The following is a 449,675-nucleotide window of genomic DNA, read 5'->3' on the forward strand; positions in this document are numbered from 1 at the left end:
ACATGGTTGGGGGCCGCCTGCGGATAGAGCTCGGCGATGATCCGGCCCTTGTTGGTCTCCACCACGATGACGTTGTTCGGGTCAGGCGTGCGCCAGTCCGAGGCGGTCTGGGCCGAAGCCGTCTGAGCGGAAGCCGTCATTGCGGCGAGCGCCAGGGCGGCGGCGGTCATGGCGAGCTTCATCGATTACCCCGAACAGAATAGGTCATGGCCGGCGTAGAACGACACGGCCTCCCCGACAAGTGCGACGGACCTTGAACCGCAGGATTCCGGCCGCTTCGGGGCGGACGCCGAGCGGGAGCGCGTTCCCGAGAGATCCGAGCGATACCCGACCACCGCCAAGGACTCGGCCGCCCTCCGCGCTAGATCAGGCCAATCACGGGCAGGAAGCTCGGTTCCGCGCGCTCCCGCTCCAAGCCGCCTACCCTCGCCCGACCTTGATCAGCAACTGCTCGGCGACGCCGGCGGGGACAAACTTGGAGATGTCACCGCCTAGAGCGGCGATCTCCTTGACTAGCCGCGAGGCGATGGCCTGGTGACGCGGGTCGGCCATCAGGAAGACGGTCTCGATCTCGCGATCCAGCTGCTGGTTCATCGCCGTCATCTGGAACTCGTACTCGAAGTCGGCGACGGCGCGCAGGCCGCGCACGATCATCTGAGCATTCACGTCTCGAGCGAAGTGCATCAGAAGGCTCTCGAACGGCTTCACCTCGATCTGGGCGATCTTGGTCAGATGCGCCGTCTCGCGCTCGAGGATGGCGACCCGCTCATCCAGCGAGAACAACGGTCCCTTGCCGATGTTAACGGCGACGCCGATCACCAGCTTGTCGACCAGCTTCACGGCCCGCCCGATAATATCGAGGTGACCATTGGTGACCGGATCGAAAGTCCCGGGATAAAGCCCGACCCGCATGCAACCCCCTACGCTACGGGGTGAGGGTTACAGGGTCTCTTCCGCCCCGCTGTCCTCGCCCTGGTTATCGTCGCCGCCGGAATCGGCGAGACGTTCGACGCTGACGACGTGCTCGTCCTGCGCGGTGCGGAAGATGGTTACGCCCTGAGTATTCCGCGCTGCAACACGAATTTGCGAAACAGGAACGCGGATCAGCTGGCCTTGATCCGTCACGAGCAGGATTTGGTCGCTCTCATCGATCGGGAACGAGCCAACCAAACGGCCGCCTCGCTTGCTCAGATCCTGAGCCGCGAGGCCCTGACCGCCCCGGCCCGTACGACGGAAGTCGTAGGCGCTGGTGCGCTTGCCGAAGCCTTCGGACGACACCGTCAGGAGGATTTCCTCGGCAGCGCCCAATTCAGCGATGCGTTCTGGGGACAGAGTCGTCTCGTCAGCGTCTTCTTCGCCTTCCTCCGCCGCGACGGGGGCGTCGTCGCCCTCTTCGCCAGCGGCGCGCAGCATCGCGCGCTGGTGCTTGAGGTAGGCGGCGCGTTCGGCCGGGGTTGCGTCGACGCTGCGCAGCACGGCCATCGAGATGACCTCGTCGCCTTCGGCCAGGCGGACGCCGCGCACGCCGGTGGAATCGCGGCTGGCGAACACACGCACCTCGTCGACCGAGAAGCGGATGCAGCGGCCCGCCGCCGTGGTCAGCAGCACGTCCTGATCGGCGTTGCAGACCGCCACGCCGACGATGCCATCGCCTTCATCCAGCTTCATGGCGATCTTGCCGTTGCGGCGGACGTCCACGAAGTCGGAGAGCTTGTTGCGACGCACGCTGCCCGAGCGGGTGGCGAACATCACGTCCAGGCCGCTCCAGGTCGCCTCGTCTTCCGGCAAGGCCAGGATCGAGGTGATGGTCTCGCCGGATTCGATCGGCAGCAGGTTCACGAACGCCTTGCCGCGCGAGTTGGCGACGCCCAAGGGCAGACGCCACACCTTCATCTTGTAGACCTTGCCGCCCGAAGTGAAGAACAGCAGCGGAGCGTGGGTCGAGGCCGAGAACACGCGGGTGACGGCGTCCTCGTTCTTGGTCGCCATGCCCGACTTGCCCTTCCCGCCCCGGTGCTGGGTGCGGTAGTTGGCCAGCGGCGTGCGCTTGACGTAGCCGCCCATGGTGACGGTGATGACCATGTCCTCGCGGACGATCAGGTCCTCGTCTTCCATGTCGGCGTCGCCGTCGACGATCTGGCAGCGGCGCGGAACGGCGAATTTCTCGCGGACCTCGACCAGTTCCTCGCGAACCACGGCCATGATGTTGGCGCGGTCGGACAGAAGCTCCAGATAGCCACGGATCGCGTCGGCCAGGGTCTCGGCCTCGTTGCCGATTTCCTCACGGCCCAGGCCGGTCAGGCGCGACAGGGTCAGGGCCAAGATGGCGCGCGCCTGCTCGTCGGTGAGGCGGATCAGGCCGCCCTCTTCCTGGATTGTGCGCGGGTCGGCGATCAGCTCGACCAGCGGCAGCATGTCGCCGGCCGGCCAGGACTTGGCCACCAGGCGCTCGCGGGCTTCCGTCGGATCCTTCGACGAGCGGATGATGTGGATGAACTCGTCGATGTTGGCGACGGCGATGGTCAGACCGACCAGCACGTGGCCGCGGTCGCGGGCCTTGCCCAGCTCGAACTTGGTGCGGCGGACGACGACTTCCTCGCGGAACTCGACGAACAGCTGCAGCAGCTTGTGCAGGCCCATCTGCTCGGGACGACCGCGGTTCAGGGCCAGCATGTTGACGCCGAACGAGCTTTGCAGCGCCGTGAAGCGATAGAGCTGGTTCAGGATCACCTCGCCCGAGGCGTCGCGCTTCAGCTCGATGACGATGCGCATGCCGTCGCGGTTGGACTCGTCGCGGATGTCGGCGATGCCCTCGAGCTTCTTGTCACGGACCAGCTCGGCGATGTGCTCGACCAGATTGGCCTTGTTCACCTGATACGGGATCTCGGTGACGATGATGGCCTCGCGGCCGGCCCGCAGATCTTCGACGCTGGCCACGCCGCGCATGATCACCGAGCCGCGGCCGGTCAGCAGCGCCTGACGCGGCCCAGCGCGGCCGATGATCTCGCCACCGGTGGGGAAGTCCGGTCCCGGCACCAGGTCCAGCAGCTGGTCGGTGGTGATCTCGGGCTCGTCGATCAGCAGCAGGCAGGCGTCGATGACTTCGCCGAGGTTGTGCGGCGGAATGTTGGTCGCCATGCCGACGGCGATGCCGCCCGCGCCGTTGACCAGCAGGTTCGGAATCCGGGCCGGCAGAACGGTGGGTTCCTGCTCCTTGCCGTCGTAGTTGTCGACGAAGTCGACCGTGTCCTTGTCGAGGTCGGCCAGCAGCGCCATGGCGGGCGGCGCCATGCGGCACTCGGTGTAGCGCATGGCCGCGGGCATATCGCCATCGACCGAACCGAAGTTGCCTTGCCCGTCGATCAGCACCAGACCCATTGAGAAGGGCTGGGTCATGCGGACCAGGGTGAAGTAGATCGAGGCGTCGCCGTGCGGGTGATACTTACCCATGACGTCACCGACCACGCGGGCCGATTTGACGTAGGGACGCTCCGGCGTCTGCCCCTGCTCATGCATCGAGAACAGCACCCGGCGGTGCACGGGCTTGAGACCGTCGCGCGCGTCCGGCAGGGCGCGGCTGACGATCACGCTCATCGCGTAGTCGAGATAGGAGCGGCGGAGTTCGTCCTCGATGTTGATCGGGGCGATATCCCCGCGGGAACCGTCAGCGGGGATCGTGGTGTGTTCGTCGCTCAAGGGGATTTTTCGCCGTCAGAATCGGACACGGAACTGTCGGAAACTGTTAGCATTCCGACAGGGCGGACGCCACCTTTACGGCCGTTTCGTCCCCAGTCCCCCGCTTGTTCAGAAGGAAACCCGCCATGCGCAGCCTCACCCTCGCGACGACCCTGGGCCTCGCCGCCCTGATCACCGCCGCGCCGGCCCTGGCCCAGACCGCCGCGACCGCCCAGGTCAAGAGCGGCGACGGCAAGGACATGGGCGTTATCGCCCTCACCGAGGCCCCTCACGGCGTGCTGCTGAAGCTGGAGCTCAAGGGCCTGACGCCCGGCTGGCATGCGGTCCACTTCCACGAGAAGGGCGACTGTGGAACGCCGGACTTCAAGTCGGCCGGCGCCCACGTCCATACAACCGCTCAGGTTGTCCACGGCCTGCTGAACCCTGACGCCAACGACAATGGCGACCTGCCCAACATCTTCGCCAACGCCGACGGCTCCGCCACGGCGGAGATCTACTCGACGCTCGTTTCGCTGAAGGGCGCCGGCGGCCGTCCCGCCCTGCTGGACGCGGACGGCTCAGCGATCGTCGTCCACGCAAGCCCCGACGACCACAAGAGCCAGCCGATCGGCGGCGCCGGCGCGCGCGCCGCTTGCGGCGTGATCAAGTAGTCGCTTAGCTCCCGCCAAGACTCACACGCGGCCTCGGCGGGAGCCCCCATGCGTACCTGGCGACTGACGATCCTCACCCTGCTGCTGGCCGCGACCGCCGCCTGTGACGGCCAGAAGAAGGATCGCAAGGCCGAAGCGCCGCCCGCGCCCGCTTCGCAGACCGCGCCCGCTACGCCGTCGCCGCCCACGACCCAGCCGACCGAGTTGGTCTCCCTTGCCTGGCGGCCGAGCAATTCCAACCAGAACCTGCAGGCCTTCGATCTTGAGGTTTCCGGCCTGGACGTGCTGGCCGTGTGCCACGTGCCGCCCGGCTGGACGATCAACGCCACCGGCGCCGGAGAAGGCGTCACGGCGCTGAAGGGCCAGGCCACGGTCGGGGCGGCCTTCGTCAGCCTCGACGACATGGAGGACATCGCCGGGCTGTTCCTGGTTCGCGCCCGCCCGAGCGAAACCTTCGCGGTCAAGGGCGACATCACCACGGGAACCTATGGCGGCGATCAGACCGAGATCCAGGCGACGACCGCCCTGCTCCGCCGCGAAGCCGCCGATCGCTGCCCGCCGCCGAAGGGCTAGGCCGCTTCAGCGAGCGCCTCTTCCGGCTTAATCCGCTTCTCGGTCATCGCGACTAGAGCGACGCCGACCATGGTCGCGCCGCCGCCGATCAGCAGTTGCGGCGTCAGCTTGTCGCCGAGGAACAGGATGCCGATCGTGCACGAGACCAGCGGCGTCAGCAGGAAATAGGGCGTCACCCGCCCCGCCTCGCGCCGCTGGACCAGCCAGAACAGCAAGGCGCTGGCGCCCACCGTCGAGACCACCGCCGCGAACAGCACGGCCGCCCAGGCGATCGGCGGCGCGGCCTTGATCCGCTCGACCTGTCCAGTCTCGAAGACAAGCGACATGGCCAGCAGCACCGGCGCGGCCACCAAGGCGGTCATGCCCTGCATCTTCAGCGGCTTGATGCCGGGCGTCTTGCGCACCAGCACCGTGGCCACCGCCCAGCAGGCGCCGGCGACGACGATCAGGGCGATCGCCGGCAGGTCGCCGGTGGCGTGAGGGTCGAGGCTCATCCAGGCCACGCCGACGAAAGCGACCACCAAGCCAACCACCGCGGGCAGACGCATGGTCTCGCCCAGCATGCGCCACGCAAAGACGGCGGTGAACGGGATCCAGAGCTGGCTCGCCACGACCAGAGGGCTCAGCGCGTCGGCCATGCTGAAGGCGACGTAGATGATCCCAAAGTGGATGGGACCGGTCAGCAGGACGATCGCCAGCACCTTGCGAGGCTCGGGAAACGGCGGCCGGACGAACGGAAACAGGAAGGCCAGCGCCGCCAGAAACCGCAGCCCGCCCATCAGCATCGGCGGCAGGTAGAGCGTCGCCACCTTGGCGGCGGCGTTATTGATCCCCCAGGTCAGGATGATCGCCAGGATGGCAAGGTATTCCAGACCGGTCAGGGGAGAGGACTTGGCGGACATGGCCCCGCTTGGACCAGACCCGCCGCCCTGGGTCAATCGCGGCTCAGGCGACGCCGACCACCTTGCGGACGGCGGATGTCAGCAGGGTGAGGTCCTCGTCCGGCGTTGTGAAGGCGGGCGTCAGGTAAATCACCTTACCCATCGGCCGGATCCAGACGCCCAGTTCGGCGAAACCCGCACAGAGATCGCCGACGGCCACAGGCGCATCGAACTCGACAACGCCGATCGCGCCCAGGGTCCGGACGTCAACGACGCCCTTCCCGCCCCGACAGGGCTCGAGCCCCTCGGACAAGGCGGCGCCGACGCGCGCTACGTTGGATCGCCAGGACCCACCCTCGAATAGGTCCAGCGAGGCGTTGGCGGCCGCGCATGCCAGCGGATTGGCCATATAGGTCGGGCCGTGCATGAGCGCCGCGCCAGGGTCGTCGGACCAGAAGGACTCAAACACCTTCTGGGAGGCCACGGCGGCCGACAGCGGCAACGTCCCTCCCGTGAGCGCCTTGGACAGGGTGACGATGTCCGGCTCAACGCCTGCCGCTTGCATGGCGAACAGGGTTCCGGTGCGACCGAAGCCCGTGAAAATCTCATCGAAGATCAACAGGACACCGTGCTTGTCGGCGAGCCGGCGCAGGGTCCGCAGCACCTCGGGTGAGTGCAGCAGCATGCCGCCGGCGCCTTGCACGAGGGGCTCGATCAGGATCGCCGCGATCTCGTGTCCCCGTTCGCCGAGCAGGACGTCGAGCGCCGCCTCGCTTTCCGTGTCGCGCGGCAGGTCAGCGATCACCTGGGCCGGCATCACGCCGGCGAACAGGCTGTGCATGCCCTCCTCCGGATCGCAGACCGTCATCGTCGCCAGGGTGTCGCCGTGATAGCCCCCTCGGAAGGCCAGGAACTTGGTCCGCCCCCGGGCGCCGCGATTGATGTGGAACTGCAGCGCCATCTTCATGGCGATCTCGACCGAGACCGAGCCGCTTTCGGCGAAGAACACGTGGTCGAGGTCGCCAGGCAGCATCCGCGCCAGGCGCTCAGCCAGTCGGTAAGCTGGCTCGTGGGCCAGGCCGCCGAACATCACGTGCGGCATCCGCTCGATCTGGGCGCGCAGGGCCTCGGCGATATGCGGGTGGTTGTAGCCGTGACAGGCCGTCCACCACGAGGCCAGGCCGTCCACTAGCTCCCGCCCGTCCGCCAGGATCAGCCGCGAGCCGCGCGTCGCCACGACCGGCAGCGGCGGCCGGGCCGTCTTCATCTGGCAGTAGGGCCGCCAGACGTGCGGGGCGCCGGCGGTCAGCCAGTCGGGATCGATCATGACGGTTTCCGTTTGCGGACTCGGGGCGCCTTGCCTATTCCCGCCCACCAGCCACGGCAAACGGGAAACGACATGCAGAGCCTCGACGCCTTCGCGGGCGAGAAGCTGGCCGCGCTGGAGGCCAAGAGCCTGCGGCGCTGGCTCAAGCCCACCCGCCGCCACGACGGCGCCGTGGTCGAGCGCGACGGTCGCCGACTGATCTCGTTCTCCTGCAACGACTATCTGGGCCTGTCCCACCACCCCGAGGTCCGCGCGTCGGCGGCGGAAGCCGCGCTGAACTACGGCGCGGGCGCGGCGGCCTCGCGCCTGGTGACCGGCGACCATCCGCTGCTCGGAGACCTGGAAAAGCGCCTGGCGCGGCTGAAGGGCACGGAGGCGGCCTGCGTGTTCGGGTCGGGCTATCTGGCCAACACCGGCGTCATCCCCACCCTCGTCGGCTCGGAAGACGTGATCTTCGTCGACGCCCTGGCCCACGCCTGCATCTGGGCCGGCGCGCAGCTGTCAGGCGCCAAGATCGTCAAGTTCGCCCACAACGACGTCGGCGACCTGGCCCGTCTGCTGGAGGCCGAACGCCCCCTCGCCCGCCACGCCCTGGTGGCGACCGACGGGGTGTTTTCGATGGACGGCGATATCGCGCCGCTGGACCAACTCTCCGCGCTGTGCGCCCGCCACGACGCCTGGCTGATGAGCGACGACGCGCATGGGGTCGGGGTTCTGGCGGAGGGGCGCGGCTCGGCCGCCCTGTTCCCCGGCGCGGAAATCCCGTTGCAGATGGGCACTCTGTCCAAGGCGCTGGGGTCTTACGGCGGCTATCTCTGCGGGTCCCAGGCCGTTGTCGATCTGCTCAAGACCCGCGCCCGCACGCTGGTCTACGCCACGGGCCTGCCGCCCGCCTCGACCGCCGCCGCCCTGGCGTCGTTGGACATCATCGAGCGCCAGCCCGAGCGGACGGCCCTGCCGCTGGCCAAGGCGCGGCTCTTCACGCGCCGCCTTGGCTTGCCGGAGGCCGAAAGCCCAATCGTGCCGGTGGTCCTTGGAAGCGCTGACGCGGCCCTATCGGCCTCGGAGGCCCTGGAAAACCAAGGCTTCTTGGTGGTGGCTATCCGTCCGCCCACGGTGCCGGACGGCACGGCCCGACTGCGCGTGGCCTTCAACGCGCTGCACGAGGACGTCGACGTGATGCGGCTGGCCGACGCGGTCGCCGCGCTGCGCGGAGCGTCCGCGTGAAGGCGTTCTTCGTCGCCGGGACTGGCACGGATCTGGGCAAAACCCACGTCGGTTGCGCGCTGCTGGAGGCCGCTCGCGCCCGCGGCTTAAGCGCCGACGCGTTCAAGCCCGTGGTCAGCGGGTTTGATCCTGAGGCGCCGGAGACCAGCGATCCCGCGCGCCTCGCCGCGGCGCTCGGCCGTCCGAACGCCTGGAGCGAGGTCTCACCGCGTCGCTACCGCGCCCCGCTGGCCCCGAACCTCGCCGCGCGGCTGGAGGGCGACGTTCTGCGGATGGATGATCTGGTGGGCGATTGCCGGGCCTGGCTGGCGGGTCGCAACGTGGATCTGGCCCTCGTCGAGGGCGCCGGCGGGGTGATGTCGCCCATGACCGATGACGCGACGAACCTAGACCTGATGTCCGCTCTCGCCCTGCCCGTCCTGCTGGTCGCCGGCAGCTATCTGGGCACGGCCAGCCACCTGCTGACGGCGCTGGAGGTCGTGCGGGCGCGACGCCTGACCGTCGCGACCATCGTCGTCAGCGAAAGCCTCGACGCCCCCGACCTCGACCAAACGGTCGAGATGCTTCGCGCCTTCGAACGACAGGCGCCGATCGTCGTCGCACCCCGCAAGGGCTGGGACGCCAGCGAACTGGCCAACGTCTTGCTGAGCTAAGCCCTATTTCTCCAGCCGCGCCACGAGGCTGGACGTGTCCCAGCGGTGACCGCCCATCGTCTGGACCTCCGCGTAGAACTGGTCGATCAGAGCCGTGCCGGGCAGCGTAGCGCCGTTGGCGCGCGCCTCGTCCAGGGCGATGCCCAGGTCCTTGCGCATCCAGTCCACGGCGAAGCCGAACTCGAACTCCCCGCGCGCCATGGTGGGCCAGCGGTTCTCCATCTGCCACGACTGGGCAGAGCCCTTGGAGATGGCGGCCAACACGTCGTCCGTCGGTAGGCCAGCGCGCTTGGCGAAGTGCAGCGCCTCGGCCACGCCCTGGACGACGCCAGCGATGGCGATCTGGTTGCACATCTTGGTCAGTTGCCCCGCGCCGACATCGCCCATGCGGCGGACGGCCTTGGCGTAGACCTCGATCACCGGCAGCACACGGTCGTAAGCCGTCTGGTCGCCGCCGGCCATGATCGTCAGCTGACCGTTCTCCGCCCCCGCCTGGCCACCAGAGACGGGCGCGTCGACGAAGCTTCGACCGCTCGCGCCCGCAAGAGCGGCCATCTCACGCGCGACCTTCGCGGAGGTCGTGGTGTGGTCGACGATCACGCCGCCCTCCGCCATCGCCGGCAGGGCCTGCGCCACGACGTCGCGGACGTCGTTGTCGTTGCCGACGCAGAGCAGCACGACCTCGGCGTTCGCGACCGCCTCGGCGATCGTGGAAAAAGCGGCGCCGCCGTGCTTTTCAGTCCATCGACGGGCTTTTTCGGGGCTGCGATTGTAGACGACGACCTCGTGGCCCGCGGCCTTCAGATGACCCGCCATCGGAAAGCCCATGACGCCCAGGCCGATAAACGCCGTCTTCATCGCAAACTCCTAGAGTGAAGCCTGGGATTACGCGGCCAAGACCCGCGACGGCAACCCCATCTTAACGACCTTTCGGCAGGTTGCGGGTCACTCGGTTAAACAGGCTTAAGCACGATGGCGGTCAGCAGCGAGCAACCGATCCTCATCAAGAAGGTGAAGAAGGTCTCGGGCGGCGGCCACCACGGCGGCGCCTGGAAGGTCGCCTATGCCGACTTCGTGACCGCGATGATGGCCTTCTTCCTGCTGATGTGGCTGCTCAACACGACTAGTCCCGAGCAGAAGCAAGGCATCGCCGACTACTTCGCGCCCGCATCCATCTCGTCGACCACCAGCGGTTCCGGCGGCATTCTGGGCGGCACGTCGCTGGGCGACGACGGCGCCAAGTCGGACGGCAAGATGTCGGCCATCCAGCAGATGGCGCCCGAGGTGCCGGACAACGTCGAGAAGGACGGTCAGTCGACCGACACCGCCAATCTTTCGTCGGCCAGCGAACAGGCGCTGCGCGACGCCCTGGCCAAGAAGGAGCAGGACAGCTTCGCCTCGGCCGCCCAGTCGCTGCGCCAATCGCTGCAGGACATGCCGGAGCTCGCAGAGCTGTCCAAGCAAATCCTGATCGACCAGACCCCCGAGGGTCTGCGCATCCAGCTGGTCGACCAGGAAGGCCGCTCGATGTTCCAGGAGAACTCGAAGGTTCCGAACGACCGCGCCCGCATCCTGCTGCGCGCCGTCGCCAAGGTCATCACCCAGTTGCCCAACCGCGTGACCATCTCGGGTCACACCAGCGCCAGCGCCTACGGCAAGAAGCAGGACGGCGACTGGTCGCTGTCGGCCTCGCGCGCGGACGCGTCCCGGCAGATCCTGCGAGCGGCCGGCGTCGACGATGACCGCATCTACCAGGTGTCGGGCAAGGCCAACTCCGAGCCGCTCTACGCCGACGATCCGACCCTTGCCGGCAATCGGCGCATTTCGATCGTCCTGCTGCGCGAAAAGCCGGTCCTGCCCGACGGTCTGTGACCGTTAGCCGCGCTCAGTCGAGGCGAAGCTTGCGCAACCGGACGCAATGCTTCCTAATCGGCTCTAGGGCGCATTCAGGCTAGAGGGGACCGGGCTTCCGTGACGCAGCATTTTCCGACGCGACAGCTTCGGTTCTTCCTGACCGCGCCCACGCCGTGCCCGTATCTCCCAGGCCGCGAGGAGCGGAAGGTGTTCGCGCACCTGCCGCTGTCCGACGGGCCGACCGTCAATGACAGCCTGACCCAGGTCGGCTTCCGCCGCTCGCAGAACATCGCCTATCGTCCAGCCTGCGAAACCTGCCGGGCCTGTCAGTCCGCCCGCGCGCCGGCTGGCGAATATGTGCTCTCGCGGTCTGAACGGAAGGTCCTGAACCGCAACGAGGACCTCGAGCGCCACCTGGTCGAAGCCGAGGCGACGCTTGAGCAGTTCGAGTTGCTGCGCCGCTACCTGTTGGCCCGCCACGCCGACGGCGGCATGGCCGAGATGACCTGGCCCGACTATGTGGCCATGGTCGAGGACACCGCGGTCCGCACCCACCTGATCGAATACCGGCGCAAGTCGCTGGACCGCGGTCCCGGCGATCTTGTCGCCTGCGTGCTGGTCGACGTTCTCGCTGATGGCCTGTCGCTGGTCTACAGCTTCTACGAGCCCGACGAGACCCGTCGCAGCCTCGGCTCCTTCATCATCCTGGACCATATCGTCCAGGCTCAGGAAGGCGGCCTGCCCTATGTCTATCTTGGCTATTGGGTGCCAGGTAGCGAGAAGATGGCCTACAAGGCGCGCTTCTCGCCTCTGGAAATCCTCAAGCCTGGCGGCTGGTCGCTGATGTCGGCTCGCGAGCGTGGCGCCCGGCCGCCGGCCTTGCGCGGCGACGCCAGGGACGCTTGCGACCTGCCCCTGAGCGACGCCGAGCCGGCGGATATCGAGGAACTGGGTTAGCGCGCGAAGCTGACCCCGCCGTCCACCGTGACGGCGCCGCCCATCACGTAATCGCCCGCTCGCGACGCCAGGTAGATGGCGGCGCCCGCCATGTCCTCCTCCGAACCGATGCGCCCCGCCGGGATGGCTTTGGACACGGCGTCGGCGTGATCGCGCGCGACCTTGTTCATGTCCGACGCGAAGGCGCCCGGCGCGATGCAGCTGACGGCGATGTTCTCGGGCGCCAGACGCAGGGCCATCCGCTTGGTCATGTGCAGCAGGCCGGCCTTGGACGCGCCATAGGGATAGGTTTCATCCTTGGTGACCGACTGCCCGTCGATCGAAGCGATGTTGATCACCTTGGCGACGTGATCCTTGGCCGCCGCGCGAAGCGGGCCGATCAACGCCTGGGTCAGGAAGAACGGCGTCTTCATGTTGAGGTCGACGGTCTTGTCCCAGCCGGCTTCCGGAAACTCATCAAAGGCCGCGCCCCAGGCGGCGCCAGCGTTGTTGACCAGGATGTCGAGCTTGTCCTCGCGTTCCTTGATGCGGTCGGCGAGACCCTGGACGCCTTCCATGGTCGAGATGTCGCCCGGCAGAGAGACGCATTCGCCAAATTCGCTGAGCGCCTCGGCCGCCGCGTCGCAGGCCGCGGCCTTCCGGGCGGTGATGTAGACGCGCTTGGCGCCATAGGTCAGGAAGCCCTTGACGATCATGGCGCCGATGCCGCGCGAGCCGCCGGTCACCAGGGCCACGCGGCCTTCGAGCGAGAAAAGGTTCTGCATATCGGATGTCCTCTAAAAGCCGCGCGCGACGGCCAGGGCGCCCAGGCGCCCGCAAATGTCGTGAAATTGGGAGACCGTCTCGTCGATGATCTCATGGACCGGCTTCACCGCGTCGATCAGGCCGACGGTCTGCCCCGCCAGGGCCGGCGCGGCCTCCATGTCGCCACCGAAGTAGACGTCCAGGATGTTCCTCAGAACGTCGGGCGGCATGACGCCGGCGTCGTGGATTTCCTTGGTCAGCTCAGACTTGATGGCGCGGATGCAGGGACTGGCCTTCTTGTTCAACACCCAGGTGCCGGTCTCCTTGGCGCCGGTGATGGCCGCCTTGTAGTTGGCGTGCACCGGGCTCTCGGCCGAGCTGACGAAGCGCGTGCCCATCTGGACCGCCTCGGCGCCCAGCGCGAAGGCGGCCGCCATGCCGCGCCCGTCGCAGATGCCGCCGGCGGCGACCAGCGGCACGTCGACCTTGGCTCGGATCGCCTGCAGCAGAACGAGGGTCGAGACCTCCTCGGGGTTCTTGAAGCCGCCGCCCTCGGCGCCCTCCACCACGAGACCGTCCACGCCAGCCTCGACGCACTTGACCGCCGCGTCGACGGTCGGCGCCGCGTGGTAGACGACGATGCCGGCGTCCTTCAGGGGGCCGATGAACTTGGCGGGACTGCCGGCCGAGGTGGTGACGAACTTGACGCCGCTCTCGCAGACGAAGCGCAGCATGGCGTCGTCGCGCAGAAACAGGATCGGCAGGTTCACGCCGAACGGCAGGCCGCTGCCCGCCATCTTGGTGATCTCGGCCTTGCAGTTCTCGGTCTCGCCCGAGGAGGTCTCGATGATCCCGAGGCCGCCGGCGCGAGAGACGGCGCTCGCCAGCGGGTAGCGGGCGATCCATCCCATGGGGGCCTGGATGATCGGATACTTGGCGCCCGTATGGGCCAGGACTCGGTTGCTCATGGAATCAACAACACGCGGCCAACGGCCTGACGGCTCTCGATATAGGCGTGGGCGGCGGCGGCCTCCGACAACGGGAAGGTCTTGTCGATCACGACTTCCAAATCGCCGCGCGCGGCCTGTTCGATCAGGGCCTGGATCATGTCGTGCACGCGATCGGTCATGATCTCCGCGCCCAGGAAGACCCCGGTCAGCGAGCGGTTGCCCGCCATCAGCGAGGAGACGTCGACCTTCATCGGCTCCCGGCCGGCGTTGCCGACCAGCGAGACGCGGCCGCGGTAGCCGAGAGAGCCAAGGCTTCCCGCCAGCGTGGCGCCGCCGACGGGATCGACCACGAGGTCCACGCCCTTGCCGCCGGTCAGCCTCATAACCTGCTCGACGAGATCGTCGCGACGGTAGTTGATGCCGTGGTCGAGACCAAAAGCCTTGAGGCGTTCGAGTCGTTCATCGCTCGACGCCGACGCCAGCACCGTCGCGCCAGCCCTCTTGGCCAGCTGAATCGCGGCGATGCCGACAGCGCCTGCGCCCGCCTGCACCAGCACCGTCTCGCCGGACTTCAGATGGCCCGCGCCGAAGAGGCACTCATGCGCGGTTCCGAAGGGAACTGGGATCGCGGAAGCCTTGCGGATGTCGAAGCCCTCTGGGATCGGCCAGGCGTTGCGGGCGGGCACGGCGCGCAGTTCGGCGTGCGATCCGAAGGCGTTCACCGTGACGACTTTCTGGCCGACCTTGAGGTGGCTCACCTCGGCGCCGATCTCGATGATCTCGCCAGCCGCCTGGTAGCCGACGATGTGGGGACTGCCCGCCATCTGGCCGCCGCCACGATTGAGCGTATCGCCGCCCTCGATGCTGACGGCCTCGACGCGGATGACCACGCCCTGCGGGTGACAGACCGGATCGGGAACGTCCTCGTAGCGAAAGACGTCCGGCGCCCCGGTCTCATAGTAGACAGCGGCCTTCATGGCGTTTCTCCCCAGCGTTTTCTTATCGGCCGAAGCCTATTTGGCGGGATTGACGAGCGCGTCGTAGACCAGCTTGGCGCTGTCGTCGTCGATGTCCTTGATCGCGGGATCGCCATCCTTGTTCAGGATGTGGATCATGCCCAGGAAGAAGAGGTCGTTCTTGGGGTCGATCCAGAACCAGGTGCCCGCTGCGCCGCCCCAGCTGAAAGTCCCCTCGCCTTGCGGGCCGGCCTTGGCGCTGTCCAGCACGACGGCGAAGTCGAGACCGAAGCCCCGCCCCCTAGCCGCGTTGAACGGCGGGACGTCGGAGCTCATGATCGCGTCGCTGAGGGCGTTGGTGCGCATCAACTTGACGGTCTCGGGCTTGAGGATGCGCTTGCCGTCCAGAGTCCCGCCGTTCAGCAGCATCTGGGCAAAGCGAGCATAGTCGGCGTTGGTCGAAACCAGACCGCCGCCGCCGGAGGCCATGACCGGGGGCTTGGTGATGTCCAGCACCATGAAGCCGCTGGCGGGGACCAGTTTCTGTTCCTTGGGGCTCCAGAGATAAAGCGAGGCCAGACGATCCGTCTTCCCGGCCGGCAGCCAGAAGCCTGTGTCGGTCATCTTCAGCGGTTCGAAGATGCGCTTTTGCATGAAGTCGCCGAGCGACATTCCCGACAGCTTCTCGACGATCAGGCCCTGGATATCGACCGACACGCTGTACTTCCAGCGCGTTCCCGGCTGGGCGACCAGCGGGAGCTCGGCGATCTTCTCGACAAATTCTTTTTGGGTTCGCGCGCCCAGGACATTGCGCGCATACGCCTTGTCGATGGGGTTATCGGGAACCAGCCCATAGGCGAAGCCACCCGAGTGGCTCATGATCTCGCGCATGGTCGGCGGACGATCGGCTGGGACCGTGTCGAACGACCCGTCCGGATTGACGCCCTTGAAGACGCGCAGCGACGCGAACTCGGGGATGTATTTGCTGACCGGGTCGTCCAGCTTCCACTTGCCTTCCTCATAGAGGATCATCATGGCGACGCCGGTGACCGGCTTGGTCTGGGAATAGATCCGGAAGATCGTGTCCTTGGTCATCGGCGGGCCATCGAAGCCCTTCTTGCCGTGAACCGCGTAGTTCACGACCTTGCCATGGCGAACCAGCATGGTGGTCACGCCGGGCAGATGTCCCGTGTCCACAAGGCCTTGCATATGGGCGTCAAGCTTGGCGAGGCCTTCGGCGGTAAAGCCTACGGTTTCGGGAGCCGCCGTGACGAACGCTGGGGAGTTCGGAGCCGCCGCGAGCGCGGGACCGCAAGCAAAGACAGCCACGGCCACGGCCGCGCCAATCAGTTTCCGAAACGCCAAAACACCCTCCCGAACACTCGTTTGACACGACCTTAGAGCGCGCGTCGTCGCGTTGAAACCGCTTTTTGAACGCGGAGCAGACGGCCTCCCGTCGCGCCCAATGGTGAAGGTTATTTAATGCTGCGCCGGATTGATCGAACGTCGTTCATGTATATTTTTTACTGCACGAGGGATTACGAAATAGACATGTTAGGCAACCCATGGCCACGCTCGCCAATCTGATCAGCATCTATCGCAACGTGCACCGCGTCCCCACGAACGCGGAGCTTCCCGCCAACGCGACGACGCAGTTGACCTTGATGGCCAACGGCATCGACGCCGCGCGCAACGGCATGATGGGGGACGGCTGGACCTACGCCAGCGCCGTGCAGTGGATCATGGACGGCGCCAAGGCGACGACCGCCGTGGCCGTGATGGCGTACGGCTTCATCGCCGACCTGCCCTTGAGCACGGAGGGATTGAACTATCTGGTCTCTTCGACGGGCGGCAATCCGAACAACCTGAACAGCGCGTACTACGCCAAGTTCAATGTCGAGAACCGTTACATCAACTTCTCGGTCAACCTGGCCAAGTCCGGCGAGGGGCGTGCGAACTTCCTCCAGGCGTACGGCGAGAACGGGACGATGTACGCCACCCTGCAGAAGGCCTACTTCAAGCTCTTCGGCGTCCAGCTCTCCCACGACGCCACCCTCGCCTATCTGGACGCGGACGTGCCGAACGGCCGCGGTGGGACCTATACGCGCGGAGAATATTTCGTCGAACTGGGCGGCGACGGGGGCAATGGGATCGGCAGCCGCGCGGCGATGGTCGGCGCCCTGATGGCCGAGGCGATGAAGAGCGGCCTAGGCCCCTACGCCGAGGCCGTGCGCGCCTACCTGAATGAGGTCGCGGTCACCGGTAAGGGCGTGCCCTACGCCAACTTTTTCTCGCTATATGGCCCGGGCGGCGACTACGCGCTGGGCGGCCCCTCTGATCCCGGCCTTCCCGGCGAGAAGGCGACTTTCGCCCACGATTGGAACGTCGACGCCTACAACCAGCAGCCCGACGACAACACCCATGTGCTGGCTAGCGACGGCAACGACGTCATCACACCCGAGATCACCAACGGCCCTGGCGGCCTGGACGCCGGGAAACATATCCGCACCGCCGGCGGCAACGACAGCGTGCGCGTGGACAACGGGTCCATGCGGGGCCACATCGACACAGGCGCAGGCAACGACCTGATATTGGTCGAGAAATTCGATGGCCGCATCACCACGGGCTCCGGCTACGACGGTGTGGATGTCGGCTCGTTCGCCGGCCTGCACCTTGCCAACGGCAAGGTGACCGACATCGCCCTGATCGATGACTTCCAGAAGGGGTTCGATATTCTCACCTTCCCCGGTCTGGTCGGACCCGGCGAGAAGAAGCAACTCTATTTCGTCACCACCGCCACCTTCGATGACGCCCTGACCGCCTATTCCAGCGTCACTGCGGCCAACAGCAACACCGTCTTCGAATGGAATGGCGACACCTACATTTTCCATCAGAACGGCGTGTTGGGCGTCGATGCCGGCGATGGACTTATCAAACTTGCGGGCGTCACCGGCCTTACGGTCGGCAACAGGTTCGAAGCAGGCGACATCGTCTTCGCGGCCTAGGCTTCAGCCCCCGAAGGCCGTGAAGAGCTCCTCCCGCGCCATGCGGGGGGAGCTTTCCTTGTCAGCAGCGGCGCTATCGCGCGAGGGTGGATTTGCCGGGCGGCTTCGCGGGCCGCTGAGCTTGCGGCGGCGGCGGAGACACCGCCATCGCGATCTGAGGCGGACGCTCGATCGCTTGATAGACCAGGTTTCGCGACTGCGCATCCAAGCCAGGACCCACGCCGCCCAGGCGCTGGATCATGCCGATGAAGAACAGGTCGTTCGCGGGGTCGATCCAGAACCAGGTGCCGGCGCTGCCGCCCCAGCTGATCGTGCCAGGCCCCACCGGCGCGCCCGAGGCGGCGGGATCGACAGCCACCGCCACGTCCAGGCCGTAACCCATGCCTGCGGCGAATGGGAAAGGACGCGGACCGGGCTTGAGCACGCCCATCGTGCCGTTGGTCGTGACCACGAAACCCGGCGGCAGATGGTTCTGGCTCATCAGGGTCACGGACTCGGGCTTGAGAATCCGCACGCCCTCCAGCTCACCCTTGTTCAGGATCATCTGGGCGAAGCGCGCGAAGTCGCCAGCGGTGGACAGGAGACCGCCGCCGCCCAGCGCCGCCGCCGGCGGGCGGCTCACATCCCGCCATGCCCCCTCGACGGCGGGAACCAGCTTTCCGGTCGCGGGGTCGGCGTCGTACAGCGCGGCGAGCCGCCCCATCTTCTCGGCGGGCACATAGAAGGCCGTATCCTTCATGCCGAGCGGCGCAAAGATGTGCTCTTCCATGAACACTGGTAGAGACACGCCTGACAGCTTCTCGACGATGTAGCCTTGGATGTCCGCGGCGACGCTGTAGCGCCACAGCTGGCCGGGCTCGGAGAACATCGGCAGCCCCGACACCTTGCGCACCAGCTCTTGCAGCGAGCCGGACTGCAAGACGCCCGCCTGATAGTAGGCCCGATCCGACGGACTGCTAGGGTCGTCCGCTATGCCGTACGCAAAGCCCGCCGTGTGGGTCATCAGCTCGCGCATGGTCGGCGGCCGAGAGATCGGGGTGAGGATCGGCTGCCCAGCGGCATCGACGCCGGAAGCGATCCGCAGATTGGCGAACTCCGGGACGTACTTGCTGATCGGATCATCCAGCTGCCACAGGCCCTGTTCGTACAGGATCATCATGGCGACGCCCGTGACGGGCTTGGTCTCCGAACGGATGCGGAAGATGGCGTCGATCAGCATCGGCTCGCCGCCCAACGCCCGCAAGCCGAAAGTCTTGGCGTCTACGATGCGGCCATGGCGGGCGAGCAGGGTCACGCCGCCGGCGATCTGGCCATGATCGACCATCGCCTGCATGTGCTCGTCCAACCGTTTCAGGCGCTCGGCGTTGAAACCCGCCTCCTCGGGCTTGGCCCGTGGGAAGGCGAGCGCCGGAGTCGCGGCGACGGCCGCGCAGCCGAGGACGCCGGCCAGGAAGCTCAGCGCGTGGCGACGCAGCCGTCCAACCGTCATTTCGGCTTGAACCGCTTGTTGGTGGCGAAGCCCTTCGGCGCCAGCTTGCCCGCGCCCGCCCGGCGACCGATCCATTCCTTCCACTCCGCCCAATCACGGCGGCGGCCGGCGGTGTCGATCCAGTAGGCGCCCGTCTCGGCGTTGAAGGACAAGCCGTCGCGCAGCCCCCCCTCGCGGTAGGCCTGCAACTTGACGCCCTTGCCGCGCGGCATTTCCGGCAGCTCCTCGATCGGGAAGATCAGGATCTTGCCGTTGTCGCCGATCACGGCCAGCTGGTCGCCCACGGCCTCCATGCAGAAGGCCGCGCCAGCGGCGTCGACGGTCAGGACCTGCTTGCCGGCCTTGCGGTTCGCCAGGGCTTCTTCCTCTGGCATCAGGAAGCCGTAACCCAGCTTCGAGGCCAGAATGCGCTTGCGGCCCGCCTTGAACGGGAAGACGTCGACGATCTTCACCTTGTCGTCCAGCTCGATCATCATCCGGACCGGTTCGCCATGGCCTCGGGCGCTGGGAAGCTTATCGCACCCCAAGGTGAAGAAGCGGCCATCGCTGGAGAAGATCAGCAGCTTGTCGGTGGTCTCGGCCGGGACCAGGAAGCCCAGCTTGTCGCCTTCCTTGAACTTCAGCTCGGACGGGTCGTCGACCTTGCCCTTGGCGGCGCGGATCCAGCCGCGTTCCGAGAGGATGATCGTGATCGGCTCGCGGACGATCATCGCCTCGATCGCGGCGTCGGCGTCGACGACAGGCGCGTCGGCGAAGATCGAGCGGCCCTTGACGCCTGTCGGGCGAGGCTTGTCCAGCGGATGGTTGATCTTCAGCAGGGTTTCACGGACCTGCCCCAGGCCCACGCCCACCAGCTTCCACTGCTTCTCGTCGCTGGCCAGCATGGCCAGGATGCCGTCGCGCTCCTCGACCAGTTCGGCGTGTTCGCGACGGATCTCCATCTCTTCCAGCTTGGCCAGTTGGCGCAGGCGGGTGTTGAGGATGGCGTCGGCCTGGATGTCCGTGAGACCGAAGGTCTCGATCAGCTTTTCCTTCGGCTTGTCCTCATAGCGGACGATCCGAATGACCTCGTCGAGGTTCAGGTATGCGATCAGCAGGCCGTCCAGGATGTGCAGACGGGCTTCGATCTTGGCCAGGCGGTGGCGCGCGCGGCGGGTCAACACCTCGCGGCGGTGGGCCAGGAAGGCCATCAGCGCCTGCTTGATGCCCATCACGCCCGGGGTGCCGCGGGCGTCCAGCACGTTGATATTGACCGGGAAGCGGCTCTCCAGCGCCGAGAGCTTGAACAGGCTCTCCATCAGCACTTCGGGCTCGACGTTCTTGGACTTCGGCTCGAGGACGAGACGGATGTCCTCGGCGCTTTCGTCGCGGACGTCGCCCAGAAGGGCGGCCTTCTTGCTGTCGATCAGGTCGGCCAGCTGCTCGACCAGATCCGACTTCTTCACCTGATACGGGATCTCGGTGACGACGATCTGGTAGGTGCCGCGGCCGGTGTCTTCCTTCTCCCACTTGGCGCGAATGCGCACGCCGCCGCGGCCGGTCTCATAGGTTTCCAGCAGGGAGGCGCGCGGTTCGACGATGACGCCGCCGGTCGGGAAATCCGGCCCAGGGACCTTCTCCAGCAGTTCCTCGGTCGTCGCGTCGGGATTGGCCAGCAACAGCTGACAGGCGTCGATCAGCTCGGCGGCGTTGTGCGGCGGGATCGAGGTGGCCATGCCGACCGCGATGCCCGAAGAGCCGTTCGCCAGCAGGTTCGGGAAGCCCGACGGCAGGACCAGCGGCTCCTCGTCCTGGCCGTCATAGGTCGGCTTGAAGTCGACCGCGTCCTCGTCGATGCCGTCGAGCAGAAGCGTCGCCGCCTCCGTCATCTTGCACTCGGTGTAACGCATGGCCGCGGCGTTATCGCCGTCGATATTGCCGAAGTTCCCCTGCCCTTCGACCAGCGGAATGCGCTGGGCGAAGTCCTGGGCCAGACGGACCAGGGCGTCGTAGATCGACTGGTCGCCGTGCGGGTGGAAATTACCCATCACCTCGCCGACCACCTTGGCGCATTTGCGCGCCGCGGCGTCCGGGTTCAGGCGCATGTTGCTCATCGCGTACAGCACGCGACGGTGCACGGGTTTCAGGCCATCGCGCACGTCGGGCAGCGCCCGCGCGAACCGATGGTCGAGAGCGCATAGGCCAGATAGCGGCGCGACAGAGCCTCGGTCAGCGGCTCGTCGAGAATGCGGTCGCCGTCGCCGGGGCCGCCGGGGGGAGGAAGGACAGGCTTGTTCATCGAGGGGATTCGTACTCCGGGGAAGGAGCCTAGCAGAAATCCCCTCGACGATTCGAGCGGTTAGGCCTGAACGATCCCCGGCTTTCCGGCCTCCAGCGCCCATTTCGCCCGGGTGGAGAGCTTCCCGTCCCGGCGCGTGACCGCGTCCAGCACCTTGAACTCGGTGACGAAGGCCTTCGAGGTCGCCTCGCAGATCGCATAGCCGCGCTGGCTGTTGTTAAACTTCAGCATCGGATTTCCGGCTTGGATCTTGGCGTATTCGTCACGCTGATCCGCGCCATCGCCACCCGACGTGATCGAGGTCACCACGAACTCCGAGGCGATCGGCGCGGCCTCGGACTTGGTCCCGTCGACATAGAGGTCGCCGGCGAAGTTCTGGTGCTCGTCGCCAGTCAGCACGGCCACGTTGGCGATCCGGGCGTCGCGGATTCTGCTTAGCAGTCGGCCACGAGGGATGCGGTAGCCGGCCCAGGAATCCGGATTGACCTGAACGCCCTGCGCCGGATCGCGATCGAGGTCCATCATCATCACCTGCTGGGCGATCACGTTCCAGGTCGCCTTGGAGCCCATCAGACCGTCCATCAGCCACTTTTCCTGCGCCGCGCCGATCACCTCGGCCCGAGGTTCGTCGAGCCCCGGACAGGCGGCGGGATACTTGCCGTCGCAGGGTTGCGCGGAACGGAACTGGCGGGTGTCCAGCAGGTTGAGATTCAGGAGCTGGCCGTAGGCGGCGCGGCGATAGATTTGCAGGCTTGTCCCGGCCGGGAAGCTCGACGCCCGGAGCGGCATATTCTCGTAATAGGCTTGGACGGCGGCCTGTCGACGCAGATTGAACAGCTTGGGGTCCGTGCCGTCCTGATCGTGATCGCCAACCCAGTTATTGTCGGTCTCGTGATCATCCCAAACGGCGAACCAGGGCGCGGCGGCGTGCGCGGCCTGCAGATCGGCGTCCATTTTGTATTGGGCGTAGCGGCGACGATAATCGTCCAAGCTATAGATTTCCGAGCCGACGTGCTGACGAATGTTCTCGACCGGCCCATTGGCGCTGTTCCAGACGCGGTTGCCACGTCCCTCGTAGATGTAGTCGCCGTAGCAGAAGACGAAGTCGGGATTGTCCTCCGCCATGCGGCGATAAGCGGTGTAGTAGCCCTGCTCATAGTTCTGACAGCCGGAGACGGCGAAGCGAACGCGGTCCAGGGCCGCGCCCAGCGCCGGCGTCGTGCGGGCGCGACCGACTAGGCTGCGCTCCTTGCCGGCGGTGAAGCGATACCAATAGTCGCGGTTCGGCTGCAGCCCGCCGACCTCGACGTGAACCGAATGGCCCAGCTCCGGCGGCGCGATCGCCGCGCCCTTGGCGACGATGTTGCGCATGTTGGGCGCATCGGCGACTTCCCAGTCGACCGCCACGGGCGCCATCGGCATACCGTAGCCGATCTCGAAGGGCTCGGGCGCAAGGCGCGTCCAGATCACGAAGCCGTCCGGCGACGGATCGCCCGAAGCCACGCCCAATTGGAACGGATAGGTCCTGAAGACCGCCTGTGCGAGCGCCTTGCCGCTCTCCAGCGGAATCGACAGGGCGGTGACGGCCGCGCCGCCGAACACGGTCAGCAGACGTCGACGGCTGAGGGCGTAGCGGTCGAGCACGGACATGGCGAAACTCCGGAGAACTGGAGCTTCGCGATAGCCTCGCAATGTGACGGTTCTTAAAGCCTGCCCGCCTCGGTCAGCCGGTCGAGCAGCCACATCCGCGCGGGCGGCAAAGGCCGGTTCAGCGGACCGAACACGAACTGCTCCAGGAAGTGGCCGGTGATGTCGAGGCCAGCCTTCACGTCGCCTTCCGCCAAGCCGCCTTGGGACGACAGCATGAACGGCGGCAGCGGCAGAAGCTTGTCGTGATAGGGGCGACCGGCCTCGCGGCTGACGGCCCGCCCCGTGCGGGGGCTGACATAGACGAGGTCGTCGAACACGCCGGTGGCCGCGCACCGCGAGAGGTCCAGGCCAAAGCCCAGTTCCTGCAGCAGTCCAGCCTCGTAGCGGACATAGACGGCGGGCCAGATCTCGGAGACCTCCAGCACGCGGATCAGCGCCTCCAGCGCGTGGAACGCGCCGGGATGGGCTTCGCGCTCGGGCAACGCCGCGGCGGCCACGGCGGCGGCGGCCGAAAGGCCCGCCAAGGCCAGGCGATCATCGAACAGCGACGAGGGCCCCTCGCCCATCGGCTCCAGGCTGGCCGAGCCCAGCTGGTCGGACATCCTGGCCCTATAGCGCGCGATGACCCGCGCGCCAGGTTGCAGGAAAGGCTTCATCCGTCGCGAGGCTGCGCCCGCCACGTGGGCGGCGAACTTGCCGCGATCCTGGGTCAGCAGTTCGACGATCGCGCCGGTCTCGCCGTGCGAGCGCGCCGAGAGGACATAGGCTTCGTCCTCCCATTCCATCTAGGACGGCGTCCCCCAGGCCACGACCTTTTCCAGCACCGGACGCCAGTCGGCCGCGACCGGCAGGCCGATCACGTCTCGCAGGATCGCCTCCAGCTCGTCGACCGAGAGATCGCGCTGCTCGACCACCGCGCCGGTGCCGTCGCGATGGGTGAAACGGTTGTTCTTCAAGGCGTAGCGCGCGGTGGGCGTGATGCGCCCAACCGTCATGCTCCAGGTGAAATGCGAGCTGGGGTGGGTGTAGGTGAAGTAGTTGGCCTGCTCGTAGTCGATGTCGGCCCAGGCGCCCTGGGCGACCTGGTACAGCGGCGCCCACTTGCCCGAGAGATTGGCCTGGACTTGCCGCTCGGCGACGCCGCCCAGCGTGACGTCGACGATCCGGAACTGCCCGTGCGGCGTGTCCTGGACCTCGTCGGAGAACAGCTTCAGCGGGCCAGTCAGCACGCAACCGCCGAAACCGTTGTCGACCAGCCAGGTCTCGCCCTCGAGCCGGACGCCCAGCACCATGTGCGAGCGCGGACGGGGCGGCGCGCCTTCGGGGACGAGCCACTGGACGCGGGCCATCAGGCCCTCGACCTGAAAGCCCAGCGCCGTCAGCACCCGCTTCAGGAGGCCGTTCTGCTCGTAGCAGTAGCCGCCCCGCCCGGCGCCGATCAGCTTGGCGTCGATGTCGGCCGGAACAATGCTGATCCCCCGCCCCAGCAGGACGTCGAGGTTCTCGAAGGGGATGGCGTCGGGGTGCTTCAGCGTCAGGGTGCGCAGCACCGACAAGGTCGCCTCGCGCGCACCGTCATAGCCGATACGCGTGAAGTACGCGTCGAGATCGACGAGCGGCGCGGGCGCGTCAAACATCGAAATCGAGTCCGATGTCGCTGAACAGACCTCGCTCCTCGGCCCAGTTCTCCTTGACCTTCACGTGCAGGAACAGGTGCACCTTGCGATCGAGGATCTCGCACAGCTCCTCGCGCGCGGCCTGACCGATCCACTTCAGCGTCTGCCCGCCCTTGCCGATCACGATCACCCGCTGGCCGTCGCGCTCGACCAGGATGGTCTGCTCGATGCGGACGCTGCCGTCCTTGCGCTCCTCGAAGGCGGTCGTCTCGACCATGGCCGCGTAGGGCAGCTCTTCGTGGACGCGCAGGTAGACCTTCTCGCGGGTGATCTCCGCGGCCAGCAGGCGGGCCGGCAGGTCGGCGGTCTGGTCTTCCGGATAAAGCCAGGGCCCTTCCGGCATCATGGTCACGAGCTTGGCGGTCAGGTCGTCGACGCCCGCGCCGGTCTGCGCGCTGATCATGAAGACGTCGGTGTAGACGCCGGTGTCGAAGAAGTCCTTGGCGATGGCCAGCAGGGTGTCGCGCTTAATGCCGTCGATCTTGTTCAGCGCCAGGATCACCTTGCGATCGGCGGCCTTCAGGCCCTCGATGATGGTCTGGACGTCCTGGGCCGAGCGGTATTCGCCCGGCGTGGCCTTGTCGGCGCGGCTGGCCAACTCGGCCTGCACGTCCACGAGGTGGACGGTGGCTTCGGCTTCTTCCGAGCCGGCCCAGGCGGCGCGCACCATGGCGCGGTCCAGGCGACGGCGCGGGCTGAAGATGCCGGGCGTGTCGACGAGGACGATCTGGGTATCGCCAGCGATCGCGACGCCGCGGACGGGGAAGCGCGTGGTCTGGACCTTCTGGGTCACGATCGAGACCTTGGCCCCGACCATGCGGTTGACCAGGGTGGACTTGCCGGCGTTCGGCGCGCCGATGATGGCCGCGAAGCCGGCGCGGGTTTGGGAGGTGGTTTCAGTCATTGCGCGTGCGTGTAGCACTGATGGATTGGAAAATCCCGCCCCGCCTGCCTTGTGATCGCCGCTAAGCTAGGCATTGGTCTTCTCATCAGGCCCACGCAAGGGAATCGGGAAACCGCATGAGCTCGATCGAACCGGCCTTGCCCACGCCCAAGGTCCTGCGCACCCTGGGCCCCGGCTTGATCACCGGCGCGGCGGACGACGACCCCAGCGGCATCGCGACATACTCCCAGGCCGGCGCGCAGTTCGGCCTCAATATGCTGTGGACCGTGGTGCTGACCTATCCGCTGATGGTCGCCATCCAGTCGATCAGCGCCCGCATCGGTCGCGTGACCGGGCATGGCCTGTCGACCAACCTGGCGAGGGTTTTTCCCGGTTGGGCGGTGATGAGCTTGGTGGCCCTGCTGTTCATCGGCAACGCGATCAACATCGGCGCGGACCTCGCCGCCATGGGCGCGGCGGCGCGCCTGGTGACGGGCTGGAACGAGCACGCCCTGACCATCGGCTTCGCGATCGTCAGCCTGCTGCTGCAGGTTTTTGTGCCCTACCATCGCTATGTGAAGCTGCTGAAATGGCTGACCATGGCGCTGTTCGCCTACGTCGCGGTCGTCTTCACCGTGAAGATCGACTGGGCGCAGGTCGCGCTCCACACCGTCTGGCCGCAGCTACCCAAGAGCGGCTGGATCGTCGTCGTGGTCGCCGTGTTCGGCACCACCATCAGCCCCTACCTCTTCTTCTGGCAGAGCTCCGAGGAGGTGGAGGACGAGGAAGCCAAGGGCGAGGCCCCGCTGATCGACGATCCGACAGACGCGCCGGCGGAGCTGAGGCGCATACGGTGGGACACTCTCGTCGGCATGGGCGTGTCGAACCTGATCGCGTTCTTCATCATCCTGACCACCGCCGTGACCCTGCACGCCAGCGGCGTCACGGACATTCAGACCACCGAGCAGGCGGCCGAGGCGCTGCGCCCCGTGGCGGGCGAGCTCGCCTTCCTCCTGTTCGCGCTCGGCGTCGTCGGGACCGGCCTGCTCGCCGTGCCGGTGCTGGCCGGCTCCGTGGGCTACGCCCTGGGCGAGTTGCGCGGCTGGAAAAGCGGTCTCGAGCACAAACCTACGGAGGCGAAGGCCTTTTACACCGTGATCGCCGCCGCGATCGTGATGGGCCTGCTGGTCGACTATTCAGGTCTTGATCCGATCAAGGCGCTGTTCTGGAGCGCGGTGATCAACGGCGTCATCTCGGTGCCGATCATGGCCGCGATGATGGTGGTGGCCAGCCGCAAGGCCCAGATGGGAGCTTTTGTCGCCACGCCCGCTCAGAAGCTCTTCGGCTGGCTTGCGACAGCCGTCATGAGCCTGGCGGTCGTCGCCATGTTCATGACGTTCTAAGGATCAGCCCGCCCGCTCGCGCTCCAGCAAAGCCTTGGCGGCGGCTTTCTCGGCCTCCTGACGCGACTTGCCCTTGGCCATGGCGGGATCGACGCCGGCCACGACGACCTCGACCGTGAACACCGGCGCGTGGTCTGGGCCGGTGCGATCCAGGACACGATAGGTCGGCAGCGGACGCCCCTTGCCCTGCGCCCATTCCTGCAGCGCGGTCTTGGGATCGCGCGGGCGCCCCTCGCCGGCCCGGTCGAACTCGTCAGCCCACAGGCTAAGGAACACCCGCCGCGCCGCGTCGAGCCCGCCGTCCTGATAAAGAGCCGCCATCAAGGCTTCGGTGGCGCCGGCCAGGATCGACTCGGTCTCGCGGCCGCCGATCTTGCTGGACGACGCCGAAAGGCGCAGCGCAGGGCCTAACTCGGCCACTCGCGCCACGCGGGCGCAGGTCTCGCGGCTGACCAGGGCGTTGAGACGCGGCGCGAGCTCGCCCTCCTTGGCCTTCGGGAACCGCTGGGCCAAGGCCTCGGCGGCCAGGAGACCCAGCACACGGTCGCCGATGAACTCCAGCACCTCGTTGTCGCGAACCTTCTTGGCCCCATCGCCGACGCTGGCGTGGGTCAGGGCGCGCTCGAGAAGTTCGCGATCCTCGAACTGGTGACCGATCCGGCGCTCCAGATCGCCGACGGCGGTGGCGCGCCTATCCATGAGCCGAAATCACTTCAGGACGTGGAAGAAGCGGCTGGGACGCGCGTCCAGGAACCAGGTCCAGGGCTTGAACAGGCTGGCTTCGGCGTTCCACGACAGCAGGATGATCTGGGCGCGGCCGACCAGGTTCTCTTCCGGCACGAAACCGACGCCGACCTCGTCGCCGATGTATTGGTCCAGCTCGTAGTCCCACTTGCAGGCGCTGGTCTTGAACGGCGAGACGCCCGGATCAAAGCGGCTGTCGGCCGAGTTGTCGCGGTTGTCGCCCATGAAGAAGTAACAACCCGCCGGCACCGTATAGACGCCGGTGTTGTCGCCGCGGCTGTCCGGACCGAAGTCCTGGGTCTTGTACTGGCGGCCTTCGGGGTTGGTTTCCTCGAAGCGCTGGACCTGCTGGGTGAAGCCGTAGCCGGTGTCCACCAAGGCCGGCGGCAGCGGCTTGCGCGGCAGTTCCTTGCCGTTGATGAAGACCGCGCCGCCACGGATTTGGATCTTGTCGCCGGGCATGCCGATCAAGCGCTTGATGTAGTCGGTGCGGTTGTCCCGCGGCAGCTTGAACACGACGATGTCGCCACGCGTCGGCGCGTGATTGAAGATCCGACCCTTGATGATCGGCGGGCTGAACGGGATCGAGTGCCGGCTCCAGCCATAGCTGAACTTCGACACGATGATGTAATCGCCCTGATAGAGGTTCGGCTCCATCGAGGCCGACGGGATCGTGAACGGCTGGAACAGCAGGACCCGCAGCACGAGAGCGATGCCCAGGGCGTAGGCGACGGTCTTGATGATCTCGATGAGCTCGGCGACGGCGCCCTTCTCTCCGGGCGGTGGCGTGTCGGCGACGTCGGTCATGCGGGCGCTGAGCTCTTCGAAAAGGACGGTCCGGCGAACCGGATGTGGCTTTGCTAGACGGGGTTGCCGCGACGGGCAAGTGCGGGCGCGTTAGCCGCCGTTTACGGCGAAGGTTGGACCGACTGCCCCGCCGGCAGCGCCTCGATGATCACGAACGCCTGGGCGTAGGGATGGTCGTCGGTCAAGGAGAGGTGGATCACCGCCTCCATCCCGGGGGGTGTCATGGCCTTAAGGCGCTCCAGCGCGCCCCCAGTCAAAGCCATGGTCGGCTTGCCCGACGGCAGGTTGACCACGCCCATCCCCGCCAGGTGAACACCGCGCTTCAGACCCGTTCCCAGCGCCTTGGAACAGGCCTCCTTGGCCGCGAAACGCTTGGCGTAGCTGGAAGCGCGGTCCGGCTTGCGCTCGGACCGTTTGCGCTCGACCTCGGTGAAGACCTTGTTGGTGAAGCGATCGCCGAAGCGCTCGAGGGACTTCTCGATCCGACGGATGTCGCAGAGATCCGAGCCGATCCCGATGATCATGCGGCCAGCTCCACCCGCGCGGCGTCCATCAGGGCGCGCATGCGCTGGATGGCCTGGGGCAAGCCGACGAAGATCGCCTCGCCGATCAGGAAGTGGCCGATGTTAAGCTCGGCGATCTCCGGGATCGCGGCGATCGGCTTGACCGTGGCGTAGTCGATACCGTGACCGGCATGGACCTCCAGGCCAAGTTCCGCAGCCAGGGCCGCGCCCACCTTGAGCCTTTGCAGGATCGTCTCGGCGCGGGAAGCCTCGCCCGCGCGCGCCGCGTCGCAATAGGCGCCGGTGTGCAGCTCGACCACCTGAGCGCCCGCCGCCGCCGAGGCTCGGATCTGCTCGGGATCCGGCTCGATGAACAGGGAGACACGGGCGCCGACGGTGCGAAGCCGGGCCGTGGCGGCGACGATCCGCGCCTGCCCCTTGATCACGTCCAGGCCGCCCTCGGTGGTGACCTCTTCGCGACGCTCTGGCACGAGGCAGGCCGCATGCGGCTTGGCGCCGAGCGCGATCTCGACCATCTCGTCGGTCACGGCCATCTCGAAATTCAGCGGCTTGCCCCGCTTGTGGCAGAGGTCGGTCAGCACGGCGATATCGGCGTCGCTGATGTGGCGGCGATCCTCACGCAGGTGAGCGGTGATGCCGTCGGCGCCGGCGGCGAGCGCCAGTTCGGCGGCGCGCACTGGCTCGGGATACCACGACCCCCGCGCGTTACGGATCGTAGCCACGTGATCGATGTTGACGCCCAGTCGCAAGCTCATCCGTCTTCCCGTCCTTCGGCCGCGTCGCGGGCGGACCCAGGGCGGTCCGCCACTGACCTATAAGCCCAGCCGCTTGGCTGTGCAGGTGGGAATTTCCCACGCCGGCGCCAGGGGCGCGAATAGACAAACCGTCCAAGGCGCCCGATCGTCCACCGGCTTGACCTTGGGGGGATACGATCATGAGCTTTCAGAAAACCTGGCTCGCCGCGACGGCGGGCGCCCTTGCGCTTGTCCTGGCGGGCGGCGCGACCGCCGCTGACGTCTCGGCCAGCAAGCTGAAGGCTCTCAAGGCCGAGACGGTCGTGGGCGTCGAAAGCCGCGCCAAGCTGGCGCAGGTCATGAACGACAAGATCTTCTCGTTCGGCGAGCTCGGCTTCCAGGAGATCGAGACCTCGGCCTACATCACCAGGGTGCTGGAGGAGAACGGCTTCACCATCCAGCGTGGCGTCTCCGGCATTCCGACCGCCTGGATCGCCACCTGGAAGCACGGCCAAGACGGCCCGACCATCGCGCTGGGTAGCGACCTCGACTGCATCCCCAAGGCGTCCCAGAAGCCGGGCGTCCCTTGGCATGACCCGATCATCCCGGGCGCGCCCGGACACGGCGAGGGCCATAACTCGGGTCAGGCGCTGAACGTCGTCGCCGCCCTCGCCGTCAAGGACGCGATGGTCAAGCACGATATCGCCGGCACGCTGGTGCTGTGGCCTGGCGTGGCCGAGGAGTTGGTGGCCGGCAAGGCCTACATGGTCAGGGACGGCGCCTTCAAAGGCGTGGACGCCACCATCTTCACCCACGTGGGCTCGAACCTGCAGACCAGCTGGGGAGCGGCGTCGGGCACGGGCCTTGTCTCGGTCAAGTATAACTTCCACGGCGAATCCGCCCACTCGGCCGGCGCGCCCTGGCGCGGCCGCAGCGCGCTGGACGCCGTCGAGCTGATGGACATGGGCTGGAATATGCGCCGCGAGCACCTGAAGCCCGAGCAACGCTCGCATTACGTCATCACCGACGGCGGCGACCAACCGAACGTCGTGCCGTCCGAAGCGACCGTCTGGTACTATTTCCGCGAGCAGAGCTTCGACGCGATCAGGAAGAACTGGGAGATCGGCAACAAGATCGCCAAGGCGGCGGCCGACATGACCGACACCAAGGTCGACTACGCCATCGTCGGCACCGCGGCCCCCCGCTACTTCAATCGCCCGATGGCCGAGGCGGCGCAGAGGAACATCGAGGTCGTCGGCCTGCCCAAGTGGAGCGATGACGAACAGGCCTTCGCCAAGGCGGTGCAGACCAATGTCGGCTCGACCAAGAAAGAAGGCCTCGACGTCAAGCTGAAGGGCTTGAAGGCGCCGGAGGAAAAGCCCGAAAGCGGCGGTTCGGACGACATCGGCGACATCTCGTGGATCATGCCCACGATCACCATCAACTATCCGGCCAACATCCCCGACCTGCCCGGCCACCACTGGGCCAACGCCATCGCCATGGCGACGCCGATCGCCCACAAGGGCGTCGTCGCGGGCTCCAAGGTGGTGGCGATGACGACCCTGGACCTGCTGACCCAGCCCAAGCTGCTGGCGGAGTCGAAGGCCTACTTCACCAACGTCCAGACCAAGACGCAGAAGTACGTGCCGATGTTGTCGGCGACGGACAAGCCGCAGGTGCAGATCAACGCCGAGACCATGGCGCGCTTCCGGCCCGAGATGAAGAAATACTACTACGATCCCGAAAAGTACGGGACGTATCTGGAGCAACTGGGCGTCGCCTGGCCGGTCAAGCAGCTGACGCCGCCGGCTCAGGCGAAGCCGTAGGGGATCAGCTCTTTAGCCGGCGGCTGCCGGGGTCCTCGATCGGGATCGCGGCCAGCTCCGGCGGCAGGGCGTCGGCCGGATAGGCTGGGACCTCAAGGCTGGCCAGCGCGATCAGCGGCACGCCGACGTCGGCCTTGCCGCCCGAGCGGTCGACGATGCAGGCCGCCGCCACGACGTCGCCGCCAGCGTCCTTGATCGCCTGGATGCACTCGCGCGACGACAGGCCGGTGGTGACGATATCCTCGACCATCACGACCTTCTGGCCGGGCTCCAGGTGGAAGCCGCGGCGGAACTTGAAGCCGCCGCTCTCGCGCTCGACATAGATCGACGGCACGTTCAGGTGACGGGCGGTCTCGTAGCCCGGGATGATGCCGCCGACGGCCGGTGAGACGGCCACGTCGACCTGGCCGACGGTGGCGATGATCTTCTGGGCCAGCGCCTTGCAGAGGCGCTCGCAGCGCTCGGGCCGCATGAACACCAGGTTCTTCTGCAGGAAGACGGGGCTGTGCAGGCCGCTGGACAGCACGAAGTGGCCTTCGCGAAGAGCGCCGGCCGCGCGGAATTCGTCGAGAACGTCGTCGTTGGTCATGGGCCGTCGATATAGCTCAGGCGGCCGAGTCTACAAACGCTGGCTTGCGCCTCGGCATCGTTTCGGGCTCTACCGCCCTCCTATGAGCGAAGACATCCACCGCCCCCGCGTCGGCTGCGGCGCAGCCATCCTCGACGACCAGGGCCGCCTGCTGCTGGTCAAGCGCGTCAAGAACCCCGAGGCCGACCACTGGGGCGTTCCCGGCGGCAAGCTGGACTGGGGCGAGGCGGCCAGCGCCTGCGCCGAACGCGAGATCGAAGAAGAACTCGGCGTGCGCATCACCGCCGGCCGCGTCCTGGCGGTCACCGACATGGTCGCGCCGGACTATCACTGGGTGGCGATCACCTACCGCGTCGACGCCTTCGAAGGAGAGCCGTCGATCCAGGAGGCCCATGCCCTGCGCGAATGGGGCTGGTTCGCGCTGGACGCCCTGCCCTCGCCCCTGACCGCCGCGACACGCGACGCCGTGGCGGCGTTGAAGGCGACAGCCTAGGCTGGCCCGACCTCGATCCGCCACACCCGCCGCTCGCCAATCCATTGGCGATGGGGAAAGGCGTCGATGTCGACATCACCCAGCACCTGTCCGATATCGCCGACCATGGCGGGGCTATCGACATAATAGCTGTGCTGGATCAGGGGATCGGCGACGCCGGCCACGCGACGGCAATCGACCAAGGCCACCTTCTTCGGCAGCAAGTCGATCAATCGTGGCCCGTCCGCGCCCAGCCGGTCTGGATTGGTCTTCGTCTTGTCCGATATCCAGAGCGCCCGGTCCCTTGGATTGAAATAGACGGTGACGCGTTTGCCCAGGCGGGGAAGCAGCTTCAGCTTGGTGTCATATTCGAAGGTGTCATCGTCCTCGTCGGGCGAGGCCAATACGATCTGATCGAAGAGGCGGACAAGGCCGTCGGCATCCTTGGCCAAAAGCGCCTGCAGACCTTGGCGCAGCACGTAAGCCCCCATGCTGTGCGCCATCAGGTGCAGGCCGCGCTCGCAAAGGATGGACGGGGCGTCGATGGGGCGCTGAGCGTCCGCCCGATAAAGGAACGCGAGAAAGTCACGGAGTTTCAGATACGTGCGCGCCAGCGCCGGTCCTGACGCGCGGGCGTCCTCGCGGTCACTGTAGTAGGACATGAACGGCACCTTCTCGCCGTCCGAAGGCCAACTGAACACCACCACATTGAGCGACTGCACGTCGTTTCCGTCGGCTGGCAGGGCGTGGACTTGTCGCGCCAGAAGCGCGCCCGCCTCCAGGGCTTCGTTGAAGCTGACATTGAACCCGTGGATGAAGACCAGCGTGTCGCGTCCCGCGCACATGGCCTGGCGAACACCCTCCAGAAGCAAGCCGCCGCCCCTGGTGAGGTCTGGTTCGGTCAGGGGGTCCGGCGTCGATTGGATGTCCTCGTAGACCTTGACCCTGGCGCCATCCTTGACCTTCTTCACCCCCTCGTCGAAATCGACGTGCCCGAACCGCAAGGCCGCCACGCCGTGCTGGTTGAAGCGCGGCCCGAAGACAGCACTGACGTTGTCCGGTTGATGGTTGCGATTGGTGGCGAAGTAGACGCGCACGGCTCCCATGATTGCCCCCTTGGCTTGATCGCCAAGAGAGTGCTCTTTTTACGGGAAGCCAGCAACGGCTCAGCTTAGCCGCGCGTCCGATCCACCGTCTCCACGGAGGGACAGGCCCGCAGCGCGGCCTGGATGTTCGTCAGGTGCTTGGCGTCTCGGACCTCGACGTCGATGTCGGTGTCGAAGAAGTCGCTCTGCCGGTGATGCATGCGCAGGTTGACGATGTTGCCGCCGGCTTCGCCGATGATCGTGCAGACCTGACCCAGCACGCCGGGCGCGTTCTGGATGGTCGCGTGCAGGCGCGTCAGCGAGATCGTCGAACGCTCGGCTTCGGGCGTCCAGTTCAGGTCGCGCCACAGCTCCTCGCGGTCCTCGAACTCGGCGAGGCGCGGGCAATCGATCGTGTGGACGTCCAGCCCCTCGCCGTCCTCGCGGAGGATGCCGACGATGCGATCGCCGGGCACGGGGCTACAGCAATGGGCGAAGTGCAACGAGACGCCGGGGGTCAGTCCGCCGCCGCCGACGTATAGCGTCGCGTCCTTGCCGCCCTCGATCTTGCGACGCGCCGTGGCGGCTTCGCGATCGGCGTCCTTCATGCCCGGATAGGCGGTTTCGAGCACCTGGCTGGGCGAGACCCGGCCACGACCGACCGCGTCAAACAGAGCTTCGTCGGTATCCAGCGCGAACCGTTCCAAGATCGGCCGCAGCGAGACGTCCTTGAGCTTCTTGCCGGCGCGCTCGAAGACCTGCTCTAGCGACGCCTTGCCCAGACGCAGGAACTCTTCCTTCTCGGCCTGACGGATATGGCGGCGGATGGCCGAGCGGGCGCGGCCCGTGACCGTCAGCGAGCGCCAGTCCGGCGGCACCACGGGCTTGGAGCCGCGCACCACCTCGACCACGTCGCCATTGACCAGCGGCGTGCGCAGCGGCTTCAGCTCGCCGTTGATCTTCACGCCGATGCAGGTGTCGCCGACGTCGGTATGGACAGCGTAGGCGAAGTCCAGCGGCATGGCCCCACGCGGCAGGCTGACCAGCTTGCCCTTGGGGGTGAACACGAACACCTGGTCGAGGAACATTTCGAGCTTGGCGTGCTCGACCAGCTCTTCGCTGTCGCCGCCGTGCTCCAGCACCTGGACCAGCTGGCGCAGGTTGGCCAGCGGGTCGCGGCCGCCGGCGGCCTCCATGCCTTCCAGGTCGAGGCCGTACGAGGCGTCCTTGTAACGGAAATGGGCGGCGACGCCCTCTTCGTTGACGCGGTCCATCGCCTCGGTGCGGATCTGCATCTCGATGCGCATGCCGCGCGGTCCGACCACGGTCGTGTGCAGCGAGCGATAATTGTTCCGCTTGGGCGTCGAGATGTAGTCCTTGAACCGGTCAGGCACGCTGGACCAGGCGCGGTGAACGACGCCCAGCGCGCGGTAGCAGTCCTCCTCGCTGTCGACGATCACGCGGAAGGCGTAGATGTCCGACATCTGCGAGAAGCCGATCGACTTGCGCTGCAGCTTGCGCCAGATCGAATAGGGCGACTTTTCCCGACCGAACACTCGCGACGGCAGGTTGGCCGACTCCAGGCGCGCCGAGATTTCCTGGCTGACCAGCGCCACCGCGCCGCCCTGCTCTTCACGCAAGGCGTCCAGGCGGCGGAGGATGGCGTCGCGCGCGACGGGGTTGGTGTGCTGGAAGGACAGTTCCTCCAGCTCCACGCAGATGCGATGGCAGCCGATGTTGCGAGCCAGCGGCGCGTAGATGTCGCGCGTCTCGCGGGCGATGCGCTCGCGCTTGGCCTGGTTCTTGATGAAGTGCAGCGTCCGCATGTTGTGCAGACGGTCCGCCAGCTTGACCAGGAGGACGCGCACGTCCTTGGAGATCGCCAGGATGAACTTGCGCAGGTTCTCGGCCTGACGCGTGTGCTCGGCCTGGAGCTCGAGCTTGGAAAGCTTGGTGACGCCCTCGACCAGCTCGGCGATCTCTTCGCCGAACAGCTGGGCGATCTCCTCCTTGGTGACCGGGGTGTCCTCGATCACGTCGTGCAGCAGCGCCGTGACGATGGTCGCCGTGTCGAGCCGGTATTCGGTGAGGATGCCCGCCACCTCGATCGGGTGGGCGTAGTAGGGGTCGCCGCTGGCCCGGGTCTGCGAGCCGTGCATGCGCATGGCGTAGACATAGGCGCGGTTCAGCAGCGCCTCGTTGGCGGTCGGATCGTAGGCGTGGACCCGCTCGATCAGCTCGTACTGGCGAAGAAACTTGGGGCGCGGCTTGGCCGGAGCGGCTGGCGCCGGCGCGGGCTCGGCGGGAGCCACAGACGACGACGCGCCCGATTCGGCCCCAATAGGAGCGGAATCTGGCGCGCGTTGGGATGAAGCGGCGTTAGCGACCGCTTCCAGAGTGAGAGGGTCTGCGCCTTCGGGGCTCAGTACCGCTCCTCCTGGCCGCCGTCGCGGTCGCTCTGCAGAGCGCGGACCAGTTCCAGCTCGCTCATCTGCATGTGGCTCGGATCAGCCAGCAGGGCCAGGGTTTCGGCCTCTTCCTCGGCTTCGGTGTGCTCGTCGACGCGTTGCAGCGTCGTGATCAGGTGCTCCTTGAGCCCCTCGTGATCGATCACGTCGTCGGCGATCTCGCGCAGGGCCACGACCGGGTTCTTGTCGTTGTCGCGGTCGACCATCAGGGCCGCGCCGGCGGAGATGCCACGCGCGCGGTGCGCCGACAGCAAAACGAGCGCGAAGCGGTTCGGAACCTTCTCGACGCAATCTTCGACGGTGACGCGGGCCATGAGTTCCTCGGGCTGCGGTTATCTAACGCAAAATAGGCTTCCGTGCGGCGACGCGCAACGCCGCGCACGATCATCAGCTTTTGCGAGCGGGCGCTTATGCCCGCTTCGGGGGTCAATGTCCAGCGCCGCCGTGCGCGGCAGCCTTCAGCGCGACTTCTGGGGATAGATCGTTTCGCCCCGCTCCAGCATGGCCACGAAGCTCTCGATTTTCTTCCTACGGCCAGCAGGGGTCTTCATATTGTGGGTGCGAAACGCCAGGGCGAAGCGGTTCTGCTCAGTCAGGCGGCCCAGCATGGCGCACGCCGCAGGACTGGCGTCGATCGCCGCCTGAAGATCGTCGGGGATCTTCATGCCCTTTCCGCTCCCGTAGGCTCGATTCCAACGGCCGTCGGCCTTGGCCGCCTCGACCTCGCGCAAGCCATGCGCCGTCATGCGTCCCTCGCCGATTAGGCGGGCGACATTGTCGACGTTGATCTGGCTCCAGATGCTCTTCCTGGCGCGCGGCGTGTAGCGCTGCAGATAGCTGCGTGCGTCGAAACTCTTCTTCACGCCGTCGATCCAGCCCCAGCACAGCACTACGTCGATCGCCTGAACGGGCGTGATGGACGGCAGCCCCGAGGATAGCTTGTGGATCTTGATCCACACCTCGGCTTGGCGGTCGTGATGCCGCGACAGCCAGTCGTAGAAAGCGTCGGCGTCCGCGAATTCGCGGACATGCGCCGGATTGACCTCGATGGCGGCCATGATGCGTTCTCCAGGATGTCGCGGCCTGCCCTACCAGACCCGACGTCAGGCCTTGGCGACAGGCCGCGCATCGCGCCCGACTGTGGCCGTCGCCGCCAAGTGAGAAGCCGTCTCGCCAATGACCGGATGTGTCCAGGCCGAGGCGAGCTCCGCCAACGGCCCCATGACGAACAGCCGCTCGTGGGCGCGCGGATGCGGCACGACAAGGTCAGCATCCAACACCGAGCGGCCGTAAGCGATCAAGTCCAAGTCCAGGGTGCGGGCCGCGTTGGCCTGCCCCCTCGCCCGCCCGAACCGCGCCTCGATCCGGTGCAAGGCCGCCAGGACTTCCTGGGGCGATAGCGCCGTCCTGACGATGGCAACGCCGTTCAGGTACTCAGGCCCCGCCGGGTCCGGCCAGGCGGCCGAGCGCCACCAGTTCGAGACCGCAACACGGTCCAGCCCCTCCCGCGTCAAAGCGACAAGGGCGGCTTCCAACAAGGCTTCGCGACTCGTATAGGCTCCCGCCAGATTGCAGCCGAGCGCCACGATCACGGCCTCGTCCAAGTCATTTTCAGCGACCTGATTTTTCAAGGAATTACCGTGACCTTCTATCCGACAGACCGCATCGCCCTGTTCATCGATGGGGCCAATCTCTATTCCGCCGCCAAGGCGCTGGGCTTCGATATCGATTATCGCAAGCTGCTCGACGAGTTCAAAAAGCGCGGCGTCCTGATCCGGGCCTATTACTACACCGCCATCGCCGAGAACGACGACTATTCGCCGATCCGCCCGCTCGTGGATTGGCTGGACTACAACGGCTTCACCCTGGTGACGAAGCCGGCGCGAGAGTTCACCGACAGCCAGGGTCGCAAGCGCTGGCGCGGCGACATGGACATCGAGATCGCCGTCGACATGCTGCAGATGGCCGAGACCGCTGATCACCTGGTCCTGTTCTCGGGCGACGGCGACTTCCGCGCCCTGGTCGAGGCTGTCCAGCGCAAGGGACGCCGCGTCACCGTGGTCTCGACCATGAAGAGCCAGCCGCCGATGACCAGCGACGACCTCCGCCGGCAGGCCGACAACTTCGTCGATCTCGCCGACCTCGGCGGCATCATCGGTCGACCGCAACGGGTTCAGTCGCGCCAGATGTCGGACAATCGCACCCCGGCCGAGCGCGAAGCCGAGGACGAGTACTAGGCATGGCGCAGGTCTCGAACATTCTGGGCGAGGTCGTTCCCAATCCGGCCGAACCGCCGCGCGACTGCCCGCTCTGTCCCCGGCTTGTCGCCTATCGGCGCGAGAACCAGGACCTCTATCCCGACTGGTTCAACGGCCCAGCCCCGTCGTTCGGCGACAAGGACGCGCGGCTGCTGGTCGTGGGCCTCGCGCCCGGTCGCAAGGGCGCCAACCGCACGGGCCGGCCGTTCACGGGCGACTACGCCGGGACCCTGCTCTACGACACCCTGATCAAGTTCGGCTTCGCGACCGGCAAGTTCGAGGCGCGGCCTGATGACTCGCTGAATCTGGTCGGCAGCGCGGTCACCAACGCCGTCCGCTGCGCTCCGCCCGGCAACAAGCCCGAGACCTCGGAAGAGAACAATTGCCGCCCGTTCCTGACGACGCGGCTGGAGATGTTCCCGAACCTGAAGGCCATCGTCACCCTCGGCGACGTCTCGCGCCGCAACGTCCTGAAGGCCCTAGGCCTAAAGGCCTCGGCGGGTATTCCGGGCCATGGTTCGGAGTTCCAGGCGGGGCCCTACCGCATTTTCAACAGCTATCACTGCTCGCGGCTCAACACGAATACCGGCCGCCTGACGACGCCGATGTTCGAGGAGCTGTTCGCGCGAGTGAAGGCGTATCTGGACGAGGCCGCCTAGCGCGGCAAACCAAAGAGATAGAGCCTGCCCGGGCAGGCTCTATCGCGGCTTCATCCAGCCGTTGTCGTTCAGCCAGTCGATCAGCAGGTTCGGCCAGTGCTTGAACGAGGCCTGCTCCTTGCGCAGGCCCATGTTGAAGGCGTGACCGCCGGCCTGGAACAGGTGCAACTCGACCGGGACCTTGGCGGCCCGGAACTTGGGCAAGAGGTCGACGAGCGGCGCCGAGCAGCATTCGTCGTCGTTGGCGGCGACCATGAAGGCGGGCGGCGCGTCGGCCGGCACCTTATCCGGCACGCCCAGCGGGCCCGGATAGACCAGCACCTGGAAGTCCGGCCGAGCGCTGACGTTGTCGATCGCATCGATCTTTGGATCGCCCGCCTTCGCGCCCTCGTAGATTTCGAGGTTCGCCGTCTCTCCGCCGGCCGAGAAGCCCATCAAGCCGATCCGCTTGGGATCGACCCCGTATTCGGCGGCGTGAGCGCGAACCCAGCGCACGCCCCGCACAGCGTCCTGACGCGCATGCTCGATCGTGTAGGGCGAACCCTCTTCGCGGAACAGCCGGTACTTGACGATGAAGACCGCCACCCCGGCGGGGTTCATCACCTTGGCGACGTCCGTGCCTTCCGAGCGGATCACCAGGATCCTGTGACCACCGCCCGGCAGCACGACCAGCGCCGCGCCGGTGGCGATCTCCTTGGGCGGCAGATAGACCGTCACCGACGGGTTGTTGATGCTCCTGAGCCAGTAGTCGCCGGGGACCTCGGGAATGTCCTTGCGGCTCTCGAAACCCGGCGCGCCGTTGGGCCACAGCGGGATCTGCTGCTGGGCCAGGGCCGCGCCTGGCGCCAGCAGCGCGGCGGCCAGGAGCAGCCCCTTCACAGCCTGACCGTCCGTCCCTCGCGGGCGGCGCGGTAGATGGCCTCGATCACACGCACGTCCTTCAGCCCCTCCTCGCCTCCGACGATCGGCTCGCGGTTCGTCAGGATGCACTCGGAGAGGTGGTCCAACTGAGCCGAGAACTGGTTCTTCGGCTGCGGCGCCGGCTCGCGCGGCGCGGGAGGTCCACCCAGCGCCGTCCGCATCGCTTGGCCCTGGTAGCTGGTGGCCGGGTCGAGCTCGATGAAGCCCTTCGGCCCCGAGACCCGATAGCGGTTGAAGTTAGCGGTATAGGCCGAACCGCACTGAGCCGTGGCGCCCGATGGGAACAGGAGCTGGAAGTTGATGATGTCCTCCACCTCCTTGAAGCGCGGGTTCGAACGGTCCGTGGACTCGATGGCGTTGACGGCCACGGGCTCCTCGCCGGTCAGATAACGGGCGGCGTTCAGGCTGTAGATGCCGATGTCCATCAGGCTGCCGCCGCCCGACAGCGCCTTCTTCAGGCGCCATTGGGTGGGATCGCCGATCGTGAAGCCGTGGTCGGTCGAGATGTGCCGCACCGGGCCGATCGCGCCGTCGCGGATCAGCTTGATGGCCTCGATGTTGTGCGCCTGGAAGCGGCTGCGATAGCCGATCATCAGCTTGCGGCCGGCCTTCTTGCAGGCGGCGATCATCGCCTCGCAGTCGGCCGACGAAGTCGCCATCGGCTTCTCGCACATCACGTGCTTGCCCGCCTTGGCGGCGCGCTCGGTAAAGGTGCGATGCAGGCTGTTGGGCGTGACGACGTAGACGATGTCGACATCCGGATTGTCGACGATCTTGTCGAAGGTCTCGTAGCTGTAACGGTGACTCTCGGGGATCCCGTACTGCTCGCCGAACGTCTTGAGCTTCTCAGGCGTGCCGCTGACCAGCGCGACGAGCTTGGAATGCTCGCACTCAGCGAAGCGCGGCATGATGATCCTGGTGGCGTAATAGCCAAGACCCAGGATCGCGTAGCCCAGCTTGCGGTCCGTCTGGCGGGCCAACGCGTCCAGCGGTCCCGCCGCGGCGGCGGCGGCCAGCCCGGAGGCGATGAAGGTTCGCTTGCTGATCGTGCTCATCGCTTCGCTCCCGTGAGACCCGACGTCAGGGTGCGGACCCGCGCCAGGACGTGATTGGATGTCAGGAACAGCGTGTGGCCGTCCTCGCCGAAGGTGCAGTTGGCGGTCGGGAACCCGGTCTCGATCACGCCCAGAAGCTCGGCTTCCGGCGATAGGATCAGAACCCCGCCCGGACCCGTCGCAAACAGCCGTCCGTGGGCGTCCACCCGCATCCCGTCGGGCAAGCCGGGGCCGCCCGCCTTCTGCAATTCGCTGGCGTCGAAGAAGACCTTCCGCGAAACCGGCAGTCCATCGCGACCAAGGTCGTAGGCCATGATGATCGGTCCTTTGGGATCGGACACCGCCACGTACAGGCGCTTCTCGTCCGGCGACAGGGCGACACCGTTCGGGAAGGTCAGCTTGTCGTCGACCAGCGCCACCTCGCCGTTCGGACGGCGCAGATAGACCCCGTTGAACGGCAGCTCCTTGACCGGCGAGGCGTCCAGCCCCTCCAAGCCGTAGGGCGGATCGGTGAAGTAGATAGATCCCTTCGGGTCGCCCAGCCGCGCGACGATCAGGTCGTTGGGACTGTTGAACCGCTTACCCTGGAAGCGGTCGGCCAGGACGGTCTTGGCCTTGGTCTTCAGGTCGACCTTGGAGACCGCGCGGTTGCCGTGGTCGCAGACCAGGAGCTCGCCCGTGAGCGAGAGGGTCATGCCGTTGGTTCCCGGCTCGCGGAAGACCTTGGTGGGCGGACCAGCATAGCCCGAGGGCTGAAGGAAGATGCTTTTCCCGTCCTTCTCGCTCCACCGGTACATCACGTTGCCCGGCACGTCCGAGAACAGCAGGTACCCGCCGTCGGGAATCCACACCGGGCCCTCTGACCAGATCATGCCGTCGGCCAACTGCTCGATCACCGCGTCGGGCGCGATGACGGAGTCCAGCTCCGGCGACAGCCGCCGGATGCGGCCTATGCCAGGGAAAGCGCGCGTCGCGGCTTCTGCGGTCATCGATCGTCCTCCGGCGATCAGGGCGGCTCCAGCGGCGAGCACGGCGCGTCGGGTCGTCATGGTGGCGGTCTCCGCTTCTTGTTTCGTCGCCTAGAAATCATGACAGCGATGTCACGGCAACGCCCAAAACCTCAGGACCGGACGCGGGGCACCGCATCCAGCCAACGCGCGTAGGCGGCCTCGCGGTCGTGCTCCCTCAGCGTGGGCTTGAGCGTCTCGGCCGCGGGGCTGACCTCGGCCGCTTCCGCCACGCTGGCGTAGAGACCCGCGCCGACCCCGGCGAACAGCGCCGCGCCCAAGGCCGTGGTCTCCTGATAGCTGGACCGGCGCACGGACACGCCGGTGAGATCCGCCAAGCGCTGGGAGAACCAGGCGCTCCGCGACATGCCGCCGTCGATGCGCAGCTGAGCCGCTTCGCCGAACGCGCCCGGCGCGTCGGCGCGCATCGCCTCGATCAGATCGCGGCTCTGCAGAGCGCAGGCGTCATAGGTGGCCGCCGCGATCTCGGGCAGGCCGGCGTCGCGCGTCAGGCCAAAGATCGCGCCGCGCGCGCCGGCGTCCCACCAGGGCGCGCCGAGGCCCGTGAAGGCCGGCACGACCACGACGCCATGGTCGCTCTTGGCGGCGCGGGCCAATGCCTCGGCCCCGCGCGGACCGCCGGTGACGCCCAGCCCCTCCCCCAGCCATTGGATCGCCGCGCCGGCGACAAAGATCGAGCCTTCCAGGGCGTAGGTCGTCTTGCCGTTGACCCGCGCCGCCACGGTGGTCAGCAGGCGCGAGCGCGAGACGCACTTCTCCTCGCCGGTGTTGATCAGCATGAAGCAGCCGGTGCCGTAGGTCGCCTTCATCAGGCCCGGTGAAACACAGCCCTGCCCCATCAAGGCCGCTTGCTGATCACCAGCGACACCACGGATCGGAACCGACCGTCCCAGGACCTCGTCCTCGACCACGCCGTAGTCGTCGGCGCAGTCCAGCACCTTCGGCAACAAGGTCGCCGGCACATTGAACAGCGTCAGCATCTCCTCTGACCAGTCCTGGGCGCCGATGTCGAACAGCAGCGTGCGGGAGGCGTTCGTCGCGTCGGTCGCGTGCACCGCACCGCCCGTCAGCCGCCAGATCACCCAGCAGTCCATGGTGCCGCACAGCAGCTCGCCGGCCTCGGCGCGAGCTCGAGCGCCTGGGACGTGGTCGAGAAGCCAGGCGATCTTGGTCGCGGAGAAATAGGGATCGAGCAGCAGGCCCGTGATCTCGGCCACACGCGGCTCGCGGCCTTCGGCCTTGAGCTTGGCGCAGACCTCGGCCGTGCGCCGATCCTGCCAGACGATGGCGGAGTGGATCGGACGGCCGGTATGACGGTCCCAAACCACGACGGTCTCGCGCTGGTTGGTCACACCGATGGCGGCGATGTCCGCCGCGCGTCCCGAGGTCTCGGCGGCCTCACGCATCACGGCCACGCAAGCGGCGTAGATTTCCTCGGCGTCATGCTCGACCCAACCGTCGTGAGGATAGTCCTGGCGAAGCGGTCGCGAGGCCTCGGCCAGGGCCCGCCCCTCGTGATCGAACAGAATGGCGCGCGTGCTGGTCGTGCCCTGGTCCAAGGCCAGGATCAGGTTTTGCGCCATGCCGGCGTCCTCCCTTGCAAACGGCCGCCGGTCTCGATTCACGCCGACGCCACGGTCGCCTTTAAGCATGTTTTCATTTGCCCTCCACAAGGTCATCCTTGTGGAGCCTTCGGATTCGAGGAGTCGGGCCATTCCAGCCGTCGAGATTTCCACGCTTATGACGCTGGCTCGCAGTCGCGAGCCGGGAGATCGTGAGCGTCTGCTCACCGGGATCATCGACCTGTGCGAGGCTGGCCGCGCCCGAGGCGAGCCGACACATCCCGATGTCCAGGCCCTCCTCAACTCCATCTTCATGACCTTGGTCGTCGAGGCCGAGCGCGATATCCGGCATCGCCTGTCGGAACGTCTCGCCGACGCCGACTGGGCGCCGTCGGCCCTGATCAACATCATGGCCCTCGACGAGATCGAGATCGCTCGCCCGATCATCGCCCGCAGCCCGGTCCTCAACGATCACGATCTGGTCCGCCTGCTGGTCCAGGCGACGCTGGAGCATCAGATCGAGATCGCGCGGCGTCCGCGCCTGTCTCCGCCGGTGATCGACGCGATCATCGAGCGCGACGAGCCGGCGGTCCTGACCGCCCTGGCGGCCAACGACACCGCGGAGATCTCCGACCAGGCCATGCAGAAGCTCGTCGACCGCTCGCGCGACGTGGTCGCCCTGCGCTCGCCGCTCGCCCGTCACCCGCGAATGTCCAGCGAACTGGCCGAGCAGCTCTACGTGCTGGTGGGCCACGCCCTGCGCGAGGCGCTGGCCACCCGCTTCCATCTCGACACCGTCCGCATGCAGGGGGCGCTCGAAGAAGCCCTTCGCGCCGCCCACCGCGGCGAGACCGACATCGAGGTCGGCCCCATCGAACAGGACGAAGACCGCGAGGACATGGAGCGCTCTCTGATCGAGAAGCTCGACTCCGCCGGCCAGCTTCGTCCAGGCTATCTGTTGCGAGTGCTCCGCGAAGGACGGTTGCAGCTGTTCATCATGGCCCTGGCGCGCCTGGGCGAGTTCGAGCCGCCGCAGATCCGTCGCGCGATCGACAGCGCCAAGCCGGAGCTTCTCGCTCTGGCTTGTTCGGCCGTCGGCATCGACCGCAGCGTATTCCCGACCATCCTGGAGCATGTCCGCCAGCTGAACGGCGGCCGCCCGGGCGGCGGCGACGAAGGCTTGCGCCGCGCCAACAGCGCCTTTGGCCCCTTCACGCCGGACATCGCCGGCATGGCCTTCCGCCAGGCCGTCGGGGCGGTTTGACAAGCGCCGAGGCTTGCCGCCTCTTGGCGCCATGTACCAGCCGCAACCCTTCGTGACTCGCCTGACCTTCAAGTCCAGCGACCGCCCCGAAGCCCAGGAAGCTCTCGAACGGCTGACCGCACGTTACGGCGATGTCGGGGAGGACAACGCCCAGGTCATCGTCGCCCTGGGCGGCGATGGTTTCATGCTGGAGACGCTGCACGAGGCCATCGCCTCGCAGACGCCGATCTACGGCATGAACCGCGGCTCGGTCGGCTTCCTGATGAACGAGTACAGCGAGGACGGCCTGCTGGAGCGGATCAACGCCGCGGAACGGGCCGTCATCCATCCGCTCGCCATGGTCGCGATCGACGCCCGCAGGACGCAGCATCGCGCCCTGGCGATCAACGAGGTGTCTCTGCTGCGCCAAACCCGCCAGACGGCCAAGCTGCGCATCTCGATCGACGGTAAGGTGCGGATGGGCGAGCTGGTCTGCGACGGAGCCCTGCTGGCGACCCCAGCGGGCTCGACCGCCTACAATCTTTCGGCGCACGGCCCGATCATTCCGATCGACGGCCATGTCCTGGCCCTGACCCCGATCAGCGCCTTCCGCCCTCGCCGTTGGCGCGGCGCGCTGCTGCCGCAATCGGCCCGCGTCACTTTCGAAGTGCTCGAGGCCGACAAGCGTCCAGTCAGCGCCGTGGCCGACAACTTCGAAGTCCGGGACGTCGTGGAGGTTCACATCTCCGAGGATCGTGGAACCTCGCTCGCCATGCTGTTTGACGCCGGGCGCAGTCTGGAAGAGCGGGTGCTGGCCGAGCAGTTCTCAGCCTGAGACGTTGAGTCGCGGTAGGTGCGGTCTCACTCAATGTTAACGCCTGCTATGGTAGCGACTCCCGACCATACCGCCGCTGGGGAGGCGATCGTGACGAACAAGACCACCGCCGAGGTGATCCAGGTGCCAAACATGCTGAAGCTCAAGGTGGGCGGGCGTGGCGGCATCGACATGGCCGCGATCGCCAAGGCCGAGGCCGCGCTGAAGAGCCTGTCCGGCAACTTCGCCCAATGGCTGGACGACGAGATCATCAAGCTGGAGGCCGCGCGCCAAGCCGTCCGCACCGAGGGCCTCACCGCCGAAACCGTCGAGACGCTGTATCTTCGCGCTCACGACCTGAAAGGCCTGGGCGCCACCTACGAGTTCCCGCTGATCACGCGCCTGTCGGCTTCGCTCTGCAAGCTGATCGACGACCCGGCGACGCGCCTGTCGGCCCCCATGTTCCTGGTCGACGCCCACATCGATGCGATCAAGGCCTGCGTCCGCGACGATATCCGCGTCGACACCCATCCGGTCGGCCGCCCGCTCGTCACCGAGCTGGAAGCCCGCGTCGCCGAGTATCTTGGCTCGGCCGCCTAGGTCAGCCCGAACAACCCCTTCAGATACGGGTTGAGCATCCGGCCTTCCGGATCCAGTTCCTGGCGGACGGCCAGAAAATCGTTCCAGCGCGGATAGAGCGCCGCCAGCTGCTGTCCCCGCAGCGTGTGCAGCTTGCCCCAGTGCGGCCGCCCCTCGTAACGGCGGAAGATGGGCTCCACGAGGCTGTAGAGGAAGCTGAAGTCGTCGCGGTAGTAAGCGTGCACCGCCACCGAGCCGCGCGTTCCGCCCTGGAACGGCGAGAGCCAGGCGTCGTCCGCCGCGATCCGCCGGGCTTCGATCGGGAAGAAGACATCGGGACGCTCCTTCTCGATGGTCCGCACCACCTCCTCCAGCGCCTTCAGCTGGTTCTCGACCGGCAGGTGGAACTCCATCTCGTTGAAGCGCACCGGCCGTTCGGTCGACAGCAGTTTCCAACCCTCGTCGACCGCCGTCTCGGGCTTGGCGGTGGACAGCAGCGCCTTGGCGGCCGCCTTGCGCACCGGGGTCGCGAAACCCAGCAGGTTGCGCAGCCCCTTCAGCGCCTCGAGGAACTCGGTGTCCTGGTCGGGACCGCGCGCCAAGGCTGGCTCGTCGGTCTCGTCATGGCTGATGTTGGCGGCCAGACCCGTGAACGGCACGGCGTAGAATTCGAAGTTCCGGTGCTGGGCCCAGCGCACCTCGGCGTTGGCCAGCGCCTCGTCGAAAGGCTCCAGCCAGACCCGGCGGCGCAGGCGGCGGTTGGCGCTGGTCTTGATCCGCACCTGGCTGATGACGCCCAGCGAGCCCAGAGAGACGCGGGCGGCCTGGAACACCTCGGGATTATTGTCCGCGTCGGCGTCGATGACCTGGCCCGAGGGCGTGACGAGCCGCAGGCCCGTGACGTCCCCGTGCAGCGCCGGAATCTTCGTCCCCGTGCCGTGCGTGGCCGTGCCTAGCGCGCCGCCCAGCGACTGCTTGTTGATGTCGGGCAGGTTCGGCAGCGCCCTGCCCTTCTCGGCCAGCATGGGTCCCAAGGCGCCCAGCCGCGTGCCGGTGCGAACGATCGCGGCGTCGCCCTCCCAGCCGACGACGCCGGCCATGGCGTCCAGCGAGACCAGGGTCCCGGTCGTCGGCGCCAGGGCGGTGAAGGAGTGGCCCGCGCCCACCGGGCGGATCGGCCCCTGAGCGGTCTTGAGGGCCAGGGCCAGCTCGCCCTCGTCCTTGGGCGCCAGGCGGGCGGCGGGATAGGCGTTCTGGATGCCCGACCAGTTGCGCCAGAGCAGCTTGCCGTCGGCGTTGACCGAGGGCGGCGACGGCGGTTCGGGCTTGTCTCCGGTGGCGACCTTGTAAGCGCCCGCGCCGCCGGCGACCACCGCAACGCCTGTCCCGCCCGCGATCAGGGCCCCTCGCCTGGAGATCATGTTTCCGCCCGTTCTATTTCGCGGAGTCTTCGCGCCCCGCCATGAATCGTATCAGGGCCTTGAAATCGTCCGGCGTGCAAGTGGCGCATTGGCCGGTCGCCGGCATGGCGTTGAAGCCCTGGATCGTGTGATCCAGCAGCACGGCCTCACCCTGCTTCCAGCGCGGGTCCCAGGCCGCCCGATCATGCACCATCGGAGCGCCCGTCTCCGGCATGGCGTGACAGGCGCGACAAGAGGTTTCGTAGAGCGCGGCCAAGCGCGCGTCGGCCGGACGCAGCGCCAGGGCCTGCTCGGGCGTCGGCGGCGGCGGAGGCTTGGCCCCGCACGCGGCCAGGATCAGGGCGGAGGCGACAAGGACGGCCCCCCGCTTCATCAGGCGATCCCCGACAGGCGCTTGGCCGCCGTCAGCGTGTTGGCCAAAAGGCAGGCGATGGTCATGGGCCCCACTCCCCCCGGAACCGGCGTGATCGCGCCGGCGACCTCCTTAACCTCGTCGAAGGCGACATCGCCGACAAGGCGGGTCTTGCCCGCGGCCGCGGCCGCCGGGTCGCGGGCCGGATAGCGGGTGATGCCGACGTCGATCACGGTGGCGCCCGGCTTGACCCAGTCGGCCTTGACCATCTCGGCGCGGCCCACGGCGGCCACGACGATGTCGGCTTGGCGGACGATGCCCGGCAGGTCCTTGGAGCGCGAGTGAGCGATGGTGACGGTGCAGTCGGCGGCCAGCAGCATCTGGGCCATCGGCTTGCCCATCAGGTTCGAGCGGCCGATCACGACGGCGTTCTTGCCGGAGAGATCGCCCAGCGTGTCCTTCAGCAGCATCATGCAGCCCAGCGGCGTGCACGGCGTCAGGGCCGGCAGGCCGCTGGCCAGCCGTCCGGCGTTGGTCACGGTCAGCCCGTCGACGTCCTTGTCGGGCGACAGGGCCGCGACGACGTCCATCTGGCTGATGTGCGGCGGCACCGGGAACTGGACCAGCACCCCGTGGATCTTCGGATCGGCGTTGAGCTTGGCGACGACCGCCAGCAGCTCGTCCTGGCTCGTGTCAGCCGGCAGGCGGTGGGTCTCGGAGTACATGCCGGCCGCTTCGGTCTGCTCGCCCTTGTTGCGGACATAGACCTGGCTGGCGGGGTCCTCGCCGACCAGCACGACGGCCAGTCCCGGCGTCACGCCATGCTTGGCCTTCAGCTCAGCCACGTCCTCGGCGATCTTGGCCCGCAGATCGGCCGCGAAAGCCTTGCCGTCGATGAGTTTAGCCTGCGCCATGGGGGTTCTCCTGCTTGACCCGTCCCTAGCCGCTCGTTGCGTGTCACGCAACGCCGCCGCCAAGGGCTTGACCCGAACCGTCGGGGAGCGTTTTCCAGGGCCCATGACCCAGTCCTTCCCGACTCCCGCCGCCCACGCCCGCGACCTTCTGGACACGCTGGGCGTCCCGGCGCGCCCCGCCGACGCCGGCCAAGCCGTGCGCAGCCCGATCGACGGCTCGATCCTGACCCATGTCGCCTTCGACGACGCCCGCGAGATCGAGGCCAAGGTCGCCGCCGCCCGCCGCGCCTTCGACGCCTGGCGCGTCGTCCCCGCCCCGCGCCGCGGCGAGCTGGTGCGCCTGTTCGGCGAAGAGCTGCGCGCCGCCAAGGCCGATCTGGCCGCCCTCGTCACCCTGGAGGCCGGCAAGATCGCCTCGGAGGCGGCCGGCGAGGTCCAGGAGATGATCGACATCTGCGACTTCGCCGTGGGCCTGTCGCGCCAGCTTCACGGCCTGACCATCGCCTCGGAGCGTCCGGGCCACGCCATGCGCGAGACCTGGCATCCTCTGGGCCCCGTCGCCGTGATCAGCGCCTTCAACTTCCCCGTCGCCGTCTGGGCCTGGAATGCGTGCCTGGCCCTGGTCTGCGGCGATCCGGTGATTTGGAAGCCGTCCGAGAAGACCCCGCTGACGGCCCTGGCCACCCACGCCATCCTGCAGCGCGCCCTCGCCCGCTTCGGCGACGCGCCCGAGGGTCTGGCCAGCGTGGTCCAGGGCGGCCGCGACGCCGGCGAGCGGTTGGCCCGCGATCCGCGCATCCCGCTGGTCAGCGCCACCGGCTCGACCCGCATGGGCAAGGCCCTCGCCCCCGTGGTCGCCGAGCGCTTCGGCCGCTCGATCCTGGAGCTGGGCGGCAACAACGCCATGATCGTCACCCCCTCGGCGGACCTCTCTTTGGCCCTGCGCGCCATCGTCTTCTCGGCCGCCGGCACCGCCGGGCAGCGCTGCACGTCCTTGCGACGCCTGATCGTCCACGAGAGCCTGGTCGACAAGGTGTCCGACGCGGTCGACACCGCCTTCCAGCGCCTGCCGGTCGGCGATCCGCGCGAGGGCAAGACCCTGCTGGGTCCGCTGATCGACCGGGCGGCCTACGAGGCCTTCGTCGCGGCGATGGACGCCGTCCGGACCGAAGGCGGAACCGTCAGCGGCGGCGAGCGGCTGCTGGCCGATCAGTGGCCCGAGGCCTTCTATGTTCGCCCGGCCCTGGCGCGCCTGCCCGCTCCGGCGCCATGCATGCAACGCGAGACCTTCGCGCCGCTGCTGCATGTCGTGCCGTACGCTGAGTTCGACGAGGCGGTGGCGATCCAGAACGACGTGCCCCAGGGGCTTTCCTCCTGCGTGATGACCAACGACGTGCGCGAGGCCGAGGCCTTCTTGTCGGCGGCCGGCAGCGACTGCGGCATCGCCAACGTCAATATCGGCCCCTCGGGCGCCGAGATCGGCGGCGCGTTCGGCGGCGAGAAGGAGACCGGCGGCGGTCGCGAAAGCGGCTCCGACAGCTGGAAGCAGTACATGCGCCGCCAGACCGCGACCGTGAACTATTCCGGCGCCCTGCCGCTGGCGCAGGGGGTGCGGTTCGATCTGTAGGCCGCAAAGCGCCCCCTCCGTCACGATGCTTCGCATCGCGCCACCTCCCCCGTTCCACGGGTGAGGAGAAAACCGTCATCCTCCCCCGCGTGCGGGGGAGGTGGATCGGCGCGGAACGCGACGAGACGGAGGGGGCGCTCTCTTCCACGCACGCCCTCGCCGCTTCACGCGGTTTCCCGCTGAAGGGATGGAAAGGGACGCGGAGCGCCGGACACCGTCCGGAGTGTGAATAATAAATACCGTTTCGACGAAGCCCGACGCTCCGCGCGACCGTTATCCGCCAGCGTCCCGTCAGGTGGCCCTGTTCGGGCCTTACCGGGACCTGGGCCTCCCGTTTCCGAGAGTCCCAGCGGTCGGAGAGGACGGGCTTGCAGCCAGACACGCCCTTTTGCCTCCAACCACGCCGACGGCGGGCGGGTCTGGCCAGCAACCAGATCCCCGGACCGTCCGAGTATCCCCCTCGAACCTGTCCCCGCTCGATCGCCCCCCGTCGCCACGATGGTCGCTGGCCATGCGCCCTTTCCTCGCGACGAGGTGGGTAAAGCATACGACGGGTTTTGGAGGGGAGGATAAGTCGGCGCGAACGCCCGTCGAACGCCCGTGAAGACCCTCTCCCGTCGAGAGAGAGAGAGGGTGAGAGGCCTCCCCCTTTTCCGGACAGGGCAATGACCAACAAGTCGCTGAAACGACTGAGAATTCCCGAGCGGCCTCGTAACCACTCCCCTCCCACGCCTTCGGCGCGGGCCCCTCCCTCTCTCAAAGAGAGAGGGATTCTACTCCCGCCCCTCGACGAGCATGGGCCCCACTTGCCGTCCGCGCCGGCAAACGGCATAAGCCCTGACCTCGGGTCGAAGACCCATGCCGGCTTAGCACAGCGGTAGTGCAGCGGTTTTGTAAACCGAAGGTCGGGGGTTCGATCCCCTCAGCCGGCACCATTCCTTTCAGGTCCCAGCAGGCCGCGATGACCGCCACGCTCTTCATCGACGCCGACGCCTGCCCCGTGAAGGACGAGGCCTACAAGGTCGCCGCCCGGCACGGGTTCAAGACCTTCGTGGTGTCCAACAGCTGGATCCGCGTGCCGCTGACGCCGGTGATCGAGCAGATCGTCGTCGACGCCGGCCCAGACGTGGCCGACGACTGGATCGCCGAGCGCTGCGGGCCGGGCGACGTGGTGGTGACCAACGACATCCCCCTGGCCGACCGCGTCCTGAAGGCCGGCGGCGCGGCCGTGGCGCCGAACGGGCGGGTGTTCACCCACGACACGATCGGCGTGGCCCTGGCCTCGCGCTCGATCGGCGAGCACCTGCGCTCGATGGGCGAGGTCAGCAAGGGCCCCGCCGCCTTCGCCAACGCCGACCGCTCGCGGTTCCTTCAGGCGCTCGATCAGCTGGTGGTGAAGGCCAAGAGGGTCGCGCCGCGGTGACCCTGGAGATCACCTCCTGGCTGCGGATCGACGAGGACGAGCTGGTCTGGAAGGCGACGCGCGCCTCGGGCCCCGGCGGCCAGCACGTCAACAAGACCTCGACCGCGCTGGAGCTGCGGTTCGACGTCCGCAACTCCCCGTCCCTGCCCGAAGACGTCAAGGCGCGGTTGGAGAAACTGGCCGGCAGCCGCCTGACCCAGGACGGCGTGCTGATCCTGTTCGCCCAGGGCTCGCGCTCGCAGGAGATGAACCGCCAGGACGCCCAGGCGCGTCTGGTGGACCTGATCCGTCGCGCCACCGAAAAGCCCAAGCCGCGTAAGGCCACCAAGCCGACCTATTCCAGCAAGCTGAAACGCCTTGAGGGCAAGGCCAAGCGCGGGACGGTGAAGTCAGGACGCGGCCGGGTGAAGTTCGACGACTAGACCGCCGGCGCGGGCGCGCTGAAGGCCAGGACGTCGTCCTTCCAGTCCGCCTCGGCGATCAACCCGCCCAGCATCTTCTGCAAGGCGCGCGTCATCGCGGCCTGCTCTTCCGGGGTTAGGTTCGCGCACACGTCGTGGTTCAAAGGGCGGATCTCGGCCCGGATATTGGCCAGCAGCGCGCGGCCGTTCTCGGTCAGACGAATGACGACGATGCGTCGGTCGGCGGACGAGGTCTCGCGCTGGACCAGACCGTCGGCGATCAGGCTGTCGATCGAGCGGGTCAGGGTGGTGCGATCGGTGGCCGAGAGCTTGGCCAGGCGGGTCATCGACAGATCGCCGAACCGGCGCAGCGAGATCATCGCCACCCACTTGGCGAAAGTCAGGCCGTGGCGCGCCAGCAGATCGGTCGCCATCGCGCGCCGGTGCTGCTCGGTCTGGTAAAGCAGGTAACTCAGATAACTCGGCAGCGGCAGCGCATGGTCCTCGACCATCCCCGCGCGCTCTTCCCCCTCACGCATAATCGTTTCGCCCCCCACAAAGCGGCGCTCTGTCTGTCATAAGGTTAACGACCACGCAATCAGCGCGGCCGTAACGGAAACGAAAAACCCCGCGAAAGGCTTCGCGGGGTCGGATCGTTCAATCTAGGCGGGAATTGGACCACCTAACACGGCGGCTGGGAGGGTCAGGCGTCGACGGCGGCCCGATTGCGGTTGCGGCCGCGGGTCAACCAGTCGTCGGGATAGGTCTCGCGCACGGTGATCGACTTGAACTGGGTGACCGGGATCTCGGCGTGGTCACCGGGGTTAAGGTCGCGCGACACCGAGTGGCCGGCGAACTCCTCGATAATGGTGATCACTTGGCTGCTGCCGGCGGCGTTTTCGATCAGGACCATGTTCATGAGATTGTCTCGGCGATCGTGCGTGATGGGGGAGGACGGGTGGTCGAGCTCAGCCGAGGTTGGGCTGGACGCGCTTGTCGTTGACGCCTTTCAAGGCCCAGGCTTCGAGGGCTTCGTTCGAGCCGACCCGGCGGAAGGCGCCCTGGCTGTGCTGCTCGCAGTAGGAGCCGCGGGCGCTGACCTTGGGACGACCGCAGAAGCCGAAATCCTGGCTGTCGGGGTGGCCGATCGGCCAGCGGCAGGAATGAGCGCCCAGGCCCAGGATGCCGGAGGTCGGCAGCAGATCCTCTTCGACGCGTTCGAACGTCGGAATCTGGCGCGCCGCGGTCGTCGCCTCACGGACCGGACGCTGGCGGGAGGCCATGCGCGACGGGACGCGGATGGAAGAGGCGCGCTGGCGCACCGGGGTTTCACGGACCGTAATGCCCAGGCGGTGCACCTTGCCGATCACCGCGCTGCGGCTGACGCCGCCCAGTTGCCGCGCGACCTGGCTCGCGCTGAGGCCCTCCAGCCACAGCTTCTTGAGGGTCGCTGTGCGTTCTTCGCTCCAGTCCATGATCTTGTTTCCCAGCCCTGCCCGGAGCCAGCCCGCTCCGTAGGAAAAGGGGTAAGATTTATGGTTAACGAGCGTCAAATGGTTATGTGCGAACCCACGGTTTGCGATTTCACTTTTCGCTTAGAGAATCACATAGATATCGCCAATTGTCGCAGGCTTGACCGTTAGGGACCCTTGTTAGGTGACAAGGCCGGGGCCCAGATTTTATAAGGTTTTGGAATGCGTCGCGGCGTCGCAGAGCCCGCGACGAAACGTCAGCCGGGAACCCTTATGCGCACGCTGAAACTGACCGCCTTCGCCGCGCTCGCCGTCGCCCTCGTCGCCTGCTCGAAGGATGGCGGGAGCTCCTCGGAGGCGCCGGCGGATGCGCCGGCCTCGGCGCCCGCGGCCGCCGCCCCCACCGACGTCGAAAAGGCCGCGGCCCTGGCCGCCCTGCCCGCCCCGTACAACACCGGCGACCTCGCCAACGGCCAGAGCAAGTTCGCGCTTTGCCGCTCGTGCCATACGATCACCGAAGGCGGTCCGGACCTGACCGGCCCCAACCTCTATGGCGTCTTCGGCCGAAAGGCGGGCGCCAAGGCGGGCTACAGCTATTCCGACGTCGTGAAGGCGGCCGGCTTCACCTGGGACGCCGAGCACCTGGACAAGTGGCTGGCCGATCCGCGCGGCTTCATGCCGGGCACCAAGATGACCTTCGCCGGCCTCAAGAACCCGAAGGATCGGATCGACCTGATCGCCTATCTGAAGGTCGAAACGGGCTACAAACCGGCGCCATAGCTGTGAGACCCGCTCCACCCGACATCCAGGCGCGGGTCGAGCGCCTCTACGACGCCAACCAGCGGCGTGACTTCGAGGCGTTCCGCGCCCTGGTCCACCCCACTCTGGAGTGGCCGGATGTGACGCGCGGAGGAACGCTCACCAACCCCGAGGCGGTCCGTGAGTACTGGGCCTACAACGATCGCGGACTTCGGGTCGAGATGGCGCCGGTCAAGGCGGAGATCGACGACGAGGGCCGCATCGTCGTCCTGGCCAATCAGGTCGTCTGGAATCTGGCGGGCAAGCTCTGGTCGGATCTGATGGTCCGGCACCGCTACACGCTGCGCGAGGGTCTGTTCTGGCGTCTCGAATTGCTCGAGGTCGATCGCCCGTCGAGGAAAGACCCTTAAAGTCCTAGCGGGCGAGCGCGCCGGGGGAGGTCTCCGCCGACGCGCTCCAGAGAGGTCTAGGCCGGCGTGCTTTCGCCCTCGCCGTTCTTTTCCCTGGCCTCGTACTCCTCGATCTGCCGCGCCATCCATTCGGGCGACTTCGTGAAGCGCGCCAGCAGGTTGTAGAAGACCGGCACCACGAACAGCGTCAGCAGGGTGGCGACGATCGCGCCCATGAAGATGACCGAACCGATGGTTTGGCGGCTGCCGGCGCCGGCCCCTGTCCACAGCATCAGCGGCAGCGCGCCCATGGCCGTGGCGATCGAGGTCATGACGATCGGACGCAGGCGCAGCGCGGCGGCCTCGATGACCGCCTCGCGGATCTTCAGGCCTTCGTCGCGCAGCTGGTTGGCGAACTCGACGATCAGGATGCCGTTCTTGGCCGCGATGCCCACCAGGATGATCAGGCCGATCTGGCTGTAGGTGTTGATGGTCGAGCCCATCACCAAGAGCCCGAACAGGCCGCCCAGCACCGCCAGGGGCACGGTCAGCATGATGACGGCCGGGTGGATCCAGCTCTCGAACTGCGCCGCCAGCACCAGGAAGACCAGCAGCAGCGCGAACCCGAAGGCGATGCCGACCGCGCCGGAGGCTTCCAGATAGTCCTTGGCCTGCCCGCCCCATTTGACGCTGACCCCGGGCGTCGGATGGGCGTCGGCCTGAGCCTGCAGGAAGCGCACGGCCTCCTCGACCGTAAAGCCGGGTGCGAGTTGGGCCGTCAGGGTGACTGAACGCAGGCGGTCCACGCGCGGACGGTCGGGCGTGTCGCCCCGGAGCTGCGTCGTAACCACGGTCGACAGCGGCACCAGGGTCCCGGCCTGGGTGCGAACCTGCAGCTGGTTGAGATTGTCGATGCTGCGGCGTTGCTCCAGCTCGGACTGCAGGATGACGTCGTATTCCTGGCCGTTCTTGATGTAGGTGGTGGCGCGGCGCGAGCCGAACATGGTCTCGAGCGCGCGGCCGATCGACTGGGTCGAGACGCCCAGGCTGGCGGCCTTGTCGCGATCGATCTGCACCGACAGGCGCGGCGATGTCGGCTCATAGTCGATCCGGGGACGCGAGAAGCCCGGATTCTCCTGCGCGGCGGCCAGGATCGGCTCAAGCCATTTGGCCAGCTGGACATAGTCGTTACCGACGGCGATCAGGTCGACATTGGTGCCCCCGCCGCCACCGCCGCCGCGCTGAAACGCCCCACGAACCGAGGCGACGGCGCGCGCGCCGGTGATCTTGCTGAGGGTCTTGTTCAGTTCGGCGGCGACCTCATCGGCCGTCTTGTCACGCTCGCCCCAGTCCTTGAGCACCAGCACCCCGTTGCCGGTGTTGAACTGACTCTGACCAAAGCGCGGCACGGCGATGATCGTCCGGTCGGCCACGCCCTCGGCGCGGTACTTGGCCAGCTCCTTCTCGACCTGGTCGGCGATCTTGGAGGTGTAGTCGAAGCCCGCGCCTTCCGGACCGCTGATCGAGACGTCGACGCGGCCACGGTCCTCGGCCGGCACCATTTCCTTGGGCAGGGCGATGAACAGACCCGTCGCCGCGCCCGCCAGAACCAGCACCATCAAGCCCGTGGCCCAGCCCGCCGCCCGCGCGCCCAGCAAGGTCTCCAGCGAGTTGCGATAGCTGTCGCGCAGCTTGTCCATCGCGAAGTCGACGCGGCGCGCCAACCAGCCTTCGCCATGGGCGGGCTTCAGCAGCTTGGACGCCAGCATCGGCGACAGGGTGAAGGCCAGCAGCGCCGAGAAGCCGACGGCGGCGGCGATCGCCACGGCCAGCTCAACGAACAGCCGGCCGGTATAGCCCGGCAGGAACATCAGCGGGGCGAACACCGAGATCAGAACGATGGTGGTGGCCACGACGGCGAAGAAGACCTGCCGCGTGCCGCGCAGGGCCGCGACGGGCGCGGGCTCGCCCTCGTCCACCCGGCGCTGGATATTCTCGACCACGACGATGGCGTCGTCGACCACCAGGCCGACCGCCAGCACCAGGGCCAACAGCGTCAGCAGGTTCAGCGAGAAGCCGAGGGGCGCCAGGACGATGAAGGTCGAGAGAATGCAGATCGGGGCGACGATCGACGGGATCAGGGCCGAACGCCAGCTGCCCAGGAAGAGCAGGTTCACCAGGGCGACCAGGGCCACCGAGATGCCCATGGTGATCCAGACCTCGTGGATCGCCTCGGCGGTGAAGATCGAGTTGTCGACCGCCTTGATCAGCTGGGTGCCGGGCGGCAGCGTCTCGTTGATCGACTTGATCTCCTGGTCCACGACCTTGGAGATGGCCACGTCGTTGGCCTGGGACTGGCGGGTCAGGAAGATGCCGACCTGGTTTTGGCCGTTGCCCCGGAAGATCTTGCGGCGCTCGTCGGCGCCCTCCTCAACCCGGGCGATCTCGCCCAGTCGCACCACGAACCCGTTGGCGTCGGCGGCGCGCACCGGCAGTTGGACGAAGTCCTCGGGCTTCGAATAGGCGCGGCTGACGCGGATCGTGAAGTCCTTGGCGGAGCTCTCCAGCGAACCGGCCGGGAGCTCGACGTTCTCGCTGTTCAGCGCGGTCTCGACGTCGTCCACCGTCACGCCGCGCGCGGCCATGGCGTCCGGATTGAGCCAGATCCGCATGGCGTAGAGCTGACCGTTCAGGCCGGCCTGGGCCACGCCCGGAACCGTCGACATCCGCTCGACCAGATAGCGGTCGGCGTAGTCGGCCAGCTCCAGCGGCGACAGGGTCGACGAGGTCAGGTTCAGGATGATGATCGGCGAGCTGTCGGCGTTGGCCTTGGCGATCTGCGGCGGATCGGCCTGATCGGGCAGGTTCGAGGCGACCCGGCTGACGGCGTCGCGGACATCGTTGGCCGCGTCGTCGAGGTCACGATCCAAGGTGAAGGTGATGTTGATCTGCGAGCGACCGTCGCGCGACGACGAGTTCACCCGGTCGATGCCCTGGATACCCGCCACCTGGCGCTCGATCACCTGGGTGATGCGCTCTTCGATGACTTCGGCGGATGCGCCGCGGTAGCTGGTCGAAACGGAGACGACCGGCGGGTCGACGTTCGGCAGTTCACGGATCGGCAGGCCCGTGAAGGCGGCCAGGCCGATGACGCAAAGAATGATCGCCGCGACGGCGGCGAAGACCGGACGACGGACGGAGAGGTCGGAAATCATCAGCGGGCCTTGCGCTCGCCGCCGTTACCCGGCTTGCCCTGGCCGCCGCCGACGGGCGCGCCGTCCTGGACGCGGTTCAGGCCGTCCGCGACGATCTTGTCGCCGACCTTGAGCCCCGACTGGATCTCGACATAGCCGCCTTGATCGAGGCCGGTCGCGACGTTGGTCCGGCGCGCGATCTGGCCCTTGGGTCCCTGGGTGATCAGGAAGACGGAAGCCTGGGTTCCTTCGAATTGGACAGCCGCTTCGGGCACGGCGACCGAAGTCCTCACGCCCTGGTCGATCGCGACCTTGACCAACATGCCCGGGCGCATCCGGCCTTCGGGATTGGGAAACTCGGCGCGGGCCTTGATGGCGCGGGTCGCCGGGTCGATGCGGGTGTCGATCTGGGCGATTCGTCCTTGGAAGGCCTCGCCCGGCAGCGCGTCCGGACGCGCCATGATCGGCAGACCAATGCGCAGGGTCGTCAGGTACCGGTCGGGAATCGAGAAATCGACGCGGATCACCGAGACGTCATCCAGGGTGGCGATCGCCGTCCCCGGGCTGATCAGCGTGCCGGGGGCGATGTCGGAGATGCCGACCTTGCCCGAGAACGGCGCGCGGATCACACGATCCAGCTTTTGCGCCTGGGCCGAGCCGACCACCGCCCGCGCCGTCTCCAGCGAGGCCAAATATTGCTCGGCGGTGGCGCGGGGGGCGATGCCCTTGTCCGCCAGGGTCTTCCAGCGCTGATAGTCACGCTCGGCCTGGGCCAGGCGGGCGCGCGCCTCGGAAATGCCGGCGTTCTCCTGGTCAGCCTTCAGCTCGACCAGAACCTGGCCACGCGACACGGTCTGGCCGTCCGAGAAGTGGACGGCGGTGATCAGCTCCGCGGTGTTCGACGTGATGGTGACCGACTGGCGACCCTTGGCGACACCGAGCACCTCGATGCGATCCGTGAACAGACGCTGTCCGACCACCAGCTGGGAAACGGGCGTGGCGCGTCCGCCACCGCCGCCGGCGCCCTGCTTCTCCTTGCCGCCGAAGGCGAGTTTCGCCCCGCCGACGACCAGCATCAGAACGACGGCGACCAGGGCCACGACGAGAAAGAAGTGCCTGCGGATCAACGAACGGCTCCGGGCGCCAAGAATGGCGAAGTTATAGGTGCGGCGAGATATGACCGCAGCCTAAAGCGGCGTCCAGTGACAGGCGGATGACTGACTGTTGCAAGCCTGAAACAAGCTAGAAGCGGCGCCACAAGCCAAGGACGACGCCACGGTCCCGAGCGGTCTCCCGGCCGGATACCGTATCGCGCCATCCGGCCTGCACGCTCCAGTCGCCGAACGCCCGCGCCACCGAGATCTCACCCTTGACCCAACGCGCGTCCAGGCCGTCGCGATCCGCCTGTCCGGCATAGACCTGAGCCAAGATCAGCCAGGCTTTGGCGGGCCTGAGGCCGAGGGTCGCATCCAGCCGGGTTTCGTCCGCCAGGCCATGACGCTTGAGGCGCGCGGCCTCCAGGTCGACGAAGGCCTCGCGTCCGCGCCACACGGCCGAGCGGCCGTAGAGGACGCGCGCCTCAAGATCGAGACTCCCCTTCCCCGGCGCCGCGTAGCCCGCGTTTCGGCCGACGCCCGCCTCGCCGGCGCCCAGATAAACGGCAAGCGATGACCGGGGACCGCGCTGCGCGGCCCAGCGAATCCCCGCCTCGACCGGTCCGCGACCGGAATAGGAGACCCAGCGGTCATGGCCGCGAGTCGCGCCGGCCTTAGCCTGCAAGGTCAGGCGCGATGTCAGGCCTCGCTCGACGAACACCGACAGGGTCTCGTCCCGCCGCCCGTCGATCGCGACCAGGTTCGCGTTCGGATCGTATCCCTGTTCCGCCGTGGTCCGCTCGTACTTGACGATCGCCTGCGTTCGGCCCGGCTCCATGGGCCATGCGCCGGCCGACGCGTTGGTCGCGCCCAGACAAGACAAAGCCGCCGCGGCCCAAAGGAACGCGGCGGCCCTGGACGTCTTGGACGACGCGTCTACTCCGCGTAGCCGGGCAGCTCGCGGTCCAGCTTTCTCAGGCAGCCGGGCCACGCCAGACCGCCGATCATCCCCATGCCCATGCCGGTCTGGCGACGCACCTCCTCCTGGGCGCCGTCGGGCGCCAGAAGGACGTTGTCGCGTCCGATCGACAGAGCCATCACCTGCTGCGCGCACGCCCGCTCCAGGAAGAACATCCCCAACCAGCACTCGGCCGCGCTGGCGCCCACGGACAGGGTGCCGTGGTTGCGCAGCATCATCAGCTTCTTGTCGCCCAGGTCGGCCACCAGCCGTTCCCGCTCGTCCAAGTTGAGCGCGATTCCTTCATAGTCGTGATAGGCGAGTTGGGGCAAGACGATCAATGCGTGTTGCGTCAACGGCAGCAGCCCTTCGCGGTGCGCGGAGACAGCAACGCCCTGATCTGAGTGCAAATGCATCACGTAGTGGGCGTCTTCGCGCGCGGCGTGGACGGCCGAGTGGATCGTGAAGCCCGCCGGATTGATGTAGTACGGCGTCTTGTCGATGACGTTTCCGTCGAGATCGACCTTCACCAGGCACGAGGCGGTCATCTCGCCGAAGAACATGCCATACGGGTTGATCAGGAAATGGTGCTCGGGTCCCGGGATGCGGGCCGAGATGTGGGTGAAGATCATGTCGTCCCAGCCGTGCAGGGCGACCAGGCGGTAGAGCGCCGCCAGATCCACGCGCGCCTGCCATTCGGCGTCGCTGACCTTGCCCTTCAGGGATGTAATCGGCAGAGAGCCGTCGGCCATGGGTGCCTCCCGTAGGTTATCGTTGTTGACTTGAGCGTCGCGCCGAGGCGCCGGGGCGTCAAGTCCAACCTCGCGAATGAGGTTTGGCGCTATTGTCTTGCCAGTCTCGCCGCGTCGTCGGACGTTCGCCGCGAACACGGGGAGTCGTCGGGGGATGCTGACCCTTTTGGGCGTGGCGGTGATCGTGCTGGGCTTTGCTCTGCGCTTCAATCCGCTGCTGGTCGTGATCGCCGCCGCCTTGGCCTCGGGCCTGGCCGCCGGCTTGACGCCGGTCGAGGTTCTGGCCGCCTTCGGCAAGGCCTTCAACACCAACCGCTATGTCAGCGTCGCCTGGCTGGTCCTGCCCGCCATCGGGGTGCTGGAGCGCGCTGGACTACGCGAGCAGGCGCGGCGGACGATCCAGAGCCTGCGCGCCGCGACCGCGGGCCGGATCCTGCTGGCCTATCTGGCCCTGCGCCAGATCGCGGCGGCGCTGGGTCTCACCCAGGTGGCCGGTCAGGCCCAGACCGTCCGCCCGCTGCTGGCGCCGATGGCCGAGGCCGCGGCCGAGCCGCTTTCGGACGATGACCGCCAGCGCGTGCGGGCCATGAGCGCGGCGACCGACAATGTCGGCCTGTTCTTCGGCGAGGACATCTTCCTGGCCATCGGCTCGATCCTGCTGATCGTCGGCTTCCTGGATCAGAGCGGGATCACGGTCGAACCGCTGGCGCTGTCGGTCTGGGCGATCCCGACCGCCATCGCCGCCTTCCTGATCCACGGGGCGCGCCTTCTGCTGTTCGACCGGACGCTGAAGCCCCAGGCGGAGGACGCGGCGTGATCGGCCTGCCGCTCGTCTATCTGCTGGCGGGGCTGATGTTCGCCGCCTTCGCGGGCCTCAGCCTCGCCGACCGCGAAAACAACAAGCGCCTGGGCAACGCCGCCTTCTGGGGTCTGTTCGCGCTGAGCTTCCTGGCCGGCGACCACCTGGGCGACCTCGGCAACGGCCTGCTGGCGCTGGCGCTCGCGCTGATCGCGGGGGCGGGCCAGCTGGGCGTCGGGGTCCCCCGCACCACCTCGCCCGAGGACCGCGAGACGCTGGCGGCGCGGTACGGCGCGCGCCTGTTCATTCCCGCCCTGGTCATTCCCGTGCTGGTCCTGGCCGGCTCCCTGGCCTTCAAGCGCCTGACCCTCAATGGCGCGCCGCTGGTCGATCCCAAGCAGGCGACGCTGATCTCGCTGGCCCTGGCCGCGCTGGTCGCGGCCGTCCTGGCGCAAGTGATGTTCCGTCAGCCGGCCGTCTCGGCCGTGCAGGAAGGTCGCAGGCTGATGGACCTGGTCGGCTGGGCCGCCCTGCTGCCGCAGATGCTGGCGGCGCTGGGCGCGGTCTTCGCCCTGGCGGGGGTGGGCAAGACGATCGGCGAGATCGCGGTGATGGTCACGCCCGCCGACAGCCGCTTCGCCGCCGTCGCCGCCTATTGCCTGGGCATGGCGGTTTTCACGATCATGATGGGCAACGCCTTCGCCGCCTTCCCGGTGATGACCGGCGGCATCGCCCTGCCCCTGGTGATCGGCCGCTTCGGCGGCGACCCGGCCGTGGTCTGCGCCATCGGCATGCTGTCGGGGTTCTGCGGAACCCTGCTGACGCCGCTGGCGGCCAACTTCAACCTTGTGCCGGCCGCGCTGTTGCAGTTGAAGGACCGCTACGCCGTGATCCGCGCCCAGGCGCCGACCGCGATCCTGATGCTGATCGTCAATGTGATCCTGATGAACGCCCTCGCCTTCCATGCCTGAGATCGGCCGCCGCCCATGAGCCTCGCCCGCTCCACGGCCACGCGCTTCGCCAAGATCGCGCTCGGGCATCTGACCCGCGAGTATCCGAACAAGCTGGATCACGTCATGGCCGGGCCGGAGGACGTCCGCTCCCCGCGCGAGCTGCATCCGATCTTCTTCGGCAGCTTCGACTGGCATTCGTGCGTGCACGGATACTGGCTGCTGGCGACCTTGCTGCGCCTGCGCCCCGAGATGCCCGAGGCCGAGACCATCATCGCCCTGTTCGACGACGCCTTCACCGAGGAGAAGGTCGCCGGCGAGGTCGCCTATCTGGCGCGCCCGGAGAGCCGGGGCTTCGAACGCCCCTACGGCTGGGCCTGGAGCCTGATGCTGCAGGCCGAGCTGCTTCGCCACGACCGCCCGTGGGCGGCCGCGCACGCGCCCTTGGCCCTGGCGTTCAAGGCTCGCTTCGAGGCGTTCCTGCCAGTCGCCGACTATCCGGTCCGCGCCGGGACCCACTACAACACCGCCTTCGCCCTGGTGCTGGCCTACGAGTACGCCGAGATGACGGGTGATCAGGCGTTCTATGAGCTCATGCGCAACCGCGCCCTGGTCTGGTATGGCGAGGACGCCGCCTGCCAGGCTTGGGAGCCGTCCGGCGACGACTTCCTGTCTCCCGCCCTCATCGAGGCCGAGGCCATGCGCCGGCTGCTGCCGCAAGAGCGCTTCGAGCTGTGGTTTCCGCGCTTCCTGCCCGATCTTGCGCGCAAGCAGCCGGCGACGCTGTTCACGCCCGCCCGGGTCGCCGACCGCACCGACGGCAAGATCGCCCACCTCGACGGCTTGAACCTCTCGCGCGCCTGGTGTTGGCGCACCCTGGCCGGCGCGATGTCTGAGGCCGACCCTGCAAAACCCCACGCGATCAACGCGGCGCTGAGTCATTTGGCCGCGGCGATCCCGCACATCTCGGGCGATTATATGGGCGAACATTGGCTGGCGACCTTCGCCCTGCTCGCCATGGAGAATGGCTAGTCAATCGCCGAAGTAATCGATGCTCGATGAGCATTTGACAGCGTTGACAGACCTGAAATTTCTCCAGGCACACGCCGCCCGATCGAGCCCCCTCGTCGACGTTTCTCGCGGCTATGCTGCGAACAATCGTCGCGGCCCCGCACTGACCTAGGTTGATCAGCCTCAAGTCACGCTAAGACTGAATCAGGGATTGATTCGTCACGCCAAAGAGGGCGTGGAAAACGGGATTTCATATGGCTCAGACGCGAACTGACGTCCGCGCGGATGTCCGCCGATATCTCATCGCCAGCGTCGCCGGCTTCTGCCTCGGCATGACGCTCGGCTTCCTGATGATGTTCGGACTGAGCTGAGCAAGAAAAGCCTAAGAACAGCGCCAACGGCGTCTAATCGCCGCGGTCGCCCTTCATCAGTCGCGCCTTGTCGCGCTGCCAATCGCGATTGGCCTCGGTCTCGCGCTTGTCATGCAGCTTCTTGCCCTTGGCGAGGCCGACTTCCAGCTTCGCCAGGCCCTTCTCGTTCCAATACAGCTTGATCGGAATGAGGGTGCGGCCCTCGCGCTGCACCGCGCCGATCAGCTTGTCGATCTGCTTGCGATGCAGCAGCAGCTTCCGGTGGCGGCGCGGCTCGTGGTTGAAGCGGTTGGCGTGGCCGTAGGGCGGAATGTCGGCGTTGATCAGCACGATCTCGCGCCCTTCGACCGAGGCGTAGGACTCAGCGATGTTCGCCCGTCCGGTCCGCAGGCTCTTCACCTCGGTGCCGGTCAGCATGATGCCCGCCTCGAACGTCTCCTCGATGAAGTAGTCGTAGCGCGCCCGCCGATTTTCCGCGATCGGCTTGACCATCGTCAGAAACCCGCCTCGCGCATGGCGTCCAGGATCGTCGGACGCACCGCCTCGGCGCAGGGCGTGATCGGCAGGCGGACGTCTTCCGTGCACAGACCCAGGTGCGAGAGCGCGAACTTGGTCGGGGCCGGCGAGGAATCCAGGAACAAGGCCTTGTGCAGGCGCACCAGGCGGTCCTGCCAGTAGAGCCCAGTCTCCCACTGACCCTGCAGGCAGGCGTTCATGAAGGCCGAGCAGGCCTCGGGCGCGACATTGGCGGTGACCGAGATCACGCCGTGGCCGCCATGGGCCATGTAGCCGAGCGCGGTCGGATCATCGCCCGACAGCATCACCCAGTCCTCGCCGCACATCAGGCGCTGCATGCTGATGCGGGTCAGATCGCCGGTGGCGTCCTTGATGCCGACGATGTTGGGCAGCTTGGACAGGCGCGCCAGGGTCTCGTTGCTGATGTCGACGCCCGAGCGGCCGGGCACGTTGTAGACGAAGATCGGCAGCTGGACGGCGTTGTTGATCGCCTCGTAGTGGCGATAGAGGCCTTCCTGGCTCGGACGATTGTAATAGGGCGTCACGACCAGCGCCGCGTCGGCGCCGATGGCCTTGGCGTGCTGGGCCAGCTCGATGGCCTCGTCGGTCGAGTTGCTGCCGGCGCCGGCGATCACCGGCACGCGGCCGGCGGCGGTCTTCACACACAGCTCGACGACGCGGCGGTGCTCTTCGTGCGACAGGGTCGAGGTCTCGCCGGTGGTGCCGACCGGCACCAGGCCGTGGACGCCGCCCGCGATCTGACGCTCCACCAGCGCCATGAAGGCTTTCTCGTCGACCTCCCCGTCCTTGAACGGCGTGACGAGGGCAGGAATGACGCCCTTGAACGGGGAATGGACCATGACTTGCAAATTGCCGTGAGAATGGCGCCGCGTCGGTTGCGGCAGGACGAAGGAGGCGGACAATATGTCCCTGCCCCGCCGTCCCGCAACCCGGGCGCGTCGAGGCTGGAGCGGTTTGATCGGACCAGGCCCTCGGGTCAAGTCCCGCCAACCCTCCTTTAAACATAATCCGGCCTGATCTTGTTTCGGACCCGGATTTGCGATTCGAAGAGACCCCTGTCGCCAGCGCGTATCCGGCTGCGGCGTGGTCGAGGCTCTCGTCCGGAGCCTGGTTGAGGAGTGCGTTTTGGCTTCAGTTCTGCGCCGTGTCATGCTCGGAGGGGCCTGCATTGTCGCCGTTTGCGGCGTCGCGGACGCTCAGACGGCCGCGCCCGATCTCGTCAGCTCGTCGATCAGCGCGGGCGCGAGCTCCGTCTCCGACACCGACGCCGCCAACCTGCGGACGGCTCTGTCCTCCGCCAAGCGCGGTGATGTCTCCGGAACGCGCGCGGCCATGGCCAGCCTGAGCGATCCCGTGGCCCGCAAGATCGCCCTCTGGGCCTTGGTCGACAGCAACGCCGAGGCGCTGGGCTTCTATGATCTCGACTCGGCCCGCCGCGAGCTGGTCGGCTGGCCGCGCGGCGCGCGGCGCGACGCCGCGACCGAGCGCGCCTTGGCGACCTCGGGCCTGGATCCCGCGCGTATCGTCGCCTGGTTCGGCGGCGCCCAGCCGGCGACGGCGGAAGGCGTCATGACCCTGGCCAGCGCCCTGCAGGCGACCGGCCGCCAGCAGGCCGCGACGGACCTGATCCGCCGCACCTTCCGCGACACGGTGTTCGAGGCCGACGCCCAGCGCGCGATGATCGCGCGCTTCGGCGCCCTGCTCACGCCCGACGACTATGTCCGCCGCGCCGACATCCTGCTGTACGGCCAGCAGGGCCCCGCCGCGCGCGAGATCGTTTCGATGCTGTCGGAGACGCAACAGGCCGCCGCCCGCACGCGCATGGCCTATCGTCAGAGCGCGGCCAACGCCAACGACCTCTACAATAACCTGACGCCGGACTTGCAGGACTCGCCGGGCGTGGTGTTCGAGCGCGCCGCCTATCTGCGCCGCAAGGGCATGGAGACCCTGGCCCTGCCGATGGTGGCGAACTTCCCCGCGCCACCGACGGAAGAGGCCTCGGCGACGATCTGGAAGGAGCGCAAGCAACTGGTCGTCGCGGCGCTGCAGTCCGGCGACAACGCCGGCGCGTACGCCGCCGCCAGCAACACGCGCGCCCTGACGCCCACCGAGATCGCCGAGTCGGAGTTCTTCGCCGGCTGGATCGCGCTCTCGAGGCTGAGGAACCCCGACGCCGCCGCGGCCCACTTCGCCCAGATCGCCGCCGTCGGCGCCTCGCCGATCACCAAGGGCAGAGCGCTCTATTGGCAAGGCCGCGCCGCCGAGGCGCAGGGCGACCCGATCGCGGCCCAGGCCTTCTATTTCGAGGGCGCGCGCTACATCACCACCTTCTATGGCCAGCTCTCCGCCGAGAAGGCTGGACTCCGGGAGCTTCGCCTTGAGCGCGATCCGGTGATCACCGCCGCCGATCGCGCCCGCTTCTACAGCCGCGAGCAGGTCCGCGCCGCGCGGATCCTCGCCGACATCGGCGCGCGCGACCAGTTCCGCAGCCTGATGCTCTATATCGACGACGTCCTGCCCGACGCCCAGGAGACCGCCCTGCTGGTCGACATGGCGCGCGGCTATGGCGATCAGGACCTGGCCATGCGCGCGGTCCGCGCCGCCGCCCAGAAGGGCATTATTCTCGCCGAGCGGGGCTATCCGCTGCTGGACCACCACTTCACACCGGTCCCCGGCGCGGCCGAGACGGCGTTCGTCTATTCGATCTCGCGCCAGGAGAGCAATTTCGATCCCGAGGCCCGCTCCGGCGTCGGCGCGCGCGGCATGATGCAGTTGATGCCGGCCACGGCCTCGCTGGTGGCGCGTAAGCTGGGCGAGGACCACTCGGTCGATCGCCTGTCCGACGCGTCCTACAACATGCGCCTAGGCTCGGTTTACCTGGGCCAAATGGTCAACAATTTCAGCGGCTCGTACATCATGGCCGCCGCCGCCTACAACGCCGGCCCGGGCCGGCCCGCACGCTGGGTGAACCAGTGCGGCGACCCGCGCGGCGCCATGACCGACCCGCTCGACTTCATCGAGTGCATCCCCTTCTCCGAGACCCGCAACTACGTGATGCGGACCCTGGAGACGACCATGGTCTATCGCGCCCGGCTGAACGGCGGCGTCACGCCCTTGACGCTCTCCAGCGAGCTCAAGCGCGGCGGCTACAGCTACAACGCGGCGGTGGCCTCGGCCGAGACCGTGGCGGCGCAGCCTTAACGCCGACCTAGGCTCGTCGCGCAGCCAGAACCAGACCTGCCGGCGTCTCCACCAGTTCGCCGTTGAGGCCGAACACCCCCGCCAGAACCTCGGGCGAAAGAGCTTCGCGCGGCGCGCCTTCGGCGACGATGCGGCCCTGCGAGACGACGACTACCCGATCGCAGGCCCGCCCCGCCAGACCCAGGTCGTGCAACGTGACGACCACCGCCGCCCCGCCCGCGGCTTCGGCGCGCAGCAGGTCCAGGGTCAGCAACTGGGCGTCGGGATCCAGACCGGCCACCGGCTCATCGGCGACCAGCAGCGGCGCGCGGGTCGCCAGCAGACGCGCCAGCAGCACCCTCGCCCGCTCGCCGCCCGACATGTCGAGGACGCCGCGATCGACCAACTCGCCGGCGCCCACACGCGCCAGGCAAGCCCGCGCCAGCCTGTCGGCCTCGGGTTCCGAAAGATCGCTCGCGCCCAAGGCCGCGATCATGCGCGCCGGCAGGTTCCAAGCCGCGCGCCGCTCCTGCGGCAGGTAGCCGACCAGGCGCGCGCGCTCATCGGGCTTCAGCGCGGACACGGGTCGACTGGACAACAGCGCCTCGCCCGCCGCCAGCGGCAGAAGGCCCAGGCCCGCGCGCAGCAGGCTGGTCTTGCCGGCGCCGTTCGGACCGACGATCCCGACGACCTCGCCCGGAGCAATGGCCAGGCTCGCGGCCTCCAGCACCGTCTTGCGCCCGTGACGGGCGGTCACGGCGTCCAGCGTCCAGACCGCGCTCATGACCGCCAGCTCCGTGCGGCGCGCCAGGCCAGGAGGCCGAAGGCGGGCGCGCCGAACAGGGCGGTGACGACGCCCAGCTTCAGCTCCTGTTCGGTCGGGATCAGGCGCGCGGCGAGGTCAGCGACGACCAACAGCAGCGCTCCGGCCAGGGCCGAGGGCCACAGGATCCGTTTGGGGTCGTCGCGCACCAGCGCCCGCACCAGGTGCGGCGCGGCCAGGCCGACAAAGCCGATCACGCCCGCCGCCGCGACGGCCGCGCCGGTCAGCAGCGCCGCGCCAGCGACCGCATAGACCCGCAGTCGCGCCATCGGCAGAGCCGACATCCGCGCGGCCTCCTCGCCCAGGGTCAGCATCCGCAGGCCGTTTCCAGCGCGCAGGCAGAGCGCCGCGCCGATCGCCATCGGGACCAAAGCCCGCAGGGCGTCCATCGCGTCACGGTTCTGCACCGAGCCCATCAGCCAGGCCAGGATCTCGGCCATCGCCACCGGCGAGGGCGACAGGTTGAAGACCAGCGCCGTAAGTGCGCCGCCGAAGGCCGATAGCGCCACGCCGAACAGGATCAGCGCCTCGGGCTCACGGAACCGCGCCGCCAGGGCCACGACCAGGACGCCGGCGACCAGGGCGCCCAGCAGCGCCGAAAGTTCGATCGCGCCGGGAATGACGGCGAGGCCGGCCGAGATGGCGATCGCCGCCCCCAGGCCGGAGACCGCCGAGACCCCCAGCACGCCCGGATCAGCCAGCGGGTTGCGCAGCAGGCCCTGCATGGTCGCGCCGGCCAGGCCCAGGGCCGCGCCGACCAGGGCCGCGACCGCGGCCCGCGGCGCGCGGATCGTCCACAACACCTCGCCGGGCGGCGATCCCGGCTGGATCAGAGCCTGGACGTACTGGCTCCAGGTCATCGGCGTCTCGCCCAAAGCCACGGCCAAGACCGTCGCCAGCGCCAGGACGAACAACATCAGGAGACATAGTCGAAGAACGCTCATCGCGACGCTTCCGCCAGCATCCGCGCGCCGTCGGCGGCGAACCAGCCCGGGCAACCGACCACCGAGGCCGGCAGCGAAGCGGCGGTGCGGGTCGCGACCGCGCGCTGGAGCGCGGCGTGGCGACCGGGGCCCCAACGATCGGCCCCGGCTCGGGCCATGTCGAAGAGTCCCAGCACCACCGCCGCCGGCGGTCGCATCACCAATCCCTCCAGCGACACCGGCGCGAAGTAAGGCGTCGAGGTCGCGTTGGCGTATCCGGCCGCTTTGAGCAGGGCGTCGATCAGGGTCCCCGAGCCCGCCGTGAAGCCGCCTGGCGTCAGATAGAGCGCCGACCGGCCCCTCCCCGCCCCCGCCGCGCCGGCCAACTGGGCGTCCATGCGCGCGACGATCGCCTCGCCCTGCGCGCGGCGATCCAGCGCGGTCGCGACCTTGCGCACATTGGCGCGGACGCCGTCGAAGTCGGCCGCGTCGTCCAGGACGACGGTGGTCACGCCCTTGCGCTCGAGCGCCTGAACAAGCCGGGCGTCACCGCCCCATAGCCGCACCACGACCTGAGGCCGCGCCGCGACCAGACTCTCGAACGTGGCGCGCCGCAAAGGCAGACCGACGGCCGCGTTTCGCATGTAGCTGTCGCGGGAGACGGCGCGGTAGGACAGGCCGACGATGCTGTCGCGCGGGGCCAGGGCCAGCACATACTGGTCGGCGCAGGAATCCAGGGACATGACACGCGGAGCCGCCAGCGCGGCGCCGGGGGCGAGCGCCAGCGCCGCCACAAGGGCGCACAAGGCCTTGGCGGCGCGCATCAAATCAGTCCGAGACCAGGCCGTGCAGCAGACCGTCCAGCATCACCTTCATCAGCCCCTCGGAGCGAGGACCAGCCGCGCGAGGGCTTGGTGATCAGCAGCGACACCAGGCCATGACAGCCGGCCCACAGCACCTCGGCCGCCTCGACCGCCGAACCCGAGCGTAGACGGCCTTGGGCGGCGATCTGGTGCACCGGCTCGCTGAACTTCTCGAAGCAGCGATCGCCCAGCGACAGCAGGTCGGAGATCTTGTCCTGCGAGATGTGTTCGCCGGTGCTGCAGAAGACCAGCTGGTAGGTGTTGGGGTTATCGAGGGCGAACGTCATGTACGCCTCCAGCATCAGCCGCACCCGCGCGACCGGATCGACCGGCTGGGCCGCGATCTGGGTGTTCAGGGCCAGCAGACGCTCGATGGCGTCGTTGCTGATCTCCATCAGGATCTGGTCCTTGTCGCGGAAGTGCATGTAGAGCGCCGTCGACGACACCCCCACCGCGTCGGCGATCTTGCGGATCGTGGCGCCGGAATAACCTTCGGCGATGAAAATCTTCTCGGCGGCCTCAAGGATCTCGCCCCGCCGCAGGTGCCCGTCGCCCTTCGGCTTTCGAGCGGACTTTTGAGGCTTCTTCAAAACGACCGTCACGGAACTGGCTTCCCCTGCGTTTCCCCACCGAACACTAAACGGGAATCACCCAGCCGCCGCAAGAACGTGCGTAGGCGGCGCATTTTCCGTTCCGAGGTTTCGCGCGCGCGAGAAAACATCTTAAAACGAGTGTTTTTCCATTTGACACTTTTTGGTTGAGATATCGTTATCCACGCCGTTGGGGCGATCTTGCGTCTTGGGGCGACGATGGCGCGTGAAGAAGGACGGTTAGACCCGGCGCTTGCGCCGGCGGGCGGACCTGCGCCTGGATTTCAGGCTTTCTCTGCTGAAGCGGCGCTCGGCCAGGCCTATGTCGCCGCAGAGCCGCTGGCGGCGCCCGACCGGGACGGGGCCCACCATTCGCTGTCACGCAGGCAGGCGGCGGCCATCTGTATCGTCGGGCTCGTGGTCGCGATCGGCATGGCGCTGGCGCCGGCGAGCGGGCTGGTGGGCGTGCACCACCTGTTCTTCGCCGTGTTCCTGCTGGGCGGCATGACGCGGCTGGCGGCCGCCTGCACGCCGCTGGCGACGCGGCCGCCGCCGCCTTTGGCCGACGCGGACCTACCCGCCTATACGATCATCGCGCCGCTCTATCGCGAGGCCGAGGTCGTCGGCGAACTGCTGGAGAACCTGGCCGCGATCGACTACCCGCGCGACCGGCTGCAGGCGCTGATCGTACTCGAGGCCGACGACACCCAGACCCTGGCGGCCGTGCGCGCCCTGGACCTGCCGGCCTTCGCGCAGGTGCTGGTCGTTCCCCCTGGAACGCCGAAGACCAAGCCCCGCGCCTGCAACCACGCCCTCGAGCGGGCCCGTGGCGATCTGGTGGTGATCTACGACGCCGAGGACATGCCCGATCCGGGACAGCTGCGCGAGGCGGCGGCGCGGTTCGCCGTCTCACCGTCGAGGCTGGCCTGCCTGCAGGCGCCGCTGCGGATCGAAGATCCAGGCTTTTCGCTCTTTCTTCCCTCACAGTTCCGTTTGGAATACGCCGCCCACTTCGAGGTGCTGCTGCCGGCGCTGGCGCGATGGGGCCTGGCTTTTCCTCTGGGCGGGACCAGTAATCACTTCAAGGTCGCCCCGTTGCGCGAGATCGGCGCCTGGGACGCCTACAATGTCACCGAGGATGCGGACGTCGGGTTCCGCCTGGCCGCCGCCGGCTACACGCTGGGCGTCATTTCCAAGCCGACCTGGGAGACCGCCCCGACGCGGTGGAGCCAATGGCTCCCGCAGCGGGCGCGATGGATCAAGGGACACATGCAGACCCTGGCGGTCCATTCGCGCGGTCGCATCGTCCGGCAGGCTCGCAACGCCACGGCGCTGGTCGTGACCCTGGCTCAATCGGTAGCCTCCTCGCACCTTCATGGCCCCGTGATGGCGGTGGCGATCGTGGCGGCGGCGGTCGACTATTGGCCCGACGGGCGGTTTGAGATCCCGGCCGCCGACCTCGTGCTCTACGCCCTGGGCTGGAGCTCGGCCGCCCTCGCCGGCGCGCGCGGCGTCCTGCGCGCGAACGGCGCGCCCAAGGCCCTGCACCTCTTCGGCATGCCGATCTATTGGCTGTTGCAGGGCGTGGCGGCGGCCAAGGCGCTGCATCAGTTCGTGACCGATCCGCACCGCTGGGACAAGACGCTGCACGTCCCGCGCTCTGGACGGGTCCGGCTGTAAGAAGGTATGGGCGGGCGATGGCTCCGAAGATCGCTCCCGCCCCCATCGTCATGCGCACCACCGGCTGGGCGGACTACGCCCTGCTGGACAGCGGCCACGGCAAGAAGCTGGAGCGCTACGGCCGCTACACGGTCGTGCGTCCCGAGCCCCAGTGCTTCTGGGCGCCGCGCCTGGACCAGAAGGTCTGGGACAACGCCGACGCCGTGTTCGATCCGACCGACGAGGACGAGGCGGGCCGCTGGCGCTTCAAGGGCAAGCCGATCGAAAAGTTTCCGCTGGCCTGGGGCGGCGCCAAGTTCCACGGCCAGTTCACGCCCTTCCGCCACCTGGCCTTCTTCCCCGAGCAGGCGGCCAACTGGGCCTGGCAGGACGAGCGCGTGCGCGCTTTCGCCAAGACCTCAGGCCGCCAACCCAAGATCCTGAACCTGTTCGGCTATACCGGCGTGGCCTCGCTGGTTTGCGCCGCCGCCGGCGCGGCCGTCACCCATGTCGACGCCTCCAAGAAGTCGGTCGGCTTCGCGCGCGAGAACGCCGCCTTCGCCAGCCTCGCCGACAAGCCCATCCGCTGGATCGTCGAGGACGCCCGCAAGTTCGTGGCCCGCGAGGTCCGGCGCGGCAATGTCTATGACGGGATCATCCTGGACCCGCCCAAGTTCGGCCGCGGCGCCGATGGCGAGGTCTGGCGCCTGTTCGAGGATCTGGCCGGCCTGACCCGCGATGTCGCCGCCCTGCTCAGCGAAGACGCTTCGTTCCTGCTGATGAACGCCTACGCCGCCCGCGTCTCGGGCGCGGCGATGTCGGGCCTTCTGGCCCAGGAGCTGGAAGGCCGGGGCGGCGTCATCGACTGGGGCGAGCTTTCGCTCGTCGAGGACAAGGGCGACCGGCAGATCGGCCTGTCGTTCTTCGCCCGCTGGTCGTCTGAAGGCTGAGGGACATGAGCACCAAGACCGTCACCTCCCTGACCAACGCCACCGTCAAGGCCGTCCGCGCCCTGCACATGCGCAAGGAGCGCGAGGAGAGCGGCCTGTTCCTGGCCGAGGGCCTGAAGATCGTCATCGAGGCGATCGACTGCGGCCACGCGCCGAAAATCGTCATGTACGGCCCCGACGCCGCCGACCATCCGATGCTGAAAAAGGCGGTCGCGGCCTGCCTCAAGGCCGGCGGCGAAGTCATTGAGGTCAATCGCGAAATCCTCGAGAAGGTCTCGCGCCGCGACAATCCTCAGGCGGTCGTGGCCGTGTTCCGTCAAGTGTTCACGCCGCTGACGGCCATCGTCCCCGAAAGCGCGCCCTGCTGGGTGGCCATGCAGGCGGTCCGCGACCCCGGCAACCTCGGCACCGTGATCCGCACCGCCGACGCGGCCGGCTGCGGCGGGGTGATCCTGGTCGGCGACTGCGTCGATCCCTATTCGGTCGAGGGCGTCCGCGCGACCATGGGCTCGATCTTCGCCGTGAAGATCGCCAAGGCCACCATCCCCGAGTTCCTCGCCTGGCGCGAAACCTGGCCCGGCAGCGTGGTCGGCACGCTGCTGACCGCCACCGTCGACCACAAGTCCGCCGACTACGTGAAGCCGTCGCTGATCCTGATGGGCAACGAGCAGCAAGGCCTGCCCCCCGAGCTGGCGGCGGCATGCGACGTGAATGTGAAGATCCCGATGCGCGGCCGGGCGGACAGCCTGAACCTGTCCGTGGCCACGGGGATCATGATTTATACGGTGACGGGGTAAGGCATTGGCCGAAATCCTCCCCCTAGCGGGGAGGTGTCGGCTCGAAGAGGCGACGGAGGGGGAAGAGGCAGGCTCTCAGGCACTTCCCCCTCCGGCGCTTCGCGCCACCTCCCCCGCTAGGGGGAGGATTTCTCATACCGCCCCTCAAGTCCCTCGCGGCTTCGCCCGGGTCACCGGCGCCGCGCTGGCGGGATCATCCGGCCAGACGTGCCGCGGATACCGCCCCTTCATCTCGACCTTCACCTCGCGCCAGGAGCCTTTCCAGAAACCCGGCAGGTCCTTGGTGATCTGGATCGGACGGTGGGCTGGCGACAGCAGCGAGAGCGTCAGCGGCACCTTGCCGCCGGCCACGCTGGGGTGTTCGGAGAGGCCATAGAGCTCGCCCACCCGCACCTCGACGCGAGGCCCGCCCTCCGCGGCATAGTCGATGGCGAAGGTGTTGCCGGTCGGCGCCTCGAAGCGTGCCGGCAGCAGCGCGTCCATCTTCCGCTGCAGGTCCCAAGGCACTAGCGTCTTCAGGGCGTCGTGCAGCGTTCCCTCGTCCAGGCTGGAGAGCGATGAGCGACCGGCCAGCAGCGGCTCAAGCCAATCGTCGAGGCGCTCGACCAAGGCGCTCTCCGACAGATCGGGCCATTCGTCGCCATCCACCGAACGCAGGAAGGCCACGCGGTCCAGCAGCGCCCTGCCGCGCTCGCCCAGGCGCAGAGCCGACAGTCCCTCGGCGCGAACCTGATCCATCAGGGCGCCGGCGATCATCGCGGGGTCGGGGTTCTCGATCAGTCGCTCTTCCAGGACGAGCTTGCCCAGCCGCAGCAGGCGCTTGGCGCGCACCTTGCCGCCGGTGGTCTCCAAACGGTCCTCGGCGACCAAGCGGTCGGCGAAGGTCTCGCGCAGCTCGGCCTCGTCGACGGCGGCGGCCAGCAGGACGCGGTCGCGGCTGTCGCCGCCCCCCAGTTCGCCCACCGCTAGCCAGGATTCTCGCGCCAGCGGATCAGTCGGTTCCAGATAGACGCCGCGACCGCCGGCCAGCTGGAATTCGCCGGGCTTGCCGCGCGCCTTGGCGACGCGCTCGGGATAGGCCTCGGCCAGCATCAGGCCGACCTCAAGCTCTTTAGCGCCGGAGGGCTTCCCGGCCGCGCGGCTCCAGCGCTCGACCAGGGCCATGGCGTCGCGGGCCCTCGGCGAGCGGTCGCGGTGCAGGTTTTCGAGCCGCCGACGCAGGTCGACATCCTTGCCGCCCAGCCCTTGCTCGGTCAGCACCGCGGCGACCTCGGCCGCCTCGCGCGCCTGGCCGGAGGCGGCGCCCCGCACGACCATGTGCGCCAGGCGCGGCGGCAGAGGCATCTCGGCCAGCGCCTTGCCGTGGGACGTGAGGTCGCCTTGGGCGTCCAGCGCTTGGATGCGCGTCAGCAGACCGCGCGCCTCGGCGAAGGCGGCCGCCGGCGGCGGGTCCAGGAAGGTCAGGCCGTCCGCGTCTCGCGCGCCCCAACGGGCAAGATCGAGCGCGAGACGCGACAGGTCCGCCTCCAGGATTTCGGGACGGGCGAAGGCGGGAAGCGCGCGGGTCTCGGGCTCGTCCCACAGACGGTAGCAGACGCCGGGCTCGGTCCGGCCGGCGCGACCTCGGCGCTGGTCGGCGGCGGCGCGGCTGACCCGCACGGTCTCCAGCCGCGTGATGCCCGAGGCCGGGTCGTAGCGCGGAACGCGGGCCAGCCCCGCGTCGATCACCACCCGTACGCCCTCGATGGTCAAGCTGGTCTCGGCGATCGAGGTCGCCAGCACGACCTTGCGGCGCCCGGCGGGCGACGGCGAGATCGCGCGGTCCTGCGCGGCCGGCTCGAGCGCGCCATACAGCGGCGCGATGTCGACGTCCGGACGGCGAAGTCGCTCGTTCAGCCAGCTTTCCGTCCGGCGGATCTCGCCCTGTCCCGGCAGGAAGACGAGGACCGAGCCGCTCTCTTCGGCCAGGGCTCGTTCGACGGCGCGGCCGACACGTTCTTCCAATCGCTGGCGCTCGTCGCGGCCGAGATAGCGGGTGTCGACCGGGAACATCCGCCCCTGGCTCTCGACGACCGGCGCATCGCCCAGCAGGGCCGAGATGCGGGCGCCGTCCAGCGTGGCCGACATGACCAGCAGACGCAGGTCGTCGCGCAGCACGCTCTGGACGTCGCGGGCGAAGGCTAGGCCCAGATCCGCGTCAAGGCTGCGCTCGTGGAACTCGTCGAAAAGGACCGCCGCGACGCCGTCGAGCCCGGGGTCGTCGAGAATCATCCGCGTGAAGACGCCCTCGGTGACCACCTCGATCCGCGTCCTGGCCGACACCTTGGACTGCAGCCGCACGCGGAAGCCCACGGTCTCGCCAACGGATTCGCCGAGATTGGCGGCCATGCGCGACGCGGCGGCGCGCGCGGCCAGGCGTCGGGGCTCCAGCACGATCAGCTTGCGGCCCTCGACCCACGGCTCTTCCAAGAGCGCCAAGGGAACGGCCGTGGTCTTGCCCGCGCCCGGCGGGGCGACGAGAACGGCGCTCTCCCGCGCGTTCAGGGCGCCTTTCAGCGCCGGAAGGGCCTCGAAAATGGGCAACATCGCGCCCGCTTTACTGGCCGCGCCGCTTCACGCCAAGCATCTCTGGACTAGTCACGTGCGCGGAGAACATTTACGCGCTTCCACCGCCTGGCCTTGACCCCATGCTCATAAACGGGTCACGGTCCGCAAAATTTTCCAAAGGCGACCCCAGGGGGAGTCTTGCCTATCCAGGAGGAACTATGTGGCGCGTAAAATCGCTTGATGCGATCCTAGCGACGGCCGAGAAGAAATCCCTACATCGCTCGCTAGGTCCCGTGCAGCTGACGCTGCTGGGGGTGGGCGCGATCATCGGCACCGGCATCTTCGTTCTGACCGCCGCCGCGGCGCAGAAGGCCGGCCCCGGCATGATGTGGAGCTTCGTGATCGCGGGCGCCGTCTGCGCCTTCGCCGCGCTCTGCTATTCTGAACTGGCCTCGATGGTTCCCGTTTCGGGCTCGGCCTACACCTATTCCTACGCCGTCATGGGCGAACTTCTGGCCTGGATGGTCGGCTGGGCGCTGATCCTGGAATACGCCGTCGCGGCCAGCGCCGTCTCCGCCGGCTGGTCAGGCTATTTCCTCGGCTTGATTGAAAACGCGCTCGGCTTCCAGTGGCCCGAGCTCCTAAGGCAAGGCCCCGCGTGGTCGATGAACGGCTGGATGCCGGTCGCCGACTTCAGCCACGGCATCGTCAATGTGCCCGCCATCGTCGTGGCGCTGGCCGTGACGTCCCTGCTGGTCGTCGGCACCACCGAAAGCGCCACCGTGAACGCCGCCCTGGTGGCGATCAAGGTGACCGCCCTGACGGTGTTCATCGCCCTCGCCCTGCCCGTCCTGAAGACCGGCAACTTCTCGCCCTTCGCCCCGAACGGCTGGTTTGGGCCGGCCGGCACCACCGGCATGGGCATCGTCGGCGCGGCCGCGTCGATCTTCTTCGCCTATGTCGGCTTCGACGCGGTGTCGACCGCCGCCGAAGAAACCAAGAACCCGCAGCGCAACGTTCCGATCGACCTGATCGGCTCGCTGGGCATCTGCACGTTTTTCTATCTGCTGGTCGCGGCCGGCGCGATCGGCGCCATGGGCGCTCAGCCCGTGCTCGGCGCCGACGGCTCGGCCGTGCAGCCCGGCTCGGCCGCCTTTGTCGCCGCCTGCGCCCTGCCCGCCAACGCGGACGTGCTGGTCTGCTCGAACGAGGCCCTGGCCCACGTGCTGCGCCAGATCAACTTCCCCGTCATTGGCAACCTGCTGGGCCTGGCGGCCAACCTCGCCCTGCCCTCGGTCATCCTGATGATGATCTACGGCCAGACCCGCATCTTCTTCGTGATGGCGCGCGATGGCCTGCTGCCGGAAAAGCTGGCCAGCATCCACCCGAAGTTCAAGACGCCGCACATCGTGACGATGGTCACCGGCGTGTTCGTCGCGATCGCCGCGGCGTTCTTCCCGGTCGGTCAGCTGGCCGACATCTCGAACTCGGGCACGCTGTTCGCCTTCTTCATGGTGTCGATCGCCGTGATGGTGCTGCGCGTGAAGGATCCGAACCGTCCGCGTCCGTTCAAGACGCCGCTGATCTGGGTTGTCGCCCCTGTGGCCATGGTCGGTTGCGCGGTGCTGTACTTCAACCTGCCGGTCGAGGCGATGGCCGTGCTGCCCATCTGGGGCGCGATCGGCCTGGTGATCTACTTCGCCTACGGCTACCGCAAGAGCCACGTCGGCCGCGGCGTGACCGAGGTGCCGGAACTGTCGCCCGACGCGCCGGCCGGCCCCGTGCCGCCGATGCCGGGCGCCCCGGCGCCGGGCTCGAAGGAAGAGCGCGACTAACAGGCTTGGCTTGATCTTGGGCCGAGAGGCTTTAGGTCAGAAGGGCGGGCGCTTCGGCTCCCGCCCTTTTTCGTTGGAGGTCGCCCGATGACCATGCCCATCGCCGCCGTGATCGCGCCCGTCACGCCGCTGCAGCAGAACTGCACGATCGTCTGGTGCACCAAGACCATGAAGGCCGCGATCATCGATCCGGGCGGCGAGGTAGATCGTCTGCTGAAGGCGCTGGCCGACAAGGGGCTGACGCTAGAGAAGATCTGGATCACCCATGGCCACATGGACCACGCCGGCGGCGCGGCCGAGCTAAAGGTCCGCACCGGCGTCCCGATCGAAGGCCCGCACGAAGCCGACCAGTTCTGGATCGACCGCATCCAGCAGAGCGGCGAGATGTACGGCATGCCCGAGGCCCGGATCTTCGTGACGGATCGCTGGCTGCATGACGGGGACAAGGTCACGCTGGGCGAGACCGAGTTCGAGGTCTTGCACTGCCCCGGTCACACGCCCGGCCACGTGGTGTTCTTCCATCGGGAAACCAAGTTCGCCCAGGTCGGCGACGTGCTGTTCCAAGGCTCTATCGGCCGCACCGACTTCCCGATGGGCAACCACCAGGACCTGATCGACGCCATCACGCAAAAGCTGTGGCCGCTGGGCGACGACGTACGCTTCGTCCCGGGTCACGGGCCGATGTCCAGTTTCGGGGCCGAGCGGCGCGGCAATCCGTTCGTCGGCGATCGAGCGGTGGCGGCCATGAAGGCCGAGGGCGCCGCCTATCACGCGCCCGCGAACCATTCTCCAGGCTAGCCGTCTGGGTCCGATCCGCTAAGGGGGGTGTAAGCCGACCGGACCCAGACGCCGACGGTTGCAGGGTGGGGGAACAGCCGCCGGTGCGACACCTGATCGCATGGCAGGGTTGCGCACCTGTTGCAGAGATGAAATCAGAGCGTGACGGGGCCGTGACAGGAAAGCGCATATGGAAAATGCCCAAACCACCGTCCAAGGCGATCCTGACGCCCCTCGCGGCGCGGCGCCGCGTATCCTGATCGTCGATGACGACCCCGGCATCCGAGACGTGGTGTCGGACTTCCTCAGCCGCCACGGCTATGCGGTGGAAACGGCGCAAGACGCCCGCACCATGGAGCAGGTCCTGGCCCGCGGCCCGATCGATCTGATCGTGCTGGACGTCATGCTGCCCGGCGAAGACGGCCTGGCGATCTGCCGCCGCCTGTCCTCCGCCGCGGACGGTCCCGCCATCATCATGCTCTCGGCCATGGGCGAGGAAACCGACCGGATCGTCGGCCTCGAACTCGGCGCCGACGACTATCTGCCCAAGCCGTGCAACCCGCGCGAGCTGCTGGCCCGCGTCCGGGCCGTGCTGCGCCGACGTCAGGAGCCCCGCGTGGCCGACGACGCCATGGGCGCGGCCTGCGAGTTCGCCGGTTGGCGCCTGGATCTCGTCCGCCGCGAGCTGCGCTCGCCGCAGTCGGTGGTCGTGAACCTGTCCAGCGGGGAATTCTCGCTGCTTCGCGCCTTCGTCGAGCGGCCGCAGCGCGTCCTGACTCGTGACCAGCTGCTGGACCTCGCCCGGGGCCGCGACAGCGACGCCTACGACCGCGCCATCGACGTCCAGATCAGCCGGCTGCGGCGCAAGCTGGATGACGGCGGCGGCGGCGAGCTGATCCGCACGATCCGCAGCGAGGGCTACATGTTCACCGCCAAGGTCGTGCGCACCCCATGACGATGTTTCGGCGCGGCGCGCCGCTGTTCGTGCAGGCCCTGGGTCTGGTGATCGTCACGCTGGTGGCGGCCCAATTGATCGCGATCGCGGTCATCTTCAACCTGCCGCCGCCGCCGCCCGAGTTCTATCGCTCCGCCGAGATCGTTCGCGCGCTCAAGAGCGGCCAGTCCGTCCAGCCCCGCGACGGGCGACTGCTGGTGGTGAAGGAGCGCAGCGCGCTACGGTCCAACGGACCCGACAGCATCCGCCGCGCCGACTTCAAGGCCGGCATCGCGCGCGCGATTGGCGTTCCGGCTAATCGCGTCGAGCTGCAGATCGACAACGGTCCGCGCTTCTTCGTCCGCCGCACGCCGGTGAACCCGCCCAAGACGGCGGATGACGGCCGCCCTCCTCCGCCGAACGGCCGCCCTCCTCGAGAGCCGTTCGCGCGGGAGCCAGGCTCCGGCGGTCCCCCGGGATCTCGTGGCCAAGGCCGAGACGAACCGCTGATCTTCGGCGATTTCAAACTGGGCGTGCGTCAGAGCGACGGTCACTGGCTGGTGGTCGAACCCAAGCCCACGTTCCGCCTCGACAGCTGGCAGCAGCGGATCCTGCTGATCCTGTTGCTGTCGGTGATCGCCGTGACGCCGCTGGCCTGGCTGTTCGCCCGTCGCCTGTCGCAACCGATCACCGCCTTCGCCGACGCCGCCGAGCGCCTGGGCAAGGACCCGCGCACGCCGCCCCTCAACCTGTCCGGTTCTACCGAGGTCGTCGCCGCGGCCTCGGCCTTCAACATGATGCAGGAGCGGCTGCGGCGTTACGTCGAGGACCGCACGGCCATGGTCGGCGCCATCGCCCACGACCTGCGCACGCCCCTCACGCGCCTCAAGTTCCGCATCGAGGCCGCGCCCGACGACATCCGTCCGAAGCTGGCCGCCGACATCGACCAGATGGAGGCGATGATCGCCGCGACTCTCGGCTTCGTCCGCGACACCAACCGCCCGGCCGAGCGAACCAAGCTGGAACTCGCCTCGCTGCTGGAGAGCGTGATGGACGAGGCGGCGGAGACCGGCGGCGACGCCACGGTCGAGCGCGCCGAGAAGACGGTGATCGAGGGCGATCCGGTCGCGCTGAAGCGCCTGGTGCAGAACCTGATCGACAACGCCTTGAAATATGGCGGAGCCGCCCGCGGGCGGGTCTACGCCGAGGACGGCATGGCGATCATCGAAATCGATGACGACGGCCCAGGCGTGCCGCCGGCCGAATTGGAGCGGGTGTTCGAACCCTTCTATCGCGGCGAGCCCTCGCGAAACCGCGAAACCGGCGGCATGGGCTTGGGCCTGGCCGTCGTCCGGTCGCTGGCCCGCGCTCACGGCGGCGACGTCAACCTGGCCAATCGTCCGGACGGCGGCCTGCGGGCCAGCGTGCGCCTGCCCGCCTGAAGCTTGCGAACGGCGCCTGATTGTTGCGCGCCCGCAAACTCGCCGCCCCTGCCTGACATTGCCCGGCAATCGGAAAGGTCTTCAAAGCTTGGCGATGGAGACCGCCTCGATGACGCTTCGCGCCCTCACCCTGACCGCGATACTGGCCGCCACCCTGTCCGCCTGCGCCAGCGGCCCTCCCGAAGGCGGCCCCGGCGGCGGGCCAGACGGCCCTGACTTCGGACCACCCCGCCGTGGTGGCCCGGGCGGACCGGGCGGCGGGCCGCAGCTGTTCATCAGTCCGGCCGGCGAGCCTTTCCGCGCGCCGCCCGGCCAGCCCTATCCCGTCGCGACATGGTTCGCCGGCGCCGACGCCAACCATGACGGCGCGGTGAGCCGCGAAGAGTTCGTCGCGGACTCCCTGCGCTTCTTCGCGGTCGTCGACGCCGACCATGACGGCGTCATCGATGGCTTCGAGGTCTCGGCGTACGAGACCCGCATCGCGCCGGAGATCGTCGGCGGCGCCGCGCCGACGATGCGGCGTGGCCCGATGGGCCAGGGTCCGGGCGGCGGCGGCGGCGGCCCGCCTGGCGGTGGTCGTGGTCCCGGCGGCGACGGACCGAGCGGCGGGCGACGGAGCGGCGGCGCCAACATGCTGCAGGGGGCTTCCTTGTACGCGCTGATCGCCGAGCCCGAGCCCGTCATGGGCGCCGACGCCGACTTCAATCGGCGGATCACCCGGGACGAGGCGACCAAGGCCGCCAAGACGCGTTTCGCCTTGCTCGACCGAGACAAGGACGGCGTCTTGAAACTCGAGGAGCTTCCCAAGACCCCGGCCCAGCAGATGGCCGAAGGCGGCAAGGATCGCGGCAAGCGCGGCGGTCGACCACCTCGCCGGTAGACTAGCCTCCGACGAGGCTGGCGATGATGTTGATGCCCAGAGCCAGGACCGCCGTGTTGTAGAAATAGGCGGCGGCGGCGTGGGCGGTCACCAGACGGCGGAGCTTCGAGGTCAGGATGTTGTTATCCGACACCTGGAAAGTCGCGCCGACGCTGAAGGCCAGATAGGCGAAGTCGAGGTAGCTGGTGGGCTGCTCGCCCGGAAACTGGATGCCTCCCTTGCCCTTCCCCGCGCCGAAATGGCGGTGAGCGTAGTGCAGGACGAACACGGTCTGCAGCACCAGCCAGGACAGGATCAGTGTGGCGCCGGCGCTGGCCACGATCAGGACCTTGGCGCCGCTCTGCGCGGCCTTCGCCACGATCATCGCATCGATCACCGCCCCCAGGCTGGCGACGATGGCGGCCAGGACGATCAGCATCAGCACCGGCACGCCTTCGTCATAGCGGCTGGCGCGCGAGCGAAGTTCGGCCTCGTCGGACCGGATAAAAAGGCTCCACATCGTCAAGAGATAGACCATCGCGCCGCCATCCCAGGCCAGCAACAGCCGAGCTCCGCGCGGCGCGCCGAAATAGTTCGCCGTGATCCAGACGATGATCCCGGTCGCGAAGGCGGCCATCAGCCGCCAATGGGACATGGCTCGGGAAGGCGTCTGCTTGGTGTTGCGCGGCATTCTCAGGCGTCTCCTTGAGCGCGGACATTTCCGGATCCGGCGTAATTAGTGCGGCTTCATGGTGAACCGAAAGCGTGCTCGCTGGTTACTTCACCGGAACGCGCAGGAAACGACGCCAAAATGACCGACCCAGACGCCCCGCCCCCGATCGAGCCCAAGCCGCCCGAGTACGAGCCCGGCGTCATCCCCGTCGAGGAGCCCCAGCCCTCGCCGCCGGTCGATCCTGGGGACGACCGTCCCTATGGCGCCGCGCCCTCGCTCGTACCGCCTGTGACCAGTCCCGACTAGGAGCCCCAGATGGACACCGATAGCGAACGTCCCCGCGGTCGTCGCGGTTTCGCCGCCATGGACCCGGAACGCCGTCGCGAGATCGCCAGGAAAGGCGGAGCGAGCGTGCCGAGTGAAAAGCGCAGCTTCGCCAAGGATCGAGACCTGGCCGCCAACGCCGGTCGCAAGGGCGGGTCCTCCTCGCGCGGCGGCCGTCCCGGCGAGCGCGGGCTTTAGGTGATCGAACCACGGTTCGAATGCGCCGGTTCCGAGTCTCTCGGAACCGGCGTTTTTTCGTGCCTGCCTGAACGCGCCGATTAGGCGGCCAGGATATAGACGGCGAAGGTGGGGTCGGCGCTGACCCAGCGGCGCGTCACGGTCCAACCCGCGCGACGCGCGATGGCTTCGAAAGCCTCCGGCCGATACTTGTACGAATTCTCGGTATGGATGGTCTCGCCGGCGGCGAAGCGGAAGCCGTGATCGCCGACCATGACGATCTGATCGCGGATGCTCTCGAGATGCATCTCGATCCGGCTTTCGGCGGCGTTCCAGACCGCGCGGTGAGCGAAGGCGGCAGGGTCAAAGGTCCCGCCCAACTCGCGGTTGATGTGGACCAGCACGTTGCGATTGAACGCCGCCGTGACGCCCTGGGCGTCGTCATAGGCCGGGATCAGCACCGCGGGATCCTTGGCGACGTCGGCGCCGACGACGAACATGGCGTCCTCCCCCAGCAAGGCGCGCGCTTGGCGAAGCAAGGCCTCGGCCTCGTCCGGCGCGAAATTGCCGATCGTTGAGCCGGGGAAAAAGCCGACCAGCGGACGCCCGCGCGCGCCCTCCGGCGGGGTCAAGGCTTGCGTGAAGTCTTCGACCAGAGGCGCAACGATCAGGTCGGGATAGTCCGCTCGCAGGCTCGCGGCGGCCTCGTCCAGGGCGGTCGGGCTGATGTCGATCGGCGCGTAGACGCTCACCTGAGGCGCGGCGTCCAGAAGGATGCGGGTCTTGGTGCTGGCGCCGCTGCCGAACTCCACCAGGGCCGCGCCATCGGGGATGCGAGCAGCGATTTCCGGCGCGATCTCGCGCAGCAGGGCCGTCTCGGTGCGGGTCAGATAGTATTCCGGCAGCGCGCAGATCTGCTCGAACAGGCGCGAGCCTTCCGCGTCGTAGAAGTATTTGGCCGGCAAGGTCTTGGGCGTCGCCGAAAGCCCGCCGATCACTTCGTCGAGGAAGGGGTTTCCAGGCGTCACCTCGGCCAGACGATCATCGTCCGCCAACCTCACGCCCGCGAACATCCAGCGTCGGTCGGGGTGGAAGAAGTTGCGATAGGTCGCGCGCGAATGCGCGGGCGGCGTCGCTTCGCAGCCGCCTCGCAGCACCATCTGATTGACCATGAACTTGCCGTTGTACTCGCCAAGCGCGCCAGCCCCCGGCTTGAAGCCCGGGTAGGCCGTGTAGGCGCTGGAGGTCCACTGCCAAGCCGAGCCGTAGAGCTGGCGCAGACCCATGTCGCCCGACGCCGTCGCGGCGGCCTCCCATTCGGCCTCGGTGGGAAGGCGACGTCCAGTCCAGGCGGCGAAGGCCGCGGCCTCATAGTAGCTGACGTGAAGCACGGGCGCGGCCACATCCACAGGCCCGCGGCCGCGCAAGGTCATGGTGGTCCAGGTCCCGTCATCTTCCTGCCGCCAATAGGCCGGGGCGATCCAGCCCTCCGCCTGGGCGGTGCTCCAGCCCTCGGAGAGCCAGAGGTCGACGCGCTGGTAGCCGCCGGCCTCGATGAAGGCGATCCACTCCCCGTTCGTCACGAGACGGTCCGACAAGCGGAACGGCGCGACATAGACCCGATGCCGGGGTCGCTCGTTGTCGAATGCGAAGCCAGTCTTGTCGGCCCCGATCTCGACCAGCCCGCCCGCGTAACGGTGGAAGCGCTGCGGTCCAGGATCGGCGCGGCGGGCTTGACCGCCAGCGTGATAGGCGGGACTGAGCGGCGACTGCGCGAACAGGTGCAGGATATCCATCAGGATCAGTTCCTGGTGCTGCTCCTCATGCGCCAGACCAAGGTCGAGGCGCTCTCTGATCTCTTCGGTCAGGGGCCCGTCCAGCAGACGCTCCATCGCCGCGTCGACGTGAGCGCGATACGCGCCGATCGCCTGGGCGGAGGGCCGCGTCAGCAAGCCCCTCTGGGGTCGAGGCTGCCGAGGTCCAACGGACTCGTAGTAGGAATTGAAAAGGTACCCGTAGTCCGGGTCATAGGCCGCGTAGCCCGGCAGGAACGGGGCCAGCAGGAAGGTCTCGAAGAACCAGGTGGTGTGGGCGCGATGCCACTTGGTGGGGCTGGCGTCGGGCATGGACTGGGCCGCCTGGTCCTCCGGGGACAACGGCGCGGCCAAGGTTTCGGTGCGTCGGCGGACACGACGGTAGCGCTCGAGCGCGGCGGCCGCCTCGACGTCGGCCAGATCGAGGACAGGCAGATCGTCGGGGGTCATGGCGGCTCCTCGGGACGTGATAACGCTTGCCCATCCAGGCGACGACAACGCCCGCGAAACTTCGGCGTTCCAACCTGCGCTGGCAAGCCGCTCTGGCTCGCCCTGCTGACACATCGTGTCAGGACGCTCGTCGCAAGGCGCGACCATCGAAGGATAAAGAATTTTCTCGCGATCCTCGGAAGGGCGATGGAGGTCTCGCGCAAACGGCGACGTCCCTTCTACGTAAGGACACCGATCGCCCCTTACGATCGGGTGTCTGCCGGTCGGAGTTTGAGCAGCTTCGACCGGCCCCTTCCCCGCCCCCGAGACCCTCAGCCGCGTTCGGCTTGTCTCAGCAGCGTCTGGATCGACATCTGAAGGACTTCGGTGGCGTCACGCGGGCCAAGCTGCTGGTCCCGCCGCAGGCGACGCCAAGCGTCGAAACTCAGAAGCAGGTCGATGGCCTCGAAAAGATCGCGGTCGTCGGCCAGGCTGGCCGGCAGCTCACGCCTCAGGATGTCCCGCGCGCCCGCGACGAACTTGGCGTTGTCCAGAGCCAGAGTCGGGGACTGGTGGCGGTGGACCTCCGACGCGTGCTTGAAGGGCGCGATCCGTTCGTAGGCCCATCCGCGACGCTCGACCAACTCAAGCACCCGCTCGCGCCAGCTGGTGGCCTTGAACGGCGTTTCGGCCAAGGCCAGCAGTTCGGCCTCGATGACGCCCGACATCTCGCGATACAGGCTCTCCAGATCCTTGAAGTGCCGAAAGACAGTGCGCAGGCCGACATCCGCCCGCGCGGCGACCAGTTCGGCCGAGGGCGAAACATGACCTTCGCGCACGAGATCCAGCATGGCTTGGACAATGCGGGCGCGACTGTCCTGTCCCCGGCGACGTCGGCCGTCAACGGACGGCTCGTCGGCATGCGACTGAGAAAGAAGATAGCGCGCGCGGTCCAAGGCCAAGACCCTCCTTCCCCTTGCTTAGCCCCGGATGAAGGCGACCGCCACCGCCAACGGGCCTCTGGTTCTTGACAGCCAGCCAGATAATGACACTCATTGTGTCAAAACACCGTTATGCGGAGGGAGAGACGCCGTGGACGTGCTGCGTACGCCGGACGAACGGTTCGAGGGGCTGACTGACTGGCCCTTCGCGCCTCGCTACACCCAGATCACCGATCCGGATGGAACCCGTCTGCGCCTCCATCATGTCGACGAGGGTCCTGGCGATCAGCGCCCGATCCTGCTGATGCACGGCGAACCTTCCTGGGCCTATCTGTACCGCAAGATCATCGCCGATCTCGTGGCCAGAGGCCGCCGCGCGGTCGCTCCCGATCTCGTCGGCTTCGGGCGCTCAGACAAGCCCGCCTCGCGCGGCGACTACACCTACGAGCGCCACGTGGCCTGGATGAGCGACTGGCTCGTCCGCAACGACCTCAAGGACATCGTCCTCTTCTGCCAGGACTGGGGCGGACTGATCGGCCTGCGCCTGGTGGCGGCTTTTCCGGAGCGTTTCGCGGCGGTGGTCGTGTCCAACACCGGCATGCCGGTCGGCCAGGGCAAGACAGAGGGCTTCGAGGCCTGGCTGAACTTCAGCCAGAACGTGCCCGAACTGCCGATCGGCTTCATTCTGAACGGCGGGACGTCGCGCGACCTCTCGGACGCCGAACGCGCCGCCTATGACGCGCCCTTCCCCGACGAAAGCTACAAGGAAGGCGCCCGACAGTTCCCGGCCCTGGTGCCGATCACGCCCGAGCACGCCTCGATCGCCGAAAACGAGGCGGCGTGGAAAGTGCTCGAACGCTTCGACAAGCCGTTCCTGACCGCCTTCTCGGACGCCGACCCGATCACGCGCGGCGGCGAGGCCATCTTCCAGGCGCGCGTGCCGGCGACCCAAAAGTCCAAGCACGTCACGCTGAAGGGCGGACACTTCATCCAGGAGGACGCTCCGGCCGAGATCGCCGCCCTGCTGGACGAGCTCGTCGCGTCCCTGCCACAGCCGGAGGCGGTGGCGTGAGGGTCGTCAACGCCGTTTTCCCCGAGCCCCCTCAGATCGCCGAATTCTTCGGCGCGCCGGAAGACGGGCCGTTCGTCATGGTCAACCTGCTGAAGTTCCACGAGAAGGCCCAGTATCCGGACGGCTCCGACAGCCACCTTTCCGGCCGCGAGGCCTACGCCCGCTACGGCGAAGCGGTGCGGAAGCTCGTCGAAGGCCTGGGCGGGCGCATTCGCTACAGCGGCGCGGTCACCGGCCTGCTCTTGGGCGAGGTCGAAGAGCTTTGGGACGCGGTCGCCTTGGCCGAATACCCGACCCTGGCCGCGTTCCAGGCCATGGCGATGTCGCCCGAGATGCACGCCATCGAACACCACCGCAAGGCGGGCTTGGCGGGTCAGCTGAACATCCGGACCCGGCCGGGACCGGGCTTCTAGCGCTCCCGCAGGACCGTACGGAAGCCGATGTGGGAGGCTCCGCTGTCGGGCGGCCCGGGGGTGCGCGCGGCCGGGCGATAGCGGAAGCAATAGTCGTCCGTACAGAGGAACGACCCACCCTTGATCACGTGCTTGGCCACGCCCGGTTCGTCGGGATCGAGGGCGCGGATTTCAGGCGGCCCGCCCATCTCGATCACGCTGGCGGGCTCCAGCCCAGGCTTGAACCAGTCCTTGGTCCACTCCCAGACGTTGCCGGCCATGTCCGAGAGACCATAGCCGTTCGGCGCAAAGCAGCCCACGGGCGCGGGTCTCGCCTTGAAGCCGTCATCGCCGAGGTCCTGCGCGGGAAAGACGCCCTGCCAGGTGTTGGCGCGGGGTTGCTTGGGGGTTTGAGACTGGTCGCCCCAGACATAGCGTTTTGCGACCAGGCCGCCCCGGGCGGCGTATTCCCATTCCGCCTCGGTCGGCAGGTCGCGGCCCAGCCAGCGCGCGTAGGCCATGGCGTCCTCCCAGGCGATGTGCACGACGGGCCAGGCTTCCTTGCCTCGAATGTTGGAGCCAGGCCCTTCCGGGCGCCGCCAGTCGGCGCCGGGGATCACCCGCCACCATTGCGAAGGATCGTCCGACCTCGCTCCTTTTTCCCCCACGAAAACGAGCGAGGCCGGACGCCGCTGCGCCGCCGACAATGGGGCGTCGCGCGCGGGATCGAGCGGTCGCTCGGCCACGGTGCGATACCCCGTGGCCGCGACGAACCGCGCGAAGGCGGCGTTGGTGACTTCGGTGCGATCGATCCAGAACGGGGCGACACGAACCGTCTCCGGCGGCCCCTCCTCTGACCTGAGCGGAGCGCCTCCCATCAGGAAGTCACCGCCGGCCACCCGGACCATGCCGGCGGTGCGGTGAGCGGGATCCGGGATCGGAAGGTCGGCCAGGCAAGCCTTGGGCGCCTTCGGGCCGCACGCCGCCAGCGACAAGGCGACGACCCCGCCGACGACCGACAGGCGCAGCGTCGTCAGTTGTCCCAATAGATGTACTCATCGCTGGGCTTGGGCGACTGGTCGCCGGGATGATCGATATAGATCGCGCCGGACAGCAACGAAGGCCAGGCGGGCTTGGCCATCTGGCTATCCAGTTGGGCCAGGATCGCGGTCAGCTCGCGAACCTTGTCCGGACGCGCCTTGGAAAGGTCGCGCCGCTCCGTCGGATCGGTGGCCAAGTCGAACAACCATATCTTCTTTGGTTCCTGGGCGACCTGCAGCTTCCAGCCGCCGGCCATCACCACCTTGTAGCGGCCCGACCGCCAGTACATCGCCTTGTGCGGATCACCCGCCGCTTGGCCCTTCACGAACGGGACGAGGTCGACGCCGTCCATGACCCGGCCCGCCGGTGGGCGGGCGCCGGCCGCGCCGGCGGCGGTGGCGAAGATGTCCACGTGGCCGACCGGGCTGCGATAGACGGCGCCGGGCGGCAGTTGGGCGGGCCAGCGCAACAGGAACGGCACCTTGATCCCGCCTTCGAAGAAGGTCGCCTTCCAGCCGCGATAGGGCCGGTTCAGATCCGGCAGGCCCACATAGTTGGCGCCGCCGTTGTCGGAGGTGAAGATCACCAGGGTGTTGTCGTCGAGACCCCGGTCCTTCAGCGCCTGGAGAACGCGACCGACATTGCGATCGAGGTTGCGGACCATCGCGCCATAGACCCGCAGACGGTGATCCTTGATCCCCGAAAGGGCGTCGTAGTCCGCCTTGGGCGCCTGGAGCGGCGTATGGACGGCGTTGTAGGCCAGGTAGAGGAAGAAGGGCCGGTTGCGATTGGCGTCGATCGCCGCGACCGCCTGATCGGTCAGGTAGTCGGTCATGTAGGCGTTCGGATGGAAGAGCGGCCCGCCGTTGTACTGGACCGCGAAGGGCAGCGCGCCCCACAGGAACTTGTCGATCGGATCGAAATCCTGGCGCGACTCCTCGACTGACGCGTCGCCGACGGGCGCGAACAACGACGCGCCCGCCATGAAGCCGAGGCTCTCGTCAAAGCCCTGGTCCTCCGGACGAGAGCCCTTGATCCCGCCCAGGTGCCACTTGCCGAGATGAACCGTATGATAGCCGCGGGTCTTCAAGGCCTCGGCGATCGTGACTTCCGTCGGTGGCACGGCCTCGGTGTTGTCGTCCTTGGGGACGTTCTTGACCTCCGCGGCGTTGAAGCGCGACGGGTGAAGCGGATCCCCCGCATGCCCGCCGACGACACGCGAGAAGGCCACGGGCGTGGGCGTGAATTCGAAACCGAAGCGGGTGGCGTAGCGCCCGGTCATGATCGCGGCGCGGGACGGCGCGCAGGTGGCGTTTCCCGCATAGCCGTTGGCGAAGGTCACGCCTTGCCGGGCGATGGAATCGATGGCCGGCGTCGGAACCGCGCCGCCCGCCACGCCCCCGCCGTTCAACGTGATGTCGTTGTAGCCCAGGTCGTCAGCCAGGATGAACACGACATTCGGCGGGCGCTCGGCCGCCGCGGTCGACACGGTCGGACCTTGGCTCCAGCTGACGGGGCGATAGGCCTCGATCTTCGGCTGCTGCGCGCGGGCGTAGAGGATGATCAGGTCGAAACGGAAGAACCACAGAGCGGCGACGGTCAGCCCGAGGACCAGAGCCACCGCGCAGAACCCCTTCAAAACCCGCATGCCCGCCACCCCTTACCCACGAGCGGCGAGCATATATATTGACACAAAGAGTGTCGATAGATGACGCGCTGGCGCGTCCCGTGTTGAACAACCCGCCGCATGATCAACAAAGGTCTTGGGCGAACGGCGGCGGAGGACTATCCATTGCCCCCAATGCTCACCCAGACCGACGGCGCTCCCGCCATCCCCACACTCAGCGCCGCAGAGCGGGCCCGCAACCGACGCCGGGCGCCGGTCCGTCGTTTGCGCCTGGGCCTGGCGGTGTTCGCGATCATCATCGGCGGCGCGGTCGTGGGGCAAGCCTCATGGCGCAGCCTGGCTTCGAGCAAGCTGCAGACCCAGGCCTCCACGACACCGCTTCTGCTGGACAAGCCGCGCTTCACGGGCGTTCTGAAGGATGGCCGCCCGTTCCTGATCACCGCCGACCGCGCCGAGCGCGACTCGGAAGACGAGGACTTGGTCCGCCTCAGCGCCCCGACCCTCGTCCGCGGCTACGGTCAGCCAGACGCCAGCCAAGCCACGGCCAAGAGCGGCGTCTATCGCGAGGCCGCCCGTACCCTGCTGCTGACCCAGGACGTGAAGATCACCAACGGCGAAGGCTATGAATTCGACGCGCCGCGGGCCCTGATCGACATGCGCACCGGCGAGGTGAGCGGCGACGCGGGCGTCGCCGGCTCAGGCCCGAACGCCAGCACCCGCGCCAACGCCTATAGCGTCAAGGACAAGGGCGATCGGGTCATCCTGAATGGTCGCGTGCGCACGCGCCTGGAGCCCCGTCCCTGACGTGCCCAAAAAGCGGGTCTGTTTCCTCTATATCGCGCAACACCATCAGGTCTGGCACAGCCTGTCGGTGGCCGTCGCCATGGCGCGCGAATGGCCCGACCTGAAGGTCGAGATCGCCGCGACCACGCGCGAACTGCTCGACTACGTCTCGGGCCTGCTCGCCGAGCTTGGCGGAGCGCCGATCGCTCTCGTGCTACTGCCGCCCGCCTGGATGAGACGGTTCGGCGGCGGCGGCGCGCCGCCCAAGGCGCCGATGCTGATCGCGAACGCCCTGCGGCTGGGACGCTACGACGCCGTGATCACGCCCGAGCGCACCACCGCCCTCCTCCACAAGCTAGGCGTCCGCCACCCGATCCTGGTCTACACTCAGCATGGGGCCGGCGATCGCGAAGGTCCTTTCGAGCCCCGCCTGCGCGTCTTCGATCTCGTCATGGCGGCGGGGCCAAAACAGCGCGACCGGATGATCGGCGAAGGCTGGGTCAAGCCCGAGAACTGCGCCATGGTCGGCTATCCGAAATTCGACCTGGTGGACGCCCTGCCCCGGCGACCCGGCCCGCGCTTTGAGCGTCCAGGTCCGGTCGTGGTCTACAACCCGCACTTCCATCCCGAGCTCAGCTCCTGGCCCAGGTGGGGTTGGCAGGTTCTGGACGCCTTCGCCCGCGGCGATCGCCACAACCTGATCTTCTCGCCCCACATCCGCCTGTTCGAGACCGCGTCCAGCGACGATCGCGCCGCCTTCAAGCGTTACGCCGAGCACCCGCGCATCCACGTCGATCTGGGCGGTCCGGCGGCGGCGGACATGACCTACACGCGCGCCGCCGATCTCTATCTCGGCGATGTCTCGAGCCAGATCTACGAGTTCCTGCGCACGCCCAAACCCTGCCTGTTCCTCAACGCCAGCGGCGCCGACTGGCGCGGCGATCCCAGCTTCCATCATTGGCTGTTCGGGCCCGTGTTGGACGGCGTGGACGCCTTGGACGACGCTGTCGACAGCGCCCTCGCCACCCATGTCGACTTCCGGCCGGCGCAGGCTGAAGGCATCGCCGAAACCTTCGACATCACCGAAGAACCGTCATCGCTGCGCGCCGCACGGGCGATCGCGGAGCGGCTGGAGTCACGGGCGTGACGACGGCGCCGGAACACGCGACGTCGCCGATCAAGCGCGTCCTGGCCAACGCGGGGCAGCTGCTCAGCGGCCGAGTCGTCAACGCCGTGGTGGGATTGGCCTACATCGCCCTGACCGCGCGCAGCCTCGGCAAGGAGGCGATGGGCGTCCTGGTCCTGATCAACGCCTTCGCCCAGTTCCTGGGCGAGGTGGCGCACTTCCAGTCTTGGCAGACGGTCCTGACCTACGGAACGGGCCCGCTCCTGGCCAACGAGCGCGTGAAGTTCCAGCAGGTCTTGCGATTCTCACTGCTGCTCGACGGCATTAGCGGCGTACTGGGCGTCGCCTTGGGCGTGGCTGGCGCGTGGTTCTTCTGGAACGAGTTGCGCTGGCCCGAAGGCATGAGCGGCTATGGCGCGCTGTATGCGCTCTCGATCCCGGTGATGAGCTCGGCCACGGGCGTGGGCCTGCTGCGGCTTTTCGACCGCTTCCGCTTCCTGGCGGCGGAGCAGGCGATCAGTTCCTTGGTCCGCATGATCGGCTGCGGGATCTGCGCCCTGACTCAAGCGCCGCTACCTTATTTCCTGCTGGCCTGGGCGGCGGGAACCTTCGCGTCGTTCTTCTACGTCGCCTCGATCGCGATCTGGGATTTGAACCGACGGGGCTTGCTGAAGGGGTTTTCGCTTCTGGGTCCGACCAGCCGCGACATGCCGGGCGTCTGGCGCTTCGCCATGGCGACCAATTTCTCCAGCACTTTGGACGTCGGCTTCACGCACGTCCTGACCATGGTCGTCGGCGCCCTGCTGGGCCCGGCTCAGGCGGCGCTGTGGCGTATCGGCAAGCAAGTGGCCGATGGCATGGCCAAGCCCGCGCGCCTGATGGTGCCGGCGCTCTATCCGGAGCTCGCCAAGATGCGCGCGTCGGGCGGCCAGCAAGCCATGACCAAGCTGGCGGTCCAGATCGCCCTGCTCGGCGGCGCGGCGGCCGGCGTGCTGCTGCTGGTCAGCCTCCTAGCGGGTCGTTGGATCCTGGAAACCGTCATGGGACAAGCCTTTGGCGCCGCCGCCGGGGTCATGAACTGGCAAGTCGCCGCCGCCGCGATCGGAGTCATGACCTTGCCGCTCGAGCCCATGCTAGTCTCGATGCGGGCGGCCGGCGCGGCCTTGGTGGTTCGGCTGGTCGTTGTGATCTGCTATTTCGCGGCCCTGGTTCCGCTGATCACGCGGTTTGGCCTGACCGGCGCGGGCGCGGCTTTGGTCGTATCCGCCTTGGCGATGGCCATCGGCATGTATTTGATGGCGCGCCGCAGGCTCGCCCGACTCGCGGCGGAGGACGACTCCGCGCGCACGACGAAAGACGATGAAGGCCCCAAGTATGATCACGCCCACGGCGTCTGACCGCACCGTTCGGTTCGCCGACTTCCCGACCCTGACCCAGGCCCTCGATTTCGCCGCGACCGGCGAGACGGGGATCAACCTCTATTCGCTGCGCGGCGAACTGGTCGAGGCCCTGCCCTACGCCAAGCTCCGGGAGGACGCCCAGGTCCTGGCCCGCCGGCTGCTGGCGACCGGCGCCAAGGTCGGCGACAGCGTCGCTTTGCTGGCCGAGACGGACGGCGACTTCGTGCGGGCGTTCTTCGCCTGCCAGTACGCCGGCCTGTTGCCCGCGCCCATGGCGCTGCCGACTCCTTTGGGGGGGCGCGAGGCCTATATCGAGCAGATCACCAACCTGGCCCGTTCGGCCAAGGCTAGGATCCTGCTGGGCCCGGTCGGCCTGAAGGACTGGGTGGCCGAGATCGGCCAGCGCGCGAACCTGGACTTCGCCGGCGTCCTGGCGGACCTGCCGGAGGACGGCGGCGCGGCCTTGCCGACCATCACGCCGGAAGACCCCTGCTACCTGCAGTTCTCGTCGGGCAGCACGCGCACCCCGACCGGCGTCCTGGTCCTTCACAAGGCCCTGATGGCCAACTGCGTGGCGATCACGCGCGATGGGCTGCAGGTGAAGCCGGCGGACCGCGCCATCTCGTGGCTGCCGCTCTACCACGACATGGGCCTGATCGGCTTCCTGCTCAGCCCCCTGAGCTGCCAGATGTCGGTCGACCTGCTGCCCACGGGCGCCTTCGTCCGCCGCCCGCTGCTGTGGATCGACCTGATCGGCCGCAACAAGGCCACCATCGCCTACAGCCCCACCTTCGGCTACGAGCTGTGCGCCCGCCGCGTCCAGGGCCAGCCGCTGGACGCCTATGATCTGTCGCATTGGCGCAGCGCCGGCCTTGGGGGCGACATGATCCGCATGCCGCCGCTGAAGGCCTTCGTTGAGGCGTTCGGCCCCGCCGGCTTCTCCGATAAGGCGTTCGTCGCCAGCTATGGCATGGCCGAGGCGACCCTGGCCCTGTCGATGGCGCCGCTGGGCAAGGGCCTTCGCGCTGAAACTCTCGACGTGGAGCGCCTGGAGCGCGACGCCCTGGCTGTCGACGCGCCCGAAGGCTCCGAACGCGCCCGCGACTTCGCCCGGTGCGGCCCCGCCCTGCCCGATCACTTCCTGGAAGTGCGCGGCGAGGACGGTCAGGTCCTGCCGGAGCGCGGCGTGGGCCGCATCTTCGCCAAAGGTCCCTCGGTCATGAGCGGCTACTTCGCCAATCCGGAGGAGACGGCGCGCGTGCTGTCGGCCGACGGCTGGCTGGACACCGGCGACCTCGGGTTCAAGATCGAGGGCGAAATCGTCATCACCGGTCGCGCCAAGGACCTGATCATCCTGAATGGCCGAAACATCTGGCCGCAGGACCTGGAATGGACCGCCGACCACGAGATCGACGGCCTGCGTAGCGGCGACGTCTGCGCCTTCGCGATCCCCGCCGAGCCGGAAGACCAAATCGTGGTGCTGGTCCAGGCGCGCGGCGGCGACGCCGACACCCGCGCGGCCCTGGTCGAGCAGGTCGCAACCCTGCTGCGCACCCGCCACGGCGTGGAAGCCAAGGTGAAGCTGGTCGGCGCCCACGCCCTGCCGCAGACTTCCTCGGGCAAGCTCAGCCGCTCGAAGGCTCGCGCGGCCTATCTGGCCGGAGCCTATGGAGACTGAGTCCAGAGGCGTCGTCGCCGTCACCGGCGCCACGGGCTTCCTGGGCCGTCACCTGGTCCGCGCCCTGGCCGAAGACGGCTGGACGCCGCGGGTCCTGGTCCGCCGAGATCCGATCCACCCGCTTTGGCGCGACTTCGAAGTCGAAGTCGTGGCCGGCGACCTCAAGACGCCTGGCGCCCTGCAGCGGCTTAGCGAGGGCGCCAGCGTCGTGATCCACGTGGCGGGGCTGATCAAGGCCACGTCACTGGAAGGCTTCAACACCGTCAATCGCGACGGCGCCCTGGCGGCCGCGCGCGCCGCGCGAGAGGCAAGCGCCCGCTTCATCCTGGTTTCGAGCTTGGCCGCCCGCGAACCGGCGCTGTCGAACTACGCCGCCAGCAAGCGCGCCGGGGAAGACGCGGTGCTGGCCGAGACGCCGCATGCGCTGATCGCTCGCCCGCCGGCGATCTATGGACCCGGCGACACCGAGACCCTGGAAGTCTTCAAGCTCGCCGCGAGCAGCCCGTTTCTGCCTGTGCTTTCGCCGACCTCTCGCGTCGCCATGATCCACGTCCAAGACGCTGCGGCGCAGCTTGCGAACTACTGCAAAAGTCCAAGTTCGGGCCTGGTAGAGCTGTCGGATGTGCGGCGCGACGGTTACACTTGGGCGGAAATCATGAGCGCCGCCGCAGCGGTCATGGGCCGAAATCCAAGGCTGATAAGGCTTCCAGCGGGGGGCGTCCTAGCCGCCGGAGCCCTTGCGGATGCTTGGTCTTTCGTCAGCCAAACACCCACCGTCTTCGGTTTTGGCAAGGCCAGGGAGTTGCTTCACGCCGATTGGACCCCATCTAGCGCTCCGAGGGCGGAGGGAGTACCCAGCGTATTCGGTCTGCTTGACGGGTTCGCTCACACCGTCGAGTGGTATCGGAAACAGGGCTGGCTGCCCTAAAATTTCATCGCCTTGCGCAAATGAGGCGGCTATCTGACAGACTCGCCGTTACAGTAGTGTCACGGGTGGGGCTCCCGGAGGTTTGATCTAGAATGGAAACGGTGACGGATCTCAGCTTACGCGAGATCGGGGTAGCGGCGAGCAAGGTTCTGGGGCGGCCGGTCGAGGTTCGCGCCGAGTCGCACATTGGCCGTGACCTCGCCGTGGACTCCCTGGCCCTCATGAACATCATCATGGAGCTCGAAGACACCTTCGACATCTCCATTCCCTTGGATCGCCTGGCTTCGGTCGAAACCGCCGGCGACCTTTCCAAACTGATCAACGATCTCCGGACTAGGGCTTAACTAATGGGGCTATTCGATAAGCACCTGGCCTATCGCGATGCGTACAAGGCCATCCAAGACGCCGGCGCCGACCCGTTCAAGGTCCGCTTCGACGCGGTGCATTCGCCGACCGAAGGCGTCGTGGACGGTCGTCCGACCATTCTGCTCGGCACCAACAACTACCTTGGCCTGACCTTCGACGAGCAAGCCATCGCCGCGTCGGTGAAAGCGGTACAGGAACGCGGTACGGGCACCACGGGTTCCCGCATCGCCAACGGCAGCTTCGAAGCCCACGTCGAGCTCGAGCAGGAACTGGCCAAGTTCTACGGCCGCAAGCACGCCATGGTCTTCACGACCGGCTACCAGGCCAATCTGGGCGTGCTGTCGACCCTTGTCGGCCGCGGCGACCATCTGATCCTCGACGCCGACAGCCACGCCTCGATCTACGACGCCTCGCGTCTGGGCCAGGCCGAGGTCATCCGCTTCCGCCACAACGACCCCGAAGACCTGGCCAAGCGCCTGCGTCGCCTGGGCGATGCGCCGGGCGAGCGCCTGATTGTGGTCGAAGGCGTCTATTCGATGATCGGCGACGTCGCGCCGCTGAAGGAAATCGCGGCCGTAAAGCGCGAGCTGGGCGGCTACCTCTTGGTGGACGAAGCCCACTCGATGGGCGTGCTCGGCGCCACGGGCCGCGGGCTGGCCGAAGCGGCGGGCGTGGAAGAGGACGTCGACTTCATCGTCGGCACCTTCTCCAAGAGCCTGGGCGCCATCGGCGGCTTCTGCGTCTCGAACATGGACGACTTCGACGTCATGCGCGTCGTCTGCCGCCCCTACATGTTCACCGCCTCGCTGCCGCCCGCCGTGGTCGCCTCGACCATCACGGCCCTGCGCCGCATGATCGAGCAGCCGCAGCTGCGCGACCGCCTGAACCACAACGCCAAGCGCCTGTATGACGGCCTGACGTCGCTGGGCTTCCACACCGGCCCGACGGCCAGCCCCGTGGTCGCCACGACCATGCCGGACCAGGAGCGCGCCATCGCCATGTGGAACGCCCTGCTGCACGCCGGCGTCTACCTGAACCTGGCCCTGCCGCCCGCCACGCCGGACAGCCGTCCGCTGCTGCGCGCCAGCGTCAGCGCCGCTCACACCGACGAGCAGATCGACGCGGTCCTCAAGACCTTCGCCGAAATCGGCGCGGCCCTCGGCGTCATCGAGCCGCTCAAGCGCGCCCGCGCCTGAGACCGCTCCCATTGCTGAAAACGAGAACGCCCGGGTGCAGACCCGGGCGTTTTTGTTTGGGCGAGAGGGTCACGAGGCCCTGCGCCTCCCCTTCCAGACCTTCAGCAGCACCCTGGGCGCGGACAGTATCGGGTGCCGCTCCCGCCAGGGCGTGACCTCGATCTCGACCCCCGTGTGCCGCTCGATCTTCCAGGCGGCGTAGCGCGCGGCGCCCTGGAAGGTGAAGGCGGCCTTCACCAGCCGGGCGACGTTCAGGGGCTTGCCCATCAGCCTGCGAGGCCCCCAAGCCTTGCGCAGGCGCGTCCGCTCCGCAGGATCCAGCGCTCCGCCCTGATCGTCCAGAACGGCTGTCATCACGTGGTCGTAGCGCTCGGGATCGTAGGCCAGAATCGACGCCTCGCGCCCAGCCTTCTCCACGCGCAGCTCGGCCTTGTAGGTCTCCTGGAAAAGCGCCGTCCACAGCGCGCGCGGGGCGCCGCCCGCCGGGCCCAGGGCCTGGGCGAAGCGCGCTGCGGTCCGGCAGGCCTCCGCGACAGCGTCGACCACCTGATCGCGGACGCCCGCAGAAGCCCAGACCAGGGCGCTGGGCTGGACGAACCGCGCCCAGATGGTCGTGTCCGCCCCCGCCCCGCTCACCGCCCGCTGGAACTGGGCGAGCGTCATGGAGGCGACCTTGGCTCGCAGCGTTTCGCCGTCATGAACCAGCTCGTGATAGCTGACGTCCGGCCACAGGATGCGCGTGAAGAACCCCCGCCAACCGGCCGGCGGCCGCTCGGTCAGGACGTAGTAGTCGAGCACGCCGGAGAGATCGCCCGTCCGCAGGATCGAACCGTAGAATAGCACCGCCCGCACCTCCGGAAAAACGCCGGTCAGATGCTCGGCGAAGGCGGTGATCGGCGCTGGGAGCGGCGTGGCGAGTTCGGCCGCGACGAGGTCGCGCAGGCGGTTCATCCGACCAGGAACCTCAAGGCCGGACCCAGGGCGATGACCAGTTCGCCGCCTTCGAACACTTCACCGTCCAGAACGAAGGGCGCGCAGCCCGCCAGACCGACCATGTCGGGATCGCGGCGACGATAGCCCATGCTCTCCAGCTTGGGCTCCGCCCGGCCGCTGAGCACCAGCGGCAGAGCCTTCAGCAGCTTCCGGGGCGGCGCATCGACGTCCAGGATCTTGAGGCCCTCGCGCGGCTCGCCGAACGGCTTCAAGCCGAACGGCAAGCGCTTCAGGGCCGTGGCGACAATGGCGAACCGCTCGTCGCCCGGCTGGGCCTGGCCGTCGAAGGTCAGCTTAGCCGGCACGCCCTCGCGCCACTCGTCACGCGCGCCGCCGAACAGCGCCCCGAAGGTGGCGGTGGCGATCGTCACGCCGACCGCCAGATTGTGGAAGAAGCCGACCTTGTGGACCTTCTGGGACAGGTTGGTCGCCTTCACCAGAGCCCCGACACCGAAGAAGAAGCCTTGCAGGCAAGGCCGATGACCATCGACCCAGCTGATCCGCAGCGGCGGTCGCGATTTGATCCGCGGCTCGGTCTGTCGCGCGGCGTTCAGCGCTTCCTCCAGTCGCCAATCGCGCTGCGTGCCCAGATCGATCGCCAGCACATTGGTCTTGCCCGACGGCAGCACCGCCAGCAGCGGCAAGTCTTCGCCGAAGGTGTGCGGCAGCAGGCTGATCACGTCGCGCACCGTGCCGTCGCCGCCGTCGATGACCAGAAGGTCGAGACCGTCGCGAGCGAAGTCTTCGAGAACCGTCCTCAGGGCGTCGCGACCGAACGGCTCGGCCAACCGCACCCCCTCGGGCGTCGGCCCGGGCGGGTTGATCCGATTGCCGTGGCTCTTCGGATTGCGAATGACCGCGATGCGACTCATTTTGACAGCCAAGATTGGATCGAGCCCTTGGGCGCGGCCAAGCCCTGCAGAATTTGAACGGCGTGCACGATGAAGCACGCGGCGGTCCAGATCGCCACCAGGGTGAAGCCGACATCCGGGCGACCTACCAACGCGCAGGCCGTCATCAGGATCAAGTTCGGGTTTCTACGGGCGGTGATCAGACGGAAGAAGCTGTCGAAGGGCCGCCAGGCGTGCATCTCCAACTTGAAGAGGGCCAGGAAGATCCCCTCCTCCACGCGCTGGGCGACATAGCCGCCGATCACGATCGCCAGGCTGAGCTCCGCATACGGGATGGATTGGCCGACGGCGTAGACGCCGACGAACCAGGCCCACCACCAGAAGGGCGGATGGAGCAGGTCGATGCCGTGATCGAAGACGTTGCCCCATTTCGACGAGGTCAGGGTCACGCGGGCCAGCTTGCCGTCGACGGTGTCGAGGAAGGTCATGATCCAGGCGAAGACCAGACCCCAGCCGAACTGGCCATGCCAGAACAGCCAGGTGGCCGCCAGGGTCAGCAGGAATCCGATGAACGTCACCTGGTTGGGCGTCATCTTGGCCAGCGCGCACCAGCGGGTCACCACGCGCGCGGGCGCGGGCCAGACGTACTTGGTCACCAGATCGGTGACCCCCTTGTAGGAGCCCTGGAACAGCCGCTTCTCGACCGCGCGAACGGTCTCGGGCGTCAGTCGCTCCAGAACCGGCGGCTCACGCTTGCGCAAGGCGCTGTTATAGGCCGAACCCAGCTCCAGCGCGGTCAGGCGGGTCAGGCGCGCGTCCAGGCCGGACGGGTCCCGCCCGGCGGCCAAAGCCTCCGCGGCGGCGTAGGCCAGGTCGGCAGGCGCGTGAGCGGCCACCGCGCGCCCCGCGTCATCGACCAGCACAGCGCCTTCGCGGCCCGCCAGGGCCTTGACCAGCGCCTCGTCGAACACCCAGCCGGCGTCGACCACGACGACCGCGTGCGAAAGGTCCACGGCCGGCGTCTCGACCAGGCCCAGACGCCGATAGATGCGAGACAGGCGCTCGCGCGAGGTCATGCCCCAGATGCGGCCGCCAGCCTCGCCGACGGTGACCGCCCTCGGGCCGCCCGCGCCGGCCATGTTTTGAATTTCAGCGCTCAAGAACCGATATACCCCTTGAATCCCGCGCCGATTGATAAGCAGCTTCGGCTGTTTCGACCAGAACGACCCGAAAGATCTTGTCCATTTACCGCATCGCCCACCTGTCCGACCCCCACCTGCCGCCGCCGCCCGGCGCGTTTGGGTGGAAGGACGTGTTCACCAAGCGCCTCCTGAGCCGCATCGCCTGGCGCAAGAAACGCAAGGTTCATCGTCCCGAAGTCCTGTCGGCGCTGGTGGCCGACCTGAAGGCCTCCGCGCCCGATCATGTGGTGATTAGCGGCGATCTCACCAACTTCGCTTCGCATACGGAGATTGCCGCCGCTCGCAAGTGGCTGGAATCTCTCGGGGAGCCAACCGACTTCACCGTCAGTCCCGGCAACCACGACGCCTTGGCCGGCGCGGGCGGCCCCGAGCGTTTCGCCATCTGGGCGCCCTGGCTGGGCGACGACGGCGAGAGCCGTTTCCCCCAGGTCCGGTTGCGCGGCCCCGTCGCGATCTTCAACCTTTGCTCGGCTGTGCCGACCGCGCCGCATCTGGCCACCGGCCGCCTGGGCGAAGAACAGCTTCGGAAACTGGACGCGGCCCTGGCCGATCCGGCTTACGACGGCTTCTTCAAGCTCGTCGTTCTGCACCACCCGCCACACGAGGGCGCGGTCTCCAAGCGCAAATCGCTTGATGACGGCCACGCCCTGCGCGAGGTGCTGGAGCGGCGCGGCGCCGATCTTGTGCTGCACGGCCACGCCCACGAGGCCCTGCTCGGCGCGTTGAGGGGTCCGGATGGCGCGACGGTCCCCGTGCTGGGCGTTCCCTCCGCTTCGGCCCGTCCGAACCGGCATGGCCCGGCGCGATGGAATGCGATCGAGATCGAGCCTCGCGCCGCCGGCGGCTTCGACGTCCGCATCGTCTCGCGCGGGATCGAGGCGGGCCGCGAAGGCCTAACCGAACTGGGCCGCTTCAGCCTGTCTAGCGCGGATAGCGGACCTTGATGCGGATGGTGTTGTCGCCCGGCTTCACCATGAAACGGGCGGCGTCGTATGAGGGCGCGGCGTACCGCGTCGGCGCGTCGTTCGAGAATCCGTAACCCTCGGTCGGCATGCCGATCTGATTGCGGCCGAACTCCCGATCGGCGTTGGCGTCGTGATAGACGGCCACGGCGTAGGCGTCAGCGACGGGCAGGTTGAAGCAGGCCTGGGTCATGGGCGCCGAGGCCTTGACCCTCTGGCGCAGAAGCTTGCCGCGCGGCGCAAGGAACCGATCGGGGTCGGACGGGTAGATCGTGATCGTCACCTCGCCGGCGTTTGAGCGCAGCGCTCCGACCTGGACGATCAGCCGAACGTCGCCCTTGCGCCCGACACAGTCCTTGTCGGTCAGGGGCGCGGCCAGCCCTTCGGCGCGCGCCGAGCCCGCCGCCAAAGTCGCTAAGATCGCGCCGATGAGAACGGATCGTGCTTTCATCTAAAACGCGGCATCCCTATTGTTACGCCCAGGCGACACCGGCCTGAAGTTCCCGGCTTTCTCATGACCAATCCCACCGCCCTGGCGTTCGGCTATCCCGGTTCGAAGATCGCGGAGACCGATCACTGGCTGATTCTGCTCCGCCCCAAGCAGCCGACATTTGGGTCTTTGGTGCTGGTGTGCAAGGAAACCGTTCAGGCGTTCTCCGAAGTGAGTCCCGCCGCCTTCGCGGACCTGCAGGTGGCGGTGACGGGTATCGAGCGTTTGCTGAGGGCCCAGGTCGACTACGAGAAGATCAATTACCTGATGCTGATGATGGTCGACAAAGACGTCCATTTCCACGTGCTGCCGCGCTATGCCGGCGTTCGCGAGCACGAGGGCCTGGCCTTCCCGGACGCAGGCTGGCCCGCGGCGCCCGCCCTGGGTTCGGCCGTTGAGCTGTCGCCCGACGCCGTCGAACGCCTCGCCGCGCGCTTCGCCCAGGCCTGGGGCCAAGCGTGAGCGCCAAGAAGATGTCCGCCGGCCCCATGCGGCTGATCGACCGTTACCTGCTGCGCCTGCTGTTCTGGCCGCTGGTCGGCTGCCTGGGCGTGACGGTCGTCGCCTTGCTGCTGGAGCGCATCTTGCGGCTCCTCGACGCCCTGTCGCAGAGCAGCGCGCGGTTCGGCTACGTCGCGCAACTGGCCGCCAACCTGGTGCCGCACTATCTCGGCCTCGCCCTGCCGGTGGCCTTCTTCGTGGCGCTGTTCATCGTCATCGCGAAGCTGTCGGACGGCTCCGAGGTTGACGCCCTGCTGGCCAGCGGGCAATCGCTGGAGCGGATCGCCGCGCCCTTCCTGGCGGTCGGCCTGTTCCTCAGCGTCTTCAGCCTGATCGTCTTCGGCTACATGCAGCCGTACAGCCGCTACGCCTACCGCGCCGTGATGCACGCGGCGATCAACGCCGGCTGGAACGGACGCTTGGCGGGCGGCGCCTTCATCGACGACAAGGGCTCGCTGCTGACGGCCGACAGCGCCGACATCGCCGGCCAGAGCCTGACCCGGGTCTTCATCCGCCGCCTCGACGCCAAGGGGCGCGAAGAGATCATCACCGCCGGCTCGGCCAATCTGAAGATGGATCCCGGCGGCAAGACCGTGACCATGGATCTGCGCGATGGTCGCCGCATCGTGCGCGACGACAATGGCCAATATCGCAACCTCGCCTTCAACAGCCTGACCACGCAGACGCCGCTGGCGGCGGCCGCGGTGCTGCTGCGCGACCGCGGCGGCGACGAGCGTGAGCTGACCCTGGGCGAGCTGGCCACGCAGGCCAAGTCGCCCCATCCGGTGGTCTCGAAGAGCACCCTGCTGAGTGAGCTCTACGGACGCCTGGCCCGCGCGGCCTTCTTGCCGTTCCTGCCGCTGCTGGCCTTCCCGCTGGGCCTGGCCTCCAAGCGCGGCAACCGAGCGGCGGGCCTGATCATGGCCGGCGTCCTGCTGCTGGCCTTCCAGCACGCCCTGCTTCTGGGACAGAGTCTCGCCAAGGCCGACAAGGTGGCGGCGGCGCCGGCGATCTGGATTCCGTTCGCCCTGTTCTCGAGCTTCGCCGTCTGGCTTTTCCTGGGCAGCCGCACGCGTCCGGGCGATACGCCTGTCTCGCGGCTGGTCCGCCGTATCAACAACCTGGTCACGCGCCTGGTGCGCGCCCTGCCTCTGCCCAAGCGACAACCCGCATGAAGCTGCAGCTCTACGTCCTGCGGACCGTCGCCACCCGAATCCTGGGCGCGGCGCTGATCCTGATGTCCATCCTGCAGATCCTTGACCTGCTGGACGTGACTACCGACATCCTGGACCGGGGCCTGGGCATGGCGGGCGTCGCCTACTACGCCGCCCTGCGCCTGCCCCGCCTGTTCGAGCAGGTCGCTCCGATCGCGGTCCTGGCCGGCGGCCTCTTCGCCTTCTCGCAGCTGGCGCGCGAAAGCGCCGTGGTCGCCATGCGGGCCAGCGGCATCTCCGGATACCGCATCGTCGGGATGGCCATGCCGGCCGTGATCGCCGTCATGCTGCTGGACGCGCTCTGCGGCCAGGTCCTGGCGCCACGCTCCGATCCGACCCTGGCGGACTGGTGGCGGAACACCACGCCGGTCGCCGAGCGCAAGGCGCCCTCGCCCCGCACCTTCCGGGCGGGTTCCGATCTCGTCATCGGGGCGGACGCCTCGGCGGATGGGCGCGAGATCACCAGCCTCACCATCTTCCGCCGCAACGCCAAGGGCATCCTCGTCGAAAAGGTCGAGGCGTCGAAGGCGCTCTACGATGGTCGCCGCTGGACGCTCCAAAGCCCCAAGACGACCCGCTTCGCCGGCGACCTCGCCCAGACCTCGACGGCGGCGTCGATCAACTGGCCGACGGCTCTGCGACCGCAAGACGTGCAGGGCCTGTTCGGCGACGACAGCGCGCCCACCGCCGCCACGGCTCGCCGCGCGCTGGAGAACGGTGGTTCGGATAGGCCGGAGAGCTTCTACGCCACCCACTTCCAGTCCGCGTTCGCCAGCCCGTTCGTCTCTCTGGTCATGCTGCTGCTGAGCGCGCCCGTCGCCCTCGCCAACTTCCGCAGCGGCCAGGGCGCGGTCCTGCTGACGGCCGGCCTTGGCGCTGGCCTCCTCTTCCTGGTGGCGAACGGGATGCTGACCGCCCTGGGCGAGTCCGGCGCCTTGTCGCCCTTGCTGGCCGTCTGGGCCGCTCCCGCCATCTTCGGCGCGCTGGCGGCGCGCACCTTCTTGGCCCTGGAGGGGTGATGCCTTTCGACTCCACGAACGCCGACCTTCAGGTCATCCCGGTCAAGACGCCGGACGAGCTTAAGCGCTTCATCGTCCTGCCCGCCCGGCTCAACGCCAAGGATCCCAACTGGATCACGCCGCTTTTCATGGAGCGGACCGAGGCCCTGACGCCGAAGACCAACCCGTTCTTCGCCCACGCCGAGGTGCAGCTGTTCCTGGCGACGCGCGGCGGCCGCGACGTCGGACGGATCAGCGCCCAGATCGACCACCTCACCCCTCAGCCGACGCCCGGGCGCTTGGACGGTCACTTCGGCATGATCGCGGCCGAGGACGACGCGGCGGTTTTCCAGATTCTTTTCCGCACGGCCGAGGACTGGCTGAGCGCGAAAGGCCGCACCCACGCCGTCGGGCCCTTCAACCTGTCGATCAACGAAGAGGTCGGCCTGCTGGTCCACGGCTTCGACACGCCGCCGATGGTGCTGATGGGCCACGACCCGGTCTACGCCGGCAAGCGGATCGAGGAGCAGGGCTACGTCAAGGCCCAGGACCTGTTCGCCTACAGGGCCGACGAGACCGGCGACATTCCCGAGATCGCCCAGCGCCGCGTCAAGCGCGGCCTGCCCGCCGGCGTCGTCCTGCGGCAGCTGGACTGGAAGCGCTATGACGAGGAGGTCGCCACCCTGACCGACATCCTCAACGACGCCTGGAAAGACAATTGGGGCTTCACCCCGACCACCGAGGCCGAGACGCGTCAGCTGGCCAAAGCCCTCAAGCAGGTGATCGACAAGCGCCTGGTCTGGTTCGCCGAGATCGACGGAGAACCGGCCGGCGTCGTCGTCTTCCTGCCGAACGTCAACGAAGCCATCGCCGACCTGAACGGCAAGCTCCTGCCGTTCGGATGGGCCAAGCTGCTGTGGCGCCTGAAGGTCAAGGGCGTGAAGTCGGCGCGCATCCCGCTGATGGGCGTCAAGCGCAAGTTCTCGACCACCCAGCGCGGCCGCATGCTGCCCTTCTGGATGATGAAGGCCAGTCGCGACACCGCGATCGGGCTTGGTTACAACCGGTTCGAAATCTCGTGGGTGCTCGAGGCCAACACGGCCATGACCCACATCGCCGAGAACGTCGGCGGCACGCACTACAAGACCTATCGCGTTTACGAGAAGGCTCTGTGAGCGACTTCAAGGCGCTGATCCTGGCCGGATCGCGGCCGGGCGAAATCGATCCGGCAGCGGCCTACGCCGGCGTCGCTCACAAGGGCCTGATCGTGCTGCAGGGTCAGACCTTGCTGAAGCGAGTGCTGGGCGCCGTCCAGGCCGCGGGGGCCGAGAAGGTCGGCGTCTCCGCCAACGACGAGACGATCCGCGCGGCGTTGGCCGGCGCGAATGTGGAGATCCTGCCGCCCGCCGCCGGCCCCAGCCAGAGCGTCGCCGACGGCGCGGGCGCGCTGGGCTTTCCGCTGATCGTCACGACGGTGGACCATGCGCTGCTCAAGCCCGAGTGGATCACCCGGTTCCTCGCCGATACGCCCAACTCCGCCGACGTCGCCGTGTTGCTGGCGTCGGAGGCCAAGGTCCAAGCCGCCGCGCCTCAGACCAAGCGGACCTATCTGAAGTTCCGCGACGGCCGCTATTCGGGCTGCAATCTCTTCCTGCTGCGCAACGAGAACGCGCTTAACGTCATCGCCGTCTGGCGCAAGGTCGAGGCCCTGCGAAAGCAGCCGTGGAAGATCGCCGCCATGCTGGGGCCGAGCTTCCTCATCCGCTACGCGCTGGGTCTGCTGACGCTGGACGAGGCGGTGGCGCGGCTGGGAAAGCTGGCCAATGTCGAGGCGGCCGCCGTGCGCGCGCACGATGGTCTGGCCGCCGTCGACGTGGACAAGCCCTCGGACCTGGACCTGGTCCGGGAGCTGGTCGGCGAGGCCTAGACGGCCTCGGCCTCCTTCGCCGCCCACTGCGCGGTCAGCGCGCGGTTGCGGACGAGGTCCTCCGGGAAGTCCATCTCGGCCCAATCAAGCCCCTCGATCGAGCGAACGCGCACGACGTCGTGGTTCTGGGCGATCTCATTGATCACGCTGAGGTACCAACGCTTCAGGCCTTCCGGCGTGCGCATGATCGCTTCCAGGGTCTTCACGAACAGCGCCGAGCCCTCGGCGTCGAAGCGCAGGAAACCGATCGACTCGGCGTCGTACTCGGTGATCGTCTTGCCGATGGCGCGAAGGGCGTCCCCTTCGGTCAGCACCTTCATGTCGTCGGCGTCGTAGCCTTCCGCCTTGCGGTCGACCGTCACCGTGATGGGGGCGTCCGGCGCGCTGATCAGACGCTCGGCGATCGCCGGCTCGAACAGGGTGTCGCCGTTGAGGATCATGAACGGCCCGCCGCGCATCTCCTCACGCGCCAACCAGCAGGTCGCGAGGTTGTCGGTCACGCTGTAGAACGGGTTGTAGAGCGTGCGGACCGTCATGCCCGGCAGCGACAGGCGCGCGATCTCGGCCTCGACCAAGTCGCTGCGGAAGCCCGTGACCACCACGGCCTCGGGCACGCCCGCCTGATGCAGGTGGCGCAGCTGCCATTCAAGAACCGTCTTGCCAGCCAGCTCCACCAGGCACTTGGGCCGATCATCGGTCAGCGGCGACAGCCTTTTGCCCTGACCGGCGGCGAGGATGAGGGTCTTGACCGGCTGCATGTCGTTCTAAAAATCTCGCTGGATCGGGGCTTGTTCTCGCCCCTAGAGGAATCGTTGGACCGCGAACCGTGCGGCCGCGAGCGCATAACTGAGCACGAACCGCCCGCTGGGCAAGTCCGCGCGCCCCCTCAAAGCCGCACGCCTTCCGTCGCGCAAGCCTGCTTGGACTCTTTTTTGGCCAAAACGATCAATCGGCAACGGTCGATTTCGCTTAGTCGCTCCCGAGCGCGCCACACCCCATGGTTCAGCTTGGGTTCAGCTTGACCTGAAGATTGTGTGGAGGATTGACGGCCTTCCCCTTCCGGAACCTGAACCATTCCACCATATGGCCATTGTCATATTCGGGTGGGGGCCTCGACTTAAGACCAGGAGGCGTCGTGCAGCGCGCGGAAAGAACCATTCGTCAGCCCGCTGAGGAAAAGCCCGCCGAGGGCCTGCGCCTCGCCCTTTTTTCCGGCAACTACAACTATACCCGAGACGGCTCGAACCAGGCGCTCAACCGCCTCTCGTCCTATCTGATCGAGGCGGGCGCGACCGTTCGCGTCTATTCGCCCACCACCGACACGCCGGCCTTCGAACCCGCCGGCGAACTCGTTTCCGCGCCGTCGGTGGCCATTCCGGGACGCAGCGAATACCGGCTGGCCCTGGGCCTGACGGCCGGCCTGAAAGCGGATCTGGCCGCGTTCCAGCCCACCATGGTCCATCTCTCGGCGCCGGACCTCCTGGGCGCCCAGGCGGGTCGCTGGGGACGCCAGGCGGGCCTTCCGGTCGTCGCCAGTCTGCACACCCGCTTCGAGACCTACCTCTCGTACTACGGCTTCGACTGGCTGAGGCCCACGGTCGAACGCTATCTCGACCGCTTCTACCGCGGCTGCGATCGAGTGCTGGCGCCCAATGCGCCGATCGCCGACCTGTTACGGGCCCAAGGCCTCGGTGAACGGGTGCGCGTGTGGGGACGCGGCGTTGACCGCGACCGTTTCTCGCCGGAGCGCAAGGACATGGCCTGGCGCCGTTCGCTGGGGATCGCCGATAACGAGATCGTCGTCGCCTTCCTCGGTCGCCTGGTCATGGAGAAAGGTCTCGATGTCATGGCCGACACCCTCGCTCGCCTGGGCGACCAGCCGATCCGACCGCTGATCATCGGCGACGGCCCCGCCCGCGCCTTCCTCGAAGCGCGCGCGCCCGAGGCGATCTTCGCCGGTCATCTCGATGGCGACGATTTGGGCCGCGCCGTCTCCAGCGCCGACATCCTGTTCAATCCCAGCCTGACCGAAGCCTTCGGCAACGCCAGCCTTGAAGGCATGGCGGCGGGGCTTGCGGTGCTCTGCCCCCGCGCGCCCAGCACCAGCGCGCTGATCACCGACGGGCACGATGGCGTCCTTGCGCCCAGCCCCGATGCGGAGACCTACGCGAACGCCATCCGCAGCCTGATCGCGGAACCCCTTCGCCGCCTGAGACTCTCGAGGGCGGCCCGCGTGTCCAGCGCCGCGTATGATTGGCGCGCCATCTGCGCCGACGTGCTCGACGTCTATCGCGAACTCGGGGCGGCTCCCGCCTCCCGCGCGCGCTCGGCTGCATGACGGACAAGAGCGGTAAGCGCGGGGGCGCGGCGCGAGGCTGGCTGCTGACGGTCGGCGTGGCCCTCTTGGCGATCCTGTTGGCCACTCACGGCGCCGGCGCCGTGCGCGCCCTGGTCGCCGAAGTGGGGTGGCAAGCCATCCTGGTCGTGGCTGCGCACCTGCCGGTGACCTTCATGGCCACTGTCGGCTGGCAGGTGCTGTTGCCGCCCGACCGCCGGCCATCGCTGCCGTTCCTGTTCCGGCTGAGGCTGATCAAGGAGGCGGTCAACGCCCTGCTGCCGGTGGCGCAGGTCGGCGGCGAGGTCGTGCGGGCCAAGCTAGCCGCGCGTCAGGGTCTGACCCTGGCCGAAAGCACGGCCAGCTGCGTCGTCGATGTTCTCGCCGGCACCGTCGGGTTGGTGCTGTTCGTGCTCGCCAGCCTGGCGGTCGCCATGGCCACCCTGCGCGATCCGAGTCTGGCCCAGGCGGGCCTGGCCGTTGTCGGCGTCGTGTTCCTGATCGCCACGATCCTGTTCATCGCGCACAAGGCCGGCGTCGGCCAGCGTATCGGCCAGTTCTCCCAAAGATGGACAGCGATCGCCGGCCGCGTCGGCGCGCTCGGCGACGCCTTTCGCGACATCGGCGCTCGGCGGAAGGAGATCGGCGCGTCCTGGGCCTGGCACATGGCCGCCTGGCTCGCGGGCGCGTTCGAAACCTACGTCTCCATGTGGGCCCTGGGCTTGCACCCCACGCTGGTCCAGGCCCTGATCGTCGAGGGCTTGGCCCAGACAGCCAAGGTCGTCGGCTTCGCCATTCCCGGCGCGCTCGGCGTCCAGGAGGGCGGCTATCTATTGCTGGGCGGCGCGCTGGGCCTGTCGCCGGACCAGGCTCTGGCCCTCTCGCTGTTGCGACGCCTGCGTGAACTCACCCTAGGCGCTCTAGGCCTCGTGCTCTGGCGAACAACACGTCCGGCGACGTCCATGCCCACCGGCGAGACCTCTGCGGCTACCGCCTCGTAGTTCCCACATATCAGGATATCATCCTGTATTTTGGCATTGAAAGCCTGGCGTCGCGCCGCTACCAAGATGGCGGACTCTGCGCGCAAGGGAGGCGGCATGATCCTGGATCGGCGGACACTGCTGACGGGCCTCGCGCTCGCGCCTAGCATCGCGCTCGCCAGGGAGGCCGCGTCCGTGTGGACCTTTGATTTCCAAACGTCGTCCCCCAAGCCTTATGACCCGGCCGCGGGCCACGGATGGGAGCCGGGCCCCGGGCGCCTGTTCTCGGTGAAGGTTCCAGAGGGCGACTACCGCGTCGCTCTGGACATGGGCGGCGACCAGGCCAGCGAGACCACGATCAAGGCCGAAGCCAGACGGCTGATGCTGGAAAGCGTCCGCGTCGGCGCCGGCGAGACCGAAACGCGGACGATCATCGTCAATGTCCGCCGTCCGGACCTCGCGCCACCGCCTCCCAACGCGCCTGGTGGAACACGCGTCCTGCTCAATCCGCGCGAGGACGGCAGCTACGCCTGGGACGACAAGCTGACTCTGGAGTTCTGCGGCCCGACCGCCGCCGTGCGACGCCTCCGGATCGAGCCGGTCACGGTCCCAACCGTATTTCTGGCGGGCGACTCGACCGTCACCGACCAGCGCTTCGAACCGGCCGCCGGCTGGGGCCAGATGCTGCCGCGCTTCTTCAAGCCCGAAATCTCGGTCGCCAACCACGCCGAGTCCGGCGAGACCCTGAAGTCGTTCCTGATCGAGCGCCGTCTCGACAAGATCCTCAGCCGGATCAAGCCCGGGGACTGGCTGCTGATCCAGTTCGGCCACAACGATCAGAAGACCCAGTGGCCGCAGACCTACGCCGAGGCCGCCACCACCTATCGGGACTACCTGCGCGTCTATGCCGGCGAAGCCCGGCGACGCGGCGCGACGCCCGTGTTCGTCACGTCCATGCACCGCCACCGCTTCGACGCGGCCGGAAAGGTGGTCGACACCTTGGGCGACTATCCCAAGGCCATGCGCGAAACGGCGGGCGACTTGGGCGCCCCGCTGATCGACCTCCACGCCATGAGCGCCGCCTTCTACGAGGCTCTGGGGCCCAAGGAAGCCTGGAAGGCCTTCAACGACGGCGGCAAGGACCTGACACACCACAACAACTACGGCGCCTATCAACTCGCGCGCTGCGTCGTCGAGGGCGTCCGGACCCATGTTCCTGATCTCGCCGCCCATCTGGCGGGCGACTTGCCGCCGTTCGATCCGGCCCGCCCGCCTTCGCCCGACGCCTTCACTCTGCCGCCCAGCGCGGTCGCCAGTCAGGAGCAACTCCGTGGCAATTGAAACCGACCGCCGCGCCCTGCTCGGCCTCGCCGCCGGCCTGGCGGCCATGCCCGCCCTGGCCCGCGCCCAGGACACGCCCCCGGCGATCGAAACCGTCGACCTTTGGCCCAAGGCGGCGCCCGGCGGCGAGAAGGTCACCGTCACCGAACGGGTGATCCTGCGCACCCCTGGCGGTGATCCGAACGACACGGCTTTTCTGAACGTGACCAAGCCCTGGCTGACCATGCGCCGGCCGGCCAAGCCGAACGGCGCGGCGGTGCTAATGATCCCGGGCGGCGGCTATGTTCGCGTGGCCGTCGGCAAGAACGGCGGACCAATCGACGCCTGGCTGGCCAGCCTGGGGGTCACGGCCTTCGTCATGGACTACCGCCTGCCCGCCGACGGATGGGCCGCAGGTCCGGACGTGGCCTTGCAGGACGCCCAGCGCGCCATCCGCCTGATCCGCGCCCGCGCTCCGTCCCTGGGCGTCGATCCCGCCAAGGTCGCGGTGATCGGATTTTCGGCCGGCGGCCATGTCGCGGCGCGCCTGGCGACCCAGTACGGCCGCGACACCTACGCCGCCGTCGATGAGGCGGACAGCCAACCGACCCGCCCCTTCGCGACTGGCCTGTTCTATCCTGTGGTCACAGCCACCCTGCCCCACGCCCATGGACAGTCGGTCAGGCAGTTGCTGGGCGCGACCCCGACAGACGCCCAGCGCATCGCCGTTTCGGCCGAGCAGCATGTGCCCGCGGACGCGCCGCCGACCTTCATCGCGGCCGCGGCCGACGACAGGGTGGTGCCCGTCGAGAACAGCGTGCTGATGTGGCAGGCCCTGCGCGCCAAGAAGATCCCGGTCGAGATGCATTTGCAGGAGGTCGGCGGCCACGGCTTTGGCCTCAAGGGGCCCGATGGTCAGGTCGCTCCGTCGATGTTGGCGCTGGACGCCTTCTTCCGGCGCCACGGTCTCTACGCGTGATCGAAGGCGGCCCGGCCCTGGCGACCGAGGCGATCAACGCCGCGATCGCCCACGCCCACGCCCGCGGCGGCGGCGAGGTCGTTCTGCCTGCGGGCCGCCATCTGTCCTTCTCGATCCGCCTGCTCAGCGGCGTCACCCTTCGCCTGGAGGAGGGATGCGTGCTGGAAGCGGCCGATCCGGCGCTTCACGGCGGGGCCTATGATCCGGCCGAACCCAATCCGCACGACCTATGGCAGGACTTCGGCCACAGCCACTGGCGAAACAGCCTGATCTGGGGCGAGGACCTTGAGGACGTGGCGATCCTGGGCCCGGGCCGCATCGACGGGGCGGGCCTGACGCGCGAAGGCCCCGGCTCGCGCTGGTCGCGCCAGTCGGGCGAGTTTCCGCTCAGCATGGCGGGCCTGTCGGCGGAAGCGATGGCTGAGCTGTCACCGGCGATCGAGGCGATGGTCGGCCTCGGCAACAAGGCCATCGCGCTCAAGCGTGTGAAGCGAGCCCGCATCGAGGGCCTGACGATCTTCCGAGGCGGCCATTTCGCCGTCCTGGCCTCAGGCTGCGAAGACCTCGTCCTGCGCGACCTCATCATCGACACCAACCGCGACGGCCTCGACATCGACGCCTGCCGCGACGTGCTGGTCTCCGGCTGCCGGGTCAACACGCCCAACGATGATGCGATCGTCCTGAAGAGCTCTCTGGCGCTCGGAGAGCCCATCGCGACCGAACGCGTGACCATCGAGCGCTGCGAGGTCAGCGGCTTCGACCTTGGGACCATGCTCGACGGGACCTTTGGTCGGACCCAGCAGCGCGCGCCCGACCAGGATCGCGTCACCGGTCGCATCAAGCTGGGCACGGAGTCCAACGGCGGCTTCCGCGACATCGTCGTCCGCGACTGCCGCTTCACCCGCTCGAGGGGCCTCGCCCTGGAGGTGGTCGACGGCGGGACCATGGAGAACGTCATGGTCGAGCGGCTCGTCATGCAGGAGGTCACCACGGCCCCAATCTTCCTGCGCGTCGGTGATCGTCGGCGCGGCCCGGAGGGCACGCCCGTGGGCGCCATGCGAAACATCGTGCTGCGCGAGATCACGGCGACCGATATCCTGCCCGACTACGCCGCCACGATCGCGGGCCTGCCGGACGCGCCGATCGCGAACGTGACGCTGTCGAACATCCGCCTGTCGTATCGCGGCGGCGGCCTGGCGGGCTGGGCCGAGCGCCCCGGGGATCTCCCCGAAGCCTATCCGGAACCCAGCATGTTCGGCCCCTCCCCGGCCCACGGGCTCTGGGCGCGGCACGTGGACGGCCTCAAGATCGAGAAGCTGTCCATCGAGACCGAGACTCCGGACCGGCGGCCGGAGCGCCTGTTTGAGAATGTCCGACAGACGGAGGCCTCATGATCCTCGACCGGCGTAGCCTGCTCGCCAGCCTCGCCGCGACGCCGTTCGCGGACCAAGCGCCCTATCGCCGCGAGCAACGCCTGTTCGCCGACGACTTCCGCCGGGGCCTCGATCAATGGGTCATCGAGGCGGAAAAGCCCGCGACGGCGCAGGCGCGAGACGGCGTGCTGGAGATCATCGCGCCGGGCGGGCTGACGGCCTGGTTCAAGCCCGAGCTCATCGGCCCGGCAGCCATCACCTATCAGGCTCAAGCCGTGTCGGCCGGCGGTCCCTACGACCGGGTCAGCGACCTGAACGCATTCTGGATGGCGCGCGAGGTCGACGGCGGATCGCCGCTGGACCATCCGCGCAGCGGCGCTTTCGCCGACTACGACACGCTGAAAACCTACTATGTGGGCCATGGCGGCAACAGCAACACGACCACCCGCTTCCGCCGTTATGTCGGGCGTCCGGGCGAGCGGCCGCTCCTGCCCCAGCACGACCACGCCGCGCCTGAAGAAATGCTGACGCCCAATCGGTGGGTGTCGGTACGCCTTGTGGCGGATGGGCGCCGCATCGAATACTGGAGCGACGGGCGACGGCTCTTCGATCTCGATGACCCGGCGCCCTACCCGCGCGGATGGTTCGGCCTTCGGACCACCCAGAGCCACCTGCGCATCCGCGACTTCGCCGTCTTCCGACTGGCGCTCTGACCTTAAGCAAGAGAACGAAAAGCCGGCGCGAGGAGTCCTCGGCCGGCTTCTTCCGATCGCAGAAATAAAGGGGCGAGGCGCCCGCAGCGCCTCGCCCCAGTCGCGCCTTAGAACTTCAGGCCCATGCCGACAAAGAAGCGGCGACCGAAGTAGCCCAGCTCGGTCAGGCGGATGTCGCCGGCGGTCGAGCGCTCTTCTTCCTTGGTCAGGTTCTTGCCTTCGACGAAGAAGGACAGGCCCTGCAGGTTGAACAGTTGCTTCGGCTTCCACGTGACCTTGCCGTCGAGGTAGCCGGTCGCGTCGCGGTAGACCGGTTGACCCGAGTTGTCGGCGGCCGAGACCAGATACTTGGAGCGGTAGTTGTAGGCCAGGCGGGCGTTGATCGGCCCCTTGTCGTACCAGACCGTCAGGTTGGCGCTGTCGGAGGACAGGCCCGGGAACGGCAGCGGCGAACCGTCTAGCTGGGAATAGAGCTCGACGTTCTTGGCCTTCTGATAGGTGTAGTTGGCGTCGACCCCCAGGCCCGACAGGATGCCGGGCAGGAAGGTGAAGGCGGTCTTGGCCGTGATTTCCACGCCCGAGATCTTGGCGCCGTCGCCATTGATATAGGTGTTGTAGTTGTAGAGCGTACCGTCGCCATAGACGTCACGTTTGCCGATCAGGGTTCGGCTCGAGACGTAGAACGACCTGATGTCCTTCTTGAACAGACCGACCGACACCTGGGTGTCCTTGTTCGGATAGTATTCGAACGACAGGTCGTACTGGTTGGCGCGGTACGGCTTCAGCTCGGGATTGCCGGCGGTGCAGCTCGGCTCGTCGAACTCGCCGTTCGCGTCGGGCGAGTTGTCGGTCGTGCAGGTCACCGTCGGCATCAGGAAGTCCATCCGCGGACGGGCCATCAGCTGGGCGAAGCCCGCGCGGGCGGCCAGCTGGTTCGGGATGACCCAAAGGCCAGCGTTGAAGCTGGGGAGCCACACCGTGTAGCTCTTCTTCATGCTCGCGAGCGAGTTGCCGATCGTATAGGTCGTCGAGGACCCGCCGTTGGTGGCCGCGTAGGTCTGCTGACGCGTGGAGACGCCGCTGCCGCTGGTCTCGGTGTGGACCCGGCGAACGCCGAAATTTCCTTCGACGTCGAAGCCGGCCAGCGGGAACTCGTAGTTGAACTTCAGGTACTGGGCGTCGGTCTTTTCAGCGATGTTGTACGGGAACTGGCTGTAGGCCTTGCCGTCGCTTCCCGTCGTCTTCTCGAGGTTGTTCAGGTTGAAGTGCGAGGTGTCGAGATACTGCGCCACCGACGCGAAGTTCGGGTAGTTCCAGGTCGACGGGATAGAGCCGCCGCCGAAATAGAAGTCGCTGGGCAGGCCGGTCATCGCCTGGGCGAAGACCGAGTTCGAGAAGGCGCGCGACCAGGTCTCGGTCGTGGACCAGTAGCCCGTGGTCGAAGCGGCCGAGGCGTTGACCGGATTGGTCTGGTCGGCGGCCTGCGAGCCGAGGATCGTGGCCGTCGAGTTCACCGCGTTCGAATAGATCACCGTATCGTCGGTCGTCGAATACGGGTTGGAGCCGGGGTTCAGGATGAAGCCGCCGTAGCCATAACCCTTGGTCGAGAAGTCGGTCATGCGACCACCGAACTCGATCTTCGGGATGAACCGCAGACGCGTGTCGTAGTCGAAGTCGAGCTTGTACTGCTCTTCCTTGGAGGCCGCGTTGGAGGGACGATACTGGATCTGCCACTGGCGGATCGCCGAGGCGTCGGACGGGCTGTAGCCGCTGGCGAAGGCGAACGAAGGATTGCCAGTCGCCGGGTCCAGAGAAACCGTCATTCCGGGCGTGTCGAACGTCACGCTGACGTTGTTGGTCTGGGCGACGTTGCTGGTGTCGGCCTTTGAGCCCTGGAATTCGACCTGCAGACGGTCGCCGCGATAGTTGGCTCCGAAGCTGTAGTAGTTGCTGGTCGTATCGTTCGAGAAGTCACGGGCGCTAATGCCGAAGCCGCCATAGCCGCCAGCGCCCGACGTCGTCAGGCAGTTGCCCAGGGTGTACGAGGTGACGTTGTGGTTGGCGTCGACCTTGACCGAAGACGCCGTCGTGTCGGTGCTCGAGCATGCCGTGGCGGAGGCCGCGTTACGCAGACGCGTGGCCGAGGTGAAGTCGGTGCCGTAGTTGATGTCGTTCAGGCGGTTCTTACGCTCGTTGCGATTGTAGCTGACCCAGGCGTCGATCTTGTCGGTGAAGCGATACTGAGCGGTGAACTCGGCCGAGACGCGCTCGTCGCTGCGCGTCCAGACGCCGTAGCGGGCGGTCCGGGGCGCATAGTCATACCATTGCGACAAGCAGGCGTTGCGCAAGTTGGTCGTCGAGATCTGGGTCGCGTCAGGCGTGGTCAGCGTGTTGCAGCTCGCCTGGCTCGTCACGCCCTTGGCCAGCGCATTGATCTGCGCGTTGTAGGCGGTGCTGTAGTAGTCGACCGTCTTGTCGGCCGAGTTGTCGAAGTCCGCGAAGCGGCCCCAGGACGTGTTGCGGACATAGTCGCCGCGCGTATCGACCTTGTCGTAGGTGACGTTGGCCATCAGGCCCAGGCGACCGTCCAGCAGGCGGGTCGCGGCGAACAGGTTGCCACGCGGCTTCCAGCTGCTGGCGGTGTCGAGATTTTGAGCCGAAGCGGTCAGCGACAGCGTGGGCTTCTTGAAGTCCAGCGGCTTGCGGGTCTTGACCGAGACCGTGCCCCCGACGCCGCCCTCGGTCATGTCGGCGGTGAAGCCCTTGAACACGTCGATCGACTGAACCAGCTCCGAGGCCAGTTCACGGAAGTCGTTCGAACGACCGCCGCCGCCATAGACCTGCAGGTTGCCGGCCGTGGACAGCGTGCTCATGCCGTTGATTTCGACCCGGTTCAGGTCGGGCTCGACGCCACGGATCGAGACCGCGTTGCCTTCACCGAAGTCGCGAGCCAGCTGAACGCCAGTGATGCGCCCCAGGGCCTCGCCGACGTTCTTGTCGGGGAACTGGCTGATGTCCTCGGCGACGATCGAGTCGGAGATGGTGCCCGCGCGCTTCTTGCGATTCATCGCCGATTGCAGGCTGGCGCGCGTCCCGACGACGATTTCCTCGACGACAGTCGCCTCCGAGGCGTCGGCGGGGGCGGTCTGAGCCATAGCTTGATCGGCGATGGCGATGCCGGCGCTCAGCGCCAGGATAGACGCGGTGGCGGCGACCTTACGGCGACGGGTCGTCGAGAAATGCATGTTGTCCCTCCCTTACATAGACCTTGCCGACCCGGCTGAGGACGGCTGGACGCCTGATGCACGTGACGCTCCAACCCCGGACGCGATCGACGCACAACGGCTCATTCTTGGGATTGAGTCCTAATTTCCATATAATGAGATGTCAATGCAATTTGTGGGAAGACAAAATGGGGGTTTCATGGTGTAACGCGAATGGCCCGAGCAGGCGTGAAACAAGCCTCCAGAAGCCGTCTCCTAGGGCGGCCCCGGGGCCCGTGTAAGCCTTGAGGGAGGTCGCCATGCCGATGCTTTTCCACAGGAAAAAACGAATTCAGGCAGGCGTTTGCGCCCTGGCCTTGATCAGCGCCGGCGCCGGCGCGCAAGCCGCCCCCCGCTGGATGGAGTCACTGGATCGCGGCGTGGTCGCCGTGCCGGCCTCCGGCGGCGGCGTTCTCGTCAGCTGGCGCCTGCTGGGCGATGATCCGTCGAGCGCGGCCTTCAATCTCTATCGCGACGGCAGGAAGTTGAACGGCGCGCCGCTATCGCGCGGCGCCAATTTCGTCGACACGACGCCAGGCGCCGGGACCTACGCTGTTCGTCTTGTCACCAAGGGCAAGGAGGGGCCTGACAGCGCTCCGGCCACGGTCTGGACCGAAGGCTACCTTTCGATCCCGATCGAGCCGCCGCCGACGGGCGTTACGCCCACGGGCGAGACCTATTCCTACACGGCCAATGACGCCAGCGTCGGCGACCTGGACGGTGACGGGCGTTACGAGATCGTCCTGAAGTGGGACCCGACCAACTCGAAGGACAACGCCTTCGGCGGATACACCGGCGACGTCTACCTCGACGCCTATACGCTGGAGGGCAAGCGGCTTTGGCGTATCGACCTGGGCCGCAATATTCGGGCCGGCGCGCACTACACGCAGTTCCAGGTCTTTGACTATGACGGCGACGGCAAGGCCGAGATCGCCGTCCGCACCAGCGACGGAACGATAGACGGAACCGGCAAGGCGCTGCGCGATCCGAACGCCGACTGGCGCGAGACCGGCGGCGAGCGGCCCCAGGCCGACCGCACCGGGGCCTTCGTCCAACCGGACGGGACCAAGGTCGCCAAGGTCCAGGGCCGAATCCTCAAGGGCCCCGAGTTCCTGACCGTTTTCGAAGGCGCGACCGGCAAGGCGCTCGCCAGCGCGCCCTACTCGCCCCCGCGCGATCCGCGTACGGATGCGCCCTCCGTCGAGCAGATGACAGAGGTCTGGGGCGACGGCTACGCCAACCGCTCCGATCGCTTCCTGGCGGGCACGGCCTATCTGGACGGCCAGCGGCCCAGCATCATCATGGGCCGCGGCTACTACGCCCGCTCCACCGTCGCTGCTTGGGATTATCGCGACGGCAAGCTGACGCAGCGCTGGCTGTTCGACAGCGCCGCGCCGGGAAATGAAGCCTACGGCGGTCAAGGCAACCACCAACTCAGCGTCGCCGACCTCGATGGAGACGGCCGTGACGAGATTCTCTACGGCTCCATGGCGATCGACGACAACGGTCAGGGTCTGTGGAGCGCGCGCCTGTTCCACGGCGACGCCATGCATGTCGGCGACCTGGACCCTACCCGCCCGGGCCTTGAGAAGTTCGGGGTTCACGAGAGCCCCAAGGCCAATGGTGGTGTCGGCGCGGCCATGCTGGACGCCAAGACCGGCAAGGTCCTCTGGAGCACGCCGACGGACAAGGACACCGGCCGCGGCCTCGCCGCCGACATCGACCCTCGTTTCCCCGGCGACGAAGCCTGGGGCTCGAACCAGGAGGCGCTCTACACGGCGCAAGGCAAGCCGATCGACGGCGTGAAGCACCCGCGCCAGACCAACTTCGCGATCTGGTGGGACGGCGACGAGCTTCGCGAGCTGCTCGACAGGAACCAGATCAGCAAGTGGGACTGGAAGACCGGCCAGACTACGCCGCTGCTGACGGCCGAGGGCATGACATCGAACAATGGCACCAAGGCCACGCCGACCCTGTCGGCCGACATCCTGGGCGACTGGCGCGAGGAGCTGATCTTGCGTGCGGAGGACAACAGATCCTTGCGGATCTACGCCACGCCCTATCCGACCGACCGCCGCCTGGTCACGCTGATGCATGACCCGCAATATCGCGTGTCGATCGCCTGGCAGAACACCGCCTACAACCAACCGCCCCACACCAGCTTCCATCTCGGCGCGGGCATGAAGACGCCCAAGCCGGTCGCGATCATCACGCGGAAGGCGTCGCAATGAAGTCGTTCCTGATCAGCGGCGCGGCCGCCCTGCTTCTCGTCGGCGCCGCGAGCGCCCAAGACCTCCAGACCGCCGCCAAGCCCGGCGCGCCCGAACCGCCGGTGGAATGGGTCGACAAGGCCACCGGCCACCGGATCGTGCGCCTGTCACGCGAAGCCGGCAGCTCCAGCCTGTACTTCAACTACAACGCCTATACGCCCAAGGGCGATCGGCTGGTGTTCTCGACGCCGACCGGCATCACGGCCATGGACCTCAAGACCCGAGCGCTGACCAAGATCGTCGAGGGCAAGGTCCGGCTGCTGTTCGTCGGACGCAAGACGGGCGCGGTCTACTACGAGAAGGCTCTGACCGTCGATCCGATGGGCCCCAAGGCGGTCATGGCGACCGATCCATATACCAAGGCCACGCGCGAGGTCGCCAAGATGGACCGCGGCGGCCTGCAGACGCTCAACGCCGACGAGACGCTGCTGGCCGGCGTCGCCGTGCGCACGGACGTCGCGATCCCACCGAACCTCGCCGACGCCCTCCCCAAGAACCCGGACGACGTCAAAAGCGCCGACGGCAAGGAGTTATCCTACGCGGAGGGCCGCGAGGTGCAGCTCAATGCGCGCCTGGACAGCCGTATCCCGATGGAGATCTTCACGATCAACACGGTCACCGGCGAACGCAAGGTCGTGCACCAGGCCACGGACTGGTTGAACCACCTGCAGTTCTCGCCGACTGATCCGGGGCTCCTGATGTTCTGTCACGAGGGGCCCTGGCACAAGGTCGACCGCCTGTGGCTGGTTCGAACCGACAAGCCGAATGATGCGCCGGTCAAGATCCACACCCGCACCATGAACATGGAGATCGCGGGCCACGAATGGTTCAGCGCCGACGGCAAGACGGTCTGGTACGACCTCCAGACCCCGCGCGGCGAGGACTTCTGGGTCGCCGGCTACGAGATCGCCACCGGCAAGCGCAACTGGCTGCATCTGGAGCGCAACGCCTGGTCGGTGCACTTCAACTCATCGCCCGACGGCAAGCTGTTCGCCGGTGACGGCGGCGACAGCGAGATGGTCGCCCATGCGCCCGACGGCAAATGGATCGTGCTGCTGAAGCCCCGCGCCATCCCCGATGTCGCCGGCATCCACGCGCCGGGCGCCGAACACCTGATCAGCCCCGGCGTGCTTGACGCCGAGCGCTTGGTCGACATGCGCGGCCACGACTATCGCCTGGAGCCGAACGTCAACTTCACGCCAGACGCCAAGTGGCTGGTGTTCCGCTCGAACATGCACGGCGCCAATCAGGTCTACGCGGTCGAGATCGCCAAGGCGCAGCCGTAAGCGCCGCAACCTCGGCGCTCCTCAGCGGGCGCCGAACAGCGCCTTGTCCGCGACCTCGGCCATGCGGGCGTAACCCGCGTCGCCGGGGTGCAGAAAGTCGCCGCTGTGCAGGCCTTCCAGCATGCGCGAGGGCTTGGCCGGATCCTTCATCGCCGCTTCGAAGTCGATGACTCCGTCGAACTCGCCGCTGTTGCGGATCCAGCCGTTGACCGCCTGACGCGTCGTCTCTCCAGCGGCGTGGAAGTACATCGCGCCCTCGAACGGCAGCAGCGTGCCGCCATAGACCTTGACGCCCCGCGCATGCGCCCGGGCGATCAGCTGGCGATAGCCGGCGATCAGCTCATCGGCGGTCACCGCCTCGCTGGCGTAGCCTGGCTGGGCGGCGCGGCCGATATCGTTGATGCCTTCCAGCACCACCACGCCCGATAGGCCCGGGATCGACAGCACGTCGCGGTCGAAGCGGGTCAGGGCGCTGGGACCAGATCCCTCGCGCAGCAGCCGGCCGCCGCTGATCCCCACATTGACGACGCCGAACGCGTCGCCCCGCGCGGCGATCCGGGCCGCCAATTGCTCGGGCCACCCCATGTCGGCGTCCGGCGTGGAGCGCGCGCCTTCGGTGATGGAATCGCCGATGGCCGCGATCACGGGGCGCTGGCTGACGCCGCGCACCTCCACCCCGGAGATCAGGCCCGGCCCGCGCGTCGCCTGCTCGCCGGGAATTTCGGTCTTGGCGGTGTGGTTACCCTGCGGCGAGAGGAACAGACGGACACGATGGCCCGCCGGCGCGGTCGGCTCTACGAAAAAGGTCGCGACCGACAGGTGGTCCATGGCCTTGGCCGGCAAGGCGATGGGATCGCTGAGCAGCGGCGCGCCGGGCGCGATCGACGCTTCGGGCTTGCCGCCGAATGTGACAGCGATGGGCGCGCCCTGGATCTTTCCGTCCGCGCTCGCCAGCGCCACCGACATCGCGCCGACCTTCAGGGTGCGTTCGCTCAGCTCGTTGGTCAGGCGCAGGCGAATGGCGTCCCCGCCGAGATTGAGGCGGACGACCTGGCGAGCGGTGACATCCGAGAACAACCGGACTTCGTTGGGCCGCGCTACTGCGACGGACTGCAACGGCGCAATTCCCCAGGCGGCCGACCACGTCGAGAGCGGCGCGGCGACGATCGCGGGCTTGGGCTTCGGCGCGGCGAAGCCGGGGCCTGCGATCAGGACAGCGGCGATGGCCGCCAACGGCAGACCGGCGCGCAAGAGCTTCATGGTTTCCTCCCCAGTTATGTCGTCAGGGACAGCTTGGTCCGCCTAGCCGCGGCTGCCCGGCGACAGACGCCGGACGGACGTGACGCGAGATCGGCAGCTTCAGGCTGGCCAGTCGCGTGGCGACCAGCGCCGCGCCCAGGCGAGCGCCCTGCTCGTTGATGTGGGTGTCGTCGCTGATCCCATCCGGATAGCGCGCGATCTGGTCGTAGGGCTTGTATTGGAGATAGAGCCGCTGCGAGGCCAGCTCTCCCCTCGCCTTCAAGGCCGCCATCATGTCGCCGTCCAGGTCGACCAGCGGGACCTTCAGGTCCTTCGCCACTCGCTGGATGGTGGCCACGTAAGGACCGTGAGCATCCTTCGGCTCGCCGTTCTCCCACATCCAGCGGGCGATCGGCGTGACCAGCACCGGCGTGGCCTTCTTCGCTCGCACGTCGGCCACGAACCGTCGCAGATTGACGTCATAGGCGCCGTTCGGATCGGTGTGGCGCTCCATCTTCTTGGTGTCGGCGTCGTTGTGGCCGAACTGAATCAGGACCGTGTCGCCCGGCTTGAGTTGGGCGACCAACTGGTCCCAGAGGCCTTCCTCGATGAAGGTCTTGGTCGACCGGCCGCCGCGCGCCAGGTTGACGACCTGGACGGCGGGATCGAGCGAGCACTTTAGGACCATGCCCCAGCCCATCTGCGGATAGCGGTCGGCGCCGTAGTTGGCGGCGGTGGAGTCGCTGGCGATGATGATGCGCGGTTCCGAGGTCGCCGGAGCTGTCGTCAGGGCGGCGGCCAGAGCCAAGGCGGCGATCATGATTTGAGCTCCGCGAGGATGGACCGGTCGATGCTGGCGACGTCGCGCACGCCGGTGAGGGCCATGGCCACGCGCATTTCCTTCTCGATCAGGTCCAGCAGCTGGGTGACGCCCGCTTCGCCGCGCGCGGCCAGGGCGTAGACGGCGGCTCGGCCCAGCAGGACGCCCTTGGCGCCCAGCGCCAACATCCGCACGACGTCCAGGCCGGAGCGCACGCCGCTATCGGCCAGCACGGTCAGCCGGTCTCCCACCGCGTCGGCGATCGCCGGCAGCGCCCGGGCGCTGGACAGCACGCCGTCGAGCTGGCGGCCCCCATGGTTGGAGACCACCACGCCATCCGCGCCGATGTCGGCCGCGGCCTTGGCGTCTTCGGGATCGAGCACGCCCTTGATGATCAGGGGACCTTTCCACAGGTCGCGGATCCACTCGAGGTCCTTCCACTGGATGGAGGGGTCGAAGTTCGCCCCCAGCCAGCCCATGAAGTCCTCGAGGCCGGAGTTCTCGCCCAGCACCGGCGCGACATTGCCCAGGGTGTGGGGGCGCCCCATCACGCCGACGTCCCAGGCCCAGGCCGGCTTGAACATCGCCTGGGCTATGCGCCGCGCGGCCGCGTTCGGTCCGCTCATGCCGGAGTGGGCGTCACGATAGCGGGCGCCGGGCACGGGCATGTCGACCGTGAAGACCAGGGCCGTGGCGCCCGCTTCCCGGGCTCGGATCAGCAGGTCGCGCATGAAGGCGCGGTCCCGCAACACGTAGAGCTGGAACCAGATCGGCGCCGACGACGCCTTGCTGACCTCGTCGACGTCGCAGACCGAGACCGTCGACAGACAGAACGGCACGCCCTTCTTGGCGGCGGCCCGCGCGGCCTGGCACTCGCCGCGTCGCGCGTACATGCCCGTCAGGCCGACCGGCGCCAAGGCGACCGGCAAGGCCTGCTTGACGCCGAACAGCGTGGTCGAGGGATCTCCGGCGGAGACATCCTTCAGCACGCGCTGGCGTAAGGCGATGTCGGCGAGGTCCGAGACGTTGCGGCCCAGGGTCCGCTCGGCGTAGGCGCCGCCGTCGATATAGTCGAACAGGAAGCGCGGCAGCTTGCGCCGCGCCGCCTCGCGAAAGTCCGTCGTGGACGAGACGATCATGGCTACTGCAGGTTCACGAAGGCGCCGCCGTCGACCAGCAAAGCCGCGCCGGTGACGTACTTGGCGAGATCCGAAGCCAGGAACACGATCGGCCCGGCCAGGTCGTCGGGCTCGCCCAGGCGGCCCAGCGGGATGCGGCCGGCCATGTATTCGCGCTTGGCGACGTCGGCGAGGTCTTCCTTGTTGATGGCCGTCTCGATGGTGCCCGGCAGCACCGAGTTGCAGCGGATGCCGTGCTTGCCCAGCGCGATCGCCGTCGATTGCATCAGGCTGTGCACGCCGGCCTTGGTCGGGGTGTAGTGGGTCTGCATGCCGCCGCCGACCAGGGCGCTGATCGAGCTGACGGCGATGATCGCGCCACCGTGACCCTGCTTCACCATCTGGTTGGCCGCGGCCTGAACCATGTAGTAGGCGCCGAAGAGGTTCACCTTCATCGTCCGCTCCATGACCTCGGGCGGCATGTCGAGGAAGGCGTGGAAGGGGCAGATGCCGGCGTTGTTGACGAAGACGTCGACCTTGCCGAACGCGTCCACGGCGGCTTCCACGAAGGCCCCTGCGGTCTCGACCTGGGCGACATCGCCCTTCACCGCGATGGCGCGGCGGCCCAGCGCTTCGATCTGGGCGACGGCGTCGGCCGCGCCTGCTTCGTCGGAGTGGTAGTTGATCGCCACGTCGGCGCCGTGCTGGGCGCAACCGATCGCGGCGGCCTTGCCGATCCCCTGCGAGGCGCCGGTCACCAGCACCACCTTGTCCTTCAGAAGCATCGTTCCTCCACTCCGTTACAACTCGTCTAGCCCTTGCGGGCGGTCTTTTTGCCATTCCAGCCGAGGTCTCGGCCGATAGCGTTGGCGGTGTCACGGACGTCGTCGACCAGCGCCTTCATGCGGTCGTCGTCCATGTATTGGGCCGCGCCCGAAACGCTGATCGCCCCGACGATCAGCCCCGAGGGCCCACGGATCGGCGCGGCGACGCAGCGGATGCGGTCCTCGTTCTCTTCAAGGTCGAAGGCGACGCCACGCTTGGCGTAGTCGCGCATCCAGTCGATCCATTGGGCCTCGTCGGGCGCGCCGGGCGCCGGCGGCCCTTCCGACCGGTAGAGGTCGCGCAAGCGATCCTCGACCTCGTCCAGCACCAGCGCCTTGCCCAGCCCCGTCGATCGGATGGGCTGGCGATCGCCGACGCGCGAGCTGATGTTGATACGACGCCGACCGGTCAGCTTGTCGAGATAGAGCGCGCGGCCATCATCGAGCACGCCAAGGTGCACGGTGTCCTCGGTCTCTTCCCACAGCTTCTCGAGATGGGGCCTGGCGATGCGCGGCAGATCCATCTGCTGGCTGGCCAGATAGCCCAGCTCCAGAAGCTTCGAACCGAGGCTGTAGCCTTCGCGCGGCGCTTGAGACAGAAACCGACGCTCGACAAGGGCGGTGGCCAGACGATGAGTGGTGCTGCGGGTCAGGCCTAGTTGCTTGGCCAGCGCCGGCAAGGCGATGGTTCCGGACTCCGCGACCACATCCAGAAGGTCCAGCCCGCGGAACAGAGTCTGGCTGCCGCTCGGAGACTTGGGCGCCGTTTTGTCGTCCCCCTCCATCGTCTCCGCTCCCCTTGACGCTCGTTTCATTTTATAGCACTACCTCTCATATTGTGGAACGCAAGGCAAGCGGACGGTCGGCGACTCTTCCAAGTCGCGGACCATGCAGACCGATAGCGTGTCATAGGTTGTATTGGGGAGGTAGGCGCGGCCAAAACCGCGCTCGGTCTTGCCGAAATATTCGGCGGACGAGCCTTCCTTGTCTCGGGCGTCGTCGAGGGCGATCGCCCCAATAGGTTGGAGCCTCGTCGTATATGGCGTTCCCCGTCATCAAACACGTCCGCGCCTTTGTCGTCCGTGGCGGCGGCGCCGATTATCATGATCAGGGCGCTGGCCACTGGATCGACGACCACATCGCCACCCCGATGTCGCGCTATCCGGAGTATCGCCAGAGCCGGCAGAGCTTTGGCATCAACGTGCTGGGCACGCTGGTCGTCGAGATCGAGGCCGCCGACGGCACGATCGGCTTCGCGGTGACCACTGGCGGCGAACCGGCCGCCTACATCGTCGAAAAGCACCTTTCCCGCTTCCTGGAAGGCCGCGACCCGACCGAGGTCGAGAAGATCTGGGACCAGATGTATTTCTCGACCCAGTACTACGGCCGCAAAGGCCTGGTGGTGAACGCCATCTCCGGCGTCGACCTGGCCCTCTACGACCTTCTCGGCAAACTTCGGCAGGAGCCGGTCTACGCCCTGCTCGGCGGCAAGGTCCGCGACGAGCTGACCTTCTACGCGACGGGCGCCCGGCCGGATCTGGCCAAGCAGATGGGCTTCATCGGCGGCAAGATGCCTCTGCACCACGGCCCGGCCGAGGGCGAGGAAGGCCTTCGCAAGAACATCGAGGAGCTGGCGACCATGCGCGAGCGCGTGGGCGAAGACTTCTGGCTGATGTTCGACTGCTGGATGTCGCTGGACCTCAACTACGCCACCAAGCTGGCCCACAAGGCCCATGAGTATGGCCTGAAGTGGATCGAGGAAGCGCTGAGCCCCGACGACTACTGGGGCTATCGCGACCTGAAGAAGAATGCCCCGACCGGCATGCTGGTCACCACTGGCGAGCACGAGGCCACCCGCTGGGGCTTCCGCATGCTGCTGGAGATGGAATGCTGCGACATCATCCAGCCGGACGTGGGCTGGTGCGGCGGCGTCACCGAGCTGATCAAGATCGCCAACCTGGCCGACAGCAAGGGCGTGATGATGATCCCGCACGGCTCCAGCGTCTACAGCTACCACTTCGTCATCACGCGCCATAACAGCCCGTTCGCCGAGTTCCTGATGATGGCTCCGAAGGCTGATGAGGTGGTGCCGATGTTCCACCCGCAGCTGATCGGCGAGCCGGTGCCGGTGAACGGCAAGCTCAAGCTCTCCGACGCGCCGGGCTTCGGCGTCGAACTCAATCGCGAGGTCGGTCTCCACCGGCCTTACGCCCGCTAGACCTCCCTCAAGGCGAGACCTATGAAACTGCTCCGTTACGGCCCCAAGGGCTCTGAGAAGCCCGGCCTGCTCGACTCCGATGGCCAGATCCGCGACCTGTCCGGCCACGTGCCCGACATCACCGGCGCCCAGCTGTCGCCCGCCAGCCTCAACGCCCTGGCGTCGATCGATCCGACCACCCTGCCCCTCGTCGAGGGCGCGCCGCGCTACGGCTGCCCGATCGCCAGCGTCAGCAAGTTCATCGCCGTTGGCCTGAACTTCGCCGATCACGCCGCCGAGTCGAATCTGCCCATCCCGGAAGAGCCGGTGATCTTCACCAAGGCGGTAAGCTGCATCCAGGGCCCCAACGACCCGGTGATGCTGCCCAAGGGCTCGCTGAAGACCGACTGGGAAGTCGAGCTGGGCGTGGTGATCGGTTCGCGCGCCCGCTACGTTTCGGAAGCCGAGGCCCTGGGCTATGTCGCAGGCTACGTGCTGATCAACGACGTCTCGGAACGCGCCTTCCAGATCGAGCGCGGCGGCACCTGGGACAAGGGCAAGGGCTGTGACACCTTCGGCCCCATCGGTCCCTGGCTGGTGACCTCGGACGAGGTCGGCGATCCTCAGAACCTCGGCATGTGGCTGGAGGTCAACGGCCAGCGCAAGCAGGACGGCTCGTCCAAGACCATGATCTTCCCGATCAGCAAGCTGGTCTCGTACATCAGCGAATTCATGACGCTGGAGCCGGGCGACCTGATCACCACCGGCACCCCTCCGGGCGTCGGCATGGGCCAGAAGCCCGAGCCCGTCTACCTGAAGGCCGGCGACGAGATGCGCCTGGGCATCGAGAAGCTGGGCGAGCAGCGCCAGATCGTCGTCTCCTGGACCAAGGAAGGCGCCGCGTGAGCACCGTCTTCACCAATCGCTTTTCTGGCCGCACGGCCGTGATCACCGGCGGGGCTTCCGGTCTCGGCAAGGCCGTCGCGGCCCGGATCGTCGCCGAAGGCGGCAAGGTCTCGCTCTGGGATCTCCATGCGGAAGCCCTCGCGGCCACCGCCGAGGAGATCGGCGCGAGCCACACCGTCGCGCTCGACGTCTCCGACGAGGCCGCGGTCCTGGCCGCCGCCCAGGCCGCCAACGCTGCGCTGGGCCGGATCGATATTCTGATCGCTTCGGCCGGGATCACCGGTGCCACGGCGACCGTGTACGAGTATCCGACCGACAGCTGGAAGCGCGTGTTCGACATCAACGTCAACGGCGTCTTCTACAGCTGCAAGGCCGTCGTGCCGTTCATGCTGGCGAACGGCTATGGCCGGATCGTCAACGTCGCCTCGGTGGCGGGCAAGGAAGGCAACCCCAACGCCGGCGCCTATTCGGCGTCAAAGGCGGCGGTGATCGGCCTGACCAAGTCGCTGGGCAAGGAACTGGCCACCAAGGGCGTGATCGCCAACGGCATCACCCCGGCGACCTTCGAAAGCCCGATCCTGGAACAGCTGCCGCCAAGCCAGGTCGAGTACATGAAGGGCAAGATCCCGATGGGTCGCCTGGGCGAAGTCCACGAGAGCGCCGCCATGGTCTGCTTCATGGCGTCGGAAGAGTGCAGCTTCACCACCGCCGCGACCTTCGACACCTCCGGCGGCCGGACCACGTTCTAGGAAGGTTGGAGCCATGGCGTACACGGGCCCCATCGTCGATCCCCACATGCATCTGTGGGACCTCGATCGGCACTACTACGCCTGGCTTCAGGACACGCCGCTGCCGAATAACCCGGCCGGCGACATGACGCCGATCGCCTACAAGTCCTATCGCCTCGACGACTATCTGGCCGACGCCAAGGGCTGGAACGTCGTCGAGGTCGTGCACGTCGAATGCGGCCTGCCGCCCAAGGACCAGCTGTCGGAAACCGACTGGCTGCAATCCATCGCCGACCAGCGTGGCGTGATCGGCGGCATCGTGGCCGGGGCGAACCTCGACGATCCTGGCGTCGAAGCGATGCTGGCCGCGCACGCGGCGCGCCGGAACGTCCGAGGGGTCCGCCAGATCGTCAACTGGCACAAGGACCCGGCCAAGACCTACGGCCCCGCCGACAAGCTGCTCGACGCCCGCTGGCGCGAGGGTTTCGCGCTGCTGGCCAAGTACGGTCTGTCGTTCGACCTGCAGCTCTATCCCTCGCAAATGACCGTGGCCGCCGAGCTGGCCGACGCCCATCCGGACATTCCGCTGATCATCAATCACGCGGGCATGCCGACGGATCGCGACGACGCCGGCCTCGCCGCCTGGCGCGACGGCTTGGCGGCGCTGGCCGAGCGCCCGAACGTCAGCTGCAAGATTTCCGGCCTGGCGATGATCGATCGAGCCTGGACCGTCGAAAGCCTGGAGCCCTTCGTGCTGCGGGTGATCGAGACCTTCGGCGTCGAGCGCTGCATGTTCGCGAGCAACTTCCCCGTCGAGAAGGTGCATGGCGCGTTTGGCGCCTTCTACGCCGCCTATGACGCCATCACGGCCCGCTTCAGCGACGACGAGCGCGAGACCCTGTTCGCCGGCGCCGCGCGGCGCATCTATCGCCTCGCCGCCTGAACGGCATTCGACAACGACAAGAACGATCCGGGAGGACCACATGAGCACGACCACGGAAAGCCGCCCCCTCGCCTTCCGCATGCAGCTGAAGCCCGGCGTCGCGGCCGAGTACGAGCGCCGCCATGACGAACTCTGGACCGATCTCGCCGAAGCCCTGCGCGAAGCGGGCGTCTACGACTATTCGATCTTCCTGGACGAGGAGACCATGAGCCTCTTCGCCGTGTTGCGCCTGCGCCCCGACAACACCAAGGACGCCCTGCCCCTGAAGCCGGTGATGAAGCGCTGGTGGGACTACATGGCCGATCTGATGGCGGTCCATCCCGACAACAAGCCGGTCGAATGGCCGCTAAAGCCCGTCTTCTACTTCGAGGGTTGAGCATGCGCGCCCTCCCCGCCCTGGGCCTGACGACCATCCTGCTAGCGGGCTCCGCGCTGGCCGAGCCCGTCCGTTACACGATGACGGCGTTCACCAACGCCAGCCAGTCGAACATGAGCGTGTATGACTCTGCGGACGGGACGCGCTTCTCCCTCAAGAAGCCGCTGGCCTACACGCCGCCCAAGGGGCTGATCCGCGATCCCAGCGTGATGAAGCACACCGACGGCTGGTACTATGTCGCCTACACCACCGGCTGGTCGGGCGACACGATCGGCCTGGCCCGTAGCAAGGACCTGACGGACTGGACCTTCCTGCGCGACGTGAAGGTCGAGGTTCCCGGCGCGACCAACAGCTGGGCGCCGGAATGGTTCGTCGACGAGGACGGATCGGTGAGCCTGATCCTGTCGGTCTCGACCACGGGCGTCGCCGGCCAGTTCCAGCCCTATCGCCTCACCGCGACCGACACGTCGTTGGCCAATTGGACCGCGCCGAAGCCCCTGGCGGGCCTGGGTCCGAACTTCATCGACACCTTCGTGGTGCGCGAGGGGAGCCTCTACCAGGCCTTCGCCAAGAACGAGACCAGCAAGTTCATCGAGCTTTGGACCGCGCCCTCGCTGGACGGCCCCTGGCAGCCGAAGGGGACTAGCGACTGGGCCGGCTGGGGCCGCTTCCTGGAAGGGCCCGCCATGGCCCGCACGCCCGACGGCGGCTGGCGGATCTACTTCGACGAGTACATGTCCAAGCGCTATTGGTTCTCGGACAGCAAGGACGGCTTCCGCACCTGGACGCCGAAGACCGAGTTGCCCGAGCTTTCGGGCACGGTCCGTCACTTCACCGTGCTGAAGGAGGGCGGCGACAAGGCGGTCGCGGCCAAGCCGGCGCAGGCCCACAAGATCACCTGGGACAAGTACTCGCTGATGGTCGACGGCCAGCGAGTCTTCTCTTGGGGCGGCGAGTTCCACCCCTTCCGCGTGCCGAGCCCAGACCTGTGGCGCGACATTCTCCAGAAGATGAAGGCCAGCGGCTACAACACGGTCGCGATCTATTTCGACTGGGGCTATCACTCGCCCAAGCAGGGGGTCTACGACTTCCAGGGCGTGCGTGACATGGACCGCGTGCTGACCATGGCCAAGGAAGAGGGCCTCTACGTCATCACCCGCGCGGGGCCCTACGTGAACGCCGAGCTGACGCGCGGCGGCTTCCCCGGCTGGCTGGTCAACCAGCAGGCCCGCGCCCGCACCGACGCGCCGGAATACATCACGGCCGCCGACGAGTGGCTGACCCGGATCAACGCCGTCATCGCCCGCCACCAACTGACCACCGGCCAGGGCACGGTGATCGCCCACCAGATCGAGAACGAGCTGGACGTCGTCGGCGCGCCGCAGCAGCGCTACATGAAGTGGCTGGCCGACAAGGCCAAGGCGGACGGGATCACCGTTCCGATCTTCCACAACGACAAGGGTCGCAACGGCTACTGGGTCCCCAAGGGCTCCAACGTTCCGGGGACGGTCGAAGGGCCGAACGACCTCTACGCCTTCGACGGCTATCCGGGCGGAAACTGCAAGGTCGACTCTACGCCCTCCAGCCCCGGCGTCGCGCCCGACTGGGGGATCTACGGCACGGGCGGCGCTAAGGGCGGGGCTTCGGCCAGCCCGAACACGCCGGCATTCCTCGCGGAGTTTGGCGGCGGCTGGTTCGACTACTGGGGCAGCAACGGCGACTACGACTGCACCGCCCTCCACCGGGGCGTCGGCTATCAGCGCGTGTTCTACGGCACGAACATCGCCAACGGCCTGACCCTGCAGAGCTTCTACATGACCTACGGCGGGACCAGCTGGGGCTGGCTGCCAGCGCCGGTGGTGTTCACGTCCTACGACTACGGCTCGGCCATCGATGAGGCCCGCGGCCTGCGCGATAAGGCGCGGGTGATGAAGCAGATGGGCGAGTTCATCGCCGCCGTCCCGGACCTCACCCGCATGGACAAGGGCGAGGCGGTCGTCCCCTCGAACGACAAGGTCCGCGTCTATCACAACGTCAACGCCGAGACGGGCAGTCACCTCTATGTGGTGGTCCACAACCCCAGCAGCGCCACGGGCGACGAGGCCTTCACCTTCAAGGTGAAGACTCGCGACGGCGAATACGTGGTCCCCAGTCGGATCAAGGGCCAGGACAGCAAGCTGCTGATGGCCAGCTATGACCTTGGCGGCCAGCGGCTGGTCTATTCGACCTCCGAGATCCAGACGCACCTGAAGTGGAACGAGGGCGATCTGGCCCTCCTCTATGGCCGCGCCGGCGAGGCGGGCGAGACGGTGCTGCGCTACGCCGGCGCGCCGAAGGTCGAGATCATCGAAGGCGACGTGGCGTCGAGCTTCGACGCGGCCAAGGGCGACCTGAGGCTGACCTACGCGCACAAGGGCTTGGCCCGCGTCCGGATCACCGGCGGCGGCCGTCCTCCCCTCACCCTGCTGTTGGCCGACGCCGAGACCGGCCAGACCTTCTGGCGGCGCGATGGACTGCTGGTCCGTGGCCCAGGCCTGGTCCGGAGCGCTTCGATCAAGGGCGGCGTCCTGAGCCTGACCGGCGACACCGAGACCGACAGTCCGCTGGAAGTCTTCGCGCCCAAGGCCGCGACCGCCCTTCACTGGAACGGCGCCAAGGTCGTGGCCAAAGCCACCGCGTCGGGCAGCCTGCTAGCCGACAAGCCGCTGGCCGGCCCGGCTGCGGTCACCCTGCCCGATCTGGCCAAACTCGATTGGAAGACCGCCACCGGCTCGCCCGAGGCCGATCCCAAGTTCGACGACAGCGCCTGGATGAAGACAGAGGGCCGCCGCAGCGCGTCAACCGTGCGCGGCCCGACCGGCCAGCCGGCGCTCGACATGAGCACCTACGGCTTCCACAACGGCGACGTCTGGTATCGCGGCCGCTACCAGGGGCGCGCCGACATCGACACCCTGACCCTGCACTATGGCGCCGGCGGCGCGGGGATGCTTCAGGTCTGGCTGGACGGCAAGTTCCTGGGCCAGCACGAGCTGGACGGCGGCCTGCCGCGCCCGATCACCACCGGCGTTGCGACCTTCCAGATTCCCGCGGAGCTGCGCGGGACGGGCGAGCACGTCCTCTCGGTCATGGTCCGCAACAACGGCCACAACTGGGATCTCGACGCCGACGACTTCCACAAGGAGGCGCGCGGCTTGGTCTCGGCCTCGCTGTCGGGTCCCGGGACCTACAGCTTCGCCGTGCCGATCGCCTGGAAGATCCAGGGGAACAAGGGCGGCGAGGACATCGTCGATCCCGTGCGCGGCTCGCTCAACAATGGCGGCCAGTTCGGCGAGCGCGAAGGCTGGCACCTGCCCGGCTTCCCGGATACGGCCTGGGCCAAGGCCGACATGGCCGCCACCCAGCCCTACGCCGGCACGACCTGGTATCGGACGAGCTTCGACCTCGCCCTGCCCAAGGATCACGACGTGAGCCTGGGCCTGACGATCGGCGATCCGGACAAGCCCCGCTCGCCAAACAAGCGCTATCGCGTGCTGATCTTCGTCAACGGCTGGAACATGGGGCAGTTCATCGCCCATGTCGGCCCGCAGCGGACCTTCGTCTTGCCGACCGGCATCATCGATCCGCGCGGCAAGAACACCATCGCCCTGGCGGTGACCAGCGACGGCGCGCCCGGCGACGCGCTGGAATCCGTCAAGCTCGTCAACCTGCGCGCGGTGCGCGGCGGCGTCCCCGTCGCCCGCGTCCCGGCGCCCGATTTCAAACCCTAAGACCGGCGCTCCCCCGCCGACTGACACTGGAGACACCCGTGCCCAATCTCGCCCACGGCCTCGAGGCCAAGGACATCAAGGCCAAGATCGCCGCCCTGATCAGCAACCTTGTCGACATCACCGACGAGACCGGCGAGTTCCTGCTGCGCCTCGACGACGGCCGGGTGATCGACACCAAGGGCTGGAACGACTGGGAATGGACCCACGGCGTCGGCCTCTATGGTCTGTGGAAGCAGTACGAGATGCATGGCGACGAGCGCGCCTTCGACATCATGACCCAGTGGTTCGCCGACCGCTTCGAGGCCGGCACGCCGACCAAGAACATCAACACGGTCTCGCCGTTCCTGACCCTGGCCTATCTCTACGAGGCCACCGGCGACCACACCTACATCCCCTATCTCGAGACCTGGGCCGACTACGTCATGTACGAGGGCCCGCGCACTGAGGAAGGCGGCTTCCAGCATATCGTCTTCAACAGCGAGAACCCGCAGCAGCTGTGGGACGACACGCTGATGATGAGCGTGCTGCCGCTAGCCAAGATCGGCCTGCTGCTCGACCGCCCCGACTTCGTCGAGGAGGCCAAGCGCCAGTTCATGGTCCACATCAAGTACCTGGCCGATCGCAAGACCGGCCTGTGGTTCCACGGCTGGACGTTCCTGGGTCGCCACAACTTCGCCGACGCCCTGTGGGCGCGCGGGAACTGCTGGGTGACCATCGCGATCCCCGAGTTCATCGAGCTGCTGGACCTGAAGCCCGGCGACGGCCTGCGCGCCTTCTTGATCGACGCGCTGGAAGCTCAGATCAAGGCGCTGACCGAGTTCCAGGACCAGGAGACGGGCCTGTGGCACACGATCATCAACGACAAGACCTCGTACCTCGAAGCCTCGGCCACGGCCGGCTTCGCCTACGGCATCCTGAAGGCCGTGCGTAAGCGCTACATCGGCAAGGAATACGAGGCCGTCGCCATCCGCGCGATCAAGGGCGTGCTGGCCAATATCGACGACAAGGGCGAGCTTCAGCAGGTCTCGTTCGGCACGCCGGTGTTCGACACCCTCCAGGGCTACAAGGACATCCCGCTGACCTCGATGCCCTATGGCCAGTCGCTGGCCATGCTGGCGCTGGGCGAGTTCCAGCGCGCCTTCATCTAGGGCTCTCGAGCCTTTGTATCGATTACCGGTCCGGCCCCCTTCGCGGTCGGACCGGATGGGGCGGTAAGACCCCGGAACCGGGAACGGAAGCACATGGCCAGTTCGGACGCGCGCAAGCCCACTTGGATCAACTACTGGGGCTGGGGTTCAGGCGACATGCTCGGCGCTGGCGCCCAGGCGGTGATCACCGGCTGGCTGGCCTATTTCTTCATCACATTCTGCGGGCTCTCGCCGGTCGAGACAGGTCTGATCCTGGGCCTGCCGCGCCTGCTGGAAGCGATCACGTGTCCGCTGATCGGCTACATCTCCGACAACCTCCGTCACACCTGGGTGGGGCGGAAGATCGGGCGGCGGAAGATCTTCCTGATCCTGACCATCCCGCTGCTGCCGGCCTTCGCCCTGATCTTCGTGACGGGCCAGACCTTCGCCTACTACCTGACGACCTTCATCTTCTTCGAGTTCGTCTACACGATGTTCCTGATCCCGTGGGAGACCCTCGCGGCGGAGATGACCAAGGACTACAAGGAGAAGGCCAAGTTCGCCGGCGCGCGCATGCTGGTGGCCCAGAGCTCGGCGATCCTGGCCTCGTACCTGCCGACCCTGATCATCAACCACTTCGGCGGCAAGGACTCGCCGAACACCTTCCTGATCATGGCCGCCATCTTCGGGGTGCTGTTCAGCCTGGTCGTGACCCTGGTGATCCTGCTGTCGTGGGAGCGCCCCTACACCAAGGACGAGAAGCTGATCCAGCCCGAGCCGATGGACTGGGGCAAGGCGGCGCTGATCCCGGTCAACATGTTCCGCGACCTGTTTTCGACCCTGAAGATCAAGGCCTTCCGCCAGCACCTGTCGCTGTATCTGGGCGGCTACATCAGCCAGGACATCTTCAACACCGCCTTCCCGCTATTCGTGGCGACGGTGATGGTCGGTTCGACCCTGATCATCTCGCAGCTAATGACGACCATGTACGTCGCCCAGCTGATCTCGGTGATGATCGCCATCCGGGTCATCATCCGCACCGGTCCGGTGGTCGCCTATCGCATGGCCATCACCAGCGTCGGCGCGGCCCTGCTGCTGTTCCTGGCCTTCTACCTGATCCGTCCGCCGGGCTTCGCCGAGGGCGTCGCGGCCCTCAACGGCAACATCTTCAACCTGGCCTCGAGCCCGGCGGTGCTGTTCTGGCTGTTTGTCCCGATCATCCTGGCGGGGCTAGGCCGCGGCACGCTGAACTTCGTCCCGTGGGGCGTTTACAACTACCTGCCCGACGTCGACGAGGCGGTCACCGGCCAGCGCCGCGAGGGCATCTTCGCCGGCGTCATGACCCTGACCCGCAAGGTCGCCCAGTCCGGCGCGATCCTGCTGACCACCAGCCTGATCGGCATGGGGGGCTTCGTCTCGGCTCCCAAGGGCCAGCCGCTCGCCCAGCAGACGCCGGAAGCCATCCAGGCCCTCGTCCTGGTCATGGTCGGCGGTCCGCTGCTGGTGATGATCGCCGGCATGCTCATCTCCTGGCGCTTCCGCCTGAACGCCCGCACGCACGAGGTTCTGGTCCACGAAGTCGAGCGCCTGCGCGCCGGCGCCACCGAAGCCGAGACGCCCGAGTCCAGGCAGATCGTCGAGGACCTGACCGGTTGGAAGTGGGAACGGCTCTGGGGCCGAGGCTAGCGCGCTAAAGCCAACCATTGGAGCGGGCGATCCGGCCCGCCTCCACCCGGTTGGCCGCGCCCAGCTTCTGGGCCGCCTCTGAGAGATAGTTTCGGACGGTGCCCGGCGAGAGCTCGAGCACCTCGGCGATGTCCTTGTTCGACCGCCCCTCCTCCGCCAAGCGCAGGATCTCGCGCTCGCGGTCGGTCAACGGATCGGGCTCGGCGTCCCAGATCGCTTCCGACAGTTCTGGCGCGATGGCCCGGCCGCCCGCGGCGACGGTGCGGACCGCGGCCGCCAGCACGCTGCTCGGACCGTCCTTCAGCAGATAGCCTTTCACGCCCGCGTCCAGCGCCCGCCGCAGATAGCCGGGCCTGCCGAAGGTCGTGACAATCAGCACCCGCGTGCCGGCGCCCTCGGCCTTCAGCCGCGTCGCGACGTCGATCCCTGTCATGCCCGGCATCTCGATGTCCGAGATCAGAACGTCTGGCTTTTCGGCCTGGACCAGGGTCATCGCCTGTTCGCCATCCGCGGCGCGGCCCACGACCTGGATGTCCCCCTCCATCTCGAGCAGGGCGCTCAGCGCGCCAAGCACCATCTTCTGGTCTTCGGCGATGACGACACGGATCATGGAGCAGCCTTCAGGGGAGCGGTGGCGACGAGGCGGGCGCCGTGCTTGTCGGATTGAATCTTGAGGCCGCCCCCGATGGCCGCCAGCCGCGCGCGCATGCCCTTTAGGCCAGAGCCCTCCGCAATCTTGCCGCCCACCCCATCGTCGGCGACGGTGAGCACGAGCGAGGACGCGGTAGGCTCCAGCCGGATCTCGCATCGACGGGCGCCGGCATGGCGGATCACATTGGTGACGGCTTCGCGCAGCGCCATGGCCAGCACCGCCTCCTGGGCGGGATGACCGTCGGTGGTCAGGGCTGAGATCTCGGCCTGGACGTTGGCGGCGGCCAAGGCCTGGCGGGCCTTGTCCAGCTCGAAGGCCAAAGACGCGCCGCGCATGCCGACGACCGCCGTCCGCACCTCGCCCAGAGCCTCGCGCGCGGCGGCGGCCACCGCCTGCATCTCGCGCTCGGCGGCTTCGGCGTCGCGGCTGACCAACCGCGCGGCCAGCTCGGCCTTGACGGCGACAAGGGTCAGGGTGTGACCCAGAAGGTCATGCAGGTCGCGCGATATCCGCTCGCGTTCGGCGGTCGTGGCCAAGGCCCGGACCTCCTCGTGAGCGATGGCGAGCTCCTGGTTCTTGCGCTCCATGTCGCTCTGCATGAGGCCGGCGAAGCCCACGACGGCGCCAAAGAGCAGACCCGAAACCCAGGCCGACATGCCGTGGGCTTGCAGCAGGGGCCCGAGCGCAAGCAACGCGACCTCAAGGACGATCATCGTCCGGATCGCCATCCGCCGCGGGGTCATCCGGGCGGCGAAGGACATGGCGTAGATCGTGTAAACGCTCCAGCCGACGTTGAACGGCGACAGCGCCAGACCGAGGCAGAAGATCACGATCACCTGCCAGAGCATCGGGCGACCGCGTTGGCGCCAGATGGTCCAGAACAGGAGAAGGAAGAAGGCGGCGCCGGCCAGGGAGGCGACCAACTCAACCGGGCCCGGCTTTCGGTAGAGCCAGCTGATGAAGTAGAAGGGAACGTAGATCAGCCAGATCAGGTGCCAGCGAGCCTGAAAGGCGCGCCCCGGGGAGGTCAGCGCCCCGGCGTGGCGCTCGCTCGCGCCTTCAGGCGAGGTCGACGGATCCTTGTTCATCCGATCGGTGTCGCGCGCCCGGGAGCCCATGGTCAAGCCGCCCGGCGACGCCAGGCGATCCAGGCGCCGAAGACCGCGGCCAGGGTCATGGCGACCAGGATCGTCACGTGCTGCTCCACATTCGCCAGAGGCTGCATGCCTGACAGCATCTGCGACAGTCGCCCCAGGTGATAGGACGGCGTCGCCTGGGCGATATCTCCGAACCATTCAGGCATGGCGCTGAGCGGGATCCAAAGACCGCCGAACAGGGAGAACGCCAGGAAGACAAGGTTGGCCAAGGCCGTCGCGCCTTGCGAGCCCATGCGCAGACCGATGTTCAGGCCGATCATGGCGAATGGGATCGTCGAGACCAGCCCAAGGCCCAGGGTCGCCGCCCACCGCCAAGCGTCCATTCGCACGCCTCCGAACCAGGCCAGGCCGCCGAGCAGCAAGACCGAAGCCGCGATCAGCGCGAGGGCCGCCGCCAGCCGTCCGACCAGATAGCCGCCCGCGGGCAACGGCGCGATCTGCTTGAGCTCGATCATCTTGGCCTCGCGCTCGGCGGCGACGGCCGCGCCAAAGCCGAACATGGCGGGCGCGATGGCGGCGAAGATCACATAGTTGGCCAGCATGAAGTGCGCGACTTCCTCGCGCCCCTTGCTGAGGCCAAGCCCCATCACGCCATAGAACAGCAGCGGTAGCGCCACGCTCGGGATGACGAACTGGGGCGTGCGCACCGTCGACAGGATCTGGGCGCGCGCTTCACGGCCATAGATGGCCAGGGTGTGCAGAGCGGACATCTTAGGCGACCTCGGTTTGGCGTTGGGCCGGCGAACCAGCTCGGACGAGACGGGTGACGGCGTCCTCCAGGGAGGCGCCGGCGACGGTCAGATCATCGATGGTTTCGTCGCGGGCTAACAGCTCGCGCAGGGTGGCGGAGGCGGAGGTGGTGAGCAGGGTGACGCGACCGCCGTCGCGGCTGACGCTCGTGACGCGAGCCAAGCTGGAAAGGTCCGCGTCGCCGAGGCGCGTGCGGCAGCGAATGGCGACGGCCGAGACCTGGCTCTTGATCGCCTCCGGCGTCCCGTCGGCGATGACGCGGCCATGGTCGATGACGACGATGCGGTCGGCCAAGGCCTCTGCTTCGTCCAGGTGATGGGTCGTCAGAAGCACCGCCGCCCCGCGGGCGATCTCGGCGCGGACCGCCGACCACAAACCCCGACGCGCGTCGATATCCATGCCCGTCGTCGGCTCGTCCAGAACCAGGAAATCGGGACGACCGGCGATTGCGATCGCGAATTGGACCCGACGCTGCTGACCACCGGACAGCGCGCCGCAGCGACGCCGCTCCAGGCCTTCGAGGCCCGCCAACTGGAGGGTCTCGTCCAGCGACCGGGGCTGACGATAATAGCTGCGGAAGAGATCCACCTGCTCGCGGACCGTCAGGGTGCGCGGCAGACCCGTCTCCTGAAGCATCACACCCATCCGGCCGCGCGTCGCCAGATCGCGGGGATCACCGCCAAACAGGCGGACCTGGCCGGCGTCGGGGCTCAGACGGCCGGTGAGCAGAGCGACGCTGGTGCTCTTGCCCGCGCCGTTCGGTCCCAGCAGGGCCACGCACTGGCCCGGGCGGATGATCAGGTCCAGGCCGTCCAGCGCCTGGGTCGAGCCCCGACGCTTGGTGACTTGGCTCAAGAGGCCAACGGGTGTTTGGGATAGGTTCGCTGACATGACGGGCTCCCCTCGTTGTCGAGACCACCATGCGCTGACGATGCGCCGCACATCAGTGCCGCCCGTCACCGAGCCGACATGACAAACGTCACCTCGTGGAACTCTTCACGAAACCCGGCCTTGGAGACGCGACTTGCGGCGCGTTACAACCGGAATCGACGTGAGTCCCCGGGGAGGCCGATCGCGCGATGCATACGCAGAGAATTCTCGTGACGGGGGGCGCGGGCTTCGTCGGATCGCACCTGTGCGACCGGCTACTCGAAAGCGGCGCCGAGGTGCTTTGCGTCGACAACTACTACACCGGCTCGCGCCTGAACGTGGCGCAGAACCTGTCGAATCCGCGCTTCGAGTTGCTCCGTCACGACGTGACCATGCCGCTCTATGTCGAGGTCGATCAGATCTACAATCTGGCCTGCCCGGCGAGCCCGGTGCACTACCAGTTCGACCCCGTGCAGACGACCAAGACCAGCGTCCACGGCGCCATCAACATGCTGGGTCTGGCCAAGCGGGTGAAGGCCAAGATCCTCCAGGCGTCCACCTCCGAGGTGTATGGCGACCCGACCATCCATCCCCAGGTCGAGAGCTATTGGGGCAACGTAAATCCGATCGGCATCCGCTCGTGCTACGACGAGGGCAAGCGCTGCGCCGAGACCCTGTTTTTCGACTACTGGCGCCAGCACAAGCTGCGCATCAAGGTCGCCAGGATCTTCAACACCTATGGCCCGCGCATGCATCCGAACGACGGGCGCGTGGTGTCCAACTTCATCGTCCAGGCTCTGAAGGGCGAGGACATCACCCTTTACGGCGACGGAACCCAGACGCGGTCGTTCTGCTATGTCGACGATCTGGTGGATGGCCTGATCCGGCTGATGAACACGGGTGACGACGTCACGGGCCCGATCAATCTCGGCAATCCGGTCGAGTTCACGATGAAGCAGCTGGCCGAACTGGTCCTCGAACTCACAGGCAGCAAGTCGGCGCTGGTCCATCGCCCCCTGCCCTCCGACGACCCGCGCCAGCGCCAACCCGACATCACGCTGGCCAAGCAGCATCTGGATTGGACGCCCACAGCGCCACTGAAGGTCGGCCTGATGAAGACGATCGAATACTTCGACGGCCTGCTTAAGGCGGCGTGATCTCGGCCAAGCCTTGCTCCAATCGAGGCGCGCCAGTAACAGCCGGTCATGGCGCGTAACGTTTCCCTGCTGGCCCTCTTGCTGGCCACATCCGTCCCAGCCTTCGCTCAAGGCCAGGAAGTCGAGGCGATCTCGGTCTGGGGCCGACGAGCCAACGATCTGGGACGCGCAACCTCGGCCAGCGAGGGGCGCATCGCCTATGCCGACTTCGCGGTCCGTCCTCTGCTCCGCCCGGGCGAACTGATCGAGGCTGTGCCAGGCTTGGCCGCGACCCAGCATTCAGGCGCGGGCAAGGCCAACCAGTACTTCCTGCGCGGCTTCAACCTGGACCACGGCACGGACCTGGCCGCCTCTCTGGACGGCGTGCCCCTGAACCTGCCCTCGCACGGCCATGGCCAGGGCTATCTGGACCTGAACCTGCTGACGCCGGAGTTCGTGCACGACATCGGCTTCAAGAAGGGCCCGTATTCCGCCGAGAACGGCGACTTCGCCACGGCCGGCGCCGTCGCCTTCGAGACCGCCGATCACCTGCACGGAGACGGACTCCAGGCCTGGGCGGGCGAGAACGACTACTATCGCGCGGTGGGCTCGAAGGCGCTGACCGACAACCTGCTGGTCGCGGCCGATCTTTCCAGCGCGCGCGGCGCGTGGACCCGTCCCGAGGACCTTCGGAAGATCAATCTGCTGGGCCGCGCGCTGGCGGGCGGCTGGTCGATCACCGCCCTCGCCTACGACGCCAAGTGGAACGCCACGGACCAGATCCCGCGCCGCGCGGTCGAGTCCGGCGCCTTGGATCGCCTGGACACCGTCGATGCGACGGACGGGGGAAACACGGCGCGCTACATGCTGTCGGCGCGCCGTCGGGACCTGCTACGGGGTCTGGACGCGGTCGCGTATGTGCAGCGCTACACGCTCGATCTCTATTCGAACTTCACCTACTTCCTGGACGATCCCGTCAACGGCGATCAGTTCGAGCAGGTGGATCGCCGTTGGATCTACGGCGGTTCGCTGGTCAAGCGGTGGAGCCTGGGCGACGGTTGGAGCGCCCGTACGGGCGCCTCGGCGCGCGTGGACGACATCGGCAAGGTCGGCCTCTACCGCACCACCGCCCGCGCCCGGCGCGCGACGGTTCGCCAGGACGCTCTGACGGAGTGGTCGACGGCTCTGTGGGGTGAGGCGTCCAGGCGCCTTGGCAAGGTGGACGCGACTTTCGGTCTGCGCGCCGACGCCATGGGCGCGGACGTCGACGCAGGCGATCCTCGCAACGCCGGAACGGTCAGCGACCTGCAGCTCAGCCCGAAACTGGCCCTGGCGTGGCGCGTCTCGAAGACCTTCGAGCTCTATGCCGATGCTGGGCGAGGCTTCCACTCGAACGACGCGCGCGGCGCGGTGATCACGGTCGATCCGGTCACCGGCGATCCCGCCGAGCGTGCGCCGCTGTTGTCACCCACCGACGGGGCGGAGCTGGGCCTGCGCTGGAAGCGCGGCGACCTCACCGTCACCGCCGCCGCATGGGCGCTCCGGGTGGATTCGGAGCTCGTCTATGTCGGCGACGCCGGTTTCACCGAGGCCAGCGGCGCGACCCGTCGGCGAGGCGTCGAGCTGCTGGCGGACTGGCGACCGACCCCTCGCCTGAGCCTGACGGGCTCCTACGCGACCACCCACGCCCGGTTCACTGGCGATCCGCCTGAAGGCGACCGCATCCCCAACGCCGTCGGCTCTGTGCTGAGCGCCGGCGCCAACTGGACGCCGATCAAGGGCTCGACGCTCTCGCTGACCTATCGCCGCCTGGGCGGCGCGCCCCTGGTCGAGGACAATTCGGTCCGGTCGCGTCCGACCAGCCTGGTCAACGCCCTCTTCGTCCAGGACCTGGGCCGCGCCAGCCTGATGGTCGAGGTGCTGAACCTGACCGACAGCAAGCGCGACGACATCGCCTACCTTTATGCCTCGAGACTTCCGGGCGAGCCGACCGAGGGAGTCGAAGACACCCATTTCCACCCCGTCGAGCCCCGGGCTGTGCGCGCCGGGATCAAGATCAATTTCTGACGCAACCGGACGGAAAAAAGGGATGATTTCCCCCGCTGTCCTGGCCAAGGTGTCGCTGGGGTTTATCAGGGTTCTGAATTGAGGGGCTGAACTTGTCCAAGGGTTCTATTCGTTACGCCGTGGCCGGCGTCATCGCGGCCGCGCTCGCCGTTTCTGTTGCTCACGCCGACGCCATCAAGCAGACCAAGGCGCCGTTCGACGACAAGTTCCGCCAGCTGGAAGGGGAGGATTGGCCGACCCCGACCGACTACCGCAACGCCGCGCGGGCGCGCCGGGCTATCGCTACTGGCAGCAGAAGGTCGACTACGACGTCGCCGTGCGCCTGAACGAAGACACCAAGACGCTGACCGGCCGCGAGACGATCACCTACCGCAACAACTCGCCCGACAGCCTGCCCTATCTGTGGCTGTTGCTGGACCAGGACTATAAGCGCGACTCGATCAGCAAGATGACCGAGACGGTCTCTGGCGACTCGGTGAGCCTGGGTCAGGTTCGGCGGCTTCAGCGCCTCAAGGAGTGGGAAGGCGGCTTCACCATCACGTCGGTGAAGGACGCCTCGGGCCGTCCGCTGAAGTTCACCGTGGTCGACACGCTGCTGCGCGTCGACCTGCCGGCCGCCGTGCGCGGCAATGGCGGAGAGACCAAGTTCACGATCGAGTGGTCGCTGCCCATGGTCGAGAACAAGGTGGTCGGTGGCCGCAGCGGCTACGAATGCTTCACCGGCAAGGGCGAAGACGGCAACTGCATCTACGAAGGCGCGCAGTGGTTCCCCCGCCTGGCCGTCTATTCCGACTACGAAGGCTGGCACAACAAGGCCTTCCTGGGCTCGGGCGAATTCACGCTCGAGTTCGGCGACTACCGGGTGGCCCTGACCGTGCCGTCCGACCACGTGGTCTCGGCCACCGGCGTGCTGCAGAACCCCGCCGCGGTGCTCTCGCCGGCCCAACGTGACCGCCTGGCCAAGGCCCGCACCGCCAGCGAGCCGGTTTATGTTGTCACTCCGGAAGAGGCGCTGGCCGCCGAAAAGGGCAAGGCCAAGACCGAGAAGACCTGGGTCTTCCAGGCCAGCAACGTCCGCGACTTCGGCTGGGCCAGCTCGCGCAAGTTCGTGTGGGACGCCCTGGGCGTGAAGCAGGAAGACGCCAAGGCCGAGCACCCGGTGGTGATGGCCATGTCCTTCTTCCCGAAGGAAGCCCGCCCCCTGTGGGACGCCTACTCGACGAAGTCGATCGCCCACACCCTGAAGGTCTATTCGGACTTCACCTTCGCCTATCCCTATCCGGTGGCTCAGTCGGTCAACGGCCCGGTCGGCGGCATGGAGTATCCGATGATCTCCTTCAACGGCCCGCGGCCGGTGAAGGACAAGAAGACGGGCGCCCTCACCTACACCGAGCGCGCCAAGTACGGCCTGATCGGCGTCGTGATCCACGAGGTGGGCCACAACTACTTCCCGATGATCGTCAATTCCGACGAGCGTCAGTGGACCTGGATGGACGAGGGCCTCAACAGCTTCCTCGAGTTCCAGGCCGAGGTGCAGTGGGACAAGAAGTTCCCGGCGCGTCGCGGCGAGCCCAAGGACATCGTCGAGTACATGGTCAGCCAGGACCAGGTGCCGCTGATGACCCAGTCGGACTCGGTGATCCAGTTCGGCCCGAACGGCTACTCCAAGCCGGCCACCGCGCTGGTCATCCTGCGCGAGACGGTCATGGGCCGCGAACTCTTCGATCGCGCCTTCAAGGAGTACTCGAACCGCTGGCGGTTCAAGCACCCGACCCCGTATGACTTCTTCCGCACGATGGAGGAGTCGTCGGGCGTCGATCTCGACTGGTTCTGGCGCGGCTGGTTCTACTCGACCGATCACGTCGACATCGCGCTGGACAAGATCGTCCAGGCTCGTCTCGACAGCGGCGATCCCCCGATGTCGAGGCCGCCAGCCGCAAGGCCGAGCGCGCCAAGGAGCCGGAATCGCGCACCGCCGCGAACAACAAGGCCCCGACGGTCGTCGAACTCGATCCCAAGACGCGCGACTTCTACAATGCGAACGACGAGTTCTCGGTGTTCGACAGCGCCCGTAAGAAGGCCAAGTCGGCGCGCGAGGATCTGACGCCGGAAGAACAGGCCGCCCAGGACTTCAAGGACAACCTCTATCGCTTCACCTTCCGCAACATCGGCGGGCTGGTGATGCCGGTGATCCTGAAGATGGACTTCGCCGACGGCTCCTCGGAGATGGTTCGCATTCCCGCCGAGATTTGGCGCAAGAACTCCAAGCAGGTCACCTGGCAGTACGTCTCGACCAAGCAGCTGAAGGGCGCCCAGCTCGATCCGCTGTGGGAAACGGCCGACGCCGATCGCGGCAACAACGTCTACGAAGGCGCGATCGTCCCGACCACCTTGAAGATCGCGAAGCCGCCGGAAGGCTCCAACCGGATGAAGGACGCCAACATGAAGGTCGAACCGGACAGCTTGGCCACTCTGCCGAACGCCGAGCCCAAGAAGGACGAAGGCTCCAAGTGAACCGGCGCGCGGTCGCTCTCCTGGCGGTGGCGAGCCTCGTGCTCGCCCCGCTTCCGGCGGCCGCGCATCGCGGCCACGGCGCGCTGAGCGTCGTGGAGATTGATGGCAAGACCGGCGCCGTCACCGTGAGTCATCGTATCCCGGCCCATGACGCCGAGCCGGCGCTGGCCATGATCGCGCCCGAGGCCCAGGCCAGCCTCGACGATCCGGACGCGATCGAAGCGCTGAAGGGCTACATGGCCACGCATTTCACGGTGGCCGCGGCCGGAGCGCCCATCGCGCTCACGCTCAAGGACATGACTCTCGGCGCCGACGAAGTGCGCCTAGAGTACGTCGGCAAGATTGCTCCCGCCGCTGTCTCGGAAGAGATCGCCGTGCGAGCCGCCATGTTCGCCGATGTCTACGGCGATCAGGTCAACCAGGTGAACATCCGCCGACTCGGTGTCACGCGCAGCCTGATCTTCAATGGGGCGGACGCCGCCGCGCCTCAGACTCTGGATGCGGTCGCGCCCTGAGCGGGACATGACAAACGTCACCTCGGACGCGTGACCCCAGGCACTGCAACGCTTTGAGTCGCCCTGGCAGGGTCTCCGCAACAGAGGAGACCTTCGATGACCTTCATGACCCGCCGCGCCGCCCTTCTGGCCGCCACGGGCCTGGTCGCGTTCAGCGCCAACGCCTTCGCCCAAACGACGACCTCATCCCCGGCCCCCGCCAAGAAGGAGCCGTCGAACCAGGTGCAGGGCGTGACGATCACCGCGCCCAACGGCCAGGATATCAAGACCTCGATCGACCGCCGCAGCTATAGCCTGGGCAAGGACATCCAGGCGACCACCGGCTCGGTCGCCGACGTGCTGCGCAACGTGCCCTCGGTTCAAGTGGACGTGCAGGGCAATGTCAGCCTGCGCGGCGACTCCAACGTTACGATCATGATCGACGGCAAGCCGTCCGGCATGTTCAAGGGCGAGAACCGCGGCCAGGTCCTGCAGCAGATCCCCGCCAGCCAGTTCGAGCGCGTCGAGGTGATGACCAATCCCTCGGCCGCCTTCAGCCCCGAGGGCACGGCGGGCGTCATCAACCTGATCACCAAGCAGCAGCGCGCCGTCGGGACCACAGGTTCGGTGCGGGGTAACTTCGGCACGGAAGGCCGCAAGAACGCCAGCATCAGCCTCGCCCGCAACACCAAGGCCCTGACCCTATCGGCCGACGCCGGATGGCGCCGCGACAAGGCCAAGGGGCGGATCGTCGACGAGCGCGAGCGCCTCGACACCGCCACGGGTCAATATTCGCCCAGCCATCAGAAGGTCGATTTCGTCAGCCGGGGCCAATCGCACAACGCCCGCGCCGGCGTCGACTACGACCTGGACAAGAAGACCCGGCTCAGCGCCGAAGCCCGCTACAACGACATGACCTACAAGTCCAAGTCCGGCTCGGACTATGACGGCCGCACACCGAGCGGCGCGCCCAGCGTCCGCTACCAGCGGCGCGGCGACGGCGAGATGAAGCGCTCCGTGGCGGGCCTGTCGAGCGACCTGCGCCGCAAACTCTCCGGCGACGATCATGAGTTCACCGTTCGCGCCAGCCTCGAGCGCACCCGCGACCGCCAGACCACCGCTTCGGACGGCTTCAATCAGTTGCCGGTCGCCTCGAACTACGCCGAGCGCGTCCGGATCGGCGATGAGCTGGTCCAGACTCGGCTGAAGGCCGAGTACAAGCGCCCCCTGCCCGACGGCGCCAAGCTGGTCGCTGGCTATGAGCTGCAGATCGACGACAACGACTACGACAACTTCGGCGCCCGGGGTCCGATCGGCGGATCCTTGACCACCGATCCGGCGCTAACCAACCAGTTCAAGTACGATCAGGCCGTGAACGCCTTCTACGCCACCTACAGCCGCGCGATCGGCGACTGGACGGTGATGCCGGGCCTGCGCTTGGAAGAGGTCCAGGTCGACACCAATCAGGTCACGTCGAGCCTCAAGGACTCCTACGACTACCTTCGCGCCTATCCGTCGCTGCATGTCCAATACAAGGTCGACGACACCCGCCAGATCAACGCCAGCTACAGCCGCCGCATCCAGCGGCCCACAGCTCAAGATCTGAACCCTTATAGGATCTACCAGGACCCCTATAACTACCGCCAAGGCGACCCGCGCCTGAAGCCGCAGGTGACGGACTCGTTCGAGGTCGCCTACCAACTGCGCAAGGGCTTCAACTACTATCTGGGCACGCTTTACTGGCGTCAGGCGCGGGACGGCGTCACCGACGTGGTGCGCGAGCTGCCGGGCGGCGCGCTGCTGACCACCAAGGCCAATCTCGCCAAGAGCCGCAGCGGCGGTCTGGAGCTGGTCGCCAACGCTCGCCTGACGCCGAAGATTTCCTACACGATCAGCGGCAACGCCGCCTGGAACGAGATCGGCGCCACCGACCTCGGCTTCCCCGACAGCCGCTCGACCTGGGCCGTGTCGGGCTACGCCGCCCTGAATATCCAGGCGACGCCGAAGGACTTCCTGCAGATCAGCGGCTTCGCGATCGGAAAACGCCTGACGCCCCAAGGCTATCGCGAACCAACCGGCATGCTGAACCTGGGCTACCGCCACAAGTTCAACGATCGTCTGTCCGGCGTCATCACCGTGCAGGACTCGCTGAAGACCTTCGGCGACAAGCTGGTCATCAATACCGCCGCTTTGAAGGAGCGCCGGGCGATGGACCTCGACCTGCGCGCCATCTTCGTCGGCGTCACCTACGGCTTCGGCGGCCAGGGTGCGGCCAATCCCCGTCGGCCGCGCGAGCCGGCGTTCGACTTCCAGACCACACCGGGCGGCGTCGGTCCGATGTAGACTCCGGGGCGGCGGTCGGCGGGTGTCTCGCCGGCCGCCGCAACGGGGCGCAGTTGAGCCTCTCATGCTTTCGCTGCGACAACCTGCCTTATGGCCTTTGTCGCGCGATCGGCTTTCTGCAGAGGCATGACAAGCTTAGCCGTAACGTCCGAAGTCCACCTTCCTGGCGGAGCCGCCATCCGCGTGGCCACCAACTTCCTGCTCGACCAACTGGTGGCGGGAATCGAAGCCCATGACGGCGATCTGCTTGGCCTCCTGGTGCTGGCGGCGCTGAGTTCAGGCAATTGCGCCCATCTGCCGGCCGACCAGTTCGCCGACCTGGACAAGGCGCCGCCAGATCGTGAGCGACGCCCTCTGACCATCCGGCAGGTCGCCAATTCCCTCGGCCAACCCTATGAAACGGTGCGCCGCCGCTTTGTCGTTCTGGAGGCCGCCGGAAAAATAACCCGGCGCGGCCGCAACGGCTTTATCGTCCCGGAAGCGATCGACCGCTCCCCGGAGCGCCTGGAGGCCGTCCGTCGCACCTACGCCAAGATCCAGCGCGCGGTGAAGACTCTGCAGGCCCTCGAACGGCGCTGAAGCCTGAAGACTACCGCTGACGGGCGGGACGCCGACGCCGCGGCAGACCGCTGGGATTGCCCCAGAAGGTCACAACCGCCAGGCTTCCCAACAGCGCGAGCCCCAAGCCAGACACCGTCATCACGAGGCGGTAAGGCAGTCCTCCGACCTTGGCCGCGTGCAAAGGATAGTCCGCATTTGCGATCCGCGCGCCGAGCGGCAGCGCCAAGGCGTCACGGCTGGCCACGGGCCGCCCGTCGGCTGGATCGAACCAGACCACCGACCGACCGTTCGGCAACCACTCGGGCTCGCGCCTGAGACGGATTTGGATCAGTCCGCCAGCCTTGGCGGGCAAGGCGATCGTCCGCACCTCAGCGTCCGGAAAGCGGGCCTGCGCCGCGCCGATGACTTTCGCCCAATCGAGGTTCTTGGCCAGTTTTCCGCCGACGATTTTCGGCGGCGCCGACGCAGCTTCCATGACGGCCGGCGACGTGAAGGGCGCGCGGAGCGCTTGGGAGAACCACTTCAGGTTCATCGCCGCGCCTGTCGTCAGCGACAGGATCAGGAGCGGTGCGATCCAGGCGCCAAGATCCCGGTGATGGTGCACGATGGCCGCGCGGCGCGCCGCCTGCGGCCACAGCCGGAACCGGAACATCCGCCGCGTCGGCCACCAGAGGATCAGGCCCGTCACCACGAAGCCCAAGCCGACGAGCCCGATCACGCCACCGACGACCTCTCCCGCGTCGCCGTTGAAGAGGTGATGATGGAAGTCGAACAGCCAGACCTCAGGGCGCGACCAGTTCGAGGTCCAGCTCTGGACGATGTTCCCGTCCTGATCGGCATAGGCCGCGCGCTCGCCCTTGTAGGAGAGTTTGTGAAGACCCAGACGCTCGGTCGCCAGCACGATGGAGCGGGGACGCTCGTCGGAGGCGAAGATCCTCGTCGCCGCCGCCGCCAGGGTGGCCGTGTCCTGCCGCTGCGCATCGGCCGCGTGAGGCATGGTGGCCCGCAGGAAAGCGTCCTTGTGGACCAGTAGAGCGCCGCTCAGGCCGAATAGCGCCAGCAGCAGTCCGACGAACCCGCCGGTCCAGCGGTGCAGCAGGCGCAAGGTCTTCATCAGAAGCGGGTTTCCCAGCCCAGGGTCGCGGTCCGGCCACGCCCGGCGTAGATCTTGTCCTTGGCCGGCAAGGTCGTGTCCGAATAGTAGGTCAGGTACTGCTTGTCGAAGAGGTTCTGGACGCCCAGCGACACCGCGCCGACAGGCAGCTGGTACCGGACAAAGGCGTCCGCGACGGTGTAGCCTTCGAAGTCGTCCTTCACGAGCGCGCTCTGCATGCCACGCGACAGGTACGACTGCATCTGCACGCGTAGCGCCCACTTGCCCGTCTGGTAGTCGGCGGCGAGGTTCAGGCGGTCGGGCGAGATGTTGGCGCCGTCCAGGTCGGTGTCGACCTTGCCGTCCGCGTTGGTGTCGGTCCTGCCCCGCAGACGGGCGTAGCCCGCCGAGAGATCGAGACCCGGCACGGGCGTACGCGCCTTCACATTGACTTCCAGACCTTCAATCGCCACACGCTGGCGCTGCACGTCGAAAATGCCGCCGGCGTTCTTGACCAGCAGCTGGCCCAGCTTGGACGAGGACCAGAAATAGGCGACGCTGGCGTCGAACGGACCGCGCTTCAGCTCGGCGCCGAGTTCGCGGTTGTTCGACACGATCGGCTCGATCGCCAGGTAGGTGTCGACGTCCACGTTGGCGACGTTGATGGCGCGCAGGATGCGGCCGACATCGGGCACGGTGTAACCCTCGGCGTAGCTGCCGTAGACGCGAAGGCCTTTGGCGGGCTCGAACACGACGCCCCCGTTGGCCAGGGTCGCCTTGAAGTCCGGATTGCCGCCAGCGACCTTGCGCGAGCCGTAGAAGGCCAGGGTCGTGAAGTCGTCGACCTTCAGCTCGACGTTCTCGAAGCGGACGCCGCCCGCCAGGCGCAGCTTGCCGCCCAGCAGGGCGTAGTTGCCCTGGATGAAGGGCGCGAGGCTCTGGAACTTGGTCGGCGGCACCCAGGCGCGACCGGTGGCGATCAGCAGTTGCTCGGTCCGGTCGTTCAAGGCATCGAGACCCACGGTCGCTGTCAGCCCTTCGACGCCGGGCACGGCGCGCTCATAGCTGGCCCGCGCGCCCAGCTTGCGCGAGCGGTTCGAGGACTGGTCGAACAGCGTGCCCGACGGCGCGATGCTGGTGTCTTGGAACGTCGCGTTCCGGTCGCCGCCGAACGTGTCGCGCGAGCGGTTGAAGAACAGTTGGGCGGTCAGGGCGCCGCCGTAGAGGTCGTCATCGGTCAGCGAGGCCGACACGGTCTCGACACGCCCTTGGGCCGGCTTGCCGGGCACGACGCCGCGATAGGCCGTGGTCGGCAGGCGGGTCGCGCGCGAGCCATCGGTCGGCGCTGCGGCAGTCCCGGTGACGGTCACATAGTCGCCGTCGCCCTTCAGCTCGAAACGGTTGGCGACGATGTCCAGACGCGTGCTGGGGTCGATCTGCCAGCCGAAGCGGCCAAACAGCGACAGGGTCTTGGAATCCTGGACGTCGCCCTGGGTGTTGTCCATGCCGATGCGGCGGCCACGGGCGTCGTAGAAGGCGCCGCGCGACTCGTAGGCCACGCCGGCCGTCGCGTCGAACGCGCCCTCGCGCCAGCCGACGAGGCCCGCCAGCTTGCCGCCGACCGCGTCGCCCAGGTCGTTGCCGACGGTGGTCTGGGCCATAACGCGTCCCGAGACCCCATCCTGCTTCGGCGGGCCGACGGTGACCTGGTTGACCACGCCGCCCGTGGCGCCGATGCCCTGAAGCGCGTTCGAACCGTAGATCAGCTCGACCCGATCCACGAAGAAGGGATCGATCGTGTAGCCGTCGCGCGAGCCGTCACGGATCGGGGTCGATTGCGGAATGCCGTTGATCGCATAAAGGGGCGAGCGCCCTCGCAAGGTTTCCCCGGCGCCGGAGAGCTTCTGGCGCGTCGGCGAGAAGGACGGCGACAGGGTCGCGATGGCGTCGATCACCGAGCCGCTGATCGCGACCTGTTGGGTCAGGCTCTCATTGTCGACGACATCCACGGTCATCGGCAGGGCGCTGGCGGGGAGGATGGTCCGCGCGGCCGTGATCACCACCTGATCGACAGCGGTCGAAGGCTCTTCCGAACGCGCTTGGGCCGCGCCGCCGGCCGACAGGGCCAGAAGGCTCAGGCTGGAAACGAGAACAGCGCGATGACCCGCGCCCTTGGTTTGAAATCGCACTGTGAACCCGCCCGAACAATCAATGTGCGGGGCGTATAAGCGTTATTGAAAGTCACTTGCAACAAATATTGACCTGAACGCGTCAGGTTCGCCGTCAGCCGACTGATCGGTTGGAAATTGGAAGGTGCAAAGACGATCCCGCCTGCCCGGGCCGCCGCAGACTGAGCGGAACCTATATCGGCTCTCCACCGTTTGACGCCCGCGCCGAAGATCGGCGGGAGCGACTGGTATGTTCAGATATCTGGTCTTTCCAGCCTCGGACGGCTGGCGGGTGCGCTTAGAAAATGACGACCGCTCGCTGCGCTTCGACACTCTTCAGTCGGCGGAGCGTCGCGCGCGATGGCTTTCGATGCGCGCCGCCGTCCAAGGGGCCGAGAGCGAAATCCTTCTGCTGGACGACGCCGGAGCGACGGTAGGTCGCTGGCGGGGTGAACGTTACGAGTCGCTTCGCCCTTTCATCGTCGTCGCTGCCTAAGGCCAAGCTCCGGTTCACGCCGTAGCGTCGAACGCCGCCATCGCGACTTGCCGGTGCTCCCAAGGGGCGTCCGCCGCGTCCAGGTCTTGCCTTGAGACGGCCAAGAGCGGCTTCATGATATAGCCGATGCCCAATTGTCTTCCCGACCGCGGGCGATCGATCGGCCGACCGCGTCCTTGCGCGCGCATCAGTCCCTTAGAGGAAAGCAGTCTTGGTTCAGAACTGGAAAGAGGTCGGCCCGCATCGCTACCGTGAGACTTTCGGCCGCTACTACGAGGACTTCCACGTCGGCGACGTCTATGAGCATCGCCCAGGCAAGACCGTCACTGAGTACGACAACCACCTGTTCACGCTGCTAACGCTCAACACCCACCCGCTGCACTTCGACGCTGAGTTCGCCAAGGCCTCGGAGTTCAAGCAGAACCTGGTCGTCAGCCCTTACACCCTGGCCCTGCTGATCGGCATGAGCGTCACGGACGTCTCCCAAAAGGCGATCGCCAACCTGGGCATGGACGACGTGAAGTTCACCGCCCCGGTCTTCCACGGCGACACGCTGTACGGCGAAAGCGAAGTGCTGGCCAAGCGCGAGAGCTCTTCGCGTCCCGGCCAGGGCATCGTGACCATCCGCACGATCGGCAAGAACCAGCGCGGCGAAGTCGTCTGCACCTTCAAGCGCAGCATGCTGATCCCGGCGCGTGGCAACGCGGTCGAGGATCGCGTCGAGACCTACTGATCGCCGCAGGAACAGGTACTTGGCGCCGGAAGCGGTCGCCAGGAAGGCCGCCTGCCTCGTCCCTAGGGACTGGCCCCGCCCCTTCTCCGATCGAAGGCACGAAGGTGTCAGTCGCAACGAGTAAAGCGGATCAAGATGGGCCGATGCGACCTCCGAGCTCGAAGGCGCGAATAAAAGTGTCAGCGGCCTGCATGGCCGTAGCCGTCATGTCCTCCTCGGCGATTCTGGCCAACGAGCCCTCGATCAGGCGCCGGACGGGTCCGGCCTCGCAAAGGGCGTGAAGCTGGTCGACCGCGATCAAGGGATCGACGCGCCGCATGCGCCCCTCCGCCATCGCCTGTTCGAACACCTGCGCCATCCGCGTCCACGTCCGCTGGGGCCCGTTCTCGTAGAACAAACGGCCAAGATCCGACTTGCAGCCTTCGGCGTAGATGATCCGGCGAAAGGCCACGATCTCGTCGCTCGTGACGAAGCGGACGAAGGCGAGCGCGAAGGCGCGGACAGCTTCGGCCAGATCATCGCTGGCCTGAAACACGTCGAACAGAGGCTCAACCTGGGTCGCGCCCTTCTCGAGCATGACCGCGACGAACAGATCCTCCTTGGAGGCGAAGTAGCTGTAGAGCGTCTGTTTGGAGCCGCCGACCCGGGCGGAGACCTGAGCCATGCTGGCGGCGACATAGCCGCGCTCAAGGAAAACGTCCTTGGCTGCGTCCAGAATCGCCTTCCGCTTCGTCTCGCTCTTCACCCGCACGGTTCAGCGGCCTCCCTCGCTTTTCTAGACCAGCCTGTACGCTTCCCCCTCTGCGGCGTCACGCCAAAACGGAGCGAGATCAACCCGTACGGCGCGACACGGCTCGGCGTGAGAACACCCCGGGCCGCCAAGGGCCTGATCATGAAACGATGTGGGAGGGATGGCGGAGACGGAGGGATTCGAACCCTCGATACCCTTTTGAGGTATGCCGCTTTAGCAAAGCGGTGCCTTCAGCCTCTCGGCCACGTCTCCTCCTGAGAGGGAGCGGTTCGATAGCCTGTTCGGTGCGACATGACAACGGCGTCAATGCCAAAAATGTGCGTGTTAACGTCGCACTTAGAAGGCTTGATTAGATTGAACGATGTTTTCCGAACATCGGTCGCCATGCAGCCTATTCCAGAGCCTAATTCCATGCGCGCTTCAGGCCTCGAGTTCACCGCCCCGGGTGAACTCAAGGCCCGGATCAGCCAAGAAGCGCCCCAGCGCGAGCGCGGGCGGCGGCGCGCGCCGATGCGGCCACCCAAGCTGGTCCCGTCGCGCTCGCGGATGGATGCGCGCTGGCTGGCGCGAGTCTTCGCCTTGGTCGACGTTGCGTGCGCCCTGATGATGGCCGCCCCTGTCACCCTGGGGCGTGACCTTCTGACAGGCTTTACATGGACGCTCGCCGTTCCGATCGCCTTCCGCGCCGTCGGCGCCTATGCGTTCCCGCGCAAGCAGAGCCTGACCGGCCATCTCAGCCATGTGGGCCAAGCGCTCGTGATCGCCGCCATTTTCGCGACGATGGCTTCGCTGGTGTTCAATCCGCTGGACGCCCGCTCGGCTTTCCCGTTGCTCGGCGCCAGCGGCTTCCTGGTCGCGCTGCACACCGGCTGGTGGAAGATCATCGACCACGCCCGACGCCAAGGCTTGCTCACCCCCAATGTCGTGATCGTCGGCGCTACGGCCAACGCTCAGCGCTTCATCGAGGCGGCGATGCGCACGGGCGAGGTCAACGTGCTGGGGCTATTCGACGATCGCCTGCGCCGCGCGCCGGTGAACATTCTGGGCGTTCCGCTGCTGGGCGACACCGACGCCCTGCTCCATCACCGGCTAGCGCCCTATACCGACCGCGTGGTCATCGCCATCACCGCGACCGCCGAGGCTCGGGTCAAGGAGTTGGTCGACAAGCTGGGCGTCCTGCCCCACCCCTTGAACCTGTTCGTCGATGGCGGAAGCCCGGACGAAGACGACGCGACCCTGGCGCGCATTGCGGACGGCGCGGAACATCCGCTTTCGGGCTGGCGCGACCTTCGCCGACGCCGTGTCCTGGTTAAGCGCGCCCTGGACCTGGCGCTGGCCGCGACCGGCCTCGCCCTCGCCAGCCCGTTCATGCTGGCGATCGCGCTCGCCGTGAAGTTCGACAGCCCTGGCCCGATCTTCTTCCGCCAGCGCCGTCACGGCTTCAATAACGAGGAGTTCCTGGTCTGGAAGTTCCGCTCGATGCGTCACGAGGCGGCCGACGCCCAAGCCTCGCGCCAGATCCGCGCCGGCGACGATCGGGTGACCCGTGTGGGACGCTTTATCCGTAAGACCAGCCTGGACGAGCTGCCTCAGCTGTTCAACGTGCTCCGCGGCGAGATGTCGATCGTGGGCCCACGCCCGCACGCCGTCGGCATGAAGACCGCGGGCGTCGAGTCGGCGAAGCTGGTGGCCGAGTACGCCCACCGCCACCGGATGAAGCCCGGCATCACCGGATGGGCGGCGATCAACGGCTCGCGCGGGCCGGTCGACACGCCCGAATGCGTGCGTCGGCGCGTGGCGCTGGATGTCGAGTATATCGAGCGTCAGTCGTTCTGGCTGGATCTCTACATCATCCTGCTGACCGTGCCCTGCCTGCTGGGGGATCGCTCGGCGGTTCGCTAGAAGGGGGATGGGGCGAGCTTCGGCGCGCTAGGATGTGCGAGAGGGCCCTACGTCACTGGCCGGGCTGCCGTAGCCCGGCCCAGCGAAGGGCGCGACGAGGCGGCCTTGGAGGCCGCTGAAGACCGGACGCCGTCTTCAGCCGTCTTCTGATCTGGAAGTATGAGCCCGGAGAACCGGGCTCAGCCGTGGGCGAGCCACTCGCGCGCTTGGCGTTGAGCCTCGGCGACATCTTCGCTGGCCATCTCCTGCGCCAGCTCCTTGCGGTAAAGCTTAGCCTCGACCGAACCGCGCATGGCGGCCAGGTTGAACAGCATGTGGGCCGACACATAGTCCAACGGCGCGCCGCCCTGGCCGGTCGAATACAGCAGCCCCATACGGAACAGCTCGTCACCGGTGGACTCGGCGGTCGGCAGCGGCAGCGTAGCGACGACGGCCGGCGGTTCATTCATCAACATCATGGCTCATCTCCCTTCTTAGGCTCACCACGGCGTTCTGCCGGATCAGAGCTAGAGTGGAGGAAAGTCCAACGCGACTGAACATATAGTTAATCGCCCAGGGACGATGGATGCGACCAAATGTATACTGGACGCTCAGACCGATTACTGCGCGTAAATGTTAGTATACAGCCTCTTAACGCACCTCTGATAACACAGCTTTTTAAGCGCCTCTTTTGCCGCTTTTCCTAGGCCGCTGGCCGCTGAACCCTAGCTCGGCGCCCCCACGATTGGACGACTTCGCCCGCGCCAGCCCGCGCGCGCCCTCTCCTCAAATTGGGGAGGCCTTCGAAAATGGCGGCGTACATCGCGAGAAGCGCCCGGCCTGAAGGTCCGAAGCCTGCCGCCCCTTCATATAGATGTCTGTCCCGTTCAGGCGGGGTTCAGTCAGCCAGAGCGATCGTGCGTTCAAAGGTCGAGGGAACCTCTCGGCGGCCTAGCCGCCGTCCATAGGAGAAGACGACATGAAACGTCTGCTGCTCACGATCGCCGCCGCCGCTTCGGTGGCGAGCCCGATGGTCCTGTCGGCGACGGACGCCAGCGCGCAGGATCGCGGCCGCTGGGAGCATCGCGACCGCGATCGGGATCATGACCGAGGCCGCTGGGACAATGGCCGCCACAATGGCTGGGACCGTCGAGATCGTTGGGACCGCGGCGACCGCTGGGATCATGGCCGCCACAACGGTTATTACTACAACAGCCGCTGGCACTATGGGCCGCCGCCGGCCGCATACTACGGCCGTCCCGGCTATCGACCCGGCTACGAGGCCTGGCGCCGGGGTGCTTACTTGCCCTCCTACTATCGCGGTGGCGGATATGTCGTGAACGATTACTATCGCTACCATCTGCGCCCGCCGCCTCGCGGCTACTATTGGTATCGCACAGGCAATGACTACGTGCTCGCGGCGATCGCGACCGGCCTAATCTTCGAGGTGATCGCTAACCGGTAGACCTCAGGCGCGCAAATACGCTCGTCACGGCGTCCTGGGCTATGCCTGGGACGCCGCTTTACGGCCATGCGCGCCGCAACCTTGCCGCGCATGGGGCGCAATGGCCTGATTGCGAAGCCAATTCGACCGCATTGCAGGGCCAGCGTGAAGATCGCGTCACAGTCCGACGCTGACGAAACAGGTCCTGATGTGATGAAGACCCTGCGCACCACCACCGCCGTAGTCGCCCTGGCCGCCGCCGCCTTCGCCGGCTCCGCCATGGCCCAGGCCACCCTGCCCCAGACCTCGCCCGCCAACCCGTCTCCGATGACGACGACGCCGGCGCCGACCAACGACGCGACCACCTCGACGGGCTCGCCGACGCAAACCTCGCCGGAGACCGCCGCGCCGGCCGACAGCGCCGCCTCTCCGACCTCGGCGACCGCGCCCACCAGCGACGACAGCTCGGCCATGACCGGCGAAAAGCCGGCCAAGAAGAGCAAGAAGCACAAGGATCATGGCGGCGACGCCAAGACGCCCCCGTCGAGCGATCCGTCCTCGCCGAACACGCCGCAATAAGAAAAAAGTTCGCATCAACGAAGAAGGGCCCGCGGTTTTCGCCGCGGGCCCTCGTCGTTTCAGCCGGTGACAGCGCCTATTCGACGCCGAGCTTCTTGCGCAGCAGCTCGTTGACCGTCGCGGGGTTGGCCTTGCCGCCGGTGGCCTTCATGACCTGGCCGACGAACCAGCCCAGGGCCTGCGGCTTGTCCTTCACGGCCTCGGCCTTGTCCGGATTGCCGGCGATCAGGTCGTCGATGGCCTTCTCGATCGCGCCGGTGTCGTTGATCTGCACGAGGCCGCGCTTCTCGACGATCTCGGCGGGACGGCCTTCGCCGGCCCACATGTGCTCGAAGACCTCCTTGGCGATCTTCGACGAGATGGTGCCGTTCTCGATCAGCTCGACCAGCTGGGTGATGTCCGACGACGGCAGCGGCGAGTCCGTGAACGCCGTGCCGGCGGCCGACAGCTTGGCCAGCAGTTCGTTCGTGACCCAGTTGGCCACCAGCTTGGCGTCGCGCCCCTTGGCCGCCGCCTCGAAGTAGTCGGCGCGGTCGGCGTCGATGATCAGCACGCCGGCGTCATAGGCCGACAGGCCGTACTGGCTCTGCAGCCGCGCCTTCTTGGCGTCCGGCAGCTCCGGCAGGGTCTGTTCGATCGACTTCACCCAGGCCGGATCCAGCACCAGCGGCAGCAGGTCCGGATCGGGGAAATAGCGGTAGTCGTGCGCCTCTTCCTTCGAGCGCATCGAGCGGGTCTCGCCCTTGTTCGGGTCGAACAGGCGGGTCTCCTGGTCGATCTTGCCGCCGTCCTCAAGTATCTCGATCTGGCGGCGAGCCTCGTACTCGATGGCCTGCTGGATGTAGCGATACGAGTTGACGTTCTTGATCTCGCAGCGCGTGCCCAGGTGCTTGAAGTCGCCCGTGGCGCGGAACTTCTCGTAGTCGCCCGGACGGCAGACCGAGACGTTCACGTCGGCGCGCAGGTTGCCCTTCTCCATGTCGCCGTCGCAGGTGCCGAGATAGACGAGGATCGTCCGCAGCTTCTTGACGTAGGCGGCGGCCTCTTCCGAGGTGCGCATGTCCGGCTTGGAGACGATCTCCATCAGCGCCGTGCCCGCGCGGTTCAGGTCGACATAGGTCGCGTTCGGGTCCTGATCGTGCAGCGACTTGCCGGCGTCCTGCTCCAGGTGCAGGCGCTCGATGCGCACGTCGAAGGTCGTGCCGTCGTCGCGCTCGACCGTCACCACGCCCTCGCCGACGATCGGCTGGTCGAACTGGCTGATCTGATAGCCCTGCGGCAGATCCGGATAGAAGTAGTTCTTCCGGTCGAAGCGGCTCTTCAGGTTGATCTGGGCCTTCAGGCCAAGGCCGGTCTTCACGGCTTGCTCGACGCAGAACCGGTTCAGCACCGGCAGCATGCCGGGCATGGCCGCGTCCACGAGGCTGACCTGCTCGTTCGGGCCCGCACCGAAACCGACGGCGGCGCCGGAGAAAAGCTTGGACTTGCTGGCGACCTGAGCGTGCACCTCGAGACCGAGGACCATTTCCCAGGGGCCAGTGCGACCTTGGATCTGTTTGGATTCTTGCGTCATGGCCGTCTCTCTACATCAAGCGCCCTAGGCCGGAAAAGCTCTGGGACGCGGCCTGGGACATGTTCGTCAGGCCAAGGATGGGCAAGGCCTTGAAGTTCCTGGCGCGCGGCTCGACCAGATCTTCCGAGCCTTTTCGGAATAAGGCGAGAATCCGTCAAATCCGGCGCCATTGCAGGGCAAGGGAACCGCAGAGTTATCGCGCCGTTCATTTTCTCGAACAGCTCACTTACGGAGGTAGAAATGCCCACCGCTTACACTACCCGATCCGCTCTCAACTTCGACGCTCCCGAGCCCGTCGTCACGGCTGACCCGAATGCTTCAGCTCTCTTTCCCTCGCAGCCGGTCTATGCTCGCACGCCGAAGAAGAAGGCGTCGAACAACCTGCCGCTTCTGATCGGCGCGCCCGTCGTGGCGGTCGCCGCCGGCGCCCTGATCTGGGGCATGACGGCCAACCGCGCCGAGGCGCCGACTGATCCGCAATCGCTGCAGGTCGCCGCCGCCGAGAGCCCCGCGCCGCTGACGGCCCCGCTTCCCCCGGAGACCACGCCGTCGCCGATCCCGCAGCCGACCGAGTTGGCCGCCAACGAGACGATCGCCCCGGCCCCGGTCGCCCGCGCCGAGACGCCCCGCGCCGCCGCGCCGGCTCGTCCGGCCGCTCGCCGCGCCGCGCCGGTGGAGACCACCGCGCCCGACGCCTCGAGCGCCTCGAGCAACGTCAGCGCCACGGTCCCGGCCGCGCCGCCCACCGTCAGCGCGGCCCCGGCCCCGGCGATCGCCGAACCGGCGCCGCTGGTCGTCCCCTCGCCGGCCGCTCCGCAACCGGCCACGGTTCCGGCGACCGAGCCTAACAACCCGATGTAACCTTGGGTCCCACACCCCGAACGAAGAAGGGCGGCTCCACCGGAGCCGCCCTTTTTACGTCACCACCACTTCTCGGCCTTGGCCTTGAAGCCGGCCGCCTTTTCAAGCGCCCCGGCGACCGAGAACACCGTGCCCTCGTCGAGCGGCTTGCCGATGATCTGCAGACCCAGCGGCAGGCCGTTGGCGTCGAGGCCCGCGGGCAGCGACAGGCCTGGCAGGCCCGCCAGGTTCGTCGTCACCGTGAAGACGTCGTTCAGATACATGGCGATCGGGTCGTTGCTGTTCTCGCCCAGGCCAAACGCCGCCGAAGGCGCGGTCGGGGTGAGGATCGCGTCGACCTTTTCCCAAGCGTTGTCGAAGTCCTCGGCGATGCGACGACGCACCTTCAGGGCCTTCAGGTAGTAGGCGTCGTAATAGCCGGCGCTCAGCACATAGGTGCCGATCAGGATGCGGCGCTTGACCTCGTCGCCGAAGCCAGCGGCCCGGGTGTTCTCGTAGATTTCGGTGAGGTTGGCGCCGTCTTCGCGCAGGCCGTAGCGCATGCCGTCGTAGCGGGCCAGGTTCGACGAAGCCTCGGCCGGGGCCACGATGTAGTAGGCCGGCAGCGCGTACTTGGTGTGCGGCAGGCTGATGTCGACGATCTCGCAGCCGGCCTCCTTCAGCCAGGCGATGCCGTCCTGCCAGAGCTTCTCGATCTCGGCGGGCATGCCGTCGACGCGATATTCTTTCGGCACACCGATCCGCAGGCCCTTCACCGACTTGCCGACGAACTGGGTGAAGTCCGGCACGGGGACGTCGAGGCTGGTCGAGTCCTTGGGGTCATGACCCGACATCGAGGTCAGCAGCAGCGCGGCGTCCTCGACCGTCTTGGCGATGGGGCCCGCCTGATCCAGCGAGCTGGCGAAGGCCACGACGCCCCAGCGCGAGCAGCGGCCGTAGGTCGGCTTAATCCCGACGGTGCCGGTGAAGGCGGCCGGCTGACGGATCGAACCGCCGGTGTCGGTGGCCGTGGCGCCCAGGCACAGGTCGGCGGCGACCGCCGCGGCCGAACCGCCGGACGAGCCGCCGGGAGTCAGGGCCTTGTTCGAGCCCTGGACGCGCCAGGGGTTGGTCACCGGGCCGAAGTAGGACGTCTCGTTCGACGAGCCCATGGCGAACTGGTCGAGGTTCAGCTTGCCCAGCATCACCGCGCCGTCGCGCCACAGCTGGCTGGTGACCGTCGACTCGTAGGTCGGCACGAAGTTTTCCAGGATCTTCGAGCAGGCCGTGGTGCGCACGCCCTCGGTACAGAAGAGGTCCTTCACGCCCAGCGGCGCGCCTTCCAGCGGACCGGCCTGGCCTTGCGCCCGACGAGCGTCGGACTTGGCGGCCATGTCCAGCGCCTTTTCCGGCGTCTCCAGGATGTAAGCGTTCAGGCCGCGCGCGGCTTCGACGGCGTCGATGTGCGCCTTGGTCAGCTCGACCGAGGTGAATTCGCCTTTGGCCAGGCCGTCGACGGCGGCCTTCAGGGTCAGCTTCGTGAGCGCGCTCATTATTCGACCACCTTGGGCACGACGAAGAAGTTGCCCACCGACTTGGGGGCGTTGCTGGTCACCTTGGCAGGATCGCCGCCCATGGTGACGACGTCGTCGCGCAGCGGCAGGCCGGCGGCCACGACGCTGGTCAGCGGCTCGCAGCCCTCGGTGTCCACCTCGGCCAGCTGCTCGATCCAGGTCATGATGCCGTTGAGCTCGTTGGCCAGGGCCTCGATGCGCTCTTCGGGTTCGGCGATGCGGGCGAGCCGGGCGACCTTCCGCACCGTGGCGGCGTCAATGGCCATGGGGATCTCCTGAAATTCGAACGCGTCGGTTACTAGGCCGGAGACAAGGTTTCAAGGAGTGGTTTCAGGCGGCGCGGCTCCTGATAAAGAGGGCCATGCCCGTTCTCGACATCGAAGACTTCGCCGCCGCCCTGCCCCAGTACGCCCCCGTGGTGGGCCTGGACCCCGGCGAGAAGACCATCGGCGTGGCCGTCTCGGACGTCACCCGCACCGTCGCCAGCCCCCTGGCCCTGATCGAGAAGACCAAGTTCAGCAAGGACGCCGAGGCCCTGTTCAAGCTGATGGACAGCCGCGGCGCGGTCGGGATCGTCATCGGCCTGCCGATGAACATGGACGGCACCGAAGGCGTGCGCTGCCAGAGCAATCGGGCCCTGGGTCGCAACCTGCTGCGCCTGAAGCCCGACCTGCCCATCACCTTCTGGGACGAGCGCCTGTCGACGGCGGCGGTGACGCGGGTGCTGATCGAGGAGCATGACGTGAACCGAAAGAGACGGGCCGAGGTCGTGGACAAGATGGCGGCCGGCTGGATCCTGCAGGGCGCGCTGGAACGGCTGCGGGGGCTTTAGTCCTGTTACTCGCCCCCTCCGCGCCTGCGGCGCTCCTCCCCCGGAGGGGGAAGAAGGTGCGCGATCCCTTCTGCCCCCTCCGGGGGCGGACGACCGCGAAGCGGTCAGGTGGGGGCAAGTAAGGTCGACTCCACGCGGTTTCCCGCTGAAGGGATGGAAAGGGACGCGGAGCGCCGGACATCCGTCCGGAGTATGGATAGTGAATACCGTTTCGACGAAGCCCGACGCTCCGCGCGACCGTTATCCGCCAGCGTCCCGTCGGGTGGCCCTGTTCAGGCCTTACCGGGACCTGGGCCTCCCGTTTCCGAGAGACCCAGCGGTCGGAGAGGACGGGCTTTCAGCCAGACACGCCCTTTTGCCTCCAACCACGCCGACGGCGGGCGGGTGAGCCCAGCAAGCCCAGCCCCGGACCGTCCGAGTATCCCCCTCGAACCTGTCCCCGCTCGATCGCCCCCCGCCGCCACGATGGTCGCTGGCCATGCGCCCTTTCCTCGCGACGAGGTGGGTAAAGGATAAGGGCGGTTTCAACGCGGATGATGGAGCGGGGCGTAAAAGTGGGAAATTGTTGAAATCATTCAGTTCGATTCCGGGTACGCGGATAACAGAGCGCCGCGAACGCTCGTACTTGCCCCCTCCGCGCCTACGGCGCTCCTCCCCCGGAGGGGGAAGAAGGGGTGCGTTTCCTTCTGCCCCCTCCGGGGGCGGACGACCTGCGAAGCAGGTCAGGTGGGGGCCTGCGGCGATGGCCGATTGTCATCGGCATGACATCCTCCACAGAGCGTTTCCCCTCCTTCGCTTCCCTTCACGCCCAAAGCCGCCTATGACGCGGGCTCATGACGGCTTCAGCCCATGACCCCTCCCAAGCGGCTATCGAAACGATCCGCGCGCGCGTCTTCGCCTTTCCCAAGCGCCACTTTCTTTCGGCCGGCGATCTGAACGCGCTTCAGGCGGTCGAGCTGCTGGACCTGGCCGACGCCTTCGTGGCTCTGAACCGGCAGACGTCCAAGACCCTCGATATCCTCAAGGGCCGGACGCTGATGAACCTGTTCTTCGAGAACAGCACCCGCACCCAGAGCTCGTTCGAGCTGGCGGGCAAGCGGCTGGGCGCCGACGTCGTCAACATGAACCCCAAGACCTCGTCGGTGGCCAAGGGCGAGACCCTGATCGACACCGCGGTCACGCTGAACGCCATGCGGCCCGACCTGCTGGTCATCCGCCACGCCTCGTCGGGCGCGGCCAGCTTGCTGTCGCAGAAGGTCAGCGGCCACGTGGTCAACGCCGGCGACGGGCAGCACGAGCACCCGACCCAGGCCGTGCTGGACGCGCTGTCGATCCGCCGCGCCTTCGGCCGCGTTTCCGGCCTGACCGTGGCGATCTGCGGCGACGTGCTGCACAGCCGCGTCGCGCGCTCGAACGTCGCCTTGCTGCACACCCTGGGCGCCAGCGTGCGCCTGGTGGGGCCGCCCACCCTGATGCCGTCCCAGGCCGAGCGCTGGGGCGTCACGGTGCACCACGACATGAAATCGGGCCTGGCCGGCGCCGACGTCGTCATGATGCTGCGCCTGCAGCTGGAACGGATGCAAGGCGCCTTCGTGCCCTCGACCCGCGAGTACTTCCGCTTCTATGGCCTGGATCGCGAAAAGCTTTCGCGCGCGGCGCCCGGCGCCAAGGTCATGCACCCTGGGCCCATGAACCGGGGCGTGGAGATCGATAGCGACGTCGCCGACGATCCGGCCATCAGCCTGATCCAGGACCAGGTCGAGATGGGCGTCGCCGCCCGGATGGCCGTTCTCACCAGCCTCGCGGCCCGTCTGGAGGCGGCCCAATGAACGCCTCTCAGCCCCTCGCCTTCGTCAACGCCCGCCTGGTCGATCCCGAAAGCGGCTATGACGGCCGCGGCGGCGTCATCGTCTCCGAAGGCGTCATCACCGACGTCGCCAAGGGCCGCGAGTTCGGCAAGCTCTCGAAGGCCGTTCGCGTCATCGACTGCGGCGGCGCCCTGCTCGCCCCTGGCCTGATCGACCTGCGCGTCCGCACCGGCGAGCCCGGCGCCGAGACCAAGGAAACCCTCGCCTCGGCCGCCAAGGCCGCGGCGGCCGGCGGCGTCACCTCGTTCGTGGTCCAGCCCGACACCGCGCCGGCGATCGACGATCCCAGCGTCGTCGATTTCATCCTGCGCCGCGCTCGCGACATCGACAGCGCCCGCATCCTGGTGGCCGGGGCGGCGACGCGCGGCCTGAAGGGCGAGCAGATGGCCGAGATCGGCCTGATGCGCGAAGCCGGCTGCGTCTATGTCACCGACGCCGGCAAACCGATCGTCGACAGCAAGGTCATGCAGCGCGTCCTGACCTACGCCAAGGGCTTCGACGCCCTGTTGGCGCACCGTCCGATGGACCCGTGGCTGGGCAAGGGCGGTGCGGCGATCGGCGGCGAGTTCGCCGGCCGCATGGGCCTGCCCTCGATCTCGCCGATGGCCGAGCGGATCATGCTGGAGCGCGACGTCGCGCTGCTGGAAGCCACGGGCGGCAAGCTCTTGGTCGACCAGATTTCCAGCGCCCAGGCCCTTGAGACGCTGGAGCGCGCCAAGAAGAAGGGCCTGCGGATCCACGCCTCGGTGTCGATCAACCACCTGTCGTTCAACGAGCTGGACATCGGCGACTACCGCACCTTCGCCAAGCTCAATCCGCCCCTGCGCGGCGAGGACGATCGCCAGGCGCTGATCGAGGCGCTCGCCTCGGGCCTGATCGACGTCGTGGTGTCCTCGCACAGCCCCGCTCCGGCGGAGGACAAGCGCCTGCCGTTCGACGAGGCCGCGCCGGGCGCGGTGGGCCTCGAGACCCTGCTGCCGGCCTTGCTGTCGCTTTATCACGAGGAACGCATCGCGCTGGTCGACCTGATCCGCGCCGTCACCTTGGCGCCGGCCGAGCTGCTGGGCCTGCGCGGCGGCCGCATCGCGCCGGGCGCGCCGGCGGATCTGGTGCTGTGCGACATCGACGCGCCGATCATCATCGACGCCGCCCGCCTGCTGTCGAAGTCCAAGAACTCTCCGTTCGACGGCCGTCGCCTGCAGGGCCAGGTGCTGATGACGGTCGTGGACGGCCGCGTGGTCCACCGCGCGGAGGGCTAGCCCTCCCGCGTCATGAAGGCGAAGGCGACGGCGGTCGATACGCCGACGACGCCGCCGGCGACGACGCCACCGATCGCGGCCAGGGCCCATACCGGTCCCAGCGCCCAGCCCGAGGCGGCCAGATAGATCGCCGGCAGCCCCAGGCTCCAACCCACCGCGTTGCCAGCGATCCACGGCCAGCGCTTCACGCCCAGGCCGCCCAGCGCCAGGGTCTGGACTCCGCCGAACAGCGCGCCCACCGTCAGGCCAAAGCCCGCCGCCATCAGGATCGTCTCCCCCACGCTCGGCTCGAAAGCCCCGACGCCGCCCTGCCCCGTGGCGAAGATCGAGAACGACGAGCCCGCCGCCCAGCCGACCATGGCGACCACGCAGGTCGCCATGGTCCAGCGCACGATCGAGAGGTCCGGCAGCCGGCGGCTCATCAGATTGGCCTGGACCAGGCCCAGGACGATGCCCTCGGGCACGCCTGACAGCGCCTTAAACAGCAGCATGGAGATCTGCCAGAACAGCCCGTTCGGCTCGGGCATCAGGCCATCGGCCCAGACCCACCAGGACGCCCCCAGAAGGATCCCGAACAGTTCGGCCAGCGCCGTCAGCAGGATCCAGCCGACCCAGCCCCCGCTCCCCGCGCGCCGTCCCTCAACGCCATGAGCCGCGCCCGCACTGCCCGCCATCACTCCGCCCCCCAGAAAATCCGCGCGACTTTGCCAGCGGATCGAAGCGATTTACACCATCCTTCGACACGGCGCGCTTGAGCTCGCACAAAACTCTCTCTAAGGTAGAAAACGTGGAAAGTCTCGCCTCTGCCGTTTATCTGACTCTCGCGATCGCCGTCGTCGGCGGCTATCTGCTGGGATCGATTCCGTTCGGCCTCATCGCCACGCGTCTTGGCGGCGCGGGCGACATCCGCCAGATCGGTTCGGGCAATATCGGCGCGACCAACGTGCTGCGCTCCGGGCGCAAGGATCTGGCCCTCATCACCCTGCTGGGCGACGCCGGCAAGGGCGTGGTGGCGGTGCTGCTGGCCCGTTACCTGACCCACGGAAATCCCATGGTGATCGCCCTGGCCGGCGGCGCGGCGTTTCTGGGCCACCTGTTCCCGGTGTGGCTGAAGTTCAAGGGCGGCAAGGGCGTGGCCACCTTCTACGGCGTGCTGCTCAGCGCGGCCTGGCCGGTGGGCGCGCTCGCGGCCATCACCTGGCTGGCCATGGCCGCCATCTTCCGGATCAGCTCGCTGGCCGCCCTGACCGCCGCCGTCCTGGCCGCCCCCTTCGCCATCGCCACCGACCAGCCGCGCCCGATCCTGGGCCTGGCGATCTTCATGGCCATCCTGATCTTCATCCGTCACCGCGAGAACATCGCGCGCCTGCTCAAGGGCGAGGAGCCGAAGATCGGCAAGAAGAAGCCGGCCGAGCCGGCGCCCGCCGAGGCGCCGTGATCCCCGGCCGGCTCTCGGACATCCAGCGCCTGGCCTGGCTTCGCCTGGCGCGCACCGAGACGGTCGGCCCCGTCGCCTTCGACCACCTGCTGGCCCGTTACGGCACGCCCGAGCGGGCCCTGTCGGCCCTGCCCGACCTCTCCCGCAAGGGCGGCCGCGCGGTCCCGCTGACCCTGCCGCCACGCGAGGCGATCGAGCGCGAGCTCGAAGCCGGCGAAAAGCTGGGCGCGCGCCTCATCTGCGGTTGCGAGCCTGACTTCCCGCCGCGCCTGGCGGCCCTCGATCCGCCGCCGCCGGTCCTCTGGGCGCTGGGTCGGGCCGAGCTGCTGTCCGAACCGTCGATCGCCATCGTCGGCGCCCGCATCGCCTCGGCCGCCGGCCAGCGCTTGGCCCGCCAGTTGGCGACGGACCTGGGAACCGCCGGCTATGTCGTGGTCTCGGGCATGGCGCGCGGCATCGACGGCGCGGCGCACGAGGGCTCCCTGACCACCGGCGCCGTGGCCGTGCTGGGCGGCGGGGTCGGCGACATCTACCCGCCCGAGCACGATAGGCTGCATGCGCGGCTCGCGGCGGAAGGCTGCGTCGTCTCCGAGAGCGCGCCCGACCGCCGCGCCCAGGCCAAGGACTTCCCGCGCCGCAATCGCGTGATCTCCGGCCTGTCGCTGGGCGTCGTCGTGGTCGAGGCCGAGCTGAAATCCGGCTCGCTGATCACCGCGCGGCTGGCCGCCGAACAGGGCCGCGACGTCTTCGCCGTGCCCGGATCGCCGCTCGATCCGCGCTCGAAGGGCACGAACGACCTGATCCGCCAAGGCGCGATCCTGTGCGAGGGCGCCGAGGACGTCCTGCGCTCGCTGGCCGGCGAGGCCAGGCTGCGCGAGCGCGATCGCGCTTACGAGGCCGAGCCGCCATCCGACCTCGACCCTGACGCCCTGCGCGAGCGCGTCGCAGCGCTGCTCTCCCCCACGCCCGTCCCGCGCAACGACCTGATCCGCGCCGTCGCCGCCCCGACCTCGGCGGTCATGGCGGCGCTGGTGGAGCTGAGCCTGGCGGGCCGCGCGGAGTTCCTGGACGGCGGGCTGGTGGCGCGGCCATAAGGAGCCGACACGGAGCCGCTGAATTGAACACCCTGCAGGAAACCTTCGACCGCGCGCTGGCCTCCGCCGCCGAGGGGCGCTTCGACGCCGCGGTGTCCGACTTCCAAGCTGTGCTGGCGTTGCGTCCCGATGAAGGGCCAGTGCTGTTCAGCCTGGGCGTCACCCTGATGAACGCCCGACGCTTCCCCGAGGCGGCGGCGGCTTTGAGCCGCGCCGTGGCGACCCAGGACGTGGAGCCGTTGTGGCGCAACTGTCTGGCCCAGGCGCAGTACATGACCGGGGACTTCGCCGGCGCGGCGGCGAGCTTCGAGGCCGTCGGCGAGCCGCTGGGAGACGGCGCCGTCCTGACCTGGGCCCGCGCGGCCGCCTACGCCGCCGTCGAGACCTCGACCGCGGACACCGCCTTGGCCCTGTATGAGCGGATCGCCGGTCCGCTCGCGGAAGACCCGACAACCGTGGTCCGCGAGGGATTTTCCATCCTCGTCGCCTTCAAGCGGCTCGCGGCCGCTCGCGTGCTGGGAGATTGGCTGGCCGCGAACACGGCTGATGATCCGGTCCAGGCGCACGAGCGCCGCGTCCTGACCGAACAGGACATCGATCGCGCGCCGTCGGACTATGTCGAAGCCTTGTTCGACAACTTCGCGGACCGCTTCGACGAGCAGTTGGTCGACAACCTCGGCTATGACGCGCCGGCCCTGCTGGCCGACAAGGTGGCCGCGCTTGACGACCGCTTCGCGCGCATCCTGGACCTGGGTTGCGGCACGGGCCTGGCCGGACCGCATCTGCGACGTTTCCAGGGGCGGATAACCGGCGTGGATCTTTCGAGCGGCATGCTGGCCCGAGCGGCCGAGCGCGGCGACTACGACCAACTCATCCAGGCCGAGGCGATTGATTTTCTACGCGGCGCTTCGGATGGCTTCGACCTGATCTTCTCGACCGACGTGCTGATCTATTTCGGCGACCTGACCCCGCTGTTCGCGGCGGCGGCCGGCGCCCTGCCCTCCGGCGGCGTATTGGCCGTCAGCACGGAACGCGGCGAGGATGGCTGGATGCTGCTCCCCTCGGCCCGCTACGCGCACGGCGAGGCCTATGTGCGCCAGGCCAGCGCCCCTTGGTTCGACCTTGTCGACCAGGTGGAGATCTCGCTGCGCCGGGACGCGACCGACATCACGCCGGGCGGCCTCTACGTGATGAGGCGAAAGGGCTAGCCCCCTCGCCGCGCGCCCTTGGCGAACAGCATGTCCGACCACCGCCAGTGGCCGCCGCCTAGGGCGAAGCGGGCCGCGCCGGGGCCGTCGTTCAGCGAGATCAGGACGAGACCCCGCATCGGCTCGGCGCGGCAGGCGGCGGGGGCGAAAGCGACCTCCATCATGATCATCTCGCGCAGGCCCGACAGACCGTCGCCCTCCTCGCCGTCTGTGCGGACCCAATCGCCGCTCCAGACCAGAGGCGCGCGGCCGGCGTTCACGGTGGCCGCGTGGGCGCGCATCAGGGAAGCCCGGGCCCTGGGGTTCTTGCGCAACCCCTCCTGCAGCAGCCGAACCATGTCGCAGCCCGCCCCCCCGCCGCCGCCGCCAGCGCCTGATCCCGCCGTCGCCGCGCCCATCAGCTCGGACTCGCCCAGACCCATCACCCGCGCCGGCGCGGGCTTCGGGCTGGCCGGCAGCGGCGTCACGTCCTTCGGGATCGGCGCCTTGGTCACGCGCAGCGGCGACCGCGGCGCGGCCCTGGCGGTGTCTTTCGGCTTCTCTGGCGACGGCGGCTTCTTGGGGGCCTTCACCGGCGACTTGGGGGCGTCATGGGGCGCGGGCGGTCTTGGAGGAGGCGGTGGCGGCGGAGGGGGCGGCGGATCGACCAGCGTCACCATGACGGACGGCGCTTCCGGCGGCGCTGGGGTCACGTGGGCGGCCAGCAGCACCGCCACGGCCCCGGCGTGCGCGGCGAGGCTCACGACCACGGCCACGCCCTTCCCGCCCCTTCGTTTCCAGTTCGCCATCTGCTCGCCACGCCACGGGCCAAAGCGCCGGCCCAAGGACCTGTGGACCACGCGTCCACGTCAGGAAATGGGCGAATGGTCGAGCTTGCGAGCGACCAAGACGCAGTTGAAGATCGCAATGCGGCGGGAGAGACGATTGTGGATTTTCTGACGAAGCTGGCGTGGATACTGCTGCTGGTCGCTCCCGCCGCGGCTCTTATGGCGCAGGCGGTGATCGACTGGATCCCGGCGCGTCTCCAGCGGACAACGGTCCAAGCGCTTTCCGTGTCGCTGGGCGTCCTGCTGGGCGTTGTGGCCCTGGCGAGCTTCGCCGGTGTTCGCTTCGTGCCGCTGGCCGCCAATATCTGGACGCTAGGCGCGGCCTATTTCGCCTACTGCTTCCTCGCCTTCGGGATAGGCAGGCTGCCCTTGCGCGGCATGCCGAGAAACGTGGCCCTGATCCTCGCCGCACTGCCTATCGCCTTTGGCTATTTCCTCAGCACGGTGGGGCTCTTGGCCATCATGTTCACGGTCGGCGCCTACGCCACTGCGTCGAAGGAAACCCGCCTGGCGACGAACTTGGTCTGCACCCGGATCGAGGGCGGCGGCCCCAGCGGCGGCTACGCGCTGCACATCCATCGGCAATGGCCCTTGCTGCCGGTGCTGCATCGCCAGGTGAAGGTTATCGCGGCCAAGAACGAATACTACGGTCCGCCAGACTGCGAGGCTCTGCGCGGAACGAAGCTCTAGACGCTCAGATCCACCAGCAGCCCCGTCCCCGCGGCCGGCGCGGCGCGCACGGCTTCCTTCAGCCGATCGGCGATTTCCGCGCGCTCGGCGTTCGAAGTCACGGGCTTGATCGGGCGGATCGGCGAGACATAGGCCTCGGTGGCGATCCGATTGACGGTCAGATCCATCGGCGAGCAGTCACAAAACCAGGCCATAAAACTCGCACAAGGGTCTTAACAAGCGGCTACTAGGGCTTCAAAGCACGGCCGTTCGGCAGAGCCCGCGTTGACAGACCCCCAAGCGGGCCCCACTTTCCCCGGCGCTCGCCTCCCGGGCGATCCGCTTTCCAGCCCAGAGTCAGAATGAACGTCGTCGTCGTCGAGAGCCCGGCCAAGGCCAAGACCATCAACAAGTACCTCGGGTCCGACTACACGGTTCTCGCTTCCTACGGTCACATCCGCGATCTGCCGTCGAAGGACGGCTCGGTGGAGCCCGACAACGACTTCGCCATGAGCTGGGAAGTCGACGCCAAGGCCTCCAAGCGCGTCTCCGACATCGTCGACGCCCTGAAGAAGGCCGACCGCCTGATTCTGGCCACCGACCCGGATCGCGAAGGCGAAGCGATCAGCTGGCACGTGCTGGAAGTCCTGAACAAGAAGAAGGCGCTGAAGGACAAGTCGGTCCAGCGCGTCACCTTCAACGCCATCACCAAGACCGCCGTCACCGAGGCCATGAAGGCCCCGCGCGACCTCGACATGGAGCTGGTCGAGGCCTATCTGGCCCGCCGCGCCCTCGACTATCTGGTCGGGTTCACCCTCTCGCCGGTGCTGTGGCGTAAGCTGCCCGGCAGCCGCTCGGCCGGCCGCGTGCAATCGGTGGCCCTGCGCCTGGTCGTCGACCGCGAGATCGAGATCGAGCGCTTCAAGACCCAGGAATACTGGACCGTCGAGGCCGACGTCTCGGCCGGCTCGGACCCGTTCCTGGCGCGCCTCGTCAAGCACGAAGGCAAGAAGCTCACCAAGTTCGACCTGGGCAACGAGACCTCGGCCCTGGCCGCCAAGGCCGCCGTGCAGGCCGCCGTCTTCAAGGTCGAGGCCGTCGAGAAGAAGCCCGGCAAGCGCTCGCCCGCGCCGCCCTTCACCACCTCGACCCTGCAGCAGGAAGCCGCCCGGAAGCTGGGCTTCAGCGCCCAGCGCACCATGCAGGCGGCCCAGAAGCTGTACGAGGGCGTCGACATCGGCGGCGAGACCGTGGGTCTCATCACCTACATGCGGACCGACGGCGTCTCGATGGCGCCCGAAGCGATCACCGAAGCGCGCGACGTGATCGGCAAGGTCTATGGCAAGGAATACGTCCCGGACGTCCCGCGCCTCTACAAGTCCAAGGCCAAGAACGCCCAGGAGGCCCACGAAGCCATCCGTCCGACCAGCATGGGTCGGAACCCCGGCTCGTTGCGCCTGGATCCTGAGCTAGGCCGTCTGTACGAGCTGATCTGGAAGCGCACGATCGCCTCGCAGATGGAAAGCGCCCGTATCGAGCGCACCACGGTCGACCTGGAGAGCGCCGACGGCAAGACCGGCCTGCGCGCCACCGGCCAGGTCGTGCAGTTCCCCGGCTACCTCGCCGTCTACGAGGAAGGCCGCGATGACGAGGGTGATGAAGACAGCGCCCGCCTGCCCGCCATCGTCGAGGGTTCGCCCGCTCAGGTCCGCGAGGCCCGCGCCGACCAGCACTTCACCGAACCGCCGCCGCGCTATTCGGAAGCCAGCCTCGTCAAGAAGATGGAAGAGCTGGGCATCGGCCGTCCGTCGACCTACGCCTCGGTGCTGGGCGTGCTGCGCGACCGCGAATATGTCCGCATGGAGAAGCAGCGCTTCATCCCCGAGGACAAGGGCCGACTGGTCACCGCGTTCCTGGAGCAGTTCTTCAAGCGCTATGTCGAGTACGACTTCACGGCCGCGCTCGAAGAGCAGCTGGACTTGGTGTCCGACGGCAAGCTGGACTGGAAGCAGTTCCTGCGCGACTTCTGGAAGGACTTCCACGCCGCCGTCGGCGAGATCGCCGAGCTGCGCACGACCAACGTCCTCGACGCCCTGAACGAGGCCCTGGGCCCGCACATCTTCCCCGACAAGGGCGATGGCTCCAATCCGCGCCTGTGCCCGACCTGCGGCACGGGACAGCTCTCCCTGAAGACCGGCAAGTTCGGCGCCTTCATCGGCTGCTCGAACTATCCGGAGTGCCGCTACACCCGTCAGCTGGGCGTCTCCGAAGGCGACGGCGAGGCCGAGAGCGCCGACAAGGAGCTGGGCGTCAATCCGGCGACGGGCCGGGCCGTGTGGCTGAAGAACGGCCGCTTTGGTCCCTATGTCGAGGAGCTGGCGGCCGAGGGCGACAAGCCCAAGCGCTCGTCCCTGCCCAAGGGCTGGATCGCCTCGGCCATCGACCTGGAGAAGGCCCTGCGCCTGCTCTCGCTGCCGCGCGAGGTGGGCAAGCACCCGGACGACGGCAAGGTCATCACGGCGGGCCTCGGGCGCTTTGGGCCGTTCGTTCTGCACGACGGCACCTACGCCAACCTGGAGAACGCCGACGAGGTGTTCGACGTCGGCCTGAACCGCGCCGTCGCCATCCTGGCCGACAAGCGCGCCGGCGGCGGTCGTCCGCAGCGTGGCGCCGCGGCGGCCCTTGCCGAGCTTGGCAATCACCCCGAGGACGGCAAGCCGATCCGCGTGCTGTCGGGCCGCTTTGGTCCCTACATCAAGCACGGCGACACCAACGCCAACGTGCCCAAGGGCAAGGATCCGGCCGCGATCACGCTCGAGGAGGCGCTGGCCTTGATCGCCGAACGCGCGGCCAAGGGCGGCGGCAAGAAGCCGGCGAAGAAGGCCGCCGCTTCCAAGGCCAAGGCCCCGACCAAGGCGGAAGGCGACAAGCCGGCCAAGAAGACGGCGGCTAAGAAGCCGGCCGCCAAGAAGACCGCTCCCAAAGCCAAGGCCAAGGCGCCCGCCGCCTCGGACGATGGCGCCGCGCCGTGGGACGACGAGGCCTGAGCCTGTTCAGCCGGTTTGGACGAGAGTAGATTGCGCGGATGACGACGCTGGAACGTCCCCTGCCGCTGAACGTCGTGCTGACGGCGCTGGTCCTGTGCTGCCTAGGCGGCTTCGCCTTCGGGCTCACCAACGCGATGAAGCTCGACCGCGGCGGCGCGACGACCTCCACGCAGCCGCTGGCCGAGGTGTCGGGCGTGCCGGTCAAGGACGCCGCGCCCGCCCTCGCCTATGAGCCGCCGCCGGTCGAGGCCCCCAAGCCGAAAGCCGTCGAGGTCGAGACGCCGGAGCAGGAAGCCCCCGCCCCGGTGATCGAGGCCCCGCCCGCCGCGACGACGCCCGCGCCCGACGCCGCCTCCAAGCCGGCCGATCCGGCGCCGCCGAAGTCGATCGAGGATCTGTACTAGGTTTAGGGGCAGCCTCCACCTCGCGTTTCCCTAAGTCCGCCGAACGCGTTAAGGCAGGACATGGCCAAACTTCGCCCGCCCAAGACCTTCAAGCCCAAGCCCGCCGCCGGCCTGCCGGATCGCGAGACGCTGCTGGCGTTCCTGCGCGACGCGGGCGAGACGGGGAAAGCCGACATCGCCCGGCACTTCGGCCTCAAGGGCGCCGACCGCCGGGCCCTGCGCGAGATGATCCGCGAGCTCGAGGCCCAAGGCGCGCTAGCCAAGCGCGGCCGCAAGGGCTTTGCGGAAGCCGGCTCCCTGCCCCCGGTCGGGGTGGCCGACGTGGTCGAGCGCGACGGCGACGGCGAGCTCTACGTCAAGCTGACCAAGTCCGACGATGACGTCCCCAATGTCCGTCTCGCGCCGACCAAGGGCGAGGCCGCCGCCGGCGCGCCGGGCCTGGGCGACCGCCTGCTGGTCCGCTTCGAACGGCTGGAGAGCGGCGAGTTCGAGGCCAAGCTGATCAAGAAGCTGGGCCAGAGCGCCCACAAGATCCTGGGCGTGATCCGCAAGCACCGCCGCGAGGTCCGCGTCGAGCCGGTCGACCGCAAGTCCAAGGAAAGCCTGGTCCTCGATCCCAGCGTCGCCCACGAGTACAAGGACGGCGACCTCGTCGTCGCCCAGGTCGGCACGCACGGCGGCCGTTATGGTCCCAAGCCCGGCAAGGTGCTGGAGGTGGTCGGCACCGAGAACGATCCCCGCGCCGCGTCGCTAATCGCCATCCACAGCCACGGCATCCCGACCGGCTTCTCCGAAGAGGCCGAACGCGAGGCCAAGGCCGCCGTCGAACCGACGCTGTCGGGGCGCGATGACCTGCGCGACCTGCCGTTCGTGACGATCGACCCGGTGGACGCCCGCGACCACGACGACGCCGTCTACGCCCACCCCGACCCGGACGCGACCAACGTGGGCGGCTGGATCGTCTGGGTCGCCATCGCCGACGTCGCGGCCTATGTGCGCCCCGGCTCGGCTCTGGACCGCGACGCCCGCGAGAAGGGCAACAGCGTCTACTTCCCCGACCGCGTCGAGCCGATGCTGCCCGAGACCCTATCCAACGGCCTGTGCTCGCTGCGCGAGGGCGAGAACCGCGCCACCCTGGCCGTGCGGATGGTGTTCGACAAGTCGGGCCGCAAGAAGGGCCACAAGTTCGTGCGCGGCCTGATGCGCTCGGCCGCCAAGCTCTCGTACGAGCAGGCCCAGGCCGCCATCGACGGCCAGCCCGACGACAAGACCGGCCCGCTGCTGGACCCGATCCTGAAGCCCCTGTGGGCCGCCTATCACACGATGAAGATCGGCCGCGAGGCCCGCTCGCCGCTGGCCATCGAGAGCGACGAGCGTCGGATCATCATCCGCGAGGGCGAGATCGCCTCGATCACCAAGCGCGCCTCCCTCGAAGCCCATAAGCTGATCGAGGAGATGATGGTGCAGGCCAATGTCTGCGCCGCCGAGAGCCTGGAGGCCAAGCGCTCGCCCCTGATCTACCGGGTGCACGATACGCCGAGCCTGGAGAAGGTGCAGAACCTGGCCGACTTCCTGCAGACCCTGGAGATCCGCTGGAGCAAGGGCGAGGCGCCGCAGACCTCGCGGTTCAACAAGCTGCTGGAAGAGACCCGCGAGAGCCCCAACGCGGCGATCATCAACGAGGTGGTCCTGCGCACCCAGATGCAGGCCCACTACAGCGCCGACAACATCGGCCACTTCGGTCTGAACCTGGCCAAGTACGCCCACTTCACCAGCCCGATCCGCCGCTACGCCGACCTGATCGTGCACCGAGGCCTGATCCGCGCCCTGGGCCTGGGAACCGACGGCCTGACCGACCAGGACATCGCCCAGATCAAGGACACGGCCGAGGTCATCACCCACGCCGAGCGCCGGGCCATGGCCGCCGAGCGCGACGCCACCGACCGCTACATCGCCGCCTTCCTGGCCGATCGCGTGGGCGCGACCTTCGAGGGTCGGATCACCGGCGTCACCCGCTTTGGCCTGTTCATCAAGCTGGCCGACACGGGCGCCGACGGCCTCGTGCCCGTCTCCAGCCTGGGCGCGGAGTTCTTCATCCACGACGACAAGATGCACGCCCTGGTCGGCGAGCGGACCGGCAAGCGCTGGCCGCTGGGCATGGGCGTCGAGGTCAAGCTGGTCGAGGCGACGCCCGTCACCGGCGGCCTGCTGTTCGAGATGCTCAGCGACCCGCTGCCGCCCGATCCGAAGGCGCCGCGTCCGAGGCTGGGGGCTCGGCGACAGGCGGCGGTCAAGCCGCGCGGCGGGTTGCCGAAGGGTGTCCGACGCGGCAAGCGGCGGTAGGGCGGCGGATAGATGCTCCCCCGCGATGCGGGGGAGCTGTCGCGGAGCGACTGAGGGGGCTAACGCGGCATCGGAGGCGCTCGCCCCCTCCGGCCCTCTGGGCCACCTCCCCCGCGAAGCGGGGGAGGAACTAGTTCTCCAGGATCGCCGCCTCTAGCCGATCGGCCATCATCCTCTGATCCGCCGCCGACGGATGCGAGTGGCACGCCGTGCGCTCCATGCCGGTGATCCGCACCGCCGTCGCGCCCGCGCGGGCGGCGACCTCAGCGACATCGTCGACGAAGGTGTCGCCCTGGATCAGGAAAAAGCTCGCGCCCGGGCGACTGGCCTTCAAGCCCTCGACGAAGGCCACGTAGCTGTCGCGATAGTCCTTGCGCAGCGCCGCCTCGTCCGCCCAGGTCTCGCCCGCGTGCAGCGAGGTCGAGAAGTCGTTGGTGCCGAGGCCGATCACCACGATCTCCGGCTTCCAGGGATCATTCGCGGCGATGCGCGGCTCGCCCTGCCCCGGGATCAGGCGCGGGAACAGCGCCGGCAGCGGCTCGCCGGGCGCCAGGCCGTTGTAGTTGCGCACGACGCCGCGCCCCGAGAAGGCTTCGATGCGGTAGTCGGCGTCGAGCCGGGCGGCCAGGGCCGGAGCGAACGACAGACTGGTGTCCGTCAGGTCGTGGACCTGTTGCTCGGTGCAATCGCGGGTCGTCGAGCGGACGCCGTAGGCGACGGTGTAGGAGTCGCCGATGAACTCGATGCGGCGCGGCCGCGCGGGCGCCGGCAGCGCCCTGCCCTCGCGTCCCACGAAGAAGCCCTCGAACCGCGCCGAGCCGGTCTGGCTCTCGGTCAGCTTGTCTAGCCGCACGACGTGCTCGCCAGGACCGAGACGGTCGAGCTTCAGCCGCGTTTCGCCGGACTTGATGAGCTCGGCCTTGCGTACGCCGTCGACGCTGACCGCCAGGTGCTCGACGCCCGTATCGACCGCCACCTCGACGGAGGGGCCGCTGAACCGCCCCTCGAAATAGACGCCGGGCCACCCGAAGTCATAAGCGCCGCTGGGCGCTGGCGCGACGCGGCCGCCGATGTTCAGCGGCAGCGGGGTCTGGACGATGGCGGCGGCGAGCAGCAGGGAGAGCATGACCTCTGCTTCCCACGAAAGCCCCCTCCGCGCTACGCGCTCCTCCCCCAGAGGGGGAAGAAGGTGTTCCTTCCGCCCGCCTTTGGGGGCGGACGACTTGCGAAGCAAGTCAGGTGGGGGCTGCGCGGCGGTTCAAAGCTGGCTATGCAGACCTCATGCGCGCCGAGATCGAACCCTTCCACGCCATCGCCATCAGCCGCCTGGCCCATGAGCTGAAGATGCAGGGCCGCTCCATCATCCACATGGAGTTCGGCCAGCCCTCGACGGGCGCGCCGAGCAAGGCGATCGCCAAGGCGCACGAGATCCTCGACGCCGAAGCCATGGGCTATTGGGAAAGCCCGCTGCTGCGCGAGCGGATCGCCCAGCGCTACCAGGACCTCTACGGCGTCACGGTCGAACCCGAGCGGATCGTCCTGACCTGCGGGGCTTCGCCGGCCCTCGTCCTGGCGCTATCCAGCGTGTTCCAGCCCGGCGACCGCATCGCCATCGCCCGCCCCGGCTATGTCGCCTACCGCAACACCATCAAGGCGCTGCACCTCGAGCCCGTCGAGATCGCCTGCGGCCCGGAAGACCGCTTCCAGCTGACCGCCCAGCATCTCGCCGAGCTAAACCCCGCTCCCGCCGGCGTCATCGTCGCCAGCCCCGCCAATCCGACCGGCACGATCATCGCGCCCGAGGAACTGGAAGCGATCGCCAAGGTCTGCCGCGAGCGCGGCATCCGGATCATCAGCGACGAGATCTATCACGGCCTCAGCTACACGGGCCGCACGCCCTCGATGCTGGAGTTCGCGCCCGACGCCCTGATCGTCAACAGCTTCAGCAAGTACTTCAGCATGGCCGGCTGGCGGCTGGGCTGGCTGCTGACGCCCAAGGGCGAGGACCTGGATCGGGCCCGCGCCTATGTCGGCAACCTGTTCCTGACCGCGCCCTCCCTGGCCCAGCACGCGGGCCTGGCGGCCATGGACTGCCTGGACGAGCTGGAAGGCCACATCGACGTCTATCGCCGCAATCGCGAACTGATGCTGGAGGCTCTGCCGGCGCTGGGCCTGCGCAAGATCGCCCCGCCCGACGGCGCCTTCTACATCTGGGCCGACATCGGCCACCTGACCAACGACTCGCTGAGCTTCTGCAAGGACCTTCTGCGCGACACGGGGGTCTGCACCGCGCCCGGCGTCGACTTCGACCCGGTCGAGGGCCACCACTTCATCCGCTTCAGCTTCGCGGTCTCGACGCCGGAGGTCGAGGAGGCTATCCGCCGGATGGCTCCGTGGTTTTCCGCTCGAGCCGCCAGTCCAGCCCCATAGCCAGGAAGGTGAACGAGCCGGACCAGCCGATGAGGATCAGGCCGGCCAAAGGTTCGAGGCTGGCGATCAGACGCAGCGCGCCGACCGGATAGACATCGCCGACGCCTTGAGTGGTGAAGGTCTCGATCGAAAAGAAGAACAGCTGGCTCGCGGTCATGGCCGGAACGCCCACGAACGCGCCCAGGTCCAGGACGCGTTCACCGACCCAATAACCGCCGGCGAACAATCCAGCTTCCAGGACGTGAGCGACGATCAGGCCGAAGATCACGAGGAGAATCTTCAGCCCGCGCGATAGCCGGGTGGAGGCTTGACCGACGGACAGCAGTCGCAACGCCTGGTAGTGGATCATGACCGCGGCGAAGATCAGCGCCAAGGACAGCACGAAGGCGTAGAATTCGACCATGGTCATTCTCTCGTAAGCCACAAGGTCGGGAGACGCTCCGACCGCCAGTCAGGATGTGGTCTAGGCGGGGACGCCCAAGCGCCGCCAGCCTACTTCTTCTCCAGATAATCCAGCGCCATGAACGCCTCGGCCTTTACGCCCGTCTCAAACACCGCCTCATCGACGTCGAAATAGGGCGAGTGGTTGGCGGGCGCCGTGGCCGCCGGGACGTCGGCCTTGCGGCCGCCCAGCTGGACGAACACCGCCGGAACCTTCTCGGCGTAGAGCGAGAAGTCCTCGGCCCCGGTCACCAGGGGCGCGTTGTCGTCGACCTTGGCCGAGGCCTTCAGCAGGCTGGTCTTCACCCACTTCGACAGCTCGGGATTGTTGTAGGTGACCGGATAGGGCTGGCTGAACACCGCTTCGGCCTTGGCGCCGTAGCGGTCGCCGATGGCGGCCACGGCCTTCTGGACCTTGGCGATCAGGTCGGCCTTCCGCTCCGGCGAGAAGGTCCGCATCGTCCCCTCCATCTTCAGGTCTTCGGGAATGATGTTCTGGCGCAGGCCCATGTTGATGGTCGCGACGGTGACGACCGAGGGCTGGACGCCGACATCGACCTGGCGCGCGGCGATCTGGTTGATGGCCTGGATGATGTCGGCCGCGACGCTGGCCATGTCGACGCCCGCCCAGGGACGCGCGCCGTGCGTCTGGCGGCCCTTCACCGTGATCGTCAGGCGATCGGCGCCCGCGTAGAAGCCTTCCGGTCGATAGTTCAGCTGGTGGGCGTCGCCGGGGCCGATATGGACGCCGAACATCGCGTCGACCTTGGGATTGTCCAGAGCCCCGTCCTGGATCATCAGCTTGGCGCCGCCTTCTTCGCCGGCCTGGGGCCCTTCTTCGGCGGGCTGGAAGACGAAGACCACCGTGCCCTTGATGTCCTTCTTCATGCCGGCCAGCACCGTGGCGGTCCCCAGCAGCATGGCGACGTGGGTGTCGTGGCCGCAGGCGTGCATGACCGGGACCGTCTTGCCTTCCCAGGTCGCGGTCGCCTTGGAGGCGAACGGCAGGCCCGTCTTTTCGGCGACCGGCAGGGCGTCCATGTCGGCGCGCAGGGCCACGACCTTTCCAGGCTTGCCGCCGCGCAGGATCCCGACCACGCCGGTCTTGCCGACGTTCTCGCGGACCTCCAGGCCAAGCGCCTTCAGCTCCTTGGCGATCAGGGCCGCGGTCCGGACCTCCTGGTTGCCAAGCTCGGGATGCTCGTGGATGTCGCGTCGCCAGGCCACGACCTTGGGCTGGACCGCCTTGGCCGCCGCCGCCACCTGGGCCGCCGTAGGCGCGGCCATCGCCGGCGCGCCAAGAGCCAAGCCGGCGGCCAGCGCCAGGATGGAAATCCGTCCAATCATCGTAGAGCCCCTCTGAATTGAGGCGCGAGCTTGGGACGGGTCGCGGCGGAGGGTCAAGCTGGACACCTTCAACACATCTAAAACTCCGCCTTCCTCGCCCTTGTGGCGAGGACCCATGCATCAACTGGTTGGGCTTGAACGGAGTGCTTGGCTCGTATCGGCGCACACCAGCCAGCGCTTAGGCGACTGAACGCTGGGTCCTAGGCACAAGGCCTAGGAAGGCGAATTAAACGATAAGGTTGTGATTGACCCAACGTCCGCCTTTCCCACCGAGGCAAACCGTCTAACCTTCACCCATGAGCCTGCCGCCGATCGACGCGAAGTTCGACACGATCAACGACGGCGCCGTGCGCGAGACCGGCGCGGCGCTGAAGCCAAAGCACGCGGCCACGCTGATCATCGTGCGCACCGACGGCCCTCAGCCGCGCCTGCTGATGGGCCGTCGAAATCACGGCCACGCCTTCATGCCGGACAAGTGGGTGTTCCCAGGCGGCCGAGTCGATCGGACCGACTACGACGCGCCGAGCGCCAGCGAGCTTTCGCCCGACGTCGCCGTCCGCCTCGAGCAGGACCCGCGCCACCCCAAGCCGGCGCGCCTGGCCCGGGCGCTGGCCCTGGCGGCGGTCCGAGAGACCTTCGAGGAGACGGGCCTGCTGCTGGCGACGGATGCGCCCGAACGCCCGGGCGCGGGCCCCTGGCGGCCGTTCCTGGCCCAAGGCGCCCTACCCGACCTGGCGCCGCTGAGCTTCGTGGCCCGGGCCATCACCCCGCCCTATCGTCCCCGCCGCTTCGACGCCCGCTTCTTCATGGCGCCGGCCGAGGCGCTGCTGTCGCTGGATCGTCGCCCCGATTGCGGCGAGTTGGACGAGATCGCCTGGGTGGATTTCAAGGAAACCATGGCGCTGGATCTGCCCAACATCACGCGGTTCGTGGTCCACGAGGTGGGGCAGAGACTGGCCGAGGCTGGACGGCCCGCGCCGTTCATGCGCTTCCTGAACGGCAAACGGCGCCTGACCCATCTTTAGGGCCCTTAGCGAAGGAGCATCGCATGATCGCTTTGGGTCTCGCCCTGGCCCTGGCCACGACGCCGCCCGTCCCGGCCGCCGAGATCGACCGGCTGGGCTTCATCGCTGGCTGCTGGACGCTGACGCGCCCGAACGGCGCGAAGATCGAGGAGCAATGGCTCGCCCCGGCCGGCGGCGCCATGATCGGCATGAGCCGCAGCGTGCGCGAGGGCAAACTGCGCGAGTACGAGTTCATGCGCATCCTGCCCGCCGCCGACGGCAAGCTGCAATTCGTGGCGCTTCCCTCCGGCCAGGCCGAAGGCGCCTTCCCGGTGAAAGAGATCGGCGACAACACCGTCACCTTCGAGAACCCGCAGCACGATTTTCCACAGCGGATCCTGTATCGCCTCGTCGACAAGGACACCTTGGTGGCGCGGATCGAGGGCTCGGTCGACGGAAAGGCCCGATCGGCCGACTTTCCTTACAAGCGTTGCGCGGCCGGCAATTGACTTTGAGTCCCCGATGAGTATGTTCCGCGCCTCTTATTTCCAGCGCGCGGGAACCTGCGCGACCACCGCAGGGATTCGACCATGGCCAAACCGGCTTCCATCAAGATCCGCCTGAACTCGACGGCGGACACCGGCTTCTTCTACGTGACCAAGAAGAACGCCCGCACCAAGACCGAGAAGATGGTGCTGAAGAAGTACGATCCGGTCGTCCGCAAGCACGTCGAATTCCGCGAAGGCAAGATCAAGTAAGATCGCCCTTCAGCGCTGAGACACGAAAACGCCCGGCTATCGCTAGCCGGGCGTTTTTTATGGTCGCTTGTCGCGGGAGCAGAGGGCCCCTCAGCCCGTCCACACCCAGCGTAGGAGCGTGAAGCTGCCCCAGAGCAGCGTCAGGGCCAGCAACACCGGCCCGACGCAAACCGCGACGAACGCGCCGATCATGGCCACGCTCGACAGCCCGGTGTTCGGTTGGTCGAAGGTCGCCCCACCGACCAAGAAGAGCACCGAGCAGATCGCCAAGCCGAGAAACAACCAGCGCCCGGTCGGCGTACGCTTTCTGAAACTGATCTTCGATTTCGCCATCCCCGCCTCTCCCTTAGGATGTATCTGCGAAGATGCGCGACGAAGGTGTGCGAAAAGCTAAGAAAGCGCACTAATCTATGCTTAGCATTTACCGCCGTACGCCAACGGGCGACAGACGCCGTCGAGGTCGGCCGGCGGCTTGACCCCCGTGACCGCCGCCAGGGTGGGCGCGATATCCACGGTGTCCAGCGGCAGCACGCGCTCGTGCGGGGCCGCGCCCTTCCACCAGAACAGGATCGGCACGCGGCGATCATAGTCCCAGGGGCTGCCGTGGGTCGAGACGTAGGTGGCGCCCGCCGTGGCCGGAACGCGATCTGGCCTGAAGGCGATCAAGATGTCGCCCACCCGCCCCGGATAGGCGCTGCGCCGCACCCGCTCGGCCACCGAAAGCTCCTCGGGCGAGGCGTCCGCCGGCGCCGCCTCCATGGTGAAGATGGCATTGGAGTCAAAGGCTTGCGCCACCACCGGGTCGCGGTTGATCAAGGTCAGGGCCGCGGCCGTGATCCGCGCGCGGTCGGCCGGCGACGGCGTCTTGCGGTCCGGCCCGACGACATAGATCTGGTCGATGCCGCCGTCGGCGACCAACGGATCCCAGGCCAAACCGAGGTCTGACCGCAGCTGAGCGTTCAGCTTGGCGATCCACGGCTTGCCGATCACGCGCTCGACGCCGTAGCCCTCATCGTGCAGGCGCTCGGCGAAGTCCGCGCCGCCGTGGTCGGCCGCCAGAACGACCAGGACGCCGCCTTTCACCTTGTCCAGGCTCTTCAGGAAGACGCCCAGCCGCGCGTCGAGACGCGCGACTTGGTCGCACATTTCCGGACCGCGCGTGCCGTAGCGATGGCCGATGAAATCGGTCGCCGACAGGCTGATCGTCAAGAGATCGACCTGCGGACCGTCGCCCAGGCCATAGGTCTCACGCAGACGTTGAGCCAACTCCAGGGTCACCTGGTCGGTGTAGGGGCTGGCGTAGAGGTCGCGCTGCTTGTCCGCGTCGCTGGTCCCCGCCGGGATCGGCAGGGCCGCGCGCCAGTGGCGGCCGCCCGTGTCGTACTCGGCCTCGAGGGTCCTGCAGCGCTTGGCCGAGGCCTTGGCGTAGTCCCAGGCGAAAGGATGGGCCTTCAGGTCCGCCGAAAGCTTGGCGTTGAAGGCCGCGACGGGCTTGAGGCGCTCCTGCGCCGTCTGCCCCGGCGCGACCCAGGTCGTGAAGCCAAAGCCGGGCTGGTACCAGAACTGGCCGTCGGCCTTGTGGCCCGACATGGTGATCGCGCCGCGATCCTTGCCCGACACGCCGAACACGCGACTGCCCGGCGACACCGCCTTCAGCCAGTCGCCATAGGTGGTGGCGACCATGTTGGCGGGCGAGACCGCCCTGCCCTTGGGATCATCGGCCAGGGTCACGGTCGGATCGGCCAGGCAGTAGACCGTCTTGCCCGTGGCGCGGTCGTACCAGTCGTTGGCGCTGATGCCGGTCTTGTTGGGATGCTTGCCCGTCAGCAGCGTCGAGTGGCCGGGGCAGGTCTCGGTGAAGGCGTGCGACTGGTAGCCGTTGGGATAGACGACCCCCTGGCTCAGCGTCGCCAAGCCGCCGACGAACTCCGGCCGGTGCTGGGCGTAGAGATTGGCGCTGAACTGGTCGACCGAGATCACGACCACCAGCTTGGGGTCAGGCTTGGTCTCGGCGGCCAGAGCGGATTGGGCGGCGAAACCGGTCGCCAGGACGGCGGCGAGCGCGCCGCAGGTAAGCATCGTCTTCATTCGAGCGATTTCGCCCGAATGATTGGTCCGTGCAAGGACGGAAGGATTTCAGGGCTGAAATGTCGCCGATCGCCCTTGGAACCGTCAAGCGCCGCCAAAGATGAAGTCGGTCTTGTAGTAGCCCAAGGACGGATCGAGGATATTGATCGCGAAAGGCGCGGAGCCATCCGAGACATCCGTCAGCCAGGCGTCGTTCGACCGCGCCATCACGCCTACATCCGCTTTGACGGCCTCGGCCAGCAGCCAGCCCACCATCGCCGCCTTGGTTCCCAGCCCGCCAGAACCGTCCCCGCCATAACTCGCGAAATAGGCTTCGCGCCCGTCGATCAAGGCGTGGGTCTTGGCGTCATTGGGCGCGGCGCCGAAGATCGCCTTGTAGGCCTCTCGTGTGGCCTCGAAGAGAGACAAGGCGCCGTACTTGGCTTCGAACTGCGCTCGCCCCTCGCCGACGCCGCCCAGGTTGACCGCGAAGTTGATGAACCGATTTTCCAGGTTGAACGCCTGATAGTAGGCGCTGTTGAGATTGTTGCCGTTGGGCCCCTCCGGCGACACGAGGTAGTCCATGCCGGCATCACCCGGGATTTTGCCCGTGAAGAACAGGTAGCTGAGGGTCGCCACGGAGGTCGTCTGACCAGCGCTCGTCATAAGCGTCGCCACCGCCGACGCCAGCGTCCGTGAGCCATCGGCCACCTTGGCGTCAAGGTCGGCCACAAGATCGGACTGACCTCCGCGCAACAATGCGCCCGCCGCGATGGCCAAGGGCGAGGTGCTGGCGAGGCTGACGGTCTTGTCGCTGAACTTCAGCGTCTCAACGCCATGCAGGGTGTCGATCCCCTCCGGCGCGCCGGTGCGAAGATCTCGGACAGTCCAGCTTCCTTTGGCGTCCTTCGACCAGGCGTAGTTCTCCGAAGCGCCGGCATAGATCGCCGTATCGGCGCCGAGGCCGCCTTCTATGACATCGTCGCCAGCAAAACCTTGGATCTCATCGTTTCCGGCCCCGCCATGGATCACGTCGCCCTTGGGGCTTCCAAGCAGCTTGTCGGACAGGATCGTCGCCGTTCCCATATCTCTCAGGATCGCGACATCCAGGGCGCTGACCAGGTAGCGAACGTCGGTCCGGAAGGCCAAGCCGTTCATCAGATCGGTGTTCAGCGGGGTGCTTGTGTTGCCGACATGAAAGACGTTGCCCGCCGTCAGGGGCACGGCGCCGCCATAGAGCGCCACGGCCTGCTCACCCACGAAATAGGGCAGTCCGTTCTCAACCTGGATCAGACGGTCGAAACGCGTGCCGTATGACCCGAGCGCGTAAGTCGCCCAGTCAGAGAAGCCATTGAAGCCAAGGGCGTGGCCGAGCTCATGGGCGAGCACCTCGACCAGGCTGTTCATGCCCGGCGGTTTGGTCGATCCATCCAGCGGGTCAATCCAGTACCATTTGGTCAGGAAGTCACCATCGAGGAAGATCTCGATGTCCGCGGATCCGCCATTGGGATCCTGACCTGTTCGGAGCTCAAAGACCGTGCCCGCGGCGGCCGTGACCTTGCCGTCCGTCGTGACCTCCGGGCTGGTGGCCAGCGCCCTGCCTCCGCCTCGATTCGCGTAGTTGGTGACGATGTGGAAGTCGACTTCCAGCGTTGCGTTGGAGGGGGCCAGGTATGAAGACCAAAGTCCCCACGCCGCCTGCATGTCCTTGACCATGAGATCGACCTTGGCGGCGAAGGCGCCTGTCGGGTCGGTGAAGGTGACGTTGAGCGGCATGGTTGTCCCCCGAAGCGCCAGCTCTACGCTAGCGCTTACAGAAACGTGAGGCTCAACCTTTAATTGCCCATGAACTCTCGCCGCGGTTTGGCGAGCAATCGCCGGCTACGTGTCGTGGTCAGGCCGCCTTGCCGACCACGGTATTTCGGCCGGAAGCCTTGGCTTCATAGACGCCCTCGTCGGCGCGTTTGAGCAAGGCCTCGGGCGTGTCCTCGGGGCCGCCCGTGGCCGAGACACCGACCGAGACCGTCACGGTCAGCATTTCATCGCCATTGGCGACCTTGAACGGCGAAGCCGAGACGTGCTTGCGGATCCGCTCGGCGATGCGCAGGGCGTCGGCCATGCGCGTCTCGGGCATGATCACCGTGAACTCCTCGCCGCCGTAGCGGCAAGGCAGGTCGATGGCCCGCACGTTGGAGGCCAGGCGCAGGGCGAACTCGCGCAGCACCTCGTCGCCGATGTCGTGGCCGAAGGTGTCGTTGATCTTCTTGAAGTGGTCGATGTCGATCAGCAGGGCCGAGACCTCGTCCCCGCCCATCGCCGCGCGGCGCACCAGAGTCTCCAGCTGGCCGACCATGTAGCGGCGATTGTGCAGGCCGGTCAGCTGGTCGGTGACGGCCAGCTCCAGCGAGTGGTCGAGATTGTTGCGCAGGTAGTCGGTGTAGCGCTTGCGCTGGATCTGGGTCTTGGCGCGCGCGGACAGTTCTTGAGGATCCACCGGACGCGTCAGGATGTCGTTCACCCCGATCTCCAGCGCCTTGACCATGCGGGCGCGGTCGTCGGGATCGACCAGGGCCAGCACCGGAAGGTGACGCGTGCGCTCGTCCGAGCGCAGAGCGGCGGTGAAGCGCAGGCCGTCGAAGCCCTTGGCCGCGGCGTTGACGATGACGAGGTCGACCGGGCCGCTGGCGCTGACCCGGGCCGTCTCGGGATCGGTCTCGACCACCGGGCGGTGATCGGCGGCCAGTTCGCCGGCCAGGCGCTCGGCCTGGCGTTCGTTGTCGTCGACCACCAGCACCCGGCCACCGAGGCCGTCCAAGCGCGCGGCGGCGCCGGCGATCACGCCGATGCGGCGGCCCGAGGCCTCGCGCTGGCGCAGTTCGTCGATCACGAGCTTGAAGCGCGTCAGGCTGCGCACCCGGGCGAACAGCATGACGTCGTCGATGGGCTTCGTCAGAAAGTCGGAGGCGCCGGCCTCCAGGCCCTGGATCCGGTCGGCCCGGCCGTCCAGGGCGGTGATCATCACCACCGGAATGTGCCGCGTGGCGGGATCTTCCTTGAGCTTGCGGCAGACGGTGAAGCCGTCGATGCCGGGCATCATCACGTCCAGCAGAATGATGTCGGGCGGATCGCGTTGCGCCATGTTGATGGCCGTCTGGCCGTCCATGGCGGTGGAAACTTCATAGTATTCAGCCGCCAGCTTGGCTTCCAGCAGGCGGACATTGGCCTCGATGTCATCGACGACGAGGATCCGGGCGCTCATGCAGGCTGCCTTTCCAGCAGGCGCTTGATCGTTTCGAGGAAGTGGACGACCGAGATCGGCTTGGAGATATAGGCCTCGCAGCCGCCTTCGCGGATGCGCTCCTCGTCGCCCTTCATGGCGAAGGCGGTCACGGCCACCACCGGAATGTGGGCCAGTTCCTCGTCTTCCTTCAGCCACTTGGTGACTTCCAGGCCCGAGATTTCCGGCAGCTGGATGTCCATCAAGATCAGGTCTGGCTTGTTGTCGCGGGCGATGGACAGCGCCGACAGACCCTCGCGGGTCTGCAGGGTCTCGTAACCCTGGGCCTCGAGCAGATCATGAAAGAGCTTCATGTTCAGCTCGTTATCCTCCACGATGAGGACCTTCTTCGTCATCCTTACCCCGACCGTACGGTCATGTGGCGACGCCTGCGGATTCGCGCCACCTTCCAGAAGTTGTTCGCACAAATATCCTTAAGCGCCCGCTAATCGCTTTTAGACCGACCGCCAAGAGCCCATGAAACCGCGCCTTACCGATCTTCAGGCCTGCCCCATCAGTCCCGCAGCGCCGCTGGTCATCGTCGATGTCGACGAGGTGCTGGCCCAGTTCATGCTCGGCTTCGGAGCCTTCATCTCGCGATACGGCTTCGAGCTGCGGGTGGATCGGTTCGCCCTGTTCCAAAATATCTATCGCCCCGGAGAGACCGAACACCTCGATCTGATCGCGGGCAAGGCCCTGTTCGACGATTTCTTCCGCGATGGCGCCGAGGACCTGCCGCCGGCGACCGGCGCCGCCGACGCCCTGGCCGACCTTTCGACGCGAGCCGAGGTGGTGATCCTGACCAATGCGCCCGAGCACGGCCGCCTCGCCCGCGCTCAATGGCTGAAGACCCACGGCTTCGACTACCCCCTGATCATCAACACCGGCCCCAAGGGCCCCGCCGCCGCCGAGCTGGCCGCGCGCACCTCCGGTCGCGCGGTCTTCATCGACGACCTTTTACCGCAGCTGGAATCGGTGGCGGAAAGGGCGCCCAAGGTTGGACGCTTCCAGATGGTCAGCGATGAGCGCTTACGCCCCCTCGCCCCATCCGCGCCCGACCGCCATGTCCGTATCGACGAATGGCCGCTGCTGAAGACGGCCATCGAGGAGCGTCTGTTCGCATGATCCGTTTTGGCATCGATTTCGGCGGCACCAAGATCGAAGCCGCCGCCATCGACGAGTCCGGGGCCTTTGTCGCGCGGGTGCGCAAGCCCAATCCCGGCGAGTATAAAGCAGCGCTCGAGGTCGTCGCCGAGCTGGTCGCCGACGCCGAGGCGATGGCCGGCGCGTCCTGCGCGCGGCTGGGGCTGGGGATCCCCGGCTCGATCTCGCCTCGCAGCGGCCTGATCCGCAACGCCAACAGCGTCTATCTGAACGGCCAGCGCTTCGGCGAGGACCTGGAGCAGCGCCTGGCTCGCCCCGTCCGTCTGACCAACGACGCCAACTGCCTAGCTCTGTCCGAGGCTGCGGACGGCGCGGGCGCGGGCGAGGGCGTGGTCTTCGCCGCCATCCTGGGCACCGGCTGCGGCGGCGGCGTTGTCGTCGACGGCAAGATCATCGACGGCCGCAACGGCTTCGCCGGCGAATGGGGCCATTCGCCCCTGCCCTGGCCCAAGCCCGAGGAATATCCCGGCCCCGACTGCTGGTGCGGCCGCAAGGGTTGCCTGGAGACCTGGATCGCGGGCCCCAGCTTCGCCCGCGACGCCGGCTTCCCGAACGGCCAGGCCACGATGGAGGCGATCGCCGCCGGCGACGCGTCCGCCGCCGCGGCGCTGGATCGCTATGTCGACCGGCTGGGCCGGGCCCTGGCCGTGGTCTGCGACCTGATCGATCCCGACGTCATCGTCCTGGGCGGCGGCATGTCGAATGTCGACGTGCTCTATGATCGCCTGCAAGGTGCCATCGCCCCGAACGTCTTCTCCGACGTGTTCGAAACGCCGGTCCGCAAGGCCATCCACGGCGACAGCTCCGGCGTGCGCGGCGCGGCCTGGCTGTGGCCGCAGGAGGCCTAAAGGAGCCCGACATGAAATCCTTGTGCCGCGACTGCGGGTGGACGGGCGAGGCCAAGGCCGCGCGCTGTCCGTCCTGCGGCTCGCCGCGCACGGTGTTTCACGAAGAGCTGGGGACGCTCTCGATCGCGCACCTAGACTGCGACGCCTTCTACGCCTCGGTCGAGAAGCGGGATGATCCGTCCCTCCGCGACAAGCCGGTGATCGTCGGCGGCGGCAAGCGCGGGGTGGTGACCACCGCCTGCTACATCGCCCGCATGAGCGGGGCGAAGTCAGCCATGCCGATGTTCAAGGCGCTGAAGCTGTGCCCCGACGCCGTGGTCATCAAGCCGAACTTCGCCAAGTACAAGGAAGAGAGCCGGCGCATCCACGAGAAGCTCGACAAGCTGACACCTCTCATCCAGCCGCTGTCGCTGGACGAGGCCTGGATCGACCTGACCGGCACCGAGCGCCTGCACGGCGCGCCGCCGGCGGCGATGCTGGCCAGGCTGCAGGCCGAGATCGAACGCGACATCGGCCTGACCGTCTCGATCGGCCTGGCGCCCAACAAGTTCCTGGCCAAGATCGCCTCGGAGCTGGACAAGCCGCGCGGCTTCTCGGCCATCGGCGCGGCCGAGGCGCAGAGCTTTCTGGCGAACAAGCCGGTCGGCATCCTGCCCGGGGTCGGCCCGGCCACCGTCTCGGCCCTCGCGGAGATCGGCCTACGCACGGTGGGCGACATCGCGGCCTCGGACCTGAAGCTGCTCGCCAACCGCCTCGGCTCCGGCGGTCTGCGCCTGCATCGTCTGGCTCACGGCCAGGACAGCCGGATCGTCGATCCCGACCAGGCCCGTAAGACGATCAGCGCCGAGACCACGTTCAACGACGACCTGCACAAGCGCGACGATCTGGAGGACGAGCTCTGGCCCCTCTGCGAAAAGGTCGCCAAGCAGGCGCGCAAGGAGGGCGTCGCCGGCCGCGTGGCGACGCTGAAGCTGCGCACCCCCGACTTCAAGATCCACACCCGCCGCCGCACCTTGGCGGTGCCGACCCAGACCGCCCGCACCCTGTTCCAGGTGGCGCGGGAGCTGTTGGCGGCCGAGCCCAAGGGCTTCTCCTATCGTCTGATCGGCGCCGGCCTGACCGAGTTCGTCGACGCCGAGACCGCCGGCTCGGACATGTTCGCCGACGAAGAGCGGCGCTCTCTAAAAAGTGAGACCGCTATCGACGCCTTGCGCGGAAAGTTCGGCGCCGCGGCGGTCGTCACTGGCCGAGCGTTGAAGAGCCGCTGAGTCGCGGCTCGCCCTCTTGCGCGACAGCTTGTCGCTAACCATTTGGGCCTCTCCATCACGGAACCGTTCGCGCGCGGTCTTCGCTCTCCCAAACGTGAAGCCGATTTCCGCGGCGCCCCTGTGCTAAAGCGGCGCAGCGGCGCTTCGGGCTCTTCCAAAGCCGCCGCGTTTCCATATCTAATCCAGAATAGGCGGGTGATTTGCTCGCCAGGAGAGAACAAGTCGATGGCCGAGCGGAAGCAAGGCGGACAAAGCAACGGCGCTGGGTCGTCGGTCGTCACGGAAGTGAAGCCGAAGACGCAGAAGCCTTCGCTTTATCGGGTTCTGATTCTCAACGACGATTACACGCCAATGGAATTCGTCGTTTACGTGCTCGAGCGGTTCTTCAACAAGTCGCGCGAAGATGCGACACGCATCATGTTGCATGTCCACCAAAACGGTGTGGGTGTGTGTGGTGTCTATACTTACGAAGTCGCAGAAACCAAGGTCGCCCAAGTCATCGACTCGGCGCGACGCCATCAGCACCCCCTACAGTGCACCATGGAAAAGGACTGAGGAGCCTCCCCGTTGCCCTCTTTTTCGCGCCCCCTGGAAGAATCCCTGCATCGCGCCGTCGCGTACGCCAACCAGCGTAAGCACGAATACGCGACCCTTGAGCACCTGCTGCTCTCCCTGACCGACGACGATGACGCCGCCGGAGTTATGCGCGCGTGCGACGTCGATCTCGCCGCGCTGAAGAAGAGCCTTTCGAACTATCTCGACGTTGAACTGGCCTCGCTGGTCGTCGACGACGAGGAGGACGCCAAGCCGACCGCCGGCTTCCAGCGCGTGATCCAGCGCGCGGTGATCCACGTCCAGTCGTCCGGCCGCGAGGAAGTGACCGGCGCCAACGTGCTGGTCGCGATCTTCTCTGAACGCGAGAGCCACGCCGCCTATTTCCTGCAAGAGCAGGACATGACGCGGTACGACGCGGTTAACTTCATCGCCCACGGCATCGCCAAGAAGGCCGGCGCCTCGGAAGCCAAGAGCATCAAGGGCGCCAGCGCCGGCTCGAACCAGGCCGAGGACGACGGCGAAAAGCCCAACACCAAGACGGGCGGCGAGGCTCTCGAAGCCTATTGCGTCGACCTCAACGAAAAGGCCCGCCAGGGCAAGGTCGACCCGCTGATCGGCCGCGCGAACGAAGTCGAGCGCGCGATCCAGATCCTGTGCCGTCGCACCAAGAACAATCCGCTGCTCGTGGGTGATCCCGGCGTCGGCAAGACCGCCATCGCCGAGGGCCTGGCCCGCAAGATCGTCACGCACCAGGTCCCCGAGGTCCTGGAAGGGGCCACCATCTACTCGCTCGACATGGGCGCGCTGCTGGCCGGCACCCGCTATCGCGGCGACTTCGAGGAACGCGTCAAGCAGGTGGTCAAGGAGCTGGAGAGCCACCCGAACGCGGTGCTGTTCATCGACGAGATCCACACCGTGATCGGCGCCGGCGCGACCAGCGGCGGGGCGATGGACGCCTCGAACCTGCTGAAGCCGGCCCTGGCCTCGGGCAGCCTGCGCTGCATGGGCTCGACCACCTACAAGGAGTTCCGCCAGCACTTCGAGAAGGATCGGGCGCTCGTCCGTCGCTTCCAGAAGATCGACGTGAACGAACCGACGGTGGAAGACACCATCAAGATCCTCAAGGGCCTGAAGACCTACTACGAGGACTTCCACAAGCTGAAGTACACGGCCGAGGCCCTGAAGGTCGCGGTCGAGCTGTCGGCCAAGTACATCACCGACCGCAAGCTGCCGGACAAGGCGATCGACGTGATCGACGAGGCCGGCGCCAGCCAGATGCTGCTGCCGGAAAGCCGTCGCAAGAAGACCATCGGCGTGAAGGAGATCGAAAGCGTCGTCGCCAAGATCGCCCGCATCCCGCCGAAGTCGGTCAGCAAGTCGGACACCGAGGCCCTGAAGGAACTCGAGACCGACCTGAAGCGCGCCGTGTTCGGCCAGGACGAAGCCCTGACCCAACTGTCGGCCGCCATGAAGCTGGCTCGCGCCGGCCTGCGCGAACCGAACAAGCCGATCGGCTCGTACCTGTTCAGCGGCCCGACCGGCGTGGGCAAGACCGAAGCCGCCAAGCAGCTGGCCCAGACCCTGGGCATCGAGATGCTGCGCTTCGACATGTCGGAGTACATGGAACGGCACACCGTGAGCCGCCTGATCGGCGCCCCTCCCGGCTATGTCGGCTTCGACCAGGGCGGTCAGCTGACCGACGCGGTCGACCAGCACCCGCACGCCGTCGTCCTGCTCGACGAAATCGAGAAGGCGCACGGGGATGTCTACAACATCCTGCTGCAGGTGATGGACAACGGCGCCCTGACCGACAGCAACGGCAAGAAGGTCGACTTCCGCAACGTGGTCCTGATCATGACCACCAATGCGGGGGCTTCGGACGCCCAGCGCAACTCGATCGGCTTCGGCCGCTCGAAGGTCGAAGGCGAGGAAGAGGCCGCCCTCAAGCGCCTGTTCACGCCGGAATTCCGCAACCGCCTGGACGCCGTCGTGGCCTTCAAGCCGCTGACGCCGGAGATCATCCGCCAGGTCGTGCAGAAGTTCGTGATGCAGCTGGAGGCCCAACTGGCCGACCGCAACATCACGATCGAGCTGAGCGACGACGCGGCCGACTGGCTGGCCAAGAACGGCTTCGACGAGCTCTACGGCGCCCGTCCGCTGGCCCGGGTCATCCAGGAGCACATCAAGAAGCCGCTGGCCGACGACATCCTGTTCGGCCGCCTGGTCCGCGGCGGCCACGTCAAGGTCGTGCTGGAGAACGGCAAGATCGAGTTCGAGATCGACAGCAATGTCGATCCCAAGGCCGGCAAGACCGACGAGACCGAACCGGCCATGGCCGAATAGGCGTCGACCTAGAACCGAAACGGAAAGGCCCGGAGCGATCCGGGCCTTTTTCTTTGCTTACAGCGCCGCCGCGATCTTGGCCGCCAGGGCCTTCAGCTCGTCGGTATCGGCCATGCCGCCCTCGCCGTGCCGCCCCAAGGCTTCGCCCTCGTAGCGCGGGATCACGTGGAAATGCAGGTGGAAGATCGTCTGGCCGGCCGGCGCGCCGTTGAACTGGGTGACGACCACGCCATCGGGCTTCAGCGCCGAGACCACCGCTCGTGTCAGCTTCTGAGTCGCCGCGGCCAGCTCGGCCAGCACCTCCGGCTCGGCCTCCAGCAGATTGCGGGCCTGGCTGACCTTGGAGATCACCAGGGCGTGGCCGCGCGACTGAGGGAAGACGTCCATGAAGGCCAGGACGCGGTCGTCCTCGAACACCTTCACGCTGGGGATCTCGCCCCGGATGATCTTGGCGAAGATGTTGTCCGCGTCGTAGCGTCCGTCGAGGCTCATGATCGTCTCCCTGTCTCGGATCGGTCGTAGCAAACCAGGGGACGGGCGCAACCATGGACGAGAAACCTCAAGGCCTGACGGAGCAGCAACAGAAGTGGTTCGCGTCCCTGCGCGCCAACCTCGAGCGCGAGACCGGCAAGACCCTGGACCAGTGGGTCGAGATCGTCCGACGCGAGTGTCCGGAGACCAAGCCCAAGGCCCGCGCTGAGTGGCTGAAGGCGACCTATGGCCTGGGCCAAAACCGCGCTGCGAACATTTTCGCCATCGCCTATCCGGAGAGCGGCGGCTGGGACGACGCCGCCGGCCTGCGCGCGGCGCTGTGGACCGATCCGGCGTCGACCGCGATCCTGGCCGCCGTGGAGGCCGCGATCGCGGACTTTCCGGGCCTCGTGACCGGCCAGCGCAAGGGCTACACGGCCTGGTCCCATAAGGCGCAGTTCGCGGCGCTGAAGCCTCTCAAAGGCGGCCAGGCGGTGCTGGGCCTGGCGATAACGCCCGACGCTTCGCCGAGCCTCGCCACGCCGAAGAACGAAGGCTGGTCGGAGCGTCTCAAGGCCAAGCTCGTCCTCGCCTCGCCCACGGAGGTCGACGCCGAGGTCAGAGCGCTGTTGAAGGCGGCCTGGGAGCGGTCTTAACCCCGCCAAGCTTCACCCTAGGAACGCGCCTCCTCCGCCGCCGTTCGTCTCACGAGCAAAGGAGACGACGATGTCCAAGGAAGCCGAACTGGCCGAGAAGTTCTGGAAGGCCCTCAAGTCCGACCGTACGGTGATGCTGGGCCTGCCCGATCACGAGAACGGCCGCGCGCAACCGATGACGGCGGTGTTCGAGGGCGATCATTCCGGTCCGATCTGGATCTTTAGCGCCGTCGACGTCGATCTGGTCCGGGCGGTGGACAGCGGCGAGCATGACGCCATCCTCCACTTCGCCTCGAAGGGCCACGATGTCTTCGCCACGGTCGAGGGCCGCATGCGGATCGATAACGATCGCGAGACGATCGAACGGCTCTGGAATCCCTTTATCGCCGCCTGGTACGAGGGCAAGGACGATCCCAAGCTGCGCCTGCTGCGCTTCGAACCGGGCGACGCCCAGATCTGGCTGAACGAGAACAGCCTGTTCGCCGGGCTGAAGATGATGCTCGGGGCCGACCCTAAGAAGGACTACAAGGACAAGGCCGCAGAAGTCCGCCTGCAGTAGCCGCTCTTGTCGGGAGGGGCCTTACCGCTCCTCCCGGAACGGCGAGTATTCCTCGGTCAGCATCTCGATGTCCGCGGCCACCGCCTCGCGCTCACGCTCGAGATAGCGGGCCACCGGCTCGCGCAGGGCCGGGTCGACGATCCAGTGGGCGGAATAGACGGGACTGGGCAGATAGCCGCGCGCGATCTTGTGCTGCCCCTGCGCGCCCGCTTCGACACGCGGCAGTCCCAGTCGGATCGCGTGCTCTATCGCCTGATAATAGCAAAGCTCGAAGTGCAGGAACGGCACGTCTTCGACGCAGCCCCAATGCCGCCCGTAGAGGCAGTCGCGGCCCAGCAGATTCAGCGCCCCCGCGATAAAGGGCCCGCCCGGCCGCCGCGCCATCAGCAGTAGCACCTTGTCCGCCATTCGCTCGCCCAGCAGCGAGAAGAAGCGCCGGTTCAAGTAGGGTCGACCCCACTTGCGGCTTCCGGTGTCCATGTAGAAGGCGAAGAACGCGTCCCAGTGGTCTTCCGTCAGGTCCGCTCCGGTAAGGGCGACGATCTCGAGCCCCTCCTGAGCGTCCCGGCGCTCACGGCGGATGGTCTTCCTCCGGTTGGCCGAGAGCGCCGCCAGGAAATCGTCGAAGGTCGCGTAGCCCTTGTTCTCCCAATGGTACTGCTGGTCCTGGCGAAGCAGCATTCCGCGCTCGCCCATCCAGCGCCACTCGTCCTCGATCGGGAAGGTCACGTGCGCCGATGAAGCGCCCATGCGCTCGCACAGCGTCAGCGCGCTCCCCAGCAAGGCCGAGCGTCCTTCGTCAGGGTCGACATCCGGTCGTATGATCAGGCGTGAGCCAGTCACCGGCGAGAACGGCGAGGAGCACTGAAGCTTGGGATAGTATCGCCCGCCGGCCCGCTCATAGGCGTCGGCCCAGGCGTGGTCGAAGACGTATTCGCCCTGGCTGTGGGACTTCAGGTAGAGAGGCATGACGCCAGCGACGACGCCGTCTTCATCCGCGACCGATAGGTGCTGCGGCGCCCAGCCGGTGCGCGCCGAGACGCAGCCGCTTTCCTCAAGGATCGACAGGAAGTCGTAGGAGACGAACGGATCGCCCGTCGCGCCTGCGCAAGCGTCCCAGGCGTCCTTGCCGAGCTCTGAGATCGCGCGATGGACGCGAACCTCCGGCCGGACGCCCCCGGGACCGCGCGTCACGCGTGGAAGCCCTCGAAGATCAGGTTGTCGCAATGGTCCTGCACGCCTTCCCACTGGTCGGGGCTGCGGACCGTCCAGGCGATCACCGGCATACCCTTGGCGCGATATAGGTCGGCGCGCGGGCTGGGCAACATGTCGAGACCCAGGGACAGGAAATCGGGCCGCGCCAGCTCGATCTGCTCCAGCGCCGCCAGCGACTTGCGCATCTCCGGCGCCAGCTTGCGGGCGTTGTCGTCGTTCCAGCCGTAGGAGTTCAGACCGCGCAGGATCTGCGGATGGTGGTCCGCGAACCAGGCGTGCGAGTAGGGATTGAAACCGATCACGGCGGTCGGACCGTTATGGTCGACCAACACGTCGGTCACGCGCTTTTCCAGCGGCCCGACCTCGCCGAAGGGGGTCTTCAGTTCGATGAAGACCATGGCGCGATGGCCGATCATCGTCAGGGCGTCGGCCAGGGTGGGGATGGTCTCGTCCGTGCCCTTCAGGGTCATGGCCCCGAGGTCGGCGGCGGTATGGTCGCGCATGCGCCCTTCCCGCCCCGTCATCCGCTCCAGGCGGTCATCATGAAAGACCACCGCCTCGCCGTCGGCGGTCAGCTGGACATCAAGCTCGATGGCGTAGCCGTGGGCGCAGGCGGCCTGGAAGGCGGCCAGGGAGTTCTCCGGCGCGCCGTCGGGGCTCCAGAGGCCACGATGGGCGGCGGGCGGATCAAACAGGCGCTCCCACGCCTCGCCGAAGGTGTCGGTCGAGGGGCGTTCGCGCGTGCGCATCAGGCGATCTCCACCACCGCGTCGACCTCGACCGCGAAACCGAGGGGAAGCTTGTAGACGCCCACCGCGGAGCGGGCGTGGCGGCCAGCGTCGCCCAGCGCTTCGACCATCAGGTCCGAGCAGCCGTTGACGACCTTGGGGATGTCGATGAAATCAGGCCCGGCCTGGACGAAACCGCCCAGCTTCACCACCCGTACGACACGGTCCAGGTCGCCGTCACAAGCCGCCTTCATCTGGGCCAAAAGGTTGATCCCGCAGATGCGCGCGGCCTTCTGGGCGGTCTCCAGGTCGACATCGACACCAACCGTGCCCTTGATGCCCCCGGCGGCGTCGAGCGAGATCTGGCCGGAGATGTGGACGAGATCGCCCGAGCGGACGAAGGGCACGTAGTTGGCCACCGGCGCCACCGGCTGGGGTAGCTCCACGCCCATCGCCTTCAAACGCTCTTCAACCTTCGACATCCGCACGCTCCCAAGATTCCCCGGCATCCTTAACGCGAGCGGCGCGGGCGCAAAAGAAAAAAGCCCGGACCTTCCGGCCCGGGCTTTCTCGTCTTGGGTCGCGTCCGAAGACGCGAAAGCCTGCTCTTAGCGAGCGGCTTGGAACTTCTCGACGGCGGCGCTGACGCGTTCGTTCAGCGGCTTCACCGAGTCTTTGATCGAGGCCGAGACGATCTCCGAGGCCTTGCTGACCTGGGCGATGTAGGCTTCAAGCGCCGACTTGGCCCAGGCGGTTTGCAGTTCGACGGCTTCCTGCACGCTCTTGGCGGCGGCCAGCGACTTGGCGGCGGCGACCTGGTCTTCAGCCAGCTTCTTCGAATAGGCGAAGGTCTCGGCGCCCAGGGCTTCGGCGCCCTTGGTGGCGGCCGTCACCGAGGCGACGACGGCTTCGAGGTTCTTCTTCGAGTGGGTGTTGGCTTCGGCCAGCGCGGCCAGCGACTTCTCGACACCATCCTTGAAGGCTTGGTTCGACGCGGACGTGAACTGTTCGACGGTGTTCTTGACGGTTTCGGCGGCGGCCATGGGAATCTCCTGGGGAGGAAGGCGGCGGGGCGGACGGTCGAGCTGCAACTCGTCCATCTGCGCTTGGGACAACGGCGGTTTGCCATGTTGCAGTGCAGCAGTCAAGGATTTTGTGCAGCGCACCATAACGTAGGGGCATGCCTCCCGCCGCCTTCCCAAGCTGCAGCATTGGAAGCACGCGCCTATTTTTTTCGCCCCTGCGGCAAGTTCGCTCACCACTTGTTTACTTTAGCGAAAGGGGCCGGCCATCATGCTAAGAACACGCGTGTGGCGGTGCGGAACCGCTCAGTTCAAATGACGGACGTCCCTCATGTTCGCCAAGCTTACCTCCGCTCGTTCCGTTCTGGTCGCCGCCGGCCTGGCTCTGGCCGGCCTGTTTGGCGCTCTGGCGCCGACGCCCGCCTCGGCCGCCATACCCTATCTCCAGCTGAACGCTTCAGAGCCGAAGTACGCCGCCATCGTGATCGACGCCAACTCGGGCGAAGTCCTTTACGACAAAAGGGCCGACAGCCCCCGCTATCCAGCCTCGGTGACCAAGGTGATGACGCTGTACCTCACCTTCGAGGCGCTCAGCGAAGGCCGAATGAAGCTGACCGACCGGGTCGTGATGTCGCCCCGCGCCGCCGCCCAGGCCCCGACCAAGATCGGCCTGCGCCCGGGCGACAGCATGAGCGTCGACGAGGCCATCAAGGCCATGACCGTGAAGTCGGCCAATGACGTGGCCGTGGCCATGGCCGAGCGCCTGGCCGGCAGCGAGTCGCGATTCGCCGCCTTGATGACCCTGCGCGGCCAGGAACTGGGCATGCGCAACAGCCGCTTCGTGAACGCTTCGGGCCTGCCTGATAGCCGCCAGATCTCGACGGCCCGCGACCTCGCCATCCTGTCGCGCGCCATCATGCGGGACTTCCCGCAGTACTACAGCTACTTCTCGATCCGCGGCTTCACGTTCCGCGGCAACTACGTCAAGGGCCACAACCGCCTGCTGGACAGCATGGAAGGGTTCGATGGCCTGAAGACCGGCTACACCAACGCCTCGGGCTTCAACCTTGCCGGCTCGGCCGTCCGTGACGGCCGCCGCCTGATCGCCGTGGTCCTGGGCGGCCCCTCGACCGCCTGGCGCGACAACAACATGGAAGACCTGCTGCTGACCGGCTTCGACGTGATGAAGCGTCGCTCGCGCGGCGAGCGCACCACCATCGCCGCTAACATCTATGAGGACGATCCCTCGGGTCCGATCCAGCGCCCGTCGGTCGAACAGGGCGATGGCGACCAGGCCGGCCTGAAGATTGTGCTGACCGAGAACCCGCACAATCCGGGCCCGATGAAGGTCTCCCCCACCCTGCGCGCCGCTCAGGCCAAGCCGGCCAAGAAGCCGCAAGGCGAGTGGAGCGTGCAGGTCGGCGCCTTCAAGTCCAAGTCGCTGGCCAACGAACAGCTGAAACTGGTGCGCGGGCGTTTCGCCAAGGTCGTCGCCGACGCCGAGGCCGCCGTCGAAGGCGCGGGCGGCACGTTCCGCGCCCAGTTCCAGGGCCTGACGGCCGACGCCGCTCGCAGCGCCTGCTCGACCCTGAAGGCCAAGCGCGTGCCCTGCATGGTGCTGTCGCCGCGCTAGGCGACAGCGCGCGACGAACAAAGAAAACCCCGGAAGGTCAACCTTCCGGGGTTTTTGCTGTCTAGGCCTCGGCCATCACCCGCCCAATCAGCCGAGCCAGGCGCTGGACGCCCTCCTCGATCTGGTCGTCGGTCGGCAGCGAGTAGCTGAGGCGGATCGCGTTCGCTCTCTGGACTTCCGCGAAGAACGGCGCGCCGGGCACGAAGGCCACGCGCTCCTCGGCGATGGCCCGCGCCAGCAGTTCGGCGCCGTCGATCCCCTCGGGCAGGTCGATCCAGACGAACATGCCGCCTTCCGGATGCGACCAGGTCACGCCCTTCGGCATCGTCTTGTCGAGCGCCGCCAGCATCACCCGCGCCTTGTGGCCATAGGCGCCCCGCAGGCGGTGCAGGTGCTGGTCGTAGCCTTCCGAGACGGCGCGGTGAGCGACCATCTGGTTGATCGTCGACACGTGCAGGTCCGCGCCCTGCTTGAGCAGGACGAGCTTCTCGATCACCGCCTTGGGCCCGCAGACCCAGCCGATGCGCAAGGCGGGCGACAGCGTCTTGGACAACGTGCCCAGGAACATCGTGCGGGCGTTGTCGACGCCGCCCGAGCGGGCGATATCCAACGACAGCAAGGTCGGCGTCGGCTCTCCTATGAAGCGCAGCTCGCGATAGGCCGCGTCCTCGACCAGGGTCATGTCCAGACGATCGGCCATCGCCAGCAGCGCCTCGCGTTCGGCCAGGGTCAGGCTGACGCCCGTCGGATTGGCGAAGTCGGGCACGAAATAGCCCAGCGCGCCCGAAGGCAGATCGACCGCCTCCGGCGCGGCGAGCGCGCCGTCCGGCAGGTCGCGATAGGCTGGCTCGTAGCCGTTGAAGGCCTGTAGGGCGCCGAGATAGGTGGGGCGCGCCACGACCACGGGATCGCCGGGGCTGATGAACAGCTTGCCGATCAGGTCTAGCGCCTGCTGCGAGCCGGCGGTCAGCATGATGTTGTGCGGCTCGCACGGCATGCCGTTGCGGGTCATGCGCTCGGCGATCCACTGGCGCAGCGGCAGGTAGCCTTCGCTGACCGAGTACTGCAGGGCCTGGCGCGACAGCACCGGATCGGCCAGCACCGCCTGGTAGCCCTTCTGGATCTCTTCGGCCGGGAAGAGGCCAGGATCGGGGATGCCCCCGGCGAAGGAGAGGATGTCGGGCTGGTCCAGAAGCTTGAGAAGCTCGCGGATCTCGCTGGCGCGGACGCGGGCCATACGATCGCTGAAGCGCGCGGCCCAGTCGTGGGATTGGTCGGTCATGGGGTGATCAGAAGTCCGAACGGGAAAGACACGGGAAAGAGACGCGCGATGGCGACTCGCCTGAACTCAAGGATTCAGGGCGTCATACCGAGCAGGTCGGACCCGAGGAACGGCGGCGCCAGAAGCGTTCGCGATTGATCATGGCGCATGTCCTAGCTCAGCCGCGCCGCTTGATCAAACGATCCCGCGCCGCGTTCAGTTGGGCGGCGAGGCCCTCGGTGCCCCCGACGTCAGGATGGGCCATGCGGATCAGGCGGGCGTAGGCGGCCTTGATCTCTTCAAGGCTCGCGTCGGCGGAGACGCCCAGAATAGCGCGCGCCTCGGATAGGGTGAGGTCGTCGCGCGGCGGATGAACGACCTGGCGACGGATCACCGGCCGCCGGCGCGCTTCGGTGACGGTCCACAGGCCCAGGACGCCCAGCACAATGCCCGTGCCCCACGAGCCCCGGATCGTGGCGTATCCGGCGAAGGCGAAGGCGACGATCGCCGCCACGCCCGCCGCGACCCGCCAGCCGTCGCCCTTCAGCAGGTTGCGACGGCGCGGCCAGAGCAGGAAGGCCAGGACGGCCACGCCCAGCAGCAGATAGATCATCACGACTCCGGATACGAAACGGGCGGCAGGGTCGCCCCGGCCGCCCGCCTCAGATCATGTAGCGCTCGGACTACTGCGCCGCCAGCAGCGTCTCGCCCGAATAGGCCGACAAGCCCAGGCTGTGCATGAGCGCGCGCAACTCCTGGCGCGCGGCCAAGTGCTGCAGCGAGACGGGCACCGGACGCACCTGCGGTGACAGGTCGGCGATGGTCAGGCCGAACGGGAACAGCTCGCGATAGATGACGCGATCGCGCAGGCCGGGGCCGATGCGGAAGCCGACCCGCTTGGCCAGGGCCGTGAGACGATCCTCGAGGCGCTTGCGGTTCCGGGCCTCGGTGGTCGCCAAACGATTGCGCAGCACGACCCAATCAAGCGCCTGGCGTTGGCCGGAAAGCGCCCTCTGCTTGCGCGCTTCCCAAACGGTCAGCGAGTAGAGGCTGGGCTTGGTCAGCTCCATGCTCACCGGGTCGACGTGGCCCAGCATGTCGAAGTCGACGAAGCTGTCGTTCATCGGCGTGACGATCAGGTCGGCGCGGCCATGGGCCAGGCGCGAGACGGCGGTGTCGCCCCCGGGCGTGTCGATCAGCACGAAGTCGCATTCGGCCAGCCCCCTGGCGAAGGCCGCCTCGAAGCCGGCGACCTGCTCCTCCTCCGGCTTCTCGGCCAGGGCGATGTCGTTCTCCGACAGGCGCAGAGACAGGGGCTCGGGCAGTTCGAGCTTCTTGCTTTCCAGCCAGGTGCGCCGGTTCTCGAAGAACCGCGCCGAGGTGCTCTGGCGCAGGTCCAGGTCGATGACCGCGACCTTGGCGCCGCCGTACAGCAGCGCGGTGACGAGATGGACGGCGATGGTCGACTTGCCCGCCCCGCCCTTCTCGTTGCCGACGACGATGACACGCGTTTCGGCCATGAGTTCGATCCTTGATGCGTCGCGACTCGCGCGACCTTGGACGGAGGTTAACACGATGTTACCAGCGCCTCATGGGGTCAACGACCTCCATCCACAGACCTAATTGTCGCACGGGCGGCGAAACACGGTTTCCCCAGCGTCGCGGTGGACCTTCGGCCGCGCGAAGGCCATAAGCCCCGCCTGTCCGCGTGGAGGCCGTCATGACCCAACCGACCATCGTCCGCACCGTCGCCCAGATGCGTGAGCACGTCCGCGCCTGGAAGGCGGCCGGCCAGCGCGTGGCCCTGGTACCGACCATGGGCGCCCTGCATGAAGGTCATCTGACGCTGATCCGCCTGGCGCAAGAGAACGCCGACCGCGTGATCGCCAGCGTCTTCGTCAATCCCAAGCAGTTCGCCCCGCACGAGGATTTCGACGCCTACCCCCGGGGCGAGGCCGTCGACGCCGAAAAGCTCGCTTCGGTCGGCTGCGACCTGATGTTCGCGCCCAACGCCAGCGAGATGTACGCTCCAGGGTTCTCGACCCTGATCACGGTGTCGGGGGTGTCGGAGCCGCTGGAAGGCGCGGCGCGGCCGCAGTTCTTCGGCGGCGTGGCCACCGTCGTCGCCAAGCTCTTCATTCAGTCGCAAGCCGACGTCGCCGTGTTCGGCGAGAAGGACTACCAGCAGCTACAGGTGGTCAAGCGCATGGCCCGCGATCTGGACATCCCGATCGAGATCATCGGCGCGCCGACCGCGCGGGCCGAGGACGGCCTCGCCCTCTCCTCACGCAACGCCTACCTGTCGGCGGAAGAGCGCGCGGCGGCCGTGGCCTTGCCGGACGCCATGAAGGCCGCCGCCCAGGCCGTGGCGGCCGGGAGCCGCGTCGACGAGGCCGAGGCGATCGCGGTCGAGGCGCTGAAAGCCGCGGGCTTCCGCCAGGTCGACTATGTGGAAGTGCGCGAGGCCAGCGATCTATCCCGACTGGGACCGGGTCCGATCGGCGAGGCGGAGGGCCGTATCCTGGTGGCGGCCTGGCTGGGCGGCACGCGCCTGATCGACAACATGGCGGTCGGACAGGCCTAGGCCGGTTGGCTCAGATCGCCGGATGCAGCGCGATGAAAATGCCGACGGCGAAGCCCACGAACAGCATGCCCGCGCCCAAGACGGCGTAACTGGACCTCATCGTCATTCCTCCGCTTCCCTGCGAAGAAGAAACACCCGCCCTAGTTGCTATTAAGCTAACGCCGCGCGCGTGGGTTACCAGGCGCCCAGTTCGCGCAACTGACGCGCCAGGTCCGGCGGGAGGTCGGCGGCCTCGCTTTCGGTGAGGTCGGGAGGCGCGTCCTCCGGCGTGAGATAGCGCCATCCCTGGAACGCCCGGCGAGGCTGCGGCGCGACGCGCACGATGGTCGGGTCCACCGTGACTTCGCACCGGGAGGCCGGTCCCGAGCCCACCGTATCGATGGCCAGGATCTTCTGGCGGCACAGGATCTGGCCCTTGAACACGCGGTACAGCGAGCCGCCGTCCAGGACCTCGTCGATCCGCTTGGGCGTCATGCGCGTGTGCATGACCCAGGGATGCCCCTCCTTGTGCCAGGCCAGGAGATCCTCGATCGTGTCGCAGCCGACGACCAGCTTGATGATGTGCAGCGCCATGGCCGCGTAGATAGCGCGCCCAGGCCGCAAGGCAATCGCCTGGACGACGTTACCGCTCGCGTGAAGGGTGAAAGCGCTCGCGACTTTGCATCACGGCGTTATGGATGACGCATCGTGCTTCACCAGGGCGCGATGACTCGGCGGATTCGTCCGCCCGGCGCCGCCGCTGTGGACGTTGTCGCATGCGTCCAAAGCGGCGGTTCTCTTTTCCAGGCTCAAGGCAAGCTCGTCGCCAGCCCGGCCCCCGGCGGCTCCGAAGCCGCGGCCGAGGCGCTGCTCCCTCAACTCCGCTAGCGGGGTCGACCAGAACGGTGATCAGGCGCCTTCCAGCCGGGCCAGCACCACGCCCTCGCTGACCTGGCCGCCGGCCGAGGCCGAGAGTTCGGCGACCACGCCGTCGAACGGCGCGACCAGGGCGTGCTCCATCTTCATGGCTTCCAGGGTCAGCAGGGTCTGGCCCTTGCTGACGGTCTGGCCGGCTTCCACCGAGACCGAGACGATCTTGCCCGGCATCGGCGACAGGATCGCGCCGTCCGAGGCCGCGCCCTCGCCCACTCCGCCGACATGGGCCTCGAAGTCGAACGCCTGGACGTCACCGCCCTCGAACACGTGGATCGGCCCCTTGCCGTAGGTCGTCGGCAGGCGCGCGACCTCGTCGAAAGTCCGGCCGTCGGCATGACGGATGTCCCAGGACCAGTCCTCGGTCCCGCCGCCCAGCAAGGCCACGCGCAGCGGCGTCGGCTTGCCGTCCGCGGACATGGGCAGCGTCATGGTCGCGCGATCGGCGTTCATGCGGAAGCCCAGCAGCTTGGACGGCGCGCTTTCCCACGGATCGGGCCGCGCCTCGGCCTCCAGAAAGCTGTCCAGCCGCCAGCCGATCGCGGCCATGGCCGGCTCGTCGCTGAAGGTCCGTTCGATCAGTTCATCCAGCCGCGCCTCGATGAAGCCGGTGTCGACCGCGCCGTCGACGAAGTCCGGGTGGCTGGCGCACTTGGCCAGGAAGGCGGCGTTGGTCTTGACCGGCCAGACCTCGACCAGGGCGCAGGCCTCGGCCAAGCGCTGGGCGGCGTCTTCACGGTCGACGCCGTGGGCGATCAGCTTGGCGATCATCGGATCATAGAAGGGCGTGACCTCGCCGCCCTCCTCCACCGCGCTGTCGACGCGGACATCGCCCTCCGGCAGGCGGAAGTGCTTGAGCTTGCCCGTCGAGGGCAGGAAGCCGGTGGCCGGGTTCTCGGCGTAGAGCCGCGCCTCCATGGCCCAGCCGTCCAGGGTGATCTCATCCTGTTCCAGCGGCAGGCGCTCGCCGGCGGCCACGCGCAGCTGCCATTCGACGAGATCCTGGCCGGTGACCATCTCGGTGACCGGATGCTCGACCTGCAGGCGGGTGTTCATCTCCATGAACCAGATGCGGTCGGCCCGCAGGCCTTCGCTGGCGTCGGCGATGAACTCGACCGTCCCGGCGCCGACATAGCCCACGGCCTTGGCGGCCTTCACGGCGGCGGCGCAGACCGCTTCCCGGGTCTTCTCGTCCATGCCGGGCGCCGGCGCTTCCTCGATGACCTTCTGGTGGCGGCGTTGCAGCGAGCAGTCGCGCTCGAACAGGTGGACGACGTCGCCGTGGCTGTCGCCGAACACCTGCACCTCGATGTGGCGCGGCCGGGTGACATACTTCTCCAGCAGCACGCGGTCGTCGCCGAACGCGGCCGAGGCCTCGCGGCGGCACGAGCCCAGCGCGGCCTCGAAGTCCTCCGCCCGCTCGACCTTGCGCATGCCCTTGCCGCCGCCGCCCGCCACGGCCTTGATCAGCACCGGGTAGCCGATCTTGTCCGCCTCGGCCGCCAGGCGCGGGGCCGACTGGTCCTCGCCCAGATAGCCGGGCGTCGTGGGGACGCCCGCTTCGATCATCACCGCCTTGGCGGCGTCCTTCAGGCCCATGGCGCGGATCGCCGAGGGCGGCGGGCCGATCCAGGTCAGGCCGGCGTCGATCACGCTCTGGGCGAAGTCGGCGTTCTCGGACAGGAAGCCGTAGCCGGGGTGGATCGCGTCCGCCCCCATCTGCTTGGCCGCCGCCAGGATCTTGCGCGGGTCGAGATAGCTCTCCTTGGCCGGCGCGGGTCCGATCAGGATCGCCGCATCGGCCTCCATCACGAACGGCGCGTCGGCGTCCGCCTCCGAATAGACGGCGACCGTCCGCACGCCCAGCTCACGGGCGGTGCGGATGATGCGGCGGGCGATCTCGCCGCGATTGGCGATCAGGACGGAGGCGATCAAACGGGGACCTACATCTGTGTAAGGGTGAACAGCATCAACGCCGTGATCAGCAGGGCGAAGGCGAAGACGCTCATGAACCAGACGATCAGCGTCTTGAAGATGGCCCCCACGACGGTCGAGCCGTAGCCGCCGCGCAGGGTCTGGAAGAGGTTGATCGGCGTCCAGAAAGTCAGGATGGCGAACCAGGGGCCGATAAGGGACGCGGGCAGCACCATGCCGATGGCGTTGGTCAGGAACGCGAACGACAGCAGATTCGTCGCCACCAGCAGGTGATCGTAGATGTAGAACTGCCGACGGTTCACATAGACGAGCGCCAGGCTCAGACCGATGATCGGCAGCAGCAGCACGGCCAGACGGTGGGCCCAGCCAAACATGACCAGGATATAGTAGTCGGGGTTGGCGATGGCCTTGGCCAGACCTTCCTTGAACCCATTGGCGAAGCCGTAGCCTTTGGAGGTTTTGCCAAGGTCTATGTCGGCCTTGACCTCCTTGTGGGCCGCGCCGTCGGGCGTGACCACGTTGAAGTGCTGGCCGCCGATATTGGCTTCGCCAATCTTCCGGCTATCGCCGTCGATGGCGCCCACTTCCTGCAGGTCCAACCCGCGGATCTGTTCGGCGGCGTTCTCGCCGCGCTTCTCGATCTTGGCCTTGGCTTCGGCGGCGGCGTTGGGGTTCTTCTCCAGCGCGTCGGCCTCGGCGACCTTGGCGGCGTAACGATCCTGAGCCTTTTTGACCCTCTCGTCATAGTCGGCGGCGATCTCGGCCTTGTCCGCGCCCGCCTCCTTCAGCGCCTCGTCACGCACTTCGACGGCGGCGCTGAGGCGGCTGTCACGGGTCTCCGCGGCGTCCTTGCGCATCTCGTCAGCCTTGGCCTTGCGGCCGGCGGGCGTGGCGAGCGCCGCGATCTCTTTCTCTTCCTTGAGCTCGATCTCGTGGCGAATGTTGTGGATGGCGTGCTCGGCCGCGAAGATGAACAGCAGCAGGGCGACAAGGAACGTGCGGAACGGCGGCGCATGCCGCGCGATCCGTCCTTCCATCAAGTCCTTGGCCAGCACGCCCGGCTTGAAGAACAGCAGCGGCAGCGTGTTGGCCAGGCGACCATCGAGGTGGAACATCCCCTCGATGGTCTCCCAGATCAGGTGTAAAATAGAGCGATGATGCGTGTCGGCGTTCTGGCCGCACGAATAGCAGTACCACCCCTCCAAGGGCGTACCGCAGTTCTTGCAAGGCTCGCCCTTGTGAGGGAACGGCTTCTTCTTCGACCGGGCGAAGCTCCCAGCCGAATCCGCCGCCACCGCTTCCAGTTCCGCGCCAGTTACCACGCCTACATCCCCCCGGTTGAGTCTATTCAGCCCAGGTGGGTTTACGACGGGAGAGGAAAGCGCGCACGCCTTCTTGTCCTTCTTCCGAGACACGGCGACGCGCGATGCGGCGGGCGGTCTCTTCGACCAGGCCTCTGTCGAGTTTCTGACCAGCGAAATCGTTGACCAAGGCCTTGGCGTCGCCGATCGCGCCCGGCGCGCAAGGGACCATCTCCTCGATCAGAGCGTCGCGAGCGGCTTCGAGGCCAGCGGCGTCATCGAACACCTCGTCGACCAGGCCGTAGCTCCAGGCCGCGTCGGCGTCGAAGACGCGGGCCGTGGCGAACAGCAGCTTGGCGGTGCGCGGACCGAGCGCGGCGATGACATAGGGGCTGATCGTCGCCGGGGTGAGGCCGAGCTTCACCTCGGAGAACGAGAACTGGGCGTCAGCCGTGGCCAGGGCGTGGTCACACGCCGCGACAAGACCCGCGCCGCCGCCATAGGCCGCGCCTTCGACCAGGGCCACGGTCAGGGCCGGGATGTCGTGCAAGGCCTTGAGCATATGGGCCAGTTCGAGCGCGTCCTCGCGATTGTCGTCCTCGTCCCACTCGACCGCGTCGGCCATCCAGGAGAGGTCCGCGCCGGCGCTGAACGTCCCGGCGACGCCGCGCAGGAACACCACGCGCACGCCCTCGGCCCCGTGCAGGGTCTCGAGGGTCTGGCGCAGGGCGGCGATGGTCGCCGCGTCGAAGGCGTTCTTCTTCTCGGGGCGATTGATCCAGACGGTGACCGCGCCCTCGGGCGTGCTCTCCATGTGGACCAGCGGGCTCATCGCGTCGGTGTCGGGGACCTCGACGATGGGATCGGCGATGGGGTTGGTCATGGGAAGCTCCTGTAAGCGCTACATCCGGAAAACGCCGAAGGTCGTCTCCGGGATAGGGGCGTTGAGACTGGCCGAGATTGCAAGCCCCAGCACGTCGCGGGTTTGAGCCGGGTCAATGATCCCGTCATCCCATAGCCGCGCCGTGGCGTGATACGGGTTGCCCTCATCTTCGTAGCGCTGGCGGATCGGCGCCTTGAAGGCTTCAGCCTCTTCCGGCGTCCACTTGGCCGCGTCGCGCGGTGGACGGTGGCCAGCACGCTGGCGGCCTGCTCACCGCCCATCACCGAAATGCGGCTGTTGGGCCAGGTGAACAGGAAACGCGGGGAATAGGCCCGTCCGCACATGCCGTAGTTGCCGGCGCCGAAGCTGCCGCCGATCAGCACGGTGAACTTCGGGACCTCGGCCGAGGCGACGGCGGTGACCAGCTTGGCGCCGTCCTTGGCGATGCCGCCGGCCTCATACTTGCCGCCGACCATGAAGCCCGAGATGTTCTGCAGGAACACCAGCGGGATCTTCCGCTTGCAGGCCAGCTCGATGAAATGCGCGCCCTTCAGCGCGCTCTCGCTGAACAGCACGCCGTTGTTGGCCAGGATCGCCACCGGCTGGCCCCAGATGCGGGCGAAGCCGCAGACCAGCGTCGTGCCGTACAGCGCCTTGAACTCGTCGAACTTGGAGCCGTCGACGATACGGGCGATGACCTCGCGCACGTCATAGGGCGCCCGGACATCGGTCGGAACGACACCGTAGAGTTCTTCGGGATCGTACAGGGGCGGCTCGGCTTCGGCGAGGACCAGCTCCTGCGGCTTGGTCGTGTTCAGGTTGGCGACGATCGCGCGGACGATCTCCAGCGCGTGCTCGTCGTTCTCGGCGACGTGGTCGACGACGCCCGAGCGGCGACCGTGGGTCTCGGCCCCACCCAGCTCCTCTGCGCTGATGACCTCGCCCGTGGCCGCCTTCACCAGCGGCGGGCCGGCCAGGAAGATGGTGCCCTGGTTGCGGACGATCACCGTCTCGTCGCTCATCGCCGGGACATAGGCGCCGCCGGCGGTGCACGAGCCCATGACGCAGGCGATCTGCGGGACGCCCGCCGCGCTCATCCGCGCTTGGTTGAAAAAGATGCGGCCGAAGTGGTCGCGGTCTGGGAAGACCTCGGCTTGGTGCGGCAGGTTCGCCCCGCCGCTGTCGACCAGATAGACGCACGGCAGGCGGTTCTGGGCGGCGATCTCCTGGGCGCGCAGGTGCTTCTTCACCGTCATCGGGAAGTAGGCGCCGCCCTTCACCGTGGCGTCGTTGGCGACGATCATCACCTCGCGCCCCGACACCCGCCCGACGCCGCAGATGATCCCCGCCCCCGGCGCCTCGCCGCCATAGAGGTCGCAAGCGGCCAACTGGCCGATCTCCAGGAAAGGCGAGCCGGGGTCCAGCAGGCGCTCCACCCGCTTCCGGGGCAGCAGCTTGCCACGCGAGGCGTGACGCTCGCGGGCGCCCTCCGGACCGCCCAGCGCCGCCTCGGCGACCTTGGCGCGCAGCTCGGCGACCAGGGCGCGATTGTGCGCGGCGTTGCGGGCGAAGGCGTCGCTGGACGCGTCGATAACGGAGTTCAACTTCGGCATGACCGACGCTTAGCCTTTTCCACCCATCCCCGGAAGTCGGAGTTTTTTGGACCCCAAAGCCGAAGATTCAGGGCCAAAACCGTTCTTAGTCATTTTATCTTAGAGAGCAATGATTGCGCCCGAAGCCGCGCTTGGGGTCAAGCCTGCCGATCAGCGCGAGGCCGTTTACAGCTTCGCCCCGGGCGCTCTACCGTCCGCGCCGTGGAAACGCCCCTGCCTGATGACTCGGCCCTAGCGCGCCTTTTCGCCCGCGAGCGGCGAAAAGGAACGGCGGCGTGGTTTTCGCTGCCCGGCGGCGCCACCCTGTTCGAGCCTGGCGAACCGGCCGATCAGCTCTACTTCCTGAAGACCGGACGCCTCGGCGCTTTCCGCCGCGAGGATGGTCAGGAGCCGCAGTTCCTGGGCTTGATCCGCCCCGGCGAACCAGCCGGCGAGATGGCGATGATCGGCGACACCGCCCATTCGGCCAGCATGGTCGCGCTGCGCGACAGCGAGATGCTGGCCATGCCGCGCGATATCTTCTTCGAGGCGGCCGAGGAGGACCCCAGCGTCCTGCTGGAGCTGTCGCGGCTGATGATCCATCGGGCGCGGCAGGCGCGAAACCAGCCGGCGGTCGGCGATCCCTCGGTGTTCGGCTTCATCGCCGTCGAGCCCGGCGCGCCGATCCGTCCGGTCGTGGAGCGGCTGAGCCGCTGCATCGAGAACCTGGGCTATACGGTCACGGTTGAGGGCGGCGAAGCCCTGCTGGCGCCGACCGAGTGGTTCGGCAATGTCGAGCACGCTCACGACTTCGTCCTCTATGTCGCCGAGGCCGACGAGACCGCTTGGAAGCACGTGGTCGGCCGTCAGGTCGACCGTCTGTTCCGGGTGGGACGCGGCGATCGCCCGCCGCCGACGGTCATCCCCAGCTATGCCTCGGGTCCGCTGCAGGCCCAGCGCCTGGTCGACCTGATCCTGCTGCAATCGGCCAGCCTCGATCGGCCGCACGGCTCCGAAGCCTGGGTGGCCGCAACCCAGCCCGCCCGCCTTTTCCATCTGCGCGAGAACGGCGTGGCCGACCTGCAGCGCCTGGCCCGAGTCATGACCGGTCAGTCGGTGGGGCTGGTGCTCTCCGGCGGCGGCGCGCGCGCCTACGCCCACATCGGCGCCATCCAGGCCATGCGGGAGCGGGCCATACCGATCGACTTCGTCGGCGGCGCCTCGATGGGCGCGATCATCGCCGCGGGTCTGGCCATGGGCTGGGACGACGGCGAGATGGAGGCGCGGATCAAAAAGGCCTTCGTCGATTCCAGCCCCCTGGACGACATCGCCTTCCCGATGATCGCCATGACCCGCGGCGAAAAGGTCAAGGCCAGGCTGGAAGAGCACTTCAGCGGCGTCGAGATCAGCGATCTTTGGCTGCCGTTCTTCTGCGTCTCGTCGAACCTGACTTCGGGCGCCTATCAGCTGCATCGCACCGGCGAGCTGCAGGCGGCGCTGCGGGCTTCGATCGCCCTGCCCGGCGTCATGCCGCCCGCCACCGACCATGGCTCGGTGCTGGTGGATGGCGCGGTGATGAAGAACTTCCCCGCCGACGTGATGCGCGCCCTACAGCCTGGGCCGATCGTCGGCGTCGACGTCACGCGCGGTCGCAGCATCACGCCCGAAGACCTGGTCACGCCGCCGTCGCTCTGGAGCTGGATCGCCTCGGGCGAGTGGCGGCGGGGCCCGCCGATCGTGGCCCTGCTGATGCGGGCGGCTACGGTCACGTCCGGCCGCGACATCACCGCGGCCCGCGAGGCCACAGACGTCCTGATCACGCCCAAGCTGGAAGGGGTCGACATCCGCGACTGGCGGGCCTTCGAACCCGCCGTGAAGGCCGGACACGTCGCCGCCGGCTTCGCGCTCGACACTCTGCGCCAGCCCGTCACGACGCTTCGCCGCCGCCTCAGTCTGCGCGAACGGCAGGCCGCCTCGAGTCGTCCTTAGCTGCGGCCTCTTCGGCCCTCGACTCTGGACGCGCAGTTATAGATGGCCGAGCGCCCGCTCCTATACCTACCGCATGCGACAATCAGACACCGTGCAACTTCGCGGTTTGTGAAGAATTCTTCTCATAGGCGAAGATTCGTCATATGGTTTAGTCAGGTCTCCGGCAGAGGGGCCCCAGGGAAGGATTTCACGCGGAATGGCCACGCAAATTCATCTGGCGCCCGGTGGCGCCCCGGTCCCGACTCCGAGCATCCGGCGGATCAGCTTCGATCGCCCTCTGGCGGTCGGCGCCGCCATGGCGATGTGGGTCCTGATCCTGATCGGTCTCCGTCTGCTGACGCTCTGACCGCGACCTCGCGTCGCGCACGCGCCCTCTTCCCATCGCGGCAAGAAGGCCCATATCCTCCCTGTGTTGTTCAACTACTGAAAGGAGGTGATCCAGTGTCTCATTGTCTCCAACCGCGGTCGCAAGTCGTGACCTGGAGCCTGAAGAGCGAGGTCTCCGCCTGAAGCGTTGAGCGCCGAAGGTTTCATGTCACGCGCTGCGCAAGCGGCTACGACGATGGAAGGGCCGTCCCGATCGGGGCGGCCCTTTTTCATGGCCTGTATCAGGCGCCGATCAGCTCGCGACCGATCAGGAAGCGGCGGATTTCATTGGTGCCGGCGCCGATATCGTAGAGCTTGGCGTCGCGCAGCAGCCGCTCGACCGGCCATTCCTTGGTGTAGCCGGCGCCGCCCAGGGCCTGAATCGCTTCCAGCGACACCTTCACGGCGTTCTCGCTGGCCATCAGGATCGCGCCGGCCGCGTCGAAACGCGTGGTCTTTCCAGCGTCGCAAGCCCGCGCCACGGCGTAGACATAGGCCCGAGCCGAGCTCAGGGCCACATACATGTCGGCGACCTTGCCCTGCATCAGCTGGAAGCCGCCGATCGGTTGGCCGAACTGCTTGCGGTCGCGCACATACGGCAGGACGATGTCGAGGCAGGCCTGCATGATGCCCAGCGGCCCCGCCGCCAGCACCGCGCGCTCGTAGTCGAGGCCGCTCATCAGCACCCCGACGCCGCCGCCGACCGGGCCCATGACGTTGTCTTCCGGGATCTCGCAGTCCTCGAACACCAGCTCGGCGGTGTCCGAGCCGCGCATGCCCATCTTGTCCAGCTTCTTGGAGACGCTGAAGCCCTTCATCCCCTTCTCGACGAGGAAGGCGGTGATGCCGCGGGTCCCCTCCCCGGTCTTGGCGTAGACCACCAGGGTGTCGGCGTGAGGGGCGTTGGTGATCCAGAACTTCGTGCCGTTCAGGACATAACGGTCGCCGCGCTGCTCGGCGCGCAGCTTCATCGACACGACGTCGGAGCCCGCGCCGGCCTCGCTCATCGCAAGCGAGCCGACGTGCTCGCCGCTGATCAGCTTGGGCAGATAGCGGCGCTTCTGCTCGGGGGTGCCCCAGCGACGGATCTGGTTGACGCAGAGGTTCGAGTGCGCGCCGTACGACAGGCCCACCGAGGCCGAAGCGCGGGAGACCTCCTCCATCGCCACCACGTGCTCGAGATAGCCCAGGCCCAGGCCGCCAAACTCCTCCTCGACCGTGATGCCGTGCAGGCCGAGGTCACCCATCGGGACCCACAGCGACCGCGGGAAGGTGTTGGTTTCGTCGATCTCGGCGGCCAGCGGCGCGATGCGGTCGGCGGCGAAGCGGGCGGTCGTCTCGCGGATCGCGTCGGCGGTCTCGCCCAGCGCGAAGTCCATCGTGGGTGCGAAATTCGTCATGATAGTCCTCCCATAGCACGAACGCCCGCGGATCAACGAGACCCGCGGGCGTTCTTGCTCAGCTTCCCCAGAGTAAGGGAAGTTCTTATTCGCCCGCCCTGTCCGGCCCCGCCAGTCGGCGCAACAGAAGATACGCCGAAACCACGAAGCAGATGGCGCCGATCATGCTCGCGCCATAGCCGAACAGCCTGACCTGATCACCGGCCCCGGCCGCGACGGTCAGGATCCACAGGACGCCGCCGCCGAACAGCGCAAGGCCCAGCAGTCCGAGGACGATCAGCAGGCTCGCATTGCTCGAACGCGCCGCCTTCCGACGACCGCCGGCGATTTCGGCCGCGGGCGAAAGCTCGGTTGCGGCGCTGGTCGAGAAGCCGTCGAGATTGAAGGCCGACCCACCGTCCGCCGACGGGCTGAACAGCGTCGGCTCATTGGCGACGGGACCCGGCGCGAAAGCCTCCACGGTCGCCGGCTTGTCAGGAGCCTGAGGCGACGGGCGGAAGGGCGTCAGCTCGACCGGCATGTCCGGGAACAGGACGGGCCCCGGCGCGGCGCCGGCGGCCTTCCCGGTTTGGGGCGCGGGCGGCTCTGGCAGGCCAAGGTCCGGCTGCGCCTTGCTGGGCGGCGTTTCCGCCTCGGCGAGGATGGCCTCGAGCCGCGCGCTGACGGCGGCGGCCGACTGCTCGGTCGCGGTCGGCCTGTCCTCTTCCGGGACAACGATGCTGAACGGCAGGTCGCCTTCGCGGTGGGCGACGACGCGGTCGCCGTCGGTGCGGGTGCTGACCGTCGCCGGCGTCTGCTTCGGGATCGCGTTGCTGGCGTCGTAGTCGATCTTCGGCCGCAACACGGGACTGGGCGCGGGCACCCACTCGCCGTTCGCCGGCGTCAGGAACAGGGTCTTTTCAGCCGAACGGCGACGAACCAGGGCGTCGATGACGATGCGTTCGCCCTCGAAGTCGGCCTTGCGCCACATCTCCATGGCGCAGGCGGCCTGCAGCAGCGAACCTTCGTTGATCCGGCGCAGCACGCCCGAGCGCACGAAGTTCTCGATCCCGATGTTGAAGGCGAAGCAGACCAGGGCGTCGAATTGGTTCTGGGTCAGCGGCGTGTAGGTGTGTTCGTTGACCGAATGGGCCACCGAGATCAGGTCATAGAGCAGCAGCGCCTCGGCGTCCTTTTCCGAGACAGTCGCGCCCGGGCGCGCGGTCAGCGTGTGGCCATAGCCGATCGTCCAGCGTCCATCGGGAAGCTGGGCGGACGTCTGACGGTAGCCCTCGAATCTCTTGATGAGATCGACGGCGGCGCGGGAGACCTGATGACGCGGTTTCATCGCCTAGTTTGACCCAAATTGAGACAGACGCGGGTGCGCTCGCCTGTCCCGGCGCAAGGTCCGCGCCAGTTTGGCCGGATTCCTCAGTGCAAAAGCAGGGACGCGATCAGCAGTACCGCGAAGAACCCCGTGAAGTCCGTCAGGAAGGTGACGAAGATCGACGAGGACACCGCAGGGTCGCGCCCCATCTTCTCCAGCGCTAGCGGCATCAGGATGCCGCCGACCGCTGCGGTGAAGATGTTGGCCACCAGCGCCGCCCCGACGATGATCGCCAGCTTGTCGTGGTGATCCGCAGGCCCGAAGAACAGATAGGTCGCCGTTCCCATCACCACAGCAAGACACAGGCCATTGACCAGGCCGACCAGCAGCTCGCGCAGGATGATCCGGCGGGCGTTGGCCGTGGTCAGCTCCTTGCTGGCCAGGGCGCGCACGGCGACGGCCAGGGTCTGGGTGCCGGCGTTGCCGCCCAGGGACGAGACGATCGGCATCAGGATGGCCAGGGCCACCAGTTGAGCGATCTCGGCCTGGAAGATGGCGACGCCGCTGACCGCCAGGGTCGCGGTGGCCAGGTTCAGCATCAGCCACGGCAGGCGCGATTTGACGATCTCGACCACCGAGGCGTCGCGACCGGCGTCGGACACGCCGGCCAGGGCCAGGATGTCTTCCTGGGCCTCGTCGCGAATGACCTCGACGATGTCGTCGACGGTGATCTGGCCGACCAGGCGACCGCCCGGCTCGATCACCGGGGCGCTGATCAGGTGGTATTTGTCGAAGATGTAGGCGACCTCTTCCTGGTCCATGTCGACCGGGATTTCGGTGACGGCCTCCATCAGCTCGGCCAGCGGCGTCTCGCGCCGGCTGCGCAGAAGGATGCTGATCGGGATGGCGCCGACGGGCTTGAAGGTCGGATCGACCACATAGACGTCGAAGAACAGTTCGGGCAGCGTCTCGCCCGCCTCGCGGACGTGGTCGATCGTCTGGCCGACCGTCCAGAACTCCGGCGCGGCCAGGAACTCGCGCTGCATCAGGCGGCCGGCCGTCTCGTCCTCGTAGGACAGGGTGGTCTCGATCGCGGCGCGGTCGGTTTCGCCCATGGCGGCCAACACCTGGAAGCGCTTGGTGTCGTCCAGGTCATCGATGACGTCGGCGGCGTCGTCGGTGTCCAGTTCCTCCAGCGCGCGGGCCAGGGTCACGGACGGCGTGGCTTCCAGGACCTCCTCGCGGATGTTGTCCTCGAGCTCGGAGATGATCTCGCCCAGCGCCTCGGGATCCAGCAGCGGGATGATCTGCTCCCGATAATCGGCGGTCAGGAAGCCCATCAGGTCGGCGACGTCGGCCGGGTCCAGTGCGCCCACCAGCTCACGCAGACGCTTGGAATCACCGCTGTCGGCGGCGTCCACCACCATCTCGACATATTCGGGATTGAGGGCGTAGTCCTCGCCAAGGGCCAGGTCTTCCAGCTCCTCGGGCGTCTCGGATTTGGCCAGCGGAATGTCGTCCAGCACGTCGTCGGTCAGTTCGGCGGTGTCCCGGGTCATGGGGGCCTCCTGAGCTCTTAGAGCGCGTGGGTTCGTGCTGCTTGGTCCGATGAAGCGACCCCGAGGCGAAATCAGGGCCAGAAACGATTAGAGCGCCCCTTGCGAGTCGGAAACCGATTTCGCCGGAGCGCCCTATTCAAGTTCACCTGGTGCGGTCGAGAAGACTCGAACTTCCACATCTTGCGATACAGCGACCTCAACGCTGCGCGTCTACCAATTCCGCCACGACCGCTCGTGGTGAGGGGCGGCACGTAGCAAACTGAATCGGCTTTGGGAAGTCGGAAGTTCGAGTATGTCGAACTTCTCTGTGCGACGAATTACGCCCCGCCCGCCATGTAGTCGTAGACGTCGGCCGCGCGGGTCACCTGGATGGCGATGCGGTCGTCGCTGATCTGGATTTCGCCGCGGGCGATCGGGTGGTTGTTGGCCAGGATCCAGACCTCGTCGTTGGTCTTGGCGTCCAGCGGGATCACCGCGCCACGGCCCATGCGCAGCAGTTGCTGCATCGGCAGGATCGAGCGGCCCAAAAGGACGGAGATCTCGACATTGACGGCGTTGACCTGGGTCACGAAGTAAGGCCCCTGAACTGACACGCGACCAACCGGGTCGCCGCGTCCAAGATTGCAAGATTAGGGCCGTATGCTTGCGCTCCCGTTAAACGCTGAAAACACTGAACTTCCGACCATGAGGCGCGATGACGCAGCGCCCGTGGGGTGGGCGGTTTCGACCGACTACGTGGATTACCCGGCAGCCGTTGCCGCCATGGAGGCGCGCGCCGGCGCCATCGCCGACGGGACGGCGGGCGAGCTCGTCTGGCTGCTGGAGCACCCGCCGCTGTACACCGCCGGCGTCTCGGCCAAGGCGGGCGACCTGCTGACGCCCGACCGCTTTCCGGTGTTCGAGAGCGGCCGCGGCGGGCAGTTCACCTATCACGGCCCCGGCCAGCGCGTGGCCTATGTGATGCTGGACCTGACCAAGCGCGGGCGCGACGTGCGCGCCTTCGTCGCGGCGCTGGAGGCCTGGATCATCGATGCCCTCGCCGCCTTCAACGTCACTGGCGAGCTGCGCGACGGCCGCGTCGGCGTTTGGGTCGAACGCAAGGGCGCGGGCTGGAGCCGCGAGGACAAGATCGCCGCCATCGGCGTCAAGCTGCGCCGCTGGGTCAGCTTCCACGGAATCAGCCTGAACGTGGAGCCCGACCTCTCGCACTTCTCGGGCATCGTCCCGTGCGGCCAGACCGAGCATGGCGTGACCAGCCTCGTGGACCTGGGCCTGCCGGTGACCCTGGACGAGGCGGACGCGGCGCTGAGGGTGAGCTTTACGAAGGTGTTCGGAGCGGTCGAGGAGGCGGCGACGCCGGTCTAGGACGGACGACCTAGATCGAAATCGTCTTCAAGGGATTGGGCCCATAGCGGTTCGCGCCCTGCTCGCCGCCCATGACCCCCAGCTCGACCACCGCCCAGGCGATGACCAGGCAGAACATGAAGTCCAGGAAGTGCTCGGGCTGCGGCCAGACGGCGATGAAGGCCACCAGGATGAGCAGCGCCCACCAGCCGGATCGACCGCGATCGTGCAGCCGCTTGGACAGCACGCAGGCGCCCGAGAACAGAAGGGCCGGATAGACGACCCAGCCGGTCAGCCAGTGCAGGGTGTAGCCGGCGATGGCCTCGTACAGCACCGCCACGCCGATCAGGATTCCCGCGGCGACCAGGAACGGCGTGCGCGATAGCCGGCCGTTCGACGACAGGAACAGCTCCGCCCACTCGCTACGTTCGCTCATGCTCGCCTTGGCTCCGACTCGGCGTTCAATCTCGTCGCCAATCTAAGCGCAGCTTCAGGCGAACTCCACCAGCACCTCGTCGGCCGCGACCGGGTCGCCGCCCTTGGCGTTGACGGCCTTCACCACCCCGTCGCGTTCGGCGCGGATGATGTTCTGCATCTTCATGGCCTCGAGCACGCAGACCACCTCGCCCTCGCGGACCTGCTGGCCGGCGGCGACGTCCATCGAGACCACCAGGCCCGGCATCGGCGAGAGCACGAGCTTGGAGGTGTCGGCCGCCTGCTTTTCCGGCAGCTTGTCGTGCAGTTCGGCCGAGCGCGGCGTCAGCACCAGCACACGCGCCTTGGCGGCGCGGTGGCGGATGGTGAAGCCCTCGGCGGCGGGCGTCGCCTGGACCGTGAAGGTCTTGCCGTTCAGGGCGGCCTTGAACACCGGCTTGCCTGGTCGCCAGTCGATGTCGGTCAGGCTCAGGACCCGGCCCTCGTCGAGCAGTTCGACGGTGATGTCGCCCTCCCCCGCAACCTTCACCCTGCGCTTGGCGTGGCCGACCGAGACGACCCACTCGTCGCGCGGCGTTGAGGCCAAACCCGCGGCGTCGGAGCGCGCGCGGGCCGCGTAGACGCGCTGCATGGCCGCACCGACGGCGGTCAGAATGTCCAGCTGATCGGGCGTGGGCTCCGTGCCGTTAAAGCCCTCGGCGAACTCGTCCTTGATGTAGTTGGTCGAGATCTTGCCCGAGCGGAAACGCTCTTGGTCCATCACCGCCGCCAGGAACGGGATATTCTGGCCCAGGCCCTCGATGTGGAAGTCCTCCAGCGCCCGCCCCATCCCGTCGATCGCCGCGATCCGGGTCGGCGCCCAGGTGCAGAGCTTGGAGATCATCGGGTCGTAGAACATCGAGATCTCGTCGCCCTCGCGGACGCCGGCGTCGTTACGGACCTTGTAGCCGTCCTTGTCGCCTTCCGACGGCGGATCGTAGCGGACGAGGCGACCGATGCTGGGCAGGAATTTGCGGTAAGGATCCTCAGCGTAGATCCGGCTCTCGATGGCCCAGCCGTTGATCTTGAGGTCCTTCTGCTCGAAGGCCAGCTTCTCGCCCCAGGCCGAGCGGATCATCTGCTCGACGAGATCCAGACCCGTGATCAGTTCGGTGACCGGGTGCTCAACCTGCAGGCGGGTGTTCATCTCCAGGAAGTAGAAGCTCTTGTCCTGCCCGGCGACGAACTCGACCGTGCCGGCGCTGTCGTAGTTCACGGCCTTGGCCAGGGCGACGGCCTGGGCGCCCATGGCGGCGCGGGTCGCCTCGTCCAGCAGCGGCGACGGCGCTTCCTCGATGACCTTCTGGTTCCGGCGTTGGATCGAGCATTCGCGCTCGAACAGGTGAACGACGGCGCCGTGCTTGTCGCCCAGCACCTGGATCTCGATGTGGCGCGGACTTTCGATGAACTTCTCGATAAAGATCCGGTCGTCGCCGAAGCTGGCCTTAGCCTCGGCCCGCACGGCCGGGAAGCCTTCCTCGACGTCCTGGCGGGTCCAGGCGACGCGAATGCCCTTGCCGCCGCCGCCAGCCGAGGCCTTGATCATCACCGGATAGCCGATCTCCTCGGAGATCTTCACCGCCTCGGCCGTGTCGGCGATCTCGCCGATGTGTCCGGGCACGCAGGAGACGCCGGCCTTTTGCGCGAACTTCTTGCTCTCGATCTTGTCGCCCATGGCCGAAATGGCGCCGGGGTTGGGACCGATGAAGACAATCCCCTCATCCGCGCAACGCTGGGCGAAGCCGGCGTTCTCGGACAGGAAACCGAAGCCTGGGTGGACGGCCTGGGCGCCGGTCTGCTTGCAGGCGGCGATGATCTTGTCGGCGACGAGATAGGACTGAGCGGCCGGCGAAGGCCCGATGTGCACGGTCTCGTCGGCCATCTCGACCGCCAGGCTGCCGGCGTCGGCGTCGGAATAGACCACCACCGTGGCGATCCCCAACCGACGGCACGTCTTGATGACGCGAACGGCGATCTCGCCGCGGTTGGCGATCAGGATCTTGCTGAACATCGGCTACTTCCGCCCGTGATTTTTGTGCTTTGCAGCATGGCCTATCAGGCCGCGTCGGGTTTGCAAGCCTGCCCTTACGGCGCTACACCAAGGCTGCGGAATGACACCGGTTACCAAAAACGGGATATCCGCTAGTCGGAGGAGACGGTTGTATGAAGGCGATTTTCCTAGGCTCGGCCTGTGCGCTGATCCTGGCCAACGCGGCCGCCGCCGCCCAAGCCCCGGCTGAGCCAAGCCTGCTGTTCAAGCTTTCGGGCGATAAGGGCCTTGTGGCCGACATCGCCGCCGGCGACCCCGTTCCCAACTTCGCTGACAAGGTCACGCCGATCGACGGCAAGGCCGGCAAGGGCTTCCGCGCCGCCGACGATGGGATCGTCTCGTGGAATGCGCCGAGCAACATCCTGGCCCAACGCGGCACGCTCTCTTTCTTCTGGCGCTCGGGCTATCCGGTCGGCGTCGCGCCGTTCGTGATCTTTCGCGTCGGCTACGCCGACCACTCCAGCTGGGACATGGCGTTCCTGCGCATCGACTGGAACGGCCACGGCTTCGACGCCTTCGTCACCGACAACGGCCTCTCGCGCACCCGCGTCTCGTTCAAGGTCGACAAGAATCCCGCGCCCGACGCCTGGACGCACTTGGCCTTCACCTGGGACGAGACGACCGGCGTCCAGCTCTATGTCGACGGCAAGCTGGCGGCGAAGAAGGAAGCCAAGGCGGTCTATGACGCCGGACTCGACCAGTTCGGCGTCGCCGGCCGCGTGATCGCGCCGCACCAGGTGCAGAGCCGCTACAACTTCACGCGCGGCGGCGACCTGGACGAGCTGCGCGTGTATGACCGCGCGCTGGACGCCTCGGCCGTCGCGTCTCTCGCTCGCAACGAGACGCCGAGCCTTGCCGCGCCGGTCGCCACGCTTGAAGACCCGGCCATCCACGCCGCCTGGAAGCAGCGCTACGGCTGGAACAAGGACCTGCCGCCCGTCCTGGCTGACCCGCAGACCACGATCCGCAAGGTCGAGATTGTCGACGCCAAGGACACCAAGCAATGGATGTGGCGCGCCAATGACGGGATCTCGGAAACCACCTGGCCCGGCGTCTACAACCGTTCGCGCCTGACCGGTCGCGACGACTATTTCCAGCTGCCTGACTGGAACGTCTATGTCGACGGCGGCAAGGCCCTGACGCTGACCCTGCCCGACGAACCAATCAATCGCCTGGAGATTCAGGGCCCGGCCTACGGCGCCCTCTCCTGGTCGGCCAAGGTGGGCGAAAAGGCCGTTGGCGTTGGGAGCCGCGCCAAGGACCAGCAGCGCACGGTCACCACCCTGGCCCAGCCACTGAAGGGCGGGGTCCTGACCTTCACCAACATCGCGCAGGAAACCCCGATCCAGGAGATCTGGGCCTATAACGTCTCGGCCGGCGCCGAGCCGAAAGACGCCTTCAAGATGAGCTACACGGTCCGCGCCGAAGTGGCGCCGGACTATCTGAACCTGGCCGATCTCAACGCCTATATCGCCGGCCGCCATCCCGCTGGTGAGCGGGCCACCGTCGTGGCCATTCCGGACGCCGCGCCCACGCGCCCGCGCGCGCCCTCGGACCTGACGGGATCGCCTGCCCTTGGGGGCCTGCCGATCGTCCACGTGCTGATCCCGTCGGGCTTCGGCGACGCCCCGGCGGCCAAGCCGCTGGCTCGCAATTGGGCCTATGGCTGGGAGAATGCGCGCGACGGCCTGGATGGGATCGCCATCGACATCCCCGCCCTGCCCGGCGCCGCCGGAGCGATCATTCCCCTGAACATCCAGGTGAAGGATCCGATCTGGCCCGGCCGCAACATGATCGACGTCAGCGTGTCGGTGAAGGCCGGCGAGGCCCGCACCGTCTGGCTCGACCTGCGTGACCGCATCCTGACCGCCGACAGCCTCTATCTGACCCTCGCCGCCGGCAGCGCCGACTTCGGCCCCAAGGCCCTGGACGGCGCCAAGATCCGCCTGGTGCTGAAGGACCGCGACAAGGCCAAGGTCGAGCACATCCAGGACCGCCTGAACCAGGTGAAGGACAACTGGGCCTTCCTGGTCGAGGAGCACACCACCTCAAAACGCCAGGGCCTCTATCGCCGCCTCTACGCCGACATCTCCGACCTGCTGCGCGTCGATCCCGACAACCAGATCGGTCGCGAGTACTGGGGCGACATCACCTATGGCAGCCAGGGCTGGCCGGCGTTCGAACAGCCCAAGCCCAAGGACGACACGCCCCTCTGGGCCTTCCGCCAATTGGAAGACCTCAAGCTGGTCTCCAAGTACGTCAACTGGTGGATCGACGAGCGCCAGGCCGATTTCGGCGACTTCGGCGGCGGCCTCTCGGACGACAGCGATCTGCTGCAGCAATGGCCGGGCCTGGCGCTGATGGGCGTCCAGCCCGACAAGATCACCCACTCGCTGAATCGTCTCACCGACGCTGTCTACAAGAACGGCATGTTCACGGACGGTCTCTCGACCATCGTGACGGACGAGCTGCACGCCTACGAGGAGGGCATCAACTCCAACTCGGAGGCGATGTACGTCAACTACGGCGACCCGCTGGCGGTCGAGCGGCTGTTCACGACGGTGAAAGCCCTGCCCAAGGTGGTCAGCAAGAACCCCGCCGGCCACGTCCACTTCAACACCAACTGGTACAGCGGCAACGTCTTCTACCGCGAAGGCCCGTGGGAATGGCAGAAGCCGTACTCGTTCGGCGTCACCCATCCGTCGATCCTGATCAGCGACTTCAACGGCGATCCGACCGCGCGCGACACGGTCATCGGGCTGGCCGACGGCTATCTGGCGCATGTCCGGCCGGATGGCTCGTACCCCAACGAGATCAACTGGCGCACTGACGCCGAGCGCGGCGGCACAGTGCTGCAGGGTTCGGGCGCCGATGGTCCGTTCCAGGTGTTCTGGGCCGCCTACCGCCTGACCGGCGATCTCAAGTATCTGGTCCCGATCCAATGGCGGATTGGCAAGAACGGCCTGAGGTCGCTGCAGAACGTCAACGAGAACGCGCTGACCGAACTGAAGCTGGGCGAGGCCAACAAGGACGCCCTGGTCAAGGGCGCGGCCAAGGGCGGCGCGTTCGAACGCTACGCCGCCTGGTCGCTGACCGGCGACAAGTCGTTCCTGGAGGCGCTCTACGCCGACGAGATCCAGTGGAACGCCCAGCACATGTACATGCACACAGAAGGCCATTGGTGGTCCGACCGCGTGGAGCTGCCGTCTGACTTCCTGCAACGCACGCGCCTGGGCGGCATCGCCAACAAGCGCGCCCAGATGACGCCAGGCCATGTCGTCTCCTGGCGCTTCGACAACGCCGACGGCACGGACGTGGCGCTGCTGGTCAAGGACGCGACCAAGACCAGCTTCAAGGTCGTGGCCTACAACACGACCGACAAGCCGGTGACCGCCACCATGACCGGCTGGAACATCGCGCCCGGCCAGTGGAGTCTCTCCCAGGGTCTCGACGCCAATGGCGACGACGCCATCGACGGCGCGGCCCAGAGCCGTTCGGTCGCCTTCGAGCGCAGCCTGGGGACCCAGGTCGTCCTGGCCCCGCGTCAGACGACGGTCATCGACATGAGGCTGACGACTGCGGGTGACGATCCGGCCAAGCGCGCCGATCTCGGCGTCGGGCGCGGGGACGTGACGGTGAAGGGCTCGACGGTCACCGCCGTCGTCCACAGCCTGGGCGCCCAGGACGCCGCGGCGGCCAAGCTCGAACTGGTCGACGCCTCGGGCAAGGTGCTGGCCAGCACGCGGACGCCGGCCCTCAAGGCGCCGCGCGACCTGCTGCCCAAGACGGCTTCGGTGAAGCTGAAGATTCCCGCCGGCGTGAAGGCCCAGGGCCTGCGGGTGCGGATCGTGACCACCCAAGCCCAGAACACCGGCCTGAACGACGAGGTCATGCTGCCATGAAGAAAGCTCTCGCCCTGATCGTCGTGGGCCTCTCCTTGGTCGGCGCGCCCGCCATGGCCCAGACAGCCGCGCCGCCGGCTTTGGCGCCCGCTGTTCATCCGGCGTATTCCGCGCGGGTGATCACCCTGGCCGAAGCCAAGTCGGTGGTCGCCGCCGCCGAGGCCGAAGCGCGCAAGAACGGCTGGTCCATGGTCATCACCGTGGTGGAGTCCAACGGCGCGGTCGTGCTTTCCGAGAAGATGGACGGCGCGCAGTATGGCTCGCTCGAGGTGGCGCTGAAGAAGGCCCAGACCGCCACCAACTTCCGCCGCCCGACGTCCTATTTCCAAGACGCGGTGAAGGCCGGCACGCTGAACGCCATCTTCACCGGCGCCACAGCCCTAGACGGCGGCGAGCTCTTGCTGGCGGACGGCAAGATCGTGGGCGCCATCGGCGTTTCCGGCGGTTCGACCCCACAGGACGGAGCCGTCGCCCGCGCGGCCGCCGCCACGCTCAAATAAGCGACTTCAGATAGGCCCGGAACGCGGCCATGGTCATCAGACGGGCGGGGTCGGCCAGGGCCCCGCCTGGGTCGTTTTTGCGGGTCGGCGCCACCTCGTCATGACCGAACACGCGATCCAGGCTGAAGGTCGCCGGAAAGGTCTTGGCCAGATACAGGCACAGGTTCGTCAGCGCCTCGAACTGGTCGAAACTGTAGGGCAGATAGGTCCCCGCCTTGATGTTGCCGTCCGCCGTGACAGTGCGGACCTCCGAGGCCACGTACCATTCGTCGTGGATAGACTTCCTCTGGCAGCGCCCGCGCGAGTCGAGCACCACATTGCCAGTCGCGTCGCGCACCGCGTTGAACCAGGGGCAGAAGATCCCGTCTTCCTGCGCCTCGTACAGGCGGCCAGGGTTGTTCATCTCGACACCGACATAGTAGCGCGAGACGCCGGTTCTCTGGGTGAGGGGGCACTGGCTGACGCCAGCATGCGAGCCCCACTCGCTCCATTCGAAATTCTCGGGCAGGAAGATCGTCCCCGTGCGGCTGATCTCGCCATAGTGGAAGCCGTTGGCCTGGCCCGAGCGCATCATGTCCAGCGACCGGGTGTCGGAGTCCTCCACGCCGTTGCCCGCCTTCCTGATGCGGTAGGCGTCGAAGTGGACGATCAGACCCTCAAGGCCGTGAGGTCGCCGTCCCTGGATCCTATGACGCACGCCGGCGGCGATCTTGAAGCGCGGTGGGACATAGTCATGGAGGTGTCGGCGGTCCGGACGGTCGGCGTCTTCTTCCACGAGCGGTTGGAAGTCTCGGCAGCCGCCCGCCCAAACATACTCGCCGCCGCCCAGGTCGAACCACTGGCTGACGCCGGAGACGAGGTCGCCAGTAATGGAGTTTCTGACGGGAAAGCGCGTCCCTGCCTCGACGACCCGTGCCTTGGGCGAGTTGGTGCGCGGCTTGTCGCGCCGGACGTTCAACCGCCCGGCGGCCTCGACCATTCCTCGCCCTGATGGAAACGGATCAACCATGCCGCGGCCCCCTCTAGCGCTCCAAAGCGCCTAACGGGAAAGGCGGATGATTGCAATCTATGAGAGACTAAACCGCTTAAGAAAACTCACGCGCGAACATCGCTTCGTACCCGGCGATCATCTCTTCGGCCTCCGGCGCCACCAGACGCGCCACAGCGGCGGCGAAGGTCACCGGCGCCAGGCCCGAGGCGCTGACCACCTTGCCGTCCGTCACCGCCTTGGTCGTGTCGACATAGTGCTCAGATCCGGCGTAGCCTGGGACCACGCCCTCCAGCCAGTCCTTGCCGTTCGAGGTGTGCTTACGGCCTTCGAACAGGCCAGCGCGCGCCAGGGCCGTCGTCCCTGCGCAGATGCCCGCCACCGGCTTGCCGTCCGCGAAGGCTTGGCGCAGCAGCGCGGTGACCGCCGGGGCCTCGCCCTCCGACCACGCGTCGCTGCCGATCAGGATGAAGAGGTCGGCGTCGCTCAGCACCGGATCGTCGAACCGATAGTCGGCGGCGGCCAGGATTCCGCCGATCGAGGTCTCCGGATCGCCGGTCGGGGTGGCGATCTCGATCTGGACCTTCAGATGCTCGCGCAGCAAGGCCAGCACCGCGCCGGCCTCCCAATCGGCCCAGCCCGGTTGCAGAAAGGCGACGGCGACGGTCATGGGACGCTCCTGGTTCTACCGCTGGCGCGCGTAAGCGCCTACATTAGCTGTCATGACAGACGCAGCCATCCTTTCAACCGCCGGCTTCGATCTCACGCCGCCGACGGAGCCCGAACGCGAACGCCTGGAGGCCGACCTGACGGCCGAGGAGGCGCGCGTCCTCCTGCACCACGGCACCGAGGCGCCGTTCTGCGGCGGCCTGCTGGGCGAGAAGAACCCCGGCGCCTATTGCTGCCGCCTCTGCGGCCTGCCGCTGTTCAAGCACGAGACCAAGTTCGAGAGCGGCACGGGCTGGCCCAGCTTCTACGCGCCGTTCGCCGAGGACCATGTGGTCGGGGTGCGGGACACCTCATACGGCATGGTCCGCATCGAGACCCGTTGCGCCCGCTGCGACAGCCACCAGGGCCATGTCTTCCCCGACGGCCCCGCGCCGACGCGGCTGCGCTACTGCATCAACTCGGTGTCGCTGCAGTTCGTGAAGTCAGGCGATCCTTTGCCCGATCCCTTGCATCGCGGCGATCAGGTCGCTTAAGGCGAAACGGTGGTCTCGCCCCAGCTTTTCTCAATTCCTATTGAATTCATATGAATTGAGTCGAGACCCCGAAAGGAGCCATGTGCGCTCGACGGCCCCCCGTTGACCCGAGCGCATCATGACCCCCGCCCCGCACACTTTCGAAACGCCGCGTCGCCGCGGTCGCGACGACACCGACGGTCCGCCGATCCTGATCGTTCCGGGTCTCTACAATTCGGGCCCTGATCACTGGCAGACCCATTGGGAGCGCGAGCTGCCCAACGCCGAGCGGGTCGAGCAGCAGGATTGGGAGCGTCCCCTGCTGGGGGATTGGACGATCAGCCTGGCCGAGGCCGTGCGACGGAGGCCGGGCGCGATCCTGGTGGCCCACAGCCTGGGCTGCGCCCTTGTGGCGCACTTCGCCCAGGTGACCGGCGGACGTGGTGTCGGCGGGGCGATGCTGGTGGCGCCGGCCGACGTCAATCGTGAGGGTCCGGCGGGCCGCCTGCTGGTCGGTTTCTCGCCGATCCCGCGTCAGCGCCTGCCCTTCCCCACCCTGGTCGTCGCCAGCCGCAACGACCCCTATGTCGAGATCGAGCGCGCCGAGGCCTTCGCCCGCGGCTGGGGTTCGACGTTCGTCGACCTGGGCCGCGCGGGCCACATCAATGTCGATTCGGGCCATGGCCCCTGGCCGAAGGGTCGCACGCTGCTCAAGGGCTTGATCGACCAGGTCGAGGCGACGCGGCGGATCTAGAAGGTGGTTTCGACCGCCACCGGCGCCCAGGCCTCAAGCTCGGCGAGCAGCCGTTCGGCGTGACCGCGGACCATGTCGACCGCGTCGGCGCCCAGTTGCAGACGCAGGGGCGTGACGTCGGCGGCCAGGGCCTTGGCGATCGCTCGCGCGGCCTTGGCCGGATCTCCCGGCTGGGTGTCGTGCATGGAGTGGGCGAACTCCCGGGTCGGGCCGACCGTCTCGGCGTAGGCCGGGTTGGCCGGCATGTGCCGCATGGCGCCAGACGCGAGATTGGTGCGGAACGCCCCGGGTTCGACGATCAGCACCTTGATGCCGAAGGGCGCGAGCTCTCCGGCCAGCGCCTCGGACATCCCCTCCAGCGCGAACTTGCTGGCGCTGTAGGCGCCGAAGCCCGGCATCGAAAGCTGGCCGCCCAGACTGGAGATGTTGACGATCGCTCCCGACCCTTGAGCCCGAAGCGCGGGCAACGCGGCCTGGGTGACGGCGACGGCGCCGAAGAAGTTGGTCTCCATCTGGGCGCGCAGTTCGGACATGGGCGTCTCCTCGACCGCCCCGACGACGCCGTAGCCGGCGTTGTTGACCAGCACATCGATCCGGCCGAAGCGATCGAGCGCCGCCCCTACGGCCACCTCGGCGTCGCCGGCCTTGGTGACGTCCAGCGGCTGGGCCAGAACCTGGCCGGGTGCCTCGGCGGCGAGCGCCGCCAGCTTGTCGATGCTTCGGGCGGCGGCCACCACCCTGTGTCCCTGGCCGATGGCGTAGCGAGCGAAGGCCTCGCCGAATCCGCTCGAGGCCCCAGTGATGAACCAGACTTGCTCGGACATGCGCGTTCTCCCGTTCCATCCGCTGGGCGCGGGCGCACGCTGAACGAGTCTTTTGGGGCGCGCTACCGCGCCGGCCTAAGTCCGCAGTAACGCCTCCGGCGCCAACCCGCGCGGCGTGAAGCGCGCCTCGCGCACCGCGCCCTTGAAGTAGTCGATCTTGTTCATCCGCGCGCCGATCGACGATCGCCCCCGCCCTTGCGGCGTGAAAGCGATATCCGCCTCGCCCTGCAGCTGGCCGTTCACGAATGCGCGGTACGTCTTGCCGTCATAGCTCTGGGCGACCCAGTACCACTGGCCCACGGGGAACAGCTTGTCCTGGAACAGCAGAGTCTGCTTATACCCTGGTCCCGTGGTGAAGGCGTCGAGGCTCCAGGCCTGGCCGGTCACCCGAATCTCGAACAGCATCCGCGTGACCGACGGCGGCGCGCCGGGCGAGGGGTCCTCCTCGTTCAGGTGGAACCACCGCTGAGCGAAGATCCCGCCGTCGGGTCGGAACAGCGCCTCGAAGGTGAACTGCGACATGCCAGCCAGAGGGTGACGGTCGATGACCAGCCGGTCGTCCACGCCGTCGAACTGCACGGCCCTGCCATAGGGACTGTCGATCAGCCGCGGATCGCCCTCGACGGTGGTCGCCACGCCGCCGATGTTCGTCAGCCGGTCGAAGGTCCAGCGCATCTGGTCGGGCGCATCACGCGGCGGCCTGCGCCCCATGGCCGCGGCGGGGAGCGTTGCGGACAGGGCGCCCAGCCCGCCGAGAACGACTCGCCGTGCGATCGGTCGCGAAAGGTCGCCTGGCCCCTTCAAGGCGGTCATGTCGTCTCCTCCCCAGCGCTTACTGACACCGGTATCAGCGCAGATGCTGAGACGACACCGGGGCTTTTTCAAGCCGAATCCGGGGCTCGATTTTCAAGGGAAGATAGAGTTGGTGCGGGCGGTCGGGGTCGAACCGACACTCCTTTCGGAACCGGATTTTGAGTCCGGCGCGTCTACCAGTTTCACCACGCCCGCAGGCTTCGCAACGCGAAGGGTGGTCTTCCTAGCAGGCGTCGCCGGTGAATTCCAGTCTCGCGAAGACCGGTCTAGCATCGAAAATCACGGAGATTCCCGATGCTGACGCCCGGCCCTCGCAACCTGATCACCGATGTTCCCGGCCTGACCGTCGGATGCGTCGAGGACGAAGCCGTCCGGACCGGCGTGACGGTCCTGCTTTGCCCCGAGGCTTGGACGGCGGCGGTCGACGTTCGCGGCGGCGGGCCGGCGGTGCGGGAGACCGACACCCTGCGGCCCGAAAACAGCTTCTCTCGCGCCCACGCCATCTGCCTGTCAGGAGGCTCGGTGTTCGGCCTCGGCGCGGCCGACGGCGCGGCCATCGCCCTCTCGGCCCGCGACATGGGGGTCAAGCTGGCGGCGGACTCGCCGGCGATCCCCATCGTGCCGGCCGCGGCGCTGCACGATCTGGGCAATGGCGGCGACAAGGCCTGGGGGCTTTCCCCACCCTATCGGGAGCTCGGCATGAAGGCGGTCGAGGCCGCCCGGGTCGACTTCCCGCTCGGCGCCGTCGGCGCGGGCCGCGGGGCCATGGCCGGCGTGATCAAGGGCGGTCTGGGCTCGGCGTCGCTGGATCTCGGCGGCGGCCTGATCGTCGGCGCGCTGGTGGCGGCCAATCCGGTGGGCTCGGTCTATATGCCCGATGGCGAGACCTTCTGGGCCTGGCCGTTCGAGATCGACGAAGAGTTTGGCGGACGTCGCCCCGGCGCGATGCCGACGGCGATTGAGCCGATGCCCGACGACACCAAGCTTGGGGCGATGGGTCGCCTTCGCCCTGGCGCGAACACCACGCTCGCGGTGGTGGCGACCACCGCCGACCTCAGGACGGCCGAAGCTCAGCGCATGGCGATGATGGCGCATGACGGCATGGGCCGCGCGATCCGCCCAGCCCACACGGCGTTCGACGGCGACATCGTCTTCGCCCTGGCTTCGGGCGCCGCGGCGCTGGGCGAAGGACCGGGGCGCGCGGCCGCCCTTTCACGCCTTGGCTCGGCGGCGGCGGACTGCCTGGCCCGGGCGATCGCGCGCGCGGTGTTTGAAGCTAGGGAGGCGTGATCGTCTCACCGCCGGCCAACTGGATGGCGGCGGTTTCGAGATGGCTCAGAAGGCGCTTGAACGTCGCGACCTCGCTCGGCGCCAGACCCGCCAGCAGCGTGGCCTCGTAGGCGAGCGCCAGGGGCGCGATCTCGGCGAACAGCCGGCGGCCGGCGGCCGTCAGCTCCAGGGTGTGCGACCGACGGTCGGAGCGCACCGTGGTGCGGGCGATGAGGCGACGAACCACCAAGTCTTGCGCCGCGCGGCTGACGCGAACCTTGTCCATCGCCGTGCGGGTGACGGCGGCGTGCGGGGTCAGCGCGCCTTCGGCCAGAACGGACATCAGCCGCCACTGCGGGATGGTGAGACCGAACCGGTCCTCGTAGGCGCGGGCGATCAGGCGACTGACCGCCGCCGATGCGGTGGCCAGGCGATAGGGCACGTAATCGGAAAGACTGACACCGGCTTCGGGCGCATCCGGCGCGCCCGGGGTAAGCGGAGAGACCGTAGCGGTCATGTCCCGTTCCTTTCGTCCTCCCAGGCGCGACCGCCTTGAAGGAGCGGCCTTCGCCAGTCCATCCGCGCTTGCCGGACCCTGGCGTTTCGGTCCGTGCGCGTCTTGATCTGAGCGTGGCCGGCCCGGGTCACAATGCCCCGCGGCGCCCACCCCCGCGAAGAGACAGTTTCGCACGCCCCGTGGGCAGAGAATAGCTGCCTCGCCTTCCTGAGTGGCGTTCTTATGCCTCGGCGGGCCTGAAATACGCGTTTTTGTCTTAGCGCGGCCCGAGTCAGCTCCGGCTCCCGTCCGCCTAGACGGCCCGCGGGATCATCGCCGAAGCTCTCGCGCCGTGATCATAACGCGACGGGCCGCCATAGACGGCGACTTCGCAAAGGATGTCGCCGCCCTCCTCGGCCGCCCAGATGTAGCTGCGCTCCACCTCGACATAGCGGCCGGCGGGCGAAATTCCCTCGAAGGTGTCCCCCCAGGGGACGATTCCGCGCAGATCCTGCCACCGCAGGGTCATGGCCCGCGAAAGCTCGTCGCGGGCCATCGCCTCGAGATCGGGATCGTCCGCCAAGCCCCTAGCCTTCGGCGGTGTCGCGGAAATAGGCCTCGACGTCGCCCTGCAGCTTGATGGTCATCGGGTTGCCCTTGCGGTCCAGCGTCTTGCCGGCCGCGACGCGCACCCACTTCTCGCTGATGCAGTATTCCTCGACATTGGTCTTCTCGACGCCCTTGAAGCGGATGCCGATGCCGCGTTCGAGCAGATCGGCGTCGTAGTAGGGGCTGTCGGGGTTGACGGAGAGGCGGTCGGGAGGCGTGTCGCTCATGGTCTTCCAACTTGGATGCGGGCGCGCGGCCCGTGTCTTGGCCGGCGGTGATACCCACGAAACGCAGAAAGTCCAAATCGAACGCCGCGCGCCGTGGCCAGCCTAGGTCTGCTGGTCGTCCTTGATCGGGTCCGCCGCTGAAACCACGCCGTCCTCGTTGGTGTCGTGGTGGGTGAACATCCGCCAGCCGGAATAGTCGAACTCGGCCCGGGTGATCGCGCCGCTCTTGTCGCTATCCAGGACGTGGAAGCGCACGTCGGTCTGACGCATCTGGCGCTCGCGCTCTTCTTCCTTCTTTTCGGCCGTCCGGTCCGAGGCCAACAGCTTCTTTTCAAGGCGCGCCTTAAACTCGGCGACATACTCGGCCTGGGACAGCACGCCGTTCTTGTCGGTGTCGGTGTTATTGAACTGGATCGCCCGCGTGGCGGCGTACTCGTCCTTGGTGACCACGCCGTCGCCGTTCTGATCCTGCTCCTTGATGAAGGTGTCGCGCGCGTGGGAGGCGGCGCTGGCCGGACCGGCCAGCAGCGAGGCGAAAAGGGCCGCCCCGGTGAAGAAGATGCGGGTGTTCATGGCGTGTCCTTGGCTTAGCGGAGGGATTCGAACGTCAGGGCGTAGGTGTGGCTCTGGCCGGGCTGGCCCGGCCCCGCTGAGGCGACGCGGTGACGGGCCTGGACCTGGTAGACGCCGGAGCGCTCGACCTTGATCGCCACAAGGCCCTTGGCGTCTGTGGTGAAGGTCTGGGGCGGGGCCTTGGCGTCGGCGTAGCGGTCATCGGCGGCGCTGAGCGTCACCCTCAGGCCGGGCAGCGCTTTGCCGTCGAACAGCGCTTCGAACACCGCCGGCTGGCCGGTGACGATCTTGCTGGGATGCGTGATCGGGCGGAACTCAAGCCCCTTCCCCGTCGGCGCAAGCGCCGCGTCGCTGGGCGCCCCGCGCGTCACATAGACGTCGGCGGTCGTGATGCTCTGCATGTCGATGGCGTCGGCCGGCGCCTTGCCGCCCTCGAAGAACTTCCAGTCACCGTCGACCAGGGCGGCCTTGGCGACACGACCAGCGCGTTGACCGGTCGTGATGCGGTAGGTGCCGGGCTTTTCCGTCACGACCTCGGCGATCGCCAACTGACGCAGATAGGTCGGGGTCAGAGGCGTGCGGACGCCGTCGGGGCCGATCACCGCGTAGGCGTCCGACTTCATCACGACCTCGGGCGTGAAGAAGCTCTCGGTGAAGGCCCCCTCCACCGTGACCAGGGTGCGGTCGGAGGCGTCGAACACGCTAGGCAAGAGATAGGGCGAATGGGCTTGGGCGGCCGTCGCGGCCAGGCCCAGCAGGAGCGCGCCGCCCAGCAGGCCGGCGCGGAGAGAACGGATCATCGACGACATCCCTGACGCCGCCCAAAACGCGGCGACCTCGACTTATTGCGATTAGTTCTGAGAATCAATTGCAAATAGCTTGACCAGGCGAGGACCGCCCTCTACCCCGTCGCCATCAATTGCGAATGGTTCGCATAAACCATCGAAGGGGATATCGATGTCTCGCCTGAAGCTGGCCGCCCTGGCGGCCGCCTCGACCGCCGCCCTGCTCGCCTCGTCCGCCCAGGCTGCCGACAACGCCTCGGTCCCGAGCGACGCCACCGAGGTCGACAAGGTCACGGTGACGGCCACCCGCTCGGAGAAAACGCTCTCGCAAGCCCCGGCGACGGTTAGCGTGATCTCGGCCGACGAGATGGAGGACGGGCTGGTCAAGGACATCAAGGACTTGGTCCGTGACGAGCCTGGAGTCGCGGTGCGCACCGCCCCCGCCCGCTTCACCGCCGCCGGCGCCTCGACGGGGCGCGACGGAAACGCCGGCTTCAATATCCGGGGCCTCGAGGGCAATCGCGTGCTGATCGTGGTCGACGGCGTCCGTGTGCCGGACGGCTTCGCGTTCGGGGCCCAGTCGACCGGACGCGGCGACTACGTGGATCTCGACATCCTCAAATCCGTGGAGATCGTTCGAGGCCCGGCCTCGGCGCTCTATGGCGCGGATGGTCTGGCCGGGTCGGTCAGCTTCATCACCAAGGATCCGTCGGACATCCTGAAGCCCGGGCAAAATGTCGCCGGCCGCGCTCGCGTGGCTTACGCCTCGGCCGATGAAAGCTGGAGCGAGAGCCTGGTCCTGGCCGGTCGGAGCGACCGCTGGGAGGCGCTGCTGGCCTACACCCGCCGCGACGGCGAAGGCCAGAAGACGGCGGGGACCAACGACTCGGCCAACACCGACCGCACCACCGCCAATCCGGAGGACAACAAGTCCAACGCGGTGCTGGGTAAGCTGATCTACAGCCCCAATGACCACAATCGCTTCCGCCTGACCGTCGACCACTTGGACCGCGACGTCGACTGGACGGTGCTGTCGGCGATCGCCAAGCCGCCGCTGGCCTCGACCAGCGTGCTGGGCCTGACCGCCTTCGACCGCATGAAGCGCGATCGCGTCAGCCTCGACCACCGCTTCGACGGCGGCCAAGGCCTTATCGAAGCCGCGCAGACGACGCTGTACTGGCAGCGCAGCAAGACCCGCCAGTTCTCCGCCGAGGACCGAAACACCGCCGCGGACCGGACGCGGGACGCGACTTTCGACAACCGCGTGTTCGGCGCGGGCGTCGAGCTGCACAGCCGCTTCGAGACCGGCGCCCTAAAGCATGACGTGGTGTGGGGTGGCGACGCTTCGATCACCCGCCAGCAGGGCACGCGGGACGGCACGGTCCCGCCCGCCGGCGAGACCTTCCCAGGCAAGGCCTTCCCCACCACCGACTTCACCCTGGGGGGCCTCTATGTCCAAGACGAGATCACGGCGGGGCCGGTGACGATCTATCCGGCCGTCCGCTTCGACTACTACAAGCTGGACCCGAAGGCCGACCCGCTGTTCACCACGACTACGTCGGGCCAAAGCGATACGCACCTGAGCCCCAAGATCGGCCTGGTCTGGGACGCGACCGAGTTGGTGACCCTGTTCGCCAACTTGGCGGCCGGCTTCAAGGCCCCGTCGCCGTCTCAGGTGAACACCGGCTTCGCCAACCTCGTGTCGAACTACAAGTCGGTTTCGAACCCCAACCTGAAGCCCGAGACCAGCCGCACCCTGGAGGCCGGCTTCCGTCTGCATCGCGGGGGCTGGCGCGTCGCCGTGACGGGCTTCACCGGCGAGTACGATGACTTCATCGAGCAGGTGCAGGTGTCGGGGAACTTCACCGCCGCCAATCCTGCCGTCTACCAGTACGTCAACCTGTCGGGCGTGAAGATCAGCGGCGCCGAGGCCAAGGGTTCGTTCGACCTCGGCGCAGGCTTCACGGCCAAGGCGGCGGTGTCCTACGCCCGCGGCGCGTCTCGAACCAACGGCGTCAACACGCCGCTGACGTCGATCGATCCGGTGAAGGTGACGGGCGGCGTCAACTACCGCGCGCCCTCGGGCAAGTTTGGCGGCGAGCTCAGCGTCATCCATTCGGACCGCAAGTCGGCCGGCCGGGCGGGCGTGACCTGCGCCGGAACAAGCGGCAGCTCGGCTTATAACTGCTTCATGCCGCCCTCGTTCACGGTCGCCGACCTCACCGCCTGGTGGGCGGCCACGGACGCTGTGACGGTCCGCGCGGGCGTCTTCAACCTGACCGACGAAAAGTACTGGTGGTGGAGCGACATGCGTGGCCTGGCCGACAACTCCACCGTCAAGGACGCCTACAGCCAGCCTGGCCGCAACTACAGCGTCTCCCTCGCGCTGAAGTTCTAGGCCGTGGAGGCGGCGCGCGCGGACGGGAAGCCGCGCGCGCCCCGTGAGCGAAGAGGTCAAGTCCACGCCCCGATTCGCCAGGATCGGGGCGTTCGTTCGTTCGGATGCAAGATAGCCGCCAAAACCGCTTACACTTTTGGCGATCTCCCTTTAGCTACGGAGCCTCACCTCACTCGGAGTTCGCATGCTGCGTCGCCTTTACGACTGGGTCATGGGCTTGGCCGCCTCCCGCCACGCTCCCACCAGCCTCTTCGCGGTATCGTTCGCCGAGAGCTCGTTCTTTCCGATCCCGCCGGATGTGATGCTGGCGCCGATGTGCCTGGCCAAGCCCGAGAAGGCCTGGCGCTACGCCCTGATCTGCACCATCGCCTCGGTGTTGGGCGGCTGCCTTGGTTATGCGATCGGCTTCTTCCTGCGTGACTTCGGCCTCTGGATCATGGCGGCGACGGGGCATTCCGGCGGGCTGGAGCAGTTCCAGTGCTGGTACGGCAAGTACGGCGTCTGGGTGATCTTGGCCAAGGGCCTGACCCCGATCCCCTACAAGCTGGTCACCATCGCCTCGGGCCTGGCCGCGTTCAGCTTCCCGATCTTCATCGTCGCCTCGACCCTGACCCGCGGCGCGCGCTTCTTTCTCGTGGCCTTCATCGTCAAGAAGTTCGGCCCCGCCCTGCTGCCGGTGGTCGAGCGCCGCCTGGCCCTGTTCGCCGGAATCTTGATCGCCCTCATTGTCATCGGCCTGACCGCGAGCCATTTCATTGGCGGTAGCGGAAACGGCGGAGCCTGCGTGGCATGACGAACGACAACGTCGGCAACCCGGCGAGCGGGCTGGTGAGCCGGGTTTATGACCTGGTCACGCGCCACTGGCCGCTGCTGGCCTTTCTGTCCAGCGCCTTGCTGCTGGCCATCGCTCATGCGTTCGAACGCTTCGGCGGCCTGGCGCCGTGTCATCTGTGCCTGAAGCAACGCGAAATCTACTGGGCCGCCGGCGCCGTCGGCCTGATCGCCGTTGTTCTGCAGCGCACGCCCTTGTGGCCGCGCCTGCGACTGCCGGCCAACCTGCTGCTGGGCGCGCTTTTCCTTTATGGCGCGGGCCTCGCGACCTATCACGCCGGCGCCGAGTGGAAATGGTGGCCCGGCCCCTCCAGCTGCTCCGGCGCCGGCCAAGCCGCCGCCGCCAACCTTGAGGCGATGCTGAAAGGGACCGCGAAGATCAAGGCGCCCGCGTGCGACAAGGCCGCCTGGGTGTTCCTGGGCCTGTCCATGGCCGGCTGGAACGTCCTGATCTCCCTGAAACTGGCCGTCTGGTCCGTCCTGGCGGCGCTTCGCAAGTCGGAAGCCTCCGCATGAGCAAGCCCACGCCCCCTCGCCCCGGCATGGGCGCCCAGAAGACTCGCCTGGGCGAGATCCTGCGCGTCGACCAGGCCGGCGAACTGGCCGCCGTTCACATCTATCGCGGCCAGGCGGCGGTGATGCGGAACGCGCCGGGCCGCGAGAGGATCGCCGAACAGCTCAAGGAGATGGAGGGCCACGAGCAGGTCCACCTCACGCGCTTCAACGACCTGCTGACCGAGCGCGGCGTGCGCCCGACCCTGATGTCGCCGATCTGGCGCGCGGCCGCCTTTGCGCTCGGCGCCGGCACGGCCCTCATGGGCGACAAGGCCGCGCACGCCTGCACCGAGGCTGTCGAGTCCGTGATCGAGAAGCACTACGCCGGCCAGATCGAAGAGCTAAAGGACCGCGATCCGGAATTGGCCGCCGAACTCTCCCAGTTCCGCGACGACGAGCTGGCTCACCGAGACCTGGCCGTGGAGGAAGGGGCTCGCGAGGCGCCCGGCTACCCGGTGCTCAGCGCCGTGATCCAGGCCGGCTGTCGAGCCGCCATCAAAATCAGCGAAAAGATCTGAACCCGGCGCTTGGCGCCGCCGGAGCCCAAGCCTACCGATGCTCCAACACCTTCGCGTTGGGGAGTCGCCCATTTTGTCCGTCCGTATCCGCGCCGTGGCCGCTTGCGCCGCGTCTCTGCTCGCCCTTTCCGCCGCGAGCATGGCGCCCGCCGCCGAGCCCCTGAAGACCAGCGCCCTTTCCCTGGAGACGGGCGGTCCGATGCCCGCCGAGCAGCAGGCCCTGGCCTTCGACCACGCGGACCTGAAGTTCAAGATCCTGCCCGACAAGAAGGCGATCGAGGGCGAGGCGACCCTGACCTTCACGGCCAAGTCGCCGTTGGACAAACTGGTCCTCGACTTCGACCGGGTGTTCGCGATCAGCAAGCTGACGATCGACGGCAAGCCGCTGAAGCCCTCGGCCTGGACCAATCCCGAAGGCCGCATGACCATCACGCTTCCCAAGCGCGTGGCGAAGGGAAAGAGGGTCACCGTGGCCGTCACCTACGCCGGCGTCCCGCTGGAAGCCAAGCGCGCGCCGTGGGACGGCGGCTTCGTGTGGAGCAAGACGGAGTCCGGCGAGCCCTGGATCGCCACCGCCGTGCAAGGCGACGGCTGCGACATCTTCTGGCCCTGCATCGACTACCCGACCGGCGAGCCCAAGCTCGTCGATCTGCACATCACCGTGCCAGCTCCGCTGGTCGCGCCCGCGAACGGCGTCTTCCTGGGCATGACCGAGAAGGATGGCTGGCGCACCTACAACTGGCGCGCCAAGGCCCCCAACACCTACGCCATCGCCCTTGACGTCGGTCCCTACGAAGAGCTGACCGCCACCTACAGGAGCCGCTACGGCGACAGCTTCCCGATGTCGTTCTGGTATCTGAAGGGGCGCGCCGAGAAGGCCAAGGCCCTGTTCGCGGAGTTCACGCCGATGCTGGACTTCTACGAGCAGATGATCGGCCCCTACCCGTTCCGGGACGAGAAGATGGGCGTGGTCGAGACCCCGCACCTGGGCATGGAGCACCAGACCATCAACGCCTACGGCAACGAATACCGCAAGGACGTTTATGGCTTCGACTGGCTGCTGCAGCACGAGTTCGCGCACGAATGGTTCGGCAACCAGCTGACCAACGCCGACAATGACGACATGTGGCTGCACGAAGGCTTCGGCAGCTACATGCAGCCCTTGTTCTCGCAGTGGCTGCACGGCGACATGGAGTACATGGCGCGCCTGAACCAGATGCGCGTCGACAGCAAGAACCGCTTCCCGATCGTCTCGGGCCGACAGCTCAAGGAAGACGAGGTCTATAACGGCGATCGCGGTCCCGGGAACGACATCTACTACAAGGCCGCCAACGTCCTGCACACGCTGCGGGCGCTGGTCGGCGACGAGGCGTTCTTCAAGATCACCCGGATCGCCGTCTATGGGACCCCCGACCCCAAGCCCGGCAATTTCTCGCCGCGCTATCTCGGCACCAAGGACTTCATCAAGATCGTCAACGAAGTGACCGGCAAGGACTACGGCTGGTTCTTCGACATCTATCTGTACGAGGCCCAGCCGCCGGAGCTTCTGCAGGCCCGGGAGGGCGATGATCTCGTGCTGTCCTGGAAGACGCCCAAGGACAAGCCCTTCCCGATGCCGGTCGAGGTGCAGGTCGGAGACAAGATCGTGACCGCGCCGATGGCCGGCGGAAACGGCCGCATCACCGTGGGCCCCGCCGTTCCGGTGATCATCGACCCCGCGTCAAAGGTCCTGCGCCGTCAACCTTATCTTGAAAATTACCAAGCCTGGAAAAAAGCCAAGGACGAAGCGGACAAGGCCGCAGCGGAGGCCAAGAAGAAGGCCGCGGGCGGATCAAAATAAGACTGTCGAGGACATGACGAGGGTCGAAAAGGTTATGATCGGCTAACCGCGTTCGTTCACCAGTTGGCGTAACCTTCACCTTAAAGACGAGGACGCCATTTGGAGATCCTCGCATGTTCCTCAAGCCCGCCCACATCGTTCCCGTGGCCCGCGCCGTCCTCGTTCTGGGCGTTCTGGCCGTGGTGGCGTTGACCCTCGGCCCGTTCGCGGGCGCGGAGGAAATCCTCGGCATGAGCGACAAGGTCGCTCACGCGTTCGCCTTCGGCGTCCTGCTGATGATCGCGTTCTTCGCCTTCCCGTTCCGTCGTCGCTTCGACATGATGCTCATCGCGCTGGCGATCGGCGCTGGCGTCGAGATCGCCCAGACCTACGTCGCGCGCAGCAGCAGCCTGGTCGACTGGGTGGCTGACGCGGTCGGCATCTACGCCGTCTACGCGATCAGCATGATCGAACGCTGGCGCTGGATGATCCGCGAGCAAGGCGCCCTGACCTTCGCCGAGATCGCCGCCATGGACGCGCGACGCGCGTCGCGCCGCGCTCATGTCGCTTTCGAACCGCAGGACGGCTCGGCGGAAGCCGCGAACTTCGCCGAGCGCGCCTCGCAACGGTTCCCCGCTCGCTAATCAGGTGATGCGTTTGACGCTGACCGGGTCGCTGCTCGGAAAGCTCTCCTCCAGCCCTTCGTCCAGCAAGGCTTCCTGACGGTTTTCCGCCGTCTCGACCTTGTCGGCGAGCTGGTCATGCTTTTCACCCTCGCGGAGCGGTTTTTCCGCCTCGCGGGCGTGAGGCGCGTCGAATGACTTGTCCTCGCGCCGGATCTCGGCTTCAGCCGCCATGTCGGCGGTCGACGCGGAGGTTCCGTGGGTGAAGTGTCGGTCCTCGCCCTTGTGGGTGTCGGGTCGGGTCATGGCTTGTCTCCGATGGCTTTAGGCCTCGGAGATAAAACCCTGCCGCCAAGGTTCCGGTTGCATCGAAACCCCAATTGGCGGCTCAGGCTTCCAGCTCGATGTCCCAATACAAATAGTCCAACCAACTGACGTGCAGCCTTCCCGGCGGGAAGCGTCGTCCGCGCTCCTGCAACTCGTGCATCGAGGGCCGGCGCGCGTGGTGGTAGGGCTGCATCCCCGCCTCCCGCGGCGTACGACCGCCCTTGCTGAGATTGCACGGCGCGCAGGCGGTGACGATGTTCTCCCAGGTCGTGCGTCCGCCTCGCGAACGCGGGATCACATGGTCGAACGTCAGGTCCTCCGTCGAGCCGCAGTACTGGCAGCTGAACGCATCGCGCAGGAACAAATTGAAGCGGGTGAAGGCCGGCGGACGCTCTTGCGGGACGTATTGCTTCAGCGCCACGACGCTGGGCAGCCGCATCTCGAACGACGGCGAATGGACGACCTGATCGTAACTCGCAACGACATCGACCCGGTCCAAGAACACCGCCTTGATCACCTCCTGCCACGGCCAGAGGGACAGCGGATAGTAGCTGAGCGGCCGGAAGTCTGCATTGAGCACGAGGGCCGGCATGCCCGACGGCGGGCGTGTGAGGACCTGCATCAGATCCTCCCTTCGAGGCGAGCGCATGGACGCCCTGGGCCTCGGCTGAGGGGGTACGCGACAGGACTGAAGACGGGCCTCCTTCCTACGCTAATTCAGGGAATCGCCATTCATTCCCGAACGCGAGGAAAGCATGAGCCAGATCGGCCACAGAACCAAGACATCTGTCGCGATGCTTCAGAAAGGCGCGATCTCCCGCCGCTTCACCGCGCCGTAGCAGGCCCAAAGCAGATGCGCGGCGACGCCCCGGTAGGGCCGCCACAGCTCGGCGCGCCGATAGGCTTGTTTCTCATTGGGGCGGACCTCCGCCCGGTCCATCCAACGCATCGCTTCCTGCAACGCGACGTCGCCGCCGGGGAACATGTCCAGCCGGCCCTGGGTGAACATCAGATAGACCTCGGCCGTCCAGCGGCCGATCCCGGTGATCGCGGTCAGGGCGGCCACCGCCTCATCGTCGGGAAGCCCCGGCAACGCGTCGAAATCGCAGGTCCCCGAGACGTGCGCCTCGGCGATAGCGCGGGCGTAGCGCGCCTTGGGCCGCGAAAGGCCCAGAGAAAGCAGGTGGGCGTCCTCGTGAGCCAACACCGCCTCGGGCGTCATATCGGGCAGTCCCGCTTCCACGCGCGACCAGATGGCCGCCGCCGAAGCGAGCGAAACCTGCTGCTGTACGACCATTTTCAAAAGGCCGGGGAAGCCGCCCAGGCCGACACGCCAGTCAAACGACGGGGTCACCGCGTCGATCGCCGCCAAGGCGGGATCGGCGTCGGCCAGGGCCTTTCGGGCTTCCAGAAGAGCGTCAGCGGTCGGCGGAACGAACATCGTCCGCAGGTGGCGTCGCGCCGCGGGAAAGGCAATCCGAAACTTGCGGTCTAGGCGATCGCGGTGATCTCGATCTCGCCGCCGGGCGCGGGCGCGGTCTCGCCCACGGCCTTGCCGAGAAGCGCTCTGGCGATCGGGGCGATATAGGAGACCGAGCCCTTGGCCGGATCGGCTTCGTCCTCGCCCACGATGCGGAAGGTCTGCACACGCCCGTCCTCGCGCTCGAAGGTCACGCGGTCGCCGAACTGCGCGACGGTCTTGGCCGGGTCGCGCTCCATCAGCTGGGCTGTGGCGCGACGCGCCGACCAATAGCGCAGGTCACGCGTGGCCCGCGCCATGGCGGTGCGATCACCGTCGGCCGCGCCTCCGGCGCTCTGGGCGGCGGCGTAGGCCGCGCGCGCCGAGGCGAGCTCGGCCTCGATGTGGGCCAACCCTTCAGCCGTCACGAGGTTGGGATGGGAAGAGATCGGGCGATCCGGGAGATCGGCCGCGAAGGCCTCGCTGTCGCCCTCTTTGGTGAAGGCGACGCTCATGGCCGCTCAGAAGTCTGGATCATTAGATTCGCCTACGACGCGCGATGGGCGGCGTCGAAGGCCTAACGCGTCCTCGTCTGGTTAGCTCCCCCGGCGGGCGGCTTCAAGACACGGACGCGGCGGCGGGGGCCGAAGGCCGCCCGCCGATCGCGAATGGATCGTCTACAGAACCACGCCGGCGACAGCCGCCGCGACAGCCAAGGCGATAACCAGGAAATAGCCGCCCGCAAGGCGGTCAAAGGCGCTTTCAAAAGCGTTCAAGGAACGAAGCATGGTGTTGCCCCTCATGCATGGCCTACGTCCGGGTCCACGTGGACCATTGGCCGCCCTCAGGGCCAAACCAATCTGGACGATGCTTAGATAGCACCAATCTGAACGCCGTCAAGATGATCTTTACAGCGTTTGGATGAAATTTTAGAAAGCTATGGTTAGAGTGAGGCCGATGACCACCGCGACCGTCGAATCCCGCCCCTATCACCACGGCGACCTCAGCCGCGCGCTGGTCGACGCCGCGCGCAAAATCCTCGAGACCGACGGGCCCGCCGCCTTGTCGCTGCGGGCGGTGGCGCGCGAGGCGGGCGTCAGTCCCGCCGCGCCGTATCACCACTTCAAGGACAAGGCCGAACTGCTCGAAGCCGTCGCCCATGAGGGTTGGGTCGAGCTGGACCACGCGCTGTCCAAAGCCCGCGCCGCGACGGAGAATCCTGGCGAGCGGATGAGCAACCTGGGCGTGGCCTATGTCTGCTTCGCCCGCGACAATCCCGCCCTCTATCGCGTGATGTACGACTGCTCCCGCGACAAGGACGCCCTGCCCGACCAACTGAAGGAAGGCGGCGCCTATTGCCAGGTGCGCGACACCCTGGCCGAGCAGTCCAAGACCCCGTTGGCCGAGATGGACCTTGAGCTGGCGACGATCGCCGGCTGGTGCGCGGGCCACGGCTTGGCCGAGATGATCGGTTTCAAGCAGTTCGCGCACCTGAAGGAAGTGCTGGGCGGCGAGGAAGCCTTCCTGCGCGCGGTGTTCCAGCACCTGGGCATGTTCGCGAAGTTCGCCGACTAGGCCCAATCGTGACCTTCGTCACCCGGTTCGCCCCCTCGCCCACGGGCCACCTGCACCGCGGCCACGCCTATTCCGCGCTCACCGCCTACGAAGCGGCCCGCGTCGACGACGGCCGTTTTCTTCTGCGGATCGAAGACATCGACGTCACCCGCAGCCGGCCGGAATACGAGACCGCGATCCTGGAAGATCTGGCTTGGCTCGGTCTGTCGTGGGAAAGCCCCGTGCGGCGCCAGTCCGAACATCTGGCCGACTACCACGCCGCGATCGAGAGTCTGCGCGCGCGCGGCCTCGTCTATCGCTGCTTCAAGACCCGCAAGGAGATCGACATCGGCCGCGCTCCGCACGAGCCGGCCGTCGCCTATGTCGGCGCGGCGCTCCCACCGGAAGAGGAAGCCCAGCGCCTCGCCCGCGGCGAGGCCTTCGCCTGGCGATTGTCGTTGGCGGCCGCGCGGGCCGCGCTGGGCGGCTTTGAGGGCCTGACCTTCATCGAGGAAGGGTCTGGACCGAACGGCGAGACGGGCCTGATCCAGGCGCGCCCCGAAACCGCGGGCGACATCGTCCTGGCCCGCAAGGACGTTGGCGTGGCCTATCACCTGGCCGTCGTCCACGATGACGCCCTGCAGGGCGTCAGCCACGTGATCCGAGGCCACGACCTTTTCGAAGCGGCGCACATCCAGCGCCTACTGCAAACCCTGTTGGATCTGCCGGCGCCAATCTACCGCCACCACGGCCTGCTGGTCGGTCCGGACGGCAAGCGCTACGCCAAGCGGGACAAGGCCCAGACCCTGCGGGAGCTTCGCGCGGGAGGCGTCAGTCCCGCAGCGCTCCGAAAGGAGCTCGGTTTTGGCTGATCAGACCTTCCCAGCCTGCTCGACCAACTGGCCCATGGCCTGAAGGTAGCTGGCGAACGCCCCTCTTCCGGCCTCGGTCAGGCGCACGCGGGTCAAGGGTTTCCGGCCGACGAAACTCTTGTCGATGGCGACGTAGCCGGCGTCTTCGAGCTTTCGCAGGTGAACCGAGAGGTTGCCCTGGGTGACGTCGAGCAGGTCCTTCAGTTCCGTGAAGTCCGCGACCTCGGCGCTGGCGAGATAGGCGACAATCCCCAGCCGCACCCGACCATGGATGACGTCGTCCAGCCCACTGATGTCGAACTTGGCGCCCACGGATGGTCTCAGGGCGCCGGACGCAGGGCTTGGCGCATCATGTGGAAGCCTGGGACCATCATGAACGCAAAAAGCCCAAGGCCGGCGATCAGCAGATAGAGGTCCGGGCGATTGATCAGAAGCCCCATCGCCACGCCCGCCACAAGCCAGCCGGCTGAGACCAAGGCCATCCAGGCTCGCTTACGCAGACTGAAGACGACAAACCACACCGCCCCCTGCACGACGAACACCACCGCCGGATGGAATAGCCAGTACTTGAAGTCGTGGTTGCGCACCGCCGCCGCCGCGAAGATCACGATCAGAGCGAGGTTCGCCAGACCGGTCGCGGAGAAGGCCGCGCTGACCGCGCGATTGGCGGCGCCGACCTGCGGTCGCTTGCGGTCGATGACGATCACCACGGTCATCAGGATCAAGAAGATCAAGGTGGGCAGCCAGCCCAGCAGCAGATTGCCGAGGGGCGGCATGACCAGCACCCCCTTCACCTGAGCGAAGTGGCCCAGGGTCTGCACCCCGTAAAGCAAGCCCGCCGAGCCATAGAGGCCCGCGCCTGGCGCGCCGAGACCACCGCGCTCGCCGCCGCCTTCAGCGATCGTGCGCAGGAACGCCAGGTCGTCGCGGACCGTCTTCAGTTCGTCGTTCATGCCGCTTCCTTCTAGGACATCATGACGGCTCACAGGATTCGTCCCAACAGCGGCATGCGGCGCAAGGCCATCGTCGCCAGCCAGCCCAGCGCCACCGCGCCGGCGAAGACGACAATCCCTTTGACTAGACCGCCCCAGGCTTGGGGAAGCAGAAGCCAGGCCAGCCACGACGTAAAGACGTAGTGGGTCAGATAGAGGCCATAGGCGTTAGCCTGCAGGCTGCCCCCGACCGGCCCCGTGCGGCGGACGAAACGCAGGGCGACCGCCAGCGCCGCGAAGCATAGCGTCGCGCAAGCCAGGGCGAAGCTCAGCCCGCCCGCAAGATCCAGCACCGCTCTAGATGGCGGATTGGGCGAGAACGCGATGACCAGGATGACCATGGTCGCGACGATCGGCGGGATCGGCGCCAGGCACCAGAGCCGCCAACGCCGGGCGAGCTTGCCCTCCGGGTCTGTCAGCCCCTGCCCCACGCCCGCCGCGCCGACAGCGATCCCCGCCAGGAAGTAGACGAAGTAGTGGCCGATCCGCGCGGTCTGGACAGCGAACGGACCAACCAGGGTCCAGTGGCCGAACGGCGTCGTCATCACCAAAGGCAGGTAAGCCAGGGCGCTCACAGCGGCGAGGCCCCAGAAGAAGCGCGCGGGCTTGCGATCCGCCCCCTTCGCCAGAGCGCCCAGCTCTTCCGCGACGCCGGGGAACAGCGCATGGAAGCCCGCCACCACCGCGCCAAAGGCCAGCAGCACCCAAAGGAACCAGGCCGGACCGCTCGGCCAGAATGGCAGGTGAACCCAGGCCTGCGCGAAAGCCGGCAAGGACGCCGCGCCGCCCGACTGCAGCCACGCCGGAAAATAGGCTAGCGGCGCCAGCAGCGCCGCGCTGAGCAGGAACGGAACGCCCAGCCTTAGTGCTCGTGCCTTCAGAAAGCCGCCCGCCCCCTTCGCCCGCAGGCCGCCTGCGACGAAGACGCCGGAGATGAAGAACATCAGCGACATGAAAAAGAGGTCGTTGACCAGTGTCAGCAGCCCGAACGGAGCGAATTTCTGCGGGTCCACGACCGGAAAGGCCGTCCACAGGATCGGCTGGGCGTCGAACGCTTTCGGCGGCGGCGCGTACGGATTGTAGATCAGCACCGTGTGGTGGGCGACGACCAGCAGGGTGACGAAGGCGCGGAGCCCGCCGATCGGCGCATTGCGAGCGCCATCGCGGCTATTCGGCGAACTTTCCAGGGCCTTGAGCGGCGCGTGCATGACAGAGCCTCCTCCTCGAATTGGCCGCACCATGCATCAACTTGTTTGTTTTGTAAACTTGTCTATCAGCGACACCCTGATGTCGGCCGCTGCGCTCCCGCGACGTCGGTCAGCGGCTCCAGTAGCGATAGCGATAGGCGGGCTCGAAGCCCTCGTCGGCGTACAGGGCGATGGCGGCGGCGTTGTCCGATTCGACCTGAAGCCAGGCGCGCTCGGCGCCTCTTTGGCGCGCTTCGGCCAGCAAGGCCCGCAGCACCCGCCTCGCCAAGCCCTTGCGGCGATGAGTCGGGACGGTGCGCATGCCGAAGACTCCCGCGAAGCCGCCGCCGAGGGCCGCAACGCCGATCGCGGCGGGCGCGCCGTCCACGTCCAGCCTGGCGAAACAGGCCGGCGGCGGAATCCGTCCCAAGGCTTCGATCCGCTCGCGTCCATCCTCGGGATCCCCCGCCGAGGCGGTGAACACCGCCTCGAAGGTCGCATCCGGCGTGGAGAAGATGCGCACCGAGAGGTCGCCCTCCCCGCGCGCGGGACCGGTCATCACCAAGGTGTCCTTGCTCGCATGGTAGCCGCGCTCGGCGAGTCGGTCGGCGAGATCAGCCGGCGCGAACACACCGTCGGTCAGCTTGAAGCGCGAGGGCAGGCCCCGTGCGGCGTACCAGGCCTCGACGGCCGCAACGGCGTCATCCGGGTCGCGATCGGGCGCTGTCAGCGGCCAGCAGGCGTTGATGCGCATGGAGTGGCCGGACGAAGCGTTCAACCGCCAACCGCCCAACCTTTCCCGCTCTCGCGCCGGCCAGGCGTCGTCGGCCAGCGGCTCCAGGACCGCAGGATCGATCACTTCTCGGCCAGAAGCTTCTCAACCAGACCGCGGACCTCAGGCGCCGACCAGTCGGCGGGGCCCGCCAGCCGGGCGCGTTCGCGCCCCTGGCGGTCGTAGATCACCGTGGTCGGATAGCCCGCGGCGCGGGGCTGCAGGTCGAAGGACAGCTTGTAGGAAGGGTCACGGTAGGTGACGAGCGGTGGGTTGGCGGCCATCTCGGCCTTGACGAGATTGAGGTCGCTGTCGCGGTCCACGCTGATGGGCAGCACGGTCACGGGCTGCGTGGCGTAGGCCGCCTGCAGCTTCGCCAGGGTCGGCATCTCGGCCTTGCACGGCGCGCACCAGGTGGCCCACAGATTCATGACGACCACGCGGCCCTTGAAGTCGGCCAAGGTGGCCGGCTTGCCGTCCAGGCTGGTGAACACGGTGGCTGGCGCCGGCCGCGGGGTTTCGGGCACGTCCAGCTTTTCCAGCGTCCCCTTCTTGAATTCTGTGAGGTTGGCGGGACCATGGGGTTTGAACGAAGCGGTGACGATGACGTATAGAACCGCCGCCACGCCAACGAGGATGACGCCCGCAAGCGCCAGCCTCAGAGGGCTGCGCTTCGCAGCGCCCGGCTCGTTCTGACCCGACTGGACTTCGCTCATATGACCGACCACGCCTCCGATACGCCCAAGGCCGACAAAGGCCAGGGCCAAGCCATGTGGGGCGGTCGCTTTTCGGCCAAGCCCGCCGAGCTGATGCAGGCGATCAACGTCTCCATCGGCTTCGACAAGCGCCTATGGGCGCAGGACCTGGCAGGCTCGCGCGCCCACGCCCGGATGTTGATCAGCCAAGGTGTGATTGCAAGCGCCGATGGCGAGGAAATCCTGAAAGGCCTCGACGCCATCGAAGGCGAGATCGCCGCGGGGGCCTTCCCGTTCCGCGACGAGTACGAAGACATCCACATGAATATCGAGGCGCGGCTGCGCGAGCTGATCGGCCCGACGGCCGGCCGCTTGCACACCGCCCGCTCGCGCAACGACCAGGTGGCGGTTGACTTCCGCCTGTGGGTCCGCGACGCCTGCGATCGTACGGTCGGTCAGTTGGAAGCCCTCCAGAAGGCCCTGCTGGCTCAGGCCGAGGCCTATGCCGACGCCCTGATGCCCGGCTTCACCCACCTGCAGCCCGCCCAGCCCGTGACCTTCGGCCATCACCTGATGGCCTATGTCGAGATGTTCGGCCGCGACGCCGGCCGTTTCCGCGACGCCCGGGCCCGGATGAACGAGTGCCCGCTGGGCGCGGCGGCTCTGGCCGGCTCGCCCTTCCCGATCGATCGCCATCAGACGGCGGCGAGCCTGGGTTTCGACCGCCCGACCGCAAATTCGCTGGACAGCGTCTCGTCGCGCGACTTCGCCCTGGAGGCCCTGTCGGCCGCCTCGATCACCGCCACGCACCTGTCGCGCCTGGCCGAGGAGATCGTGCTGTGGACGACGCCGATGTTCGGCTTCATCAAGCTGACGGACGCCTTCACGACCGGCAGCTCGATCATGCCGCAGAAGAAGAACCCCGACGCGGCCGAGCTGATCCGCGCCAAAGTCGGGCGCATCCTGGGCTCGCTGACCACCCTGACCGTGGTCATGAAGGGCCTGCCGCTGGCCTATTCGAAGGATATGCAAGAGGACAAGGTCCCGACCTTCGAGGCCTTCGACGCCCTGGAGCTGGCCCTGCTGGCCATGGCCGGCATGGTCGCCGACCTGACCCCGAACACCGAGAACATGGCCAAGGCGGCCGGCGCGGGCTTCTCGACCGCCACGGACCTGGCCGATTGGCTGGTGCGAACGCTGAACATGCCTTTCCGCGACGCGCACCACGTGACAGGTTCGGCCGTGAAGACCGCCGAAGGTCTTGGCGTCGATCTGGCCGATCTTACCTTGGAGCAGTTCCAGGCGATCGAGCCCCGGATCACCCAGGACGTCTACGCGGTCCTGACCCCGGCCGCCTCGGCGGCCAGCCGCATGAGCTATGGCGGGACCGCCCCCGCCCAGGTCCGCGCCCAGATCGCGCGTTGGAAGGAAGTTCTGGCATGACGTTTGGTCGCCCCCTCACCGTTCTGACGCTGGCGGCCCTGGCCGTCACGGTCGCCGCCTGTGGCAAGCAAGGCGCCCTCGAGCGTCCCGCCCCGCTATGGGATCCGGCCAAGAAGGCGGCCTGGGAAGCCGAGCGCCGCGCGGCCTCGGCCCAAGCCAACCAGCCGGCCCGCGCCGGCGGCACGCAGGAGATCCGCGACCCGGCCTCCAGCAACCGCACCATCCGCGCCGCGCCGCTGCCCGGTACGAACGATCCGTTTGGCGGCCCGTCCGCCGCCGGCTTCCCCGGCGCCACGCCCAACTAGGACCTCGCGTTGAACCACTTCGAATACGGCCCGGAGGGCCTGGCCTGCGAGGGCGTCCCCCTGGCCAAGATCGCGGCCGAGGTCGGCACGCCGGTCTATGTCTATTCCCGCGCCACGCTGGAGCGGCATTTCACGGTCTTCCGCGACGCCCTGGCCCTGGCAGGCGTCGTCGACCCGCTGATCGCCTACGCGGTGAAGGCCAATTCCAACGTGGCGGTGCTGAAGGTGCTGGGCGACCTGGGCGCGGGGGCCGATACGGTCTCCGAGGGCGAGATCCGCCGCGCCCTGGCGGCCGGCATCCCCGGCGAGCGGATCGTCTTCTCGGGCGTCGGCAAGACCCGCCGCGAGATCGCCTTCGCCCTGACCACGGGCGTGGCCGAGATCAATGTCGAGTCCGAGCCCGAGCTCGATTTGATCGCGCAGGTCGCCGCCGAACTGGGCGTGAAGGCCAAGGTCGCCTTCCGCGTCAATCCCGACGTCGCCGCAGGCGGCCACGCCAAGATCGCGACCGGCAAGTCCGAGAACAAGTTCGGCGTCTCGTTCGCCGAAGCCGCGCGCCTCTACGCCAACGCCAGCAATAATTCGAGCCTCGAGCCCGTCGGCGTGGCCTGCCATATCGGCAGCCAGATCACCGATCTGGAACCCATGCGCGCCGCCTTCACGAAGATGCGGGGCCTCGTAGAGCAGTTGCTTGGCGAAGGCCTGTCTGTCGAGCGCCTGGATCTGGGCGGCGGCCTGGGTGTCCCCTACTTCAACAGCCCCGAGCCTCCCTCCCCCGCCGCGTTCGCCGCCATGGTCGGCGAGGTCACCCAAGGCCTCCCCGTCACCCTGGCCTTCGAGCCGGGCCGCGTGATCGCCGCCAACGCCGGCGTGCTGGTCAGCGAGGTCGTGCACGTCCACGAGCGCCCGGAGGGCCGGAAGTTCCTGGTCATCGACGCGGCCATGAACGACCTGATCCGGCCGGCGATGTACGACGCCTTCCACGACATCCGCCCCGTGATCCAGCGTGGCGGCGAGACCGTCTACGATGTCGTCGGTCCGGTCTGCGAGACCGGCGACACCTTCACCCGCGACCGCGCCCTGCCGCCGTTCACGACGGGTGACCTGGTGGCCTTCATGTCGGCGGGCGCGTACGGCGCGGCCATGGCCAGCGAATACAACACCCGCCCGCTCGTCCCCGAGGTGCTGGTGGACGGCGACCGCTACGCCGTGATCCGCAAGCGTCCGACCTATGAGGAAATCCTGGCCCGCGATCTGGTCCCGGACTGGGTTTAAGTAGTCGTACGGACAAAATGTCTCTCTGATCGTCACGCTAGATTAACCGCGATCACCGACCTTCGACCTGGTTTGGGGCGTGGAGTGTCTTTGGTGAGCAGCTTCATAGAGTTCGACAGTATCGAGGCTCAACGAAAAGTGGGCGGGCATCTGGTGCTCGTCTGCATCGCGGCCCTGGTGCTGATCACCCCCGCGGCCAGCCTGTTCACGGGCGGCAAGTCGACCCTGGCGCTGGCCGGGGGGTCGGTTCTGCTCGCCGCGATCGGCTGGGGCGGCTGGGCGATCTGGCGCGACAACGCCGCCCAACGCATCTCGACCGCCGTCACCCTGATGGGTCAGGTGAGCCTGTTCGTCGCCGCCTTCGCGGGCCACGCCCTGCAACCCGAAGCCCGGATGGCCTATCTCGCCGCCCTGGCCCTTATGGTGGCCTATGGCGACTGGCGGGCCGTCGCCGTGGCCGCAGGCACGATCATCGCCATCGAGATCGCCGGCGCCCTGTTCGCTCCCAATCTGCTGATGACCGGCGAGATCACGTTCCTCCGTGTCGCGCTCAGCGCCGGCGTCACCCTGGCCACCGCCTGGTCGCTGATCTGGCTGACCGCCAGCGTCTCGCGCCTGTTCGTCACCGTCACCGCCCGCACCGACAAGGCCCTGGACGCCGCCGCGCGCGCCGACGCCGCCAACGCCGACGCCGAAGCCCAGCGCGCGGCCCGCGACGCCGCCAACGCCGAGCAGGCCCGTCAGAAGGCCGCGCTGGAAGCCGAACAGACCCAAGTCGTCGAAGAACTGGCCGAAGCCCTGGCGCACCTGTCGCGCGGCGACCTGACCTGGCGCCTGACCAAGAGTTTCGCGGACCGCTACGAGCCCCTGCGCGCCGACTTCAATGAGGCGCTCAGCCGCCTGCAGGCCGCCATGCGCGAAATCGCCGGCAACGCCGCCAGCATGACCGCCGGCGTCGCCGACATGTCGCGCGCCTCGGACGAGTTGGCCCGCCGCACCGAGCATCAGGCCGCCAGCCTGGTGCAGACGACCGCCGCCCTCGGCGAGATCACCGTCGCCGTCCAGAACACCGCCGAAAGCGCCAATCAGGCCAACGCCGCCGCCGCCGCCGCGCGCCAGGAGGCCGAGCGCTCGGACCCCGTGGTCAGCGAGGCCGTCGAGGCCATGACCCAGATCGAGACCTCGTCGGGCCAGATCGGCAAGATCATCGGGGTCATCGACGAGATCGCCTTCCAGACCAACCTCCTGGCCCTGAACGCCGGGGTCGAGGCCGCCCGCGCGGGTGAAGCCGGCCGTGGCTTCGCGGTCGTCGCCCAGGAAGTCCGGGCCCTGGCCCAGCGCTCCGCCGACGCCGCCAAGGAGATCAAGGACCTGATCAACGTCTCCGGCGATCAGGTCAGCGCCGGCGTCGAGCGCGTGGGCCGCACGCGCGAAGCGCTGCAGCGGATCATCGCCCGCGTCGCCGAGATCAACACTCAGGTCAACGCCATCGCCGCCTCGGCGCGCAACCAGGCCGAGGGCCTGGGCGAGGTCAACAGCACCATGGGCGAGATGGACCGCGTGGTGCAGCAGAACGCGGCCATGGTCGAAGAGACCACCGCCGCCGCCCATGCCCTGCGCAACGAGGCGCAGGAGTTGGCCCAGCGGGTCGACATGTTCGAGATCGGCCGCGAGACGCGAACCCAGGCCGAGCAGCGCGCGGCCTGAGGCGGCCGCGCTCTAGAGCCCTAGTCCATCGCGCCGATGTAAGGCAGGCCGCGGCTCTTGCCCTCGTCGTCGAGGCCGTAGCCCACCAGGTAGCGCGCGGGCGCCTCCCAGGCCACGAAGTCGGGCTCCATGCCGCGCGAGGTCGGCCAGGGCTTGCGGGCGAAGACGGCGGTCAGCACTTCGCTGGCGCCGGCGTCCTTCACCAGCCGTGCGGCTTCGGACAGCGACAGACCGGTGTCGAAGACATCGTCGACGACCAGAGCCCGACGGCCGACCAGCGGACGCTGCAGGTCCGCGCGGACCTCGCACCGACCCGAGCTCTTGCGCTCGTCGTGATACGACGCCAGCCACAGCGCGTCGAAACGCACGTCGCGGCCGGCCTTATAGAGCGCCCGGGTCAGATCGGCGGCGAACCAGAGGCCGCCGGTGAGCAGGCAGACGACCACGGTGTCGTCGTCGATGCGCGGCGCGATCGCTTCGGCCAGCGCCTTCACCCGTTCGGCGATCTCGGCTTCCGAGATCAGGACTTCGGGTTTCTTGGAGTCATTCATGGTGAGCGGGTTCGTGAGAGGCTGTAGGGACGGTTTTGTCCCCGCTCTCATGTCCCGGGGGGGCATGTCCAGCCGCTTCTGACGCCGCGGACGTCTCCTGCGCCCCACGCAGGGCGACATCGGGCTTCTCTTCATGCCCCGCGGCGGCCTTATCATGGCCGTTTGACGGGTGGATCGGGGCCTTCACGCCGCCCTCTTCGCTCTCGAACCCGATCTGCAGATCCTTGGCGGTGCTGGGAGGATCCATGAACGTGATCGAGAAGTGGCGGACCTCGCCGGGCGGGATCTTGGCGTCATGAGCCGCCGCCAGTTGGCCGGAGACGCGCTTGCCCTGGCCGTTCAGCAGCTCGACCCGGAGCGCCGGCGCCGCCACCGCGTGCTCGGTGATGTTGCGGATAGCGCCCGTGACGGTGACGGCGGCGTGGCCATCCTTCATCAGCGGCTGGGCCTTGATGCTGCCGCGGTCGATCACGAGGCCCACGGTGTTCACCGGCAAGCCCACGGCCGCGTAGGCCCCGGCCGTCCCTGGCAGGATCCGGACGATGTCGATGCGGAAGATCAAGGCGCCGATCACCAGCGCTGCCATCACGGCCGCCATGCCGGCCCAGATGATCCCCGTGACGGTGGCCTCGCGCAGCCGCCGCTCGGCGTCGGCGCGGGCGCGGAACACCTTTGGCAACTCCTCGCCCGGCAGAGCGCTGACCGGCGGTTCCTCGGCCGCCTCGGGCTGAGGCGGTTCTTCAGCGGAAGCCGTCGCGACGTCCGCGGCCCCTCGGCTCGCGAGGCTGGGATTTTCGGGGTCTTCGAAGAGGTCGGTCGCGTCCTCGTTACGCGCGGTCCAGCGATGGCCGCAGGCCGCGCAGCGCACGACCCGGCCTTCCGGACCGACCTTGGAGTCGTCCACGAAATAGCGGCTGGCGCACTCCGGACAGGTCAGTATCATGGCCGCGAATCGAACGATCCCCACACGCTCTTACGGGGTCGCCCATTTTAACCCTGATGTCCAGAAAGCCCAGTGACGCGCCTTGCGGATCGACACAGAACAGGGCGATGACGCCCTACCGGTGGTCCGCTTCGAAGGCGTCTCCATGCGCTACGGTCGGGCGCCGGAAACCCTCAAGGATATCAGCTTCTCCCTCCGTCAGGGCTCGTTCCATTTCCTGACCGGAGCGTCCGGCGCGGGCAAGAGTTCGCTGCTCAAACTGATCTATCTGGCCCACCGTGCGTCACGAGGACGCGTGGAGCTTTTCGGCCGCGACATCAGTCTGCTGCACGCCCAGGATCTGCCCTTTGTGCGACGCCGGATCGGCGTGGTCTTCCAGGAGTTCCGGCTGCTGGATCACCTGTCGGTGTTCGACAACGCGGCCCTGCCGCTGCGCATCCTCAAGCGCAAGCCCGCCACCTATCGCGAGGACGTCGCCGAACTGCTGACTTGGGTCGGTCTGGGCGATCGCATGCACGCCCTGCCCGCGACCTTGTCCGGCGGCGAGAAGCAGCGCCTGGCCATCGCGCGCGCCGTGGTGGATCGCCCCGATATCCTGCTGGCGGACGAACCGACGGGCAATGTCGACCCCGCCATGTCGCTGCGCCTGCTGCGCCTGTTCGTCGAGCTGAACCGCCTGGGCACCACGGTGCTGATCGCCACCCACGACGAGGACATGGTGGCGCGCGCCGGCAGGCCCGCCCTGCGTCTGCACGACGGTCGCCTGCTGGGCGCGGAGGCCACGCCGTGACCGCGCTGTTCGACGTCTCGCGCTGGCGCCCCGGACCGCTGTTGCCGCCGCGCGACGCGCGGGATGGCGCGCTGGTGTTCGTCGTGGCCGTGCTGTGTTTCCTGGCGGTCCTCACGGCCTTGGCCGCCCTGGCCGCCAACCGCGCCGCCCACGGCTGGACATCGCAGTTGACGGGGTCGGCCACCGTCGTGGTGCGAGCCCGCGCCGGCGAGACCCCCGACAGCGCCGCCGCCCGCGCCGCCGAGACCCTCGCGGGCGTTCGCGGCGTGGTGGAGGCCCAGGCCTTGACCCGCGAAAAGGCCGAGGCCCTCCTGGAGCCGTGGATCGGCAAGGACGCGTTGGTCGAGGACCTGCCGACGCCGCGCCTCGTGACCCTGGACCTGGATCCCAAGGCCCCGCCCACCGCTCAGACCCTGGACAAGGCCCTCCGATCGGCAGGCGTGGACGCCACGATCGACGACCACAGCCGCTGGATCGCCGATATCGAGCGCGCCGCCGACATGGCGCGCCTGGCGGCGCTCGGCGTCTTCACCCTGATCGCGGCGGCCGCCGCGGCGGTGATCGCGTTCGCCACCCGAGCGGGCCTGGCCGCGCGCCGTGACGTCATCGAAGTCTTGCACTTTTCCGGGGCCGAGCGCGGATTCATCGCCGGTCTGTTCCAGGGGCGTTTCGCCGCCATGGGTGCGCTAGCCGGCTTGCTGGGCGGCGCGGGCGCGGCCGGAGTCGGCGCGCTTCTGCGCTATTTCGGCGGCGGCGCGGGCCTCGCGCCTGTTCTGCCCCTGGCCTGGATGGACCTGCTGGCGGCCGCCCCCGCGCCCGTCGTGGCGGCGTTGATCGCCGGCGTCTCCGCACGGCTGGCCGCATCGCGGATCGTGGGGGAGATGGCGTGAAGTCCCTGGCCGCCTTGCTGATCGCCCTGATGATCTGGGGACTGGGTCTGGTGGCGTTCACCGGACGCGTGGACCTTTCCACGCCCGCGCCAGAGCCGCCCGAGGCGGACGGGGTCGTCGCCCTGACCGGCGCTTCGAGCCTTCGCCTGGAAGCCGCCACCCGGTTGCTCGAGGAGGGCAAGGGTAAGCGGCTGCTCATCTCGGGCGTCAACCGCGAGACCACCCGCGCCGACGTGCAGAGCGTGACGAAGGCCGTCAAACCGATCTACGATTGCTGCGTGGACCTCGGGTTCACGGCCGCCAACACCGTCGGCAATGCGCTGGAGACCGCCGAATGGGCGCGATCGAAGGGCTATAAGAGCCTGATCGTGGTCACCGCCGACTATCACATGCCCCGCTCGATGCTGGAGCTCAGCGCCGCGATGCCGGGCGTAAAGCTCTTCCCCTATCCGGTGAAGACGGACCTCAACGCGCATCGGTGGTGGAAAACCAGCATCAGCGCGCGGCGCATGATCGTGGAATATTGTAAGTATCTGGCCATCCTGGGACGCGAGGCGTTCCTGGGCCTTGGCCCCAAGACCAAACCCGCCCCCGAGGCGAAGGACGTTCCTTGATCTATCTGCGCTCGTTTCTTTTCCAGCTGTTCTTCTGGCTGTGGTCGGCGACGATGGCGATCTTGATGCTCGCCACCCTTCCCCTGCCGCGCGCGGCCAATCGCGTCAGCATGGCTGTGTGGTCCAGAGGCCTGATGCTCGGGCTGCGCTGGCTGGCGGGCATTCGCATCGAGATCCGCGGCCGCGAGAACGTGCCGACCGGGGCGGCTATCGTCGCCGCCAAGCATCAGTCGATGTTCGACGTCTTCAGCCAGTTCGCCATCCTGCCGGACGCCTGCTTCGTCATGAAGAAGGAGCTCTTGATGGTGCCGCTGTTCGGCTGGCACGGGCAGAAGGCCAAGATGATCGTCGTCGATCGCGACGGCCACTCGGCGGCGCTCAAGAAGCTCGTCCGCGACGCCGTCGATCGCATGAAGCACACGCGCCAGGTCGTGATCTTCCCGGAAGGCACGCGGGGCGACGTCGGCCAGCCCGGCGACTACAAGCCCGGGATCGCGGCGCTCTATCGCGAACTGGACATGCCGGTCACGCCGCTGGCCCTCAACTGCGGCAGCCACTGGGACAAGGGCTTCCTGCGCAAGCCGGGGACCATCGTGTTCCACTATCTTGAGCCGATCCCCGCGGGCTTGAAGCGCGCCGAGTTCATGCGCGAGTTGCAGACCCGCATCGACACGGCGACCAAGGCGCTTGAGGACGAGGGGATTTAGCCTCCCACCGGCTCCAACGCCTCGACCAGCTTCAAGAGCCTCTCCATGGCGTGGTCGCGCACGCCATCGTCGCGCAGATGCGAGACGAGATCGCTGAGGTAGTCGACGTTGCGTCCCGAAAGTCCTTGCGCGCCGGCGATCAGTTTCGCCTGCTGCTCCAGCGTCAGATCGCCAGCCCACTGGGCGTGCTGTCGGTCCGACAGGAAGACCAGCGCCGGAACCTTGGCGGCGCTGTCCAGTTTCACATCGCGCCATGTTTCGAAATAGGTCTCGGTCGGCTGCTCGCGTTCGCGCAGATAGGCGTAGACGTCTTCCCATTCAGAGGCCGCGACGCGATAGGCCATGCCGCGCACCGCGCCGCCGGGCGCCAGGCCCAGAACCAGGCCCGGCCGCTCATACGTGCCACGATGATGGACCGAATAGATGCAGAACGCGCGGCGCCGCCCGTGGAGCACGGCCGTTCTTCGGTCTATGAACGGGAACCCGGGCGCCGCCACATCAGCGATCCGTAACCGAACACCCAGCGATCTTCGCCGCCGCCTGCCAAACCCATAGCCATTCCCGACTGGACGCGCCTTTCATGACCCATAGCGACGCCGCCCCGTCTCGCAAAGCCCACCGCGGGCGCCTCTTCGCGCCTTTCATCCTCGCCGCCCTCGTCGCGGGCGGTTGGAGCTATGGCTGGTTCTGGCTGCGCGGTCAGGCCGAGCAGCGGATGGACGCCGAAGCGGCCGACCTGAAATCGCGCGGCTACGACCTGTCCTGGAGCAGCCGCACCTTTCACGGCTTCCCCTTCCGGATGAACGTCGACCTGGCCGACGCCCGCGTCGCCGAGCCCACCGGCTGGGCGGTCCGCGCGCCGGTGCTGAAGGGCGAAGCCGCCATCTTCGACGTCACCCACTGGGTGCTGGTCGCGCCTCAAGGCGTGGTGCTGACCCGGCCTGAAGCCGGCGACGTGACCATCACCGGCCAGGCGCTGCGGGCCAGCATCTCGCACATCAAGGAATACCCGCCGCGCATCTCGGTCGAAGGCGCGGGCCTGACCTTCACGCCGGCGGCCGGCGCCAAGCCGTTCCAGCTGGTCTCGGCGGACGGCATGCAACTGCACCTGCGCGCCGGTCCCGACGACCAGGGCGCGATCCTGTTTAAGGCCGACGGCGCCAAGACCGCCTTCACCGGCCTGCTGGGCCGCATCGCCCAGGACAAGACCGCCTCGATGGTGCTCGAAACCCGTCTGTCCCATGTCTCGGCGCTGCGTGGACGCAACTGGGAAGCGGCGGTGAAGGGCTGGAGCGCCGCGGGCGGCCAGATCACCTTCCAGCAGAGCCAGATCCTGGCCGGCGACGCCGAGGGCAAGGCCAAGTCCGGCGTTCTTTCCGTCGATTCCGAGGGACGTCTCATCGGTGACCTCGAAGTCGCCATCACGGAACGGGTCGACCTTTCCAAGCCGATCCGCACGCCCGAGCAGGCCCTGGCCGCGGCCGCCCAGGCCATGGGACGCGAGCCGGTCATCGAGGCCAGCCTGCATTTCCGCGAGGGCCGCAGCTTCCTGGGCGTCCTCGACACCGGTCCCGCGCCGACGGTCTACTGATCGAGCAACGATCACCCAAAACGCAATTTTCTTCCCGTGTAGGCTGGCTATTGCGTGTTCGGCGGCAAAGACTATGGTCCGCCCTCCAATTTCGGGGAAGAACATGGGCAGCGACGCGACGGACGCCACGCCGTCTCTCGAAGAGGTCCGATGGCGGCTCGACGCCATCGACGGTGAACTGCTGAAGCTGCTCGACGAGCGCGCCAGCCTGGCCGGCGCGGTCGCCGCCGCCAAGCGGGCCTCGGGCGACACCGGTTTTGGCCTGCGCCCCGGCCGCGAGGCCCAGATCGTCCGCAAGCTGCTCGACGCCCCCCGCAGGGGCGCTTCCGACGCCCTGGTCATCCGCATCTGGCGCGAGATCATGGCCGACAACCTGGCGCGCCAGGGCCCGTACCAACTGGGCGTCTTCGGCGGCCGCGAGCCCGCACGCACGGTCGAGCTGGCCCGCCTCCGCTTCGGAACCGCGCCGCGCCTGTCTCTCGTCGCGACGCCCCAGGACGCCTTGGCCGTCGCCCGGGCCCCGTGGGGCGTCGCCGTTCTGCCGCTGGCCAGCGACACGCCCTGGTGGGGGCGCCTGCTGGCCGAGCCGAAGCTGAAGGTGTTCGCCGCCCTGCCCTGCCTGGCCGGCTGGGGACCGCAAGCCGCGCTCGCCATCGCCGAGGTGGAGGTCGAGCCGACCGGCGGCGACCAGACCTTCTGGGTCAGCGACTCGCCCAAGAGCGCGGCCGCCGTCGTCGAGGCCCTCGGCCAGGACGGGGTCGCCGCCGAACTGATCGCCGAGGCCGGCGGCCTCAAGCTGTTTTCGCTGTCCGGCTTCTTCCAGGCGGACGACGAGCGGCTGGCCCGCGCGCCTGGCCAACTGACCGGCGTCATCGGGGCTGCGCCCGAGCAGTTCGACGTGTAAGAAGCGGCCGCCGTACATCTGAACCGTACGGAGCCTGAGTAGTCCGATGACCGCCTCCGCAGCCGACCGCTTCGCCGCGCCTCGCCCCGTCCCCAAGGCCGGGATCCTCGACATCCACGCCTATGTCGGCGGCAAGTCGAAGGTCGAAGGCGTCGCGCATCCGGTGAAGCTGTCGAGCAACGAGAACATCCTGGGCAGCAGCGACAAGGCCAAGGCGGCCTATCGCGACGCGGTCGACCGCCTGCACATCTATCCGGACGGCAAGGCCAATATCCTGCGCGCGGCGGTGGCCGAGCGTTTCAAGCTCGAACCCGAGCGCCTGACCTTCGGCGACGGCAGCGACGAGATCTTCGCCCTGCTGTGCCAGGTCTATCTCGAGCCCGGCGACAACATCGTCCAGGGCGAGCACGGCTTCGCCGCCTACGCCATCGGCGCCCGCGCCTGCCAGGCCGAGGTGCGGATGGCCAAGGAGATCAACCACCGCATCGACGTCGACGAGGTGGCCAAGTGCGTCGACGAGCGCACGCGCCTCGTCTTCATCGCCAATCCGGCCAATCCGACCGGCACCTGGCTGACGGGCGAGGAGATCCGCGCCCTGCACGCGGCCCTGCCGCCGTCGGTGCTCCTCGTCCTGGACGGCGCCTATGCTGAGTTCTGTAGCGATCCGCGTTTCGAGGACGGCCTCGACCTGGCCCGTACCGCCGAGAACGTGATCGTCACGCGCACCTTCTCGAAGCTGCACGGCCTGGCGGCCCTGCGTGTCGGCTGGGGCTACGCGCCCAGCCACATCATCGAACCGATCGACCGTATCCGCCCGCCGTTCAACACTTCGATCCCCGCCCAGGAGGCGGCGGTCGCGGCGCTGTTCGACGACGACTTCCAGGCCCGCTCCCTGGCCCTGGTCGAGCAATGGCGCCCGTGGCTGACCCAGCAGTTGGGCGGCCTGGGCCTCGAGGTGACGCCGTCGGCCGCCAACTTCGTGCTGGCGACCTTCCCGACCACGCCGGGCAAGACGGCGCTGGAGGCTGAGGCCTTCCTGGCGTCGAAGGGTTATCTGGTCCGCGCGGTCGCCAACTACGGCCTGCCGAACGCGATCCGGATCACCATCGGCCTGGAAGAGCAGAACCGCGCCGTCGTCGACCTCCTCGCCCAGTTCATGGGTCGATAGATGTCGCAGCCGGGTATCCTCTATCCCAAGATGACCGTGATCGGCGCGGGCCTGATCGGCGGGTCGATCATTCGCGCCGCGCGTGAGCACGGCGTCGTCGGCGAGATCACCGTGGCCGACGCCAGCGAGGCGCATCGGGTTCGCGTCGTCGAACTGGGCGTCGCCGAACACGTCACCGGCGACATCGCCGAGGCGGTCAAGGACGCCGACCTCGTGGTCCTCGCCACGCCGGTGCTGTCGATCCCCGACCTCGCCGCCCAGGTGATCCCGGCCATGAAGCCGGGCGCGACCCTGACCGACGTCGGCTCGACCAAGGGCAATGTCGCCGAGGCGTTCCGCGCCCAGGACTGCTCGAAGATCCACGCCATCCCCGGCCACCCGATCGCGGGCACCGAGCAGTCGGGCCCCGACGCGGGCTTTTCCGAGCTGTTCGAGAACCGCTGGACGATCCTGACGCCGCTGGAAAACGACGACGAGGCCTACGCCGCCGCCGTCGCACGCCTGTCGACCTTCTGGCGCGCCTTCGGGGCCCAGGTCGAGCTGATGGACGAGAAGCACCACGACCTGGTGCTGGCCGTCGTCTCGCACCTGCCCCACCTGATCGCCTACACGATCGTCGGCAGCGCGGCGGACCTGGAGAACGTCACCGAGAACGAGGTCATCAAGTACTCGGCCTCGGGCTTCCGCGACTTCACTCGCATCGCCGCCAGCGACCCGACCATGTGGCGCGACATCTTCGTGGCCAACAAGGACGCGGTGCTGGAGATGCTGGGCCGCTTCACCGAGGACCTGCAGGCCATGAGCCGCGCGATCCGCTGGGGCGACGCCGACACCCTGCACACCCACTTCACCCGCACCCGCGCCATCCGCCGCGGCATCGTGGCGGCGGGCCAGGAAAGCGCCGAGCCAAACTTCGGACGGGACCGGGGCAAGCACTGACATCGGCGCGGGGGCTCCGCTTCACGCGATCGCTCGCTGAAGGGATGGAAAGGGACGCGGAGCGCCGGACATCCGTCCGGAGTATGGATAGTGAATACCGTTTCGACGAAGCCCGACGCTCCGCGCGACCGTTATCCGCCAGCGTCCCGTCAGGTGGCCCTGTTTGGGCCTTACCGGGACCTGGGCCTCCCGTTTCCGAGAGTCCCAGCGGTCGGAGAGGACGGGCTTTCAGCCAGACACGCCCTTTTGCCTCCAACCACGCCGACGGCGGGCGGGTGAGCCCAGCAAGCTCAGCCCCGGACCGTTCGAGTATCCCCCTCGAACCTGTCCCCGCTCGATCGCCCCCCGTCGCCGCAAATGGTCGCTGGCCATGCGCCCTTTCCTCGCGACGAGGTGGGTAAAGCATAAGGGCGGTTTCAACGCGGATGATGGAGCGGGGTGTAAAAGTGGGAAGTCGTTGATTTTGTTGGCCCCTGTCTCGGCTATGCCGAGCGTCCAGCGCGACGGACGCCCGTTCCGCCCCTCGCGCAACCCGCCCGATCTCGCCCCAATCTCGAAACACCGCCGTAACAATCCGAGCCCATGCAAAGCGCTCAGGGACATTCCCCCCGGAAGGAAACACCCTCCATGCGCCGCATGCTTCTCGCCGCGCTCGCGACCTGCGCCACGGTCACCGCGAGCGCCGCCCTCGCCCAGGACGGCCCGCCGCCCGGAATGCCGCCGATGCCCGCCCCCGAGGACATCTTCAAGCGCTGGGACGCCAACGCCGACGGCGCGGTGGACCTGAAGGAATGGACCGGCGCCGGCCGTCCCGAAGACCGCTTCGCGATGATCGACGCCAACAAGGACGGTAAGATCAGCCTCGACGAACTGAAGGCCGCCTTCGAGAAGATGCGCCAACGCCGAATGCAGCAGGGCGATGGCCCGCCCCCAGGGCCGCCGCCGGAAGGCCCGCCGCCTCAGGGCAACTGAGCGCCCCGCGCCAAATTCAGAACGCCGCTTGGCCCTCGGCCAGGCGGCGTTTCTTTTGCGCCTTCTTCGCGAGCAGGTCGCCGCCGAACCGGCGGCGCGAGGTACCCGAAATGAGGCGAAGACCGCCGCAATTTGACGTCGCGCCAGAGGCCGCGCCCGACGGATGCACTAGGCTGCGAGATCCTCGTCCGCAGAGTCTGGTGAGTGCAAGTGCATGGTTTCCAATGTGTTTGCCATTTCGCGCGTCGCTTTGTCGCGAGACGGCCGCGATGACTTGCCCCACCGCCGGATGCATAAGCTTCAGCAACCTCAGTCGTGACCCCTAAGGCAGACATGACTCTGGCGCGAGGACGTCCAAGCATCCGCGACAACCCTTTGACCATGGCCCTTGTCCGGCAGGCGTCGCGCAACAGTGTTGCGACGATGGGCGTCCAGGCGGCCGCCGCCATCGGCGTCACCCTGGCGACCCAACCGGCCGAGCGGCCGATCTACTGGGTGTGGCTGGCGGCGACCTTGGCCGTGCTGGCCGCGCGCGTCGTCGTGGACCGCATGCTCGCCGCCGCGCTGAAAGGCGGCCCGTTCGCTCGGCGATTGGACCAGATCGTCGTCGCCTTCTCCGCCGGACTGCTCATCAGCGCCGCCTTGTGGGCCGTGCTGGCTTGGCTGCGCTTTCCTCTCGACAGCCAGCACACCCGTTTCGTGATCATCGTCGTGCTATCGGCCTTGGCGGGCGGCGCCACCGGCGTTCTGTCGCCGCTGAAGCTGACCGGGCGGATCTACATCTCGTTGATCCTGCTCCCCGCGTCCGTGGCGCTGCTGCTGGGTCCCGATCGGGCGCTGGGCCTGCTGGGCGTCGCGTTCTGGCTGGTGATGCTGACGGGCCATCGCAACAACCACGCCCTGCTGGTCGACTCCATCCAGCTGCGCGACCAGAATCGAGACCTCGTCGAGGCCCTGGCCCGCCGCAGCCGCGACCTGAACAGCCTCAATCAGGACCTCGAAGCGCGGGTCGCCCTCCGGACCCGACAACTCCAGGACGCCACCGAACGGGCCCAAAGCGCCAACGAAGCCAAGTCGCGCTTCCTGGCGACGGTCAGCCACGAGATGCGCACGCCGCTGAACGCCATTCTCGGACTCGGGCAGATCCTGGCCCGCTCGGCGCTCAACAAGAAGCAGCGCGAGCAGGTGCTCGAAATGAAGGGCGCGGCCCGGCGGCTGCGCATGATGATCGACGATGTGCTGGACCTCTGCCAGTTGGACGACGGCGAGCTGGAACTGAAGCCCCGTCCGTTCCATCTCACCGCCCTGGCGCAATCGCTCGACAACCTCCATCGGCCGACGGCCGAGGTTCGCGGCCTGCGCCTGACCATGCAGCTCGAGCCCGGCCTGGGAGAGGCGCGGCTGGGCGATGTCGACCGCCTGCGCCAGGTGATCAGCGTGCTGATCGACAACGCGCTGAAGTTCACCCAGGAAGGCGGCGTCGATTGCCGCATCCACGGCGCGGGCGACGATCTTCGGATCGAGGTCAGCGACACGGGCGACGGCGTCGCGGCTGAGAAGATGGCGGTGATCTTCGAGCACTTCAGCCAGATCGACGACTCGACCAAACGCGCGGCGGGCGGCATCGGTCTGGGCTTGGCGCTCTGTCAGGGCCTGGTCGCCAAGATGGGCGGCGACATGTCGGCCTCCTCGCAGCCCGGCCAGGGCTCGACCTTCACCCTGCGCATTCCCTGCCCGGCGATCGCCGAGGCGCCGCCACGACTCGCCCGCGTCTCGCACGCCGACGACGAAGAGGACCACCCCACCCTGCTGGTCGTCGACGACAACGCCATGAACCGCGAGATCATCGCCGCCCTGGTCGAGCCCTTCGGCATCGCCTGCGGCTTCGCCTCCGACGGTCGCGAGGCGGTCGAGGCCTGGCGGCGCCAGCCCTGGGACGCGATCTTCATGGATGTCCACATGCCCGTGATGGATGGCGTCGAGGCCACGCGCGCCATCCGCCAGGAGGAAGGGCGCCTGGGCCGTCGGCGCGTCCCGATCGTGGCGGTCACGGCCAGCCTGCTGGAACAGGAGACCGCGGGCTATCACGCCGCCGGCATGGACGATGTCCTGCCCAAGCCCATCGAAGTCACCGCCCTGGCCGAAATGCTGGCCCGCTGCGTGGGCGCTGGCGAGGCGCCGGAAGCCGAGACCAACGCCTAGCGGCCCCTCGCCCCGGAAAATCAGATCGCGCCGACGCTTGAGTGCGATGGCGAGCCGGGCTAAACGGTTCGTCCCTTTGGCGGGCGTAGTTCAGAGGTAGAACGTCAGCTTCCCAAGCTGAATGTCGGGGGTTCGATTCCCCCCGCCCGCTCCAAGCTCCTCTGCCTCGCGTTGACGGTCGGCGGCTTCGGGCGCACGATCACCTCAAACAGACGTTTGGGGAGAAACGCCATGGCCGACGGCGCGGTCGATCCGCACGCCCATGATCGGGCCAAGTTCCACGCCATGGTCGACGGCACGGCCGAAGACTGGGCGATCATCGCCAACGCGTCGATGGAGTTCGGTCGCGATCTGCCCCAGCGACTGATCGCGCACCTGAACCTGCTGAAAGGCGACTGCGGCGGCTTCGCCATCGATCGGCTGGAGCACAGCCTGCAGACCGCCACCCGCGCGCATCAGGCCGGCGAGGACGAGGAATATGTCGTCTGCGCGCTGCTCCACGACATCGGCGACATCCTGGGCCCGCGCAATCACGCCGACATCGCCGCGGCGATCCTCCAGCCGTTCGTGTCGGAGCGGAACCACTGGATGGTGGCGCATCACGCCATCTTCCAGGGCTACTACTTCTTCCATCACCTGGGTCTGGACCGGAACCTGCGCGACCAGTTCCGCGGCCATCCGGACTTCGAATACACGGCCAAGTTCTGCCACGTGTACGACCAGGAAGCCTTCGACCCCAGCTTCGAGTCGATGCCCCTGGAGGCGTTCGAGCCGATGCTGGGGCGGGTGATGAGCGTCCCGAAGCGGTCGATCTACATGCCGGCTCGAGCGGCGGAATAGGCGGCCTCCCCGCCGCTACGGGGAGGCCTTCAAGTCCTACTCGATCCGTTCGGCCTTGATCCCCAGCTTGGCCAGTTGAGCCTGGACGCTGTCGGGGCCCACGAGGTGGCCCGAGCCGACGGCGACGAAGCTGACGCCTGAACCGGCGAGCTTGGTCTTCAGCTGGCTGGCCCAATCCTGGTTGCGCTTGACGAGCAGCAGCTCATAGAGCTCGGGGTAGTCGCCCTTCATCTCGGTGACGAATTGCTTCTCCAGTTCGGCGACGTCGCCGGCGGCCCAGGCGGCCACCATCGTGTCGATCTTGGCGACGCCTTCGTCCACGTCGTCCAGCGTCGCGCGCAGGAAGTCGGCCTCGGTCTTGGCCGGCAGATCGGCGAAGAAGCGGATCTGCTGCTCGGGCGTCTCCAGCGCGTTCTTGGCCTTGCCGGTCTCGGCGGCGGATTTCGCCAGCACCTGCTCGACGCCGCTGCGAGGGTCGTAGCCCGCCTTGATCACCGGCGCCATCGACAGCGAGATCGCCGCCAGCCACGGACGCATGGCCTCCAGGGCCTGGGGCGGAACGCCGCCGCCCTGAGCCAGTTCGGCCGCGTGCTTGAAGGCCTCGGGCCCGATCTTGCTGGACAGGGGTTTGGCCGGATCCAGACCATACTTCAGGATCAGCGGCTGCATCACCGCGGGGTCGTCCGCCCCGACAATCTCGAGAGTTAGTTCGCCGCTGTTCTTGAAGGCCTGGTCGATCTTGGCCGAACGCCACTGGGTGTCAGGCTTGAGGACGTGGATCGTGCCGAACAGATAGATCGTCGAGTCCTTGTCCTTGATCGCCCACAAGGCGGGTTCTGCGAAGGCCGGTCCGGCGACCGCGACGGCCAGGGCCGAGATCATGCCCGTCCAGAGACGGCGGGCGGAGCGATTGAGGTCGCGAAGCATGGAAACTCCTAGGGTTCTGACTTGAGGGTTGAAGGCGGCGGCCTTGATGGCAAGAGCCGATCCGGGAAACGGCTATTTCAGGAAGACCTCGACCGCGTCGGCGAAGGCCTTCGGCTGGTCCAGCATGATGAAGTGACGGCTGTCGTCGACGCGCTTAAGGGCGACGGCCGGCAGGCCGGCATAGGCGTCGGCGTAGATCTTCTCGATCATCGTCACCGGCGCGCCCATCGCTGGGTCGAAGGGGTAGAGCAAGGTCGTGGGCGCCTTGACGCCGGCGAGGCCCGAGCGGGCGTCGGTGGTCAGCAGGTCGTACATCGCGCGGCCGACGACCGACTGCGACGAGGCTTTCGACCAGGCCAGCATCAGCGCCTGACCTTCCGGCGACTTGACGTAGCGTGGGGCGGCCATGGCTTGCTGGCTGGCGAAATTCTCGGCGCTCATGGCGACCGTGGCGTCGCGCATCGCGGCGGCTTGCGGCCTCACGCTTTCAGGCGTCGCCGTCCGCGAGAACAGCAGCGAAAAGAAAGGCAGGCTGTCGACGATCATCAGGCGGCCTACGTCCTCGGGATGGCGCTGGGCCAACAGCAGGCCGGTGAAACCGCCCATCGAGTGGCCGATGATCGCCGGCGCCTTCAGCTGGTTGGCCTTGATGTAGGCGTCGACCGCCTCGACCAGCGGCTCGACCACCGGCCCCTCGGCGTTGCCGCCGACCGGAGCGCCCGCAAAGCCGGCGACCTGCACGACGTGGACGCGATGCGATGTCGAGAGCTGCTTGACCGTCGCGTCCCAGACTTCGGCGGACGAGGCCAGGCCCGGGATCAGAACGACGTCGGGGCCCTTGCCCGTGACGGTGACAGTCATCCGGTCGGCCGCGTGGGCGCCGCCGCTGAAGACGCCGATGGCGGTCAGGACGGCCATGACGACGGCGAACAGATGAGCCCGAGGCATCAACTTGCGCATGGTGTTCTCCTTGGAGAGAGGCGCGCGAAAGGGTTCGGCGACGAGGCGCCAGTGAAAGCCGGACGAGGCGATCGGCCTCGTGGAAGATCGGGAGGAAAGGCGGGCCTAGACGGCCAAGCCGCGACGCCAGCTGATGAGACTGTTCACCAGGAGGTAGACCGCCATCATGACGCTGACGGCGTCCCAAAGCGTGAGCGGCGCGACCAGTCCGAGCTTCTCCGCCGCCGCCCACAGGAAGAGCGCGCCCTGCAGGATGAAGAAGCTGACGGCGGCCACCTCGCCCAGCGCCCGGCGCAAAAGCTCGTCGGCCCGCGCCCAGATCGAGAGGTTCAGGGCGGTCTGAAGCAGGAACAGCGCAACGAGAGCGATCATCGCGGCCGAGGCGATCACCGTCGGAACCGGATCGAGCCGCGCTGGAACCAGCACCGGCGTCGCGAACATGACGCCCGCCAGAGCCAGGACGGCGCCGCTCTGAGCGTAGAAGGACGCCTGCGCGCCTGTGGCGGGGCGTTGTTCGTCCGGATTGATCTGCTGGCCCAGCATCCGACGGCTGGTGCTGACAGCCAGCGTCACCAGGCCGATGAGCAGCATCAGCGCGGCGAGGAACAGGGCCAGGCTATCCGACCACCCCAGCTTCGGCACGACGAACACGCCGGCCTTTTCGAAGTTGGCGATCGACCAGCCGACCGCGTACCCCAGGGGGGCTCCAACGCTCAGGCTAATGAGGACGCGTCGGGTGCGGGTGGGGATCTTGGTGAGCTTCGACGTCAGTGACATGACGAATTCCTCGGAAGCAGGCGGACCGTCAGGCCTCGTCCTGGAAGATGGCTTCGATGGGCTGGCCGAAGAGACGGGCGATCCTGAACGCCAGCGGCAAGCTGGGGTCGTACTTGCCCGTCTCGAGGGCGTTGATGGTCTGGCGGGAAACCTCGAGCCGGTCGGCCAAATCGGCCTGGCTCCAGTCCCGCTCGGCGCGGAGAACTTTCAGGCGGTTCTTCATTGGTACCGCCTCCGGATCAGGGGTTGGCTGAACCCCCAGGCCAGGCAGAACAGCGGGAAGACCAGGAACAGCGGCGGAGCGGGTGCGACGTTGGCGTTGCTGAGGAAGCCCCAGACAGTGGTCACCGCCAGAACGACGCCCAGGCCCCAGATCATCGCCTCGACATGCACGGCGCGCTCGAACTCGTCGGGCTCTTCCCGGAGATAGAGACCCATCACGACCAACACCCCGAGGATCGGAATGGCCGGAGCGGCGGCGACGCCCCACAGCAGCGGCCCCGACAGGTCCATGTGGCGCAGAAGCCAGAGCGACCCCATCAGCACCAGGCAATAGCTCATCAGAGCGATCGCCAGCCGTCGCCGATAGCGTTGCATCACCGGACCGATCCGCCCCGCCTTCAGCTTGGCCGTGCCGAAGAAGACATAGGCTAGGTAGACGACGAACCAGACGAATACGGCGATCGGAAAAGCAACGCCCCTCACCACATGCGTGAAGGCCAGGGCGAAGGGGACGGCCGACAGCGCGACCGCGCCGGTGGCGAACAAGGCCCATTTCGTCCAGGTGGGTTTCTCCTGGGTCATAGGACAGTCTCCTCTGAGGGTCGGATCAGCGCTGACGCAGCCACCAGCCGGCCCAGACCAGGCCGTAGCCGATCATTTGCGCGGTCGTCAGCGACAGGACGCCGAACATCACCCACCCGGAGGGGGACCGCTCGCCCATCCAAGCGACTAGGCGAGCGTCCCCAACCAGAAAGGCCAGGGCCAGGACGACCAGCATCGCCACGGAGCCGCCCCACAGCCACGCGAACTTGTGCGCCTCGCGGGCGGCCTCATCGATGTTGCGCCAGTAGACAACGCTCGCGATGCCCAGCAACGGCGCAAAGATGGCGAAAGCGATCCCGAACATCGTGGGCGAAACGCCTCCGCCGATATCGTTCAGCAACTGGTAGCCCGCGCCGCAGATGGCGCCCAAGATGCAGCAACCGACCAGCGCGCGCTGAGCGTTTGTTTGGCGGCGCGCCTGGCGTCCGGAGTGTTCGTTCATCGTCGCAACTTCCTGTTGGATGTGACGGCTAGAGGGCGGCCAAGGCTTCGACGGCGCCGTCATCGTCGGCTTTCGTCGGCGGCGCGGGCGTACGATCCCGGAAGACGAACAGCACGACCGCGGCGAGCACCGCCAGGCCCACGCCGACGCCGGCCGCCAGGATCGGGCCGCCCATGTCGCGCGCGGCGCAGACGGCCGTCACGATGGCGCCGGAACTGGCGGCCATGCCCAAGGCGAGCCTATCCGTTCGGCTGACGCCAACCCGATGCGCGACCTTCTTCATGACAAGCCTCCTCGTCGAAATGACAAGGACGTTTGTCATAGATAGCCAACGCCGTGTCAAGCTATCTTGTCATTTTGTCATGCACGCCAGACCAAATGACGGATCTACTTGATTTTTTCAGGCGGCTCTCTGGTCCACGAAGGGGTCACGTTCGGCCGGATCGCCCATCACGCCCCGCCAGTGCACCGCCTCCAGGCGCTTGGCGGCCAGGGCCCGCCCCCAAACGTCCGGACGCGGGCGGCTGAGCACTTCCCAGCCATAGCGCGAGAAACGGTCACCGAAATCGGACCAGCGGATGACGCGCCCCCGGGCGTCCTGTCGCCAGATCGCCTTGTCGCAGCCGGGGATCCGCGCGCAGCGCTCCCAGGCCTCCACGCGACCCTGAAGGATCAGGAACGGATCTTGAGCATGACGGGCCAAAAGGGGTCTCCGTGATCTTCCGCCGCCTCCGCGACCGGCGACTCAGAAGATCACCGCCCGCGAGGACGAGACCAGGATTTGTGCAACGGCACGCACTGTCCACTAGATGTAGTGCGGCGCGTTGCCGCGCGACCAGCCTGCGACAGGTCGCCCTTCCCCCTAGGACCAGACCTTGAAGTGCTTCGACAGCTTCAGGCCCTGCCGCTGGTAGTGCGAACCGCCTTCGCCATACAGCCGCGCCGGACGCGCCGTCAGGGGCTCGTAGACAAGCCTCGCGACCGTCTGGCCGTCTTCCAGCAGGAAGGGGGTCTCATGGCTGCGGACCTCGAGCACGCCCTTCGAGCCGCGCGCCAGCGCCTCCTCGGTGCCGAAACCCGGATCGAAGAAGCCGGCGTAGTGGACGCGGAACTCGCCGACCGACGGATCGATCGGCGTCATCTCGGCCGCTTCGAGCACCGGGATCTCGATGTCGTCCTTGCTGGCCAGGATGTAGAACTCGCCCGGATCCAACAGCAACTCGCCGTGGCGCGCCTCCAGAGGCTCCCAGAAATCGCGCGGGTCGTGGCCGTCTTCGTGGTCGAGATCGACGACACCGGCGTGACGGCGGCCCCGGAAACCGACAATGCCAGAGGTCAGGTCGACGCCGACGCTGCGGATCGACAGCTTGGCCGGCTCGCCGCGCTTAAGGCGCAGCTGGTTCAGACGCGTTCCGGCGCGCACCAGCACCGAGAACGTCTGCGGCGCGATCTCCAGATAGAGCGGCCCCTCGTAGCCGGCGTCGACATCGTCGAAGGCGCGGCTGTGGTCGGTCAGCAGGCGCACGAACACGTCCACGCGTCCGGTCGAGCTCTTGGGATTGCCCCGCGCCGAGACGTTGCCCGGCAGCGCCAGGCGCTCCTGAATCTCGGCGATGTAGACGCAGCCCTTCTCCAACACCGCACCCTGGGTCAGGTCCAGCTCGTGCATCGCAACATCTTTGAGGCGCTCGGGCACGCGACGGTGAAGGCCGGGCAGGAACGAGGCGCGGACACGCCAGGCGCGCGCGCCCAGACGCAGATCCAGGCTGGCGGGTTGCACCTGATCGGCGTCGAACGGCGTGGCTGAGGTGATCGCCTCCTCGGCGATCAGATCCTCGATCGTTTGGCAGGGCAGAATCCCTGCGGCGTGTGCGTCGGTCATCGGCGCGACACTCGCCAAACCGGGCCGCAAAGGCAAGGCTCGGACGCAATGAGACAATCGACAGGCGAAGCGTGACAATTCTTCGCCGGCCAAGGCGGTGTTGTGGCTTGACCCAGCGTCCCCTCCCCCTCCTTATGCCGGCGTTTTACGCGTAGGAGGCAAGGCGGTGGCCGAAGATCCGAAAGACTGGGATGTCGCGACGAAATTGATCCGAGGCGGGATCGCGCGCTCGCAGTTCATGGAGACGGCCGAGGCGCTCTACCTGACGCAAGGCTTCACCTACGACAGCGCCGAGGGCGCCGACCGCCGCTTCTCGGGCGAAGAGCCCGGCTTCGTCTATTCGCGGTTCAACAATCCGACCGTGAAGATGTTCGAGGATCGCCTGGCGCTGCTGGAAGGCGCCGAGGTCTGCCGGGCGCAGGCGACGGGCATGGCCTCGATCCATGCCGCGCTGATGGGCCTGGTTCACGCCGGCGACCACGTCGTGGCCGGCCGGGCCCTGTTCGGCTCGTGCCGCTGGATCGTCGCCGAGTGGCTGCCGCGCTTCGGCGTCGAGACCACCTTCGTCGACGCCACGGACCTGAAGGCCTGGGAGGCGGCGATCCGCCCGAACACCAAGGCCGTGCTGATCGAGACGCCCTCGAACCCGGTGCTGGAGATCACCGACATCCGCGGCGTGTCCGAACTGGCCCACGCGGTCGGCGCCAAGGTCATCGTCGACAACGTCTTCGCCACGCCGATCTTCCAGCAGCCGCTGAAGCTGGGCGCCGATGTCGTGGTCTATTCGGCGACCAAGCATATCGACGGCCAAGGCCGCGTGCTGGGCGGAGCCATCCTGACCAGCGAGGCGATCAACGAGGAGTTCTATCGCGACAGCCTGCGCCACACGGGCCCGTCGCTGTCGCCGTTCAACGCGTGGGTGTTGCTGAAGGGCCTCGAAACCCTGGACCTGCGGGTGCGCCGCCAGACCGACAGCGCCCTGGCCCTGTCCAACACGATCGCCGAGCACAAGAAGGTTCAACGGGTCCTCTACCCTTTCCGCCCCGACCACCCGGGCCACAACGTCGCCAAGTCGCAGATGAGCGGCGGCGGCACGGTGGTCGCGATGGACCTCGGTTCGCGCGAGGCGGCCTTCAAGTTCCTGAACGCGCTGGAGATCGTCGACATCTCCAACAACCTGGGCGACGCCAAGTCGATGGCGACCCACCCGCCGACCACCACCCACCGCTCGGTGCCCGAAGAGGAACGCCCGCTGCTGGGCGTGACCGAAGGCGGCGTGCGCCTGTCCGTGGGCCTGGAAAGCCTGGCCGACCTGACGCGAGACGTGACCCGTGCGCTCGATCAGGCGTGAAACCTCTCCGCCGATGCAGCGGATGCGCCGGCGTCGCGGCCACGCCGCGGCGAGCTATGAGGCGCGCACGCGCGACATCGTCGTGCGGGTCTTCCCGACCTATGCGGCCGAGGAATCCTCGCCCGAAGACGGCGTCTACCTGTGGTCCTACACGGTGGAGATCGAAAACCACGGCGCCGAGACGGTCACCCTGGTCTCGCGTCGCTGGACCATCACCGACGGCCTGAACCGCGTGAACGACGTCGAGGGCTCGGGCGTGGTCGGCGAACAGCCGGAGCTGAAGCCCCGCGAGGCCTTCCGCTATGTCTCCAACTGCCCCCTGCCCACGCCGTCCGGCGCGATGCGCGGCAGCTACCAGATGGTGACCGAGGGGGGCGAGCTGTTCGACGCCGAGATCCCCGAATTCTCGCTGCACCTGCCGGGCGCCTCGCTGAAAGTGAACTGAGGCCGGAAGCGCTGAACTTCCGGCCCCGCCTCACCCCGCCTCACCCCGCCGTCGGCGGGTCCAGCTTGTAGACGCGCGAGCAGTATTCGCAGGTCACGTGGATCTTGCCGTCCGGCTCGATCATCTCCTCGACCTCCTCGGCGGAGAACGAGTCCATCACCACGCCGATTCGATCCTCGGAGCAGCGGCAGAAGGCGCGCAGTGGCTTTTCGTCGAGCAGGCGCACGCCGTCCTCGTTGAACAGGCGCCACAGCAAGGTCGGGGTCGTGACGGTCGGGTCGATGAGCTCGTCCTCGCCCGTGGTCTCGAACAGCGCCGTGACGTGCCGCCAGGCGTCCTGGGTGTCGCCGCGCGCCTGGTCGCCCGCGATGACCTGGATCAGGATGCCGCCGGCGCGCCATTGAGGGCCCTCGCCCGTATCGACCTGGCCCACGGCCAGACGGATGCGGGTCGGGGTCTGTTCCGACTGGGCGAAATACTGCTCGGCGCACAGGGCCAGCGTCTCGCCCTCGATCGGCGTCACGCCCTGGTAGCGGTCCATGTCCGAACCCTGATCCAGGGTCATGATGAAGACGCCCCCGCCCAGCAGGGTCTTGGCGCCGGGACGCGTGAAACCTTCGGAAGCGGCGGCGACCTCTTCCGGATCGAACCGGCAATAGCCGCGCAGGCCGCCCGAGGTGTCGTAATCCACCACTACGTAGCGCACCGGGCCATCGCCCTGGGCCTGGATGATCAGACGCCCTTCGAACTTCAGGCTGGAGCCCACGAGGGCCGCGAGCGCGCAGGCCTCGCCCAGCAGGTTGGCCACGGGCTCGGGATAGGCGTGGCGCGTCAGCACCTCGTCGACGGCCTGGCCCAGCCGAACGACGCGGCCGCGCACGGGCAGTCCTTCGATCTGGAACGCGGAAACGACGTCGTCGAGGACGCCCGGAGTGGAAGCGATGTCGGTCATGGGGCGGTTAAATAAGGGGTCTTTCGGAAATTGCGAGCCTGGGCGCGCGCGACGGCGTGACCCGATCCGAGGAAAGCGACCTCCTGCCGCATTGCTACGCTTGCGGAGTCGGCGCACCAATACGGGGCCGTCGCTCTTTGCCCATACGCGCCGGCGCAGTCGGCCAGCGCATTCCAACCGGGCGCTGGCCGGCGCCCTACCCTAAAATCAGCCGATCGCGCCGAACGCCCAGGCCAGCACAGACTTCTGGGCGTGGATGCGGTTTTCGGCCTCATCCCAGACCAGCGAGCGCGGTCCGTCCATGACCTCGTCCGTGACCTCCTCGCCCCGGTGAGCCGGCAGGCAGTGCAGGAACACGCCGTCGCCCTTGGCGAGATCCATCAGCTTGTCGTCGACCTGATAGGGCTCCAGCGCCGCCAGACGCTCGTGGTGGTCGGTGTCTCCCATCGAGACCCAGGTGTCGGCCACCACCACGTCGGCGCCGCGGACGGCCTCCTTCGGGTCGGTCGTCATGCTGACCCGGCCCTGCAGGCCCTCCCCGCCCGCGCCAAGTCGTGCAGATCGGGGTGATAGACCGTCGGGCAGGCGATCTTCAGCGTGAAGCCCAACAGCGGCGCGGCGTGGATGAAGCTGGAGCAGACGTTATTGCCGTCGCCGACCCAGGCGATCGTCTTGCCGCCGATGTCGCCGCGATGCTCCTCGATCGTGAGGATGTCGGCCATGATCTGGCAGGGATGGCTCTTGTCGGTCAGGCCGTTGATCACCGGCACGGTCGAGACCTGGGCGAAGCGCTCGACGTCGGCGTGGCTGTTGGCGCGGATCATCACCGCGTCCACCATCCGCGACAGCACCTTGGCGGTGTCCTCGATCGTCTCGCCGCGACCCAGCTGCATGTCCGCCGAGGTCGAGATGATCGCCGAGCCGCCCAGTTGACGCATGGCGGCGTCGAACGAGAAGCGGGTGCGGGTCGAGTTCTTCTGGAAGATCATCGACAGCACGCGGTCCTTGGCCGGCGCGTCGGCGTCCACCTTGCCCTGCGGCCAGCCCTTGCGGGCGGTCTTGCGGGCCTTGGCGTCCTCGAGCAGCAGGCGCAGCGTCGGGCCGTCCAGCTTCCACAGGTCGATGAAGTGGCGGGGGGCGGTCATGGGCCAAATCCCTCACGCCCGCTCCGGCAAGCCGAAGCGGGCGATCTCAAAGGTTCAGAGTTGTCAGGCGGAAGCCTTGGCGCGAGCGGCCTCGCAAGCCTTTTCGAGCTTGGCGATGGCTTCGCGGGCTTCCTCGATGGTCAGGTTCAGCGGCGGCAGCAGGCGCACGCAGTTGTCGCCGCCACCGGCGACCAGCAGGTGCTCGTCGCGCGCCAGGACCATGAACTCGCGGTTGTTCGGGATCAGCTTGATCCCGATCAGCAGGCCCTTGCCGCGGATGTCGACGATGACGTCCGGGAAGCGATCCTTCAGACCGTTCAGCTGCTGGGTCAGGAAGCCGGCGACGGCGTTGACGTTGTCCAGCGTCTCGGGCGAGTTGATCAGGTCGAAGGCCGCCTTGCCGACGGCCATGGCCAGCGGGTTGCCGCCGAAGGTCGAGCCGTGGGCCGCCACGGTCATGCCCTTGGCCGCCTCGGTGGTGGCCAGGCACGCGCCGACCGGGAAGCCGCCGCCCAGGGCCTTGGCCACCGCCATGATGTGCGGCTCGCCGCCTTCCGCCCACTCATAGGCGAAGAGCTTGCCGGTGCGGCCCATGCCGCATTGGACCTCGTCATAGATCAGCAGCACGCCGTGCTCGTCGCACAGCTGGCGCAGGCCCTTCAGGCACTGGGTCGGGATCGAGCGCGCGCCGCCCTCGCCCTGCACCGGCTCGACGATGATCGCCGCCGTGGTCGGGCTGGCGATCGCGGCCTTGATGGCCTCGTGGTCGCCGAACGTCAGTTGGCTGTAGCCCGGCAGGCGCGGACCGAAGCCGTCGACATAGCTGGGATTGCCCGAGGCGTTGACCGCGGCGTAGGTGCGGCCATGGAACGAGCCGTCGAAGCCGTAGATGTCGATCCGCTCGGGCTGGCCGTTGGCCGAGTGGTACTTGCGGGCCGTCTTCAGCGCGCACTCGACGGCTTCCGTGCCCGAGTTGGTGAAGAACACCACGTCGGCGAAGGTCGACGCGCAGATGGCGTCGGCCAGGGCTTCCTGCTCGGGGATCCGATAGATGTTCGAGACGTGCCAGAGCTTTTCGGCCTGTTCCTTCAGGACGTCGACCAGCACGGGGTGGGCGTGACCCAGGCCGTTGGTGGCGATGCCCGCCACGCAGTCCAGGTATTCGCCGCCGTCGGTCGAGAACAGGCGCGCGCCTCGGCCTCGCTCGAACGCCAGCGGGGCGCGGTTGTAGACGCCCATGATGTGCTGTTGCGAGGAGTTGGACGAAGACGCGGTGCTCAAGAGACCGACCTCCCTAAAAGGAAAGAAGCCCCCGCGCCTTAAGCACGGGGACCGGAAGGCCGCAGGTTGTCGCTTTGGAACGCGGTTGTGTCAATCAACGGACGATGAAAAGGCCCTGAAATACGGGCAAAATCTCGGGGTTTGTCCCGAGGGTCACACCTCTTCCGGCTGGGGAGCGGCGAACATCTTTCCCGCGACTTCCGGCCGGTAGAACGCATGGTACCGCTCGCTGCCCTCGGGCGGCAGGACTTCGACCAGGAAACGGTTGTCGATCCACAGCTCGACGAGGTCGAAGGCTCCGCCGCGATCGCAATGAACCGCACGCCAGCGACGTTGGGCGCCGATCGCCATGATGTCCTCGACCGACAGCTTGGTGGTGATGGCGACGTGGAAGCCGCTGGCGTCCTGCGCCGCGCCGTCCTGGCGGATCTGGGTCTCCCACGGCATCACGAACGGACCGTCCGAGGCGCGACCGTCGGGTTAGCCCCGTCCGGGATGATGGGCGGCGGCGGCGGGCATGACCTCGACGCCGAGACCCGAACCGTCACGGGCGATGGCGACCCAGGCGCCCTCCACGACCGGAAACGGCATGACCTCGCCGTCGATGATGCGACCGAAGATCTCGGCCGTGGCTTGGGGATCGTCGGCGGGAAGGGAGATGTGAGCGATCATGGCGGTCAGCTTTCCGGCTGGAACGGGCTTGCGGTGAACTGGGCGAAGGGATCGGGGGCGATGGACGCCGCGCCCCGGGACTTGAGGTCGGCCAGGAGGACTTCGGTCGCCCAGCCCAGGGCGTCGGCGGCGGGCTGGCCGGTGAGGTTCCATTGCTCGCGCAGCGAAAGCCACGAGTAGGCCGAATAGAGCAGCTGCAGCACGGCCGCGGCCTTGGCCTGCTCGCCTTCGGGCAGAGCCGGCCCGGCCTGGGCCACCACGGCCAGGAAGGCTTCCCGGCGCTCGGGATCCAGGCTGGCCCGCGCCGCGCGCCCTTGCGGCGTCGTCACCCGCGCGACGATCTGGGCCGGACTGGCGTCAAAACTGGCGATCAGCGGCCCGATCTTGGCCTGCAGGTCGGCCGGGCTTTCCGGCATGCCCACCCGCACCCCGTCCTTTCGGTTCAGGTGCTCCCATAACCCCTTCAGCAGGAGTTCGCGGCTGGGGAAGTGGCGATAGACCGTCACCTCGGTGACCTGAGCCCGCTCGGCCACCGCGCGATTGGTCGGAGCCTGACCGTCCCCCTCCTCCACCAGCGCCGCCATGGCGGCGAGGATGCGCTCGCGGGTGGCTTCGGCTTGGTCGCGACGGAGCGCGGAGTTGTATGATCGAACTGACGACATGATGTAATCATGTATTACATCAATTTGAGCGGCACAACACGAAAAAGCCCCGGACCTTTCGGGCCGGGGCTTGGAGGGACTGTCGGTGCGTGGCGGGCGTCAGCTTTTCAGCCGGTACCCCGTCACGAACAGGCGCCAGCACCACAGGAACAGCGCCACGGTCAGCAGGCCCGTGGAGACCACCCCGATGGCGATCGAGCCGTCGGCGTGACCGATGAAGCCGTAGCGGAAGCCGTCGATCAGATAGAAGAACGGGTTGAAATGGCTGGCCGAACGGAAGGGCTCGGGCAGCTTGTCGACCAGGTAGAAAGTGCCCGACAGGAAGGTCATCGGCATGATCAGGAAGTTGGTCACCGCCGCCAGTTGGTCGAACTTCTCCGCCCACAGGCCCGCCGCCACGCCCGCCAGACCCAGGATCAGCGAAGCGACAGCGCCGAAATAGACCACCGCCCACAGGTGAGAGACCGACAGCCCCGCGCCGGGCAGCACGCCGACAACGAGCGCCGTCACCGCGCCCCGACCACGACCCCACGCGTCGCCGCCCCGAGGGCGAAGGCCGAGACCTGCTCCAGCGCAGACAGCGGCGGCGTCAGGAAGTCCGGCGTCAGGCCCATCATCTTGGCCTGGATCAGCGACGACGAGGAATTGGCGAAGGCGTTGTTCAGGATGGCCATCATGATCAGCCCCGGCGCCACGAAATGCCCGAAGGTCACGCCGCCGACGGCCGGCCGGCTGGCGCCCACGGCCACGACGAAAACCAGCATGTAGAGCAACGTGGTGACCACCGGCGCGGCCACCGTCTGGGTGCCGACCTTCCAGAACCGGCGGATTTCGCGCTGATAGAGGGTGAAGAAGCCGCTCCAGTTCCAGCCGTGATAATCGCGCGGCTGCGGCGGAATGACGCTCTCGGCGGTGTCTCTCATGCGCTCAACCCGTTGTTCTGCTTGGCCATGTGCGCCCTCGCCCCCCTTTTCGCAAGCTCGGGCTTGCGTGAATCAACATCTTGTTTCTGTGGACAGAGTCGTTGGCGCCCATTGTGTGTTTTAATGCATTCTTTACGATTAGTAGTAGGACGACCGCCGGCGGGGCGGTTTGATCACCAGATATGGGGTGACGGGCGTGGGGACGCCCTCTCCCCATTCTAGATGGCGGAGACGGGTTATGAGCTGGACCGACGAACGGGTCTCGACCTTGAAGAAGCTGTGGCTGGACGGACTGTCGGCCAGTCAGATCGCCAAGCAATTGGGCGGCGTTACGCGCAACGCCGTCATCGGCAAGGTTCACCGTCTCGGCCTGTCGGGCCGCGCCGCGCCTTCGCAACCCGCGCGTCCGGCCTTCAAGGCCCCGCGCCCGGCGCGTCCGGCCGCTCAGGCCATGCCCTCGGCGCCGCGCCGCGTGACGCCGATCGAGGCGCCGTCGCTGCCCGTGGCCGCCACGCCCGCGCCGCTGCCGGCCTTCCGTCACGAAGAGCCGGGCTCGGCCACCGTGCTGACCCTGGGCGCCCACATGTGCAAGTGGCCGATCGGCGATCCGTCGTCGGAAGGCTTCACCTTCTGCGGCCGTCGCTCTTCGGAAGGCGCGCCCTACTGCGTCGAACATGCTCGCGTGGCCTACCAGCCGCAGCAAACCAAGAAGAAGGGCGGCGCCACCGAGCTCGCCCGCTCGCTTCGCCGCTACATCTAAGAAGAACAAAAGTCTCTCAGAGCGGCGGATCCCGGACAGCCCGACGGCTGTCCGGGATTTTCCATTTCCGGGGGAGGCTCTAGATAGGAGCCATGACGGACCTCGCGCCGAACGATTCCAACGCCCCGCCCTATTCGGTCTCCGAACTGGCCTTCGCCCTGAAGCGGACGCTGGAGGACCGCTACGGCTTCGTGCGACTGCGCGGCGAACTCAGCAAGGTCACCCACCACTCCAACGGCCACGTCTATCTGACCATCAAGGACGACAAGGCCGCGATCGACGGCGTCGTCTGGAAGGGCAATGTCCGGGGCCTGGGGGTGCGGCCCGAGCATGGGCTCGAGGTGATCGTCACCGGCAAGATCACCACCTACCCGGCCGGCTCTCGCTACCAGATCGTCATCGACAGCATGGAGGCGGCCGGCGTTGGCGCCCTGCTGGCTCAGCTGGAGCGCCTGAAGGCCAAGCTGGCCGCCGAGGGCCTCTTCGCCCCCGAGCGTAAACGCCCCCTGCCCTCGATGCCCGCCGTGGTCGGCGTGATCACCAGCCCGACCGGCGCGGTGATCCGCGACATCCTGCATCGCATCCGTGACCGCTGGCCCTGCCAGGTCCTGGTCTGGCCTGTGGTCGTCCAAGGCGACGCCGCGGCCGCCCAGGTCAGCGCGGCGGTCCGAGGCTTCAACGCCATCCAGCCCGGCGGCCCCGTGCCGCGTCCCGACATCCTGATCGTCGCCCGGGGCGGCGGCTCGGTCGAGGACCTGTGGGCCTTCAACGACGAAGCCCTCGCCCGGACGGTGGCCGAGAGCGCCATTCCGTTGATCTCGGCGGTCGGCCACGAGACCGACACCACGCTGATCGACTTCGTCTCCGACCGCCGCGCGCCGACCCCGACCGCCGCCGCCGAGATGGCGACGCCGGTGCTTGGCGAGTTGCGCGCCCTGATCTCGGACTTCGATCGCCGTCTCAGCCGCTGCGGCGCGCGGACGATCGAAGAGCGCCGCACCCGCCTGACCAGCGCCGCGCGCGGCCTGCCCCGCCCGAACGACCTGCTGGCCCTAGCCCAGCAGCGCTTCGATATGGCCTCGGGCCGGCTGGACGCGGCGCTGCATCGAAACACCGCCGTGCACGCCCAGGACCTGCTGAAGGTCACCGCGCGCCTGACGCCTGACGCCCTGCGCCGCCAGCACGCCGCCAAGGCTGACCGCGTCGCCGACCTGGGCCGCCGCCTGAACGCCTGCGGGACCCGCTCGGTCGAGCGCGTCCGGGATCACGCCCGCCTGCCGCTGCTCTGGACGCGTCTCGGCTCCGCGGCGGAACGCCGCCTGACCCGAGCCGAGGATCAGCTGACCAACCTGGACAAGCTGCGCCTGTCGCTGAACCCGCGACGACCGCTGGAGCTGGGCTTCGCGCTGGTGCGGAAGGCGGACGGGACGATCATCCGCTCGGCGGGCGCGTTGGCGCTCGGCGACCACGTGGCCCTGCAATTCGCCGATGGCGAACGTGAAGCGGTGATCGGCAATGAAGCCCCGCCGTCCGCCTCGACGCCTTCCGCATCGACGCCGCCCCGCCCCTCGCCGCCGCGCCCCAAGCCCGCTCCGTCCTCGACTGAGCAGGGCGATCTGTTCTGAGACGCCGCTTTGGCGTAGAGTATTGACCATGAACGCTTTCGATCGTGATCTCGGCAAGTCCGACGGCCTGGCCGTCCTGCACTATGGCGACGGCGAGTACGCCGTGCTCTCGCCTGGCCGCTTCGTGCTGTGCGCCATCACAAACGCGAAGATTCCGCTGGATGCGCTGCGCTATTGGAGCCCCGAGCACCAGGAAGCGTACGCCAGCGCGGCCGAGGCCCTGAAACGCTGGCAGGGCTGAGCGGCCCTCGACTCCGCCACATCGAACGGATCGCCCGAACGGGGCTTGATCCGGCGACTTCGCGCCTCACCGCCCGGCCCTCGCGGCGAGTTCCCGTTATTCGTGTCTAGCTTGAGTTTAAATCATTCGTTAGCAATGCCGACCCTGTCGGAACGGTAGGTCGCAGGGGAGCGACCCTGGTCCGATGGTCCCCGCGAGATCCTTGAGGAGGCGGCTCCCGCATGTCTGCGGCCCTTGAAAAGCTGCGCTTTCTGCTGGTGGACGACAACCAGCACATTCGCGCGATCGTTTCGACGATCCTCAAGGGCGTAGGCGTGCGTCAAATCCGCGAGGCGATGGACGGCGCCGAGGCGTTGCAGGTGCTGCGCGACTGGCGCCCGGACATCGCGATCGTCGATTTCAAGATGAGCCCGCTGGACGGCGTGCAGTTCACCCAGCTCGTGCGCAACGCCCACGACAGCGTCGATCCGTTCCTGCCGATCATCATGCTGACAGGTTTCGCCGAACGTCACCGCGTGTTCGAGGCTCGCGACTCCGGGGTCACCGAGATCGTGGTCAAGCCGGTCACCGCCCGGTCGCTGCTGGACCGGATCAACACGGTGATCTTTCACCCGAGGCCGTTCATTCGCTCGCCCGACTATTTCGGCCCCTGTCGGCGACGCCGGAACGATCCGTCACACAAGGGCCCCTTCCGCCGGGCCGGCGAGGCGGACTCTCCCGAACCGGCCAGCGACACGATCGAAATCTAGGTCGAAGACGCGGCGTCCCGCTCCCGTTCGGCCAGGGCGGCGTAGACCTCGTTCGGCCAGCGACGGTGGACCCAGAACCATTCGGCCGGTCTCTCGCGGATGCGGTCTTCCATGAAGGCGTTGATCATCCGCACGCCCGCCTCGATATCGGCCGTGCGATCGCCGGTCTTGGGCGGGACGATGGGTTCGTGCACCACCGCCCGGAAACGCGCGCCCTTCAGCCGCTGCACCGACATCGGCTGCAGAACCGTGCCGAAGCGGATCGCCAGGCGCGTCGGCCCCGGCGCGGTGCGGGCGTCGTGGCCGAAGAACGGGGCGGCCACGCCGCTATTGAACTTCTGGTCGTTCATCAGGGCCACAGACCGCCCTTCCTTCATGCCTTCCAGCAGCTCGCGCGCGCCATCGCCGCCCTTCGGCGCGAACAGACGCACGCCATAGCGGAAGCGGCTGTCCTTGATGCGCTTGTCGACATAGGGGTTGTTGGCGGCGCGATAAGTCATCTCGCAGACCACGCCGCTGTCGACGATCGCCGCGGGCATGACCTCCCAGTTCGACAGGTGGCCCGAGACGAAGACGACCGGGATCTTGTCGCGGGCGATCTGCTCCAGGCGCTCCTTGCCGATCACCTCGACCCGGCCCGTCGAGGGCAGGATCTTGTCCATCAGCGGGAACTCGGCGAACGAGCGGCCCAGGCCCTCCCACTGCTCGTCCAGGATCCGGGCGTGCCAGGCGGCGTCCTTTTCGGGGAAGGCGAGCTTCAGATTGCGCGCGGCGACCTTGTGCGCGCCGCTGATCGGCCCGAACGTCTTGCCCAGCCAGCCGCCGAAGTCGGAGGCGCGATCCACGCCCATCAGGCGCACGGCGCCGATGAAGAGGTCGAAGCCCAGGGCCTCCAACCGCCACAACAGATCCTGCACCCAGGGCTGACGCTTATCAGACATGCGCCCTTAGTAGGCTTGGCCGGGCGCTTCGCGCAACGGCACGCGACTTGCGGCTGCCGGGGCATCTCGTTCTGTTTCGGGACGGGAGAAGGTTAAGGGGGCAAGAAGTTCCATGGGTAACGACATCGACGTCCACCTGGGCAAGCGCCTGCGTCGGCGTCGCCGTCTGCTGGGCCTGACGCAACAGCAGCTGGCCGAAGTGGTCGGCGTGCGGTTCCAACAGATCCAGAAGTACGAGTGCGGCGCCAACCGCATCTCCGCCGCGCGTCTCTGGCAACTGGCCGAGGCGCTGGAGGTGCCAGTCGGCTACTTCTACGACGGCCTGTCGGAGGTCCGCCGCGAGGCGGCGGGCGAAATCGCCGAAAGCGGCGAGATGTTCGCGCGCAAGGAGACGCAGGACCTGGTCCGCGCCTACTATCTGCTCGGCGAGCGCCCGCGCCGTCGCCTGCTGGACCTGGCGAAGTCGCTGCACGGCGGCGAACTGGCGGAGGCCTGAGCGACCGGCGCAACCGATACGCGCGGAAAGGCGTGGCGCGCCGGCGGCTGGAAAGCTAAACCCGCGCGCATGACCCTATCCGCTGATCGGCTCGCCGCGCTCGACGCCTTCGTCATCGACCTGAACAAGGCCTCCGCGGCCGCGATCTTGCCGCTCTTCCGGGCGGATCACGGTCTGGAGGACAAGGGCGCGGGCAAGAACCTGCCGCGGGACACCCACGCCGCCTTCGATCCGGTGACCGAGGCTGATCGCGGCGCCGAGGCGGCGATTCGGGCGCTGATCGCCGAGCGCTATCCCGAGCACGGCGTGATCGGCGAGGAGTACGGCGAGGATCGCCCCGACGCTGAGTTCGTCTGGGTGCTCGACCCGATCGACGGCACCCGCGCCTTCATCTCGGGCCTGCCGTTGTGGACCACCCTGATCGGCCTGCGCCACCAGGGCCGGCCCGTGCTGGGCTCGATCGGCCAGCCCTTCACCGAAGAGCTGTTCATCGGCCACGCGGGCGGCGCGCGCCTGATCGCGCGCGGCGAAAGCACGCCCATCCGCGTCCGCGAGTGCTCGAACCTGAACGACGCGGTGATCGCCACCACCGATCCCGACGCCTGTTTCGACGGCGCCGAGCGTGGGGCGTGGCTGCAGGTGCGCGCGGCGTCCAAGCTGGCGCGCCTGGGCTGCGACGCCTACGCCTACGCCATGGTGGCCATGGGCAAGATGGACATGGTCATCGAGGCGGGCCTCAAGTCCTGGGACATCGAGGCCGCCATCCCGCTGGTGGAAGCCGCCGGCGGCGTCGTCACCAACTGGCGCGGCGAGGCGATCGGCCCGAATGGCGGTCAGATGGTGATCTCGGGCGACCGTCGCCCGCTGGACGAGGCCTTGGTGAGCCTCAAGCGCTCGGCGAAATAGGCGCGACCGGGTCCACGGTCTCGTCGAACGCCTTCCAGAAAATCGCGCGCCGCGGATCGGTCTCGATCAGGATCTCGTGGAACGCGCCCTCGACCTCGCCATAGCGACCGCGCGGCAGCCGCTCGGCGATCGTTTTCAGGGCGGGGTTGAGCACGCGGTCGTCCAGCTCGGCGGCGACGATCGTGACAGGGATCTCCAGGCCTTCCACGGAGCCGGGGCGACGGAGCCACGCGCAGGCGGACACCGCGAAATCCAGCCAGCCCCACGTCACGCCCCCCAGAGCGATCCGCGGATCCGCCTTGAGCTGCGCCCTGTAGCGATCGTGGCGCGCGCGGTCGTGGGTCAGCTTGTCGGCTTCGAAGGTCTGGGTCAGCGGATCATACGCGCCGCCGTTGACGTACTGTCCGGCGAAACCGAGCCGGGAAAGCGTCCAGGACAGCGCGGTCGTCGCCCAGGGCGGAACGCCGCCCGTGTTGATCCCCAGCATCGGCGCCGACAGCACGCAGGCCGAGAAGCGGCCCTCCCCTTTGGCCAGCGCCAGCAGGGTGAGACAACCGCCCATGGAGTGTCCCATGGCGATCCAGGGCTTGGGCAATCGAGCCTCGAACGTGTCGAGCAGCGCCTTGTAGTCGTTCAGAAAGGGCTGGTAGCCCCGCGCGTGGCCTTTCAGCCGATCCGGCAGGTCGCGCGCCGAGAGCCCCTGCCCTCGCCAGTCGTGCGCCAGCACGGCGAAGCCGCGCGCCAGGAGGTCTTCGATGACCTCGAAATACTTCTCGATCGGCTCGGTGCGACCGGGGCTGAGCACCACCGTTCCGCGCGCCGAACCGGCCGGAAAAAACGTCGCGGCGCGGAGGGTTGTCCCCTCCGCGCCGCGGAACCATTCGGCCCCAAAACTACCTGGGCCGTGATCGGGAACCGGGGCCTCGGGGACCGAGACCAGATAGGCCGGTTCCATTGTCAGGCTCAGCGCATCTTCGAGAACAGAGCGCCCATCTTGGGCTGCAGGGCCATGGCCACGCCCATGTCCGACAGCTTCAGCTTGCCGGTCATGACCGCCATGGTCGGATCCAGCTTGCCTTCGCCGATAGCCAGCAGGTCGTCGAGCGCCAGCGTCATGGTCAGGTCGGCCGGCTTGTCCTCGTTCGTCACCGAGCCGCCATCGATGTGGATGACGCCCGCATCCTTCAGGTCGAACTTCAGGCTCTTGCCCAGGCCGCTGTCGTCGCCGACGGCGGTTTTGATGCGATCGGTGATTTCCTGAATGGTGGCCATGAGCGCGATCTCCCTTGCGCGAAATGATGTTGCGGATAGCTAGACCGGGCCGCCCAGACGAGTAAACACCGTTCAGACAGCGCAGGCCCTTATTTCTTGCCGCTGTAGAAGGCGACCGTACTTGGCGTTTTTGTCAACTTTACCCGTACGGCGCCCTTGAAGTCGCCGGGTCGGAAATAGGGACCGGCGGCGACGCTCGGCAGCGGCGCGGTGCGGCCGTCGTTGAAGACGACAAGACCCCCGCTGGCCTTCTCGAAAAGGATTCCGCTCATCTTCGGCGCGGCGAAGGCCAGGACGCCGCCGGCCTTGCCCATGACCACGTTGGCTTCGGCGACCGTGGCGGACAGCTCTCCGACGTCGTACTCGCCGGCCGGCTTTAGCTGCGGGGCGAAGTTGACCGCGCTGCCCATCTTCCAGTCGGCCGGCACGTCGAAGACGATCTGTGGGTCGCCCTGCAGTTGGGCGAGACTGGGCAGGCGCTCGAAATAGCCGTCGGCGTTGATCGGCAACGGTGTCCGCGCCCCGCTCCGCTCGACCAGCGTCGCCTTGATGTTCGCCGCCGCCGGCTTGCCGTCGTGGCGGATCGCGTAGCTCAACTTGACCCGCGACCGCTCAGACGGCGGCAGCTTCAGGAACTTGTCGAGAAACATCATGACCCGACTGGCCGGCGCGGCCTTCTCGGCGAGCGCTGGCGTGGCGGCGGCGACCAGAGCGACGCCGAGCATCAGGACCAGCGCGCGCCTCACGCCGGCTTCACGAACTTCAAGGTCATGCGATCGCTCTCCCCGATCGCGTCGTACTTGGCATGGTCGAAGCCTGGCTCCGCCGGCTCGCCGCGCGGCGCCGACAACCGCGTGGGCGGCAGCGTCCATACGCCGAAGGGGTGGTCCTTGGTGTCCTTGGGGTTGGCGTTGATCTCGCTGGTCGCGGCCAGCACGAAGCCCGCTTCCTTGGCCATCTGGATCACGTAGTCCTGCTGGACATAGCCGTCGGCGGCCAGAACGTCCTGCACGCGGCCCGACTGCCCGCGATGCTCCTCGACCCCCAGGACCCCGCCCGGCTTCAGCGCCGCCAGGGCGTCCTTGAAGGCCTTCTCGGCGACGCCGCCGGCCATCCAGTTGTGCAGGTTGCGCAGGAAAAGCACGAGGTCTGCGCTGCCCGCCGGCGCCACGGGGCCGCTTGTCGGACCGAAGGCGGTGAAGGTCACGTCGCCATAGATCTTCTTCGCGCTCGTGACCTTGCGCCGATAGGCCTCGACGATCTCGGCGGCCGCCGGATCGGCCGGGTTGTTGGTCTCCAGCAGGGCTTCGTAGAGGTGGCCCTTGGTGTCGGCCAGGAAGGGGGCGAGGATGTCGGTGTACCACCCCGCCCCCGGCCAGAACTCGACGACGGTCTGGCCGGGCGCGAGGCCCCAGAACTTCAGGGTCTCGATGGGGTGACGCCAACGATCGCGGGCGCGATCGGCGGCGAGCCGCCAGCCGCCGGCGACCGTCGCCTCGAGGCTCTTCGGACGCGCCTTCTCGGCGGGCGCGGCCTCATCCTTGGCCTTGCCGCACCCGGCGAGGCCAAAAGCGCCCGCGCCGGCCAGGACGCTCCTGCGCGACCACTGCTGGATAGACCCCATCACGCCCCCATGTACGCGTACGCTACGATGGCCGTAGCGTGACCGCCGACCTTGGCCAAAGTCAGGCCGGCTTGCGGAAGCGCAGGGTCATGCGGTCGCTTTCGCCGATCGCATCGTACTTCGACCGGTCGAAGTTGGGGTCCGCCGGCTGGCCGCCGGGCGCCGTGCGCTTTACGGGCGGCAGGGTCCAGACGCCGAACGGGTGGTCCTTGGTGTCCTTGGGGTTGGCGTTGATTTCCGACTGGGCGTCCAGCTTGAAGCCGGCCTTCTCGGCGATGGCGATCACCGTGGCCGTGTTCAGATAGCCGTCGGCGCCCGCGTCCTTCTCCGAACGCGGATCGGCGCGGTGATCCTCGACCGCCAGGAAGCCGCCCGGCTTCAGCACCGCGAAGAAGTCGGCGAACACCTTGTCGGCCATGCCGGGCGCGCCGGTCCAGTTGTGGACGTTGCGGGCGGTGAGGACGAGGTCGGCCGATCCCGGCGCGCCCAGGGGACCCGAGGCCGCGCCGAAATTGACGAACAGCGGCTTGCCGTACTTGGCGGCGTCGGAGAAGCGGGCCTCGAAGTCGGCGCGACCCTTGCGCGCGCCTTCCGACAGCTTGGGATTGGAAAGGTCGGCGACGCCGGCGACATAGGTCCCGCCGGTGGCCTTGGCGTAGGGCGCCAGGATCTCGGTCCAATAGCCGCCGCCCGGCGAAATCTCGATCACCGTCTGCTTGGGCTTCAGACCCCAGAAGGTCAGGCTCTCATAGGGGTGACGCGCGCCGTCGCGGGCCACGTCGCCGGCTGGACGGGTGGGCGATGCGATCGCGGCCTTGAGCGCCTGATCGGTCGCGGCGAAGGCGGCGGGAGCGGCGAGGCTGACGGCGGCGGCCAGCAGCAGGACGTGACGACGAAGCGGCATGGGGGAAGTGTCCTTCGGCGAGGGGTTGGGCGGCGACCTTAGCCGGGGCGCGCGACACGTCAAAGGATTCGCGTTCGATGAAACGGCGCCCCTTGAACCGAAAAATCGGCGCACCAACTACTTTCACGAAGGCGCTGGACATCCGGGCCTTCCGGACCGCTGGCGACGCCAATTTCGGGTCGCCGAAGGGACGCACACTCAAAGACCTTGCTTGATAAGAAGGATCTGACCCTATGCGTACGATCGACCTTTCGCCCCTGTACCGCTCGCTCGTCGGTTTTGACCGCCTCGCCGCCCAGTTGGACGCCGCGGCCCGCACGGAAGCCAGCTCGGGCTATCCCCCCTACAATATCGAACGCACCGGCGAGAACGACTACCGCATCGAGATCGCGGTGGCCGGCTTCAAGCCGGAAGAGCTGAACGTCGAGGTGAAGGAAAACCTGCTGACCGTCACCGGCCGCAAGCCGGCCAACGACGACGCCAAGCAGTACCTGCACCGCGGGCTCGCCGAACGGAATTTCGAGCGCAAGTTCCAGCTGACCGACTACCTGGTGGTGGTCGACGCCGAGCTGTCGAACGGCCTGCTGTCCGTCTCGTTGAAGCGTGAACTGCCCGAGGCCCTGAAGCCCCGGACCGTGGAGATCAAAGCCAGCGCTTCGCCGCTGATCGAAGGTGAAAAGGCCGCCTAAGCGCCCTTCTCCCAAGTCTCCCCCACACCCCTCTGAACTTGGGCGGCGCAGTGATGCGCCGCCTTTTTCATGTCCGTCTTCAGTCCGGCATGGAGAGGTCGAGACCTTCGACCTGGCTGAGATCCGCGCCGCGCAGGCGCGCCTTGGCCATGCGCGCACCGGTCAGGTCGGCTCCGCGCAAATCCGCGCCGTCCAGCACGGCGCCCGCGAGATCGGCGGCTTGCGCCTGCGCATAGCGCAGCCGAGCGCCCTCCATGTTGACCAGGGCCTGGCGCTCGGGGCCGAGGGGAAGCGGCGACAGGGAAGCCTGGCGCAGATCGGCCTTGGTCAGGTTCGCGCCCGTCAGCTTGGCGCCGCGCAGGTCGGCCCCCTGCAGATTGGCGCCGCGCAGGTCGGCGTTCTGCAGATTGGCGCCCTGCAGGTGGGCGTTCGACAGATCCAGCCCGACCATGCAGGCGGCTCGCGCGCTCATCGCCGTCAGCCGCAACCCGCGCAGCCGGTCGCCGAGCGGTCGCAGGTCTTCGCCGTCGAGCCGCGCGACCGCGCCCTGCTTGCCGCCGGTCTTGCACCAGAGTTGGTTGGCCAAACAGGCTTGGTGCAACTCATCGGCCTTGGCGATGGCCGCGGGGGTCGGGGCGCCGAGCACGCCGACCAGGGCCGAGCGTTGGACCTTCGCGGTCGAGGTGTCGACACCGGCCATCACGGCGCCGGCGAAATTCACGCCTTCGAAATTGGCGCCGTTGACGTCCGCGCCGTCCAGGATCGCGCCGGCCAGGTTGGCGTCTTTCAGGTTCGCGCCCGAGAGCTTGGCGCCGCGCAGGGAGCAATCACTGAAGTCGGCCTTGAAGGCCGATACGCCGCTGAACTCGGAGCCATCCAGGGTCGCGCCGGAGAAGTTGACCTCGTCGACCTCGCCTCGCCGGGTCTCCTGCCTCAGGATCTCGGCGCCGTTGCGCGGGTGCGGAATGGCGACCTGGCCTTCGCGAAAGTCGGCCTGGGTGAGATCGGCTTGCGCCAGATTGGCGCCGCGCAGGCAGGCGCCGCGCAGATCGGCGCGCACCAGCGAAGCCTGGCGCATATCGGACTTGCGCAGGTCGCAGCCGAACAGATTGGCGCGGTCCAGCTTGGTGCGCACCATCCGGCAGTCGTCCAGAATCGAGGCGGAAAGGTCTGCGTCGGTCAGATTTCGGAACGACAGATCAAGGCCCGACAACTGCACGAAGCGAAGGGAGGCGCGACGGCCACCCGGCTTGCCGGTAACGAATTTCTCGTGCGCCGTTACGATCATGTCGAGCTCGGCCTGGCTCAGGCGACGACGCCCGGCCACGCTTGGCGCGGCGTTCATAACGATGGTCCCTATGGTGGTCTCTATGAATTGGCGAGACCCTATCGAGACGGGGACAGCGAACAGTTAAGCTCGCGACGAATTGTCGCGTTTTTTTTCGACGGCCTCTTAGATCACGTCGTCGAGGCCGCGCGCGCCCAGCCGGATCGCGCCGGTCACATCGACATCGCGCATCTGGGCGCCGGTGAAATTGGCGCGCGAGAGGTCGGCGCCGGCCATTCGCGCTTGGCGCAGATCGGCTCGGGCGAAATCCGCATTGGCGAGGATCGCGCCGGTCATGTCGCAGGGCAGCACCCGATCGGCGGTGATCAGCAGCGGCCCCATCTGGGCGTCACGCAGGTCCGAGCCGGCCAGCTTCGCGCCCTTCAGGCGCGCGCCGCGCAGGTCCGCGCGCCGAAGATTGCAGGCCCGCAGGTCCGCGCCCTCCAGCTGGGCGCCCTGCATCTGCACGCCTTCCATGTCGAGGCCGTAGAAGACCGCGCCCTTCGCCGACAGGGCCGTCAGGTTGAAACCCCGAACCGACCGCAGATTGCGCAGGTCGGCCTTGTCGAAGACGGAAGGCTTGCCCTCGGCGCCGCCGGTTTCGATCCAGCGCGCATGGTCGGCGATCATCTGCTCGTAGGGCAGGTCCGCGACGTTGGTGCCCGCCGGCTTGTCGGTCAGGGCGCCTTCCATGTTCGTCTGGCTGACGTTCCAGGACATCGTCTTGGCGCCGACCAGCACGGTGTTGCGGAGGTCCGCGCCGGCCAGGTTCGCGCCCGAGAGATCCGCGCCCGCCAGGTTGGCGCCGTTGAAGTTGGCCTGCTTGAGGTTGGCCCGGATCAGCTTGGCGTCCTTCAGGATCGCGTCGCTGAAGTCGGCCTTGGTCGCGACGATGCCCGACAGGCGCGAGCGCTCCAGGTTCGCGCCGCTGAGGTTCGCCCCGATCGCATAGGCCTCGCGCTGGGTCAGCTCGATGACCTTGTAGCCTTCCTTGCGGTCGGCGGCGGCGATGGCCCCTTCACGCAGATCGGCCTCGAACATGTCCGCGCCGGTCAGATTCGCGCCGCGCAGGCTGGAGCCGCGCAGGTCCGCCCGGCGCAGCGAGGCGTCCGTCAGGTCCGCGCCCTGCAGGTCGGCGCCATAGAGGTTGGCGTTGTCGAGCTTGGTCTTGCGCAGGTCGCAGCCGACCATCATCGCACCGGTGAAGTCGGCGTCGCAGAGGTTTCGGCCCGTCAAGGACAGGCCGGACAGATCACAGAACGTAAAGACCGCCCGCGCCCCGCCCAGCTTCGCCGACCACAGGCGGTCGTGCTTGGCGCAGATGATGTCGAGATCATGCTGCGTCAGGCGCTTGTATTCTTGGGCTGTGGGCGCGTCGGCGCTCATGGGCGGCATGGGATCCTGAATGACGCGTCAACCCTGCGCAGAACAGGATTAACGCCGTCTTTCCAAGAGCTTCCGCGCTCCGTCAGCCAACCTGCGGCAGCGCCTCGGCCCGGCTCTCGTCCAGATAGCGCGCGCCGGTCGGCTTAAGCTGGGCGTCCAGCTCGATGACCAGCGGATTGCCCGTCGGAATTTCGACGCCGACGATCTTGTCGTCCGGCACCTGGAACAGGTGCTTGACGATGGCGCGCAGCGAATTGCCGTGCGCGGCGACCAACACGGTCTCGCCCGCCTTCAGGTGCGGAGCGATATCGCTTTCCCAGTAAGGCAGGACACGCACCAGGGTGGTGGCCAGGCTCTCGGTCGAAGGCAGGGTCGCGCCCTTGTAGCGGCGATCCTTGGCGAAGTCGTACTCGCCGCCCGGGGCCAGCTCCGGCGGCGGGATGTCGTAGGACCGGCGCCAGATCGTGACCTGCTCGACGCCGTGCTTCTCGGCGGTCTCGGCCTTGTTCAGCCCGGTGAGGCCGCCGTAGTGACGCTCGTTCAGGCGCCAGTCCTTGGTCACCGGCACGAAGCTCTGCTTGGCCGCGTCCAGCGCCAGGTTGCAGGTGCGGATGGCGCGGGTCTGGACCGAGGTAAACGCCTGGTCGATGTCGAGGCCGGCCTTGGCGATCAGCTCGCCGCCCTTGCGCGCCTGGGCTTCGCCCTCGGCCGTGAGGTCGACGTCGACCCAGCCGGTGAAGCGGTTTTCCAGGTTCCACTGGCTCTGGCCGTGGCGGAGCAGGACGAGGGTCGGCATCGGGCTTCCTTCAGAGTGGAGGCGAAGTCGGGCTTATGTCAGGGGCGGGCTAAGGCCAGCGCCGCCCAGCGTCAAGCGCCGATGGCGCGCGCCCCCTCCCCCTGGCGCTCGCCCGTGCTATAGGCGGGCCATGCCTGATCGCATCTTCATGCCGCTGATGGGGCTGATCGCCCTCGTGCTGATCGCCTTCTCTCTTGTTTGGCCACAAGGCCAGGGCGACCGCTCGTGGGGCCCGTTCGGCCACACGCCCATTCAACAGACGCCCGAGATGAAGGCCAAGATCCAGCGCGAGAAGGACGCCGCCGCCCGCCGCGACGCCGCCGCTCGCAAGGCGGTGGAAGCCGTCCACCAGGCCCAGCCATGAGCGCGTTCGACGCCATCGCCGTCGGCCGGCGCGTCCTCAGCGTCGAGGCCGACGCCCTGCGGACGCTGTCCCAGTCGCTGGACGAGGCCTTCGTCAAGGCCGTCGAGACCCTGTTCAACGCCAAGGGCCGGATTGTCTGCACCGGCATCGGCAAGTCCGGCCATGTCGCGCGCAAGATCGCCGCGACCCTGGCCTCGACCGGCGCGCAGGCGATGTTCGTCCACCCGGCCGAAGCCAGCCACGGCGACCTTGGCATGATCGGCCCCGACGACGTGATCCTGGCCCTGTCGAAGTCCGGCGAGGCCCGCGAGCTGTCGGACACGATCGCCTACGCCAAGCGCTTCTCGATCCCGCTGATCGCCATGACCGCGGTCCAGGACAGCCAGTTGGGTCGCGGCGGCGATATCGTGTTGCGCCTGCCCGACTCCCCGGAGGCGACGGCCGAGGTCAACGCCCCGACCACCTCGACCACGCTGCAGATCGCCCTGGGCGACGCCATCGCCGTGGCCCTGCTGGAGCGTCGTGGTTTCACGGCCAGCGACTTCCGGGTCTTCCACCCCGGCGGCAAGCTGGGCGCCATGCTGCGCACGGTGGCCGACCTGATGCATGGCGATGAAGAGCTGCCGCTGATCGGCGCCGACGCCCCCATGTCTGACGCCCTGCTGGTGATGAGCGAAAAGCGCTTCGGCGCCGTGGGCGTGGTCGACGGCTCTGGTCGCCTGGCCGGCCTGATCACCGACGGCGACCTGCGCCGCCACATGGACGGGCTGCTGCAGCACACGGCTGGCGAGGTCATGACCCGCGCGCCTCTGGTCATAGCGCCCGGGGCTCTAGCGGCCGAGGCGCTGAAGGTGATGAATGATCGCCGGATCACGGTGCTGTTCGTGGTCGAGGCCGAGCGACCCGTTGGCGTGCTGCATGTCCACGACCTGCTCCGCGCCGGCGTGATCTAGGTCACATCCGGTTTTTTCGAACCTTGTCATGTGATCGCGCTAGTCGCTCCGAACCTTGGCGGCTAAAGCCACGTCATCACAACTGAAGCGAGCTTCTTGATGTTCTCCGCGCCGCGCGCCGATCTCGTTCCCAATACCGCCGCCTATGAAAACGAGCCGCTGGTCAAGGCGACGGGCTTTCGCGAGTACGATGCGCGTTGGCTGTTCGGGCCCGAGATCAACCTGCTGGGCGTTCAGGCCCTCGGTCTGGGTCTGGGGACCTACATCCACGAGTTGGGTCAGTCGAAGATCGTCGTCGGCCACGACTTCCGCTCGTACTCGTCGTCGATCAAGAACGCCCTGATCCTGGGCCTGATCAGCGCCGGCTGTGAGGTGCACGACATCGGCCTGGCGCTCTCGCCGACGGCCTATTTCGCTCAGTTCGACCTGGACATCCCGTGCGTGGCCATGGTCACGGCCAGCCACAACGAGAACGGCTGGACCGGCGTGAAGATGGGCGCCCAGAAGCCGCTGACCTTCGGCCCGGACGAGATGAGCCGCCTGAAGGCGATCGTGCTGGGCGCTGAGTTCGTCGAGCGCGACGGCGGCAAGCTGATCCGCGTCCAGGGCGAGGCCCAACGCTACATCGACGACGTCGCCAAGCGCGCCAGCATCACCCGTCCGCTGAAGGTCATCGCCGCCTGCGGCAACGGCACGGCCGGCGCCTTCGTGGTCGAGGCCCTGCAGAAGATGGGCGTGGCCGAGGTCGTGCCGATGGACACCGACCTCGACTTCACCTTCCCCAAGTACAACCCCAATCCCGAAGACGCCGAGATGCTGCACGCGATGGCCCACGCCGTCCACGAGCACAAGGCGGACCTGGCGTTCGGCTTCGACGGCGACGGCGACCGCTGCGGCGTCGTGGATGACGAGGGCGAGGAGATCTTCGCCGACAAGATCGGCCTGATGCTGGCCCGGGATCTGGCCCCTCTGCATCCCGGCGCGACCTTCGTGGTCGACGTCAAGTCGACCGGCCTCTACGCCACCGACGAGATCCTGAAGGCCCACGGCTGCCAGGTGATCTACTGGAAGACCGGCCACAGCTACATCAAGCGCAAGAGCGCCGAGCTGGGGGCCCTGGCCGGCTTCGAGAAGAGCGGCCACTTCTTCATGAACGGCGAGCTGGGCTACGGCTACGACTGCGGCCTGACCGCCGCCGCCGCCGTCCTGGCCATGCTGGACCGCAATCCGGGCAAGAAGCTCAGCGACCTGAAGAAGGCCCTGCCGGTGGCCTTCACCTCGCTGACCATGAGCCCGCACTGCGGCGACGAGGTGAAGTACGGCGTCGTCGCCGACGTCGTGAAGGAATACGAGGACCTGTTCGCCGCCGGCGGCTCGATCCTGGGCCGCAAGATCACCGAGGTGATCACGGTCAACGGCGTGCGCGTCCACCTGGAGGACGGCTCGTGGGTCCTGGTCCGCGCCTCGTCGAACAAGCCCGAGGTCGTGGTGGTGGTCGAGAGCACCCAGTCCGAGGACGACATGCGCGCCCTCTTCCGCCAGGAGGTCAAGCCGCGCCTGGGCGACCGGGTCGGCAAGTACAATCAGGAGATCTGACCGGGCCTCATCGCCGCTCGATCGAAGGCCGGGGCGAAAGCCTCGGCCTTTCTCTTTGGGCCCAGGTGGTCTACCGACGCGGCCATGATCAAGCTCCGCCCTTCCCGCCCCGATGACGGCCCACGCGTCGTCGAGATCTGGGCCGCCGCCGTGGACGCGACGCACGATTTCCTGACGCCCGAGGACCGGGCGGCGATCGGGCGCGAGGTCGAGGCCTTCCTGCCGAGCGCGCCGCTGATGCTGGCCGTCGACGATCGTGATCGGCCGCTCGGCTTCATGCTGGTCAACGACAGCCACATGGAGGCGCTGTTCATCGATCCCGAGCATCGCGGGGCCGGCATCGGCGCCATCTTGATCGACTACGCCCTGGCGGTGCATCCGATCCTGACCACCGATGTGAATGAACAGAACGCCCAGGCGGTCGGCTTCTACGAGCACATGGGCTTCGAGCGAACGGGCTGGTCGGCGACCGACGGCCAGGGCCGCGCCTACCCGCTGATCCATCTGCGCTTTGGCGTCTGAGCGGTTCGGGTTTAGCTGCGAGCCGCACAGCCGAACGAGTCGCCCATGCGCCGCCTGCTCACCGCCCTCGCCCTGATCCTGACGCCCAGCCTAGCGGTCGCCGCTCAGCCGATCCTGCTCAAGCCCGCCCGTGTCTGGACCGCCGAGGACGCCGGACCGCCCCACGCCGGCTGGGCGGTGCTGGTCAAGGACGACAAGATCGCCGCCGTCGGACCGCTGGCCTCGATCGACGCGACCGGCGCCGAGGTGATCGACCTGCCGGGCGCCACGGTGATCCCGGGGCTGATGGACCTGCACAGCCACCTTTTCCTGCACCCGTACAACGAGACGTCCTGGGACGATCAGGTGCTGAAGGAGAGCCCGATCACTCGGACCCTGCGCGCCGGCGTGCAGGCCAAGGCGACGCTGGAGGCGGGCTTCACGACGCTGCGCGATCTCGGCACCGAGGGCGTGGGCGCCGCCGACGCGCCGCTGAAGAAGGCGATCAATGAAGGCCTGATCCCCGGCCCGCGTCTGTTCGTCGCCACCAAGGCCATCGTGGCCACCGGCGCCTACGGCCCCGCCCGACGCAACTTCAATCCCGAGGCCGAGATCCCGCAGGGCGCGCAAGAGGCCAGCGGCGTTCCGGAAGTGATCAAGGCCGTCCGCGAGCAGGCCGGCGCCGGGGCGGACTGGATCAAGGTCTACGCCGATTACCGGGTCGGACCGGATGGCTCCACGCAGCCGACCTTCAGCCTCGAGGAGCTGAAGGCCCTGGTCGACACGGCCCATTCCAGCGGACGCCCGGTGTCGGCGCACGCCTCCAGCGACGAGGGCATGCGCCGCGCGGTGCTGGCCGGCGTCGACACGATCGAGCACGGCTACGGCGGCTCGGAAGCGACCTTCAAGCTGATGGCCGAGAAGGGCGTCGTCTTCTTCCCGACCCTGACAGCGGTCGAGAGCACCTCGACCTATTTCGGCGGCTATGTCGCCGGCCAGACCCCGCCGACGGCCGCCATGCGCAACGCCGACCGGGCCTTCAAGCTGGCGCTGAAGAGCGGCGTGACCATCGGCATGGGTAGCGACGTCGGCGTGTTCCGCCACGGCGACAACGCCCGCGAGCTCGCCCTGATGGTCAAGGCCGGCATGACCCCGGTCCAGGCCCTGCTGGCCGCGACGGCGATCGACGCCAAGACGCTGGGCCGCGGCGAGACTCTGGGCCAGTTGAAGCCTGGCTATCTGGCCGACATCGTCGCGGTGACGGGCGATCCGACGCAAGCGATCGAGGCGACGCGCTCGGTGGTTTTGGTCGTCAAGGGCGGGCAGGTCGTCCGCCGGCCCTGAGACCGTCGTCAGACCGGACCTCGGGCCGCTCCGCCATTGGCGATCGCCTCGGACATGGCCTGAACCAGACCCGACGCGGTCATCGGCTTGTTCACGTGGCCGCTGAATAGCGGGTCGGCGATCGGCGCCGATGCGTCCGCCGAGAAGGCCAGGATCGGCTTTCCGCGATTGAGCCCGCGCCCCGTCCGGATGCGCGCGGTCGCCGTCCGTCCGTCCATCTTGGGCATTCGCAAGTCCATCAGGATGATGTCGAACGGCCTGGCTTCCGCCGCCTCGATCGCCTCGTCGCCGTCGGCGGCCTCGGTCAGAACGGCGCCGAAGGGCGTCAGGATGGCGCGAACGAGCTGGCGGTTGGCGGTGTTGTCGTCGACGACGAGCACGCGGCAATCCTCGGGCAAGCTCACGACCTCCGCCGGCGTCGAGGGCTCGCTCGCCGGCTCGGCCAGGATCGCCGGGATCGTGAACCAGAAGCGAGATCCCTGGCCTTGCCGGCTGTCCACGCCGATCGACCCGCCCATCGCCTCAACCAGCCCCTTGCAGATCGCCAGCCCCAGGCCCGTGCCGCCGTGCTTGCGCGCCGCCCCCGCGTCGACCTGCGAAAAGCGCTGGAAGAGGCGCTTGCTCTGGTCCGCGCTCATGCCGGGACCGGTGTCGGAAACCTCGAACACGATGTGATCGGCGCGGGCGTCCAAACGGGCCTGAACCGCGATCTCGCCGACTTCCGTGAACTTCACGGCGTTGCCGATCAGGTTCAGCAGGACCTGCCTGAGACGATCCGGATCGGCCTCTATCAGGAGCGGCAGGTCGGACAGGTCGGCCAGGCGCAGCAGGACGCCCTTTTCCCGCGCCTGTGCGGCGAACATGTCGACGGCCTCACGGGTCAGCTCGGCCACCGACATCGGCTGCGGCTTGATATCGACCTGACCGGCCTCCAGCTTGGAAAAGTCGAGGATGTCGTTGATCGTCGCCCGCAACGCCTTGCCGGCGCTGGTCACGCGCTGGACGTAGGCGCGCGTTTCGGCGCTGAGTTCGGGCTGTCGCTCGACCAACTGCGCGAAGCCCAGCACCGCGGTGAGCGGCGTCCTGAGTTCGTGACTCATATTGGCCAGGAAATCCGCCTTCACATGAGCCGCCTCCTCGGCCGCGGCTTGAAGGCGGCGGCGCTGGGCGCTGGTCGAGGCCAGAGGCAGGGCCGACAGGATCGACACGCCCAGAAACAGCTGCAGGAAAAGCGCCCGTTCCGTCAGATCGCCCTGCACCAGGGTGATCGGCCCAGAGCCGACGCCGGTGAACCAGACCGCGACGGCGCCGACGATGATCACGCCCAACGCCGCGCCCAGCACCTCCAACTCCAGCGCCAACAGCGCCAAGGCCGGGGGAATGACGAACAGCAGCGGATAGCGGCTCTGCCCGAAGACGGCGACCGACGTGATCGCCAAGGCCGCCAGAGCCACCCAGCCGCTTCGGGTCACCGGACGTTCCTTGAGGAGCTCGCGGGCTCGGCTCAGCGCCAGGAGGCACGGAACCAGGGTCAGGAGCCCCAGAGCGTTTCCCGCGATCCAACTGACCGCTCGCAGCGGCAGATGATCACCGCCGCGCAGGCCAAAAACCAGAGCCGCCAGACCGCCCGAAACGAGGGTGGCGCATAGACAGACCCCCACGAGCAAGGCCAGGTGCCGGGGGCGACCGACCGAAAGGTCCGGGCCCGCCAGCTTGAGCAGCGCAACGGCGCAGAACAGGCATTCGACCAGGTTGGCGGCGGTCAGGCCGAGGGCCAGGCCCATCGCCGCGCCGAACGCCACGGCCGCGCCCCAACAGGCCACGCCGGCGGCGGCGAGCAATATCGGCCATCGATCACGCGACGTCCTCAACAGCGCCGCGGCGATCAGCGCGTTGGGCATCCAGACCGGCGAATTGTGCCCGGGCCGCCTGGGCAGTTCGATGGACAGGGCCGCGAGCGCGAACACCGCCAATCCGAAGGCGAGCACAAGCAGCATCGCCTTCAGCCGTCCCAGGTTCAGCGGCAAGTCTGATCGCTCGGGCATGTGATCCACAGTGCCAAGACATACTCGCTCGCGCAACTTCGGTTCTCGCTATGCGGGCGACCGCTCCACCCATTCCGTGTTTCGGAGCGCTTAGGGCTTTGGGTTGACGCAGGGGGACCGCTAAGTTCGGCGCGTCATTAAGGAGTCGTGATGCGCCTGCCCGTCCTCGTCCTCGCCTTCGTCGCCCTGTTCGCCTCGCCCGCGCTCGCCCAGCGCCTGGACGAGACGCCGCGCGTGGCGGTGATCTCGGCCTTCCCGCCGGAGATCGGCGCACTGAACGCCGCGACCCAGGATCAGAAGACCTTCGACGTCCACGGCGTGAAGTTCATGACCGGCCAGATGGAGGGCAAGCCGGTGGTGGTGTTCCTCAGCGGCGTGTCGATGGTCAACGCGGCCATGACGACCCAGATGGCGATCGACCGCTTCAACATCACCCGCATCGTCTTCTCGGGCATCGCCGGCGGCGTCGACGAGGGCCTCGACATCGGCGACGTCGTGGTGGCCGACCGCTGGGCGCAGAACCTGGAGAGCGCCTTCGCCCGCGAGACCGACAAGGGCTTCGAGGTCTCGTCCAGCATCCGCAACAGCACCCTGCCCAACTACGGCATGATCTTCCCGCGCGCGATTGTCCTGCCCTCGGCGCCGGACGGCCGCGTGTGGTTCCCGTCCGATCCGGCCCTGCTGGAGACCGCCAAGACGGTCGCCGCCTCGGTCGCCCTGCAGCGCTGCGCCGCCGACAAGTGCCTGGTTCATCCGCCCAAGGTGGTGATCGGCGGCGCCGGCGTCTCGGCCCCGGTGTTCCTCGACAACGCCGCCTACCGCAAATACCTGCGCTCGGCCTTCGAGGCCCGGCTGGTCGACATGGAGAGCGCCGCGGTCGCCCACGTGGCCCTGGTCAACAAGACCCCGTTCATCGCCTTCCGCAGCCTGTCGGACCTGGCCGGCGGCGGCGCGGGCGCCAACGAGATGCACACCTTCATGGCCCTGGCCTCGGACAATTCGGCGACGGTGGTGAAGGCGTTCGTCAAGGCGCTGCCGAACTAGCCGCGCGTCTTCGCCGCTTCACGCGGGTGGCCCGCTGAAGGGATGGAAGGGGATGCGGAGCGCCCGGACATTCGTCCGGAGTGTGAGTAGTGATTACCGTTTCGACGAAGCTCGAACGCTCCGCGTAGCCGTTATCCGGTGAGCCTTCGACGCGCGGGGTCTTAACCCGCTTCCGAAAGAGGCCCCCGGCGGGCGGGCCAGGGCTGGCGACCCCGGTCCCCGGACCGTCCGGGCGATTTCAGCCCGAACCTAAAGTCCCGCTCGACCACCCCCGACAGCCGTCACGATCGCCGGCCGGACGTCCCTTCCAAGCCATCGGGTGAGAACAAGTATGGGCGGGGTTTGAACGCGGATGATACAGCGGCGTGGAAAAGTGAGAAGTCGTTGAAATCGTTCGGTTCGATTCCGTCTACGCGGATGATACAGCGCCGCGAACGCTCGTACTTGCCCCCTCCGCGCTGACGCGCTCCTCCCCCGGAGGGGGAAGAAGGGCGCTTCCTTCTGCCCCCTCCGGGGGCGGACGACCACGCGAAGCGTGGTCAGGTGGGGGCCTGCGGCGCTGGCCGATTAGCGCTTTGAAACCCCTTCCCCAGCGACGGGAGCCATCCTTACATCTCACGGCGAGACGATCGCAGGACTGATCAGGTCACTCAAGGATCGCCTTCGGCGACCGCGCCGCGGCGACGCGCAGCGTCGTCCTTGACTGACCTGATCAGTCCTGCACGCTGCGGCCTCCAAGAGATGTAAGGTTCGCTCCGACCATGGACGGTCGGACGGCGAACGGAGGAACCAGCCCATGCCACCTTTCGATCGCCGCGTCCTGCTCTCCAGCGGCCTCGCGGCCGGCGCCGCCCTCGCCACGCCTGCGAGCGCCGCGAGCGACGCCCCGGTGCTGTTCCATCAGGTGTTCTTCTGGCTCAAGACCCCTGGCGCCAAGGCCGACCGCGACCAGCTGATCGCGGGCCTGAAGGCGCTGAAGGGGATTGAAGTCATCCAGCAGCTGCACGTCGGCGTCCCGGCTTCGACGGAGAAGCGCGACGTGGTCGACAACAGCTACGACGTCTCCGAGCTGATGGTCTTCAAGAGCGTCGAGGACCAGAAGCGCTACCAGGACCACCCGCTGCACCAGAAGTTCGTCGCCGACTGCGGCCACCTCTGGAGCAAGGTCGTCGTCTACGACAGCCTGTCGGTCTGACGCCGCCCGGCTCCTACCGCGTCCCGAACGTCCGGTCGCCGGCGTCGCCCAGGCCCGGCACGATGTAGCCGTGCTCGTTGAGCTTTTCGTCGATCGCCGCCGTCCAGATCGGCACGTCGGGGTGCGCCTCGCGCAGGGCGTCGACGCCGGCCTGCGCCGCCAGCAGGCAGACAAAGCGCAGGTTGGTGACGCCGTAGTGCTTCAGGCGCGAGATCGCGGCGATGGCCGAGTGACCGGTGGCCAGCATCGGATCGACCACGATCGTGAGACGGCCCGAAATGTCCTCCGGCGCCTTGAAGTAGTACTCGATGGCCTCCAGCGTCTCGTGGTCCCGATAGAGGCCGATGTGCGCCACCCGCGCCGACGGGACGAGGTCCAGCATCCCCTCGCACATGCCTAGCCCCGCCCGCAGGATCGGGGCGAAGACCAGCTTCTTGCCGGCGATCTCGTAGGCGCTGGCCTTGGCGACCGGCGTCTCGATCTCGACCTTGTCCATGGGCAGGTCGCGGGTGACCTCGTAGCAGAGCAAGGTGGCCGTCTCGCGCATCAGGGCGCGGAAGGTCTTGGTCGAGGTTGTCTTGTCCCGCATCCGGGTCAGCTTGTGCTGGACCAGCGGATGATTGACGACGGTGACCTGGGACATGGCGCGGCTCGGCTAGGAACGGGGGCTCCCCGCTCCTAGCACGCGCGTTCTAGCTCAGGCCAGTTGGTCGCCGATCGGCAGGGACCGGATGCGCTTGCCGGTGGCGGCGAACAACGCGTTGACCAGCGCGGCCGGCGTCGGCGGATACGCCGGCTCGCCCAGGCCCGTCGGATTGTTGTCCGACAGCTTGAAGCGCACCTCGACCGGCGGCGCGTCGGCCATCCGCAGCAGCGGGAAGTCGCCGAAGTTGCTGTTCACCGCCGCGCCGTTCTCGAAGGTCATGCCCTGGTAGAGGGCGGCGCCGATGGCGTCGAGCACCGAGCCCTGCACCTGCTGCTCCGCGCCCGCCGGGTTGACGATCTGACGGCCGCAGTCGACGGCGGCCCAGACCTTGTCGAGCTTGATCGCCCCGTCCTTGACGGTGGCCTGGATCACCACCGCCACATAGCCGAGGTGGCTGTAGTGGCAGGCCACGCCCAGGCCCGTGCCCTTCGGGACCTTGCGCCCCCAGCCGGACATCTCGGCGGCGAGGTCGAGGACCCCGCGCATGCGGCCGGTGTCGAAGCTGTCGCCCTTACCCGGCTCGCCCAAGAGGCGCGGCGCGCCCAGCATCTCGCGGCGGAAGGCGACCGGGTCCTTGCCGGCGGCATGGGCCAGCTCGTCGGTGAAGCCCTGGATCACGAAGCCGAAGGCGTTGTTGCCCGGCGCGCGCAGATAGCCCGTAGGGAAGCCCAGCGGCATCACCGAGACGTCGTGGCGATAGTTGGCCACCGCCCGGCTCGGAAACTGCGTCGAGTTCATGCCGGCGGACAGGTTGAAGGTCTCGCCCTCGCCGAAGGTGACGAAGTGGTCCTTCCAGGCGACCACCGCGCCGCTCGCGTCGAGGCCGGCGGTGAAGTTGTGCCAGCCGGCGGGACGGTAGAAGTCGTGCTGGATGTCCTCCTCGCGGGTCCAGACCAGCTTGACCGGCGCGGCGACCTTCGAAGCGATCACCGCGGCCTCGACCATGTAGTCGTTCATCAGACGACGGCCGAAACCGCCGCCGCCGCGGATCAGGTGGATGGTGATGGCCGAGGGATCGACGTTCAGGGCCTTGGCGACCAGGGCGCGTCCGGCTTCGGGGTTCTGGGTCGGCGCCCAGATCTCCACCTTTCCATTCTCGACCCTAGCGGTGCAGTTCTGCGGCTCCATCGGCGCGTGGGCGATGAACGGATAGCTGTAGGCCGCGCTGACCGTCTTGGCCGCGCCCTTCAGCGCCGCGTCGACGTCGCCGTCGTTCTGCAGGGTGCGGTGCGGCGGCGCCTTGGCCAGCTCGGCGGCCTTGGCGGCGAAGCCGGCGCTGCTCTGGCCAGCGGTCGGGTGCGCGGCCCACTGGATGTCCAGCGCCTCGCGGCCCTTGCGGGCGGACCACCAGCTGTCGGCGACCACGGCGACGCCGGGCATGATGCTCAGCAGGTTGTCGCCGCCCTCGACGACGAAGGCGTCCTTGACGCCCTTGACCGCCTTGGCCGGGGCCAGGTCGACGCTCGCGACCTTGGCGCCGTAGACGGGGGCCTTGGCGAAGGTGGCGTACAGCATGCCCGGCAGGCGCGTGTCGATGCCGTAGGTCGGCGCGCCGGTCGTGATGGCGTCGAGGTTCTGGCTCTTGTGGCTCTTGCCGATGATCCGGAAGGCCTTGGGGTCCTTCAGGGTCAGGGACTTGGGATCGGGCGGGGTCAGCTTGGCGGCGTCGGCGGCCAGTTCGCCATACGAGGCGCGGCGCTTGCTGCCGGCGTGGACCACGACGCCTGGCTCGGTCGAGAGGCTGTCGGCCGGGACGCTCCAGCGGGCGGCGGCGGCCTGGATCAGCAGCGCCCGGACGCTGGCGCCGACGCGGCGCAGGCCGTCATATTCCAGCGTGGTGGCCATGCTGCCGCCGGCCACCTGGCGGCCGTAGATCTTGCTGTCGGCGATGGCCTGCTCGACGGTCACCGCCGACCAGTCGACGTCCAACTCCTCGGCGATCAGCATCGGCAGCGCGGTCTTGATCCCCTGCCCCACCTCGGGGACCTTCGAGGCGATCGTGACCTTGCCGTCCGGCGCGAGGCGGACGTAAGCGTTGACCTGGGTGTCGCCGGCCGCCTGGCCCTCGGCGGTCATGGTGAAGCTCAGCAGCAGGCCGCCGCCAGCGGCCGCGCCGCTTTGCAGGACGAAGCGACGGGTCGGGTCGCGCAGGATCTCGCCGTCCATCACGCCTTCTCCTGGCCGGCGGCGACCTTGATCGCCTTCTTGATACGGATGTAGGTCGCGCAGCGGCAGAGATTGCCGTTCATCGCCTCGTCGATGTCCGCGTCGGTGGGCTTGGGCTTGCTGGCCAGCAGCGCCGTGGCCGACATGATCTGGCCCGCCTGGCAGTAGCCGCACTGGGGCACGTCGATCGCCTTCCAGGCCTCCTGGACCTTGGCGCCGACCGGTGTCTTGCCGATCCCCTCGATCGTCGTGACCGTCTTGCCGCCGATGTCGCTGATCGGCGTGACGCAAGCCCGGATGGGCTCGCCATCCAAGTGCACCGTGCAGGCGCCGCACAGGGCCGCGCCGCAGCCGAACTTGGCGCCCACGAGGCCCAGGGTGTCGCGTAGCACCCAAAGCAGCGGCGTATCGCCGTCCACGTCGGCTGTCCTGGGTTCACCATTGACGGTCAGCGTGAAGGCCATGCGGAGACTCCCGTTCTCTGAGGTTGCTCGCAATCTGCCTCAACAGCGCCGTTTGCGCGAGAACTGTCACATAAGTTTCACAGATAGGATTTGACGGCCAAATCCTTCCGTGGTTCCGGTGCGCCCCGCGTCGATCCGACCACGGACGAACGCGATCTCGCAAGGAAAGACCGACACCATGCTGGGCTTGTTCAAGGCCGTCATGCCGAAGGAAGACGCGTTCTTCGACCTGTTCTCCGCCCACGCCAAAACGCTGGTGGACGGCGCCGAGGCCCTACGCGACATGACCGCGGGCGGCGACGCCGTCGAGCCCGCCAGCGCCCGCGTCTACCAGCACGAGGAAGAGGCCGACGAGGTCACCCGGCAGGTGATGCTGGCCGTCCGCCGCAGCTTCATCACGCCCTTCGACCGCAGCGACATCCAGGACCTGACCACCTCGCTGGACGACGCCATCGACCAGATGCGCAAGACCGCCAAGGTCGTCAGCCTGTTCGAGGTCAAGAGCTTCGAGCCGCAGATGAAGGACATGGCCGGCGTCATCGTCGAGGCCGCCAAGCTGACCGAGCAGGCCGTCGCCCTGCTGCCCAAGATGCGCCAGAACGCCCACAAGCTGGGCGAGATCTCGGTCCGGATCCGCGAGATCGAGGAGCAGTCCGACCACATGTACGACCAGGGCCGCAAGGACCTGTTCCTGGCCAGCCGCCAGGGTGATCCGATGGCCTTCATCGTCGGCATCGACATCTACAGCCACCTCGAGAAGGTCATGGACCGCTTCGAGGACGTCGCCAACCGCATCAGCGGCATCGTCGTCGAGCAGGTCTAAGCCTCGTGGACCCCACGCTCCTGATCCTGGTCTTCCTGGTCGTCGTCGCCCTGGCGTTCGACTTCCTCAACGGCCTGCACGACGCCGCCAACTCGATCGCCACCATCGTCTCGACGCGCGTGCTGTCGGCGAAGTGGGCGGTCATCTGGGCGGCCTTCTTCAACTTTATCGCCTTCCTGTTCTTCGGCCTGCACGTGGCCAAGATGGTGGGCTCGGGCATCGTCGATCCGCACGTGATCAGCGACCGGTTGATCTTCGCGGCCCTGATGGGCGCGATCAGCTGGAACCTGCTGACCTGGTGGGCGGGCATCCCCTCGTCCAGCTCGCACGCCCTGATCGGCGGCCTGGTCGGCGCGGCCATCGCCAAGGTCGGCGGGCTGTCGGCCATCCAGTGGGCGGGCCTGGGCAAGACCGCGGCCGGCATCGTGGTCTCGCCGACCATGGGCTTCCTGCTGGCCCTGGTGCTGGTGCTGATCGTCTCGTGGACCTTCGTGAAGACCTCGCCGTTCTTCGCCGACCGCATCTTCCGCAAGGCGCAATTCGTCTCGGCGGCGCTCTACAGCCTGGGTCACGGCGGCAACGACGCCCAGAAGACCATGGGCATCATCGCCGCCCTGCTGTTCGCCCATGGCGCCACCGACCAGCCGGGGCACATCCCGTTCTGGGTTGTGCTGGCCTGCCAGACGGCGATGGGCCTGGGCACGCTGTTCGGCGGCTGGCGGATCGTCCACACCATGGGCAGCAAGATCACCCGCCTGACGCCGATGCAGGGCTTCTGCGCGGAGACGGGCGGCGCGATCACGCTCTTTTTGGCGACCCATGTCGGGGTTCCGGTCTCGACGACTCACACAATCACAGGCGCTATTGTCGGCGTCGGCGCTTCGCGCCGAGTCTCGGCCGTGCGCTGGGGCGTGGCCAAGGACATCGTTATCGCCTGGATCGTCACCTTGCCGGCGGCGGCCCTCACGGCGGCGTTGTTCTACTACCTCGGGTTCTGGATGAAGTGACGGCCCCGCGAGGCAAGCAGGAAGGACGCAAGTCCGGCGGCAAGCGCCGCCAGGTCGCCGCCCTGCCTTGGCGGGGCGAGGGCGAGGCCTTGCGCATCCTGCTGGTCTCCTCGCGCGAGACCCGCCGCTGGGTGATCCCCAAGGGCTGGCCGATGAAGGGCAAGACCGACTTCGCCGCCGCCGCCCAGGAAGCCTACGAGGAAGCCGGCCTCGATGGCGTCATCGCCGACAAGCCCGCCGGCGAATACGAGTACCTCAAGCGCCTGAAGAGCGGCGCGGCCAAGCTGGTCCGGGTTGACGTCTTCCCGCTGCAGGTGACCGGCGAGCACGCGACCTGGCCCGAAAAGGGCCAGCGCACCTTGCAGTGGATGACGCCTGTCGAAGCCGCGCTCGCCGTCCAGGAGCCGGACCTGCGAGACCTGATCGCCCGCTTCGCCGGGATCGAGCTCTCGGAAGAAGACCACCCGCCCCCGACCCCCGCCCCGACGCCGGGCCGCGTCACCTTCCAGCGCCTGCGCCGCCGGATCACGGCGCTGTGGGGGCGGTACGGGCGGTAGGAACTAACCCTCTCTCTCGATGACACGGATTAGATGCCTGTGGACAACTGTCCACGCCGCGCATAATGTTCCCATTATGTTCTCGTGCGGCGGTGTCCCATGCAGCTATCCCTAGCCCTCGCCCGCTCGCCGCTGGAAAGCGTGCGCGACGCCCTGCTCTGCGAGTTCGGGGCCCAGCGGCCTGTCACCCGCATGGATCCGATCTCCCAACTGGTGAAGTCGTCGATCAGCGGCCGGACCCAGGACGCCGTCTCCTGGGACGCCTTCCTGCGCCTGCGGGCCGCGTTCAAGAACTGGGACGACCTGGCCGACGCGCCGGTCGCCGCCGTGGCGCGGATCATCGAGGACGTCACCTTCCCCGCCGACAAGGCCCGCTACCTGACCACAGCCCTGCGCATGATCCGCGACAAGGTCGGCTGGCTGTCGCTGAGCCACCTGAAGGGCCTGACGGTCGACCAGGCCCGCTGGGAGCTGCAGGCCCTGCCTGGCGTCGGAGTCAAGGTCGCCGCCTGCGTGCTGAACTTCAGCGACCTGGCGATGCGCGCCCTCGTCGTCGACAGCCATGTCGACCGCGTCGCCAAGCGGATCGGCCTGGTGGGCGCCGGCGACACGACCCACACCTATCACACGCTGATGGGCCTGGCGCCCGACGCCTGGACCGCCGACGACCTCTTCGAGCTGCACTGGCTGATGAAGCGCGGCCTGGGCCAGATGCTTTGCCCGCACGAGGGTCCCAAGTGCGGCGCGTGCCCGGTCAAGGCGATGTGCGCCAAGGTCGGGGTCGGCCACAGCGCCGATGTGCTGGAATGGCGAGCGCGCGGCTGAACCTGTCATGTGCTCATGCGCTGATGGGACATGACCATCCGCATCGGCACGGCCGGCTGGAGCCTTTATCGCGCGGGCGAGGCCTTTCCGGCCGAAGGGACCGTGCTCGAACGCTACGCCGCTCGGCTGAACGCGGTCGAGATCAACACGTCCTTCTACCGTCCCCACCAGAGGAAGACCTACGAACGCTGGGCGGCCTCGACGCCGGAGGACTTCCGGTTCGCGGTCAAGGTCCCGCAGGCGATCACCCATGAGCGGCGACTGGTCGGGGCGGACGACCTGCTGGCGCGGTTCCTCGAGGAGACCGACGGGCTTGGCGCCAAGCGCGGCCCACTGCTGATCCAGTTGCCGCCCAGTCTGGCCTTCGAGGCCGAGCGGGTCGGCGCGTTCCTGGCGTCCTGGCGCGATCGCACCGACGCCCCGACCGTGCTGGAGCCCCGCCACGCCAGCTGGTTCGAGGACCAGGCGGATGACCTCCTGGCGGCCCACCACGTCGCCCGCGTCGCCGCCGACCCGGCCGTGGTTCCGTCGGCCGCCGAGCCTGGCGGCTGGCGGAAGCTGATCTACCACCGCCTGCACGGCTCGCCGGTGATGTACGCCAGCGCCTATGAGTCCGAGGCGCTAGACGCTCTGACGGCCCGACTGAGCGACGAGGCGAAATCCGTCGAGACTTGGTGCGTCTTCGACAACACCCGCTTCGGCGCGGCGACCTGGAACGCGCTGGCGCTGCGCGAAATCCCTCTCTCTTAGAGAGAGGTATTTATTTACCGCCACCCAGCGCCGTGAACGTCTTCGTGCCGATGGCGTACCGTCGCCAGTCCTTGAAGTCGAAGTGCCACCATTCCTCGGCATAGACCTCGAAGCCCTGGGCGGTCATGGCCTCGCGCAGCACCGCCCGTAACGCCCGCTGCTTCGTCGTACCGCCCACGAAGTCGGCGTGGGCGCGACCGGGAGAACTCGTCGTAGCGGCTGGGCATCTCGACCACCCGGCCCGTCTTCAGGTCGTACAGCGTCAGGTCTACGGCGCAGCCGCGGTTGTGGCGCGAACCCTTGGCCGGGTTGGCGACGAACATCCGGGCGTCCGGCGGCGTGGCCTCCCAGAACATCCAGGTGACGAACCAGGGCCGGTAGGCGTCGTGGATCAGCAGGCCATAACCCTGAGCGGCCAGCGCCGCCTGCGCCTGCTTCAGCGCCTCCGCCGCCGGCCGCTGCAGATAGGCGCCCGCGCGCTCGTAGAGCGGGATGCCCATGAAGTTGTTGGAGCCCGCGTAGCGGATGTCGAGCTTGATCCGGGGATCGACCGTGGTCAGATCGACGAGGTCGGCGGGCAGAAAGTCGCCCGTCTCGACCGGGGGCGTCGCGGCCAGGGCCTGGCGACGCAGCGCCTCGGGATCGGCCCGGACACCTGCGTGGATCGCCGCCTCCGTCTCGGCTCCGAAGTCGTGGAAGGCCAGCCGCGTCCCGTTCAGCTGGACGGCGCCGGGCTCGAGAACCAACTCGCCCCCGCCGGCGATCGCGTAGCGGCCGCGCCCTGTCGCCGTCAGCCGCGCCGAGGCGTGGCCCGCCCCGTCGATGTGCAGCGCGCCGTCCTTCTCGAACACCGTCACCGGCGCGGCCTTGTCGCCGTACTGGCCGATCGCCGCCCATTCCGCGCGGGTCTGGGCGAAAGCGGTGGGCGCGGCGAAGCCGGCGGCGCCGAACGCCAGGAAGGATCGTCGTACCAGACCGTTCATCGCCACCGCCCCTCGCCTGGACCTACTTCATCGTCGGAATGACGAAGCTGCTGTCCGCCATGTCGCCCTCGGGCCAGCGGGCGGTCACCGTCTTGACCTTGGTGTAGAACTTCACGCCCTCGACGCCGTGCTGGTTGGTGTCGCCGAAGGCCGAGCGCTTCCAGCCGCCGAAGGTGTGATAGGCCACCGGCACCGGGATCGGCACGTTGATGCCGACCATGCCGACATTGACGTTCGCGGCGAACTCGCGCGCGGCGCGGCCGTTGCGGGTGAAGATCGCGACGCCGTTGCCGTACTGGTGCTCGGACGGCAGGGCCATGGCCTCCTCGACGCTCTCGGCGCGGACCATCTGCAGCACCGGACCGAAGATCTCCTCGTGGTAGGTCTTCATGCCCTTCTTGACGCCGTCGAACAGCGACGGGCCGATGAAGAAGCCCTTCTCGAAGCCCTGCAGCTGGAAGTCGCGGCCGTCGACCACCAGCTCGGCGCCCTCCTCCTGGCCGATGCGGATGTAGTCGGCGATCTTGGCGCGGTGCTGGGCGCTGACCACCGGGCCATAGTGGGCGTCGGGGTCGGTGGAGACGCCGACCTTCAGCGTCCCGATCTCGGCGACCATCCGCTCGCGCAGCTCATCGCCGGTCTTCTTGCCGACGGGCACCACCACCGGCAGGGCCATGCAGCGTTCGCCCGCCGAGCCGAAGGCCGCGCCCGACAGGTCCTTGACCACCTGGTCGAGGTCGGCGTCGGGCAGGACGATCCCGTGGTTCTTGGCGCCGCCCATGGCCTGGACGCGTTTCCCGTGCGCCGTTCCGGTCTGGTAGACGTAAGAGGCGATGTCCGAGCTGCCGACGAAGCTGACCGCGCGGATCAGCGGATGGGTCAGGATGGCGTCGACGGCGCTCTTGTCGCCATGGACCACGTTCAGCACCCCGGCGGGGGCGCCCGCCTCCATCATCAGCTCGGCCAGCTTCACCGGCACGGTCGGATCCTTCTCCGACGGCTTGAGGATGAAGCTGTTGCCCACGGCGATCGAGATGCCGAACATCCACATCGGGATCATGGCCGGGAAGTTGAACGGGGTAATGCCCGCGCAGACGCCCAGCGGCTGGCGCATCGAATAGACGTCGATGCCCGGACCCGCGCCCTCGGTGTACTCGCCCTTGAGAATGTGGGGGATGCCGCAGGCGAACTCGATGACCTCGAGGCCGCGCTGGATGTCGCCCTTGCTATCGGCGATGACCTTGCCGTGCTCGGACGACAGGATCTCCGCGAGCGTGTTCATGTCGCGCTCGATCAGGCGCTTGAACTCGAACATCACCCGGGCGCGGCGCTGGGGATTGGTCTGGGCCCAGCCGACCTGGGCCTTGGTGGCGACCTGGACGGCGGCGTCGAGCTCGGCGTCGGTCGCGAACTGGACGCGCGCCTGGACCTCGCCGGTGTTGGGATTGAAGACGTCGCCGTAGCGGCCGGACGAACCGACCAGGGCTTGGCCGTTCACGAAATGGGCGATGTCTCGCATGATGCGCTCCCTAACGCTTGTTTTGCGCGTCAATAGCATCCCCGGCTTGCACCGTACCGCGCGAAATTATGCCGCCCTACTCCGCATCGACGTGGACCCGCCGGAAGCGGCCCTGCAGATAGACTAGCGGCTCGTGGTCGGGGTCATAGCGAAGCTTCACGACGCGCCCGACATAGACCCGGTGATCGCCGGCGTCGAAGCTGTGATGCGTCTCGCACTCGAAGTTGGCCATGCAGCCCGGCAGGATCGGCACGCCCGTGCGCCAGGACTCGGTCTCGACGCCGGTGAAGCGGTCGATGTCCTTCTGCACGAACTGGCGGGCCAGCTCCTGGTGCTCGGCGTGCAGGACGTTGACGGCGAAGCGGCCGGCCGCGTCCAGGGCCGGCAGGCTGGAGGATTTCAGGTCCACGCAGATCAGCGCCAGCGGCGGGTCCAGCGACACCGAGGTGAAGGAGTTCGCCGTCAGCCCCACGCGTCGGCCGTCTTCGGCGAGCGTGGTGACGACCGTCACGCCGGTCGTGAAGCATCCGAATGCGTTGCGCAGGGCGCGGGCGTCATGGACGCCGCCTTCTCCCAGCTCGATCGTAACCGCCCTACTCATCGCCCTAGCAGTGGGGCAAAGCGGCGGCGGGGGCAAGCCGGGGCGCGCCGGGGATCAAGCGAACGTCGCCTTGAGGATCTTTTCCAGCCAGACTTGGTCGGTCTCGTCGAACGCGGCGGGCTTGTCGGAGTCGACGTCGAACACGGCGATCAGTCGGCCCTCGGGATCGAACACCGGCACCACGACCTCGCTTTGCGAACGGCTGTCGCAGGCGATATGGCCCGGGAAGGCGTGGACGTCGGGCACCAGTTGGGTCTGTCCGGTCTCGGCGGCCGCACCGCAGACGCCGCGCCCGAACGCGATGCGCAGGCAGCCCAGCGTGCCCTGATAGGGCCCGACCACCAGCTCGCGCGGCTTGGCCGGATCGACGACGTAGAAGCCGGTCCAGAAATAGTGGTCGAAGCTGCTCGCCAGCATCGACGCCACCGTCGCCATGCGGGCGGTCAGGTTGCTCTCGCCGTCCAGCACGGACGCGATCTCGTCGGCGACCTCGGCATAGCGGGTCGCCTTGTCGGCGGAGAGGGTGATGTCGTTGAACGCTTCGGCCATGCCGGGGATATAGCGCGGCCGGCGCGGGATGCGAGGGGGAAGTCGCTTGGCGGCGCGGCGAAAGCGATCCTACGCCGGCGGTCCCGCCGTCAGCAGCCAGCCGACGATCATGCGCTCGAAATCGACATAGGGAATGTTCGCGGGGTCGAACTCGAGGTCGGCGGCGAGCGCTGGCAGGTCGGCCATGAAGGACTGGAAGAGCCGCGCGACGCGATCGGCGCTCGGCAGCTGGCGCCGCGAGACGTTGGCCAGCCAGTCGCGCGTCTTCCGTAGGGCCACGGTGGCGTCGCCGCCGTGGCCGTGGATGTCCATGCCGGCGAGATCGGAAATGAACCGCTGATAGCGATAGCGCTCGACGTCGAGGATCAGGAGGCGTTTCGCGCTCTGAGCCTTGCCGCCAAAGCGCTTGGCCCCCAGGAAAATCCCCAGCTCCAAGGGCATGTTGAAGCGCGGGAGCTGGTTGGCCGCGTCGAGTTCCGTCCGCGATAGGTCGTGGATTCCGTATCGGCACTCGCCGATCAATCCGTAGAGCTTGTCGATGCGTGTCTGGCCGCCATCGTCGAGCTCCATCGCCGATCGAGGACGGAAGCCGCAGGCATAGATGGCGAAGATCAGCGCCCTGAAGGTCGGGCCGTAAGCGCTGTCGAACGGACAGTTGATGAACACGTCATCCGCCGATGTCCCCGCCTTGGCAGCCAAGGGCTATTTCTTCTTGCTCTGGACGTCCCTGGCGACGCGGCTGACTTCGCGGATCGTGATCGAGCTGCCCTTCGACGCCGGGCTCAGAACGAAACGCCCGGTCGCGGCGCTACGGCCAGCCACGTGGCTGCCGGACTTGCCCGTCTTGGGGGACGCTGAGTTGGTCGAGGTCGCCATGCGAAGACTGTGCGTGTTCGCCCCTTAAAGCGCAAGGGACAAAGCGCGAACACCTAGAACTCTTCCCACTCCCCAGGCCGGGAGCTCGGCGCCACCTTCAGGGCGTTCGCGCCCTGGACATAGCGCTGGCGGAAGCTCTCGCGGGTCGGCGCGGCGACGGTGGGGCGTTGCGGCGGCGCGGCCGGGCGGCGTTCGACGCGGGCGGGCATCTCGTGCACCTCGGCGCCGACCTGATAGCGGCCGACCAGGCGCTCCAGCTCGGCGGCCTCGTCGGCCAGGGCGCGGCTGGCGGCGCTGGACTGCTGGACCATGGCCGCGTTCTGCTGGATCACCTGGTCCATCTGGTTCACCGCATGGTTCACCTCGGCCAGGCCCGTGGCCTGCTCCTTGGACGAGGCGGCGATGTCGCCCACCAGCTCGTTGATCTCGGCCACCTGCACCAGGATCTCGCGCAGGGTGTCGCCGGTCTCGCCGACCAGCTTGACGCCCTTGCCGACCTGGTCGCTCGAAGCGGTGATCAAGCCTTTGATCTCCTTGGCCGCGTCGGCCGAACGCTGGGCCAGGGCCCGAACTTCCTGAGCGACGACCGCGAAACCACGACCAGCGTCGCCCGCGCGGGCGGCCTCGACCCCGGCGTTCAGAGCCAACAGGTTGGTCTGGAAGGCGATTTCGTCGATGACGCCGATGATCTGGGTGATCGACTGGGAGGACTTCTCGATGCCGCCCATGGCCTCGACGGCCTCGTTGACCACCGCGCCGCTGCGCTCGGCCGCGGCCTTGGCGGTGATGGTCACCTGCCGCGCCCGCTCGGCGCCCTCGGCGCTGCGCTTGACGGTGGCGGTGAGCTGGTCGAGCGACGCGGCGGTCTGGGCCAGGCCCGAGGCCTGCCGCTCGGTGCGTTGGGCGAGATCTTCGGCCGCCTCGCCCATCTCGACGCAGCCGCCCCGGATGTTGCGGGCCGCGCCCAGGATGCCGGCCAGGGTGGCCTGCAGGGTCTCGACCGCGGCGTTGAAGTCGCGCGGCATCTGGACGGCGTCACCCTGGAAGGCGTCCTCGCGCATCCGCCAGATCAGGTCGCCCTCGGCCAGGCGCTCCAGCCCCTCGCCCAGCGCGTCTTCGGCCCGGGCTTGCGCGGCGGCTTGGGCGGCGGCCTCCTGCGCCTGGCGATGGTGCTCGGCCTCGGCGGCGGCCCACTGGGCCTCGCGCTCGGCCTTCTGGCGCTCGCCGTCGGCCAGGGTGTTGCGGAAGCCGTCGAGGGCGCGCGCGACCACGCCGATCTCGTCGTTGTGCTCCGTCCCGTAGACCGCCTGGTCGTAGCGGCCGGCGCTCAGGGCGTCGACCGAGCGCGACAGGCCGCCCAGCGGCTTCTTGACCACCGCCTTGGCGGTCAGGGCCAGGGCGATCAGGACGGCGACCGTGAAGACGCCACCGGCCGCCAGCAGAGTCAGCGCCACGCCGGGGCTCCCCCCCGCCTGCAGCGACACGCCTCCGGCCGCCGCGATCAGCAGGACCCCCATCGTCAGGCCGGTGGTGAGGATCAGCTTCCGGGCGATGGTCGATCGACGGGACATGAACGAGGTCTCCGGCCAAAACTATGGCTGTTAACCTTGTCTTTGACGATCGATTCCTGAATCGCCCGTTAACCACGTTTGAAGGGCGCGAAATTCTGGCGATCCGCCCCCCGAAATGAGCCTCAGCGCGCGAAACGCGCTTTCACAGGCGCGTAGCTGTCCCACACCTGGCCATCGCTGACCGAGCGCAGCAGCTTGACGTATTCGGCGTGGCTCCAGGCCAGCGGCGTCGCCGAATCCGTCCCCTCGCCGCGCGCATAGCCGTGCGGGCTTTCCGCCCCGACGCCGTCCCAGACCTGCTCGGGGATCAGGAGACCGTCGTTGGCGAACAGCTCCATGGCGCGAACATAGGTGTCGCGGATCGTCTTCACCGCCGCCGCGTCCGGCTTGCCCGAGAGTCCCGCCAGCGCCAGCTCATAGTGCCCGCGCTCGCCGGTGAAGATCGGCCACACCCGGCCGCGCTGGCCGGGACGCATCTGACCGCCTTCGCCATAGTTGGCGCCGGTCTTCACGTCCTCGCCATAGCCGTCGACGCCATAGCGCCGCCAGCCGGGGAAGCTTCCGGTCTCGCCCGGGAAGGTGAAGTCGTAGCGGACACGATAGAGATCCTGCATCGCCTGGTCGTCGATCTTGGGCAGGCTGGCGACGATGGCCGGATCGTCGGCGCGGCGCACGCCGTAGCGGACCAGCTCCAGGAAGCCGGCGTCCAGCATCTTGTCTTCGGGGACCGCCGCCTGGCCGTTGCGCTCCTCGACCGGGCTCTTGTTGTTCGGGTCCTGGTCGCTGTTGAGCCGCAGATAGTAGTGGCCGTCGCCGAACGCGCCCTGGGTCGTGACCATGCGGGCCTCGACCTTGGCGGAATAGTCATCGGCGGTCTGGCGATACAGCGTGGCGGAGGCCTGGTCGCCCGCCGCCTCGGCGATGTCGCCGGCCACCACCAGGCCCGCGATCACGGCGGCGGTCGTCGAGGGCGAGTAGCCGCCCTGCTCTTCCCAGCGCTCCTGCTGAGTGAACGGCGGGGTGATGGTGGCGCTGTTCCAGCCCAGGCCCACCTTGCCGCCCTTCACCAGGAAGTCGGCGGCGGGTTTCAGCATCCGTCCGTAATAGGCCTTCAGTTCGGCCTCGGGCAGCCAGCCCAGTTTCCACAGCTTCCAGCCCAGCATGATCGGCATGGCGGTCTGGTCGAGCTGAACGCCGACCCATTCGGGCGTGCCGTCGACATGCGACTTCTGCAGGAACCAGCCGCCGGCCCCCGTATTGCCTGGGGTCTTGGGTCCGACCTGCACCGTCGGCAGGTAGTGGAAGGCCGCCAGCGGCGTCTGCTGGTCGCCCAGCGCCGCCAGGGCCATGGCGCACTGGTAGAAGTCGCGCGGCCAGACGGCCTTGTAGCCCGTCGAGGACTGGGTGGCGTCGACCGTGTCGCCCCAAGGGTTCGACAGCGAGGCGATCAGGGCGCCGGCATGGGTGCGGTCCTCCTGCACCTTCAGCATCAGGGCCGAGGCCTGGACCAGCTTGCCACCGTCCTCGGACGCCTCGCGCAGGCGGTGCAGCTCGGACAGCGAGGCCAGATAGTCCTCCCAGCCGACGCGCTCACCCTCGCCGTTGAAGCGGGCCAGCACCTCGGCATAGCCGGTCTTCAGCGTCGCCGAGGCCGAGGCGTCGGCGGTCTTGGCGTCGGGACCGAAGCCCAAGGCGAAGTCGAAGGTCGCTTCCTGGGCGACGGTCGGCAGCGTGACGGTCAGGACGATCGCGCCCTTAGCGGAGGTGGTCGTCGCCTTCAGCCCCGTCAAGGCGTCGCCGTCGTGGAGCACGCTGGCCGAGGCCTTGGCGAAGGGCTTGGCGCCCTTGAGGCTGAGGTGGGCCTTGCCCTCGAAGGCCGTCAGGGCCGTGGTCGAGGCCGCGCCCGCGTCGCCGCCGCCGGTGTTGGCCATGTGCGGCTCCAGCACCACGGTCGGGGTCACGGGGCCCTTCAGAGCCTTGACGGTCACCCGCACGAACAGGCTGTCGCGGTCGGGATCGGTGAAGATCCGCTTCTCGATGACGAAGCGACCCTGCTTGTCGGTCGTGGTGATCTTGTAGGCCGGCGACAACGGGCGGCCGGCGGCGTCGACGTGCAGGTATTCGGTCTTGGCCGTGGTGTCCGCGCCCTCGACCGCCAGGCCGGTCGGCGTCTGGACGGCGATGCGCATCTGCTTGATCTGGGCCTCGTGGATCAGGCCGTACATGGTCTCGGTCAGCACGCCGTCGGCGATCGAGAACCAGACCTTGGACACCGCGCCAGTCGGGCCGCCGGGCTTGTAGGCGCCGTCGACATAGGCCTCGTAGGACGCCCCGACGCCGGTCTTGGCGGCGTAGGCCCAGGTCGTGGCCGGCGCGGCGGCGTGGGCGGCGTGGGCGAGCGCGGAGGCGGCCGAGGCCAGGGCGATCAGTTTCAGGCGGCGCATGGCGAGGACCTCGTCAGGCTGAAGGGAAAACAGGGGATCAGGCGGGCTTGGCGTCGCGAACCGCGAAGGTCCCCAGGGCTGCGATGACCAGGGAGGCCGCGCCCAGGACGAGCGCGTAGATGGCCTGGCTGCCGAAGAAGGTCTTCAGCAGCAGGCCCAGCACCGTCGCCGCCAGGAGCTGCGGGATGACGATGAAGAAATTGAAGACGCCCATGTAGACGCCCATCTTCCGGGCCGGCAGCGCGCCCGCCAGGATCGAGTACGGGGCCGACAGGATCGAGCTCCAGGCGAACCCGACGCCGATCATGCCCACCCACAGCAGGCCCGGCTGGCGGATCAGCAGAAAGGACAGCAAGCCCAGCGCGCCCAGCGTCAGGCAGACGGCGTGGCTGACCTTGCGGCTGGTGACCTTGACCATCACCGGGATCAGCAGGGCCGCCAGGGCCGCGACGCCGTTATAGACGGCGAACAGCACACCCACCCAGTCGGCGCCTTCGTTGTAGGCCTTGGAGGCGGCGTCCGTCGCGCCGAAGTGGACCGCCGCCACGGCGGGCGTCGTGTAGATCCACATGGCGAACAGGCCAAACCACGAGAAGAACTGCACCACCGCCAGCTGACGCATGGTGACGGGCATGCGGAAGACGTCCTCCAGCACCTCGGAGAAACCATTGTCGGTGCGGCCCAGGCGCTTGAACCGCGCGCCGGCCACGCCCGCGACGCCGAACGCCAGCAGCAGCCCCGCCAGGACGTAGAGCTCCTTTTCCAGCCGCGCCCCCCAGACGATCGCGGCCAGGGCCAGGCCGGCCAGCACGCCGCCGACGCCCAGGGCGATATAGGCGTTGATCGAAGGCGCGGGCTCCTGGCGCGGACCAAAGCGACGCTCCTCCACGTCGAATGCCTGCAGTTGCTCGGGCGGATATTCGCGGGTGGTGAAGACGGTCCACATCACCGCCGCCAGCAGTCCCGCGCCGCCGACGTAGAAGGCGATGCGGACCGCGTCGGGGATCTCGCCCGGCGGAGCCGTGTTGGCGACGTGGAGCCAGTTGGTCAGCATCCACGGCAGGGCCGAGGCCAGCACCGCGCCCAGGCCGATGAAAAAGCTCTGCATGGCGTAGCCGGTGGCGCGCTGCTCGTCGGGCAGGTTGTCGCCGACGAAGGCCCGGAACGGCTCCATGGTGACATTGATCGAGGCGTCCATGATCCACAGCGCCGCCGCCGCGACCCACAGGGTCGGCGAATTCGGCATGACCAGCAGGGCCGCCGTGGTCAGGATCGCGCCCCAGAAGAAATAGGGCCGCCGACGGCCCAGTCGCCCCCAGGTCTTGTCGCTGAGATGGCCGATGATCGGCTGGACCAGAAGGCCCGTGGCCGGCGCGGCGATCCACAGGATCGCCAGGTGGTTCACGTCGACACCCAGGGTCTGGAAGATGCGGCTGGTGTTGGCGTTCTGCAGGCCGAAACCGATCTGGATTCCGAAGAACCCAAAGCACATGTTCCAGATCTGCAGGAAAGTCAGCCTCTGCCTGGCCATCCGTCTCCGCCCCGCCGCGACCGGTTAGCCCGGTCCGTTTTCGCAATATTTTGCACAAGTTGCGCAAGGCGTATTTGCACATGCCCCGCCGTTTCGCGCAACGGAAAAGGCTGCAAAATATGGAGATGTTGCGCACGATCGTGCTGAAGCACTCTCGAGACGCCAGATATACGCGCCCCCCTGGCGACATTGTTTGCGGTATTTTTCACAAACTGCCGATGCGGCTAGCCGCCCGCTGGACGGTTGCAAATCTCGCCGAACCGGGCCTTATGGCCAATGAAAAACTTTGCAGAAATGTTTGCAGCAAAGCGTTGGGGACGGGCGTAGGTGAGCAGAGGCGCGACACGACTTGAGGACCTGGCCAAGCTGGCCGGGGTTTCGATCTCCACAGCCTCGCGGGCGCTGAACGACAGCCCGGCGGTGAACCAGCGCACTAAGCAGCTGATCTGGAAGCTGGCGCGCGAGATGGACTATCCGTTCCGCCGCTACATGCCCGCCGGCCCGATCGGCGCCGAGGCCACGATCGCCCTCGTGACCCCCCGCCCGCAAGGCCGCGACAGCGGCATGTCCGACCCGTTCTTCCTGGAACTGCTGGCCGGGGTCGGCGAGGCGGCCAAGGAGCGCGGCTGCGACGTCATCCTCAGCCACATCGCTCCGGCTAATTTCGAGGATCTCGCCGCGGCGATGAACACCAGCCGGGCCGAGGGGGTGATCTTCCTGGGCCAGAGCTCGCTGCACGCGGCCTTCAACCGTCTGGCCGAGACCGAAACCCGCTTCGTGGTCTGGGGCGCCCAGTTCCCGGACCAGGCCTATTGCTCGGTCGGCTCAGACAACATCCAGGGCGGCCGCCGCGCCACGCTGCATCTGGCGCGCCTGGGCCGCAAGCGCATCGTCTTCCTGGGGGACACCGAGGCGCCCGAGGCCATGCACCGCCACCGCGGCTATCTGGAAGCCCTGGAGCAGGCCAAGCTGGGCGTCGATCCGGACCTGATCGTCCCCGCCCACTTCGAGGTCGAGTCGGCCGAGGCCGCCGTCGACAGCCTGATCCATCACGGCATCCAGTTCGACGGCGTGGTCGCCGCTTCGGATCTGATCGCCCTGGGCGCCATCCGCGCGCTGAAGCACGCGGGCCTGTCCGTGCCCGGCGACGTCTCGGTGATGGGCTTCGACAACGTGCCCTTCAGCCGCTACGCCAGCCCCGCCCTCTCGACCATCGCTCAGGACACGGCCAAGGCCGGCCGGCTGATGGTATCCAAGCTGCTCGACAGCGGCGAGCGCGCCAGCCGATCGGAGCGGGTGCCGACCGACCTGATCATCCGGGAAAGCTGCGGGGGCTAGCCCCGCCGCGCGATCAGTCCCGCGCAGGGCGGCATCTCGCCCTCGGCGCCGAGGTTGACGCCGTCGATCAGCGTCCAGCCATCCGGCGGCGACCAACCCACCGCCTCGTGACCCAGGTTGAAGGCCAGCAGCAGCGCGTCCGCCCCCTCCCCGCGCTGGAAGATCAGCAGCGGGCTGTTGGTGTCGACGAAGGTGATGGCGCCGGTGCGCAGCGCCGGATGAGCGCGACGCAGGGCGATCAGGCGGCGCGCGACGTGCAGGGTCGAGTTCGGATCGGCCTCCTGGGCGTCCACGGCCAGCGACATGTGCTCGGGATCGACCGGCAGCCAGGGCTCGACCGCCGAGAAGCCGGCGTTCAGCGCATGAGCCTGCCAGGGCATGGGGGTGCGAGCCCCATCGCGACCCAGGGTCTGGGGCCAGTTGGCGATGGCTTCCGGGTCCTGCAGCCGCTCGAACGGAACATTCGCCTGGGGCAAGCCCAGCTCCTCGCCCTGATAGACAAAGACATTGCCGCGCAGCCCCATCAGCAGCAGCAGGCACATCTCGGCGAAGGCCTTGCGGTCACGGCCCTCGGCCCAGCGCGACACCGCGCGCGGCGCGTCGTGGTTGGAGAAGGTCCAGGACGGCCAGCCTTCCCCATCCTCGCCCGGCCACATGGCCGCGCCCTGGGGGATCATGTCGCCGGACAGCTTGTCGGCGTAGAGATAGAGGAAGCCGTAGGCGCTGTTCAGCCGATCGTTTCCGGCCGTGAACAGCTTCATCTCGCGATCGGCGTGGTCGCCGCCGACCTCGGCCACCGAGAACCGCCCGCCCGCCGCGTCGGTCAGGGCCCGGATGCGCGACAGGAACTTCGGGATGTCGGCGTGGCTCTGGTTGTGGATCTTGTCCTGGAAGTCGAACGGCCGCGTGCGCTTGCCGCCCGGCGGCAGGGGCGGATTGTCGGTCAGCGCCGGGTCGTGCATCGAGAAGTTGATGGCGTCGAAACGGAAGCCGTCCACGCCCTTGTCGATCCAGAACTGGGTGACGGCCAGCAGGGCGTCCTGGACCGCGGGATTGTGCAGGTTCAGCTGCGGCTGCGAGGCCAGGAAGTTGTGCATGTAGTACTGGCCGCGGCGCGCGTCCCAGGTCCAGGCGGGGCCGCCGAACACCGACTGCCAGTTGCTGGGCGGGCTGCCGTCGGGCTTGGCGTCGGCCCAGACGAACCAGTCGGCCTTGGCGTTGGTCCGGTCCTGGCGGCTCTCGGCGAACCAGGGATGCTCCTCGGACGTGTGCGAGAAGACCAGATCGATGATGATCTTCAGGTCCAGCGCGTGAGCCTTGGCGACCAGGGCGTCGAAGTCGGCCAGGGACCCAAAGATCGGATCGACGTCGCGATAGTCCGAGACGTCGTAGCCGAAGTCCTTCATCGGCGACTTGAAGAACGGCGACAGCCAAACGCCCTCGACGCCCAGCGAGGCGATGTGCTCGAGCCGGGCGGTGATCCCCGGCAGGTCGCCGACGCCGTCGCCGTTCGAGTCGGCGAAGCTGCGCGGATAGACCTGGTAGATCACCGCGCCGCGCCACCACTCGCTCATCAACGTCTCCGCACGGGGCTTGGCTAGAACTTCAACGGTCACGGTCGTCCCTCGGAAACGCATAGCATGTAGTCGAGCGGCGCAAGCTCGACGGAATAGCCGTCTGGCGCGGCGGCGCTGGACTGGCAGGCGCCGCGCAGGGCGCGCCACGACGCCGAACGGGCCTCGACCGGCACGTTGGCCTTGATCGGCTCGTCGCTCGTGTTGAAGACAGCCAGAACCTCGGTCCCGGCCAGCAGCCGCGAGAACGCGAAGAGGCCCGGCTGCTGGTCGGCGACGCGCGTCACCTGGCGGCCGTCTCGCAAGGCCGGCGTCGCGGCCCGGATCCGCGCCAGCTCGGCGATCTGTCGGTAGAGCGCGCTGTCGGGATCGAACGCCGACCGGGCGCCCTTGGCCGACACCCCGATCAGGCGGTTGTCGTTGTAGCTGGCGACCCGGCTCGGGAACATGTCCTCGCGGGAGTCGGCGTAGTCGCCGTCGCCGGTGAAGCCCTGCTCGTCGCCATAGTAGATCGTCGGGACGCCGCGCGCGGTCAGCAGGACGGCGTTGGCCAGGGTCACGCGAGCCAGCAGTTCGTCATCGCGGATCCCGGGCCGCGCCTTCTGAACGAACCAGCCGATGCGGCCCATGTCGTGGTTACCCAGGAAGGTCGGCAACTGGCGCGCGGTCGCCTCGCCGCCTTCGTAGACGGGATCCCCGGCGAAGACCCGCGCCAGCCGCTCCGGCCCGGCCTTGCCGGTGACGACGTTGGTCACCGCCGCCTGGAAGGCGAAGTCCAGCACCGCCGGCAGCTTGTCGACCCGCGTATGGCTGGCCAGGATCGCCACGTCGGGATCGAAGACCTCGCCGAAGATGTGGAAGTTCGGAATCCCCTTGGCCTTGGCGCGCGCAAGCATGGCGGGCACGAAGGCTCGCCAGAATTCCGGGTTCACGTGGCGGGCGGTGTCGATGCGGAAGCCGTCGATCCCGAAGTCGTCGATCCACCGGCCGTAGACCTCGATGAAGCCCGCCACGACGCGCGGGTTCTCGGTGAAGACATCGTCCAGCGTGGCGAAATCGCCCAGCAGCGAGCTCTCGCCGGCGAACGTGCTCTCGCCACGGTTATGGTAGTAGATCGGGTCGTTCAGCCAGGCGGGCGCCTTGGCGGCCTCCTGCCCCGCGGGAACGAAGGGCGTATAGGCCCAGTCCGGCCGCTCCAGCTTGCCGAAGTCCTCGCCATCGAAGCCCTCGTTGATCGTCGGCCCCGCCACGCCGCCCTTGCGCGCGTAGGGATAGTCGGCGACGCCGCGATAGGCGCAATGCCCCTCGGGGCACTCGCGGTACTGGATGACGTCGGCCGTGTGGTTCACGACGATGTCCATATAGACCTTCAGGCCCCGCGCGTGGGCGGCGTCGACCAGGGCCTTGAAGTCGGCCTTGGTCCCGAAATGCGGATCGACGTCGGTGAAGTCGGTGATCCAGTAGCCGTGATGCGCCGCCGACTCGCGGCCGGGCGCGCCCTGCACCGCCTTGTTCTTGAAGATCGGCGCCAGCCAGATCGCCGTCGCGCCCAGGCCCTGGATGTAGTCCAGCCGCCGGGTCACGCCCTTCAGGTCTCCGCCGTGATAGAAGCCGGCGCGCGTCGGATCAAAGCCATCGACCAGAGGCCCCCGATCCGGCCCGCCGTGGTCATTCCCCCGGTCGCCGTTTTCGAAGCGGTCGGGCAGCAGAAAGTAGATCACCTCGTCCTGCGGCTTGCGCTGGGGATAGGACGATGGGGCCGCGATCGCCGCCGCGGCCAGCGCGCTTGAGCCCAGCACGGCCAGCAGCGTTCGTCGCCAAGGCGTCATGACCGACATCGCTCCCCTCCCCGCGCCCGTTCAGCATCGGGCCGCCGTTGCAATTCTTTGCAAGAATTTGCAGAGCTGACGACGCCCTGTCAATCCCGCTTGCCGGCGCCATTTGCAGCGATTTTCGCCTCAACATGTGGCTGATGAGTGGGACAAAGAAGCCACATTAGGCCCACGGCTGACGCTTTCCAGCGCCCCGCGAGTGCGAATTTGCACTTTTTTGGGTTGATTACATCCGATTAATTTGCAGTAATTTTCACCAACGGCCCGCCGCACCATCCAAAGCGCAGAGCCGGACAGGGAGGGTGAGACTCATGAGCACTGCAATTTCGCGCCGCCGCGCCTGGTTGATGACCGGCGGAGCCACGGGCTTGGCGCTGACCTTCGCGCTGGCCGGTTCGGCCCAGGCGCAGACCGCCGCCCCCGCGCCCCAAGACAACGCCCAGGTCGAGGAAGTCGTCGTCACCGGCATCCGTCGCGGCATCGAGGGCGCCATCTCGCTGAAGAAGGGCTCGACCTCGATCGTCGAAGCCGTGTCGGCCGAGGACATCGGCAAGCTGCCCGACATGTCGATCGCCGAGTCGATCGCGCGTCTTCCCGGGTTGACCGCACAGCGCCTGGACGGCCGCGGGCAGGTCATCTCGATCCGGGGCCTGGCGCCCGACTTCACCACCGCCCTGCTGAACGGCCGCGAACAGGTCTCGACCGGCGACAACCGCGGCGTCGAGTTTGACCAGTATCCGTCGGAACTGCTGAGCGCCGTCGTGGTCTACAAGACCCCGGACGCCGGCCTGATCGGCCAGGGCCTGGCCGGCACCGCCGACATGCGCACCGTCCGCCCGCTGGCCTTCGGCAAGCGCGCCCTGGCCGTCGGCGCCCGCTACGAGTGGAACGACATTGGCGCCCTGAACGCCGGCACCAAGTCGCACGGCAACCGCTTCAGCGTCTCGTACATCGACCAGTTCATGGACGGTAAGCTGGGCCTGGCGCTGGGCTACGCCCACATGGAGTCGCCCTACCAGGCCGAGCGCTGGAACTCGTGGGGCTATCCCACCGATGCGTCGGGCAGCCTCGTCATCGGCGGCGCCAAGCCGTACGTCCAGTCCAGCATGCTCAAGCGCGACGGCTTCATCGGCGTGGTCGAGTTCGCGCCGACCGACCGTTTCACCTCGTCGCTGGACGTCTTCTATTCGGAGTTCAACAACCACCAGATCCAGCGCGGCGTCGAACTGCCGCTGGTCTGGGGCGGCGTGCCGCTGACCAATTCCAAGGTCTCGAACGGCATGGTCGTCGGCGGCGCCTTCAACGGCGTCAAGGGCGTGGTCCGCAACGACGGCAACGACCGCGACGCGACCATCAAGTCGCTGGGCTGGAACAACAAGTGGGAGCTGGGCGAGGCCTGGACCCTGAGCACCGACCTGTCCTGGTCCAAGGTCGAGCGCACCGACCAGATCGTCGAGTCCTACTCGGGGACCGGCCGCAGCGGCGTCGGCGCCACCGACAACATGACCTTCACCATCGACGGCGACGGCAAGGCCATCTTCACCTCGACGCTGAACTACGCCGACGCCAACCTGATCAAGCTGACCAGCCCGCAAGGCTGGGGCGGCGACATCATCACCGGCGGCCAGGACGGCTATCTGAACCAGCCGATGATCGAGGACGAGCTGAAGACCGGCCGCTTCTCGATCATCCGCGATCTGGACGACGGTCTCTCCAGCTTCGAGCTGGGCGCCAGCTACAACGAGCGCACCAAGGGCCTGGTCAATGACGAGTGGTTCCTGCGCGCCAAGGGCTCGCCGGCCAGCGTCGCCATCCCCTCCTCGGCCATCGTCGGAACCACCTCGCTGGGCTTCATCGGCCTGGGAAATGTGATCAGCTACGACCCGTTCGCCCTGATCCGCTCGGGCGCCTACGACCTGGTCCGCAACCCGAACGCCGACGTGCTGGTCAAGAGCTGGGACGTCGAGGAGAAGGTCGCGATCGGCTATGTGAAGGCCAATCTCGACGCCGACCTCGGCGGCGTGCCGGTCACCGGCAATTTCGGCTTCCAGATCGTCCACACCGACCAGAGCTCCACCGCCCTGGGCGCCAGCGGCACCGGCAGCGGCGTCACCCGCGCCAACCTGTCGGGCGGCAAGAAGTACGTCGACTTCCTGCCCAGCGTGAACCTGCGCTTCCAGTTCTCGGGCGAACAGAGCCTGCGCTTCGCGGTCGCCCGCACCCTGGCTCGTCCGCGCATGGACCAGATGCGCGCCAGCAAGACCTTCAGCTACGACCAGGCCAAGGCCGGCAACAGCAACATCAACTTCTCGCCCTGGAGCGGCAGCGGCGGCAATCCGGAGCTCGAGCCCTGGCGCGCCGACTCCTATGACGTCTCGTACGAGAAGTACTTCGGCCGTCAGGCCTATGTGTCGCTGGCCGCCTTCTACAAGGACCTGAAGACCTACGTTTACGACCAGAGCGTCGTCTTCGACTTCACCGGCTTCCCGATCGGCGGCGGGCCGGAGCCGGCCACGCGCCTGGGCCTCGTCACCACGCCGCAGAACGGCAAGGGCGGCGCGGTCAAGGGCGTCGAGTTCGCGGCCTCCGTACCGGGCGGACTGCTGACCCCGATCCTGGACGGCTTTGGGGCCACCTTCAGCGCCTCCTACACCGACAGCTCGATCCAGCCGAACCCCGGCGACGACACCCAGCCGATCCCGGGCCTGTCCAAGACCGTCGCCAACCTGACGGTCTATTACGAGAAGAACGGCTTCTCGTTCCGGGTCAGCGACCGCTACCGCTCCAAGTTCCTGGGCGAGGTGTCCGGCTTCGGCAACGGCCGCAACTACCGGATGGTCAAGGCCGAGTCCGTCATCGACAGCCAGATCGGCTACACCTTCAACGAAGGGCCGATGCAGGGCCTCTCGGTGCTGGCCCAGGTCAACAACCTGACCGACGAGCCGTTCACCACCTATCAGAACAACGACCCGCGCCAGGTGATCGACTACCAGCGCTACGGCCGCACCTACCTGATCGGCCTGTCCTACAAGTTCTAGACTCCTCCTTCCCCCGAGAGCCTGTCCGTTTCTGATGGCGACATCAGAAACGGATCAACAGGCTCTCTCACTTGGAGCGTTTGGAGCATGGCGGGCGGCCAAACCGCTCACACTTTCGCCTGCCATGCTCCAGGCGCTTGAGCCCTCGCCGGTCCTGCCCGGCGAGGGTTTTCTTTTTCTGGCGGCTCACAACTTCTCCGCCCGCTCGGCCGCCCGCCGCTTCACGGCGCTGAACACCAGGGGCAGCAGCTCCCAGCTGAACGCGCCGACCGCGAAGCCGAACAGATAGGGCTCGCGCACGGCCGGCCACGGGATGACCGGCAGGGCCGCCTTGACGATGAAAGCCGCGACGATGACGGCCGCGCCGGTGGCGCAGGCCAGGCGGATCGTCAGGTCGCGCAGGTTCGCGCGCTCGGCCACGCTCAGCGCGCCGATCTGCACCAGGCCGTAGACGGCCACGCCGCCCAACGCGCCCACGATCGCGCGCAGGCGATCGGGATCGATGTCCATCGAGGCCTCCTCCAGCCCGGGATCTTGGGGTGATGGCTCAAGGACTGTTCCGATCTTCGCGCCGCGGCCGCGGCTGCGCTCGGAACGTCCTCGCCGTTAACGACTCTGCCTATCGGCGAGGCCGGAGTCGACTCGCTTCGCCGCCCCCTGCGTCCGCTTTTGACGCCAAATCGGCAAAGGATGTTCGCATCCCCAAATTAGAACAAAATAAGAACAAACGCGAAGCAACGCCACGCTCTTTACGCGAGAAGTCGCGCAATATACAACTATCGAGAGTTTAAAGGGCTATTGCCCCCGTAGCGTCCACCCGCGTCCCCATCCCGCCTCCGGAGGAAAGACGATGAGCAAGTGGCATCCCGTGGTCGAGAAGCTGGTCAAGCTGATCAAGGACAAGGGCTGGGAGGCGCGCTTCGAAAAGGCCGTCGCCGAGGCCCGGGCGTGGAACATCCCCGAGCTGGCGGATCTGAAGGATCTGAACAGCTACCTCGTCTACATCAACGACTTCCTGACCTGGATTCCCAGCGAGAACGAGCCGGGCAAGGAGGTCTACAACAAGCTCTGCAAGTTCTACTTCGTGCTGGACCAGAAGGCGGTGATCGACCTGCAGAACAAGGTCGTCCCGCAGGACAAAGCCCCGCCCCTGACGCCCCTGTCGGCCTGGCTGGTCGAGTACGCCGACGCCCTGGGCGCCTTCCTCGACACGCCGGAGTCGCTGACGCCCAAGTCGCTGGAGAGCTTCCGCAAGTCGCCCAGCTACAATCTCGGCGACTACATCGAACCGCACGGCGGCTGGAAGACCTTCAACCAGTTCTTCGCCCGCAACTTCAAGCCGGGCTACCGGCCGGTGGCGGCGATCGCCGACCAGCGGGTCATCGTCTCGCCCGCCGACTCCACCTTCGCCGGCCAGTGGGAGATCCGCACCGACAGCCACGTGACGGTCAAGACCCTGCACTGGAAGATCGAGGAGTTGATGGAGGGCAGCCCCTACAAGGACCGCTTCAAGAACGGCCTGTTCATGCACGCCTTCCTGGGCCCCAACGACTATCACCGCCAGCACGCCCCGGTCGGCGGCACGGTGCTGGAGTCGCGGGTCATCCCCGGCCAGGTCTATCTGCAGGTGGTGGCCGAGAAGGTCGCGGGCGACGAGAACGGGGTCCACAGGCTCAAGCCCCTGCGCGCCTTCGACGCCCCGGACGACGCCGGATACCAATTCGCCCAGGCCCGCGGCCTGATCGTGCTGGACACCCCGATCGGTCTCGTGGCGGTGCTGCCGATCGGCATGTGCCAGGTCTCGTCGGTGATCGTCACCGCCGAGGTCGGCGTCACCGTCCGCAAGGGCGAGGAGCTGTCCTACTTCCAGTTCGGCGGCTCGGACATCATTGTGCTGTTCGAAGCCAAGTCGAACGTCAGCTTCACCGCCCAGCCGGGGGTGCACTACAAGGTCGGCACGAAGATCGCGGACGCTTATCCGGTGGTGTGAGGGGCTGCCGGGAGGCGGTGGTAGGCCCGGAGGGACTCGAACCCCCAACCAGACCGTTATGAGCGGTCGGCTCTAACCATTGAGCTACAGGCCCGCGCGGAGTCGCGCCGAGGCGCACGCGAGCCGGCGGATTAGCACGGGCCGAACGCGGCTTAAAGGTCCGGTTCAGGTTGGGGCTGTCATCAGGGAACCATAGCTGTCTGGCCACGCTTCGCCTGCGCCGGACAGATCTGGAGAAAAACGATGACCAACACCGCTCGCCGCCCCGCCCAAAGCCCCGTTAGGCTGATGGCCGCCTTCGCCGCTCCCGTCCTGCTGGGCGGCGCCCTGCTGATGGGCGCGGCCGCCCCGGCCCTGGCGCAGACCAGCGCCGACACGGCGTTCAAGGCCACCACCTTCAACCTGTCGGCCTTTGGCGAGACCCGCGTGGCGCCCGACATGGCGACCATCACCCTGGGCGTGCAGACCGAAGGCGCCACCGCCGGCGAGGCCCTGAAGGCCAACGGGACGCGGATGAACCTGGCCATGGCCGCGCTGAAGAAGGCCGGGATCGCCGAGCGCGACATCCAGACCTCGAACCTGAACCTGAACGCCCAGTACGCCTACGAGCAGAACCAGCCGCCGAAGCTGACCGGCTACCAGGCCTCGAACCAGGTGACGATCACGGTGCGCGACCTGGCCAAGCTGGGCGCGACGGTGGACGCCGCCGTCGGCGCCGGCGCCAACACCGTCAACGGCATCAGCTTTGGCCTGACGAACCCGCAAGCGGCCGAGGACGCCGCGCGGCTGGAGGCGGTGAAGGCGCTGCAGGCCAAGGCCGAGCTCTATGGCCGCGCCACCGGCTACAAGGCCGTGCGCCTGGTCAATCTGAGCGAAGGCGGCGGCTACACGCCCCCCTCCCCGCCGATGCCGGTGTTCGCCATGGCCAAGCGCGAGATGGCCGACTCGACCAGCATCTCGGCCGGCGAGCTGAAGGTGCGGGTGGATGTCAGCGCCGTGTACGAGGCGGCGCGATAAGGAACGGCGAGGCCGCCGCCCCTTGCGGGGCGGCGGTTAAAACCCGGCCTTCTCGAAGGCGCGCTCGGCGCGTTCCTTGATCTCCAGGCCCGGCAGGGCGCGCTCGCCCTCCATGACCGCCACGTAGGTCAGGTCGCGCTGGGGCTTGCCCTCGCCGGTCGGCACGGGTCCGACGGCCCAGCCGACGGTGTTGGCGCCGGTCGTCGGGCAGCTGGTGAAGCGGGCCGGCTTGCCCAGGCCCGCCTTGAGCACCTCGGCCGCCGTGGTCGTCTCGCCGCCCTGGCAGGTCGGCAGGTTGCGCGAGCAGGTGATGTAGCCGCCGCCGCGCCAGACGGTCCGCCCTTGCGCGTCGGCCACGATCACGCAGGTCGACGGCGAGCCGATCGACTTGCCGATCGCCTGGGTCAGGGCGGCTTCGTTGATGTCGGCGGGCAGCTTGGCCGAGCAGGCCGAAAGGCCCGCGGCGGCGATCACGACCAGGGCCAGGCGACGCGCCACGCGTCAGGCCGCCTTCTTGATCAGGTTGCCCTCGTCCAGCAGCACGACGGTGGGCGCGTAGTTGCGCGCCTCCTCGGCCGGCATCTGGCAGTAGGTCACGACGATGACGAGGTCGTTCTTCTGCACCAGGCGCGCGGCCGCGCCGTTGACGCCGATGACCTTCGAGCCGCGCGGGGCCTCGATGGCGTAGGTGGTGAAGCGCGCGCCATTGGTGATGTTCAGCACGTCGACCTGCTCGTTGGGCAGGATGCCCGAGGCGTCCAGCAGGTCGCGGTCGATGGCGATCGAACCCTCGTAGTCGAGGTCCGCCTGGGTCACCGTGGCGCGGTGCAGCTTGGCCTTGAGCATGGTCAGAAGCATGGCGGGGAAGGCTATCCCTTTGACTAGAATGAGATAATTAGGGCCGCCACACACAAGGCCCAGCGATCAGCTCCCGCCATATAGCCACGAAGCCCGCGCCGTTCAATCACGGCGCAAGGTGACGTAGGGGCAGGCCCGGGCGGTCTACAGCTTGTAGCCGCCGGCGTGGATCTTGGCGAAGACGGCCTTGGTGATCTTCACATAGCCCTTGCTCGGATCGCGGAAGTACAGCGGATCCTTGGTCCGCGTCGGGTCGAAGCCGTCGCCGACCAGATCAACCTTGCGGTACTTGAAGGTGCCGGTCGTCTCGATCGCCTGCTGCAGCCGCAGGAAGATCGGCCGCGCATAGCTGGGCAGGTGCTCGTCGACATATTTGGCGAAGGCGGCGAGGTCGAACTCCGGATCGGCGACCAGGGCCGCCATGCCGGCCTTGCCATCCAGGTCGCCGACCGGCACGCCGTAGACATTGACTTCCAGCACGTGCTCGACGGCGGCCAGGCGCTCGGCCACTTCGCTGGTCGCGACGTTCTCGCCCTTCCAGCGGAAGGTGTCGCCGATCCGGTCGACGAAATAGATGTAGCCGTCGCCGTCCACCCGCATCAGGTCGCCGGTGCGGAACCACGAGTCGCCCTTCTGGAAGACGTCGTGCAGCACCTTCTTCTCGGTGGCGGCCTTGTCGGCGTAGCCGACGTAGTTGGAGCGGGCGTCGCCCCCGATATGGCCGATGCACTCGCCGACCTCGCCGGGCGCGCACTCGATGCAGCAGCCGTCGGGGCCGCGCACCGGCGTCTCGGTCTCGACGTCGAACTTGACGACGCGGATGTTGAACTTGCCGCGCAGATAGCCCGGCACCCGGCCGATCGCGCCGCGCTTGCCGTCGAAATTGAACAGCGAGACGTTGCCTTCGGTGGCGCCGTAGAACTCGAGCACCTCGCCGACCTTGAAGCGGTCCAGCATGTCGTTCCAGACGTCGGGACGCAGGCCGTTGCCGAAGATCAGACGAATCTTGTGCGCCCGCTCCAGCTCGTGCTCGGGCTGGTTGGCCAGATAGCGGCACAGCTCGCCGATATAGACGAACATGGTGCAGTTCTCGGCGACGATCTCGGGCCAGAAGTGCGTGGCCGAGAACTTCTTGCGCAGCACGATCGAACCGCCGTTCAACAGCCCCGCGCCCAGGGCGCAGAGGCCGCCGGTGGCGTGGTAGAGCGGCAGGGTCACATAGATGCGGTCGGTTTCCTTGGCGCCGGTCGAGCCGGCGAAGCCGCGCATGTAGAGCTGGGCGCGCATGTGGGTGATGCGCGCGGCCTTGGGCATGCCGGTGGTGCCACTGGTGAAGATGTAGAGCGCGGTGTCGCGGGCCGTCAGCCCTTCACGGGCGGTGACGCGGTCGGGACGCAGCTGGCTGCAGCTCTTCAGCGCCTTGACCAGGTCGCGCTGCTCGCCATGCACCGGCCCCAGCACCCACTGCTGCATGTGGCGGTCGAGCTGGCCTTTCACGTCCTCGAAGCAGGGCGAGGTCTCGGGATCGACGATGCAGTGCAGGGCCTGGGAGATGTTCAGGCAGTGCGCCAGGGCCGCGCCGGTCAGCTGGTTATTGATCAGGGCGGTGGCGACCCCGACCTTGGTCAGGCCGTACCAGACCGCGAAATATTCCAGGCGGTTGGGCATGAACAGCGCCACGGTCTGGCCGCGCGTCAGCCCTTGGCCCTTGGCCCAATGGGCGTAGCGATTGGCCATGCCGTCCAGCTCGGCATAGGTGACCGTCTTGCCCTCGAAGGTCATGGCCGGACGGTCGCGCCATTTGTCGACGGCCGCCTCGATATCGTCGCAGATCAGATTGGCGCTGTCGGGAGCAATGGATTTCACGCGCTTGAGCGTCCGGGTCAAACCCTTGAGGAACTTGATCTCGCGACGGATCTTCTGGCGCAAACGCATTCGGCTCTCCCTTCAAACAACCATTGGAGAGCGCCGCGCGAGCGGTCAAGCGGCCGTTCGCCGCATCGCAAACCTAACGCCGTTCAAGGAAAGATGCGGTTCACGAACGCAGGCGGAAACGCACTTCGTTGCGCCTCAAGTCTATGGAGACCTTGTCGAACGTGCGCAGCACGTCGGTCCCGATGACAATCGCGGGACGATCCTGAAGGCCCCAGTACTCGAAGGTGTGAATCGAGCCGATCACCAGCGGCAGGTTGCGAAGCGTCATCGGCCCCAACGTCAGCCGCGTCAGGACAGCCGATCGTCCGTTGAGCACCTGGCCGGTGACGCTGATCAGTTCCTTTGGCCCAGCCCCCCCGACGAGGGCCCCTCCCGCCCGCGCGGCGTCGAGCAAAGCGAGGTTGCCCGCCGTGGTGGTCGAGCCGCTGTCGATGAAGGCGATGACCCTTTCCCGGGGGATGAGCGCGTCGATCAGGATCAGGCCGCTGCGCACCAGCTTCGATTTGACGATCACCGTCGCCTCGTCGGGGACCGGCAGGGCCTCTCCAACGACCATCCGACGCCGACCGAAGTCCAGCAACAGGCTGGCTTGACCCAGCCATTCCAGGCCCAGAATGCCGTCCATCCGCAACTGCGCTCGGGGGAGCACGGCGACCGTCATGTTCTTGCGCTCGCGCTTGCCGACGGCGAGGCTGGCCACGCGCGCCATTGGCACGGGCTGCGCGCCGGCGATGCTGTGCAACCGCCCAAGCGCCCCCCGCTCAAGACCTAGCCGGTCGGCGATATCGCTGGTGATGACCGAGGTCGTGGCCCCCGTGTCGACCAGGAAGGCGAAAGGTCCCTGCCCGTTCACATAGGTGGCCACGGACAGGCGGCTGGCCGCGTCGACATAGCCCAACGGATCAGCCGTCTCGTCCGCGGGCGTCTGGGCGGCTCGGGCTGATCCGCCCGTCAACGCAGCGCCCGCCATGGACGTGATCAGCGCGCGGCGCGCCATCCGTCGTGAGACCATGGGCTTCCTCCCTTGGGAGGAGGCTACAGCCGCGCCCGGAACGGCGCCAGATAGCGCCGTTTTCTGACTGGTGGGCCTAGCCGGCCGCCAGGCGGCGCTGGTCGTCGCGGGCGGCTTTCAGCTTCTCGGCCACCAGGAAGGCCAGCTCCAGCGCCTGCTCGCCGTTCAGGCGCGGGTCGCAGTGCGTGTGATAGCGGTCGCCGAGGTCGGTTTCCGACACGGCGCGGGCGCCGCCCAGGCACTCGGTGACGTTCTGGCCGGTCATTTCCAGGTGGACGCCGCCGGGGTGCACGCCTTCGGCCTGGGCGATCTCCACGAAGCTCTTCACTTCGCCGAGGATCCGGTCGAACGGACGGGTCTTGTAGCCGGTCGAGGCCTTCAGCGTGTTGCCGTGCATAGGGTCGGTGGCCCAGACCACCGAACGGCCCGCGCTCTTGGTCGCCCGCATCAGGCGCGGCAGGCGGTCGGCGATCTTGTCCGAGCCGAAGCGGCCGTACAGGGTCAGGCGACCGGGTTCGTTGTTCGGGTTCAAGACGTCGATCAGGCGCAGAAGGTCGTCGCCTTCCATGGTCGGACCGCACTTCAGGCCGATCGGGTTCTTCACGCCGCGCATGAATTCGATGTGGGCGCCGTCCAGCTGGCGGGTGCGCTCGCCGATCCACAGCAGGTGGGCGCTGGTGTCGTACCAGTCGCCCGAGGTGCTATCGACGCGGGTCATGGCTTCCTCGAAGCCCAGCAGCAGGGCCTCGTGGCTGGTGAAGAACTCGACGCGACGCAGGTCGGGCTGGGTGTCGGGCGTGACGCCGACGGCCGACATGAAGGTCAGGGCCTCGGAGATCTTTTCCGACAGCTCGCGGTAGCGCGCGCCCTGCGGGCTGTCGCCGACGAAGCCCAGGGTCCAGCGGTGAATGTTGTAGAGGTCGGCGTAGCCGCCGCTGGCGAAGGCGCGCAGCAGGTTCAGCGTCGCGGCCGACTGGCCGTAGGCCTTCAGCAGGCGGTCCGGGTCGGGGACCCGCTCGGCCTCGTTGAAGTCCATGCCGTTGATGATGTCGCCGCGATAGGACGGCAGGGTCACGTCGCCCTGGACCTCGATCGGCTCCGAGCGCGGCTTGGCGAACTGGCCGGCGATGCGGCCCACCTTCACCACCGGCTTGCCGCCGGCGAAGGTCAGCACCACCGCCATCTGCAGGATCAGGCGGAAGGTGTCGCGGATGTTGTCCGCGTGGAATTCCTTGAAGCTCTCGGCGCAGTCGCCGCCTTGCAGCAGGAAGGCGCGGCCCTCGGCCACGTCGCCAAGCAGGCTCTTCAGCCGACGCGCCTCGCCGGCGAAGACCAGCGGCGGCATCTGGCGAAGCGTCTGCTCGACCCGCTCGACAGCGCCCGCGTCCGGATAGTCGGCGGGGATGTGCTTGGCGGGTTTGGCTCTCCAGGCGGCGGGGGTCCAGCGGGCGGTCATGACAAGCTCAATAACAACAAGGGGCGGCGTAGATACCGCGAATGGAACCGAAAGGCAAAATCATGCGGGCGACGCGCGCGGATCCGCCAAAGCGAGAAAGTTCGTTGTCGCGCTAGCGGGTCGAAGCGCTCGTTTTTTGCGCGACTCCACAAGCGATGACGGCCAGAGCGCCGAGAGCCAGCCACCATTCCTGCCAGACCCCGAAGCTGAAGCCGCTGACCACCAGATAGGACACCAGGGCGCCGGCCGCCATGGCGCCGTCGCGCCGGTCCACGCCGGTCCACCGCACCACGCCATAGAGGATCCAGGCGTAGAAGGCGGCCGCCATGGCGGCCCCGAACGCGCCGAGCTCCAGCCAGATCTGCAGGGGCGCGTTGTGAGTGTGCAGCGGAATGGCCGCGCCGAAGGTCCGACTGGCGTCGATCCCCCACCCCCGCATCGGATGCTCCAGGATACGGTCGGCCGCGAAAGCCCAGATGTTCAGGCGATGATCCCAGGACGGCGGGACCAGCCCGTGCAGCCACGCGACGACGCCGGATTTCTCCCCCCAGAGCATCGCCATGGGCGCGAAGATGAAGATGGCCGAGACCAGCGGGATCAGGGCCCGCGCGACGGGCTTGCCGATCAGGCGCACCCCGAGCCAGACCAGTCCCCCCAGCAGCAGGGCCGCGACCGGCGCGTCGGCGCCGGTGACATGGGCCACCAGCAGGATCAGCGCGAACAGGAGCGCCACAAGGATGTTGCGTCCCTTGAACGTCGAAGCGCCGAGAACCCGTGCGCAGGGCCAGAGCAGCAGGACCAGCGGATAGGTCCCCATGGAGACCTTCACCATCGCCAGATCAGGCGTCAGCGGATCACCGCTGGCCTTGCGGATCGCCTGGTAGATCGGGGCGCCGAGCAGGCCATCGAGGCAGATGATGAGCGCCAGCGCACCGGCGCAGACCAGCATGACGCGCGCCGCGCCGCGCGCCGAACGGGCCGACATCTGGCCCAGCATGGCGACCGCGGCGCCGTAGAGGCCCAGCTGCAGGAAGAGCTTGATCGCCGTGAAGTTCTCCACGGCCCCGAACTTCTTGAGCTTGGCGGGGTCCGGGAGCGCCGGCGTCCAGGTGAGGCTGACCAGCGACCACAAGGCCAACAGCGCTAGGGCGAACATCGGCAGGAGCGGCGGTCGCCGCCGGAGCAACCCCGGCGCCGCCAGCAGGCCGACCAGACTGAGCAGCGCCGCGAACTGCTTCGGCGCCAGGTAGCCCAGCAGCGGCGTCATCACCATCATGAAGACGGCGAGGCCGCCCAGCCACCGCGTGCGGCGCTCCGGAGCGCCCGTCAGCACGCCGACGCCTGTCATCCCACCCCGCCGACTTCGACCGGCACGTACTTCTCGCGCATCGTGACGAGTTCCTCGGCTAGGGTCGGATGGACGGCGCAGGTGGAGTCCCACTGTTGCTTGGTCACGCCCATCTTCACAGCGATCGCGGCCATCTGGATGATCTCGGGCGAGTCGGGCCCCACGATGTGGACGCCCACCACCTTCTGGTCGTCGGCCTTGACCACCAGCTTGATCAGGCACCGCTCCTGGCCGCCGTAGAAGGTGATCTTCATCGGACGGAACACCGAGCGGTAGATGTCGACCGCGCCGAACGCGTGCCGCGCCTCGGCCTCGCTCATGCCGACCGCGCCCACCGGCGGCTGCGAGAAGACCGCCGAGGCGACCATGTCGTGATCGAAGGTGGTCGGATTGTTGTAGAACTCGGTCTGGGCGAAGGCGGCGCCCTCGCGGATCGCCACCGGCGTCAGGTTGATCCGGTCGGTGACGTCGCCGACGGCCCAGATGCTGTCGACATTGGTCTTGGAATAGGCGTCGACGGCGATCGCGCCGCGCTCGTTCAGCTTCACGCCCGCCTTTTCCAGCCCGAGGCCGTGGACGTAGGGCTCGCGGCCGGTGGCGAACATCACCGCCTCGGTCTCGAAGGTCAGGTCGTTATTGAGCACGCTGAGCAGCGTTCCGTCTTCCTGCTTCTCGATGCGGGTGTGCGAGCAACCCAGCACGACCTTGATCCCGCGCTTGCCCAGCTCGTCGGCCAGGTGCGCGCGCACATCGTCGTCGAAGCCGCGCAGGATGTTGGCGCCGCGATAGAGCAACGTCGTCTCGACGCCGAGGCCCGCGAAGATGCCGGCGAACTCGACGGCGATATAGCCGCCGCCGACGATCATGATGCTCTTGGGGAGCTTGGGCAGGTGGAAGGCCTCGTCCGAGGTGATACCGAACTCCGCGCCTGGGAAGTCGGGCTTCACCGGCCGCCCGCCGGTGGCGATCAAGATCTTGCGGGCGGTGTAGGTCCCCGCGTCCTTCGAGCCGTCCTTCGGCAGCACCTCGACCGTGTGGGCGTCGACGACCTGGGCGCGGCCGTGCAGCAGATCCGCCCCAGCCTTCTGAAGGTTGGTGACGTAGATCCCCGACAAGCGGGCGATCTCGACGTCCTTGTCGTGGATGAAGCCCTTCCAGTCGAACTTCGCCTCGCCGATGGTCCAACCATAGCCCTTGGCCGTCTTCAGGTGGCTGGTGACCTCGCTGGCGTAGACCATGAACTTCTTGGGCACGCAGCCGCGGATCACGCAGGTGCCGCCGACCCGGTACTCCTCGGCCACGCCGACCTTGGCGCCGCTCATGGCCGCCAGACGCGCCGCGCGCACGCCGCCCGAGCCCGCGCCGATGACGAAGAGATCATAGTCGTAGTCAGCCATCACCGGCCTCCGAACCTAAAGCGTGGGGCTCTATGTAGGACGTCAGGGAACCAGGCGCACCACGCCGTCGTCCGTGCCGACCAAGGCTTCGTCGGCGAGGTCGAGGAACAGGCCATGATCGACCACGCCCGTGACGCTCTTCAGCGCCGTCGCCAGGGCGGCCGGCTCGTCGATGCGGCCCGAGGCCATGTCGTAGATCAGGTTGCCGCCGTCCGTGACGACAACGCCCCGTTCGGCCGTGCGCAGACGCGGCGGCGGCAGGTCGAATTCGGCGGCGATGTCGGCCAGGCGATGGCCGGTGTGGACGTGGCCGAAGCGCACGACCTCGATCGGCAGCGGGAACTTGCCCAGGGCCGGGACGCGCTTGGCGGCGTCGGCGATCGCCACGCACCGGGTCGAGGCCTCCCAGACCAGCTTCTCGCGTAGCAGAGCCGCGCCGCCGCCCTTGATCAGGGAGAGGCCCGGCCCGATCTCGTCGGCGCCGTCCACGGTCAGGTCGATCGTCTTGACGTCGTCCAGCGCGACCAGCGGGATGCCCAGCTCCCGCGCCAGCGCGGCGGTGGCGTCCGAGGTCGGCACGCCCTTGATGTTGGTCAGCTTGCGCGCGGCCAGCGCCTTGACGAACCAGGCGGCCGTCGAGCCCGTGCCCAGGCCCACCACCATGCCGTTCTCAACGAGTTGCGCGGCGGCCTCGCCCGAGGCGCGCTTCTGATCGTCGGCGCTGCTCATTTCGTCTTCGCGTCCTTCTTGGCTTGTTTGAGGGCGCGGAACTTGGTCGCCCACCCCGCCTTGATCGTCTGTTCCGGACGCGCCAGGGCCAGCGCCCCGTCCTCGACGTCCTTGGTGATCACCGAGCCCGAGCCCGTCATGGCCCCGTCGCCCACCCGCACGGGCGCGACCAGGGCGCTGTTGGAGCCGATGAAGGCCCCCTTGCCGACGTGGGTTTCGAACTTCTCGAAGCCGTCGTAATTGCAGAAGATCGTGCCGGCCCCGATGTTGGCCTTCTCGCCGATCGAGCCATCGCCCAGGTAGCTGAGGTGATTGGCCTTGGCGCCCTTGCCGACCTTGACCTTCTTGACCTCGACGAAGTTGCCGATGTGGGCCTCGGGCCCGATCTCGGCGCCGGGCCGTAGGCGGGCGTAGGGGCCAATCAGCGCGCCTTCGCCGACATGAGCGCCTTCCAGGTGGCTGAAGGCCTTGATCACCGCGTTGCTCTCGACGCTGACGCCAGGCCCGAAGACGACGAACTGTTCCACCACCGCGCCGCCGGCGATCTTCGTGTCCCAGGACAGATGCACGGTCTCGGGCGCCGGCATGGTGACGCCCTCGATCATCAAGGCGTTGCGACGGGCCTTCTGCCAGACAGCCTCGGCGGCCGCGAGCTCGGCTTGCGAATTGACACCCTGCACCGAGGCCTCCGGCGCGAAGGCGGCGCGGGTGACCAGCTTGCGGTCATGGGCCAGGCCGACGACGTCGGTCAGGTAGTACTCGCCCTTGGCGTTGTCGTTGCGGACATTGGCCAGGAGATCGAACAGGATCGCGCGGTCGGCGGCCAGGACGCCGGAATTGCAGTGCTTGACCTGCCGGGTGGCGAGGTCCGCCTCCTTCTCCTCGACGATGCGCAGCAGCACGTGGCCGGGGGCCAGGATCAGGCGACCATAGCCCGTCGGGTTATGGGCCTCGAAGCCCAGCACCGCGACATGGGCGCCGCCGGTGATCTGGTCGAACAGAGGCGCGATCACCCCGGCGGTGGTCAAAGGGCAGTCGGCGTAGGTGACGACCACGTCGCCGTCGAAGCCGGCCAACGCGTCCTTGGCCGCCAGCACGGCGTGGCCGGTGCCCAGCGGCGGGTCCTGGACCACGGTCGCGTTCGGGCCAAGACGCTTGCCGGCGGCGTCGCCGACCTGCGGGCTGTGGGCGCCGACCACGACGATGATCCGCTCGCAGCCCAGGCCCTCGGCCGCGTCGATGGCGTGGTCCAGCAGGGTCCGCCCGGCTAGCCTGTGCAGCACCTTGGGCGTCGGCGACTTCATCCGCGTGCCCTGCCCGGCCGCCAGGATCACGGCGGCGCGCGGCCGGATGGGCTTTGAGACGGGGACGGTCATGGCTCTCGCGACTCCCTAGAGGCGAACCAAAGTTGCATTAGCCGCGCAATTGGCCGAAAGGCCAGACCCATGCACGCGCTTCATGACCTGAACGGGGCGACCATCGCCTTCGATCTCGACGGCACGCTGGTGGACACCGCGCCCGATCTGGTGGGCTCGCTGAACGCCATCCTGGCCGAGGAAGCCCTGCCCGCCCTGCCGTTCGACGAGGTGCGGCTGATGGTCGGACGGGGGGCGCGAGCCCTGCTGGAGCGCGGTTTCGCCGCGGCCGGCGCGCCGCTGGACGCCGAGCACGCCCCGGCCCTGGTCCAGCGCTTCATCGCCCTCTACCTGACCCGCATCGCCGACGAGAGCGCGCCTTTCCCCGGCGTGGTCGAGACCCTGACCGACCTGAAGGCCGCCGGCGCGCGCCTCGTCGTCTGCACCAACAAGCTGACACATCTGTCGGTCGCCCTGCTGGACGCCACGGGCCTGACGCCCTTCTTTGACGCGGTGGTCGGCGCCGACAGCGCCCCGGCCGCCAAGCCGGACGGCCGCCACGTCGCCGCCGCCGTCGCCGCCGCAGAGGGCGACCTCGCCCGCGCGGTGATGGTCGGCGACAGCATCAACGACGCCCTCGGCGCCCGGAACGCCGGGGTGCCCAGCGTGCTGGTGTCCTTCGGCTACACCGAGGACCCGGTCGAGACCCTGGGCGGCGATCTGGTCGTCCACAGCTTTTTGGATGTGCCGAAAGCCTGCATCACGCTTTTGGCCTCTTGCCCCGCGCCGAACACCGGGCTATAGGCCCCCTCCTCTCGCGGATCGGTCCGTTTCGGACCCCTCCACACGGCGGATGCGTAGCTCAGCGGGAGAGCACCTCGTTCACACCGAGGGGGTCACAGGTTCAATCCCTGTCGCATCCACCATTCTTTTTTCCAAACACTTTCAAATAGTTATCGGTCGCCACTCCATCGCGCTAGGCGCTTGGATGACGAGTGCCCACCAAATTGCCCTCCAGATTTAGGCCCGTCGGCTCGAATTGGGGATCGCCGATTGACTCCGTCGCATTGCAGAACGAGAACAATTAAAGAACATCGGAGAAATCGCCATGCAGGCCCAACGCGCCAGGTTGCGCGCGCGAGCGCACGTCCATGTGGCCCGTTAAGCCCGAACACATCACCTTGCGGGTCTGCGAGGACTTGGGCTGGCGCGTCATGGTCAGTTGCCCGCGCTGCCGCTACGCAGTGGAAGTGAACCTGCGCATTCTCGCCGGATCGAAGTACGGCGCCCTCCCCGTTTCCGGCCTTCTTGAGCGTGCGCTGTTCAAATGCCGAAGGGCCAAGAGCGGCTCAACACCTTCATGCGCCGGCGCGCCCGCTGAACGGCTCAGCGTGAGCTGCATGGACGTGGGCAATCACCGGACGGTCGCCGAGTGGGTGCTTCTTTCGCCTGGCGCAGCCGCACGCCTGACGAAGTGCGACCTGCAGCGCTGCGTCGAACCAACCCCGCTCTCCACACGCTAGGCACCGGCGAGGCGACGCTGCTCTAAGCCTTCGGCTCCAGGTCGAAGTAAGGCGCGCCCTCGCCGCCGCCCTCGGCGCGGTTCAGAACCTTGTCCTCGCGCGCCCTGGCGACACGGACCTGCACGCCGCGATACCGGATGCCATGAAGGATGTTCGTGCACCGCGCCCGCCCGGTCGGAAGCCGCGCGAAGCTGTCGGCCGCCATGCTGATCACGCCAGGAAGAAGGGCTTCGTCGCCCTTTTCCTTGGCCTCGCTGGCCATCAGGTCGAGCAGGTGGTCGATGTCGTCGAAGGTCATGACCGGCGTCTACGTGATCGTGCGACGCTGTGCCACGCCGTTTAGCTTGACGTTTCACGATGTATTAGCGCACCAGCGGCACTCTGCGGGCGAGCCTAAACAACCAACCTCTGGACTAGCTTTCGCCTATATGAAGCCCATCTTCGAGATCCATATAGGAACCAACGAAGGACAGGTTGGTTGGTTAAAGCGCGACGAGACCGCACGAGTTTTGGCAGCTATCCGTCCGACGAAGAGGATGTTATGAGAGCGGCAAAGCTTAAAGAGTCGGGGGGCTTCATGGCGCTAGGAAACAGCGAGGCGGCTCGCTACCGCGCCGAGATCGCGAAGGTCATGTCTGGAGAGTCTTCCGACGTGGTCTTTAACGGCACTCTCGAACACGCATGCATCGTAATCGAAGAGGCATTCGAGGCGGCTCGCTCACACGTTCGAATCCTGACGAACCGGCTCGACTGCAACTGCTACGACCGGGACACGATTGTTGACTCCATGAGGCGCTTTTTAGATCGACCGGGGATGCGTCTGGACGTCTTGGTCGAAGACGAGACCAGCGCCGCAACCGCCATGGGCCGTCGGTTTATCGAGGAAGCTGAAAGCGCCGCAGGCGAACGCTTCACCATCCTCGCCGTGCCGCAGCGGATCGTGGAGCAATACAAGTACAACTTCCTGTTAGTCGACGACGTCGCCTTGCGCTTTGAAGAGGATCGACGCGCTCCGGTTGCTGTTGTCAGCGGCGGCAATGAAGCACTTCCGGTTGTGAAAAACCTGTTGCGCGTATTCAACGCTATTCAATCAGCCTCCAGGCCACTTGCTAAGCGAGTAGCCCAAGCAGCCTAGACTTAACGGTTGAGTTTTTGACCAAAGCAGGTCATGAAACTCGACGTTGGGGCGGGGGCTCGGTTGATTAAGCGGAAGCATATTCTAGCGCTGGCCGTCGTTCTAGCGCCTCTTACAGTCGCATTTTGGGTGTGCGGGTTTACCGGCAAGGTTAGCCGGGTCGATCTCGCGGCGATCAGTGGAAGCACTGAGGTCGCGATCGGGATATGTGCGTCCTATCTCGCGTTCGACCGCTTCCGCTTTCATGCGAGATTTAACTATATTGCGAGACGGATCACGCGCGAGAAGGCATCCGGGCCAGATGTCCTTATCGCCTCTCGAAGCGACGGAGCGATGAACTCGGACGAGATCGGGCTTCTGTCAGTTTACTACCTGGCTGGCGACGAGCAGGTCGTCAAGTACTTCAAAAGCCACGAGCACTTACTGTCTCAGAGCGAATTTCTCGACTCAGTTACCGGGAAGGCCCTCGCGCTACTACTTCAGACCCAGATCGATCGCATGCTGATCATGGCGCTCGCGGCCGTTCTTTGCGCATGGGAGATGGCTTCTGCTGTTTTCCAACTCCAGCACTCTCTAGTGACGGCATGGCTCCCTCCGGCGAAAATCCTGTGCGCGGCTCTGATCGGCACAGGTGCCGGCTATCTGCTCCCCGCATTGTTCTTCGTCAGCTCCAAATTACTTTTTGATAACGTGGAGCGCTACATGGACCGACGCTTCAAAAGTATGGCGGTCACGATGAAACGAGAGGCAGAGACCGTTTCTCCGCCAAAGCTCACCCCCGCGCCGAAAACTGCAGCATCCAGGTCGGTGAAAAGGCCAATTCGGCCAACAGCCACCAAACCCAACCCATCCGCCACGCGACCAATCCGGCCAAAGAAACCGAGTGGCCCCCGATAGAAGGCGTGCGGCCCGCAACGATTACTGTGGCGCTTCCGTCTCCCACGGGCGGACCCAGAGCAGCCCCACCGCAACCCCTATGGCGGCGACGACGCCCAGCTCGATCGCCGAAGGCCGCCGCCCCATGAACGCGAGCGCCGCGAACAGCACAGCGCCGACAAAGAGGCCGACCAGCGCAACGCCGATCGCGCCCATGACCAGCTTCTCTCCGCGCGAAAGCGGCTGTTCCCCGCCGTCAGGCCAGTTGTTCGCCACTGCCGCCCTCCCCCCTCCAGTCAGGCCACAATAGCAAAAGGGCCCGCCACGCCGAAGCGCAGCGGGCCGGTTGGCGCTCAAACCTCGGAGGGCGAGCGGGTAGGTGTCAGGCAGAGCGGTCAGGTCCCGCCCGGCGGGGTCGCCGGTTTGACGCCGGCTTCGCTTGACGGCGCTGGATCACAGATGATCCGGAACGAGCCGGTGACGCCTGCGCCGATCGCGCCGCTGTATTCTCGGTGGCAGCCTTCGAGATTGGTCAGGACCTTCTCGCCAACACCGCCGGGCTGCAGGGCAGCGTCAAAGCTCGAACAGGCCGACAGCGACAGACATGCGAGCGCGACGCCCGCCAGGAAGATGGCGCGCTTCATGGGAAGCCTCCATGTGGGATTGCCGGCTGCCGGCCGGCGCGGGTTCAGGCGGTGACGACCAGGTCGCGGTCGCCGGACTTCCAGATCAGTTCGCGCACCACGCGCGGCAGGATGATGCAGCCCTTCGACGCCGTTCCGGGCGCCTTGATGCTATCGCCGTGGATGCGGAACGCGCCCCGCCCCGTCCGCTGATCGATGTCGTCCCCGGGGTTGGCGTCGATGGCGTCCAGCACCAGCGTGTAGGGCCCGACGCTACCGCTGTCGTAGGGCGCGCCGATCCGGTAGCGGCCGGCCGGGATCGGCCCTATGCCGGGCATGCCCTCCAGGGTGGGGTTGTTCTTCCCTCGGCCGTTGCCGCTATAGCCACGCGAGACCAGCTTCCCGTCGCGCGACAGGGTCCCAGCCGATTGGTCCCAGGTCCAGGTCACCGGCCACCTCTACGGTGCGCGCGGGCCGGCCGGTGCTTGATCACCCAGGCCAGGACCGCGAAGCCGCCCAGCGCGAAGGCGGCCGCGAAGAACACAGTCACGGGCGTGATGACGGCCGCCGGATGGCGCATGGCCACGAACGCCGCCACCAACCAGAACACCGCCACCAGGTGCAGGATCTGGCGCAGCCAGATTGGCGCGTCACGCCAGCCGCGGGCGCTGGCGCCCAGCAGATAGCCAGACATCAGGAACGTCCCGACCGCCACCATGGCCAGCACGACGCTCAGGGGCTGCAGGAAGGCGCTCATTGGACCACTCCCGCCTTGCCCTTCAGCCAGGCGAACAGGCGCGCCCTGGCGTCCGGATTGGCGATCAGCAAGACCGTTAAGCTGGCCAGCAGCGCCACGGCGGTCAGGTGATCGACCTTGAACCCGACCTTCACCGGGCTGAGGCCCAGCGCCCAGTTGACCAGGTCCGCCGCCCACGGCGCGCACAACGGCGCGGCGAAGGTGACGGACGCGACCGTCAGGATCGCCTCGAGCACGCGGCGGATGACCGGCCGTCGCTCGGGTGGCGGCTCGCCGAAGATAAAGGCCACCATCTGAAATCCGACCCATAGGGCGGACACGATGAAGGCCACGGCCCCAGCTTGAAGCCGGTGCTTGTCGTCCATTGCGGACCTCCAGATTTTCGGGAAGCGCGGCCTAGAGGCCCAGGGCCAGGCGCGGCGGCCTAGCCCTCAGATAAAGTAGGGGCGCGGGGATCTAGGTCAGCGCGGTAGATACCAGCGCGTTGCGCCAGCGACGTAGCCCCTGGGCCCCAAGCCGCCGACTTCAACTTCACCGCGTGAGGCGCCGCGGTCGACAAGGCAACTAATCACCGGGCCATCGAGCAAGGCGGTGACGGTTGCTGGAAACTCATTCCCTTGCTGGTCAACGTCGATGTCTGGCGCATGAACCCTGATTTTGTCGCCGATCACGAGGTTCGTTTCGTGCTCAGTCATCTCACCACCCCCTCGAAGTGATCTCGTTGGCTTGGAACAGCGACTTCATGTCATAGCCTGCGTCGTTCAGGTGAGTGCTGTCCGCGCGCAGGGAGGTGGGGATCGTGTCGTTGGCGATGTCGGTCAAGTCCTGAGTGGTCGGCGTGATACCAGCCTGCGCGAGCCCGTGCTGGATCATCCAGGTGCGGTAATCAGAGAACTTGTCGCCGTATGTCGACTGAAGCTGGGCGTTGATCGCCATGATGCGATCGTACATGGCGGTGCCGGGGATTTCGTCGGTCTTGTTGATCACCGGCGAGATCAAATAGCGCGGTTCGCGCGGCCGCAACATCGCCACCATGGCGGCGAGGTCATCGAATAGGGTCGTCCCCTCTTCAGGGTTGTTCCGTCCGTACTCAAAAATGTTGATGCGATCGAGTAGGTCCGTGTTGAAATATGGAATGATGGCGGCATTTACGGGTGTATCAACAGCGACACCAGCAGCGGATCGCGTGAACGAAGCCCCCTCACTGGCATTTTTCGTGAACGTCCCTTGGACGCCCTCGCAAATGCAAGTCATTGAACGCGACACGCCCGGGCTGAATAGCGGGTTCGGCGTCGACACGAAATTAATCGTGTTAGCTCCGGTATCAGCCCTTATTTGAGCTGCTGTTGGTGAACTGATCTGAACACTAACAGGAATAGCGCCGAACCTGGCCGCCCCCTGCGCAGAGGATTGGCCGCCGACAGCGTCGACCGAGACGGTACGCTGGAGCCGCGCAGCCAAGCGCTGCCCCAGCGTGGCAGCACCCCCGCTGCTCCCAGCGCTCTCCGTTAGGCTGTCGCCGCGCAGGACGATGGTGGAAAGGCTGTGATCCAGACCGTCGCCGTACTCCACGCACTCCCACTGCTGACCAAGGGTCTTACCGATGATCTGCCATGAGCCTTCGTAGCGCGTTTGAATAAACCGCGCCTCGCCCGCTTTGATCAGGAGCGAGGGAGGATTGTAGCCCGCGCGATAGCGGCTAACCCACAGATCTCCCGCCGAGATATTTCTCAGCAGGATACCACGCCGGTTCTGTCGAGCCGCCAGTAGGACCTGAGCTACGCCCGCCGCCGCCAGGGATCCAGGGCGCGAAATTTCTTCGAAGTAGTAACCGGACCGGGATGGCTCGGTAAGGCCATTCAATCGACCCCGGATTGCACCCCAGGTCTCATCAACGCCAATCAGATCAACCATTGTCGGTCAGCCTTTGCGTGTCGCGCAGAACGAGAGCGTCGCGCATGATCGTGAGTGTGCGGATGACCCCACCACCCTTAGAGAGGGCGGCAAGGGAAAGAGAAATTGCGATCATGGGTCACGCCGCGTCGAAGGCGACAATGTCGGCGGCGGTCGTTCCGGTCGACTTCACCCTGAAAGCGAAGACCGGAAGAATCGTGCCGCTGGGCACGTTCGCAAAGGTGATGCTCGTAGTGCCGTCCATCGACACGATAGCGAGGTCGCCGCCGGTGCCGACGTAGAGGCCGCGCGCGTTCACTTCTGTCGTGTCATGCGGCGTGATCGCGATGGGATATCGGCCAGGATCGATGTTCTTTCCAACGCCTGCGGAAATCGTCTTTGGGGCGGGCATGTGTGGCCCTCCTTTCGTTTTAGGATGATTTTCTGTTGGTCAGGTGATGCCGCGAATACGCAGCTCGCCGCGGGCGCCGGCGCCGGACGCCTTGGTTGCGTCGCCCGTCGCGCCGCCGCCGCCACCAGGCGCAGAGCCGGCCACGCCCACCGCGCTGTAGCGTCCACGGCCTCCGTTACCACCGAACCGGGACGTTCCGCCCAACGCATCATTTGAGCCGCCGCCGAACGCGCCGCCGCCACCAGCCCCGCCATAAATGGAGTTGCCGCCCGCACCGGCAGAGCCGCCCCCGCCGCCACCGCCACCACCGCCGCCGCCGTAAACTGTGTCTGTGCCGGCGCCGCCACCGCCACCACCGCCACCACCGCCGCCGCCAAAGCTGTCTGCCGGTCCGCCAGCGCTCGTTCCGCTCCCGGCCCCCAAAAGGCCACCGCCGCCGCCACCGGATCCAGCAGCTCCGCCAGCGCCGCCGTATGCCGTTACAAGGGATCCGAACGTAGTGTTGCCGCCATTGGCGCCGCTGGCGCCGGTTACGGCTGCGCCGCCCGCCGCTATCGCGACCACTTCACTGGTCCCGACGACGGAAGCTTGGAACCGGAACGGCACACAGACCGCCCCGCCCCCACCGCCAGCAAATGAGGTATCCGATGTGCCGGACCCGCCGCCGCCCCACGCCTCCCCCTCAAAGTCCTTATATCCGGGGGGCTTGGTAAAGGTGCCGCTGGCCGTGAAGACCTTGGAGAAGCCCTTGACGACTATCGACTTGATGTCCGTTCCATTGCCCTGGAACAGGCGAACCTCGCCGGGGTACATCACGAACGAGCTAAGCCCGTCCGTACCGTTCACGGTGATTTCATAGTCGCCGGCCGAAACGTAGCCGAACCATCCCGATCCAAGGCCGGACGGCGAGTCGAACGACAGGCTGATGCTCGCCGTAACCTCGAGCAAACAGCCGCGATCGTTGGCGACCATCTGATAGTTCGCCGACTTCGACAGGCGCGGCATTTGCTGCAAGGCCACGGTTGCGAGAACCTGAGAAACTCGCAGCGGGCTCATCAATAGGCTGTTCGAGGTGCCGGTCAGGGCCTCGGCTTGGGTTGCAAACGCCGGGGCTCCGGGCAGCGTGCTCCACGCGTAGGGCGTAACGCCTTCAATCGTGGAACTGCTGCTCCACGTCGCCAAGTAGCCGGCCGTCGGCGTGCCAAACTTGACTACGTCGCCGGACCCTGCGCCGGAAAGCCCGCGAATGTCCGTGGCCGCCGCAGCGGTTGCCACGACGCCGCTGGAGCCAAGGTAGCCGCTGGTTGGCGCCGGCCCGTCTCCGCCGGTCCAGTTGATCGAGAGCACGATGCGGGCGCTGTCGGCCACGGTCGCGAAGACCGGCGTCCAGCCGTCAGAGCCGCCATACGCTATGACCTGGTCAAGGATGTCCTGCGCCTCGTCGCGCGCGGTCTCCGCGCCGGTCTGCGCGGTCTCCGCGTCAGCCTTCGCCGTCAGGGCGCCAGCCAGGATGGCGCCGTTGATCGCCGTCATTCCAGAGACTTCGTCGTAGCTTTCCGACTGGCCGTCGCTGGTCGTCCAAGACACGCGATAGAGCGTGTCGTTCGGAACGTAGATCGCTGGGAAGCGGCCTGACGCATCGCTTTCGACCGGCCACGGATGCGGAATGGTCAGCGCGGCGTCGGCATATACGGTGACGGGCGTGGGCTGGGCGGTCTCCGCGTCGTAGAACGACAGGGTGGCGGTTACCGGCTGGAGATCCAGGCCAACGCTAGGCATCGCCCCGGAGATGTAGACAAGAGCGGACATGCTGCCTCATGGGCTGTCGCCTCGCGGGTGGCCGCGAGGTGTGGTAGACGTTGGGGATGCGCTATTTCTGGTTTGCCGCGCTGGTCTGGGCGCTCATCACGGCCTCAGACCCGCTTGCCATGGCGATGGTGCCTATCGGCTTTGCGGTTCACCGGCTGCTGGTGCGGCTACAGGCATGGATGCTTGTTGCAGGACCAATTTCGCCTGAGCAAGCAGAGGAACTAGACCGGCGTTGGCCTTCGAGGCGGTCTCGAGCCGCGCAACGGTCGCTGAGTACGCCGCAGGGTTCCGCGCGCTAGCCTGGCCCAGGCGGGCCAGCCAGCGGACGGCAAGCGGGTTGGTCAGGATCTCGCCGACCGCGGCGGCGCCGCCCAGCCCCCCAGCGGTCGGGACCATCGTCTTCGGATTGAGCAGAAGTCCAAGCGTGCCGATGCTTTGCAGCGAAACAGCGCTGTTGGAGGCGTTGGCCCCCTTCTGGACTTCCTGGGGTGGGCGGCGAAAAGCGACCGGAGAGGCCCGCGGCAGCGGACGTCGGCACCCGAAGGGCCGGAACGTCAGTGGAGGAGCCGGCCAGAGGCCGGCTTGCCGATGTTCGCGGCGGGCCTAGAAGGGCGCGCCGCCCACCCCCCTTTTTGGGGAAAGGAAAAGAAAGAGAGTCATCGCGCGACGCGCGATGGCCGCGACCGGACCGCGAGGTCCGGCTCAGCGCCAGCGATCGTGACCCGAGAGGGACGAGACCCGCGACGCCAGGCGTGGGGCTCGGCGGCGTCCGCCTTGCCGGCGCCGTAGAGCGCGGTCGCGCCATGCGCGAGGCGCCCATGCTTGCGGTTCAAGCCGCCTGACGCGCCAAACACGGCAAGAGTTCGCCAGCGACGGATATCCGCATCACCGTCAGCAGCGGTCGGAAAACCGGTCGAACGCATCGATCCGGCGTGTGAGCAGGTCGACCTCGCCGCCATAGATCTCTTCACGAAGAAACGCCATTTCGGCGTCCTTCCGCTCTTCGCCGACATCCGTGTACCAACAGCGCGCGGGAACGCTGTCGTCGCCGCTCCAGCGATAGCCGCGCTCCTTGAGCCTGTCTTTCATGGCGAAGGGAGAATTCTGCGCCCAGATCCGCCACTGGCTCGCCCGGGCGCGCTCCAGGAGATGACTAAGCGCCGTGCGTTTGCTGCGCTGCATTTCCGTCGCCAGCAACTCGATCGCCGCCAAGCAGTCGTTCGTCGCCCGATGGCGGTCGTAGAAAAAGCCAGCGCCAGCGGCCAGCCAGACGAGCTTTGCGCCTTCGTGCCCCTCGGCGCTCCAGTCGACCTCTCGCATCGAGCAAGCCCAGGGCTTGGTGGTGAAGGTCGCGCAAAAGCGCTCCAGGAAACGCCGGTCAAAGCCCGCGTTGTGGGCGATGATCAAGGCGGCGGGCGCGGCCGCGGCCGCCACGGCGTCAGGATTGATGCTCTGACCGGCGACCATGGCGTCATCGATCCCCGTCAGGGCGGTGATCTCGGGCGGGATGGGTCCGGAAGGCTGACGAAACCCGTGGAAGGGCTCGAGCACCTCGTAAATCACGCCATCGAGGCCATAGCGGAAGGGGATCATCGCCAGTTCGATGATCTCGTGCTGCTTCGGGTCGAGCCCCGTCGTTTCGACGTCAACGAAAAGCCCGATCCGTGTGGGCGCGTCGGCGGGAACGGGCAACCGAGGCCGAGGGGAAAGCCGCCGCAGCACCCTGTAGTCGTCGCTCGCCTCCAGGGCCGCGGCCATGGCGGCCAGGTCAGCGGTGAGGGTCATGGCGCGGGCCGGTCAGCTCGCCTTGGCCAAGGCGACGGGCGCGCCCTGGGCGTGGCGCCAGGCGGCGATGAGCGCGCGGTTGGCGACAGCTTCGCTGACCTGCAGCAAATGGACGAGCGTGACGCCTTTCTTGCCGCGCGCCGCCCCGGCTCGCGGGCGAGCGCTTGGGAGAGGGGCAGGAGTTCAGCCTGGTCCGAAGGGTGAAGCCTGATCACCGCCCAACCGACTTCCGGCCAGCCGACGGTGGCGAAGGTCTTGCCGTGAACGGCCAGACGAACCGCGCCCATCACGGTGTGGGCCTTGACCATCGCCAAGCCGCTGGCGAGCGAAATGAAGGTTTCCGGCGTCATTGGCGCCTCCCGACGTATTCCGACGGCGGACAACACCATGAGTCGCCTTGCTCGCCGAAACGGCTGCGGAGCCTTGGCCATAAGGATGGCAAGCCGCCGAGCGGTCGCCTTCCCGCAAGCGCCTGACATGGCGAACCATCGCCATTCTTTGCCATTTCCGTGTTTTGCCGCCCGTCGAGGCCCCATTGAATCGGGTCGTGGGCCGTCAATAGTTCAGGCTTCGCTAGGCAGGAGCGCAAATAAACCCATGGCCCCACCGCCCGCCTTCACGCGCTTGGTCGTCTCAAGGGCGACGACACCGACCAGCAAGGGCCTACGCCATGGCCGGCGCTGATCGGGTCGCCGCCCGCCCCTTTCCCGAGGACTGGGCGGAGGACGAGCCGATGAGGCTGAACGAGGCCGTGGCGGTGTTCGCCGGCAAGCTGCCGATCACGACGCCGATGTTGCGGACCGAGATCGCCAAGGGCCGGCTCGTCCCCGCCCGGGTCGCGGGGAAGCTATTCGTCACGCCCGCGCAGCTTCGAGAGCTTTTTCGCCCATGCCCCGCCCCGCCCAAGGTCCTCGGCTCTATCTCCGCACCGGTCGCATCGACCCGCGCACGAAGCTCGCCCTCCCCGACGTCTACGTCATTCGGGACGGATCGACTCAAAAGAGCACGGGATGCGGCCCAGACCGCCTGCGAGAAGCTCAGCTCGCCTTCGCCCGCTATCTCGCGGGGCAGGCGGTCCGCGCCAGCGCCGCCGACTTGAGCCGTCCCTCGCCCGGCCCCCTGGAGCCCATTAGGGATCGATCAGAGCCCATCCCCGTGGCCGAGGTCCTGGCGCTCTACGCGCAGGAGCGCGCGCCGGAGTTGGCGAGCTCTCCCGTGACGATGGCGGGCTTCATCCGAGCGCTCCTGTCGTTTTGGAGCGACAAGTTCGTCGAGGACGTCAAGCGATCGACCTGCAAGGCCTACGTCCAATATCGAGCCGCGCAATCGGTGAAAGGCGCTCAGCCCGGCGCGCGCCTGGTCTCCGAACAGACCGCCCGACGCGAACTGGAGGTGCTGTCCGCGGCCATCGGCTATTGGCACGCCGAGACGCCCCTTTCGGTGAGGCCCAAGGTCTGGTTGCCACCGCGGGCGGAAAGCCCGCGCGACGCCCTTACACGCGGCCAGGCCGCGGCCCTGCTCTTGGCCGCGCGCGGCTACCGACGCGGCGAGGATGGCGTCATGCGCCGGTTGACTGGCTCCCAGCGTGAAAACCGCGCCCACCTCGCCCGCTTCATCCTGATCGGCCTCTACACCGGCACGCGCAGCGCGGCGATCCGAGCTCTGCTTTGGGAGCCGTCGGCCACTCAGGCTTGGGTCGATCTCGACCGCGGCATGATTTATCGCAAGGGTCTTCGCGAGCGCGAACACGCCAACAAGCGGCGGCCGATCGCTCGTCTGCCCCGTCGATTGTTGGCTCATCTGCGCCGCTGGCGAGCGTTGGACGCTCGCGCCTCGACCGTGCGATCCCAACCGCTCGATCACGTGCTCCACCACGGTGGGGCCCCGATCGCGACGAAGGTCAACAAGGGCTTCGACGCCATCGCCCGGGACGCGGGCCTTGAGGATGTCACGCCTCATTGGCTGCGCCATACCTGCGCGACTTGGCTCATGGAAAGCGGCGTGGATCTGTGGGAGGCGGCGGCTTACACGGGCATGACCCCCGCGGTGCTGCTCAAGCACTACGGCCATCACCGGCCAGACCATCACGCGGCGGCGCGATCGGCCTTCACCACCAAGCGGGCGGCCTAGCGGCTCATCGACTCCTGCTCGTGCGCCTATGACAAGGTGGCTCGCCGGCGCAAGCTTGGTCCAGTGATTCCAAGGGAGACACCCATGAACGTTTCGGATCTCGTCGATGCGGCCGTCGCCGCCGAACCCAAGCTCACAAAAGCCCAAGCCAAGGCGCTGATCGACGGCGTCTTCAAGGCTCTGACCGAGGCGGCCGTAAAGGGCGAAGAAGTCTCGATCCCGGGCTTTGGCAAGTTCAAGGTCCAGGCCAAGCCGGCCCGCACCGGCCGCAATCCTTCGACGGGCGCGACGATCGAGATCGCCGCCAGCAAGAAGGTCGCCTTCACCCCGGCCAAGCAACTGAAGGACGCCGTCAACGGCTGATCGACTTTGTCGGCGCGGCCAGCCTTCGAGGCTCCGGCCGCGCCGCATCGGTTGCGCTTCTCCTCGATCGGCCCGTCGCTATCGCCCCGGCTCGCCAGAGCTTGGGCTTTGCCAATCGGCTTCGCCGGGGGCGAGCGACAGGGCGCGTCGCCAGCGGCTTGGCGTGTCGCCGACCAAGAGGTGGAAGGTCCGGGAGAAGTGAGCCTGGTCGGCAAAGCCGCAGGCCCTGGCGACTTCAACCAGGCTGTCGTTGGTCTCCGCCATCAGACGCTTGGCCCGCTCTATGCGCCGCTCGATGACATAGGCCTTGGCCGAACGCCCAAAGCTCTCGCGGAAGGCATGGGAGAAGTAGGCGGGGCTCAACCGGACAGCCGCGGCCAACTCGCGGATCTGGAACCGTCGACCGATGTTTTCGTCGATGAAACGCACGGCCCGTCTGATCCGCCACGGCGCCAATCGGCCGACCGCGGGTTCCTCTTCCAGCCGCTCGATCTGGGCGGCCAGGATCGCCGTGGCCTGATGCAGCAACGCCCGCGCGCCATCGGAATCGAACGCGAGCCTTCTTTGCGCGTTCACGACGAGACGCGCCAAATGCATCGCCTGCTCGCCGCCGAGGCCAGGAACGGCGTCCGCGGCCGCGGGCTCCTGGTCGCCGACCAAGCTAACCACCGTCCGCCGTGCGAAGCGATCGACATTCACGGCCGATGACTGGAAGATCCAGGCCATCGAGCCGATGACCAACGTCAGGCGCGGCGGCGCCCCCATGGCGCGGACGGGCGTGATTGGGATTGCCTTGCAACACGCCATGGTCGAATCCGCCGCGCGCGAACGCGGCCAATAATCCGTGCGATAGCCCGCGATCAGCGGACATCGGCGATCGCCGAAATCACCCGTTCCCAAGCGGTCACATTTTGCTCAAGCGAAGCTGGGTCGACGCGCGAGAGCACATCATTGGGCGTATGATGCACGTCAAAGAGCCCCGTGGCGTCCTGATGAAGCCTTAGGAGCGGCGCCCCGGCCGCGGCCAGCACGCCGATCTCCGCGACACCCGGGCCCGGACCTCCCACCGCGACCGGAAGGCCAAGCGAACCCAGGGCGCCGCGCACCCTCTCGACGGTTTCATCGGATGTTCCCGGCGGAAGCGTAACGCGTGTCACGCGCCCTCCCCCCCAGTCGCTCTCCGCCACGACCAGGGCCCGTTTCACATCGGATGCATGGCGGGCGGTAAAGGCGCGGGCGCCGACGAAGTCGCGCAAAGCGCCCGGTTGGCTGACTTCTTCGGCGCCGAACCAGACAAGATGGATCGTGTGTCGGGGGGTCTTGCCGGACCGCAAGATGCGCGTCGCCGCCGCGGTGACGGCCGCGATCCCGAAACCATCGTCAATGGCTCCGGTCCCTTGTTCCCAACTGTCGAGATGGGCGCCGATGATGATCGGCGCGGCGTCGGGGTCGCTCCCGGGGATCGTGCCCACCACGTTTTGCGAGGTCCCCGCGCCCGCCCATCCCGCCGAGGACTCAAGACGCATGCGCACCGGTCCGAGCCCCGCCGCCCGCTCGATTTGGTCCGTCGCGGCTGGCGATAGCGCGAAGGCTGGGAACGGGCGTGGCAGGGTCATGCTGGCCCCGCTATTGGCCACGTTGTCCTGATGGGTTCCCAAGGATCGGACGACGAAGCCGACCGCGCCCCTGGCCATGGCTTCGGCCGGCCCGCGCGCGCGCGCCGGCGCCGCCTCGACATAGCCATCGCCGTTGATCGCGCGTCGCACGGGTTCGACAACGGCGACGATGCGCCCGCGAACTTCAGCCGGACTGCTTTTCAGGAAGGCGTCGTAGCTCCGGAACAGCGCCACCGGAGCCTCGACCGGCGGCCCCGCCACCAGCCCGCCAAGCGGGGTCGCGACAAGCCGCTGGGCAGGGTCGCCGATCAGTTCGACCCGTGTCTCGCCGGGAGTCCAGCGGAGCAAGGGGAAGGGTTCGATCGTCACGCCCTGGAAGCCGAGCGCCTTCATCTTGTCGCTTCCCCACCTTGCCGCCGCGGCCTCCGCGGCGGAGCCCGCGGGGCGTGGGCCGAACAACGTCGTAAGATCGCGAACCAGATCGTAGGCCAAGGACGCCGGTGGGGTCTCCGAGGAAGAGGCGATTTCGGCGGCCTGTCCAAGAGCCGTGGTCGAGACCGCCGCCAGCACCCAGATCGCAAGCAGCCGCGCGCGTCGCCCGAGCATGTCATTCTCCTTCCAAGGGTGAGCATGCCTTAGGACGCGGGGATGGGATCACTGAAGCCGGCGGGCGCCGATAGGCGCCATCCATGAAATGGATAGCGCTATGCGATCCCGAACTCAGCTAGGCTCAACGGCCCCGGCCGCGGCGAAGAGTTGCTCGCGAAGCCAGCGGTGCCCCAGGTCCTCCTGATGCCGCGGATGCCAGTAGGCGCTGATCGCGACCGCCTTTAGGGAAACCGGCGGCGTAAAGAGATCCAAAGCCGCGTCGAAGCGGCGGAGCATGCGAGTGGGGAGCGTGCACAGCAGATCGCTTCCCGCGATGATCGTCGGCGCCACCGCGTAGCTCTGAACCGACATCGCGACGAAGCGCCTTCGCCCGATCGCCTCCAAAGCCTTGTCGATGACGCCAGCGAAGGGATCGCCCGCCGATGAGACGAGCAGATGGGCGTGGTCGCAAAACGCCTCCAGGTCCATCGGGCCTGTTCCGCGGGGATGATCCTTGCGCTGCGCCGTGGCGAAATCATCGTCGAACAGCGAGCGCCCAATCCAGCCGTTATCGGCGTCGGTCGCGCCGCCCACGAAGATGTCGACATCGCCACTCTCGAGCAGGGCCGGGATTTGCTTGCGGTCCGGCACCGCCAGTCTCAGGCGCAGACCTGGCGCGGCGGCGCGCACGCGCCGCGCCAGGCCCGGGCCAAGCATGATCGCTGGGTTTTCCTGCAGCGCCAAGGTGAACACGCGGTTGCTGCTCGTCGGATCGAAGGTCCCGGGCTCCATGACCGCGGCGATCCCGCGCAGCACGTCGGCGATCAACGGGGTCAGCGCTTCGGCGCGCGGCGTTGGGACCACGCCGCGTCCGCTGGGCGCTGGAACGAACAAGCGATCACCCAGCAGGGCGCGCAGCCGGGTCAAACGGGCCGAGAGCGCCGGTTGGCTGATCCCCAACCGCCCCGCGGCGTGGGTGATGTTGCGATCCTGCAGCAGCGCGTCAAGCGCCAGCAGCAGATCAATGTCCATGCCCTCGACTGGCTTCACCCTCACCTCGTTCGCGATCCGGCTGGTGGTCGGCGCAAAACCGCGCCGCGCGGATCAGGCGCGAGCCGATCACAACCAAGCCTGATCGAACGCCGCAATCCGCGAGGGCTATTTTTCGTCGCCATCACGGTTGGTGTAAACGACCGGCGCCCAGGCATAGCCGCCTTTTCCATCTTCCAGGACATGACCAATGCCGGGGAACGGCAGGTGCGGGGCGGCGATGAGCGTCCCTCGCGCGGCGAACTCCGCGAACGCCTGCTTGCGCACCTGCGCCGCGCGCTTGTCGTCCTGGTCGTAGGCGATGGTCACGTCCGGATCCGGAAACTGCACCGCGGCGACGTGGATGGTGTCGCCGATGAAGACGATCTGCTCACCCTTGCTGGTGAGCGTATAGAAGGCGGCGCCCGGGGTGTGTCCCGGATGAATGGTCGCGCTGATCCCCGGCAAGACCTCGACCGTACCGGTGAAGGTCTTCACCTTGCCCGCGTCCAGATACGGTTTCAGCATGTTCTGCGCGATGTCGAAATGGATGTTGTCGTAACCGGTGCGCGCCTGGTTGGCGCGATCAAAGAAGAAGTCGACATCGGGCTTGCCGACGTGGACCGTGGCGTTGACGAACACCCGCCGCCCGCCCCTGACGAGCCCGCCCGCGTGGTCGGAGTGCGCGTGGGTTATGAGGATGTCGCTGACCTGTTCTGGGCGAAATCCCAGGGCCGCCATGCTGGCGATCAGCTTGCCGCCCTGGCCCGGGCCGAACAGTTCTCCCGACCCCGTATCGACGAGGACAAGACGCCCAGGCGTCTCCAGCAGGAAGGCGTTGATCGACGCTTCCACGGGATTGGCCTGGAAGTTGCGCGCAAGAAGCGCATCGGTGTTTTGGGGCGTGGTATGGCGCAAGAGCATGTGCAGGTCCTGCGCGACGCTGCCATCGGTCAGCGACGTGACCCGGACATCGCCAACACGAATGCGGTAGCCGCCAAATTGTTGGGAAACGACGTGCTGGGGACCGGGCGCTTGCGCCCTCGCCGGCATGCTCGCCAGGGCGGCCGCGGCCACGAGGGCCAGGGCCGCGGCGCGGGGTAATAGGTCGTACTTCATCGACAATCCTTGCGTTTGGGATGCCGACAGATGACGCTCTGGACGCCATCGATGGAGAGCGCCGCCGTCTATGCCATTCATCCACGCCGTGGATAGCTTGGCGCGCGGCCGGGGCGCCCGCGCCCGCCGATCATGATTTGATGGCGGTCAGATAGGCCACGCACATGAGGATCAACTGGTGTTGCACCGCGTGGGCTTCGGAAGCGGGAAGATCACGCTCGAACACATTGCGCACGGCCCCGAAAATCGTGGTCAGGAGCGTGAGGTTCACGGTCCGCGGATCGGCGAACTTGGCGTCCGGAGCGGTGGTCAACATCGCCTCGGTCGCCGTATCAACCCGCCGCGCGAAGGCCTCGATCAAGGCGTCATTGTCCAGCTCCACCACGGAGCGGTAGAGCGCCCGGGTGACTTCGGGTCGCTCCATCTTGGCGGCCCAGTAAGTTTTCACGATCGACTCGACCATCTTGGCGATCGGAGCGCCATGACACGCCAGCGCTTGGGCCTCGACCCGCTCGGCCAAGGCCAAGAGGTACCGCTCGTTCAAAGCATAGAGCAGCCCCTGCTTGTGCGGGAAGTATTGGTACATGGTGCCGACGGAGACGCCGGCGCGCTCGGCCACGCGCGTGGTGGTCAGGTGCTCGGGTCCCTCGGCCACCAAAACCTGAAGGGTCGCCTCGAAAATCGCGTCCAAGGTCGCCGCGGCGCGCGCCTGACGCGGCTTTTTCCGGGGGGTTAGATGCTTGGGCGCGTCCGGGACCATAAGCGAATCCTAAAACCGAAGAGGGATTCATATCTTGCCGCCTCATCGTGCTTTTAGCATCGCGGAGGTTCTGGACATGATCCACTCAGGTCGCGTCGCGCTCGTCACCGGCGCCAACAAGGGCATCGGGCTCCAGATAGCCCGCCAACTCGGCGAGGCGGGCGTTGGGGTGGTCATCGGCGCTCGCGATCCAAGCCGCGGCGCCGCGGCCGCGGAGGCGCTCGCCGCGGAGGGACTGAAGGTCCAGTCCGTCGCGCTCGACGTCACCGATCCGGCGAACATCGAGGCGGTCGCCAAGATCATCGACGCCGAACATGGCAAGCTCGACATCCTGGTCAACAACGCCGGCATCGTCGATGGACGGGACGGCCCCCCGAGCCTGGCGGCGGCCGACGCGGCGCGCCGTGTCATGGAGACCAACTTCATCGGCGCTCTAAGCGTCACCCAGGCGATGCTGCCGCTGCTCCGCCGTTCGAAAGCCGCTCGGATCGTCAATCTATCGAGCTCCCTGGGCTCCTTGACGCTCAATGGCGATCCCAACTCGCCCTACTATTCGGCGCGACTGCTCGGCTACAACGCGTCCAAGGCGGCCCTGAACATGTTGACCGTCCAACTGGCCGCGGAGCTGCGAGACACCCCGATCGTCGTCAATTCCGTTAGTCCAGGCTACGTGAAGACCGACTTGACCGGCGGCGGCGGCTTCATGACGCCGGAGGAAGGCGCCCGCTTGCCGGTCGCGTACGCGCTGCTGGGCGAGGACGCGGCGTCGGGGCGGTTCGTGGAGCCCGGTGGCGAAACGCCCTGGTAAAGCCCCGCGGCGATGGTCCAGACCGCGCCCAAGAGCGTCATCCGATCATCGCCGCGCCAGGCCTCTTGGCCGCTCGAATATCAGCCGTCGAGAGGCCTCTTCGACAGCCATTGGGCGGCTTTGGACTAGCCGGACGGCGCGCGCCTTCCGCCTAAGCCCAGCTTGGCCAAAGCCCTGTTGCCTCGGGAGGCGGCATGTTCGACGGAAGGATGATCGGCGGCATCACGGTGTTCGTCGCGGTGGCGCAGACTGGATCCTACGCCGGCGCGGCTGAACGTATGGGCTTGACCCGCTCGGGGGTTGGCAAGGCGGTCGCCCGCCTCGAGCATCGAATGGGCAGGCGGCTTTTCGACAGGACAAGCCGCGCGCTCAAGCTGACCGATGAAGGCAGAGCCTTCGTTGACGAGGTCGTGCCTTTGCTCGAGCGGCTGCACGTGGCGGCCGCGCCCTCGCGCCCCGATGAAATCCGCGGACGCCTTCGCGTAAGCTCCGACTCCGCCTTCGGCGCATTCCTGCTGGCCCCGTCTCTGCCTCAGCTGGTCGCCCGCCACCCCAGGCTCAAGGTCGATCTCGTCATTCGCGACCGGGTGGACAACCTCCTCGCCGACGGCTTCGACGTCGCGGTCCGATTTGGAGAGCCGGAACACCCAGGGCTCGTCAAACAGCCGGTGCTGGAAAGCCGCCTCATCACCTGCGCCAGCCGGATCTACCTCTCGGGCCGGGACGCGCCGACCAGCCCCCAAGCCCTGCTCGGCGGGCACGTCTGCGTGAACATGATCGACGACGCCTCGAGGAGGCCTCATGGCTGGGACTTTCTCAGAGCCGATGGCGCCGAGCACACGATCGCGCCCGACTGCAATGTGACCATCAACGACGCCTCGTCCCTGCTAAGCGCCGCGCGCGCGGGCTTCGGCGTGGTGCGGCTTCTCGACTTCATGGTCGAGGCGGAATTGCGCAGCGGAACGCTGGTCGAAATCCTCCCCGAATGGAATGAGCGGCGCCGGCGCGCCTATGTCTACGCGCCGGCCCAGTCGCACGCCTCGCCAAGTCTTATCGCCTTCACCGAATTCGTCCGCTCCATGGCGCGGGACAAGACGAACGCTTGAGGACTGAAAGGGCGCGCTGAGGGGACAATTCGGGCCGAAACCTCTCTATCGACCGCCCATTTCCTAGATCCGACGACACAACGCGAAAGGATCTGCGATGACTGATGCGAACGTGATCAACGAGGTCGAGGGGAAGACGGCGATCATCACGGGCGCGGCAAGCGGGATCGGCCGCGCGACCGCCGAACTGTTCATCGAACGCGGCGCCAAGGTGGTGGCGGTCGATCTCGATGAAAGCGTCAATGACTTGGCGTCGGATCGCCTGCTGCCGATCGTCGCCGACGTGACCTCGGACGGCGCGGCGGAACAGGCCGTGACGTCGGCCGTGGAGCGGTTTGGCCAGCTCGACATCCTGGTCAACAACGCTGGCTACATCAACTATCAGTCGGTGATCGAGACCAGCCGCGAGGAGTGGGAGAAGGTCATGGCGATCAACGCCACGGGCTATTTCCTCTTCTCCCGCGAGGCCGTGAAGGCGATGCTGCCCAACAAGCGGGGCGCGATCGTGAACATCGCGTCGTACGCCTCCTATTTCGCCTTTCGCGACATAGCGCCCTACGCGGCGTCAAAGGGCGCGGTCGCGCAATTGACGCGCGCTCTGGCGCTTGAGGTCGCGCCCCAGGGCATCCGCGTCAATGCGATTGGCGCGGGCAATGTGATCACCAACCTCCTCAACTCGTTCCGCGACGATGGTCCGGAATTCCTCGCCGAACATGGCGCTCAAGCGCCGATCGGTCGCGCCGCCCAGCCGCGCGAGATCGCCGAGGTCGTCGCCTTCCTAGCGTCGGATCGCGCCAGCTTCGCCATCGGCTCGATCTTCATGGTCGACGGCGGCTTCAGCGTCCAAATCCAATAACCAACCGCGACGAAAAGACGGAAGGCCGGCGTCGAGAAAGACGCTCGCGCCCGGCCGCCCTGCCTGTCGATCGCCTCGCTCACACGCACGACATCTCAGGAGAAACCCATGACCTCAGCCGAACATATCCGCCGGCTCTACGACGCGGTGAACGCCAAGGACCTGGCGACGATCGCGGCGTTTGGCTGCGAGGAAAGCGAGTGGCTTGATGTGCCCTTCGATTACCTCGCGACAGGCGCGCGCGCCATCATCGACCCCTGGGCGGCCTGGTTCGGTTACTTCCCGGACTCGTACAGCGATCCGGTCCACATCACCGCCCTGGGAGACACGGTGGTGGCCCAGGGTCTCACCAAGGCGACCCACAAGGGCGCTTTCCCATCTCCGGCCGGCCGCCTGGACCCCACCGGGCGGACCATCGAGGTGCGCTTTTGCGATGTCTATCGCCTCCGCGGCGACAAGATCATCCGCGCGGACAGCTATTTCGACTTCTACTCGCTGCTCCGGCAGATCGCTCCGGAGCGGCTGAACGGGCATACCAACGCATCCTAAACCTAGCGCGGGGCGGGGCTCGGCGACGCGTGCCGGCGAGGGGCGCGACGCCGTCCCGGGAAGCCAAGTTACGCCCATTCTGGCGCGAGAAGCAGCCCCGACCTCAAACTTGGGTCGCGCCCGACATTGGCCGCTGGCTCTGGAGTTGGCGGCCAACGGGTCCTATCGCCGCGCCGGCGGCAAGATGGCGATGGCTCGAAAGTCATTGACGTTGGTCAGCGTGGGGCCGGTGAAGAGCAGGTCACCGCTCAAATCAAAGAAGCCATAGGCGTCGTTGTCCGCCAGATAGTCCGCGCCTAGCGCCCCCCTTTCGGCGGCTTCGCTCAGGCTCGTTGGACGCAGGATCGCGCCAGCATTGTCCTCGCGCCCATCGATCCCGTCCGTGTCGGCCGCGAGGGCAAAAATGCTCGCCTCGCCATCCAGCGCCAGGCCGAGCGCGAGCAGATATTCGGTGTTGCGCCCGCCCCGTCCCCGCCCCACGACCGTCACCGTCGTCTCGCCCCCTGAGAGCAACATCAGAGGCCTGTCCCCTGGCTGGAGTCCATGGCTCAAACAGCGCGCCAGAACAGCGTGCGCCCGGGCCACATCGCGCGCCTCCCCCTCGATCGCGTCTCCCAGGATGATTGGCTCATATCCAAGGCCGCTAGCCGCTTTGGCGGCGGCTTCGAGTGAAAGACCCGGCGCGGCGACGAGTTCGAACCGCCCCTCGGCGAACGCGACACCCGCCGAATGCTCGCTCGCGGGATTGGCCAGCCAGCTTGCCACCGCCGGTGTTGGAACGATGTCATAGCGCCGCAAGATCGCCTCGGCCTGGGCGCGGGTCGTCATGTCCGCCACCGTTGGCCCCGAAGCAATGAACTGGGGATCGTCTCCGGGCACGTCGGAGATCGCCAAGGTTAGTAACCGCGCCGGGCCAACCGCCTGGCGCAACCTTCCCCCCTTCACCAGGGACAAATGCTTGCGAACGCAGTTGATCTCGGAGATTGGCGCCCCGCTCAGAAGCAGAGCCCTGATGAGCGCCTGCTTGTCGTCGAGCAAGACCCCAGGCGGTGGCGCGACCAACAGCGCCGAGCCGCCACCGGACAACAAGCACAGCACGAGGTCGTCGCTCGTCAGGTTCTCAAGACTGGCCAGGAGGCGGGCGGTGGCCTCGACGCCGTTGGCGTCCGGCACCGGGTGGGCCGCCTCCACGACCTCGATATGTCGTGTCGCCGCGCCGTGGCCATACCGCGTAATGACCAAGCCACTTAAGGGCGTTGACCAGTGGGCTTCGACCGCGGCGGCCATGGACGCGGCGGCCTTCCCCGCCCCGACCACGACAGTACGCCCCTTGGGCGGAGGCGGCAGAAAGCTGGATAGACACCGCATGGGATCAGCCGCGGCCAAGGCCGCGTCGAACATCCGACGCAGATCGGTCTCAGGGCTGCGCACGCGACATCCTCCCGCAACGTATTGCGCCGACCTATCGCCCGAAGCGACGAAGGCCCAATGCCGGACACGAATGAATCCATGCGAAAAAGCGAGCGGTCGGCGCATGAGCGCCGGCCGCCCAGTCGCGCCTACATCTTCAGGCTCACGGTGAGCCCGAAGGTTCGAGGTGGCGCATAAGCGCCGAAGTTGGCCCCGAGGAACGTGCCTTGATAAGTGCGCGTCACCTCGTTGGTCAGGTTCTTGCCCCAGAGCGAAATGGCCAGCTTGTCGGAGGCTGGGGTGTAGACGATCCGGCCGTCGACGAAGGTCGACGCCGGGCGCTGCTCGGGGCCGGTGTTGGAGTTGTCGTCGAAGATGTGGCTCTCGTAGCGGTAGTCGACGGCGAACCGCAGGTCGCCGCGATCGCCCAGAGCAAGATCGTAGGATGGCGACAGCACCACCTTGTGCTTGGGCGTGCGCGAGATGCGATTACCCGCGAAGTTCTCGCCGGGCTCGGGGACAAATTCGTCGAACCGCGCGTCGGTGTAGCCGTAGCTGGCCACCAATCGCACGCCCTTGAACGGCCGCCAGCTAAGGTAGGTCTCATAGCCCTTGATGGTCGCCTTGCCGGCGTTGTCAGTGACGGTGGCCAGACCATCGGTTCGCCGCGTCTGAAGATCGCTATATTTCAGGACATAGATCGTATTGTTCCAGATCAGGGCGCCGTTCAGGAAAGCGGCCTTCTGGCCAATTTCGTACTGGGTGGCGTACTCGGGCTCGAAGCCGTCGGCCGCGTCGACGGCCGAACTGGGCGTGTCCTGGAAGCCGCCGCTCTTGAAGCCCTTCGAGATCATTGCGTAGAAGAGTTGGTCCTCGGCCGGGTGATAGTTTACCCCGGCGCGATAGGTCACGGCGTCGTAGGTTCCCGAGACACTGACATCGTAGGTTTCCTCGGCGCGGAAGATCGAGTCACCCGCAGTGTTGGAGACGCGGTAGTCCTTCTTGTCCTTGGAATAGCGCAGACCGCCGATCAACGAGATCTTGTCGGTGACCGGGACGGTGACATCCCCGAAGAAGGCGTAGCTGTCGAGCCGGGCGTCTTGGTCGAAGATCTCCGTGCCCCTCCCCCCGATATCGAGCGTCAGCACATCCTTGCGAAGGGTCTTGCTGTCGAACTTGTAGAAGCCGGCGACCCACTGAACACGACCGCCGGGCAAGTTGCTCAGCCTGATCTCATGGCTGGAGAAATGGCTGTCCTCGTCATTGCCGCCGGCGATGTCGATGAAGTTGGTCGTCGGATTGCCGCCGTCGAAATCGTAGAAGGCGTGGTAATCCAGATCCCGGTAGGATCCGAGATAGGTCAGGGTCGCGAACGGCATATCCCAGTCGAGCTGGCCCCGGACGCCCCAGGTGTCGCGGTTCTGGTAGCCGTCGGTCGACCCGGCCGTACGCTTGCGGTCGCGATCCACCGTCCAAAAAGCCGATAGGTCATCGGTCTCATCCAGGTCGAGAACGTGCTGACCTGGCCCTTTGGCGCGATCACGCGTCCCGTCCACGGTCCACAGGAACCGGACCTCCTCGCGTGGCTGGATCGCCAATTGCAGACGACCGCTACGGGTGTCCTGATCCTCGACGCGGCCGCCCGTGAAGGTGTTCTTGACGTAGCCGTCATGGGTGCGCCAGCTGCCGCTGGCCCTGACGGCGGCCTTGCCCTCCAAGAGCGGGACGTTGGCGTAGGCCGCGCCCTCGAGACGCTTGTAGTTTCCGGCCGTCACTTCACCGGCCGCGTCCAGGCGATCGAACACGGGTCGATTGGTGACGACGTTGACCGCGCCGCCCACGACGTTACGACCATAGAGCGTGCCTTGCGGGCCTTTGAGGACCTCGATGCGCGAGACATCGAAGGCGTCGAACGCCACGGCGGCTGGCCGCCCCAAGTAGATTTCGTCGAGGAACACGGCCGAGCTTGGATCGCCGGCCGCGCCCCGATCCGAAGAACCGATCCCACGGATGGCGATCCGCGGCTGGGAGGCGGGAAAGGCGTCGAAGTTCAGGCCCGGGGTGCGCGTGGCCACGTCGTCGATCTCGCGAATACGGGCCTGCTGAACTTCCTGCGCGCCGAAAGCGGTCACCGTCACGGGGACGTCTTGCAAGCGCTCGTTACGCCGCTGCGCCGTGACCACGATCTCGTCGATAGCGTTGGTCTGGGTCGGCGCCGGGACGGCGGGTGGCGTCTGCGCGAGGCCCGGGGACGCGGCGGCCAGGGCCGTGGCCGCGACGCCACACGCCAACACTCGGCGATTCATCGTCATCTGTTTCATCCCCAATGTTCTTTTTTGCTCCTCAGGCGAACCTGGGGCTGCTTGGAGCTAAAGCGACGTCTTGACGGGGGTCAATGAACTGGATGCAATCAATCGATGCACTGAATGAAATCACAATGCGCGTGACCTGGCCCGTCGCCCCAGACACACTCCGCGCGATCGGGCGCTAGCGCCTCTTCGCGCCGCCAGAACGAGCTCGATCAGGTGAGTTGATGGCAAGGCGTGCGCTCGCGCCGCCGCCGATCGCCAAGAGGACGTCAAACCCGGTGGCGCGCGCTCCAACGATGTTGTGGACGCCTCACGCCAAGGCGGTGAACCGCGCCAGGGTCAGCCTGGGCAAGCGGACGGCGCGTCGGCTGTCTCGATCGATGCAGCACCATAGGCTGTCGACCTGCGCCAGGACTTCCTGGCCGCGCTGGATCATGGTCTGAAACCGGGCCTTGGCGCCGCCGGCGGTCTGGAGATGGGTGTGGGCCAGGATCGCGTCACCCAGGAAGGCCGGGCGCCGATAGGTGATCTCGTGCTTGAGCGCCACCCAGAGATAGCGGGCGACCGCCTCGGGATCGGCGATCCGTTCCCAATGATGGACCACCGCATCCTGGGTCCATCGCAGATAGACGGCGTTGTTGACATGCCCGATGTGATCGATGTCGTCGGGACGGACCGCGATGACGAGGATGCTGGATCCAGGCTTGGCGCCCGAGGTCGCGTCCGAACGCGAGGACGCCTGCCTCGTCGTCACGCGGCATAGCCTGGGTTGAGGCGATCAAGACGCCTTAGAAGGCCTGGCCACACAAGCGTGTTGGCCACTCCGCTCAGGCCGCTGGCCTGTCCTTCGACGACGTCCTGAACGTGCTCTTGAGGAATCCGCAAGGGCCCGCCCGCCTGCGCCGCCACCTGCATCTGGCAGGCGCGCTCTAGAAAGTACATCGTGGTGAAGGCCTCGGCCACCGAGGCGCCGGCCACGAGGGTCCCGTGATTGCGCAGGATCATGGCGTTCTTCCCGCCAAGATCCGCCACCAGCCTGGGCCGCTCGTCATGGTTCAGGGCCACGCCCTCGAAGTCGTGATAGGCGACGTTGCCGTTGAGCAGCATGGCCGTCTGGTTCAAGGGCAACAGGCCCGCTTCCTGAGACGAGACGGCCGTTCCGGCCACCGTATGCAGATGCATCACGCAACCGGCGTCGGCGCGAGCGTCGTGGACCGCCGAATGGATGGTGAAACCGGCGGGATTGACCATCTGCCTGCTCTCACCGACCACCTGCCCGTTCAGGTCGACCTTGACCAGGGAGGAGGCGGTGATTTCCTCGAACATCCAGCCAAACGGGTTGATCAGAAAATGGTGCTCGGGACCTGGCACGCGGGCCGAGATGTGGGTGAACACCAGGTCGTCCCACCCAAACAGCGCCACCAACCGGTAGGCCGCCGCGAGGTCGATCCGGATCGCCGCTTCCTGGGCGTTGGGCTGGGACGACGCCATCAAGGCGTGCGCGTTCATGGCGACCTCCTCAGTCGAGTTGAACATCGAGCAACCGCGCGAACTGCTGGCCGCAATGCATGTCGCGTTCGATCTCGCCGCCTTGCGGCGAAGTGCGCGCATAGGAGATCTTCACGACGTTCAGGCTCGGCACGGCGAAGCGCTTGACCTGATCAGGGCTGGCGCCGAACAGCCGATGCATCAGATCGGCGCCCAGGGCCGGGCTCTGGCTGTATTTGGCGAAGTTCTCCGGGCCGTCGAAGAACAGATCGAACGTCACCCAATAGGGTCCGGCGTTCTTGGAGCGAACGTGGCGGCAGACATCCTTGACCGTTTTCATCAGGCGGCCTCGGCTGCGCGAAGATCGATCCACACCGTGCGGACCAGTTCCATCGGGTCGTCGACGTGGACGACGTGGTTGAGCTTGAACTCGTAGACCTGGCCCCGTTCGACATCGGCCGGCGTGAACGCAAAGCCGTAGCTTGGCAGCTCCTTGTCCATCGAGATCGGCCAGTGGAAGAAATAGGCGTTGCAGGCCTTGGCGATCTGCGTGGCCGCTTCCTGGGTGTCGGCGGTGGCGACGAACAGCACGCCGATCTCGCGCGGCGCCGGCGTGCCGGCGGGCGGCTTGTCGCCCGAAACGGCGTTCCAGCCGTACATCCGCAGCGAGATGTGGAAGTCGCCGGCCTCCGGTCCCACGGACTTGCGAGCGCGCTCATAGAGGCCCGCGAGCATGCTGTCATGGAACTCGTCGATCCGGCAAAGGACGTCCGGATCCTGGATCCCGATCAGCATCAACGTCTGGAAACGACCGCCGGCCGCGCCTTCGAGCTTCATCGTGTAGGGCCTGGGCTCCCAGACCGAGCCGGTCACCTTGACGGTGCGATCATCGACCGGCGTGTAGACGGCGTCGGTGACGTCGAGCACGCCGCCTGGCTCGACCAGGCGGAACGGGTCGCTGTTTTCGTACAGCATGTGGGCCGAGACACTGTCGGGATCGCAACGGTTGTCCGTCGAGAGCGGCGAGACCTCGAACCCGTCTTGCGAAATGGAGATCAGCACCCCCGAGCCGCGATTGCGATAGACGGCGCATTGCGCGCCGCACTCGGAAACCTTGCCCGCGTGCCAGGCGGCGCCTTCGGGCGCGCCGTGCAGCAGGGCGAAACTGGCGATCACGGCCGTGTCCGTGGTGCGGCCGCCTAGAATGATGTCCGCGCCGTCCCTCAAGGCGGCCATATAGGGCTCGGGCCCCATCGCCGCGACAATGTGATCGCAGGCGTCGATGGTCGCGTCATCCAAAGCGCCCAGGGGCGCCAGGGGCGTGATCTTGCCCGCGGCGTTCTTGGCCTTGAGGATCGCCTTGTCCTGCTCCGAATAGAGGAGCGCGATGCGGGGCGAGATCCCCAGCTCGCGGGCGACCTCGATGACGATGTCGCGCGTCCAGTCGAGGTTCTTGTCGCCGCCGGCCTGTCCGCTCGTGCCGACGATCAGCGGAATCCCCGCCTCGGCCCCGGCCCTCATCAAGATGGTCAGGTCGCGCTTCACCGAGCCGCGATTGTTCTTGGACATCCCCAAAGCCAAGTAGGCCGCGCCGCTGTCGGTCGAGCCCGCATCGGTCGCGATGGCGTGGGCGCCCCGCGCGACGCCAAGGCGGACCTCCTCCTCCACGGCGCCAGATCCCAGCGAGCCCGTGGGCACGATGATGTTGATGGGTCCTGGCGACACGCGAACTCCTCCCAAAACGAACAGTCGTTCGGCGACGACGTTTCGCGGACCGTATTTTTATGGATTCACAATGTCAATTATTGGATGCAATTTGAGGCTCAGGCGTGGACCCGCGCGACGCCGCCAGCGCCGGCGGGCTTGCGCCAGACAACGCCGCGACCCGGCGCGCCGCGAACCTTGGATCGAATGATGCGCGAATTGATCTGGCGCCGCCCCTGGGACGCCAGGCTTCTGTGACGCGTTTTTTTGGAGAGGCCAGAACATGCCGCGCTCGCGCAAGGTCGTCGTCACGCAACGGTTCTTCGACGACAGCACCCAAGCCTATCTGAGGGCCAATGGCTGCGAGGTCGAGATCGCGTCGCTGCCGGAGGGAAAGGCCGATGGCGACCTCAGCCATGAAGCCCTGGTCGAGCTTCTGGCCGGCGCCGGCGGCTGGATCGTCGGCCACGCACGGGTGACCCGCCAATTGCTCGAGGCGCTGCCCGATCTTCAGATCGTGTCGCGTCGAGGGGTGGGGTTCGAGCGCGTGGACCTTGAGGCGGCTCGCGCCCTGGGCCGGGTCGTGACGATCGCCGCGGGCGGCAACGACGCTTCGGTCGCCGATCACGTGATCGGACTGATGCTGGCGGTCGCGCGTCGTTTCCGAGAGTCGCAACAGCGGATGATCGATGGCGACTGGTCGATCCTGATGGGATCGGACCTCTGCGAGAAGACCGTGGGGGTCGTTGGCCTGGGCCGGATTGGCAAGAGCGTCGTCAGACGGCTGGCCGGATTTGACTGCAAGGTCCTGGTTCACACAAACCGTCCCGACCCGGACTACGCCTTGGCCACCGGCGTTGAGTTTGTCGATCTGCCTGATCTTCTGGCGCGCAGCGACTATGTCACGCTGCATGCGCCGCTTACGCCCAGGACGCGCTTCATGATCGACGAGCGGGCGATCCAGGGCATGAAGGCCAGCGCGATCCTGATCAACACAGCGCGCGGAGGGTTGGTGGAAGACCAGCATCTGCTGTCAGCCCTTCGCGAAGGGCGCCTCGCCGGAGCGGGCCTGGACGTGTTCGTCAGCGAGAGCGACCCGTCGTATGGGGCGGTCTCACAAGCGCTGTTGGGTCAGCCTAACGTCGTCTGTACGCCGCACGCCGGCGCATCCTCGAGGGAAGGCTTGAATAGGACCAACCTTATCGCCGCGCGATCGGTCGTCGCCGTGCTTGACGGCGATAACCCACCGCCTGAGTGTGTCGTCGCCGACGGCCGCCCGGCTCATTGACGGCTCAGACGACCTTTTAGGAACCGCGCGCGGCATGGAGCTTGACTGGCTCGAAGACTACCTGGCGCTCGTGCGGCATCAGCACTTTGGACGCGCGGCCGAAGCGCGGAACGTCTCGCAGCCGGCGTTCAGCCGGCGGATTCGGCTGCTGGAGACCTGGCTGGGCGCGCCCCTGTTCAATCGCGACACTCATCGCGTGGCCCTGACGCCAGCTGGCGAACAGTGGCGCGCGAGCGCCGAGGATCTGTTGCGGCGTCTCTATCTGGGGCGCGACGAGGTCAGAGCCGTCGCCGAAGGCTTCGTCTCGACATTGCGATTTGCGTCCACCCACGCCTTGTCGATCACCTTTTTTCCGCGGTGGCTCGAAGAGATAGAGGCCGAGCGCCCCCTAGGCTCGACGGTAAGCCTGGTGACCGACAACATGGCCGGGTGCGAACGAATGATGCTGCAGGGCCAGACCCAGTTTCTGCTCTGCCACCACCACCCTTCCACGCCGGTTTCCTTTCTGCCCAACTATTTCACCTCGCTGGACGTGGGCGCCGACACGCTCGTGCCGGTTAGCGCGCCGGACCTGGAAGACCCCACAAGGCCGCGTTTCGCCCTACCCGGGAACCAAGAAACGCCAGTCCCCTATCTGGCCTTCACCGAGGTCTCCGGCATGGGGCGCATTCTGACATCCGTTCTCGCCCTGGAACGATCCTCGATCTGGCTGAACACGACCTTCAGCGCGCATGTGGCGACGGTTCTGGCCGCCATGGCCCGCGCGGGTCGAGGTCTGGCGTGGCTCCCCTTGAGCCTGATCGCCTCCGATCTCGAGCGCGGCGTCCTCGTGCGCGCTGGCGAGACACGATGGGACGTGCCGATCGACATTCGGCTGTTCCGCCCCCGCGCGCGCCAGAACGCGGCGGCCGAGGCGTTCTGGACACGCCTGAAACAGCGCGACGACAGCGCCCCGCCTCCACCGAGCGCCTGAAGAAGGTCAGCCCGCGGCGAGCTAGGCAGAGACTTGCGCGCCCACCGCGAGAGCGGTGTAAGGAAAGACGGCCGGCGGAGGTTTCCGCGTCGGGAGATGGCAAGCGGATGGCGATGGAGATGACGGGCCAAGAGGCGGAAGGCAGCGCGCCCCTGGCGGATCCTCCGCAGGTCGAGCCCACGACCAACACCGTCTTGATGAGGCTGCGGGAAATGATCGTTACGGGCCAGATCCCCCCGGAAACGCGACTTCGCGCCGAGGGTTTGGCGACCGAACTGGCGGTTTCTCGAACGCCGATCCGGAGCGCCCTGGCGGTTTTGTCGGCCGAGGGGTTGGTCGATTACAGCGTCAATCGCGGCTACACCGTCAGAGCCGTGACGATTAGCGACATCTTTGACGCGATCGAGGTCCGCGCCCGGCTGGAGGGGCAGGCCGCGCGCCTGTCCATCGAACTGGGCTGGGAGCCAGGGGCGCTTGACCAACTCGCCAAGCTGGCGCGTCGAGGACGGGCGATCCTGGAACAAGGCGATTGGTCCGAGGCCGCCGAGGTCGAATGGTACAGGCTCAATCACGCCTTTCATCGCGCCATTCAGTACGCGTCGGAGAACACGGTGCTCCGTAACGCCATCAAGATGACGCTGATCTATCCCGTTCTGGGCGATCCAGCCCGCCTTTGTCCGAGCGTCGCCGCCGCCGTGCCCCTGCGCTTCCGGCAGCTTTCGGCCACGCCCCCCGCCCATCTTTTGGCGTCACAAGCCGACCACGAGCGGATCATCGACGCCTTTCGACGCGATGACGCCGCTCTGGCCGAAATGATCATGACCGAGCATGTCCTGGCCACCAAGCGTCGCCTGCATGCGATCGCCACGCGGCGCTGACGGTCCTCCCAAGACCGGGACGCCGCGCCCGCGTCGAGGGTGACGCGCCGGGCGAGGCGAGGATCATTTCATCCGATTTCCGCATTGGCCACGGGCCATGCCGCTGGCCTAACCGAGTGTAGCCACGGCCAGGAGCCAGGGTGGATACGACCTCGCCGCCGCGCTTGGCTTGGCGCGCGAGCGATCCCCCGCCCTGCCCCGGCCCGCCGCCGCGCCGCTGGGGCTCGCCGCGGCGTCACGCGAGGAAACACCATGAGCCGTAGCCGCCACTATCGCATCGCCGTGATCCCAGGGGACGGGATTGGCAAGGAGGTGGTTCCCGAGGGACTGCGCGCGCTGGAGGCGGTTTCGAAGCGGTTTGGCTGCACCTTCGCGTTCGACCAATTCGCGTTCGCCAGCTGCGATTATTTTCTCGAACACGGCGTCATGATGCCCGACGACTGGAAAGACCAGATCGGCGGGCATGACGCGATCTTCTTCGGCGCGGTCGGCTGGCCCGAGAGCGTGCCCGACCACGTCTCCCTGTGGGGATCGCTAATCCAGTTTCGCCGCGAGTTCGATCAATACGTCAATCTGCGGCCGGTGAAACTGATGCCGGGCGTTCCAAGCCCCCTGGCCGGTCGCGAGCCTGGCGATATCGACTTCTACGTGGTGCGTGAAAATACCGAGGGCGAATACTCCTCGATCGGAGGCCGGATCTTTCCAGGCACTGAACGGGAAGTCGTCGTCCAGGAGACCGTCATGACGCGGGTCGGCGTCGATCGCATTCTCAAGTTCGCCTTCGAGCTGGCCCAGCGCCGCGAGAAGAAGCACCTGACCTCGGCGACGAAGTCCAATGGCATCGCGATCACCATGCCCTATTGGGACGAGCGGGTGGAAGACATGGCGCGCGCCTATCCCGACGTGCGCTGGGACAAGTATCATATCGACATCTTGACGGCCCATTTCGTCCAGCACCCTGACTGGTTCGACGTCGTCGTCGCCTCCAACCTGTTCGGCGACATCCTGTCGGACCTTGGACCGGCCTGCGCCGGCACGATCGGCATAGCGCCAGCGGCCAACATCAACCCCGAGCGAGATTTCCCCTCACTGTTCGAGCCAGTGCATGGCAGCGCGCCAGATATCGCGGGCCAGGGGATCGCCAATCCCGTCGGGCAGATCTGGTCAGCCGCGCTGATGCTGGATCATCTCGGAGAACGCCAGGCGGCTTCGGCGATCGTCGCCGCGATCGAGACGGTTCTGGCTCAGCCGCGGCTGCGAACGCGTGACCTGGGCGGCCCGCTCGGCACCGTCGACTGCGGCGCGGCGATCGCCCAAGCGCTGCTGGAGGCGCGATAGACCCACGCCAGACGCCGCTCTTAAAAAGGAACGGCCCGCGAAGGGATATTTTGCATCCACTTTATTGACATTTAGCATCCACGACACCTAGCCTGCTTCGAACACCGGACAAAACGGTGGATAGACAATAATAAAAATGGGGAGGCTGAAATGAACACTGACGCAGCTCCCACCTCGCCGCGCGGACCGCGCGGGCGAGCCAGCGCGACCTGCCGCTTGCGGCGCGCGGCCCCATGGATCAAGGGATCGCTGTCGGCCCAAGCCGGACCGCGGATGTCGCCCCCGATCGCGCGTCCGGCGCCACGCCGTCGCCCGCCAAGAGCCTCCGCCGCCCCGTCGCGCTTCCACGCGCCTTTTCGGCGGACGAGATCGCGACCGTGGCGGCCGTTCATTTTGGAGACGACCTCTTGATCGACGTCCTGCGCCAGCCCGCCGTCCTGGGCCTGCTGATGATCGTGTCCTTCATGACCTTGATCATGACCCGGAGACTGTCGGCGATAACGGCCCTCATCCTCACGCCCGTGGTGTTCGGCCTCCTCGCGGGCGCCGGGGCTGGCGTCGGCGAGATGATGGTCAAGGGCGTAACGGACCTGACGCCCACGGCGCTGATGCTGGCCTTCGCGGTGCTGTATTTCGGCTTGATGATCGATGTGGGGCTGTTCGACCCCCTCGTGCGCCTTGTCTTGCGGACGGTGGGCGACGACCCCGTGCGGGTGACGGTCGGCACCGCGCTGCTGGCCACGATCGTGTCTCTGGACGGAGATGGCGCGACGACGGCGCTGGTCACCATCTCGGCCATGCTACCCATCTACCGCCGCCTAGGTCTCAATCCGCTGATCCTGGCGCTGATGTTGGGGATCTGCGCCTCGGTCACCAACCTGCTGCCGTGGGGCGGCCCGACGGCGCGCGCCGCCAGCGCCTTGGGGATCGACCAGTCCCTGCTGTTCCTGCCGATGATGCCAACCATGCTCGCGGGCTTGGGCTTTGGCGTGCTCGTCGCCTATGGCCTTGGCCTGGCGGAGCGAAAGCGCCTGGGAAGGCTGGCCTTGCGTCCCCTGCCCCTGGCGGAAACGCAAGCGGACTCGCCGGCCGACCCGGGTGAGGATCTGTCGGCGCGCCGCCCAAGGTTGTTCGTGTTCAACCTGGCCCTGACCATTGTCCTGATGGTGGGACTGTTGTCGGGATTGGCGCCCCTGCCCGTGCTGATGATGTGCGCCTTCGCGATCGCCCTGATCGTCAACTATCCGGCCCTGAAGTTGCAACGCGAGCGCATCGCGGCCCATGCCGACAATGTCGTCAATATCGTGCTCCTAATCTTCGCCGCGGGCGCCTTCACGGGAATATTGTCCGGCACGGGCATGGTCTCGGCCATGGCCAGCAGCCTGGTCGCGGCCATTCCGCCGGAACTGGGTCCGTATCTCGCGCCGATCACCGCTCTGATCGGCATGCCGCTGACCTTCTTCATGTCCAACGACGCTTACTACTTCGGCATACTGCCCGTCATCGCCGAGACCGCGTCGCACTATGGCATCCCTCCGGAGGCGATCGCGCGCGCCGCCCTGACGAGCTTGCCGATCCACGCCCTGAGCCCGCTGATCGCCGCGATCTATCTCGTCTGCGGCCTTCTGGAGGTCGATGTCGGCGCCTTGCAGCGTTTCGCCCTGAAATGGGCGGTGGCCTCGAGCCTGGTCATGATCGCGGCCGCGCTGGCCAGCGGAGCCTTTCTGTTTCGAGTCGGCTAGGCGTTTCGACCCGCGGAATGGCCGGGGCCTAGCAGGGCGAGAGCCAAACGCGGTCGCGCTTAGAAACCTGCTGGGGCGGCGCGCGCCCGGCGACGTCGGTGGATGCGATCCAGCACGGCGGAGAGGACATGCGCGCTGACCATCCTAAGATCGGTTTCCTATTTTTGGGCGGGGTGCATCAGGCGCTCCATATCGCGCCGATCGCCGCGGCTCTGGCGCGCGAGGGTCGGGCCCAGGTGTCCATGTTCGCGCCGCTGGAGGACATCGCTCCCCTGACGCGCCTGCTGTCAGACCTGGAATGCGCCCATCCCGTCCAGGCGTTGATGATCCCCGCATGGCTGTCGAAGCCTCACGCAGTCATCGCCAAGCAGCCGCCCAAGCTGGCCTGTCTATTGGCCAACAGGTCGCGGTTCGAAGACCTGGATGTCCTCGTGGCGGCCGAACGCACCTCCACCGCGCTCAAGGCCTGGCCCGGACCGTCGCCAAAGCTGGTTCATGTGCCGCACGGGGCCGGAGATCGCGCGCGCGGCTTCGAGCGACGTATCCGGCGCTTCGATCACGTGATCGTCTCGGGTCCCAAGGACCAGGCGCGGATGATCGCGCAAGGTCTGGTCAGCCCCGCCACCTGTTCGGTTTCCGGGAGCGTCAAGGTCTCCACGGTCTTGTCCCATCCGCGCATGGGCGTTCGCGGGCGCCTGTTCACCAACGATCGGCCGGTCGTCCTCTACAACCCACACTTCGACGCCAAACTGTCGTCATGGGCGAGTTTTGGGGCCCGTATGGCGGCGGCCTTCCGTGAGCAGGACCATTTCAACCTGGTGATCGCCCCGCATGTCAGGCTGTCACGCGGCTGGTCAAGTTCCCAGCGCGCCCGCTTCGAGGCCCTGGCCCTCGAGGATAGGATCCTGGTCGACGCCGGCTCGGACCGGTCACACGACATGACCTACACGATGGCGGCCGACATCTATGTCGGCGATGTCAGCAGCCAGGTCTATGAGTTCCTCGCGCGCCCGCGCCCCTGCGTCTTCCTGGACCGTGGCGTGGGGGCAAGAGCCGAGGACCCGAGTTTCGCGTTCTGGTCGCTGGGCGAGTTGGTCGCCGACCCGTCCGACGTGCTCGCCGCGCTGACCCGCGCCCACGCCGTTCACGCCCGTTACCGTGATCGGCAAGTCCTGGCGGTCGAGGCCGCTCTGGGGCGGCTGGAAGACGCGACGCGGACCGCCGCCGACACCCTTCTACGGATCTCCCGGTCTCCAGACTAAGGCGCGAGACTCTCGGGCCCTCGACGGACATTCGCCCCCTCGCGCGGCGGTGGGGAAGACCGCGCGAGGGGGCGAGCCTTGGCGCCGGAGACGGTTCGGGGGGAGGAACCGGCGGCTCTGGACAGCGCCAAAGGACAGTGTGGCGTCGTCAGGCGCTCATGGGCCCATCCAGACGCCCGTCGACGAACTGCCGCACATACGGATCGGGGCTTTCGTCCAGCGCCGCGGGTGGGCCACGCCAGACAATTTGGCCCTGATGCAGCATGGCGATCTCGTCACCGATCGTCCGGGCCGACGTCAGATCGTGGGTGATCGAGATCGCCGTGCATCCCAGCCCACGCACTTGATCGACGATAAGGTCGTTGATCGCGGCGGCGGCGATCGGGTCCAAGCCGGTGGTTGGCTCGTCGAAGAACAACAGCCTCGGCGCGGTGACCACCGCCCGCGCCAGGCCGACCCGCTTTTGCATGCCGCCGGACAGCTGTGACGGATAGAGATCGGCCACCTCGGGCCCGAGACGGACCCGGCCAAGCGCCTCGCTCGCGCGGGCCCTGGCTTCCGAACGACCAAAGCCGTCGGCGTTGAGCAGACGAAAGGCCACGTTCTCCCAGACCGTCAAACTGTCGAACAGGGCCGCGCCCTGAAACAGAACTCCCATGCGCGAGAACGCCGCGCGCCGAGCCTTCCCATCCAACAAGGCCAGATCCTCGCCATCGACAAGGATCCGGCCCGCGTCGGGGGTCATCAGTCCCAAGGCCAGTTTGAGGGTCACGGACTTGCCCTGTCCCGATCCCCCCATGATGACCAGGGAGCGACCGGCCGCGACGCTCAGATCAAGGCCGCGGATCACGGTTCTGGCGCCAAAGCTCTTGGCGACACCGGACCAAGCGAGCCGCGGCGAGGGCGAAGGTGGAGACGACGCGCCGATCATGCTGATCTCGAGATCAGCGTGGTCAACAGGTAGTCGCAGGCGAAGATCAGGATCGCCGCGGAGACCACGGCCCGGGTGGTCGCCCGACCAACTCCGCGCGCCCCGCCCGTGGCGACGTAGCCGTGGTAGCAACCCATCAAGGCCACGACGAAGCCGAACACCGCGGCCTTGACGAGGCCAGAACCGATGTCCCAGCCGGTCAGGAACCGCGCCGCGGCGCGCGCGTAGGTCGGCGCGCTGAAATCCAGGACGCCGACGGCGACCACTCCGCCGCCCGCCACGCCGATAATGTCGGCGACCAGGGTCAAGAGCGGCAGGGCCAAGACCGCCGCCGCCAGTCGAGGAGCGACCAGATAGCGTATCGGATCGGTTGACAAGGTTCGCATGGCGTCCAGTTGCTCGGTCGCCCGCATGGCCCCGATCTCGGCGGCGATGGCGGCCGACACCCGTCCGGCGAGCATCAAGGCGGCCAGGACAGGTCCGAGCTCACGGGTGATGCCCAGGGCGACGATCTGCGGCATGGCCTGGGCGGCGTTGAGCCTTCCGCCGCCGATATGGATGTTCAGCGCCAAGGCCGCGCCCGTGAAAAGCGCCGTCAAGGCCACGACCGGCAGGGAGAAGAACCCGATGGTCGTCAGCTGTCTTCCCCAGTGGCCCAGCCGCCAGGGGGGCGTCAGGATGCAAATCACGCCACGCCCCGCGAACAGCCCGACAGCGCCCACCGCCCGCACGGCGATCGTGGCCCGAGCGCCCAGGCTTCTGATCGGCGCGAGCACGGCCAACGACGCGGGGGGCATCCTAAGGCGCTCCCGCCGAGGCGCCGTCCGGAGCCTCGGGCGCGGGGGGGCGCATGACCGAACCGATCAGCCCGAAAAGGTCGACCGCCCCCTGGGTGTTGTCGATCTCGCCGCCCGGCCCCAGCGTCGCGGAGGACGCCCCGGGCGTGATGGCGACATGGGCGCCGCCGAGCAGCCCGTTGGTGGTGATCTTGGCCGTGGAGTCCTCGGGAAGAGCCACGCTCTTGTCGAGCGACAGATGGACGACCGCCAAATAGGACCGCGGGGCAAGCTCAATGCGGTCGACCGCGCCGACCTTGACCCCCGCCACGCTGACATCGGCGCCAGGGGCCAGGGCCCCGACCTCGCCAAACCGGGCCACCAGGGGATAGCCCCCTCGCCCGCCCGCATCGCTCGCCGACACCCCATAGGCCAGCAGCCCGCCGGCCGCGGCGAGGATCATCAAGCCCATGGCCGTCTGCGCCCAGGCTTCGGCCCGGGAGACACCCGCGCTCATTGGCGCGCCGCGGTACGCGCCGCGCCTTTCCGCAACTGGGCGATCAGCACATCGACATCGCCGCCGGCGTTGTCGATCGTCGAAACGAAGTCCTGTTGCTGGGTGATGGCCAGCCACACGCCCTTGAACTGGACATCGACGACTTTCCACGCGCCGCCGCCGTCCAGGACGCGCCACGAGACCTCCACCGGATCGTCCGCCTTGGGGCCGCTGATCACGGTATCGACGATCACGTCGCCAGGCTTGCGCACGGTCGAGCCGGTGACCTTGACCGTCCGGCCGCCGAACTCGGTCAGCCGCTTCTGATAAACGCCTTCGACATAGTCGCGATAGGCGGCGGCGAAGCGGGCGCGCTGGTCGGGCGTGACAGTCCGGCCGTACTTGCCCAGCACGAAGCCGGTGATCCTTGGCACGTCGGCCAGTTGATCTATGGCGGCCCGAAACGCCGGCTTGCGAGCGGCCGGGGTCTTGGCGTCTTCGGCCAGCACCGTCATCACCCGCTGGGCGTTGACCAGGACGAAGCGCTCGGCGGCGGGATCGCCAAGACCGGCGGCGGCCGGGGAAGAAGCGGTCAGGGCTAGAACCAGCATCCAGCCCCCCAGGAATGTGGGATGATTTGAACTCATGATCGATCCTGCGAGGAAAGCAAAAGGCGCGGCGTCAAAGGTCAGTCGCGGCGATCGGCTCGAAATCGGGAAGCTTGGCCGCCTCGCCCCGGGCTTGAGCGACCACGAAGGCGCGGTGCTGCAGATAGGCCGCGCGCACCGCCGCATAGGGATCGGCGGCGTCTTCGAGCGCGCGCACCGCCGGATCGGCTGCTTCGCGCTGGGTCACGGCCGTGGCGCCCAGCCGTGCCCGCCCGAAATCGGAGCCATAGCCGCCCGAGGCCAGGGAGATGGGATCGGCCAGGCTGTCGGCGATCCGGCCCAGCCCATCGCGCACGGTCGTTGGCCCTAGAAGGGGGAGAAAGACATAGGCCCCCGGGCGAGCGCCGTAGCGGCCCAGCGTCTGACCGAAATCAGCCTCGCGCGGCTCCAGCCCCGCGCGGGCGGCGACATCGAACAGCCCCGCGACGCCCAGGGTGGAATTGATCACGAAGCGCCCCGTGGCGCGGCTCGCCTGGCGAGCGTGCCCCTGGGCCAGTGCGTTCAGCGCTGTCACCGGTTCGCCGAGATTGGCCACCGCCGCTCCCAAGCGCGCCCGGACACGCCTTGGGGTGAGCGCCATGTAGCCCCGCACGATCGGTCCCATCGCCCATCGATCGACGCCCCTGGTGAAGCCAAAGCTCGCGCGATTGAAAGCGATCAGCGGGTCGCCAACCTCGCCGCCCGTCGCGCCCGTCGCGGCCGTCGCGGGTTGTCGGGCGTGAACCGGCGCAAGGAGGCCAAGACCAAGGGCGGCGGCGAGGCTCGCGGCCGCCCACGTCACCGGCCCGTCTGCTTTGATGTTCAAGCTCACGTCCTTGGACCTCTTGGGCGGCTGCTTTGGCCCAATGACGTCGCCCTCGATCAAACGCCCCAGCAAGTTTCTCGGGCCGGGCGCGCCAAGCCTGGACGCGCCAAAAAAATGAGTGAGGCGGCCTGCCGCGACGTCGTTGGGCGTGGCGGGCGAACTCCGGCCATGTCCTTGCCATCCCTTTAAGGAGACCGCCTCGCTTGACCGATTTCTCGCCGCGCCATCCGCCCTCCCGAGGCCTCTTCGACAGGCATCTGCCGCTTCGCCAGGCCCACGCCGCGCTGCGGGCCCAGGGCGTCGACCCGTTCAACATCTGCTTCGACACGATCCTCTCGCCGACCGAGGCGCGCTTGGCGGGTCGGCGCGTGATCATGCTGGGAAGCAACAATTATCTTGGACTGACCTTCGACGCCGAGGCGGTCGAAGCGGGCGTCGCCTCGCTTCGGACGCGAGGCACGGGCACCACGGGGTCGCGGATCGCCAACGGCAGCTTCGAGGCGCATCTGGCGCTTGAGCGGGCCTTGGCGAGGTTCTATGGGCGCCGCCACGCCATGGTGTTCACTACGGGCTACCAGGCAAATCTGGGCGTTCTGTCCAGTGTCGTGGGACGCGGCGATCACCTGCTGCTGGATCGCGACAGCCACGCCAGTCTCTATGACGGCGCGCGCCTGGGTCATGCCCGGGTCGTGCGCTTTCGTCACAACGATCCTGAGCACCTGCGCCGGCGCCTGGCGCGGCTCGAGGGCGCGCCGGGCGCGAAGCTGATCGTGGTCGAGGGGCTCTATTCGATGATCGGCGACGTCGCGCCGCTCAGGGAGATCGCCGCCGTCAAGCGCGAGATGGGCGCCTACCTTCTGGTCGACGAAGCCCACTCCATGGGCGTGTTGGGCGCGCGGGGAAGAGGCCTGGCCGAAGCGGCCGGGGTCGAGGCCGACGTCGACTTCGTGGTCGGCACCTTTTCGAAAAGTCTGGGAGCGATCGGCGGCTTCTGCGTCTCGGACCTGGACGGCTTCGAGGTCATGCGGGTGACATGCCGCCCCTACATGTTCACCGCGTCGCTGCCGCCCGCGGTGGCCGCCTCGACGGTCGCGGCTCTCGGGCGCATGGAGGCGCAGCCTGAGCTGCGGGGACGCCTTATGGCCAATGCGCGTCGCCTCTACCACGGGCTTAAGGCGCTGGGTTTTTCCGTCGGGCCGACGCCAGGACCGATCGTGGCCGTCGCCACCCCGGATCCGCCAAGCGCGGTCGCCCTATGGAATCAACTGCTAGCCCAGGGCGTCTACCTCAACCTCGCCCTGCCGCCGGCCACGCCCAACGGCCAGTCTCTGCTGCGTGGCAGCGTCACGGCGCTCCACACCGAGGCGCAGATAGACCACGTGCTGGCCGTCTTCGACGCGGCGGCCACGGCGCTGGGTCTGCTCGGAAACGGCGCGGCGCGGCTGGCGGCGCGCTCGGCCTAGAACCCTCAAGGCCTGGCCGGAAGGCGGGATCGCGGCCGTCCACACGACCGCGATCCCCAGGCTCCTAGAATCTATATCCAACCGCCGCCCCGACGACGAACTGGTCGGCGCTGCCGCCGACCTTGACGATCGGGCTGTCGGCGAAATCGCCCAGCAAACGCTTGTAGCTGCCGAGCGCCATCACGCTCCAGCGGTCGGTCACTTGATAGGTGGCCTTCAGTCCAAGGCTAATGTCGCGCACGCCGCCCTTGAGGTTATAGGCCGGCAAGCCGCTGGCCGCGGCGTCGGCGGCCGAGACCCCGAGATAGGTCTGAGCGTACTTCTTGTCGACATAGGTCGTCTTGAGAGACGAGCCGACGCTCCAACGCTCGCTGATCTGCTTGCCGTAGGTCAGCTTGGCCTCTCCATAGCCCCCCTCGTAGGTGTTGGAGGTGTCGGCCATGTAGCTGAATTCGACGCCCAGCTTGTCGTTCCTGGAGAAGACGTCACCCCGCGAATAGCCGACGAACGCGCCGGCCTCGAGCGCGTCGTCGATCTTGGCCATTTTGCTGACGGCGAGGTTCTTGACCTTGTGGTCGCGCTTGTTCTGGACGTCGATCGCCGGACCAAAGGACCAGCCCTCGATCGGTGAGAGATTGAGCTTGAGGTTCTGGCCTTGGAAGTCGAGGTAGAACGCGCCGTAGTTGATCCGCCCTTCGATATAGGGCGTGGCCTCCATTTTTTTGGAGCCCAGATACTCCGGTCGGGCGCCGCCGCCGATGGCGATGTCGCCCGACCACTCGCGCTCCTGGGCGCTAGCCGCGACAGGGGCGATGAGGGCCGGCGTCATGACGACGACCGACCAGAGAGTGAAATGCCGCATTGAGGTCTCCTTGCGAGACGGCGCCGACCAGTTCCCGCGCCGCGTGGGGTCCCCAATGACGTCGCGGCCGCCTGCTTGCCCCAGCCCGCCGCGACGAACGCTTGGCGAGGATGTTCGCGTCCAAACACGGCCCCCGATCGGCGAAAAGCCCCGCGTCTGCGGCCGCCGAGAAGCGCCGCCGCTGTCAAGCCTCCTGGTCGCAACGATTGATAACCAGTACGCGCGCCCGGACCGCCCTAGATGGGACGCTAGGCCGAGGTCCGTCCCGGCCTTTCCGCCAGCGCCTCAACCGGGTCCCAAGACGTGATCTCCCCGAGCCCTCCCCATCGCCAAAGCGACGCCGGCGCCTCCGAAGGCGACAACGACAGATCTTCGCCGCTCCTGGCCTCCTATCTGGAACGTCGCGCCGACATGAGGCGCTATTTCCTGGCCAAGCTTGGACCCGACGCCGATGTCGAAGATCTCGTCCAGGATCTCTATCTGAAGGTCCTTGGCCTGGGGGACGCGGCGGTGACCAATCCCCCGGCCTTTCTCTATCGGCTGGCCTCCAACCTGATGCTGGATCGACTTCGGCAGGGCCGGCGCGCGCGCATGCGCGACGCGGACTGGCGCAGCAGCCACCACGCCTCGTTGGGGGCGGTCGATATCGTCGATGCGCCCGACGCCGAGTCGGTCGTCATCGCGCGGCTACGGCTGGAGAAGGTCATGGCCGCCCTTTCGGCGCTCTCGCCACGCACCCAGCGCATTTTCAAGCTGCACAAGATCGATGGCCTGTCCTACGTCGAGACCGCCGCGGCGCTCGGCATTTCCAAGAGCGCGGTGGAAAAGCAGATCAGCCTGGCCCTGGGCCATCTTCATTCCAGGGTGACCCGATGAGTGCGACCAATCTGCATCACCCCCCGACAAACCGGGAAGGCGACGGCGCGCCCACGACGTCTTTTGGGCGAGGCTTGGTCGCATTTGGCCCCGAAGCCTCAGGTGACCGCCCATGACCGCGCCCCTGACCGATCCGATATCGCAAGTCGCCGCCGACTGGTTCGCCCGCCTGCGCGACGACGACGCGGACCTTGACGCCTGGACGACGTTCCAGGCCTGGCTGGAAGCCGACCCCGCCCACCGCCTCGCCTATGAGGCCATGGAGACGCTGTGGCTCGACCTCGAGGACGACGCCCCTCAAGCGCTGTTGAACGCGGCCGGGGCGACGGCGACCGTCGAGACGCTCACGCGCCCCTCTGGCCCCGCGACGCCGGCGCCAACCCCGGCCAGGGCCTCGCGACCAGGCCACCGTCGTCCGATCCCGTGGCTCATCGCCAGCGGAGCCATCGCCGCCGGCCTCGTGGCCTGGGTGGCCGCGTCGCGGTGGTCGCCGTCCGCGCCCATCGACTATGCGACGGCCAAGGGTGAGGTTCGCGCCGTGACCCTGGTGGACGGATCGCGACTGACGCTTGGCGGGGCCACCCGGATAACCGTCGAGATGAACGCCCGGCGTCGCGCGGTGACCCTCTCGGAAGGCGAGGCCACGTTCGATGTGGCTCACGAGGCCAACCGCCCCTTCGTCGTCGAGTTGGGCGATCAGCGGGTGCGTGTCCTGGGCACCGAGTTCAACATTTCGCGCGACCAAGGTCATACGGCCGTCACCGTACGGCGTGGCGTCGTCGCCGTGGCCCAGGTCGGCGGCGGCGAGGTGCGCTTGACCCGGGGACAGCAGGTCCTGCACGCCGAAGGCTCCACCGTCCAGGAGGTGCGCGAGGCCGACCCGGACGCGGTGTTCGCCTGGCGGTCGGGAAAGCTGATCTATGACAAGGCGCCCCTGGCGATGGTGGTGGCCGACTTCAACCGTTATGGCGGCCCGCCGATCCGTGTCGATCCCAGCGCGGCCAAGGTCACGGTGAGCGGCGTGTTCCTCGTTGACAGTCCTCGGGCCATGGTCGAGCGATTGGCGCGGTTCAGCGGGCTGACCGTGGTCGTCCGCGCCGACGAGATCATCCTGAAGGGCCAATGATCGCCAGTAGCGAGGCTCGGACCTGGTGAAGCGTGGCGTCAAGCGATGGCCAGGCCTGTGGGCGGTCGCCTTGGCGTCGCTGACCCTCGCGCCGGTGGCCCAGGCCGCCTCCGCCGATGTCCGACTGCGACTGGCGCGCAAGCCGGTGCGCGCGGCGTTGATCGATCTGGCGCTCCAGGCCGAGGTGTCGTTGGGCGGCAATCTCGACGCCTGCCGCGGCGAGAGCCCGGCGATCGTCGGACGGATGTCGCTGGAGGCCGCGCTCGCCAGAATGCTGGCCCAGTCCGGCTGCGGTTTCGAGATCTTGGACCGTCGCACCATCATGGTGCGACGGGCCCGCGCCGCGTCCGAAAGCGCTCGCTTGCCCGCGCCGACCGCGGCGCCCGTCCGACACCCCGAAGCCCACGCGACGATCGGCGAGGTGGTGATCACGGCCCAGCGCTATCCCAATCTTCCGGGTCGCACGCCGGCCGCGATCTCGGCGCTCGCCAGTCAGGCCCTGAGCCATGATCGCGCCTCCAGCCTGGCCGATATCGGGTTTCAGGTCGCGGGCCTGACCACGACCAATCTGGGACCGGGCCGGGATAAGATCCTGCTGCGCGGCCTCTCCGACGGGGCCTTTACCGGCCTGACCCAGTCGATCGTCGCGCTCTATCTCGATGAGGTCCCCGTTACCTACAACGCGCCCGATCCGGACCTGCGGCTGGCCGACATCGAGCGCGTGGAGGTCATGCGCGGACCGCAAGGCACGCTCTATGGCGGAGGCGCCATCGGGGGGGTGGTGCGCCTGGCGACGCGAAAGCCCGACCTGGACACGATGTCGGCCGAGGTCCTGGCGGGCGGCTCGGTCACCGGGGGCGGGGGCGCTGGCGGCGAGTTGGAAGGGGTAGTCAATCTGCCGCTCGTGACGGGGAAGCTGGCGCTGCGCGCCGTTGGCTATCGCGAACGCTCGGCCGGCTATATCGATAATCCGGCGCTGGGCCTGAACAACGTCAACACCTCCGATCGAAACGGCGCGCGCCTGTCGCTACGCGCGGTGCTGTCGCCAGCCTGGCAGGCGACAGCGGTGGTGAACCACCAGTCGCTGCGCAATCGCGACACCCAGTACGGCGTGTCTCGCCTGGGGCCGATGACCCGCGACAACGCCGTGCGCGAGCCCCACGACAACAGCTTCGACCAGGGCTCGTTGACGGTTACCGGCGATGGTCGCTGGGGGCGCGTCACCGGGTCGGTTTCGCGCCTGGGCCACGACTTTTCCAGCCGCTACGACGCCACCGCCCGCGCGGGGCTGTTTGGCCAAGCCGCGGGCCCCGCCGTCTTCGACGACGCGCGCCAGACAGACCTGACGGTCGGCGAGATCACCTACGCCATGCCCACTGGCCGCCGGTTCCACGGCCTGGTTGGCGGCTTTCTGTCGAGCACCCAGACGCGTCAGAAGAGCACTCTGGCGCCCTATCCGGCCGGAGGCGCCAGCTACGCGGAGTCGCGCGTCGACGACATTCGCGAGGCGGCCGTCTACGGGGAAGGAACCTGGGAGCTGCCTTGGAACTTCTCAGCGACGTTGGGGCTGCGCTGGTTCGACTATCGCTACGACATCTCCTCCGACCTGATCCAAGGCGCCAAAGCCCGCGCGTTCAAGGGTCATGGCGACGAAAACGGCTTCTCCCCCAAGGTCCTGCTCAGCTATGCGCCAAGCGCCTCGCTCTTGGCCTACCTGCAGCTCTCCGAAGGCTATCGACCTGGCGGCTTCAACACGGGCGGACGACTGGACGGCGGCCCGCCGCCGAGCCGGTACGAGGCCGACCAGCTCTGGAACTATGAGGCCGGGATCAAACTACGCGCCTTCGACGAGCGCCTGCGGCTGCGCGCCGCCCTCTTCTTCGCCCAATGGCGCTCGATCCAAAGCGATCAGTACCGACCCGATGGCCTGGGCTACACCGTCAATGTCGGCGACGGCGACAATGACGGTCTTGAGGTGGAGGCGGACTGGCGCGCGAGCGAACGGCTGGACCTGAGGTTCGCGCTGCTCCTCAATCGACCCGACGTCTCGCGGCTCAGCCTGGATCAAACAGCGGCCGAGAACGCCGGGCTGGCGGGGATCTCCAGCGGCTCGGCCAATTTCACAGCGGACTATCATCGCCCCCTGGCCTGGGGGCCCACCTTGCGGCTGCGCGCCCAGGTGGCCCATACCGGCGGGGCGCGCCTGAGCCTCGACGAGACCGCCGGGCGCCGGATGGACAGCTATACGACGACAGCCTTGAGCGCGGCGCTGGAGGGCGGGCGATGGACGCTCACGGCCTATGTCGACAATCCGTTCGACAGCCATGCCAACACCTTCGCCTTTGGCAACCCGTTCGCGCCGCGCGCCGACGAGGCCATCACGCCGCAGCGTCCACGCACCGCCGGCTTTCGGCTGCAGGCTCGCTTCTAGGACACCGCTTCGCCGGAGGCCGTCGCGAGAGGGTTGCGCGCGCCCCACCGCTCCCCGCCAGAAATCTGCTGGGGCGCCGAGCGCCTGGCGACGTCGTTGGGGCGAACCAACGCGCCCGGAGCCCCCCATGCCCCTCCAGCCTTTCCCCGTCCCCCGCTCGCCCCGCCCGCGAGATCGTTCGTCCGCATCGCTCGCCCCGCACCGCGCCTCGGCGACCTGGGCCGCAGCGGCCGCCTGCCTGAGCCTAGCGGCCTGCGCCCACGCCCCGTCGTCCCAAACCGCGGCCGCCTTGCCGCCCCCCGCCAAGACGGCGGGAGACCCGGCCGAGAAGACCAATCGGGCGATCTTCGCGGTCAATCGCACCGTGGATCGCGCCGCGGTCGCGCCGGTGGCGCGCGGCTATTCCAAGGTGATGCCGTCGCCGGCGCGCAAGGGGCTGAAGAACTTCACCTCCAATCTCAAGGGCCCGCACATTCTCATCAATGATGTGCTGCAGGCCAACTTCCGCCGAGCCGGCACGACCTCGGCCCGTTTCGCGATCAACAGCACGGTGGGGGTCGCCGGCCTCTTCGACGTCGCCGGCCGGATGGGGATGCCGTTCCATGACGCCGACATGGGCCAGACCTTCGGACGTTGGGGCGTGCCGCCAGGCCCAAGCCTGCAGATTCCCCTGCTGGGTCCCTCCAATCTGCGCGACTTCAGCGGCGACCTGATCGGCGGCGCGCTGAACCCGGCGACCTATCTGACCGGCGGCGCGGCGACCGCCGTCAGCGTCGTGGACGGCGTCGACATGGTCGATGATCGGGCCGAACTGCTGCCGCTGACAGACGAGTTGCAACGCACCTCGCCCGACTACTACGCCAGCCTGCGCGACAAGACCGCCGAAGGGCGCGCGGCCATGGTGGCGGAGGCCAAGAGCGGTCGCGGCAAGCCCGAAGGCGACCACAAGTCGGGCGCGCCCTTGCTGATGACCCCGACGGCGCCAGCCGCGGATCCGGCCGCGCGCCCCTGACCTGTTCTGGCGGCGGGACGCCGACCCGCGTTCGCCTCGCCACGCGGGCCCGCCCGCGGTCGGCGTGACGTCGAGACGCTCGCGACCAGCCAAGCCCCGGCGACGCCTTGGGCCTTGGCCCGTCGCATCGCTTCGCCGCCGCGTTCGCTTGAAGGACATCCGTGAATGCTCATGAAACTCTGGGGCGTGGTGCTGATCGCGCCCCTGGCGGGGGCCTGCGCCGTCTCCGCCCCCCGTGCGCCCGACCTGGCCGTGCCCGCCGTCTACGCGGCGCCGCGACCGGGCGCGGACCCGCCGAAATCGAACCTCGAACACTGGTGGCGGCTTTATCAGGACCCGCAGCTAGAGATGCTGGTGGCCCAGGCGCTGGAGGGCGGCTTCGACGCCCGGTTGGCGCGCGCCCGGTTGGCCGAGGCCCAGGCCACCCGCGGCGCGGCCCACTATCAGATCTATTGGCCGAGCGGCGGGCTGGAGGCTTCGGCCAACCACGCCAGCGGCGACGATGACAGCGAACGCGACATCGACCGCTACGCCGCGAGCTTCAGCCCGGCCTGGGAACTGGACCTGTTCGGTCGCCGGGCGGCCTCGCGCCGCGTGGCCGAGGGTGATCTTCATAGCGCCGAGTTCACCGCCGAAGCGACGCGTTGGGTGCTCGTGGCCCAGGTGGCCGATAACCTGTTCGCGGCGCGCGGTCTGGCCGCGCGGCTCACGGAGGCGCGGGAGACGCTGCGCATTCAAAGGGCTTTGGAGGCCTCGGCGCAGGCCAAGGTGGAACACGGGCTCGTGCCGGCCAGCGACGCGGCGCAGACGCGCGCCAATGTCGAGACGATCCGGTCCGAGATCCAGGATCTCGAGGCCCAGTTGGACGCCGCCCGGCGGGTCTTGCTCGCCCTCTGCGGTCGAGGCCGCGCGCCCCTGGACGAGATGCCGATCCTGCCACGGATCGGCGCGCCGCCGGCGCCGCCCGCGACCGTGCCCGGGGATCTGCTGTCGCGCCGACCCGACATCCGCGAGGCCCACTGGCGCCTGGCCTCCGCCGCCGGCCGACAGCAACTGGCCGCCCTGGCCTTCCTGCCCACCCTCACCCTGTCCCCAAGCCTCGGAATCAGCAAGGTGACCGGCTCGGACACGGCCAGCCTCTGGTCCCTTGGCGCCGGCGCCAAGGTTCCGCTGCTCGACATTCCCCGTCTGCGCAAGACGTTGGACGCGCGGCGGGCGGTGTCCGAACAGCAGGTGCTGGCCTACGAACGATCGGTGCAGACCGCCTATGTCGAGGCCGAGACAGCCTTGGCCTATCTCGACAGCGACACGCGGCGCGTGACGATGCTGCGCGCGGCCGAGCGCGACGCCGCGATCGGATACGAGGCCAAGCACGAGGGGTACCGGCGAGGCTTCAACGCTCTGCAGGACACCCTGGTGGCCGAAGGAGCCTGGCGTCAGGCCAGGATCGCCCTAGCCGGCGCGGAGGTCACGGCCCTCCAGCGTTCGGTCCAGGTTTTCAAGGCCCTTGGCGGCGGCTGGTCGCCGCCCGCCGCCGAGCAGGGCGCGGCCCTGCCCCCTCCCCTTTCGAGCACGGCTTCCAAGAAAGCTGGATAAACCGATGGATCGCATGATGACCCTATCGCCCCGCCGCCGCCCCGCGGCCTGGATGGCGCTTCTTGGCCTGAGCCTGTCTGGATGCCACCCGCCGGCGCCGGCGGCGGCGCCCGAACCGCTGCGCGCGGTGCGGGTCGCTCGGATCGAGGCGCGAACACTGCGGGTTCCGGTGCTCGCCTCGGGCTTGCTGACGCCACGCGAGGAAGCCGCCGTGACCTCGGAGCTTTCCGGCTACCGCGTCGCCCGGGTGTTTGTCGATCAGGGAGCCTGGGTCACCGCCGGCCAGCCGATGGTTCAGTTGGACGACACCTTGCTGCGCGCCCAGATCGCCGCCCAGCGCGTAGCGGTCGAACGGGCGGAGCGACAGGCCGCGCGGGTCGATGACCTCGACGGCAAGGCGGTGCTGTCGCAGGAGGACATAGATGCGCGCCGTTTCGACGCCCGCGCCGCCCGCGCCGCGCTCCAGGACCTGGAGACGCGTCAGGCGCGCATGCTGCTGCGCGCGCCGGTTTCGGGGCTAGTGCTGAAGCGCAATGTCAGGCCTGGCGAACTATCCGGCGGCGGGGTGGAGCCGATGTTCCGTCTCGCGCGCGACGGCCAGATCGAGATGGCCGCCGAGGCGCCCGAGGCCGTGCTGCATGGCCTTCGCCCAGGCCAGAGCGTGGCGATCACCTTGCCGGGCGGCGAACGCGTGGTCGGGACCGTGCGCCTGATTGATCCCGAGATCGATCCCCAGACCAAGCTCGGCGTCGCGCGCGTGACCTTGCCCAAGAGACAGGGACAACGCCCCGGCGGCTATGCCCAGGCCCAGTTCGAGGGCGTCGGAGCCCCCGCTCTCGTCGCCCCGGCCAAGGCGATCACCTACGACGCCGACGGGACCTCGGTCATGGCGCTCGACACCCGCGACGTGGTCTCGCGGGTCGCGGTGCGGATCGGCGCGCGAGCGGGCGATCATGTGCAGTTGCTTCAGGGTCCTCCCGCGGGAACGCGGGTGCTGATGTCCGGGACGGCCACCGTGCTAGCCGGCGACAAGGTCGCCATCGCCCAAGACCTCCAAGCCGGAGCGGCCCGATGAGCCTGAAAGTGTCCACCTGGGCGATCCGCAATCCCGTGCCCGTCAGCCTGTTGTTTGTTCTTCTCATGATCGCCGGCGCGGCCGCCTACGCTCTCCTGCCGGTGAAGCAGTTTCCCGACGTATCCTTCCCGGAGATCACGGTCGCCGTCACCCAATCGGGGGCGGCGCCCAGCGAGATGGAAAGCCAGGTCACGCGCCTGGTCGAGGACGCCGCGGCCAGCGTCCCGGGCGTCAAGCATCTGACCTCGACCGTGAGCCTGGGCTCCTCGGAGACCAAGGTCGAGTTCGCGGTCGGGGCTGACGCTCAGCGAGCCTTGGAGGACGTCCGATCCGCCATCGACCGCATACGGGTCGATCTGCCGCAGGGGATTGATCCGCCGAGCGTCACCCGACGCGATACCGACGGCCAACCCATCCTCTATTACGCGGTCACCGCGCCGAAGCTGTCAGCCACGCAGCTGTCCTGGTTCGTCGACAACACCGTGGCGCGCGCGCTGCAGGGGGTCGCGGGGGTCGGCCTGGTGACGCGCACCGGCGGTCTGGATCGTGAGATCAACGTTCTGCTCGACATCCAGCGGATGAACGCCCTGGGCGTCACCGCCCCTCAGGTCAACTCGGCCCTCCGGCAGTTTACCGACGACGCCTCGGGCGGACGCGCCGAACTCGGAGACCGCGAGATGACCGTCCGGGTGTTGGGCGGGGCGGTCAGCATCGACCAGTTGCGCGACCTGCAGATCCCTCTGCGGGGGCGGGCGGTTCGCCTGGGCGACATCGCCGAGGTCGGCGACGGGGCGGGCGAGGCGCGCGGTTTTGCTCGTGTGAACAACGTCCCGGTCGCGGCTTTCCAGATCAGCAAGACCAAGACGGCCAGCGAGGTCGAGACCGAGACCAATGTCGTCAAGGCGTTGGACGCCCTGGCCAAGGCCAATCCCGGCGTGCGGTTCACCAAGGTCATGTCGACCGTGACGGAGACCCGCGCCAGCTACCAGGCCACGATCCACGTCCTGATCGAGGGCATGATCCTGGCGGCCCTGGTGGTGATGCTGTTCCTGCGCGACTGGCGCGCCACCCTGATCTCCGCGGTGGCCATGCCGCTGTCGCTGATCCCGACCTTCGCCGTCATGCACCTGCTGGGCTTCAGCCTCAACATCGTCACCCTTCTGGCCCTGACCCTGGTGATCGGCATCCTGGTGGACGATGCGATCGTCGAGGTGGAGAACATCGAAAAGCGCATCGCGCGCGGTCAGCACCCTTATCGCGCCGCGCTGGAGGGCGCCGACGCCATCGGGTTGGCGGTGGTCGCCACCACCTTCACGATCGTGGTGATCTTCACGCCGGTCTCGATGATGCAGAGCACCATCGGCCAGTTCTTCCGGGAGTTTGGACTGACCGTCGCCGTGGCGGTGCTATTTTCCCTGGTCGTCGCCCGCTTGGTGACGCCGGTGATGGCGGCCTACTTTCTGGTTCCCGCGCGCCGCCCACACGAGGCCAGGCCGATGCCGCGCTTCTATCGGCGGGCCCTGGACTGGTCCCTACGTCGGCGCGGTTGGGCGATCGGGCTGGGCGGCTTGTTCTTCGTCGCCACGCTCATCATCGGGATTGGGCTGCCCAAGGGCTTTCAGCCCGAAGGCGACAGCGGCTACATTTTTCTGAACATTCAGGGTGAGCCGGGCGCGACCCGGGCCGACATGGAGCGCGCCGCCGCCAAGGCGACCGATATCCTGCGCGCTCAGGCCGACACGGACTTTGTCTTCAGCCAGGTCGGCGCCGACGGCGACTCGACGACGGGCCTGATCATAGGGGTTCTGAAGGCCGATCGCGTTCAGACCACCAAGGCGGTCAGAAACGCGGTGCGACCATTGTTGCGTCAGGTGGCCGACGCCCGGGTTGTCACCGGCGACGAAGATGGCGGCGACGCGGACGTCGAGGTGATCCTGGCCAGCGCCGACGGTAAGGCCCTGGCCCGCGCGCAAACCGAACTCCTGCGCCAGATGCGCACCGTGCGCCAAGTCACCGAGCCGCGTCCGGCCCCCGCCGCGGCTTCGGTTCAATTGGTCATTCGCCCCAAACCCGCCGAGGCCGCGCGGCTCAACGTCTCCACCGACGCGATCGCTCAGATCGCCCGGGTGGCGACCTTGGGCGACATCGACGCCAATGTCCCCAAGTTCTCCGAAGGCGAGCGGCGCCTGCCGATCCGCGTGCGCCTGCCGCTGGCCGACCGCGCCGATCTGGCGCGGATCAGCCAGCTGGCCGTGCCGACGATGGACGGAAAGACCACGGTCCTTGAGAGCGTGGCGGACATCTCCTTCGAAGCCGGCCCCGGTCATATTCTGCGATATGATCGCGAGCGGCGAGCCTCCGTCCAGGCCGACTTCAACAACGCGGCGATCATCGGCCAGGCCAGCGAGGCGATCGCCGCCCTCCCGATCATGCAACATCTGCCGGCCGGGGTGCACGAAGCCAAGGATGGCGACGAAGAAGACATGGTCCAGCTGTTCAGCGGGCTGATCGTGGCCATGGGAGCGGGCGTGGCGCTCGTCTATGCGGTGATGGTCCTGCTGTTTCGCAGCTTCTTTAAGCCCATCAGCATCCTGTCGGCCTTGCCGCTGTCGCTGGGCGGCGCCTTCATCGCTCTGAGACTGGCCGGCTTGCCGCTGGACCTGCCGGTGATGATCGGCCTGCTGATGCTTTTGGGGTTGGCCGCCAAGAATTCGATACTGTTGGTCGAGTTCGCCATTGAGGCCGAGCGCGAGGGGCTGGACCGATTTTCGGCCCTGGAGCGGGCGTGCGCCGAGCGCTCGCGTCCGATCATCATGACCACGGTGGCGATGATCGCCGGCATGGCTCCGACCGCCTTGGGGCTGGGCGAAGGCGCCGAATGGCGCCAGCCCATGGCGGTGGCGGTGATCGGCGGCCTGGTGAGCTCGACCCTCCTGTCCTTGATCCTGGTGCCCGTGGTTTATGAGTTCGTCGACGACGTGGAAGGCTGGCTCACGCCGAGGCTGGCGCGGTTTGTAACGCCATCCCCGCCCGCGGCCGACACCTTAGCGCGTGAGGATGCCCTTTGACCGGCGCATGGACTTGAACAGCCCCTGATGAAGAGATCGCCGAGGCAAGGTCAGGCTGACGTCCGCCTGACGGTGCGTCCGACCGCCAGGCGCCTGTCGATGACGCCGCCAGCGCTGGCGCCTTGCTCCAGCCTGCGGCGTCTAAAAGCCAACGCCGGTCTGCGCCATAAGGCCAAGGGCGATCGCTCGTTTGTCCTCGGGATAGCGAGGCGAAGCCGCGCTTGGCCTTTGGCGAAATTCAGCGCACCACCGCGCGAGCCTTTGGCAGTCATCGGGAACCGGGACATCGTAGAAGTCGGCGGCGTATTGAAGCGTCGCCATGGCGACGCAATCGGCGATGGTCACGCGATCACCGGTGATGAAATCGCTCTGGCTCATCATTTTTTCGATCAGTCTCAGTTGATCGAAGTAGCGCGCCGCGCAGATGGCGGCGACATCGAGACTGATGCGCACAGTGTCCCGGCCAAGGTCGCTGCCGTGGCGGGCCCAAAGGCCAAAAAACGTCAGGGCCTCATCGAAGACCTGGACGAACTCACGGGTTCTCGCTTTCGCCGCGGGCGTAGCCCCGAGCATGTCGGGACCGGAAACCTTAGATTCCAGATATTCAAGGATCGCTAGAGACTGTCCGATGATCGCGCCGTCCTCATCCCGCAGGATCGGCATGGCGCCCGTGGGCGTCAGCGCCTTGATGGAGGCTGGCGGCACGCCGGCCTGCTTGTCCGGCGCATCGAAGATCACTCGCTCGACATTCGGCGGGCTCTTCTCGGCAAGATAGATATTGACCCTCTGAGGATAGGGGCCGAAGGCGAAATTGTAGATTTTCATCGGCGCGACCTAGATCTCCGCGCGCGTTCGCGGCGGGCGCTCATCATTTGCCGCATGTCGCGACCCAACCTCGAAATGAAAAGGCGGCGTAGAACAGCGCCGGGTTTTCAAAGCCGGCCTGGCGCAGCAGCTCTTCTTCGGCGTCGGGCGCCAGGAGCGGCAGGCGATCGGCCATCGCCCTGGCGGCGCCACGCGCTTTGGTCGGGTCTGAGCCGGAATGATCGGCGAACGCCGCCGAGCGCGTCAGCCAGAGACCGGCATCGCCGCCAGGCGCAGTGTGATGCGCGATGACCAGGGCGGCGCCCGGCTTCAGGCGGCGGCGGATTTCCCGCAGCGTGCGCAGCCGCTCGTCCCGATCGAGGAAATGCAGCGTGAGCAGGCAGGTCGCGCCGTCGAACAGGGCCAAGGGCGCCTCATCGACCGTTCCGGCCAGAAGTTGAACCCTTTCGGCGCACGCCAGGGTCGCTCGCCGTGCGAGATCGAGCATGGCGGGCGAGGGATCGACGCCGGTGAACCGCCAATCGGGCCGAGCCTCCGCGAAGGCCTTCAGCTCCAGCCCGCCTCCAGCGCCAACGACAAGCACGTGGGCTGGACCGGGTGCTTGTTCGGCGAGGAGAAGTTGGGTCATGCGATGCAGGTCCGCCAGGCCCGGCACCCTTCTGGGGGTCTCCTGGCCATAGGTCGAGACAGCGTCGGGGTTCAGAAAAGGGATGAGGTTGTCGTTCATACCCTCGCCCCGATCCCCCAGGGGCGAGGACTCGCCAGGGCCGTCATGGCTTGAGATTCCGCGCGTTCGACCCGGGCGGGGTCCGAACCGCTTGGCCGGGCGCGCGTGGGGCGGGGCCGCGCGGAATGACGAAGACGAGCAGGACCGCCATGACGGCGACGCCCGCCCACATGGATTGTCGCCAGCCTTCGACGAAGGCCTCCTGAGCGATCTGATAGAGCGCGCGGCCATAGGGGCGCCCGTCGTCGACCATGGCCATGGCGTTTGCGATGTTCTGCCCAGCCAAGACGGCGGCCTCGGCCGGGAACCCCGCTAGCCGCGGCGTCAACGCGCCGCCGTAGCCCGCGGCGAACACAGCGCCCAGGAGCGCCACGCCAAGGGACGTCCCAAGCTCGCGCGTGACGTCATTGAGCGCCGAGGCGACGCCTTGTTGTTCCTGGGGAAGCGATGAGGTGATCGCTTCGGTCGAGGGCGCCATGGCCAACCCCATGCCGACCCCCATGGTCACCATCCCCGGCAGGACCGAAAGATAGCCGCCATTGACGGAGACCAGCAGCGACATGAGCGCCAGTCCGGCGCCTCCAAGGAGCACGCCGCTGGCGATGGTCGCCCTAGGGCCGATCCTGGCCGAAAGTCGCGGCGCCACGCCGGAGAACACCATCATCAGCAAGGCCATGGGCATCAGGCCAAGCGTGGCCCGTAGTCCCGACCAGCCGAGAACGGCTTGGAAAAAGGGATAGAGGACGACGAACACACCGGCCTGGACCCCAAACCATGTCACCAGCGAGACCGCTCCGCGGGCGAGCCGGGGCCGTCCAAACAACCTGATATCGAGCAATGGCTCGGCCTGCTGGAGTTCCCAGACGACGAAGGCGACGAAGGCGCAGAGACCTAGGGCGAGACCCGCCAAGGTCTGCGCGGCCGTCCAGCCGGCCGCCGGGCCTTCGTGAAGCGCATAGCTCGCGCCCATGACCGCCAGTAGGGACAGAAGCGACCCGAGACCATCAAAACGATGCCTGAAGACCTGCCGGGAATTGGGAACCGATCGCAGGGCCAGAACGAAGGCGATGAGGACCAGCATCACGGGGAGGGCGAACAACCAACGCCAGGTCAGAAAATCGACCAGAACAGCCGATAGAAACATGCCCAGGACGCCCCCTGCCCCGGCCACGCCCGTCCAGACGCCGATGGCCTTTGACCGTTCTTCGGCGGGGAAGACCGAAGTGATAACCGAAAGCGTGACGGGCATGATCATCGCCGCCCCAAGGCCGCTCAGGCCGCGGGCGGCGAGCATGACGCCGACGGTGGGCGCCAATCCGGACGCGACGCTCGCAACACCGAAGACGGCAAGGCCTGTCAGCAGAACGGGCTTGCGCCCCCACCGATCGCCAACCGCGCCGAGGGGCAGTAAAAGGGCGGCCAAGCTTATGGCATAGATGTTGATAACCCAGAGAACTTGGCTCTGAGAGGCGCCAAGCTCGAGGGCGAGATGGGGTTGGGCGACATTGAGGCCGGTCACCGCGGCGATCACGGCCATCAAGGCGACGCAGACAGCGATAAGGATGCGGCGTCGGCGGTTGGGGTCGTCAATCGTCGGATCGATCGGCTGCGCGTTTGATGGGGAAGCGGCGTCCAGGATAGGACGTGTACGGTCAAAGCTGGACATAGCGACACCAAGTCACGTATCAGATGATGCTACGTAACACCCCGCACATCATGTATCAACGACTGATACGTGATCTTCCGATGACGACACAGACGGGCGCGCGCGGGCCCCGATCGCCTAAGCGCTGGGGGCTTCTGAATGAACAAGGACACGAGGCTTTCCGACGTGCTGCATGTGCTCTTGCACATGGCCCAAGTCGATCAGCCCCTGACCTCCGAGGTCTTGGCCAAAAGCATGGGCACCAATCCGGCGGTTTTTCGTCGCACCATGGCTGGCTTGCGCGAGGCCGGCTATGTGCGTTCCGGCAAAGGACACGGAGGCGGCTGGCGCCTGGGCCGTCCGCTAGACCAGATCACCTTGCTGGCCATCTACGAGGCCCTCAATCGTCCCCGGCTGTTCGCCATCGGCTATCGCAGCGACCATCCCGACTGCCTGATCGAGCAAAACGTAAACGCCGCTCTATCCGAGACGATGGCGCAGGCCGAGGCGCTCTTTATCGAGCGGTTCGGACAGGTGACCCTTGACCAGCTTTCGCCGGCGACCGACCCGCACCACTAGCCCCGTGGACGGCTGACGCGCCGCCCCTGAGCGTCACCACGCGGCGCGGCAGCCAACGCCCCCCCACACCGGCTGCTCCATACAGAATCCAGCCCCCCGGTCGCTAGCTTGAACTAGAGCAGGAGCATGACTTGCACTTGAGCCGACCTCATCCACACCAATAAACTGCAGAAACTTGCGTCGACCAACTTAGCAATCAGCACTGAGAGATCTTTGAGAAGTTGAAAAGGCAGGGAATACAACCGAACCCGCGCGTCGAAGCGTCGCATTATACATCCAAGCCCACCCCCAAAACCCCCGATTAACCAATATAGCTTAGACATCACACGCTACAGCGTGGACAATTCTCGCGAAACTCAACCCAGAGCTAAGGCCCGCGAGAAACATGGGGCGGATTGATGCTGAAGAGATTTGCGAAAGCTGGAAGCGCCATCGACCGGGCTCAAGTGCTCGACGCGCTGCGGGCCAATGTCATGGTCGCCGACGCCAAGCTCAACATCACCTATATGAACAGCGCCGTGCGCGCGCTCCTGGAGGAGAGCGAGGCGGACCTTCGCAAGGAATTGCCCAACTTCAGCGTCGCCAAGTTGGTCGGCAGCAATATCGACGTGTTCCACAAAAACCCGTCCCACCAGCGCGATCTGCTGGCCAAGCTCACCCAACCGCACAACGCCACGATCCGCGTGGGCAAGCTGGCCTTCGATCTGCTGGTGACACCCTTGCGCGAGAACGGCAAGACCACGGGCTTCGTGGTTGAGTGGGCCAACGCCAAGGAACGGCTGCTCAACATGGACTACACCGCCCAGATCGCGGCGATCAGCCGATCTCAGGCGATGATCGAGTTCGATGTCGACGGCACGATCGTCAACGCCAACGAGAACTTCCTCAAGACCATGGGCTACGCCCTGGATGAGGTCGTCGGCCGCAAGCACAGCATGTTCACCGAGCCGGCCTATCGCGACAGTCAGGACTACGCCGACTTCTGGGCCAGCCTCGTCCGCGGCGAATATAAGGCCGCCGAGTTCACGCGGATGGGCAAGGGTGGCCGGATCGTGACGATCCAGGGCTCCTACAATCCGATCCTTAACGACAAGGGCAGGGTCGTGAAGATCGTCAAATTCGCCACGGATGTCACCAAACGGGTCGAGGCGGTCAATGAGATCGGCGCGGCCCTGACGGCTCTGGCGGGTGGCGACCTCGAACAACGGATCGAGCAGGCCTTCACCCCCGAACTGGACAAGCTGCGCCTGGATTTCAATCGGGCCTTGGAAACCTTGCAGGGCACTATGCAGCTCGTCGGGCGCACGGCCGCGACCATCCGCGCCGGAACCGACGAGATCAGAAGCTCCTCGGACGATCTGTCCAAGCGCACCGAACAGCAGGCCGCGAGCCTGGAAGAGACGGCCGCCGCCCTCGACGAGATCACCGCGACGGTCAAGCGCGCCGCCGAGAACGCCACGCAAGCCTCGTCGGCCGCGTCCAGCACGCGAAATGAAGTCGAACAGTCGGGCGCGGTGATGCGCGAAGCGGTTTCGGCGATGGGCGAGATCGAGCAAAGCTCCGGGCAGATCACACAGATCATCGGGGTGATCGACGAGATCGCCTTCCAGACCAACCTGCTGGCCCTAAACGCGGGCGTCGAGGCCGCGCGCGCCGGCGAAGCCGGCCGAGGCTTCGCGGTCGTCGCCCAGGAGGTGCGGGCCCTGGCCCAGCGCAGCGCCGACGCCGCCAAGGAGATCAAGACGCTGATCGCCAGCAGCACGGCCCAGGTGGGCCGCGGCGTGAAGCTGGTGGGCGATACGGGTCAAGCCTTGGGCCAGATCGTCGAGAAGGTCGCGCAGATCGACAGCCTCATCTCCGAGATCGCCACCTCCTCTCGCGAGCAGGCCACCGGGCTCAACGAGGTGAACGCCGCCGTCAACCAGATGGATCAGGTCACTCAGCAGAACGCGGCCATGGTCGAGCAGGCCACCGCCGCGGCGCACTCGCTGCGTGAGGAGACCCAGTCGCTGACCGACTTGATCGGCAAGTTCCAGTATGGCGATGGCGCGGCTGTCGCACCGTCACGCACCACGACCAAGCCGGCGCCCTCCCCCGTTCACGCGGCGCAACAGAAGATCAAGGCCTTCGCCGGAGCCCGGCCGGGCGCGGCGGGCGCCGCCGCCCTGAAAACCGAAGCCTGGGAGGAGTTCTGATGACGGAGCTCGCGACCGCCGGCCAGCTGGAGCTGATTTCTTTTGAAATCGGCGGCCAGGAGTTCTGCATCGACATCAGTGTCGTCCGGGAGATCCGTGGGTGGACGCCCGCCATGCCCATGCCTCAGACGCCTGATTATATCCGGGGCGTCATCAATCTGCGAGGCGTGGTCATGGCGGTGCTCGATCTTCGACACCGCCTGGGGCTTGGCCGCACGGAACCTTCGTCGCGCAACGTCATCGTCGTTGTCCAGTTCAATGACCAGATGGTTGGGCTGCTCGTCGACGCGGTGCAAGAGACCTTCATGGTCGACGCCGAGCGGTTGCAATCCCCGCCGGCCATGGACGCGACCGTCGAGACGTTCATAGACGCGATCATCCCGCTCGATGGGCGGATGCTCAGCCGCCTCGTGGTCGGCGCTTTACTGCCAGGCGGCTTGGCCATGGCCGCATAGGCTGCCGGGTTACGCTAACCGCAGACCTTGGACGGGCTCCAGAGGGCGATATCCAAGACGCGCTGGACCGTAGGAATGGGTCACGCGGATAAGCGCTGCGAAGGGTTGCTCGCCGGATCGGCCTGGCTTGGTCCAGCGAGTTGCGGGACGCTCGGTCGCCCGCGCGCTTGGCCCCTCACAATCAAGAAGCAACGTGCAAGACCGCCTAGGCAATCGCGACGAAGGGTTATCGCGCCGCCGGCTTTTGCCCCTGGCCCGCCGGCGCCATCACCTCTTGGACCGCCGGTTGCGCACGAAGCCAGCTTCCGACATCGACCAGCAGCGGCGGCAGCGCTGGATTGGGCCACTCGCGATTGTCGCGGATCACGCGAAACGTGTCGGTGGCGTAGAAGACCTGTACATCGTGGGCGGGAGGCCGCCCGCAATCGACCAATATGGCGCGATCCCCGGTCCAGACCACCCTGCCCACGCAGCCCTCCAGCTTCTCGTCCGGGGCTAGTCGCACAGGCTGATTGGAGTAGCCGACCTCCGAGACGGCCCAGACCATCGCCCCGCTGAAGAACAGGTATATGAGCCCGACGCCGCCATAGACGAAACGACGAACGCCTTCATGCGCCAACTCTGTCAGTCTGGCCCCGAGACCGCTGCCCGGCGCTCGGGGCGCGCGCCATCGTTGGTCAAAGAAAAGGGCAACGCCAGCGCCGATCAGCCATCCGAGTAGCGCCACGAGCCACCATGTCCGCAAGACGCGAGGTCCGTAGCCGATTGGCCAGCCGACGAGCCACAGGACGATCAAGGCCGCAAAGAAAGCGATGACGGCAACCAGCTTGCTCCGACGTGACGCGATCCAGATGAATCCCACAGCGTAACCGCCGGCCATGAGCGCGGGCATCGTCGCCACCTGCAGGCCAGACATCAGTACGTCGGCGGGCGCCGCTATCAAAAGAAAGTTCTGCCCCCAGACGTCGAAGATCAGTGTGTTCACGAGCGTCGAGGCCAAGAAAGCCAAGCCCGTAAGCAGCGCGGCTCGTTCGGCCTTGCGCCAAAAATCACGCCATACGGCGAGCCAGCCGCTTTGGGCGGCTTCTTGCGATTTGTCCATGGTCGTTCCCAAGCCGTCAGCGGCTTGGATATGGCTCGCAACACTAACTCGACCGTTACCACCCGAAAGTTGGTCGGATCCTTTGAGGATCAGGCCCTGCCAGCGCAAGGACGTCTTCGACCAGCTTCGAGTAGGTCACCTCGATTTTTGCTTCGTCGAGCACCGCACTCTCGAAGGTGTCGCCGAAACGACCGAGTCAATGGATCAAAAGGTCGGAGGTCACGCGCCCTGCTTCGGCGGACGCGCCCGAGATAAGGTGTCTGTCGGACGACGGATGTTCGCCAGCGCGGCGATCTCGAAGCCCTCGTCAATCTGGCGATCGACCAAGGTGGGAGGCTCGACGTTCTCCTGAACAACGCGGGATTGGACCATCTCACGGTTCGTCCACCTCGATGCCAAGGCATGGGACCGTGCTCGAGCTCCGTGTGAACTAACAGACGGTGAGGTCCAAGAAGAGCGGATTGAAGAGCGGGGCGAGAGACGAGACGAAGCCCGCCCCATCATGGGCGACGACAACCATTCCAGTATCTCGGAGACCTTGATCCACGACAGGCGGCTGTTGGGTTCGACCTTCTCGGCAAAGTCCAGCATCGATTGCTCCATGGCGCACCGATCGCCCGTCAGGCTGCAACGACCTTCATCGACACGGTCGTGTCGGAAAGCTTGGCCTTGTCGATAGGTGTTCGGGCGAGGACGAGCTGCTTGCCCACCATGAACTCCGGCGGGGCGTTGACCGCCGCGACCGATCTCACCACGTCACCCCGCAGGTAGAAGACGGCGAACGCGCCGCTGTCAGGGTCGCCGCGCACCACGACGTCATCGGTGTCCAGGGCGTAACCGGCGATCTGCAGTTTCAAGTCGTATTGATCCGACCACTGCCAAGGGCATTCAGGGGCTGGCCTGGGTCGCCCGGTGATGGCGGCTGCCGCTTGCTTGGCCTGCTCCAGGGCGTTGGGCACGCTCTCCAGGCGCAGCATGCGTTCGTAGACCGGCACGGGACGCTGGGCCACATCTCCGATGGCGAATATGTTGGGATCGGAAATGCTGCGCGCGTCCTGATCGACGACGACGCCGCTGGCGCATTCCAGACCGGCCCGCGCGGCCAATTCGTTGTTGGGCCTGGCGCCGACCCCCACCACGGCGACGTCGCAGGCAATCTGGCGTCCGTCGGCCAATTGCACCGCGCGGATCTGGTCCTGCTCGCCGACAAACCCCGCCACGGAGGCGTTGAGTTCGAGGCGCACGCCCTTGGACAGATGCCGAGCCTGAAAGAACTCAGACAGGGTCGTGCAGGCTACCCGCGCTAGCACCCGCTCCTCGCGTTCGATCACCACGACCTCGGCGCCGAGCGAACGCGCCGAGGCGGCCACCTCTAGCCCGATATAGCCGCCGCCGACGACGGCCAGGGTCTTCCCCGCGGCCAGGCGCAGCTTGAGAGCTTCGGCGTCGGCCGCTGTGCGCAGGCTCAAGACGCCATCGAGATCTGCGCCTTCGACAGGCAAGCTGATCGGCCGAGCGCCGGTGGCCAGGATCAGGGTGTCGTAGGCGAGACTGACGCCATCGTCGAGCGACACGGTCTTGGCGGCGCGATGAATGCTGATCGCCTTGACGCCCGCTCGAAAGTCAATGTCGTGGGCGGCGTAGAATTCCAGAGGCTTAAGCGCCAGGCTCTCGGCGTCGGCCTCGCCCTTCAGCCACGCCTTGCTGAGGGGCGGCCGCTGATAGGGCGCGATCGGCTCCTCTCCGATAAGAAGAATGGGGCCCGCATGGCCGTATTGGCGAAGAAACGCCGCCGCTGAGCCACCCGCGTGCCCCGCGCCCAGGATTATCACCCTACCGTTGGACATGTCCGACGCGCTCCCCAGCCCCGACGCCGACACCGGCGCAGGGCGTTTGATCGGGCGACTGAACGCCCCCCAGACAAATTCCATGGTTTTAGCCCCCACCCGATCGAGGGAAGGCCGCCTTAGGTTCTAGAACGTCACCACGGTCCGGATGCTCTCGCCCGCGTGCATCAGGTCGAAGGCCTTGTTGATCTCTTCCAGCGGCAGGACGTGAGTGATCATCGGGTCGATCTGGATCTTCCCGTCCATGTACCAGTCGACGATCTTGGGCGTGTCGGTGCGGCCGCGCGCGCCGCCGAAGGCCGTGCCTTTCCAGACGCGACCCGTGACCAGCTGGAACGGACGGGTGGAGATTTCCTTCCCCGCCTCGGCCACGCCGATGATGATGCTCTCGCCCCAGCCCCGATGGCAGGCTTCCAGCGCCTGGCGCATCACGCCGGTGTTACCGGTGGCGTCGAAGGTATAGTCCGCGCCGCCGTCGGTCAGGGCGACGAGGTGCTGAACCAGATCGCCCTGCACGTCGTTCGGATTGACGAAGTGGGTCATGCCGAACTTGCGGCCCCATTCCTCGCGCGCCGGGTTCAGATCGACGCCGACGATCATGTTGGCGCCGACCATCTTCAGCCCTTGAAGGACGTTCAGGCCGATGCCGCCCAGGCCGAAGACGATGGCGTTGGCGCCCGGCTCGACCTTGGCGGTGTTGGTGACGGCGCCGACGCCCGTCGTCACGCCGCAGCCGCAGTAGCAGGCCGTCTTGAACGGCGCGTCGCGGCGGATCTTGGCCACCGCGATCTCGGGCAGGACCGTGTAGTTCGAGAAGGTCGAGCAGCCCATGTAGTGGTAGATCGGCTGGCCCTTGTACGAGAAGCGCGTGGCGCCGTCCGGCATCAGACCCTTGCCCTGGGTCGCGCGGATCGCCGTGCACAGGTTGGTCTTGCCCGAGAGGCAGCTTTTGCACTGGCGGCATTCGGGCGTGTAGAGCGGGATCACGTGGTCGCCGACCGACACCGAGGTGACGCCGGGGCCGACCTCGACCACCACGCCCGCGCCCTCGTGGCCCAGGATCGACGGGAAGATGCCTTCGCTGTCCAGGCCGTCCAGCGTGTAGGCGTCGGTGTGGCAGACGCCGGTGGCCTTGATCTCGATCATCACCTCGCCGGCCTTGGGCCCCTCGAGGTCGACCTCGACGATCTCCAGCGGCTTCTTGGCTTCGAAGGCGACGGCGGCGCGGGTTTTCATCGATAGGTCTCCAGTCAGGTATGCGATCCAGGTGCGCCGCGCCGACCGCGCCGCGCTTAGGCTAGCGCGGCTTCGTCCAGCTTCAGCGACCCCTCGACCTTATTGGCGAGCTTGCGGTCGTCATGAGCCCAGGGATGGAAGCCCGGCAGGTAATAGGCCAGGTACGGCAGGAAAACCTGGCGCAACATGCCAGGCTTGAGGAACAGGAAAAGCGCTAGCTTCCGCCAAGTCTTGGGCGTGTCGATGTTGTCCTGCCGCAGCAGCAGGTGAAGGTCGCGGGTGCGTTCCTTCCAGAAGTCGTTCGTCGCTTGCCACATCACCATCACGCGGAAGAACCAGCGCTTGAACGGCGATAGATCGCGCGTGACGTACATGAAGGTGTCGAACGCCACGCCCTTGTGCTCGATCTCCTCCACCGCATGCCATTGCCACAGGCGACGCACTTCGGCCGGCGCACCAGCCAAGTGGCGCTCGTCGGCAAGCAGGGCGTGGGCGAACATGGCGGTAAAGTGCTCAAGCGCCGCGGTGGCCGCCAGGTTCACCTCGGGCTCCAGGTCGCGGCCGCGACGGGCGTCCTCGCGGTTCAGCGCCTCGATCTCCTTGGTTTCGTAGCCCGCGTCGTGGACCTGGCGATTGAAGGCGATGTGCTCGCGAGAGTGATAGGCCTCTTGCTGAGCGAAGTCGGCGACCTGGCTGCGCAGCGGCTCGGGCAGCTCGTTCAGATAGTACCGGACGCTCTGGACGAAGTAGCTCTCGCCCGCCGGAAAGCTGAGGGACAGAGCGTTATAGAAGGCCGTCGCCACAGGATCGCCGCTCATCCACCATCGCGGATGAGAGTGCCCCCGCCCGAAGGCGACGTTGCGCGGCGTGATGTGAAGGTCGGCCGGAGCGGTGTGTGCGGTCATCGGCATCTCCATCAAGTTCAACGCAACGTGTCACACAACAAATATAGCTTCAACTATAAAATGACGCCCACGTCATCTTTGGCGAACCGCTCGGAATGTCGCATTGGCGTGCGCCGATTTCCGCAGCCCATATCCTTCCCTTTACGCCGATTGCCTTTCAACGATCACCGGCAGATGTCCAATCGCATACGCATTGACTCACAAAAATATAGCTTTCACTATATTTAAGTCGCCGCATTCCGACACCTTATCGGCTCGGCGACCGACCGCCCGCTAACAACCGACCACCGGCCTTGGCGGACCTTGACCCAAAGCGTCCCGCCCTTCCGCCGCGTTCAAAGGAGTCTTCATGACCGTAGTGCTTCACACGCCCGAGAGCGGCGTCGTCAAAACCGATATCTCTGATGGCTGGACGGTGATCGAAGGCGAGCCGACCATGACGACGTGGTTCGAGTATCAGTCCCCGGACAAGTCGGTCGTCACGGGGACGTGGCGGTCCACGACAGGGGCTTATCGTGCCGAGGCCCGCTTCCATGAATATGTCTATCTGGTCGAAGGGGTGATTGAACTGACCCCCGACGGCGGCGAGACGGTTACGGCGCGCGCCGGCGACGCCTTTACCGTCGAGGCCGATTTCAAGGGCGTGTGGCGGATCGTCGAGCCCGTCTACAAGCGCTTCTTGCTCAAGATGGGCTGAGGACTTGGCCGGCCGCCGAGAGGCGGCCGGGCCGCTCTTAGATACCGACCGAAACGCGCATGGGCGACTGGCTCAGCTGACGCATCGAACTGCGCGGCGTCCAGTCGTCCATGGCGGCCACGGCCTCGATCTGGACGCCCGGCGCGGTTACGCCCCTCAAGACGGCCTCCACGAGCGAGCGCGCGATGTTGCGGCCGGGGCAAATATGGGCCCCACCACCAAACGTCACATCGCCACGCTGCGGTCGGGACAGATCCATTCGGTGGGGCTCGGCGAACGCCTTGGGATCGCGGTTTCCGGCGATCCACAACATGACGAGCGGCGTATCGGCCGGCACCATCAGGCCGTCATACTCGAAGTCCCGCAAGGCGTAGCGCTGGGTCAGCACGACGGGCGGGTTTAAGCGGATGGTCTCGAAAAAGACCGCCGGCACGAGACTTTGGTCGGCCCGCACCTGGGCCAGAACCTCGGGATTGCAAGCCAGGCCGTAAACGGCGTTGACGACGGCGACGGCGGCGGTGTGGAAGCCGTCGATCAAATTGGCCGCCAGCATCATGCCCAGGCTTTCTGGCCGTCCAGGCTCAACAATGGCCGAAAAGTCGGCGGCCATGTCCCGCAGGATCGGTTGATCGCCTTGAGCCAGGCCGCGCTCGACGGCGGCGCTCACCATAGCCAGATACTCGGCCGCCGCGGCGTCGGCGCTGAGGGTCTCCTCGGGGGTGCGCACGAGATAGAACATCGGCGACAGCGCCGAGATCAGATGGCGAGCGCGGGTCTCTTCGTCGGCGGTCAGGCCCAACACCTGAGCCCAGAACCGGGCGGTGAGGCGTTCGGCCACGTCCGTTCCGAAATCGACCCGCCCCCTGGCGCCGGCCTCTTGAAGCAGCGCCGTCACCGCGCCCTCGATCAGGGCGGCGAAACGCGGCAACTGCTTGGGCATGAACTGGCGCATAAACAATTGCCGGGTGGGCCCATGCAGCGGCGGATTGGCGGTGAAGACCTGGTTGGAGACCAGCTTGGCGAGCGACGAGGCCGCCGAAATCTCGGGTTCGACGGGGGCGCCATCGGGGCCGACATTGAAGGCCGAGGACGACAGTACGTCCGCGGGCATGTTGCCGGCGGCCTCCGTGGCGGCGATCCTTCGCAGCGGTTCGGCGCCGAACACCAGGAGCCGCGAGCCCGCGCCTTGCGCCAAGCCATCGGGATATCGCTCGAAAAGGCGCGCCAGACTACCCTCGAGGTCGGCGGCCCAGCCCGCCAGTTCCGCGGCCCCCAGGGATGGCAGGTCTTCAATCCGACGAGGCAGATGACTCATGGCGTGTCCTTAGTTTCTCAAGAGGAAGCCGATTGGGTTTGGCGCCTCGACAGCCGAAAGCCGAGGCCGCGGCCGGCTACGGGCAGCCCGCGCCGGGCGCATCCACGCGCGCCGAAAGAAGCCGCGCCGTCGGGCTGGCCCGACACGTCGCCGGGTCGGTGGTGTCGGCCGTGCAGACGAAGAGCGTGCGCCGGTCTTCTCCGCCCAGCACGCAGGCCACGGCTTGCTGTTCGGTGGCGATGCGGTCCAGCTCGCGACCGCCCTCGGCGATGCGCACGACCGCATTGGCCGACAGTCCCGCCACCCAGACCGCGCCCTCGGCGTCGAGGCAGATGCCATCGGGGGTGACGTCGGACGGCAGGCTGGCCCACAGGCGCCGATCGGTGAGTGTCCCGTCGCCGTTGCGCGTGAACGCCGTCAGTTGGCGCGAGGCGCTTTCGGCCACGATCAGGGTCGCGCCGTCGGGCGTGATCACCATGCCATTGGGAAAGAACAGTTCCTCGCCAACGGCCTCGGCGGCGCCATCAGGCGAAATCCGCGCCAACTTGGCCAGCTTGACGCTGGCCGGATCAATCGGCGGATCGAGGGAAAAGCCGAAGTTGCCGACATAGGCCTCGCCGTTCGGCGCCACGACCATGTCGTTGGCGTGCCAGGTGGCGATGGCCGACAGATCGGCGTGCTCGACGAAGCCGCCATCGGCTTGCTGCCTCAGGACGCGTCGGTCGTGCATCGACACCACGAGCATTCGGCCGTTCGGCAACCAGCCGATTCCGCCGACGGGTGCGTCGAACTGCGCGATGATCTCGAGTCTGCCGTCGCCCCCCAACGCCACGATCCGATGAGCGTGCATGTCGGCCAGATAGAGACGACCGTCATGCCAGCGCGGCGCCTCGCCGAACGCCAGGTCGGAAATCAGGGTCTGAAAACGCTTGCCCATGGGTCCCTCGTCATCGCCGCCAATCGGCATGCCTTGCAATATAGCTATGACTATATCTTTTCCGTCAATTCCCTCGCGCGCTTGACCCGCCGGTTTTACGAGGCTGACGCCTGAGCGAAGTGCCTCAGGTCCAAAGGAGAGTCAGAACCATCTTGATCCGCCCCCACAATGAATATAGCAAAAGCTACAACATTGAGGAGGCGAGATGACCAGCCGCTCAGAGAGGCCAGCGCAGCGCGGTCTCGACGCGATCGAGAAGGGCGTTCCAGCGCTTGCCCAGCCGCTCCCCCTGGATCAGGTGGCGCACCAGGGATGGAACCTCCTGCGGGAGGATCTGCCTATGCCCGCGGCCATCATCAAGGCTTCGGCCCTGCGCAACAACAGCGACTGGATGCGACGCTTTCTCGCCGCCACCGGGGCCAAGCTGGCGCCGCACGGCAAGACCACCATGGCGCCGGCGCTGTTCGACATGCAGATGGACGATGGCGCCTGGGGCATCACGGTGGCCACGCCGCATCAGATCCAGGTCGCCCATCGCTTCGGCTTCAAGCGCCTCTTTCTGGCCAATCAGTTGGTTGGACGGACCGCGATCAGCCTGGTGATCGATCTGCTGAAGTCCGATCCCGAGCTGGACTTCTACTGTCTCGTGGATTCCGAGGCCAACGCCGAGCAATTGGCGAGCGCCGTGGCCGAACGGGGGCTTGAACGCCCTCTGAAGGTGCTCGTCGAAATGGGCTATTTGGGCGGACGCACCGGCTGTCGCACGCTGGAGCAAGGTCTTGCGCTGGCCCGGTTCGTCGCCGCCCGGCCTCAGGCCCTGGCCCTGGCGGGCGTCGAAGGCTTCGAGGGGATCATTCGCGAACACACCGAGGAAGAGACCATCGCCAAGGTCGAGACCTTCCTCGACAGCCTGGTGGCCCTATCCGAGGCCTGCGCGACAGAAAGGCTCTACGCGCCCGGCCCGACCATCTTCAGCGCCGGCGGCTCGACCTTCTACGATCTGGTCGCCGCCAAGCTCAGCCAGATTGAAGCGCCTGGCGAGCGCATCATCCTGATCCGCGCCGGATGCTACCTCACACACGACTCGCTGATGTACACCGAGCTTTTCCGGCGCATGACCGTGCGGTCGCCCGAGGTCGAGGCCTTCGGGGCCTATTCGGCGGCGCTTGAAGTCTGGTCCTATGTCCAGTCGCGGCCGGAACCGGGCCGGGTGATCCTGGCCTTTGGCAAGCGCGATGTCTCCTACGACCACCTGCCAAGGCCTCTGGCCTGGTATCGGCCAGGCGACCCGACCGCAACGCCGCAAGCCATTTCGGACGGTCACGCCGTGGTCAATCTGAGCGACCAGCACGCCTTTCTCGACGTCCCCGAAGACTCGCCCCTGCAGGTGGGCGATCTCGTCGGCGTCGGCATTTCCCACCCCTGCCTGACCTTCGACAAGTGGCAGGTCCTGCATCTGGTGGACGACGCCTACACCGTGACCGGCTCGATCCGGACCTACTTCTAGGCCGCCTTGGCCCACGCAAAAACACCTTGGGAGGTTTCATGACCAATCCGCTCCGCAAGCGGCTTCAGGCAGGCAAGACCTGCGTCAACGGCTGGTCGCTTTTGCCGTCGAGTTTCGCCGTCGAGTTCATGGCCAAGGTCGGGTGGGACAGTATCACCGTCGACATCCAGCACGGACTCCACGACTACCGTTCGGCCGCGGAGTGCTTTCAGGCGATGACCAGCTATCCGGTCACGCCCCTGGTGCGCGTGCCCTGGAACGAGCCTGGCATTATCGGCAAGGTGCTCGATGCGGGGGCCTGGGGGATCATCTGCCCGATGATCAACACCGCCGAGGACGCCAAGGCCCTGGTGCGCGCCAGCCTCTATCCGCCGGCGGGCGAGCGCTCCAATGGCCCGATCCGCGCCGGGGGCTACGGCGTACCCGGCGCTTATCAGGGTTTCGCCAATGACGAGGTGCTTATCCTCCCGCAGATCGAGACGGCCCAGGCCGTGGAAAATCTCGAAGCCATCCTCGACGTGCCCGGCGTCAGCGGGGTCTATGTCGGCCCGAGCGACCTGGGCTTCTCGATGGGCCTGCCGCCGATCCTCGACCGTGAAGAGCCGGAGATCCTGGCGATCTACGAACGTGTGCTGGCCGCCGCCGCCGCGCGCGGCAAGTTCACCGGCATCCAGAACCTGACGCCAGCCTATGCGGCGCGCATGGCCCAGATGGGCTTTGGGATCGTCACCGTCAGCAGCGACGTCGAACTGCTGGCCTTCAGCGCCTACACCGCCGTCAACACCACCCGCGCCGCCGCCGGCGAGCGCGCCGCGCCGTAACACCGGGAACCGGCGCGGGCGCCCCGCCAACGTGAAGTCAGGAGAATCCCATGGGTCCGTTGAAGAACTGGTCTGGCGGCCTCACGTGCGCGCCGGAAACCTTCGCCCAGCCAGAGACGCTGGAAGCGCTCTGCGATCTGGTCCGCGCCGCGCCAAAGGCGCGGATGACGGGCTCACGGCACTCGTTCACCCCGCTCTGGCTGACTGACCATGTCCTGATAAACTTGGATCGGCTGCCTGGAACGCTCGAGGTGGCCGAGGATCGACAGACCGTGTGGGCCCCGGCCGGCGCGACGCTGAAGGACCTGACCGCCGCGCTTTGGGCGCAGGGACTGTCGCTGCTCAATCAGGGCGACATCAACGCCCAGACCCTAGCCGGCGCCTGCGCGACCGGCACCCACGGCACGGGCGAAACGCTCGGCAACCTGGCCAGCCATACCCAAGGCTTCAGGGTGGTTCTGGCGGACGGCGAACTCGTCGAATGCGACGCCACTCAGAGGCCTGAGCTTTTCCAGGCCCTGCGCCTGTCGCTGGGCCTGCTGGGCGTCGTCGTCGCGATCAAGCTCAAGGTCGCCCCGGCCTATCATCTGGAGGAGCGGATCTTCAAGCTGCCGCTCGACGCCGCGCTCGAGCGTTTCGACGAGCTGGCGGCGGCTCATCGTCACTTCGAGTTCTTCGCCTTTCCCTATGCCGACGAGGTTCTGGTCAAGACTCTTGACCCCATGGCCCCGGACGGCCAATTCGAGCCGCCCGAGGAGGACGAAGAGGCGCTCTTCGCCGGCTTTTGCGAGATGTCAGCGGCCGCGCCGCCGATGATCCCAGATCTTCAGCGACTGCTGATGCGCTTCGCGCCATCCGACCCTACGCCCCGACAAGGTCCCGCCTTCCAGATCTTCCCCAGCACGCGCGTGGTGCGCAACGAGGAGATGGAATATGAGGTCCCCAGAGCCGAAGGCGTCGCCGCCGTCAGGGACGTGATCGCGGCCGTCAGGGGCGACGCCCTCCCCGTCTGCATCCCGCTGATGGTGCGCACCGTCGCGGCGGACGACATCTGGATCAGCCCGCAAGGCCAAGGCCCCTGCACGGCGATCTCGTTCCACCAGTATCCGAAACTCCCCTGGCGAGCGTTCTTCCCCGCCATCGAGGCCCGCCTGCGCGCGCACGGCGGTCGGCCCCATTGGGCCAAGCACCACACCTTGGGCGCGGCGGACGTGCGCGAGCTCTATCCCCGACTGGACAACTTCCTGGCCGCGCGCGAGGCCGCCGACCCGCATGGGAAATTCCTCAATGGCCATCTGGGGTCGCTCTTCGCGGCGCTCTCTTAGGGAGGCGCTGCCCCCCCCGCCGCGGCCGAAGCGTCGTCAGCGGGGCGAGCGATTTTAGCTTTTGCTATGATCGGAGATCACCTCGCCCAGCTACGGCTATTTGCGGGCTTCAGAACCTTAGGTCTCCGCACCTCGATTGACAGCTCCGCAATATAGCTTTTACTATATTTTGTAAGAGTGATGCGCTGAGCGGCGCAGCCCGCAGCAATTTTCCCATAGCCCGCCGGCCGCGGCGCGCCAGACGAGCGATCAAGACATGACCCAGCCTAGGACCTACCTCATCACCGGCGCGGCCAGCGGGATCGGAGCGGCGATCGCCACCAAGCTCGCCCGCGCGCGTCAGAACGTGATGCTGGCCGACATCAACGCCGAAGGCGCGAGCGCCCTGGCCGCGACCCTGGGCACGCGCGCCAGCGCCGTCGCCCTCGACATCCGGGATCCGGCCGCGTGGGAGCGGGCGTTTGACGCCACCGTCGCGCGCTTTGGCGACTTTGACGTGTTGATCAATAACGCCGGCCTCGTGCGAACGGGTTTGGCCAAGAATGTCGCCATCGCCGATCACCAGCTGACCATGGACACCAACCTGATGGGACCGGTGACCGGCATGGTCGGCGCCTTCAAGCGCTTCGAGAAGCAGGGCGCTGGCCATCTCGTCACGGTCTGCAGCATGACCTCGTTCCTGCCGTTCCCCGGCGTGGCCATCTACGGCGCCTCCAAGCACGCCCTGCGCGCCTTCCACCACGGCATGGCCATCGAGGAGCGCCATAGCGGCGTCGACTTCACCATCGTCCATCCCACGGCCACCGAAACGCCGATGCTGGACCAGGAGGCGGCCGATCCGGACGCTGTCATGTGCTTTGTCGCACCGAGCGTCTCGGCCGAGACCGTCGCCGACACGGTGATCAAGGCCATCAAGCGCAAGGCGATCGAAGTCTGCATGCCGCAGGCCGGCTCCGGAACGGTCAAGGCGCTGGGCGTCGATCCGAAAAAGCTACGCGCCTATGCCGATCACCTCGAAGCCATGGGCAAGGACGGGCTGGCCAAGCGCCAATCGTCCGCGGCCTGACGCCGCCTTTGGCCGCCGGGCGCGGCCCTCTTCAAGGAGTTACCGATGTCTGCTGCATCCAAAAGCGCCGGCGACATGACGCCGGAGGAATGGGCCGTGCGGGTTGACCTCGCCGCGGCCTATCGGCTCGTGGCCCTTAACGGCTGGGACGACCTGATCTTCACTCACCTCTCCGCCAAGGTTCCCGGCGGGGACCACCACTTCCTGATCAACCCCTATGATCGGATGTTCGAGGAGATCACCGCCTCGAGCCTGGTGAAGATCGACCTGGATGGCAACCCGATCGAAGCCACCAAGGCCCCGGTCAACGCCGCCGGCTTCACCATCCATTCGGCCATTCACATGGCCCGCGACGACGCCAACGCGGTGCTGCACCTGCACACCCCGCACGGCCAGGCCGTGTCGGCCATGAGCGAAGGCCTCCTGCCCCATACGCAGACGGCGATGATCGCCGGCCACGACATCGCTTTCCATGAGTACGAGGGCGTCGCGACGGACCTGGACGAGCGTGAGCGGCTGGTCGCCGATCTTGGCGACAAGTCGGTGATGCTGCTGCGCAACCACGGCACCCTGACGACGGGATCCACGATCGCCCAAGCCTATCTTCGCATGTACTTCCTTGAGCGCGCCTGCGAAGCCCAGGTGATGATGCTGACGGCCGGCCGGGCCAATCTGCATGCGCCGCCCGCCGGTGTGGCCGAGAAGGTTCGCGCCCAGTCCACCGGGCCGGGGATGTCGGTGGTCTCCGATCGCCTGGCTTGGCCCGCGCTGCTGCGCAAGCTCGATCGCCTGGACCCCAGCTACAAGACCTAACCTCGGGAAGCCTTCTTCCTGCCTGCCTCCCATGAGGATAGAGGCCGCGCCAGCCGAAAAGCTGGCGCGGCTTTTCCATGGGCCAAAGAAAAGGGCCGATCCCGCGGCGGAAGCGGGATCGGCCAGTGACGCCCCTTTATGGCAAGGGGGCGCGGAGCGCTTGATCAGTAGTGGTAGCGGAGGAAGACGCCGAACGTGCGGGGCGGCGCATAGCTCAGCATGTCATAGCCAAGACCCGCGATCGGCGAGATCTCGACCAGCACCGCCTTGTCCGTGAGGTTCTTGGCCCAGAGGCCCGCTTCGAGATGCTCGTCGGGCGAGCGCCAGGCCAGTTGCCCATTGAGCTGGAACACCGCTGGCGACGACAGCCGTTCGGTTTCACTGGGATCGAAGAAGATCCTTGTCCGATACGACGCATCGAGCGAGGGCTCGATCGAGGCGCCTGACGCCAGTTCGACCTTGTACTTGGCCGAGAGGCTGGCGTTGAACTTCGGAGCCTCCGGCATCTGATTGCCCGAATAGTCGCCGCCTTCGGACTTGTAGTCCTTGTACTTGGCGTGCAGCAGCGCCAGGCCGCCGGTAAGGGTCAGGTTGCGGATCGGGACGGCGGTAATCTCGGCCTCGCCGCCATAGACCCGGGCGGAACCGGCGTTGTCGAGGATCTGCACGGTGCGAGCCCCGCGAACCACGAAGGCGAAGGCCTGCAGATCCTTGTAGTCATAGTAGAAGGCCGAGAGGCTCAGGCGCAGGCGGCGATCGAACAGACTGCTCTTGGAGCCGACCTCATAGGCGTCGACCGTCTCGTTGCCATAGGGGGCCAACTGGTCGGCATAGCTCTCGCGGTCGGCCTGGCCGCCGAAGAAGCCACCGCTTTTGAAGCCGCGATTATAGGTGGCGTAGATGTTGGACTCGTCGGTGAGATCGTAACGCAGACCCAGCCGCCCCGAGAACGCCCCGAAAGTCTTGCGCTGGGCGTAGGGCGGCACGAGGTCAAACGCCTCCTCGGCGGTCTCGTGATAGTCGAAGGTCTTCTTGTCAGCCGAATAGCGAAGGCCGACGGTCGCCGTCAGCTTGTCGGTCAGACTATAGTCCGCCTGGCCGAACAGGGCGTAGGTGTCGGTGTTCTGGGTATAGGCGTAGCGCAGGAAGACGACGCTGTTGTCGACGCTGACGCCGGTCGGATTGCTCGGCGAGGTGAAGAACGGTCGGAAGTCGCGCAGGACGTCGAAAGTGCTGTTGTTCTTCAGCTCGTCACGCATGTAGTAGGCGCCAAGCACCCACTTGAGCTTCCCGACATCCGCCTGCAGCCGCAGTTCTTGCGACCATTCCTTCTGGTAAGCGATGAAGTGGTTATGGAGGATGTCGGCGGGACTGGTGTCACTGTTCTCGTCGATGTTCCGCCTGACGTTCTGGAACGCCGAGATCGAGACGAGTTCGACACCGTCAAAATGGTGGGTGTAGTTGAGGGATGTCGAATAATAGTCGACGCGGTCCTTGCCCTGGACGTCGGCGGCGACGCGATAGGGATCGGCGCTCGGATCGGCATAGCCGCTGATGTCGGTGCACGCCCCGCTATAATAGTATCCCGGTTTGCACAGGCCATCAGCCCCGGTGGCCGCCGCCGTTGCCGGAAACAGAGGACGCTGCTTGGCCTGGCGGGCGCCGCCGCGATTGGCGTAGCGCGTCACCGACAGCAAGGCCTCGTCCCTGTCCGATGGGGTGAACAGCAACGACCCGCGGATCGCGCCGCGATTGGCGTTGTTCACATGATCGCCGGTCACCGTATTGAGCGTCGCGCCGTCGTCGCGCAGGTATTGGCCGGCTAGTCGGAAGGCCAGCTTGTCCTCGATCAGCGGGCCGCTGACCGCCCCGTTGACCGTCAGGGACTTGAAGCGGCCGTATTCCACCGAGCCTTCGGCGCTGGGCCTCCAGGTCGGGCGATTGCTCGTAATGCTGATCGCGCCGCCGGTGGTGTTCTTGCCGTAGAGCGTGCCCTGCGGCCCGCGGAGAACCTCGATCTGACCCAGGTCGAAGAACGAACTGAGGGTGGCGAACGGCGATCCGATATAGACCCCGTCCACATAGACCCCGACCGCGCTGGCGGTGGTCGGATTGAAGTCGCTCAAGCCCACGCCGCGGATGAACATCTTCGGATTGGCAGCCGCGTCGCCGCCGGAAATACGGACATTGGGCGCGGCGTTGTTCAGGTCGGACAGAACCGCCAACCGCTTGTCGGCGATGGCTTGGGAGGTGAAGGCCGTCACCGCCACCGGCACGTCCATGAGGTTTTCGGACCGCTTGTTGGCCGTGACCACGACCTCCTCGACGGTCGAGGCCGTGTCCTTCGGCGCGGCGGTCTGGGCCTGCGCCGCGACGGCGGACATCAGGGCGGCGCCGCAGGCCGACGCCATGCACCAGCGCTTGTCGATCATAGGATATCCCCTTTTTCTGGTTTGCGTTTCCTCAAGCATCAAGCTAGCGAAAACTATATCCATTGCAATGGCTACCCATGGTGGCGCCGGGCGCGGACGTCTTATTGCAGGACCACGAAGCAGCAGCGCCTTCAGGCTATTACAAGGCTCACCTCGAGATAGCCGCGACCGCGCCCGCGGTATGAAATGGGCGGAGATGCGCAAAACCCTGGCCGTTTTATATAGTCTTTGCTATAGTAATTGGCGCTACGCGCCACTAAGGCCGCGGACCACATTTTCGAGGATGCGCGACACCGGCCCCTCGAACCCCTGCCCGTTCCACAGGCTTCCGCAGAAGGTGATCGAACCGGTCGAGAAGATACCCCCGCCCGCGGGCGTCTCGACATAGACCATGTCCGCGCGCACCAGGCGCTCGGGGCTTTCGCCGGTCATGGTCAGGGACTCGGTCAGCATCTCCTCGTGGACCACGCCGAAGCTCTTGGGCGGATCCTCAGAACTGGCCAGGATGTGCACCACGCCGGGCGCGCCGAGTGCGGGATCGGCGCGATCGAGCTCGAACCCCGCCGCGCCGCCGCCCGACAGGCCATAGTCACCGAATGTCTCCTGATCGACGCCGTCGAGGATCCAGCCGCCCGGCCCCGAACGCGCGCCCGGCGCGATCCGGTAATGGGTGCTCTCAAACGGACCTTGGGCTGAAAATCCGATGCCGACCAAGGCCTGCGGCGTGCGCCCGTTGCGCCGCCATATGCCGCCGAGCCGACCGTCCAGCTGATGATAGTATTCACCGGGTTCAGCCGCCCAGGTCCGGATACCGCCTTCGGCCCGGCGCACCTCGATCATCTCCGGATGCTGCGCCTGACGCGCGATGCGCCAGTAAAAGCCGTTGCCGCCAAGATAGGCCAGGTTGCCGCCCTGTCCGACATAGGCGCCGAGCGCGTCGAGGGTTCCAGTGGTGTGGTACTCTGGGTGGCTGCCCGTCAGAACCAGATCGTAGTCGGCGATCAGCGAAACGCCCTCGTCGTCGAGATCCTCGTCGGTCACGACGTCGAACGGAATCTGCTTGTCTTCAAGCCACGCCAGCAGATGGGTGTCGGCCGGATAGTGACGCAGGCCAGAGCCCCGTGCGTCCTCCTCGAAGATGAAGCCTGGCCGCATGGTCAGGAGTGGCCTCAGGCGAGAGCTGAGGGCGACCCCGCTGCCGTCGGCGTGCCAGTTGTAGGTCGATCGCCCATAGGACCCGTACTTGACGGCGCAGTAGGGCGACGCGCCCCAGGCCGCGCCGCGCGCCTGGGTGCTTTCCAGGCGGTTGGCGAAGTAACAGTTGCCGTAGGCTTGATAGGTGAAGGTCGGGGCCAGGAAGCAGACCTTCCGGCGCGGACCGCCTTGTTTGGGCTTCACGTAGAACGGCGGCCAATCCTCGCCGGCCGCCGTCGTCAGGTGCAACGCATAGGCGCCGCTCTTCAGATCGTCCGGAACCTCGAAGCTGAACGAGGGCTCCCAGTCGCAGGAGCCAAAGTCGTCTTCATGAAAGTGAATGGCCGCGTAGTCGCGCGGGGCGTGACGCCAGGATTGTTCCTCCCCCGTCCACGTGGCGCCCTTGACGCCCCGGGTCGGCCAATGGCGCAGGACGCCTTCACGCGCTTGCGGGCCGACCGGCGCCACGCTCTGGGTGTCGATCCCTCGCGAAAAATCCCAGCCCGCGATCAAGCCTACCGGATCGTCGATGCCGTCCGGCGAGCAATAGACGCCTTCGCGGACGGCTGGAGCCTCGATTTTTCCGGTAAAGCAGGTCCCCGCTGGCGAGGCGGCGTCCGCCGCCACCGTCAAGCGCCCGCCCGACGGCGCGCGAAAGCCGGCGACGTCGAAGGCCTGCGCCCTCACCGATCCCCCCAGCGGCTGACAGCCAAGGACGATCTTGTCGCAGCGCGCGCTGTGGCTGAGCCATACCCGATGCCAGACGCCCGCCTGCATCGGCGCGGCAAGATCATGGACCTGCCCGCAGTCCGCATCGGCGACAAGCCCTCGAACGCCGGTCGCGGTCACCGACAGCGTAATGCGCGAGGCGCCATCATCCTGGGAGATCACCGCCCCTTGGTGCGGCGGCGTCGCAAACCAGATGAGCGCGGTCCAGGTCACGGCCTCACGGCCCCGGAGATCGGGTCCGTGGGCGATGTCGGCGAATGACCCCACATCCAGAGGCTGGCGCTTGCCCGTCATTTTGAGGGCGAAGCATGCGGACAGATCCTCGAACACCATGCCTGGGCCAGCGGGATTGGGGTCTCCGCTGATCACGCGAACCAAGCGGGCCTCGAAGGCCGCGCCGTCGGCGACGCTGACGTAGGCCTGCAAGGTTTCGCCCGGGCGGGCGGAGAGCCGATCGAAATAGCCGGTGATCGGCATCTCCTCGGTCTTGAGCAGAGGGATGCGCAGATGCGAATGCAACGTCATGCCGGACCTTGAGAAGCCAAACTAAGAGAGATCGGACGAAGACATCAGCCCTAGAGGCGACGTCGAAAGACGCTGGATGTGGAGCACCGTGACGATCAGCAGGGCCAGGGCCAGGCAGGCTCCCGCGGCCAGCAGCCCGCCCCGCGCCTCGGCTTCGGTGACCCACAGGGAACAGAGCACCGGGCCCGCCGCCGCCCCCAAGGCCTGGACTGTCGGCACCAGAGCCGCGGCGCGCCGCGTCGGGTCGGACTCGATGACGAGCGGCATCTGGAAGGGCATGAAGAAGCCCCAGAAAAAGCCATGCAGGCTCGCGAGGACCATGAACACGGGAGCGGCCGGCAGCTTCCAGATCCACACCAGGACCACGGCGAACGCCGCCACGCTGGTCAGGCAGGCCGAGTAGTAGGAGAGCCGCTTGGCCACGAGCGCGGCGACACCCGAGCCCAGGATCGACAGCGCCAGGCTCAAGGACACGGCCCCACCGACCGCACCTGGCGTCATTTTCGCCTGGCCGGCCAGTTGCGGCAGATAGGCGAAGAAACCGATGAAGAAGGCGTAGGTGAGAAAGACCGCCGCTAGGCTTGCAATGGCGCGCGCGCCATGGCCGCGGGCGCCGCCGGTCTCGGTTTCCCCCTCCGTTGGCAGCGGCGCCGCTGCTCTGGGCAACGCAAAGGCCGCGAGCGCGCCGATCAAGGCTACCGCGGCGGCGGCCGCAAAGCCGCCGTTGGCGCCGAACCGATCCATCAGGGTCGCCGGCAAGATCGCCGCGAAGCTCACCTGCAGGAGTCCTTGGGCCACCAGGAAGACGCCGGCCCAACGCGCCGGAGTGGAGGCGCGCGTGATCATCAACATCGTCAGCCAGACCAGGACGCCTTCCACAAGACCGGCGGCGGCGCGATCGGCCAGCACCAGAGGACCGGAGGCGTGCAACATGGCCGCATTGAGGATCGCCAGGGTCAGGCCAGCCAGCAGGCCTTTCAAAGGGAGCTTGTCGGGCCTGATGACCGCGCCCGACAGCACCACGCCGAGCGCGAGGGTCAGGAACTCCACGGTGAAGGACCAGCCCACCAGGCCGGCCGTCAAGCGCCGCTCGGCGACGAGCGCGTCTAGCAGGATGGGCTGCACGCCCGCGAACATCAGGGCGACCGTGCCGACGGTCAGGTAGGCTGCGATCTGCGGACCGCTTGGCGGACGGCCAATCCAATGGTCGTCATCAGCCGCCTCTTGCGCGCGATCCAGCAGCCGCATGCCCATCCGCAAATCTCCCGGAGCCGCCGGGCGGCGTCATGGCCGCCCTGCTGAATTGAATGTAGCTTTTGCTATATTTTGATATATGTCAACGCGCCCCAGGATGGGTGGCCGCTCCCGGCGCCTCATTGGTGGGCGATCCAGGACGACAACGCCTACGCGTTGACCGGCGCGCCCTTGTACGGGGTGTTGCAGGCGACTACTCTGCCCATGCGTGCTTCAAGCGCGCTGACAAACGCATCCTCACCCAACTTCGCGAGCGCTGTGACCCTCATCAAATCCGAAAGCGACGCCGCAGCGCGCCCGTCGAGGGCGCCGCGAAAGAAATCGGCTTCCGCGACCGACGCCGCGCCGGCCGAGCGCGGCAAGCCCAGAGATCCCCCAACGGCGGGCAAGCCGCTGCAGACCTATGAGCGACTGATCGCCGCCACGGGCGAGCTTCTCGGGGAAATCGGATTTGAGCGCCTGACGACCAACGCGATCTGCGCGCGCGCCAACTTGTCGCCGCCGGCCTTCTATCACTACTTCGACGATAAGTACGACATCCTCGAAGTGCTGGCGCGCCGCCTGCTCAAGCGCCAGAACGACGCCTACGCCGCCTGGCTTTTCAAGGGCGGCGCATGGGCCAATCCCGATAAAGCCATCGAAGCCTTGGAAGAGTGGTTCGCCATCGCCACCCAAATTCTCGAGAGCGAGCCGGGCGCGTTCTGGACGATGCGGGCGCTAAGAGCCTTGCCCAACCTGGCTCACGTCCGCCTGGAGTCCCAGCGGCAAAGCGCCGACCAGATGTTCGAGTTCTACCGCCGCCTTTTCCCCGCGGTCGATCCGGACACGCTGTGGTGCCGGCTTCGCATCCGGTCCGAATTCGGCTGGGCGGTCGACGAACTGGCGCTTGAGGAAGACCGCATCCCCCGGCCGATCCTCCTGCGAGAAGCCGCGCGGCTTCTGACCCGCTCGCTCGACGACGACCATCGCGCCAAGCCTAGCGCGTAGACCTACAGAATATAGTTATTGCTATATCAAAAATCGCGCCGTATTCAGATCTAGGCCCACGCGGCCCTGATTGAGCGGCGCGGTTGCCGTTCAATCAGGGCGTGGCCAGAGACCGTCACCTTGAGCGAGCGACCATGACCGCAAACGCCTCCCCCCCTCGCCTCGATGCGAAGGCGCGCTTGGCCGCGCTCGGATTGCAACTGCCCAAGCCTCCGGCCGCTGTCGGCAACTTCTCCGCGGCCGTCCGCGATGGGCGCCTCCTCTATCTGTCGGGGCAGGGCCCCGTACACGCCGAAGGCGTGCACACGGGTAAGGTGGGCGCGGAGGTTTCGCTCGAAGAGGCCTATCAGCACGCCCGGCTGACGACGCTCAATCTTCTGGCGGTGATCGAGGAGGCCGTTGGGCTCGCCAAGGTCAGTAAGGTCGTCAAGGTGCTGGGCATGGTCAACGCCGCGCCTGACTTCATCGCCCATCCGGCGGTGATCAACGGCTGTTCGGACCTGCTTATTGAGGTGTTCGGACCCGAAGTCGGCGCTCATGCGCGATCGGCGGTCGGGATGGGGTCCCTGCCCTACCAGATCACGGTCGAGATCGAGATGATCGTCGCGGTCGAAGACTGACCATCGGCGCAACGCGACCCGCGCAGGCGCCCGACCGCTCCAACCTGATCCCGAAGAGGGTCGCCGACCGTCGGCGACGAGCATCATGCCCAAGATCACGTTCATCCAGCACGACGGCGCGACCTTGGTCGTGGAGGGCCGTCCAGGGCAGTCGCTGATGGAAGCCGCCGTCCAGAACAATGTGCCCGGCATCGACGCCGACTGCGGCGGCGCCTGCGCGTGCGGCACCTGCCAGGTCCATGTGCAAGCGCCCTGGCAAGAGGCCCTGACGCTGCCCAGCGCCATGGAAGCCGAGATGTTGTCATTCACGAGCGACCCGCAACCCTCTAGCCGGCTGGCCTGCCAGATCATCCTCGAAGAGCGACACGAGGGTCTGATGGTGCGCGTGCCAGCCCACCAACACTAACCCTCGGAGAGCCAAAATGTCCGCATCCTCTTCGCCCTTGGCGTCCGTTGTCGGCCCGTCGCACATCGCGTTGGAAGTCAGCGACCTCGAGCGCTCGTTGGCGTTTTATCAGCGCGTCCTGGGGCTTGAGATCTTCTATGACGAGCGCCAGACCGGAACGCCGCCGAGCATCAAGGGCATCGTCGCCGGCTTCGCCATCGAACTGGGCCAAATCCACCTCCCGCCGGGCTCAGGCAACCCCTCCCAGGTGCGGCCGCAAGCGGGCGCGCCCTGCATGGCCTTCACGATCGAAGACGCCGTCGGCGCTCACGGTCGTCTCAAGGCGGAGGGTGTGTCGGTCGAGAGCGCGGTCAAGGAAATCCAAGGCGTCAAATTCTTCTATGTCTACGATCCCGATGGGTATCCGTTCGAACTCATAGAATTCCCGCTCGGGGCGAGGGCGTTGGCCGACCTACGCGCCTACTTCGACGTGACGTCATCGGGATAGGCCTGCAGTCGCACGTTCTAACTTGTGAAGCCCCGATGGGGACGGAGTGCGCCAGAAGCCGCCGTTGGCACTCCTCCCGACACACGACGTTCAGCGGGCGCGCGTCTTCCATTGAGGCCGCGTTATTGCTGGTGGACTCATGGGCTCGGTGATCTCGAACGAGACGGGCTGTCCGGTTTTCCGCTGGATGATCGTGGCGCTTGCGCGTAGCGCGCCGTCCGGCGCCACGTCACCGACACGGAGCTTCACTAGGTCATAGCCCCTGAGATTGGCGTCTATTGCGCAATTGAACATGTCGAGGTCGCGGAGTCGCCCGTTCGCTTTGAGCTGCTGTCGGATCCCCCAAATGTGCCTGGGCTTGAACGGCGGTTTGGGGCCGATCACCCGGCCCGTGTTCCAGGGGCGCTTGGGCGGGAGGAAGAGATCAAATTGAGCCATGTTCGCCTCCTGCGAATTGGCTACTCCCCTCGCTTCATTCTACCACGTTTGAGCGCTTCACGCGCGGGCGGCGCTTAGCCGACATTGGGTCGCGTCTTCGGCCCGCGAGATAATTCCGCTCCAGCGCGTTCCAGATCTGGCAAGGTCATACCGTCGGGTGGCTGGACATAGAGCCTTGCTGGTGGGCGCCATCCAACCGATCTTCGCGCATAGAGTGGACGCACCATATCCGAGCGTCACCGGCGCGCACATTCGTGCGCGCCGGGTTTCCTGCGGGCAGGCCTATTCCGCGGCGACCGGGCTAGCCGCCTTGCCGATGGCGCGGCGGCGCGCGCCCACCAACAGCTTGGCGGCGAAGATAGCCAGGGTGAAGGCGCCGCCGGCGAAGACAACATCGCCTGGCACCCGCATCCAGACGAGGACCTGGACCAGCGGCGAGTGGATGACCGCGGGAGAGCGGGCGAACCAGAGGCCGTGCTCGATGCTGGCAATCGCCTGAATCACACCCACCGGCAGCAACGACAGGAACAGCATCATCGCCAAGCCGCCGTTTAGCATCCAGAACGTCGCGGCCAGCAGCCGATCGTCCCAGGCTTCACGCCGCGCCAGACCTCGGAAGCAGAACAGCAGCAGACCAATGCCCAGCATCCCGTACACCCCGAAGAGCGCCGCGTGACCGTGGGTGGCCGTCGTGTTCAGCCCTTGGATGTAATAGAGGCTGATCGGCGGATTGATCATGAAGCCGAAGACCCCCGCGCCGAGCAGGTTCCAGAACGAGACCGCCACGAAGAACAGGATCGGCCAGCGATAGGTCGCGACCCAGGGCGCGGCCCTGGTATGCCTGAAGGTCTCGAAGGCCTCGGCGCCGATCAGGGCCAGCGGCACGACCTCGAGCGCCGAGAACACCGAACCGATCGCGATCACCGAGACGGGCGTGCCGGCGAAGTACCAGTGGTGGGCCGTGCCCAGAACGCCGCCGAACAGGAACACGATGGTCCCGAACAGAACCGCGCCATTGGCCGACTTGGCCCGCACCAAGCCGAGCTTCACCATCAGCAGACTGATGACCGCCGTGGCGAACACCTCGAAGAAGCCTTCGACCCACAGGTGGACCACCCACCAGCGCCAGTACTCGACCATGCTGATGTGGGTGTGCTTGCCCCACATGAAGCCAGCGCCGTAGAACAGGCCGATGGCGATCGTCGACAGGAAGAGGATCCAGAGGACGGGCTTGCTTTCCGAGGGCGCCTTGAGGGCGGGCCACAGAGCCCGACCCACCAGCACCAGCCACTTCATCAGGCCCACGAAGAGCAGAATCTGCCAGAAGCGGCCCAGGTCAACATATTCCCAGCCCTGATGGCCGAACCACCAGTTGGCGTTCAGGTCGAAGACCTGCTGCACGCCCAGCCACTCGCCGGCCATCGACCCCAGCACGACAACCACCAGCGCGACCCAGAGTAGGTCGACGCCCAGCTTCTGGCCCTTTGGCTCGTGACCCGAGATCATCGGCGCGACATAGAGACCGGTGGCCAACCAGGCGGTGGCGATCCAGAAGATGGCGAGCTGGGTGTGCCAGGTGCGGGTCACCGCGTAGGGAATGATGTCGGAGATCGGCACGCCGAAGAAGGCGTGGCCCTCCACCGAATAGTGGGCGGTGACGGCGCCCAGGCCGACTTGCAGCAGGAAGAGGCCGATCACGGTCAGGAAATACTTGCCCGTCGCCTTCATCGAAGGCGTCGGCTTCATGGCCGCCAGCGGGTCCTTGTCCGGCGCGACCAGGTGGTCCTCGGACTTGGTGCGGGCGTGCCAGAAGGCCAGGGCGCCGACGGCGAAGATCAGCAGGATGACGCTGGCCACCGACCAGACGATGGTGGGGGCGGTCGGCGTATTGCCGATCAAGGCCTCATGCGGCCAGTTGGCCGTATAGCTGATCACCTCGCCGGGACGGTTCGTGCTGGCCGCCCAGCCGGTCCACCAGTAGAACGCGGCGATGGCGGTCCGGCGGGTCGGATCCTTCACCGCGCCATTGGCGATGGCGTACTGCTCGCGCAGCGCCTCCAGCGCCGGGTCCGATCCTAGCAGCGTCTCGTAGTGGCCACGCACCTGGCGCATGGCCTGGGCGCGATCGCCACTGACCGTGACGACGCCGGTCTTGGCGTCATAGGTGTTGGTCCGAATCTCGCGCTTCAGGCGTTCGCGCAGGGCCGCCTGACGCTCGGGCGACAAGGCGTCATAAGCCGCCTTGAAGTCGCGCCGGGCCCAGATATCGAGCAGGGCCGTGGCCTCGCGGTGGACCTGATCGGCCGACCAGTCGGGCGCCACATAGCCGCCGTGCCCCCAAATGGAGCCGACCTGCTGACCGCCCATCGACTGCCAGGCCAGTTGGCCGGTCTCGATGTCCGCCTTGGTGAGCAGCACCTGCCCCGAAGCGTCGACCACGCGGGTCGGGATCGGCGGGGCCTGTCGGTGAATTTCGCGTCCCATCAGCCCCAAGACGGTGAAGGACACCGCCATCACCAGGGCGAGGACGAACCATAGTCTTCGGGTGTTCATCTCGCTTCCCCTCGCCGGTCGGGACCGTCCCATTCGGCGTTCGGGATCAGGATGACGACTGGCGGCGGAGCCGACGTTGCTCGGGAGCAACCTCGCTCCGATCAAACCGCCTTTGCGTGGCGCGCGGCGGCCGCCGGCAGACGCGCGTCGAAGGCCGCGGCGACCACGCGCATCAGGCGGCGGGCCGCCTCCGGAATCGAGACCACGGCGCCGTCGCGGGCGCAGAGGCTCGCCAGTCGCAAAGCGTCGACGGCGGAGAGCTCGGCGTCCAGATGATTCTCGGCGAAGCCTTGCTCGCGGCAAATCGCGGCCACGTCCACGCGCATGTCGCACATCAGCCGCTCGATCACGGCCGCGCGGAGGCGGTCCTCGGCGTCGAGAACCAGCGCCCGGCTAAGGGGAAGCTCGCCGCGCGCGACGGCGGCCGACCACTGGTCGGTCGGCACAAGATTGCCGACGAAGCCTTCCCGGAACTGGCCGATCGACGACGGGCCGATCGGAACGAGCACGGGCGCTGGATCGTCCGTGTACCCCTGGAAGTTCCGACGCAGCCGCCCTTCCGTCGCCGCGTGGGCCAGGGCGTCGCCCGGCAAGGCGTAATGGTCGAGGCCGATGCGGACATAGCCCGCCTCTTTCAGCGCCGCGTCGGCGGCCTCGGCCTGGGCCCAGCGACCGTCCAGATCGGCCAGGTCCGCCTCGCGGATCATGGTCTGGTGCTTCTTCATCCAGGGCACGTGAGCGTAGCCGAACACGGCCACCCGATCGGGCCGCAGCTGGACCGCCAGGCGCGCGGACTCATGGACGTTTTCGGGCGTCTGCCCCGGTAGGCCGTACATCAGGTCGAAGTTCAGGCCTTTGACGCCGACGGCGCGCAGGCGCTCGGTCGCGCGAGCGACGTGGTCGTAGGGCTGGATGCGATTGACCAGAGCCTGCACGGTCGGGTCGAAGGTCTGGACGCCCAGGCTGACTCGATTGACGCCCACGGCGCCGGCCGCGTCGACAAAGGCCTCGGACAGCATGCCCGGGTCCAGCTCGGCGGCGATCTCCGCGCCCGGGCGTGGACGGAAGACCGTCTTGAGCCGGGTGACCAGGGCGGCGAAATCCTCGGGGCTGAGCGCGTTGGGGCTTCCCCCGCCGAAGTGCAGGTGCGCCAGGCCGTCATGCTTGCCGAGGCGCGCGGCCACCAGGTCTACCTCGCGCATCAAGGTCTCGAAGAAGGTCCCGACCCGCTTGTAGCTATGGGCGATCGACGTGTGGCAGCCGCAGTACCAGCAAAGGCGCCGACAGAACGGCACGTGCACGTAGACCGACAGCCGATCCTCGACGCGGGTCCGACCGAGCCAGGACTTGGCCGCGCTTGCCTGCTCGGCGTCGAAGGCCAGGGCGGTCGGATAGCTAGTGTAGCGAGGAAGGTTCCGTTCGGCGTGCTGGCGCTGGGCCGGGGTCAGGACCGAAGGGGTCATGCGCAAAGTCCTAGAAGCTCGTCCTGCCGGCGCAGACGCACGCGGCGGGAGGCGCGCGCGTCGATCAGCCCCTGGTCCTGGAGATGCGACAAAGTGCGGGAAACGGTGTGGATGGTCAGGCCCAGATAGTCGGCGATGTCCTGGCGGGTCATCGGCAGGTCGAATTCGTCGTCCGCGTCGAAGCGCTGGGCGAAGTCGATCAGGAAGGCGGCGACGCGCTCGACCGCGCCTAGCCGCGCCAGCATGGTCGCGTGGTTCTGGCTACGTTGCAGCCCATGTGACGCGATCGACAGCAGGCGCTGGCCCAGCAAGGGATCATGGGCCGACAGGCGGCGCAGTGTGGCGACCGGAATGGCCAGCATGATCACGTCGGTCATACCCTCGGCCGAACAGGCATATTCGCCGCCTGGCTCGAGTCCTAGGACATCGCCCGGGACGTGGAAGTCGCAGACGTGCCGACGTCCGTCGCCCAGCAGCCGGTAAGTCCGCACCGCGCCCGCCAGGAGCTGATAGACGGTGTCGACCGCTTCGCCCTGAGCGAAGATTTCCTCGCCCGTCGCCCTGCGAATACTGACCCCGGCGGGGACCAGCGTCGGGGAGGGCGGCGGATCAAACTTGGCGAAGGCGAGGGTCATGAGCGGCCCGGCGGCTGAGGCTTGTGTCGACCTGAGCCTTAGCAACCGCGCCGGTCGCGCCGTTATTCGGGAAATCGCCCTAGGTAGAATTCCGGGATTAAGCTCGAGCACGGTCGGGCTTAGGGCAGGCGCCAGGATTTCACTTAAGGTCAGCCGCCCCCCATGTTCGCCAGCATCGCTCCCCATAGTCTCCGTGGCGCGGACATGTTCGGCCATCTGGACGACGTCGCCGCCGCCGACGTACTCGGCGCCGGAACCGTGCGGCCACTGGCCGCCGGGCGCGTCGTCTTCAGCCAGGGCGATCCCGGATCGACCTGTCACACGCTGCTCGAAGGGCGGATCAAGATCGTGCAGGCGCGCCCCGAAGGCAGCCAGTCGGTGATCCGCTTTATTGGCCCCGGCGAGATGTACGGCACCGTCGCCGCGTTGATGGGTAAGCCGTTCCCCGCCGACGCCGTGGCCGTCGTAGACAGCCTCGAGATCTACTGGACCGTCGCGGCCATGCGTCAGCTGATGGCGCGCTACCCCGAGATTGCCATGGGTTCGGCCGCCTCCGCTGGACACCGGCTGTTCGAGTTGCAGGACCGGGTGGGCGAGATGGCTGGAGAGAAGGTCGAACAGCGCATCGCTCGCACCCTCCTGCGTCTGGTGCAGCAGGCCGGTCGCAAGACCGAGGGCGGCATCGAAATCGACTTCCCGATCACCCGACAGGAGCTGGCCGAGATGGCCGGCTCGACCCTGCATACGGTCAGTCGGACGCTGGCGGCTTGGGATGAGCGCGGCGTCACCGCCAGCGCGCGCCGCCGCATCGTCGTCCGCCGGCTGGATGTTCTGACGAACCTGGCCGAGGCGGGCTAAGCTCTCCAATCCGAGCAAGGTGACAACGCCGCCGCTCCGGGAGCGATGGCGCTTTGGCGACATCACTTGATCGCGGCGAAATCGGCCGTCAGGCGCTTCTTGGCCATGCTGGGAGCGGTGGCGATGGCGGCTTCCGCCTCGGCGGCGTTCGGCTTGCCGTCGCCGACCTTGGCCACGAAGGCCATGCCCATCGCCCAGTGCGGCGCGCACTTGAAGCCATAGACGCCGGGCTTGGCGACCTTCACTACGACTTCCTTGCCCAACAAGCCTTTGACCGGCGCCGCGCCGGCCGGCCACATGCCCGGGATCGTCTCGGCATTGTGGCCGACGTCGGTCGGGATGAAGCGGACGGTGTCGCCCACCTTCAGCTTCGCGGTCGCCGGCTCGAACACCATCATGCCTTGCGAGCCCTGGTTCAGCATCTTGACCTGCAGCTCGGCCGCGCCAGCGGTTCCGGCGATCGCCACCGCGCCGATCATGGCGCCGGCGGCGAGAACGGATTTCAACATCTTCACTCACCTTTGTCTGGGCGCGGGCGATCAGCCCGCTCGCCGCCACCGATAGACCGGGCGCGAGACGGGAACCTTGCTCCAAAGCAAGCTGGCGCGAATTCGCCTCGGTCGTCCGAGCGCGGCCTCCTTGTCGATCGACAATCCCCCGCCGGCTCGAATCCGCCAGCCTCCTGGTCTTTGGAACAGGAGCCGGATCATGGCCTTCGACATTCCCCTGGCCGCGGAGATATGGGCCGCGAAATATCGGTTCGCGCCGGACGCCGGCGACGGCGACGTCACCGTCGAGGACAGCTGGCGACGGGTGGCCGAAGCGATCGCGCAAGCCGAGCCCGCCGAAGCCCGGGAGGCCTGGCGCGAGAAGTTCCTCGACGCGCTGGGCGACTTCCAGTTCATGCCCGCCGGCCGCATCTTCGCGGGAGCCGGCACCGGGCGGGCGGTGACCCTCTTCAACTGCTTCGTCATGGGAACCCTGCCCGACGACCTGCCGGGCATCTTCGAGCACCTGCGCGAGGCGGCCGTGACCCTGCAACAGGGCGGCGGCGTAGGCATGGACTTCTCAACCATCCGCCCTTCCGGCGCGCCGGTGCGCGGCGTCGGGGCCGACGCCTCGGGCCCTTTGAGCTTCATGGACGTCTGGGACTCGATGTGCCGCACGATTCTATCGGCCGGCCAGCGGCGCGGGGCGATGATGGGCTGTCTGCGCATCGACCACCCCGACATTGAGGCCTTCATCGACGCCAAGCGCGAGCCGACCCGCCTGCGCAACTTCAACCTCTCGGTCCTGGTCACCGACGCCTTTCTTGAGGCGCTGGCCGCCGACGCGGACTGGCCGCTGGTGTTTGGCGGCGAAGTGTTCAAGACGGTTCGGGCCAGCGATCTCTGGCGGCGGTTGATGACGGCGACCTATGCCTACGCCGAACCGGGCGTGATCTTCGTCGACCGGGTCAACGCCCGAAACAATCTCGCCGATTGCGAGACGATCTGCGCCTCCAACCCCTGCGGCGAGCAGATGCTGCCGCCCTATGGGGCCTGCCTACTCGGCTCGATCAACCTGGCGCGCCTAGTCGCCGCCCCCTTCACGGAGGGCGCGGTCCTGGACGAGGAGAAGCTGGCGGAACTGACCCATGTCGCGATCCGGTTCCTGGACGACGTGATCGACGTCTCGCGTTTCCCGCTGGAGGCCCAGGCGGAGGAGGCGCGCGCCAAGCGGCGCCTGGGTCTGGGCGTTACGGGGCTGGCCGACGCCCTCATCTTCTGCGGACAGCGCTATGGCTCGCAAGAGGCCGCCCAGACGATCAAGCGGTGGCTGGGGATCATCAAGCGCGAGGCCTACCGCGCCTCGGCCGCCCTGGCCGCCGAAAAGGGCCCCTACCCGCTCTGGGACCCGCGCGTGCTGGATCGGCCAAACCTGCTGGAGCTCGACGACGACACCCGCGCGCTGATCGCCAAGCATGGATTGCGCAACGGCTGCCTGACCTCGATCGCGCCCACGGGCACCACCTCGCTGGTGGCGGGCAACGTCTCTTCGGGCGTCGAACCGGTCTTCGCCTACGCCTATAGCCGCAAGGTCCGGCAACCCGACGGCTCGACCCGCCAGGAGGCTGTCGAGGACTACGCCCTGACCGTCTGGAAGCGGCTGCATGGCGAGACCGAGCCCCCGGCCGATGTCTTCGTCTCGGCCCAGACCCTGACGCCGCGCGAGCATCTGGTCATGCAGGCGGCCGCCCAGTCGATGATCGACAGCTCGATCTCCAAGACCGTCAACTGCCCGGCAGACATCGCCTTCGACGCCTTCTGCGACGTCTATCTGGAGGGCTGGCGGATGGGCTGCAAGGGTCTGACGACCTATCGCCCCAACGCCGTCACCGGTTCGGTCCTGTCGGTGGATACGCCGCCCGCCGAGCCCCCCGCGTCGACGCCCGAGGCCACGCTTGGCGAAACGCCGCTGATCGCCCGCGACGAGGCGCTCTCGGGCATGACCTACAAGATCAAGTGGCCGCACAGCGCCCACGCGGTCTACGTGACGGTCAACGATGCGGTCGTGGACGGCCAGCGGCGACCTTTCGAGATCTTCGTCAACTCCAAGAACATGGAGCACTACGCCTGGACGCTGGCCCTGACGCGAATGATCTCGGCCGTGTTCCGGCGCGGGGGAGACGTCGGCTTCGTGGCCGAGGAGTTGAAGGCGGTGTTCGATCCGCAGGGCGGCGCCTGGCTGTCGGGCCGCTACGTGCCCTCGCTGCCGGCGGCGATCGGCGGCGTGGTCGAGCGGCACCTGCGCCAGGACCTCGCGACGCCCGCGCCCAGGGTCGCCGAGGCCCTCGCGCCCCAGGCCGACGCGCCCCGCCCCGCAGTCTGTCCGCGCTGCGCCAGCCCCGCCCTGATCCGCAAGGAAGGTTGCGACACCTGCACCGATTGCGGCTACTCCAAGTGCGGCTAGACCCCACGAAAAAGGGCCCGCTTTCGCGGGCCCTTCCTCTTTCCAGGGACAATGCGATCAGAGCTTGAAGTCGAGGCTGACCCAGGCCCGGGTGGCGTCGGGATAGGTCCGGCTTTGCGTCTCGAACCGGGCGACGCCCAGCTCGAACGTCCAGCCCTTGGCGATCGGCGTCGAGACCATCGCGTCGACTTCGCGCCCCAGGTTCTGGGATCCCACGGTGGTGTCGAAGTCGTGGGCTTCGCCCGTCAACTTCAGCGGCTGCTTGACGCCGACGGTCGTCGTTCCGCGCAGGAAGACGTCGCGCACGCCCTTGGCCGGCGTGGCGCCGATCACGTCCGACAGGCCCTGGAAGCCATGCAGGGAAGCCAGCGGCGTCTGGAAGGCGTGGACGCCGTCGCCCTCGAGCCGTTCGAGGTTGAGCGAGAGCGCTGATCGGGTCGTCTTCAAGCCCAGGGCGGCGACGTCATAGTCCAGGGAGAAGCCTTGCGGGTTGCCGCCCCAGTCGGTCTGGTGGGCGTGCTCCAGCTCCCAGGTTCCGCTGAGGCCGGGCCCCAGCACACGGGCGCCGGCCAGCCTCGCCCCGAAGGTCTTGGACGACTGGCTCGCGGCGTTGTCGAAATCCAGCAGCACGGCGTAGGCTGTCGCCCTGCCGATCGCGCCCAGATCGGCCTCGGCATGCAGCATATGCGCGTCGCCGCGCCAGACGCCTTGCGACGACTTTCGACCCAGCGGCCGGCGCACGCGATCGGCATAGGCGTAGGTCAGGGTCACGCTCTGGGCCGGCTTGGCGGTCAGCTTGACCGCGTCGAAGGTCTGCTCGTTCTGCCGCCAGCCGCTGTTGCCGACGAAGCGGGCGTTGCCGAAGACGATGCGCTGCCGGCCGACATCGACGCCCACGGCGGCGGTCGGCTTCCATTCCAGCGCCGCGCGATTGAGCTCGACCGTCTCGGGATCGGGAAGGGTCGCCTTGCCGGACTTGGCGTGGACGCCATCGGCATAGTCGTCGACCAGGGCGCGGACGGCCTCCATCTCGATCAGGGCGGTCAGGGTCTTGGCCAGGGGCTGACGCCAGCCGAGGCGCAGCCGCGTCGTGACGGCCTCGGCGTTCGGACCGTCGGGATCATAGAGCTCATAGCGCGTGCGCGCCTCGAGCAGGAGCTGGCCGGTTTGCGCGGGCGCTTCGGCGGCCCGCGCGGACGCGGCGAAGGCGAGCGCGCTCACGCCCGCCAGCGCCAGCAGGACATGCTGTCTCATGGATCAATCTACTGTCTGTCGGAGAAGAAAAAAGGGGCGGCGAACGCGCGCCGCCCCAGGGGACATCGTCTTAGTGGCCGCCGCCCTTGTGCGGGTTCGGCGGAGCGTTGAAGACCTCGGGATTGGCGGCGCCCTCGACGGTCAGGATGCCGGCGCCGCCACGCTCCAGGCGGCTCAGGGCGTGATCGACCAGGATGTAGTTGCCGGGTACTTCCAGCTTGAAATCGACGACCGTCGCGCCGCCTGGAGCGACCGTGACCGTCTGGACGTCCTTGATCGGCGTGCTGGTCAGCGAACCGTACGGATAGACGTGGTCGAAGATCTCGCCGATCACGTGGAAGCTGGACGTCTTGTTGGGACCGCCGACGCCGAAGAAGATCCGGACCGTCTCCCCGACCTTGGCGCGTAGCGCCTTGTCGCCGGTCAGCGCCTTGGAGCCGCCGTTGAAGATGTAGAACTCAGGTTGCTCGTTCAGGAGCTTCTCGATGCTCTCGTTCAGCAGGCCTTTCGAGCCCATGGCCTCGTCGGTATAGACCTCACCCTGCATGACGTAGAACTCGTGATCGACCTTGGGCAGGCCCTCCTCGGGCTCAACCAAGATGGCGCCGTACATGCCGTTGGCGATGTGCTCGGCCACCATCGGGGTGGCGCAATGATAGACGTAGAGACCCGGCGCCATCGCCTTGAAGGTGAAGGCCTGCGTTTCGCCTGGCGCGGCCATGGTGGCGACGCCTCCGCCGCCGGGGCCGGTCACGGCGTGGAAATCGACATTGTGCATGTGTTCGCTGTCGGCGGCGTTCTTCAGCGAGACCTCCACGGTGTCGCCGACCCGGACGCGGACCATGGGTCCTGGCACCTTGCCGTTGAAGGTCCAGAATTTGAAGTTCGCGCCATCGGCCAGCTTGCCGACCACTTCCTGGGTGACAAGGTCGACCTTTACAGTCGCGGGCGCGCGGCGCGCGATCGGCGGCGGCAAGTCGGTCGCCAAGCGGACGGTGTCGGCGACGGCGGGGGCCGGGGCGTCCGGCGTGGCGCCAATGGCGGCGGTCCCGATTAGGGCGAACGCCGCGGCGGTGGCGAAGAGAGCGAGGGCTTTCATGTTCCTATCCTCCGACGCCCGAACGGCGCCGATGAACGGACGGGTAGACCTCCGAGCATCCCGATCTTTGTGCATGGACAAACTGCGCCTTACGGATTGCTGGTCGCGCTGCGGGGTCCTCTGGAGGTTCTCTCGCTCCAAAGCCTTGGGCGTTGCGGCCTTCTTGCGTTCGAGACAGCGCAAAACGCCGCTCCGCCGCCGCCAAGGCCGCGCTTCCTTAAGTAGCGGCGCGTGGCCGCCGTTGGGCCGCGCGCGAACTTGGCGGCGCGCAACGTTCCGCGCCCTCCGGCCGCCTAATCAGGTCGCAGAGGAGACCCGTCATGGACATCACCACCGCGCCGCCCCTTCTTGATCAACCCGTTCGCGACATCGCCATCGGCCGCCCCGGATCCACCGCGATCTTCCGCCGTCACAAGATCGACTATTGCCGCGGAGGTGGAACGCCCCTCGCGAAGGCCGCCGAGGAACGCGGGATCGATCTAGCGGGGCTCATAGCGCAGTTGGACGCCCTGGACCGGGCCGAGGCGGCGGCGCCCGCCGACACCGAAGCCCTGATCGATCATCTACTGGATCGCTATCACGAGGTGCACCGGCGGCAGTTCCCCGAGGCTATCTTCCTAGCGGCGCGGGTTGAGAGCGTACACGGCGATCGCCCAGACTGTCCGACGGGGATCGCCCAGCACCTGGCCTTCATGTTCGACGACCTGGAAGCGCATCACCAGAAGGAGGAGATGATCCTGTTTCCGATGATGCGGCGTGGCGAGCTCCGTCTAGGCGCTCCGATCTCCCGCATGGAGGCCGAGCATGATGACGTTGTCGAGCAACTGAAGGGGCTGGCGCGACTGACCAACGACTTCACGCCTCCTGAAAACGCCTGTGGAACATGGCGCGCGCTCTACGCCCTCTGCCATGAGATCGACGCCGATCTGCGCGACCACATGCACCTGGAGAACAACGTCCTGTTCCGGCGTTTTGGCTAGCCTCTGACCGAGAGGGCCATGCGCACCAATTCGGACAGACTGCGAGCCTGCATCTTGGACATCAGGTTGGCGCGGTAGATCTCGACTGTGCGTGGGCTAATGCCCAGGTCGAAGGCGATGACCTTATTGGCCTTGCCGTCGACCAGCCCCTCAAGAACGTCGCGCTCGCGAGGGGACAGGGCGGCGATGTGCCGGCGCGTCGTGGCCAGAGCCTCGTCCTGCTGGCTTCGCGCCTTGCCCTTCTCAAGCGCGGCGCGCAGGGCGTGGAGCAGCAGGTCCTCGTCAAACGGCTTTTCGATGAAGTCGAACACCCCAGCCTTCATCGCCTCGATGGCCAGCGGCACGTCGGCATGGCCGGTCATGACGATGATCGGCGCGCGGTAGTCCAGCTCCTTGAGCTTGCGGACCATCTCGATGCCGTTCATCTGCGGCATGCGCACGTCGGAGAGGACGCAGCCGCCATCCTCGGGCAGGTCGTCCAGGAAAGCGACCGCGGACTCGAAGATGCGATACGGGATCCGGTTCACCTGCAGCAGGAAGGCCAGGGAATCGCGCATGGCCGCATCGTCGTCGATGATGTGAACGACAGCCTCACTCAAGGTCGATGTCTCCTTCGACGAGCTTCAGGGTGAACTTGAACGTCGCCCCGCCGCCCGGCGTGGGCTCGACCCATAGCCGGCCGCCATGGGCCTCGATGATGGTGCGCGAGATTGACAGACCCACGCCCATGCCGTCCCGCTTGGTCGTCATGAACGGCGCGAAGAGATTATCGGCGATCTCGGGCGCGATGCCGGGACCGGTGTCGGCGACGGTCATCAGCGCCTGATCGTCCAGGCGCCCGACGCTGATGGTCAAGTCGCGGCGCGGACTGGCTTCCATGGCGTCGACGGCGCGTTGCGGACGAGGTTGACGATGACCTGTTGGACCTGAACGCGGTCGGCCAACACCCGTTCACCGCCCGCGCCATGGTCGAGACGCACATCGACGCCCACCTCGCGCACGCCGATCAGGGCCAGGGCCACCGCTTCCTCGACCATGCGGTTGAGGTCTTCGACCTGCTTTTCGGTCTCACCGCGCGCGACGAAGTCACGGAGCCGGCGGATGATCGCGCCCGCGCGCAACGCCTGTTCGCCCGCCCGCTCCAGGGCCGCGCCCAGCAGATCGCGGTCGATCTCAGCGGCTTCCAGCAGCCGCCGCCCGCCCTTCAGGTAGTTGGTCAGGGCCGAGAGGGGCTGGTTGATCTCGTGGGCGAGGGCCGAGGCCATCTCGCCCATCGAGGTCAGGCGCGCGATGTGCACCAGCTCGTTCTGCAATTCCTGCAGCCGCGCCTGGCTGCGCTGAGCTTCCGTCAGGTCGCGAACGAAGCCGGTGAAGAACCGACCATGACGCGCGCGGATTTCGCCGACCGAAAGCTCCATCGGAAAGGTCGAGCCGTCCTTGCGCTCGCCAATCACCACGCGGCCCAGGCCGATGATGCGGCGTTCCCCGGTCTCATAGTAGCGGCTCAGATAGCCGTCGTGCGCCGAACGGTAGGGCTCGGGCATCAGGCGGCTGACGTTCTGGCCGGTAATCTCGGCCGCCGTCCAGCCGAACAGCCGTTCGGCGGTCGAGCTAAACGAAACCACGCTTCCGGCGTCGTCGATCAGCACCATCGCGTCCGGCACCGTGTCGAGGATCGACGCCAGATGCGCCTCGCGGACCAGGAGGTCCTCGGTCACCGCCTCGGTGCGTTGACGCGCGATCCGGAAGCGCTCGCCGCCGAAGCTAATCGCGCTGCAAACGGCGACGTAGAGCGCCGCGCCGGCCCAGTCGCCGAGGTCCAGGCCATCGCCGCGCGCGCTCAGCGCCAGCAGGCTGACAAGACCCAGCGCGCAGGCGACGAGCCCCCCGTGCAGGCCGCGAAACGCGGCGGCAGCGACGACGGCGGGGAAAAAGAAGAGATAGAGACCGCGATCGCCAAGCAACGGCTCAAATAAAAGGCGGGCGGCCGTGCCGATGACCACCAGCCCGGCCGCGATGCCCACGGCCATGCTCCATTCCCGCACGGGGTCCGGACGGGCCTTTAGGAACTCGTCGATGGTCATCGCTCCGCGCTAGTCCCCTCGGGCGCCTCCGGCCACTCAGGGATTCTCCTTAGGATCAGACCAGAATGTCTGGGTCAGGCAGGCGGCGGTATCAAGCGCTTCATCGGCGGCCAGGGGGTCGCCAGAGGATGAAAAGGCGAAAAGCCATGACCGCTCCGCATATCGATCTCGACGTCCACCACCAGCCGAAAGGCGTTTCGGACGTCATCGCCTTCGGCTTCGTGAAGGCCCTGCGCTTCTGCGCCGACACCTTTTTCGCCAAGCGCTACGGCCACCGCGCGGTAGTCCTGGAGACCGTCGCCGCCGTGCCGGGAATGGTCGGCGCCACGCTGAACCACCTGAAGTGCCTGCGCCGGATGGAAGGCGACAAGGGCTGGATCAAGACCCTGATGGACGAGGCCGAGAACGAGCGCATGCACCTGATGACCTTCATCGAGGTGGCCAAGCCGACCCTGTTCGAGCGCTTCGTGGTCGTCGCCGCGCAGTGGGTCTTCTACCTGTTCTTCTTCGCCCTCTACCTGATCTCCTCGAAGACCGCTCACCGGGTGGTCGGCTACTTCGAGGAAGAGGCGGTGATCAGCTACACCCACTATCTCGCCGAGATCGACGAAGGCCGCAGCGCCAACGTCGCCGCGCCCCAGATCGCCCTCGACTACTGGAAGCTGCCGACCGGCGCCACGCTGCGCGACGTGGTCGAGGTGGTCCGCGCCGACGAGGCCCACCATCGCGACGTGAACCACGGCTTCGCCAACGAACTGTGCGGCCTGCCCGTCGGCGAGGTGGCCCCTTGCCCGCCGCATGTCGTGCTCGAGCCGAACTGGAAGGCCGCCGCCTAGACCCGCGGCCCACAAGGACGACGACTGTGTCCCAAGCCCCTCCCGTCCGCGCGCCCCGCGTCCTGGTGCTCGACCAGGACGCGGCGGTTCGCCAGGCGCTTTGCTTCTCGCTGGGCCTGGAGGGTTACGGCGTCGAGCCGTTCGGCGACGCCGAGAGCTTCGTCAACCGGCTGCAGGCCGGCGGGGTGGACGCCGTGATCATCGGCCATGCCCCGCCGGCGATCGCCGGACCGCCCATGGCCAAGGCCGCCCGATACGCCGGCGACGACATTGCGATCCTGATGACCGCGACCCATCCCGCCGCCGATCTGCGCCGCGCGGCCCGCCGAGACGGCGTGTCGCTGATCGAAAAGCCGCTGATGGGCGACGCCCTGCCGCAGGCGCTCGAGGCGGCTCTGCGGGGAGTTGTCGACGCACAACGACCCGGCCTCGACCGCTAACCAGAGTCTCGCCATGAGCACCGCCCAACAACGCCGCGCCTATGCCGGCCCCGCCCTGTTCAGCTATGGCTTTCGGCCGTTCTTCCTGTCCGGCGCGATCTGGTCGGCCCTATCGATCCCGCTTTGGATCTGGTCCCTGTTTGGCGGCCAGACGGTCGCCGGACACCTCGACTGGCACGTCCACGAGATGCTGTTTGGCATGCTCGGCGCGATCCTGGCGGGCTTCCTGACAACCGCCATTCCCAACTGGACAGGCCGCATGCCGGTGATCGGCGCGAAACTGGCGGCGCTCTGGTCGCTATGGCTAGCCGGTCGACTGGCAATGCTCTTCCAGGTGTTCATCGGACCGGCCGCGGCCTGGATCGACGCGGCGTTCCTGTTCGTCTTCGCGGCGGTCGTCTGGCGCGAGGTGCTGTCGGGCAAGAACTGGCGCAACCTGCCGATCTGCCTGCTGACGGCCCTGATGGCCGCCGCCAATGTCGCCTTCCACCTGGACGCCGCCCTGGGCCTGCAAGGCTTGGGAACGCGTGTCGCCCTGGCCGTGGCCGCCGTCATGCTGGCCCTCATCGGCGGCCGCATCACGCCCAGCTTCACTCAAAATTGGTTGCGTCAGCGCGGCGAGACAAAACTGCCCCCGCCGTTCGGAACCTTCGACAAGGTCGCCGTGATCAGCGCCGCCGTCGCGGCTCTGAGCTGGGCGATCGCGCCCGGACACGCGGCGTCGGGCCTGCTGCTGGTCGCGGCCGGAGGCGTGAACCTGGCGCGCCTCACCCGCTGGCGCGGAAACAGGACGACCGCCGAGCCCCTGCTGTCGATCCTTCATCTCGGCTATGTGTGGCTGGGTCTTGGCCTGCTGCTGTTGGGCGCGAGTGTTCTGACGCCTCTGGTCCCGCGCCCGGCTGGCATCCACGCGCTGTCGGCCGGCGCGATCGGCGTCACCTGCCTGGCGGTCATGTGCCGGGCCAGTCGAGGCCACACCGGCCGTCCGTTGAGCGCCGACCGGGCGACGGTCGCGATCTTCGCGGCGATCAATCTGGCCGCGCTGCTGCGCCTGGCCGCCGCTTTCAGCGCCGACTACCAGGCGGGTTTGCTCGTGCTGGCGGCGCTGTGCTGGACGCTGGCCTATGGCGGCTTCGCGGCCTTCTATGGCCCCATGCTCGTCGGACCGCGTCCCGATCGCGCCTGAGAGTCGAAGGGCGCGAGCCCTTAAGCGTCTGCCTGCCGAGGCCCCCACGATGACGTCGTAGGGGCCTTTCGCACGCCGCCAGAGCTGATGCGCCGCCCCTGGCTCTGGTTCTGGATACGACGGCTTCCGCAAGGTGATGACGCGCGCCCGAGATGGACTTGCTCACGGGCAAAGACGGGCGGGCGCGCCGGTCCAGACTAGACGCGGATCAATACGACAAGGCTCGCTTCCATGTCCTTCCGCCTTACGCTTCTGAGCACCGCCACCCTGTTGTTGGCCGCCCCCGCGCTTGCCGAAACCACGGCCTCCGCGCCACCGCCCGCCGCCCCCTCCGCCGCCGTCGAGGACGCCTCCAGCGCACGCGACGGCGTGTCCTTCACGGTCGGCGAGGTGCTGATCACCGCCGCCGGCGCGGCCGGCTCGGCCAAGTCGCTGCTCACCTCGGTCGACCGCCTTGGCGGCGACGTCGCCCAGGCCGCCAATGTCGACTACGCCTGGGAGCTGATCGGCAAGATGCCTGGCGTCCTCGTCACCGACTTCAACCAGGGGACAACCAGCGGCAAGTTCTCGTTCCGGGGCTTCAACGGCGAGGGCGAGATCAATGCGGTCAAGCTGCTGATCGACGGCGTTCCGTCGAACGGCAACGACGGCAACATGCCCTATCTCGACATGGTGTTCCCGCTGGACATCGCCGGAGTCGAGGTGGTGCGCGGCACCAGCGATCCGCGTTACGGCCTGCACGCCATCGCCGGCTCGACCAATATCCTGACCCGCGTCGGCGGAACCTACCTGGACGCCAAGGTCCTGGCCGGCACCTACGCCACCTATGACGGCCAGGTTTCGGCTGGCTACGAGCGCGGCGACATCAGCCAGAACTACCTGGTGGCCTATCGCCAGTCGGACGGCTATCGCGACCATGCCGCCCTGGACCGAGTGAGCCTGGCGGGTAAGTGGTTCTATCAGCCCAACGACGCCCTGCGCGCGGGCGTCATCGCCCGCTACTACAAGGGCAACGCCGACGAGCCGGGTTACCTGACCGAGACCCAGGCGGTCGCCGCGCCGCGCTCGACCAACGACTACAACCGCACCGACGGCGATACGCGGAAGATGGGCCAGTACAGCCTGCACCTCGACTGGACGCCGACGAGCGCCCTTTCATGGTCGAACTCGCTGTACCTGAACACGCTGCGCGACGACCGCTATGTGAAGTACTCCGCAGGCGCCAGCCAGCAGCGCCGCTACGCCGACGAAGAGCACTGGGGCGCGATGACCGCGCTGCGCTACGAGCCCCAGGTCGCGGCCCTGTCGCGCCTGGTCTTCGAGGTCGGCGGCGACGTGCAGCGGCAGGACAACATCTCGCTGCGCTACAACACCATCGAGCGCGTCGTGACGTCCCAGACCCGCGACCAGAAATTCAACCTGACGGTGGGCGGCGTCTATGTTCAGAGCGTCATCGAGCCGACCTCCTGGCTGACCCTGACGCCGGCCTGGCGGATCGACTGGGTCGACGGCCAGTTCCTCAACCGCCTGACCGGCAAGGCCTCGCCGGTGAACGACTACGGCGCCATCCAGCAGCCGAAGTTCAGCCTGGCCCTGCGCCCGGCCGAAGGCGTCACCGTCTACGGCAACTGGGGCAAGAGCTTCCAGATCGGTGTCGGCTCCGGCGCCTATCTGATCCCGCCACGCACCACGGACCTCGATCCCTCGATCAACGAGGGCTGGGAGGCTGGCGCCCGCTACGCGCCGACCGACGCCTTCACCACCCGCCTGTCGGTCTGGGGCCAGACGGCGACCGGCGAGCTCAAGCGCAAGCTGAATGATCCCAGCGGCGACTTCGACAACCTCGGCTCCACCAAGCGCGAGGGTGTGGACCTGCAGGTCGACGCCAAGCTGACGCCGCGCCTTGCGATCTGGGGCGCGGCCGCCTGGCAGCGCGCGCGCATTCGCACCCCCGATCCCGCCACGCCCAACCTGGCCGGCAAGAAGATCGACCACCTTCCGGAGCGGATGTTCTCTGGCGGCGTGAACTTCAAGGCGTCCCAGCGCCTGACCCTGTCGGCCTCCGCCTCGGACCAGAGGGCCTATGAGCTGACGACCAACAACGACCATGGGCGCTACGGCGACTACGTGTCGGTCGACCTGGACGCAGCCTATCGCGTCAATGCCCGGCTGGAGCTGCGCCTGCAGGTCAAGAATTTGACCGACGCCAGCCGCGAGTACGTCTGGTGGGACGGCGCCCAGACCCTGCATAGCCCGGGCGAGGGCCGCGCGGCCTATGTCTCGGCGCGCGTCCGATACTGACGATGGCGCCGCGTCCGACAGTCTCGGCGCGCGCGCTCGCGCGGCAGGTCCACCTGTGGCTGGGCCTGTCGATCGGCGTGCTGTTCGCGATCCTTGGGCTGACCGGATCGATCCTGGTGTTCTACACCACGCTGGATGACGCCCTGCACCCGGAGATCAGCCTGTCGGGCGCCGCCCCGCCGCCCTGCTGGGAGCATGTCCTTCAGACGGCGCGGACCACCTATCCTGACAAGAAGGGACCCTGGCGTTTCGAGGTCACCGGCCGCGGTGGCGACATCCCCGCCCGCTACTACGCGCCGCCCGAGCGCGCGGGCCGCGCCTTCGCCCCGATGATGGTGTGGTTCTCGGCCGACGGAGCGCGGGTGCTGCGCAAGGACTATTGGGGCGAGTACGCCGTCACCTGGATCTACGACCTGCACCACAGGCTGCTGGTGGGAGAAGTCGGCGCCAGGATCCTGGGGTGGTCCGGGATCGCGATGTTGGTTTTGCTGCTGAGCGGTCTCGTGGCGTGGTGGCCGCGTCCGGGCACGCTGGGCAAGGCGCTACGGATCAAGCGCAACGCCTCGCCGATCCGCCGGCTGTACGACGCCCACAAGCTGGTGGGGTTGGCCTCGATGGGGCTTCTGGTGCTGCTGACGGCGACGGGCGTCCTGCTGGCCATGCCCAAGGACTGCTTGATGATGCTGAGGCCCGTCCTCGGCTCGGCGTCGCCGTCGCCGAAGATCGCCCAGTCGGTCGCCTTCAGGCCAGAGGCGCGGATCAGCGTGGATCGCGCCGTTGCGATCGCGCACGGGGCGCTCCCTTGCGCCGACCTCGTCTGGATCGAGACGCCCGCCGTCGATCATGGGACCTACCGCCTGAGGATGCGGCAGAACGGCGACCCGAGCCCCCGCTTCCCGCACAGCTTCGTATGGGTGTCCCCCGACAGCGGCCGCGTGCTCGCGATCACCGACGCGCGCCAGGCCAATCCCCATGACCGGGTGCTCAACTGGATCCATCCGCTGCACGACGGATCAGCCGGCGGCTTGCCGGGAAGGGTGCTAGCCTTGATCGTCGGCCTAGCGCCAGGCCAGCTTCTGCTGGTTGGCGTCGTGCGTTGGCGGCGACGCCAACAACGGTGATTGATCGGCCTGCGCGCAAAGCAATCCGCCTTCTCGGGGCTTCTCAAACGCAAACAACTGAAGGCCTGAGAGGATTTCATTCCAGGTGGAAAGGCGGCCATATTGGCATGGCGGCGCGGTCAGAACCTCACATCGTCAGAAGCTGAGGGAAACCGACCTAGGGGCCGCTGTTACAGAGGGGCATCGTCATCGGCTTCTGCGCGCCAGAAGCCGACCTTGACGCACCTCCAGAAACGCGACGTTCGGTGTAGGCGCGTCATGCTCTGGACCGCGTCAAAGCTGTTAGATTGATACGCTAGAGGTCGATCTGCTCGGAGATTTCCTTCACGTCGTCGACCTCAATGCCGAAACGCCAGAAGGCAGCGACTGGCAAGCGGAACACTTGCCATAGATGGCGCTCCAGCGCTTACCGACGGTGACGCAGGCGTCGCCGCCTCCCGCGCATCAGCGCTGAAGAGCCTGCGCGACGCGTTCAGGATGGGTCATCGCCAAGAAGCGCCCCGCATCCAGGGCGAGCTCGAAGTTGCTGTCTGGGAGCACGTCGCGCCAATAGCGCTCGACATGCCGCGGATCATGCATCGTGTCGTGTCCGCCAATCAGGATCGACCAGTGCCAGAGACCGCCCATGCGCGAGGGGTCGCCGCCGCGTGCAATCGCAACCTGCTCGTTGACATAGCCTTCGATCCTCCCCGTGGCGAACATTCGCACCGACCGCCAATAGTCTTCTGCGATACGCGGGTCGGCGGCGGCGGCCTCATCGGGCGGGCTGCCGCGCATCGACTGTCTCATGATGCGGTCCAAACGCTCCCGCGTCAGGCTGCCGGCCAGGAGGCGCGCGAAGGTCGCGATCAGTTCGGGACGGCGGAAATAGGCCTCCTTGAACGCGCCCAACGGCCCATGCCGACGGCCGTCGGCGCTCGTGGGCGGGTCAGGATTGACCAGCACCACCTTGCCCAGGCGCTTGGGCGCGCGCCGGGCCATGGCGAGCACCGCCTGGGCGCCGCCCCGGGCGACGACGTCGATCGTCGGCAGACGCAGGGCGTCCAGCAAGGTGACGACGTCCTCGGCGGCTGCGTCGAAGGGGTCGTGTTCGCCCGCGCGCAGCCCCGGGATCGGATCGCTCATGCCAAAGCCCGGACGGTCGATCGACAGAACTCGGAAACCTTCGGCCTGCAGCGCTGCCACCAGACCGGAGGGGGCCAGTCGCGACGTCATGCTGGAGTGCACGATCAGGACGGGGCGTCCGCCCGCCGGACCGTAGTCACTCCACGCGATGCGCGTTCCGTTGGCCCGAGGCAGTAGTCGCAACGGTTCGGCGCGGGGATCGGAGAACCCCAACTGCCCGCGCGTCGCACCCAGCAGCGCGCCGAGCATGCTCATCGTCGACACCGTGCGCGCCAGTTCGCTGGCCGACGTCAAGCGCAACGTGGCGAAGACCTGCTCCAGATCCTTGCGCACGACCGAGACCGAAAGACCCAGCGTCCGAGCGGCCTCCTCGCGCGAGGCGCCGCTGGCGATAAGAAGCGATATCGAGGCCTGCTTCTGGGTTAGCCCCCAGACATCGACCAGCAACTCGCTGTGGTCGGCGCGCGACGGCAACAGTCCGAACGCTAGGCTCGAGAGGAGCCCGACGAGTTCCGGCAACCTGCGTGCGCCCGTCCGGCGATAGACCTCCGACAGTGTCTCCCGCGCCGTGACGTGGGAGAGGTTCAACTTCGCGGCCGCCGCCTTGATCGACCCCGCCCTGATCACCGCCGACACGACCCGGATCTGCGCCTCCGTCAGGCCGAAAGCGGCGCACGCGCGCTCGATCGGCCCGGCGCGCGCGGCCAGGGTCGTCAGCACCACCACCTTGCCAGCCGGCGCTTCGGCGGTGAGCTCAGGCGGCAGATGCCACAGCGGGAAGGCCGCCACAGCGGAGGCGTAGACAAAGATGGCCGACTCCGAACCGGTGTCGTTTTCCACCGCGACCGGGACCACGACCGGCTTGGCCGACCGCAGCGCGCGGTCGGCCAGCGCCGCGTCGATGTAGCGTTCGCCGCGCTCTTCGGAAAAAACGCGCGAGGCCATCTTAACCGCGCCATGAGCGTCCAGCACGGCCGCCGCGATGCTTTGGGCGTCCAGTAGGGGTAGGAAACGGGCCCGAGCCGCATCGGTCTCGATCAAGTCCGTCAGGGCGCCGGGCGAGGATTGGGCCGTTGCGAGGACGGCGTCCGCATCCTCCAGGACCGCCTGCAAGAACGACGGAAAGCCACCTTCAACCAAGGACTGAACCCAAAGCCGCCATCACCAACGCATGTCGCCGAGCAATCGAACCGTCACGCTTGACTGAACCTTGGAGCGGGCCAGGCCCGACGTCCAGAGAACATTGGCGGCACCCTACAAACGGCGATGTCCGCTGGTGGAGCGGTGGATTAGCTGAGGCCGCGCGCCGGCGCACGTTTCGCCGCGCCTGAGGGAAGTTCGATGGCCATCACCTTTCAAACCCAGGATCTGGCGCTCAACCTGCGCGCCGGTTTTACGACCGCGTCCGTTCACGAGATCGCCGTCGCGGACTTCAACGGAGACGGCAAGGTCGACATCGCGCTGGCCTACTTCCTCTATCCGCTGGAGGACCGGGCGGTCCCGATCCGGGTGCTCACCGGAGACGGCGCGGGCAAATTCGTCGACTCGACGACGGCGCTGTTCGGCGATCAGCCGCCCGTGACGGTGCACGGGCGCCAGATCGTGGTGGCCGACTTCAACAAGGATGGTCGCGGCGACGCCTTCTTCGCCGACCATGGCTACGACGCCGCGCCCTTCCCCGGGGCTCGCAACGCCCTCTTCCTGTCATCCAACGCCGCGGGCCTGGTCAACGCCACCACGCGCCTGCCGACCTTGGCCGACTACAGCCACTCGGCCGCGGCCGGCGACGTCGATGGCGACGGCGACATCGACCTCTATGTCGGCAACTACAACGGCGGAACCGAAGAGGCGCCGTATGTCCTGCTCAACGATGGCGCCGCCAATTTCACCCTGAGCCGCGCGGGCCTGCCGGCCGACCTCGTGGCGGGCCAGTACAATTCGCCGGCCAGCCTGCTGTTCGACGCCGACGGCGACGGCGACCTCGACCTGTTGCTGACACCGAACGAAACCCAGACCCAGAGCGCTCGCCTTCTGAAGAACGACGGCAAGGGCAACTTCACGGCCCTGTCTTCGTTCGCCATGCCCAAGAACGGCGAGTCCGAGGCCGTGATCGACGCCAAGGCCGCCGACATCAACGGCGACGGCAAGCTCGATCTGGTGATGACGACGGTCGTCGATCTGTTCAAGCCCGGCACGACCCAGGTCTGGATCAACGACGGCCACGGCGGCTTCGCCAACGAGACGGCAAAGCGCCTGCCGGTCCAAACCACCGAAGACTGGTACACCCGCACGCAGCTCGTCGACATCAATGGCGACGGCTATGTCGACCTCCTTGCCTCGAACAGCCACAAGCAGGCGGTGTTCCTGAACGACGGCGCGGGCCGCTTCGTGCAACTTCCCGCGGGCTGGCTGAACATCTCGCAGTACGACCGGCTGCAGGCGGCCGATGTGAACGGCGACGGCCGCGCGGACGTGATCGCCTGGCGCGGGATCTGGGAAGGGGCCGAACACATCACCACGCACCTCTCCGGCGACGCCGGTGTCTCGGTGAGCGGCGGCGCCGCGGCCGACGCCTTGGTCGGCGACGCGCGGGCCGAGACCTTGAGCGGCCAGGCCGGAAACGACGGGCTGTTCGGCGGCGCGGGCGACGACACGCTGAACGGCGGCGACGGGGCCGACATCCTGGTCGGCGGCGCGGGCGCGGACCGGATCGACGGCGGGGCTGACGTCGACGAGGCGCGCTATGGCGGCCTGGCGTCGGAGTACGCGATCGGCGTCACCGCGTCCGGCTGGACCGTTTCCGACGCCCGCGCCAATCCGCGCGACGGCGCCGACACCCTGATCAATGTCGAGAACCTGGTCTTCGCGGACAAGACCATCAGCTTGGGCGACGCCACGGTGGGGTTGGCGATCGCTTCGCTGCTGCGGGTCAGCGCAGCGGCGGGCGCCGGCGGAACTCTTACGGCCGATCTGACGGCCAAGATCACCGCCGGCGCCTTGAACCCGTCCGCCGCCATCGCCGAGGTGGTGAAGGCCGCCGATCAGACGACCTCGGTGGCGACGCTCAGCTATCTGTTCTTCACCGGCAAGATCCCGGGCCAAGCGGGCGTCGACTATCTTGTCTCGCCGACCGGCGCCAACGCCAACAACCTCAACAGCATCTACTACCAGTGTTCTTCAATCTTGAGAACCGCTACATCAAT

419 protein-coding genes, 7 tRNA genes and 21 pseudogenes (2 of these 447 only partly in view) are annotated in these 449,675 nt (G+C 67.4%); 209 read left to right on the plus strand and 238 right to left on the minus strand.

Annotated features, from left to right (window positions below):
- From CSEG_RS13135 to gyrA, 3 genes are all read right to left on the minus strand, one after another.
- Nucleotides 1–182: the 5' portion of a peptidylprolyl isomerase gene (locus CSEG_RS13135; RefSeq protein ID WP_013079724.1), read on the minus strand. 652 nt of this gene lie to the left of the window's left edge; 182 of the gene's 834 nt are visible here — the first part of the coding sequence; its start codon is at nt 180–182; the stop codon falls past the left edge of the window.
- A 238-nt stretch (nt 183–420) separates the two neighbouring features.
- On the minus strand, nt 421–912 hold the full coding sequence (gene coaD / locus CSEG_RS13140; protein WP_013079725.1) for a pantetheine-phosphate adenylyltransferase: 492 nt from the start codon (nt 910–912) through the stop codon (nt 421–423).
- Nucleotides 913–939: 27 nt separating this feature from the next.
- A complete protein-coding gene (gene gyrA / locus CSEG_RS13145) occupies nt 940–3,696 on the minus strand; it encodes a DNA gyrase subunit A (RefSeq protein ID WP_013079726.1) in 2,757 nt (918 codons plus the stop codon).
- Nucleotides 3,697–3,821: 125 nt separating this feature from the next.
- Here gyrA and sodC point away from each other — a divergent pair, with 125 nt between their 5' ends.
- Together sodC and CSEG_RS13155 are read left to right on the plus strand one after the other, a co-directional pair.
- The gene (sodC, locus tag CSEG_RS13150; RefSeq protein WP_013079727.1) at nt 3,822–4,346 is read left to right on the plus strand and encodes a superoxide dismutase[Cu-Zn]; all 525 of its coding nucleotides are present in this window, start codon (nt 3,822–3,824) and stop codon (nt 4,344–4,346) included.
- Nucleotides 4,347–4,394: 48 nt separating this feature from the next.
- Nucleotides 4,395–4,919 (plus strand): hypothetical protein, encoded by a 525-nt coding sequence (locus CSEG_RS13155; protein WP_013079728.1) that lies wholly within the window; start codon nt 4,395–4,397, stop codon nt 4,917–4,919.
- On the opposite strand, the gene CSEG_RS13160 is transcribed toward CSEG_RS13155, so the two are convergent.
- Together CSEG_RS13160 and CSEG_RS13165 are read right to left on the minus strand one after the other, a co-directional pair.
- The gene (locus CSEG_RS13160) at nt 4,916–5,857 is read right to left on the minus strand and encodes a DMT family transporter (RefSeq protein WP_167535126.1); all 942 of its coding nucleotides are present in this window, start codon (nt 5,855–5,857) and stop codon (nt 4,916–4,918) included. The two genes, CSEG_RS13155 and CSEG_RS13160, sit on opposite strands and share 4 nt — an antisense overlap.
- Before the next feature lie 7 nt (nt 5,858–5,864).
- Entirely contained in the window at nt 5,865–7,127 is a 1,263-nt protein-coding gene (locus CSEG_RS13165; RefSeq protein WP_013079730.1) for an adenosylmethionine--8-amino-7-oxononanoate transaminase, read from the minus strand.
- Between the two features lie 72 nt (nt 7,128–7,199).
- Here CSEG_RS13165 and bioF point away from each other — a divergent pair, with 72 nt between their 5' ends.
- Together bioF and bioD are read left to right on the plus strand one after the other, a co-directional pair.
- Nucleotides 7,200–8,354, plus strand: coding sequence for an 8-amino-7-oxononanoate synthase (gene bioF, locus CSEG_RS13170; RefSeq protein WP_013079731.1), 1,155 nt, complete (start codon nt 7,200–7,202; stop codon nt 8,352–8,354).
- Entirely contained in the window at nt 8,351–9,007 is a 657-nt protein-coding gene (gene bioD / locus CSEG_RS13175; RefSeq protein ID WP_013079732.1) for a dethiobiotin synthase, read from the plus strand. The genes bioF and bioD overlap by 4 nt, the downstream gene beginning before the upstream one ends.
- Before the next feature lie 3 nt (nt 9,008–9,010).
- Here bioD and CSEG_RS13180 read toward each other — a convergent pair whose 3' ends face one another.
- Nucleotides 9,011–9,865, minus strand: coding sequence for an NAD(P)-dependent oxidoreductase (locus tag CSEG_RS13180; protein WP_013079733.1), 855 nt, complete (start codon nt 9,863–9,865; stop codon nt 9,011–9,013).
- 114 nt (nt 9,866–9,979) lie between these two features.
- Between CSEG_RS13180 and CSEG_RS13185 the strand changes: the two genes are divergently transcribed.
- Together CSEG_RS13185 and CSEG_RS13190 are read left to right on the plus strand one after the other, a co-directional pair.
- Nucleotides 9,980–10,879 carry a flagellar motor protein MotB gene (locus tag CSEG_RS13185; RefSeq protein ID WP_013079734.1) on the plus strand — a complete coding sequence of 300 codons (900 nt, stop codon included), beginning with the start codon at nt 9,980–9,982 and terminating at the stop codon, nt 10,877–10,879.
- A 99-nt stretch (nt 10,880–10,978) separates the two neighbouring features.
- Nucleotides 10,979–11,818, plus strand: coding sequence for an arginyltransferase (locus CSEG_RS13190; RefSeq protein WP_013079735.1), 840 nt, complete (start codon nt 10,979–10,981; stop codon nt 11,816–11,818).
- Here CSEG_RS13190 and CSEG_RS13195 read toward each other — a convergent pair.
- The 4 genes from CSEG_RS13195 to CSEG_RS13210 are packed head-to-tail and all read right to left on the minus strand — an operon-like array spanning nt 11,815 to nt 15,803.
- Complete coding sequence (locus CSEG_RS13195) at nt 11,815–12,582, minus strand: SDR family oxidoreductase (RefSeq protein WP_013079736.1); 768 nt, start codon at nt 12,580–12,582, stop codon at nt 11,815–11,817. The two genes, CSEG_RS13190 and CSEG_RS13195, sit on opposite strands and share 4 nt — an antisense overlap.
- A gap of 12 nt (nt 12,583–12,594) precedes the next feature.
- Nucleotides 12,595–13,530 (minus strand): NAD(P)H-dependent flavin oxidoreductase, encoded by a 936-nt coding sequence (locus tag CSEG_RS13200; RefSeq protein ID WP_013079737.1) that lies wholly within the window; start codon nt 13,528–13,530, stop codon nt 12,595–12,597.
- A complete protein-coding gene (locus tag CSEG_RS13205) occupies nt 13,527–14,489 on the minus strand; it encodes a quinone oxidoreductase family protein (protein ID WP_013079738.1) in 963 nt (320 codons plus the stop codon). The genes CSEG_RS13200 and CSEG_RS13205 overlap by 4 nt, the downstream gene beginning before the upstream one ends.
- A gap of 36 nt (nt 14,490–14,525) precedes the next feature.
- Nucleotides 14,526–15,803, minus strand: coding sequence for a serine hydrolase domain-containing protein (locus CSEG_RS13210; RefSeq protein ID WP_407642857.1), 1,278 nt, complete (start codon nt 15,801–15,803; stop codon nt 14,526–14,528).
- Nucleotides 15,804–16,033: 230 nt separating this feature from the next.
- Here CSEG_RS13210 and CSEG_RS22990 point away from each other — a divergent pair, with 230 nt between their 5' ends.
- Nucleotides 16,034–17,473 (plus strand): hypothetical protein, encoded by a 1,440-nt coding sequence (locus CSEG_RS22990; protein WP_013079740.1) that lies wholly within the window; start codon nt 16,034–16,036, stop codon nt 17,471–17,473.
- Nucleotides 17,474–17,546: 73 nt separating this feature from the next.
- Here the strand turns inward: CSEG_RS22990 and CSEG_RS13220 are convergent, their stop codons facing one another.
- The 6 genes and pseudogenes from CSEG_RS13220 to era all read right to left on the minus strand — a co-directional run bounded on the left by CSEG_RS13220 (nt 17,547) and on the right by era (nt 25,470).
- Nucleotides 17,547–18,962, minus strand: a complete 1,416-nt coding sequence (locus CSEG_RS13220) for a serine hydrolase domain-containing protein (protein ID WP_013079741.1) — start codon at nt 18,960–18,962, stop codon at nt 17,547–17,549.
- Nucleotides 18,959–21,240, minus strand: a pseudogene (parC, locus tag CSEG_RS13225) (DNA topoisomerase IV subunit A). The gene CSEG_RS13220 and the pseudogene parC overlap by 4 nt, the downstream one beginning before the upstream one ends.
- A 60-nt stretch (nt 21,241–21,300) precedes the next feature.
- On the minus strand, nt 21,301–22,890 hold the full coding sequence (locus CSEG_RS13230; RefSeq protein ID WP_013079742.1) for an alkaline phosphatase D family protein: 1,590 nt from the start codon (nt 22,888–22,890) through the stop codon (nt 21,301–21,303).
- 53 nt (nt 22,891–22,943) lie between these two features.
- A complete protein-coding gene (gene recO / locus CSEG_RS13235) occupies nt 22,944–23,675 on the minus strand; it encodes a DNA repair protein RecO (RefSeq protein WP_013079743.1) in 732 nt (243 codons plus the stop codon).
- Nucleotides 23,676–24,527, minus strand: a complete 852-nt coding sequence (locus CSEG_RS13240) for an arylamine N-acetyltransferase family protein (protein WP_013079744.1) — start codon at nt 24,525–24,527, stop codon at nt 23,676–23,678.
- Nucleotides 24,520–25,470: a GTPase Era gene (gene era / locus CSEG_RS13245; RefSeq protein WP_013079745.1), complete on the minus strand. Its 951-nt coding sequence runs from the start codon at nt 25,468–25,470 to the stop codon at nt 24,520–24,522. The genes CSEG_RS13240 and era overlap by 8 nt, the downstream gene beginning before the upstream one ends.
- Nucleotides 25,471–25,586: 116 nt before the next feature.
- Between era and CSEG_RS13250 the strand changes: the two genes are divergently transcribed.
- Nucleotides 25,587–26,852 carry an Nramp family divalent metal transporter gene (locus CSEG_RS13250; protein ID WP_013079746.1) on the plus strand — a complete coding sequence of 422 codons (1,266 nt, stop codon included), beginning with the start codon at nt 25,587–25,589 and terminating at the stop codon, nt 26,850–26,852.
- Between the two features lie 3 nt (nt 26,853–26,855).
- Here CSEG_RS13250 and rnc read toward each other — a convergent pair whose 3' ends face one another.
- The 4 genes from rnc to CSEG_RS13270 all read right to left on the minus strand — a co-directional run bounded on the left by rnc (nt 26,856) and on the right by CSEG_RS13270 (nt 29,682).
- Nucleotides 26,856–27,551 (minus strand): ribonuclease III, encoded by a 696-nt coding sequence (gene rnc / locus CSEG_RS13255; protein WP_013079747.1) that lies wholly within the window; start codon nt 27,549–27,551, stop codon nt 26,856–26,858.
- Between the two features lie 9 nt (nt 27,552–27,560).
- Complete coding sequence (gene lepB, locus CSEG_RS13260) at nt 27,561–28,403, minus strand: signal peptidase I (RefSeq protein ID WP_013079748.1); 843 nt, start codon at nt 28,401–28,403, stop codon at nt 27,561–27,563.
- A 101-nt stretch (nt 28,404–28,504) separates the two neighbouring features.
- Entirely contained in the window at nt 28,505–28,927 is a 423-nt protein-coding gene (gene acpS / locus CSEG_RS13265; protein ID WP_013079749.1) for a holo-ACP synthase, read from the minus strand.
- Nucleotides 28,924–29,682, minus strand: coding sequence for a pyridoxine 5'-phosphate synthase (locus tag CSEG_RS13270; protein ID WP_013079750.1), 759 nt, complete (start codon nt 29,680–29,682; stop codon nt 28,924–28,926). The genes acpS and CSEG_RS13270 overlap by 4 nt, the downstream gene beginning before the upstream one ends.
- A gap of 179 nt (nt 29,683–29,861) precedes the next feature.
- Between CSEG_RS13270 and CSEG_RS13275 the strand changes: the two genes are divergently transcribed.
- Nucleotides 29,862–31,487: a M20 family metallopeptidase gene (locus CSEG_RS13275; RefSeq protein WP_013079751.1), complete on the plus strand. Its 1,626-nt coding sequence runs from the start codon at nt 29,862–29,864 to the stop codon at nt 31,485–31,487.
- A 4-nt stretch (nt 31,488–31,491) separates the two neighbouring features.
- On the opposite strand, the gene pyrE is transcribed toward CSEG_RS13275, so the two are convergent.
- Nucleotides 31,492–32,076, minus strand: a complete 585-nt coding sequence (gene pyrE / locus CSEG_RS13280; RefSeq protein ID WP_013079752.1) for an orotate phosphoribosyltransferase — start codon at nt 32,074–32,076, stop codon at nt 31,492–31,494.
- An 82-nt stretch (nt 32,077–32,158) separates the two neighbouring features.
- Between pyrE and CSEG_RS13285 the strand changes: the two genes are divergently transcribed.
- Nucleotides 32,159–32,569, plus strand: coding sequence for an NUDIX domain-containing protein (locus CSEG_RS13285; protein ID WP_013079753.1), 411 nt, complete (start codon nt 32,159–32,161; stop codon nt 32,567–32,569).
- On the opposite strand, the gene CSEG_RS13290 is transcribed toward CSEG_RS13285, so the two are convergent.
- The 5 genes from CSEG_RS13290 to folK all read right to left on the minus strand — a co-directional run bounded on the left by CSEG_RS13290 (nt 32,566) and on the right by folK (nt 37,693).
- Complete coding sequence (locus tag CSEG_RS13290; protein WP_013079754.1) at nt 32,566–33,654, minus strand: alpha/beta hydrolase; 1,089 nt, start codon at nt 33,652–33,654, stop codon at nt 32,566–32,568. The genes CSEG_RS13285 and CSEG_RS13290 overlap by 4 nt on opposite strands.
- Before the next feature lie 65 nt (nt 33,655–33,719).
- Complete coding sequence (locus CSEG_RS13295) at nt 33,720–35,945, minus strand: RelA/SpoT family protein (protein ID WP_013079755.1); 2,226 nt, start codon at nt 35,943–35,945, stop codon at nt 33,720–33,722.
- 110 nt (nt 35,946–36,055) lie between these two features.
- Nucleotides 36,056–36,415, minus strand: coding sequence for a DNA-directed RNA polymerase subunit omega (gene rpoZ, locus CSEG_RS13300; protein ID WP_004619634.1), 360 nt, complete (start codon nt 36,413–36,415; stop codon nt 36,056–36,058).
- A 144-nt stretch (nt 36,416–36,559) separates the two neighbouring features.
- Nucleotides 36,560–37,159, minus strand: a complete 600-nt coding sequence (locus CSEG_RS13305) for a YdeI/OmpD-associated family protein (protein ID WP_013079756.1) — start codon at nt 37,157–37,159, stop codon at nt 36,560–36,562.
- 45 nt (nt 37,160–37,204) lie between these two features.
- The gene (gene folK / locus CSEG_RS13310; RefSeq protein WP_167535157.1) at nt 37,205–37,693 is read right to left on the minus strand and encodes a 2-amino-4-hydroxy-6-hydroxymethyldihydropteridine diphosphokinase; all 489 of its coding nucleotides are present in this window, start codon (nt 37,691–37,693) and stop codon (nt 37,205–37,207) included.
- 48 nt (nt 37,694–37,741) lie between these two features.
- Here folK and CSEG_RS13315 point away from each other — a divergent pair, with 48 nt between their 5' ends.
- Together CSEG_RS13315 and CSEG_RS13320 are read left to right on the plus strand one after the other, a co-directional pair.
- Nucleotides 37,742–38,338, plus strand: coding sequence for a LabA-like NYN domain-containing protein (locus CSEG_RS13315; protein WP_013079758.1), 597 nt, complete (start codon nt 37,742–37,744; stop codon nt 38,336–38,338).
- 2 nt (nt 38,339–38,340) lie between these two features.
- Nucleotides 38,341–39,018, plus strand: a complete 678-nt coding sequence (locus tag CSEG_RS13320) for a uracil-DNA glycosylase (RefSeq protein ID WP_013079759.1) — start codon at nt 38,341–38,343, stop codon at nt 39,016–39,018.
- 39 nt (nt 39,019–39,057) lie between these two features.
- Here CSEG_RS13320 and CSEG_RS13325 read toward each other — a convergent pair whose 3' ends face one another.
- The 4 genes from CSEG_RS13325 to glpK all read right to left on the minus strand — a co-directional run bounded on the left by CSEG_RS13325 (nt 39,058) and on the right by glpK (nt 43,605).
- A complete protein-coding gene (locus CSEG_RS13325; RefSeq protein ID WP_106907195.1) occupies nt 39,058–40,008 on the minus strand; it encodes an alpha/beta hydrolase in 951 nt (316 codons plus the stop codon).
- Nucleotides 39,894–41,093 (minus strand): Gfo/Idh/MocA family protein, encoded by a 1,200-nt coding sequence (locus CSEG_RS13330; protein WP_167535158.1) that lies wholly within the window; start codon nt 41,091–41,093, stop codon nt 39,894–39,896. The genes CSEG_RS13325 and CSEG_RS13330 overlap by 115 nt, the downstream gene beginning before the upstream one ends.
- On the minus strand, nt 40,991–42,043 hold the full coding sequence (locus tag CSEG_RS13335) for an SMP-30/gluconolactonase/LRE family protein (RefSeq protein WP_041538304.1): 1,053 nt from the start codon (nt 42,041–42,043) through the stop codon (nt 40,991–40,993). The genes CSEG_RS13330 and CSEG_RS13335 overlap by 103 nt, the downstream gene beginning before the upstream one ends.
- 71 nt (nt 42,044–42,114) lie before the next feature.
- A complete protein-coding gene (glpK, locus tag CSEG_RS13340) occupies nt 42,115–43,605 on the minus strand; it encodes a glycerol kinase GlpK (RefSeq protein WP_013079763.1) in 1,491 nt (496 codons plus the stop codon).
- Between the two features lie 157 nt (nt 43,606–43,762).
- Here glpK and CSEG_RS13345 point away from each other — a divergent pair, with 157 nt between their 5' ends.
- The 3 genes from CSEG_RS13345 to CSEG_RS13355 all read left to right on the plus strand — a co-directional run bounded on the left by CSEG_RS13345 (nt 43,763) and on the right by CSEG_RS13355 (nt 46,241).
- Entirely contained in the window at nt 43,763–44,848 is a 1,086-nt protein-coding gene (locus tag CSEG_RS13345) for a DUF2336 domain-containing protein (protein WP_013079764.1), read from the plus strand.
- Nucleotides 44,849–44,879: 31 nt separating this feature from the next.
- The gene (locus CSEG_RS13350; protein WP_013079765.1) at nt 44,880–45,662 is read left to right on the plus strand and encodes an NAD kinase; all 783 of its coding nucleotides are present in this window, start codon (nt 44,880–44,882) and stop codon (nt 45,660–45,662) included.
- Nucleotides 45,663–45,752: 90 nt separating this feature from the next.
- Nucleotides 45,753–46,241 carry a hypothetical protein gene (locus CSEG_RS13355; protein WP_013079766.1) on the plus strand — a complete coding sequence of 163 codons (489 nt, stop codon included), beginning with the start codon at nt 45,753–45,755 and terminating at the stop codon, nt 46,239–46,241.
- Here CSEG_RS13355 and CSEG_RS13360 read toward each other — a convergent pair.
- The 3 genes from CSEG_RS13360 to folD are packed head-to-tail and all read right to left on the minus strand — an operon-like array spanning nt 46,238 to nt 48,907.
- Entirely contained in the window at nt 46,238–47,641 is a 1,404-nt protein-coding gene (locus CSEG_RS13360) for a D-arabinono-1,4-lactone oxidase (protein ID WP_013079767.1), read from the minus strand. The genes CSEG_RS13355 and CSEG_RS13360 overlap by 4 nt on opposite strands.
- A gap of 13 nt (nt 47,642–47,654) precedes the next feature.
- Nucleotides 47,655–48,014 carry a c-type cytochrome gene (locus CSEG_RS13365; protein ID WP_013079768.1) on the minus strand — a complete coding sequence of 120 codons (360 nt, stop codon included), beginning with the start codon at nt 48,012–48,014 and terminating at the stop codon, nt 47,655–47,657.
- The gene (folD, locus tag CSEG_RS13370) at nt 48,014–48,907 is read right to left on the minus strand and encodes a bifunctional methylenetetrahydrofolate dehydrogenase/methenyltetrahydrofolate cyclohydrolase FolD (RefSeq protein WP_013079769.1); all 894 of its coding nucleotides are present in this window, start codon (nt 48,905–48,907) and stop codon (nt 48,014–48,016) included. The genes CSEG_RS13365 and folD overlap by 1 nt, the downstream gene beginning before the upstream one ends.
- A gap of 103 nt (nt 48,908–49,010) precedes the next feature.
- On the opposite strand from folD, the gene amaB reads away from it, so the two are divergent.
- Entirely contained in the window at nt 49,011–50,534 is a 1,524-nt protein-coding gene (gene amaB, locus CSEG_RS13375) for an L-piperidine-6-carboxylate dehydrogenase (protein WP_013079770.1), read from the plus strand.
- A 7-nt stretch (nt 50,535–50,541) separates the two neighbouring features.
- Here amaB and CSEG_RS23775 read toward each other — a convergent pair.
- A pseudogene (locus CSEG_RS23775) lies at nt 50,542–50,768 on the minus strand (hypothetical protein); the annotation flags it as partial.
- 164 nt (nt 50,769–50,932) lie between these two features.
- Nucleotides 50,933–51,081 (minus strand): annotated as a pseudogene (locus tag CSEG_RS23345) (hypothetical protein); the annotation flags it as partial.
- Between the two features lie 313 nt (nt 51,082–51,394).
- On the opposite strand from CSEG_RS23345, the gene CSEG_RS13380 reads away from it, so the two are divergent.
- From CSEG_RS13380 to arfB, 3 genes are all read left to right on the plus strand, one after another.
- Nucleotides 51,395–51,469 (plus strand) — tRNA-Thr (locus CSEG_RS13380).
- Between the two features lie 26 nt (nt 51,470–51,495).
- Nucleotides 51,496–51,957 carry a YaiI/YqxD family protein gene (locus CSEG_RS13385; RefSeq protein ID WP_013079771.1) on the plus strand — a complete coding sequence of 154 codons (462 nt, stop codon included), beginning with the start codon at nt 51,496–51,498 and terminating at the stop codon, nt 51,955–51,957.
- Nucleotides 51,954–52,379 carry an alternative ribosome rescue aminoacyl-tRNA hydrolase ArfB gene (gene arfB / locus CSEG_RS13390; protein ID WP_013079772.1) on the plus strand — a complete coding sequence of 142 codons (426 nt, stop codon included), beginning with the start codon at nt 51,954–51,956 and terminating at the stop codon, nt 52,377–52,379. The genes CSEG_RS13385 and arfB overlap by 4 nt, the downstream gene beginning before the upstream one ends.
- Here the strand turns inward: arfB and CSEG_RS13395 are convergent.
- From CSEG_RS13395 to CSEG_RS13405, 3 genes are all read right to left on the minus strand, one after another.
- The gene (locus CSEG_RS13395) at nt 52,376–52,897 is read right to left on the minus strand and encodes a MarR family winged helix-turn-helix transcriptional regulator (RefSeq protein WP_013079773.1); all 522 of its coding nucleotides are present in this window, start codon (nt 52,895–52,897) and stop codon (nt 52,376–52,378) included. The genes arfB and CSEG_RS13395 overlap by 4 nt on opposite strands.
- Before the next feature lie 164 nt (nt 52,898–53,061).
- Nucleotides 53,062–53,277, minus strand: coding sequence for a hypothetical protein (locus tag CSEG_RS13400; RefSeq protein ID WP_013079774.1), 216 nt, complete (start codon nt 53,275–53,277; stop codon nt 53,062–53,064).
- A 49-nt stretch (nt 53,278–53,326) separates the two neighbouring features.
- The gene (locus CSEG_RS13405) at nt 53,327–53,833 is read right to left on the minus strand and encodes a GcrA family cell cycle regulator (protein ID WP_013079775.1); all 507 of its coding nucleotides are present in this window, start codon (nt 53,831–53,833) and stop codon (nt 53,327–53,329) included.
- A gap of 270 nt (nt 53,834–54,103) precedes the next feature.
- Between CSEG_RS13405 and CSEG_RS13410 the strand changes: the two genes are divergently transcribed.
- Nucleotides 54,104–54,610, plus strand: coding sequence for a c-type cytochrome (locus CSEG_RS13410; protein ID WP_013079776.1), 507 nt, complete (start codon nt 54,104–54,106; stop codon nt 54,608–54,610).
- 2 nt (nt 54,611–54,612) lie between these two features.
- Nucleotides 54,613–54,999 (plus strand): nuclear transport factor 2 family protein, encoded by a 387-nt coding sequence (locus CSEG_RS13415; RefSeq protein ID WP_013079777.1) that lies wholly within the window; start codon nt 54,613–54,615, stop codon nt 54,997–54,999.
- A gap of 56 nt (nt 55,000–55,055) precedes the next feature.
- Here CSEG_RS13415 and CSEG_RS13420 read toward each other — a convergent pair whose 3' ends face one another.
- The 4 genes from CSEG_RS13420 to CSEG_RS13435 form a co-directional block, all read right to left on the minus strand.
- On the minus strand, nt 55,056–58,193 hold the full coding sequence (locus CSEG_RS13420; RefSeq protein WP_013079778.1) for an efflux RND transporter permease subunit: 3,138 nt from the start codon (nt 58,191–58,193) through the stop codon (nt 55,056–55,058).
- Nucleotides 58,193–59,299 (minus strand): efflux RND transporter periplasmic adaptor subunit, encoded by a 1,107-nt coding sequence (locus CSEG_RS13425; protein WP_013079779.1) that lies wholly within the window; start codon nt 59,297–59,299, stop codon nt 58,193–58,195. The genes CSEG_RS13420 and CSEG_RS13425 overlap by 1 nt, the downstream gene beginning before the upstream one ends.
- Before the next feature lie 115 nt (nt 59,300–59,414).
- On the minus strand, nt 59,415–60,104 hold the full coding sequence (locus tag CSEG_RS13430; protein ID WP_013079780.1) for a hypothetical protein: 690 nt from the start codon (nt 60,102–60,104) through the stop codon (nt 59,415–59,417).
- Between the two features lie 98 nt (nt 60,105–60,202).
- Nucleotides 60,203–60,976 carry a class II aldolase/adducin family protein gene (locus tag CSEG_RS13435; protein WP_013079781.1) on the minus strand — a complete coding sequence of 258 codons (774 nt, stop codon included), beginning with the start codon at nt 60,974–60,976 and terminating at the stop codon, nt 60,203–60,205.
- Nucleotides 60,977–61,130: 154 nt separating this feature from the next.
- On the opposite strand from CSEG_RS13435, the gene CSEG_RS13440 reads away from it, so the two are divergent.
- From CSEG_RS13440 to CSEG_RS13450, 3 genes are read left to right on the plus strand one after another with little or no spacing between them, the layout of a single operon-like run.
- Nucleotides 61,131–61,793 (plus strand): DUF969 domain-containing protein, encoded by a 663-nt coding sequence (locus tag CSEG_RS13440; protein ID WP_013079782.1) that lies wholly within the window; start codon nt 61,131–61,133, stop codon nt 61,791–61,793.
- On the plus strand, nt 61,790–62,746 hold the full coding sequence (locus CSEG_RS13445) for a DUF979 domain-containing protein (protein WP_013079783.1): 957 nt from the start codon (nt 61,790–61,792) through the stop codon (nt 62,744–62,746). The genes CSEG_RS13440 and CSEG_RS13445 overlap by 4 nt, the downstream gene beginning before the upstream one ends.
- 15 nt (nt 62,747–62,761) lie before the next feature.
- Nucleotides 62,762–63,757, plus strand: a complete 996-nt coding sequence (locus CSEG_RS13450) for a DUF2891 domain-containing protein (RefSeq protein ID WP_013079784.1) — start codon at nt 62,762–62,764, stop codon at nt 63,755–63,757.
- 383 nt (nt 63,758–64,140) lie between these two features.
- Here CSEG_RS13450 and smpB read toward each other — a convergent pair whose 3' ends face one another.
- On the minus strand, nt 64,141–64,599 hold the full coding sequence (gene smpB, locus CSEG_RS13455; RefSeq protein WP_013079786.1) for an SsrA-binding protein SmpB: 459 nt from the start codon (nt 64,597–64,599) through the stop codon (nt 64,141–64,143).
- Nucleotides 64,600–64,601: 2 nt separating this feature from the next.
- On the minus strand, nt 64,602–65,483 hold the full coding sequence (gene dapA / locus CSEG_RS13460) for a 4-hydroxy-tetrahydrodipicolinate synthase (RefSeq protein WP_013079787.1): 882 nt from the start codon (nt 65,481–65,483) through the stop codon (nt 64,602–64,604).
- A 310-nt stretch (nt 65,484–65,793) separates the two neighbouring features.
- Between dapA and CSEG_RS13465 the strand changes: the two genes are divergently transcribed.
- Nucleotides 65,794–67,845, plus strand: a complete 2,052-nt coding sequence (locus CSEG_RS13465) for a lytic transglycosylase domain-containing protein (protein ID WP_013079788.1) — start codon at nt 65,794–65,796, stop codon at nt 67,843–67,845.
- A gap of 7 nt (nt 67,846–67,852) precedes the next feature.
- On the opposite strand, the gene CSEG_RS13470 is transcribed toward CSEG_RS13465, so the two are convergent.
- From CSEG_RS13470 to CSEG_RS13485, 4 genes and pseudogenes are all read right to left on the minus strand, one after another.
- Nucleotides 67,853–68,608, minus strand: a complete 756-nt coding sequence (locus tag CSEG_RS13470) for an ABC transporter ATP-binding protein (RefSeq protein WP_013079789.1) — start codon at nt 68,606–68,608, stop codon at nt 67,853–67,855.
- Nucleotides 68,605–69,645, minus strand: coding sequence for a FecCD family ABC transporter permease (locus CSEG_RS13475; RefSeq protein WP_041538306.1), 1,041 nt, complete (start codon nt 69,643–69,645; stop codon nt 68,605–68,607). The genes CSEG_RS13470 and CSEG_RS13475 overlap by 4 nt, the downstream gene beginning before the upstream one ends.
- Nucleotides 69,588–70,394: an ABC transporter substrate-binding protein gene (locus tag CSEG_RS13480; protein ID WP_013079791.1), complete on the minus strand. Its 807-nt coding sequence runs from the start codon at nt 70,392–70,394 to the stop codon at nt 69,588–69,590. The genes CSEG_RS13475 and CSEG_RS13480 overlap by 58 nt, the downstream gene beginning before the upstream one ends.
- 4 nt (nt 70,395–70,398) lie before the next feature.
- Nucleotides 70,399–71,035: pseudogene (locus CSEG_RS13485) on the minus strand (TetR/AcrR family transcriptional regulator).
- A gap of 207 nt (nt 71,036–71,242) precedes the next feature.
- Here CSEG_RS13485 and CSEG_RS13490 point away from each other — a divergent pair.
- Genes CSEG_RS13490 through CSEG_RS13500 form a run of 3 tightly spaced genes read left to right on the plus strand, consistent with a single transcriptional unit; the run spans nt 71,243 to nt 74,429 of the window.
- On the plus strand, nt 71,243–72,703 hold the full coding sequence (locus CSEG_RS13490; RefSeq protein WP_013079793.1) for a glycosyltransferase: 1,461 nt from the start codon (nt 71,243–71,245) through the stop codon (nt 72,701–72,703).
- A 17-nt stretch (nt 72,704–72,720) separates the two neighbouring features.
- Entirely contained in the window at nt 72,721–73,632 is a 912-nt protein-coding gene (locus CSEG_RS13495; protein ID WP_013079794.1) for a class I SAM-dependent methyltransferase, read from the plus strand.
- A gap of 5 nt (nt 73,633–73,637) precedes the next feature.
- Nucleotides 73,638–74,429, plus strand: coding sequence for a TrmH family RNA methyltransferase (locus CSEG_RS13500; protein ID WP_013079795.1), 792 nt, complete (start codon nt 73,638–73,640; stop codon nt 74,427–74,429).
- Nucleotides 74,430–74,573: 144 nt separating this feature from the next.
- Here the strand turns inward: CSEG_RS13500 and hrpB are convergent, their stop codons facing one another.
- The gene (hrpB, locus tag CSEG_RS13505) at nt 74,574–77,015 is read right to left on the minus strand and encodes an ATP-dependent helicase HrpB (protein ID WP_013079796.1); all 2,442 of its coding nucleotides are present in this window, start codon (nt 77,013–77,015) and stop codon (nt 74,574–74,576) included.
- Between the two features lie 179 nt (nt 77,016–77,194).
- On the opposite strand from hrpB, the gene CSEG_RS13510 reads away from it, so the two are divergent.
- From CSEG_RS13510 to CSEG_RS13530, 5 genes are all read left to right on the plus strand, one after another.
- Entirely contained in the window at nt 77,195–78,811 is a 1,617-nt protein-coding gene (locus CSEG_RS13510; RefSeq protein WP_013079797.1) for an amino acid permease, read from the plus strand.
- Nucleotides 78,812–78,898: 87 nt separating this feature from the next.
- Nucleotides 78,899–79,609 carry an MBL fold metallo-hydrolase gene (locus CSEG_RS13515; protein WP_013079798.1) on the plus strand — a complete coding sequence of 237 codons (711 nt, stop codon included), beginning with the start codon at nt 78,899–78,901 and terminating at the stop codon, nt 79,607–79,609.
- Nucleotides 79,610–79,778: 169 nt separating this feature from the next.
- Nucleotides 79,779–80,543: a response regulator gene (locus CSEG_RS13520; RefSeq protein ID WP_013079799.1), complete on the plus strand. Its 765-nt coding sequence runs from the start codon at nt 79,779–79,781 to the stop codon at nt 80,541–80,543.
- The gene (locus tag CSEG_RS13525) at nt 80,540–81,964 is read left to right on the plus strand and encodes an ATP-binding protein (RefSeq protein WP_013079800.1); all 1,425 of its coding nucleotides are present in this window, start codon (nt 80,540–80,542) and stop codon (nt 81,962–81,964) included. The genes CSEG_RS13520 and CSEG_RS13525 overlap by 4 nt, the downstream gene beginning before the upstream one ends.
- Before the next feature lie 109 nt (nt 81,965–82,073).
- The gene (locus CSEG_RS13530; protein WP_013079801.1) at nt 82,074–82,844 is read left to right on the plus strand and encodes an EF-hand domain-containing protein; all 771 of its coding nucleotides are present in this window, start codon (nt 82,074–82,076) and stop codon (nt 82,842–82,844) included.
- A gap of 1 nt (nt 82,845) precedes the next feature.
- On the opposite strand, the gene CSEG_RS13535 is transcribed toward CSEG_RS13530, so the two are convergent.
- Nucleotides 82,846–83,514: a DUF1345 domain-containing protein gene (locus CSEG_RS13535; RefSeq protein ID WP_013079802.1), complete on the minus strand. Its 669-nt coding sequence runs from the start codon at nt 83,512–83,514 to the stop codon at nt 82,846–82,848.
- A gap of 120 nt (nt 83,515–83,634) precedes the next feature.
- Here CSEG_RS13535 and CSEG_RS22600 point away from each other — a divergent pair, with 120 nt between their 5' ends.
- Complete coding sequence (locus tag CSEG_RS22600; RefSeq protein WP_013079803.1) at nt 83,635–83,802, plus strand: hypothetical protein; 168 nt, start codon at nt 83,635–83,637, stop codon at nt 83,800–83,802.
- A 9-nt stretch (nt 83,803–83,811) separates the two neighbouring features.
- On the plus strand, nt 83,812–84,018 hold the full coding sequence (locus tag CSEG_RS13540; protein ID WP_013079804.1) for a con-10 family general stress protein: 207 nt from the start codon (nt 83,812–83,814) through the stop codon (nt 84,016–84,018).
- An 80-nt stretch (nt 84,019–84,098) separates the two neighbouring features.
- On the opposite strand, the gene egtB is transcribed toward CSEG_RS13540, so the two are convergent.
- A complete protein-coding gene (gene egtB / locus CSEG_RS13545; RefSeq protein ID WP_013079805.1) occupies nt 84,099–86,261 on the minus strand; it encodes an ergothioneine biosynthesis protein EgtB in 2,163 nt (720 codons plus the stop codon).
- 311 nt (nt 86,262–86,572) lie between these two features.
- Nucleotides 86,573–87,091: a TetR/AcrR family transcriptional regulator gene (locus CSEG_RS13550; RefSeq protein ID WP_407642758.1), complete on the minus strand. Its 519-nt coding sequence runs from the start codon at nt 87,089–87,091 to the stop codon at nt 86,573–86,575.
- A 241-nt stretch (nt 87,092–87,332) separates the two neighbouring features.
- Here CSEG_RS13550 and CSEG_RS13555 point away from each other — a divergent pair, with 241 nt between their 5' ends.
- Both CSEG_RS13555 and CSEG_RS13560 read left to right on the plus strand, forming a co-directional pair.
- A complete protein-coding gene (locus CSEG_RS13555; protein WP_013079807.1) occupies nt 87,333–88,253 on the plus strand; it encodes a haloalkane dehalogenase in 921 nt (306 codons plus the stop codon).
- A complete protein-coding gene (locus CSEG_RS13560; protein ID WP_013079808.1) occupies nt 88,250–88,666 on the plus strand; it encodes a DUF1330 domain-containing protein in 417 nt (138 codons plus the stop codon). Before CSEG_RS13555 ends, CSEG_RS13560 begins: the two co-directional genes overlap by 4 nt.
- Here CSEG_RS13560 and CSEG_RS13565 read toward each other — a convergent pair.
- Together CSEG_RS13565 and CSEG_RS13570 are read right to left on the minus strand one after the other, a co-directional pair.
- The gene (locus tag CSEG_RS13565; protein ID WP_013079809.1) at nt 88,663–89,691 is read right to left on the minus strand and encodes a formylglycine-generating enzyme family protein; all 1,029 of its coding nucleotides are present in this window, start codon (nt 89,689–89,691) and stop codon (nt 88,663–88,665) included. The genes CSEG_RS13560 and CSEG_RS13565 overlap by 4 nt on opposite strands.
- Nucleotides 89,679–91,334 (minus strand): sulfatase-like hydrolase/transferase, encoded by a 1,656-nt coding sequence (locus tag CSEG_RS13570; RefSeq protein ID WP_013079810.1) that lies wholly within the window; start codon nt 91,332–91,334, stop codon nt 89,679–89,681. Before CSEG_RS13570 ends, CSEG_RS13565 begins: the two co-directional genes overlap by 13 nt.
- A gap of 153 nt (nt 91,335–91,487) precedes the next feature.
- Between CSEG_RS13570 and lptC the strand changes: the two genes are divergently transcribed.
- The 7 genes from lptC (at nt 91,488) to spt (CSEG_RS13605) (ending at nt 98,790) form a co-directional block, all read left to right on the plus strand.
- Nucleotides 91,488–92,117 carry an LPS export ABC transporter periplasmic protein LptC gene (gene lptC, locus CSEG_RS13575; protein WP_041538307.1) on the plus strand — a complete coding sequence of 210 codons (630 nt, stop codon included), beginning with the start codon at nt 91,488–91,490 and terminating at the stop codon, nt 92,115–92,117.
- Nucleotides 92,080–93,243, plus strand: a complete 1,164-nt coding sequence (locus tag CSEG_RS13580) for a glycerophosphotransferase (protein ID WP_053463765.1) — start codon at nt 92,080–92,082, stop codon at nt 93,241–93,243. The genes lptC and CSEG_RS13580 overlap by 38 nt, the downstream gene beginning before the upstream one ends.
- The gene (locus CSEG_RS13585; RefSeq protein ID WP_013079813.1) at nt 93,240–94,619 is read left to right on the plus strand and encodes a lipopolysaccharide biosynthesis protein; all 1,380 of its coding nucleotides are present in this window, start codon (nt 93,240–93,242) and stop codon (nt 94,617–94,619) included. The genes CSEG_RS13580 and CSEG_RS13585 overlap by 4 nt, the downstream gene beginning before the upstream one ends.
- Nucleotides 94,582–96,300, plus strand: coding sequence for a fatty acyl-AMP ligase (locus CSEG_RS13590; protein ID WP_167535128.1), 1,719 nt, complete (start codon nt 94,582–94,584; stop codon nt 96,298–96,300). Before CSEG_RS13585 ends, CSEG_RS13590 begins: the two co-directional genes overlap by 38 nt.
- Nucleotides 96,290–97,228, plus strand: a complete 939-nt coding sequence (gene cerR / locus CSEG_RS13595; protein WP_013079815.1) for a ceramide reductase — start codon at nt 96,290–96,292, stop codon at nt 97,226–97,228. Before CSEG_RS13590 ends, cerR begins: the two co-directional genes overlap by 11 nt.
- A 92-nt stretch (nt 97,229–97,320) precedes the next feature.
- Nucleotides 97,321–97,572 carry an acyl carrier protein gene (locus tag CSEG_RS13600; RefSeq protein ID WP_013079816.1) on the plus strand — a complete coding sequence of 84 codons (252 nt, stop codon included), beginning with the start codon at nt 97,321–97,323 and terminating at the stop codon, nt 97,570–97,572.
- Between the two features lie 3 nt (nt 97,573–97,575).
- Nucleotides 97,576–98,790, plus strand: coding sequence for a serine palmitoyltransferase (gene spt, locus CSEG_RS13605; RefSeq protein ID WP_013079817.1), 1,215 nt, complete (start codon nt 97,576–97,578; stop codon nt 98,788–98,790).
- Between the two features lie 69 nt (nt 98,791–98,859).
- Here spt (CSEG_RS13605) and CSEG_RS13610 read toward each other — a convergent pair whose 3' ends face one another.
- Genes CSEG_RS13610 through CSEG_RS13620 form a run of 3 tightly spaced genes read right to left on the minus strand, consistent with a single transcriptional unit; the run spans nt 98,860 to nt 101,773 of the window.
- On the minus strand, nt 98,860–99,741 hold the full coding sequence (locus CSEG_RS13610; RefSeq protein ID WP_013079818.1) for a hypothetical protein: 882 nt from the start codon (nt 99,739–99,741) through the stop codon (nt 98,860–98,862).
- Complete coding sequence (locus CSEG_RS13615) at nt 99,738–100,655, minus strand: diacylglycerol/lipid kinase family protein (RefSeq protein WP_013079819.1); 918 nt, start codon at nt 100,653–100,655, stop codon at nt 99,738–99,740. The genes CSEG_RS13610 and CSEG_RS13615 overlap by 4 nt, the downstream gene beginning before the upstream one ends.
- Nucleotides 100,652–101,773 carry a CDP-alcohol phosphatidyltransferase family protein gene (locus tag CSEG_RS13620; RefSeq protein WP_013079820.1) on the minus strand — a complete coding sequence of 374 codons (1,122 nt, stop codon included), beginning with the start codon at nt 101,771–101,773 and terminating at the stop codon, nt 100,652–100,654. The genes CSEG_RS13615 and CSEG_RS13620 overlap by 4 nt, the downstream gene beginning before the upstream one ends.
- Before the next feature lie 98 nt (nt 101,774–101,871).
- Here CSEG_RS13620 and CSEG_RS13625 point away from each other — a divergent pair, with 98 nt between their 5' ends.
- Complete coding sequence (locus CSEG_RS13625) at nt 101,872–102,780, plus strand: metallophosphoesterase family protein (RefSeq protein WP_013079821.1); 909 nt, start codon at nt 101,872–101,874, stop codon at nt 102,778–102,780.
- Here CSEG_RS13625 and CSEG_RS13630 read toward each other — a convergent pair.
- The gene (locus CSEG_RS13630) at nt 102,758–103,249 is read right to left on the minus strand and encodes a DUF2141 domain-containing protein (protein ID WP_013079822.1); all 492 of its coding nucleotides are present in this window, start codon (nt 103,247–103,249) and stop codon (nt 102,758–102,760) included. The genes CSEG_RS13625 and CSEG_RS13630 overlap by 23 nt on opposite strands.
- Nucleotides 103,250–103,312: 63 nt before the next feature.
- Here CSEG_RS13630 and CSEG_RS13635 point away from each other — a divergent pair, with 63 nt between their 5' ends.
- Genes CSEG_RS13635 through CSEG_RS13655 form a run of 5 tightly spaced genes read left to right on the plus strand, consistent with a single transcriptional unit; the run spans nt 103,313 to nt 107,928 of the window.
- On the plus strand, nt 103,313–103,750 hold the full coding sequence (locus CSEG_RS13635) for an HIT family protein (RefSeq protein ID WP_013079823.1): 438 nt from the start codon (nt 103,313–103,315) through the stop codon (nt 103,748–103,750).
- A gap of 11 nt (nt 103,751–103,761) precedes the next feature.
- Nucleotides 103,762–104,964: an LptF/LptG family permease gene (locus CSEG_RS13640; RefSeq protein WP_013079824.1), complete on the plus strand. Its 1,203-nt coding sequence runs from the start codon at nt 103,762–103,764 to the stop codon at nt 104,962–104,964.
- Nucleotides 104,961–106,022 (plus strand): LptF/LptG family permease, encoded by a 1,062-nt coding sequence (locus CSEG_RS13645; RefSeq protein WP_013079825.1) that lies wholly within the window; start codon nt 104,961–104,963, stop codon nt 106,020–106,022. Before CSEG_RS13640 ends, CSEG_RS13645 begins: the two co-directional genes overlap by 4 nt.
- Entirely contained in the window at nt 106,022–107,176 is a 1,155-nt protein-coding gene (gene bcerS / locus CSEG_RS13650) for a ceramide synthase (protein WP_013079826.1), read from the plus strand. The genes CSEG_RS13645 and bcerS overlap by 1 nt, the downstream gene beginning before the upstream one ends.
- Complete coding sequence (locus CSEG_RS13655; protein ID WP_083778401.1) at nt 107,080–107,928, plus strand: nucleotidyltransferase family protein; 849 nt, start codon at nt 107,080–107,082, stop codon at nt 107,926–107,928. Before bcerS ends, CSEG_RS13655 begins: the two co-directional genes overlap by 97 nt.
- On the opposite strand, the gene CSEG_RS13660 is transcribed toward CSEG_RS13655, so the two are convergent.
- The gene (locus CSEG_RS13660; protein ID WP_013079828.1) at nt 107,925–108,686 is read right to left on the minus strand and encodes a phosphocholine cytidylyltransferase family protein; all 762 of its coding nucleotides are present in this window, start codon (nt 108,684–108,686) and stop codon (nt 107,925–107,927) included. The genes CSEG_RS13655 and CSEG_RS13660 overlap by 4 nt on opposite strands.
- A 377-nt stretch (nt 108,687–109,063) precedes the next feature.
- Here CSEG_RS13660 and CSEG_RS13665 point away from each other — a divergent pair, with 377 nt between their 5' ends.
- The 6 genes from CSEG_RS13665 to CSEG_RS13690 all read left to right on the plus strand — a co-directional run bounded on the left by CSEG_RS13665 (nt 109,064) and on the right by CSEG_RS13690 (nt 115,628).
- Nucleotides 109,064–110,266, plus strand: a complete 1,203-nt coding sequence (locus tag CSEG_RS13665; RefSeq protein ID WP_013079829.1) for a glycosyltransferase family 4 protein — start codon at nt 109,064–109,066, stop codon at nt 110,264–110,266.
- Nucleotides 110,263–111,264 (plus strand): flippase-like domain-containing protein, encoded by a 1,002-nt coding sequence (locus CSEG_RS13670; RefSeq protein ID WP_013079830.1) that lies wholly within the window; start codon nt 110,263–110,265, stop codon nt 111,262–111,264. Before CSEG_RS13665 ends, CSEG_RS13670 begins: the two co-directional genes overlap by 4 nt.
- A gap of 96 nt (nt 111,265–111,360) precedes the next feature.
- Nucleotides 111,361–112,584: a rhamnogalacturonan acetylesterase gene (locus CSEG_RS13675; RefSeq protein WP_013079831.1), complete on the plus strand. Its 1,224-nt coding sequence runs from the start codon at nt 111,361–111,363 to the stop codon at nt 112,582–112,584.
- Nucleotides 112,574–113,542, plus strand: a complete 969-nt coding sequence (locus tag CSEG_RS13680) for an alpha/beta hydrolase (protein ID WP_013079832.1) — start codon at nt 112,574–112,576, stop codon at nt 113,540–113,542. The genes CSEG_RS13675 and CSEG_RS13680 overlap by 11 nt, the downstream gene beginning before the upstream one ends.
- On the plus strand, nt 113,539–114,936 hold the full coding sequence (locus tag CSEG_RS13685; RefSeq protein ID WP_013079833.1) for a rhamnogalacturonidase: 1,398 nt from the start codon (nt 113,539–113,541) through the stop codon (nt 114,934–114,936). Before CSEG_RS13680 ends, CSEG_RS13685 begins: the two co-directional genes overlap by 4 nt.
- Entirely contained in the window at nt 114,933–115,628 is a 696-nt protein-coding gene (locus CSEG_RS13690) for a DUF6250 domain-containing protein (protein WP_013079834.1), read from the plus strand. The genes CSEG_RS13685 and CSEG_RS13690 overlap by 4 nt, the downstream gene beginning before the upstream one ends.
- A gap of 107 nt (nt 115,629–115,735) precedes the next feature.
- Here CSEG_RS13690 and CSEG_RS13695 read toward each other — a convergent pair whose 3' ends face one another.
- The gene (locus tag CSEG_RS13695; RefSeq protein ID WP_013079835.1) at nt 115,736–118,873 is read right to left on the minus strand and encodes a TonB-dependent receptor; all 3,138 of its coding nucleotides are present in this window, start codon (nt 118,871–118,873) and stop codon (nt 115,736–115,738) included.
- Nucleotides 118,874–119,151: 278 nt separating this feature from the next.
- Between CSEG_RS13695 and CSEG_RS13700 the strand changes: the two genes are divergently transcribed.
- Together CSEG_RS13700 and CSEG_RS13705 are read left to right on the plus strand one after the other, a co-directional pair.
- Nucleotides 119,152–121,122, plus strand: a complete 1,971-nt coding sequence (locus CSEG_RS13700) for a rhamnogalacturonan lyase (RefSeq protein ID WP_013079836.1) — start codon at nt 119,152–119,154, stop codon at nt 121,120–121,122.
- Nucleotides 121,119–122,447, plus strand: coding sequence for an oligogalacturonate lyase family protein (locus CSEG_RS13705; protein ID WP_013079837.1), 1,329 nt, complete (start codon nt 121,119–121,121; stop codon nt 122,445–122,447). The genes CSEG_RS13700 and CSEG_RS13705 overlap by 4 nt, the downstream gene beginning before the upstream one ends.
- A gap of 21 nt (nt 122,448–122,468) precedes the next feature.
- Here the strand turns inward: CSEG_RS13705 and CSEG_RS13710 are convergent, their stop codons facing one another.
- The 5 genes from CSEG_RS13710 to CSEG_RS13730 are packed head-to-tail and all read right to left on the minus strand — an operon-like array spanning nt 122,469 to nt 127,233.
- On the minus strand, nt 122,469–123,707 hold the full coding sequence (locus CSEG_RS13710) for an SGNH/GDSL hydrolase family protein (RefSeq protein ID WP_013079838.1): 1,239 nt from the start codon (nt 123,705–123,707) through the stop codon (nt 122,469–122,471).
- A 22-nt stretch (nt 123,708–123,729) separates the two neighbouring features.
- Nucleotides 123,730–124,506, minus strand: a complete 777-nt coding sequence (locus CSEG_RS13715) for a rhamnogalacturonan acetylesterase (RefSeq protein ID WP_013079839.1) — start codon at nt 124,504–124,506, stop codon at nt 123,730–123,732.
- Nucleotides 124,503–125,645 (minus strand): FMN-dependent L-lactate dehydrogenase LldD, encoded by a 1,143-nt coding sequence (gene lldD / locus CSEG_RS13720; RefSeq protein WP_013079840.1) that lies wholly within the window; start codon nt 125,643–125,645, stop codon nt 124,503–124,505. Before lldD ends, CSEG_RS13715 begins: the two co-directional genes overlap by 4 nt.
- Before the next feature lie 2 nt (nt 125,646–125,647).
- Nucleotides 125,648–126,409, minus strand: a complete 762-nt coding sequence (locus tag CSEG_RS13725) for an SDR family NAD(P)-dependent oxidoreductase (RefSeq protein WP_013079841.1) — start codon at nt 126,407–126,409, stop codon at nt 125,648–125,650.
- A 26-nt stretch (nt 126,410–126,435) separates the two neighbouring features.
- Nucleotides 126,436–127,233 carry an IclR family transcriptional regulator gene (locus tag CSEG_RS13730; RefSeq protein ID WP_013079842.1) on the minus strand — a complete coding sequence of 266 codons (798 nt, stop codon included), beginning with the start codon at nt 127,231–127,233 and terminating at the stop codon, nt 126,436–126,438.
- Between the two features lie 254 nt (nt 127,234–127,487).
- On the opposite strand from CSEG_RS13730, the gene rhmD reads away from it, so the two are divergent.
- From rhmD to CSEG_RS13770, 8 genes are all read left to right on the plus strand, one after another.
- Entirely contained in the window at nt 127,488–128,666 is a 1,179-nt protein-coding gene (gene rhmD, locus CSEG_RS13735) for an L-rhamnonate dehydratase (protein WP_013079843.1), read from the plus strand.
- A 21-nt stretch (nt 128,667–128,687) separates the two neighbouring features.
- The gene (locus CSEG_RS13740; protein WP_013079844.1) at nt 128,688–129,551 is read left to right on the plus strand and encodes a fumarylacetoacetate hydrolase family protein; all 864 of its coding nucleotides are present in this window, start codon (nt 128,688–128,690) and stop codon (nt 129,549–129,551) included.
- A complete protein-coding gene (locus CSEG_RS13745; RefSeq protein ID WP_013079845.1) occupies nt 129,548–130,300 on the plus strand; it encodes an SDR family NAD(P)-dependent oxidoreductase in 753 nt (250 codons plus the stop codon). The genes CSEG_RS13740 and CSEG_RS13745 overlap by 4 nt, the downstream gene beginning before the upstream one ends.
- 13 nt (nt 130,301–130,313) lie before the next feature.
- Nucleotides 130,314–131,222 (plus strand): amidohydrolase family protein, encoded by a 909-nt coding sequence (locus tag CSEG_RS13750; RefSeq protein WP_013079846.1) that lies wholly within the window; start codon nt 130,314–130,316, stop codon nt 131,220–131,222.
- A gap of 40 nt (nt 131,223–131,262) precedes the next feature.
- Complete coding sequence (locus CSEG_RS13755; protein ID WP_013079847.1) at nt 131,263–131,598, plus strand: L-rhamnose mutarotase; 336 nt, start codon at nt 131,263–131,265, stop codon at nt 131,596–131,598.
- Between the two features lie 2 nt (nt 131,599–131,600).
- The gene (locus CSEG_RS13760; RefSeq protein WP_013079848.1) at nt 131,601–135,365 is read left to right on the plus strand and encodes a beta-galactosidase; all 3,765 of its coding nucleotides are present in this window, start codon (nt 131,601–131,603) and stop codon (nt 135,363–135,365) included.
- Nucleotides 135,366–135,403: 38 nt separating this feature from the next.
- Entirely contained in the window at nt 135,404–136,513 is a 1,110-nt protein-coding gene (gene bglB, locus CSEG_RS13765; protein ID WP_013079849.1) for a beta-galactosidase BglB, read from the plus strand.
- A 93-nt stretch (nt 136,514–136,606) separates the two neighbouring features.
- Nucleotides 136,607–138,178, plus strand: a complete 1,572-nt coding sequence (locus tag CSEG_RS13770; protein WP_013079850.1) for an MFS transporter — start codon at nt 136,607–136,609, stop codon at nt 138,176–138,178.
- Nucleotides 138,179–138,182: 4 nt separating this feature from the next.
- Here the strand turns inward: CSEG_RS13770 and CSEG_RS13775 are convergent, their stop codons facing one another.
- Genes CSEG_RS13775 through CSEG_RS13790 form a run of 4 tightly spaced genes read right to left on the minus strand, consistent with a single transcriptional unit; the run spans nt 138,183 to nt 141,628 of the window.
- A complete protein-coding gene (locus tag CSEG_RS13775) occupies nt 138,183–138,788 on the minus strand; it encodes a response regulator transcription factor (protein ID WP_013079851.1) in 606 nt (201 codons plus the stop codon).
- Entirely contained in the window at nt 138,785–139,948 is a 1,164-nt protein-coding gene (locus tag CSEG_RS13780; RefSeq protein WP_013079852.1) for a sensor histidine kinase, read from the minus strand. Before CSEG_RS13780 ends, CSEG_RS13775 begins: the two co-directional genes overlap by 4 nt.
- Before the next feature lie 2 nt (nt 139,949–139,950).
- Nucleotides 139,951–140,688 (minus strand): ABC transporter permease, encoded by a 738-nt coding sequence (locus CSEG_RS13785; protein WP_053463824.1) that lies wholly within the window; start codon nt 140,686–140,688, stop codon nt 139,951–139,953.
- Nucleotides 140,689–140,698: 10 nt separating this feature from the next.
- A complete protein-coding gene (locus tag CSEG_RS13790; RefSeq protein WP_013079854.1) occupies nt 140,699–141,628 on the minus strand; it encodes an ABC transporter ATP-binding protein in 930 nt (309 codons plus the stop codon).
- A gap of 188 nt (nt 141,629–141,816) precedes the next feature.
- Between CSEG_RS13790 and CSEG_RS13795 the strand changes: the two genes are divergently transcribed.
- From CSEG_RS13795 to CSEG_RS13820, 6 genes and pseudogenes are all read left to right on the plus strand, one after another.
- Nucleotides 141,817–142,764, plus strand: coding sequence for a UDP-glucuronic acid decarboxylase family protein (locus CSEG_RS13795; RefSeq protein WP_013079855.1), 948 nt, complete (start codon nt 141,817–141,819; stop codon nt 142,762–142,764).
- 48 nt (nt 142,765–142,812) lie between these two features.
- On the plus strand, nt 142,813–144,810 hold the full coding sequence (locus tag CSEG_RS13800; protein WP_013079856.1) for a TonB-dependent receptor: 1,998 nt from the start codon (nt 142,813–142,815) through the stop codon (nt 144,808–144,810).
- An 86-nt stretch (nt 144,811–144,896) separates the two neighbouring features.
- Nucleotides 144,897–147,324 (plus strand): annotated as a pseudogene (locus CSEG_RS13805) (M1 family metallopeptidase).
- Nucleotides 147,321–147,839, plus strand: a complete 519-nt coding sequence (locus CSEG_RS13810) for a DUF6702 family protein (RefSeq protein WP_013079857.1) — start codon at nt 147,321–147,323, stop codon at nt 147,837–147,839. The pseudogene CSEG_RS13805 and the gene CSEG_RS13810 overlap by 4 nt, the downstream one beginning before the upstream one ends.
- 96 nt (nt 147,840–147,935) lie before the next feature.
- Nucleotides 147,936–150,161 (plus strand): TonB-dependent receptor domain-containing protein, encoded by a 2,226-nt coding sequence (locus CSEG_RS13815; RefSeq protein WP_013079858.1) that lies wholly within the window; start codon nt 147,936–147,938, stop codon nt 150,159–150,161.
- A gap of 183 nt (nt 150,162–150,344) precedes the next feature.
- Entirely contained in the window at nt 150,345–150,740 is a 396-nt protein-coding gene (locus tag CSEG_RS13820) for a hypothetical protein (protein WP_013079859.1), read from the plus strand.
- 10 nt (nt 150,741–150,750) lie between these two features.
- On the opposite strand, the gene CSEG_RS13825 is transcribed toward CSEG_RS13820, so the two are convergent.
- Together CSEG_RS13825 and CSEG_RS13830 are read right to left on the minus strand one after the other, a co-directional pair.
- Nucleotides 150,751–151,836 carry a PepSY-associated TM helix domain-containing protein gene (locus tag CSEG_RS13825; protein ID WP_013079860.1) on the minus strand — a complete coding sequence of 362 codons (1,086 nt, stop codon included), beginning with the start codon at nt 151,834–151,836 and terminating at the stop codon, nt 150,751–150,753.
- A complete protein-coding gene (locus tag CSEG_RS13830; protein ID WP_013079861.1) occupies nt 151,836–154,004 on the minus strand; it encodes a TonB-dependent receptor in 2,169 nt (722 codons plus the stop codon). Before CSEG_RS13830 ends, CSEG_RS13825 begins: the two co-directional genes overlap by 1 nt.
- A gap of 229 nt (nt 154,005–154,233) precedes the next feature.
- On the opposite strand from CSEG_RS13830, the gene CSEG_RS13835 reads away from it, so the two are divergent.
- Entirely contained in the window at nt 154,234–154,479 is a 246-nt protein-coding gene (locus CSEG_RS13835) for a DUF2188 domain-containing protein (protein ID WP_013079862.1), read from the plus strand.
- A 211-nt stretch (nt 154,480–154,690) separates the two neighbouring features.
- Complete coding sequence (locus CSEG_RS13840) at nt 154,691–155,212, plus strand: MaoC family dehydratase (protein WP_013079863.1); 522 nt, start codon at nt 154,691–154,693, stop codon at nt 155,210–155,212.
- 130 nt (nt 155,213–155,342) lie between these two features.
- On the opposite strand, the gene CSEG_RS13845 is transcribed toward CSEG_RS13840, so the two are convergent.
- Together CSEG_RS13845 and CSEG_RS13850 are read right to left on the minus strand one after the other, a co-directional pair.
- Nucleotides 155,343–155,963: a TetR/AcrR family transcriptional regulator gene (locus CSEG_RS13845; RefSeq protein ID WP_013079864.1), complete on the minus strand. Its 621-nt coding sequence runs from the start codon at nt 155,961–155,963 to the stop codon at nt 155,343–155,345.
- A gap of 161 nt (nt 155,964–156,124) precedes the next feature.
- Nucleotides 156,125–156,215 (minus strand) — tRNA-Ser (locus CSEG_RS13850).
- Between the two features lie 159 nt (nt 156,216–156,374).
- On the opposite strand from CSEG_RS13850, the gene hfsE reads away from it, so the two are divergent.
- The gene (hfsE, locus tag CSEG_RS13855) at nt 156,375–157,865 is read left to right on the plus strand and encodes a polysaccharide biosynthesis protein HfsE (protein WP_013079865.1); all 1,491 of its coding nucleotides are present in this window, start codon (nt 156,375–156,377) and stop codon (nt 157,863–157,865) included.
- 179 nt (nt 157,866–158,044) lie between these two features.
- On the opposite strand, the gene CSEG_RS13860 is transcribed toward hfsE, so the two are convergent.
- Nucleotides 158,045–158,323, minus strand: coding sequence for a sel1 repeat family protein (locus CSEG_RS13860; protein WP_013079866.1), 279 nt, complete (start codon nt 158,321–158,323; stop codon nt 158,045–158,047).
- A gap of 500 nt (nt 158,324–158,823) precedes the next feature.
- Here CSEG_RS13860 and CSEG_RS13865 point away from each other — a divergent pair, with 500 nt between their 5' ends.
- Together CSEG_RS13865 and CSEG_RS22880 are read left to right on the plus strand one after the other, a co-directional pair.
- Nucleotides 158,824–159,309, plus strand: a complete 486-nt coding sequence (locus tag CSEG_RS13865) for an RcnB family protein (protein ID WP_013079867.1) — start codon at nt 158,824–158,826, stop codon at nt 159,307–159,309.
- A gap of 144 nt (nt 159,310–159,453) precedes the next feature.
- Nucleotides 159,454–159,867 (plus strand): proteophosphoglycan 5, encoded by a 414-nt coding sequence (locus tag CSEG_RS22880; protein ID WP_167535132.1) that lies wholly within the window; start codon nt 159,454–159,456, stop codon nt 159,865–159,867.
- Nucleotides 159,868–159,943: 76 nt separating this feature from the next.
- Here CSEG_RS22880 and gatB read toward each other — a convergent pair whose 3' ends face one another.
- The gene (gene gatB / locus CSEG_RS13875) at nt 159,944–161,440 is read right to left on the minus strand and encodes an Asp-tRNA(Asn)/Glu-tRNA(Gln) amidotransferase subunit GatB (protein WP_013079869.1); all 1,497 of its coding nucleotides are present in this window, start codon (nt 161,438–161,440) and stop codon (nt 159,944–159,946) included.
- A gap of 240 nt (nt 161,441–161,680) precedes the next feature.
- Here gatB and CSEG_RS13880 point away from each other — a divergent pair, with 240 nt between their 5' ends.
- Entirely contained in the window at nt 161,681–162,301 is a 621-nt protein-coding gene (locus tag CSEG_RS13880; RefSeq protein ID WP_013079870.1) for a hypothetical protein, read from the plus strand.
- Nucleotides 162,302–162,360: 59 nt separating this feature from the next.
- Here the strand turns inward: CSEG_RS13880 and gatA are convergent, their stop codons facing one another.
- Both gatA and gatC read right to left on the minus strand, forming a co-directional pair.
- Nucleotides 162,361–163,833 carry an Asp-tRNA(Asn)/Glu-tRNA(Gln) amidotransferase subunit GatA gene (gene gatA, locus CSEG_RS13885; protein WP_013079871.1) on the minus strand — a complete coding sequence of 491 codons (1,473 nt, stop codon included), beginning with the start codon at nt 163,831–163,833 and terminating at the stop codon, nt 162,361–162,363.
- Nucleotides 163,833–164,120, minus strand: coding sequence for an Asp-tRNA(Asn)/Glu-tRNA(Gln) amidotransferase subunit GatC (gatC, locus tag CSEG_RS13890; protein WP_013079872.1), 288 nt, complete (start codon nt 164,118–164,120; stop codon nt 163,833–163,835). The genes gatA and gatC overlap by 1 nt, the downstream gene beginning before the upstream one ends.
- 95 nt (nt 164,121–164,215) lie before the next feature.
- Here gatC and ruvX point away from each other — a divergent pair, with 95 nt between their 5' ends.
- A complete protein-coding gene (ruvX, locus tag CSEG_RS13895; protein ID WP_013079873.1) occupies nt 164,216–164,686 on the plus strand; it encodes a Holliday junction resolvase RuvX in 471 nt (156 codons plus the stop codon).
- Between the two features lie 365 nt (nt 164,687–165,051).
- Here the strand turns inward: ruvX and CSEG_RS23355 are convergent.
- Nucleotides 165,052–165,200: pseudogene (locus tag CSEG_RS23355) on the minus strand (hypothetical protein); the annotation flags it as partial.
- Nucleotides 165,201–165,519: 319 nt separating this feature from the next.
- On the opposite strand from CSEG_RS23355, the gene CSEG_RS13900 reads away from it, so the two are divergent.
- Both CSEG_RS13900 and pyrC read left to right on the plus strand, forming a co-directional pair.
- Entirely contained in the window at nt 165,520–166,515 is a 996-nt protein-coding gene (locus tag CSEG_RS13900) for an aspartate carbamoyltransferase catalytic subunit (RefSeq protein WP_013079874.1), read from the plus strand.
- Nucleotides 166,512–167,813 carry a dihydroorotase gene (pyrC, locus tag CSEG_RS13905; RefSeq protein ID WP_013079875.1) on the plus strand — a complete coding sequence of 434 codons (1,302 nt, stop codon included), beginning with the start codon at nt 166,512–166,514 and terminating at the stop codon, nt 167,811–167,813. Before CSEG_RS13900 ends, pyrC begins: the two co-directional genes overlap by 4 nt.
- Here pyrC and CSEG_RS13910 read toward each other — a convergent pair.
- On the minus strand, nt 167,810–168,487 hold the full coding sequence (locus CSEG_RS13910) for a hypothetical protein (RefSeq protein WP_013079876.1): 678 nt from the start codon (nt 168,485–168,487) through the stop codon (nt 167,810–167,812). The two genes, pyrC and CSEG_RS13910, sit on opposite strands and share 4 nt — an antisense overlap.
- A gap of 113 nt (nt 168,488–168,600) precedes the next feature.
- Here CSEG_RS13910 and plsY point away from each other — a divergent pair, with 113 nt between their 5' ends.
- The 3 genes from plsY to CSEG_RS13925 are packed head-to-tail and all read left to right on the plus strand — an operon-like array spanning nt 168,601 to nt 171,553.
- Nucleotides 168,601–169,251 carry a glycerol-3-phosphate 1-O-acyltransferase PlsY gene (gene plsY / locus CSEG_RS13915; RefSeq protein ID WP_013079877.1) on the plus strand — a complete coding sequence of 217 codons (651 nt, stop codon included), beginning with the start codon at nt 168,601–168,603 and terminating at the stop codon, nt 169,249–169,251.
- Entirely contained in the window at nt 169,248–170,345 is a 1,098-nt protein-coding gene (gene dprA / locus CSEG_RS13920; protein ID WP_013079878.1) for a DNA-processing protein DprA, read from the plus strand. The genes plsY and dprA overlap by 4 nt, the downstream gene beginning before the upstream one ends.
- A gap of 23 nt (nt 170,346–170,368) precedes the next feature.
- The gene (locus tag CSEG_RS13925) at nt 170,369–171,553 is read left to right on the plus strand and encodes a methyltransferase domain-containing protein (protein WP_013079879.1); all 1,185 of its coding nucleotides are present in this window, start codon (nt 170,369–170,371) and stop codon (nt 171,551–171,553) included.
- Here the strand turns inward: CSEG_RS13925 and CSEG_RS13930 are convergent.
- Complete coding sequence (locus CSEG_RS13930) at nt 171,550–172,341, minus strand: hypothetical protein (protein ID WP_083778402.1); 792 nt, start codon at nt 172,339–172,341, stop codon at nt 171,550–171,552. The genes CSEG_RS13925 and CSEG_RS13930 overlap by 4 nt on opposite strands.
- A 138-nt stretch (nt 172,342–172,479) precedes the next feature.
- On the opposite strand from CSEG_RS13930, the gene CSEG_RS13935 reads away from it, so the two are divergent.
- Nucleotides 172,480–173,070, plus strand: a complete 591-nt coding sequence (locus tag CSEG_RS13935) for a hypothetical protein (RefSeq protein WP_013079881.1) — start codon at nt 172,480–172,482, stop codon at nt 173,068–173,070.
- Here the strand turns inward: CSEG_RS13935 and CSEG_RS13940 are convergent.
- Nucleotides 173,067–173,237 carry a hypothetical protein gene (locus CSEG_RS13940; protein ID WP_062093605.1) on the minus strand — a complete coding sequence of 57 codons (171 nt, stop codon included), beginning with the start codon at nt 173,235–173,237 and terminating at the stop codon, nt 173,067–173,069. The genes CSEG_RS13935 and CSEG_RS13940 overlap by 4 nt on opposite strands.
- 174 nt (nt 173,238–173,411) lie before the next feature.
- On the opposite strand from CSEG_RS13940, the gene topA reads away from it, so the two are divergent.
- The 3 genes from topA to rnr are packed head-to-tail and all read left to right on the plus strand — an operon-like array spanning nt 173,412 to nt 178,843.
- The gene (topA, locus tag CSEG_RS13945) at nt 173,412–176,096 is read left to right on the plus strand and encodes a type I DNA topoisomerase (protein ID WP_013079883.1); all 2,685 of its coding nucleotides are present in this window, start codon (nt 173,412–173,414) and stop codon (nt 176,094–176,096) included.
- A 38-nt stretch (nt 176,097–176,134) separates the two neighbouring features.
- Nucleotides 176,135–176,500, plus strand: a complete 366-nt coding sequence (locus CSEG_RS21635) for a hypothetical protein (protein WP_013079884.1) — start codon at nt 176,135–176,137, stop codon at nt 176,498–176,500.
- A 60-nt stretch (nt 176,501–176,560) separates the two neighbouring features.
- Complete coding sequence (gene rnr, locus CSEG_RS13955) at nt 176,561–178,843, plus strand: ribonuclease R (protein WP_013079885.1); 2,283 nt, start codon at nt 176,561–176,563, stop codon at nt 178,841–178,843.
- 130 nt (nt 178,844–178,973) lie between these two features.
- Here the strand turns inward: rnr and CSEG_RS13960 are convergent, their stop codons facing one another.
- Nucleotides 178,974–179,969 carry an SGNH/GDSL hydrolase family protein gene (locus tag CSEG_RS13960; protein ID WP_013079886.1) on the minus strand — a complete coding sequence of 332 codons (996 nt, stop codon included), beginning with the start codon at nt 179,967–179,969 and terminating at the stop codon, nt 178,974–178,976.
- Nucleotides 179,970–180,124: 155 nt separating this feature from the next.
- On the opposite strand from CSEG_RS13960, the gene CSEG_RS13965 reads away from it, so the two are divergent.
- The gene (locus CSEG_RS13965) at nt 180,125–181,273 is read left to right on the plus strand and encodes a pyridoxal phosphate-dependent aminotransferase (protein WP_013079887.1); all 1,149 of its coding nucleotides are present in this window, start codon (nt 180,125–180,127) and stop codon (nt 181,271–181,273) included.
- On the opposite strand, the gene CSEG_RS13970 is transcribed toward CSEG_RS13965, so the two are convergent.
- Both CSEG_RS13970 and CSEG_RS13975 read right to left on the minus strand, forming a co-directional pair.
- On the minus strand, nt 181,218–181,682 hold the full coding sequence (locus tag CSEG_RS13970) for an ion channel (protein WP_227878837.1): 465 nt from the start codon (nt 181,680–181,682) through the stop codon (nt 181,218–181,220). The genes CSEG_RS13965 and CSEG_RS13970 overlap by 56 nt on opposite strands.
- Nucleotides 181,683–181,765: 83 nt before the next feature.
- Nucleotides 181,766–183,061, minus strand: a complete 1,296-nt coding sequence (locus tag CSEG_RS13975) for an amidohydrolase (protein WP_013079889.1) — start codon at nt 183,059–183,061, stop codon at nt 181,766–181,768.
- A gap of 296 nt (nt 183,062–183,357) precedes the next feature.
- Between CSEG_RS13975 and CSEG_RS13980 the strand changes: the two genes are divergently transcribed.
- The 3 genes from CSEG_RS13980 (at nt 183,358) to rpmG (ending at nt 184,823) form a co-directional block, all read left to right on the plus strand.
- Entirely contained in the window at nt 183,358–184,086 is a 729-nt protein-coding gene (locus CSEG_RS13980; protein ID WP_013079890.1) for an NUDIX hydrolase, read from the plus strand.
- A 23-nt stretch (nt 184,087–184,109) separates the two neighbouring features.
- Complete coding sequence (locus CSEG_RS13985) at nt 184,110–184,574, plus strand: DUF6265 family protein (RefSeq protein ID WP_013079891.1); 465 nt, start codon at nt 184,110–184,112, stop codon at nt 184,572–184,574.
- A gap of 81 nt (nt 184,575–184,655) precedes the next feature.
- The gene (gene rpmG, locus CSEG_RS13990; protein WP_004620056.1) at nt 184,656–184,823 is read left to right on the plus strand and encodes a 50S ribosomal protein L33; all 168 of its coding nucleotides are present in this window, start codon (nt 184,656–184,658) and stop codon (nt 184,821–184,823) included.
- A gap of 90 nt (nt 184,824–184,913) precedes the next feature.
- On the opposite strand, the gene CSEG_RS13995 is transcribed toward rpmG, so the two are convergent.
- From CSEG_RS13995 to divK, 5 genes are all read right to left on the minus strand, one after another.
- The gene (locus CSEG_RS13995; RefSeq protein ID WP_013079892.1) at nt 184,914–185,156 is read right to left on the minus strand and encodes a hypothetical protein; all 243 of its coding nucleotides are present in this window, start codon (nt 185,154–185,156) and stop codon (nt 184,914–184,916) included.
- 81 nt (nt 185,157–185,237) lie between these two features.
- The gene (gene phoY / locus CSEG_RS14000) at nt 185,238–186,902 is read right to left on the minus strand and encodes an alkaline phosphatase PhoY (RefSeq protein ID WP_193852725.1); all 1,665 of its coding nucleotides are present in this window, start codon (nt 186,900–186,902) and stop codon (nt 185,238–185,240) included.
- 93 nt (nt 186,903–186,995) lie between these two features.
- Nucleotides 186,996–188,666: a hypothetical protein gene (locus CSEG_RS22885; protein WP_013079894.1), complete on the minus strand. Its 1,671-nt coding sequence runs from the start codon at nt 188,664–188,666 to the stop codon at nt 186,996–186,998.
- A gap of 118 nt (nt 188,667–188,784) precedes the next feature.
- On the minus strand, nt 188,785–190,149 hold the full coding sequence (locus CSEG_RS14010) for a PleD family two-component system response regulator (RefSeq protein ID WP_013079895.1): 1,365 nt from the start codon (nt 190,147–190,149) through the stop codon (nt 188,785–188,787).
- Nucleotides 190,146–190,523 (minus strand): cell-cycle response regulator DivK, encoded by a 378-nt coding sequence (divK, locus tag CSEG_RS14015; protein WP_013079896.1) that lies wholly within the window; start codon nt 190,521–190,523, stop codon nt 190,146–190,148. Before divK ends, CSEG_RS14010 begins: the two co-directional genes overlap by 4 nt.
- Before the next feature lie 121 nt (nt 190,524–190,644).
- Here divK and CSEG_RS14020 point away from each other — a divergent pair, with 121 nt between their 5' ends.
- From CSEG_RS14020 to clpA, 5 genes are all read left to right on the plus strand, one after another.
- Complete coding sequence (locus tag CSEG_RS14020) at nt 190,645–191,292, plus strand: HAD family hydrolase (RefSeq protein WP_013079897.1); 648 nt, start codon at nt 190,645–190,647, stop codon at nt 191,290–191,292.
- Nucleotides 191,289–192,179 (plus strand): ROK family protein, encoded by an 891-nt coding sequence (locus CSEG_RS14025; protein WP_013079898.1) that lies wholly within the window; start codon nt 191,289–191,291, stop codon nt 192,177–192,179. The genes CSEG_RS14020 and CSEG_RS14025 overlap by 4 nt, the downstream gene beginning before the upstream one ends.
- 11 nt (nt 192,180–192,190) lie before the next feature.
- Nucleotides 192,191–193,447: a DNA polymerase IV gene (locus CSEG_RS14030; protein WP_013079899.1), complete on the plus strand. Its 1,257-nt coding sequence runs from the start codon at nt 192,191–192,193 to the stop codon at nt 193,445–193,447.
- A gap of 225 nt (nt 193,448–193,672) precedes the next feature.
- Nucleotides 193,673–194,002: an ATP-dependent Clp protease adapter ClpS gene (clpS, locus tag CSEG_RS14035; RefSeq protein WP_013079900.1), complete on the plus strand. Its 330-nt coding sequence runs from the start codon at nt 193,673–193,675 to the stop codon at nt 194,000–194,002.
- Nucleotides 194,003–194,014: 12 nt separating this feature from the next.
- Nucleotides 194,015–196,345, plus strand: a complete 2,331-nt coding sequence (gene clpA, locus CSEG_RS14040; RefSeq protein ID WP_013079901.1) for an ATP-dependent Clp protease ATP-binding subunit ClpA — start codon at nt 194,015–194,017, stop codon at nt 196,343–196,345.
- Nucleotides 196,346–196,402: 57 nt separating this feature from the next.
- Here the strand turns inward: clpA and CSEG_RS14045 are convergent, their stop codons facing one another.
- On the minus strand, nt 196,403–196,837 hold the full coding sequence (locus CSEG_RS14045) for an HIT family protein (protein ID WP_013079902.1): 435 nt from the start codon (nt 196,835–196,837) through the stop codon (nt 196,403–196,405).
- Between the two features lie 53 nt (nt 196,838–196,890).
- On the opposite strand from CSEG_RS14045, the gene CSEG_RS14050 reads away from it, so the two are divergent.
- Both CSEG_RS14050 and CSEG_RS14055 read left to right on the plus strand, forming a co-directional pair.
- Nucleotides 196,891–197,472: a DUF4287 domain-containing protein gene (locus CSEG_RS14050; RefSeq protein ID WP_013079903.1), complete on the plus strand. Its 582-nt coding sequence runs from the start codon at nt 196,891–196,893 to the stop codon at nt 197,470–197,472.
- Between the two features lie 70 nt (nt 197,473–197,542).
- Entirely contained in the window at nt 197,543–198,031 is a 489-nt protein-coding gene (locus tag CSEG_RS14055) for a pyridoxamine 5'-phosphate oxidase family protein (RefSeq protein WP_013079904.1), read from the plus strand.
- A 21-nt stretch (nt 198,032–198,052) separates the two neighbouring features.
- On the opposite strand, the gene CSEG_RS14060 is transcribed toward CSEG_RS14055, so the two are convergent.
- The 4 genes from CSEG_RS14060 to CSEG_RS14075 form a co-directional block, all read right to left on the minus strand.
- Nucleotides 198,053–199,225 carry a GNAT family N-acetyltransferase gene (locus CSEG_RS14060; RefSeq protein ID WP_013079905.1) on the minus strand — a complete coding sequence of 391 codons (1,173 nt, stop codon included), beginning with the start codon at nt 199,223–199,225 and terminating at the stop codon, nt 198,053–198,055.
- Nucleotides 199,222–199,995 carry a glycerophosphodiester phosphodiesterase gene (locus CSEG_RS14065; RefSeq protein ID WP_013079906.1) on the minus strand — a complete coding sequence of 258 codons (774 nt, stop codon included), beginning with the start codon at nt 199,993–199,995 and terminating at the stop codon, nt 199,222–199,224. The genes CSEG_RS14060 and CSEG_RS14065 overlap by 4 nt, the downstream gene beginning before the upstream one ends.
- Nucleotides 199,995–200,462 (minus strand): RidA family protein, encoded by a 468-nt coding sequence (locus CSEG_RS14070; protein ID WP_106907199.1) that lies wholly within the window; start codon nt 200,460–200,462, stop codon nt 199,995–199,997. Before CSEG_RS14070 ends, CSEG_RS14065 begins: the two co-directional genes overlap by 1 nt.
- Before the next feature lie 120 nt (nt 200,463–200,582).
- A complete protein-coding gene (locus CSEG_RS14075) occupies nt 200,583–201,017 on the minus strand; it encodes a phasin family protein (RefSeq protein ID WP_013079908.1) in 435 nt (144 codons plus the stop codon).
- A 310-nt stretch (nt 201,018–201,327) separates the two neighbouring features.
- On the opposite strand from CSEG_RS14075, the gene CSEG_RS14080 reads away from it, so the two are divergent.
- The gene (locus CSEG_RS14080) at nt 201,328–202,629 is read left to right on the plus strand and encodes a D-alanyl-D-alanine carboxypeptidase (RefSeq protein WP_013079909.1); all 1,302 of its coding nucleotides are present in this window, start codon (nt 201,328–201,330) and stop codon (nt 202,627–202,629) included.
- 61 nt (nt 202,630–202,690) lie between these two features.
- Here CSEG_RS14080 and CSEG_RS14085 read toward each other — a convergent pair whose 3' ends face one another.
- From CSEG_RS14085 to mipZ, 4 genes are all read right to left on the minus strand, one after another.
- Nucleotides 202,691–203,911, minus strand: a complete 1,221-nt coding sequence (locus CSEG_RS14085) for an aminotransferase-like domain-containing protein (protein ID WP_013079910.1) — start codon at nt 203,909–203,911, stop codon at nt 202,691–202,693.
- Nucleotides 203,912–203,993: 82 nt separating this feature from the next.
- A complete protein-coding gene (locus CSEG_RS22615) occupies nt 203,994–204,053 on the minus strand; it encodes a hypothetical protein (protein ID WP_106907314.1) in 60 nt (19 codons plus the stop codon).
- Between the two features lie 15 nt (nt 204,054–204,068).
- On the minus strand, nt 204,069–204,503 hold the full coding sequence (locus tag CSEG_RS14090; protein ID WP_013079911.1) for a J domain-containing protein: 435 nt from the start codon (nt 204,501–204,503) through the stop codon (nt 204,069–204,071).
- A gap of 70 nt (nt 204,504–204,573) precedes the next feature.
- The gene (gene mipZ / locus CSEG_RS14095) at nt 204,574–205,410 is read right to left on the minus strand and encodes a division plane-positioning ATPase MipZ (protein ID WP_013079912.1); all 837 of its coding nucleotides are present in this window, start codon (nt 205,408–205,410) and stop codon (nt 204,574–204,576) included.
- Nucleotides 205,411–205,610: 200 nt separating this feature from the next.
- Here mipZ and panC point away from each other — a divergent pair, with 200 nt between their 5' ends.
- Nucleotides 205,611–206,474 carry a pantoate--beta-alanine ligase gene (gene panC / locus CSEG_RS14100; RefSeq protein ID WP_013079913.1) on the plus strand — a complete coding sequence of 288 codons (864 nt, stop codon included), beginning with the start codon at nt 205,611–205,613 and terminating at the stop codon, nt 206,472–206,474.
- A 174-nt stretch (nt 206,475–206,648) separates the two neighbouring features.
- Here the strand turns inward: panC and CSEG_RS14105 are convergent, their stop codons facing one another.
- The 5 genes and pseudogenes from CSEG_RS14105 to CSEG_RS14125 all read right to left on the minus strand — a co-directional run bounded on the left by CSEG_RS14105 (nt 206,649) and on the right by CSEG_RS14125 (nt 213,118).
- On the minus strand, nt 206,649–207,047 hold the full coding sequence (locus tag CSEG_RS14105; protein ID WP_013079915.1) for a DUF1489 family protein: 399 nt from the start codon (nt 207,045–207,047) through the stop codon (nt 206,649–206,651).
- Nucleotides 207,048–207,362: 315 nt separating this feature from the next.
- Nucleotides 207,363–209,321, minus strand: coding sequence for an acetyl-CoA carboxylase biotin carboxylase subunit (locus tag CSEG_RS14110; protein WP_013079916.1), 1,959 nt, complete (start codon nt 209,319–209,321; stop codon nt 207,363–207,365).
- 8 nt (nt 209,322–209,329) lie between these two features.
- Nucleotides 209,330–210,643, minus strand: coding sequence for a DUF3667 domain-containing protein (locus CSEG_RS14115; protein ID WP_013079917.1), 1,314 nt, complete (start codon nt 210,641–210,643; stop codon nt 209,330–209,332).
- Between the two features lie 22 nt (nt 210,644–210,665).
- Complete coding sequence (locus CSEG_RS14120) at nt 210,666–211,505, minus strand: enoyl-CoA hydratase-related protein (protein WP_013079918.1); 840 nt, start codon at nt 211,503–211,505, stop codon at nt 210,666–210,668.
- A gap of 18 nt (nt 211,506–211,523) precedes the next feature.
- A pseudogene (locus CSEG_RS14125) lies at nt 211,524–213,118 on the minus strand (carboxyl transferase domain-containing protein).
- 201 nt (nt 213,119–213,319) lie between these two features.
- Here CSEG_RS14125 and CSEG_RS14130 point away from each other — a divergent pair.
- The 3 genes from CSEG_RS14130 (at nt 213,320) to CSEG_RS22625 (ending at nt 215,596) form a co-directional block, all read left to right on the plus strand.
- The gene (locus CSEG_RS14130; RefSeq protein WP_013079920.1) at nt 213,320–215,086 is read left to right on the plus strand and encodes a patatin-like phospholipase family protein; all 1,767 of its coding nucleotides are present in this window, start codon (nt 213,320–213,322) and stop codon (nt 215,084–215,086) included.
- A gap of 196 nt (nt 215,087–215,282) precedes the next feature.
- Nucleotides 215,283–215,432 (plus strand): hypothetical protein, encoded by a 150-nt coding sequence (locus tag CSEG_RS22620; RefSeq protein ID WP_013079921.1) that lies wholly within the window; start codon nt 215,283–215,285, stop codon nt 215,430–215,432.
- Between the two features lie 77 nt (nt 215,433–215,509).
- Nucleotides 215,510–215,596 carry a hypothetical protein gene (locus tag CSEG_RS22625; RefSeq protein WP_106907315.1) on the plus strand — a complete coding sequence of 29 codons (87 nt, stop codon included), beginning with the start codon at nt 215,510–215,512 and terminating at the stop codon, nt 215,594–215,596.
- 98 nt (nt 215,597–215,694) lie between these two features.
- Here CSEG_RS22625 and CSEG_RS14135 read toward each other — a convergent pair whose 3' ends face one another.
- The 5 genes and pseudogenes from CSEG_RS14135 to CSEG_RS14155 all read right to left on the minus strand — a co-directional run bounded on the left by CSEG_RS14135 (nt 215,695) and on the right by CSEG_RS14155 (nt 220,344).
- Nucleotides 215,695–216,855, minus strand: a complete 1,161-nt coding sequence (locus CSEG_RS14135) for an isovaleryl-CoA dehydrogenase (protein ID WP_167535159.1) — start codon at nt 216,853–216,855, stop codon at nt 215,695–215,697.
- An 82-nt stretch (nt 216,856–216,937) separates the two neighbouring features.
- A complete protein-coding gene (spmX, locus tag CSEG_RS14140; protein ID WP_013079923.1) occupies nt 216,938–218,179 on the minus strand; it encodes a lysozyme-family localization factor SpmX in 1,242 nt (413 codons plus the stop codon).
- A gap of 83 nt (nt 218,180–218,262) precedes the next feature.
- Nucleotides 218,263–219,717, minus strand: coding sequence for a magnesium transporter (gene mgtE, locus CSEG_RS14145; protein WP_013079924.1), 1,455 nt, complete (start codon nt 219,715–219,717; stop codon nt 218,263–218,265).
- Nucleotides 219,718–219,864: 147 nt separating this feature from the next.
- Nucleotides 219,865–219,949: transfer RNA gene (locus CSEG_RS14150), tRNA-Leu, on the minus strand.
- 85 nt (nt 219,950–220,034) lie between these two features.
- Nucleotides 220,035–220,344: pseudogene (locus tag CSEG_RS14155) on the minus strand (FliM/FliN family flagellar motor switch protein).
- 12 nt (nt 220,345–220,356) lie between these two features.
- Between CSEG_RS14155 and lipB the strand changes: the two are divergent.
- Nucleotides 220,357–221,082: a lipoyl(octanoyl) transferase LipB gene (lipB, locus tag CSEG_RS14160; protein WP_013079926.1), complete on the plus strand. Its 726-nt coding sequence runs from the start codon at nt 220,357–220,359 to the stop codon at nt 221,080–221,082.
- Between the two features lie 10 nt (nt 221,083–221,092).
- Here the strand turns inward: lipB and CSEG_RS14165 are convergent, their stop codons facing one another.
- Both CSEG_RS14165 and CSEG_RS14170 read right to left on the minus strand, forming a co-directional pair.
- A complete protein-coding gene (locus CSEG_RS14165) occupies nt 221,093–221,497 on the minus strand; it encodes a DUF805 domain-containing protein (protein WP_013079927.1) in 405 nt (134 codons plus the stop codon).
- Nucleotides 221,498–221,551: 54 nt separating this feature from the next.
- Nucleotides 221,552–223,546: an acetyl-CoA carboxylase biotin carboxylase subunit gene (locus tag CSEG_RS14170; RefSeq protein ID WP_013079928.1), complete on the minus strand. Its 1,995-nt coding sequence runs from the start codon at nt 223,544–223,546 to the stop codon at nt 221,552–221,554.
- 22 nt (nt 223,547–223,568) lie between these two features.
- Here CSEG_RS14170 and CSEG_RS14175 point away from each other — a divergent pair.
- Nucleotides 223,569–227,487 (plus strand): annotated as a pseudogene (locus CSEG_RS14175) (LamG-like jellyroll fold domain-containing protein).
- Nucleotides 227,484–227,987: a GlcG/HbpS family heme-binding protein gene (locus CSEG_RS14180; protein WP_013079930.1), complete on the plus strand. Its 504-nt coding sequence runs from the start codon at nt 227,484–227,486 to the stop codon at nt 227,985–227,987. Before CSEG_RS14175 ends, CSEG_RS14180 begins: the two are co-directional and overlap by 4 nt.
- Here the strand turns inward: CSEG_RS14180 and CSEG_RS14185 are convergent.
- Nucleotides 227,980–228,996: an N-acetylmuramoyl-L-alanine amidase gene (locus CSEG_RS14185; RefSeq protein WP_083778404.1), complete on the minus strand. Its 1,017-nt coding sequence runs from the start codon at nt 228,994–228,996 to the stop codon at nt 227,980–227,982. The two genes, CSEG_RS14180 and CSEG_RS14185, sit on opposite strands and share 8 nt — an antisense overlap.
- A 76-nt stretch (nt 228,997–229,072) precedes the next feature.
- Nucleotides 229,073–229,645 carry a type 1 glutamine amidotransferase family protein gene (locus CSEG_RS14190; RefSeq protein WP_013079932.1) on the minus strand — a complete coding sequence of 191 codons (573 nt, stop codon included), beginning with the start codon at nt 229,643–229,645 and terminating at the stop codon, nt 229,073–229,075.
- A 52-nt stretch (nt 229,646–229,697) separates the two neighbouring features.
- Here CSEG_RS14190 and msrB point away from each other — a divergent pair, with 52 nt between their 5' ends.
- Together msrB and CSEG_RS14200 are read left to right on the plus strand one after the other, a co-directional pair.
- Nucleotides 229,698–230,177 carry a peptide-methionine (R)-S-oxide reductase MsrB gene (msrB, locus tag CSEG_RS14195; RefSeq protein ID WP_013079933.1) on the plus strand — a complete coding sequence of 160 codons (480 nt, stop codon included), beginning with the start codon at nt 229,698–229,700 and terminating at the stop codon, nt 230,175–230,177.
- Nucleotides 230,178–230,295: 118 nt separating this feature from the next.
- Nucleotides 230,296–230,910, plus strand: coding sequence for an alpha/beta hydrolase (locus CSEG_RS14200; RefSeq protein WP_013079934.1), 615 nt, complete (start codon nt 230,296–230,298; stop codon nt 230,908–230,910).
- On the opposite strand, the gene CSEG_RS14205 is transcribed toward CSEG_RS14200, so the two are convergent.
- The 3 genes from CSEG_RS14205 to CSEG_RS14215 all read right to left on the minus strand — a co-directional run bounded on the left by CSEG_RS14205 (nt 230,907) and on the right by CSEG_RS14215 (nt 232,742).
- Nucleotides 230,907–231,734, minus strand: a complete 828-nt coding sequence (locus CSEG_RS14205; RefSeq protein WP_013079935.1) for an oxidoreductase — start codon at nt 231,732–231,734, stop codon at nt 230,907–230,909. The two genes, CSEG_RS14200 and CSEG_RS14205, sit on opposite strands and share 4 nt — an antisense overlap.
- A 75-nt stretch (nt 231,735–231,809) precedes the next feature.
- Entirely contained in the window at nt 231,810–232,547 is a 738-nt protein-coding gene (locus tag CSEG_RS14210) for a LamG-like jellyroll fold domain-containing protein (protein ID WP_013079936.1), read from the minus strand.
- Nucleotides 232,548–232,657: 110 nt separating this feature from the next.
- Nucleotides 232,658–232,742 (minus strand) — tRNA-Leu (locus CSEG_RS14215).
- Nucleotides 232,743–232,841: 99 nt separating this feature from the next.
- Here CSEG_RS14215 and CSEG_RS14220 point away from each other — a divergent pair.
- Complete coding sequence (locus CSEG_RS14220; protein WP_013079937.1) at nt 232,842–233,837, plus strand: P1 family peptidase; 996 nt, start codon at nt 232,842–232,844, stop codon at nt 233,835–233,837.
- Here the strand turns inward: CSEG_RS14220 and CSEG_RS14225 are convergent.
- From CSEG_RS14225 to CSEG_RS14245, 5 genes are all read right to left on the minus strand, one after another.
- Complete coding sequence (locus CSEG_RS14225; RefSeq protein ID WP_013079938.1) at nt 233,824–234,333, minus strand: MarR family winged helix-turn-helix transcriptional regulator; 510 nt, start codon at nt 234,331–234,333, stop codon at nt 233,824–233,826. The genes CSEG_RS14220 and CSEG_RS14225 overlap by 14 nt on opposite strands.
- A 292-nt stretch (nt 234,334–234,625) precedes the next feature.
- On the minus strand, nt 234,626–234,868 hold the full coding sequence (locus CSEG_RS14230) for a hypothetical protein (RefSeq protein ID WP_041538652.1): 243 nt from the start codon (nt 234,866–234,868) through the stop codon (nt 234,626–234,628).
- A gap of 31 nt (nt 234,869–234,899) precedes the next feature.
- Nucleotides 234,900–235,148: a DUF3297 family protein gene (locus CSEG_RS14235; protein ID WP_013079940.1), complete on the minus strand. Its 249-nt coding sequence runs from the start codon at nt 235,146–235,148 to the stop codon at nt 234,900–234,902.
- A 102-nt stretch (nt 235,149–235,250) separates the two neighbouring features.
- Complete coding sequence (locus tag CSEG_RS14240; RefSeq protein WP_013079941.1) at nt 235,251–235,721, minus strand: EF-hand domain-containing protein; 471 nt, start codon at nt 235,719–235,721, stop codon at nt 235,251–235,253.
- A 14-nt stretch (nt 235,722–235,735) separates the two neighbouring features.
- The gene (locus CSEG_RS14245; RefSeq protein WP_013079942.1) at nt 235,736–236,521 is read right to left on the minus strand and encodes a DUF4198 domain-containing protein; all 786 of its coding nucleotides are present in this window, start codon (nt 236,519–236,521) and stop codon (nt 235,736–235,738) included.
- Between the two features lie 157 nt (nt 236,522–236,678).
- On the opposite strand from CSEG_RS14245, the gene CSEG_RS14250 reads away from it, so the two are divergent.
- From CSEG_RS14250 to CSEG_RS14275, 6 genes are all read left to right on the plus strand, one after another.
- Nucleotides 236,679–238,904 (plus strand): TonB-dependent hemoglobin/transferrin/lactoferrin family receptor, encoded by a 2,226-nt coding sequence (locus CSEG_RS14250; RefSeq protein WP_013079943.1) that lies wholly within the window; start codon nt 236,679–236,681, stop codon nt 238,902–238,904.
- Nucleotides 238,905–239,088: 184 nt separating this feature from the next.
- The gene (locus tag CSEG_RS14255; protein ID WP_013079944.1) at nt 239,089–239,697 is read left to right on the plus strand and encodes a YqaA family protein; all 609 of its coding nucleotides are present in this window, start codon (nt 239,089–239,091) and stop codon (nt 239,695–239,697) included.
- Complete coding sequence (locus CSEG_RS14260; RefSeq protein WP_013079945.1) at nt 239,694–240,251, plus strand: disulfide bond formation protein B; 558 nt, start codon at nt 239,694–239,696, stop codon at nt 240,249–240,251. The genes CSEG_RS14255 and CSEG_RS14260 overlap by 4 nt, the downstream gene beginning before the upstream one ends.
- Nucleotides 240,248–240,808, plus strand: a complete 561-nt coding sequence (locus CSEG_RS14265; protein WP_013079946.1) for a demethoxyubiquinone hydroxylase family protein — start codon at nt 240,248–240,250, stop codon at nt 240,806–240,808. The genes CSEG_RS14260 and CSEG_RS14265 overlap by 4 nt, the downstream gene beginning before the upstream one ends.
- A gap of 37 nt (nt 240,809–240,845) precedes the next feature.
- Complete coding sequence (locus tag CSEG_RS14270; protein WP_167535133.1) at nt 240,846–242,648, plus strand: M1 family metallopeptidase; 1,803 nt, start codon at nt 240,846–240,848, stop codon at nt 242,646–242,648.
- Between the two features lie 113 nt (nt 242,649–242,761).
- Entirely contained in the window at nt 242,762–243,271 is a 510-nt protein-coding gene (locus tag CSEG_RS14275) for a VanZ family protein (protein ID WP_013079948.1), read from the plus strand.
- Here the strand turns inward: CSEG_RS14275 and CSEG_RS14280 are convergent, their stop codons facing one another.
- The 5 genes from CSEG_RS14280 to CSEG_RS14300 all read right to left on the minus strand — a co-directional run bounded on the left by CSEG_RS14280 (nt 243,272) and on the right by CSEG_RS14300 (nt 245,824).
- Nucleotides 243,272–243,556 (minus strand): hypothetical protein, encoded by a 285-nt coding sequence (locus tag CSEG_RS14280; RefSeq protein ID WP_013079949.1) that lies wholly within the window; start codon nt 243,554–243,556, stop codon nt 243,272–243,274.
- Between the two features lie 82 nt (nt 243,557–243,638).
- On the minus strand, nt 243,639–244,202 hold the full coding sequence (locus CSEG_RS14285) for an HNH endonuclease (protein WP_083778479.1): 564 nt from the start codon (nt 244,200–244,202) through the stop codon (nt 243,639–243,641).
- Between the two features lie 174 nt (nt 244,203–244,376).
- Complete coding sequence (locus CSEG_RS14290) at nt 244,377–245,018, minus strand: DNA-3-methyladenine glycosylase family protein (protein ID WP_013079951.1); 642 nt, start codon at nt 245,016–245,018, stop codon at nt 244,377–244,379.
- Nucleotides 245,019–245,068: 50 nt separating this feature from the next.
- Nucleotides 245,069–245,551 (minus strand): transcription elongation factor GreA, encoded by a 483-nt coding sequence (greA, locus tag CSEG_RS14295; protein WP_013079952.1) that lies wholly within the window; start codon nt 245,549–245,551, stop codon nt 245,069–245,071.
- 162 nt (nt 245,552–245,713) lie between these two features.
- A complete protein-coding gene (locus CSEG_RS14300; protein WP_013079953.1) occupies nt 245,714–245,824 on the minus strand; it encodes a hypothetical protein in 111 nt (36 codons plus the stop codon).
- Between the two features lie 169 nt (nt 245,825–245,993).
- Between CSEG_RS14300 and CSEG_RS14305 the strand changes: the two genes are divergently transcribed.
- Nucleotides 245,994–246,611 (plus strand): TetR/AcrR family transcriptional regulator, encoded by a 618-nt coding sequence (locus CSEG_RS14305; protein ID WP_013079954.1) that lies wholly within the window; start codon nt 245,994–245,996, stop codon nt 246,609–246,611.
- An 8-nt stretch (nt 246,612–246,619) separates the two neighbouring features.
- The gene (gene gluQRS, locus CSEG_RS14310) at nt 246,620–247,462 is read left to right on the plus strand and encodes a tRNA glutamyl-Q(34) synthetase GluQRS (RefSeq protein ID WP_013079955.1); all 843 of its coding nucleotides are present in this window, start codon (nt 246,620–246,622) and stop codon (nt 247,460–247,462) included.
- Here the strand turns inward: gluQRS and CSEG_RS14315 are convergent, their stop codons facing one another.
- The 5 genes from CSEG_RS14315 to CSEG_RS14335 form a co-directional block, all read right to left on the minus strand.
- Nucleotides 247,463–247,774, minus strand: coding sequence for a winged helix-turn-helix domain-containing protein (locus CSEG_RS14315; protein WP_013079956.1), 312 nt, complete (start codon nt 247,772–247,774; stop codon nt 247,463–247,465).
- Nucleotides 247,775–247,782: 8 nt separating this feature from the next.
- Nucleotides 247,783–248,415 carry a hypothetical protein gene (locus CSEG_RS14320; protein ID WP_013079957.1) on the minus strand — a complete coding sequence of 211 codons (633 nt, stop codon included), beginning with the start codon at nt 248,413–248,415 and terminating at the stop codon, nt 247,783–247,785.
- Nucleotides 248,416–248,444: 29 nt separating this feature from the next.
- Nucleotides 248,445–249,662: an acyltransferase family protein gene (locus tag CSEG_RS14325; RefSeq protein WP_013079958.1), complete on the minus strand. Its 1,218-nt coding sequence runs from the start codon at nt 249,660–249,662 to the stop codon at nt 248,445–248,447.
- A gap of 109 nt (nt 249,663–249,771) precedes the next feature.
- Nucleotides 249,772–250,500, minus strand: a complete 729-nt coding sequence (locus CSEG_RS14330) for a GNAT family N-acetyltransferase (RefSeq protein WP_013079959.1) — start codon at nt 250,498–250,500, stop codon at nt 249,772–249,774.
- Entirely contained in the window at nt 250,497–251,129 is a 633-nt protein-coding gene (locus tag CSEG_RS14335) for a TlpA family protein disulfide reductase (RefSeq protein ID WP_013079960.1), read from the minus strand. The genes CSEG_RS14330 and CSEG_RS14335 overlap by 4 nt, the downstream gene beginning before the upstream one ends.
- Between CSEG_RS14335 and argH the strand changes: the two genes are divergently transcribed.
- The 4 genes from argH to CSEG_RS14355 all read left to right on the plus strand — a co-directional run bounded on the left by argH (nt 251,130) and on the right by CSEG_RS14355 (nt 255,838).
- Nucleotides 251,130–252,551 (plus strand): argininosuccinate lyase, encoded by a 1,422-nt coding sequence (gene argH / locus CSEG_RS14340; protein ID WP_013079961.1) that lies wholly within the window; start codon nt 251,130–251,132, stop codon nt 252,549–252,551.
- On the plus strand, nt 252,548–252,856 hold the full coding sequence (locus CSEG_RS14345) for a hypothetical protein (RefSeq protein ID WP_013079962.1): 309 nt from the start codon (nt 252,548–252,550) through the stop codon (nt 252,854–252,856). Before argH ends, CSEG_RS14345 begins: the two co-directional genes overlap by 4 nt.
- A gap of 9 nt (nt 252,857–252,865) precedes the next feature.
- Nucleotides 252,866–254,131 (plus strand): diaminopimelate decarboxylase, encoded by a 1,266-nt coding sequence (lysA, locus tag CSEG_RS14350; RefSeq protein WP_013079963.1) that lies wholly within the window; start codon nt 252,866–252,868, stop codon nt 254,129–254,131.
- Nucleotides 254,132–254,224: 93 nt separating this feature from the next.
- Entirely contained in the window at nt 254,225–255,838 is a 1,614-nt protein-coding gene (locus CSEG_RS14355; protein WP_013079964.1) for a methyl-accepting chemotaxis protein, read from the plus strand.
- A gap of 20 nt (nt 255,839–255,858) precedes the next feature.
- Here the strand turns inward: CSEG_RS14355 and CSEG_RS14360 are convergent, their stop codons facing one another.
- Nucleotides 255,859–256,440, minus strand: a complete 582-nt coding sequence (locus CSEG_RS14360; protein WP_167535134.1) for a phosphoribosyltransferase — start codon at nt 256,438–256,440, stop codon at nt 255,859–255,861.
- Complete coding sequence (locus CSEG_RS14365; protein ID WP_013079966.1) at nt 256,382–257,332, minus strand: MJ0042-type zinc finger domain-containing protein; 951 nt, start codon at nt 257,330–257,332, stop codon at nt 256,382–256,384. The genes CSEG_RS14360 and CSEG_RS14365 overlap by 59 nt, the downstream gene beginning before the upstream one ends.
- Before the next feature lie 82 nt (nt 257,333–257,414).
- Between CSEG_RS14365 and ftsE the strand changes: the two genes are divergently transcribed.
- The 4 genes from ftsE to CSEG_RS14385 are packed head-to-tail and all read left to right on the plus strand — an operon-like array spanning nt 257,415 to nt 260,333.
- Nucleotides 257,415–258,122, plus strand: coding sequence for a cell division ATP-binding protein FtsE (ftsE, locus tag CSEG_RS14370; RefSeq protein WP_167535136.1), 708 nt, complete (start codon nt 257,415–257,417; stop codon nt 258,120–258,122).
- The gene (locus CSEG_RS14375) at nt 258,119–259,012 is read left to right on the plus strand and encodes a cell division protein FtsX (protein WP_013079968.1); all 894 of its coding nucleotides are present in this window, start codon (nt 258,119–258,121) and stop codon (nt 259,010–259,012) included. Before ftsE ends, CSEG_RS14375 begins: the two co-directional genes overlap by 4 nt.
- Nucleotides 259,009–259,626 (plus strand): YdcF family protein, encoded by a 618-nt coding sequence (locus CSEG_RS14380; RefSeq protein ID WP_013079969.1) that lies wholly within the window; start codon nt 259,009–259,011, stop codon nt 259,624–259,626. The genes CSEG_RS14375 and CSEG_RS14380 overlap by 4 nt, the downstream gene beginning before the upstream one ends.
- Nucleotides 259,623–260,333, plus strand: a complete 711-nt coding sequence (locus tag CSEG_RS14385; RefSeq protein WP_013079970.1) for a lysophospholipid acyltransferase family protein — start codon at nt 259,623–259,625, stop codon at nt 260,331–260,333. The genes CSEG_RS14380 and CSEG_RS14385 overlap by 4 nt, the downstream gene beginning before the upstream one ends.
- On the opposite strand, the pseudogene CSEG_RS14390 reads toward CSEG_RS14385, so the two are convergent.
- Nucleotides 260,330–260,886: pseudogene (locus CSEG_RS14390) on the minus strand (gamma-glutamylcyclotransferase). The gene CSEG_RS14385 and the pseudogene CSEG_RS14390 overlap by 4 nt on opposite strands.
- A gap of 27 nt (nt 260,887–260,913) precedes the next feature.
- Here CSEG_RS14390 and CSEG_RS14395 point away from each other — a divergent pair.
- From CSEG_RS14395 to CSEG_RS14430, 10 genes and pseudogenes are all read left to right on the plus strand, one after another.
- The gene (locus CSEG_RS14395; protein ID WP_013079971.1) at nt 260,914–261,924 is read left to right on the plus strand and encodes a DUF2125 domain-containing protein; all 1,011 of its coding nucleotides are present in this window, start codon (nt 260,914–260,916) and stop codon (nt 261,922–261,924) included.
- Nucleotides 261,925–262,027: 103 nt separating this feature from the next.
- Nucleotides 262,028–262,828, plus strand: coding sequence for a chorismate mutase (locus tag CSEG_RS14400; protein ID WP_013079972.1), 801 nt, complete (start codon nt 262,028–262,030; stop codon nt 262,826–262,828).
- A 46-nt stretch (nt 262,829–262,874) separates the two neighbouring features.
- On the plus strand, nt 262,875–263,996 hold the full coding sequence (gene hisC / locus CSEG_RS14405; RefSeq protein WP_013079973.1) for a histidinol-phosphate transaminase: 1,122 nt from the start codon (nt 262,875–262,877) through the stop codon (nt 263,994–263,996).
- Nucleotides 263,997–264,935, plus strand: a complete 939-nt coding sequence (locus CSEG_RS14410) for a prephenate/arogenate dehydrogenase family protein (protein WP_013079974.1) — start codon at nt 263,997–263,999, stop codon at nt 264,933–264,935.
- A gap of 20 nt (nt 264,936–264,955) precedes the next feature.
- A pseudogene (locus CSEG_RS23780) lies at nt 264,956–265,123 on the plus strand (hypothetical protein); the annotation flags it as partial.
- 66 nt (nt 265,124–265,189) lie between these two features.
- Nucleotides 265,190–265,343 (plus strand): annotated as a pseudogene (locus CSEG_RS23785) (hypothetical protein); the annotation flags it as partial.
- Nucleotides 265,344–265,562: 219 nt separating this feature from the next.
- Nucleotides 265,563–265,907 (plus strand): EF-hand domain-containing protein, encoded by a 345-nt coding sequence (locus CSEG_RS14415; RefSeq protein ID WP_013079975.1) that lies wholly within the window; start codon nt 265,563–265,565, stop codon nt 265,905–265,907.
- A gap of 381 nt (nt 265,908–266,288) precedes the next feature.
- Entirely contained in the window at nt 266,289–268,109 is a 1,821-nt protein-coding gene (locus tag CSEG_RS14420) for an ATP-binding protein (protein ID WP_227878929.1), read from the plus strand.
- A 79-nt stretch (nt 268,110–268,188) separates the two neighbouring features.
- Nucleotides 268,189–268,263: transfer RNA gene (locus CSEG_RS14425), tRNA-Gly, on the plus strand.
- 77 nt (nt 268,264–268,340) lie between these two features.
- Nucleotides 268,341–268,949, plus strand: coding sequence for an HD domain-containing protein (locus tag CSEG_RS14430; protein ID WP_013079977.1), 609 nt, complete (start codon nt 268,341–268,343; stop codon nt 268,947–268,949).
- 36 nt (nt 268,950–268,985) lie between these two features.
- On the opposite strand, the gene CSEG_RS14435 is transcribed toward CSEG_RS14430, so the two are convergent.
- The 9 genes from CSEG_RS14435 to CSEG_RS14475 all read right to left on the minus strand — a co-directional run bounded on the left by CSEG_RS14435 (nt 268,986) and on the right by CSEG_RS14475 (nt 274,762).
- Nucleotides 268,986–269,876, minus strand: coding sequence for a TraB/GumN family protein (locus CSEG_RS14435; RefSeq protein WP_013079978.1), 891 nt, complete (start codon nt 269,874–269,876; stop codon nt 268,986–268,988).
- 72 nt (nt 269,877–269,948) lie between these two features.
- Nucleotides 269,949–270,836 carry an alpha/beta fold hydrolase gene (locus CSEG_RS14440; protein WP_013079979.1) on the minus strand — a complete coding sequence of 296 codons (888 nt, stop codon included), beginning with the start codon at nt 270,834–270,836 and terminating at the stop codon, nt 269,949–269,951.
- A 105-nt stretch (nt 270,837–270,941) separates the two neighbouring features.
- Nucleotides 270,942–271,613, minus strand: a complete 672-nt coding sequence (locus CSEG_RS14445; protein ID WP_013079980.1) for a hypothetical protein — start codon at nt 271,611–271,613, stop codon at nt 270,942–270,944.
- A 28-nt stretch (nt 271,614–271,641) separates the two neighbouring features.
- Complete coding sequence (locus tag CSEG_RS14450) at nt 271,642–271,836, minus strand: helix-turn-helix transcriptional regulator (RefSeq protein ID WP_013079981.1); 195 nt, start codon at nt 271,834–271,836, stop codon at nt 271,642–271,644.
- Complete coding sequence (locus tag CSEG_RS21640; RefSeq protein WP_013079982.1) at nt 271,833–272,417, minus strand: hypothetical protein; 585 nt, start codon at nt 272,415–272,417, stop codon at nt 271,833–271,835. The genes CSEG_RS14450 and CSEG_RS21640 overlap by 4 nt, the downstream gene beginning before the upstream one ends.
- A gap of 25 nt (nt 272,418–272,442) precedes the next feature.
- A complete protein-coding gene (locus tag CSEG_RS14460; RefSeq protein ID WP_013079983.1) occupies nt 272,443–272,880 on the minus strand; it encodes a hypothetical protein in 438 nt (145 codons plus the stop codon).
- A 28-nt stretch (nt 272,881–272,908) separates the two neighbouring features.
- A complete protein-coding gene (locus tag CSEG_RS14465) occupies nt 272,909–273,163 on the minus strand; it encodes a hypothetical protein (protein ID WP_013079984.1) in 255 nt (84 codons plus the stop codon).
- 117 nt (nt 273,164–273,280) lie between these two features.
- Complete coding sequence (locus CSEG_RS14470) at nt 273,281–273,583, minus strand: hypothetical protein (RefSeq protein WP_013079985.1); 303 nt, start codon at nt 273,581–273,583, stop codon at nt 273,281–273,283.
- A gap of 159 nt (nt 273,584–273,742) precedes the next feature.
- A complete protein-coding gene (locus tag CSEG_RS14475; RefSeq protein ID WP_013079986.1) occupies nt 273,743–274,762 on the minus strand; it encodes a 2'-deoxycytidine 5'-triphosphate deaminase in 1,020 nt (339 codons plus the stop codon).
- A 166-nt stretch (nt 274,763–274,928) separates the two neighbouring features.
- Between CSEG_RS14475 and metZ the strand changes: the two genes are divergently transcribed.
- Both metZ and apaG read left to right on the plus strand, forming a co-directional pair.
- Entirely contained in the window at nt 274,929–276,113 is a 1,185-nt protein-coding gene (gene metZ, locus CSEG_RS14480; RefSeq protein WP_013079987.1) for an O-succinylhomoserine sulfhydrylase, read from the plus strand.
- A complete protein-coding gene (apaG, locus tag CSEG_RS14485; protein WP_041538323.1) occupies nt 276,094–276,558 on the plus strand; it encodes a Co2+/Mg2+ efflux protein ApaG in 465 nt (154 codons plus the stop codon). The genes metZ and apaG overlap by 20 nt, the downstream gene beginning before the upstream one ends.
- Before the next feature lie 40 nt (nt 276,559–276,598).
- Here the strand turns inward: apaG and CSEG_RS14490 are convergent, their stop codons facing one another.
- The 7 genes and pseudogenes from CSEG_RS14490 to CSEG_RS14520 all read right to left on the minus strand — a co-directional run bounded on the left by CSEG_RS14490 (nt 276,599) and on the right by CSEG_RS14520 (nt 282,193).
- Complete coding sequence (locus tag CSEG_RS14490; protein ID WP_013079989.1) at nt 276,599–277,510, minus strand: Hsp33 family molecular chaperone; 912 nt, start codon at nt 277,508–277,510, stop codon at nt 276,599–276,601.
- Nucleotides 277,511–277,717: 207 nt separating this feature from the next.
- A pseudogene (argF, locus tag CSEG_RS14495) lies at nt 277,718–278,655 on the minus strand (ornithine carbamoyltransferase).
- Nucleotides 278,656–278,718: 63 nt separating this feature from the next.
- Nucleotides 278,719–279,936 (minus strand): aspartate aminotransferase family protein, encoded by a 1,218-nt coding sequence (locus tag CSEG_RS14500; RefSeq protein ID WP_013079990.1) that lies wholly within the window; start codon nt 279,934–279,936, stop codon nt 278,719–278,721.
- Between the two features lie 153 nt (nt 279,937–280,089).
- The gene (locus CSEG_RS14505) at nt 280,090–280,383 is read right to left on the minus strand and encodes a hypothetical protein (protein WP_053463767.1); all 294 of its coding nucleotides are present in this window, start codon (nt 280,381–280,383) and stop codon (nt 280,090–280,092) included.
- A 33-nt stretch (nt 280,384–280,416) separates the two neighbouring features.
- Nucleotides 280,417–280,608, minus strand: a complete 192-nt coding sequence (locus tag CSEG_RS14510; protein WP_041538324.1) for a hypothetical protein — start codon at nt 280,606–280,608, stop codon at nt 280,417–280,419.
- A 5-nt stretch (nt 280,609–280,613) separates the two neighbouring features.
- Nucleotides 280,614–281,270: a TetR/AcrR family transcriptional regulator gene (locus tag CSEG_RS14515; protein ID WP_013079991.1), complete on the minus strand. Its 657-nt coding sequence runs from the start codon at nt 281,268–281,270 to the stop codon at nt 280,614–280,616.
- 99 nt (nt 281,271–281,369) lie between these two features.
- Nucleotides 281,370–282,193: pseudogene (locus tag CSEG_RS14520) on the minus strand (ABC transporter permease).
- A gap of 238 nt (nt 282,194–282,431) precedes the next feature.
- Here CSEG_RS14520 and gcrA point away from each other — a divergent pair.
- The 4 genes from gcrA to CSEG_RS14540 all read left to right on the plus strand — a co-directional run bounded on the left by gcrA (nt 282,432) and on the right by CSEG_RS14540 (nt 285,568).
- Nucleotides 282,432–282,953, plus strand: coding sequence for a cell cycle sigma 70 cofactor GcrA (gcrA, locus tag CSEG_RS14525; RefSeq protein ID WP_013079992.1), 522 nt, complete (start codon nt 282,432–282,434; stop codon nt 282,951–282,953).
- 92 nt (nt 282,954–283,045) lie between these two features.
- Complete coding sequence (xseA, locus tag CSEG_RS14530; RefSeq protein ID WP_013079993.1) at nt 283,046–284,578, plus strand: exodeoxyribonuclease VII large subunit; 1,533 nt, start codon at nt 283,046–283,048, stop codon at nt 284,576–284,578.
- 28 nt (nt 284,579–284,606) lie between these two features.
- Nucleotides 284,607–284,819 carry a DUF2093 domain-containing protein gene (locus CSEG_RS14535; protein ID WP_013079994.1) on the plus strand — a complete coding sequence of 71 codons (213 nt, stop codon included), beginning with the start codon at nt 284,607–284,609 and terminating at the stop codon, nt 284,817–284,819.
- A 221-nt stretch (nt 284,820–285,040) separates the two neighbouring features.
- A complete protein-coding gene (locus CSEG_RS14540) occupies nt 285,041–285,568 on the plus strand; it encodes a response regulator (RefSeq protein ID WP_013079995.1) in 528 nt (175 codons plus the stop codon).
- On the opposite strand, the gene CSEG_RS14545 is transcribed toward CSEG_RS14540, so the two are convergent.
- Nucleotides 285,565–286,509, minus strand: coding sequence for a lysophospholipid acyltransferase family protein (locus tag CSEG_RS14545; protein WP_013079996.1), 945 nt, complete (start codon nt 286,507–286,509; stop codon nt 285,565–285,567). The two genes, CSEG_RS14540 and CSEG_RS14545, sit on opposite strands and share 4 nt — an antisense overlap.
- A gap of 112 nt (nt 286,510–286,621) precedes the next feature.
- Here CSEG_RS14545 and CSEG_RS14550 point away from each other — a divergent pair, with 112 nt between their 5' ends.
- Nucleotides 286,622–287,005: a helix-turn-helix domain-containing protein gene (locus CSEG_RS14550; protein ID WP_013079997.1), complete on the plus strand. Its 384-nt coding sequence runs from the start codon at nt 286,622–286,624 to the stop codon at nt 287,003–287,005.
- Between the two features lie 69 nt (nt 287,006–287,074).
- The gene (hisN, locus tag CSEG_RS14555; RefSeq protein WP_013079998.1) at nt 287,075–287,911 is read left to right on the plus strand and encodes a histidinol-phosphatase; all 837 of its coding nucleotides are present in this window, start codon (nt 287,075–287,077) and stop codon (nt 287,909–287,911) included.
- Here the strand turns inward: hisN and CSEG_RS14560 are convergent.
- From CSEG_RS14560 to CSEG_RS14580, 5 genes are all read right to left on the minus strand, one after another.
- Nucleotides 287,892–288,866 (minus strand): alpha/beta fold hydrolase, encoded by a 975-nt coding sequence (locus tag CSEG_RS14560; RefSeq protein WP_013079999.1) that lies wholly within the window; start codon nt 288,864–288,866, stop codon nt 287,892–287,894. The two genes, hisN and CSEG_RS14560, sit on opposite strands and share 20 nt — an antisense overlap.
- Before the next feature lie 8 nt (nt 288,867–288,874).
- Complete coding sequence (locus CSEG_RS14565) at nt 288,875–289,183, minus strand: SCP2 sterol-binding domain-containing protein (protein ID WP_013080000.1); 309 nt, start codon at nt 289,181–289,183, stop codon at nt 288,875–288,877.
- 89 nt (nt 289,184–289,272) lie between these two features.
- Nucleotides 289,273–289,929 (minus strand): hypothetical protein, encoded by a 657-nt coding sequence (locus CSEG_RS14570; RefSeq protein ID WP_013080001.1) that lies wholly within the window; start codon nt 289,927–289,929, stop codon nt 289,273–289,275.
- On the minus strand, nt 289,926–290,807 hold the full coding sequence (locus tag CSEG_RS14575) for a class I SAM-dependent methyltransferase (protein ID WP_013080002.1): 882 nt from the start codon (nt 290,805–290,807) through the stop codon (nt 289,926–289,928). Before CSEG_RS14575 ends, CSEG_RS14570 begins: the two co-directional genes overlap by 4 nt.
- A 61-nt stretch (nt 290,808–290,868) precedes the next feature.
- Entirely contained in the window at nt 290,869–291,711 is an 843-nt protein-coding gene (locus CSEG_RS14580) for a class I SAM-dependent methyltransferase (protein WP_013080003.1), read from the minus strand.
- Between the two features lie 233 nt (nt 291,712–291,944).
- Between CSEG_RS14580 and CSEG_RS14585 the strand changes: the two genes are divergently transcribed.
- Nucleotides 291,945–292,400 carry an Hsp20 family protein gene (locus CSEG_RS14585; RefSeq protein ID WP_013080004.1) on the plus strand — a complete coding sequence of 152 codons (456 nt, stop codon included), beginning with the start codon at nt 291,945–291,947 and terminating at the stop codon, nt 292,398–292,400.
- A gap of 79 nt (nt 292,401–292,479) precedes the next feature.
- Here the strand turns inward: CSEG_RS14585 and CSEG_RS14590 are convergent, their stop codons facing one another.
- The 3 genes from CSEG_RS14590 to gpmA all read right to left on the minus strand — a co-directional run bounded on the left by CSEG_RS14590 (nt 292,480) and on the right by gpmA (nt 295,909).
- Nucleotides 292,480–293,745, minus strand: coding sequence for a pentapeptide repeat-containing protein (locus CSEG_RS14590; protein ID WP_013080005.1), 1,266 nt, complete (start codon nt 293,743–293,745; stop codon nt 292,480–292,482).
- A gap of 108 nt (nt 293,746–293,853) precedes the next feature.
- Complete coding sequence (locus tag CSEG_RS14595; protein ID WP_041538325.1) at nt 293,854–295,113, minus strand: pentapeptide repeat-containing protein; 1,260 nt, start codon at nt 295,111–295,113, stop codon at nt 293,854–293,856.
- 82 nt (nt 295,114–295,195) lie between these two features.
- On the minus strand, nt 295,196–295,909 hold the full coding sequence (gpmA, locus tag CSEG_RS14600; RefSeq protein ID WP_013080007.1) for a 2,3-diphosphoglycerate-dependent phosphoglycerate mutase: 714 nt from the start codon (nt 295,907–295,909) through the stop codon (nt 295,196–295,198).
- Nucleotides 295,910–296,057: 148 nt separating this feature from the next.
- Here gpmA and CSEG_RS14605 point away from each other — a divergent pair, with 148 nt between their 5' ends.
- The 5 genes from CSEG_RS14605 to CSEG_RS14625 all read left to right on the plus strand — a co-directional run bounded on the left by CSEG_RS14605 (nt 296,058) and on the right by CSEG_RS14625 (nt 300,667).
- Nucleotides 296,058–296,273, plus strand: a complete 216-nt coding sequence (locus CSEG_RS14605; protein WP_083778481.1) for a hypothetical protein — start codon at nt 296,058–296,060, stop codon at nt 296,271–296,273.
- Nucleotides 296,270–297,226, plus strand: coding sequence for a KpsF/GutQ family sugar-phosphate isomerase (locus tag CSEG_RS14610; RefSeq protein WP_013080009.1), 957 nt, complete (start codon nt 296,270–296,272; stop codon nt 297,224–297,226). The genes CSEG_RS14605 and CSEG_RS14610 overlap by 4 nt, the downstream gene beginning before the upstream one ends.
- Before the next feature lie 99 nt (nt 297,227–297,325).
- Entirely contained in the window at nt 297,326–298,822 is a 1,497-nt protein-coding gene (locus CSEG_RS14615; protein WP_013080010.1) for a phosphomannomutase/phosphoglucomutase, read from the plus strand.
- A gap of 84 nt (nt 298,823–298,906) precedes the next feature.
- On the plus strand, nt 298,907–299,344 hold the full coding sequence (locus CSEG_RS14620; protein WP_013080011.1) for an acetyltransferase: 438 nt from the start codon (nt 298,907–298,909) through the stop codon (nt 299,342–299,344).
- A 45-nt stretch (nt 299,345–299,389) separates the two neighbouring features.
- The gene (locus CSEG_RS14625; protein ID WP_013080012.1) at nt 299,390–300,667 is read left to right on the plus strand and encodes a metal-dependent hydrolase family protein; all 1,278 of its coding nucleotides are present in this window, start codon (nt 299,390–299,392) and stop codon (nt 300,665–300,667) included.
- An 8-nt stretch (nt 300,668–300,675) separates the two neighbouring features.
- Here CSEG_RS14625 and CSEG_RS21645 read toward each other — a convergent pair whose 3' ends face one another.
- Nucleotides 300,676–302,712, minus strand: a complete 2,037-nt coding sequence (locus CSEG_RS21645) for an ATP-binding protein (RefSeq protein WP_157038993.1) — start codon at nt 302,710–302,712, stop codon at nt 300,676–300,678.
- A gap of 150 nt (nt 302,713–302,862) precedes the next feature.
- On the opposite strand from CSEG_RS21645, the gene CSEG_RS14635 reads away from it, so the two are divergent.
- Together CSEG_RS14635 and CSEG_RS14640 are read left to right on the plus strand one after the other, a co-directional pair.
- Nucleotides 302,863–303,756 carry a 5'-methylthioadenosine/S-adenosylhomocysteine nucleosidase gene (locus CSEG_RS14635; protein ID WP_013080014.1) on the plus strand — a complete coding sequence of 298 codons (894 nt, stop codon included), beginning with the start codon at nt 302,863–302,865 and terminating at the stop codon, nt 303,754–303,756.
- Between the two features lie 796 nt (nt 303,757–304,552).
- A complete protein-coding gene (locus tag CSEG_RS14640; RefSeq protein WP_013080015.1) occupies nt 304,553–304,951 on the plus strand; it encodes a Dabb family protein in 399 nt (132 codons plus the stop codon).
- Nucleotides 304,952–304,964: 13 nt separating this feature from the next.
- Here the strand turns inward: CSEG_RS14640 and upp are convergent, their stop codons facing one another.
- The 3 genes from upp to CSEG_RS14655 are packed head-to-tail and all read right to left on the minus strand — an operon-like array spanning nt 304,965 to nt 308,287.
- Nucleotides 304,965–305,594 (minus strand): uracil phosphoribosyltransferase, encoded by a 630-nt coding sequence (upp, locus tag CSEG_RS14645; protein ID WP_013080016.1) that lies wholly within the window; start codon nt 305,592–305,594, stop codon nt 304,965–304,967.
- A 54-nt stretch (nt 305,595–305,648) separates the two neighbouring features.
- Nucleotides 305,649–307,823: a xanthine dehydrogenase family protein molybdopterin-binding subunit gene (locus tag CSEG_RS14650; RefSeq protein WP_013080017.1), complete on the minus strand. Its 2,175-nt coding sequence runs from the start codon at nt 307,821–307,823 to the stop codon at nt 305,649–305,651.
- Nucleotides 307,823–308,287 carry a (2Fe-2S)-binding protein gene (locus CSEG_RS14655; protein WP_013080018.1) on the minus strand — a complete coding sequence of 155 codons (465 nt, stop codon included), beginning with the start codon at nt 308,285–308,287 and terminating at the stop codon, nt 307,823–307,825. Before CSEG_RS14655 ends, CSEG_RS14650 begins: the two co-directional genes overlap by 1 nt.
- A 178-nt stretch (nt 308,288–308,465) precedes the next feature.
- On the opposite strand from CSEG_RS14655, the gene CSEG_RS14660 reads away from it, so the two are divergent.
- The 5 genes from CSEG_RS14660 (at nt 308,466) to CSEG_RS14680 (ending at nt 312,249) form a co-directional block, all read left to right on the plus strand.
- Nucleotides 308,466–309,110, plus strand: coding sequence for a DUF47 domain-containing protein (locus CSEG_RS14660; protein WP_013080019.1), 645 nt, complete (start codon nt 308,466–308,468; stop codon nt 309,108–309,110).
- A 5-nt stretch (nt 309,111–309,115) separates the two neighbouring features.
- Nucleotides 309,116–310,117: an inorganic phosphate transporter gene (locus CSEG_RS14665; RefSeq protein WP_013080020.1), complete on the plus strand. Its 1,002-nt coding sequence runs from the start codon at nt 309,116–309,118 to the stop codon at nt 310,115–310,117.
- Nucleotides 310,105–310,674: an NUDIX hydrolase gene (locus CSEG_RS14670; protein ID WP_041538661.1), complete on the plus strand. Its 570-nt coding sequence runs from the start codon at nt 310,105–310,107 to the stop codon at nt 310,672–310,674. Before CSEG_RS14665 ends, CSEG_RS14670 begins: the two co-directional genes overlap by 13 nt.
- Before the next feature lie 99 nt (nt 310,675–310,773).
- Nucleotides 310,774–311,499, plus strand: a complete 726-nt coding sequence (locus CSEG_RS14675) for an endonuclease III domain-containing protein (RefSeq protein ID WP_013080022.1) — start codon at nt 310,774–310,776, stop codon at nt 311,497–311,499.
- Nucleotides 311,500–311,529: 30 nt separating this feature from the next.
- Nucleotides 311,530–312,249, plus strand: a complete 720-nt coding sequence (locus tag CSEG_RS14680; RefSeq protein ID WP_013080023.1) for a DUF72 domain-containing protein — start codon at nt 311,530–311,532, stop codon at nt 312,247–312,249.
- 10 nt (nt 312,250–312,259) lie between these two features.
- Here CSEG_RS14680 and CSEG_RS14685 read toward each other — a convergent pair.
- The 9 genes and pseudogenes from CSEG_RS14685 to CSEG_RS14720 form a co-directional block, all read right to left on the minus strand.
- Nucleotides 312,260–313,232, minus strand: a pseudogene (locus CSEG_RS14685) (M15 family metallopeptidase).
- A gap of 22 nt (nt 313,233–313,254) precedes the next feature.
- On the minus strand, nt 313,255–314,751 hold the full coding sequence (locus tag CSEG_RS14690; RefSeq protein WP_013080025.1) for a CoA-acylating methylmalonate-semialdehyde dehydrogenase: 1,497 nt from the start codon (nt 314,749–314,751) through the stop codon (nt 313,255–313,257).
- 76 nt (nt 314,752–314,827) lie between these two features.
- The gene (locus CSEG_RS14695) at nt 314,828–315,352 is read right to left on the minus strand and encodes a flavin reductase family protein (protein WP_013080026.1); all 525 of its coding nucleotides are present in this window, start codon (nt 315,350–315,352) and stop codon (nt 314,828–314,830) included.
- Nucleotides 315,353–315,406: 54 nt separating this feature from the next.
- Complete coding sequence (locus tag CSEG_RS14700) at nt 315,407–315,901, minus strand: GAF domain-containing protein (RefSeq protein ID WP_013080027.1); 495 nt, start codon at nt 315,899–315,901, stop codon at nt 315,407–315,409.
- Between the two features lie 69 nt (nt 315,902–315,970).
- Complete coding sequence (locus CSEG_RS14705; RefSeq protein WP_106907206.1) at nt 315,971–316,600, minus strand: hypothetical protein; 630 nt, start codon at nt 316,598–316,600, stop codon at nt 315,971–315,973.
- 3 nt (nt 316,601–316,603) lie between these two features.
- Nucleotides 316,604–316,777 carry a hypothetical protein gene (locus CSEG_RS22630; protein WP_013080029.1) on the minus strand — a complete coding sequence of 58 codons (174 nt, stop codon included), beginning with the start codon at nt 316,775–316,777 and terminating at the stop codon, nt 316,604–316,606.
- Nucleotides 316,778–316,830: 53 nt separating this feature from the next.
- Nucleotides 316,831–318,198, minus strand: a pseudogene (locus CSEG_RS14710) (methyl-accepting chemotaxis protein); the annotation flags it as partial.
- 272 nt (nt 318,199–318,470) lie between these two features.
- Nucleotides 318,471–320,792 (minus strand): glucan 1,4-alpha-glucosidase, encoded by a 2,322-nt coding sequence (locus CSEG_RS14715; RefSeq protein WP_013080031.1) that lies wholly within the window; start codon nt 320,790–320,792, stop codon nt 318,471–318,473.
- A gap of 37 nt (nt 320,793–320,829) precedes the next feature.
- Nucleotides 320,830–322,323 (minus strand): MFS transporter, encoded by a 1,494-nt coding sequence (locus CSEG_RS14720; RefSeq protein WP_013080032.1) that lies wholly within the window; start codon nt 322,321–322,323, stop codon nt 320,830–320,832.
- Nucleotides 322,324–322,566: 243 nt separating this feature from the next.
- Between CSEG_RS14720 and CSEG_RS14725 the strand changes: the two are divergent.
- Nucleotides 322,567–323,661: pseudogene (locus tag CSEG_RS14725) on the plus strand (LacI family DNA-binding transcriptional regulator).
- On the opposite strand, the gene CSEG_RS14730 reads toward CSEG_RS14725, so the two are convergent.
- Together CSEG_RS14730 and CSEG_RS14735 are read right to left on the minus strand one after the other, a co-directional pair.
- Nucleotides 323,658–325,298: an alpha-amylase family glycosyl hydrolase gene (locus CSEG_RS14730; protein ID WP_013080034.1), complete on the minus strand. Its 1,641-nt coding sequence runs from the start codon at nt 325,296–325,298 to the stop codon at nt 323,658–323,660. The pseudogene CSEG_RS14725 and the gene CSEG_RS14730 sit on opposite strands and share 4 nt — an antisense overlap.
- Nucleotides 325,274–327,073: an alpha-amylase family glycosyl hydrolase gene (locus CSEG_RS14735; RefSeq protein WP_013080035.1), complete on the minus strand. Its 1,800-nt coding sequence runs from the start codon at nt 327,071–327,073 to the stop codon at nt 325,274–325,276. Before CSEG_RS14735 ends, CSEG_RS14730 begins: the two co-directional genes overlap by 25 nt.
- Before the next feature lie 305 nt (nt 327,074–327,378).
- On the opposite strand from CSEG_RS14735, the gene CSEG_RS14740 reads away from it, so the two are divergent.
- Nucleotides 327,379–330,105, plus strand: coding sequence for a TonB-dependent receptor (locus CSEG_RS14740; protein ID WP_013080036.1), 2,727 nt, complete (start codon nt 327,379–327,381; stop codon nt 330,103–330,105).
- A gap of 186 nt (nt 330,106–330,291) precedes the next feature.
- Here the strand turns inward: CSEG_RS14740 and CSEG_RS23365 are convergent.
- Together CSEG_RS23365 and CSEG_RS14745 are read right to left on the minus strand one after the other, a co-directional pair.
- Nucleotides 330,292–330,387 (minus strand): annotated as a pseudogene (locus CSEG_RS23365) (hypothetical protein); the annotation flags it as partial.
- Nucleotides 330,385–330,615, minus strand: a pseudogene (locus CSEG_RS14745) (hypothetical protein); the annotation flags it as partial. The pseudogenes CSEG_RS14745 and CSEG_RS23365, both read right to left, overlap by 3 nt.
- A gap of 340 nt (nt 330,616–330,955) precedes the next feature.
- Between CSEG_RS14745 and CSEG_RS14750 the strand changes: the two are divergent.
- Nucleotides 330,956–332,095, plus strand: coding sequence for a phosphatidylserine decarboxylase (locus tag CSEG_RS14750; RefSeq protein WP_013080038.1), 1,140 nt, complete (start codon nt 330,956–330,958; stop codon nt 332,093–332,095).
- A gap of 18 nt (nt 332,096–332,113) precedes the next feature.
- Here the strand turns inward: CSEG_RS14750 and CSEG_RS14755 are convergent.
- Nucleotides 332,114–332,189, minus strand: a tRNA-Ile gene (locus CSEG_RS14755).
- Nucleotides 332,190–332,338: 149 nt separating this feature from the next.
- On the opposite strand from CSEG_RS14755, the gene CSEG_RS14760 reads away from it, so the two are divergent.
- A complete protein-coding gene (locus CSEG_RS14760; protein WP_013080039.1) occupies nt 332,339–333,112 on the plus strand; it encodes an SIMPL domain-containing protein in 774 nt (257 codons plus the stop codon).
- A 36-nt stretch (nt 333,113–333,148) separates the two neighbouring features.
- Here the strand turns inward: CSEG_RS14760 and CSEG_RS14765 are convergent, their stop codons facing one another.
- From CSEG_RS14765 to glmU, 9 genes are all read right to left on the minus strand, one after another.
- On the minus strand, nt 333,149–333,610 hold the full coding sequence (locus tag CSEG_RS14765) for a hypothetical protein (RefSeq protein ID WP_013080040.1): 462 nt from the start codon (nt 333,608–333,610) through the stop codon (nt 333,149–333,151).
- A gap of 3 nt (nt 333,611–333,613) precedes the next feature.
- The gene (panD, locus tag CSEG_RS14770) at nt 333,614–333,970 is read right to left on the minus strand and encodes an aspartate 1-decarboxylase (RefSeq protein ID WP_010920154.1); all 357 of its coding nucleotides are present in this window, start codon (nt 333,968–333,970) and stop codon (nt 333,614–333,616) included.
- Nucleotides 333,971–334,114: 144 nt separating this feature from the next.
- Complete coding sequence (locus tag CSEG_RS14775) at nt 334,115–335,905, minus strand: long-chain-acyl-CoA synthetase (RefSeq protein ID WP_013080041.1); 1,791 nt, start codon at nt 335,903–335,905, stop codon at nt 334,115–334,117.
- 100 nt (nt 335,906–336,005) lie between these two features.
- Nucleotides 336,006–336,917, minus strand: a complete 912-nt coding sequence (locus CSEG_RS14780) for a retropepsin-like aspartic protease (protein ID WP_013080042.1) — start codon at nt 336,915–336,917, stop codon at nt 336,006–336,008.
- 76 nt (nt 336,918–336,993) lie between these two features.
- A complete protein-coding gene (locus tag CSEG_RS14785) occupies nt 336,994–338,373 on the minus strand; it encodes a class II 3-deoxy-7-phosphoheptulonate synthase (protein WP_013080043.1) in 1,380 nt (459 codons plus the stop codon).
- Between the two features lie 112 nt (nt 338,374–338,485).
- Nucleotides 338,486–339,721, minus strand: a complete 1,236-nt coding sequence (locus CSEG_RS14790; RefSeq protein ID WP_013080044.1) for an O-antigen ligase family protein — start codon at nt 339,719–339,721, stop codon at nt 338,486–338,488.
- A complete protein-coding gene (gor, locus tag CSEG_RS14795) occupies nt 339,718–341,118 on the minus strand; it encodes a glutathione-disulfide reductase (protein WP_013080045.1) in 1,401 nt (466 codons plus the stop codon). The genes CSEG_RS14790 and gor overlap by 4 nt, the downstream gene beginning before the upstream one ends.
- 42 nt (nt 341,119–341,160) lie before the next feature.
- Nucleotides 341,161–341,847 (minus strand): ribose-5-phosphate isomerase RpiA, encoded by a 687-nt coding sequence (rpiA, locus tag CSEG_RS14800; RefSeq protein ID WP_013080046.1) that lies wholly within the window; start codon nt 341,845–341,847, stop codon nt 341,161–341,163.
- Complete coding sequence (gene glmU / locus CSEG_RS14805) at nt 341,844–343,223, minus strand: bifunctional UDP-N-acetylglucosamine diphosphorylase/glucosamine-1-phosphate N-acetyltransferase GlmU (RefSeq protein ID WP_013080047.1); 1,380 nt, start codon at nt 343,221–343,223, stop codon at nt 341,844–341,846. The genes rpiA and glmU overlap by 4 nt, the downstream gene beginning before the upstream one ends.
- Before the next feature lie 69 nt (nt 343,224–343,292).
- Here glmU and CSEG_RS14810 point away from each other — a divergent pair, with 69 nt between their 5' ends.
- The 3 genes from CSEG_RS14810 to CSEG_RS22310 all read left to right on the plus strand — a co-directional run bounded on the left by CSEG_RS14810 (nt 343,293) and on the right by CSEG_RS22310 (nt 344,725).
- Nucleotides 343,293–344,006: an HAD-IA family hydrolase gene (locus CSEG_RS14810; RefSeq protein ID WP_013080048.1), complete on the plus strand. Its 714-nt coding sequence runs from the start codon at nt 343,293–343,295 to the stop codon at nt 344,004–344,006.
- Nucleotides 344,007–344,053: 47 nt separating this feature from the next.
- Nucleotides 344,054–344,128, plus strand: a tRNA-Val gene (locus CSEG_RS14815).
- A 225-nt stretch (nt 344,129–344,353) separates the two neighbouring features.
- Nucleotides 344,354–344,725: a hypothetical protein gene (locus CSEG_RS22310; RefSeq protein WP_193852706.1), complete on the plus strand. Its 372-nt coding sequence runs from the start codon at nt 344,354–344,356 to the stop codon at nt 344,723–344,725.
- Between the two features lie 22 nt (nt 344,726–344,747).
- On the opposite strand, the gene CSEG_RS14825 is transcribed toward CSEG_RS22310, so the two are convergent.
- Entirely contained in the window at nt 344,748–345,023 is a 276-nt protein-coding gene (locus tag CSEG_RS14825; protein ID WP_013080049.1) for a hypothetical protein, read from the minus strand.
- Between the two features lie 243 nt (nt 345,024–345,266).
- On the opposite strand from CSEG_RS14825, the gene CSEG_RS14830 reads away from it, so the two are divergent.
- A complete protein-coding gene (locus CSEG_RS14830) occupies nt 345,267–345,860 on the plus strand; it encodes a DUF7931 domain-containing protein (RefSeq protein WP_013080050.1) in 594 nt (197 codons plus the stop codon).
- 33 nt (nt 345,861–345,893) lie between these two features.
- The gene (locus tag CSEG_RS14835; RefSeq protein ID WP_013080051.1) at nt 345,894–346,757 is read left to right on the plus strand and encodes a hypothetical protein; all 864 of its coding nucleotides are present in this window, start codon (nt 345,894–345,896) and stop codon (nt 346,755–346,757) included.
- Between the two features lie 21 nt (nt 346,758–346,778).
- Here CSEG_RS14835 and CSEG_RS22635 read toward each other — a convergent pair whose 3' ends face one another.
- The 11 genes from CSEG_RS22635 to CSEG_RS22645 all read right to left on the minus strand — a co-directional run bounded on the left by CSEG_RS22635 (nt 346,779) and on the right by CSEG_RS22645 (nt 354,828).
- Nucleotides 346,779–347,012: a hypothetical protein gene (locus CSEG_RS22635; RefSeq protein ID WP_013080052.1), complete on the minus strand. Its 234-nt coding sequence runs from the start codon at nt 347,010–347,012 to the stop codon at nt 346,779–346,781.
- A 119-nt stretch (nt 347,013–347,131) separates the two neighbouring features.
- Entirely contained in the window at nt 347,132–347,380 is a 249-nt protein-coding gene (locus CSEG_RS14840; RefSeq protein ID WP_013080053.1) for a hypothetical protein, read from the minus strand.
- Nucleotides 347,381–347,424: 44 nt separating this feature from the next.
- Entirely contained in the window at nt 347,425–347,808 is a 384-nt protein-coding gene (locus CSEG_RS14845) for a tlde1 domain-containing protein (RefSeq protein WP_013080054.1), read from the minus strand.
- The gene (locus tag CSEG_RS14850) at nt 347,805–348,116 is read right to left on the minus strand and encodes a hypothetical protein (protein WP_013080055.1); all 312 of its coding nucleotides are present in this window, start codon (nt 348,114–348,116) and stop codon (nt 347,805–347,807) included. Before CSEG_RS14850 ends, CSEG_RS14845 begins: the two co-directional genes overlap by 4 nt.
- The gene (locus CSEG_RS14855) at nt 348,113–348,481 is read right to left on the minus strand and encodes a hypothetical protein (protein ID WP_013080056.1); all 369 of its coding nucleotides are present in this window, start codon (nt 348,479–348,481) and stop codon (nt 348,113–348,115) included. The genes CSEG_RS14850 and CSEG_RS14855 overlap by 4 nt, the downstream gene beginning before the upstream one ends.
- A 96-nt stretch (nt 348,482–348,577) precedes the next feature.
- Nucleotides 348,578–348,811, minus strand: coding sequence for a hypothetical protein (locus CSEG_RS14860; protein ID WP_041538327.1), 234 nt, complete (start codon nt 348,809–348,811; stop codon nt 348,578–348,580).
- A 1-nt stretch (nt 348,812) separates the two neighbouring features.
- Nucleotides 348,813–350,030: a hypothetical protein gene (locus CSEG_RS22640; RefSeq protein ID WP_157038994.1), complete on the minus strand. Its 1,218-nt coding sequence runs from the start codon at nt 350,028–350,030 to the stop codon at nt 348,813–348,815.
- Between the two features lie 118 nt (nt 350,031–350,148).
- Nucleotides 350,149–350,421, minus strand: a complete 273-nt coding sequence (locus CSEG_RS14870) for a spike base protein, RCAP_Rcc01079 family (RefSeq protein WP_013080057.1) — start codon at nt 350,419–350,421, stop codon at nt 350,149–350,151.
- Between the two features lie 39 nt (nt 350,422–350,460).
- Nucleotides 350,461–352,230 carry a hypothetical protein gene (locus CSEG_RS23560; RefSeq protein WP_013080058.1) on the minus strand — a complete coding sequence of 590 codons (1,770 nt, stop codon included), beginning with the start codon at nt 352,228–352,230 and terminating at the stop codon, nt 350,461–350,463.
- Nucleotides 352,231–353,121: 891 nt separating this feature from the next.
- Nucleotides 353,122–354,015 carry a 3'-5' exonuclease gene (locus tag CSEG_RS14885; RefSeq protein ID WP_013080059.1) on the minus strand — a complete coding sequence of 298 codons (894 nt, stop codon included), beginning with the start codon at nt 354,013–354,015 and terminating at the stop codon, nt 353,122–353,124.
- A 663-nt stretch (nt 354,016–354,678) separates the two neighbouring features.
- A complete protein-coding gene (locus CSEG_RS22645; RefSeq protein ID WP_157038995.1) occupies nt 354,679–354,828 on the minus strand; it encodes a hypothetical protein in 150 nt (49 codons plus the stop codon).
- A gap of 75 nt (nt 354,829–354,903) precedes the next feature.
- Here CSEG_RS22645 and CSEG_RS14890 point away from each other — a divergent pair, with 75 nt between their 5' ends.
- Nucleotides 354,904–356,145: a tyrosine-type recombinase/integrase gene (locus CSEG_RS14890; protein ID WP_013080060.1), complete on the plus strand. Its 1,242-nt coding sequence runs from the start codon at nt 354,904–354,906 to the stop codon at nt 356,143–356,145.
- A 66-nt stretch (nt 356,146–356,211) separates the two neighbouring features.
- On the plus strand, nt 356,212–356,508 hold the full coding sequence (locus CSEG_RS14895) for an HU family DNA-binding protein (RefSeq protein WP_265416131.1): 297 nt from the start codon (nt 356,212–356,214) through the stop codon (nt 356,506–356,508).
- A gap of 78 nt (nt 356,509–356,586) precedes the next feature.
- On the opposite strand, the gene CSEG_RS14900 is transcribed toward CSEG_RS14895, so the two are convergent.
- The 5 genes from CSEG_RS14900 to CSEG_RS14920 all read right to left on the minus strand — a co-directional run bounded on the left by CSEG_RS14900 (nt 356,587) and on the right by CSEG_RS14920 (nt 361,551).
- The gene (locus CSEG_RS14900; protein WP_013080062.1) at nt 356,587–357,315 is read right to left on the minus strand and encodes a helix-turn-helix domain-containing protein; all 729 of its coding nucleotides are present in this window, start codon (nt 357,313–357,315) and stop codon (nt 356,587–356,589) included.
- A gap of 53 nt (nt 357,316–357,368) precedes the next feature.
- The gene (locus tag CSEG_RS14905) at nt 357,369–358,730 is read right to left on the minus strand and encodes a M20/M25/M40 family metallo-hydrolase (RefSeq protein WP_013080063.1); all 1,362 of its coding nucleotides are present in this window, start codon (nt 358,728–358,730) and stop codon (nt 357,369–357,371) included.
- Between the two features lie 114 nt (nt 358,731–358,844).
- The gene (locus tag CSEG_RS14910; RefSeq protein WP_013080064.1) at nt 358,845–359,762 is read right to left on the minus strand and encodes a LysR family transcriptional regulator; all 918 of its coding nucleotides are present in this window, start codon (nt 359,760–359,762) and stop codon (nt 358,845–358,847) included.
- Between the two features lie 108 nt (nt 359,763–359,870).
- Nucleotides 359,871–360,860, minus strand: coding sequence for an MBL fold metallo-hydrolase (locus tag CSEG_RS14915; RefSeq protein ID WP_013080065.1), 990 nt, complete (start codon nt 360,858–360,860; stop codon nt 359,871–359,873).
- Nucleotides 360,861–360,990: 130 nt separating this feature from the next.
- Entirely contained in the window at nt 360,991–361,551 is a 561-nt protein-coding gene (locus CSEG_RS14920) for a TetR/AcrR family transcriptional regulator (protein WP_227878840.1), read from the minus strand.
- 145 nt (nt 361,552–361,696) lie between these two features.
- Here CSEG_RS14920 and CSEG_RS14925 point away from each other — a divergent pair, with 145 nt between their 5' ends.
- From CSEG_RS14925 to CSEG_RS14940, 4 genes are all read left to right on the plus strand, one after another.
- A complete protein-coding gene (locus CSEG_RS14925; RefSeq protein ID WP_013080067.1) occupies nt 361,697–362,428 on the plus strand; it encodes an SDR family NAD(P)-dependent oxidoreductase in 732 nt (243 codons plus the stop codon).
- Nucleotides 362,429–362,637: 209 nt separating this feature from the next.
- Complete coding sequence (locus CSEG_RS14930; protein WP_167535137.1) at nt 362,638–363,534, plus strand: LysR family transcriptional regulator; 897 nt, start codon at nt 362,638–362,640, stop codon at nt 363,532–363,534.
- A 97-nt stretch (nt 363,535–363,631) separates the two neighbouring features.
- Nucleotides 363,632–364,390 (plus strand): SDR family NAD(P)-dependent oxidoreductase, encoded by a 759-nt coding sequence (locus CSEG_RS14935; protein WP_013080069.1) that lies wholly within the window; start codon nt 363,632–363,634, stop codon nt 364,388–364,390.
- Between the two features lie 108 nt (nt 364,391–364,498).
- Nucleotides 364,499–364,939, plus strand: a complete 441-nt coding sequence (locus CSEG_RS14940) for a nuclear transport factor 2 family protein (RefSeq protein WP_013080070.1) — start codon at nt 364,499–364,501, stop codon at nt 364,937–364,939.
- A gap of 162 nt (nt 364,940–365,101) precedes the next feature.
- On the opposite strand, the gene CSEG_RS14945 is transcribed toward CSEG_RS14940, so the two are convergent.
- The 6 genes from CSEG_RS14945 to CSEG_RS14970 all read right to left on the minus strand — a co-directional run bounded on the left by CSEG_RS14945 (nt 365,102) and on the right by CSEG_RS14970 (nt 371,871).
- On the minus strand, nt 365,102–366,340 hold the full coding sequence (locus tag CSEG_RS14945; protein WP_041538330.1) for a glycerate kinase type-2 family protein: 1,239 nt from the start codon (nt 366,338–366,340) through the stop codon (nt 365,102–365,104).
- A gap of 158 nt (nt 366,341–366,498) precedes the next feature.
- Complete coding sequence (locus CSEG_RS14950; RefSeq protein WP_013080072.1) at nt 366,499–368,661, minus strand: TonB-dependent receptor; 2,163 nt, start codon at nt 368,659–368,661, stop codon at nt 366,499–366,501.
- Nucleotides 368,662–368,968: 307 nt separating this feature from the next.
- Entirely contained in the window at nt 368,969–369,412 is a 444-nt protein-coding gene (locus CSEG_RS14955) for an acyl-CoA thioesterase (protein WP_013080073.1), read from the minus strand.
- A complete protein-coding gene (locus tag CSEG_RS14960; protein ID WP_013080074.1) occupies nt 369,409–370,167 on the minus strand; it encodes a class II aldolase/adducin family protein in 759 nt (252 codons plus the stop codon). The genes CSEG_RS14955 and CSEG_RS14960 overlap by 4 nt, the downstream gene beginning before the upstream one ends.
- 10 nt (nt 370,168–370,177) lie before the next feature.
- Nucleotides 370,178–370,486 (minus strand): DUF4387 domain-containing protein, encoded by a 309-nt coding sequence (locus CSEG_RS14965; RefSeq protein ID WP_013080075.1) that lies wholly within the window; start codon nt 370,484–370,486, stop codon nt 370,178–370,180.
- Nucleotides 370,486–371,871 carry an acyclic terpene utilization AtuA family protein gene (locus tag CSEG_RS14970; protein WP_013080076.1) on the minus strand — a complete coding sequence of 462 codons (1,386 nt, stop codon included), beginning with the start codon at nt 371,869–371,871 and terminating at the stop codon, nt 370,486–370,488. The genes CSEG_RS14965 and CSEG_RS14970 overlap by 1 nt, the downstream gene beginning before the upstream one ends.
- A gap of 262 nt (nt 371,872–372,133) precedes the next feature.
- On the opposite strand from CSEG_RS14970, the gene CSEG_RS14975 reads away from it, so the two are divergent.
- The 6 genes from CSEG_RS14975 to CSEG_RS15000 all read left to right on the plus strand — a co-directional run bounded on the left by CSEG_RS14975 (nt 372,134) and on the right by CSEG_RS15000 (nt 379,331).
- The gene (locus CSEG_RS14975) at nt 372,134–373,138 is read left to right on the plus strand and encodes a phosphoglycerate dehydrogenase (protein WP_013080077.1); all 1,005 of its coding nucleotides are present in this window, start codon (nt 372,134–372,136) and stop codon (nt 373,136–373,138) included.
- The gene (locus CSEG_RS14980) at nt 373,080–374,111 is read left to right on the plus strand and encodes a LysR family transcriptional regulator (RefSeq protein ID WP_208854785.1); all 1,032 of its coding nucleotides are present in this window, start codon (nt 373,080–373,082) and stop codon (nt 374,109–374,111) included. The genes CSEG_RS14975 and CSEG_RS14980 overlap by 59 nt, the downstream gene beginning before the upstream one ends.
- 107 nt (nt 374,112–374,218) lie before the next feature.
- Nucleotides 374,219–374,989: a GntR family transcriptional regulator gene (locus tag CSEG_RS14985; RefSeq protein ID WP_013080079.1), complete on the plus strand. Its 771-nt coding sequence runs from the start codon at nt 374,219–374,221 to the stop codon at nt 374,987–374,989.
- A gap of 252 nt (nt 374,990–375,241) precedes the next feature.
- Nucleotides 375,242–376,327, plus strand: a complete 1,086-nt coding sequence (locus CSEG_RS14990; RefSeq protein WP_013080080.1) for a tartrate dehydrogenase — start codon at nt 375,242–375,244, stop codon at nt 376,325–376,327.
- Between the two features lie 407 nt (nt 376,328–376,734).
- Nucleotides 376,735–378,069, plus strand: coding sequence for a CitMHS family transporter (locus tag CSEG_RS14995; protein ID WP_013080081.1), 1,335 nt, complete (start codon nt 376,735–376,737; stop codon nt 378,067–378,069).
- A 128-nt stretch (nt 378,070–378,197) separates the two neighbouring features.
- The gene (locus CSEG_RS15000; RefSeq protein ID WP_013080082.1) at nt 378,198–379,331 is read left to right on the plus strand and encodes a hypothetical protein; all 1,134 of its coding nucleotides are present in this window, start codon (nt 378,198–378,200) and stop codon (nt 379,329–379,331) included.
- 148 nt (nt 379,332–379,479) lie between these two features.
- Here the strand turns inward: CSEG_RS15000 and CSEG_RS15005 are convergent, their stop codons facing one another.
- From CSEG_RS15005 to CSEG_RS15025, 5 genes are read right to left on the minus strand one after another with little or no spacing between them, the layout of a single operon-like run.
- A complete protein-coding gene (locus CSEG_RS15005) occupies nt 379,480–380,262 on the minus strand; it encodes an ABC transporter ATP-binding protein (protein ID WP_013080083.1) in 783 nt (260 codons plus the stop codon).
- Nucleotides 380,259–381,059 carry an MlaE family ABC transporter permease gene (locus CSEG_RS15010; RefSeq protein WP_013080084.1) on the minus strand — a complete coding sequence of 267 codons (801 nt, stop codon included), beginning with the start codon at nt 381,057–381,059 and terminating at the stop codon, nt 380,259–380,261. Before CSEG_RS15010 ends, CSEG_RS15005 begins: the two co-directional genes overlap by 4 nt.
- A 1-nt stretch (nt 381,060) precedes the next feature.
- Nucleotides 381,061–381,555 carry an outer membrane lipid asymmetry maintenance protein MlaD gene (gene mlaD / locus CSEG_RS15015; RefSeq protein WP_013080085.1) on the minus strand — a complete coding sequence of 165 codons (495 nt, stop codon included), beginning with the start codon at nt 381,553–381,555 and terminating at the stop codon, nt 381,061–381,063.
- Nucleotides 381,552–382,181, minus strand: a complete 630-nt coding sequence (locus tag CSEG_RS15020) for an MlaC/ttg2D family ABC transporter substrate-binding protein (RefSeq protein WP_013080086.1) — start codon at nt 382,179–382,181, stop codon at nt 381,552–381,554. The genes mlaD and CSEG_RS15020 overlap by 4 nt, the downstream gene beginning before the upstream one ends.
- A gap of 34 nt (nt 382,182–382,215) precedes the next feature.
- Complete coding sequence (locus CSEG_RS15025) at nt 382,216–383,013, minus strand: MlaA family lipoprotein (protein ID WP_013080087.1); 798 nt, start codon at nt 383,011–383,013, stop codon at nt 382,216–382,218.
- A gap of 197 nt (nt 383,014–383,210) precedes the next feature.
- Here CSEG_RS15025 and spt (CSEG_RS15030) point away from each other — a divergent pair, with 197 nt between their 5' ends.
- Nucleotides 383,211–384,470, plus strand: coding sequence for a serine palmitoyltransferase (gene spt / locus CSEG_RS15030; RefSeq protein ID WP_013080088.1), 1,260 nt, complete (start codon nt 383,211–383,213; stop codon nt 384,468–384,470).
- A 64-nt stretch (nt 384,471–384,534) separates the two neighbouring features.
- Here the strand turns inward: spt (CSEG_RS15030) and CSEG_RS15035 are convergent, their stop codons facing one another.
- Nucleotides 384,535–385,332, minus strand: a complete 798-nt coding sequence (locus CSEG_RS15035; protein WP_013080089.1) for a MipA/OmpV family protein — start codon at nt 385,330–385,332, stop codon at nt 384,535–384,537.
- 303 nt (nt 385,333–385,635) lie between these two features.
- On the opposite strand from CSEG_RS15035, the gene CSEG_RS15040 reads away from it, so the two are divergent.
- From CSEG_RS15040 to CSEG_RS15070, 7 genes are all read left to right on the plus strand, one after another.
- On the plus strand, nt 385,636–386,208 hold the full coding sequence (locus tag CSEG_RS15040; RefSeq protein ID WP_013080090.1) for an RNA polymerase sigma factor: 573 nt from the start codon (nt 385,636–385,638) through the stop codon (nt 386,206–386,208).
- A 112-nt stretch (nt 386,209–386,320) separates the two neighbouring features.
- Entirely contained in the window at nt 386,321–387,334 is a 1,014-nt protein-coding gene (locus CSEG_RS15045) for a FecR family protein (RefSeq protein WP_013080091.1), read from the plus strand.
- Nucleotides 387,335–387,404: 70 nt separating this feature from the next.
- Nucleotides 387,405–389,765, plus strand: coding sequence for a TonB-dependent receptor domain-containing protein (locus tag CSEG_RS15050; protein ID WP_227878843.1), 2,361 nt, complete (start codon nt 387,405–387,407; stop codon nt 389,763–389,765).
- A gap of 127 nt (nt 389,766–389,892) precedes the next feature.
- Entirely contained in the window at nt 389,893–390,777 is an 885-nt protein-coding gene (locus tag CSEG_RS15055; RefSeq protein ID WP_013080093.1) for an MlaA family lipoprotein, read from the plus strand.
- Nucleotides 390,778–390,942: 165 nt separating this feature from the next.
- Nucleotides 390,943–392,373, plus strand: coding sequence for an efflux transporter outer membrane subunit (locus tag CSEG_RS15060; protein WP_013080094.1), 1,431 nt, complete (start codon nt 390,943–390,945; stop codon nt 392,371–392,373).
- Nucleotides 392,374–392,377: 4 nt separating this feature from the next.
- On the plus strand, nt 392,378–393,448 hold the full coding sequence (locus CSEG_RS15065) for an efflux RND transporter periplasmic adaptor subunit (RefSeq protein ID WP_013080095.1): 1,071 nt from the start codon (nt 392,378–392,380) through the stop codon (nt 393,446–393,448).
- Nucleotides 393,445–396,516, plus strand: coding sequence for an efflux RND transporter permease subunit (locus CSEG_RS15070; RefSeq protein WP_013080096.1), 3,072 nt, complete (start codon nt 393,445–393,447; stop codon nt 396,514–396,516). Before CSEG_RS15065 ends, CSEG_RS15070 begins: the two co-directional genes overlap by 4 nt.
- A gap of 141 nt (nt 396,517–396,657) precedes the next feature.
- On the opposite strand, the gene CSEG_RS15075 is transcribed toward CSEG_RS15070, so the two are convergent.
- The 3 genes from CSEG_RS15075 to CSEG_RS15085 all read right to left on the minus strand — a co-directional run bounded on the left by CSEG_RS15075 (nt 396,658) and on the right by CSEG_RS15085 (nt 399,605).
- The gene (locus CSEG_RS15075) at nt 396,658–397,341 is read right to left on the minus strand and encodes a glutathione S-transferase family protein (RefSeq protein ID WP_013080097.1); all 684 of its coding nucleotides are present in this window, start codon (nt 397,339–397,341) and stop codon (nt 396,658–396,660) included.
- Nucleotides 397,342–397,384: 43 nt separating this feature from the next.
- Nucleotides 397,385–397,996, minus strand: a complete 612-nt coding sequence (locus tag CSEG_RS15080) for a class I SAM-dependent methyltransferase (protein WP_227878844.1) — start codon at nt 397,994–397,996, stop codon at nt 397,385–397,387.
- 115 nt (nt 397,997–398,111) lie between these two features.
- Nucleotides 398,112–399,605, minus strand: a complete 1,494-nt coding sequence (locus CSEG_RS15085; protein WP_208854786.1) for an MFS transporter — start codon at nt 399,603–399,605, stop codon at nt 398,112–398,114.
- A 267-nt stretch (nt 399,606–399,872) separates the two neighbouring features.
- On the opposite strand from CSEG_RS15085, the gene CSEG_RS15090 reads away from it, so the two are divergent.
- From CSEG_RS15090 to CSEG_RS15100, 3 genes are all read left to right on the plus strand, one after another.
- The gene (locus CSEG_RS15090) at nt 399,873–400,292 is read left to right on the plus strand and encodes an Rrf2 family transcriptional regulator (protein WP_013080100.1); all 420 of its coding nucleotides are present in this window, start codon (nt 399,873–399,875) and stop codon (nt 400,290–400,292) included.
- Between the two features lie 398 nt (nt 400,293–400,690).
- Complete coding sequence (locus CSEG_RS15095; RefSeq protein ID WP_013080101.1) at nt 400,691–402,487, plus strand: methyl-accepting chemotaxis protein; 1,797 nt, start codon at nt 400,691–400,693, stop codon at nt 402,485–402,487.
- Complete coding sequence (locus CSEG_RS15100) at nt 402,487–402,942, plus strand: chemotaxis protein CheW (RefSeq protein ID WP_013080102.1); 456 nt, start codon at nt 402,487–402,489, stop codon at nt 402,940–402,942. Before CSEG_RS15095 ends, CSEG_RS15100 begins: the two co-directional genes overlap by 1 nt.
- A gap of 226 nt (nt 402,943–403,168) precedes the next feature.
- Here the strand turns inward: CSEG_RS15100 and CSEG_RS15105 are convergent, their stop codons facing one another.
- The 5 genes from CSEG_RS15105 to CSEG_RS15120 form a co-directional block, all read right to left on the minus strand.
- A complete protein-coding gene (locus tag CSEG_RS15105) occupies nt 403,169–404,044 on the minus strand; it encodes a hypothetical protein (protein ID WP_013080103.1) in 876 nt (291 codons plus the stop codon).
- Between the two features lie 219 nt (nt 404,045–404,263).
- A complete protein-coding gene (locus CSEG_RS23845) occupies nt 404,264–404,635 on the minus strand; it encodes a hypothetical protein (protein WP_456064386.1) in 372 nt (123 codons plus the stop codon).
- Between the two features lie 29 nt (nt 404,636–404,664).
- The gene (locus CSEG_RS15110; RefSeq protein WP_013080104.1) at nt 404,665–405,891 is read right to left on the minus strand and encodes an NAD(P)/FAD-dependent oxidoreductase; all 1,227 of its coding nucleotides are present in this window, start codon (nt 405,889–405,891) and stop codon (nt 404,665–404,667) included.
- A gap of 126 nt (nt 405,892–406,017) precedes the next feature.
- Nucleotides 406,018–407,127, minus strand: coding sequence for an S-(hydroxymethyl)glutathione dehydrogenase/class III alcohol dehydrogenase (locus CSEG_RS15115; protein ID WP_013080105.1), 1,110 nt, complete (start codon nt 407,125–407,127; stop codon nt 406,018–406,020).
- A 56-nt stretch (nt 407,128–407,183) separates the two neighbouring features.
- The gene (locus CSEG_RS15120; RefSeq protein ID WP_013080106.1) at nt 407,184–408,032 is read right to left on the minus strand and encodes a metal-dependent hydrolase; all 849 of its coding nucleotides are present in this window, start codon (nt 408,030–408,032) and stop codon (nt 407,184–407,186) included.
- A 349-nt stretch (nt 408,033–408,381) separates the two neighbouring features.
- Between CSEG_RS15120 and CSEG_RS15125 the strand changes: the two genes are divergently transcribed.
- Complete coding sequence (locus tag CSEG_RS15125) at nt 408,382–408,729, plus strand: cupin domain-containing protein (RefSeq protein WP_013080107.1); 348 nt, start codon at nt 408,382–408,384, stop codon at nt 408,727–408,729.
- A 37-nt stretch (nt 408,730–408,766) separates the two neighbouring features.
- Here CSEG_RS15125 and CSEG_RS15130 read toward each other — a convergent pair whose 3' ends face one another.
- The gene (locus tag CSEG_RS15130) at nt 408,767–410,044 is read right to left on the minus strand and encodes a cytochrome P450 (protein WP_013080108.1); all 1,278 of its coding nucleotides are present in this window, start codon (nt 410,042–410,044) and stop codon (nt 408,767–408,769) included.
- Nucleotides 410,045–410,120: 76 nt separating this feature from the next.
- Nucleotides 410,121–410,981, minus strand: coding sequence for an SMP-30/gluconolactonase/LRE family protein (locus CSEG_RS15135; protein ID WP_013080109.1), 861 nt, complete (start codon nt 410,979–410,981; stop codon nt 410,121–410,123).
- 340 nt (nt 410,982–411,321) lie between these two features.
- Between CSEG_RS15135 and CSEG_RS15140 the strand changes: the two genes are divergently transcribed.
- From CSEG_RS15140 to CSEG_RS15160, 5 genes are all read left to right on the plus strand, one after another.
- Nucleotides 411,322–412,488, plus strand: coding sequence for an amino acid deaminase (locus tag CSEG_RS15140; RefSeq protein WP_227878845.1), 1,167 nt, complete (start codon nt 411,322–411,324; stop codon nt 412,486–412,488).
- A 38-nt stretch (nt 412,489–412,526) separates the two neighbouring features.
- Nucleotides 412,527–413,309 carry an HpcH/HpaI aldolase family protein gene (locus CSEG_RS15145; RefSeq protein ID WP_013080111.1) on the plus strand — a complete coding sequence of 261 codons (783 nt, stop codon included), beginning with the start codon at nt 412,527–412,529 and terminating at the stop codon, nt 413,307–413,309.
- Nucleotides 413,310–413,359: 50 nt separating this feature from the next.
- Nucleotides 413,360–414,634, plus strand: a complete 1,275-nt coding sequence (locus CSEG_RS15150) for a D-arabinono-1,4-lactone oxidase (protein ID WP_013080112.1) — start codon at nt 413,360–413,362, stop codon at nt 414,632–414,634.
- Between the two features lie 256 nt (nt 414,635–414,890).
- A complete protein-coding gene (locus CSEG_RS15155; RefSeq protein WP_013080113.1) occupies nt 414,891–415,700 on the plus strand; it encodes an SDR family NAD(P)-dependent oxidoreductase in 810 nt (269 codons plus the stop codon).
- Between the two features lie 45 nt (nt 415,701–415,745).
- Nucleotides 415,746–416,513, plus strand: a complete 768-nt coding sequence (locus CSEG_RS15160) for a class II aldolase/adducin family protein (protein WP_013080114.1) — start codon at nt 415,746–415,748, stop codon at nt 416,511–416,513.
- A gap of 164 nt (nt 416,514–416,677) precedes the next feature.
- Here CSEG_RS15160 and CSEG_RS15165 read toward each other — a convergent pair whose 3' ends face one another.
- From CSEG_RS15165 to CSEG_RS15175, 3 genes are all read right to left on the minus strand, one after another.
- Nucleotides 416,678–418,945: a TonB-dependent receptor gene (locus CSEG_RS15165; protein WP_013080115.1), complete on the minus strand. Its 2,268-nt coding sequence runs from the start codon at nt 418,943–418,945 to the stop codon at nt 416,678–416,680.
- Between the two features lie 246 nt (nt 418,946–419,191).
- Nucleotides 419,192–421,393, minus strand: a complete 2,202-nt coding sequence (locus tag CSEG_RS15170; protein WP_013080116.1) for a N,N-dimethylformamidase beta subunit family domain-containing protein — start codon at nt 421,391–421,393, stop codon at nt 419,192–419,194.
- A gap of 21 nt (nt 421,394–421,414) precedes the next feature.
- A complete protein-coding gene (locus CSEG_RS15175; RefSeq protein WP_013080117.1) occupies nt 421,415–422,647 on the minus strand; it encodes an MFS transporter in 1,233 nt (410 codons plus the stop codon).
- A gap of 258 nt (nt 422,648–422,905) precedes the next feature.
- Here CSEG_RS15175 and CSEG_RS15180 point away from each other — a divergent pair, with 258 nt between their 5' ends.
- From CSEG_RS15180 to CSEG_RS15195, 4 genes are all read left to right on the plus strand, one after another.
- Entirely contained in the window at nt 422,906–423,634 is a 729-nt protein-coding gene (locus CSEG_RS15180) for a TetR/AcrR family transcriptional regulator (protein WP_013080118.1), read from the plus strand.
- A 179-nt stretch (nt 423,635–423,813) separates the two neighbouring features.
- Nucleotides 423,814–424,254, plus strand: a complete 441-nt coding sequence (locus tag CSEG_RS15185; protein ID WP_244264906.1) for a RidA family protein — start codon at nt 423,814–423,816, stop codon at nt 424,252–424,254.
- A gap of 85 nt (nt 424,255–424,339) precedes the next feature.
- The gene (locus CSEG_RS15190; protein ID WP_013080120.1) at nt 424,340–424,660 is read left to right on the plus strand and encodes a 2Fe-2S iron-sulfur cluster-binding protein; all 321 of its coding nucleotides are present in this window, start codon (nt 424,340–424,342) and stop codon (nt 424,658–424,660) included.
- Between the two features lie 16 nt (nt 424,661–424,676).
- Nucleotides 424,677–425,147: a VOC family protein gene (locus CSEG_RS15195; RefSeq protein WP_013080121.1), complete on the plus strand. Its 471-nt coding sequence runs from the start codon at nt 424,677–424,679 to the stop codon at nt 425,145–425,147.
- Between the two features lie 141 nt (nt 425,148–425,288).
- On the opposite strand, the pseudogene CSEG_RS15200 reads toward CSEG_RS15195, so the two are convergent.
- The 4 genes and pseudogenes from CSEG_RS15200 to CSEG_RS15215 form a co-directional block, all read right to left on the minus strand.
- Nucleotides 425,289–425,585 (minus strand): annotated as a pseudogene (locus tag CSEG_RS15200) (integrase); the annotation flags it as partial.
- A 282-nt stretch (nt 425,586–425,867) separates the two neighbouring features.
- A complete protein-coding gene (locus CSEG_RS15205; RefSeq protein WP_013080123.1) occupies nt 425,868–428,138 on the minus strand; it encodes a nitric-oxide reductase large subunit in 2,271 nt (756 codons plus the stop codon).
- A 101-nt stretch (nt 428,139–428,239) separates the two neighbouring features.
- Entirely contained in the window at nt 428,240–429,601 is a 1,362-nt protein-coding gene (gene hemN, locus CSEG_RS15210) for an oxygen-independent coproporphyrinogen III oxidase (RefSeq protein ID WP_013080124.1), read from the minus strand.
- On the minus strand, nt 429,598–430,236 hold the full coding sequence (locus CSEG_RS15215; RefSeq protein ID WP_013080125.1) for a helix-turn-helix domain-containing protein: 639 nt from the start codon (nt 430,234–430,236) through the stop codon (nt 429,598–429,600). The genes hemN and CSEG_RS15215 overlap by 4 nt, the downstream gene beginning before the upstream one ends.
- A 204-nt stretch (nt 430,237–430,440) precedes the next feature.
- Between CSEG_RS15215 and CSEG_RS15220 the strand changes: the two genes are divergently transcribed.
- Nucleotides 430,441–431,094, plus strand: a complete 654-nt coding sequence (locus tag CSEG_RS15220) for a Crp/Fnr family transcriptional regulator (RefSeq protein WP_227878847.1) — start codon at nt 430,441–430,443, stop codon at nt 431,092–431,094.
- Nucleotides 431,095–431,156: 62 nt separating this feature from the next.
- On the opposite strand, the gene CSEG_RS15225 is transcribed toward CSEG_RS15220, so the two are convergent.
- The gene (locus tag CSEG_RS15225) at nt 431,157–431,603 is read right to left on the minus strand and encodes a pseudoazurin (protein ID WP_013080127.1); all 447 of its coding nucleotides are present in this window, start codon (nt 431,601–431,603) and stop codon (nt 431,157–431,159) included.
- Between the two features lie 199 nt (nt 431,604–431,802).
- Here CSEG_RS15225 and CSEG_RS15230 point away from each other — a divergent pair, with 199 nt between their 5' ends.
- Nucleotides 431,803–434,046, plus strand: coding sequence for an adenosylcobalamin-dependent ribonucleoside-diphosphate reductase (locus CSEG_RS15230; RefSeq protein WP_013080128.1), 2,244 nt, complete (start codon nt 431,803–431,805; stop codon nt 434,044–434,046).
- Nucleotides 434,047–434,103: 57 nt separating this feature from the next.
- On the opposite strand, the gene CSEG_RS21655 is transcribed toward CSEG_RS15230, so the two are convergent.
- Both CSEG_RS21655 and nirK read right to left on the minus strand, forming a co-directional pair.
- A complete protein-coding gene (locus tag CSEG_RS21655; RefSeq protein WP_013080129.1) occupies nt 434,104–435,300 on the minus strand; it encodes an alginate export family protein in 1,197 nt (398 codons plus the stop codon).
- A gap of 70 nt (nt 435,301–435,370) precedes the next feature.
- On the minus strand, nt 435,371–436,399 hold the full coding sequence (gene nirK / locus CSEG_RS15240; protein ID WP_013080130.1) for a copper-containing nitrite reductase: 1,029 nt from the start codon (nt 436,397–436,399) through the stop codon (nt 435,371–435,373).
- Nucleotides 436,400–436,719: 320 nt separating this feature from the next.
- Here nirK and ric point away from each other — a divergent pair, with 320 nt between their 5' ends.
- Entirely contained in the window at nt 436,720–437,379 is a 660-nt protein-coding gene (ric, locus tag CSEG_RS15245) for an iron-sulfur cluster repair di-iron protein (protein ID WP_013080131.1), read from the plus strand.
- On the opposite strand, the gene fixJ is transcribed toward ric, so the two are convergent.
- Genes fixJ through CSEG_RS15255 form a run of 3 tightly spaced genes read right to left on the minus strand, consistent with a single transcriptional unit; the run spans nt 437,376 to nt 439,463 of the window.
- Nucleotides 437,376–437,978, minus strand: coding sequence for a response regulator FixJ (gene fixJ / locus CSEG_RS15250; protein WP_013080132.1), 603 nt, complete (start codon nt 437,976–437,978; stop codon nt 437,376–437,378). The two genes, ric and fixJ, sit on opposite strands and share 4 nt — an antisense overlap.
- Nucleotides 437,971–438,234 (minus strand): ATP-binding protein, encoded by a 264-nt coding sequence (locus CSEG_RS23375; protein ID WP_244264907.1) that lies wholly within the window; start codon nt 438,232–438,234, stop codon nt 437,971–437,973. Before CSEG_RS23375 ends, fixJ begins: the two co-directional genes overlap by 8 nt.
- Nucleotides 438,231–439,463, minus strand: a complete 1,233-nt coding sequence (locus CSEG_RS15255) for a PAS domain-containing sensor histidine kinase (RefSeq protein WP_244264908.1) — start codon at nt 439,461–439,463, stop codon at nt 438,231–438,233. Before CSEG_RS15255 ends, CSEG_RS23375 begins: the two co-directional genes overlap by 4 nt.
- A 146-nt stretch (nt 439,464–439,609) precedes the next feature.
- Here CSEG_RS15255 and CSEG_RS15260 point away from each other — a divergent pair, with 146 nt between their 5' ends.
- The 5 genes from CSEG_RS15260 (at nt 439,610) to CSEG_RS15280 (ending at nt 445,347) form a co-directional block, all read left to right on the plus strand.
- Complete coding sequence (locus CSEG_RS15260; protein ID WP_013080133.1) at nt 439,610–440,299, plus strand: alternative oxidase; 690 nt, start codon at nt 439,610–439,612, stop codon at nt 440,297–440,299.
- A 26-nt stretch (nt 440,300–440,325) separates the two neighbouring features.
- Nucleotides 440,326–440,739: a response regulator gene (locus CSEG_RS21660; RefSeq protein ID WP_013080134.1), complete on the plus strand. Its 414-nt coding sequence runs from the start codon at nt 440,326–440,328 to the stop codon at nt 440,737–440,739.
- 13 nt (nt 440,740–440,752) lie between these two features.
- A complete protein-coding gene (locus CSEG_RS15270; RefSeq protein WP_013080135.1) occupies nt 440,753–441,925 on the plus strand; it encodes an NnrS family protein in 1,173 nt (390 codons plus the stop codon).
- 231 nt (nt 441,926–442,156) lie between these two features.
- The gene (locus tag CSEG_RS15275; protein WP_013080136.1) at nt 442,157–444,226 is read left to right on the plus strand and encodes a TonB-dependent receptor; all 2,070 of its coding nucleotides are present in this window, start codon (nt 442,157–442,159) and stop codon (nt 444,224–444,226) included.
- 2 nt (nt 444,227–444,228) lie between these two features.
- Nucleotides 444,229–445,347: a PepSY-associated TM helix domain-containing protein gene (locus CSEG_RS15280; RefSeq protein ID WP_013080137.1), complete on the plus strand. Its 1,119-nt coding sequence runs from the start codon at nt 444,229–444,231 to the stop codon at nt 445,345–445,347.
- Between the two features lie 444 nt (nt 445,348–445,791).
- Here the strand turns inward: CSEG_RS15280 and CSEG_RS15285 are convergent, their stop codons facing one another.
- A complete protein-coding gene (locus CSEG_RS15285) occupies nt 445,792–447,513 on the minus strand; it encodes an alpha/beta fold hydrolase (RefSeq protein WP_157038996.1) in 1,722 nt (573 codons plus the stop codon).
- A gap of 300 nt (nt 447,514–447,813) precedes the next feature.
- Between CSEG_RS15285 and CSEG_RS22995 the strand changes: the two are divergent.
- Nucleotides 447,814–449,634 (plus strand): annotated as a pseudogene (locus tag CSEG_RS22995) (FG-GAP-like repeat-containing protein); the annotation flags it as partial.
- A gap of 8 nt (nt 449,635–449,642) precedes the next feature.
- Nucleotides 449,643–449,675: the start of a hypothetical protein gene (locus tag CSEG_RS23565; RefSeq protein WP_279625227.1), read on the plus strand. The gene runs 387 nt beyond the window's last position; 33 of the gene's 420 nt are visible here — the first part of the coding sequence; the start codon lies at nt 449,643–449,645; the stop codon falls past the right edge of the window.

The sequence above is a fragment of the Caulobacter segnis ATCC 21756 genome (assembly GCF_000092285.1).
Lineage (GTDB): Bacteria > Pseudomonadota > Alphaproteobacteria > Caulobacterales > Caulobacteraceae > Caulobacter > Caulobacter segnis.

Excerpts from the sequence above, each read along its gene's own strand:
- coaD (WP_013079725.1), bottom strand. The coding sequence starts at position 912 with ATGCGGGTCGGGCTTTATCCCGGGACTTTCGATCCGGTCACCAATGGT.
- sodC (WP_013079727.1), top strand. The coding sequence starts at position 3,822 with ATGCGCAGCCTCACCCTCGCGACGACCCTGGGCCTCGCCGCCCTGATC.
- CSEG_RS13155 (WP_013079728.1), top strand. The coding sequence starts at position 4,395 with ATGCGTACCTGGCGACTGACGATCCTCACCCTGCTGCTGGCCGCGACC.
- CSEG_RS13165 (WP_013079730.1), bottom strand. The coding sequence starts at position 7,127 with ATGATCGATCCCGACTGGCTGACCGCCGGCGCCCCGCACGTCTGGCGG.
- bioF (WP_013079731.1), top strand. The coding sequence starts at position 7,200 with ATGCAGAGCCTCGACGCCTTCGCGGGCGAGAAGCTGGCCGCGCTGGAG.
- CSEG_RS13180 (WP_013079733.1), bottom strand. The coding sequence starts at position 9,865 with ATGAAGACGGCGTTTATCGGCCTGGGCGTCATGGGCTTTCCGATGGCG.
- CSEG_RS13185 (WP_013079734.1), top strand. The coding sequence starts at position 9,980 with ATGGCGGTCAGCAGCGAGCAACCGATCCTCATCAAGAAGGTGAAGAAG.
- CSEG_RS13195 (WP_013079736.1), bottom strand. The coding sequence starts at position 12,582 with ATGCAGAACCTTTTCTCGCTCGAAGGCCGCGTGGCCCTGGTGACCGGC.
- CSEG_RS13200 (WP_013079737.1), bottom strand. The coding sequence starts at position 13,530 with ATGAGCAACCGAGTCCTGGCCCATACGGGCGCCAAGTATCCGATCATC.
- CSEG_RS13205 (WP_013079738.1), bottom strand. The coding sequence starts at position 14,489 with ATGAAGGCCGCTGTCTACTATGAGACCGGGGCGCCGGACGTCTTTCGC.
- CSEG_RS22990 (WP_013079740.1), top strand. The coding sequence starts at position 16,034 with ATGGCCACGCTCGCCAATCTGATCAGCATCTATCGCAACGTGCACCGC.
- CSEG_RS13220 (WP_013079741.1), bottom strand. The coding sequence starts at position 18,962 with ATGACGGTTGGACGGCTGCGTCGCCACGCGCTGAGCTTCCTGGCCGGC.
- CSEG_RS13230 (WP_013079742.1), bottom strand. The coding sequence starts at position 22,890 with ATGTCCGTGCTCGACCGCTACGCCCTCAGCCGTCGACGTCTGCTGACC.
- recO (WP_013079743.1), bottom strand. The coding sequence starts at position 23,675 with ATGGAATGGGAGGACGAAGCCTATGTCCTCTCGGCGCGCTCGCACGGC.
- CSEG_RS13240 (WP_013079744.1), bottom strand. The coding sequence starts at position 24,527 with ATGTTTGACGCGCCCGCGCCGCTCGTCGATCTCGACGCGTACTTCACG.
- era (WP_013079745.1), bottom strand. The coding sequence starts at position 25,470 with ATGACTGAAACCACCTCCCAAACCCGCGCCGGCTTCGCGGCCATCATC.
- CSEG_RS13250 (WP_013079746.1), top strand. The coding sequence starts at position 25,587 with ATGAGCTCGATCGAACCGGCCTTGCCCACGCCCAAGGTCCTGCGCACC.
- rnc (WP_013079747.1), bottom strand. The coding sequence starts at position 27,551 with ATGGATAGGCGCGCCACCGCCGTCGGCGATCTGGAGCGCCGGATCGGT.
- lepB (WP_013079748.1), bottom strand. The coding sequence starts at position 28,403 with ATGACCGACGTCGCCGACACGCCACCGCCCGGAGAGAAGGGCGCCGTC.
- acpS (WP_013079749.1), bottom strand. The coding sequence starts at position 28,927 with ATGATCATCGGGATCGGCTCGGATCTCTGCGACATCCGTCGGATCGAG.
- CSEG_RS13270 (WP_013079750.1), bottom strand. The coding sequence starts at position 29,682 with ATGAGCTTGCGACTGGGCGTCAACATCGATCACGTGGCTACGATCCGT.
- CSEG_RS13275 (WP_013079751.1), top strand. The coding sequence starts at position 29,862 with ATGAGCTTTCAGAAAACCTGGCTCGCCGCGACGGCGGGCGCCCTTGCG.
- pyrE (WP_013079752.1), bottom strand. The coding sequence starts at position 32,076 with ATGACCAACGACGACGTTCTCGACGAATTCCGCGCGGCCGGCGCTCTT.
- CSEG_RS13285 (WP_013079753.1), top strand. The coding sequence starts at position 32,159 with ATGAGCGAAGACATCCACCGCCCCCGCGTCGGCTGCGGCGCAGCCATC.
- CSEG_RS13290 (WP_013079754.1), bottom strand. The coding sequence starts at position 33,654 with ATGGGAGCCGTGCGCGTCTACTTCGCCACCAATCGCAACCATCAACCG.
- rpoZ (WP_004619634.1), bottom strand. The coding sequence starts at position 36,415 with ATGGCCCGCGTCACCGTCGAAGATTGCGTCGAGAAGGTTCCGAACCGC.
- CSEG_RS13305 (WP_013079756.1), bottom strand. The coding sequence starts at position 37,159 with ATGGCCGCCATCGAGGTCAATCCGGCGCATGTCCGCGAATTCGCGGAC.
- CSEG_RS13320 (WP_013079759.1), top strand. The coding sequence starts at position 38,341 with ATGGCGCAGGTCTCGAACATTCTGGGCGAGGTCGTTCCCAATCCGGCC.
- CSEG_RS13335 (WP_041538304.1), bottom strand. The coding sequence starts at position 42,043 with ATGACGACCCGACGCGCCGTGCTCGCCGCTGGAGCCGCCCTGATCGCC.
- glpK (WP_013079763.1), bottom strand. The coding sequence starts at position 43,605 with ATGGCGCAAAACCTGATCCTGGCCTTGGACCAGGGCACGACCAGCACG.
- CSEG_RS13345 (WP_013079764.1), top strand. The coding sequence starts at position 43,763 with ATGACGCTGGCTCGCAGTCGCGAGCCGGGAGATCGTGAGCGTCTGCTC.
- CSEG_RS13350 (WP_013079765.1), top strand. The coding sequence starts at position 44,880 with ATGTACCAGCCGCAACCCTTCGTGACTCGCCTGACCTTCAAGTCCAGC.
- CSEG_RS13360 (WP_013079767.1), bottom strand. The coding sequence starts at position 47,641 with ATGATCTCCAGGCGAGGGGCCCTGATCGCGGGCGGGACAGGCGTTGCG.
- CSEG_RS13365 (WP_013079768.1), bottom strand. The coding sequence starts at position 48,014 with ATGAAGCGGGGGGCCGTCCTTGTCGCCTCCGCCCTGATCCTGGCCGCG.
- folD (WP_013079769.1), bottom strand. The coding sequence starts at position 48,907 with ATGGCGCAGGCTAAACTCATCGACGGCAAGGCTTTCGCGGCCGATCTG.
- amaB (WP_013079770.1), top strand. The coding sequence starts at position 49,011 with ATGACCCAGTCCTTCCCGACTCCCGCCGCCCACGCCCGCGACCTTCTG.
- CSEG_RS13385 (WP_013079771.1), top strand. The coding sequence starts at position 51,496 with ATGACCGCCACGCTCTTCATCGACGCCGACGCCTGCCCCGTGAAGGAC.
- CSEG_RS13395 (WP_013079773.1), bottom strand. The coding sequence starts at position 52,897 with ATGCGTGAGGGGGAAGAGCGCGCGGGGATGGTCGAGGACCATGCGCTG.
- CSEG_RS13400 (WP_013079774.1), bottom strand. The coding sequence starts at position 53,277 with ATGAACATGGTCCTGATCGAAAACGCCGCCGGCAGCAGCCAAGTGATC.
- CSEG_RS13405 (WP_013079775.1), bottom strand. The coding sequence starts at position 53,833 with ATGGACTGGAGCGAAGAACGCACAGCGACCCTCAAGAAGCTGTGGCTG.
- CSEG_RS13410 (WP_013079776.1), top strand. The coding sequence starts at position 54,104 with ATGCGCACGCTGAAACTGACCGCCTTCGCCGCGCTCGCCGTCGCCCTC.
- CSEG_RS13420 (WP_013079778.1), bottom strand. The coding sequence starts at position 58,193 with ATGATTTCCGACCTCTCCGTCCGTCGTCCGGTCTTCGCCGCCGTCGCG.
- CSEG_RS13430 (WP_013079780.1), bottom strand. The coding sequence starts at position 60,104 with ATGGAGCCGGGCCGAACGCAGGCGATCGTCAAGTACGAGCGGACCACG.
- CSEG_RS13435 (WP_013079781.1), bottom strand. The coding sequence starts at position 60,976 with ATGGCCGACGGCTCTCTGCCGATTACATCCCTGAAGGGCAAGGTCAGC.
- CSEG_RS13440 (WP_013079782.1), top strand. The coding sequence starts at position 61,131 with ATGCTGACCCTTTTGGGCGTGGCGGTGATCGTGCTGGGCTTTGCTCTG.
- CSEG_RS13450 (WP_013079784.1), top strand. The coding sequence starts at position 62,762 with ATGAGCCTCGCCCGCTCCACGGCCACGCGCTTCGCCAAGATCGCGCTC.
- smpB (WP_013079786.1), bottom strand. The coding sequence starts at position 64,599 with ATGGTCAAGCCGATCGCGGAAAATCGGCGGGCGCGCTACGACTACTTC.
- dapA (WP_013079787.1), bottom strand. The coding sequence starts at position 65,483 with ATGGTCCATTCCCCGTTCAAGGGCGTCATTCCTGCCCTCGTCACGCCG.
- CSEG_RS13465 (WP_013079788.1), top strand. The coding sequence starts at position 65,794 with ATGCTCGGAGGGGCCTGCATTGTCGCCGTTTGCGGCGTCGCGGACGCT.
- CSEG_RS13470 (WP_013079789.1), bottom strand. The coding sequence starts at position 68,608 with ATGAGCGCGGTCTGGACGCTGGACGCCGTGACCGCCCGTCACGGGCGC.
- CSEG_RS13480 (WP_013079791.1), bottom strand. The coding sequence starts at position 70,394 with ATGCGCGCCGCCAAGGCCTTGTGCGCCCTTGTGGCGGCGCTGGCGCTC.
- CSEG_RS13490 (WP_013079793.1), top strand. The coding sequence starts at position 71,243 with ATGGCGCGTGAAGAAGGACGGTTAGACCCGGCGCTTGCGCCGGCGGGC.
- CSEG_RS13495 (WP_013079794.1), top strand. The coding sequence starts at position 72,721 with ATGGCTCCGAAGATCGCTCCCGCCCCCATCGTCATGCGCACCACCGGC.
- CSEG_RS13500 (WP_013079795.1), top strand. The coding sequence starts at position 73,638 with ATGAGCACCAAGACCGTCACCTCCCTGACCAACGCCACCGTCAAGGCC.
- hrpB (WP_013079796.1), bottom strand. The coding sequence starts at position 77,015 with ATGTTGCCCATTTTCGAGGCCCTTCCGGCGCTGAAAGGCGCCCTGAAC.
- CSEG_RS13510 (WP_013079797.1), top strand. The coding sequence starts at position 77,195 with ATGTGGCGCGTAAAATCGCTTGATGCGATCCTAGCGACGGCCGAGAAG.
- CSEG_RS13515 (WP_013079798.1), top strand. The coding sequence starts at position 78,899 with ATGACCATGCCCATCGCCGCCGTGATCGCGCCCGTCACGCCGCTGCAG.
- CSEG_RS13520 (WP_013079799.1), top strand. The coding sequence starts at position 79,779 with ATGGAAAATGCCCAAACCACCGTCCAAGGCGATCCTGACGCCCCTCGC.
- CSEG_RS13525 (WP_013079800.1), top strand. The coding sequence starts at position 80,540 with ATGACGATGTTTCGGCGCGGCGCGCCGCTGTTCGTGCAGGCCCTGGGT.
- CSEG_RS13530 (WP_013079801.1), top strand. The coding sequence starts at position 82,074 with ATGACGCTTCGCGCCCTCACCCTGACCGCGATACTGGCCGCCACCCTG.
- CSEG_RS13535 (WP_013079802.1), bottom strand. The coding sequence starts at position 83,514 with ATGCCGCGCAACACCAAGCAGACGCCTTCCCGAGCCATGTCCCATTGG.
- CSEG_RS22600 (WP_013079803.1), top strand. The coding sequence starts at position 83,635 with ATGACCGACCCAGACGCCCCGCCCCCGATCGAGCCCAAGCCGCCCGAG.
- CSEG_RS13540 (WP_013079804.1), top strand. The coding sequence starts at position 83,812 with ATGGACACCGATAGCGAACGTCCCCGCGGTCGTCGCGGTTTCGCCGCC.
- egtB (WP_013079805.1), bottom strand. The coding sequence starts at position 86,261 with ATGACCCCCGACGATCTGCCTGTCCTCGATCTGGCCGACGTCGAGGCG.
- CSEG_RS13550 (WP_407642758.1), bottom strand. The coding sequence starts at position 87,091 with ATGCTGGATCTCGTGCGCGAAGGTCATGTTTCGCCCTCGGCCGAACTG.
- CSEG_RS13570 (WP_013079810.1), bottom strand. The coding sequence starts at position 91,334 with ATGCGGGTTTTGAAGGGGTTCTGCGCGGTGGCTCTGGTCCTCGGGCTG.
- lptC (WP_041538307.1), top strand. The coding sequence starts at position 91,488 with ATGCTCACCCAGACCGACGGCGCTCCCGCCATCCCCACACTCAGCGCC.
- CSEG_RS13580 (WP_053463765.1), top strand. The coding sequence starts at position 92,080 with ATGGTCGCGTGCGCACGCGCCTGGAGCCCCGTCCCTGACGTGCCCAAA.
- CSEG_RS13590 (WP_167535128.1), top strand. The coding sequence starts at position 94,582 with ATGAAGGCCCCAAGTATGATCACGCCCACGGCGTCTGACCGCACCGTT.
- cerR (WP_013079815.1), top strand. The coding sequence starts at position 96,290 with ATGGAGACTGAGTCCAGAGGCGTCGTCGCCGTCACCGGCGCCACGGGC.
- CSEG_RS13600 (WP_013079816.1), top strand. The coding sequence starts at position 97,321 with ATGGAAACGGTGACGGATCTCAGCTTACGCGAGATCGGGGTAGCGGCG.
- spt (WP_013079817.1), top strand. The coding sequence starts at position 97,576 with ATGGGGCTATTCGATAAGCACCTGGCCTATCGCGATGCGTACAAGGCC.
- CSEG_RS13610 (WP_013079818.1), bottom strand. The coding sequence starts at position 99,741 with ATGAACCGCCTGCGCGACCTCGTCGCGGCCGAACTCGCCACGCCGCTC.
- CSEG_RS13615 (WP_013079819.1), bottom strand. The coding sequence starts at position 100,655 with ATGAGTCGCATCGCGGTCATTCGCAATCCGAAGAGCCACGGCAATCGG.
- CSEG_RS13620 (WP_013079820.1), bottom strand. The coding sequence starts at position 101,773 with ATGGCCGGCGCGGGCGGCCCGAGGGCGGTCACCGTCGGCGAGGCTGGC.
- CSEG_RS13630 (WP_013079822.1), bottom strand. The coding sequence starts at position 103,249 with ATGAAAGCACGATCCGTTCTCATCGGCGCGATCTTAGCGACTTTGGCG.
- CSEG_RS13635 (WP_013079823.1), top strand. The coding sequence starts at position 103,313 with ATGACCAATCCCACCGCCCTGGCGTTCGGCTATCCCGGTTCGAAGATC.
- CSEG_RS13640 (WP_013079824.1), top strand. The coding sequence starts at position 103,762 with ATGTCCGCCGGCCCCATGCGGCTGATCGACCGTTACCTGCTGCGCCTG.
- CSEG_RS13645 (WP_013079825.1), top strand. The coding sequence starts at position 104,961 with ATGAAGCTGCAGCTCTACGTCCTGCGGACCGTCGCCACCCGAATCCTG.
- bcerS (WP_013079826.1), top strand. The coding sequence starts at position 106,022 with ATGCCTTTCGACTCCACGAACGCCGACCTTCAGGTCATCCCGGTCAAG.
- CSEG_RS13660 (WP_013079828.1), bottom strand. The coding sequence starts at position 108,686 with ATGCAGCCGGTCAAGACCCTCATCCTCGCCGCCGGTCAGGGCAAAAGG.
- CSEG_RS13670 (WP_013079830.1), top strand. The coding sequence starts at position 110,263 with ATGACGGACAAGAGCGGTAAGCGCGGGGGCGCGGCGCGAGGCTGGCTG.
- CSEG_RS13675 (WP_013079831.1), top strand. The coding sequence starts at position 111,361 with ATGATCCTGGATCGGCGGACACTGCTGACGGGCCTCGCGCTCGCGCCT.
- CSEG_RS13690 (WP_013079834.1), top strand. The coding sequence starts at position 114,933 with ATGATCCTCGACCGGCGTAGCCTGCTCGCCAGCCTCGCCGCGACGCCG.
- CSEG_RS13695 (WP_013079835.1), bottom strand. The coding sequence starts at position 118,873 with ATGCATTTCTCGACGACCCGTCGCCGTAAGGTCGCCGCCACCGCGTCT.
- CSEG_RS13700 (WP_013079836.1), top strand. The coding sequence starts at position 119,152 with ATGCCGATGCTTTTCCACAGGAAAAAACGAATTCAGGCAGGCGTTTGC.
- CSEG_RS13705 (WP_013079837.1), top strand. The coding sequence starts at position 121,119 with ATGAAGTCGTTCCTGATCAGCGGCGCGGCCGCCCTGCTTCTCGTCGGC.
- CSEG_RS13710 (WP_013079838.1), bottom strand. The coding sequence starts at position 123,707 with ATGAAGCTCTTGCGCGCCGGTCTGCCGTTGGCGGCCATCGCCGCTGTC.
- CSEG_RS13715 (WP_013079839.1), bottom strand. The coding sequence starts at position 124,506 with ATGATCGCCGCCTTGGCTCTGGCCGCCGCCCTGACGACAGCTCCGGCG.
- lldD (WP_013079840.1), bottom strand. The coding sequence starts at position 125,645 with ATGATCGTCTCGTCCACGACGGACTTTCGCGAGGCGGCGCGGCGCAAG.
- CSEG_RS13725 (WP_013079841.1), bottom strand. The coding sequence starts at position 126,409 with ATGCTTCTGAAGGACAAGGTGGTGCTGGTGACCGGCGCCTCGCAGGGG.
- CSEG_RS13730 (WP_013079842.1), bottom strand. The coding sequence starts at position 127,233 with ATGGAGGGGGACGACAAAACGGCGCCCAAGTCTCCGAGCGGCAGCCAG.
- rhmD (WP_013079843.1), top strand. The coding sequence starts at position 127,488 with ATGGCGTTCCCCGTCATCAAACACGTCCGCGCCTTTGTCGTCCGTGGC.
- CSEG_RS13740 (WP_013079844.1), top strand. The coding sequence starts at position 128,688 with ATGAAACTGCTCCGTTACGGCCCCAAGGGCTCTGAGAAGCCCGGCCTG.
- CSEG_RS13750 (WP_013079846.1), top strand. The coding sequence starts at position 130,314 with ATGGCGTACACGGGCCCCATCGTCGATCCCCACATGCATCTGTGGGAC.
- CSEG_RS13755 (WP_013079847.1), top strand. The coding sequence starts at position 131,263 with ATGAGCACGACCACGGAAAGCCGCCCCCTCGCCTTCCGCATGCAGCTG.
- CSEG_RS13760 (WP_013079848.1), top strand. The coding sequence starts at position 131,601 with ATGCGCGCCCTCCCCGCCCTGGGCCTGACGACCATCCTGCTAGCGGGC.
- CSEG_RS13770 (WP_013079850.1), top strand. The coding sequence starts at position 136,607 with ATGGCCAGTTCGGACGCGCGCAAGCCCACTTGGATCAACTACTGGGGC.
- CSEG_RS13775 (WP_013079851.1), bottom strand. The coding sequence starts at position 138,788 with ATGATCCGTGTCGTCATCGCCGAAGACCAGAAGATGGTGCTTGGCGCG.
- CSEG_RS13780 (WP_013079852.1), bottom strand. The coding sequence starts at position 139,948 with ATGGGCTCCCGGGCGCGCGACACCGATCGGATGAACAAGGATCCGTCG.
- CSEG_RS13790 (WP_013079854.1), bottom strand. The coding sequence starts at position 141,628 with ATGTCAGCGAACCTATCCCAAACACCCGTTGGCCTCTTGAGCCAAGTC.
- CSEG_RS13795 (WP_013079855.1), top strand. The coding sequence starts at position 141,817 with ATGCATACGCAGAGAATTCTCGTGACGGGGGGCGCGGGCTTCGTCGGA.
- CSEG_RS13800 (WP_013079856.1), top strand. The coding sequence starts at position 142,813 with ATGGCGCGTAACGTTTCCCTGCTGGCCCTCTTGCTGGCCACATCCGTC.
- CSEG_RS13815 (WP_013079858.1), top strand. The coding sequence starts at position 147,936 with ATGACCTTCATGACCCGCCGCGCCGCCCTTCTGGCCGCCACGGGCCTG.
- CSEG_RS13825 (WP_013079860.1), bottom strand. The coding sequence starts at position 151,836 with ATGAAGACCTTGCGCCTGCTGCACCGCTGGACCGGCGGGTTCGTCGGA.
- CSEG_RS13835 (WP_013079862.1), top strand. The coding sequence starts at position 154,234 with ATGTTCAGATATCTGGTCTTTCCAGCCTCGGACGGCTGGCGGGTGCGC.
- hfsE (WP_013079865.1), top strand. The coding sequence starts at position 156,375 with ATGCGCGCTTCAGGCCTCGAGTTCACCGCCCCGGGTGAACTCAAGGCC.
- CSEG_RS13860 (WP_013079866.1), bottom strand. The coding sequence starts at position 158,323 with ATGATGTTGATGAATGAACCGCCGGCCGTCGTCGCTACGCTGCCGCTG.
- CSEG_RS13865 (WP_013079867.1), top strand. The coding sequence starts at position 158,824 with ATGAAACGTCTGCTGCTCACGATCGCCGCCGCCGCTTCGGTGGCGAGC.
- gatB (WP_013079869.1), bottom strand. The coding sequence starts at position 161,440 with ATGACGCAAGAATCCAAACAGATCCAAGGTCGCACTGGCCCCTGGGAA.
- CSEG_RS13880 (WP_013079870.1), top strand. The coding sequence starts at position 161,681 with ATGCCCACCGCTTACACTACCCGATCCGCTCTCAACTTCGACGCTCCC.
- gatA (WP_013079871.1), bottom strand. The coding sequence starts at position 163,833 with ATGAGCGCGCTCACGAAGCTGACCCTGAAGGCCGCCGTCGACGGCCTG.
- gatC (WP_013079872.1), bottom strand. The coding sequence starts at position 164,120 with ATGGCCATTGACGCCGCCACGGTGCGGAAGGTCGCCCGGCTCGCCCGC.
- ruvX (WP_013079873.1), top strand. The coding sequence starts at position 164,216 with ATGCCCGTTCTCGACATCGAAGACTTCGCCGCCGCCCTGCCCCAGTAC.
- CSEG_RS13900 (WP_013079874.1), top strand. The coding sequence starts at position 165,520 with ATGACGGCTTCAGCCCATGACCCCTCCCAAGCGGCTATCGAAACGATC.
- pyrC (WP_013079875.1), top strand. The coding sequence starts at position 166,512 with ATGAACGCCTCTCAGCCCCTCGCCTTCGTCAACGCCCGCCTGGTCGAT.
- CSEG_RS13910 (WP_013079876.1), bottom strand. The coding sequence starts at position 168,487 with ATGGCGGGCAGTGCGGGCGCGGCTCATGGCGTTGAGGGACGGCGCGCG.
- CSEG_RS13930 (WP_083778402.1), bottom strand. The coding sequence starts at position 172,341 with ATGGCGAACTGGAAACGAAGGGGCGGGAAGGGCGTGGCCGTGGTCGTG.
- CSEG_RS13940 (WP_062093605.1), bottom strand. The coding sequence starts at position 173,237 with ATGGATCTGACCGTCAATCGGATCGCCACCGAGGCCTATGTCTCGCCG.
- topA (WP_013079883.1), top strand. The coding sequence starts at position 173,412 with ATGAACGTCGTCGTCGTCGAGAGCCCGGCCAAGGCCAAGACCATCAAC.
- CSEG_RS21635 (WP_013079884.1), top strand. The coding sequence starts at position 176,135 with ATGACGACGCTGGAACGTCCCCTGCCGCTGAACGTCGTGCTGACGGCG.
- rnr (WP_013079885.1), top strand. The coding sequence starts at position 176,561 with ATGGCCAAACTTCGCCCGCCCAAGACCTTCAAGCCCAAGCCCGCCGCC.
- CSEG_RS13960 (WP_013079886.1), bottom strand. The coding sequence starts at position 179,969 with ATGCTCTCCCTGCTGCTCGCCGCCGCCATCGTCCAGACCCCGCTGCCG.
- CSEG_RS13965 (WP_013079887.1), top strand. The coding sequence starts at position 180,125 with ATGCGCGCCGAGATCGAACCCTTCCACGCCATCGCCATCAGCCGCCTG.
- CSEG_RS13970 (WP_227878837.1), bottom strand. The coding sequence starts at position 181,682 with ATGACCATGGTCGAATTCTACGCCTTCGTGCTGTCCTTGGCGCTGATC.
- CSEG_RS13975 (WP_013079889.1), bottom strand. The coding sequence starts at position 183,061 with ATGATTGGACGGATTTCCATCCTGGCGCTGGCCGCCGGCTTGGCTCTT.
- CSEG_RS13980 (WP_013079890.1), top strand. The coding sequence starts at position 183,358 with ATGAGCCTGCCGCCGATCGACGCGAAGTTCGACACGATCAACGACGGC.
- CSEG_RS13985 (WP_013079891.1), top strand. The coding sequence starts at position 184,110 with ATGATCGCTTTGGGTCTCGCCCTGGCCCTGGCCACGACGCCGCCCGTC.
- rpmG (WP_004620056.1), top strand. The coding sequence starts at position 184,656 with ATGGCCAAACCGGCTTCCATCAAGATCCGCCTGAACTCGACGGCGGAC.
- CSEG_RS13995 (WP_013079892.1), bottom strand. The coding sequence starts at position 185,156 with ATGGCGAAATCGAAGATCAGTTTCAGAAAGCGTACGCCGACCGGGCGC.
- phoY (WP_193852725.1), bottom strand. The coding sequence starts at position 186,902 with ATGCTTACCTGCGGCGCGCTCGCCGCCGTCCTGGCGACCGGTTTCGCC.
- CSEG_RS22885 (WP_013079894.1), bottom strand. The coding sequence starts at position 188,666 with ATGCCGCTCAACGTCACCTTCACCGACCCGACAGGCGCCTTCGCCGCC.
- CSEG_RS14010 (WP_013079895.1), bottom strand. The coding sequence starts at position 190,149 with ATGAGCGCCCGGATCCTCGTCGTCGATGACATCGAGGCCAATGTCCGC.
- divK (WP_013079896.1), bottom strand. The coding sequence starts at position 190,523 with ATGACGAAGAAGGTCCTCATCGTGGAGGATAACGAGCTGAACATGAAG.
- CSEG_RS14020 (WP_013079897.1), top strand. The coding sequence starts at position 190,645 with ATGAAACCGCGCCTTACCGATCTTCAGGCCTGCCCCATCAGTCCCGCA.
- CSEG_RS14025 (WP_013079898.1), top strand. The coding sequence starts at position 191,289 with ATGATCCGTTTTGGCATCGATTTCGGCGGCACCAAGATCGAAGCCGCC.
- CSEG_RS14030 (WP_013079899.1), top strand. The coding sequence starts at position 192,191 with ATGAAATCCTTGTGCCGCGACTGCGGGTGGACGGGCGAGGCCAAGGCC.
- clpS (WP_013079900.1), top strand. The coding sequence starts at position 193,673 with ATGGCCGAGCGGAAGCAAGGCGGACAAAGCAACGGCGCTGGGTCGTCG.
- CSEG_RS14045 (WP_013079902.1), bottom strand. The coding sequence starts at position 196,837 with ATGAGCCTCGACGGACGCTACGACGCGGACAACATCTTCGCCAAGATC.
- CSEG_RS14050 (WP_013079903.1), top strand. The coding sequence starts at position 196,891 with ATGGACGAGAAACCTCAAGGCCTGACGGAGCAGCAACAGAAGTGGTTC.
- CSEG_RS14055 (WP_013079904.1), top strand. The coding sequence starts at position 197,543 with ATGTCCAAGGAAGCCGAACTGGCCGAGAAGTTCTGGAAGGCCCTCAAG.
- CSEG_RS14065 (WP_013079906.1), bottom strand. The coding sequence starts at position 199,995 with ATGCGCACGCGCGAACGCCCCTCGACCGACACCTTCGGCGAGGCGTGG.
- CSEG_RS14075 (WP_013079908.1), bottom strand. The coding sequence starts at position 201,017 with ATGGCCGCCGCCGAAACCGTCAAGAACACCGTCGAACAGTTCACGTCC.
- CSEG_RS14080 (WP_013079909.1), top strand. The coding sequence starts at position 201,328 with ATGTTCGCCAAGCTTACCTCCGCTCGTTCCGTTCTGGTCGCCGCCGGC.
- CSEG_RS14085 (WP_013079910.1), bottom strand. The coding sequence starts at position 203,911 with ATGACCGACCAATCCCACGACTGGGCCGCGCGCTTCAGCGATCGTATG.
- CSEG_RS14090 (WP_013079911.1), bottom strand. The coding sequence starts at position 204,503 with ATGATCTATCTGCTGCTGGGCGTGGCCGTCCTGGCCTTCCTGCTCTGG.
- mipZ (WP_013079912.1), bottom strand. The coding sequence starts at position 205,410 with ATGGCCGAAACGCGTGTCATCGTCGTCGGCAACGAGAAGGGCGGGGCG.
- panC (WP_013079913.1), top strand. The coding sequence starts at position 205,611 with ATGACCCAACCGACCATCGTCCGCACCGTCGCCCAGATGCGTGAGCAC.
- CSEG_RS14105 (WP_013079915.1), bottom strand. The coding sequence starts at position 207,047 with ATGGCGCTGCACATCATCAAGCTGGTCGTCGGCTGCGACACGATCGAG.
- CSEG_RS14120 (WP_013079918.1), bottom strand. The coding sequence starts at position 211,505 with ATGACCAACCCCATCGCCGATCCCATCGTCGAGGTCCCCGACACCGAC.
- CSEG_RS22620 (WP_013079921.1), top strand. The coding sequence starts at position 215,283 with ATGGCCACGCAAATTCATCTGGCGCCCGGTGGCGCCCCGGTCCCGACT.
- spmX (WP_013079923.1), bottom strand. The coding sequence starts at position 218,179 with ATGAAACCGCGTCATCAGGTCTCCCGCGCCGCCGTCGATCTCATCAAG.
- mgtE (WP_013079924.1), bottom strand. The coding sequence starts at position 219,717 with ATGACCCGGGACACCGCCGAACTGACCGACGACGTGCTGGACGACATT.
- lipB (WP_013079926.1), top strand. The coding sequence starts at position 220,357 with ATGCTTGCGCTCCCGTTAAACGCTGAAAACACTGAACTTCCGACCATG.
- CSEG_RS14165 (WP_013079927.1), bottom strand. The coding sequence starts at position 221,497 with ATGAGCGAACGTAGCGAGTGGGCGGAGCTGTTCCTGTCGTCGAACGGC.
- CSEG_RS14170 (WP_013079928.1), bottom strand. The coding sequence starts at position 223,546 with ATGTTCAGCAAGATCCTGATCGCCAACCGCGGCGAGATCGCCGTTCGC.
- CSEG_RS14180 (WP_013079930.1), top strand. The coding sequence starts at position 227,484 with ATGAAGAAAGCTCTCGCCCTGATCGTCGTGGGCCTCTCCTTGGTCGGC.
- CSEG_RS14185 (WP_083778404.1), bottom strand. The coding sequence starts at position 228,996 with ATGGTTGATCCGTTTCCATCAGGGCGAGGAATGGTCGAGGCCGCCGGG.
- CSEG_RS14190 (WP_013079932.1), bottom strand. The coding sequence starts at position 229,645 with ATGACCGTCGCCGTCGCCTTTCTGCAACCGGGCTGGGCCGATTGGGAG.
- msrB (WP_013079933.1), top strand. The coding sequence starts at position 229,698 with ATGACAGACGCAGCCATCCTTTCAACCGCCGGCTTCGATCTCACGCCG.
- CSEG_RS14200 (WP_013079934.1), top strand. The coding sequence starts at position 230,296 with ATGACCCCCGCCCCGCACACTTTCGAAACGCCGCGTCGCCGCGGTCGC.
- CSEG_RS14205 (WP_013079935.1), bottom strand. The coding sequence starts at position 231,734 with ATGTCCGAGCAAGTCTGGTTCATCACTGGGGCCTCGAGCGGATTCGGC.
- CSEG_RS14210 (WP_013079936.1), bottom strand. The coding sequence starts at position 232,547 with ATGACCGCCTTGAAGGGGCCAGGCGACCTTTCGCGACCGATCGCACGG.
- CSEG_RS14220 (WP_013079937.1), top strand. The coding sequence starts at position 232,842 with ATGCTGACGCCCGGCCCTCGCAACCTGATCACCGATGTTCCCGGCCTG.
- CSEG_RS14225 (WP_013079938.1), bottom strand. The coding sequence starts at position 234,333 with ATGACCGCTACGGTCTCTCCGCTTACCCCGGGCGCGCCGGATGCGCCC.
- CSEG_RS14230 (WP_041538652.1), bottom strand. The coding sequence starts at position 234,868 with ATGGCCCGCGACGAGCTTTCGCGGGCCATGACCCTGCGGTGGCAGGAT.
- CSEG_RS14235 (WP_013079940.1), bottom strand. The coding sequence starts at position 235,148 with ATGAGCGACACGCCTCCCGACCGCCTCTCCGTCAACCCCGACAGCCCC.
- CSEG_RS14240 (WP_013079941.1), bottom strand. The coding sequence starts at position 235,721 with ATGAACACCCGCATCTTCTTCACCGGGGCGGCCCTTTTCGCCTCGCTG.
- CSEG_RS14245 (WP_013079942.1), bottom strand. The coding sequence starts at position 236,521 with ATGATCCGTTCTCTCCGCGCCGGCCTGCTGGGCGGCGCGCTCCTGCTG.
- CSEG_RS14250 (WP_013079943.1), top strand. The coding sequence starts at position 236,679 with ATGTCTCGCCTGAAGCTGGCCGCCCTGGCGGCCGCCTCGACCGCCGCC.
- CSEG_RS14255 (WP_013079944.1), top strand. The coding sequence starts at position 239,089 with ATGCTGCGTCGCCTTTACGACTGGGTCATGGGCTTGGCCGCCTCCCGC.
- CSEG_RS14260 (WP_013079945.1), top strand. The coding sequence starts at position 239,694 with ATGACGAACGACAACGTCGGCAACCCGGCGAGCGGGCTGGTGAGCCGG.
- CSEG_RS14265 (WP_013079946.1), top strand. The coding sequence starts at position 240,248 with ATGAGCAAGCCCACGCCCCCTCGCCCCGGCATGGGCGCCCAGAAGACT.
- CSEG_RS14270 (WP_167535133.1), top strand. The coding sequence starts at position 240,846 with ATGCTCCAACACCTTCGCGTTGGGGAGTCGCCCATTTTGTCCGTCCGT.
- CSEG_RS14275 (WP_013079948.1), top strand. The coding sequence starts at position 242,762 with ATGTTCCTCAAGCCCGCCCACATCGTTCCCGTGGCCCGCGCCGTCCTC.
- CSEG_RS14280 (WP_013079949.1), bottom strand. The coding sequence starts at position 243,556 with ATGACCCGACCCGACACCCACAAGGGCGAGGACCGACACTTCACCCAC.
- CSEG_RS14290 (WP_013079951.1), bottom strand. The coding sequence starts at position 245,018 with ATGTTCGTTCCGCCGACCGCTGACGCTCTTCTGGAAGCCCGAAAGGCC.
- greA (WP_013079952.1), bottom strand. The coding sequence starts at position 245,551 with ATGAGCGTCGCCTTCACCAAAGAGGGCGACAGCGAGGCCTTCGCGGCC.
- CSEG_RS14300 (WP_013079953.1), bottom strand. The coding sequence starts at position 245,824 with ATGCTTCGTTCCTTGAACGCTTTTGAAAGCGCCTTTGACCGCCTTGCG.
- CSEG_RS14305 (WP_013079954.1), top strand. The coding sequence starts at position 245,994 with ATGACCACCGCGACCGTCGAATCCCGCCCCTATCACCACGGCGACCTC.
- CSEG_RS14320 (WP_013079957.1), bottom strand. The coding sequence starts at position 248,415 with ATGAACGACGAACTGAAGACGGTCCGCGACGACCTGGCGTTCCTGCGC.
- CSEG_RS14325 (WP_013079958.1), bottom strand. The coding sequence starts at position 249,662 with ATGCACGCGCCGCTCAAGGCCCTGGAAAGTTCGCCGAATAGCCGCGAT.
- CSEG_RS14335 (WP_013079960.1), bottom strand. The coding sequence starts at position 251,129 with ATGAGCGAAGTCCAGTCGGGTCAGAACGAGCCGGGCGCTGCGAAGCGC.
- argH (WP_013079961.1), top strand. The coding sequence starts at position 251,130 with ATGACCGACCACGCCTCCGATACGCCCAAGGCCGACAAAGGCCAGGGC.
- CSEG_RS14345 (WP_013079962.1), top strand. The coding sequence starts at position 252,548 with ATGACGTTTGGTCGCCCCCTCACCGTTCTGACGCTGGCGGCCCTGGCC.
- CSEG_RS14360 (WP_167535134.1), bottom strand. The coding sequence starts at position 256,440 with ATGAGAGCGGGGACAAAACCGTCCCTACAGCCTCTCACGAACCCGCTC.
- CSEG_RS14365 (WP_013079966.1), bottom strand. The coding sequence starts at position 257,332 with ATGATACTGACCTGTCCGGAGTGCGCCAGCCGCTATTTCGTGGACGAC.
- CSEG_RS14395 (WP_013079971.1), top strand. The coding sequence starts at position 260,914 with ATGACCCATAGCGACGCCGCCCCGTCTCGCAAAGCCCACCGCGGGCGC.
- CSEG_RS14400 (WP_013079972.1), top strand. The coding sequence starts at position 262,028 with ATGGGCAGCGACGCGACGGACGCCACGCCGTCTCTCGAAGAGGTCCGA.
- hisC (WP_013079973.1), top strand. The coding sequence starts at position 262,875 with ATGACCGCCTCCGCAGCCGACCGCTTCGCCGCGCCTCGCCCCGTCCCC.
- CSEG_RS14410 (WP_013079974.1), top strand. The coding sequence starts at position 263,997 with ATGTCGCAGCCGGGTATCCTCTATCCCAAGATGACCGTGATCGGCGCG.
- CSEG_RS14415 (WP_013079975.1), top strand. The coding sequence starts at position 265,563 with ATGCGCCGCATGCTTCTCGCCGCGCTCGCGACCTGCGCCACGGTCACC.
- CSEG_RS14420 (WP_227878929.1), top strand. The coding sequence starts at position 266,289 with ATGGCCCTTGTCCGGCAGGCGTCGCGCAACAGTGTTGCGACGATGGGC.
- CSEG_RS14430 (WP_013079977.1), top strand. The coding sequence starts at position 268,341 with ATGGCCGACGGCGCGGTCGATCCGCACGCCCATGATCGGGCCAAGTTC.
- CSEG_RS14435 (WP_013079978.1), bottom strand. The coding sequence starts at position 269,876 with ATGCTTCGCGACCTCAATCGCTCCGCCCGCCGTCTCTGGACGGGCATG.
- CSEG_RS14440 (WP_013079979.1), bottom strand. The coding sequence starts at position 270,836 with ATGCGCAAGTTGATGCCTCGGGCTCATCTGTTCGCCGTCGTCATGGCC.
- CSEG_RS14445 (WP_013079980.1), bottom strand. The coding sequence starts at position 271,613 with ATGTCACTGACGTCGAAGCTCACCAAGATCCCCACCCGCACCCGACGC.
- CSEG_RS14450 (WP_013079981.1), bottom strand. The coding sequence starts at position 271,836 with ATGAAGAACCGCCTGAAAGTTCTCCGCGCCGAGCGGGACTGGAGCCAG.
- CSEG_RS21640 (WP_013079982.1), bottom strand. The coding sequence starts at position 272,417 with ATGACCCAGGAGAAACCCACCTGGACGAAATGGGCCTTGTTCGCCACC.
- CSEG_RS14460 (WP_013079983.1), bottom strand. The coding sequence starts at position 272,880 with ATGAACGAACACTCCGGACGCCAGGCGCGCCGCCAAACAAACGCTCAG.
- CSEG_RS14465 (WP_013079984.1), bottom strand. The coding sequence starts at position 273,163 with ATGAAGAAGGTCGCGCATCGGGTTGGCGTCAGCCGAACGGATAGGCTC.
- CSEG_RS14475 (WP_013079986.1), bottom strand. The coding sequence starts at position 274,762 with ATGACCGACGCACACGCCGCAGGGATTCTGCCCTGCCAAACGATCGAG.
- CSEG_RS14490 (WP_013079989.1), bottom strand. The coding sequence starts at position 277,510 with ATGACCGACATCGCTTCCACTCCGGGCGTCCTCGACGACGTCGTTTCC.
- CSEG_RS14505 (WP_053463767.1), bottom strand. The coding sequence starts at position 280,383 with ATGCCGTGGGAGACCCAGATCCGCCAGGACGGCGCGGCGCAGGACGCC.
- CSEG_RS14510 (WP_041538324.1), bottom strand. The coding sequence starts at position 280,608 with ATGATCGCTCACATCTCCCTTCCCGCCGACGATCCCCAAGCCACGGCC.
- CSEG_RS14515 (WP_013079991.1), bottom strand. The coding sequence starts at position 281,270 with ATGTCGTCAGTTCGATCATACAACTCCGCGCTCCGTCGCGACCAAGCC.
- gcrA (WP_013079992.1), top strand. The coding sequence starts at position 282,432 with ATGAGCTGGACCGACGAACGGGTCTCGACCTTGAAGAAGCTGTGGCTG.
- xseA (WP_013079993.1), top strand. The coding sequence starts at position 283,046 with ATGACGGACCTCGCGCCGAACGATTCCAACGCCCCGCCCTATTCGGTC.
- CSEG_RS14535 (WP_013079994.1), top strand. The coding sequence starts at position 284,607 with ATGAACGCTTTCGATCGTGATCTCGGCAAGTCCGACGGCCTGGCCGTC.
- CSEG_RS14540 (WP_013079995.1), top strand. The coding sequence starts at position 285,041 with ATGTCTGCGGCCCTTGAAAAGCTGCGCTTTCTGCTGGTGGACGACAAC.
- CSEG_RS14545 (WP_013079996.1), bottom strand. The coding sequence starts at position 286,509 with ATGTCTGATAAGCGTCAGCCCTGGGTGCAGGATCTGTTGTGGCGGTTG.
- CSEG_RS14550 (WP_013079997.1), top strand. The coding sequence starts at position 286,622 with ATGGGTAACGACATCGACGTCCACCTGGGCAAGCGCCTGCGTCGGCGT.
- hisN (WP_013079998.1), top strand. The coding sequence starts at position 287,075 with ATGACCCTATCCGCTGATCGGCTCGCCGCGCTCGACGCCTTCGTCATC.
- CSEG_RS14560 (WP_013079999.1), bottom strand. The coding sequence starts at position 288,866 with ATGGAACCGGCCTATCTGGTCTCGGTCCCCGAGGCCCCGGTTCCCGAT.
- CSEG_RS14565 (WP_013080000.1), bottom strand. The coding sequence starts at position 289,183 with ATGGCCACCATTCAGGAAATCACCGATCGCATCAAAACCGCCGTCGGC.
- CSEG_RS14575 (WP_013080002.1), bottom strand. The coding sequence starts at position 290,807 with ATGGGGTCTATCCAGCAGTGGTCGCGCAGGAGCGTCCTGGCCGGCGCG.
- CSEG_RS14580 (WP_013080003.1), bottom strand. The coding sequence starts at position 291,711 with ATGCCGCTTCGTCGTCACGTCCTGCTGCTGGCCGCCGCCGTCAGCCTC.
- CSEG_RS14585 (WP_013080004.1), top strand. The coding sequence starts at position 291,945 with ATGCGTACGATCGACCTTTCGCCCCTGTACCGCTCGCTCGTCGGTTTT.
- CSEG_RS14590 (WP_013080005.1), bottom strand. The coding sequence starts at position 293,745 with ATGAACGCCGCGCCAAGCGTGGCCGGGCGTCGTCGCCTGAGCCAGGCC.
- CSEG_RS14595 (WP_041538325.1), bottom strand. The coding sequence starts at position 295,113 with ATGAGCGCCGACGCGCCCACAGCCCAAGAATACAAGCGCCTGACGCAG.
- gpmA (WP_013080007.1), bottom strand. The coding sequence starts at position 295,909 with ATGCCGACCCTCGTCCTGCTCCGCCACGGCCAGAGCCAGTGGAACCTG.
- CSEG_RS14605 (WP_083778481.1), top strand. The coding sequence starts at position 296,058 with ATGCCGCTGATGGGGCTGATCGCCCTCGTGCTGATCGCCTTCTCTCTT.
- CSEG_RS14610 (WP_013080009.1), top strand. The coding sequence starts at position 296,270 with ATGAGCGCGTTCGACGCCATCGCCGTCGGCCGGCGCGTCCTCAGCGTC.
- CSEG_RS14615 (WP_013080010.1), top strand. The coding sequence starts at position 297,326 with ATGTTCTCCGCGCCGCGCGCCGATCTCGTTCCCAATACCGCCGCCTAT.
- CSEG_RS14620 (WP_013080011.1), top strand. The coding sequence starts at position 298,907 with ATGATCAAGCTCCGCCCTTCCCGCCCCGATGACGGCCCACGCGTCGTC.
- CSEG_RS14625 (WP_013080012.1), top strand. The coding sequence starts at position 299,390 with ATGCGCCGCCTGCTCACCGCCCTCGCCCTGATCCTGACGCCCAGCCTA.
- CSEG_RS21645 (WP_157038993.1), bottom strand. The coding sequence starts at position 302,712 with ATGCCCGAGCGATCAGACTTGCCGCTGAACCTGGGACGGCTGAAGGCG.
- CSEG_RS14635 (WP_013080014.1), top strand. The coding sequence starts at position 302,863 with ATGCGCCTGCCCGTCCTCGTCCTCGCCTTCGTCGCCCTGTTCGCCTCG.
- CSEG_RS14640 (WP_013080015.1), top strand. The coding sequence starts at position 304,553 with ATGCCACCTTTCGATCGCCGCGTCCTGCTCTCCAGCGGCCTCGCGGCC.
- upp (WP_013080016.1), bottom strand. The coding sequence starts at position 305,594 with ATGTCCCAGGTCACCGTCGTCAATCATCCGCTGGTCCAGCACAAGCTG.
- CSEG_RS14650 (WP_013080017.1), bottom strand. The coding sequence starts at position 307,823 with ATGGACGGCGAGATCCTGCGCGACCCGACCCGTCGCTTCGTCCTGCAA.
- CSEG_RS14655 (WP_013080018.1), bottom strand. The coding sequence starts at position 308,287 with ATGGCCTTCACGCTGACCGTCAATGGTGAACCCAGGACAGCCGACGTG.
- CSEG_RS14660 (WP_013080019.1), top strand. The coding sequence starts at position 308,466 with ATGCTGGGCTTGTTCAAGGCCGTCATGCCGAAGGAAGACGCGTTCTTC.
- CSEG_RS14675 (WP_013080022.1), top strand. The coding sequence starts at position 310,774 with ATGCAGCTATCCCTAGCCCTCGCCCGCTCGCCGCTGGAAAGCGTGCGC.
- CSEG_RS14680 (WP_013080023.1), top strand. The coding sequence starts at position 311,530 with ATGACCATCCGCATCGGCACGGCCGGCTGGAGCCTTTATCGCGCGGGC.
- CSEG_RS14690 (WP_013080025.1), bottom strand. The coding sequence starts at position 314,751 with ATGCGAGACATCGCCCATTTCGTGAACGGCCAAGCCCTGGTCGGTTCG.
- CSEG_RS14695 (WP_013080026.1), bottom strand. The coding sequence starts at position 315,352 with ATGAGTAGGGCGGTTACGATCGAGCTGGGAGAAGGCGGCGTCCATGAC.
- CSEG_RS14700 (WP_013080027.1), bottom strand. The coding sequence starts at position 315,901 with ATGGCCGAAGCGTTCAACGACATCACCCTCTCCGCCGACAAGGCGACC.
- CSEG_RS22630 (WP_013080029.1), bottom strand. The coding sequence starts at position 316,777 with ATGGCGACCTCGACCAACTCAGCGTCCCCCAAGACGGGCAAGTCCGGC.
- CSEG_RS14715 (WP_013080031.1), bottom strand. The coding sequence starts at position 320,792 with ATGCGCCGCCTGAAACTGATCGCCCTGGCCTCGGCCGCCTCCGCGCTC.
- CSEG_RS14720 (WP_013080032.1), bottom strand. The coding sequence starts at position 322,323 with ATGGCCAGGCAGAGGCTGACTTTCCTGCAGATCTGGAACATGTGCTTT.
- CSEG_RS14730 (WP_013080034.1), bottom strand. The coding sequence starts at position 325,298 with ATGCGTTTCCGAGGGACGACCGTGACCGTTGAAGTTCTAGCCAAGCCC.
- CSEG_RS14735 (WP_013080035.1), bottom strand. The coding sequence starts at position 327,073 with ATGTCGGTCATGACGCCTTGGCGACGAACGCTGCTGGCCGTGCTGGGC.
- CSEG_RS14740 (WP_013080036.1), top strand. The coding sequence starts at position 327,379 with ATGAGCACTGCAATTTCGCGCCGCCGCGCCTGGTTGATGACCGGCGGA.
- CSEG_RS14750 (WP_013080038.1), top strand. The coding sequence starts at position 330,956 with ATGAGCAAGTGGCATCCCGTGGTCGAGAAGCTGGTCAAGCTGATCAAG.
- CSEG_RS14760 (WP_013080039.1), top strand. The coding sequence starts at position 332,339 with ATGACCAACACCGCTCGCCGCCCCGCCCAAAGCCCCGTTAGGCTGATG.
- panD (WP_010920154.1), bottom strand. The coding sequence starts at position 333,970 with ATGCTTCTGACCATGCTCAAGGCCAAGCTGCACCGCGCCACGGTGACC.
- CSEG_RS14775 (WP_013080041.1), bottom strand. The coding sequence starts at position 335,905 with ATGCGTTTGCGCCAGAAGATCCGTCGCGAGATCAAGTTCCTCAAGGGT.
- CSEG_RS14780 (WP_013080042.1), bottom strand. The coding sequence starts at position 336,917 with ATGGTCTCACGACGGATGGCGCGCCGCGCGCTGATCACGTCCATGGCG.
- CSEG_RS14785 (WP_013080043.1), bottom strand. The coding sequence starts at position 338,373 with ATGACCGCCCGCTGGACCCCCGCCGCCTGGAGAGCCAAACCCGCCAAG.
- CSEG_RS14790 (WP_013080044.1), bottom strand. The coding sequence starts at position 339,721 with ATGACAGGCGTCGGCGTGCTGACGGGCGCTCCGGAGCGCCGCACGCGG.
- gor (WP_013080045.1), bottom strand. The coding sequence starts at position 341,118 with ATGGCTGACTACGACTATGATCTCTTCGTCATCGGCGCGGGCTCGGGC.
- rpiA (WP_013080046.1), bottom strand. The coding sequence starts at position 341,847 with ATGAGCAGCGCCGACGATCAGAAGCGCGCCTCGGGCGAGGCCGCCGCG.
- glmU (WP_013080047.1), bottom strand. The coding sequence starts at position 343,223 with ATGACCGTCCCCGTCTCAAAGCCCATCCGGCCGCGCGCCGCCGTGATC.
- CSEG_RS14810 (WP_013080048.1), top strand. The coding sequence starts at position 343,293 with ATGCACGCGCTTCATGACCTGAACGGGGCGACCATCGCCTTCGATCTC.
- CSEG_RS22310 (WP_193852706.1), top strand. The coding sequence starts at position 344,354 with ATGTGGCCCGTTAAGCCCGAACACATCACCTTGCGGGTCTGCGAGGAC.
- CSEG_RS14825 (WP_013080049.1), bottom strand. The coding sequence starts at position 345,023 with ATGACCTTCGACGACATCGACCACCTGCTCGACCTGATGGCCAGCGAG.
- CSEG_RS14830 (WP_013080050.1), top strand. The coding sequence starts at position 345,267 with ATGAGAGCGGCAAAGCTTAAAGAGTCGGGGGGCTTCATGGCGCTAGGA.
- CSEG_RS14835 (WP_013080051.1), top strand. The coding sequence starts at position 345,894 with ATGAAACTCGACGTTGGGGCGGGGGCTCGGTTGATTAAGCGGAAGCAT.
- CSEG_RS14840 (WP_013080053.1), bottom strand. The coding sequence starts at position 347,380 with ATGAAGCGCGCCATCTTCCTGGCGGGCGTCGCGCTCGCATGTCTGTCG.
- CSEG_RS14850 (WP_013080055.1), bottom strand. The coding sequence starts at position 348,116 with ATGAGCGCCTTCCTGCAGCCCCTGAGCGTCGTGCTGGCCATGGTGGCG.
- CSEG_RS14855 (WP_013080056.1), bottom strand. The coding sequence starts at position 348,481 with ATGGACGACAAGCACCGGCTTCAAGCTGGGGCCGTGGCCTTCATCGTG.
- CSEG_RS14860 (WP_041538327.1), bottom strand. The coding sequence starts at position 348,811 with ATGACTGAGCACGAAACGAACCTCGTGATCGGCGACAAAATCAGGGTT.
- CSEG_RS22640 (WP_157038994.1), bottom strand. The coding sequence starts at position 350,030 with ATGGTTGATCTGATTGGCGTTGATGAGACCTGGGGTGCAATCCGGGGT.
- CSEG_RS14870 (WP_013080057.1), bottom strand. The coding sequence starts at position 350,421 with ATGCCCGCCCCAAAGACGATTTCCGCAGGCGTTGGAAAGAACATCGAT.
- CSEG_RS23560 (WP_013080058.1), bottom strand. The coding sequence starts at position 352,230 with ATGTCCGCTCTTGTCTACATCTCCGGGGCGATGCCTAGCGTTGGCCTG.
- CSEG_RS14885 (WP_013080059.1), bottom strand. The coding sequence starts at position 354,015 with ATGACCCTCACCGCTGACCTGGCCGCCATGGCCGCGGCCCTGGAGGCG.
- CSEG_RS14890 (WP_013080060.1), top strand. The coding sequence starts at position 354,904 with ATGCCCCGCCCCGCCCAAGGTCCTCGGCTCTATCTCCGCACCGGTCGC.
- CSEG_RS14900 (WP_013080062.1), bottom strand. The coding sequence starts at position 357,315 with ATGGCGTGTTGCAAGGCAATCCCAATCACGCCCGTCCGCGCCATGGGG.
- CSEG_RS14905 (WP_013080063.1), bottom strand. The coding sequence starts at position 358,730 with ATGCTCGGGCGACGCGCGCGGCTGCTTGCGATCTGGGTGCTGGCGGCG.
- CSEG_RS14915 (WP_013080065.1), bottom strand. The coding sequence starts at position 360,860 with ATGAAGTACGACCTATTACCCCGCGCCGCGGCCCTGGCCCTCGTGGCC.
- CSEG_RS14925 (WP_013080067.1), top strand. The coding sequence starts at position 361,697 with ATGATCCACTCAGGTCGCGTCGCGCTCGTCACCGGCGCCAACAAGGGC.
- CSEG_RS14930 (WP_167535137.1), top strand. The coding sequence starts at position 362,638 with ATGATCGGCGGCATCACGGTGTTCGTCGCGGTGGCGCAGACTGGATCC.
- CSEG_RS14935 (WP_013080069.1), top strand. The coding sequence starts at position 363,632 with ATGACTGATGCGAACGTGATCAACGAGGTCGAGGGGAAGACGGCGATC.
- CSEG_RS14940 (WP_013080070.1), top strand. The coding sequence starts at position 364,499 with ATGACCTCAGCCGAACATATCCGCCGGCTCTACGACGCGGTGAACGCC.
- CSEG_RS14945 (WP_041538330.1), bottom strand. The coding sequence starts at position 366,340 with ATGTTCGACGCGGCCTTGGCCGCGGCTGATCCCATGCGGTGTCTATCC.
- CSEG_RS14950 (WP_013080072.1), bottom strand. The coding sequence starts at position 368,661 with ATGACGATGAATCGCCGAGTGTTGGCGTGTGGCGTCGCGGCCACGGCC.
- CSEG_RS14960 (WP_013080074.1), bottom strand. The coding sequence starts at position 370,167 with ATGAACGCGCACGCCTTGATGGCGTCGTCCCAGCCCAACGCCCAGGAA.
- CSEG_RS14965 (WP_013080075.1), bottom strand. The coding sequence starts at position 370,486 with ATGAAAACGGTCAAGGATGTCTGCCGCCACGTTCGCTCCAAGAACGCC.
- CSEG_RS14975 (WP_013080077.1), top strand. The coding sequence starts at position 372,134 with ATGCCGCGCTCGCGCAAGGTCGTCGTCACGCAACGGTTCTTCGACGAC.
- CSEG_RS14985 (WP_013080079.1), top strand. The coding sequence starts at position 374,219 with ATGGCGATGGAGATGACGGGCCAAGAGGCGGAAGGCAGCGCGCCCCTG.
- CSEG_RS14990 (WP_013080080.1), top strand. The coding sequence starts at position 375,242 with ATGAGCCGTAGCCGCCACTATCGCATCGCCGTGATCCCAGGGGACGGG.
- CSEG_RS15000 (WP_013080082.1), top strand. The coding sequence starts at position 378,198 with ATGCGCGCTGACCATCCTAAGATCGGTTTCCTATTTTTGGGCGGGGTG.
- CSEG_RS15005 (WP_013080083.1), bottom strand. The coding sequence starts at position 380,262 with ATGATCGGCGCGTCGTCTCCACCTTCGCCCTCGCCGCGGCTCGCTTGG.
- CSEG_RS15010 (WP_013080084.1), bottom strand. The coding sequence starts at position 381,059 with ATGCCCCCCGCGTCGTTGGCCGTGCTCGCGCCGATCAGAAGCCTGGGC.
- mlaD (WP_013080085.1), bottom strand. The coding sequence starts at position 381,555 with ATGAGCGCGGGTGTCTCCCGGGCCGAAGCCTGGGCGCAGACGGCCATG.
- CSEG_RS15020 (WP_013080086.1), bottom strand. The coding sequence starts at position 382,181 with ATGAGTTCAAATCATCCCACATTCCTGGGGGGCTGGATGCTGGTTCTA.
- CSEG_RS15035 (WP_013080089.1), bottom strand. The coding sequence starts at position 385,332 with ATGCGGCATTTCACTCTCTGGTCGGTCGTCGTCATGACGCCGGCCCTC.
- CSEG_RS15045 (WP_013080091.1), top strand. The coding sequence starts at position 386,321 with ATGACCGCGCCCCTGACCGATCCGATATCGCAAGTCGCCGCCGACTGG.
- CSEG_RS15055 (WP_013080093.1), top strand. The coding sequence starts at position 389,893 with ATGCCCCTCCAGCCTTTCCCCGTCCCCCGCTCGCCCCGCCCGCGAGAT.
- CSEG_RS15060 (WP_013080094.1), top strand. The coding sequence starts at position 390,943 with ATGCTCATGAAACTCTGGGGCGTGGTGCTGATCGCGCCCCTGGCGGGG.
- CSEG_RS15065 (WP_013080095.1), top strand. The coding sequence starts at position 392,378 with ATGGATCGCATGATGACCCTATCGCCCCGCCGCCGCCCCGCGGCCTGG.
- CSEG_RS15070 (WP_013080096.1), top strand. The coding sequence starts at position 393,445 with ATGAGCCTGAAAGTGTCCACCTGGGCGATCCGCAATCCCGTGCCCGTC.
- CSEG_RS15075 (WP_013080097.1), bottom strand. The coding sequence starts at position 397,341 with ATGAAAATCTACAATTTCGCCTTCGGCCCCTATCCTCAGAGGGTCAAT.
- CSEG_RS15085 (WP_208854786.1), bottom strand. The coding sequence starts at position 399,605 with ATGGCCGTGATCGCCGCGGTGACCGGCCTCAATGTCGCCCAACCCCAT.
- CSEG_RS15090 (WP_013080100.1), top strand. The coding sequence starts at position 399,873 with ATGAACAAGGACACGAGGCTTTCCGACGTGCTGCATGTGCTCTTGCAC.
- CSEG_RS15095 (WP_013080101.1), top strand. The coding sequence starts at position 400,691 with ATGCTGAAGAGATTTGCGAAAGCTGGAAGCGCCATCGACCGGGCTCAA.
- CSEG_RS15100 (WP_013080102.1), top strand. The coding sequence starts at position 402,487 with ATGACGGAGCTCGCGACCGCCGGCCAGCTGGAGCTGATTTCTTTTGAA.
- CSEG_RS15105 (WP_013080103.1), bottom strand. The coding sequence starts at position 404,044 with ATGGACAAATCGCAAGAAGCCGCCCAAAGCGGCTGGCTCGCCGTATGG.
- CSEG_RS23845 (WP_456064386.1), bottom strand. The coding sequence starts at position 404,635 with ATGCTGGACTTTGCCGAGAAGGTCGAACCCAACAGCCGCCTGTCGTGG.
- CSEG_RS15110 (WP_013080104.1), bottom strand. The coding sequence starts at position 405,891 with ATGTCCAACGGTAGGGTGATAATCCTGGGCGCGGGGCACGCGGGTGGC.
- CSEG_RS15115 (WP_013080105.1), bottom strand. The coding sequence starts at position 407,127 with ATGAAAACCCGCGCCGCCGTCGCCTTCGAAGCCAAGAAGCCGCTGGAG.
- CSEG_RS15120 (WP_013080106.1), bottom strand. The coding sequence starts at position 408,032 with ATGACCGCACACACCGCTCCGGCCGACCTTCACATCACGCCGCGCAAC.
- CSEG_RS15125 (WP_013080107.1), top strand. The coding sequence starts at position 408,382 with ATGACCGTAGTGCTTCACACGCCCGAGAGCGGCGTCGTCAAAACCGAT.
- CSEG_RS15130 (WP_013080108.1), bottom strand. The coding sequence starts at position 410,044 with ATGAGTCATCTGCCTCGTCGGATTGAAGACCTGCCATCCCTGGGGGCC.
- CSEG_RS15135 (WP_013080109.1), bottom strand. The coding sequence starts at position 410,981 with ATGGGCAAGCGTTTTCAGACCCTGATTTCCGACCTGGCGTTCGGCGAG.
- CSEG_RS15140 (WP_227878845.1), top strand. The coding sequence starts at position 411,322 with ATGCCCGCGGCCATCATCAAGGCTTCGGCCCTGCGCAACAACAGCGAC.
- CSEG_RS15145 (WP_013080111.1), top strand. The coding sequence starts at position 412,527 with ATGACCAATCCGCTCCGCAAGCGGCTTCAGGCAGGCAAGACCTGCGTC.
- CSEG_RS15150 (WP_013080112.1), top strand. The coding sequence starts at position 413,360 with ATGGGTCCGTTGAAGAACTGGTCTGGCGGCCTCACGTGCGCGCCGGAA.
- CSEG_RS15155 (WP_013080113.1), top strand. The coding sequence starts at position 414,891 with ATGACCCAGCCTAGGACCTACCTCATCACCGGCGCGGCCAGCGGGATC.
- CSEG_RS15160 (WP_013080114.1), top strand. The coding sequence starts at position 415,746 with ATGTCTGCTGCATCCAAAAGCGCCGGCGACATGACGCCGGAGGAATGG.
- CSEG_RS15165 (WP_013080115.1), bottom strand. The coding sequence starts at position 418,945 with ATGATCGACAAGCGCTGGTGCATGGCGTCGGCCTGCGGCGCCGCCCTG.
- CSEG_RS15170 (WP_013080116.1), bottom strand. The coding sequence starts at position 421,393 with ATGACGTTGCATTCGCATCTGCGCATCCCTCTGCTCAAGACCGAGGAG.
- CSEG_RS15175 (WP_013080117.1), bottom strand. The coding sequence starts at position 422,647 with ATGGGCATGCGGCTGCTGGATCGCGCGCAAGAGGCGGCTGATGACGAC.
- CSEG_RS15190 (WP_013080120.1), top strand. The coding sequence starts at position 424,340 with ATGCCCAAGATCACGTTCATCCAGCACGACGGCGCGACCTTGGTCGTG.
- CSEG_RS15195 (WP_013080121.1), top strand. The coding sequence starts at position 424,677 with ATGTCCGCATCCTCTTCGCCCTTGGCGTCCGTTGTCGGCCCGTCGCAC.
- CSEG_RS15205 (WP_013080123.1), bottom strand. The coding sequence starts at position 428,138 with ATGAACACCCGAAGACTATGGTTCGTCCTCGCCCTGGTGATGGCGGTG.
- hemN (WP_013080124.1), bottom strand. The coding sequence starts at position 429,601 with ATGACCCCTTCGGTCCTGACCCCGGCCCAGCGCCAGCACGCCGAACGG.
- CSEG_RS15215 (WP_013080125.1), bottom strand. The coding sequence starts at position 430,236 with ATGACCCTCGCCTTCGCCAAGTTTGATCCGCCGCCCTCCCCGACGCTG.
- CSEG_RS15220 (WP_227878847.1), top strand. The coding sequence starts at position 430,441 with ATGTTCGGCCATCTGGACGACGTCGCCGCCGCCGACGTACTCGGCGCC.
- CSEG_RS15225 (WP_013080127.1), bottom strand. The coding sequence starts at position 431,603 with ATGTTGAAATCCGTTCTCGCCGCCGGCGCCATGATCGGCGCGGTGGCG.
- CSEG_RS15230 (WP_013080128.1), top strand. The coding sequence starts at position 431,803 with ATGGCCTTCGACATTCCCCTGGCCGCGGAGATATGGGCCGCGAAATAT.
- CSEG_RS21655 (WP_013080129.1), bottom strand. The coding sequence starts at position 435,300 with ATGAGACAGCATGTCCTGCTGGCGCTGGCGGGCGTGAGCGCGCTCGCC.
- nirK (WP_013080130.1), bottom strand. The coding sequence starts at position 436,399 with ATGAAAGCCCTCGCTCTCTTCGCCACCGCCGCGGCGTTCGCCCTAATC.
- ric (WP_013080131.1), top strand. The coding sequence starts at position 436,720 with ATGGACATCACCACCGCGCCGCCCCTTCTTGATCAACCCGTTCGCGAC.
- CSEG_RS15255 (WP_244264908.1), bottom strand. The coding sequence starts at position 439,463 with ATGACCATCGACGAGTTCCTAAAGGCCCGTCCGGACCCCGTGCGGGAA.
- CSEG_RS15260 (WP_013080133.1), top strand. The coding sequence starts at position 439,610 with ATGACCGCTCCGCATATCGATCTCGACGTCCACCACCAGCCGAAAGGC.
- CSEG_RS15270 (WP_013080135.1), top strand. The coding sequence starts at position 440,753 with ATGAGCACCGCCCAACAACGCCGCGCCTATGCCGGCCCCGCCCTGTTC.
- CSEG_RS15275 (WP_013080136.1), top strand. The coding sequence starts at position 442,157 with ATGTCCTTCCGCCTTACGCTTCTGAGCACCGCCACCCTGTTGTTGGCC.
- CSEG_RS15280 (WP_013080137.1), top strand. The coding sequence starts at position 444,229 with ATGGCGCCGCGTCCGACAGTCTCGGCGCGCGCGCTCGCGCGGCAGGTC.